Here is a 427,964-nt window from a genome sequence, read left to right as displayed (position 1 = left end):
ATGGCTAAGAGCAAGTTTGAACGTAACAAGCCGCACGTCAACATTGGCACGATTGGTCACGTTGACCATGGCAAGACGTCGTTGACGGCAGCGATTACGAAGTATTTTGGTGAGTACAAGGCGTACGACCAGATCGACGCAGCGCCGGAAGAAAAGGCGCGCGGCATCACGATCTCGACGGCGCACGTCGAGTACGAGACGGCCAACCGTCACTATGCCCACGTCGACTGCCCCGGCCACGCGGACTATGTGAAGAACATGATCACCGGCGCTGCGCAGATGGACGGCGCGATCCTCGTCGTTTCGGCTGCCGACGGCCCGATGCCGCAGACCCGCGAGCACATCCTCTTGGCCCGCCAGGTTGGCGTTCCGGCCATCGTCGTGTTCCTGAACAAGGTCGACCAGGTCGATGACGCCGAGCTGCTCGAGCTCGTCGAACTCGAAGTGCGCGAGCTTCTGTCGAAGTACGACTTCCCGGGCGACGACATTCCGATCGTCAAGGGTTCGGCGCTTGCCGCGCTTGAAGACAGCAACAAGGAAATCGGCGAAGACGCGGTTCGCGCGCTGATGGCGGAAGTCGACAAGTACATTCCGACGCCGGAGCGTCCGATCGACCAGCCGTTCCTGATGCCGATCGAAGACGTGTTCTCGATCTCGGGCCGCGGCACGGTTGTGACGGGTCGCGTCGAGCGCGGTATCGTCAAGGTTGGCGAGGAAGTCGAGATCATCGGCATCCGTCCGACCTCGAAGACGACGGTGACGGGCGTTGAAATGTTCCGCAAGCTGCTCGACCAGGGCCAGGCCGGCGACAACATCGGTGCACTGATCCGCGGCGTTGGCCGTGAGGACGTCGAGCGCGGCCAGATTCTGGCCAAGCCCGGCTCCGTGAAGCCGCACACCAAGTTCAAGGCGGAAGCCTATATCCTGACCAAGGACGAAGGTGGCCGTCATACGCCGTTCTTCTCCAACTACCGTCCGCAGTTCTACTTCCGCACGACCGACGTGACGGGTGTTGTGACGCTACCGGAAGGCACGGAAATGGTCATGCCCGGCGACAACATCGCAGTCGATGTGACGCTGATCGTGCCGATCGCCATGGAAGAGAAGCTCCGCTTCGCTATCCGTGAAGGCGGCCGCACCGTTGGTGCCGGGATTGTTTCTTCGATTATCGAGTAAAATTAAGGTTTTATGCAGAGGCGCCTGTTACATGGCGTCTCCGCTAAACAAGGAAAAGATGAAATGAACGGTCAAAACATCCGCATTCGCCTCAAGGCGTTTGATCATCGGATCCTTGACGATTCGACGCGGGAAATCGTGTCGACTGCCAAGCGTACCGGTGCCAACGTGCGCGGACCGATCCCGCTTCCTACACGGATCGAGAAGTTCACTGTTAACCGGTCGCCGCACATCGACAAGAAGAGCCGCGAACAGTTCGAGATGCGCACTCATAAGCGTCTTCTCGATATCGTAGACCCAACGCCACAGACCGTAGACGCGCTGATGAAGCTCGATCTCTCCGCTGGTGTTGATGTCGAGATCAAGCTGTAAGGCTTGAGGACGGAAGGACGAACCGATGCGTTCAGGTGTAATTGCACAGAAGCTGGGCATGACTCGCGTCTATAACGACGCAGGTGAGCATGTGCCGGTGACAGTACTCCGGATGGAGAATTGTCAGGTTGTGGCTCAGCGTACAGTCGAGAAGAATGGCTACACGGCCGTTCAGCTCGGTGTTGGTCTGGCCAAGGTTAAGAATACGACGAAGGGCCTGCGCGGCCATTTCGCGACTGCCTCGGTCGAGCCGAAGGCCAAGGTCGCGGAGTTCCGCGTCTCTGCCGATAATCTTCTTGATGTCGGCGTCGAGATCACTGCGGAGCATTACGTCGCCGGCCAGAAGGTCGACGTGACCGGTACTTCGATCGGCAAGGGTTTTGCCGGTTCGATGAAGCGGCACAACTTCGGCGGTCACCGCGCTTCGCATGGTAACTCCGTTACCCACCGCGCACACGGTTCAACTGGTCAGCGCCAGGATCCGGGCAAGGTGTTCAAGGGCAAGAAGATGGCCGGTCACATGGGTCAGACCCGCGTGACGACGCAGAATATCGAAGTCGTTTCGACCGATCTCGATCGCGGGCTCATTCTGGTTCGTGGTGCGGTTCCGGGTTCGAAGGGTGCTTGGATCCTGGTACGCGATGCCGTCAAGGTAGCGCTGCCGGACAACGCTCCGAAGCCGGCTGGTCTCCGCCAGGCAGCAAACGCGACAGCCGCTGTGTCTGATGCAGAAGTGGCGCAGACAACTGAGGGAGCCGAATAATGGACCTTTCGATTACAACACTTGAAGGCAAGGAAGCCGGCAAGGTGGAACTCTCCGAGGAGATTTTCGGCCTTGAACCGCGCGACGACATCCTTCAGCGCATGGTCCGTTACCAGCTCGCCAAGAAGCAGCAGGGAACGCACAAGGCAAAGGGCCGTTCGGAAATCGCACGGACCGGCGCCAAGATGTACAAGCAGAAGGGTACGGGCCGCGCCCGTCACCATTCGGCACGTGCACCGCAGTTCCGCGGCGGCGGCAAGGCTCATGGTCCGGTTGTTCACAGCCACGAACATGCGCTGCCGAAGAAGGTCCGCGCCCTTGCGCTTCGTCATGCCCTGTCTGCCAAGGTCAAGGCTTCCGACCTGATCATCGTCGATGACCTGGCCGCAGCCGAAGGCAAGACCAAGGTTCTTGTTTCGCAGTTCGCCAAGCTTGGCCTCGAAAATGCGCTTCTCATCGGCGGTGCCGAGATCGATGCGAATTTCCGTCGCGCTGCTTCGAACATTCCGAACATCGACGTCCTGCCGATCCAGGGCATCAATGTTTACGACATCCTGCGCCGCGGCAAGCTCGTGCTTTCCAAGGCAGCGGTTGAAGCTCTCGAGGAGCGTTTCAAATGACTGATCTTCGCCATTACGACGTGATCGTCAGCCCGGTCATCACAGAGAAGTCGACCCTGGTTTCTGAAAACAACCAGGTCGTCTTCAACGTAGCCCGCAAGGCAACGAAGCCGGAAATCAAGGCCGCAGTCGAAGCGCTGTTCCGCGTGAAGGTCACTGCAGTCAATACAGCTGTGCGCAAAGGCAAGGTGAAGCGGTTCCGCGGCATCGTCGGGCGCCAGAGTGATGTCAAGAAAGCAGTCGTGACGCTCGCCGAAGGGCAGTCGATCGATGTTTCGACTGGTCTCTGAGGGGCCGTGGAGTAAAGACAATGGCACTCAAGAATTATAATCCAACCACACCAAGCCAGCGTCAGCTGGTGATCGTGGACCGTTCGGAGCTCTACAAGGGCAAGCCTGTGAAGGCTCTGACCGAAGGTCTCGTATCGAAGGGTGGTCGCAACAACACGGGTCGCGTCACTGCACGCTACCAGGGTGGCGGGCACAAGCGCACCTATCGCTTCGTCGACTTCAAGCGTCGCAAGCATGACGTCGCTGCCAAGGTTGAACGGCTTGAATACGATCCGAACCGGACCGCATTCATCGCGCTCATCCGCTACGAAGATGGCGAGCTGAGCTACATCCTGGCGCCGCAGCGCCTAACCGTTGGCGACAGCGTCATCGCCGGTGCACAGACCGACGTCAAGCCGGGCAATGCAATGCCCCTGTCGGCAATCCCGGTCGGCACCATCATCCACAATGTGGAGATGAAGCCGGGCAAGGGTGGCCAGATCGCCCGTTCGGCTGGCACCTATGCACAGCTCGTCGGCCGCGACCAGGGCATGGCGATCCTTCGCCTGAACTCGGGTGAACAGCGCCTCGTTCACGGCTCGTGCTTTGCAACGGTCGGTGCGGTTTCGAACCCGGACCATGGCAATATCAGCCTCGGCAAGGCAGGTCGCAGCCGCTGGCTGGGCAAGCGCCCGCACGTTCGCGGCGTCGCCATGAACCCTGTCGATCACCCGCACGGTGGTGGTGAAGGTCGTACGTCCGGTGGTCGTCATCCGGTTTCTCCGTGGGGCAAGCCCACGAAGGGCAAGAAGACGCGCTCCAACAAGTCGACGGACAAGTTCATCGCTCGTTCGCGTCATCAGCGCAAGAAGTAAGAGAGGTAGTCTGAAATGGCTCGTTCAGTTTGGAAAGGCCCGTTCATCGATGGCTATCTTCTCAAGAAGGCTGAGAAGGTACGTGAGGGCGGTCGCAGCGAAGTTATCAAGATCTGGAGCCGTCGCTCCACGATCCTGCCGCAGTTCGTCGGTCTGACGTTCGGCGTCTACAACGGTAACAAGCATGTTCCCGTTTCGGTCAACGAAGAGATGATCGGACACAAGTTTGGTGAATTCGCTCCGACGCGGACCTATTACGGTCACGGCGCGGACAAGAAGGCGAAGAGGAAATAACGATGGGCAAGGCTAAGGCTCCGCGCCAGCTTAAGGACAACGAGGCGAAAGCCGTTGCCCGCACGCTCCGCATCAGCCCTCAGAAGCTTAATCTGGTGGCTGCAATGATCCGCGGCAAGAAGGTCAACGCCGCTCTTGCCGATCTGGAATTTTCGCGCAAGCGGATTGCAGGCACGGTGAAAAAGACTCTCGAATCGGCTATCGCCAACGCGGAAAACAACCATGACCTGGATGTTGATGCTCTGGTTGTTGCCGAAGCCTATGTAGGCAAGTCAATCGTGATGAAGCGCTTCCATGTTCGTGGTCGCGGTCGTGCAAGCCGGATCGAGAAGCCGTTCTCGCATCTGACGATCGTCGTTCGCGAAGCACAGGAAAAAGGGGAGGCCGCATAATGGGCCAGAAGATTAATCCGGTTGGCTTCCGCCTCGGTATCAATCGGACCTGGGATTCGCGTTGGTATGCGAATACGGGTGAATACGGCAAGCTGCTGCATGAAGACCTGAAGATCCGCAAGTATCTGATGGACGAACTGAAGCAGGCTGCGATCTCCAAGGTTGTGATCGAGCGTCCGCACAAGAAGTGCCGCGTAACGATCCATGCCGCCCGTCCGGGCCTGATCATCGGCAAGAAGGGCGCCGATATCGAGAAGCTGCGTCGCAAGCTGTCAGAAATGACCAATGCCGATGCCGCGCTCAATATCGTCGAAGTCCGCAAGCCGGAGACTGACGCAACGCTCGTTGCCCAGTCGATCGCTCAGCAGCTCGAGCGCCGCGTTGCATTCCGCCGTGCCATGAAGCGCGCCGTTCAGTCGGCCATGCGTCTTGGTGCTGAAGGCATTCGTATCAATTGCTCGGGTCGCCTCGGCGGCGCGGAAATTGCGCGTATGGAATGGTATCGTGAAGGCCGCGTGCCTTTGCACACCCTTCGTGCCGATATCGATTACGGAACTGCTGAAGCTCACACTGCTTATGGCATTTGCGGCGTCAAGGTCTGGGTCTTCAAGGGCGAAATCCTTGAGCACGATCCCATGGCTTCCGAGCGCCGTGCTGTCGAGGGTGATAGCCATCAGGGTTCGAACCGTCGCCGCGAAAACGCTTAATTAGCGTCTTTCCGGATCGTGAATTTTGGAGTAGAGAACAATGCTGCAGCCTAAGCGCACAAAGTTCCGCAAGCAGTTCAAGGGCCGTATCCACGGCGCGTCGAAGGGCGGTACGGATCTTAATTTTGGTGCTTTCGGCCTGAAGGCCCTCGAGCCGAACCGCGTTACGGCGCGTGAGATCGAAGCCGCTCGCCGTGCAATTACCCGTCACATGAAGCGTGCCGGTCGTGTTTGGATCCGGGTATTCCCGGATGTTCCGGTCACATCGAAGCCTACCGAAGTCCGTATGGGTAAGGGCAAGGGTTCGGTCGATTATTGGGCAGCCCGCGTCGCACCAGGCCGCGTCATGTTCGAGCTCGACGGCGTTTCGGAAGAGCTTGCCCGTGAGGCACTGCGTCTCGGCGCGGCCAAGCTTTCGGTCAAGACGCGCTTTATTCAGCGCATCGCAGAATAAGGGGTGGATGTTATGAAATCCGCAGAAGTCCGGGCGATGAGCCTCGATCAGTTGAATGAAGAATTGGGTTCCCTGAAGAAAGAGCAGTTCAACCTGCGCTTCCAGAAGGCAACCGGCCAGTTGGAAAAAACCGCTCGCGTCCGGCAGATCCGCCGTGATATTGCGCGCATCAAGACTGTCGCCCGCCAGAAAGCGGTCGAGAGCAAGGCTTAAGGAAGAAAACCATGCCTAAACGCATTCTGCAGGGCGTTGTCGTGAGCGACAAAAACGACAAGACCGTTGTGGTCAAGGTCGAGCGGCGCTATTCGCACCCGCTCCTCCAGAAGACTGTGCGCCAGTCGAAGAAGTACAAGGCGCATGACGAGAATAACCAGTTCAAGGTCGGCGACGCGGTTTCCATCGAGGAATCCAAGCCGATTTCGAAAGACAAGCGTTGGGTTGTCGTAACGGACGCCCCGGCGAGCTAATTATCTGTATGTAAGTACGCAACAATCGCGAGGGGCAAGGAAAGCCCAGTCCGGTTGAACAAGAAGAAGGCGGCTAGTCATGATTCAGATGCAAACAAACCTCGACGTGGCGGATAATTCCGGCGCACGTCGTGTCATGTGCATCAAGGTGCTGGGCGGTTCGAAGCGGAAATATGCTTCGGTCGGCGACATCATTGTCGTATCGATCAAGGAAGCAATTCCGCGCGGCCGCGTTAAAAAAGGTGACGTGATGAAGGCAGTGGTTGTTCGCACTGCCAAGGACATCCGCCGCCCGGACGGTAGCGTTATTCGTTTCGACAAGAACGCAGCCGTTTTGATCGACAACAAGAAAGAGCCTATCGGCACACGTATCTTCGGACCGGTTCCGCGCGAACTTCGCGCAAAAAGCCACATGAAGATCATCTCGCTGGCTCCAGAAGTTTTGTAAGGAGCAGACGATGCAGAAGATCCGTAAAGGCGACCGCGTTGTCGTTCTGGCTGGTAAGGACAAGGGCCGTACCGGCGAAGTAATCAAAGTTTTGCCGAAGGATGAGCAGGCGCTCGTTCGCGGCGTCAATGTTGTCAAGCGTCACCAGAAGCAGACACAGAACCAGGAAGCCGGCATCATTTCGAAAGAAGCGCCGCTCCATCTGTCGAACCTCGCGATCGCCGACCCCAAGGATGGAAAGCCGACCCGTGTTGGCTTCAAGGTCCTCGAAGACGGCAAGAAGGTACGTGTAGCAAAGCGTTCAGGAGATCTGATCGATGGCTGATGCAAAAATCGAACCCCGCTTGAAGAAGCAGTACCAGGATGTGGTACGCAAGGCTCTTCTCGAGCAGTTCAAATATGACAACGAGATGCAGATCCCGCGCATCACCAAGGTTGTTCTCAACATGGGCGTTGGTGAAGCTACTGCTGACTCCAAGAAGCCAACTGTCGCAGCTGAAGATCTGGCATTGATTGCCGGTCAGAAGCCGGTTATTACGCGTGCGCGCAATTCGATCGCTACCTTCAAGGTTCGTGAGAATATGCCGATCGGAACGAAGGTCACTCTTCGTAAAGAGCGCATGTATGAATTCCTGGATCGCCTGATCACGATCGCGCTGCCGCGCGTTCGAGATTTCCGCGGTCTGAATCCAAAGAGCTTTGACGGTCGTGGCAATTTCGCCATGGGCATCAAGGAGCACATTGTGTTCCCGGAAATCAACTACGACAAGGTTGATCAGATCTGGGGCATGGACATCATCGTTTGTACGACTGCAAAGACGGATGATGAAGCACGCGCATTGCTGCGCGCCTTCAACTTCCCCTTCCGGCAGTAACGGCAAGCGTAGCGAGGTATTAGAAATGGCTAAGACGAGCGCAGTCGAAAAGAACAAGCGCCGTGGTCTTCTGGTGAAGCGTTTCGCTGCAAAGCGCGCGCGCCTGAAGGCTATCGTGATGAACCAGTCGCTGCCGCTGGATGAGCGCTTCCGCGCCACCATTCAGCTGGCAGAACTGCCACGCAATTCCACCAAGGTCCGCATCCGCAATCGTTGCGAAGTTTCGGGCCGTCCGCGCGGTTACTACCGCAAGCTTAAAATGTCGCGTATCGCATTGCGCCAGCTGGGTTCGTCCGGCCAGGTGCCCGGCGTCGTGAAGTCGAGCTGGTAAGGGAGCAAACAGATGTCTGTAAATGATCCTCTCGGCGATATGCTGACGCGCATCCGTAACGCGACGATGCGCAAGAAGGGCAAGGTTTCGACCCCTGCCTCCAAGCTTCGCGCCCGCGTTCTGGATGTTCTTCAGTCCGAAGGCTATATCCGCGGATACAGCCAGGTTGATTTCGAAAACGGCAAGTCCGAGATCGAAATCGAGCTGAAGTATTTTGAGAACGTACCGGTAATTCGCGAGATTACCCGTATTTCGAAGCCCGGCCGTCGCGTTTACGTTTCGGTCAAGTCGATCCCGCAGGTTGCAAACGGCCTTGGTATTTCGATCCTGTCGACGCCGAAGGGCGTGATGGCGGATCACGAGGCACGTGAACAGAATGTTGGTGGCGAGTTGCTCTGCCGCATATTCTAATGCGTGGGCTGTAAACAGGAAGAAACGGACAGGTTGAAAAATGTCTCGTATCGGTAAAAAACCCGTGGCAGTCCCGCAGGGCGTAACAGCCAGCGTAGACGGCCAGACCATCAAGGCCAAGGGCCCGAAGGGGGAACTCTCCTTCGTCGCCAATGACGACATTGTGGTCAAGTTTGAGGATGGCGCGGTAAGCGTCAATCCTCGTGACAATACGAAGCTCGCACGCTCGAAGTGGGGCATGAGCCGCACGATGGTCGTCAACATCTTCACGGGTGTTAAGGACGGCTTCGAAAAGCGTCTCGAGATCAGCGGCGTCGGCTATCGTGCGGCAATGCAGGGCAAGAACCTGCAGCTGTCGCTCGGCTTCAGTCATGAAGTGGTCTACGAAGTGCCAGCCGGCATCACTGTTGCCGTACCGAAGCCGACGGAAATCGTCGTGACCGGTATCGACAAGCAGCAGGTCGGCCAGGTCGCTGCCGAGATCCGCGAATATCGTGGTCCGGAACCCTACAAGGGCAAGGGCGTCAAGTACGCGGGCGAGAAGATCGTTCGCAAAGAAGGCAAGAAGAAGTAAGGAATTCGTGTCATGGCATCGCCGAAAGAAATCATTCAGCGTCGCGCTGCGCGTGTTCGCCGCCAGCTCAAGGCGGTTGCCGGTGACCGTCCGCGGCTCAGCGTCCACCGTTCTTCAAAGAATATCTATGCGCAGGTCATCGACGACGCGCGTGGACATACGATTGCATCCGCATCTACCCTCGAAGCTGACCTCAAGGGCAAGCTGAAGACCGGTGCAGATTCGGATGCAGCAGCCCTCATCGGCAAGCTCGTCGCCGAGCGCGCTGTCAAGGCTGGCATCAAGGAAGTTGTCTTCGACCGTGGCGCCTATATTTACCACGGCCGCGTGAAGGCGCTTGCCGAAGCTGCTCGCGAAGCTGGCCTTAGCTTCTAAGGTCAGACTTTAAAAAACCATTCGTGCTACCGGAAAAGAAAAAGGAATTAGGAGCATGGCACAGGAAAAGAGAAGCCGCGAAGATCGCGGCCGCAACGAAGAGCGCGATAGCGAATTCGTTGACAAGCTGGTCCATATCAACCGTGTTGCCAAGGTCGTCAAGGGCGGCCGGCGTTTCGGTTTTGCTGCTCTCGTCGTCGTTGGCGACCAGAAGGGCCGCGTAGGCTTCGGTCATGGCAAGGCACGCGAAGTGCCGGAAGCCATCCGCAAGGCAACCGAGTCCGCCAAGCGTGAGATGATCTTCGTACCGCTTCGTTCGGGCCGTACGCTGCATCACGACGTCGAAGGCCGTCATGGCGCCGGCAAGGTTCTGCTGCGTGCAGCAACGGCAGGTACCGGCATCATCGCCGGTGGTCCGATGCGCGCCGTCTTCGAAACGCTCGGCGTTCAGGACGTTGTCGCCAAGTCTCTCGGTTCGTCGAACCCCTACAACATGGTTCGCGCGACGTTTGATGCCCTCAAGCATCAGATGCATCCGAAGGACATCGCTGCACAGCGCGGTATCAAGTATTCGACACTGCAGGCTCGCCGCCGCGACGTGGTCGGTTCGGAAGAATAGGCCAGGAACTGGCGCAGCGGGGCAGGGGCCGTTGGCTCCGCCCACTGTAGACAAAGGACAAAGTCATGGTTGAGAAAAAGAAGGGTAAGACGGTTACGGTCGAACAGATCGGTAGCCCTATCCGCCGTCCGGTTGAACAGCGCGCAACGCTCGTCGGCCTGGGCCTCAATAAGATGCATCGCCGCAGCACGCTTGAAGATACGCCTTCGGTGCGTGGCATGATTGCCAAGGTTCAACATCTCGTCCGCGTCGTGGACGAGGCTTGATACCGGAGATATTCAGATGAAACTCAATGAACTGAGTGAAAACACAGGCGCCACCAAGGCTCGCAAGCGCGTTGGCCGCGGTATCGGCTCCGGTTCCGGCAAGACTGCCGGTCGCGGTGTGAAGGGTCAGAAGTCGCGTTCGGGCGTTGCCATCAACGGTTTCGAAGGCGGCCAGATGCCAATCTATCGCCGCTTGCCGAAGCGCGGTTTCACCAACATCTTCGCCAAGAGCTTCAACGTCGTTTCGGTCGGTCGTATCCAGGCTGCCATCGATGCCAAGAAGCTCGATGCGAAGGCGTCGATCACCCTCGAAGCCCTCAAGGCTGCCGGTGTCATCCGCCGCGCCAAGGATGGCGTTCGCCTTCTGGCCGATGGTGACATCAAGACGGCGGTCACGCTCGAAGTGGCCGGCGCCTCCAAGGCTGCGATCGAAAAGATCGAAAAGGCCGGCGGTACCGTCAAGCTTCCGGCAGCCCCTGCTGTTGCAGAATAAAATCTGACTATTCGAGCGGCGATCTCCCTGATCGCCGCTTGTACCTTTTATCAAGGGCACATATCTGGGTAGAGCCGCCGATTCCCGTTCGGGTGGCGAGGCCCCGTCGGGCACAGACCGGAGACTATAATGGCTTCAGCCGCAGAACAGCTCGCGTCAAATCTTAATTTCTCTGCTTTCTCGAAGGCTGAAGAGCTCAAGAAGCGCATTTGGTTTACTCTTGGCGCATTGCTGGTCTACCGTCTCGGTACCTACATTCCGCTGCCGGGCATCAATCTTGCCGCTTACGCACAGGCATTCAATCACCAGGCACAGGGCATCCTCGGGATGTTCAACATGTTCGCCGGTGGTGCCGTCGCCCGTATGGCGATCTTTGCGCTCGGCATCATGCCTTATATTTCCGCCTCGATCATCGTGCAGCTGATGACGTCGGTCGTACCGGCGCTGGAGCAGCTGAAGAAGGATGGCGAGCAGGGCCGCAAGGTCATCAACCAGTATACCCGCTACGGCACGGTGCTGCTCGCAACGGTCCAGGCCTATGCGATCGCAGTCGGCCTGCAGGGCAGCCAGGGAATTGTGACCAATCCGGGTCCGTTCTTCCTGTTCTCGACCGTCATCACGCTCGTCGGCGGCACCATGTTCCTGATGTGGCTGGGCGAACAGATCACTGCCCGCGGCATCGGTAACGGCATTTCGCTGATCATTTTCTCGGGCATCGTCGCCAACCTGCCGCAGGCAATCTCCGGAACGCTGGAACTCGGCCGTACCGGCGCTCTGTCGACCACGGTTATCCTTGCGATCATCGTCCTGACGATTGCCGTCATCGGCATCATCGTCTTCGTCGAGCGCGCACAGCGCCGCCTGCTGATCCAGTATCCGAAGCGCCAGGTCGGCAACCGCATGTTCCAGGGCGACACGTCGCATCTGCCGCTGAAGCTGAATACGGCCGGCGTCATTCCGCCGATCTTTGCCTCGTCGCTGCTGCTTCTGCCTGCAACGATCGCCGGCTTCGCGCAGAGCCACAATCTGCCGGCATGGGCAACGACGGTGCTGTCGTCGCTCGGCCATGGCCAGCCGATGTACATGGCGCTCTATGCAGCGATGATCGTGTTCTTTGCCTTCTTCTATACGGCGCTCGTCTTCAATCCGAAGGACACCGCCGACCAGTTGAAGAAGCATTCCGGTTTCATTCCCGGCATTCGCCCCGGCGAGCGTACGGCTGAATACATCGATTACGTCCTGACGCGTATTACAGTTCTTGGCGCTATCTATCTTGTCATCATCTGCATGCTGCCAGAATTCCTGATTTCGTGGGCGGGTGTTCCTTTCTATCTCGGCGGTACGTCGCTGTTGATTGTCGTGAGCGTGACGCTCGATACGGTTGCACAGATCCAGGGTCACCTGATTGCGCATCAGTATGAAGGGCTGATCAAGAAGTCGAAGCTCCGTGGGGGGAAACGCAACAGATGAGATTAATACTTCTCGGACCACCGGGGGCAGGTAAGGGAACTCAGTCTCAGCGCTTGGTAGAAAAACTAGGGATTCCACAGCTCTCGACGGGCGACATGCTGCGCGAGGCGGTGAAAGCCGGAACGGAAGTTGGCCTGAAGGCCAAAGCGGTGATGGATGCCGGGAACCTCGTTTCCGACGAGATCGTCAATGCGATCGTCTCCGAACGCATCGACCAGCCGGATGCGGTCAAGGGGTTCATCCTCGACGGCTATCCGCGCACGCTGGTACAGGCGGATGCGGTTGAGGACATGCTTGCGGCCAAGGGGCTCGAGCTGGACTGCGTGATCGAGCTTGAAGTGGACGACAATGTTCTCGTCGAGCGTATTTCCGGAAGATACTCCTGCGCCAAGTGCGGGACCGGATATCACGACACCAACAAGAAGCCGCATGTTGCCGGCGTCTGCGACAAGTGCGGATCGACCGAGTTCAAGCGCCGGCCGGACGACAATGCCGAGACGGTGCGCACGCGCCTCGAAGCATACTACAAGCAGACCTCGCCATTGATTGGCTACTACTATGCTAAGGGCAAGTTGAAGAAGGTCGATGGCATGGCCGACATGGAAGATGTCACCGCGTCTATCGAAAAAATTCTGTCGGATTTATAGATCTGACATAATTTCATCGAAGGAGTTGACTTTTTGCGGCGATTCCTTCAAGTACGGCGCAAATTCGCTTGGATATGAAGCGGTCGGCGCCGATCCGGTAAAGCAGGTTCGGGGCTGATCGTTTATGTTTGTCCCGGATATAAGTTTTCATCCCGCCATCTGGCTGCCGTGTTGGCACTCCAGCTCTGCCGGTCAACAAGGAGAATAGACGTGGCACGTATCGCTGGCGTCAACATCCCGACGAACAAGCGCGTTGTAATTGCGCTTCAGTACATTCACGGGATTGGTCAAAAGTTTGCGCAGGAAATCGTCGAGAAGGTCGGCATTCCTGCAGAGCGTCGCGTCAACCAGTTGACCGATGCGGAAGTTTTGCAGATTCGCGAAACGATCGACCGCGATTACCAGGTTGAAGGTGATCTGCGTCGTGAAGTTTCGATGAACATCAAGCGTCTGATGGATTTGGGCTGCTACCGCGGTCTGCGTCATCGCCGCTCGCTGCCGGTTCGTGGCCAGCGCACGCATACCAATGCGCGTACCCGCAAGGGTCCTGCCAAGGCAATCGCCGGCAAGAAGAAGTAAGTTCATGCCGGCGCGATCGCTCGCGCCGGCTCTGCCATTGGCAGATGCAGTGCTGGTTTCGCACTTTAACTGAAACCACGGTGGAGCCTCTGGAAATACGGAGGCGTCGAGATCAACTGAAAGGACTACCATGGCCAAGGAAGCCACGCGCGTTCGCCGTCGCGAGCGCAAGAATATTTCGTCGGGCGTTGCCCACGTCAATTCGACATTCAACAATACGATGATCACCATCACGGACGCACAGGGCAATGCGATTGCCTGGTCTTCCGCAGGTGCGCAGGGTTTCAAGGGTTCGCGCAAGTCGACCCCCTTCGCTGCACAGATGGCCGCTGAAGATTGTGCCAAGAAGGCACAGGAACATGGCATGCGTTCGCTCGAAGTCGAGGTCTGCGGACCTGGTTCCGGCCGTGAATCGGCTCTGCGCGCGCTCCAGGCTGCTGGTTTCACGATTACGTCGATCCGCGACGTAACGCCGATCCCGCACAATGGCTGCCGTCCGCGCAAGCGTCGCCGCGTCTAATCTTCGCGACAGGATTTTGACCGCATGAGCTGGGTTTCCAGCTCCTCTGCGGTTTCCACGCCTCAATGCCACGATTGGATGGTGGTAAAGGCAAGGATAGGGAAAAGCTAAATGATCCAGAAGAACTGGCAAGAACTTATCAAGCCGAACAAGGTCGAGTTTCAGACCTCCGGCTCGAAGACCAAGGCAACGGTCGTCGCCGAACCGCTCGAGCGCGGTTATGGCCTGACGCTCGGCAATGCCCTGCGCCGCGTGCTTTTGTCCTCGCTGCGCGGCGCTGCCGTGACGGCGGTACAGATCGACGGCGTTCTGCATGAATTCTCGTCGATTCCCGGCGTTCGCGAGGATGTCACGGATATCGTCCTCAACATCAAGGAAATCGCAATCCACATGGAGAGCGATGGTCCGAAGCGCATGGTCGTGCGCAAGGAAGGTCCGGGCGTCGTTACGGCTGGTGACATCCAGACCGTTGGCGACATCGAGATCCTCAACCCGGAACACGTCATCTGCACGCTCGACGAGGGCGCTGAAATCCGCATGGAATTCACCGTCAACACCGGCAAGGGTTACGTGCCTGCCGACCGTAACCGCGCTGAAGACGCGCCGATCGGGCTCATCCCAGTCGACAGCCTCTATTCGCCGGTACGCAAGGTTTCGTACAAGATCGAGAACACCCGTGAAGGTCAGGTTCTCGACTATGACAAGCTGATCCTTTCGATCGAAACCGATGGCTCGATCTCCGGTGAAGATGCGGTTGCCTATGCAGCGCGCATCCTGCAGGACCAGCTTGCGATCTTCGTCAACTTCGACGAGCCGCAGAAGGAAGTTCAGCAGGAACAGGTCACTGAACTTGCGTTCAATCCGGCCCTTCTCAAGAAGGTCGATGAACTCGAGCTTTCGGTCCGTTCGGCAAACTGCCTCAAGAATGATAACATCGTCTACATTGGCGATCTCATTCAGAAGACAGAAGCAGAAATGCTGCGCACCCCGAACTTCGGCCGCAAGTCGCTGAACGAAATCAAGGAAGTTCTGGCTTCCATGGGTCTCCATCTTGGCATGGAAGTACCGTCGTGGCCGCCGGAAAACATCGAAGATCTCGCGAAGCGCTACGAAGACCAGTATTAAGAACCCGGGCAGATCGCCCGACAGTCTAAAGCCCGGGCAGTGAGCCCGAACAAAGAAACTAAGGAGAAGGCTCATGCGCCACGGTAATTCAGGCCGCAAGCTTAACCGGACTGCCAGCCACCGCAAGGCGATGTTTGCCAATATGGCCGCATCGTTGATCGAGCATGAGCAGATCGTGACAACGCTGCCCAAGGCCAAGGAAATTCGTCCCATCGTTGAAAAGCTTGTCACGCTCGGCAAGCGCGGTGACCTGCACGCTCGTCGTCAGGCCATCTCGGCTATCCGCGATGCCAAGCTCGTTGCCAAGCTGTTCGATACGCTTGCACCGCGCTATGGCCAGCGCAACGGTGGTTACATCCGCATCATGAAGGCAGGCTTCCGCACCGGTGATAATGCACCGCTCGCAGTTGTCGAATTCGTCGATCGCGACACCAGCGCCAAGGGCTCCAAGGACCTGGCTCGCGTTGCTGCCGAGCAGGCCAACGAAGCCGAAGCGGCGTAAGCACACTGCTTGCTACCTAGCAGTTGATTTGGGGGCCTCGTGCCCCCTTTTCGCATTAAAGGTGCTGCCGAGCTAGGGCACCACGACCCGCTCCAAGACGGGCGTTGGAGTACAAAGGCTGGCGACGCTGGCGCTTGTCGGAAAGCCCTTTACAAGGTCCGGCTCGTCGTCAAACCTGCATCGTCGGAAAAAACACCACCCGTTGCAGAAGTCGGGCGCGATATGATCCCGATCAAGGGAGTTCCTTGGTTATGGCACGCTTTGTAATTGGCCCTGACGTTGCCTTGCATCTTGCGGAGATCGGCGCGGCAGTCCCTGCGAAACATAAGCTGCTCGCGCCAACGCTTTTAAGGTCGCAAGTTCTGGCGCTGCTCTATAAGGCCGTTCGACGTGGGGATATCGATCGCAACGCCGCCAACGCAAAACTTGACTATCTTCGGGCGCTGAAGCTCCGTTTGCTCGGTGATCGGGTCCTTCAGCGCGTTGCTTGGGACATTGCCCAGCAACTGGATTGGCCTGACACTTATCAGGCAGAATATCTCGCCTTGACCAGGCTTCAGGCCGATGCCTTCATCACGCTCGACCGTGATCTTGCGCAAACAGCACAGGCCATCATACCGGTGGCGTCAATAGAGGACCTCCTCAACGCACCCGACTGATCATTGTAGGAACGACCGCAGCCCACCGTCGTGCAAGGCTCTTTCGTGATCGTGTGCCCGGCTCGGGTAACCCTTTTACGTACTTGTGTTGAGGGACCCCGACCGGCAATCTGCCCTCGGTCTATTCCGAGGGAGGGTTCGATGAACGACGACCGGGAAGCAGCATTTCAAATAACAATCGGGCATTTGCAACGCAGCGCGGCTGCATTGGGTGCGTTCGTGGCGGCTGGTATGCTGTTGCTGACGCTTCTTGTCGGAACCGCATATGCGCAGCAGCCGACAGCGGCCCAGCAAAATGCCATCAAGTCCAACTGCCGCAACGATTTCATGGCGCAATGTTCGGGCGTGCAGCCTGGAGGGCAGGCCGCCCTCTCATGTCTGCAACAGCATAGTTCATCACTTTCATCTGCCTGCAAGAGTGCGGTTGCGGCGATCGGCGGATCAAGTGCTCCCGCGGCAGGAGCGACGACACCCGCGCCCGCTGCGACCGCGCCTGCTGCGGCAGCGCCCGCTGCCAAGGCCTTTACGCCGCGCGAGGAAATGGCGATCGCCCGGCAGGAATGCGGACCCGACTTTCGTGCATTCTGTCGATCGGTGGCGCTCGGTGGTGGTCGGGGAATTGCCTGTCTGCGCGAGAACATGGCGCGGCTTTCGCCCGGATGCCAGAAGGTGCTGAGCGCCCGCTAGCGGTCGGCCAGCGCAAGCTTCATCCCCAGCACGACGAATGCGCCGGCAAAACTCCGGCGCAGCCAGGTCAATATGCGTGGCCTGGCGATGACCTGATTGCGTACCGATGCCGCGAATAGTCCATAGAGCACGAAGACGACGAACGTCATCAGCATGAACACGCTGCTCAGCCAAAGCATGCGCAGCAGCGGATGCGGCTCGTTCGCGCTGACGAATTGCGGCAGGAAGGCGAGGAAGAAGATCGACAGTTTCGGGTTGAGGATGTTGATCAGGATCGCCTTCAGCGTAATTCCCGCCATCGAACTCTGACCGCCATCGGCATCGATCTTGAGCGAGCCGTTCTCGCGCAACGCGTTCCACGCCATATAGAGAAGATAGGCGACACCCAGATACTTGAACGTGTGAAACGCCAGAGCGCTGGTGTGCAGGATTGCCGCCAATCCGCCGATTGCGGCCGCCATATGCGGTACAATGCCGATCGTGCAGCCGAATGCCGCAGCGACACTCGCCCAGGCGCCGCGGGAAAGGCCGGTTGCCAGAGTATAGACCACGCCTGTTCCCGGCGAAACGACGATGATGAATGATGTAATGAGGAATTCGAGACCCACTTGTGTGCTCCTTTTGTGTCTCGGCCGAAACTGGAGCAAGCCGAACCTGGCGTCTTGAATGAGATTGCAAGGTCAGGCGTATGACGCCGCGTAGGCACCCGGAGAGATCCCGAATTTGCGAATAAAGAGCCGGGTCATGTGGCTCTGGTCAGCGAAGCCGCTGGCCGCTGCGGCTTCCGCAAGGCCGATGCGCTGAGCGATAAGGTGCCGCGCGAGGTCGAGCCGGCGTTGCATCAAATAGGCATGCGGTGAAAGACCCGTGGCCTTGACGAACCCGCGAAGCACCTGAAAGCGGCTGATACCACAGATGTCGGCGAGATCGGCAAGGCTGATATTTCTCGCAGGATCGTCATCGATCTTCGCCATGGCGCGCAGGACCGGGGCAGGGAACCTGTCCTGGCCCTTTCTTCGTTCGTGATTCATGCTCTTAAGAATGTGCAAGAGCAGTTCGTCGGATAGCAGCTTGCTGGTCCCGTGGCCGGTCGCAGTAAGCGCTTTGAACAGGCTGACGAACGGCACAGCAAATCGCGCATCATCGATCACCGGAAGCGTGAACTCGAAATCGCCATCCACACCCTCATCGAGTTCGCTTGTGGCTTCGGCAATGACGGCCGGATCAAAATAGAGCATGCGCCAGCTGCGCCCGGCATCGCCGATCGGCATCCCGTCATGGATCTCACCGGGATTGACCGTGATCATGTTGCCGGCCCCAGCTTCCACCATGCCGCGGCCGCTCGCGGATTTCTGTGCGCCTTGCTCGATGAGACCAAAACCGTATTGCTCGTGAAAGTGACGCGGAAAGGCATGGGCCGTGGAAGCAGCTACAGCTTCAACCCCGGCAATATGACTGGGGTAGATATGGAACTCGGCCTTTGCCATGCTTGTCTCGCTTTAAGCGTCCGCATTTGTTCTACGCCAAATCGCCGATCTGCAGAAGCGGCAATTTGCGCGGGGCAAGCGCACGCTTGCGTCTCAAATTTGCTTTGTTTCTTCGCTGGTATTCGGCTCTAAAAGCGCCACATTGGTCGAGAGTTTGACTGATTCATCACTTCAGGAGATCGCCATGAGTTCCAAGGTTGCCGCCTCGGCGCGGACCCTCATTCTCTGCACAGCACTGCTTTCCGGTACTGTAGCGCCCATTTTCGCGCAGACGGCGGCAGACACGACCAGGCAGCTGCCAGCGACGCGAAGTGACATGCAGCTTTCCTTCGCGCCTTTGGTCAAGCAGACGGCGGGCGCTGTGGTGAATGTTTATGCCGCCCACGCCGTTCAAAGCCGCTCGCCTTTCGCAGGCGATCCATTTTTCGAGCAGTTTTTCGGCGGTCAGTTCAATGGGCCGCCGCGCGTCCAGTCCGCGCTCGGTTCTGGCGTCATTGCCGATGCTTCCGGCATCATCGTGACCAACAACCACGTGATCCGCGATGCCGATACAGTGAAGGTTGCGCTGTCGGACGGCCGCGAATTCGACTCCAAGGTGCTGCTGAAGGATGAATCAACAGATCTTGCCATCCTCAAGATTGAAGCGGGCGAAGCACTGCCATCGCTTCAGCTTGCCGATTCCGACAAGGTGGAGGTCGGTGACCTCGTTCTTGCGATCGGCAATCCGTTCGGCGTCGGCCAGACGGTAACCAGCGGCATCGTCTCGGCGCAGGCTCGGACGCGCGTCGGCATTTCCGATTTCGACTTCTTTATCCAGACCGACGCCGCGATCAATCCGGGTAATTCCGGCGGCGCCCTCATCGACATGAGCGGCAAGCTTATCGGCATCAACACCGCGATCTTCTCACGTTCAGGTGGTTCGATCGGTATCGGATTTGCTATTCCTTCCAATATGGTACGTGCTGTTGTTGAGACGGCCAAGGGCGGCGCGGATACGTTCGAGCGGCCCTATATCGGCGCTGCCTTCCAGAACGTGACGCCGGATGTCGCCGAGAGCCTTGGCATGAAGCAGCCCTATGGCGCGCTTGTAACTGCGGTGACCAAGGATAGCCCGGCCGAAAAGGGCGGACTGCTGGTCGGTGATGTCGTGCTCTCCGTCGATGGCGTGCGCATCGAAAATCCGGACGGTCTCGGTTATCGCCTGACAACGGCGGGTATCGGCAAGAGTGTGAAGTTTGACGTGCTCAGCCGCGCCAAGGAAAAGACCGTCACCGTCGCGCTTGAAAAGCCGCGGCCGGATTCTGCCGACAACCAGATGCTTATCCAGGGGCGCAATCCCCTATCCGGCGCGCATGTGATCAAACTCTCGCCGAGCAGCGCGTCGCGCCTCGACCTTCCATCGGATACGGAGGGTGTGGCAATCGACAAGGTGTTTCCAAACACGCCGGCCGCGCGCATCGGGCTGCAACCCGGCGATATTGTTCGCGGTGTCAACGGCGCGGAGATTGCGAGCGTCTCCGACCTCAGCAAGGCGATGTCAGCGAAGCCGACGCTTTGGCGCTTCGATTTCGAGCGCGGCGGTGCCATAATCCGCCAGGTCATTCGCTGATACGGAAAAAGGAAACATGGCGGATCTCTTTTCAGTCGGCGAGGATCCGGCATTGGACAAAAGCCGGCCGCTTGCGGATCGCTTGCGGCCGAAAACATTGCAGGAAGTAACCGGCCAGGAACATCTTACCGGGCCGGAGGGCGCGTTGACGCGCATGATCGAATCCGGTTCGCTTGGCTCGATGATCTTCTGGGGGCCGCCGGGTACGGGCAAGACGACGGTGGCGCGGCTCCTCGCCAATGAAACCGATCTGGCGTTCGAGCAGATTTCGGCGATATTCTCGGGCGTCGCCGACCTGAAGAAAGTCTTCGACGCGGCACGTGCGCGCAAAATGTCCGGGCGGCGCACGCTGCTCTTCGTCGACGAAATTCATCGTTTCAACCGCGCACAACAGGATTCCTTTCTGCCTGTCATGGAGGATGGGACCATCGTGCTTGTCGGCGCGACCACCGAGAATCCGTCGTTCGAGCTTAACGCCGCTCTCCTGTCGCGTGCCCGCGTACTGGTATTTCACCCGCATGATGAGGCAAGCCTTAGCGCCCTGATGGAACGGGCGGAGATTCATGAGGGCCGCGAGCTTCCGCTGACCGAGGAAGCGCGCGCCAGCCTGGTGCGTATGGCCGATGGCGATGGCCGAGCAATTCTCACGCTTGCCGAGGAAGTGTGGCGGGCGGCACGCGACGGCGAAACCTTCGATGCGGAACGGGTCCAGCAGATCGTGCAGCGGCGTGCGCCCGTCTATGACAAGGGGCAGGACGGCCACTACAATCTGATCTCCGCGCTGCACAAATCGGTGCGGGGCTCCGATCCGGATGCCGCTCTCTATTATCTCTGCCGTATGTTCGATGCCGGGGAAGATCCGCTCTATATCGGCCGCCGGCTGGTGCGGATGGCGAGCGAGGATATCGGGCTTGCGGACCCGCAGGCTCTGGCGATCTGCAATGCAGCCAAGGACGCTTATGACTATCTCGGCTCACCCGAGGGCGAACTGGCACTGGCCGAGGCCTGTGTCTATCTGGCGACCGCGCCGAAATCCAACGCCGTGTACACCGCCTACAAGGCGGCGATGCAGGCGGCAAAGCAACATGGCTCCCTCGTGCCGCCCAAGCATATCCTCAACGCGCCGACGAAACTGATGAAGGGCGAGGGCTACGGCAAAGGCTATGCCTATGACCACGATCAGCCCGACGCCTTTTCAGGCCAGAACTATTTCCCCGAAGTCCTTGGCCGCCAGACCTTTTACGACCCGCCGGAGCGCGGGTTCGAACGGGAGTTGCGCAAGCGCATCGATTATTGGAACAAGCTGCGCAAGGAACGCGGCGAGGAGTGAATACAAAAAGGGCCGCTGAAGAGCGGCCCTTGATCGTTTCATGTCAATCTTTTCAAGCGGCTTCCGGCTTGCGCGGGAAGGGCGTGACATTTGCGATATCGTCGTCGAGCTTCAGGCCACCGGCCTTGAGTAGCGAGGTAAAGCGGCCGTTCTGGCGTGCAAGCTCGTCGAAGCTGCCCTTCTCGACGACTTCACCCTGATCCATGAAGAGCACCAAGTCGGCATCACGGACCGTCGAAAGACGGTGAGCGATGATGAAGGTGGTGCGGTTCTGGCAGAGCTTGTCGACTGCAACCTTGACGCGGGCCTCGGTCTCGACGTCGAGCGCACTTGTCGCCTCGTCAAGGACAAGTATCGGCGCATCCTTGAGGATGGCGCGGGCGATAGCGACACGCTGGCGCTCACCACCGGAAAGCTGTGAACCGCGTTCGCCGACGACGGTGCCGTAACCCGCCGACTTGGAGAGGATGAAATCGCTAGCATCGGCTGCTTCCGCTGCGGCCAGAACGTCTTCGTCGCTCGCCTTCGGCCGGCCGACGCGGATATTGTCCTCGATCGAGCGATTGAACATGCCGGCATCCTGGAACACCGTCGCGATGGCATTGCGCAGCGAGCGACGGCTGATCGTCCTCGTATCGATATTGTCGACAAGAATGCGGCCTTCCTTCGGATCGTAGACTCGCTGCAGGAGGTTGATCAGGGTCGTCTTGCCGGCCCCGGTCGGGCCGACGATGGCAACTGTCTGGCCAGCCTTGGCCTTGAACGAGACGTGCTTCAGGCCCTGTGTCGAATTGGCGAAGGCGAAGGAAACGTCCTCGAACTCCACATCGCCCTTAACATTGTCGATGTCGTGCGCCGACTTGGACTCGACTTCATAAGCTGCCGAAGCTTCCATCTCGAAGAAGTCTTCGAGCTTGGCGCGTGCCGCAAAGATCTGGTTGACGAAGGCGCTCAATTGGTCGAGGCGGCCGATGAGGAGGGCGGCGAAGCCGGTAAAGGCGACGACCTGGCCGACATTCATCTCGCCATGGGCGACGAAGTAGGAGCCGAGAAACAAGACGACGATCATCGAAATGGTAGCGGCCATGCGGTTGATGCCGCTGGCAAGGGCCCACCAGTTGAGGACCGGATACTGCGAATCGAGGAGCTGCTTCGCATAGGTCTGGAGCGCACGGGTCTCCTCGTCTATGCGGTTATAGCTCTGCAACACGGAAATGTTGCCCATCGAGTCGGTCACGTGGCTGAACGCCTTGATATGATGACGCTCGACCTGCGCCTGACCATCCTTGGTCTTGGCGGTGACAACGCGGCTGACGATGACATAGACAACGCCGAGCACGGCGAGAACCGAAGCAAGACGCCAATCCTGGGCCAATGCCAGCGGTATGAGGCCAACCAGGGCGACCATCGTAGCAAGGTGCGTGCGCATGAATTCGAGCCACAGACCAAACAGCGTCTCGATGGCGCGCAACAGCGTGTGCATGGAATTGGACGTACCGCGCTGATGATGCCAGGACAGCGGCATGCTGATGACGCGGTTATAGGATTCGGTCAACACAGCAAGCTTGCGCCGATGCGCCAGGCGATCTGCCTCGCGGGACACCAGTACGTTTGCGCCGATATGGAACAGGCCGACGGCGGCTAGCTGCGTCAGCGGAAACAAAACGTCCGCTTTCATAGAGATTGCATAGATGACGCGGCCTACAAGAACAGGCTCGATCAGCATGGTTAAGGCCAAGGCGATATTGACGACACAGATGAATACTGTCGCGCCTTTCTCTTCGCCAAGATATTGGAGCGATTTCCAATAGATACCTAACAATGACACTTTGCCACTCCGCTTGCTTGGGGACGCTACTCGCGCGCAGATTTGACTCTGCATCAGTCTCTTGTGCACCGCAATATTCAACACCCGAAAGTCTTCGTAGTTTCAAGCTCCAGGCAGGAACAATTTTCTACGTCGCGTAACGTCCCGTGAAGATTCAACCATTTGAGTTTGCAAAATAAAGAAGTGCGCCTGAATGTAATATGAACGAAATTATACTTGTGGTTTAGGAAGCGTGTGGCCCGCTGTTCGGCGGGTAATCGCACGAGCCTAGCATTATGGCTCGCAAGAGTTGCCGCATAGTGTTATGCGCATGCCTGAAAGGTCAGGTTTATGGCAGTTGTAGAACAAAAAACAGTCGATACAGGTGAGGCGGAGATGCGCCTCGACCGATGGTTCAAGGTGCATTATCCGGGGCTCGGCTTCGGCCATTTGCAGAAATTGCTACGGTCGGGGCAGATCAGGGTTGACGGGTCGCGGGCAAAGTCGGACACCCGCCTGCTGGCGGGTCAGAGCGTGCGAATTCCGCCGCTGCCAGTCGATTCAAAGGCCGAGGGCAACCTTACCGGCAAAAGCATACGCGGCCGTGAGGATGGCGACGTCCTGTCGCAAATGTTGCTATACGAAGACCCCAAGGTATTCGTGTTCAACAAGCCGGCGGGGCTCGCGGTCCAGGGTGGCTCCGGCGTCAATCGCCATGTGGACGACATGCTCGAAGCCTGGCGCAACAAGAAGGGCGAAAAGCCGCGTCTCGTCCATCGCCTCGACCGGGATACCTCCGGCGTTCTCGTCGTTGCAAGGACCCGCGGCGCCGCGCAGGCACTCACCGCGGCGTTCCGCGAGCGCGACACGAAGAAGACCTATTGGGCATTGGTGAAGGGCGTGCCGCGCAAGCGCGAGGACAAGATCACCACCTGGCTGGTGAAGGAGGCGACAGCCGATGGCGACCGAATGCGTATCGCCAAGCATGGCGAGCCGGATTCCGACCATGCCGTTTCCTACTACCGCGTCATTGAATCGGCGGGACAGGTGCTGACCTGGCTCGAGATGGAGCCATATACGGGACGAACGCACCAGTTGCGCGTTCACGCCGCCCATATCGGCTGCCCTATCATCGGGGATCCGAAGTATTTCGAAGCGGATACCAACTGGTCGTTCCCGGGCGGGATTCAAAATCGCCTGCATCTTCATGCGCGGCGCATCCGCGTTCCCAATCCATCGGGTGGGATAATCGATGTCACAGCGCCCTTGCCGCCGCACATGGTGCAATCCTGGAACCTGCTCGGCTTTGACGAGGCCGATGCGGACGAAGAGATGTAAGCGGCTTGCCCGCGCATTCTCTCGCGCCTATATCCGCCGCAACGAATTGAACATCAATGGGTAACGACATGCGCAACGATCTCTTCAACCTCGATGCGAGAGAGGGACTCTCCGACCCCGATCCGGTTCGGCGCGCCCAGATACAGTCGAAACTGCCGTTGCCGAAGCGGTTCTATAAGGAAGCGCAGGTCGCTGAACGCGACGGCAGGTTCGTCATCGAACTCGACGGCCGCAGGGTCAAGACGCCGGCGCGCCAAGACCTGGCACTGCCGACGCAGGCCGCTGCGCAATTGGTAGCAGACGAGTTTGCGGCGCAGGAAAAGGAAATCGATCCAGCGCGGATGCCGGCAACGCGCATCGCCAACACGGCGATCGATGGTATCGTGCACGATCCGCAGGCGGTGCTCGAGGATGTGCTGCGCTTTGCTGCGTCGGATATGCTGTGCTATCGCGCCGGTTCGCCCGAGCGGCTGGTGGCGCGTCAGACCGAACTTTGGGATCCGCTGGTGGATTGGGCCGGGGCCAGCCTCGGCGCGCGCTTTATGCTCGCGGAAGGTGTCATGCATATCGAACAGCCGCGCGAGGCACTCGCCGCTTTCAGCGTGCATCTCGGGCAGTTCAGCGATCCCTTTGCTATCGCCGCGCTCCATACGATCACGACGCTGACGGGATCTGCCATTCTCGCGCTGGCCGTCGCCAAGGGTGAAATCTCCGGCGCCGAAGCCTGGAAGCTTGCTCATGTGGACGAGGACTGGACGATCGAGCACTGGGGCGAAGATGCGGAAGCGAGCGAGCGCCGGGCGATCCGCGAGCGGGAAATGATGGCGGCCGTCCAAATGCTGGAAGCTGTCGCAAGCTGATTGGTCCAAGACAGGGCCAATAAAAAACCCCGGCCCAAGCCGGGGTTTTTCGTTTTTATATGAGGTGCTTACACCGAGTAATACATGTCATACTCGACCGGATGCGGGGTCATTTCAAAGCGCATAACCTCGGCCATCTTCAGTTCAATGAACGAATCGATCTGATCGTCGTCGAAGACGCCGCCGGCCTTGAGGAAGCCGCGATCCTTGTCGAGGCTCTGCAGGGCCTCGCGCAGGCTGCCGCAAACAGTCGGGATCTTCTTCAGTTCCTTGGCCGGCAAGTCATAGAGATCCTTGTCCATCGGCTGGCCGGGATGGATCTTGTTCTTGATGCCGTCGAGACCAGCCATCAGCATCGCGCTAAAAGCGAGGTAAGGATTGGCCGAAGGATCGGGGAAACGGATTTCCACGCGCTTCGACTTCGGCGATGAGCCGAAGGGGATGCGGCAGGAAGCCGAACGGTTGCGGGCGGAGTAGGCCAGCAGAACCGGCGCTTCGTAGCCCGGTACCAGGCGCTTGTACGAGTTGGTCGACGGGTTGGTGAAAGCGTTGATTGCCTTGGCATGCTTGATGATGCCGCCGATGAAGAACAGGCAGTTCTCGGAAAGACCGGCATATTCATTGCCGGCGAATGTCGGCTTGCCGTCCCTCCAGATCGACATGTGGACGTGCATGCCCGAGCCGTTGTCGCCGAAAACCGGCTTCGGCATGAAGGTCGCGGTCTTGCCGTAGGCATTGGCCACCTGATGCACGACGTACTTATAGATTAGCATCTTGTCGGCGTTGCGGGTGAGCGCATCGAACTTGACGCCGAGCTCGTGCTGGGCAGCCGCCACTTCGTGGTGGTGCTTTTCAACGCGCACGCCCATTTCGGTGAGGACAGTCAGCATTTCCGAGCGCATGTCCTGGCAGGAATCGATCGGCGGGACCGGGAAATAGCCACCCTTGATACGCGGGCGGTGGCCGAGATTGCCGGTCTCGTAGTCGGTGTCGTCGTTGGACGGCAGTTCGGTCGAGTCGAGCTTGAACCCTGTGTTGTAGGGATCGGCCTTGTACTTGACGTCGTCAAAGACGAAGAATTCGGCTTCCGGGCCGACGAAAATCGTATCGCCGACGCCCTGTGCCTTCATGTAGGCTTCGGCCTTCTTGGCGGTGCCGCGCGGGTCGCGATTATAGGCTTCGCCGGAAATCGGGTCGAGGATGTCGCACAGGATGACCATTGTCGACTGGGCGAAGAACGGATCCATGTGAACCGTGTCAGTGTCGGGCATCAGCACCATGTCGGACTCGTTGATGGCCTTCCAGCCGGCAATCGAGGAACCGTCGAACATGACGCCATCGGCGAACATGTCTTCATCGACTTCTGCAATATCCATCGTCACGTGCTGCAGCTTGCCCTTGGGGTCGGTGAAACGAAGGTCAAGGAACTTCACATCGTTGTCCTTGATCTGTTTCAGGATGTCTTTGGCGGTGGTCATGTTTTTTCCTCACTCGGTGACGATGATTGGATTTGCCGGCCCGAACGTGCCAGCAGATGGGAGAGTTAGCTTTAGATTGCGTCGATGCCGGACTCGCCTGTCCGGATACGCACGACTTCCTCGATGTTGGAGACGAATATCTTGCCATCGCCGATGCGGCCGGTTTGCGCGGCCTTACGGATCGCCTCGATGGCGGCCTCGACGGAATCGTCGCCAAGTACGATCTCGACCTTCACTTTCGGCAGGAAATCGACGACGTACTCGGCGCCTCGATAGAGTTCCGTATGGCCCTTCTGGCGGCCGAAGCCCTTTGCTTCGGTAACGGTAATGCCTTGAAGCCCCACTTCCTGCAGTGCCTCTTTCACCTCATCCAGCTTGAATGGTTTGATGATGGCTTCGATTTTCTTCATCAGAGAATAATCTCCCTATGTACACAAAACGAGCCTCTTGCCCGCTTGCCTCAACAAAAGCAGGAACTATGCCAATTCGGCGGCGTAGTCACAAATATCGACGTTACGGCGTAGCGGGCGGCGCATTTGTCCCCGCCGCATTATTCGAAGGTATCACTGCCTCGAAAACCGGCTGAGGAGGCAGATTAAAAAATAAGCACACTGCATAAAAATTATGCGGTAATCCGAGGGCAAGTGTCGGCTTACTGCTTGATTCGCTGTGCGAGTGCCTGAGCTGCCTGCGGAGCGCGCACTTTGCCTTCATGGATGAAATAAACAAACACGTCGCGTTGGCGCTTCTGTGCCTTCTCGTCGGGAGCGGCAAGCGGCAGATCCTCGGGTACGTTGCCGTTTGCCCAGTCCTTGGCGCGGTCGGCCCATTTGTCTAGCGCTTCCGTCGGATAGGCGGTTTCGACCGCATCGTCACCTTTCTGCAAACGCGCATAGACGAAATCCGCGGTCACGTCGGCGATTTCGGGATATTCGAAGTGCTCGGCATAAACCACCGCAACGTTCTTCTTGCGGGCAAGCGCAATGAACTCCGGATCGACGAAGGAGGGGTTGCGGACTTCCACGGCATGACGCAGGGCGCGACCCGCCTCCTTCTCCGGCAGAAGATCGAGGAACGCGCCGAAATCCTCGGCGTTGAATTTTTTCGTCGGCGCGAATTGCCAGACGAGCGGGCCGAGCCTGTCACCAAGTTCGACCACTCCGGACTTGCAGAAAAATTCGATGGATTCACCGGCTTCCGCCAGCACCCGCCGATTGGTGACGAAGCGATGGCCCTTGACCGAGAAGATAAAACCATCCGGCACCTGCGAGGCCCATTTGGCGAAAGTCGCCGGCTTTTGCGTGCTGTAGTAGGTGCTGTTGATCTCGATGGTCTGGAGGTGCTGGCCGGCATATTCCAGTTCCTTGGTCTTTGACAGGCCCTTCGGATAGAAGGTGCCGCGCCAGGGTTCAAATATCCATCCGCCGATGCCGGTGCGCACGGTGCCGCTGTCGGTCATTTATTCTCCTCCCGCTATGCCAATACGAAAAACCCGCCACGGCCGTGGCGGGTTCTTGATCACTCGGCGGCCGCCTGGGCCTTGTGGCCGGGCCGCCGGTTCAGAAGTTCCTTGAGGAAATGACCGGTATAGGAGCGGTCGACCTCGATAATGTCCTCTGGACGTCCGACCGCTACGATCTCGCCGCCGCCGTCGCCGCCATGCGGCCCGAGATCGATCACCCAGTCCGCAGTCTTGATTACTTCAAGGTTGTGCTCGATGACCACCACCGTGTTGCCCTGGTAAACCAGTTCGTGCAGCACTTCAAGGAGCTTCGCCACGTCGTGGAAGTGCAGTCCCGTCGTCGGTTCGTCAAGGATGTAGAGCGTGCGGCCGGTAGCCTTGCGCGACAGTTCCTTGGCGAGCTTGATGCGTTGCGCCTCGCCGCCGGAAAGCGTGTTGGCTTGCTGTCCGACGTGAATATAGCCGAGGCCGACCTTGGCCAGGGTTTGCAACTTGTCGCGAACGGCCGGAACGGCGGCGAAGAACTCCGCGCCTTCCTCGACCGTCATATCGAGCACGTCGGCGATCGACTTGCCCTTGAACAATACTTCGAGCGTTTCGCGATTGTAGCGCTTGCCGTGACAGACGTCGCAGGTGACATAGACGTCGGGCAGGAAGTGCATTTCGATCTTGATGACGCCATCGCCCTGGCAGGCTTCGCAGCGTCCGCCCTTGACGTTGAAGGAAAAGCGGCCGGGCTGGTAGCCGCGGGCTTTCGCCTCGGGAAGCCCGGCAAACCAGTCGCGTATCGGCGTGAACGCACCGGTATAGGTCGCCGGATTGGAGCGCGGCGTGCGACCGATGGGAGACTGGTCGATATCGATCACCTTGTCGAGATATTCGAGCCCGTCGATGCGATCGTGCTCCGCCGGGTGCTCCCGCGAACCCATGATGCGCCGCGACGCAGCCTTGAAAAGTGTTTCGATGAGGAAGGTCGACTTGCCGCCGCCCGACACGCCCGTCACCGCTGTAAAGGTGCCGAGCGGGATTTCCGCCGAAACATTCTTGAGATTGTTGCCGCGTGCGCCAACGACCTTGATGCGCTTCTTGTTCAGCTTGCGCCGCTCTGATGGCACGGCTACTTCGATCGCGCCGGAAAGGTATTTGCCGGTCAGCGATTTTGGGCTCGCCATGATGTCGGCGGGCGTTCCCTGGGCGATGATTTCGCCGCCATGGATGCCAGCCGCCGGTCCAATGTCGACGACATAATCAGCCGTCAGGATCGCGTCTTCATCATGTTCGACGACGATCACCGTGTTGCCGAGATCCCGCAGGTGACGCAGCGTCTTCAACAATTGCTCGTTGTCGCGCTGGTGCAGGCCAATGGACGGCTCATCGAGGACGTAAAGAACGCCCGTCAGGCCGGAGCCGATTTGCGAGGCGAGCCGGATACGCTGGCTCTCGCCGCCCGACAAGGTGCCGGAATTGCGTGACAGCGCGAGATAATCGAGGCCGACATCGTTCAGAAAGCGCAGGCGTTCGCGGATCTCCTTGAGAATGCGCGCGGCAATCTCAGTCTGCTTGTCATTGAACGTCTTGTCGATGTCGCGGAACCAGGCGTCGGCATGGCGGATGGACTTCTCAGTGACCTCGCCGATGTGCAATCCGCCGATCTTGACGGCCAGCGCCTCGGGCTTCAGCCGGTAGCCGTTGCAGGCCGGGCAGGGGGTGCCGGACATGAAGCGTTCGATTTCCTCACGCGACCAGGCGGAATCCGTTTCCTTCCAGCGACGCTCGAGGTTCGGAATGACACCCTCGAAAGGCTTGGTCGTGCGGTACGACCGCAGACCGTCATCATAGGCGAACTGGACTTCGCGGTTCCCGGTGCCATAGAGGATGGCTTTTTGGGCCTCTTCGCTCAAATCGCTCCAACGGTCGCCAAGCTTGAAGCCATAGGCTGCGCCGAGCGCGTCCAGCGTCTGGTTGTAGTAGGGCGAACTCGACTTCGACCACGGTGCGATGGCTCCGTTCTTGAGGGTCACATTCTCATCAGGCACGATCATGGTCGGATCGATGGCCTTTTGCGTGCCAAGTCCATCGCAGGTCGGGCAGGCGCCGAATGGATTGTTGAACGAGAACAGCCGCGGCTCAATCTCGGGAATGGTAAATCCCGAAACCGGGCAGGCAAATTTTTCCGAGAACATGAGCCGTTCATGGGTCTCGTTCTTCGACTTGTTGGCGGATTCACTCGCCGTCTCGTCAGCCGGCAACGGCTTGTCGGCAAATTCCGCAATCGCGATACCGTCGGCGAGTTTCAGGCAGGTCTCGAGACTGTCGGCAAGGCGCGCCGACATGTCCGGGCGCACGACGATACGATCGACCACAACGTCGATATCGTGCTTGTACTTCTTGTCGAGGGCGGGGACATCGGCGATTTCATAAAAGATGCCGTCCACCTTGACGCGCTGGAAGCCGCGTTTCTGCAGATCCGCCAGTTCCTTGCGGTACTCACCCTTACGGCCGCGGACAATCGGCGCGAGAATGAAAAGGCGCGCGCCTTCCTCAAGCTCCAGGACGCGATCGACCATCTGGCTGACCGTCTGGCTTTCAATCGGCAGCCCCGTTGCCGGCGAATAGGGAATACCGACGCGCGCAAACAGCAGGCGCAGATAATCATAGATTTCCGTAACCGTGCCGACCGTGGAACGCGGATTGCGACTGGTTGTCTTCTGCTCGATCGAGATTGCCGGCGATAGGCCATCGATCTGGTCGACGTCCGGCTTCTGCATCATTTCAAGGAATTGCCGCGCATAGGCCGAAAGGCTCTCGACATAGCGACGCTGTCCCTCAGCATAGATCGTGTCGAAGGCCAGCGACGACTTCCCCGATCCGGACAGCCCCGTCATGACAATCAGCTTGTCGCGCGGCAGATCGAGGTCAATATTCTTCAAGTTGTGTTCGCGAGCACCGCGAATGGAAATATACTTCTGATCGCTCATGAGTCTTGCCTTTGAGGCACGCCGTTTGGAAGGAGGGATTGCTCTCAGGCGAGAGACTTTCCCTTATTTAGAAAGTCTTTGGCGATTTACGAGATCAAACCCGGTCGGAATCACCATAGCCATGTTGACATTGCTTGGGCAAGTGATAGAACAAAAATAGAACAAAGGGCAAGGGACTTGCCGATCGGCGCAAAGCGCTTCGCGATGAAAGTGCATTGTGCGGCATCCTGGCGACAGGTTGCACAACAATCATATGCCAAACCTCCTGACAGATTTGGCAGGAGCCTGTCAGCTGGACGGCGAAGCGGGAAATGCGCGGGCTGTATATTGTGGATAGCGGTAATGAATTGCCCGCCGTCCATGCGCGTTCTGTATGATGGCCGAAATTTTTAGAACAGGGTTGATGGAGTTCATATCATGGCAGGCAGTGTCAACAAGGTCATTCTGGTAGGCAATCTTGGCGCTGACCCGGAAGTGCGGCGGCTCGGTTCTGGCGATCCTGTCGTCAATCTGCGCATCGCCACCTCGGAAAGCTGGCGCGACAAGAACAGCGGCGAGCGCAAGGAGAAGACCGAATGGCACAGCGTCGTCATCTTCAACGACAATCTCGCCAAGGTCGCCGAGCAATATTTGAAGAAGGGCATGAAGGTCTATCTCGAAGGCGCCCTGCAGACACGCAAATGGCAGGACCAGACCGGTAATGACCGCTACTCGACCGAGGTCGTGCTACAGAAGTTCCGCGGCGAACTCCAGATGCTGGATTCGCGCGGCGAGGGCGGTGGCCGGTCCTTCGACAACAATTCGGCGCGCGGGCAGGTTTCCGATAATGACTATGGCTCCGACTTCGGCCGTTCCAACGCATCGTCTTCGAGCAGTTCCTCCAGTTCTGGCGGGAATTTCTCCCGCGATCTCGACGACGAAATCCCGTTCTAGGCCGGAATAGTCGAGTATTTGTAAAGCAATCGCACCTACGAGCGGAAGGTACTCCTAATGCCGACGGCTATCGGCTGCGTAGCAGTTTCGGTTGCCAGATGCTCAGCGACGGGCAATCTTCGAACGCAGAGGGCTCAGATTGCCGACTCGCCTTGGCGAATTCTGAGTGCGGCCGCACGCCGATGGCCCTCCATGCCCTCCGTCCGGCTTTGCCGTACTGCCGGCGGGGCCACCGCAGCGACACCTCGCTTGTCGAGCCACTGGTGCGTGCAAACCTTGACATAGGATCCCACCCAAAGGCCGCCAGTGTAGCGTCCTGCGGCCATTGTTGGGAGGGTATGGTTTGTACCGCAGCACTTGTCGGAATACACTACACTTGCAAGCTTCCCGATGAAGAGAGAGCCGTAATTTCGTAGCTTTGCCGCAGTCGAATGGGGATCGCGGGTGTGAACCTCGAGATGCTCAGCCGCGATATGGTCGGAATATGCTATCATCGTGTCTTCATCGGCACAGACCGCGATCTGGCCGTAATCGCGCCAGGCGACGCCCGCAACGTCGGCCGTGGGCAGCGTTTCAAGCTGACGCTCGACCTCCTTCAAGGTTGCCTCGGCCAGCCCTCGATCAGTCGTGATCAGTCCCACACGGGTCCTGACATCATGTTCCGCCTGCGCCAGAAGATCGGTGGCTATCATCTCAGCGTCCCCGGTTTCGTCAGCAACCACGAATATTTCGCTCGGTCCGGCCAATTGATCGATTCCCACTTGCCCGAACACCTGCCGCTTGGCCTCATTGACATAGGCGTTGCCTGGTCCGACGATCTTGTCCACCGCGGGGATGGTTTCGGTGCCGAACGCCATGGCAGCAACAGCTTGCGCGCCGCCCACCTTGAAAATCCTGTCGACACCAGACAGGTGGCAGCCGGCAATCATGGCCGGATGGGCATTGGGCGGTAGGCAAGCGATGATTTGGTCGCAGCCCGCGACCTTTGCTGGGACGATTGTCATGACTGGCGCAGAGAGGATCGGATACCGTCCGCCAGGCACATAGGCGCCCACAACCTGCACCGGAATGATCCGATGTCCGAGATGCAGTCCCGGAAGCGCGTCGAATTCCAGGGGGAGGATGGTGCGCAATTGCGCCTCGGCAAACGCCTTCACCCGTTCGATGGCAAAGTCTGTGTCTTTTCTGGTCTGAGGGTCGAGGTTGGCAATGGCTTCCAGCCGCTCCTCCATGCTCACTTCGAACGTGGCAAGATCTGACCCGTCAAATGTCCGTGCATACTGTCTTACGGCCTCATCTCCCCGCGCCCTCACGTTCGAAATGATATCCTTCACCGTCGTCTCGATTAGGTCGGTGTCCGATGCCAAGGGCGGCTTGGGTGACTTGAGATGTATGATATTTTCGTCCATTTTTAATCTCTTGTTGGTTTGCGCCGTAGGATATTGTCACAATCCTGCACCCGCCGGTCGACTGCAATTGCCCCCAGAGTATTGTTCAGTATACTCACCAGAAGATGGAGGCGTCAGGTAGTCCCCCAAAAGTCCCTAGGCCTTTGCGTAAGGAGGATGTCATGCCAAAGATTGGCATTAAGCTGAGGGAAATGCGGCGCAGGCGCGATTTGGGCGTGCGTGAACTCGCCGCAAGATCCGGCATATCACACTCCACTATTTCCTTGATCGAAAGGGACAAGATGAGCCCGTCGGTCGACACCCTGAGTGCCGTCCTGGACGCGCTTGGAACAACTTTGCCCGGGTTTTTCAGCGATCTCCAATCGAGCCTTCCCTATACCCCCTTTTATAGAGCCGAGGAATTGGTGGAGATAGGCAAAGTCGAGACAATTTCGTACCGGGTCATCGGCCTCAATCATCCCAACAGGCAACTCTTGATGCTGCATGAGACCTACGCGATAGGAGCTGATACCGGGGAGGCTTTTGCGCATGCGGCGCAGGAGTCAGGTATGGTGATCAGCGGATCGGTCGAAGTGACTGTCGGCAGCCAGAAAAAGGTTCTGAATAAGGGTGATGGCTACTATTTCGATAGCCGACTTTTGCATCGGTTCCGCAATGTCAGTGAGGAGAAAAGCGAGATCTTGAGCGCAATAACGCCGCCGACATATTGATGGCATGACAGCTCAATTCGGTGAATTTAATCACCAACAAATTTAATCGGGCTTTCAATCAAATCAAACTGTGATTTGTTAGCTTGTCATACAAAAACAAGGGGAATGACAATGAAAATCCTGAACGCAGCATTGATTGCATGCGCGCTGACTTCAGTTGGAATTGCAGCAGCGGAAGCGCGTGACCTGACGGTGGTGTCCTGGGGCGGCAACTATCAGGACGCTCAGCGCAAGATCTACTTCGAACCCTTCGCGAAGCAGCTAGGCAAGCCGGTGCTGGATGAAAGTTGGGACGGTGGATACGGCGTGCTCCAGGCCAAGGTGAAAGCGGGTGTTCCGAACTGGGATGCGGTACAGGTAGAGGCTGAGGAATTGGCGCTCGGCTGCGCGGATGGCATTTACGAAAAGATCGATTGGGAAAAGCTCGGCGGCAAATCCAAGTTTTTGCCCGCTGCTGTCAGCGACTGCGGAGTTGGTGCGATCGTCTGGTCTACGGGTATCTCCTATGATGGTGACAAGCTGAAAGAGGCTCCCACTTCATGGGCAGATTTCTGGGATACGAAGAAATTTCCGGGTAAACGTGGCCTGCGCAAGGGCGCCAAATATGCGCTCGAATTCGCCTTGATGGCGGATGGGGTCGCTGCCGATCAAGTCTACACCGTTCTCGCTACCCCGGAAGGTGTCGACAGGGCTTTCAAGAAACTCGATGAACTCAAGCCGAATATCGTCTGGTGGGAAGCCGGAGCACAGCCGCTTCAACTCCTTTCTTCCGGCGAGGTGGTAATGACGAGCGCCTATAACGGGCGCATAACTGGACTGAATAGGACCGAGGGCAAGCATTTCGGTTTCGTGTTTCCCGGCAGCATATATGCAATCGATAGTTGGGTGGTCCTGAAGGATAGTCCCAACAAGGATGCGGCTTTGGACTTCATAGCTTATGCAAGCAAGCCGGATAACCAATCCCAGTTGCCCCAGTATATTGCCTATGGACTGCCTAACATCGAGGCCGGCAAGCTCGTGCCGGAAAAATATCAAGCTGAGCTTCCTACTTCGCCGGATAATCTGAAAGGCGCGATTACGCTGGATGTCGACTTCTGGACAGACAATTCCGAAGCCCTGACGCAACGTTTCAATGCCTGGCTAGCACAGTAATGTGGACTACAAAGGCGCAGGTTCGTCAGCGCCTTTGTATACACCGTCGTGACGGACAGGTGGGTCGTTTACAACGCCGTACCCGTCGCGCACTGTTTCGCGAGAGCCGAGGTGACCACGATGAGCAATCCTTTCATCCGGTTGGAGGAAGTCAGCAAATCCTTCGGCGCTTTGACCGTTGTCGAGGGCCTGAATCTGGAGATCGGCAAGGGGGAGTTCATCAGCCTGCTTGGACCGTCCGGTTCTGGAAAAACGACCATACTCATGATGCTCGCGGGTTTCGAGAATCCCTCACACGGTACGATCTGGGCTGGCGGTCGGCGGATCGATTGTTTGCCACCACACAAGCGGAACATGGGCGTCGTCTTTCAGAATTATGCGCTTTTTCCGCATATGTCCGTCTCTGAGAATGTGGCTTTTCCGCTAAAAATGCGCGGCTTCTCCCGCACAGAAATGAATGGGCGCGTCGGAAAAGCGCTTGATATGGTGCAATTGGGCGCGCTCGCAGACCGGCGTCCCTCCCAGCTCTCCGGCGGCCAGCAGCAGCGTGTCGCCTTGGCGCGGGCCCTCATCTTCGAGCCAGAGGTGGTTCTGATGGATGAGCCCCTTGGCGCATTGGACAAGCAATTGCGAGAGCAAATGCAACTGGACATTCGGGAACTGCACAGGCGACTCGAACTGACGATCGTGTTTGTCACCCATGATCAGTCCGAGGCACTGACGATGTCGGACCGAATAGCAATCTTCAATGGTGGGAAGATCGAACAAATTGGCACTCCTACGAACATCTACGACCATCCGAATACGCAATTCGTAGCCGAGTTCATCGGCGAGACGAATCTCGTCCGCGGGTCAGTTCAAGGCACCGAGGGTCTCACCACCCGCGTCCGATTGCAAAGCGGACGGGAGGTTGTCGTGGAGCTTGGTTCGAACCGTCTTCTGAAGGGTAACGTGTGCCTATCAATAAGGCCGGAACGGATAAAGGTGGGACGGGAGAAGATTTCCGGGAACATCATCACCGCGGTAATCTCGGATGTGGTCTATCACGGGGACCACCTACGGTTGATTGCGAAAACCGACGGTCAGTCGATTGTCGTCAAGACGGATCGCAGCCAGCCGGCACTCTCGATTGGCGAAGAAGTGCAACTCTTCTTTCTGCCTACCGATTGCTGGGTGGTCGGGCCATGAATCGATCAGGGCTTAACAAGCGACTTGTTTCGCTAATGCTTGTCGGGCCCCTCTTCCTCTTTCTTGTTTTGTTCTTCGCGGTTCCGCTCGTCTCGATGATGAAATCTGCAGTGTCAGACCCCGTGGCGGCGGAGGTGCTGCCCGCCACCGCCCGTGCGGTTTCGGGCTGGGACCGCACAAGTCCTCCATCTGATGAAATGAAGGCTGCTTTGGTTGCAGACCTACGCCAGATCGGGGAGGACCAGTTGTTCGGAGATCTCGTCCGACGCCTCAACAGCGCGAAATCCGGGTTCAGAACCCTGATGCCAAAGACACGCGCTGCGGCTTTGGAAGCGGGCGGCAATATCGACCTCGTCGCTTTGGACAGGCGATGGGCCGATCCTTCCTACTGGCAAGCCGTCACGGTAGCCACATCATCAACGATTACAGACCGCAATCTTTTGGCGGCAGTTGATCTGCAACGGGATGCATCCAACACAATCGTAGCGCTGCCACCCGATGCGTCTGCGAACAAGGCTATTATGATCAGGACGTTCGTGATGTCACTGACGGTGACGTTGGCTTGCGTTTTGATCGGACTGCCGTTCGCGATGATCACCGCGTCCGTCGACGGCTGGAAGCGACAATTGTTGCTGGGTGCAGTCCTGTTGCCGCTTTGGACGTCCCTCCTGGTGCGAACGGCCGCTTGGTTCATCCTGTTGCAGGACAGAGGCCCGATCAATTCCATGTTGACGTATCTTGGGATAATTTCCGCCCCGCTGCCGCTGATTTTCAACCGTACCGGCGTCATCATCGCCATGACCCATGTTCTACTACCCTTTATGGTGCTTCCCATCTTCAGCGTGCTTATCGGTATTCCCAAGAATCTTATGCCCGCCGCCGCGTCATTGGGCGCTCATCCCGTCAGGGCATTCTTGAGTGTCTTGTTGCCGCTCTCATTGCGCGGCGTTGTTTCCGGTGCATTGCTGGTGTTCATGAGTGCGCTCGGCTACTACATCACCCCCGCACTGATCGGCGGAGCCAAGGATCAGATGATCAGTTCGGTCATCGCATACTACGCTACGGGCGCGGCAAATTGGGGAATGGCAGGGGCGCTCGGACTGGTGCTGCTGGCCGCGACGATGATCCTCTATGCGATATACCTCAGACTCTCGTCAGACCGGGAGGCGCGTCCATGAACGTGTTGCGTGTTGCTAAGATCGTTTTCGGAGGCGCAACGATCTTCTTTCTGGTCGCACCGCTGATCGCCATCCTTCCGCTTGCCTTCACCGACAGCGTCTTCCTCAACTATCCGATTCCTAGATACTCGACACGATGGTTTGTGGAGTTGTTCACCGCTGGTGTCTGGCAACGTTCGATCGTGAACAGCCTGGTCATTGGGAGTGGCACAACGGTGCTGGCGACCGTTCTTGGCACCGTCGGTGCGCTTGGACTGCGCGACCGGCAGCTTTCGCCCGTCCTTGCGATCATCAAGACGATCTTTCTCTTGCCGATGGTGGTGCCCGCGGTAGTGCTGGGTGTCGGCATGCAATTGATGTTTGCCCGGTATGGCCTGACGAATACCTACCTCGGAGTGATTATCGCTCACACCGTAGTGGCAGTGCCTTTTGTCGTCGTCAACGTCCTTGCGGTTATCCAAGGAATAGACCGACGATTGGAGCAGGCTGCGGCCAGTCTCGGCGCGGCACCCATTACCGTGCTGAGACAAGTCACCCTGCCGCTGGCACTCCCGGGGATCATATCTGGCGCCGTTTTCGCCTTCGCAACGTCGCTGGATGAAGTCGTATTGACTTTGTTTGTGGCGGGTCCCAACCAGCGGACGCTCGCACGGCAGATGTTTTCAACGATCCGGGAAAACATCAGTCCCGCGATCGCCGCCGCCGCCTTCGTTTTTATTGTGGGCACGATTCTGATAGCGATAGTTCTAAATCTTTCTCGAAGAACCAAGGCCACTGCGGTATAAGCTCGGCTCGCCTCTGCGCACAGCCTATTTCTGACCACCAACTCAAATCCCGGGTCCGTTCAATTTGCCGCAAAGCAGTAGAACAGGTCGTCGCCCCCAGTGCATTTGAAAGCCTCCACCGTCCAGCGGCACGCGGGTCGGGTGTGAGGAATTCCAGGATTTCGACTCGGGCGGCCCTGAATCCTCGATGCTCTCGATCCACCTGTTCCAGTTCCGCGGCTACGACCTCGTCGCTGCAGTCGGGTTCGGCGCGCTGAAGGCGACGATGATGTGCTTTAGGCTGTCGAGTATCTGATTGAAGACAAAGAATATCGGATTTCTGAGGAAGTTGAGCAAGCTTTAAGAACCGGCGCATTGTCTAAGAGCGTGGGCTAACTGCGTGTTTGTCATCTTCTCCAAACTGTGACTTTTAAACAGCCGGGATTTCAAACCCGATCGCAGTTGTTACCTCAGAATGTGATCAGGGCGCGAAGACAATGATCGCGCATTCTGTTCGGCGATAGACATTCGGAAAAGTCACGCCCTCGTTGGCCTTTGGTCCAACTACCGTTGCAAGCGAATTTGATAGAGAATCGTTGAGCAATGCGCTTGGCTTTCACTCACGGAATACACGCATGAGGCGAAAAGGACACAACCTCACGTGTTTCTTGGAGGTGGCTTAGAAGCGGCTGGCTAATGTAGTTCTGGTTGATTACCTTGGAATACGCATAAAGAATCAGTTGCAACTCACTACACTGATTTTCTTTGACAGGGGATTTGGCGCCTTTATGGCGCACCGGTGCTCAGAAGGGGTTCGAACGTATCAGAGTATATGTTCTCAACTGTGCAGGTTTGGAATGGCCTTAAAGTCCTTACTTTTGCTTTCTACGGCTTTAATCATCGCCGGGTGCACAGTTGTTCCAAAGCCGCTCGATGAACTTGCTCTGAGCAAGATCGCCAATAGCAATTTGTCCCGTGTCGTGGCGGCACAGGAGCCGGTTAGCGGTTCCATCGACGTGTATGAAGCTACTGCCCGCGCATTGAAGTACAATCTCGATCAAAGGGTCGAGTTGATGCAGGAGGCAGTTAATCTTCAGGAACTGAACCTTGCCACTTACCAGGGGCTGCCAAACCTGGTTGTCAATTCCGGGTATACTGGCCGAGACAATGTGTTGGCGAGTTCGAGCACCTCGGTTCTGACCAATCAACAGTCTCTTGAACCATCGACCAGTACCGACAAGAACATGCTCGATTCAGACATCACACTGAGCTGGAATGTTCTTGATTTCGGCCTTTCCTATGTTCGCGCCCAACAGGCCGCGGACAAGGTGATGATGCAGCGCGAAGCGCGCCGAAAGGCACTTAACCGGATCGTCGAGGATGTGCGCACCGCCTACTGGCGCGCGATTGCCAGCGAGAAGTTGCTTTCCCGCCTCAACTCCCTCGAAGGTAAGACCCGCCGGGCGATAGCCGACTCGCGCGCGCTCGCAGCCGAGCGGCAGACCTCGCCGATCGTTGCACTAACACATGAACGCGAGTTGCTTGAAATCCGCCGTGACGCACAGCAAATCGAAGGCGAACTTCGCATTGCGCGCAGCCAGCTTGCAGCCTTGATGAATGTGCCGCCGAACTCGCATTTCCGGCTTTCCAGTGAGAGAACCCGCATGGGCAAGCCGCCCGTCGACGTGGATCCAAGCAGGCTCATTCGTGTTGCCATCATGAACCGTCCGGAAGTGCGCGACGTAGCCTATCGCCTGCGAAGCAACGAGAAGGAGCTTGATGCTGCGCTGCTCGAGATGCTGCCTGGTCTAGATGTGTTTGTCGGGCCAAGTGTCAGCACCAACTCGTTCCTTTATAACGACAATTGGGTTGGGTGGGGTGCGCAGGCGAGCTGGAACCTGTTGAAGGTTTTCCAGTATCCGCAAAAGAAGAAGCTGGTCGCATCGCAGGCAGAGTTACTGGATCAGCGCTCGCTGGCTCTGACCATGGCTATCATGACGCAGGTCTATGTAAGCCGCGCACGCTATGTGCATGCACAAAAAGAACTGTCGACTGCCGGCGAGTTGAAGAGCGTTCAGCACAGGTTGCTTGACCAGATTGCTGCGTCCACCACGACCGAACAGACCAGTGAACAGACGCTTATCCGTGAGGAGATGAACACCGTCGTCTCGGACGTCCGCTATGATCTTGCCTATGCCAATCTTCAGAACGCCTATGGCAACATCTACGCGTCGATTGGCCTTGACGCTTATCCGCCCGTCGATATTGAAAGGGCCAGCGTTTCGGAGATCAAGGATGCGTTGCGCAGAACATGGGTGGGCCGCGGCGATCTGACCACGGTGCTGGCCCAGGCGGACGCTGCCGCAACCCAATCTGCCCTTCAGTCGCCACCCGATGCCACGTCTAAACTCACGACCGGATCAGTCTCGACGGTGAAACCTTATGCAGCCGTTATGACGGCTCCCGAAACTTCCGTGGTCCAAGAGGTCGCGACGCCCGGACGAGCGATCAAGGTATCCACGACCTCACTACGGGATTGAGGCGGTGTTCCGCGCGCTATTCATCACTGGATGGATAGGCGTGGCGCTCCTTTCAAACGTAGGAACCGTATCTGCACAGGATGTGCAGCAGCCCGTGCGCGGTCTGGTCCGCGCAATCGACGACGCGCTCATTTCCACGGAGCTCAATGCCCGAATTGTGGAAATTACACGACGGGAGGGCGAAGGGTTCAAGAAGGGCGAAGTGTTGATCACGTTCGACTGTGGCAAATACCAAACCGAACTCAACGCGGCCCGCGCCGAAGTGGAGTTCAACAAGATTGCCCTCAATAACAGTATCGAGCTCGATAAGCGCAAGGCTATTGGCCGATTTGATGTTCAACAGAACCGCGCCAAATATGAGAAGGCGCAAGCTCAAGCGGGAACCCTCGCAGTTCAGGTCGCGGAGTGTACGATTTCAGCGCCATTCGATGGAAGAATCGCCGAAATGCGGGCCAAGGCATATGAGATGTCCAAGCCAAATGAGCCGCTTATGCGGCTTGTCAACACGGACCGTCTGGAAATCGAGCTGATCGTAACGTCATTGTGGCTCCAATGGATAAAGCCCGGTTTGAAATTTCGTGTTACTGTCGATGAAACGGATACCGTGCATGATGCGACCGTGCAGCGTATTGCGGCCACCGTGGACTCCGTAAGCCAGACGGTGAAAATAATGGCTGTTTTTGCTGAGAGCTCCCCGAACATATTGCCCGGCATGAGCCTCAGCGCGGAATTGAAACAACCCGGAACCCAGAGGTAGTGCCTTGACTATCCAAGCCGCGCCTAAAACGGTTGTTCGAATAGGTGGCGGTGCCGGTGCACCGACAGCCGCACCCATCGTGAGCAATAACCCCAACACGCCTGTAGCCCAAGTGCCGCAAGACGATGCCGTTGCGGCACTGCGTCATTTGTTACGCGTCGAAGGAGAGATTCGGGCTTGCCGAAGCGTCGACGAGCTCAGCGTTCTGCTCGTTAACGAGATCCGCAAGATGACGGAGGCCCGCATAGCGTATTTCCTTGATATTCGTTCGGGAGATCCCCGCATAATCAAGGTGTCGGGCGCCAGCGAGATCGATCGTAACGCGCCCGCTATTCGCTGGCTTCAGAAGGAACTCAAAACGCATCCACCTCCGCTCGGGTGGGAAAAAATGTCCCCCCTGACGTTAAGGAGCGGCTCCGCTGCTGAAGAACACGAGGCACGTACATTCCCGTTTGCGCAAGCATATTGGCTGCCGCTGAGCTACCCGAATGTGAAACCGGCCAGTGGCGTACTTGTCGTTGGGGAGCAGCCGTTCCAGGAGGGACAAATCGCCATCGGCGACCGGATTGCAGGAACGGCAGCGCACGCTGCGACTGTTCTTGTACACAAGGTGCCACGCCACAAGATGCGGCCCCATTTGCGTGGCCTTTTTTACCTTCTTTCAATCGCCGCTATTGCCACCATGTTCTATCCGGTGCCGATGACTGCGCTGGCGCCCATGGAAGTGGTTCCGCAAGATCCGTTCGTCGTCGCCGCGCCGATTGACGGTGTGATCGATAATATTGTTGCGGCTCCCAACTCCATGGTCAAAACCGGGGACGTGGTCGTTCAGTATGTGGACACCGTTCCACGCAACCAGTTGCGGATTGCTGAAGAGGAAGTCAGCGTTGCGGTCGCGAAGTTGCGGCAACTACAGCAAAGCTCATTTGTCGATGAGAGCGCAAAGCGCGAACTTGCACAGTCGCGTGCCGAACTGAAGCTCAAGATCGCCGAGCGCGACTTTGCGCAAGACACATTTGAAAAGTCGCAAATTCGTGCGGCGCGAGATGGCATCGTGGTCTACGCGGACCGCAAGGAATGGGTTGGCAAGCCCGTGGTTACCGGGCAACGCATTCTGGAAATCGCCGACGTGAACAAGGTCGAATTACGAGCCAACCTCCCGGTTGCCGAGGTGCTGAATCTTAAGCCAGGTGCCCCCGTCCGCGCGTTTCTTGATGGCGATCCGCTCAATCCTCTTGAGGCCACGGTCAGCTCCACCAGCCAACAAGCCCGAATGGTAGAAGGGCAGGGACTTGTCTATCGCATCGACGGGCAGTTTGACTCCGGTCGTCCGCTGCCCCGGCCGGGCGTACGGGGTACGGCCCAGCTATTCAGTGATAAAGCCCCGCTTGGCTACTATCTTTTCCGGCGGCCTCTGACGTGGCTCCGGCAGAAGGTCGGTTTGTGATGACGAATCCTCCCCAAGGCCAAGGGTCGGTTGTTGCTCCGGCATTGCGGCAGGACCTGCGTCTGCACTCGGGCTCGAGGGATAGCGGCGAGGGGCATTGGCTGGTCTACGATCCGATCGCACACCGCTATCACGAGGTCGATGAACGAGCGTACCAGATATTGCAGCACTGGCGCGGCAACGTGCAACTCGATGCGCTGGCTGTCCATTTGACCGCACAACTGGGTGATGAGGTCTCGCTTGAGGATCTCTATCAGTTGACAATGATGCTCGATCAGGCCGGCTTGTTTGCCGAACCCATTGCAGGCTGGAAGTCTGTCTATAAGAAGCAGCAGGACAGGCGGCGCGGGCCTCTCTCCTGGCTTTTGCACAATTACCTCTTTATCCGCGTGCCTTTGCTGAAGCCCGACCGGTTCTTGCAGACGACGCTGCCCGTTGCCCGGCTGTTCGCATCTCGCGTGGCCCTATCGACCATCGCCCTGCTCGGGCTTGCTGGCTTGTTCATGGCATCACGCCAATTGGACACGTTCTCTCACACGTTCCTGTTCTTCTTTTCGCTGGAAGGCGCGCTCGGCTATGCGGTGGCGTTGTTCTTCGTGAAGATTTTTCACGAATTGGGCCATGCCTACACTGCGAAGCATTTCGGCTGCCGGGTACCAACCATGGGTATCGCATTTCTCGTACTTGCTCCGGTTCTTTATACCGACGTAACCGACACGTGGCGTTTGCAATCCCGTCGGCAGCGCCTGTTGGTGAGCGGTGCCGGCATGATGGTTGAACTCGCCATAGCGGCGATTGCAACATTCCTTTGGGCATTGTTGCCCGACGGGATCCTGAAGAGTGCCTGCTTCTTCATTGCGACCGCGAGTTGGGTGCTGAGCCTTGCGATCAATCTCAGCCCATTGATGCGCTTCGACGGCTACTATCTGCTTAGCGATTATTGGCGGATATCTAATCTGCAACCGCGCGCTTTCGCTCTATTTCGCTGGGCAATACGGGAATTTTTGTTCAACCTTGAGGCTCCGTGTCCGGAGGACTGGTCATGGCGCCGCCGAGCAATGATTGTCTTCTACGCTCTCGCCGTTTGCATATACCGCCTTGGGTTGTTCATTGGTATTGCACTCATCGTCTACCACATGACGCAGGTCAAGATGCTTGGCATCCTCCTGTTTACCGTCGAAATCTTGTGGTTCGTCGCACGACCCGTCGCCAATGAAATCAAGGTCTGGTGGGCTCTACGGGATCGGATCGCCGAGCATCGCCGGTATCGGCTTTCTGGTGCCGTCGCAGTGCTCGTCGTGTTGTCGATCATGATCCCATGGCCGCATCGCGTCGAAATGCCAGCTGTGATGGAGCCGGTTTCGGTCCAACGCATCGCCGCCCCCGTCGCAGCGCAGTTGAAGCAGATCATGGTCAAGGCGGGGGTTCACGTCAAACCGGGCGACATCCTCTACAGGCTGGAATCGCCCAAGCTGACACTCGACCTCGTAAAGACACAGACCAACCTCGATTTGGCGTTGTTGCGCCGGGCGCGCCGGGTCGCTGACCAGCTTGACCGCAACGCCACGATCGTGATCGATCAGGAAATAGCCAGTCTTGACGAGCAGATGGCTGGCCACCGGCGTCTTGAGAACGACCTGACGATGAGGGCAACTGTTGCCGGTGTGATAGAGGACGTCACGCCTGATTTGCACGTGGATCGTTGGGTCGGCAAAGGTGAGGAACTGGCGCTAGTGGTTGCCGACGGCGGCCACCAGGTACGCGGCTACGTACCCGAGGATCTCGTCTTCGCAGTTCAAACCGGTGCGCGAGGCCAGTTTATACCGGACGAACCTTTGACGGCCAAATCCGGCGTTCGTCTGGCCTCAATCAGTGCCGGAGGCGTGTCGGCGCTCGATCTGCCTTATCTGTCTTCCACCAACGGTGGCGCGATTGCTGTAAACGAAGACAAGGAGAAAGGCGCGGTCCCGGTGGAAGCCCAATATCAGTTCATAATGACAACCGATGCCGCCCAGCCGGTCACTTTGCCGGTCCTGCGCGGTGTCGTGAGGATCGACGCCAATCCTGAAAGTGTATTCAGCAGGACGGCAAGGCGCGCCCTTGCCGTGCTCATTCGAGAGTCCGGTTTCTGAAGCATACCAGCATGACGTAGTTTGTGTTAAACCAGCGGGTCAAAGCAGGTTTTGGGGAACATGGCATTTGTGCTCCCAATGAGGTCTGCAACCCTTCGTGATCGATACGAGGTGTGTGATTATGTTCCGTGAGCGCGGTGTCAATACGTTCCCCGGTAATGGTGATCTTGGCGGCGAGAATGCCGACAGGCCGCGCAAAGCGACGAAAACGCCAATGCTGCGCACGCTCGAACCCCGCATGGTCTTCGACGCGGCGGCCGACGTTGCCACCCAGCACGCTTTGGCACCCGCACACCCCGAACCTGCCGTCGATGCAGGGCACCCTTCGATTGTCGAGCCGGCCTGGAACCATCTGGCGGAGGCACTGAAGGCCGCTCCGGTCACGCCGGTAGACAAGTCGGCGGATGCAAACGGTCCGGCGCCAATTACGCCTGTTGCAGCCCACCCAGCGGTAGCCAATAAGGCCATCGACACCGTCGCCAAATTGCCGCCGCTGAACACGATCATCGACGATGCAATCAAGCAAGCTTCTACGGCAGCCGGCGACAAGATCGCCGAGCAGGGGGAGTTAGCCAAGACGGCAGAGCTCCATGAAGAAGAAATCCACGGTGCGATTGAGGCCGCTGTGCAGAAAGCGCTGGCGGTTGCCAACGGGGAGGTCGTCCGCGCAACCGAGCGCCTTGCAAGCGTGCCTCCCACGTCAAATCATGGGCTGGAGTCGCTGAGTTCAAACCCGATTGCTCCAGCTGAAAGGGCGATCGATAACCTTGCCGCAATAGACCCTAAAGGCGCGCCATCGCAATGGGACGATGCCGGATTTGCTGTGTTGGGGGCTTCAGCAGACAGGCAGGAGGTCAGCCCCGCTCACGCCTTGACGGAACATTTAGCGAAGGTCGAACCGGCGCCTGATCACGCCGCGACTTCCGGGAAAGTACAGCCCACTGCGACGGTTGAGGCGACAACCGATCGACCGTCGGAGACGGCGAAACCAGATACGCACGCAGAGCCGACGACCGAAAACCATCTGCCGGTTGCGGCCGATCGGGTCGTCACTGATCCCCGTGCCAGCGACACAAAAAGTGCCGATGTCACCGTCGCGGCCGGAGCGACTGAAACGGCGTCGCAGGAGGTGTACTTCGTTTGGGACAATGTGAAGGACTGGCAACAGATCGTCGCGAGCCTCGGCAGCAGCGCGCGCGTTTACGTGCTCGATTCGACCAAGGATGGCGTGGAGCAGATCGCCGCCATTTTGAAAGGCGAGCGCAATATCTCTGCGATCCATCTTATATCGCACGGTTCGGAGGGTAGCCTGAGCCTCGGAACAGCGGTTCTGGATGCAGCCAGCATGCAGGGGCAATACCGCGACGAATTGACGACGATCGGCCAGGCGCTGTCGCAAGATGGCGATATCCTCATCTATGGCTGTGATTTCGCCGCAGGTGATGATGGTCTTCAGGCTGCGGTCATTCTTGGTGGTATCACACATGCAGATATTGCAGCCTCGACGGATGCTACCGGGGCTGCGGCACTCGGCGGCGACTGGGATCTCGAGCGGCAGACCGGAACGATCGAGACGGCGGTCTTGACCGACTACGCCTACCAGTCCTTGCTGGCGGCGCCTGCGATTGATCTCGATGGAGCCGCCGGGTCGACTGGCAGTTTCACAGCGGGCTACACTGAAAATTCCGCTCCCGTTCCCATTGTCGCCGATGGCGCCCTTGGCGCAACCGTTACCGACAGCGACAATGACATTCAAAGTATCGCCATTACCGCCGATGCCGCTCCAAACGGAAATGCTGAGCACCTTACGATCGGCGGCCAGATAGTGGGTCTGGGTAGTGACTTTACAGGTACGGTTGTGGTTGGGGCGACCACCTTTAACGTCGTCTACACGGCTGCGACGCGGACCTTTACCATCACCAACGCTTCCGGCGGAGCGATCCCGAGCGGCGGTGATACCAACACGCTGATACGTTCGATCACATACGATAACACTTCGGATGATCCGACCAACGGCGGGGCAAGCACCAGCCGGGTGTTTACCTTCACCGCGACGGATGCAACGGCCGTCACGTCGGCCGCAAGCACCGCGACCGTTGCAATCACTGCCGTCAATGATGCACCGGTGGCCGCCAACGACACCAACACAATTGCCGAAGATACGGTCGCGACCGGGAACGTGCTGGCCAACGATACGGATGTTGACGGTGCTCTTACGGTGACGCAGTTCGTGGCAGGCGGGACAACCCATCCGGCTGGCGAGACCGCAACGCTCGCGGGCGTTGGCACCCTCGTCATCAATGCCGACGGCTCGTATACGTTCACGCCAGAGGCCAACTATAACGGACCAGTTCCGGTCGCGACTTATACAGTATCGGACGGCAGTTTGACGGCGACGGCCACACTGACGCTGGACGTCACACCGGTCAACGATGCTCCCGTGGATGGCGATGAAACCAATACTGTCTCCGAAGACACGACCCTGACGGTGGCAGACGGTGCTGCGGGCGATCTTCTCAACAACGCCACGGATATTGACGGCGGCCCGCTGACGATCAGCGGCTTTGCGGTCGCGGGCCAGGCAGGCCCCTTTGTCGTCGGCACCGGCTATCTGATCGCTGGCGTGGGCACGATCACGATCAATGCCAACGGGTCATACTCATTTGCGCCGGCTGCCAATTTCGTCGGCACTATTCCGCTGATCACCTACACAGTGTCGGACGGTGCAGGTGGCACCGATACATCGACGTTGGCGCTGACCATGGTCGGGGCCAACGACGCACCCGCAGGCACCAATAATACTTTGACCATAAGCGAGGATACGTCTTACACCTTCACAGCGGCGTCGTTCGGCTTCACCGATCCCAATGACACACCGGCCAACGCATTCCAGGCCGTGATCATCACGACGCTACCATCGCCAAGTGAAGGCACGCTTCTCCTTAATGGCAATGCCGTGACGGTGGGTCAGACGATAGCCGTCGCCGATATCCCGAACTTGACGTTCCAACCTGCCGCCGACGTCAATGGCACCGGTGTTGGCGCGTTTACCTTCCAGGTCGTCGACAACGGTGGCACGGCGAATGGCGGGCAGGATACCGATCAGAGCCCGAACACCTTTGCCTTCAACATTACTGCGGTCAACGATCTGCCTGTTGCCACCGACGATACGGTGACCACGCCTGAGGATACGACGCTTACGGGCAATGTGCTCGCCAACGACACCGACGTGGATGGCGACACCCTGACGATTACAAGTTTTTCTGCACTCAATGTTACGGCAATACCCGGACAGACAGGGACGATACCGGGCGTTGGCCAGATCACCATGAACGCCGACGGCAGTTACACGTTCGTACCGGTTGCCAACTTCACCGGACCTGTACCGGTGATCACCTACACAATTTCTGACGGCCACGGCGGCACGGACACTGCAACGTTGAATATCACAGTCATATCGGTGAACGACCCGCCAGTTGACGGCAATGAGACCAACACCGTCATCGAGGACACGACGCTGACGGTTGCCGATGGCGGTTCGGGGGATCTCCTCAACAATTCCAGTGATCTCGACGGAGACCCGCTGACGATCACCGATTATACTATACCAGGCGTCAATGGCGGCAACCCGATCGCTGCGGGTACAGCGACCCTCATCCCGAACGTCGGCACGATCACAATCAACGCCAACGGCAGCTACTCCTTCGTACCGGTTGCAAATTATGATGGGCCCATTCCGGTCATCAGCTACACCGTCTCCGACGGTACGGACACTGACACGTCAACACTGACCTTGACCATGACGCCGGTCAACGATGCCCCAATTGCAGTGGATGACGCGGCAACGACACCGGAAAACACCGCTGTTTCGGGCAATGTGTTGGGCAACGACACCGATGTCGATGACCCGACGCTCACGGTGACGTTCTTCACGATCAACGGCACGACCTACGGCGCCGGCACGGCAGCGCCGATTCCGGGGGTCGGCACAATGCAGATCAACACCGACGGATCGTACACCTTTACCCCGGCCCCGAACTATGACGGTCCGGTTCCGCCTGTAACCTATACCGTTTCGGACGGCGAGTTGACCGACACGGCCATCCTGACGATTACCATCACCCCCGAGAACCAGCCGCCGGTTGCCGGCGACGATACCGGCACCACGCTCGAAGATACGACACTGAGCGTGCCGGCCTCGTCCGGCCTGTTGACCAATGACACCGATGTCGATGGTGATCCATTGACGATTACGGAGTTTACCGTCGCGGGCGATCCAACGGTCTATTCGGCCGGCGATACGGCGACGATCGCGGGGGTCGGCAATCTCACCATCAATGCCGATGGCAGCTACACATTCGTGCCGGCGCCAAACTACAACGGTCCGGTTCCTGTTGCCACCTATACGGTCTCGGACGACAGTGGCGCGACCGACCAGGCTACGCTTACGCTTGACGTTACGCCCGTCAATGATCCGCCCGTCACCATCGACGATACGGGTACGACACCCGAGGACACCCCCCTCAGCGGTAGTGTTCTGACGAACGACAGCGACCCGGATGCCGGTGATACGCTGACCGTCGTCGGCTTTTCCGTAAATGGCAATACGTTCTTTGCTGGTTCGACGGCGACGCTTCCCCAAGGCACGATCACGATCAACGCCGATGGTACCTACACACTGGTTCCGGCCGCCAACTATACCGGCCCGGTGCCAGTGATTACCTATGTAGTGGTCGATGAAAATGGGGCGACATCCACCGCGACACTGACACTCAATGTGACCCCGGTGAATGATCCGCCCGTCGCCAACGACGACAATGCCACAACGCAACAAGATACACCCGTTAACGGCAACGTGCTCGCCAATGACACCGATGTTGACGGCGATGCTCTGACAGTTACCGGATTCGTGGTTGACGGCACCACATATGGTCCTGGCGAAACGGCAAATATCCCTGGCGTCGGCAATCTGACGCTAAACGCGAACGGCAGCTACACCTTCGTGCCTGAGCCCGGCTACACCGGGCCGGTTCCTGATGTGACCTACACCGTTTCAGACGGCACTACATCAGATGATGGCACGCTGACCATAGACGTTATTCCGCCGAATGAGGTGGGTGCAAACAACGACGTCGCCACGACGCCGGAAGACATAACGCTTAACGGCAATGTGCTGGCGAACGACGTCGGTCCCGATAGTGCTCCGATCTCGGTTGTCGATTTCCAGGTTGCGGGCGATCCGACCGTATACACACCCGGCTCGACCGCAACCGTTGCAGGCGTTGGCGCACTGACAATCAACCTGGACGGCAGCTACACCTTCGTTCCGGCACCCAACTATTTTGGTCCAGTTCCGGTGGTAACTTATACGGCTACGAATGGTACGGTAAGCGACACGGCGACTCTGATCATTACGGTGACGCCGGTGAACGACCCGCCGGTGGCGGTGGATGACACAGGTGTCACGCCGGAAGATACGCCACTTAGCGGCAATGTGCTGAGCAACGACACCGACATCGACAGTGCGTTGACCGTTACGGGATTTTCCATCGGTAATATCAACTTCAACGCGGGACAGACCGCGCCGATTCCAAACGTCGGTCAACTGACGATCAACGCGAGCGGCAGCTACACCTTTGTGCCCGCAGCGAATTACAACGGTCCGGTGCCGGTGGCAACCTACACGGTCTCCGACGGCAACGGCGGCACAGATACCGGCACGCTGACAATTACCGTCACGCCGGTAAACGACGCACCAGCGGCCGTCAACGATACCGGCACAACGCAGGAAGACACGACACTCAACGGCAATGTGCTGACGAATGACACTGATGTCGAAGGCGCTACGCTGACAGTAAGCGGGTTCGAAGTCGCTGGCACCACCTACACGGCCGGCCAGACAGCGACGATAACCGGCGTTGGCCAGCTGACAATCAACGCAAACGGCGGCTATACCTTTGTGCCTGCATTGAATTACAACGGCCCTGTCCCTGTGGCTACTTATACAGTGTCCGATGGCACGTCGACCGCTACGGCGACGCTGACCATTAACGTCACACCCGTCAACGATGCGCCAATTGCTAACGACGACACTGCGACCTTGGCCGAGGACACGACGCTGACGGTTCCCGCGGCCTCCGGATTGCTGGCAAACGACACCGATGTGGAGAATGCGTCACTCACGGTGGAAGGGTTCGAGGTTGATGGTGTCCTCTTCGGCGCGGGCACGACCGCGACGATTCCCGGCGTCGGCCAACTGACGATCAATGCGAACGGAAGCTATACCTTCACGCCCGTCGCCAACTTCAACGGAACGGTTCCACCGGTGACCTACAGGATCTCGGACGGCAGTGACGGAACGGACACCGCCGTGCTGACGATCACGGTGACGCCGGTCAACGACGCCCCAATCGACGGCAACGAGACCAACACTGTCGTCGAGGACACGACGCTCACGGTTACCGACGGAGCCGCGGGCGACCTGCTCAACAATGCGACGGACATAGACGGCATCGATACGCTGACGATCACCGACTACTCGATTCCAGGTGTGAATGGCGGTAATTCAATCGCAGCGGGAACGGCAACCCTTATCCCGGGCGTTGGTACGGTCACCATCAACTCGAATGGCAGCTACACGTTCACGCCTGTCGCGGATTACACTGGACCTATACCGGTCATTACCTACACCGTCTCGGACAACGCCGGCGGCACCGATACCTCGACACTGACCTTGTCGATTACACCGGTCAACGATCCGCCGATTGCCGTGAACGATATCGTATCGACACCGGAAGATACGACGCTCACGGGCAATGTACTTGGAAACGATGTGGACGTGGATGGCGATACGCTGAGGGTCACTTTGTACTCGGTGAACGGCCTTGGTGGCTTCCTTCCCGGTGCGCCGGCGGTGATCCCCAACGTCGGTACCCTTACCATCAATGCCGACGGCAGCTACACCTTCGTACCCGTGGCGAACTACAACGGCCCGGTACCGTTCGCAACCTACACAATCGCCGACGCAAGCGGGATCCAGGATACCGCCGACCTCATCATTGTCGTAACGCCGGTGAATGATCCGCCGGTTGACGGCGACGAAACCAACACCGTTACCGAGGACACGACGCTGACGGTGCCAGCGGCGGGTGGCCTGCTTGCCAATGCGACGGACATCGACGGCGGCCCGCTTTCGATCACGGGATATACGGTTGCCGGCATTAACGGTACGGTGGGCAGTGCGGTGGCAATCGCCGGGGTTGGCGCGATCACTATCAACGCCGATGGCTCCTATACATTCGTGCCTGAGCCGAACTACACCGGCCCGATCCCGCTCATTACCTACACCGTCTCGGACGGCGCCGGCGGTAGCGATACCTCGACGCTGACCTTGACAATGGTTCCAGTGAACGATCCGCCGGTTGATGGCGACGAGACCAACACGGTCATCGAGGACACGACACTGACGGTTCCGGCCGGCGGCGGCCTGCTTGTCAACGCCAGTGACATTGACGGCGGCGCGTTGACGATATCGGGGTTTACCATTGCCGGCGTTACTGGCACGCAGCAGATCGGCAGTCCGGTGCCGATAACGGGCGTCGGAACGATCACCATAAACGCCGACGGCTCCTATTCCTTCGCCCCCGCCGCGAACTACACAGGACCGATCCCGGTCATCACCTATACCGTCTCCGATGGCGCCGGCGGCACCGACACTTCGACGCTGACGCTGACGATCACACCGGTGAACGATGCGCCGGTTGATGGCGACGAGGCCAACTCGGTCACCGAAGACACGACGCTGACGGTGGCCGATGGCGCGACAGGCGATCTGCTCAACAACGCCGTCGATGTCGAAGGCAACCCACTGACAATAACAGGCTATACGATTGCTGGCGTGATAGGCCCGCGGCCGGTGGGTACCCCGGTTGCGATAACGGGTGTCGGCACGATCACCATTAACGCCAACGGCTCCTACAGCTTTATCCCGGTTGCGAACTACGCCGGTGCAATCCCCGTGATTACCTACACCGTCTCTGACGGCAATGGCGGCACCGATACCTCGACACTGACCCTCACGATCACCCCGGTCAATGACGCACCCGCGGGAACCGACCATAGGGCAACGATCAGCGAAGATACGGCCTATACTTTTGCCGCTGCGGATTTCGGCTTTACTGATTCGAACGATAGCCCGGCGAATGCGTTGCAGGCGGTGATCATCACGACGCTCCCACCCGCGGCCGAGGGCACGCTGCTTCTGTCTGGCGTGCCGGTGACGACGGGCCAGGTCATTACACTGGCGCAGATCCCCGATCTCACCTTCCAGCCGGCGGCCAATGTAGCCGGCCTTGGCATCGGTGCGTTCACCTTCCAAGTCGTGGATAATGGCGGCACGGCGAATGGTGGCCAGGACACCGATCAGAGTCCGAATACCTTTGCCTTTAACATAGCACCGGTGAATGATCCGCCGGTTGATGGCAACGAGACCAACGCGGTCATCGAGGACACGACATTGACGGTTCCGGCCGGCGGAGGCTTGCTTGTCAACGCCAGTGATATCGACGGCGACCCGCTGACGATCACCGGCTATACGATCGCCGGCATCACCGGCACGCAGCCGGTCGGCAGTCCGGTCATAATCGCCGGCGTTGGCACGATGACCATCAATGCAGACGGTTCCTATTCCTTCGCACCTGCGGCGAACTATACCGGTCCAATCCCTGTGATTACCTACACGGTATCGGACGGCAGAGGAGGTAGCGATACGTCGACGCTGACGCTGACGATGACGCCGGTGAACGATCCGCCGGTTGACGGCGACGAGACCAACTCTGTCACCGAGGATACGACGCTGACGGTGACCGACGGTTCGACGGGGGATCTGCTCAACAACGCCAGCGATGTCGAAGGCGACCCGCTGTCTATCACCGGCTATACGATTGCCGGTATCGCCGGCAATCAGTCGCTGGGCACCCCGGTGCTAATTGACGGCGTCGGAACAATCACCATCAATGCAGATGGCTCCTACAGCTTCGTGCCGGTTGCGAACTATGCCGGCCCGATCCCTGTCATTACCTATACCGTCTCGGACGGTAATGGCGGTACAGACACCTCGACGTTGACGTTGACCATGATACCGGTGAACGATCCGCCGGTCGCATCCGACGATACCGGCACGACGCCGGAAGACACGACGCTGACCGGCAATGTGTTGACCAACGATACGGATATCGACGGAGGGCCACTGAGGGTGACGCAGTTCGTCGTTGGCGGCACCACGTACACAGCGGGACAGACGGCCTCTATAGCCAACGTCGGCTTGCTCACGATAAATGCACTCGGGACCTACAGTTTCGTGCCTGCACTCAACTACAACGGTCCGGTTCCGACGGCCTCCTACACAATCTCAGACGGCAACGGCGGCACCGACACGGCAACCCTGTCAATTACCATCACGCCGGTCAACGATCCTCCCGGCCCCGATCCAGACCGGGGTGCCCTTCCGCCACAGAGCAGTGTTGACGGTAGGGTCGTGGTTCCCGTCCTTGTAGCGGAACATTTCGCTGACGTGGACGGCGATGTGCTTACCTATTCCGCGCGCGGCTTGCCCCCGGGGCTCTCGATCAACCCGGTCACCGGCATTATCAGCGGCAGGCTCCCGAACGACGCCAGCCAGGCAAGTCCGTACATTGTCGTGGTAACTGCCACCGATCCCTCGGGGCTATCAGCGCGAGAAATTTTCGTCTGGACGGTTATTAATCCCGTTCCAGTTGCCAATGATGACGTCGGAACAACTGCAGAAGACACCGTCCTGACCGGTACGGTGATCACAAACGACAGTGACCCTGACGGCGATGCCATCAGCGTGGCGCAGTTCACGATTGGCGGCACAACCTATGCTGCCGGACAGACAGCGAACCTTGCCGGCGTCGGCTCACTGGTCATCAATGCCGACGGCAGCTATACGTTTACGCCAGCGCTTAACTTCAACGGCGTCGTCCCGATTGCAACCTACACGTTGCGGGACAATGACGGGGGCACAGATACTGCCACCTTGGCGCTTGTTGTTACCCCGGTCGATGACGTTCCGATCCTCGTCGATGACCACGCGAGCGGCAATGAAGACACGACAATAACCGGTAACGTTCTGACGAACGACAGCGATCCGGACGGTGACACGCTATTTGTAACGGGCTTCACGGTTAACGGAGATCCGACAAGCTACCTCCCCGGCGAGACAGTGACAATTCCAGGCGTAGGTACAATTTCCCTGCAATCGAATGGCGATTTTACCTTCATACCCGCGCCTAATTTCGATGGTCCGGTTCCCGACATCCTCTACAACGCTTCGGATGGCAATGGCGGCACTGGCCAGGCAAAGCTTGTGATCACCATCACGCCGGTTGACGACTTTGTACCCGTGCCCGACCAGAACGAGCCGAACTTGCCTGTCGGCCTCGATTATGGATTCGAACCGATCACGGCGGACGGCGCTGTGCTCGATGCGGTTGATGAACTGGGCAGCCTGAACGGCATAGACCACTTTGCCGATCGCCCGATTGATGCGCCGGTTAGGTATGCGCTTGAGCCTTTTCTCGGCGGTTCTTCAACCATTATCGTTGACCTGCCTCGGGGAGGGGAGGAGAAGATCCACGTCGAAGCGATCAAGCACTCCGGTGTCCTTTATTTGCAGATCATCGACGAGAAGGCAGATGGTGGCGAAACGTCCGTCCTGAACTACAGATTGCGAGCGCAGGATGGCTCGCCGGTCCCGGTTTGGCTCAGGCAGGTCGGGCCGATGACCTTTGCTGGCTACCCTGACGCCAATACCGGCACGCTCGATCTCATTTTGTCGGTTGTACGACGTGACGGGCAGGTGTCAGACTATCGATTGCAACTGGATACCGTCAGTGGGCATCTATCCAGACCGCCGGCCCCGGAAAATCACGGCTTTGAAGGCAGATTGGCACCCACGTTCGCTCAACAGATGAATGAAAGGCCACTCAACCAGAATATAGAGCTTCTGGAGCGGGCTTTGGGCTTTCTGTGATTGCAACTCAACGCCTTCGGCCGCAAAGCGATAAGGCCTATTTAGCCCTTATTGAGCGGCTGCCAGTGAGTTGATGGCCGTTGCGACTGCACTTCGGTCGATCGGCTTCAACAGATACCCTGCGGCGCCGGCCTTGATGCACTTCTCCCGCATCTTGGGGGCGTCGGCTCCCGTTATGATGAACGCCGGTATAGCGCTTCCTTCGGCACGCATTCGCGCCAACAGATCGATGCCATTCAGTTCAGGCATATGCAGATCGACCAGAGCGCAATAGATGGGCTCCTCATGAAGGCCCGTCAGAAACGCTTCGCCGGAAGAGAATTCAATGGGTCGAAAGGAGAGCGATGATATCAGCCGGCGCAAGGCTCGGCGTACCGAGGCGTCATCATCCACAATTGCCACGCGCAGGCCCACCGTCTCCATACCTGTTTATTACAGCATACTGGCGGCGTGGCGTAGTTGGACTTGGGGCCAATGCCTGTCGTCAGATTTTCGCCTGCGTCACCAGACGCACCAGTTCTGCGATGGTCTTGACGTCCATTTTGACCATCATGCGGCTGCGGTGAACCTTGATCGTCTTCTCGACCGTACCGAGGTCGCCCGCGATCTGTTTGTTGAGCTGGCCCGTCACGACATGATCAAGAACTTCGCGCTCGCGCGGAGTGAGGGTCGCCAGGCGCTGTTCGAACGATTTTCGCTGCTGACCATCGTGGCGGGAGCGCTCATCCTGAGCGAGTGCGGTATCCACCGCCGCAAGAAGCGCCGGCGCGTCCACTGGCTTGGTCAGAAAATCAATCGCGCCCGCCTTCATTGCCCTGACAGTCGTCGGAATGTCTCCGTGACCGGTGAGAAATATGACAGGACGCTCAAGATACCGAACCCATTCACACCAGGCAGGTTCAAATCGACAACTGCGCATCCTGGTCGTTCCGGACAATGTTGGTCCAGGAAATCTTCGGCATTGGCATAGGTTGCAACTTCGTAGCCTGCGGAGGCTAAAAGTCTGTGTAACGCGCGAAGCACACGCTCATCGTCATCGACCAGATAGATCAGGGGCGTCAAATCCATCATGTTTCGCCTCTATGCCGGTGGCAGCACCAATATAACACGTGCGCCCGGACTGTAACCTTCATCAAATTTCAGCGTACCGCCGTGGGCCTGAGCGATGGTGTTGCAGATCGCCAAACCCAATCCCAGGCTCTTTTTCTTGGTGCTGACGAATGGCTTGAACACTTGAGAACGAAGCTCCGGAGATACGCCGCGCCCCTTGTCGGAGACAGTGAGCTCGCGCGTGCCGTTCTCACGCGTCCGGGTTTCAATTTCTATCTGCCGCTCTGATGCCGGAAGGTGCGACATCGCATCTGCAGCGTTCAGCACGAGATTAAGAATAACCTGCTGCAGCTGCGGGAAATTCGCACGCACGCGGACTTCAGGCATCTCCTGCTGCAGCTCCACACCGGTTTGGCGTGCCATCAACTCGCTGCGGGCAAGAGCAAGTGTCGTTGAGACCACTTCATTGAGGTCTATGCTGTCGAGATGCGTTTCGCCTTTCAGCATCAATCGCCGCAACTGTACGATTACGGTTGCCGCTCTTTTGTCGTCTTCAATGATGTCGCCCAGAATGTCGCGGATTTCAGCGACATCGACCGGATTATTTTCAAGCAGAAGCGCTCCCGCTTGAGCGTTTGCCAGTATGGAGGTCAAGGGTTGATTGAGTTCGTGCGCCAGAGCGCCGGAAAGCTCACCTAGTTGGGTTGTTCTGGAAAGGTGGGCCAGTTCAAGCCGTTCGAGGACCAGTTCCGCCTGAAGGCGGCGCTTGCGGCGGTCTTGAATAATCAGCGCGGCGATAGTTGCACTCTGCAATACGATCACGGTCAGTGCCGCGATGATCTCGAGGTGATATTTTTCCCAGATCGATGGAGAATAATTGAGTATCTGTGAGCCTTTAGGGATGAGAGTGTGATCAATCCCCAATCTTTTGATCACATTCCAGTCGACGATTGGACCGTCCGGAACAAGCGTGGTTTGTGGCCCAGAGGTGTCTCCGTCGATAATCCGGGTTGCGATGGCCCCCATTTCTTCGCCGATGGCCTTGAACGTTCCGACGTATCCCCCGACCATGCCCGCTCCCATATACGAGCTATACACCGTGTAGACGGGGGCATTGGAGGCGGCGGCGATTTCGGCAGCTGCATCGCGCGGAACGAACTTTCGTCCATCGGCATCTTGAAACACCGTCAACACCAGGAGCAATGTCTGTCGGGGAAGATCGTGGGCCGCCTTTTTGAAACCATTGAGTGAGAGGCCGGAAAGGTAATTGACTTCCAGCCCACCATACCGATCACCCAGGGCTTGCCGGGCTGACTCCTCCCAGCTGCGGTCGAAGGCGGATGATCCAGTGATCACGACGACCTTTTTGGCATCGGGCTGTAGTTGGGTTGCAAGGTCCACTGTCTTGCGCACGTCGAAGTGGCTGATAACCCCCTTTGCGTCAGGGGGCACTTTCCGATCCCTCATGGAATCTTCGGTTACGGCGCCGAAGACCATTGGGACGTTCGCACCGATCTGCGCGCGATGATCCAGGAGAAACTGTACCGCCCCAGGTCCGATGGCCATCACGACGTCGAAGGATACCCCTTTGTATTTTGCAGCAATTGCATCTGCCAGCCGGTTGACGCGATCCACACCCGGAAAGCGCACCGTATCGAGGTATTCGCTGTAGGATTCAAGGTTGGCGGGCATCCGCTTGTGCAAGCTGTCGGACAGTCCTTGCGCGACTTCAATGGCGGCAAACAGGGTGCTCTCGTTCTCGTATATCGCAAGCACGCGTCGAACCGGTTCAGCATGCGAATGAGAGAAGGACAATATCAATACGGCGCAACAAAACACCAGCGCTCTTGTGGCGTCTCGAATTTTCTCAATCGCGGTTGCAGGCAAATCGAGAAAAAAACCATCCGGACGTGAGCGTAGCCAAGGGCTGACCCGGCGTGCTTTCAGTCCTCCGGAAGGTATTCCTCTCGCAATCTGAAGCAAACAACCGTTCTCCTTAGCGCGCAACGTCTGGATTCGTTCGTTGTTCCTCTAGGTAAAGGCCGTGCAACCCTAAGCTGCAAGTTACGATACAGTAACAAACCCACGTGGGTTTCTCCGAAACCGATGGCGACGTGTGTGTGCGCAAACAGATACGGCGCAGTGAATGCATTTTCGGTCGACCGAATGGCTCCTGTAGGCCCAAGGTCCAACTATCGCTGGATCAGATTCCGATAAAAAATATCCGGGTAGCGATCGAACCTGCGAGTGAACAATTCCCGTTTTCAATCGGGTCCGCGCACCAGAGACCTTCGGGGCCTTCGAGATTAGAGTCGCATCAAATATCCGAGACGATCTACCAGCCCATAATCCAGACTTTCTTGAATGACCCCAGGCGGTCTCAACATGAGGAGAAAACGATGGATACCAAAGGTGATATTCAAAAGAGCAACGCCGCCGGACAGAGCAATGAAGACAGCCAGGATCTCGCCTTGAGCCGCAGAAGCCTCCTGCTCGGAGGCACAGCACTCGCCGGAGCGGCATTGCTGGAGTCTGTCGCCACCAGGGAGGCCGTTGCGCAGACTCAAGCGCAACCTGCCGCATCAGGTCGGCCCCCCAACATACTCGTCATCTGGGGCGATGATATCGGCACCTGGAATATCAGTCACAACAGCCGCGGCATGATGGGATACATGACGCCCAACATCGACCGCATCGCTCAGGAAGGCGTGTCGTTCACCGACTATTACGGCCAGCAAAGCTGTACAGCAGGGCGCGCTGCATTCATCGGAGGCATTGTACCGGTGCGCGCCGGCATGACCAAGGTAGGCCTTCCGGGCGCAAAGGAAGGTTGGCAGAAGAGCGACCCAACAATCGCGGCCCTGTTGAAGGACAAGAATTACGCGACCGGTCAGTTTGGCAAGAACCACTTCGGTGACCGCGACGAACACCTGCCGACGATGCACGGTTTCGACGAGTACTTCGGCAGCCTCTATCACCTGAACGCTTCCGAAGAGCCGGAAAATCTCGACTATCCGAAGGATCCGGAGTTTCTGAAGAAGTTCGGCCCCCGCGGTGTCTTGCGCACGAAGGCGGATGGCAAAGGCGGCCAGACGATCGAAGACACAGGTCCGCTGACCAAGAAGCGAATGGAAACCATCGACGAGGAAACACTGGCTGCCGCGAAGGATTTCATTACGCGACAAAAGAATGCGGACAAGCCGTTCTTTTGCTGGTGGAATGCGACGCGCATGCATTTTCGTACTCACGTCAAGGCGGAACATCGCGGCATCTCCGGTCAGGACGAGTATTCCGATGGCATGGTCGAACACGACACCATGGTTGGTGACATGCTCAAACTGATCGACGATCTCGGCATCGCCGATGACACGATCGTCATGTACTCGACAGACAATGGCCCGCACTACAACGCCTGGCCGGACGCGGGCACCACGCCATTCCGAAGCGAAAAGAATTCCAACTGGGAAGGTGCTTATCGTGTTCCGGCATTCGTTCGCTGGCCGGGCCATTTCAAGGCCGGATCAACGCTCACCGGTCTTGTCGCACATGAGGACTGGATGGTCACGTTCCTGACCGCAGCCGGCATGCCGGATGTCAAGGAACGCCTGATGAAGGGCGATACATTCGCCGGGCGCCAATACCGCGCACATCCGGACGGCTACAACATGCTTGACTACTTGAGTGGAGACGCGAAGGAGTCGCCGCGCAATGAGTTCTGGTATGTCAGCGATGATGGTCAGGTCGTGGCTGCGAGGTGGCAGGACTGGAAGGTCGTCTTCCTGGAGAACCGCGGGGAAGCTTTCGGCGTGTGGCGGGAGCCATATGTCGAGTTGCGTGTTCCGCTGCTGTTCAACCTGCGTCGCGATCCTTTCGAGAAAGCACAGCACAACTCCAACACCTATAATGACTGGTTCCTCGACCGAGCATTCGTCCTCGTTCCGATACAAGGTCTTGCCGCGAAGTTCCTTTTAACGATGAAGGACTATCCGCCCAGCCAGACACCCGGTTCGTTCAATCTCAGTAAGATTGAGGAACAACTCAGAGGCGGCGGCGGCGATTAATCGCGTATTGCCAATAAAGTGGAGGGCCGGGTAACTGGCCCTTCTTTGCGCGCCACAACCGATCGGCATATCGCCTTGGATCGGTTCACATCAGGAGAGAACAGATGGGCGGGATATCAAGACGCTTTCTTTTGCAGACGACGCTCTTGGCTTCCACTTTAGCAATGCCTGTCACCGCTCTTGCACAGGGGGCAAAGGCGCCGCTTTCCTCCTGGTCCGACGGTGATGCCAAGGCAAGGATCATCGATTTCGTGAAGGCCGTTACCACCGAAGGGAATGCCGACTTCGTCGACCTCGACAACCGAATTGCCGTCTTTGACAATGACGGCACGCTCTGGGGCGAGCAGCCGATGTATGTCCAGCTCGCATTTGTCCTCGACCGCGTGAAAGCCCTCGCGCCCGAGCATCCGGAATGGCAGACCACCGAACCGTTCAAATCTGTCCTTTCAGGAGATTTGAACGGTGTCGCGGCGTCGGGCGAGCGCGGACTTGTCGAACTTGTGGCGGCAACCCACGCCGGCATGACGAGTGAGGAGTTCAGCAAGATTGTTGCTGACTGGATCGCGAAGGCACGTCATCCCAAACTCGACAAACCGTACACGTCGCTCATCTTCCAGCCTATGCTAGAGGTCATCGACTATCTCAAACAGAACGGCTTCAAGGTGTTCATCGTATCCGGTGGTGGCATTGAATTCATGCGTCCATGGACTGACAAAGTCTATGGGATACCAGCCGAGAATGTCATAGGATCGAGTATCAAGACCAAGTACGAAGTTCGTGACGGGAAGCCTGTAATCATTCGCCTGCCGGAGATCGATTTCATCGACGATAAGGCCGGCAAGCCGGTTGGCATCAACAGATTCATCGGGCGGCAGCCGATTGCAGCTTTCGGCAATTCCGACGGTGACTTCGAAATGCTGGAATGGACGACATCCGGTTCCGGCCGGCGACTGGGCCTTCTTGTTCACCACGATGACGGAGAGCGAGAATACGCCTATGATCGCAAGTCACACTTTGGCCGCCTCGACCGTGGTCTGGACGAGGGTCCAAAGCGGGGATGGACCATCGTCAGCATGAAGACCGATTGGAAAAGCATCTATCCCGAATAGGTTGGACTTGTGCCGATCAGGCCAACCAGAATGTGAGGAGAACCATGATGCCATTTCACAGGAATGCGATTGCTCTTATCGCAACGGCGGCCTTGATGCTGTCGGCGGCACCATGGTGCAGCGCCTTGGCTCAAACCCAACCTCCACCGGCAACGGCGACCGCCGCGATTGAAGAGCCATCCTTGCTGACGGAGGACGAACTGGAAACGCTTGTTGCGCGCATCGCCCTTTATCCCGATGATCTTGTCGCGCTGGTGCTCTCCGCAACAGTCAATCCATTGCAGATTGTGCAAGCCGCGCGATTCATGGACCAGGTCAAAAGCAAGCCCGAGCTCAAGCCCGATTCCAGTTGGGATGGCAGTATCGTTTCCCTGCTCAATTATCCGACCGTTCTGACCATGATGAACGACGATCTCGCGTGGACCGAGCAGCTTGGCGAAGCCGTCGCCAACCAGCAGAAGGATGTTCTCGTCGCAATCCAGCAGTTGCGTGACAAGGCGGTGGCCGACGGCACGATCAAATCGGACAGCAAGGTGATCGTCGAAACCAAGAATGACAATGTCATCATCCGGCCGGCGCAAAAGGAAGTAACCTACGTTCCGACCTACGATCCGATCATTTTGACCAACCCGACCTATGTCGCGACCGCGCCGATCGTCTACGGCGACCCGTATCCTTCCTATTATTATCCTTACGCTCCCTATTGGAGCGGCTTTGTCACCGGTGCGGTCTTTGGCGCAGCGGTGGACTGGGACAACTGGCATTCCTGGGGCGGCGATGACATCGATATCGACATCGACAACATCAACCGCAACGACTTCAACTTCGACAGGAACAACATCAACAACCTCAACTTCGACAGGAACAAGTTCAATTTCGATCGTGATTCCGTCGCCAATAACATTCGCGAGAACCGGGGCAACCGCCTCGATGTGAAGAACAATCTGCAGAACCGCGAACGGACGGGTAACCTGGCCGGTGCGAAATCCAAGATCCAGGCCAGCGATATCCGGCGCGATGTGCAACAAGGCCTTAAGCAGAAAGGCGGCGGCAACATCGCCAACAAGGTTCAGGGGCAGGTTGCAAACCGCGATATCGGGCAAAGAGCAGGAGCCAATCGCCCAAACAAGGGTCAGGTCGCCAATCGGGACCGACCCGGCAATGCGGGACAGCTCAAGAACGCCAACCGTCCGACCAACAGGGCGGCCGGGCGCATTGACAACCGTCCGAGGCAGCCAAGCGCGCTGGGCAACTACGGTGCCGGCCGCGACACCCGTATTGCGTCGCAGCGTGGCAATGTCAGCCGCAATGTCGGCGGCGGAGCGAGGGTCGGGCACGGTGGTGGTGGACCGCGCATTTCCCATGGTGGTGGAGGCCGACGGCAGGGCGGCGGCGGCCGAGGTGGCGGAGGTCGAGGCGGCGGGCGCCGTTAGCTCGAACGCTGCCAACCGAGTTTCGTTTTGAAGGGATTTCAAAATGTATCGCACAACTTTGAAGATGTTCGTCCTCGCCGCAGTGCTTGCAGCGCTGCCCGTGACCACGTCGTCCGCGGCAGAGCAGTCGCTCCAGCGCTTTGTCGGCCCGGAGGCTGAAACATTCAACGATCCGGGCGAGGCGCTCGATGCGCTGAAGAAGGGGCTGGAAGCCAAGGACGTTGATGCGCTGGCGAAGTTGCTCGGACTGAATGCCGAGCAGGCCAGGAAATCGGAAGATTTGGGCGATCGGCTCGCGGAACTGCAGCAGGCATCGAAAGAACGCACGGAGCTGAAAGATCGCGATGACGGCGCCAAGGAAGTTATTCTGGGCAGCCGTGTCTGGCCGTTTCCGTTTCCACTGGTCAAGCACGATGCGGGATGGCAGTTCGACACTGTTGCAGGTCTTGAGGAAATCCTCTCACGCCGGATAGGCGAGAACGAGTTGCAGGCGATCCAGACCGCTCGCGATGAAGTTCGCGCCCAGGATACCTACGCCGAGGAAGATCATGATGGGGACGGCGTTCTTGAATTTGCGCAAAAACTCATCAGCGAGCCCGGAAAACAGGACGGCCTCTATTGGAAATCTGATGGCGGCGAAGAAAGTCCGGCCGGCAGCTTTGCCGATCCGGCCAAGGTCGAGGGTGCAGCCGCATCGGACCATGGCTATTTCGGCTATCGCTATCGCATCCTTAAGTCCCAAGGCAGCAATATTGCCGGTGGCAAATACGATTTCGTCATCAACGGCAACATGATTGCCGGACATGCCTTGATCGCCTGGCCGGCAATCTATGGCGAGACCGGCGTGATGACCTTTGTCGTCAGTCATCACGGGACGGTCTATGAAAAGGACCTTGGGCCGCAAACCGCCAAGCTGGTCAAGCAAATCAACGTCTTCAATCCCGACAAGTCGTGGGAGGAAGTCGAAGAATGAGTGAAACCAGGGCGCGCATCGGCAAACAGGTTGCTCGCAGCGATCTCTTGCACGCTCAACCAAGCGCTGCCGCGGAACGGAACGACGCCATAAGCCGGGCAGGCATGGTTCGCATCGACGCAAAGACATTCCTGATGGGATCCAACGACCATTATCCGGAAGAGGCGCCAGCGCATCCCGTATACGTTGACGGATTCTGGATCGATATCATGCCGGTGACGAACAGGCAGTTCCTGGAGTTCGTCAACGCTACCGGGCATGTAACTGTCGCGGAGAAAAAACCGGTTGCTGCGGACTATCCCGGTGCGGCGCAGAAAAACCTCCGGGCGGGTTCCATGGTCTTCATCGCGCCGTCGCACATCGTCAGCAAGCCTGATATCTATCAATGGTGGAACTATCTGCTTGGCGCAAGCTGGCGCCATCCCTATGGCCGCAAAACCAGCATCGCTACCATCCTTGACCATCCCGTCGTCCACGTCGCCTATGATGATGCCAAAGCCTACGCGGCCTGGGCAGGCAAGGAACTTCCGACCGAAGCCGAATGGGAACTTGCCGCGCGGGGTGGACTGGAGGCTGCGGAGTATGCCTGGGGAAGCGAATTTATCCCCAATGGCCAACACATGGCGAACACGTGGCAGGGCCGTTTTCCCAACGAGAACCTCGAAGAGGACGGATTCTACCGAACCTCGCCGGTGGGGCATTTCCCGGCCAACTGCTATGGCATTCATGACATGATCGGGAATGTCTGGGAGTGGACAGTAGACTATTGGTCGGATGCCCATCCCGAGCCGGCCGCGAAGGCCTGTTGCATTCCGGAAAATCCACGGCGTGCCGAAGCGCAGGCGAGCTTTGATCCCAGTCAACCTGAAGTCAAGATTGCCCGCCGCGTTGTAAAAGGCGGTTCGCACCTTTGCGCGCCAAACTACTGCCGCCGCTATCGGCCGGCCGCGCGCCACGCGCAGCAGGAGGAATCGGCGACATCACATATCGGTTTCCGCTGCATCGTGAGGCAATAGCAATGGCGTACGCGACCTTGCGGCCGGCGCCTTACTATGCGGTTTAATCGATCATCAGTTTTTAATTAACGTTGGCGATCGTCGGCGGTCAGATTAGCGATAAGCCTTCAAGGGGCGGCCACCGATTCTTAATGGTCTTGATGACAGCACGGTTCAATTAGACCAAATCCAATATGTCGGGCGTAAGGTAACGCTCGAATTGCCAAGACCCGTACGAGTGGACGGTCGTCACTATGGGCGTGTCCGAATCGAGCAGGGGTTGGATTGCAGAGAATTCTAGAAAACACTCTGGGCGATATCGTGCTGACTGATACAGCGCCATGGCTAAGGGAGTCTGTTGATAGGACCCTGCTTACCGGCGACGGGACCGTGGCGAATCTTCGAATGGGCGAATTGTTCCGTGGTAGACTCACAGCGTCTTGTCAGTTGCGAAAGTTGTCCGGCAGTCGGGACTTGGGACAAGCTTTTTGTTCCTGGGTACCGCGCTTGCCTAGCATTCGCATCGCCTACGGCCATGGATTGTTGACTTTTTTGCTTGTAGCCAAGGTCTGAGTCGTTCAGTAAAGCAAAAAATTCGATACAAACATCATGTTTAGCAGTGTTTGGAGCGTGTCTTTACATTTAGCGTTCCACACAACCGTTCTGAGGAACACATCGGTCCGCAGCGGGGGAACACAGTTCAGAATGAAGTCTTAGGTCCTAAACGACAGTGCAGACTGCAATCGACTGAGCTTTTTCACTATCTTTGGCGCTTTGGCTTGTTCCCTTTGGCCCCGAAAGTGACATTCGCTCCTTCGTAGCCCGTTGCGCATAAAAAAAGAGGCTCGGTATTGATCCGAGCCTCGTGCCATTACGGGGAAATGTGCACGGGCAAATTCTGCAATGATTTCCGAAAGATAGAAATAGATCGAGCGCTCGGTAAATCGAACTACGACCAAGGGCCCGGGAGTGACCGACCTTAGTCCCAACCGATGCCGCCGGCCGTCGGCCCGTCGTATCCTGACAAGTTGCAATGCCTAGGTTGCCTGGAGCCTCCTGGAAAGCCCTGAGGTGTGGCGGCATGGCGACAGTATTGGCTTTCCATGCGTGGTATAGATTGTTCGATGTAGTTGGGATTAGCGCAACATTCGGGGGCGTCGCAGTTTTCCCGATTTTCGTTTGAATGTTGCCGGTACACCCTGGGGGACCTCATGGCTGTTCGAACGCTTCTTTTCTCTTCAGTCGCAGCGATTATAACGACATCGGCGGCATATGCAGCCGATGCGGTGGTCGTCGCTGAGCCTGAACCCGTCGAATATGTCCGCGTTTGCGATGCCTACGGCAAGGGTTTCTTCTATCTTCCAGGCACGGAGACCTGCCTGAAGGTGAACGGCTATCTGCGCGTTGATGTCGCCGGCGGCGATGATCCCTATACCGGCGGCCACATCGGGGGCGACGACGACACCTGGTATGCGCGCACGCGCGCCGAAATTCGCTTCGACGCCCGTTCCGAAACCGAGCTTGGCACCCTGCGTTCCTTTGCCGATACCCGCTTCCAATTTACCAACGGCAGTGACGGCGGCGCCTCGCTGCACCAGGGCTATATCGAGCTGGGCGGCTTCCAGATCGGCGTGAATGACGTCCTTTTCGGCTCCTGGCTGGGCTATGCGGGCGAGGCGATCATTCAGGATGACGTGATCCAATATGGCTCCGATAGCCTTTCCAGCAATCAGGTCAGCTATACGTTCAAGGGAGGCAATGGTTTCTCCGCGATTGTCGCCGCCGAGCAGGGCGAGGAGTTCAACGGCTACGATTACGTTATCGACGATTACATGCCGCATGTGCTCGCCGGCGTGAAGCTCCAGCAGGGCTGGGGCCAGATCGGCGCCGTCGTCGGCTATGATTCCGTGCAGGACGATGTCGGCGTAAAGGCTCGCCTCGACGTCAGTCTTACCGACTCCATATCGGCGTGGATTATGGCGGGATATCAATCCGACTACGATTCGGATTCCTTCAACACGAACCAGAACCGCAATTGGTACGGTCTGTGGGAGGGTAATTGGGCCGGGTGGGGCGGGTTCGCTGTAAAAGTTACCGAGAAGGCGACCATCAACGGCCAGGCGGCCTATGAAGAGCAGGGCACCTGGGCTCTTGCCCTCAACGTCAACTACGAACTTGTGCCCGGCTTTATCATCAGGCCTGAGATCGACTACACCAAGTTTGGCGGGGCCCGCAAGGAACAGGCGGAGAGCGAGTTCGGCGACGATGACGCGATCGGCGGTATTGTCCGCTTCCAGCGTAACTTCTAGATCCGCCTACGGAAAGTTACCGTAACGTACTTTTTTTAGCCGATCCAACGTGTAGGTTGTAGCTTGCGTGCGTGTGCTTGCACGCTTGGGGCCCGAACTTTCTGCATGTGGGAGGAGGCCGTCATGGCCGAAAAGATGAACCCCGCGGTGGTTGACCATCTGCCGTCGTTTATTCCTGTGCCTGGACACAGCGACTGGCTCTTCAACGCCGTCGTTGTCTTTCTGCTCATCGTGGTGCTGGTCGTCGGCAACCTTTATTTTCAGCTTCACGCAGTGCCGGAGCGCATGGCGCACCGCACGAGCAAGGTACAGATCGAGATTGTCGCGGTACTGGCGTTGATTTCGCTCTTTACCCACAATCACATCTACTGGATCATTGGCCTGCTGCTCGCGATGATCGAGTTTCCCGACTTTTCGACGCCGATAAGTTCAATCGCCCAATCGCTCGAGCGCATCTCGGGCCGTGAGAGTTCGGCGCTTACCGACGAAGATGCTGCTGCTACCGACGCCGAGAAAATCGCCGGCAAAGGCGAGGGGATCTGAGCCATGTTCGAGTTGCTGCTCTGCTCGATGCTCACTGTGTTTCCCGACTACCTTTTTCGCCGCTATGTCCAGGGCAAGCGCATCGGCCGCGAGATTACGCTCTACACGATGTGGTATGAACTGCGCTGGGGCATAACCGCCTGCCTGCTGCTGACGGTCCTCCTGATTACAACGATTTTCTACTTTCATCCGACAACGAACAACGTCACCGCCATTTTCCGCACCGTCACGATCCTGCCCGAGACCAGTGGGCGCGTCGCCGAAGTCTATGTGACCAACAATGAGACGGTCGCGGCCGGTGCGCCGCTGTTCAGGCTCGACAGCTCGGAGCAGGAAGCCGCCAAGGAAACAGCCCAACGAGGCATTGCCGAGGTTGACGCGGCCTCTGCGGTGGCCAAAACCGAACTTGCGGGCGCGGACGGTATGATCCAGCAAGCGCAAGGCGCGCTCCAGCAGGCCATTGATGAACTCAATACGAAGCAGGAGATCATGCGGCGCAACGCCAATGTGGTCGCCCCGCGAGAGATCGAGCGTCTGCAGGTCGTCGTGGATGGCCGCAAGGGCGCCGTCGATGCCGCTGTCGCCAACAAGGAGACGCTGCAGGCCCGCATCGCCGCGCTGCTGCCCGCGCAGAGATCGAGTGCCGAGGCTGCGTTGGCGCAGGCGCAGGTCGAGCTCGACAAGATGATCGTGCGCGCCGGCGTCGCGGGGACCGTCCACCAGTTCACGCTGCGGCCCGGAGATTTCGTCAATTCGCTCCTGCGTCCGGCCGGGATCCTCGTGCCAACCGAGGCCGGCCGCGTTGCTCTTATTGCCGGCTTCAACCAGATTGAAGCGCAGGTCATGAAGCCCGGGATGATCGCCGAGGCGACCTGTATCGGCAAGCCCTTCACCATCATTCCCATGGTGGTCACCCAGGTGCAGGACGTGATTGCCGCCGGCCAGTTGCGTCCGACCGATCAACTGATCGACGTTCAGCAGATCGCCCAGCCAGGAACTTTGACCGTCTTTCTCGAACCGATATTTGCGGGTGCCCTGGAAGGCATTCCTCCCGGAAGCAGTTGCATCGCCAATGCCTACACCAGCAATCACGCAGCTCTCGAATCAAAGGATCTCGGCACGCTGCATCGTTTTTTCCTGCATGGCGTCGATGCTGTCGGGCTTGTCCACGCAGCGATCCTGCGGATTCAGGCCATATTGCTGCCGGTTCAGGTATTGGTGTTCTCGGGACATTGACGCGGCCCATGACGTATGGAACGAGGTGCCACGCTTCTCGTGAAAACGGTCCCGATGTTTCGCATGCCTGAACAAAATACCCGGCTGTGGCTGGTCGAGCCGCGCGCATAGCGATGCCAGCAGATTTCGCGGTCTATGCCGGACTGTTCGCCATCGCCTTTGCGGCCGCAACAATCCTGCCAATGCAGTCGGAGGCGGCACTGGCCGGACTCCTGCTCAGCAATGCCTTTCCGTCCGCCGTTCTGATTGCGGTGGCGAGTGCCGGAAATATTTTGGGCTCGGTCGTCAACTGGGGTCTTGGACGCGGTATCGATCGCTTTCGCGACCGCAAGTGGTTTCCGGCGAACAGCGCGCAGCTCGACCGCGCCGCATCATGGTATCGACGCTTTGGGCGCTGGACGCTGCTTTTGAGCTGGATGCCGATCGTCGGCGACCCGCTGACGGTGGTTGCCGGTGTTCTGCGCGAACCCCTTGCCAGTTTCGTCATCCTGGTGGCGATTGCAAAGATCGGCCGCTACCTCGCCGTCCTTGGCCTGACGACCGGATTGTCATAGGCCGGCATTTGCCTTGCGGATCACGGGTGCATGCGCGCGCCCTTGGTGACCTTGTCGACCAGCTTCTTGTCGGCGCGCATGGCAATTCCCACGACCTTTGCGTCCGAAGGCGCGAATTTCGCAAAGATGGCGCGATTTGCTGCGTCATGACCGGTCGAGAACATTTCCTCGACATAGAGGCAGGTGCGGACATCGCGTTCGAGCGAGCGACGATGGATCGTGGAGATCGTTGCCTGGTCGGCCGCAAGGACGATGACGGGCTGAATGGATAAGGGACTGTAGATATTGCCGTCGCGGTCGCGATAGGGCTCGCCGATCACGTTTGGCGTCTCTGCAACGATGCCGCTCATCAGGAAAGCCGTGACATTCAGCGTCTGCCAAGGGGCAAGGTCATCGCGCAGAACAATTGCAATTTTCGTGTCGAACATAAATATACTAGCCTTTGCAGGTTCGGGTTGAGCGGATGAACAATGTTCTAGGGGAAGAGGCCGCAGAGCGTCTTGGACGTTTGTGCGGACCATCGCTGAAGGACGCGATCGTTGCGGCGCCTTCCAATCCGGGGCTCGAAAGGATCGAAGCGCGCTTTGCCGCCAATGCCTATGAACTGCATCGGCATGATACCTATGCGATCGGCCTGACGCTGCACGGCGTGCAATCCTTCTGGTATCGCGGTGAGCGCCGACGCAGCCTTCCCGGCAACGTCATCGTCCTGCATCCGGATGAGATGCATGATGGCGGGGCGGGCACCGAGGTCGGCCTGCGGTATCGTATGCTCTATCTGGAACCCTCATTGGCACTGGATTCGCTTGGTCCTGCCGGTTCGCTGCCATTCGTGCGCGATCCGGTGCTTAGCGATCCGATGATCGCGGCGGCTCTTTCGGCAGCGCTGGACAATCTCGATGAGGAATTGGACGAGCTTCTTGTCGATGATGTCATCTCGCGGTTGGCGCAGGGACTGTCGCGGGTCGCCCGCCAATCGCCCAAGCCGACCGACAAGCCCGCGCTAAGGCAGGTGGCACGCGTTCGCGATTATCTCGAGGCGCATGCCCTGCGTCTTGTGAAATCGGATGAACTGGAGGCAGTAAGTGGCCTTGATCGCTATGCTTTATCGAGGCAATTCAGGGCGGTGTACGCGACCAGCCCGCATCGGTTCCTGCTCATGCGTCGTCTGCAACGTGCCCGCGACATGATCCGGATGCGCGAGCCTCTTGCGGAGATCGCCGCCGATACTGGCTTCAGCGACCAGAGCCACTTCAACCGGCAGTTCAAGAAGGCGTTCGGAGTAACACCCGGCCGCTGGGCGGCGCTGGTTGGTTCGAACGCATAATTGTAGTTCGCCGGGCCCTCTGCTAGACAGGCATGCGGTTTGTCCAGCGGAGCCAACGATGACGGAAGTTCAGACTCCAGTGCAGCACCGTATCGTCGTTGTCGGCGGTGGTTTTGGCGGGCTCGAGACAGTCTACAATCTTCGCGGTGTCGATGTCGCGATCACTGTCGTAGATCAGCGCAACCACCATCTTTTCCAGCCCTTGCTCTATCAGGTGGCAACGTCGACTCTCGCAACATCCGAGATCGCCTGGCCGATCCGGCATCTGTTGCGGCGCTACAAGAATGTCTTGACGCTGCTTGGCACCGTGGAAGCCGTGGATACGGCCGCCAAGACGGTGATTACGGCGGACGGCGACGTTATTCCCTATGACACGCTCGTGCTCGCTACCGGTGCCCGCCATGCCTATTTCGGCCATGACGACTGGGAGCCATTCGCGCCCGGCCTGAAGACGCTGGAGGACGCCACCACGATCCGGCGGCGCATTCTTACGGCTTTCGAGATGGCCGAGCGCGAGCCTGATCCGCAAAAACGGGCACAATATCTGACGTTCGTCATCATCGGCGGCGGGCCGACCGGCGTCGAAATTGCTGGAACAATTGCTGACCTTGCCCGCGACACGCTGAAGGGCGATTTCAGGGAGATCGACCCAGCCAGCGCGCGAGTCGTGCTGATTGAAGGCGGGAGCCGCGTGCTTGGCGCCTTCAAGGAAGACATGTCCGCCTATGCCAAGATGGCGCTGGAAAAGCTCGGCGTGACCGTCCATCTCGGCAATCCGGTTACCGCGTGCCATGCAGACGGGGTCGAATTCGCCGGCCAGACGCTGCGTGCCCGCACGATTATCTGGGCGGCGGGCGTGCAGGCATCGCCCGCTGCCAAATGGCTGGGCGTTCCGGCCGATCGCGCCGGGCGGGTCGTCGTCAATCCAGATCTAACCGTGCCGGGCCACCCTGAGATTTTCGTGATCGGCGATACCGCAACGGTGGCGAATGGCGACAAGGGCACGGTGCCGGGCATCGCACCTGCCGCCAAGCAACAGGGCAAGCACATAGCAAAGACAATCAAGGCGAGGCTTGCGGGCGACAATGCGCCGAAGCCCTTCGTCTACCATCACGCCGGCGATCTCGCGACCATCGGCAAGCGCGCCGCGGTGACCGATTTCGGCTGGTTCAAGCTCAAGGGCTATCTCGCCTGGTGGCTATGGGGCCTCGCCCACATCTACTACCTGATCGGTGTGCGCAATCGCCTCGCCGTGGCGCTGAGCTGGCTGTGGATATCGGTGAGCGGCGTGCGCAGCGCCAGGCTGATCACGCAGCGCGACGCCGCGGAGGAAGACAAGTCAGCGTAGCTTGAGCCAAGGTCAGCCCTGGACGAGCGTCCGTATCCCATCGGCCACGAACTGGACCGCGAGGGCGGCCAGGATGACGCCGAGCAGGCGGGTCAGGATCGAGCGGCCGGTTTCTCCAAGGAAGCGGTCGACCCGCTCGGCGAGCAGAAAGACTACATAACAGGCGGCAATACAGACCAGAATAATGCCGATGAGGGCAACGCGCGACGTTGGTTCGGAAAGCGTGCCGGCAAGCAGGATGGTCGCCGAGATGGCGCCGGGACCGGCAATGAGCGGGATCGCCAGCGGGAAGGCGGCAACATTGCGGATGTGATCCTTGGTGATGGCAACCTCGGCGCTCTTTTCCTTGCGCTCGGTGCGCCGCTCGAAGATCATTTCGAAGGCGATCCAGAACAGCAGCAGACCACCGGCCACACGGAAGGCGCCAAGCGTGATGCCGAACAGCGCGAGTATCTGCGCGCCGGCGACGGCGAATATGGTGAGGATACCGAAGGCAATGATGCTTGCTCTTAATCCGACCTGGCTGCGCTCACTGCGGTTCATGCCGCGCGTCAGCGCCAGAAACAGCGGCGCCAGCCCCGGAGGATCGATGGTCACCATCAGGGTGACGAGGGCATTGAGAATGGTGTCGTAGAACGCCACGATTTTGCTTTTCTTCTCGGTTAAGAGCCCAGCCAACCTACCGGATTCGATATCCAACGTCGAGAAACATGCAATTTCACGCCCAACAATTTCACCGCATGAGAAAATCTCTTCTATCCATTTGATATCAAATGGTTTTCTGCTGTGAATTCTGACCCCGTTTGTTGGCTTTTCGCAATGAAAGCCGCTATAAGATCAAAGATTGATTCCATACGAAAGATGAGTGCCTCGTGTCTGACCTAACTCCACCATCCGGACCTGAAGACGATAAATCCGGGCCCAGTTCCGGTATCGAGCCGATTTCCATCATCGAGGAAATGCAGCGTTCCTATCTCGATTACGCCATGAGCGTGATCGTCAGCCGCGCCTTGCCCGATGTTCGCGATGGTCTGAAGCCGGTGCACAGGCGTATCCTCCACGCGATGAACGAGATGGGTCTGTCCTGGAACAGGTCGTACCGCAAGTCGGCCGGTGTCGTCGGTGAGGTGATGGGTAAGTTCCATCCGCACGGTGACGCCTCGATCTATGACGCGCTCGTCCGCATGGCGCAGGATTGGTCGCTGCGCGACCCGCTCGTCGATGGCCAGGGCAATTTTGGCTCGATCGACGGCGATTCACCGGCGGCGATGCGATACACCGAATGCCGCCTCGAAAAGGTCACGGAATCGCTACTCGAGGATATCGACAAGGAGACGGTCGATTTCCAGGACAATTATGACGGCCGCGAGCAGGAGCCGACGGTACTGCCGGCGCGCTTCCCCAATCTTCTGGTCAATGGTTCCGGCGGTATCGCCGTCGGCATGGCAACGAACGTGCCGCCGCACAACCTTTCCGAGGTAATCAACGGCTGTATCGCGCTTATCGACAATCCGGCGATCGAATTGCCGGAACTGATGGAAATCATTCCGGGTCCGGATTTCCCGACCGGCGGCCTTGTCCTTGGCCGTTCCGGCATCTATTCGGCTTACAGCACAGGCCGCGGCTCGATCCTGATGCGCGGCAGGGTTGCCATCGAAAGCATGCGCGGGGACCGGGAGGCGATCATCATCACCGAGGTTCCCTATCAGGTGAACAAGGCGGCGATGATCGAGAAAATGGCCGATCTGGTGCGCGAAAAGCGCATCGAGGGCATTTCAGACATTCGCGACGAATCCGACCGCGACGGCTACCGTGTCGTTGTTGAATTGAAGCGCGATGCGGTGGCGGATGTCATCCTAAACCAGCTTTATCGCTTCACGCCGCTGCAGACCTCGTTTGGCGCCAATATGGTGGCGCTCAATGGCGGCAAGCCCGGCCTGCTTAACCTGCTCGATATTCTGCGTGCGTTCGTCAGCTTCCGTGAGGAAGTCGTCAGCCGCCGTACCAAGTATCTGCTGCGCAAGGCGCGGGACCGGGCGCATGTTTTGGTGGGTCTTGCGATTGCCGTCGCGAATATAGACGAGATCATAGCGCTGATCCGCCGCGCTCCGGACCCGGCCACGGCCCGGGACCAGTTGATGGAGCGCCGCTGGCCTGCAAGCGAGGTCGCGCCGCTGATCCTGCTCATTGCCGATCCGCGCCACAAGCTTAATGACGACAACACCTACAACCTCTCTGAAGAGCAGGCGCGCGCCATTCTCGATCTGCGCCTGCAGCGCCTGACGGCGCTCGGCCGTGACGAAATCGCTGACGAACTCAACAAGATCGGCGTCGAAATCAAGGATTATCTGGAGATCCTCGCCTCGCGTCTGCGGATCATGAGCATTGTCAAGGACGAGCTCGCCGCGATCCGCGATGAATTCGGCACCCCCCGCCGCACCGAACTTACCGAAGGCGGCGCCGACATGGACGATGAGGATCTCATCGCCCGTGAAGACATGGTCGTCACCGTCAGCCATGCCGGCTATATCAAGCGTGTGCCGCTTGCGACCTATCGCGCGCAGCGCCGCGGCGGCAAGGGGCGCTCGGGCGTCACGATGAAGGATGAGGATTCGGTTACGCGCCTGTTCGTGGCCAACACGCATACGCCGGTCCTGTTCTTCTCGTCGCGCGGCATCGTCTACAAGGAAAAGGTCTGGCGCTTGCCGATCGGCACGCCGCAATCGCGCGGCAAGGCCCTGATCAACATGCTGCCGCTCGAACAGGGTGAGCGCATAACGACGATCATGCCGCTGCCGGAAGACGAATCGAGCTGGGCCAACCTCGATGTGATGTTCGCAACCACACGCGGCACGGTTCGCCGCAACAAGCTGTCGGATTTCATCCAGGTCAACCGCAACGGCAAGATCGCAATGAAGCTCGACGAAGAGGGTGATGAAATCCTCAGCGTCGATACATGCGACGAGTTCGACGACGTGCTGCTCACTGCCGCCGGCGGTCAGTGCATTCGCTTCCCGGTTACGGACGTGCGGGTTTTCGCCGGCCGCAACTCCATCGGCGTGCGCGGCATGAATCTGGCCAATGGCGACAAGATCATCTCGATGTCGATCCTCGGCCATGTCGATGCGAGCCCGGCAGAACGCTCGGCCTATCTCAAGCAAGCAGCGGCGGAACGCCGTGCGCAGGGCGCCGATGATGTCGAGGAGATCAATCTCGTCGGCGAAGAGGCGACAGACATTGCCGACCTCGCGCCCGAGCGCTACGCCGAACTGCGCGAACGCGAGCAAACCGTTCTCACCGTGAGTGAATTTGGCTACGGCAAACGATCGTCGTCCTATGAATTCCGTGTTTCGGGTCGCGGCGGCAAGGGCATCCGCGCCACCGACACGTCCAAGACTGACGAAATCGGCAAGCTGGTCTCGTTGTTCCCGGTGGAGTCTTCGGATCAGATCTTGCTCGTTTCCGATGGCGGCCAGCTCATCCGCGTACCTGTCAACGGTATTCGCATTGCCGGACGCTCGACAAAGGGCGTCACGATCTTCAATACGGCGGATGGTGAGAAGGTGGTGTCGGTCGAGCGGATTTCCGAGACGGAGACCGACGAAGTCGAGACTGAAGCGGCTGCGGAAGGCGATGTCTCAATACCGGAGGCCCCGGACGGCGCCGAGCCTAACTAAGGCTCAGGCAGGTCGAAACTTAAATGTCGCGGCGATGATGATAAACACCAAAGCGGGTGGTTCTGACAGGAGCTTCCCGCTTTTTGCTTTCTTCCACGATCATGACAATCGCCGAAACGACCATTGCAACCATCATGGCAATGCTGAGAAGAATAAACATCAATCTGTCCCTTTGCTCCTGGCCAACTTATGGATAGTAACGTGCTGACTTCGAAATGGTTTCATGCGAGCGTCTCACGCATAGTTGAACGCGGATGAATGCTTGCTGATTTATGTGTTCATCTATCGTTCATCTGGGTCGTGCGAGCCATTGAAAGCTCCAAGCAAAACCGATAGGAACCGGTCATGACAATCGCGATCTACGCCGGATCCTTCGATCCGATCACCAATGGCCACATGGATGTCCTGCAGGGCTCGCTGCGGCTTGCGGACAAGGTCTATGTCGCGATCGGTGTTCACCCGGGGAAGGCGCCTCTGTTTTCGTTCGACGAGCGGATGGACCTCGTCAAAAGTGTCTCGGCCGAGGTGTTCGGCAAGGACGGCGAGCGGATCGAAGTCATTTCGTTTGACGGTCTGGTGATCGACGCGGCACGCAAATTCGGCGCATCGCTGCTCGTTCGCGGATTGCGCGATGGCACCGACCTCGATTACGAAATGCAGATGGCGGGCATGAACGGCAAGATGGCGCCGGAATTGCAGACCGTGTTTCTTCCGGCGGACCCGGCGGTGCGCACCATTACCGCCACATTGGTTCGCCAGATTGCAGCCATGGGCGGCGACGTCCGGCACTTCGTTCCCGCGTTGGTCGCTGATGCGCTTGCGACCAAATTCAAACCCTGACCAAGTCACTGATCCCGGAGAGATTTTTCATGACCTTTACTCGTAGAGCCCTCATTGCGGCTGCAGTTTCATCGCTTATCTTTGCGACGCTGAACCCCGGCTTTGCCGATGACGCCAATACGATGACGATCAAGCTCAAGGATGGCGACGTCAAGGTCGAGCTATTGCCCAAGCTCGCACCGAAGCATGTCGAGCAGATCAAGGCGCTCGCCAAGGAAGGCGCCTATGACAATGTCGTATTCCACCGCGTCATTCCAGGATTCATGGCCCAGACCGGCGACGTTCAGTATGGCAATGCCGAAAAAGGCTTCAATGCGCAGGCCGCCGGCACCGGTGGCTCGACGCGGCCCGACCTTCCTGCAGAGTTCTCCAAGGAACCTTTCGTACGCGGCGTGGTCGGTATGGCGCGGTCGCAAAACCCCAACTCTGCAAATTCGCAGTTCTTCATCATGTTCACCGAATACCCATCGCTGAACGGGCAGTATACAGTCGTCGGCAAGGTCACGAGCGGCATGGAATATGTCGACAAGATCAAGAAGGGTTCGGAAGCAAACAATGGCGCCGTAGAGAATCCCGACAGGATGATCAAAGTTACCGTCGGCGCCGGCAAATAATTCATATCACAGGAGATTGGCGAAAATGGCTTATAAAGATCCCGAAAACACGATCCTGCTCGAAACGACCAAAGGCAATGTCGTCATCGAGCTTTACCCGGACCTCGCGCCGGAACACGTCAACCGCATCAAGGAACTTGCACGCGAAGGTGCTTATGACGGCGTCGTCTTCCACCGCGTGATCGACGGCTTCATGGCGCAGACCGGTGACGTCAAGTTCGGCAAGAAGGGTGGCGCTTCGTTCAATCCTTCGCGCGCCGGCATGGGCGGTTCGGACAAGCCGGATCTCAAGGCTGAATTTTCCAACGCCAACCACGGTCGCGGCGCATGCTCGATGGCGCGTGCGCAAAACCCGAATTCCGCCAACTCGCAGTTCTTTATCTGCTTTGACGATGCCGGCTTCCTGAACCGTCAGTACACGGTTTGGGGCCAGGTCATCGAAGGCATGGACAATGTCGACAAGATCAAGCGCGGCGAACCCGTGCAGGATCCGGATTCGATTGTTTCGATGCGCGTTGCTGCGGACGTTGAGTAAGATCGTTTCGTTGCATCATGCGTGTTGATCTTTTCGATTTCGATCTGCCGGAAGAGAACATCGCATTGAGACCAGCAGAGCCGCGCGATTCAGCGCGGCTTTTGCTTGTAAAGGCGGATGGCTCGGACCTAGGCGACGATACAGTACGCAATCTTGGCAATTATCTGCGTGAAGGCGACGCGCTCGTTTTCAATGATACCAAGGTGATACCGGCGCAACTTGAAGGCTTTCGCGAGCGTGAGGGGGTGCGCGCGCAGGTCGGCGCAACCTTGCATATGCGCACCGGCCCGGATCGTTGGAAGGCGTTTTTGCGTCCGGCAAAGCGTATCAAGGAAGGTGAGCGGATCGATTTCGGCCAGGGCAATAATGCGTGCCTGCTTGGCTCGCTGCAGGCAACGGTGGCCAAGAAGGGCGAGGCGGGCGAAGCCCTGCTCGTTTTCGATTTCAGCGGACCCGATTTGGACCAGGCCATCGCTGCGGTCGGGCATATCCCGCTGCCGCCCTATATCGCCTCGAAGCGGGCCGACGACAGCCGCGACCGCGACGACTACCAGACCGTCTATGCCCGCGAGGAAGGCGCTGTTGCCGCCCCGACGGCCGGTCTGCATTTTACGCCCGGTCTCCTTGACGATTTGAAGCAACGCGGCATCGAGGAACATTTCGTGACGCTGCATGTCGGGGCAGGGACGTTTCTTCCCGTAAAGGCCGACGATACCGCCGAACACAAGATGCATGCCGAAATCGGCCATGTCGACCAGGCCACTGCCGATGCGCTCAATGCGGTCAGGGCGCGCGGAGGGCGGATCGTCAGCGTCGGTACGACGTCGCTGCGGCTTCTCGAAAGCGCAACGGGCGAAGACGGGATTGTTCGCGCATGGTCAGGAGCGACCGACATATTCATTACGCCAGGCTACCGTTTCCGGGCCGTCGACATGCTGATGACCAATTTTCACCTGCCGCGCTCGACGCTGTTCATGCTCGTTTCGGCCTTCAGCGGCATGGATCGCATGCGGGACGCCTATGAATATGCCATCGAAAATCACTACCGCTTCTATTCCTATGGCGATGCAAGCCTGTTATGGCGATCAGAATGACCAGCACCAATTTTGAATTCAAACTGATTGCCAGCGATGGCAAGGCGCGACGCGGCGCGATCACCATGCCACGCGGCACGATCCGCACCCCCGCGTTCATGCCGGTGGGAACCGGCGGCACCGTCAAGGCGATGTATATGGACCAGGTGCGCGAGCTTGGCGCCGACATCATCCTTGGCAACACCTATCACCTGATGCTGCGCCCGACCGCTGAACGCGTTGCGCGGCTTGGCGGGCTGCACGAGTTCGCCAGATGGCCAGGACCGATCCTGACGGATTCCGGCGGGTTTCAGGTGATGTCGCTGGCGCAGTTGCGCAAGCTGACCGAAAACGGCGTCACCTTCCGCTCGCATATCGATGGCAGCGCCCACGAGATGAGCCCGGAGCGCTCGATCGAAATTCAGGGTCTGCTCGATTCCGATATCCAGATGCAACTCGATGAATGCGTTGCGCTGCCTTCGACGCCGAAGGACATCGAGCGGGCCATGGAACTGTCACTGCGCTGGGCCGAGCGATGCAAGACCGCATTCGGCAATCAGCCAGGAAAAGCCATGTTCGGGATCGTGCAGGGCGGTGATGTGGCGGATCTGCGTGTTCGTTCGGCGCAGGCCCTCAAGGCCATGGACCTCAAGGGCTATGCCGTGGGCGGTCTTGCCGTCGGCGAGCCGCAAGAGGTCATGCTCGACATGCTCGACATTACCTGCCCGGAACTGCCGGCGGAAAAGCCGCGCTATCTGATGGGCGTCGGCACGCCTGACGATATCCTGAAGTCGGTGGCGCGCGGCATTGATATGTTCGATTGCGTGATGCCGACGCGGGCAGGCCGGCACGGTCTCGCCTTTACCCGTCGCGGCAAGGTCAATCTGCGCAATGCCCGGCATGCGGACGATCCGCGGCCGCTCGACGAAGAATCATCCTGTCCTGCGGCACGTGACTACAGCCGAGCCTATCTTCATCACCTCGTCAAATCTGGTGAGGCGCTTGGCGGCATGCTGCTGACATGGAACAATCTCGCCTATTACCAGCAACTCATGCAAGGTATACGCGGCGCGATAGAGACTGGAACATATGTCCCGTTCTGTGAAGAGACGCAGGCCGAATGGGCGAAGGGGGATCTCCCCGCTTACCCATAGTCGAGATCAGGCGACGGCCGGCGTTTCCACCGGCGCGGGGTCGGCAGGTTCGAAGAGATTTTTCAGGCGGTCGATCGCGGCGATCTGTTCAGCCCGATCGAGAACGTTCATCTCGAACAGCTTGAGGCTGCGCAGACCCTCAATGGTCAGGAAAACCATCATCGCCAGCATTGGGTCGGCTGCGTTTTCACGCATGCGTTGCAGCAATTGCTTGTTGTAGCGGCGGATCGGCTCGAGAAACCCCGGATCGTTGGCGATAGCCGCAAGAATACCCGAAGGCTCGGGCTCGTTGCAGACGAATTCGGCACGGTAGACAGCGATGACGGCAAGGACGACGCTGTTCGGGCCGAAGTTGCGGGAAGCCTCTTCACGGCGAAGTGATTGGTCAAATTCCGAGACGTGCTGCTCTACCAGACCTTCGAGCAATTTGGCCTTGGTTGGAAATGTATAAAGCAGTCCACCCTTCGAAAGTCCCGCTCGTTTGGCCACAGCATCGAGTGAAAGATTCACCGGTCCCACCTCCTTGGTGATCTCCGCTGCCGCCTGCAGGATCTTGTCTCTTGTCGTTGGGATGTCCGCCACCATTCTGAAACTTTCGTCGTAGGGTTGTTGCCAAAACAATATTGACATTACCGTCCAGACGGTACAGTACTTCGCCCGCGGTAATCAAGTCCGCGTAAATCAATCCCCGTAAGAAAGGCTGGCAGACATATTTGCTGGCCATTGTTTTGTTTCGGAGCAGTCTCCTCATGTTCAAGCGGTTCCTACTTCCCGTTATCATCCTCGTCCTGGTCGTATTGCTGGGCGTCGGGCTGGTCGGATTCAATCTGTTCCGTGACAAGGCAATCAAGGATTTCTTTGCGACGATGCAGCAGCCGGCTGCGCCGGTTTCGACCTACACGGTCGAGCCGACATCGTGGACGCCGGAAATCGAGGCAATCGGCACGGTGAGCGCTATCCAGGGCGTCGAACTCTCCGTCGAGGTTGCCGGCATCGTCAAGGATATCCCGTTCACGGCGAATCAGGTCATCCAAAAGGGCGCCCCGCTGCTCCAGCTCGATGACGCGATCGAAAAGGCCGATATCGTTGCCGCACAGGCGCAGAATGTGCTTATGGACCAGACGCTCGAGCGCGCCCGGACGCTGAATACGCGTGGTGTTGGTGCCGTGTCCAACGTCGACGAGGCCCAGGCGGCATCGCTCGCGAAAAAGGCCGAGATTGCCAAGCTGCAGGCCGTCATGGACCAGAAGCTCATCAAGGCGCCGTTTACCGGCACCGTCGGTATTCCGCGCATCGAGCTTGGTCAATATCTCGCACCCGGCACTTTAGTCGTGAGCTTGCAGGACCTTTCGACAATGCGCGTCGATTTCACCGTTCCCGAGCAGACCTTGAGCCAGCTCAAAGTCGGCCAGCCAATCCGGCTCGGCCTGACCGATAGTGAAATCAACATCAAGGGTGAAATCACGGCCATTGAGCCGCGCATCGATCCCGCGACGCGTCTTGTTTCGGTTCGCGCCAAGGTCGACAATTCCGAAGGCAAGCTGCGCCCCGGCCAGTTCGCACAGGTCCGCGTCGGATTGCCGAAGGAAGACAATGTTCTGACCTTGCCGCAGACGGCGCTCGTTTCCAGTCTTTACGGCGACTACGTGTTCGTCGTCCGTCCGGCAGAACAGAAGCCCGAGGAAAAGAAGCCGACCGAACAGCAGCAGCCCGGCGCCGCATCTGCCGAGACGGCAAAGCCAGCCGACGAAAAGGCAAAGGAAGAGCCGAAGCTTGTTGTCGCTCAGGTATTCGTGACGCCCGGACGCCGATCCGGCCTGAATGTCGAGATCACCAAGGGTCTTAAGCCCGGCGACATCGTCGTCACCGCCGGCCAGAACCGCCTGAACCCCGGTGCTGCCGTCAAGATTGCCAACGATGTCAATCCCGCCAACACCAAAGACGCAGGGCTGCCCACAAAATGAACTTCTCAGAAATCTTCATTCGCCGTCCGGTCCTTTCGACGGTCGTTGCTCTGATGATCATTCTGCTCGGCGCGCAGGGGCTCGTGAACCTTTCGGTTCGCGAATATCCGAAGGTCGAGGAAACGGTTATCACGATCAAGACCGCCTATGCGGGTGCCAGTGCCGACCTTATGCAGGGCTTCATTTCGGCGCCGATCGCCAAGGCCGTGACCACGACGGAGAACATCGACTACGTAACGTCCTCGTCGGGTCCGTCATCGAGTACGGTTACCGTACAGATGAAACTCGGCGCCGATCCGGATGCTGCGCTTACCGAAGTTATCTCGAAGGTCAACCAGGTGCGGGGTGATTTGCCGGCCGAGGCTGACGACCCGGTCATCACCAAGGGCACGGGCCAGGACTTCGCGACGATGTACCTCGCGGTACAGAATCCGAACATGACCAGCGAGCAGATTACCGAATATCTGGAGCGCGTTATCCAGCCGCGCATGTCGACGATTCAGGGCGTGGCCGATGCGCAGATCCTCGGCGGCCAGGTGTTCTCTATGCGCGTCTGGATCGACCCGATCAAGCTCGCGGCTCGCAAGACGACGGCATCGGAAGTGCTGACGGCGATCAACCAGTCGAACTTCCTGTCGGCGCCGGGCAAGGTCGAAAACCTCTATACGGCCTCACCGATCACGTTGAAGACGACGTTGCAGACGCCGGAAGCCTTCGGCGCAATGCCGATCAAATCCGACGGCGACAATATTGTGCGCCTCAGGGATGTGGCGCGCATCGAGCTTGGTGCCGTCAACAAGGATACGATTGTGACCTTCAACGGGTCCAGCGGCACCTTCCTTGGCGTCTTCCCGACGCCCGCCGCAAATCCGATCGATATGACAGCAGCGGTCCGCGCCGAACTGCCATCGATCCAGGCAACCCTGCCTGATGGGATGTCGATCGTCCTGCTTTATGACGCGACGGAACAGATCAGTTCCTCCATCCACGAGGTGTTCAAGACCATCGGCGAGGCGGTTCTTATCGTCGTCCTGGTGATCCTTCTGTTCCTCGGCTCGTTTAGGTCGGTCATCATCCCGGTCGTCACCATTCCGATCTCGCTTGTCGGCGTGTGTTTCTTCCTGTTCATCCTAGGCTATTCGATCAACCTTCTTTCACTGCTCGCAATGGTTCTCGCGATCGGCCTCGTCGTCGACGACGCGATCGTGGTGCTGGAGAATATCCACCGCCACATCGAGGAGGGGCTGCGGCCGGTCGATGCCGCACTGAAGGGCATGAAGGAGATCACGGGTCCGATCGTGGCGATGACCATCACGCTCGCCGCGGTGTTTGCGCCGCTCGGCTTTACCGGCGGTTTGACGGGTGCGCTTTTCCGCGAGTTCGCTTTCACGCTCGCGGGTGCCGTTATCATCTCTGGCGTTGCGGCCTTGACCGTTTCGCCAATGATGTGCGCGCTTCTGTTGAAGCCTGGCAATCACAGCCGTTTCCAACGGATTGTCGACAACACTTTCGGTTGGCTGGAGCGCGCCTATGAACGCCGCGTCGCCGGGTCGCTGAATTTCCGTTTCCTGACGCTGTTCATCGTCATCGCACTGGTCTCGCTGACCGGCTTCCTCTTTACCAAGACCTCATCGGAGCTTGCTCCCGAAGAGGATTCGGGCGCCCTGTTTGCGATCGTCAACGCACCTCAATATGCGACTTCGGACTACACCAAGCTCTATGCCGATCAGATCGATGCGCTGACCAAGGACCTGCCGGAACTCAAGGCCCGGTTCAACATCCTCGGTCTCGGCACGACGAATTCGGCCTTCGCTATCTGGGTGTTCAAGGACTGGACCCAGCGCGAAAAGTCGCAAAAGCAGCTTCAGCAGGAACTGCAGGGGATGATCAGCCCAATTGCAGGTGCCGAAGCCTTCATCTTCGCGCCGCCGACATTGCCCGGTACGGGCGGTGGTCTGCCGATCTCGGTCGTCATTCAGTCTACCGGACCGGCCGACAAGGTCTACGAGGTGGCCGAGGAGATCAAGAAGCAGGCACAGGCATCGGGTCAGTTCATCATCGTCCAGAACTCGCTGTCGTTCAATGCGCCGCAGGTGACAGTCACGATCGATCGCGACCGTGCTTCGGCCCTTGGCGTACCCGTCAGCGATATTGGCCAGACGCTCGGCCTGCTCGTCGGTGGCGGCAAAATCTCGAAGTTTGACCGCGATTCCAACAGCTATGACATTATTCCTCAAGTGCCGCAGGATTACCGGGCCAATCCGGAAAGCCTCGGCCAGTACTTCGTCAAGAGCGCGTCGGGCGAAATGGTGCCGTTGTCTGCGGTGATCAAGATCACCGAGAATGCGTCACCGGCGGCGATCGAACAGTTCAACCAGCTGAATTCGGCGACGATTTCCGCGCTGCCAATGCCTGGCGTTACGACCGGTCAGGGATTGCAGACGATCATCGATACGGCTCGCCCATTGATGCCAGATGGGTTCTTCATGGACTATTCGGGTCAGTCGCGACTCGAGATCGAGCAGGGCAGCACGATCCTGATCGCGTTTGTTCTCGCCGTCGTGGTTATCTATCTCGTCCTTGCGGCGCAGTTCGAAAGCTTCCGTGACCCGTTCATCATCATGATGTCGGTGCCGTTGTCGATCTTCGGCGCGATCGTCCCGCTCAATCTCGGGCTCGGAACGCTCAATATCTATACGCAGGTCGGCCTGATCACGCTTGTCGGGCTCATAACCAAGCACGGCATTCTCATGGTCGAGTTCGCGAACCAGCAGCGCGAACTGCACGGCATATCGCGTCATGACGCCATCATCCTTGCGGCGAAGACACGACTTCGTCCCATTCTGATGACGACGGCGGCGATGGCGCTTGGTGTCATTCCGCTGATCACGGCAACCGGCGCTGGTGCCGCGGCGCGTTACTCGATCGGTCTCGTGATCTTCTCCGGCATCATCGTCGGAACGATCTTCACGCTCTTCGTCGTGCCGATGTTCTATACGTTCATCTCGCGCAAGGACGTGGCCGTCGAATCCGAGAAAACGCCGGACGCCCAGCCTGAATTCGGCCGGGCCTGATGGACTCATACTTAGAAATGGAAAGGCCCCCGAACGGCAGCGTTCGGGGGCCTTTTCTTTTGATCGCTTCGGTCAGGCGCGTTTGAAGGCGCGCAATATGACGAGAAGGATGATTGCGCCGATGGCGGCTGCGATGATGGCGCCGAGAATGCCGCCGCCAAGGGAAATGTTGAGCGCGGGAAACAGGTAGCCGGCGATAAAGGCGCCGATCACGCCGACGACAAGGTCGCCAACGAGGCCGAAGCCGCCGCCCCGGACAAGCTGGCTCGCGAGCCAGCCAGCAATCAAGCCCACCAGAAGAAAGATAAGAAGACCTTCTGCACCCATCTTGGAACCTCCATGAACCGGTTTCGTTGTGATGGTTCGCCAGCCCGTGGATGCTTCAGTCCATGCTTGGCAGGAGAATCACCTGCCCGATGCTACGACGGCAATCGATCTTTGCACAACGAATCTTGCCAACGTGGTAACTGGCACCAGCGGCACACAAAAATACCGGCCGCGGACTGCCACGGCCGGTATGTTATCAAATTTGCAAGCCTTCTTACTGAACGGTCGTTGCAGCCGGCTTGGCAGGTACCTTCTTCGTGGTGGTCTTGTGAACCTTCTTCACGTGATGCTTTGGCATGACCTTCTGCGTGGAGGTCGAGGCGGTTGTGCTGGCTGCGGCGGCTGCATAAGCGCCAGAGCTGAGGACGGGAGCCGAGACGGCGAGGGCGACAGCGAGACCGAGAGCAGTGTAGAGGGACTTTTTCATGGCATCAGTTTCCTTTTGAAGCGGGCTTCGTGGATGCGGTCAATCATCGACCGGCCGCACCCCAAGCAGCTTCAACGCCTGGGCGTAATCTCTAATTCCCTGCGCCTGCTTGTTGCTCGCGCAGAAATTAGCCGCCTGCTTTTGAAGTGCTTTCGCCTTGGCCGCCCGTTTGGCCTCGGCATGTTCGGTGAGTGCGTGTTGAGTCTGTAGCTGAAGTTTGCCGCACAACTCTGTGCGGGTAAGCGTCTCGTCGGCGTTCGACTGTCCGGCCGAGGCGGAGAGGACGATCCCCCCGGCGAGGATGGCGGTCGAAATGGCAGTGAAGGAGTTGAAGAAAGCCATTGCGGTGTACCAGCATCCATTCTGCAAACAGTTGAAACCGACGCACCCTTTATCGGGCAGCACTGTTGCCCCGTTTTTTCTCCTTCGTGGTGTTTTGTTTCTGGAATGTTTCTGAAGCCACAATCCCGAAAATTTGCGTGGCTTTTCGGCCGCAACCGCGCGTAAGAGTCGAAGTGCAATGTCAGGTGGGAAGGACTTTGGGAAAAGATATGAAATCCGAGCCGCACATACTGATTGTCGATGACGACGATGCGATCCGCGATCTCCTGCATGAGTTCCTCAAGAAGCGCGGCATGCAGGTCTCGGTCGCTCGTGACGGCGAGGAAATGCAGGCGGTCATGGCGCGCACTCCCATCGATATCCTTATCCTCGACGTGATGCTGCCCGGCAAAAGCGGTATGGAAATCTGCCGCGAGATCAGGATGCATTCGCGTGTGCCGATCATCATGCTGACGGCGATTGCCGAAACCACGGATCGCGTTGTCGGGCTGGAGATGGGTGCCGACGATTATGTCTCCAAGCCATTCGATCCACGGGAATTGCTGGCGCGGGTGCGGGCGGTGCTGCGCCGCCTCGAGACGCCCGGAGCAGACCGCCGCGCGGAACCCAAGATTTACAAGTTCGCTGGCTGGAGCATGGATTGTTCGCGCCGGCGCCTCGTTTCGCCAGTTGAGGTGAGGGTGGAACTTACGACAGGCGAGTTCAATCTGCTTGAGGCGCTGGTGAAGAGTTCGCAGCGCATGCTCAGCCGCGATCAGTTGCAAGAGCTGGCCGGAAGCAGCACCGCTTATGGCTATGATCGCAGCGTCGACATTCTCATCAGCCGGCTAAGGCGCAAGATGGAAGACGATTCGCGATCCCCAAAGCTGATCTTGACGATCCGGGGCGGCGGTTATCAATTCGTGCCGGAAGTCACTGCCGAATGAACCGCTATCTGCCCCAGTCACTGCCAAGCTGGATATTGCTTGTCCTGATCGCCGGGCTTTTGACGTCCCAAGTCGCAACCCTTTCTATCGTTGCGCGCGACCGGGCAGAAAATACCGAAATCCTTGAGTTTTTCCGGCTGAACGAACGGGCTCATACGCTGGCTAAAGTGTTTTCCGCAGTACCGGCGGCGCAGCGCAAGCAGCTTGTCACCGCCTTTTCGAATTCAGCCAATACGATGAGCCTGTCCGCCGAGCCGGTCGTTAAGTCGGCCATTGCCGCCGACGACAGCCTGGCGGAACTTGAAGACGTTCTTGTCGCGCAGCTCCAGGAATTCGGCGTGACCGATGCCCGCATCGGCCGTGTGCTCGCACAGGTTCCGACTGGACAACTTGCCAATACCAACGCGCCGGACGATCCCGACGCCGGCCTTATCGAGCGTCAACTCTCGGATATTGCCGAGGACTTGAGCCAGAGCGACGGCCTCGCCGCATCGATACGTTTCAACGATGGTCAATGGCTGAACTTCGTCACGCCCATTACGCCGCCCCATCCGATATTTTCGGGTCAGTCATTGCCGCTCTTCGGCGGCGTTGCCGCGGCGGTCATCGGCATGTCGATATGGGCGACGCGGCGGCTCACTGCACCCTACCGTGCCCTTGAGCGGGCCGTGAAGCGCATTGGAGAGGATGTGAAGGCGCCGCCGCTGCCAGTTATCGGCAGCAGCGAATACAAATCAGCGGCGAGGGCGGTCAACACCATGCAGGCCCAATTGCGCGCCTACGTGGCGGACCGCGAGCAGCTTGCGGCGGCGCTTGCCCATGATCTGCGTACGCCTTTGACCCGCATCCGGCTGCGGCTCGAACTGCTGCGTAACGCGCCGGTTCGCCAGCAGATTGCCCATGATCTCAATGATATCGAAGGGATAGCCCGGTCGGTCATCGACTTTGCAAGCTATGAGATCGTTGACGAGACGCCCGAAAAAATCGACTTTTGGTCCCTCGTTGATGCGATTGCCGACAATTATTCGCAAGTCTCGTTCGAAACGTCGGTCTCACGCGCCTTTGTCTGTTCGGGGCGTCCCATGGCGTTGCGCCGATGCGTGACCAATCTCATCGACAATGCGGTGACCTACGGCAGCAAGGCGCACCTTGATCTAGCGCAGCGGGATGGCGACATCGTCCTCACGATCCGGGATGAAGGCCCCGGTATCCCGGCGGAGAAACTCGACGAGGTGTTCCAGCCATTTCGCAGGGTCGAGACGTCCCGCAATCGCCAGACAGGCGGATTTGGTCTCGGGCTGACCATAGCGCGCAATATCGCGCGACGCAGCGGCGGTGACATTACGCTTGCAAATGATCCTGCCGGGGGTCTGCGCGCGGAGTTGCGTATTCCTCGCGCTGCCTGAAGCGAAGGGGCAAATCCGTCAATGCGATGTTATGAAGGCCTTGCGGATCTCGAACAGCGCCTTGGCGATGGCAATGTCGGCTTCCGAGCCTGCATTTTCCGCCGTCGTCTCGACGAGTTGTTCTCCAAGTTCGGAGAGCGCGAGGGCGACATCATACTGGTCCCAGCCGGCGCTTAGGGCCTGGCTTACAAGATCCTCAAATCCGGCACGGAGCGCTGCCTTGCATTCGGCAGCCTGGCTCAACGGATCGTCGGTTCTTTTGGGCGGCGAAATAGTCATGGCGCTGATAGTAAAGGCGAACCGGCGACAGGCAATCCGGCAGAAAGTGGTAGGTCCTGTTCGATTGGATTAAGTAGTGCCCGGCAACGCGTAGTCGCCGCAATAAATACACCGCGTAGGAAAACGGCCGGGGGAGGCGCGCGATTTAGATCGTCACTACTCCCCTTGCACCTTTTCGAGGCTTGATGAGTAGAATGCCCGCGCATCGGCGCTCAGCGCCTGCCTTGAACCGGTGCGCGTGTAGAACATGTGGCCGCCGCGGTAGAGCTTGAGCTCCACCCTTCCTGCGCTCAGCGTCGCCGGCAGGTGATCTATGACGTATTTGTTGATCCCGTAAGGCGTGAGCGCATCGCTGTAGCCGTGGGCCACGAGCAGGCGAAACGACGGGATGACCGACAGAAGTTCGCGTATGTCGCCTGCCGCGCTTGCCCGCGTGCGGCCGCCGCCGTTCTCGTTCTGGCTCCATTTCCACTTTTCGTTGACGTTGTTGGCAAGCAGATTGTAGGTGAGCTCAGTCTCGAAGCCGAGTTCGTTGCGGGCGTAGCTTGCGAAGGCTGCGCCATAGGCGCGGGTAAAACCATCGAGAACCGGGTCGCCCCCCTCTTCGGAGTCGGATTCAGGATAAGGGTCCGGCGCTGCGAGCGACGCATCATAGCGGCTGACGACTTCGGACGAGGCGCTTTTCGAGTTTTTGACATAGACGTCGGTGAGAAAGCCGCGGGCGCGCGTCACCAGCGCTTCGGGTATGCCGGTCATCTGCGCGATTCGGGCATAGAGGTTTTTTGCGGCATCGCCCGAGGGTTCCGGTCCGGAAAGGGCGACGAGATAGTCGGTCATTGCAAATTTTTCGGCCTCTGCAACAGCGGCCGGATCGAAGGCGTTCTTGCGCTCAAGCTCGCCGGCGGCAAGGGAGGGCAATTGCAGCGCCGCCCATAGCGGATAGCGCCGATCGCCGAAGAGGAGATTTCCCTCGATGAGCGGCGACAGCATTACGATGCCTGATACCAGTATGCCCTGACTGTCCTTTAGCCGCGTCGCGACCTTTGCGGCGCGAAAACCGCCATAGCTTTCGCCAAGTATGAATTTCGGCGCGGCCATGCGATCATTCTGCGCAACGTAAAGCGCGATCGCCTTGGCGATACTGTCGGCGTCTTCGCCGATCCCGTAGAAGTCCGCAGCGACTTTGTCGTTGCTGGCGCGGCTCCATCCTGTTCCCACCGGATCGATCAGGACGAGATCGGTGAAGGCGAGCCAACTGTCCGGATTGTCGGTAAGAACCGGATTGGTGCCGCCTTCGCCATGTGGCCCGAACTCCAGAATGCGCGGTCCGACCAATCCAAGGTGAAGGTATGCGGACGCGGCACCCGGTCCGCCATTGAAGGCAAAGGTGATTGGCCGGCCGGGCGTGCGGTCGCGCGCGGCATAGGCGGTGTAGAACATCTTCGCCATCGGCTTGCCATCCTGCCCATAAAGGACCAGCGTACCCGCGGTCGCCGTATAGGGCAGGTCGCCGGCAGCGGTCTTCAGCACGTGCTCGGTTACCGAATTTGCCGGAAGCAGGCCGAGGATGCCTAAACCGGCCGCGGCAGCGCCTGCCTCGGGGCCTGCATCGGCGGCGCTGGGATTATCGGTCTGGCTGCCATGGGGCGCATGGTCCTGCGGGGCAGCGGGCGTTGCCAGAAACATCGACGCAAGTGCTAGGCACAAAAGAAAACGTTGGAGATACAATGGCTTCGTCCTTTGAAAACAGAAATACAGGGCGAGTGTATTGCTGTTGATCGGCAGGAGGAAACTCAAACTAAATTGATCCCGGCCAGATGGCGCCAGTTCGCTATAGCAAACTTTCGCTGCCGAACTCGCGGCTATATTGCTCCTGGGTGATCTCCTGCACGGTGCAGGCCTTGTATTCCGGCGTATCGAGCCCGAAGCCCCGGGCGATGCATTTGCGCTCCACCGCGCCGGCAAGCTGCCCCAACTGCCCGTAGGACATTTGCTCCAGCGACGGCCGGCTCGCGCAACCCAATAAGGCAAAGGCACCGAGCAGCGCAAGCATGATCGCGTTGGCTTTCATGCGGCGAGGGTGGCGAAAAGGAGTAAATGAAGGGTTAAGGGAATTCGATGTTGGTGAGCGCGCAGGGATTCGAACCCTGAACCTACTGATTAAAAGTCAGCTCAGATACCCTTTCATACCCGTACAAATCAGTTCACCCGCCTCAAGCTAAGTGTCGAAAATTCTATGCCTTTCTCGGAATGTATGAGAATGTAATGCACATCAGGTAACAAGCCATATCACCCGCTTTTTGTTACCTGCGTGTTACCTCGTGGGGGATAGGCCATGGCAGAGAAGGCAAGGAAGATCACACAACCGGCTATTGATCGCGGCGACTACAAGCCCAAGCTGGGCGCAGATGGAAAACCCAAACTCACCTATTACCCCGATGCCGGAAAACCCGGTCTTGTCTTGGTAGTCCAGCCGTCCGGCAAAAAGTCGTGGGTCATCTTCTATCGGCGGCTCAGCGACCGCAAACAGCGCAAGTACACGCTTGAAGGCTTTCCGTCGCTGGGGGCGGCCCACAAGCTCGCACAGGACAAGCTGGACGATATTTCCAATGGGCTTGACCCAGCCGCCCAGAAGCAAGAGGCAAAGCGGGCAGCCAAAGAAGGCACCCCAGACCGCGATCTGTTCAAGACTGTCGTTGAACGCTACATGCGCGTTTATCGGCAAGGACGCGCCACGCAGCGAAAGAAGAAGAAAGACTACAAGCCCAAGGAGCGCACGGTGCTGGAGACTGCCCGCCTGCTCGGGCTCAAGCCCGATCCAGAGAACCCCAATGGTTGGGCCGTTATCGAAGGCGGTCTTGTAGAGAAGTGGGGTGATAGGCGCATACAGGATATTCGCAAGCGCGACGTGCGGGATCATCTGGACGGGTTGCTTGAAAAAAGCGAGCGCAAGGCTAACGGCGCGCCTTATGTAGCCAATCGCACCTACGCTGCACTCGCGCCCTTATTTGCGTGGGCGGCACAGCAGGACGATGACCTTATGATCGAAGCTGCACAACTCAAGTGGAACAAGGCCGCCGAACAGAAGCGCGAGCGTTTCCTGAACCAAGATGAAATTCGCTGGTTCTGGCAGGCTACGGGCGAAAAGCCTGACGGCATCGGCTGGCCGTTCGGTTCACTTTTTCGGCTTTTGCTTTTGACCGGCGCACGTAAAAGCCAAGTGGGTGAGGCGACAGATAGTGAGTTGGACCTCAGCAAGCGGCTCTGGACGATCCCAGACCGCGAGGGCGGGAAGGGCAAGGTCAATAAACTGCCGCTCACTGATGAGGTTTTGGCGATCCTGAAAGGCCTAAAGCGAGTTAAGGACACCAAGCTGCTGTTTACGATGCGCGGCGACAAACTCAATCCTACCAGCTATCGCAAAGCCTATCTCAGGTGCCGCGACTTAATGGAGCAACAGGCGCGCAAGGAAGCCGCAGAGCGTGGCGACGACCCGCAGGCGGTCAGCATCGAGCACTGGAGCGTTCACGCACTCAGGCACACGGTTGAGACGCATATGCGCGACGATGAGTTGCGTATTGGCAGAGAGCAGGTGAACGCAGTCCTGAACCACTCAGAGGGCGGAATGTCTGGCGTTTATAATCACGCCGAGGGCATAGAAATGAAGCGGGAGGCACTGGAGAAGTGGGAGCGTTATGTGCTCCGGCTTGTGAACGGCAATCCGCCCGCAGAGAATGTAGTGCCGCTCCCGCTGCGCGCGAGGGAGTGAAGACATGTGGGCATTGGTGTTTGCGCTGGGGCTCGTCTGGATTGTTACGCGCCTGCCGCTGCTTTTGCAGATTATTGTCGCGTTTGTGGCGGGGTGGGCTGCGCTGGGTCTTTGGCTCGGGCTTGTGTGATGAGACAGGCGTCAGAGCCGACCTGTGGGGGTGCTGCCTGCTAAGTGTTTGAGTTGCTTCGGGTGTTGGTTCCGACCAGAAGCGAGAGGAATTCGCTCATCGTGGCAGGTAAAATCCGCAAAAAGCCCGCAGAACGGCCCCTCAGTGGAACGTCCACAGCCCGATTGGCGCGCCATACTGACAACAGATCAGTTATGCGGGGGTGAAATACGCTAGTTAGATCAGATAGTTAGGTATGGAATTGTATGGGATTGTTAGGCCTAAGTAACAGACAGGTAACAGGCGGGGGGGGTATAAGCAAAGGCCAAGGCCCTAGGTGGGGGGACTTCCCCCTTCGATCTCGCGTGGAGTACCGGGACTTTGTGGGTCCCATGGCATTGATTTTGGCTGTGAAGATAAAAAACTAGCCAGAAACCCAACTCCCACCAAAAGGCAGCAAAATCAGCCGGTTGCAGGCGGGGCCCGCTCGGACGGGGACGGTTTCAGGCCCTCTGCAACTTTTATTTAGATGTCTTTTGGCTGCTCCCGCGCTTAAGGGCCGTTTCTATAAACTCCACGTCATGTTGCAGCTTTGCGATTTCGCGACGGTCGTTCTCTATCAGTTGTGTGTACATCGCAGTCGTGGTGGCGTCTTCTTCGGGTCGTTGCTCAGAAATTCTCATCTGCGAACTTGCGATTTGCTGAAGGAGAACATTGATCTTGTTTTTTAATGAGGCAAGGTGCTTTTGAACATCGTCCATATGGATTTTCTCCCTATTGCGACAGTATGGTGGCGTTACCCCTGTTTTAAGGATGGCAGATTTTCTAGGTCGTCGCACAGAACGAGCAAGTCATCAATTATGGACCTAAGGTCCTTAAGCAGGGCATTTCCTTGACCGAGAATATCTTCCGGCCTGAGTTTCGGGTGCAAGGGAGCACCGTGGCTAGGCGTAAATTCTTGGGAAGTGTGGTACATCGCCCAAGGGGTATGAACGAACCCATTGCGTTTACCGGAGGCCCTGCCCAGAGCATCAAACGTAGTTTTGATCCGGTTGAGTAATTCCAATTCTTCTGGACCTTTCAACCGGTCTGTTAAGACCGATAGCGTAATCTCTCGCTGCCCCTTGTCGGCACGTAAGGCGTAGTAAAGCGTAGCGGCCTGCTCGCGTTCCATCTTAAGGACAATACGGAAAATCTCGAAAACGAACCAATGGGCCGTGCTGCTTTCGGCGGCTATGAGCCCAATCAGGCTGTAGAGCTAACCCCATTTTTCAGGTGGCCCGCTAAAAGTGTAATGATCTGACATCGGCTTAACCTTGGTCCTTAGTCTGAAATCTGTTGCATGTAGTTCGTAAGCAACTGGTTGCATAGCAAATCTGCTAGCTCCACTGTGCGAACGAGGGCACTGGTCCCGGTACTCACCATTGACTGCATGATCGCAGACTTTGCAGCCTTAACCGCTGGGTCAGGCATTCGATATGCGGTTCCTATAACGTCTTTCTGAAATCCAATACCTTTGGTGTACAGGAGTTTCATGTTTATTGGAGCGTAGGAGAACCCCAAGTAAATTACTTGTTCCGCATTGAGCAGCAGATTGTTCATCTGACCGATTACCGGGTCCTGCTGGTTCCATTCGGTGAAAGTGCGAAGTTGTTGAGCAATGGGGAGGAGAATGTCCCACGTTGGTTCTTCGCCGTAGGCACACCCACTGCCATCGTCCACCTGCCAAGGGAGCTTGCCCACCTGACCGTAGGGGTGAATGACCACAAATTGTTTTGTAAGTTCTTGCGCATCTTGCAAGGTTATTCCGAAGTAGTTTGACAAAGAATGAGAGACGTAATGCTCGATGCATCTGTCATAATTAAAAGTTATAATTGCTACATTGTCAAATATAGTATCCAAATCTTCCTTCAGAACGTTAGCATGGGCCATCTTACAAAATGTATTATGCCAACTATCTCCAATCTCGCGAAAATTAAGCTTGTCGCCTTGCCCGTGTTCAAAATAGATACTACTTTCACGCTCTGCTTGCAAAATGCTGGCAGCGATCCCTATTTTTCCCATCAACACGATCTTCTCGTTTGTGGAGTGAGTGTGGAGAAAATTGTCGATTGACAGTGCCTGCGGCATTGCCGATGCGATATGCCGTCCGGCCGCCGCGTAGGGATTGATGTCAACCGGACTTCCACCGGACTGGAGCATATCCCGAAGAGCGAACACAATCTCTTCATCACCACGAGATAACTGACCACGGTCGAAAAAGATATCCACCTTGTCGGCGATAATGCTTTTCAGCTCCACCCCCACGGGCAGATTGACTTCTTTACTTGCGCCTGCACCTACTACAAATACGGTCTTCTTCTTAAACACCGAAAACTCCGCGCAATAGTTCGATGGACAAGGAGACCACGAGCACGGTGGGTCTTCAATGGGTAGTAGGCGCTCTACACAGAATACAGGCTTTGCCCTCTCGTGGCTTGTGCCCTAAGCGGCGGTCTCTGGCTCTCCCTCCGATCCCGCCGCTTGTGACACGTGTGACACGTGTGACACGTCCCTGACATACCACCCGTGACAGCCGGTTTTTACAGGTATATATAGAAAATATATAATAATATCAACAACTTAGCTTTCAGCGTCGTTCTTCCAGCTGTTCCCGCGTTAGTCCCAATACATCCGTCACATCCGTCACACGTGTCACACGAGGGCCTTTGGCGATCCCATAGCGCTGCCAATGCTCATCAAAATGCTTGATCAAATAGCCGCGCGCTTGGATGCGTTTGCCTGTGGCGTCCCTGCCAGTATCTCTCATCTCCGATTTGACTGAGAAGGGCGTGAGCAACCCACTCAGCCTGCGCGGGTCAAGGCCAGCGCCGTCGCGATAGCTGCCCCATGGCCAGTGTTCGGGCTCGTTGAGCAAGTCGCATAAGTCCTTGGAGCTGACGAACTCCTTCTCGCTGTCACCAACTGAGGAGTAAATGTCCGTAAGTAAAAGAAGTCCCGTATCCGTCTGGGGTTTCTGTTTTTCAAAGGGCACAGCAACGGCATCGAGACTAAGGTGCCATTTGCCACTCGGGTCAGCAATGTCGGTTACGGCGTAAAGCGGGTACCAGTTGTCTCCGGCGCGGTTCTTAAACCCAGCGGGAAGCTTGGGCTCGGCCAGGAGCAGCGCTTCGTGGTTTTGTTTGGCCCAAAGTGCTGCTTGCTCCCGCAAGGTGTCCAATTCAGGTTTGTGTATGAGTGTCTTGAGTTTTTCATAGCCGCCGTCGCCCATTTGCATCGTCACGGGGAGGCTTCGGTCAGCAAGGTCGTCAGGAAGCCGTTTTCCTTTGCTGGCTATGACTACAGGGCCGAACGGCTTGAACGCTTCCATCTCGTCCGTGTCTTTGTTGAAACGCGGCACGGTGGCGTCCCGGGTCCAACCCGCGTTGAGCGTCATGTGGATATCGCCCGGCAGCTTGCCGTTGCCCAGCATTTTGTCGAACTCGTCCATCAAGAGCGTGTGCTGCTTGTTGATAAGCCGAAAGATGCCAGCTTGGGTGATATTGGCCACAACACTGCCATTGGGCAAAAGATAGCTCATAACGCGGAGAAGTTCGGATTTCCCGCTGCCGGGCGTCGGCGACCAGATACTTAAACGCGGCGCATGGTCGAAGGCGTTATAGGCGTGTGAATAGAGGGCATAGACAGCGAGCAGCGGATAGTCTTGCTCGTGAGGTAGGCCGATAAATCGACGGAGTGTTTTCTCGATGTTATAGAGTAGTTTAGCGCCGTCTACTGGCGGCTGTTGCTCTTGAACCTGAGCAGAGGGTGTACTATATTTATCCACGTGGTTAGGGCTCTTAGTTGATCTGATTTGCCTTCCATAGTTTGCTCTCTTCCTTAAGGCCCGTTCGTAGCGGGCCTTTATCTTTTCCTACATATGGTGTGCCGGAGAGCGGCTTGCTAGGGCTTCCGGGGCCACGGCTCATGCGGAACGGGATCGCGCCCGTATCTGTAGCTCGTGTACCTTTTGTGGCGCTCCGCTTTCCAGAGGCCCACGTCCCACCCGGCGCGCGCGGCTTCCTCCTCCGAGACGGGCAGTCGGTCCTCGCCACGCCACCAACGCGCGGGATCGCGAAAATCCATCGACACGCCGTTGATACAGCCAATCTTGCTTTCTGGCTCTGTGCTCATGCTTTTACCTCCTTTGGATCAATAACCAGCATGTGCTGCTCGATCATCGAGCAATCGGCATCCCCTTTGGGCTGTGCGCGTTCGAGCCTCTGCAACTGCTCATCGATTGAGGCCTTAAACGCCTCAGCTTGCTGCGCTATACGTTCCAGTCCGGCCTGCTTCTCCGCCTCAGACCAGCGAGAAGTTGCGAAGGTGAAGACCTCGGGATAGTGCCGCATTACCGCCAGCTCGTTCCCGACGATGACCGTGTTTAGCTTTTCAATGTCCTCCTCGCTGAGGGAAGTCAGGGAAAGCCCTATAGTGGCTTCTACAGGGGTTTTCTGTGCTTCTGAGTGTGTCTGAGCCTCTAACGCAAGAAGCTCTTCCACGGGGTTTTGTGGGGCATTCTGAGTATAGTTTGTCATTTAGGCTGTTCCTTCTAGGCTGTGAGTTCGAGGCGGCCAAGCTGCACACGAGCGGCGTCACGGCCACGGCGTAGTGCGGCGGCACGGTCACGTTGCTGCTTGGCGACTGCGCGCATGGAGGGATGAATTCGAGACTGGCGATCCCGCTCCCATTCCAACCCTTCCGCTACGGGGATGAGAATTTGCTGGCGCGCGTAACCCGGGGGTTGAAGCACGACGCGGGGCGGTCCCGCTTGCCTGCGCCACAGTTTGTAGAGCCTCACCTCGGAAATGCCGATCCGGGTGCAAAAGCCCTTCACGGTTAAATATTCTGGATTTGTGTCTGGCATCGAGTTTGTCTCTGGAGTGTTTAGTTTGAAAACAATAGCGCCATGGCGCTCCGATTGTTATGTTATACTATCACGCGCAGCGATATGAGCAAGCAACTCGTGTCGTTGAATGCCACCACCGAGACCTAACGATGCCCAAGCTGCCCGATCTGCACCAATTGCCCAATAACCCGTGGGATGGACCCGTTGACCGCCCCGATCCCAAGGTGATCGAGGAGCGTCGGCAGGCGATGACAGACATTATTGACGCCTTGCCAGCGGGCAGCTTGAGCAGTGGGGTTGTTGCGTATGACCCGAGCGATCCCAGCACAATGTGGGCTTCCGACGATCCCAAGATGCGGCAGTTTCCCGTGATGGCACCAACTGGTTCGCGCTGAAAAATACCAACAACACCCCAGCTGCGATTAGCCTCGCAGCCGCTTCGAATGCCGCCGATACGATCCGCGAAAACCCGCCCTTTATCCGTGTTGTCGTTGCTGGCGGGACTGCGACAATTACGATCACGGCTACAAAATAGCCCCGCGCGTCACCACTTGTTTTCCGGCGCAATCACGCGCCCCGCTATGTGGAGGAAAAAATGCCCGTGAGTGAAACCGTCAGCGCAGATTTTAGGGGTCTGTTTGCTGCCAACTTCTTGAGCCGTGCTGTCGGGTCTTTGTTTAAACAGAGCACTAACTATGCCTGCCAGATGCCCAGCGCCGATCCCGCAGACGAGCGTTACTTGACTGCGAAGCAGGTGAGGGCGCGTTACGGGGACATAACCAGCGTCACTCTTTACCGGTGGAGCCACGACGAGCAGAAGGGCTTTCCCAAACCAGTGAAGCTGTCGGAACACAACTATTGGCGGCTGAGCGAGTTGCTTGCGTGGGAACACGCTAAGATCATCGGCTAGAGAGGTGCGACAAATTGGCAGCCGCGATTTGTTACCTCCAGCGTTACCTCAGAAGCGAATTTGAGTAACAGCCGGAAAGCTCTAGTTTCATAAAGTCTTGATTTTCTTCGGGTTTTTGGTGAGCGCGCAGGGATTCGAACCCTGGACCTACTGATTAAAAGTCAGTTGCTCTACCGGCTGAGCTACGCGCTCCCAAAACGAGGCGCGTTCAATCGCCTCGGGAAGTGCGGCGGAACATAGGGGCGGGACAGCCATCGGTCAACAACTAACATGCAGATAATTTGCGGAAAAAAGCCTTGATTTTGCGCGATTCGCTGCTTTTCCGGCGCGCTGTGGTCTTTGAACCCGCGAGCGAAACCGCGCCCGTTCGCCAATCATGGCGAAACTGGCGAAAAGGTGATTGGCCTTCGCAGGGGATTCGGCATAATCCGCGCCCAACGAAATGCCATTTTCAAGGAGCGCGCATGGCGCTTGATGTTTCCTACCTGACGGCCGTCGGCGCCGGCGCCCTGTCTTTCCTTTCGCCCTGCGTGCTGCCACTCGTCCCGCCCTATCTTTGCTACATGGCGGGCGTGACGGTGGAAGATTTCCGTTCCGATTCGCCGCAGGCGCGCATCTCGCCCGTGCGGCAGGCGCTGCTCATGTCTTCGCTGGCCTTCGTCCTTGGCTTTACCACTGTGTTCGTTCTGCTCGGCGCCGGCGCTTCGACGATCGGCGGCTTTTTGCGCATGTGGCAGCAGGAGATCGCCATCGCTGCCGGCATCATCATCATCCTGATGGGCCTGAATTTCCTCGGTGTCTTCAAGCTTGCTTTCCTTTCGCGCGAGGCACGATTCCAGACGCAGGGCAAGCCCGCCAATCCGCTTTCGGCCTATGTCATGGGCCTCGCTTTTGCCTTCGGCTGGACACCTTGCATCGGTCCGGTGCTGGGGCCGATCCTCGCCCTTGCCGGCGCGCGCGATACGGTCGCCGACGGCGCAATTCTGCTTGCCGTCTACTCGCTCGGCCTCGGCATTCCATTTATCGTCGCCGCGCTGTTTTCGGGCCTGTTCATGAAGTTTCTCGGCCGCTTTCGCATGCATCTCGGCAAGGTCGAAAAGGTGATGGGCGGGCTTCTCGTCGTCACGGGCATTCTGTTCCTAACCGGAGGACTGCAGACTTTCTCGTTCTGGCTGCTTGAAACATTTCCCATCCTCGGCCAACTCGGCTAAAGGTGCTTCAAATGTTCATTCAAATGGCGAAAGGGCCCGTGCCGGATCAGGCATGAGAATGCCCGGCCAAAACTGATCTGGAAGTCCGACATGACATCACGCTCCTGCCTCACCGTCATTCTCGCTGCCGGCGAGGGCACCCGCATGAAATCAGAGCTGCCGAAGGTCCTGCACATGATCGCGGGCCTGCCGATCGTGGCGCATGTGGCCAAGGCGGTCACGGGGGCTAGCGGCAGCGACATTGCGCTCGTCGTCGGCAAGGGCGCCGAAAAGGTGGAAGCTGCGGTGCGCGCGATAGCGCCGAATGTCACCGTGCACGAGCAGACCGAGCGGCTCGGCACAGCCCATGCAGTTCTGGCGGCGCGCGACGCGATTGCACGCGGCTACGATGATGTGCTGGTCGTCTTCGGCGACACGCCGCTCATCGAAACTGCGGCTTTGGCGCAGGCGCGGGCCAAGCTTGCTGACGGCGCCGATGTGGTCGTCATGGGCTTCCGTCCGGCTGTGCCGAACGGCTATGGCCGGCTCATCGAGAAGGACGGCCGTCTCGTGGCGATTCGCGAGGAGAAGGACGCGAGCGCCGAGGAAAAGCAGATCGGCCTGTGCAATGGCGGGCTGATGGCGCTGCGCGGCAAGAGTGCACTCAGCCTGCTTGACCGGATCACCAATAACAATGCCAATGGCGAATATTATTTGACCGATGTGGTCGAGATCGCCAATGCCGGCGGCCAGAGCGTCGTTGCCATCGAGATTTCTCCGGACAATGTCATCGGCATCAATACGCGTGCCGAACTCGCGGAGGCCGAAGCCATCTGGCAGAACCGCAAGCGCCGCGACATGATGATGGCCGGCGTGACGATGCATGCGCCGGAGACAGTGTTCTTCTCGCACGACACGCTGGTCGAGTCTGACGCCATCCTTGAACCCAACATCGTTTTCGGGCCCGGGGTTACGGTGGCGCGAGGCGCGGTTATCCATGCGTTCTGCTATTTCGAGGGCGCGAAAATCGGCGCGAATGCCAATGTCGGTCCATTCGCACGGCTGCGCCCCGGTGCCGATCTTGCGGAAAAATCCAAGGTCGGCAATTTCGTCGAGGTGAAGAATGCCATGGTCGGTATCGGCGCCAAGGTCAATCATCTGACTTACATCGGCGATGCGACGATCGGCGCAGCGGCCAATATCGGCGCGGGGGCGATTACCTGCAACTATGACGGCTACAATAAACATTTGACGGAGATCGGGGCCAACGTCTTCGTCGGGTCCAATACCTCATTGGTGGCACCGGTGAAGATCGGCGATAATGCTTATGTCGCATCGGGCAGCGTGATTACGGCAAATGTGCCCGCAGATGCCCTCGCTTTCGGGCGCGCGCGTCAGGAAATCAAGGAAGGACGCGCGATCGAACTGCGTGCCCGCTATGCCGCCGCGAAATTAGCCAAGAAGGCTGACTAGATCGCATTCCATTGTTCGTGCAAGATTGCGCAACGGAAATTGACTTCCGGCCAGGGCGATTCCGCCCTAAGGCAGGAACATAAAAAGCTTGGGGCATCGGAGTTTTGCATGTGCGGGATTGTTGGAATTATCGGCCGGGAGCAGGTCGCGCCGCTGCTCGTGGATGCGCTGAAGCGGCTTGAATATCGCGGATATGATTCTGCCGGTGTCGCGACCCTCAACAATGGTGTCCTCGACCGCCGCCGCGCCGAGGGCAAGCTCGCCAATCTCGACAAGCTCCTGAAGGAGCAACCTCTCAACGGCACGATCGGCCTCGGTCACACCCGCTGGGCGACCCATGGTGCGCCGACCGTTCGCAATGCCCACCCGCATACGACGCCGCGCCTCGCCGTCATTCACAACGGCATCATCGAGAACTTTGCCGAATTGCGGACCATGCTCGAATCCGACGGATATAAATTCGAGACCGAGACCGATACGGAAACCGTCGCACATCTGGTGACGCGCGCGCTCGACCGCGGGCTTTCGCCCATCGATGCAGTACGCCAGACCTTGCCGCAGCTGCGCGGCGCATTTGCCATCGCCATCATGTTCAAGGGCGAGGAGGACCTTCTGGTTGCCGCCCGCAATGGCCCGCCGCTTGCTGTGGGGTATGGCGACGGTGAAATGTACCTGGGCTCGGACGCGATTGCGCTTGCCCCGTTCACCGACAATCTCTCCTATCTCGAAGATGGCGATTGGGCCGTCCTGACGCGCGAAGGCGTCGTGATCTACGATGAGACGGGCATGGAGGTCGAACGCCCGGTTCAGAAGTCGGCGGGAACCGCCTTCCTGGTCAGCAAGGGCAATCACCGCCATTTCATGGAAAAGGAAATCCATGAACAGCCGGAGGTGATTTCGCATACCCTTGCCAATTATCTCGATTTCGCCAAGGGAACCGTTCGCACCGATGCAACGCCCCTCGATTTCAGCAAGGTGGACCGCATCGCGGCATCTGCCTGCGGTACCGCATTCTACGCCGGACTCATCGGCAAATACTGGTTCGAACGGATCGCGCGGCTCCCGGTCGACATCGATGTCGCTTCCGAGTTTCGCTATCGCGAGATGCCGCTGTCGAAGGACAGCCTTGCGCTCTTTGTCTCGCAATCGGGCGAGACCGCCGATACGCTTGCCTCGCTGCGCTACTGCAAGCAGCAGGGGCTGAAGATCGGCACGATCGTCAATGTCCGCGAATCGACGATGGCGCGCGAATCGAACACGGTGTTCCCGACGCTCGCCGGTCCTGAGGTCGGCGTCGCATCGACCAAGGCTTTCACCTGCCAATTGGCGGTTCTGGCATCACTCGCAGTCGCCGCCGCCAAGATGCGAGGCACGATCGACGAGCAGGAAGAACGCCAGCTCGTGCGCGAGCTTTCGGAGATTCCGCGCTTTGCCAATCACGCGCTGCGCCTCGAAGAACAGATGGAGACGATCAGCCGTGACCTCAGCCAGGTCAAGCACGTGCTTTACCTTGGCCGTGGCACCAGCTACCCGCTTGCGCTCGAAGGCGCGCTGAAGCTCAAGGAAATTTCCTACATCCATGCAGAAGGCTATGCGGCGGGTGAATTGAAGCACGGGCCTATCGCACTGATCGACGAATCGATGCCGGTCATCGTCATTGCGCCGTATGACCATTGGTTCGAGAAGACGGTTTCGAACATGCAGGAGGTCGCGGCGCGCGGCGGCAAGATTATCCTGATCACCGACGAGAAGGGAGCGGCGGCGAGCACATTGAATACGATGCACACGATCGTGCTGCCGGACATGCCGGAAATCATCGCCCCGATCATCTATGCATTGCCGATCCAGATGCTGGCATATCATACGGCGGTGTTCATGGGGACCGACGTCGACCAGCCCCGCAACCTTGCAAAATCCGTAACGGTCGAATAGTTAGCCGGCGCGCAAAAGCCTGACAGCCTCGTCGCGCTCGAAGAGATAAAGCAGTATGCGCAGCGCCTTGCCGCGCTCGCTTTGCAATTCGGGATCGCGCGCAAGAATATAGCGCGCATCCTTGCGGGCAATCTCCAGGAACTCCTGATGCGCCTCGATGCTGGCGAGGCGGAAGCCGGGCGTACCGGATTGGCGCGTGCCGAGAAGCTCGCCTTCACCACGCAGCTTCAGATCTTCCTCGGCAATGCGAAATCCGTCTTCCGTTTCGCGCATGATCTTGAGCCTTGCCTGCGCCACTTCGCCGAGCGGCCCCTTGTAAAGCAGAAGGCAGGTCGAAGGCTTGTCGCCACGGCCGACCCGGCCGCGCAACTGGTGCAGCTGGGCAAGGCCGAAGCGCTCGGCATGCTCGATGACAATGATGGTGGCGTCCGGCACGTCGACGCCAACCTCGACAACCGTTGTGGCGACAAGAAGCCGGGTATCGCCATTCTTGAACGCCAGCATGGCAGCGTCTTTTTCCGGACCGCTCATCCGGCCGTGCACCAGGCCGATGCTGCTGCCAAGCAGGGGCTTCAGCGATTCGAACCGCTCTTCGGCCGAGACAAGGTCGACGACCTCCGATTCTTCGACAAGCGGACAGATCCAGTAGATCTTCTGGCCGTCGGCAATGGCGATCCGCATGCGCTCGACAAGGTCGCTCAACCGGTCCATCGGCAGGATCGCAGTGGTGATCGGCCGCCGGCCCGCCGGCTTTTCCGTGAGTTTCGATACGTCCATATCGCCGAACGCGGTGAGGACGAGGGTGCGGGGTATGGGGGTTGCAGTCATCACCAGCATGTCCGGCGCGTCACCCTTGGAGGTGAGGAGCAGGCGTTGATGAACGCCAAACCGGTGCTGCTCGTCGACAATGACGAGGACAAGGTCGCGGTACGAGACTTTTTCCTGGAAGAGCGCATGCGTGCCGACAACGATATTGATCGCCCCGGAACGCAGTCCTTCGAGAACGTCCTCGCGCTCACGGCCCTTTTCGCGCCCAGTGAGAAGAGCAACGCGCAGCCCGGCCTTCTCGGCGAGGGGCGCTATCGTGGCGTAATGCTGGCGTGCCAGGACTTCGGTCGGCACCATTAGGGCCGACTGGCCTCCGGCTTCCGCGGCATGCGCCATTGCCAGCAGGCCTACGACCGTTTTGCCGGAGCCGACATCGCCTTGCAACAGGCGCAACATGCGATCGGGCTGGCGCAGGTCCGCGATGATTTCCTTGATAGCCTCAGATTGGCTATTGGTCAGCGAATAGGGCAATGCGGCAATGATCCGCGCCTTGGTCTCGCCGTTGCCCTCGAGCTTGCGGCCAGAAAGGCGCTTTGCCCTTAGCCGCACAAGCGCGAGCGCCAGCTGGCCAGCGAGAAACTCATCATAGGCAAGACGCTGGCGGGCAGGGCCGTCGAGCGCGATGTCTGCCGGATCGGCCGGCCCGTGCATGATCCGCAGCGCTTCGCGATGTAACGGAAGCCGGTGGGCGGCAAGAACCGGCGCGTCGATCCATTCCGGCAGCTCCGGCACTTTGGTCAAGGCATCCTCTACGCCGCGCGCCAGAACTTTGGGCGAGAGGCCGGCGGTCAAGGGATAGACAGGTTCAACGAGCGGCAGCGATGCGGCGTCGTCGAGGCGGGCGATATGGTCGGGATGGACCATGGTTGGCCGGCCGTTGAACCACTCCATCTTGCCCGACACGATCACCGTTTCCCCGACAGGCATCGCCTTTTCGAGCCAGGCCTGCTTGGCGTGAAAGAATGTCAGCCCGATCTCCCCCGTATCGTCATGCGCATAAACCCGGTAAGGCGCATTGCTGCGTCCGCCCGGGAGGTGGCGGTCAATACGCACCTCAAGAGTAACGATGGCCCCCTCGGGCGCATGGGCTATGCCGGGCCGGTGGCGCCGGTCGATGACGCTGTGCGGGGGAAGGTAGACAAGATTGGCGACGCGCGGGTCCTGACCCGGCGGCGTGCCGAGCAGGGTTGCGAGCAAGCCGGTTACCTTCGGGCCGATGCCGGAAAGTGTGCGAACCGAAGCAAAGAGGGGATCGAGCAGGGATGGGCGCATGGCAAAGGTCTAGAATGTTTCGGGTTTGGAGACCAGTCTCGTTGCTGCGTCTCCGTTGTCATGGGGCCTTATCCCGAGTATCCATTCGCGGAACTGGCGACCGTACCGGATTATTGGCAGCACATTGCATGAGCAAGGCTGACACGGCCGCCGGATGCGGCTATACCCTCGCCAAAATGCGCGCATTGGTCTGAACACGGAGCCGATTATGACAGGAAGCAGTCGCACCACCGCCGACCTGCCGCCGCGACAGCGCAAGCTGTTGTTCCGGTCGTGGCACAGGGGCATGCGCGAAATGGACCTGATCCTCGGGCAATTCGCCGACGTCCATATCGAGACCTTGTCAGAACGCGAACTTGACCAATATGAAGCACTCATGGAAGCTTTGGATCGCGATCTTCTAAAATGGGTCACGGGCGAAGCCGATGTTCCTGCCGAATTCGATACGCACATCTTCCACAAGATCGTCGCGTCCCGCAAAGAGATGAAATTCTGAAAATTCAATGACTGCGTTTTCCAAGCTTGGATTGAAGCCCGGTACAGCGGGCCATGTCGTTGTCGACGGTGTCGTCGATGGCTATGAGGCGTTTGCGCTGGCCAAGGTCGTTGCCGAGGCCGGGGCAGGCGGCCCCGTGCTTTTCATCGCCCGTGATGGCCAGCGCGTTGCCGATCTGGAACAGGTCCTGAGTTTTGTCGCGCCCGAGCTCCCTGTGCTGCAATTGCCGGCCTGGGACTGCTTGCCCTATGACCGCGTCTCTCCGGGCGCAGATACATCGGCACGCCGCCTTGCGGCGCTTGCGGGTCTTGCCGCATTGCGTGAACACAAGCATCCCGGTGTGATCCTCGCTACGGCCAATGCGATGCTGCAAAAGCTTCCGCCACGCGAGGTGTTGGCTCAGCAGCTTTTCATGGCCAGGCCCGGCAATAGAATCGACATGAACGCGCTCGTGCAGCGTCTTGAAAACAATGGGTTCGAGCGCGTACCAACGGTTCGCGACGTCGGCGAATACGCGGTACGGGGCGGCATTCTCGATCTCTTCGCGCCGGGCGCTGAAGCGCCGTTGAGGCTCGATTTCTTTGGCGATACACTGGAGACGATCCGTGCTTTCGATCCGGCAACGCAGCGGACGCTGAGCCAGAAGACCGAGTTCACCATGCAGCCGATGAGCGAAATCACGCTCTCGCCCGAGGTGATCAGCCATTTCCGCTCGCAATATGTGCAGACGTTCGGTGCGCCTTCGCGTGATGACGCACTCTACCAGTCCATATCCGAGGGTCGCCGTTTTGCCGGAATGGAACACTGGCTGCCCATGTTCTACGACAAGCTGGAAACCGTGTTCGACCACACCGGCGACATGCCGGTCGTCTTCGATCATCTTGCGCATGAATCAATGGCCGAGCGCCACAAGATGGTGCTGGACCATTTTGAAGCGCGCAGGCGTCAATCGGACGGCAAGGAGCCTGGCGATGCGGTGCCCTACAAGCCTGTCGCACCGGGCCTGCTCTATCTGACGCCGGAAGCGGTGGAGGTAGCGGCGCAGACGTCCGGCATGCGCATTGATTTCACGCCCTTCGATGCGCCGTTTGCCAGCGGCCGGTCCATCGTCCATGCCGGCGCCCATCGCGGGCGGACTTTCGTCGAGGAGCGGACTGCCAAGGATACCAATGTCTTCGACAGCGTGGTGAAACATATCGCGGACGAGCGCGCGGCGGGCAAGAAGGTGCTGCTTGCGGCCTGGAGCGAGGGCACGCGCGATCGCCTCATCCAGGTGCTTAACGAACATGGCCTCGAAAAGATCGAGCTTGTCGACGATCTGAGGACGGTCAAGGCTCTGTCGCGCGACAAGATCACCGCCGGCGTGCTTTCGCTGGAGACCGGTTTCGACGCCGGCGAACTCGTCGTGATCGCGGAACAGGACATACTCGGCGACCGGCTCATTCGACATTCGAAGCGGCGCAAGCGCGACCGCGACTTCATCAGCGAAGTATCCGCGCTCAATGCCGGCGATATCGTCGTGCACGTGGATCACGGCATCGGCCGGTTTATCGGCTTGCGCACCATCACTGCCGCCGGCGCCCCGCACGACTGCCTGGAATTGCACTATGCCGGGGATGACCGGCTGTTTCTTCCGGTCGAAAATATCGAGCTGTTGTCGAGGTTTGGCTCGGAATCCTCAACCGCCATCCTCGACAAGCTTGGCGGTGGTGCGTGGCAGGCGCGCAAGGCAAAACTCAAAAAGCGGTTGCTCGACATTGCCGGCCATCTCATCAAGATCGCCGCTGAACGGCAGATGCGGGGCGCACCTGTCCTCACGCCGCCGGATGGGCTCTACGGCGAATTTGCTGCCCGGTTCCCCTATGACGAGACTGAAGATCAGGACCGCGCCATCGATGCAGTTATCGATGATCTGGCCCTCGGCAAGCCGATGGATCGCCTCGTATGCGGTGATGTCGGCTTCGGCAAAACGGAAGTGGCGCTGCGCGCCGCCTTCGTAGCGGCGCTGAACGGCGTCCAAGTGGCTGTCGTTGTTCCGACGACTTTGCTTTCCCGCCAGCATTTCAAGACGTTTTCCAACCGGTTTCAGGGGCTCCCCGTCAATGTGGCGCAGGCATCGCGGCTGGTTGGCTCCAAGGAACTTGCGGAGAACAAGAAGGGCATCGCCGAGGGAAAGGTGGATATCGCGGTCGGTACCCACGCGCTGCTCGGACAAGGTATAACGTTCAAGAACCTTGGTTTGCTGATCATCGACGAGGAGCAGCATTTCGGCGTCAAGCACAAGGAACGGCTCAAGGAACTGAAGTCGGACGTGCATGTGCTGACCCTTTCGGCAACGCCCATCCCGCGCACGCTGCAGCTTGCGCTGACCGGCGTTCGCGAATTGTCGCTTATCACAACGCCGCCTGTCGACCGCATGGCCGTGCGCACCTTCGTTTCGCCCTTCGATCCGCTCGTCATCCGCGAAACGTTGCTGCGCGAGCGCTATCGTGGGGGCCAGAGCTTCTATGTATGTCCGCGCATATCGGATCTTGCCGAAATCAAGGAGTTCCTCGACGCGCAGGTGCCGGAACTGAAGGTCGCCGTCGCACACGGCCAGATGGCGCCGGGCGAACTCGACGACATCATGAACGCCTTCTACGACGGCCAATATGATGTGCTCCTGTCGACGACGATCGTCGAGTCCGGTCTCGATATCCCGACGGCCAATACGATGATCATCCACCGCGCCGACATGTTCGGCCTGTCGCAGCTCTATCAGCTGCGTGGCCGCGTCGGTCGCTCGAAGCAGCGGGCCTATGCACTGTTCACGCTGCCCGCGCACAAATTGCTGACGCAGACGGCCGAGCGCCGCCTGAAGGTGCTGCAGTCGCTCGATACGCTCGGCGCGGGCTTCCAGCTTGCCAGCCACGACATGGATATCCGCGGCGCCGGCAATCTTCTGGGCGAAGAACAATCGGGCCATATCCGTGAGGTCGGGTTCGAGCTTTACCAGCAGATGCTCGAAGAAGCGGTCGCCGAGATCAAGGGAACGGGCGAAATAGAAGACAGCCATTGGTCGCCGCAGATATCCGTTGGCACGGCGGTGATGATTCCCGAAGCCTATGTGCCGGATCTGCAGTTGCGCCTCGGCCTTTATCGCCGTCTCGCAGATCTCGAGGAACTGCAGGATATCGACGGGTTTGGCGCCGAACTGATCGACCGGTTCGGCCCATTGCCCGAGGAAGTGCAGCACCTCCTGAAGATCGTCTATATCAAGGCGCTCTGCCGCCGCGCCAATGTCGACAAGCTCGATGCCGGCCCGAAGGGCGTGGTGATCCAGTTCCGCAACAAGACGTTCAACAATCCCGCAGCGCTGGTCAAGATGATCGGCGAGCAGGGCTCCATGGCGAAGATCAGGCCGGATCAGAGCATCGTGCTCGTTCGCGACTGGCCGACGGCGGAAAAGCGCCTGAACGGCGCTGCGGTGGTCATGTCGCAACTTGCGAAACTGGCGGATGCCGCCTAGGCGGCTCCGCTTCCAGGCTCGAAACCGTCCGCCGTCTGGCGGATCGCGTCGGCCAACGTCTCGGCCGATTGCGCACCCATCACCGCGTATTTCTGGTCGAGGATGAAGCAGGGAACACCGCGCACGCCAATCTGGTTTGCCGTATCGATCTCCTGCCGCACACCAACTGCATCAGCATCCGTTGCCAGGAGGCTCGCGACGATGGCAACATCCATGCCAGCCTCTGCAGCGGCTTCAAGCAACACCTCGGCGTCGCCAATATCCTTGCCTTGCTCGAAATAGTAGGAAAACAGGATGCCGACGAGCGTGTCCTGGACATTCGGCTGAGCCTGCGATGCCCAGCGGATCAGGCGGTGCGCGTCGAGCGTATTGGGGCTAATCTCGATCGAATCGAAGTCGAACTCAATGCCGACCTCCTTGCCGAGTTCAGTAAGCTGTTGATGGATCTCGAAGATCCGGTCCGAGCTGCCGAACTTTTCCTGCATGTAACGCTTGCGGTCCTTGCCTTGCGGCGGGATCGTCGGATCAAGCTGGAACGGCCGCCAGTTCACCGATACATCGATGTCGGGGTTGAGCTCGAGCGCCTGTTCGAGCCGCTTTCGCCCGACGAAGCACCAGGGGCAAACGACATCCGACACCACGTCGATGGTGAATTTCTTTTCGGGCATAACTTCAACCTATCGTTTATCAGACCACCACGTGTTCAGCTGGTTTCCCACGAGGGAGGTCTTTTCGGGATGATGCAGGTGCGACCACCGCGCAACCCATTGCTCCGGCTGATAATAGATCGGAATCATATAATGGCCGGAGATCAAAAGCCTGTCGAGAGCACGGACCGTGCTGGTAAACTCTTCCTGTCCGCGCACCGCCAGCATCTTGTCGAGGAGGGCGTCGATGGCGGGATTGGCAACGCCGGCATAATTGAAACTGCCTTCGACATCCTTCGACTGGCTGCCCCAACGATAATATTGCTCATAGCCGGGTGACAGCGAACTCGCATAGGCACCGAGTATCATGTCATAATCGAAGGTCTGCAGCCGTTTCTGGTACTGGGCGTCATCGACGGTCCTGATGGTGACGCCGATACCGAGCCGCTCAAGGGTGCGCTTATAGGCAAGGCCCAAGCGTTCCTCGCCAACGGATCGCGTCATGATTTCGAAGGTGAGGGGAGTTCCGTGTGGATCGAGCATCCGTTCGTTCTCGATCCTGTAGCCCCGCTCGGTCAGGATATCGAAGGCACGCTTCATTTCCTTGCGGTCGCGCCCCGTGCCGTCTGTTTGCGGCGGCACGAACGAACCGTCCATCACGTCCGGCTGGAGAGAATCCGCAAAGGGCGCAAGCCACTCGCGCTCCATAGCATCGGCAGGACGTCCCAGCGCCGAAAGTTCCGATCCTTGCCAATAGCTGCCGAGCCGCCGGTAACGTCCGGCATAGAGATTGCGGTTCGCCCATTCGAAGTCGAACATCAGGGCCAGCGCCTGGCGAACCGCTCGATCCTGAAATTTTGGGCGGCGCGTATTGAACAGGAACCCGAACATGTTGGCAGGCGAGTGTTTTTCGAATGTATCCTTGATAACCCGGCCATCTCGTATGGCCGGGAAGTCATATGAAGTTGCCCATTTGTTGGGATCGCCCTCAAGGAAGACATCGAAAACACCTTTCTTGAAGGCTTCGAACTGCGCCTGGTCGTTGCGGAAATATTCAACGGTCACCCTGTCGAAATTATTGAAGCCGATGCGGCTCGGCACATCTTTCCCCCAATAATCCGGATTGCGCTTGTAGACGATGCGCTGACCCGGCTGCACCTGTGAGACCGTATAGGGTCCGCTGCCCACAGGTATCGAGAGAGGCGAACTGTCGAAGGTGTCGATGTTGATGGCATGTTTGGGAAGAACTGGCATTAATGAGAGGATCAGCGGAAATTCGCGGTTGGCCTGGTCGTTGAACGTAAAGCGAATGCCGCGCTCGCCAATCTTCTCGATCTTCGAAATGAGCTTCATCCGGCCGCTGAAGGGTGGGCGGCCCTTTTTTGTCAGGAGGTCGAAGGTGAATATCACGTCGTCGGGCGTAACCGGCTCGCCATCAGACCATTTTGCTTTGGGATTCAGCGTAAATTCGACCCAAGTCCGCTCATCGTCGGTTTCGACTTTTTCGGCCAGCAGGCCGTACATGGTGAACGGCTCATCGGCGTTGCGTTGCATCAGCGATTCATAGACGAGATCGCCGAACTCGCCGTCACTGAACAGGCCACGCGCATATGTCCGCATGCTCTTGACCAGAAACGGGTTGAGGCTGTCAAACGTGCCGACGACACCATAGGTGATCGAGCCTTCCTTGGGGGCATCCGGATTGACATACGGGAAATGCTTGTAGTCCGCGGGCAGGGCCGGTTCTCCGTGCATGGCGATTCCATGCCTCGGTTCGGCAAATGCGCCGCTTATTGTACAACAAATCGTGGCAAGTATAGTCAGCGCCTGGGTAGTTTTCTTCAACATCGTCTCGACCTAGCATTCCCGGAAGCCGGGAATTCATTCTGATTCGTGACAGAGACTACCACTTGACGACGATTCTGCGGCGTGCGCCGTAAATCCTCGAGGGGAATCCCCAACTAGTCCAAAAGGTGGCTGGATTTGAGAGAACATGCAGTGTAACACGGCCTTCGATATTCAAAGGGTCACTCTCTTGCCGCATTTGGCAACCAAAGCCAGACAAGCAAATAGAGATGATCGAGATACACTTAGGATAAGTGCGCTGAAAGGAACCAGTTGACCATGTCCAACCCGAAGTCCATCGCGGCAACCGCATCATTCGCTGGTGCCATCGCATTGCTCGCCGCCGCGGCAGTACCAGCAGCAGCCCAGCAGCAGAGAGCGCCGCAAGGTTGGTTCAAGGTCTGCTCCAAGCAGGAAGAAAACGATATCTGCAACACCCAGAACATCGTGACTGCCGATAGCGGCCAGCTCCTGACCGCGGTCAACCTCATCGAGATCAAGGGCAAGATCAACCGCAAGATCTTCCAGGTATCGGTTCCGACCGGACGTCTCATTCCTCCGGGCGTCGGCCTCCAGATCAATGGCGGCAAGACCCAGAAGATCGAGTACGCGATCTGCTTCCCGGATCGTTGCATTTCGGAAGTCGCCTTGTCGGACGATCTGCTCAACTCGTTCAAGAAGGGCAACCAGCTGACGCTGACTTCGGTCAACTTCCAGAACAAGCCTAATCCGATCAATGTCGCTCTGACCGGCTTCAGCCAGGCCTATGACGGCCCCGGCCTGCAGCAGAACGAACTCGAACAACGCCAGAAGACGCTGCAGAGCGAAGTTCAGAAGCGCCAGAAGGAATTTGAAGACAAGATGAAGGCCGAACAGGAAAAGGCGAAAGCCGGCAACTGATCAGTTAGCGCACACAAAAAGGGACGCGGTGACGCGTCCCTTTTTTATTGTTCGGCTTCGGTGCGGGGCGTTAGTTGAGATGCGGCCGCTTGACCCGATAGACGCCATCCTCGATCTTTTCGAACACGTTCTTGATCTGCGGGTGGCGCAAAGGTGTTCCGGTCGTATCGGCAACGAGGTTTTGTTCCGAAACATAGGCCACGTATTCTGTCTCGGAGTTCTCGGCAAAGAGATGGTAGAAGGGCTGGTCGCGATGCGGCCTGATCTCTTCGGGAATGGACTGATACCATTCTTCGGTGTTGCTGAACTCGGGATCAACGTCGAAAATCACGCCACGAAACGCAAAAATGCGGTGGCTGACGACCTGACCGATCTGAAATTTGGCATGCCGTATCTGTTTTATCATCGTCATTCAGGATAGATATCCGTTTCTGTCCAATCCCGCGAGCCTAAAGCGTCCTTGCTCTTGTTTCCGGCGCGGCAAACCTCAAAGCCTGCTTATGCTTGATGTATTCAACCTGGTCTTACCTTTCTTTGGGCTGATTTTTCTTGGCTTTTTCGTGGCCAAGGTAAAACATCAGCCGCTCGAGGCGCTCGGGTGGATGAATACGTTCATCGTCTATGTGGCGCTTCCGGCGCTGTTTTTCCAGATTTTGTCGAAGACGCCGGTGGCCGAATTGACGCAGTGGGGCTTTATCATTGGCTGCACCGCATCGACCTTCCTGATCTTCATGGCAATGTTTGTGGTCGCGTTCGTGCGCACACGCCGCATTGACGAGAGCACCATTCAGGGGCTAGCGGCGGCCTACGGCAATATTGGCTACATGGGCCCGGCGCTGGCGATCCTTGCTTTCGGCGCGCCGGCAGCCGTGCCGGTCGCACTCATCTTCTGCTTTGACAACACGCTGCATTTCGTGATGGCGCCGTTGATGATGGCGCTTTCCGGCAACGACAAGCGTTCGCCGCGCGATCTCGCCGCCGGGGTGCTCAAGAAGATATTTGGCCACCCTTTCATCATCGCCACCATTTTCGGGGTAGGAGCGGCCATCACCGGACTGGAGCCGCCTGTGGCGGTCGACCGGATGATCGATTTTCTTGCCCGCGCGGCGGCGCCTTGCGCGCTCTTTGCAATGGGCGCGACGCTGGCGCTGCGTCCCTTACGACGTGTGCCGAAGGAACTCTATTTGATTGTTCCGCTGAAGCTCGTCGTCCAGCCCGTATTGATTTACTGCGTCTTGCGCCTGGCCGGCGATTTCCCACCGGTATGGGTCTATACGGCAATGCTCATGGCGGCCTTGCCAACCGCGACGAATGTCTTCGTCATAGCCCAGCAATACGGGGTCTGGGTCGAGCGCGCGTCGAGTTCGGTGCTCGCGACCACCCTGTTTTCGATCGTGACATTGACGCTTTGGCTCTACGCCATGACACATGGGCTGGTTGGTTGAGCCTTCATAGCTCCGCACCTGTAGTCCCCTTCGCGCCCGGCTGCTCGCTATCGGCTAGCTAGTTTGTATCAATTCTAAAGTTTTGTGGGCCACCCCCCTTGCGGCTGTAGCGTCCATCTGTTTATATAGTTGCGAATGATTTGCAATTGCGTTTCGGAGAATTCATGGATCAGCTAGCGCAGCACACCCCGGCGGCCGATGGATGGCGGCATGCCCGGGGCGAGGCATCTTTGTCCGACGTTCATCGTTCGGTCGCTGTGCGCTCGACCGGACCGGGCTGGCGGCGTGCCGCGGCATTTGTCGGACCGGGCTATCTCGTGGCGGTCGGCTACATGGATCCCGGCAATTGGGCGACATCGCTCGCCGGTGGTTCGAAGTTTGGCTATTCGCTGCTTGTTGTCGCGCTGATCTCCAACATCATGGCGATCGTTCTGCAGGCTCTCTGCGCGCGTTTGGCGATCGGATCGGGCAGGGACCTTGCGCAGGCTTGCCGGGATGCTTTTCCAAAGCCCGTTGCCTATACGCTGTGGTTCCTTGCGGAGATCGCCATCATCGCAACCGATATTGCGGAAGTCATTGGCACAGCGATCGGCCTCAATCTTATTTTCGGCATTCCGCTCGAAATCGGCGTCCTCATCACTGCGCTCGATGTTTTCCTTATTCTGTACCTGCAGAAATTAGGCTTCCGCTGGGTGGAAGCGTTGATCATAACGCTGCTCGGCGTGATTGCTGTCTGCTTCGGCATCCAGATTTTTCTTGCCGATCCTGAATGGGGCGCGGTGATCAAGGGCTTTGCCCCGACGACTGAAATCGTGACCAATCCGGAAATGCTGTATCTGGCGCTGGGTATCCTCGGCGCCACGGTGATGCCGCACAATCTCTACTTGCATTCGGGTATCGTGCAGACGCGCGCCTACGGCGATACGCTGCCCGAGAAACGGCAGGCGCTCAAATACGCGACGATCGATTCGACCGCGGCGCTGATGTTTGCACTTCTTATCAACGCTTCGATCCTGATCCTCGCCGCAGCGACCTTCCATACGACCGGCCGCACGGAGGTTGCGGAACTTGGCGAAGCACATTCCCTGCTTGCGCCCTTGCTCGGTCTTGCGATTGCTCCCACCCTGTTCGGCATTGCGCTCTTGTGCTGCGGCATCAACTCGACGGTCACAGCCACGCTTGCAGGCCAGATCGTCATGGAGGGCTTTCTCCACATCAAGCTCGCACCATGGCTACGCAGGCTGATCACCCGCGCGATTGCGATTATCCCGGCTGCGATCGTGACGATCTGGTATGGCGAAAGCGGAACGGCGAAGCTGCTCGTACTGACTCAGGTGGTGCTCAGCCTGCAACTGTCATTTGCGGTGTTCCCGCTCGTCATGTTCACGGCAAGCAAGGCCAAGATGGGCGCTTTGGTCTCACCGCGCTGGCTGACCACGTTTGCCGTCATCATTGCGATCGTGATCGCCGTACTCAATGTGAAGCTGCTTTACGACTTCGTTCTTGCCTAAAGTTCCGGGCCAGTGTGCTTGCGCGTAAAGCGGAAGCCGCTGCCCGGACGAAGCCCTTCACGCATGACGAAGCCGCGCAGGGGCGAAAATACGCGCAACAATTCCAGGCCCCCACTGCGGACCATCTGCACCGGAAGGAAATCAGACAAGAGCGATCTGTTCAGTGCATCGACCGCACCCGTCCGCGCAAAGATGTCAGGGCTGCGCTTGCGGTTATAGGTCGAGATGACCCGTGATGAGCCGAGATCGGCCCCGTCCGTCGGGAAGGTCTCGAGCAGGGTCTCGACGTCCCTTACGCCGAGGTTGAGACCTTGCGCGCCTATGGGCGGGAAAACATGAGCGGACTCGCCGGCAAGAAACACGCGATTTCGAGCGAACGATGTCGGAACGAGGCCGGAGAGCGGCCAGCTTTGCGGATCGACCTCTACGGTCACTGCGCCGAGCATGGACTGCATGCGCTCTTCCACCCGCATTGCGAGCTGGTCGCGAGTGAGTTCAAGCAGTTCAACCGCGTGCGCCGGCGTCGTCACCCATACGAGGCTCGACCGCTTCCCCTGGAGCGGGACCTGTGTGAACGGTCCGTGCTCAGTGTGAAACTCCGTCGAAATGTCGTGGTGGTCGCGCGTGTGGCTGAAGCTCAGCACGATGGCCGTCTGGTTGTATGACCAGGTCCGGGCGGAAATGCCTGCCGCTTCGCGAGCAAGCGAGGACCGGCCATCCGCCGCAATCACAATGTTCGCAGTAATGCTCGAGCCATCATTGGCTTCCACCGTAATTGCGTCGTCGCTCGGGTGGTAGTGGCTGGCCGAGGCGGCAATGTGCCTCGCGCCTGAATGCTGGAGTGCGTCAGCAAGGACAGACGTCAGTGTCGTATTGGGAATATTGTAACCAAATGCCGGTTCATCAATCTCGCTGGCCTCGAACGTGACGGCAGGGCTGCGGATCAGACGCTGCGTGCCATCGAGGATGCGCATCGTGGTGATCGGGGCTGCGTGCGGTTCGATCGTTTCCCACAGGCCGATCTTTTCCAGGAACTTGATGGCTGGCATCATCAGCGCCGTGGTGCGCTTGTCGGAGGCTTCAGGCACGACGCCGAGGCTGACGACATTGTCGAACGAGCGGGCCGTGGCGATCGCAGCAATCAGCCCGACGTGCCCAGCTCCGGCAATGACGATCGGATCGGTTCTGGTGCTGGTCATATCTGTCTCCCATTTGCGGGCCCGTGCGGGGCTTTCAACAGTTTATATGAGTTTCATTGCTTGCGCTTTCAGCCAATTTCAAGAAAAGCTGATCGCAAATCGTTCGTCGTTGCCAAGATATAACGGCAGGCGTTTAATTGTGATGCAGCAGATTGGCGCGGACCCTTGAAAAAACCTACCATGCCCAAGGGCGTCAAGCCCAAGAAAGTGACGGCGCCGCAAGCAAAGGCTTTCTCGGTCCATCTGTTGACGGCGTCCGGTTCGTTTCTGGCGTTTCTTTCCGTCGTCGCCGCCAGCGAGGAAAGCTGGACGGCCATGTTCTGGTGGCTCGGACTTGCCTTGTTCGTTGACGGCATCGATGGTCCCATCGCCCGCAAGCTGGAAGTCAAGTACGTCCTGCCCAATTGGTCGGGAGAACTCCTCGACAATATTATCGACTACATGACCTATGTGCTCATCCCCGCCTTCGCGCTCTACCAGCGCGGCTTCATGGGCGAGGGCCTGTCGTTTCTCGCAGCGGCCATCATCGTCGTATCGAGCGCTATCTACTACGCTGACACAGGCATGAAGACGAAGGAGAACTTCTTCAAAGGGTTCCCGGTTGTCTGGAACATGATTGTTTTCACTTTGTTTATCGTGCGGCCCGGTGAATGGGTGGCTTTTGCAATCGTGCTCGTTGCCGCAATCGTTTCCTTCCTGCCGATCTATTTCCTGCATCCGGTGCGCGTGCAGCGTTTGCGCAACCTCAATCTGACGATATTTTTTCTCTGGTGCGGCTTTGGGGCGTTCTCGCTGTTTCAAGAACTTGATTCGCCGCTTTGGGTGCGCATTGGCATTTCCGTTACAGGGATCTATCTTTTCTTCATCGGCGCCGTAATGCAGTTGTTCCCCAATTTGGGGCGGACGGAGAAAGCGTGATGGTCAAGGCTGTTCGTATTCATCAAACCGGCGGGCCGGAAGCATTGACTTACGAAGATGTTTCGGTTGGGGCGCCAGGACCGGGCGAGGTGCGCATCCGAAATGAAGCGATCGGCCTCAACTTTCTCGATGTCTATTATCGAACGGGTCTCTACCCGTCGCCAACTCCGCTGCCGCTGATTCCAGGCCACGAGGGCGCTGGCGTTGTGCTTGCCGTCGGCGAGGGTGCCGGATTGCTGAAGCCCGGCGACCGCGTCGCCTACACCAGTCCGATCGGTGCTTATGCGCAAGAGCGGCTTATTCCGGCCGATCGCCTAGTCAAAGTCCCGGATGAAATTCCGCTGCAACAAGCGGCAGCGATGATGCTGAAAGGCCTTACGGCCCAGTATCTCTTGCGCCAGACTTTCCCGGTGAAGAAAGGTGACACGATCCTCTTTCACGCGGCTGCCGGCGGAGTCGGTCTCATCGCCGGACAATGGGCAAGACACCTTGGCGCGACGGTCATCGGCACCGCCGGTTCAGAAGAGAAGGTGAAGCTCGCCCTCGATCATGGCTACGACCATGTCATCAATTACCGCAGGGAAAATTTTGTCGAGCGGGTGAAAGAGCTTACGGGCGGCAAAGGCGTCGATGTCGTCTACGACTCCGTCGGCAAGGACACGTTCGACGGCTCGCTGGATTGCCTGCGTCCGCGCGGAATGATCGTGTGTTTTGGTCAGTCATCCGGACCGGTGCCGCCATTCGACCTGGGCATTCTCTCGCGCAAGGGATCGCTCTACCTTACGCGTCCGACGCTCTTCGTCTACGTCGCCGCGCGCGAGGCGCTCGAAAGCGGTGCCAACGAACTTTTCGACCTCGTTGCAAAGGGCGTCATCCGTATTGAAGTCGGCCAGACCTACCCGCTGAAGGATGTCGCCAATGCGCACCGCGACCTTGAAGCCCGTAGGACGACCGGCACGACCGTGCTCATTCCTTAAGCCTCTGATGTTCGTGCACGATTAATGTGCGCAAATGGCCGCAACCACTCGTTTTGCACTTTCCAAGTTTGGCCGGGGTAGCATAGGATCAGGAACGGTCTTGGCCGCGGGGAACGATGACACAAAAAAGAATAGACGGCTCTGAAACACCGCTACTGGAAGCTGACAAGCTCACCAAAATTTTCGGCACACTCAAAGCCTGCGACGAAATCGACCTGAGAATTAGCGCCGGCGAGATTCATTCGCTGCTCGGCGAGAACGGCGCTGGAAAATCGACGCTGGTGAAGATGCTCTTCGGCGCATTGCAGCCAAGTTCCGGCAGCATTTCCTGGAAGGGAAACGCTGTCACGGTGACCAATCCAGCCATGGGAAGATCGCTCGGTATCGGCATGGTTTTCCAGCACTTTTCGCTCTTTGATGCGCTGACTGCGGCAGAGAACATCGCCCTTTCGCTCGACGAAAAAACGCCGCTCGATACGATCGCCGCGCGTGCTCGCGAAATCGGCGATGCCTATGGGTTGCCGGTCGATCCCTATGCGCTTGTCGGCGACCTTTCCGTCGGTGAGCGGCAGCGAATCGAGATCATTCGCTGCCTGTTACAAAACCCTGACCTTATCATTCTGGACGAACCGACATCGGTGCTGACACCACAGGAAGCAGACCTACTTTTCGTGACACTGGAACGGCTTCGCTCTGAAGGAAAATCCATTCTCTATATCAGCCACCGGCTGGAGGAGGTCCGGCGCCTGTGCGATCGGGCAACCGTTCTTCGGCACGGCAAAGTTGTGGGCCAATGCGACCCCCGGGCCGAGACAGCCGCTTCCCTGGCGCGGATGATGGTAGGCAGCGACATCCACGTCATCGAGCGTAGTCCGGTGCAAAAATCTGCTGAACAGAGCCTGCCGCTTGTCGAGGTCAACGGATTGTCGCAGCGGCCGCGCGGCCCCTTTTCGGTTTCGCTGCACGATATCCGCCTTGCCGTCCAGGCTGGCGAAATCCTCGGCATCGCAGGTGTCGCCGGAAACGGGCAGGGCGAATTGTTCGAGGCAATTTCCGGGGAGGTTCTGCAGGGGCGGCCCGACGTAATCCGGCTTCGCGGCAAGGATGCTGGCAGGATCGGTATTTCGGCCCGGCGCAAGCTTGGTGCCGCTTTCGTGCCGGAAGAGCGCCTTGGCCATGGTGCTGTGCCAGATATGTCGCTGACCAACAATCTCCTTCTTTCGCGCCATGCGACGGATCGCAAGGTGTTTCTTGGCGGCGGCGCGCTCAAGCTCGTCGCAGAGTCCAGTCTTGCCTCGGCGGCTAAGCGCATCATAGGCCGCATGGACGTCCGCAAAAGCGCAGAAAACCCCGATGCATCAGCGCTTTCTGGCGGAAACCTGCAGAAGTTCCTGATCGGCCGCGAGCTTGATCGCAACCCTTCGGTGATGATCGTCAACCAGCCGACATGGGGCGTGGACGCTGGCGCGGCCGCGCATATCCGCCAGGCGCTCGTCGACCTTGCCAGGAGCGGTTCGGCCGTGATTGTGATCAGCCAGGACCTCGATGAGCTTTTCGAAATTTCCGACCGCATCGCCGCGATGGTGCATGGCCGGCTTTCTGAATCCGTGCCTATCGAAGCCATGAACCGCGAACGCGTAGGGTTAATGATGGGCGGTGCCGAGCACGCCGCACCCCTGGCGAGTGCAGGGGCAGCATGATGCGGATAGAAATCGTCAGACGCCCGCAACACTCGGCGCTTTTCAGTGCGCTGTCGCCCTTCATCGCCCTGTTTCTCACGGTCATTGCTGGAGCAATTCTTTTCTCGTTGCTCGGCAAGAATCCATTTGCGGCGCTCTATTCCTATTTCGTCGAGCCGCTCACCGAGGTCTGGTCGATCCACGAATTATTGGTGAAAGCCGCGCCGCTTATCCTGATTGCAGTCGGCTTGTCGGTCTGCTTCCTTTCGAACAACTGGAACATCGGCGCCGAAGGTCAGCTGATCGCAGGCGGGATAGCCGGATCGATCCTTCCGGTAATGTTTCCGGATTTTCAAGGCTGGTACGTTCTGCCGTTGATGCTGCTATTCAGCATGGCGGGTGGAATGGCATATGCGACGATCCCGGCCTATCTCAAGGTACGTTTCAATACCAACGAGATCCTGACGAGCCTCATGCTCGTCTATGTCGCGCAGCTTTTCCTCGATTGGCTGGTACGCGGTCCGTGGCGCAACCCGCAAGGCTACAACTTTCCCGAGACGGTGCAGTTCAACGACAGCGCTATCCTCCCGGCCATCTGGGCCGATTCGGGCCGAGCGCATTGGGGCTTCATTATTGCGCTGATCGCAGCTGTCGTCGTCTGGTTCATGCTGTCGCGCACGCTCAACGGCTTTGAGATCAAGGTGCTCGGCCGCAGTTCGCGGGCAGGGCGCTTTGCCGGTTTCAGCGCGGGCCGGCTTACCTTCTTTGCCTTCCTTGTATCCGGTGCGCTTGCCGGCCTCGCCGGCATTGCTGAAGTCTCCGGCGCCGTCGGCCAGTTGCGGACGACGATTACGCCCGGATATGGCTTCACCGCGATCATCGTCGCGTTCCTCGGACGGCTCAATCCGCTCGGCATCGTTGCCGCGGGACTGGTTCTGGCACTTTCCTATCTCGGGGGCGAGGCGGCGCAGATCTCGCTTGGTATATCGGAAAAGTCAGCCCGCATTTTCCAGGGCATCATCCTTTTCTTCGTGTTGGCCAGCGACACGCTGATCTACTACCGCATAAGGTTCGTAACGCGTCTCGGCGACGCCGTGGCAAAGGGCGCCTGAGATGTCCATGTTCGAAGCCATTCTTCTAACGGTTGCGACTGCGGCGACGCCGCTCCTCATTGCCGCCCTCGGCGAACTCGTCGTCGAGCGCTCCGGCGTACTTAACCTCGGCGTCGAAGGCATGATGATCATGGGCGCGGTCTGCGGCTTTGCGGTTGCCCAGACGACCGGATCCGCCTGGCTCGGCATGGGCGCGGCCATTTTGGCGGGCGCCGCCTTTTCGCTGCTCTTCGGGTTTCTTACGCTGACCCTTGTGACCAACCAGGTCGCGACCGGCCTCGCACTGACCCTGCTTGGCCTGGGCGCTTCGGCGATGATCGGCGAAAGCTTTGTCGGCCTGCCCGGGGTCAAGATGGAATCGCTCTATATTCCCGGGCTGACCGATATTCCCTATGTCGGCAAGTTCCTCTTCGGCCAGGATCCGATCTTCTATATCTCAATCCTTTTGACGATCGCCGTCGTCTGGTTCCTGTTCAGGACCCGCGCAGGCCTTACATTGCGTGCTGTCGGCGACAACCACACCTCCGCGCATGCGCTTGGTGTTCCCGTTGTGCGCATCCGTTACCTGGCGGTTCTCTTCGGCGGCGCCTGTGCGGGGCTCGCCGGCGGCCAGCTGTCGCTGGTTTATGTGCCGCAATGGGTGGAGAACATGACGGCGGGACGGGGCTGGATCGCCCTTGCGCTCGTTGTCTTTGCGTCGTGGCGGCCATGGCGGATTCTGGCGGGCGCCTATCTTTTTGGTGCGGTGAGCATCGGCCAGTTGCACGCGCAGGCGCTGGGTATCGGAATACCCTCCCAGTTCATGTCGTCGCTGCCTTACCTTGCGACAATCGTCGTGCTCGTGCTGATCTCCAGAAACAAGCGGCTGACGTTGATGAATACCCCGACTTCGCTCGGCAAACCCTTCGTACCGGACCGCTAGGGCGGCCTGAAACGAAACTCGATACGCATTAACAGAGAGGTGAACCTAAATGAAAAAATTGATGATGGCGCTGACTGTCGCCGCCAGCTTTGCATTGGCGGGTGCGGCGCACGCCGAGGATAAACTGAAAGTCGGTTTCATCTATATCGGACCCCCCGGTGATTTCGGATGGACCTACCAGCACGACCAGGGCCGCAAGCAGCTGGAAAAGGAACTCGGCGACAAGGTCGAGACGACCTTCCTCGAAAACGTACCCGAAGGTGCGGATGCCGAGCGTGCCATCGAGCGCCTCGCACGCGCCGGCAATCAACTGATCTTCACGACATCGTTCGGCTACATGGATGCGACGAACAAGGTCGCGCAGAAATTCCCCAAGGTGAAATTCGAGCACGCGACCGGCTACAAGACCGCCGAGAATGTCGCTGTTTACAATTCTCGCTTCTATGAGGGGCGATATGTGCAAGGCGTGATCGCCGCGAAGATGTCGAAGACGGGCGTTGCCGGCTATATCGGCTCGTTCCCAATTCCGGAAGTCGTGCAGGGCATCAATTCGTTCATGCTTGGCGCACAGTCGGTCAATCCGAACTTCAAGATCAAGGTGATCTGGGCCAATTCCTGGTTCGATCCGGCCAAGGAGGCTGATGCCGCCAAGGCGCTGGTCGATCAGGGTGTCGACATCATCACCCAGCACACGGATTCGACCGCGCCCATGCAGGTTGCGTCGGAGCGCAAGATCAAGGCGTTTGGCCAGGCATCGGACATGATAAAGTTCGGACCGGAAACACAGCTGACGTCGATCGTCGATAATTGGGGCCCATATTACATCGAGCGCGCCAAGGCAGTCCTCGACGGCACCTGGAAGTCGCACAACGTTTTCGAAGGCATGCATGAGGGCCTTGTCGTCATGGCGCCCTACACCAATATGCCTGACGACGTGAAGAAGCTGGCCGAGGAAACCCAGGCGAAGATCACATCCGGTGAACTGAAGCCGTTCACTGGCCCGATCAAGAAGCAGGACGGCAGCGAATGGCTGAAGGCAGGTGAAACCGCCGACGACAAGTCCATTCTCAGCATGAATTTCTACGTTGCCGGCGTGGATGACCAGCTTCCGAAATGAGCTCTTTATGAAAAAAGAAAAGGGCGCCGCTGGCGCCCTTTTTTGTGTCCGGCAAATTCTGGTTCAATCGACGTCGTTGGCCGAAGCAGCATTGAGCTGGCCGTAGCGCTCGACGCCGATTGCGTTCAACAGATCGATCTGCGTCTCGAGGAAGTCGACATGGCCTTCCTCATCCTTCAGGAGTTCGTCAAAAAGCTCCTTGGAGACATAGTCCCCGAGCTGATCGCAGATTTCGCGCGATTTCTTGTAGGATTTGACCGCATCATATTCGCCGGCAAGATCGGCTTCGAGCACTTCCTTGATGTTCTGGCCAATGCGCAGGGCGCCGATCGACTGCAGGTTGGGATGGCCTTCGAGGAAAATGATGCGCTGGATGATCTTGTCAGCGTGGTGCATTTCCTCGATGGATTCTTCACGCTCTTTCTTGGCCAGCTTGGTGTAACCCCAATCGTCAAGCAGGCGATAGTGAAGCCAATATTGATTCACGGCCCCCAGTTCGAGGAACAAAGCTTCGTTAAGCCGCTCGATGACCTTTATGTCGCCCTTCATGTCGTGAACTCCCGTATTGGTGACGCAATTCCCGAACACGGTCGATGAATGAAACTGCAACAGAATCATCCGAACCATGGCGGAGGTGATATTCTTCCGTCACCTTTATGATGGTTTCAACGACATTTGGGAAGCAGCCACAGCAGCGTCCCCGCTTCTTCATGGCATGGTAAACCTTTGCAGGAACAACGAGTTGCCACGGATCGGCGTCGAGAAGTTCAATGATAGTATTCTCGACTTCCTTCTGGGTAATGATATTGCAATGGCAAACTAGCATTTCGGGTCGACGCCGTATTCTTGAGAAGAAAGGGGCCCGGCCTTCGACACCAAATTGGCATCAAAGCTTAAATAAGCTATTGAAATAAAAGCGTTTTGTACGCAGAGACCTGAAAATACTGTCCCGAAAACGGGGGATACTATCGAACCAGACAATGGTTCCTCCAATCGCAAGGGTTCAAGGCCCAAACATCAAAGGTCATGCGTCACCGTAACGCTTGGTACATAAAACCGGCTATCGCGATAAGTGTCAAATCTATGTGGTGAGATTATGTCATGTTTTCAAGCAGTTAGAATAGTTCTAAACTAGACAAATAACCTAACCAATTCAATCAGGTTAAACCACCAGTGGTCATTTGCACCGCAAATTCCCCGCGAAATCCGGTTATGTGTCAAAACGTCTCATGCGCCTTAATGATAGGCTTCTTCTCTGTCGGAGGTCCGTCACAGCATGCCCCGCGAAACCAAAATCCGGGTCGGGCTCACGTAGAATTGGTCGATCAGGCGCACGACCGGTGCGCTCCCGCGTAAAGACGCAATGCTGGATGAAAAACCGTGCGGCTAGCTTGCCGCCGCCAGCCGCTTCTCGATGATGTCGATACCGAGGAGGGCGCGCACGTCGCGCTTGTCCACGATATCTTCGATCGTGTATTGAGCGAGGACTTCGAAGAACGCGTTGAGCGCCTTGCGCAGCGCGGAATTCAGGCCACAGCTGTCGATCAATGGGCAGTCGGCGCCATCATTGTCGAAGCATTCGGCCATAGAGAAATTCTCTTCGGTCACCCGAACCACGTCGAAGAGGGTGATGTCCTTCGCGGGTTTGCCGAGCTTCACGCCGCCATTGCGGCCGCGTACGGTCTCGATAAAACCATTCTCGACCAGCGGCTGGAGGATTTTGAAAAGAAAGAGTTCTGAGACTGTGTATGCTTGTGCGATCTCGCCGATCCGGCTCAGATTGCCCTCGTTGGCAGCACAATACATGAGAATGCGGATTGCGTAATTCGTCTGTCTTGTCAGGCGCATCGGATTACTTCTCTTTCAACCTGAGCCAGGGACCGGTGCTGAACTATCGCATAAAACCGACAGCTGGCAGCGCCACGGATTCAGGCATGCACTTTGAATCTGAGCCGCAGTTTAGAATTATTCTTGATAAAGTAAACGATAATATGAAGCCCGGTTTCATATTATGCGCGAACCGAGAATCGGGCGCGTTACCGTACGAGTACGACGACCGAGGCCGTGATCAGTGCCGTCGTGACGAGCAGCAACAATCCGTAAAGACGGGGCTTGTCGAACAGGACCGCAAAACCGGCGGACCATGCCACCACCGCGGCGCCCAAGGCATAAAGAAAACCTGCCTTGTGCGCCCAGGCAATATGAACAGCCATAAGGCCACCGATAATCAGGGCGCCAAACACAACCATGATGGCCAGAGCGTACTTCTCAAAATTGTCCATTCAAGGAACCCACTCTCAATACAAGCTCGAGACGGCCCGCTGGCGTCAAAACCGAACGGCCAGGCCGATAGCCAGACCTTCATAGACCGTTCGCACCCTCGAAGGCAATCGGATACGCTGACGGACGCGGAATGCAGCGAACATGTGTGCGATAGGCAACAAAAAAGGCCGGGAATTCCCGACCTTTCCGAATTCGCCTCGATACCAGTGCCAGTACATCCGTGGTCAAAAGCAGAAGCGAATTTCTGGAAGTTAGATAGGTAAGCGAATGCCAATATACAAGGGCAAGCCAGCCCGCTTATTTCCAGCAGCCATTGTTCTGGCCGTTGAGATTGTGAGAATCGATATCGATCCCGGCAGCAAAGTCGTTCTTGGCAAGATAGACCGCGGTTTCAGGCTTGAGGCGGATCTTGTTCCAGCCGGCGCAACTCGAATTGTGCGCGGGCGGCTGGCTCATCCAGCGCATGGCGCCGCAATTGGTTACCGCGAATGCGCAGGGCAAAAGGAGGGCCAGGCTCAGTTTCTTCATGTTTCGTACTTTCGACGCGATGTCAGAGCGCGTGCAATCGAGAATGTCCGCGCCCTCATCGCATAATTTGAACGCGGCTGAAATTGGACCTTCGGGTGATGAGCGCGCTTCAACTTAGTCATCATTGCTGGCGTTGAGTTCTTGCGGCCTCAACCCCTCGGCAGCCCGCGCGGTAAGCGATTGTGCCAGGATCAAACGGCGCGATTTGAGAAGCGGTGCGTTCATCGCCTGAAGCTTGGGCATGCGGGGATTGTTCTCGTGCGCCGTAACCGCCGCCTCGTTTGCGTAAAGTTCGTTGACGATCACCTTGTTCGGGATCGGCGTTCCGTCACGTTCGATCGGCTTGATCACTTCAAATCGCAAGCAACCCGTTTCCTCTTCGAGGGTCCTGCGGGCATGTTCACGAATAATCGCAGTAAATTCCTCTTCGCAGCCCTCATTGGTTTCGAATTCAACGATAATAGTAAGTGCAGTCATAAAATTGATCTCTCCCATGCATTTTGAGGCTAACAGCCGTTATTCAACAAATCCAGACGCAAGGCCAATGGAGCCGCATTAACCAACGGCTTTTCTGACGTCAGCGCCTTCTCGTGACGAAAAACAGGACGCCTCCGAAGATCATGGTCAACAGACCGATATAGAGCCAGCGCGTCTGCCCCACCATGAAGCTCCCGCCGAGGATGCTCAGTCCCTGCAGCGCCCAGATACCTCCCATGATCACAAGGAGAACCGAAACGATCGAAAGGGCGATCTTCATTGCGTTACATTCCTTTTCAAATGCTTAGGGGTGCCAAGTAGAACGACTTCGGAAAAAAAGCAGGAACTTTCCGCTGCCGCAACCCGTTGACCAACGTCCTCGCCGCACCACCACCAGGCATCAGCTAAAGAACTCGCTTGGTCATTGTGCACATTTCCAACCACACGAAACTCCAGTAAAAAGGAATTCCAGATGACAACATATCAGTCGGAGTCCGCGATGGTGAAGGTCATTTTGAACCGCCAGACCTGGGTTCTGGTTGCCGACGGAGAAAAGGCACTTTTTCTGCGCAACAAGAACGATATGAACAATGTTCAGCTTGGCATTATTCACCAGTTGAGCCAGGCCAATCCGGCTACACGCGAGCAGGGCACCGACAAGCCCGGGCGATTTTCCAGCGGACCCGGCCTTGGCCGTGCGGCGGTCGACGACACCGATTGGCATGAAATGGCGAAGAAACGCTTTGCCAAGGAAATCGCTGACACACTCTATGCCCACGCTCACAAGGGTGAGTTTGAGAAACTCGTCATCGTCGCGCCTCCGCTTATGCTCGGAGAGATGCGTCAGGAGTTCCACAAGGAAGTGTCGGACCGGGTGGTGGTCGAAATCCCCAAGACCCTGACGAACCATTCGACGACAGATATTCAGGCCATCGTAGAAGAGAATTAAGTATCTTGTCGTGGGGGGAGAGCGGCAGTGGAAGCAAGGTTTATACGCCTTCAATCCAGCTCTTCCTACACAAGCAAAACCCCTGCCTTGACGGTAGGGGTTTCGCGGGTTGAGGCTTGATTTGGCTCTAGCAAACTGGATTCTGGATAAAAATATCGCGCATCGTTTCAGTGCGGCTCAGGCTCAAGGCACCGCTACACTCAACTTGTGGAGATGCTACCACAAGTATCGCAAATTTCAAGAAATAGATGCCGATAACGTTATTTCGATGAACGTTTTAGACGCTCTACTTCTTCTTCCAGATGTTTAATTCGTTCTTCCAAGGCATTGATTGCCTTAAAGACAGCAACGCCCATGCCTTTGAAATCACCGCTATGGATCGCGGCTTCGATCGCATGTCTGGCATTTTCAATCGACATCTCTACCTCCACTTGTGCCGGGGACGGTACATGCAGAAAGCCCAATCCTCAAGGGGCATGAGGATTGGGCCATGTTGGCTTGTGGGTTAGCCAAGGGCTGGTTTGGGGGAACCAGTACATTTAAAACGCGAGATCGCGAACTTGGTTCCGGAATTTTCTAAAAAATCTTCTAATCGGTTGCTGCGCTCAAGGGCGGGTAGTCGGTGTAGCCTCGTTCACCGGACGTATAGAAGGTGGATTTGTCTGCTGCACTAAGACCCGCGCTCAGTCGCCACCGTTCCGGCAGATCGGGGTTGGCAATGAAGGCCTCGCCCACGGCAACGAGATCAGCAGCGCCCGACGCCAGCACGTTTTCTGCGTCAGCGCGCCCATAGCCACCGGCAACAATGAGCGTTCCGCCGAATGTATCGCGAATGCCTTTCAATGTCCGCGGCTGGCCAATCGACTGCACTATCGGCTCGACGATGTGAAGGTAGGCCAGTCCGAGCGGATCGAGCAACGCGGCAATCCCGGCGAAATTGCCCACAGGATCGCTGTCGCTCATCCCCTGATAGGTATTTGTCGGGGATAGACGGACGCCAACGCGGGCGGCCGGCCAATGCATCTGGGTTGCAGCGATGATCTCGATGAGGAGGCGAGTCCGGTTACTGACCGAGCCGCCATAACGATCGGTCCGGATATTGCTGCTGTCGCGCAAGAACTGATCGATCAGATAGCCATTGGCGCCATGGATCTCGATACCATCGAAACCCGCTGATCGCGCCCGTCTTGCGGCGGCCGCAAACTCGGCGACGATCGTGCCTATTTCCGGGATTTCGAGCGCGTGCGGTGTGGCGTAAGGCTCGGGACCTGTCGACGTGTAGATAGTCCCGGATGCGGCGAGTGCCGATGGTCCCACCGGTTGCCTGCCGTCAAGCAATTGCGAAGGATGGGCCGTGCGTCCCATATGCGACAATTGGGCGAAGATCTTTCCGCCGGCGCCGTGAACGGCATCAGTCACCAGGCGCCAGCCGGATTCCTGGTCTGAATTGGTGAGCCCCGGCCTCGTCGGAACATCGATTGTGCTGAACGGATCGACTTCGATCGATTCCGAAATGATCAGTCCGGCGCCGGCACGCTGGCGATAATAAAGGGCGTTGAGTTCGCTGGGGATCTTGCCGTGCAGCGCGCGGCGGCGCGTCATCGGAGCCATGACGATGCGGTTCGAGAGGGAAAGGTCGCCGAACGTCATCGGCGCAAACAGGCATGGAGCAGACATTGTCACATCAGGAATGAATTAAAGAGGCAAGGAAAATTCGAGCGGATGGTCAGGCCGGCAGCAGGTTGAACAGGATCGCCAGGTGGAAAGCGACTGCTGTTGCAAAAAGCAGGATACCGGGCGCTCGTTCCCGGACAAATCGGCGAGCGGGCCGGGCCAGGGTTGTGCGCTGGGCGAAGTCGATGGAGGCCATGAGGAACCGATTCTCCGTTTGGTCATGTGCCTATCTTGACGCATTGATTACACGATTAACACGATAGAGATTACGATTTGCGGCTGCCCTCCGGTAGGGTTTTGCGCCCCGGCTGTGTTCGGTAGGATTAAATTTCGTCTGAACCCTCCAAGTCAAAAGCGGATATCTCTACCAAGACAGTCGTCTAAAGCGTCTCACTAGATTGGATTTCTCCAAACTGTCGGGATAGGCAAAACAAAATCGCCAAATGGTTGTATCGGGCGCAAAGCAAAAGCTGGCTGCCCGGGTGCCTGGTGTGGTGCAATTGCGGCACGACCTTCATTCGCGATCCGCGACCAACCTATGATGAGGAAAGTATGTCCGTATTTTATTCGGGAGCGGGCGCGGCCCGCCGCGAGCTTTCCGTTGAACCAGACCTGTTCAAGGATTCCATGCGGCATCTCGCCGGTGCCGTGAGCGTCGTTACCGTCGGTCGCGGCGACGACCGAACCGGATTTACCGCAACATCGGTTTCATCGCTGGCGGTCGATCCCGCTTCGGTAATCGTTAGTCTCAATCGCGATTCGTCCTCCTGGCCGGTGCTGCAGCGCCACGGCACGTTTTGCGTGAACGTTCTCGCCCACGATCAACGCCACGTGGCCGAGAGTTTCTCCGGGCGCGGCGGGCGAAAGGGGATCGACCGCTACAAAGATGCCGAGTGGCTGGAACTTTCGACGGGCACCTTGGCGCTCGCTCATGCCCTGACGGTGCTCGATTGCGAACTCGATGACGCGATCGAACGGCATTCGCACGGCATTTTGATCGGCAGGGTAAGAGCAGTCACACTGCGCGCAAATGCCGAGCCGCTGCTCTACTGGCATGGAGCCTATCGTCAGATCGCGCCGCAGTCCGGGAAATGAGAGGCGTCAAGTAACGATTGCGGTTATCGAACAGCCGATGAGCGCGACCGAGACAAAAAGAATAAGCCCGTAAAGACGTGGCTGGTCGAAGATTACAGCAAAGCCAAGGAAGAAGGCGGAGCAGCCCGAAGCCAGTGCGAACAGGAAGGCCGGCTTATCGCCGGTCGCAATTGCGAACGCCATCAGGCCGGCTACGATCAACGCCCCGAAGACGATAAAGATCCAGGTTGCGAAGGTTTCGTAGCGGTCCATCTTCGGTACTCCAGCATTCAACGGCATTCTGATCATTCCAATTACAGCGAAACATGGTGTGTCAGTCAAATCAATCGATGGAGGCCAAAACGTGACCCAAAGGCTGTGGCATCGCACAATTGCGCCATATTTGTCACAGCGCAGCGCGAACTGAAACCTGCGGTTGTAGAGTGTGGCGGTGAAATATAGGTTGGGTCTGGAGCGTCTTCCAAAGAGCCAGCATAGCAATCGAGTTGTGCCAGCTACTGTGTCAGGTGAGGGGAAGCATGAAGTTTCATGGTGTACGCACACGACTTCTCTGGCCCTCCATCATTTCACTTCCCCCAATTCTATTAGCGGGCCAATCGGCACAAGCGGCGTGTGTCCTCGTCCCAAATCCCGGCAACAATACTTATACGTGCGACAGCGGTGTTGGCGGACCGCTGATCGATACAGGCGGCAACAACACCCTCATCATGCCGGCTCGCGGAACGGGGTTTATCAACGGTCCGGTCGTATTCGGCGCGGGCGCGGATTCGGTCTTCATCGAATCCGGCACCATACAGGGCAACCTCGACACCGGTGCAGGCAATGACACCGTCGAATTGAGGGGAGGCTTCGTCAACGGAACGATAACCCAGGGCGCCGGCGTCGACACGTTCAAAATGACCGGGGGCACAGTCCAGCGCGTCGAGCAAGGCAGCGATCTCGACACCGCTGTCGTCTCTGGCGGAAGAATCATCGGGCAGTTTTTTGCCGGTGACTTTTTTACGATGACCGGAGGTCAGATCGGGGAGGTCAATCTCGAACAGGCCAATAATGAAATGCGCATGTCGGGGGGCACGATCGACCGGTTTGTGATCGCCGCGCAAGGGCGCGACCTTTTGATATTGTCAGGCGGTTCGATTGGTACCTTCGTAGACCTCGGCATTGGTGATAATCGCGTCTTTGTCTCGGGTGGATCGATCGGCAGCACGTTGACGACCGGGACGGGAAACGACCAGTTCACCTGGACCACAGCAGGCACGATCGGCGGTGCCATAAGCCTCGGCGGCGGCAATGACACTGGAACCCTGCAAAACCTGACTGACGCTGTGCTTTCCTCAACGCCGTTGCTGAACGGCGGTGCTGGCACCGATACGCTGACATTCGCTAGCACGACCGCGACCACATCCGCTCGCTATGTGAACTGGGAAAACGTGGCTCTAACTGCGGGCTCGGTATTCACGCTCGACAGCACGTTCATTCTTGGCGATAGCGGCACGGGCACCGGCAGTTTCTCGATAGATGACAGCAGTACGCTCCTTGCCGGTAACGGCGTCAATGCAGCGATCGCGCCTTTCGATGGTGTCCGGCCAGTTTCGCTCACCAATGCCGGCGTCATCGATCTCACCAATGGCACCAGCGGAGCAACGGATACCTTCACTGTCATCGGCAATTATACCGGCAGCGGCGGCGCCATTCGGCTGCAGACGGTCCTCGGGGACGACGCTTCGCCCGCGGACAAACTTGTCATTTCGGGTGGCGCAGCAAGCGGGACGACAGGGCTCGCCGTCACCAACCTCGATGGTCCGGGGGCGGCAACCCGGCAGGATGGTATCCTCGTCGTGCAGGCGATCAACGGTGCGACCACGGCCGGCACGGCGTTCGGCCTAAGCAATGCGGTGGCAGCCGGCGCCTTTGAATATGCGCTCTTTAGAGGTGGCGTTTCGGCAGGTTCGGATGAAAACTGGTACCTGCGCTCGGCGCTCATTCCCGGATCGGAACCACCGGCGCCGCCCATCGATCCCGATCCCGCCGTCGAAGAACCGGGAGAGGAAATCATCCTGCCGCCGGCACCGGGAGTTGAACCGCCCACGCCTGGCGCAACGCCCATCGTTGCCGATGATCCAACCGAGGCCATCCCGCTCTATCGTATCGAGGTTCCGACCTATTCGGTCGTTCCGCCGGCAGTGCGGGAAACCGCGCTCGCCACGCTCGGAACTTTCCACGAACGCCGCGGCGAACAGAGTATCGCTACGTCGAATTCGAATTTTTCCGCAGGTTGGGGCAGGGCTTTTGGCCAATCGACCGATCAAAGCTGGAACGGTACTGTCAATCCCGCCGTCGACGGACATCTTTACGGTATTCAGGCCGGCCTCGATATCCTCGGCCATGAAAGCAATGGCGGACATTATGACATGGCCGGACTGTTCTTCGGCTATTCCAACTTCGACGCCGACGTAAAGGGCGAAGCCGTCGGCTGGAAAAATCTCCAGGTCGGTTCGATGAATGTCGATACCACCAGCTTTGGCGGCTATTGGACCCATATTGGCCCGTCCGGCTGGTATGTCGACGCCGTGCTGATGGGCTCGTGGTTCAACGGGGATTCTACGTCGTCGCGCGATATTGGCGTTGATATCGACGGAACGGGCATCACGGCCTCGCTTGAGGGCGGCTATCCATTCGCGCTCACGCAGAGCTGGAATATCGAGCCGGAAGCGCAACTGATCTGGCAGCATTTGTCGCTCGACGATCAGCCCGATGCCTTTTCCGATGTATCGTTCGAAACCGACGATGGGTATATCGGCCGCGTCGGGTTCCGCCTGCAGGGCAAATACGAGACGGCCTCCGGCCTGTTTCAGCCCTATTTGAAGGCCAATCTCTGGCACAACTTCAGCGGGACAGATTCTGTTCTGTTCGGCGCGGATGCGATCAACACCGAGCTCGAATCAACGTCGCTCGAACTTGGCGCTGGCGTAACCCACGATTTCACCAAGAATGTCAGCGCCTTCGCTGTGGCCGATTACACTTTCGACGTCGATGGCCCACATCAAGAGATTGTCGAAGGCAATATCGGCCTGCGGGTAAAGTGGTAACCATTTCCGGGTTGTCCCGAGGGCGCTGCTATTTTGTAAGGCCCTCTGAATAATAGCGCCGTTTCGCGTGTTCAAAGGCATGTGGGAGGAACGGCCGACCGTCGCAAGGCGTTATAGCAGGTGACCCATCCCGCGCGTCAACTGCCTCAATTCCGATCAGAATTTGGCGCATTGTTTGAACAGAGGCGAGCGGCTTGGTTCGCCAAGAAAACGGGCTCTGCCGACATTCTGCCGGCAACCCTGAAGAGGGAGTACATAAAATGCGGACTATACTCGTAGCAATGGGAATACTTGCAGCCACGAGCCTGTCTGTCTTCGCTGCAGAACCGGTGAAGATGATGGATACAAAGATGGGGAAGGTTATGACAACCCCCAAGGGCATGACGCTTTATACGTTCGACAAGGATGCAAAGGGCAAATCCAACTGTGATGCGAAATGCCTGAAGAACTGGCCGGCCTTCCACGCCGATACCGGTGCCAAGGCGGAAGGCGAGTGGTCGCTCGTCAAGGACGCCGACGGCAAGGAAATGTGGGCCTATGATGGCAAGCCGCTCTACATGTTTGCCAAGGACAAGAAAGCCGGCGATATGAGCGGCGAAGGCGTCGGTGGCGTTTGGCACGTCGCAAAGTAAGATCAAATTCTTTGCAAATGAGAAAGGCGGCTCTGACGGGCCGCCTTTTGCTTTTCACGCTGTGATTGCAAGTGCATGGTAAACATGCTGATCTTCAACCTGGAGTATTGTTACGACAATCAGGAGGACAATCATGCACTTCAAGTCGTTGATCTACTCTCTTGCAGTTCTTTTCGCTCTTACCACCAGTGTTTTCGCCGCGGAACGGTGGGAACAGCTTCCCGAGCCGCAACCGATGCCGAAGGCAGACAAGAGCGGCAAGGCCCCGGTAAACGGTATCGAGATGTATTATGCCGTTTACGGCAAGGGACCGCCGGTTCTGCTCATCCACGGCGGCCTCGGCTATGCCGATATCTGGGGTGCGCAAGTTGCCGATCTTTCCAAGGACCATATGGTCATCGTTGCTGAAAGCCGCGGGCACGGACGCTCGACGCGCACCGCCGATCCCTATAGTTACGACCTCATGGCTTCCGACTACGTCGCCCTTCTTGATTATCTCAAGGTCGACAAGGCGGCGATCGTCGGCTGGAGCGACGGCGGTATCATCGGTATCGATATCGCCATGAAGCATCCCGAGAAGCTGACGAAGGTCTTTGCCCAGGCGGCAAATACGAAGGTCGACGGTGTGAAACCGGACGTCATGCAGAACAAAACGTTTGCCGGCTACATAGATCACGCGGGGCAGGTCTATAAGAAGATTTCGCCGACGCCGGACCAGTACGACGCCTTTGTCGAGCAGATCAGCGGCATGTGGGCAAGCCAGCCAAACTGGACCGACGACGATCTGAAAAAGATCAAAACGCCTATTGCCATCGTGCTTGGCGATCACGACGAGGCGATCACCCGCGAGCATACCGATTACATGGCCAAGACCATACCCGGCGCGAAGCTGATCATTCTCGACAATGCCAGCCACTTCGCCATGGTCCAGGATCCGGAAGGGTACAACAAGGCCGCCCGCGATTTCATCGACAATTGATCAAGCGGTCTTCTGTTCTTCGACCCCGAGCTCATCCGCCATTTGTCGGCGGATGAGGAATTTCTGGATCTTGCCGGTCACCGTTAGCGGAAACGCTTCGACGAAACGGACATAGCGCGGCACCTTGTAGTGCGCGATCTGTCCTTGGCAGAACATGCGGATTTCCTCCTCGGTTCCTGTCTCGCCGGTTTTCAGGATAATCCAGGCGCATAGTTCCTCGCCGTATTTCAGGTCGGGAACACCGACGACGGTCACGTCCTTCACTTTTACGTGGCGGAAGAGGAATTCCTCGACCTCGCGCGGATAGATGTTCTCGCCGCCACGAACCACCATGTCCTTCTGGCGGCCGACTATGTTGCCGTAGCCTTCTTCATCGATGGTCGCGAGATCGCCGGTGTGCATCCAGCCATCCGCATCAATGGCTTCAGCGGTTTTCTCCGCATCGTCCCAATAACCGATCATCACCGAGTAGCCCCGGGTGCAAAGTTCGCCAGGGGTGCCGCGCGGCACGGTGTTGCCGTCCGTGTCGATTACCTTGCATTCGAGATGCGGCTGGACACGCCCGATGGTTGAAACGCGGCGCGACACCGGGTCTTCGGCCGAACTCTGAAAGCTGACCGGGCTCGTTTCGGTCATGCCGTAGGCGATCGTGACGTCGCGCATGTGCATGCGCTCGATTACCTGCTTCATGATCTCGATCGGGCAGGGCGAACCTGCCATGCAACCGGTGCGCAAGGAGGAGAGGTCGAATTTGTCGAATTCCGGGTGTCCGAGTTCGGCGATGAACATCGTCGGCACGCCGTAAAGCGCGGTGCAACGCTCTGTCTCGACCGCTTGCAGCACGGCGAGCGCATCGAACCCTTCGGAAGGGTAGACCATGGTTGCGCCATGAGCGACGCAGCCGAGATTGGCCATGACCATGCCGAAGCAGTGATAAAGCGGCACCGGTATGCAGAGGCGGTCACCGGGCTGGAGACCGACGCTGCGGCCGACAAAGAACCCGTTGTTGAGAATATTGCGGTGGGAAAGCGTTGCGCCCTTTGGCAGACCTGTGGTTCCGCTGGTGAACTGGATATTGACCGCGTCCTTCGGACTGATGACCCTGTGCCGACGTTCCAGTTCGACGTGGTGTTCTCTTTCTGCAAATGCGGGCACTGCGTCGAAGGCAAGCCAACCCGGACGCTTTCCTTCACCAATACTGATCACGTGCCGCAGATGCGGCAATTTCGTTGAAACGATCGCATGTCCCGCACGAATTTCAGGTGCAAGCGTTTCCACCATTTCCGCATATTCGCTGGACTTGAAACGCTCGGGGGCGACAAGCGCCTTGACGCCGACTTTGTTCAGCGTGAATTCGAGTTCCGACAGGCGGTAGGCGGGATTGATGTTGACGAGGATCAAGCCGGCTCGGGCGGCGGCAAACTGCGTCACGGTCCATTCGGCGCGGTTGGGAGACCAGATGCCAATTCGTTCGCCAGGCTCCATGCCAAGGGCGATCAGCCCAGCCGCAAATGCGTCCGCCCTTGCCTTGAGCTCACGATATGTCAGGCGAACGCCCTGATGTACGGCGACGAGAGCATCGACAACCCCCCAGCGCTCTGTAGCATCATCGAGCGCCTGCGATATGGTCTTGTCGAGAAGCGGCGGCTCGTTTGGGCCGCGCACGTGGCTTAAACGTGAATCGTCGCCCGTAAAGGCTGCAGCCGGGCTCATGACGTTTCCTCCCAGGGTCAACGGCACAGACCCGGTAGACTAGCCGAAAGCCGAGAAAATACCCACGCTGATTTTCGCTCAGGCGCTGATGGCGGTGCGTAGCTTTTCGGCAAGCCCGCTCAACTGATCGACAGGGTTCCGACCGACGAGCATGTAGCCATGGGCGGCATCGGCCCAGTAAACCACATTCATGCCGTAGCGCTTTTCGACCTGCGGCGCGAAGGCGCCGCGTGAAGACTTGACGATGCACAGTGCAAGCGGTCCATGCTCCGGATCGAGAAAAGCAAGCTGACCAAGCGGCCTGCCGTCATATTGCAGAAGCTGCGCGCGCTTGAGCGGTATATCGGGAAGCGTCAAAGCGGAGGCAGGCAATTGAAGGCCAAGCCTGTCGCTGATCAACTGCAATTGCGCTGTCTGTACTCCCGGATCGTTTGCCAGATCCGCCAGCGTATCGGCGGTATAGAGACTGAGGTATTCGGCGACGACCGAGCGCCATTCCGAACCGTCTGCTTCCTCGTGATCGTCCTTGATGCGCAGATAGGCGCGGTCGATCGCGACGCCGACAAAAACAGATGCAACTGCTGCAGCGAGGAAACCACGGCGTGTCCAGTTTTGGCCCCTTGGCTCGGCGGCGTTGGGTGAGGGAAGGCGCGCAAGTATCGCTTCCAAATCAGAAGCAGGTGCATTCTCCAACAGCGGAACGAACGCGTCGTAGAATGGCATCTCGCTGCGCGAAAGGAATTCATAGCGCGCAGCCACCTCAGGATCGCTCTCGACCAGGGCTCCGATACGCCGCCGTTCCTCGCCGCTGAGTTCGCCATCGAGGAAAGCAACCAATAGTTCGTCGGAGGGCATTTCAGGATGCTTGTGTTCGCTCATCAACTGCCCCCTTTCGTCCGTCTGGCAACCGCGTCCTCGTCCATGTTCTCGGCAAGTTTCGCGCGAGCCGCAGCAAGGCGGCTCATGACGGTGCCAATCGGAACATCCAGCACATCTGCGACTTCGCGGTAGGAGAGGCCCTCGACATAGGCAAGAAACACGGCCGTTCTTTGCGCTTCGGGCAGGGCGTTGACCTTGCGCAAAACCTGATTGGCCATAACATGGGTTTCGGTATCCTGTTCACCGTCGAATGTCAGCGTCAGGTCTGCATCAACGAAGCCGTTGCCCATACGAATGCGGCGCGAGCGCACTTCGTTCAGCCAGATTGAATGCAGGATAGAAAACAACCAGCGGTCGAGGCGCGTGCCGCTGGTAAACTGGTTCGCCCGCTCAAGGGCACGCACGCATGTTGCCTGGACGAGATCGTCGGCCACGTCGCGCTGACGTGACAGCACGATCCCATAGCGCCAGAGCCGAGCGAGGTGCTGGCTCAAACTCGCCCTGATTTCGTGTTCGCTCGCGATGATTGCCTCCGCGCCAACTCGTTCTTTGCGAACGTCGGGCAGCGATGATGCGCCCGTGTCCGGGCGACTATAAGCATAAAGTTGAAGATGAGCGACAGGCACTTTGTGCTCCTTTGGTGAACCCGGCATGCCGCTCATGCTGTTTTCCTAAAGCCGTGCGTGATCGGGATCAGATTTTAGAGGGCTTTTCGATTGCCTCGTGCAGGTCGCGATATTCTTCGCAACTTGTCCCGCAGATCGATTTGATCGTCGTCAACTGTTCCTTGGCGAGGTCGATCTGGCCCTTGATGACATAGGCTTCACCGAGATACTCGCGAACTTTCGCGTATTTCGGATCGAGCGCGACCGACTTTTTGTACCAGGAGATGCCCTCATCGGTGCGGCCGAGCTTGCGTGTCGCATAGCCTCGATAGTTAAGCGCCTCCTTGGTGTTCGGATCCTTCAATGTATCGAGCATGTCGAGCGCTTCCTGGTAGCGGCCGGCCTTGGCCAGCGTATAGGCATATTCGGTGCGGTCTTCGTCCGGAACATTGCTGGTGGTCTTATCGACGCATTTCTTCGACTTCTTTTCGTAAACCTTGCCCTTGGGGCAGGTCGGCGTCGTTGCTGCATCGTCGCTGCCTCCGCCTCCCGCGGCGAGGCTTGCGCCAGGAAGCATCGCGATCGCAAGTCCGGCACCAAGCAGGGCGGCAGGCGCCTGCCGGTAGAGTGTGTTGAAGATGTTGCTCATGAGATCAGTCTCCGCTGGAAGGGAACGTGCGACCTAAAGAACACTTGGAGAGGTGGTTTATTCGAAGCGCCCACGCAGTATTCGGCGAAACGCCGCTTTGCAATTCAATTTCAGAACCGCTCCGCTCGCGGGAATCGCTTGCTCCATTCGCGGCGAATTTTGATCGGATATACGTTCCGGGCGTTGTCGCGACCTTATAGATTAAGGAAAATCACAAGAAGCTCAACCTCACGAAAACACATGAACTGCAGAACGGCTGAACCCATGACCTCCGATATTGCCAGCGCCCCGCTCGTGCAATCATTGCTCGCAGGACTCGACATGCGTTCAAACAAAGCGCGTGAGCAAGAACGCGCACCGCGAAAAGTCGTATCTGCCGTCGAACGTGCGAGCAAACATGTCGAAGCGGCGAGACGCGCTGCCGACGCGAGCCTGGCGCGGGCCAAGGCGGCACCCCGACCGCACGAGATCACCAATCCCGTCTTTGTCGCCTTGTTCGACGCGCATCAGCAGGACAGGGAAGCGCTCTTTGCCGCCATGCGTGCGCTCGACGCGGCACGGACAGCAGAGTCCGCCGAGGATCTGGTTTGAGCGGCAGTGCTCTGCGCACGATTTTGTTACCGAAGCCTGGAGCGGATTTCAAAAAACCCTATGGCCTTTGCAGCCGCGCGCTAATATATCAATTCCGTTCCTGCGAGCCCCAGCGCGTCTTCCCAGCCGTTGAGCCGTCGCGGCGCAATCGGTCCCAATCGAAAGAGCTGTCTTAAAAATGTCGGATCAGACTTGTCATGTTGCTGCGACCTCTCAAGGCGCGCTTCAGAGACCGGCGCCGAACTTCCGTATCATTGCGATGATCATTGCCAGTGCCATGTTCATGGAGCAACTCGATGCTACGGTGCTTGCAACGGCGCTGCCGACAATGGCGCGTGATTTCGGCGTCAGCGCGCCGGCGATGAGCATCGCGCTCACATCTTATCTTTTGAGCCTTGCCATTTTCATACCGGCGAGTGGCCGGGTTGCCGACCGGTTCGGATCCCGCACCGTTTTCCGCACGGCCATCGGCGTATTCATCCTGGGTTCCGTGCTTTGCGCCTTCGCGCCGAACCTCACTTTCCTCGTCTTTGCGAGACTGGTGCAGGGCCTCGGCGGCGCCATGATGATGCCGGTGGGCCGTCTGGTGCTGATGCGCAGCGTCGAGCGCAAGAATCTCGTTTCGGCCATGTCGTGGTTGCTGGTACCGGCCCTGATCGGCCCGATCCTCGGTCCGCCTGTTGGCGGCCTGATCGTGACTTACCTCGACTGGCGCTGGATTTTCTACATCAATGTCCCGATTGGCATACTGGGCTTCATCCTCGTCAGCCTGTTCATAGAGGATTTCAAGGGCGAAGCGCGGGGACCCTTTGACTGGACCGGCCTGTTCCTTTCCGGCATATCGCTCGGCTCCCTGCTTTTCGGCTTCGAAATGGCAAGCCGCAGCGGCGAGGCCGGCCTTGCGGCTTCGCTGGTCGCAGTCGGCGCAATGGCCGGCATTGCTTATCTGCGTCATGCACGGCGGCACCCGTCGCCCATTCTCGATTTTTCGCTGATGCGCATTCCGAGCTTCAGCGCCTCGGTGGTCGCGGGATCGTTGACCCGTATTACGCAGGGCGCACAGCCGTTCCTGCTGCCGCTGATGTTGCAACTTGGCTTCAACCTCTCCGCCGCATCGGCCGGCGCGATCGTCATCGCGACGGCACTCGGGTCGATGACGATGAAGGCGGTTGCACCAAAGATCCTGAGGCAGTTCGGCTTCCGCAACAGCCTCATCGTCAACGGCATAATCTCGACATTCGGCTATGCGCTGTGCGCGGCGTTCCGGCCGGATTGGCCGCTGCCGCTGATCTTCGTCATTCTCTATTTCTGCGGCTTCTTCATGTCGTTTCAGTTCACGGCTTATAATACGGTCGCCTATGACGAGATCGGACGCGATCAGATGAGTTCGGCGACCAGTTTCTATACGACGTTCCAGCAGTTGATGCTGTCGCTGGGGATTTGTGTCGGCGCGCTTGCGCTGCACGGATCAATGCTTGCGCGCGACCACGATGTGCCGGAACTCGGCGACTTCTCGGTCGCTTTCATCATCGTCACGGCGATCTCCATCACCGCAACGGTCTGGAACATGCGGTTCTCAAATTCCGCGGGCGCCGATATCAGCGGGCATCAGGTAAACACATCGCCGCGAAAGGCGTGATCTTACGTCGTGATCATCCATCGATGGTGAGAGAAATGACGCTGTTGTGATGGGTCTTGCAGACGAAGGGCGTGTTGCCGTTGGCCTTGCCCTGGATCGTCATCCACATGCCCTTGCCGAAATTGGTGGTGACCGCGGAAGCAGCGGGCGGTGTGAGCCCCTTTTTCTGGAGCGCTGCGCTGCAGGCGGCGATAGATCGTGGCTTGTTGGCTGATTCCCCCGGCATCGGTGCGCTGACGATGAAGGCGCAAACCGGGACGATGAAGATGAGATAGCTTTTCACGATTCCCTCCCCAAAGAATGTGATCAGTAGGGGAGCTTACGCTTATTGCGGGTGGACAACCATCCAGCCAAAATCTCTAGCTCGAATGAATGGGTCTTCTGGACGGGAGTGCAGGTATCTCGGTCGCTCAGGCCGCTTCAGCCATCTGCACCAGACGGTAAAGCTCGCGCTCAAGCGTTGCAATATCGGCAGCGTGTTGCGTGCGCCCGCCATGGTGGAGCAGGAAGACCGCGCCGCTTTTCTCAATGCAGCAAAGACCGTCAGCATAGACATAGCCTTCACCGTCGCACAGGCCTACAGCGAAAAGATCGTCGCAATAGTCCCGCGATTCTACGAACTCTTCGAAGCTCAGTTTCATTCCGGTCATCCTTCAAGACGCCAATGTCAGTGATCGGATTTTGAGCCGATTCGCCTGAAATGCCTAGAAGGCGACGCGTTTGACCCCAATATTTGCGCTGCGAGGCCCGAAGTCCGCTAGATGTGGAGCAAGCCCAGCGTTACGCCAAGGCTGAGGCCGATCGTGAATACGGTGAAACAATTGAAAGCTGTCAGGCGCATGAGGTTTTTCCCCCGTCATTATTATTCGATCGCCAATCATCCAACAGATCGGCCATGCTGACAATCGCCCTAAAAGGATGAAGTGCCGCGCGATACACCGCGTCTGGCTTCACGCCCCGTCGGTTCGCCTGTAGTGGGCTGATTTGCAACCAAGACAGGGATGGGTATGGGGAAGCCCTGGCAACCCATCGAGATCATTGGGCCATTCTCTCAGGACGACAAGATCCGCGTGGGCTCGGGTACCGAAAGCTCCGCTATTTGTCCTTGCAGGATTTTTTCGACCTCGATTGCGATGCGCGCGGGATCGCTCAAGGTCACGGCCCGGAAGCGTCCGTTCTCGGCGTTGGCATCATCCGGCTGATCGATGGTCTCGACGATCGCGGAACCCAACCGCTCAGGATCGTGCTCGGCGATCAGGTACCCGTAGCGCCTGTCGGTAATCACTTCGCCGAGACCGCCGTGCATCACGGACGCTACCACCGGGATGCCGTAGGTCATCGCCTCGACCGGCGTATTGCCGAAGGCATCCCAATCGGAATTGAACAGCAGGACATCCAGGCTGAGATAGAAGTCGCGCATATCCGCAATCCAGCCGAGCCAATGGATACGGTCGGCGATACCGAGTTCCTGCGCCAGAGCCTGCAGCTTCTCATTTTCGGGACCAGAACCCGCGATGGCGAAACGCACGTCGGGCCGCTTTACGGCAACGACCGCGGCGGTTCGCAAGAACACGTCAAACCGCTTGCGATCGATAAGCCAGCCGGCATTGCCGACGATTTTGGCTTGTGGCGGCAACCCGTACCGTCGCCGTGCGGCCGCCTTATCCTCCGCAGAAGCCTTTTCCGGCACCGCCAGCGGATTGCGGATCGTGCGGGTTATGGATTTGACAGAAGGGACGATGGTTTCAGCCTCGAGCCGTACAAAATCCGACGGGTAACTGATTGCATCGAAGCGGCGCTTTGCCAAACCATAGAAAAGCTTCCACTGCCAATCGGGACGCACCGAATGGTGGAAATGCATGGCGAGCAGGCGGCGACCGCGCGCAATGCCGCCCAGCGTCAGCATTGCCAGGAGATTGCTCCCCGTCATCATCAGGGCATCTGCCCGCTCGCCCCGCAGGATCCGGTAAAGCGTGGGCAGGCTGCGCCAACCCAGGGCGCCCCGATACTCCATCCCGACCGCCTCGATGCCTGACTTGTCCAAATGCTCCTTGAGGGCACCGAGCGGATTGAGCGATATGACTTTAATCTCGTGGCCGCGATCCTGAAGGCATTGCATCAGCCGCAGCGAGGCCTGCTCCATGCCACCGAGTTCAGTGCACTGAATGATATTGAGAATGCGCATACCTTGCCCCGATCGGACAGCGCCCACATTGCGAGCACTATTTGTTAGAGGCGATGATCTTATTCCTCGGTAACAAATGAAAGTTATCCATCCGGATGAACTCCGCGAACCATTCACCGGTTGTATAAAAATAAGCAATCCGATGCGTAATCCTAATTGGGTACGGGACAGAATCGAAGAACAAGCGCCTAATATCGCCCAAAGCCGCAAAGGCAAAAGGGGGCGAAGTCACTATGGTGCCAATTTCTGTTGCGCTGGTCGATGACCATCCGCTCATGCTTGCAGGCGTCGTCAATCTCTTCGAAACCAACTCAGAATTTTCGGTTGTGGCCAAGGGCGCATCGGCCGATGACGCACTCCAGATCAGCCGGCAATTGCGTCCCGATGTCATGGTTCTCGACCTTTACATGCCGGGCAATGTCTTTGAAGTCATCAGCGAGATAGGCGCAAATCCGGGAGGCACCAAGGTTGTGGCGTTCACTGCGATGACTGGCAGCGACTATGCTGTGCGCGCGCTGCACGCCGGTGCAAAGGGCTACGTTCTCAAGGGCAGCAGCGCCGATGAGCTCATTGAGGGCGTGCGTGCCGCCCATTCGGGCGAAACCTACATTACGCCGGCTTTCGCAATCAAAGTCATCGAAGCACTGCGCATCGCCTCCCTGCGCAAGAGAGCTGCGGGACCGATCAAGCTCAGCATCCGTGAAGAACAGATCGTAAGCCTTCTACTCCGGGGCCGTACCAATCGTGAGATCGCGATCGGGCTCGGCATAGGCGAAAAGACGGTCAAAAACTATATGACGATCCTCATGCAGAAGCTGCATGCGCGAAACCGTCTTGAAGTGCTGATCGCCGCGCAGAAACTTGAAGTTGCCAGCCGCGACGAGCGCGAATCCGTTTCGCGTCATTAGTCGAAGCGATTCCAATGCCTAGGCGCTGTTGCTTTCGAGGGGAACGGCGACAATAAGGCTGGTGCCTGCACCCGGTTCATGCACGATCCGCACCGTGCCGCCAAATGCCTCCACCCGGTTGCGAATGCCCTGAAGTCCGAGTGGGTGCCGTCGCCCGGCCGAAGCAATTGGCTGGTCGGGGCTCGGGCCCTTGTCGCTGACAGTGACGGTGATGACGCTGCCATCGGCGCTCACTTCCACCCGCTGTCCGCGGGCTCCAGCATGGCGATAGGCGTTGTTGAGCCCCTCCTGCACGACCCGATAAAGACATATTTTCAGCGGATGCGCGACCTTTTCCGGCAGATTCTCGTAATGTGCCGCGACAATTGACCCTGTCGCGTATTCGTGGCGTTGCGCTGCGAGCTTGAGCGCTGCTTCGATGGACAGGTTTTCAAGTTCCGGCAGCACGAGACCCGTCGAGAGCTCGCGCAGTTCACTGAGTACCTGGCTCGCAAGCCGCGACGGGTCGAGCTCATCCCGCTGGTTGCCTGCGCCCGACGTTTGCCCGAGGCGCAGGATCAGCAGGCTTAAGACCTGGACGGGACCATCATGCAGATCCGAACCGATACGATTGAGCAATGTTTCGTTGGACTTTGACGCGTCCATGCGCGCCTTGTCGGCGGTTCTGCGCAGTGAACGGTTCTGATCGGCAAGCGCTTGCGCGTTCTCCAATTGCGATTTCAAGGTTTCACGCTGCGTATTGATAATGCCGCTGGCGCGCCGCACGATCAGGTAAAGCAGGGCCATGATCGTCAAGGTCGTCGCCCCGACCAGTGCCCATGTGCTTCGCTGGACGCGCGATCGCTGGGCAATGAAATCCTCCGCTTCCTCGTATAGCTCTCCAACCGCGATCACATCATGGTTGCCGGGTCGGTAGATAGGTGCGTAGATTTCGATCAGCGGACGCGCCGTTTGCTCGTTGGCGATACCCTGATCGTCATGGTGCTCTTCGAGTTGAGCGACGACGGTTCCGGCGAACGCCCGTTCAATGTCCTCGGATGGCAGCCGTTTTCCCATAAGTGACTTGTCTGTGGTGTAGACAACAGTTCCGTCCTTGTCCCAGATTCTGAAGCCTTCCACTCGCTTCGCAAGATCCGTGCCGATTAGAAGGTCATCGAGTTCCTTCTGCTTTTCCGGAACGACCAGCGGCCTGCCATTTTCCTCGTCGACATGGCGGGCAAGGAATCCTTCCATGTAAAGGGCCCCCGATTCTGCCCGGCTCCGCAACTGGTTGGCCGCAATCTGGGAACTCAGCCATTCTCCAAGGATCGCCATGGATCCCAAGAGGATGAGCGCGGCTACGACGAGGAATTGCGATTTTAGATCAAGGCGTTGCCAGTACCGTACGAGCTTGCCGATACCGAACCGCCCACCCTCGTGGTTGAGGTCATAGGTCATGTTGGCGATAAGGCCAAAAGTCCCGAAACTCTCTTGACCAAGGTTTTTGTAATTGACCGGACCTTCCGAACTACCAAGTTCGCTCCCCCCACCACATCATCCGACTATCGAAACTCGTGTCGACGTTTTTGGTGAGTTTGTCCCGGAGATCCGGGTCTGGTCAAGAAAAACACGTCGCGGGAGGGGGATGGCGCCTGCCTAAGTGCAGTCGCGGCAACAAAACACCGCGCATGAAAGCGGTCCAGGAGGGCAATTATGGTAACCTACATTCGTTCGGATCAGGTCTATTATCTTGCCGACGTCATCGCTCCGGCAGATGAACTGGAAAAGCTCGGTGACGGGAAGCTTCTGCACGGCATGCCGGTCGAGGTCTTCGTTTCGACAGAAGAGCGCACGGCGCTGTCATTTCTTGCCAAGCCGCTCGCCGATCAGTTCAGCCGCGCGTTCAAGGAACAGTGATGTTTCTTGTTTTCAAGCAAGGTGTTAACGGCGTGTATTGAGGTTTGAACTTCGCTTGGTAGCGATCAATTCTGTCCTGCCCATGACGCATGCCGGGGTATTCCGCCGCCGTCTTGTGGATTGCTCGTGACGCACCCGCTCAAGGCCAATGCGAGGAACGCAACAATATAAAGTCGCATCGCCGCCTCCTGAAGTTTTGGATGATACGAGAATAAGCTCAAAAATCAGGAATGGTATGTGATCGCCTTCACCTTTGCTTGAGCGGAGGGTGATTGAGATGCGACCGCTACCCTTGAAACTGGCGAGCGCCCCAATTCGACACTGAAACGTGTCTGCGATTGTGCCCCCACTTTTCTCAACGTACAGCAACCTAATTTGTGATTTTCAAAGTGGGCTGTTTGAATGGTAGAGATCACAATAACCACGCTAGAGCGCATCCTAGGACTATGCCAAGCAGGACCAGTGCGAGGTGCATATTGGTCCGGCGGGCCTGAACTGCCTCTTCTTTAGATACGACTCGAAGCGCCTCGGCGGTCGCATCCTTACCAAGGTTGTTCAACTCAAAGTGGCGTTTTGTCTCGTTTTGGTAGAACATCTTGGCACTACTCCGGCCCCCAACGGGGCGGATTTCTTCGCGAGATTGCGGGATTATGGCGCATGGATCAAGGCTGGATGGCCGCCCTACCGAATTGCAATTCATGGTCGAGGCCACCGAAGACGTTCGGGCCATCCGTGCCACGTTTAAGGAACAGGTAACCATTTATAATAAGCTGCGTGGCCCCGATGATGACCGCTGCAAAGATGGCATTGCCGACCGCCTTTACAGCGAAGTTGACGACATTTCCAAAAATCAAAAGCACAAAAAACCACCGGCCGCTATGGCCGAGATCGTGCAGGCGTCGAACGTAGAGTGACGTTATCGCGACAATCATACTGATGCTAATCAAGCAACCAGCTCCTAGTACTATGGCAATCACTAAGGGCGGTGTCCCTGAAATCTCCTACCCACCAAGCTCAAATCCAAGGGGGGTACAGACGATCAAAAACGCCAAGAACCAGACCAACTGTCGCCAGAAAAACGGCCAGCGCGAAATCCGTCCACTAAAACGAAACTGATCGACTAGAAATTCTTTCATTTCGGTAATTCCCCCAAAGTACCGTCCCCGTTACTTCGGGCAAAATGATTGCCTCAACGCAAAGTTGTCAACGCCGTGCGTGCGAACTTCACAAAGAATGTTTACGCCATTGTTCGCATGCGTTGTCTGCCTAGCATCCTGCTGCGAAATGTAGGTCCTTGGGGTGCACAACCGGCAGCGAAGGATTGAGAAGTTATCAGTGCCGACCCATTCGGCTATTGCGGGCCGCACAGCGCGATTTAAGGAAGGGAGATGTGAAAAGGCTACCGTGAACAAAAATCGAACATTGGGTAGCACGGTAGATTTGCAATAGAAGGATTTGATGGCGTTATTGAATTGGGCCATGAATTAAAGAATGAGATACATATCATATTTTTGATTTATTTTATGTAATAAAATCAGGTACTTACAGGAGTTATGGCGGAAGAGGTGAGATTCGAACTCACGGTACGGTTCCCCGCACGACGGTTTTCAAGTGCGTTTCCTGGACAATTGATCGCTTCACTTCACAATCGTTAGCGTGTCGAAAATTCAGCAAAAATATTTGCTTATGGGCATTTCCTCTAAATTACTGCCTATCACTCGGCGTTACTTTTTTGCACTTATGTTGCACTTTCTGTTGCACTTTTGATGACCGCTGCCATCGTTTCAGCGGCGGCGCGATCGCGCTCATCGAGCGCATGCGTATAGAGGTCAAGTGTTATGGCAACACTAGAATGCCCCAGACGCGAACTGACGGTCTTTATGTCGGTACTTCGCGCGATCAAATGAGTTGCCATTGTGTGCCGATGACCGTGCACCGGTTGTCCTTTGACCTTGGCTCTGCGCAGAACCTGACGCAGACGACGGGTCAATGCATCAGGTTTATATGGGCACCCGCCTGCATCGGGAAAAGCCAAAAGCGGCCCATCAAAGTAATCCCTTCCCCATAACAACTTTTGTTCTGAAAGCCACGCTCGTCGGCTTTCCAATCGCTCCATGACGGCAGCGGGTAGGCTGATAACACGGTGGCTTGCACCAGTCTTAACCACGTCCTCGCGAAGGATGGGTAGGCCTTCGTAGTCTTGTACCACTGATCGCCGGACAGTGATTGTACGCGCCTCGAAATTAATCGCATCATAAGCGAGTCCCAATAATTCGGACCGGCGGAGCCCCGTCATCAGAAGCATGATGACAACCAGGTCAAGTTCCGGGTACCCTTCCTTGTTGTCTGCCTTGGCTTTCCGGAGTGCTTCGAGAATTCGGGCTATTTCTGCTTCGGAAAATGCCTTAGCCTTAGAAGCCTGTGGGCTTGGGGGCTTGGCATCTCGCGCAACATTTTCAGGTACGAGGCGCCATTTTCGAGCCTGTTCAAGTGCCGTGTGAAGTACTCTGTGCGCATGGTGCACGGTTCTTGCGCTTAGGGGCGCAGGATCGCGGGCGCCGTCTGCCTTCTTCTTCTTGGATTTCCCGCCTGAAACCAGCATTGTTGTATATGCTTCGTCGAGGTCGCGCGTTGTCAATCTATCGAGTCTTATGTGGCCGATGTGCGGCACAAGAAGTTCCACCTTTTCAACGTAGCCTTTGATTGTTGTGATTTTGAGCTCGTTGCGCTGCTTCAAGCCTGCGAGCCAGCGTTTTAGGAAGAGTTTGACGGTGTGTCTGTCGGGGTCACCGACGCCCCGCCGCTCAACTTCAGTTTCCATACGACGCGCGAATGCTTTTGCCTCGCTCGCCTTGTCAAAAGCCTTTGTCTTTTGCCGGCGGGTACCGTTCACTTGTTCGAACCAAACAGCCCGCCAAGTTGGAGAGCCATTCTTGTGCGCTCTACCCGGACGTACGGTCGCCATTTAGATTTCTCCCTTTCGTCTTAATGATGCTTTGATGTTGCATGCGTTCGAACAGAAGCGGGCTCTGGCGTGGCTGGCATCGAACCAATGCCCACATTCCACACAGCGGCGCATGGGCGTTCGATCGCGCAATTGGCGATAAGCCGAAAACAGCATAAAGGCATCAAGGGACCGCGCACGATGGAACGTGTTGTATGTTTTTAGATCGATAACGGGATTGACGTCCCAGATAGTCAATTCGCCTTCCGCTCGGTGGCTAATTCCAAATGACTTAGAAAGTGTGATTCGTGTAGTGTCGACGGTTACGTGGGAAATCCCGCGATCATCGACCGGATCCCATGCCGTTGCCGGCACTTGCAGCAGTTCCTGTACTTTGCGCCAACTTGGAAGGTAGCTCTGACCCGGTAACGCACCGGTTGGATCACCGTACCGACCAGCAAACATCTCTACGTTAAATGAACTGCTTAGGTCCATTTCAGCGAAAACTCGCCAGAATGCGAGCGGCTTTTGGGTGCTCCACCTTCTTCCGGTGCCTCTTGCGGACACCAAGGTATCGACAACGGAGACACTGTTGAAAGCAGTCCCGTCAAAAACAAGTGGTTCGGCTTTCATTGATTGCCTTTTACTGATGTTAACTCACCAAACGTATCACGAAAGTCAAAATACCGCAATGTTAGCTGTTGACGATAGAATGTTAACGTATTTTACTTTTGACATGATCTGCATATGGAGTCCGAAGGTATGAAAACGCGAGTCAACCACGGGCTGCGTCCGTATCAAGCTGCTAGAGAACTTGGCGTGTCCTATCCAATGTTCAAGCAAGCAATGGACCAGAACCATGTTCGATATGTCGAGTTTGGCAACGCCAAGCTGATCACGCCAATGGAACTCGAACGTCTCAAACGGATGTTTCATGGTGAGCTCGGGGATGTCGGGAGATAGCTATCGCCCGCCGTGGTCAGTCGCGCCCCCAACGTAGGAGCACATAATGAACGACACGTTGCCCATCGATGACATCGAAATCGGTCCGCGGATTAGAAGTGACCTTGGCGATATCGATGGCCTCGCCGTGTCAATCGGTGCCATAGGACTACTTCATCCAATCGTCGTTACGCCGGACCATCGTCTCGTTACGGGCGAGCGTCGCTGGCGCGCCTGCAAGAAGTTGGAATGGACCGACATTCCGGTCCGCATCTTGGAGACATCCAATGACAGTTGATCCCAGCATACTGGCAATGTTGCCTCTAGAGCTCCAGGCTGAAATTGCCGAGAACTTGTTCCGCAAGAACTTGCTTCCGAGTGAAATGGACGAACTACATCGTCGCCTTGAGGCTGCGTTGGTCGATCGTCGAAATCTTCGTGATGGAAAATTTCACCGCGCCGTTTGCAGTCAGATTGGCGAGATATTGGGAATCTCCGGCCGTACGCTCGAGAAAATTAGGGCCATTCGTGAAGCTGCCCAGAACGAACCTGGAAGATTTGGATACCTTGTAGAGGAAATGGATCGCACTGGTCGCATTGACTTAGTATTCAAGCAGCTCGGAATTGCACGCGAGAGGGCAGTTTATGCCGCGCGAAAGGAACGTGGCGGCCGCATTGATGATCTCACCGCCCTCGCGGCAACGGGATACCGTGCCCGAGTCATTTACGCAGATCCGCCGTGGCCATTCAAAGTCTACTCCGGCCGCGGCAAACAGCGCTCCGCCGACCGTTATTATGACACACAGCCGTTGGCGAGCATCATGGCACTGGGGCCTGCCGTTGAGGCGTTGGCGGCAAAGGACTGCGCTCTGTTCCTATGGGCCGTATCGCCCGAGTTACGCGGCGCCCAAGAGGTCATCGAAGCCTGGGGGTTCAACTTCAAGACGGTCGGTTTTGTGTGGGTCAAGACAACGCAAGCCGGCGAGCCCGCTACCGGCATGGGTTACTGGACGCGATCCAATGTCGAGCAGTGTCTGTTAGCGACACGCGGATCCCCAAGCCGGATAGATATGGGCGTGTCTCAGGTCGTCATGGCACCCCGTGGTCAACATAGTGCGAAACCTGAGGAGGTGGCATCACGCATCGAGCAGCTGATGAACGGACCTTACCTCGAGCTTTTCGCACGTCACCCCCGACCTGGTTGGCACGTCTGGGGTGACGAAACGCCAATGTCCAAGTCAATTCTGTAGGAGGGGTCAGTGTGCGGGCTAGGTTCCTTCTCCGATTTGGGCAATAGGACTGTTACTGCCCTGCCTGGGGGAATGCAACGCGGCCTCTGGCACGATTTTGCCTCAGCAACGGTGGGCAACGTCCTGAACCTTGTCCCGGGGCTGCGGAAAGCTCGCGAGGCCGACTGAAATGGCCTCGCTCGAAAAGATTGTACTTTTGCTGGGCAGCGACCAGCCTTTCGAAGCTCTGGCCGCACGCGACGCGCTCATAAAATACCTCGCGCGTAAGGGGCTGGATTTGTATTGGTTCGCTCAGCAGGCAGATCGGTGCATAACTAGTCTTCACGGGAGTCACGAAGGTACTGCATATAACGTCGAAGCTGAAGAAATCGACCACCAAGCCGCGGCGCACTGGCTGCTAGATAATTTCATTTCTCTGCTGAGCACGAGGGAGCGAGGTTTCCTCGAAAATATGACCACTTGGGTCGGCGAACCCACAGAACCGCAGGCGAACTGGTTGGAAGCGCTGGTCCGTCGACATGGGTATCGGCCATGATCCCCCTCGATCTCGCACTTTCCTACGCGTCGCAGGGTTTTACGGTCTTACCCGTCAACCCAGTCAATAAACACGCACTGACAAAGAACTGGACCAACGCGACGGCAAATGGTGTCCCGGGGTCGTCGAAGGATCCGGATCAGGTACGCACTTGGTGGGAGCAATGGCCTAACGCCTGCATCGGTCTGCGCACCGGAAAGATCAACGGTTTCGTGGTCGTCGATATAGACAAGCACGGACTGTCCGACGGGTTCAAGACGATCAAGGCATTCGAAGACGTCGATCCGAACTCTACAGCTACCGTACTTACAGCCGGCGATGGGAATCATATCTACTACTCCTATGCGGGCGAACTGAAGTCAATGACGCTTGGTGAAGGCGTCGATTTCCTTGCCGAGGGGAGGATGGTGATCGCCCCCGGCTCAGTGCGTAGTGATGGCAGACATTATCAGTTCGTGAACGGTCGTGACCTCACCACCTTGGCACCGCTGCCCAATTCTGTCCTGGCGAGGTTGAAACGTTCAGCGGGACAGAAGCAACTGGATACATGGTCGGCGAAAATCGAAGCGACGCGAGAAGGTGATCGACACAATGTTGTGCGGGACGCGAGCTGGGCACTAGCCCACGAGGTTGTCAACGGGAGGCTAGATGAGGGCGAGTTCCGCCAACGCATCGTAGACATGGCTGGGACCTGTCTTCCCCCACTTGATGGGCTGGATACCAAAAACCTGATTGAAAGCGCGCTGCGGAAAGCCCGCGACCCCAAGGTAGACAGTCGTAAGGATGTCCGCTTCACACTACCCGATTTTGAACCGATCGAGGAACCCGTACAGGCGGCCGAATTGCTGGTTGGGATCGGCACAGCTTTGCAGACCTACGTGTCTATCTGCGGCGACCAAATCGTCGCTGCAGCATTGTGGATCGTCCATACGCATTGCATCGAGGCGACGGACTACACACCCAGGCTGCTCATCCGCTCGCCGACCAAAAGGTGCGGCAAATCCACACTCTTAAGGATTATCGGCAAGCTCGTGCGCCGCCCGCTCCCCCTGTCCGGCCTAACGGCGGCGATGTTGTTTCGCTCCATCGCCGCCTTCAGCCCGACCCTGCTGCTCGATGAGGCGGACAATGCCGGACTGACGCACAATGAGGAACTTCGCGCTGTCTTCAACGAAGGTGTGTACCGGGAGGCAGTGATAGGCCGCACGGTCGGCGATGACCACGAGCCAAAGCTTTTCCCTATCTTCGCCCCGGCGGTGCTGGCGGGGATCGGTAACTTGCCGGCTACCCTGATGGATAGATCGGTCATCATCGAAATGCGGCGCAAGCTGAAGTCGGAGAACAAGGAACGGTTTGACCGCCGCCGGATCGATCACCTGACAGCGCTCGGCAGAAAGGCAGCAAGATTCGCCGCCGACAACATGCCCGCATTGTCCGCTGCAGATCCGGAAGTCCCGGAAAGCCTGAACGATCGTGAGCTTGATGGTTGGCGGCCACTACTGGCAATCGCCGACTTGGCAGGTGCAGCGTGGGGCGAGAGGGCGAGGACAGCGGCAGTCAATCTATGTGGGTTGGCCGACGACAACGATGATGAAGAGCCGGCCCTGACGCTGTTGGCCGACTGCTTCAGAATTTTCGAAGACCTCAAAAGCAGAGGCAGGGCCGGCTATGAGCCCGACCTGACTAGTGGCGTTGAGGCCGAGATTCCAAGTGTGGAGCTGATGCAACAACTGCACATGCTTGAGGACCGACCGTGGAGTGAATGGGGGCGGATGCGTAAACCTATTACCCAGCACGCGATTGCGCGTCTGCTGAGACCATACGACATCAGGCCCGGCAATGTCGGTTCGAGGCAAAGCCGTGCCAAAGGATATCTCTGGGCAGCCTTCGATGATGCATGGAAGCGCTACGGAGGCCGACCATGAGCGTACTGCCCCTTCAATCCGTACAACCGTTCACGGCGTTGATTTCATTGTCGTTTTTGGCTTTCGCAACCGTTCACCGACAGTGTTTCGCGTACGCTTTGAATTGACGAAACTCCAATCAAATCAATGCTGTGAACGGTTGTACGGATTGAGAAGCAAAAAGGGCAAATAGGGGCGATAGCGGCACCTGCCAAAACTGGAACCGCGAACAAAAAGGATATGATGATGAAAGTCTCTCAAGACTATGCCAGCTCATTTATGTCGGCAACCTGGCTGGCCGCCTTTTTGAAGGAACACGGCCTCAAAGAACTCATCGTGACCATAAAAAGTGTGCGCCAGCACAAGTTCAACCCGGGTGAGAAGCCCAAGTACGTGCTTTCCCTGGTCGACAAGACAATGGAGGTGCCAGTTAACAATACCAATGCCCATGTCCTCGCCAACGACCTAGGCGACGACGCAGCCAACTGGCCCGGTAATAAGGTCGTGCTGACTACCAGTTTCGGCCAAACGCCAAATGGCCCGGGCCACATCATGAACATGCGCGGCATCCTGGCAGTCCAGCAGTCCACTGTACACGTTACGCCGACACTCCAACCCACACAGGGCAATGGCTACGCAGCGGCATCTCAACCCGCGGTTGACCAGCAACCGCAACCGAAGAGCAACGCATCCGCCGAGCTCAACGATGAAATCCCGTTCTAATGCGTTGTTTGGTGCGCGTGGTTGTTAACGCAGCCACGCGTACTGGCCGAGCAGGATACCATGTTTGCTCGCGGCCATGGAACAAAGCTCTCAACGAACGGCGTGCCCGTAGACACAAATTCACGATGAGGTATTATAATACCACAATGCTTACCGCCAGACAGGAATCTTTCTGCCGAGGTCTTACTGAGGGGCTCTCGCAATATGAAGCCTATCAGAAGGCGGGCTATCGATCGAAAGGGCGAAACGCCACCGATGCCCATGCCGCACGGCTGGTAAGAAATGGCAAGGTGAAAAATCGGCTGAATGAGTTGAAGTCGGAAGCGGCGAAACAGACCGTCGTCACCGCCCAGTCGATCGCCGCCGAGCTCGATATCGCATTCCGGTTGGCGCTTGACAACAGACAAGCCGCGGCCTGTGTTGCCGCTTCCATGGGCAAGGCCAAACTGTTCGGGCTCATCGTCGACCGGGCCGAGGTCGAACAGATCAAGCGCAAACCCGTCACCGATCCCGATGCGCCGACCGAGATGTCTCTCGAGGTTTGGCAGAGAAAGTACGGCAAAATCTCGGAGCACTGACCATGAACGAGGACGTCAAGGTCGAGATCGTCAAACCGCAGAAGGGCCCACAGACGGCGTTTGTCGAATGCACCAGCGTTGATATCGTTTGCTTTGGCGGTGCGAGAGGGGGCGGAAAGAGTTGGGCCATGGCACTCGATTTCTTCCTCCACGCCGAGCGATACGGCCCCGACGCGAAGGGCCTCATGTTGCGCAAGACCCGCGAGGACCTGAAGGACTTCATCGACCTTGCTTCGAGCATGTACGGGAATGCGGCCCGCTACATGGAGAAGGGAAACACGTTCCGCTTCGCCAACGGAGCGAAGCTCGTGTGTGCCTATCTGGAGAACGAAAGTGATGCCGCCAATTTTCAGGGATGGAGCCTGACACGCGTCTATTTCGATGAACTGACACAACTCAATTCGCTCGACCCGATCCTGGCCCTGTTAGCCACGCTGCGATCGGCAAAGGGCATCCACGGCCAGCTCAAAGTGAGTTGCAATCCGGGCGGTCCAAGCCATTTTGGCGTGAAGTCGATGTTCGTCGACAACGGTCCCTATAACGTCGTTTTGGATCCGGACACCGGACTTACACGGGTCTTCATACCCGCCAAGGTCAGCGACAATCCTGCCCTGCTCAACGCCGACCCGCGCTATGTCGATCGTCTGAAAAGCGTTGGCTCACCTGAGCGCGTACGAGCCTGGCTCGAGGGGGATTGGGATGTCATCGAAGGTAGCTACTTCCCGGAGTTCTCGATGGCTCGGCACGTCATCCCACCGTTTCCGATCCCCAGCGGCTGGATCAAGTTTCGTTCAATGGACTGGGGCTCAGCTCGGCCATTCTGTGTCCACTGGTGGGCCGTCTGTCAGGAAGATACCGAGCATGATGGACGATTGATCCCGCGCGGTGCGCTGATCTGTTACCGCGAATACTACGGCATGCAGCCGGGTAAACCGAATGTCGGACTGAAGCTCACGGCGGAAGAGGTCGCTCGCGCAATTGTCGAGCGCGAGACCGTCAACTGCCGGCGGGAGCACATTAGCTATGCCGTCCTTGATCCGGCCGCTTTCGCAGTGATTTCGGGGCCGTCGATTGCAGAAACCCTGTTACGCCATGGTGCTGCGTTCCGGCGGGCGGATAACCAGCGGGCCAATCACGATAAGCGCACGGGCGGCTGGACCGAGTTAAGGGCCCGGCTGAAAGGAAATGCCGATGGCGTTGCAATGGTCTTCTTCATGGATCAGTGCCGCAACGTCATCCGTACGCTGCCCATGTTGCAGCATGATCCCCACAACATCGAGGACCTGGATACGGAGTCTGAGGACCATGCTGCCGACTCTGCCCGATATGCTGCGATGAGCAGGCCCTATCTTGCGAGGCCTTCGGTCGATCCAAACTTCAGAAGCCCTTGGCTCGTCGCAAACGCGTTTCGACTTCATGAACTTGGTGATTGAGTCAGTTGCGCTAACCTGCGACCCAAAGATAAGTGGCGCGAATTAGGCAGTCAAAGCATCTTCAAACTTACGTTGCCCGTATCGCAGGAAGCTCTTCGACCCGCCAACGGCACTCATGTCAGCGATGATGCCTCTGCCTAAGCAAATGACCGCGATGCACGCTGACCGGAATTGCAAAAGATCGCTACCTGAGGCCGTTACAAGTTCGGAGAACAGAACGCGTCCATCAATGGCGGATGTAAGCTCCTGCTGTAGGGCAGATGTCTTTGCTTTTCCCTGGTAGGGATACCACACACCTTCTGCTTGACGGTAGTGGATGTCGTTTCTCATCTGAGATGGCCAAGAAACGTTGTTTCCATTTTTTGAAATGAGCGCCGCAAATGCTTTTATTTGCTTTTCGACGTTTTCCCTGTCGGCGGCAAGATAGGGTCCGTTCTTTACCTCCACTAGAAGCTCAGAGAGTGCACGATGAAATTCCCTCCACGCTGACTCATGTGACCCACTGCCACCGCTATCCACCGCGACGTTTACTGCAGATCCCCTCATGTCAGCAGATAGAAGATATTGACCTGTCTGGATTTTGAAAGGTGGAGCTATCCCGTAGGCGTCGAGCATGTTCCTCAAACGCATTAACTCCAGCGTGCGGAAATAACTTGGCGATCTGCCCCAGAGACGTAGCGTCGCGTGCGCGTAAAAGAGCGCGGCATAGTAAAGTTTGACATAGGGCCACGCTAAGGATTTGGTCAAACCGTCGATCTCAATGATATTTTTGATCGTTTCACTTGCTGCAGAAGCTGTTCGGTTAATATCGGCTCCCAGTGCTTCAAGAAAATCTTGGTTGTTGATGCCTGAAAGCATCAATTCCTTTTTGCTCGCAGAGGGCGCATAAGTTGCTGTCATGAGCCAACTATGGACAGTACCCTGTGGGTGCCCTGTTAGTTGAGCCAAGCCAGGGCACCACATCAACCTGCTGGATTCGACGACAGTCAGCGCCATTTAAAAGATAGATTTCGTCTTTAGCCCGTCCGTAAAGACCTTGGCATAAGCATTCACGCTGCCGCCAACGTTTTTCACTGAAGAGGGCTTCACATTACTCAGCATATTGGACAGGATCTCAGAAAAATCGTCCGCTGAGTACCGTGTCCCGAAACGATCCCGAACACGCTGTGCTATTTCGGGGAAAATCGATAAAATCGCACGAAATACAATGGGTAAAGTCGCATCGATATCGAGCTTTCTCTCGTTTGCATGACTCATAAAGGCCGTAAGGTAGGCCGCCATAACTCGGTAAATTTCGGAGGGCGACGCTTCTCCAAAAAGCCCCAGTATAGGTTTCATGGCCGCATTGAAAGTTACGCGAGAGATATGCGCCTTCTTACGCTTAGAGGGTGACATCGATCCAAGTAGTGGACTTGTTGGCTCTGTGGCAAAGAGGTCAAATATATCTCCTAGACGAGTTTCAACGTCGTTTCGGTATTCCGCGAGTTTGCGAATATCGAGAAGCAACTCGTTCGGCACGGGCTTTTGCTTAGTGTTGATGTCGATGAAAAGACGAGACTCATCGACCCGTGTAAGCTCGTTGTAAACTACCACCGGAACGCGAAGTTCAGATTTAGCCAAATGAAACCCGTAAATACGATGTTGCCCATCGAGAACTAAGAAAGACTTCGGACTATCTCGGAATCGTACGGTTCTCTTCCTGCTGTCGTAAGTAAATTCCGACACACTCTGTGCCGAAAGCACCACAGATGTTGGAATAGTACCAAATCCTGCATCTATGTAGTCAGCAATTTGCTGTGCGCGATCTCTGTCCAAAAGACGTTGGAACCCTGCGATAGGGTCTTCGTCCCTATCAACGACGAAGCAGGTTCGTGCAAGGACATCCGAGGGTATAGTCAGGCTGTAGAAACGGTGATTTCCTTGGGTGATTAGAGATGCAGTGTAACTAAGAAACTCTTCTACTTCAGTCGCGTCAGCCACCGATTTCCCCCAACTATCGCTACGATTCAGATATCCTTTTATTCGGATCCTTCATTGACGACAAGCGGGTGAAATTTAACAACGATCCGACACGCTGCTGTATGGGACATAGATTGGAAAAGTGTGCGCGGGAAAGAGCTCCGTACAGAAAAGTACACTTTTTAGCACATAGCCGCTTGCGCGTATTCTTTGCGTACACTAATACTATGTTTAGTGTTCTTTTAGAGGAAAGTGTACGGAAATGCAGATTATCGGCTATGCGCGCGTGTCCAGCGTCGGGCAGGATCACGCGGGACAGGTGGAACGGCTGAAAGCGGCCGGCGCGACTAAAATCTTTCAGGAAAAGCGCTCGGGCGTTGATCGCGAGCGCGAAGAGCTGAAAAAATGCCTGGACTATGTGCGGGAGGGTGACACGCTGCTGGTAACGAAGCTCGATCGCTTGGCACGCTCGGCCGTCGATCTGCTCAATATCGTTCAGGAAATGCAGGCCAAGGGTGTCGCCTTCAAGGCGCTTGACCAAAGCCTCGACATGACGACGCCGGCCGGCAAGCTCCAGCTCCAGGTTCTCGCGGCCGTTGCCGAGTTTGAAACCGCCATCCGGCGCGAGCGGCAAATGGAGGGCATCGCGCGGGCCAAAGCTGAGGGTCGGACCGGCGGGCGGCCGAGGGCGGTTACGAAAGCAATAGCCAAGGACATACAGGCCCGAAGGACCGCTGGCGAAAGTTTTCGCTCGATCGCCAAGAGCGTCGGATTTAGCGTGGCGACGGTGCAGAATGTTTTGAAAGACGCTCCAAGGGCCGACGAAAGAGCCGCGCCTTCTTAGCTCCGCTTCACTTCAGATTTGATGGGGATAGGGAGAAGGCCCCTGGCGCAAGTTGGGTGATCCACTCGAGGGCGCGGACTGAAGAGACTCTGTGGCCTCGTAGCGGTCGCGAAGCCCGCGCTTTTTAGCGTTCGAGAGGTACCGATTCGCTAGCCGATGCTGGCTTTTTATCCAGCACCGGAACACATTTGCTTGAGGTGCAGTCTCTCGCATGCTCGTTTGAACAACCCGAAAAAAACGGCGCCATAGCTTGACCTGCGGCCCAATCCTGTTGTGGCAGCCGCTGCCGTAACGATGCCGCCAAAGCATCGACATCGCGGGTCTCGCACTCCCAGATGACCAAAGGATACCAACCAGCAAAACCTAAATCTGCGATGTTTCGTCGATCACGTTGAACATTCTCGTCGAATTTCTTCTGCCAGAAGTCGACCCGCGTTTTCGGGGTTGTTGTTAACCGGCAACCGGGATGACGATGCCAAAAGCAGCCGTGAACGAAGATTGCAACTTTGTGTTTCGGTAGAACGATATCGGGTTGGCCAGGAAGATCACGTCGATGCAATCGGAAACGCCGTCCCATGCGATGGAGTATCTGCCGAACTCGAATCTCCGGCTTTGTATTCTTGCCCTTGACTTTGGCCATGAGGGAACTGCGTTCCTGACTGGGCGCCGCTTCTGGTCCAACAACAGCCAACTGGAAAATCCTCCTTTTGAAAGGACAGATAGATCAGAGATCTGTGGCCGGATATTGGCCGAGGTGAATCTTGATCGACTGCGCGATCGCCCTTCCAAGCAATACAGGCACGGCATTTCCAATCATGCGTCCAAGTCCCTTGAAGTTGACGACGTCCGTAGGGCGGACGAACTTGTACTCCCGCGGGAAGGATTGGAGAATAGCGCCCTCACGGAGTGAAAGCGCTCGATCTTGGGACGGATGCCCGAAGCGCCCGTTTCCAAACCCGAAGAACTGGGTCGTGATTGTCGGAGATGGCTCGTCGTGTTTCATGCGGCCATAGACGGAAACATAGCCGTCGCCGGTGGTGGCCTGATGACATTTTGCAATAAGGTTGTCGTCCCAATCGCGCCACGTTCCGCCGGGTTTCGACGCCCGAATTCGCTTCATGTTGATGTCTGATAGCCTGCTGGCCCGATGGAGGGGATCTTTCGCATCTATCATGCCTGCCGCGAGCTCTGGCAACGAACCGATCACATCTTGAACAGAAACGTAACTCTCCGGCGCGTGCGTAGGATTAATCAGCTGGATTGGTCCTAACCGCGATGCCAGCATGACGAGGCGCGATCGGCTTTGGGGAATACCAAAGTCGGGCGCATATACGATCTTATGGAAAACCTTGTAGCCAGCGTCCTCTAGCGTCTGAACAAAGTCCGCGAAAACGCCTCCTCCGCGAAAGTTCATTAAGCGCGGCACGTTCTCCATTGATATGACATGTGGCCGGAGCGACAGAATCAGGTCGGCAAACTTTTCAACCAGGCGCCACTTAGGATCGTCGTTCTTCTGATTGTAGCTAGAGAACGGCTGGCAAGGCGCGCACCCGACTAGAATTTTCGGCTGCCCCGCTTGAAAGAGACCATTGAGCTCCGCCGCGTCCACAGCACCGACATCGCGCTCAAGGAACCGCGCATCGTTATTCTCTTCATACGGGTATCGGCACGCAGGATCAATGTCGATGCCAGCAGCGACATCGAAGCCTTCAAGGCGAAATCCGTGCGTGAGGCCCCCCGCGCCACAGAAGAGATCTACGACAGAGCCACTGACTTCGGAACCGGTCAGCTGGGTTGAGGCGGGCATTGAAGGTTCGCTAGATAACATGTCTATCCCGATTGGCGAATCGGCCGAACCGACGACGCTGCTTTTTCCTATCAAATGTACCACTTTTTTCAATGAGCCAACGATTGTTCGCTAGTGGACACGACGCGATATCTGATCGTCTCTTGCATATTCACAGTTGCAAATCCGCAACTCGTTCCTAAACTGCGAATCGTGCATCAGCACGTTTTATGCAGCAGTCTGAGGAACGAAATAGTCACGCTATCCGGGAAAGAATGGAACCGTCGGCTAGCGAGCCACTACCTTTCGTCGGACGGCCCGTACGGAGGAACGCCGATGACGTTCCTCGACGCCACGTCTCCGGAGCTCGCTGCTGCATCCGGCCTCTCCGAGCTTGGGCCGGAAGAGGCCCTACGATCGTTCCTGAAACGTTTTGATCCCGCGCTCGTGACCTACTATTTAGATGGAGTGGACCAGCTCAATCTCGCTGAGGACGAACCGGCATTCTTCCGGTACCTAGTCCTGACATGCGCAATTGCCGTCAACGAAATGGCGGGCGTCGACGATACTCACAACTTCCGCATTCGGCTTGGGCAGGCGCTCGGCGTCGGCGAGCTGCACTCCGTTGGCGGCGTGAACAAACTATGGCGGTACCTGGCGGTCTGGAGCGAGAGGCAACGGGCAAAGGGGCGTCCGGTGCGGGAAGTGATCCTTCCCGATCCGGGGAGCATGACGCTGATTGGCTATGCTGTTCGAATGGCGTTTCCGGCTTGGCGCGACCGAGCGCAGTTTACTGCGGTGTTGAGATCGATATCCGAAACGATCCGGAGGTCGCCGAATCGGCTGGTGCGGGAATTGCTGCGATCACATCGCGATCTCGACATACCGGCGCCAATACGGGAGGCATTGAAGGATTTCTCTCTTCGTCTGGCACGCGGACAGACTATGCTTGCCGGTCACCGTTTCTGGTCGTTGGTGACGAGTATCGAGGAATCACTTACCGCTGAAACTGGGCCATCCCGTGGTGCGCCTCTTTCGATTGAGTTGCGATTCGGCGGCTTCGAGCAGGATATCCCAGAGTTCGATATCCTCACGGCTCCATTGGGGAGCAGGAATGTGCTTGTTGCGCCCGGTCTCGACGGGGGCTCATGGAATGGCGTAGTCTCGCTGTCCCGCCAATACCCCCAAAGTCCTGTTGCTCGCTCCATTGAGCGCGGATACGCGTTCTTCAGGCGGTCGGCGGGATGTTGGGTGTGCGACGCAGAGGGGCCTGCTCCAGATGATTTCTGTGTGATCGTGGCACGCCTTTTGTCGCCAGCGAAAAGCTGGAAGCTCAATACCACATGGCGCGAGATAGACCCTGAATGGTACATTTCGGGACGAATTGATGCCGCCAATTTGATGTCGCAGGTCGTGGCCGCTGGGTTTGTCCCTGCCGAACTAGATAGCCCGTCTCTGGCGGGAGGAGTGCGACTTAAACGCAACGTCTATCTTGGCCGTTCAGAGTTCCTCCCCGAGCTGACCCGACTCCCGCGAGGCGACCTTTCGCTTGCTCGACTTAGCGGAACGAGGGGAAAACTGGCCATAGACCAATCCGGCACTCTCAAGAGTGACACCGCCGTCGAAGGCATCTGGCGCATCGGTCTCATTGAGGGGAGCAACAGACTAGATATCTCGTTGGCATTGGAGCCTGACGCCCCTGAGCCTCCAGCGTATGCCGATTTTGGGGAAAAGCGGCAGTGGCAACTTGACCACGAAATGCTCGACGAGAGCCCAAGGGACTTCCCGGGCAAGTTGAACGAGCGTTTTGTGGCGGAAACGGCCGATCCAAATAGGATGGAAGGCCTTGGGGAGGCGATCTTCACGAAAGCCGGGACCGGCTGGCGGGATGGAGAGCTGATTGCGTTGATAAGCGGTGCCATACCCTCCCCCAAAATGGTCTGGGACGTACTTCGCACCTTTCAAGAAGCGGGCTGGTTGGACCTTCATGTCTCCAAGGTTTGGCGGAGTCGTGTTTGGTCGTGCCGCCCTCCAAGTTTACTGATCTTGTCGGAGAGCGAGGCGGTCGTCGACGGTGCAACACCAAACGTCATAAGAGCGAAGGTCTCGGAAGCCGTGGCCCGTATGGGCGGTAGGGTTCGATCGATTGCCGGAATGTCCGACTATGCGCCGAGTACCCTTTTTATTCACCAAGCCGAGGTTCGAAAGTTAGCCGACGCGCTTGAATGGCCATCAAGGCAGCTGCCGGGCTTGCCTGTCGCTGATTCCATGAGCCAATGGGTGGAGGATCCGAGGACGGCCGACGGCAGAAAACTCGCGAGCTCCTGGTCGTATAGACATGGTCTTTTCCTTGACCGGCCCGATGGCGGTGCATCCATTTCGTTGGAACGGTGGGTGCGGGAACGAGGCGACGAGGCCGATTTATACTTACTTAAGAGGGCAGGGGAAATCGTCAAGAAGACCGCATCGCGCGTCGCGGCGATACTTGAGGGACATAGGCTGAATGGGATTCCCCTCTTCGCCGCGAGCGGCGACGAAATTATGCGCTTAGGCAAATCAGGATATCTGCCCTGCGCTATTGCTCGACAGACGCGGTTCCGTTCTCTGCGGACACCCGGACCAGTTCTCGCTGCCGATGGGTCGTGGCGCTACGCCTACCAGTCAGACGCCGCTACACTGGTCTGGCTGCGACGGTACCTCGGAGAGGGCATTTCTGTCCCCGAGCGACAAACGCCGAAAACCCAATCGAATATGGTCGAGTGGCGCCACAGAAGCGGACGACGGCCGGGCTGGAACATTATGACATCTGGATCGAAGTGATGACGAACTGGTTCTTGGGTAAATGCATGTACGAGCCGCGCCCATTTACGCGCATTCTGCCGCTCGCTTTTGCTCGGGACGGTTCATGGCTTTCTTGGACGGCGTGGGAAGAGATCTTCCCGAACGATGGAAAGGTCTTTTCCCCGCGACATCCTGGCGTCACAGCGAATACTCTCTTCGCGTTTGATTCGGTTGAAGTGGCAGATGCGTTAAAGACCGATCAATTTCATCTCGGCGAGATACAGAAAATTGAGGAAGTGCTCGACTACACGGACTTCGATCCCGAGCAGGCCAGGCGAGAGCTAGTGGAGACGGGAATCTTTCGTAGTCCCGGCGGGAGGGAGAACGTGATCGTGGCGTTGGCCGGAGACCAGTGCGTTCGGATCACACTTATACCCCATAGTGCAGGAAAAAATAGCTTCGCCGATCTCTCTGGTCTCGACAGGCTCGTCACATTCGATTTCAATTCCTCACTCTTCGACGGGGTGAAGGTGGAGGGACGATGGTTCACGATCCCCGACGTCACCGTTGGACAGCAACGCGGTGTCGTGGATTGGTCGGTCGACAAGGATTTCCTCGACTCGCTTTTGAAGAAACTGAAACGTATCGCGACGCCGGAAGACGGTACCGTCCCCTTTCCCAGCACAAAGGCTCAAGTGCAGGCGATCTTGACGACGCTAGACCGCTTCGAGCTGTTTCCTTCGCAACAGACGGGATGGCAGGTTGCAAACGATCGCATCAAGCGGTTTTCCGCGGATCTGAGTTTGGGCGTCGAAAAGATCGATCAGATCGTCTCTGTTTTAAGTGCTCTGTCACCTATCGAAGAAAGACTTCGCGCCGAGATCAATGCCAGACGTGAGCGGATCACTATGGAGCTACGGAACCGAGTTGAGAACGAGGTCCGAAGGGAAATTGAGGAAAAGCACTCGTCTCTGGTTGTACGGAACCGTGCTCTTTCAGAGGAGAATGAGAAACTTGCCGAGGAAAGTGCACGACTTTCGGAAGAAATCAAAGAACGGTCTTCAAAACGAAGCGACGTCCTACGAGAGGTTGAGGCAACCATCGCGGATTTAGCACTAGTTCTCGGCGAGCCTGGCATCGCGATCAGCGAACCTGTACGAAGACTCGCGTCAAATCTAGACAACATTCTGGAAGACAAGGGCCATCTCATCGAAATGATTGACGAGATGCCTATGCCGTGGATTCAGCCGCGCCGTTTCGACAAGAGAGTTATGCCGACAGAATGGCGAGAGCTGGCCTCGACATTACGCGATGCGGCTTCGCTCCATGGCTTCGATGGGTCAGAACTGACCGGCATCGACATATTGGTTAGAGCCGGCGAGGCCATCCTCCTATCAAACGACATCGCGATAAGTCTAATACGATGCTATTCTTCGGTAGTGGCGCAAGGCCACTTCTCGGTCCAATCGCTTGACCCTTCGACCTTCGGGCACGACGATATCTGGCGAATGCCTTCCACCGGCGCGGCAACCGCATTTTCTCGGGCCTGGAAGAGTGCCGAGCAGGATCGGTCAGCGATGAGGATCGTGCTTCTAGAAGGAATCGATCGAACGCCGTTGAACTTGTGGATCCGATCGTTTGTGTCGGTGCTCACAAGTCCGGAGCGGCCCCCGAACCTACTGGTGTTTCTGAGTATGGGAGGTCGCGTCATTGACAGTGAACGGAACGTGGGAGGTCTCGGAGAGCTAGTGATTCCGATCAAGCCAACACATCAAGCAGGCCTGACGGGTGATCAGCTCCAGCGGATCTTCCGGGAACAGACCGCGAAAGGGTGGTTCGATCATCTTACACAGCCCCGCCCATCGAAGTCCGAGTTCCAGACGTTGCTACAACGATGTTTCGAGTGGAAGATCTCAGATGATGTTGGACTGCCATTGCGCGCGCAACTTGCAGCATGGCCGATGCAGTCTCCCGAGACCGATGTTTTGATCAGGACTATATGGGGTGACCTTCGTGGCAAGGAGCCCGTCGGCGAGGTTATGAAAATGATTTGTGCGGGCCGAGAGTGGCTGAAGTCGATTATAGATTGAGGAGAAAAAACCAATGCTTGACCCGCTTGGTGCCTTCGAGCGTATCCGGGAGTTGTACATATCGTATCTTGATACGGCCTTTCGTGTGCGGCGTCCCGACCTCGCAGCTACACGCCGCGAGTTGCTCAGACAGCCCGGAAGCTTGGCCACAATGCCATTTCTTGAGCCGGTGCCCCGCTATGAGTCAGCCGAGCAGGGCTTTGAGGACCTTGTAGACATGGTGTCCGACGAAAACCCGCTACGCGACTTGTCGCGAGCCGGCCGCATAGCCTTTGCCGAACTCGCTCTATCGGGCTTGTTCCCGGGGATCGCGAACGATGACGAAGTGCGCCGCAGAAGCATCTATAAGCCGTACACGCATCAAATGGATATGCTTAGGCGCGGCTCACGACCGGGGTCGCCGGGTATCGTCACGTCGGGAACAGGTTCTGGCAAGACCGAAGCCTTTATGCTGCCGATCCTGGCAGCGATCGCGCAGGAAGCCGTGCGTTGGCCCGCTCCGGGCCCCGGCTATCTTGCCGGCTCTTGGTGGCGCGACAGCCCGACGACATTCCGATACCACCGGGCAGGCGAACACGAGGGTCGACCGAAGGCGGTCAGAGCGTTAGTGCTTTATCCGATGAATGCCCTTGTCGAAGACCAGCTCAGCCGCCTTCGGAAGACCCTTACGTCTCCCGAGGCGATCGCGGTAATGGATGAACGTTTCGACGGCAACAGGATATTCTTCGGGCGCTATACGAGCGCTACGCCGGTCGCCGGCCATTTGTCCCATCCTCGACGAAACGAACGGGACAAGACTGAGCGGCGGATTAAGCGCGTTTCTGATGCTATGGCGCGCTATGAGGACGATCAATCGCTGGCGCGACTACACGATATCGCTCACCCGAAAGACGAGCCGACGCGCTACCTCTTCCCGTCAGTCGACGGGAACGAGCTCGTAGCTCGGTGGGATATGCACCGCACGCCGCCGGATGTTTTGGTCACAAACGTCTCAATGCTCGGCACCATGCTATCGCGAGAGATTGAGGCGCCGATCTTCCAAGAGACGCGGCGCTGGTTGGAGCGAGATGACGACGCCTATTTCTTCTTGGTTCTTGACGAGCTACACCTCGTAAGAGGTTCGGCCGGCACCGAGGTCTCAGGTCTTGTCCGTGCTCTCGTTGAGCGTCTTGGTCTCGACCGGCCGGAGCATCGGTATAAGCTGAGGATCCTCGCCTCCAGCGCGTCTCTACCGCTGGAGGGAGATGAGAAGGACAGAAGCCTCAAGTATTTGCACGACTTCTTTGGCCCATTCGGTACGAGTGCGGTAGCTGGCGATCCCGGCGCAAGCACTGCGGCCGAGTGGGAAGGGGCTATCGTGTCCGGTAAACAGCGGGATCCGCAAGTCGAAAGGTCATTCCCTCTGGACAGCCGACCGTTTAATGCACTCACCGAACTGCTATCGCCCGCCGGGCAGCTTGTCGGCAACATCGACGAATGGTCTCCGGAACTCGACGCAGCAGTCTTGGCTTGCGGCCGGGCCTTAGTCGCGGCGCCTTCCGAGGAGCCGAAGCTTGGGGTTAAACAAGCGATCGAGGCGGCGGCTGCGGTACTCATGCGCGCCTGTTGGTCGCCGCACGAACAGAGGCTACGAGCGACCGGCATTGATGCCATCGCCGAGCGGGTGTTTGGGGATCGTTCATCGGAGACGCATCGTGCGCTGCGCGGCCTCGCGATTCTTCGCGGATTGGGTGATCGGACCGAAGAGCTGCTCGACATCAAGATCGACGGTGGCACAAACAGCTTTCGCGAACACATCTTTCTTAGAAGTATTGAGGGATTATTCGCCACTCCGGTCGTGCGTGGCGAGACGGTCGACTTCGATGGCGTCACCATTGAGCGCGGTACAACCTACGGGTCCGTGGGGGAAATCAGCGAGCGCGTTTTCGAGCTAGTCTACTGCGAATCGTGTGGTGAGGAATACATCGGGGGCAGGCGAGGAGAGTCGGAAAGAAACAGTGGCATTCAAGTCGAACTGTTGCCTTCGTCGCCCGAGTTGGAGAGCCTTCCCGAGGTAGGTGCAAGCGGGAACTACGAAGATCTGAGCTATCATGACTTCGCGGTCTTCTGGCCGAGTCGGCGGCTCCCTCAGCAGGGCGACCAGCGAGAAGAGCGCTGGATGGAAGCTACCTTGGACACGCGAAACGGGGTTGTCCAAGGAGCCTGGAGTGACAGGCCGAATGCAGTACCCGGCCGGATCTTCTGCCTGCCCCCAACCGCCGGAAGCTCCTTGAGGGCGCCCGGATCCGCTGGGCCAAAATGCTGCCCCGCCTGCGGCATCGACTATAGCGGACGGAGCTCAAAATTTCGTCAATCGCCAGTCCGGAGTTTCCGCACTGGTTTTGCTAAGAGTTCCCAGCTGGTCGCCACGGAGCTTTTTTCGATCCTGCACGCAAGTGGCGACAGTCCGAAAACTGTCGTATTTTCTGATAGCCGACAGGACGCGTCACGCGCCGCGCTTGATATCGAGCGCCGCCATCATCAAGACAGTCGGCGTCAGCTACTCGTCGCAAGCTTGAAGGAGTTCGCCGAGAAAGATCCCGGCCTTTACGACGACCTTATGGCGCAAATTAACGAGGCCCTTCAAAAGGGAGACATGGCGACGGTGGCGGCTCTATCGGCGAGAGTCGCTGGCATGCGGCAGACTTCCAGCGAACCAGGTCGAGTTCCGTTGAGGTCGGTAGTCGAAACGACCTTTGTGCCGGGGCAACTGGTAACGAGCGCAACCGGGCCCCTCCTGTCGAAGATGGTTAGGATGGGAATGCATCCGATAGACGATATTGGAATCGCCAGAATCGGGGAGCAACAGGGCCGATCGGGGTTCGAATGGAACGAGCTTTTTACCGCTAAGGATGGAACGATCAATTGGCGCGAGCGCGGTGATCCGCTGGCGATCCAAGAGGCGCGCAATGAGGTCGTTGCGAATATGAAGCCCCTGATCGACGATGTGTTGTTCTCTAAGACATACTTCGCACTTGAGGAGACCGGATTGGGCTACCCGTCGCTCTTCCCAGCCACGGGGCCTGACCACGATCTAATGGATGCATACCTGCGGGTATTCGCGGATGCGTATCGTGTTCGTGGGAACAAGTGGGTTGAGATAAACGAACAGCGAAAGGAGTGGCCGAACGGGTATACCGTCCAGAACCGGCGCGTGCGGAAGTTCGCTGAAGCTGCGGACCAATGCGATCGGATAGAGGCGCTTGACCGTGTGTTAAGGCGCTTGGAAAGCCTTGGACATTCGAATGGTTTCATAGAGCCGGATCGGTTGTTCGTCCGCCTGGTTGATGAGGAACACGAATACTTCGCTTGCACGAACTGCACGCGCGTCCACCTTCATCGCGGGGCCGGCATTTGCACGCGTTGCACGGCCGCACTCCCTGTCGAACCGACTGGGCGAACCCGCGAGATCCGAGAACGGCACTTCTTGGCCCGTAGCATCGCCCATAGCGACGAAAAGGGCACCGGTGCGTTCCGGCTGCGTTGCGAGGAACTGACAGGACAGACCGGCTCGCCGGCGGACCGTCTTCGCCGCTTCAAGGGCATCTTTGTCGATGCCAACCCACAGCACGATAGTAACCTGATCCGGAAGGCAAAGGAGATCGACGTCCTATCCGTGACGACGACTATGGAGGTCGGAATCGATATCGGCGCCCTTCAAGCAGTATATCAAGCCAATATGCCCCCGCAGCGCTTCAACTACCAACAGCGCGTCGGCCGTGCCGGGCGCCGGGGACAGGCATTCTCCATGGTGGCGACCCTTTGCCGGAGTCGTAGCCATGATCTTCATTATTTCCAACATCCGGAATCAATCACGGGCGACCCTCCTCCGCCACCATTCCTGACGTCCGAGCATCTGGCTATACCGCTCCGCTTGCTGCGAAAGTTTTGGCTCATTGCGGCCTTTGATCTGCTTAGACGCGAGAGCGGACCGAACTACCCTGGTGACGACGCAGCTGCCGACGTTCACGGTGAGTTCGTGCCCTGCGTCGTATACTTCGCTGAAGGCTCTGAGTGGCCCGATCGCCTACGTGACGCTTTGGACCGGACCGTTGCGAAACGAGACGGTTTGGCGCGAGCACTCGGACTTGGTAAGGACCGCCGGGCCGAAAACCTGATCTCGACGCTGACAGGCGATGTGCTAATGGCTGAAATTGCTGCCTTGCGAGAGAGTGGTATGGCGACGGCCGGCAATTTGGCGGGATTTCTGGCCGAAAATGGACTGTTGCCCATGTATGGGATGCCCACCAGGGTTCGCGATTTGCTTCTGGGTGCGGCGGAGACCGATGTGGGATCCTTGGATTGGGACACGGTGGACCGCGATCTCGATATCGCGATCTACGAGTTCGCTCCTGGCCAAAGCCTCATCAGGGATAAGCGCAAGCATACGTCCATCGGGTTCACGGCTCCAATTGCGATGCGCGTCAATGAGCGAGACCAGACGGTGGTCTTCCAGAAGAACTCGCCAAGCCCGCAATGGTACACCGATCGGACGAGCATAGCGGTCTGCACGGCATGTGGTGCGACAAATACTAGGTCTCCCGACTCCTTGGAGGCGGGACGCTGTGCCGACTGCAGTACGGAGATACCGGGGACTGATTTCACGTTGTATCATATGCCGGCCGGCTTCCGCACATCTTTCCGGCCGTCTCCGCTGGACCAGGATGAGAAACTCTCGCGACCGACGCGCCGGGAGACCTCCTCGGAGGTTGAAGATCTCACGACATCCGCATGGGAGGGAACAAATCTAATCTTTGCGACGGGTGACCTTGCGTCGATTATCCGAAGAAACGATGGTCCCCTTGATGTCGACGGGGAGGCGCACGGCTTTGTCGTTCAGGAAGCGGTGCAGAAGAACGTCATGATGCGCCGCTCGCCGGCCCTATGGGCGAGGAACCTGAAGCACCAATTTGTCGTTTCCGACACATTTGCCGACGTTGCGAACTGGACTGCCGCGCGCGACCCATCGGGAATCACTTCCACTCCCGAGGCGGTGCGCCTAATGTCTCGAAAGCGAACGGATTCGTTCTATCTCGGAATGAAATCGGTACCGGCAGGATTGGCCTTCGACCGCCTCGGCGGGAGGAGCGTCCACAAGACAAGCATGCGCGCTGCGGCTGTGTCCGCTACTCAACTTCTCATGCAACGGGCTGCCCTTGAGATGGATATCGGCCCCGAGGAGTTCGAAACTCTTGAACCGCGTCTCCGAGATGGACTTCCATTGCTTCAAATCGCTGACAGCCTCGTCAATGGGGCAGGCTTTTCCCGACGATTGGCCGAGTCGGTCAGGGAGGCGCCCCTCGCTTATGATTTGATCCGGTCAATGGTGGAGAACCCCGCCGATAAACTGGTGTCCGCATACTTTGAAAACGATCATCCAGAGACTTGCACGCGATCTTGCTACCGTTGCATGCAGCGTTACAACAACAGAGGATATCATGGGTTGCTTGATTGGCGTCTCGGCGTCGGGTTCCTGCGCGCGTGCATCGAGGAGAGGTGGCTGGCTGGATTGGACAACGATTGGACCGCTCGCGAGATTGCGGACTGGCGAAAGATCGCGCAGCGGACGGCTGAGGAGTTACAACATCTCAATCCAGTCAGTCGGACACTCAATGCAATCGGTTCAATGGGGCTTCCGGTCGTGCAGGATCTGCGTGACGGTCGATCAACGGCTTATGTAATGGTTCATCCGTTCTGGAGACTTGATGAACAATCTATTGCCGCAGGTGAACTTGGGCGGGCTCTAAGGGAAGTCGACGGGATGGAAACCTACTTCATTGATACGTTCGATGCGGCACGCAGGCCAGTCAAAGCTATCGAGTTTGCGCGGTTACGACCGCCTGGCATGGCTTGAACGGTGAGCACGGCCCGGGATAAGACTGCCCGAAAAGCTGACGCAAGATGTTGGGTACATTTTTCACATATTCTGAAAATGTGCTTGACAGCGACAAAATGCTTGCAACATTCGTGAGTGGTACATGGGAGGCGCTTATGCGGGATAAACGGGGCAAGTTTGTCCAACTGGCTAACCAGCGTGTTACTAGTGCGCTGGAACAAATTCGTTTGATCGGAAATCTGTCCAACCGCGCAGCCTATGATTTTACAGAGGAGGATATTAAAAAATAATCAAGGCACTGCAGAGGGCGGTAAACACTAGCAAAACCCGCTTTTTGCAAAGCGGCGTCGCAGCCGAGCCAACTTTCTCTTTGGACTAAGCGCCTCAGTGGTTGATGAGATTTCTTCCGACCGTTGAAGTGCGCTGATGTCGCATACTAGGCAGCGCCATCCTGCGGTGGAGCTGGCAGTTCGTCATGACTGTTTGCGCGGATGGCGGTATCGATTGCATCGAACGGGCCACCACGTACCTCAGATATTGTGCTCCCAAAGTTGCGGGCGGTTAGGGTACTCTTGGCGCGGACATGATTGCCATCTCCGTCGCAGGCAGAAGTCCGTCCAGAGTATGGGGCCCAAGATTGAAGAAAACAGATCTCGCGATGGCGAGCTGCCAAGCCGGTTGGCGCGTCATGACGGTTTGGCAATGTAGCTTCCCGAATTATTCGGATGCGCTTGCTCAGATTGAGGATTCTTACAAGGGACTCGCGCTGTCACGGACACGCGTGCATCGAAGGTTCAAAGGGGGCTAGATGGCGAAGGTTGCGAAAGCCAAAGCGATGAAGGCATCGCTTGAATGGATATTTGAAAACAATCCTCCCATGGGAGGTGCGGCCGGTGAGGCTTTCACAAACACGCTTGCTTCCTCGGGAATGCCGCCTGAGGCAGTGCTCGCGCGTGAGGCGATCCAAAACAGTGTCGATGCACGAGCGTCAGGTGAACAGAAGGTAGCCGTAGATTTCATTATGAAGGCCCTCACTGGAGCCGAGAAGGCGCAGTTCGTTGAGACAGCCCGGCTTAAGTCAATCGACGACCGGGCAAGTGAACTCGATCTTAAGCAGCCCAATTGTCTCACTAGTTTAGATTTAGCAGGTGCACCGCTCAATCTACTTTTCGTGAACGACTACAACACGACTGGCCTTGCTGGAGATCCATCCAATGCGGACTCGAAGTTCTTTAGGTTTCTTCTGTCGCTCGGTGATGGCGGTAAGGAACACGACGAACACGGCACTGGAGGATCGTATGGTTTTGGCAAATCAGTCTATAGTTCGAATTCTGGGATTTTGACGATCTTCGCCTATAGCCGGACCCAGGATGAGAAGGGTCACCCATTATCATTGCTTTTTGGATGCGGTTACTACCGAAAACACAAGCACGAAGATGAGTATTTTACTGGGCGCGCGTGGTTCGGATACGATACGTCTCCTGGCTACGTACATGCACAGCAGATCGTCATTCCGTTACGCGGCGAGGCTGCAGACGAAACAGCAAGGAGACTTGGATTCGACGTCCGTACACCAGACCAAATTGGTACCTCGGTCCTGATCGTTGACGCAATGGTTGACCTGTCGGGTATTCTGCACGGCGTGGAAGACTGGTGGTGGCCGCGGCTGCTGGCCCATCAGCTCGATGTCCGCGTGGTCGACACGAGCGGTAAGGTGTCTCTACCGCGACCGCGGAAGCGGGCGGATCTACAACCCTTTCTCGACGCATACGAACTTGCGACAGGGAAATCGCCTCAGGACAGCAAAACCGGCTTCCGCCGGCCGTTCCTCAAACTTGACAACGTTGCAATAGGACAGGCGGGGTTCAAGGTTCTCGAAAAAAACGAGAACGATGAATTTGTTGTTGGGGAGGCGAGGATTGACTCCGTCGCGCTTATTCGGTCGCCCCTTATGGTCGTTGCCTATCACCGTGCCTGGAATGTGGCTGCCCCTGCGATGGCCGGCGCGTTTCTAGCTGACCCCGAGATCGACGATATATTGCGCGCCGCAGAACCGCCTGCTCACGATCGATGGGACGTTGATGCGCGGCGCCTACAGGATCAAACCGGATACAAACGAACCGTCGTCAAACGTATTCTCGATAACATTCGCCGCAACCTTAAGAGTTGCCAGGGAACAGCCTCACCACCGCCCCCTCCCAGACCGAAACGGTTAACAATGTTGGAGCGCACGCTTGCGAGTTTTCTTGCTCCGGCAAAAAAAGGAACAAAATCCCCTGAGCCGAGCGCGGCGCCGATTCATTTGACATACGACCAAGAACCGAAAGCGGAAGCGGTCGACGGTAAGCTGCGCTTGACGACAAGGTTCAGTGTTAGGCTGAAGGCGGACGAAGACGTACAAACGCTACGTGCGCGGGTACGTATTAGTTGTCCCGTCGTGGAAGATGGGCAGGCAGGCGATTCGATAGGACTCACCATGTCGAGCTCGATTGCGCTAACTGACGACAAGACCAGGGAAGGATGGAGAGCTTTTGAGCTGGGCGCCACCGCAGTGAAATTTGAATGTGTCAGCGAACCGTACGACCCACTTTGGACCGTTAGATTTGTGCCGGAAGTCGAAGCGGTCGAGGGGGTATGATGGCGCTCTCATCTTGGCATCGTGAAGAACCGCGCGAGGTGCGGCCGTTCTTCGAAACGCTCCAGGCTGAAGAAGCCCTAAATGGGTGCGGTATTCGTCTATTCGATGGCGCAGAGGTTTGGGAAGAAACGTCATTTGATCTGGATGAAATTGACTTCAAAAGGTTGGCTCCCGCGGTTCAGCTTGTGCTTGTACGGCCCGAGGCTTGGTTGCCAAGCGGACTAACTGTCGAAACCCTCGAACTTGTGTTGATTGCTAGGCATTCCTTTTTGAAGCGAGCGGCAGCCGTGCAGACCGCGACCTTAGACCAGGAGCTCCCTAAAGAATGGGTGATAGGTCCGGAAGTGCTTGAACACTTCGGTGGAGGCAGAAATCTTGAACTGACGATTGCACTGTGTCTCCGGACAGACCGACCACCGGCGCCGGGAACACCGTTCGTCGCAGGACACTGGATTGCGAAAAAGTCTTTTCATTTTCGGTCGCGGACAATGCCGACGCTGTTCGACCTTCGGACCCGGAAGGACGAGGAATGGGTCGCAAAGGGCTACCCACCGAAAACCTTCTATGCAGTTGAGTATATAGGCGGTATCGATTCAGAGCTGGACGAAGGCGCGTCGGTTGCAACTGTATGGATTCATATCGATGCCCATAATAAGTTGGTGTCGTCGTCCCTCGGCGAGAGCCTCCAACCGGTGCTTGCGACGGAGATTATCACCACTATCCTATTGGAAAGTTTCAGGGAATGGAAAGATTCCGACAGTATCGATTCGACGAGTCCCTTAACGACTTTGATGAAGCAGCTCGGAAAGGAAAAAACGATCACGCTCGCCGACCTGAAAACGTTGGTAGCGAATCCGCCATTGCTTAAGGCAACGCTGCAAGATCGCCTGTTTGTTGTCGGCACGCTTAAATAGGAGATTGTCATGCCCTATCCGATCCTTGGAAAGAAGGAAGCGCGCCTCTACTTGCAAGTATGTGAGGACGTGGCTGGCGAGGAAATGCCCGCTTTGCCGGATGTGCGGCAATCCGACGGCGGAGGAGAGGAGAACTGGGATGCGATCGCAGCTGAGATCGTGGCTACGCTCGATAAATTGATTGTTCAGTCCAGCGTCCAGGGCGAGGTCAAAGGTAGCGCCTTTGAGGCAGCGGCGGGTCCAATGATTCATACGCTTCTGCCGGAGCACCCCGCGTTAGCCGATCCGGAATTCTGGATCTGGCTGGCCCTAGTGCATTGCCTGTCGATTATTGATAGGCGCTATCCGGGCAAACGGAATCTGAAGAACTTCGGTATCGGAGGTGCGGGCGAAAATCTGCTTTACCGATTGTGGCTCAGGGCAGAAATCGCACATCAGCCGACTGCAAAGGATGCATATGAACTTGCACGCTTCGGAGACATTGATTTCTGGCGCAGCCATATATTCAGGCAGGGGTATGGCGAGGTTCGCCACTTTGCGCGGGCCTTGGTAGAATTCCAGTTTCCGTCTGACAGAGGCCGGAGATCGCGTCTCACGATCGAAGAAATTCGCTCTTTAGCAAAACAGCTCAAAAGAGCGCGAACCAATTTGATGTTTGAGGTAATGTCTGAGTCTCGGGCGGCTCACTTCATCGAAACCGAATGGGAGCGGCTCGCATTGGAAATTCGCTGAGTTTGATACATTGAAACAGACTTTTTCCCGCAAAAACAAAAAGATACATAGGATATTGAATGTTCGTGAGGCGACCCACGAGACGGTGATCAACGATATCGCCGATATGGATCTTGAGGCAGAGGCAGCTTGGTGGCAATCTCTGCTGCGCGGCGAACAGCCAAATTCGATCGATAATCCGTCACCAATTAGGATTGTCGATGCGTTTTGCGGGTCCGGGGGCTTGGCTTTGGGAATGCGCTCTGCCATCGAAGCGATCGGCGGAACTGCAGAATTTTCTGCCATCATTGACACCGATGCAGCGGCACTCGAAATCCATCGGCATAACCTGGGGGCTCAGCGCTATATCTCGGCGAGTGCTCCATCGCTCGTCGACTTCCATGTACTCGGCTTAGGTCAAGAGGCGACTTTTGGATATGAGCCGGAAATCGTGCACGAAAGCCTCGCTAAGGTCGGTGCGATCGACTTGTTTATAGCAGGCCCGCCCTGTCAGGGACATTCGAATCTCAACAACCACACCCGCCGCCAAGATCCTCGGAACGATCTGTACATAACTGCGGTCGCTCTCGGGGTCGCTCTGGGTGCCAAGATGATCGTCATCGAAAATGTTCCTACGGTCCAAAACTCACATTCTGCTGTTGTCGCCACGGCGGAAGGGTTGCTGAAATCAAGCGGATACGGCGTATCGATGGCTGTCTTGAAGGCCGATGACCTGGGAGCCGCACAACGTCGGACGCGGCATTTTTTGATCGGCGTCCTGGGCCGGTCGATTGAAGAGGATTACTTGTCGAAAGTCGCTATCAGTCTTGCTGCGCCTGCTATGCCGTTGTCGTGGGCGATCGGTGATTTGCTTGACAAGGACGGCCGCGACGTGATCGATACTGCCCCCACACCGACCGCCATCAATATTGCCCGGATCGACTACCTGTTTGATAACGATCTTTTTGATCTCCCTGACGACCAGCGTCCCGACTGCCATAAGAATGGAACGACCTACACCGCCGTCTATGGTCGAATGCATTGGAATCGACCAACTCAGACGATCACCACGGGCTTCGGCACTCCTGGGCAAGGAAGATACATACACCCGTTGAGGCGCCGTGTTATCACCCCGCATGAAGCTGCACGTATTCAAGGCTTTCCCGACTGGTTCGACTTCGCGCCCGACCAGATGTGCGTGAAGCGCAAAAATCTGGCTAAATGGATTGGTGACGCGGTTCACCCGATCTTGGGCTATGCCGTAGGCCTTTCCGTGCTTACTGCCCTTGAAGAGGCTGCGTACAGCAAATTTGAGGATGCCGCGTAGGGTGAGGCTCTGCTAGATTTCACTCTCAGCAGTGCCGCTTAAGTACTCGAACACGTGACCCCATCATTACGATGATGGAGCCTTCATTACAAAGATACTCCTGTTATGCGCTAATAGCGCTTTGTCTGTTGCTCTTAGATCCCAGCGGTTTCGTTCGCTTTTGCGCTCGTTAACGGCCAGAAACATAGCCTGTCCACAACGTAGCAGCGCAAGTGCATCACGCGCGAAGCTCGGTAAAACATAAAGCCAAGCAGTCCAGCGGGGCTCGCCACGAACTTTGTTGATGAGTCCCATTCCGTTTGGCGAAATGTAAATGCGTACTTGGCGACCGCGATATGCGCGATATTGGGCGAACCATGTTCGTCGCGCGCCTGCACATCTTTAAGGGTTGCGCGAATGGGGAATCGAACCCCTGTTTCCGCCGTGAAAGGGCGAAGCATAGCAGAAGACGATCACAAGAGGCATTGTCCGAGCGGTACTTCTAGTGGATTTCCTCGCGGGATCCCACGGCGCCCTTCTGCCGGTTTCAAAATTGGGGTCCATGAGATATCTAAAAAGCAGCGCAGAGACACCGTTCGCTATGGCTACTTAGCTAATTCCGGCGGATCGCGGCTCGGGTAAACTGGCTACACGCTCCGTTTCACTACGAAGTTAAATTTTGACAAGTATTCGCGAAAGCTAGTTTTACAGGTTTGTGGATGATATGAGCGTGACTAGTGCGCACCGACCTGATTGGCTCTTCGCGCGGGACTGCCCCCGAATTCGCTGCTAATGGAGCTAACCCAAAATGCCGGTAACAAGAGGTCACGGCAATCCGGATTGGACGCGTGATGAGACAATTCTCGCGCTCGATTTACTCTATCGCTTCGGCAAACCGCTGGATCGAAGACACGACGCTGTCGCCGAGCTATCTAATCTCCTGCGGCATTCCCAGTTGCACCCTCCTGAAAAGAGGACCGAGACCTTCCGTAATGCGGATGGGGTCGCTCTCAAGCTCCAAAACCTGTTCTCAGCGGTCGAGCCCGGCCGCGGACTTACCTATTCCAAAACTGACTTTGAGGTGGTTGCGGACTTTCCCAGGAGCGGGGCGGGCAAATTGGCTGAGATCGCGCGCACGTTGCGAACTTCGTTGGAAATGGTTGATCCGCGACTTCCTACCGTTGACCCGTCATCGGCGACGATGAGGTTTGTTGAAGGGCGTTGGCTGACAATCCGACATCGACAGCGTGATGCCCGTTTGCGACGACGGTTGCTCACTCGCGCGAAAGGGACTGCCCTTCGCTGTGAAATGTGCGACTTCACGCCTCCGGAATTTGACCTACCTGTCAGAGAGAGCTTCTTCGAAGCGCATCACAGAACACCGCTAGCAGAGGCAGAGCGAGAGCGCGAGACCAAGGTTTCCGACATGGCATTGCTGTGCGCCTGTTGCCACCGGCTGATCCACCGATTGATCGCGTGTCAGAAGCAATGGATCGGAGTTGAAGACGCGCGAAGCTATCTCAAGTCAGCCCTCTAGAAGCTAAAAAAGACGCGCAACAGCAACAGCCTTGGCGGAAGCACAAACAATCGGTCAGACCATTATCGCGATCTAGGCCGAAACACGGGCGGACCGTTGCGGCTAATTCTTGAGGGGACGGCGTTTTGATATAAGCCGGTTGATCCCGAACCAAACGCATGCCGCCACCGAAAGGCGGAAAAAAATTGGCGGAAGGGGTGGGATTCGAACCCACGGTACAGTTCCCTGCACGGCAGTTTTCAAGACTGCTGCCTTAAACCACTCGGCCACCCTTCCTATAAGCCCTCAGAGAATGTTGCACTTTTGTTGCGCTTTTCCAGAGGTCGCATTTCCAACTACATGTATTCCCGAGCGTTTGTGGCTTCCTGCACCCGGTTTTCAAGACCGTTGCCTTAAACCACTCGGCCACTCTTCCAGCCTCAGCACAGCGAGCGAAACTATATAAAATTCGCCTCGAAGCATCGACGCGGCTTTTATAGCTCTTCGCATTGCCGCGTCAACGGTTGCGCCGCATCTTTTGCCGTGGACTTGTCCTACAGCGTGCCTTCAAAGTAGAGGAAGCGCAACGGTAGCATAGTGGGAAGCCGCAGATGTCAGAACTCAAGATCCGCACCAGGGCCGTTGGAGCCACGGCAGTGCTCAAGGGCAAGGTACTGCCGGTTATAACGTCCGAGACAGGCGGCGAAATCAACATCGTCACCTCCGTCTCGCAGCCGGGGTTCAATCCCCTCGACCTTCTTTACGCGTCACTCTCGGCTTGCATCGCGCTCAGCGCGCGGATTGCGGCAAACAAGCTCGGTGTCTCGGAAAAGCTTGCGGGAGTGCGTGTCCATGTCACCGGCGAAAAGGCGCATGACGAGCCATCCCGCGTTGCGTCGTTTAACATCGACATAGAGATTGATGGCGATCTCGACCCCGGCACGCGGCGGCAGATCGTCGATAAAGCCGAGGAAATCTGCACTGTGTCCAATACGCTGCGTGGCGACGCGCAATTCGTAACGACCCTTCGCGACTGATCTTCAAGAGGCCGCGCTATCGCCGGCTGCGGCGTAGCGCGCAAGCTCGGGATCGAGATCCACATTGACAACATTGGTGAAAATGGTCGTCGCAATCATGATCCCCGCAAAGGCGACGAGGTTGACGAGCGTGGCTTCATCATAGCTGGCAGCGAGCTTGTTCCATAATTCGTCCGCTACGGCATTGGAGTTTACGACAATGGCCCTTCCGAAATCGATCAGCGCTGCTTCGCGGGCCGTCGGCACCACGGCTTCCGGCTCCAATCCGGACTCGATCAAGGCCCGGCGAAAAAAGGTGGCGGGAACGCGCGCCTGGCTCGCTTCGGAAATCGCCAGCGACAGGAGCCAGATTTCCCGGTCGCTCAAGGCCGGCCGCAGCAAATCGCGCAACGTGAACCACTCGGCGTAGATGCGGTGGGCGACCGGAGAATGCAGCATTATGCGCTTCATGTTGGTCATCCGCCCGCGTAATTGCAGCTCACGGTCGTGTTCGGCGCGTGTTTCGGGGGAAGCGGCGGCATAGTCGATTGCAGATATGCGACTCATGGAAATATCCATATTTTTGATAGGCTTGCCGCACTATAGGGCCTGTTAAGGGCCTATCAACCTATCAGTGGCAATTTCATATTGGTGCATCCCGGATGGGCGTCGGGGTTTGCGTCAACGTTCTGATCTGCTATCGATACATCACCATTCCTGGGGACGGTCCGCGCGGCCGATGGTCAACATTGTCAAAAGCCAAAGCTTTTCAAGTTGTGGGGGTTGTTGCCGTGGGCGCTCTGATGACCGCCTGTGCTTCCCCTAAAGTGACAGTCGCACGCAAGCAGCACCCAAAGGAATATTTCGCCGAATCCGCCTATGGCGTGAAGGCGAGCCCGCGGGTCGTAACCGATCTGCGCCACATTCCGCGCGGTGGCGGCCGCAATCTTGTCGGCCAGCCCTACAAGGTTGCCGGCAAGTGGTACTATCCCAAGGAAGAGCCAGGCTATCGGCGCCAGGGCAAGGCATCCTGGTACGGCTCTGCGTTTCATGGCCGCCTGACCGCCAATGGCGAAATTTACGACACGACCCGGCTGACGGCGGCGCACCCGACAATGCCGCTGCCCAGCTATGCGCGCGTCACCAACCTTTCCAATGGCAGTTCTGTCATCGTCCGCGTCAATGATCGCGGACCCTATCATTCCGACCGCCTTATCGATCTTTCGCAGAAGGCCGCGATGGTGCTGGACTACCACGACACAGGCACCGCTAGCGTCAAGGTCGAGTATGTTGGCCGTGCACCGCTCGAAGGCAATGATGACAGCTTTCTCATGGCCTCATATCACGCGCCTGGTGTCGATCCTTACGGCCAGCCGGCATCCGGGGTGATGATTGCCATGAACGGCGGCACGCCGACGCGGCGCGCGCCGATGCCGATACCCGGCATGCAGCCGCAGCAGCCCGCCGGCATCCAGGTGGCGAGCCTTGGCAATCAGGCGTTTTCGCTTGAGCAACAGGCGGCGCGGATCGACGGGGGGCAGCCGCAGCCTGTGCCGATGGCGGCAGCCATGAACTTCAGTATCGATATCGACCCGGTCTTGCCCTTGGTTGGGCCCTATATCGACGACAAGCCGACGATCCTTATCGGCTCGCTGAAGGGCGGCAAGGCAGGATCGCCATTCGTCAGTTCCTATGCCAGTGAGCGTATTGAAACCGCCAATGCGCCGATCGAGGCGACTACAGGCATTCTCTCCTCGTCGGCGATTTCCTCTTCATGGAAGAGCATGAACGGGGCGGTCGTCAGCAGATCATCCGGCGAATATGTCGAGATCGGCCTGTTTGCCAGCAAGAGCGCGGCCGGACGGATGGTCGCGGCCGTTTGGGCGTTCGGCAAAGTCGAGATGACCGAAGTCGCCAGCCCTGAAGGGCGCAGGATAGAGCTCATTGCCCGTGCCGATTCCGGAAAGAATACCGACCGGTTGCTCAAGGCCGCCTGGGCGGCCGGGGCGGGCGATGCATTTGTCGTTCGCGATGACGGGAACTGATTGCCGACGCCTTGTCGTCGCGTTGAAAGCGCCCATCCGTTCTATTGTCCTTGGCATTGCAGTGGTAATGGTCGCAGGCTTCGCTGCCGATGCGCAGGAGCAGCTATTTGACACCAAGGCCAAGCAGGCGTTGATGGTCGAAGACCAGACCGGTACGGTGCTCTATTCCAAAATGCCGGAGACTCTCATCGAGCCTGCAGCGCTCGCCAAACTGATGACGATGGAAGTCGTATTCCATGAGTTGCAGGCCGGGAGGATCAACCTTTCGACGCAGTATACGGTCAGCGAACACGCCTGGCGCACAGGTGGTGCACCATCGGGTGGGTCAACCATGTTCGCCAAGCTCAAATCGGCGGTCAGCGTCGGCGATCTCATACAGGGCGTTATCGTTCAGTCGGCCAATGATGGCTGCATTATCCTTGCCGAAGGCATTGCCGGCTCGGAGGAAAAATTCGCCGAAATGATGAATGCGCGGGCGAAGGAACTGGGGCTCAACAGCTCCACCTTCGTCAACTCCACGGGATTGCCGGATCCGAAGCAGCGCGTTTCGCTGACTGACCTCGTCGCGCTTGCCCGCCATATAAAGCGCAGCTATCCCGAATTCTATCACACCTATGCGCAGGACAATTTTACCTGGAACAATATCTTCCAGCGCAATCGCAACCCGCTGCTCCGCCTTGATATTGGTGCGGACGGCATGGGCACCGGCTACACCGAACAGTCGGGATACGGCATTGTCGGCGCCACGGAGCACGGCGGCCGGCGTTATGTCGTTGCCTTGAGCGGGCTTGCCAGCGACAAGGAGCGGGCCGAAGAGGCAAAGCGCATCTTCGAGTGGGTCTATCAGGCGTTCGAGGAAATCGATATCTTTGCTGCGGGCGAAACGATCGGGGAAGCGAGTGTCTTTGGCGGCACGAAGTCCAGCGTACCGCTGAAAGCAACCGAAAAAATCAGCCTGCTGGTTCCTGTTGCCAATCGCGACCGGCTGAAAGCGCATGTTGTCTACAAGGGACCACTCGTCGCGCCCATAAAGGCGGGGGAAGAGGCGGGCGTGTTGCGGATCTGGATTGGCGACGAGCTTGTCCAGGAAACGCCCGTGTTCACGGCCGAGGCCGTGGAGACCGGCGATCTGAAGAAGCGCAGCATTGATGCGATGCTGGAGCTGACCACGGGCTGGACGAGGCAACTCAAGTTCTGAACACGCCTCGACCTTTTAATTTGCGGGCGCTAGAACCATCTTTAAAATGACTCTGCATCGAAAGACGGCGGCGGCGTGCAAGGACTATTCATTACATTCGAAGGCGGCGAGGGCGCTGGCAAATCAACGCAGATTGCGCGGCTGGCCGAACATCTGCGCGCAGGCGGCGATGACGTGCTGGCGACGCGCGAGCCCGGCGGCTCACCCGGCGCCGAGGCACTGCGTCACGTCATCTTGAGCGGTGCGGCGGAGCCATTCGGGCCCGCGATGGAAGCGCTGCTTTTCGCTGCGGCCCGCAATGATCATGTGGAGCAGGTCATGCGTCCGGCGCTCCGGTCGGGCCGGATGGTGCTCTGCGACCGCTATATCGATTCGAGCCGGGTTTATCAGGGAGTGACCGGCGACCTCGACCCTGATCTCATGCGCGCCATCGAGAAGGTGGCAATCAACGGGCTGGTGCCAGATCTTACGATCGTTCTCGACCTGCCGGCGGAGATCGGTCTCCAGCGCGCCAACGCGCGACGCGGCGAGGGCACCGCCGACCGCTTCGAGAAGGAAACGGTCGAAATGCATGCCAAGCGGCGCGATGCCTATCTCGCAATTGCCGATGCCGAACCCGAGCGCTGCAAGGTGATCGCCGGCGACCGGCCGGCAGGCGAGGTTGCCCGCCAGATCGCCGAGCTTGTCGACGACCTCAAGGCAAGCCGGGGCATGAAAGCTGTCCGGACTGCCGAGGTGGCACGATGACCGACGCGATCCTCGACGTTCCGGCTACCCATGACACAATAGACGGTGTCCCGTCACCCTCTGCCAATTCTGCCCTGTTCGGACACGAGGTGATTAGATCGTTTCTGGCGCAGGCCTATCAATCCGGCCACATGCACCACGCTCTTCTCCTGGAGGGGCCGCAGGGCGTCGGCAAAGCGACTGTTGCATTCCATCTTGCCGGGCACATGCTCAGCAATCCGCAAGCTCACGCTGCGCCGCCGGCACTTGCCGAGCCGGATTTCACGGTTGCGCCTTACCGGCAGATTGCGAGCGGCACGCACCTTGCGCTCTTGCACATCACGCGGCCGGTCGATGCCAAGACGGGCAAGTTCAAGACCGGCATCACCATCGACGAGATCAGAAGGGTCACGCATTTCCTCAACCGGACATCGCATGACGGTTCCTGGCGCATTGTCATCGTCGATCCCGCAGATGACATGAACCGCAATGCCGCCAATGCCTTGTTGAAGACGCTTGAAGAGCCGCCGCAGCGAACACTCTTCGTTCTGATATCGCATTCATCCGGCCGTCTCCTGCCGACGATCCGATCGCGCTGCCAGTCGCTGCGGTTTGAGCCGCTGGAGCGGAACGATCTGATATCGGCGCTAAGCGCAATCAAGCTCGATTCCGCGCAAGCCGGCGATGTCGAGGCGCTCATCGCGCAAGCCGATGGCAGCGTGCGCAAGGCGGCGTTGCTTCTGGCGTTCGGCGGCCTTGAAATTGCCGAGGCCGTGGAAGGCGTTCTCGCCAAGGCAGTATTCGATGTGCCAAAGGCGCATGCGCTGGCCTCGGCGCTATCGGCCCGCGAAGCTGAAATCCAATACGATCTCTTTCTGGAAGGTCTCTTCGACCGGATCGCGCTCAAGGCACGTCTGGCGGCAGAGCAGGGCGAGACCTCAAGGGCAAGCAGGTGGTCCAACCTCTGGAACGAGATGCAGAACGAGGCGAGGGATGCCGCCGCCTACAATCTCGACCGCAAGCAGACTGTACTGATCTTCCTCGAGCGAATGCATCGCGCTCTTGCAGACGCCAGATAGGGCTTTGGTGGTCTGGCAATCGCGCCGGACATGAGTTATGTCAAAGCCTCCCAAGCTTGCGATACAAAGACGAAATCAGGTCAGCATGAGCCGCGAAAAATTCTATATAACCACTGCCATTTCCTACCCGAACGGGAGCCCGCATATCGGCCATGCCTATGAGCTGATTGCGACGGACGCGATTGCCCGTTTCAATCGCCACGATGGCAAGGATGTTCTGTTCCTCAGCGGCACCGACGAACATGGCATCAAGATGCTGCAGACGGCACGCAAGGCGGGGATTTCCCCGCGTGAATTGGCCGATAGAAATGCAAAGCTTTTCCGTGACATGGGTACGCTCCTTAATGCTTCCTATGATGATTTTATTCGCACCACCGAGGAGCGGCATTACGCTTCATCGCAGGCGATCTGGAAGAAGATGGTTGAGGCGGGGGACATCTACAAGGATTCCTATGCCGGCTGGTATTCCGTGCGCGACGAAGCCTATTATCAGGAAGAAGAGACGGAAGTGCGTGCGGACGATGTGCGCTACGGCCCGCAGGGAACGCCTGTCGAGTGGCTGGAGGAAGAGAGTTATTTCTTCCGCCTGTCCGCCTATCAGGATCGCCTGCTTCAGCTTTATGCCGACAATCCTGGTTTTATCGGACCGGAGGAACGCCGCAACGAGGTGATTTCCTTCGTCAAGTCGGGATTGAAGGACCTGTCGGTCTCGCGCACCACCTTCGATTGGGGAATCCCGGTACCCGGCGATGAAAAGCACGTCATGTATGTGTGGGTCGATGCACTCACCAACTACATTACGGCAGCCGGCTACCCGGACACGAATGCCGAGCGCTGGCGCTATTGGCCGGCAGACGTTCACGTCATCGGCAAGGACATCATTCGTTTCCACGCCGTCTACTGGCCGGCGTTTCTGCTTTCTGCTGGAATCGAGCTGCCGAAACGGGTCTATGGACACGGCTTCGTCTTCAACCGCGGCGAGAAGATGTCGAAATCGGTCGGCAATGTCATCGATCCGATCTCGCTCGTCGAACATTATGGGCTCGACCCGCTGCGCTATTTCCTCCTGCGCGAAATCCCGTTCGGACAGGACGGCAATTACAGCCATGAGGCCATCGTCAACCGGACCAATGCCGACCTTGCCAACGATCTCGGCAATCTCGCGCAGCGTTCGCTGTCGATGATCGCGAAGAATTGCGGCACCAAGGTGCCGCAACCCGGGGCGTTCAACGATGCGGATCAGGCGATCCTCAACCAGGCGTTGACAGCCCTCGACACGGCGCGAAAGGCGGTGTCTACGCAGGCGCTGCATCTCGCGCTTGGCGCAATCTTCGCTGTCGTGGCTGAGGCAAACCGCTACTTCGCCGGGCAGGAGCCATGGGCGCTCAAGAAGACCGATCCGGCGCGCATGGAAACAGTCCTCTATGTGACAGCCGAAGTCATCCGCCGCGTAGGCATTCTCTGTCTGCCGTTCATTCCAGGGTCCGCAGCCAAGTTGCTCGACATCCTGGCGATCCCGACCGACAAGCGCAACTTCGCCGATCTGACTGGCGGCGAGCTCGTTCCGGGGGCTGACTTGCCGGCACCGCAGCCGATCTTTCCGCGCTACGTAGAAGCCGACAAAGAAGCCTGAGCGGACAGCGAATGACGATGCTTGTCGACAGTCACTGCCATCTCGACTTTGCCGATTTCGAGGAAGAACGGGATGCCATCGTCCAGCGGGCGCTTGATCACGGTATCAAGCGTCTGGTGACGATCGGAACGCGTGTCCGGCGCTTCGACACGATCCTTGCCATCGCCGAACGCTATGACAGTGTCTATGCTTCGGTTGGCACGCATCCGAACAACGCGCATGAGGAACTCGACGTAACAGCCGACGAGCTGATCCGTCTGGCAGAGCATCCGAAGGTGGTGGCGATCGGCGAAGCGGGGCTCGACTACCATTATGACTACGCGCCACCGCAAGCGCAGGCGCAGGGACTGCGCACGCACATTCAAGCGGCGCGCGTCACACAGCTTCCACTGGTCATCCACGCGCGCAACGCCGATGACGATATGATTTCGATCCTCAAGGAAGAATCGGGGAAGGGGGCCTTCCCTTTCATCCTGCACTGCTTTTCCTCTGGCGGAGAACTCGCCAGGGTTGGTGTGGATCTTGGCGGTTACGTTTCCTTCTCAGGCATACTTACCTTCAAGAATTCGCCCGAGATACGTGACATAGCCCGTAATGTCCCGCGTGATCGCCTGCTGGTTGAGACCGACGCGCCCTATCTTGCGCCAGTGCCGCATCGCGGCAAGCGCAACGAGCCGAGTTTCGTGCGCCATACGGCAGCCGTCCTTGCCGAGACAATCGGCGTCAGCGAGGAAGAGGTCGCCCACCTGACGACTGAAAACGTGTTCCGGCTTTTCACCAAGATGCCAAGGCCCGCCGATGCCTGACCGCTTGCGCTTCACGATTCTCGGCTGCGGCTCTTCGCCGGGCGTGCCGCGCATCAATGGCGACTGGGGCAAATGCGATCCGGTCAATCCGAAGAACCGTCGCCGCCGCGCCTCGATGCTGGTCGAGCGCATTTCCGAAAATGGCGGTGTTACCACCGTTATCATCGACACCGGCCCGGATTTCCGCTCGCAGATGATCGATTTCGGTTCGGGCAAGCTCGACGCTGTCGTCTATACACATCCTCACGCCGACCATATTCACGGGCTTGACGACCTGCGCACTTTTGTCATCGATCGCCGCGATCTGTTCGATATCTATGCGGATGCGCAAACCCTGACGAGGCTCTATGACGCCTTCGGATATTGCTTCAAGACACCCGAAGGATCGAGTTATCCGCCGATATTGCGGCCGCACGAGATTATCCATGACGAGAGTTTCGCGATCGAAGGTGCGGGCGGAGCGATACGCTTCCTGCCATTGCCGCAGATCCATGGAGACATTGTTTCGCTCGGCTTTCGCATTGCCGATATTGCCTATTGCTCCGACGTGAGCGCCTTTCCTGCGGCGACGGCCTCTGCCTTGGCTGGCCTCGATACGCTGGTGATCGACGCTCTGCAGTATCGGACGCATCCAAGCCATTTTTCTTTAGAAGAATCAATTGAATGGATCGATAAGCTCAAGCCGCGTCGAGCAATCCTGACCCACATGCATGTGCCGCTCGACTACGAGACGGTCATGCGCGAAACGCCCGATCATGTCGAACCCGCGTTCGATGGACTGACATTCGAGGTCAACCTATGAGCAAGAGCGTCGAACGTGTTCGCCAGGCAGCCCATGCCGCCGGCTTCGAGATCGAGATTCGCGAGATGCCGGATTCGACCCATACGGCCGAAGACGCGGCTGTGCAATGCGGCGTGACCGTCGGTCAGATCGTCAAGTCGCTGATCTTTCAAGGCGCTGAGACCGCGAAGCTGTATTTGTTTCTGGTGTCCGGTCCGCGGCAACTCGATCTCGGCAAGGCCGCGCGTTTGACGGGCGAAGCATTGCACCGTGCCGATCCGAAGCACGTGCGCAAGGAAACCGGCTTTGCTATTGGTGGCGTTGCACCCATAGGCCATCTCATCGACATAGCGGCTTATGCCGACGAGCATTTGATGCAGTACGATGTTGTCTGGGCGGCGGCAGGCGGCACCAATTTTGTGTTTCCCAGCGATCCCAAAGCCTTGGTAAGGGCTGCAAAGGCCCAAATTACGGATATTGCCGGCTGATTGTATCTATATGTTAGTTCCATAATCTATCTTATGTGACTTTTTTATTTAGGATGGTGGGTTCAAGTTTGAAGTGCGACACGTACAAAACCCTCCTCGTTTTCACGAGGATGCAATGCCCCGCAATTCAAGGCATATGAAGTCCGGAGAAAAGTACTGAAGATGAAAAGCGACGATCGTGAACTCCAATCTGCCAAAAAGTTCGATAGCTCGCGAGCGGATGAATACGAAACGCAGAGCCGGATAGCGCTGGCTGGTTATGAGGCATGCCATGAGCTTGCCGCCTGCATGTTGGCTGCCACGCTCGGACCTGGAGGCAACCGTCGCATTCTCATCGTTGGTGTGGGTGGCACTGCTCAGGAAATAACCGCAGTTTCCAGAATCGAACCCACTTGGCGCTTCGTTGGCATTGACCCTTCGGAACCGATGCTTGCGCGCGCTGCGCAGCGCCTTGAGGAGCAAGGCCTAAGCGACAGAACCGAACTGCATCTGGGCACATTGGACGGGCTCTCGACAGATGCAACGTTTGATGCCGCCATGATGCTAGGGGTGCTGCATCACCTGCCCGGTGATGATGCAAAGAACGCCATACTGAACGATATCGCAAATCGGATCGCGCCGGGTGCGCCTCTCATCCTTGCGTGCAACCGTTATGTTTATGCCAAGAAGCCGCACTTGCTTGCCGCATGGGGAGAACGCTGGCGGATGCATGGTGCAACCAGCGAGGACGTCAAGGTAAAGCTTGGCAAAATCCTGCAGGGTGCCGACCCACCTGCATCTGAAGATGAGGTGTTCAGCCTGCTTGCTAATGCGGGTTTTGAACGACCGGAAGGATTCTTTTCAAGCTTGTTTTGGGGTGCGTGGATCGCCTGGCGTACAGCGCTTTAGAGTGGTCGTCACCTACGAAATCACCTGTTGCGGCCCCGCTCCCATTACGACGGGGCCCCCTAAGGCGTCCTTATCCAGATGTTGTGGACAAATTTCGCTTGCGATCCAATCCGTCATGTTCGGCAGCACTGGCGTGGCCTATGCTCTATCCATGAAACCATCACGCGATATCTCCCGTCTCCTCGATATCATGCAGGCCCTGCGCACGCCTGTCACCGGCTGCCCATGGGATCTTGAACAGGATTTCAAATCCATCGCGCCTTATACACTCGAAGAAGCCTTCGAGGTGATCGATGCCATCGAACGCGACGATATCGACGATCTGCGCGAAGAACTCGGCGATCTCCTGCTTCAGGTTGTCTTTCATGCCCGCATGGCCGAGGAAATGCAGGCATTCGATTTCGGCGACGTGGTTCAGGCGATCACGCACAAGATGATCCGGCGGCATCCGCATGTGTTCGGCGAGGAAGCGGCGCGTGGCGCCGGCATGGCCAAGGGCATGTGGGACAAGATAAAGGCCGAGGAAAAGGCGGAGCGGCGCGAGCGGCGCGCGGCGCTCAATCTCAGTCTTGCCGAAAAAGAGGGCTTTCTCGACGATATTCCGCACGGCTTCCCGGCGCTGATGCGTGCGCTGAAGCTGCAGCAGCGCGCCGCCAAGGTCGGTTTTGACTGGTCGGAGGCTGCGCCCATCCTTGACAAGATCGAAGAGGAAATCGGCGAGTTGAAGCAAGCGATCGCCAGCGGCGAGCATAAGGATACCGAGGAGGAATATGGCGATCTTCTCTTTGCCATCGTCAATCTCGGCCGCCATCTCAAACTCGAGCCGGAGAGCGCGTTGCGCGGGACGAACGAGAAGTTTCGCAAGCGCTTTCACTACATTGAGCGCAAGCTCGCCGAACAGGATCAATCGCTTGGCGCGGCTACGCTCGAAGAGATGGAAGCGCTATGGCAGCAGGCGAAGAGCGAAAAGTAAGCGCCCTACCGCGCATTGAGGCCAAGCTTTTCCTCGAGCATCTGGTTTGAGGCTACCGTCATGTCCATGGTCAGCGCGATCGATCCGTCGTCGAGGTCCTTGCGCTTTACATTGCTGGAATGCTGGTAAATCCAGTCCATCAAGCGCATCTGGTCATGCTTGAGCGTGACTTTGACCCGGGAAAGTGTCCCGGAGATGCGGCCCTCGATCTCATGTAGCAGGGCGTCCACGCCCTCGCCTGTGATCGCCGAAATCGGGATCGGATGCTCGATTCCGGAAACCGCGGCGCTCTGGCGCAATGCTGTCTCGCGGCCAGCCTCATCAAGGAGATCGATCTTGTTCCAAACCTCGATGATGCGCTTGGAGTCGCCGCGTTCAATGCCAAGACTTTCCATGATCGCATGAACGTCTTCAGCCTGAGCGGCCGTGTCGGGGTCGGAGATATCGCGCACATGCAGGATAAGGTCCGCCTCCACCACCTCTTCGAGCGTGGCACGGAAGGCCGCTACCAGATGTGTCGGCAGGTTCGAGATGAAACCTACCGTATCGGAAAGGATGATCGTCTCGCCATGTTCGAGGCGGATGCGGCGCAGCGTCGGGTCGAGAGTGGCGAACAGCATGTCCTCAGCTACCACGCCTGCTCCCGTGAGCCGGTTGAACAAGGTCGATTTGCCGGCATTGGTATAGCCGACGAGCGCCACGACCGGATGCGGCACCTTCTTGCGTTTGGCACGGTGCAACGTGCGCGTGCGGACAACCGTTTCGAGTTCACGCTTGATGCGCAGGATCTTTTCCTGCAAGGCACGCCTGTCGGCCTCGATCTGGGTTTCACCGGGACCGCCGAGAAAGCCGCCGCCACCGCGCTGGCGTTCAAGGTGGGTCCAGCTGCGCACGAGCCGGCCCTTCTGGTAGGTCAGATGCGCAAGTTCAACCTGCAGCGCGCCTTCCTTCGTCTGCGCCCGGCGCCCGAAGATTTCGAGGATGAGCCCGGTCCGGTCGAGGACCTTGGCATTCCATGCCTTTTCGAGATTGCGCTGCTGTACGGGCGTCAAAGGATGATCGACGATGACGAGCTCCGCATGCGACGCTTCCACGAGTTCGCCGATCGATTCCACCCTGCCCGTTCCAAGCAAGGTCGCCGGTCGCGGGTTGGGAACCTGGACGATATCGGAATGGACGATGTCGAGATCGATGGCGCGCGCCAGGCCCTCAGCCTCTTCGAGACGGGCTTCGTCGCTGCGCTGGAATTCATGCTGGAAACTGCTGTGATTGCCCGCATCCCTGCCGCCATCGGCAAAGCGTTGCGGAAGGATCGGCACAATCACGATAGCGCGCGTCAGTTCCCTGGCCGTTTCACCGTTGTCGGTAATCGGGCTGGACTTCTTTGCGTTACGCCGGGTTTCTTTGGTCAAATTGGTTTCAGTCGCTCTCTTCAACTTCGAACATTTGCACGGGCTGGCTCGGCATTATGGTCGAGATCGCATGTTTGTAGACGAGCTGCGAATGGCCGTCACGGCGTAAAAGCACGCAAAAGTTGTCAAAAGAAGTGACAATGCCGGTCAGTTTCACACCATTGATGAGGAAAATTGTCAGAGAAATCTTTTGTTTTCTGACTGAATTCAGAAAAAGATCCTGAAGATTCTGCGATCGTTCAGCCATTGTTCTTGTCCTTTTATGCGATCAGCAAAGCGTCTCATACAACATTCGGCAGCAGGAGTGGAAATGAATCGACTCCTACGGGAGGTGAAAAAGTGCGTCTGTTAGTCCCCTCACTCTCCGGTTAACAGGCTGGCGTTCTTTCCGCAACGTCAAAAAACGCTTCCCGTAAGGAAAGTGTAGTCTCTCCAGGATGGCCATTTGCCACCGATTCGCCGTCAATCGCAACGATTGGCATGATAACAGTGGTCGCAGCCGTCATGAAAACCTCCTTGGCTTTCTTGGCTTCGTCCACTGAAAACCCCCGCTCCTCGATCTTCAGCCCCAGCTTTTTCGCCACATCAAAGATGGTTGTGCGGGTAATGCCGCGCAAGATGCCATTTTCGGCCGGCCGGGTCACAAGCGTACCGTCCTTGGTCACAATCCAGGCATTGGTCGCCGCGCCCTCCTTAACGGTACCGTCGGGATCGATGAACCAGGCTTCCTGTGCACCCTCCTCCTTCGCCTGTTGGCGCGCAAGCACGTTGGGCAATAGACCGATCGACTTGATGTCCACGCGCTCCCAGCGATTTTCGGGCACGGTTATCACCTTGATTCCCTTGGCCGCTCGCGCCGCCGAGGCTTTCGGATCGGTGCGCTTCGCGGTGACGACGATGGATGAAGGCGTGCCGGCAGCGGGAAACACATGATCGCGCCTGGCGACGCCGCGCGTGACCTGGACGTAGACGAGCCCGTTATAAACGCGGTTGCGCCTTACCACCTCCTTGATCACGACGATGAGCGCCTTGCGGTCCATCGGCCAGGCGATGCGCAGTTCCGAGAGCGAACGATTGAGGCGATCGAGATGGCGGGTCATGTCCATGATATTGCCGCGCGCAATCTCGCACACTTCATAGACGCCGTCAGCGAACTGATAACCGCGGTCCTCGATATGAATTCCCGCTTCCGAATGCTGGACATACTGGCCATTGACATAGGCAATGCGTGACATCTGCTTGCAACCTCAACCGAACGTGCCGAAGACGATGCGCATCGGGTTGGGCAGGTCGACCCGCTTGCCGGTATCGGAAAGCGCACCCGTCGCAACATCGCGCTTGAAGATGGCAATGCCGCCGCCCTTCTGGTTGGCGACAAGCATAAACGCACCGCTCGGATCGATCGTAAAGTTGCGCGGGCCGATACCCTGCGACGGCGTCCAGCCGATCAGCGACAACTCGCCGGAAGGTGCAACGGCATAACTGACGATGCTGTTGTGGCCGCGATTGGATCCGTACAGGAACTTGCCATCGCTGCTGATCGCAATTTCCGCACAGGTGTTCGTATCGGTAAAATCGTCCGGGAGGCTGGGCAGCGTCTGAAGGATCGAAAGCTCGCCATCGGTTGGATCGTAGTCCAGTGCGCTGACGGTGCAGTTCAATTCGTTGATCACGTATGCGACCTTGCCGTTTGGATGAAACGTCAGATGGCGCGGGCCCGCACCGTCCGGAAACTGAACGAACGGCGCTGACGCGAGTGTCATCGCCTCACCTTGCTTCGGCAGATTATAAGCGACAATCCGATCGAGGCCGAGATCGCAGACGAAGAGGTAGCGGTTGTCAGGGCTTGCCACGGCACAATGGCCATGCTGGCGCTTGTCGGTGGCAATGATGGCGTGCTTGCCCTCGTGTGCCGCGGCGGCAAAGGCCGGCTCCAGCCCACCGTCTTCCCGCAGGGCGAAGGCCGCCACCGCATTGCCGGGTTGCTCGCCAAGATCGGCCACGGTGTAGTTGGAGGCAAAGATGGTCTCCCCCCGCTGATCGAAGCCGAGATGGCACGTCGTGTTGCCGAGCGTCGGCTGCATGTTGATGTAGGAGAGTGCACCCGTCTCAGGGTCGATATCGAAGGCGACGGCCATGTTCTCATTCCAGGCGGGGATCTCGACGGCGGCGTAGAGACGCTTGCGCGTCTCGTCGATAGCCAGATAGCCCGGATTGTCGATGGCGAGATATTCGCTGGCGAGGGTCAGTTCTCCAGTCGCGCTGTCAAAGCGATAGACGCTGATCCCTGTGCCCTGGCCGTTGCGATTTTGCGTTCCGACGAATGCGAATGTGTTTGGCATGGATGGTCTCACGAAGTGGGGGCTGTCAGATGGAGGATTTCTCCATCGTCGGGGATGATGAGTCTATGCTTATCAACCGACCGGCTGTTCGCATAGGCCCGAAGCTCTTCCCGCGATGTCGTCGCGTGGTCGAGCGCTTCCATGTGAACGGCAATGACCCTGGTATGGGGAGCCGCGATTTCGCACACGTCGCTGGTTTGCTCAGCATCCATGACGATGAATACGTCGTCCCATTTGGCGCCGCAGGAATGGGTGATGATGATATCTGGCTCAGCCGTCTCGATGGTCTCGCGCACCGGGGGATAGAGAATCGTATCGCCCGCCCAATAGATTGACGGCTCGCCCTCGCCCTCGATGGTAAAGCCCATCACTTTTCCCATCTTTTCGAGAACCGGACCCGATCCGTGGTTCCCCTCGCGGCGCTTCACGTAAATGCCGTCGATGGTCAGGTCATCATAGAGCGGTGTGACGTCGAGAAACCCGAACGACCTGATCGTGTCCTCGTCACCCGGCTGGCAAATAAGCGGCAGGTGCTTCGGTACGCGGTCCTGTGCGACCTTGTCGAAATGGTCGGCATGAAGATGCGACACGAGGACAAAATCGACACCTTCCAAAATCTCGTCCGTCGATGCCGGCAGTTCGACCATCGGATTTGGAGAGCGCCCGGTGAATGACGGCCTGCTGTGTTTTGGTCCAAAATCCGGATCGATCAATATGACCGAGCCGGCATAGTCGAGCTTGAGCGTGGCGTTGCGAAAGAGCTGAAGTTTCATGATATCTGCCTTTCTGGGGGTCAGAAGAATTCGAGGCTGACGCGGAACATCTGTTCGACCTGTTTGACCGTCTCGGCCGTGGCAAATAGAACGACGCGGTCACGCGGCTTGATCCGGGTACTGCTCTGCGGCTTAATAAGTTCGCCGTTACGATAGATCGCGCCGATGCGCAGTCCGTCAGGCAGATCGAGTTCGCCAAGCGTCGCGCCAACCAGCGGCGACGTTTCAAGCGCTTCGGCTTCGATAATCTCGGCTTTGCCATTTTCGATGCTGTGCACTGCACGAATGCGGCCGCGCCGCACATGCTGGAGCACGCGCGAGATGGTGACGCTGCGCGGGCTGATTTGCGCGTCGATGCCAAGCGATTTCGCAATATCGAGATAGTCGGGATTGTTGATGAGCACGAGGTTGGATTTGCACCCGAGACGCTTGGCCATGACACTGGCCAGCATGTTGACCTGGTCGTCATTCGTCAGCGCAACGATCAGATCCGCATCCTCGATTTCGGCCTCGCGCAATAGCTTCTGATCAAGGGCACTGCCGTGGAGGACGAGTGAGCGATGCAGATCATCTGCGATCGAATTGGCCCGGCGGAGGCTTGATTCGATAACCTTGACCTTCGTCCGTGGCTGGCGTTCCTCAATGGTCTGGGCCACGTAAAGGCCGATATTGCCGCCGCCCGCGATGACAATCCGCGTCGCTTCAGGCTCCTCATGGCCGAACAGGGCCAGCGTGCGCGTAATCTGCGCTGAAGGTGTCGCGACATAGGCGACATCACCGGGCATCAATTGGTCGCTTGAATGCGCTACCGCCAGCTTGCCATCGTGGACCACTGCCATCACCGTGGCATTGAGATCGGGAAACATGCTGGTCAACTGCGCTAGCTGGGTATGGACGACCGGGCAATCCTCCAGGCATTCGATGGCCAGCACCGCGACCTTGTCATCGCAGAGGCGGACGACGTCGGTGACGCCCGGCAGCGCGATACGGCGCAAGACCATTTCCCCGACTTCGAGTTCAGGCGAAATGATGACGTCGATCGGCATGTGTTCGCGTGAGAAAAGGTCCTGGTAGTGCGACTGCAGATAGGATTGAGCGCGGATACGCGCGATCTTTGTGGGGACGTTGAAGAGCGCGTGGGCGACTTCGCAGGCGACGATGTTGACTTCATCAAACAGCGTTACCGCGATGATCATGTCGGCCTGATCCGCCCCGGCCTTTTCAAGCATGTCGGGATGTGCACCATGGCCAACGAACCCGCGAACGTCGAGTGTGTCACCGACAATCTCGATGAGATCGGATGACATATCAATGACAGATACGTCATTGCCCTCGGCCGCTAGCCTCTCGGCAATGCCGTAGCCTACCTGTCCAGCGCCGCAGATGATGACGCGCATTTTGCGATTAGACCCCGAGGGATTTCAGCTTCCGGTGCAGTGCTGAGCGTTCCATACCAACGAACTCGGCGGTGCGCGAGATGTTTCCGCCGAAACGGTTGATCTGGGCGACGAGGTATTCCTTCTCGAACCGTTCCCGCGCTTCGCGCAGCGGCAACGCCATGATGTGCTGATCGGACTCGGTCGGCGCTTTGGGCAAGGTATCGCCAATCTCCGCCGGCAAGAGATCCGCAGTGATCACCGCTTCCGGATCGTCGCCCCGGGCAAGGATGATCAGGCGCTCGATGTTATTGCGCAACTGGCGAATATTGCCGGGCCAGGAGTGCGACTGCAGCACGGCCATGGCGTCGGGGCCGATCTTGCGGGGCTTGATGCCGGCCTGGTCGGCGATCTGGGTCATGAAGAACTCGACGAGAGCCGGGATGTCGTCGCGCCTGTCTGCGAGCGGCGGCACGATGACGGGAACAACGGCGAGACGATGGAACAAATCTTCGCGGAAACGCCCCTCGGCAATCATCGCCTCGAGGTTTTGGGCGGTGGATGAGATGATGCGGACATCGACCTTTATCCGCTTCGTACCCCCTACCCGTTCGAACTGCTGATCGACAAGGACGCGCAGGATTTTATTCTGCGTTTCGCGCGGCATGTCGGCGATTTCGTTGAGGTAGAGGATGCCGCCGTGGGCCTCTTCCAACGCGCCGACCTTGCGCTCGCCGCCATCGGATTCCGTCCCGAACAGCTCGATTTCCATTCGCTCCGGGGTGATCGTCGCAGCATTGAGATTGACGAATGGTCCCTTGGACCGGATGGACAGCGCGTGTATCGCGCGTGCCGTCAATTCCTTGCCCGCGCCCGATGGACCCGTGATCATGATGCGACTGTTTGTCGGTGCGACACGCTCGATGGTCTGGCGCAAATGATTCATCGGCAGCGACGAGCCGAGCAGTTCGAAGCTCTCACTGGACCGCTTGCGCAGATCCGAAACTTCGCGCCGCAGCTTTGAGGTTTCGAGCGCCCGCTCGGCGACGAGGATCAGCCGGTCCGCCTTGAAAGGTTTCTCGATGAAGTCATAGGCGCCGCGACGGATCGCAGATACGGCGGTTTCGATATTGCCGTGCCCTGAAATCATCACCACCGGGATCTCTGGGTGGCGCTGCTTGATCTCGTCGAGCAGTGCGAGGCCGTCGAGACGGCTTCCCTGCATCCAGATATCCAGGAAGATCAGACGCGGAATTCGGTCGTCGATGGCAGTCAAGGCACTATCGGCGTCGGAGGCTACACGGGTTTCGTAGCCCTCGTCGCCAAGTATCCCTGCAACTAGTTCGCGGATGTCGATCTCATCATCGACGACAAGGATGTCAGATGCCATCTCAATTCACCTGCTTATTATTTGCGGCCTCGGTCGAAGCCTTTGCGGTAGGAAAAATCATTCGGATCATGGCGCCTCGCCCGGCGTAGAAATCGTCCGGCGCGTCATGCAGTTCGATCTGGCCACCGTGGTCCTCGACAATCTTCTTGACTATAGCAAGACCAAGCCCGGTCCCCTTTTGCCGGGTGGTCATATAGGGCTCAAGCAGGCGCTGGCGATGCTCGCGCGGGAGGCCTTTGCCATTGTCGAGGATCTCGACGATGAGTTGCTGGTCCTGATGTTTGGCACGGATCAGAATATGACCATCAGTTATGCCATCTTTTATTGCAGAATCAATGGATTCTGCAGCGTTCTTGATAACATTTCCGAAGGCTTGCCCAAGCAGCCTCCCGTCGAACTCACCAGAAAGCGGCTCATCGCCGAAATGACGTTCGAAGCGAACATCACTGCGGCTGACCTCAACGAGAAAGGAGGCTTCACGCAAGGCTTCGCGCAGGTCCATCGTCTTGATTTCCGGCTTCGGCATGCGGGCGAATGACGAGAACTCATCGACCATTCGGCCGATATCGCCAACCTGGCGGATGATCGTTTCCGTGCACTGATCGAAGACTTCGCGGTCCTCTGTGATGACCTTGCCAAACCGGCGGCGCAGGCGTTCAGCCGATAGCTGAATGGGCGTCAGCGGGTTCTTGATTTCATGGGCGATGCGCCGGGCGACATCAGCCCAGGCCGAAGAACGCTGTGCCTCGACGAGATCGGTGATGTCATCGACGGTGACGACATAGGAGTGCTCGAGCGCTTCCGCGTCTTCCAGGGTAATCTGCACGTTGAACGTGCGGGCACTGCCGCGCCGCGACATGCTGACCTGTTCCCTGTAAACCGAGCGTCCGGTGGCATGCGCAACCTCGAAGACAAGGCCGATTTCGGGGACGAGCGCGGTAAGGTTCTTCCCAACCGTATCGACGGCGTCGAGTTCGAACATCGCCTCGGCGGATCTGTTGACAATGCCGATGACGCCATCGCCGTTGACGCTGATCACGCCCGCCGTCACGCCTGACAGCACAGCCTCGGAAAAGCGCCGGCGCTCGTCGATCTGATCCTTGGCGGTGACGAGTTCGCTGCGCTGAGTATTCAACTGCTCGACCATTGTATTGAAGGTTTGCGACAAGGAACCCACGTCGCCATCGGAGCGGCGTACCGGCACCGAAACATCGAGATTGCCTGTCGCGACATTATCCGCCGCGCCAATCAGCAAACGGATCGGCCGTACCAGGCGATCGGCGACTGCAATACCCGTCCAGATCGCGGACAGGAGCAGCGTCAGCGTCAGGCCGAAATAGAGAAGCGCAAACAGAATCTGCGTTGTGATGCCCTTGCCGTCGTTCTTCTGTGCATCCTCGGCCCGCTGCTCCATGAGGCGGCTGGAACTCAAAATATCGGCATCGACAGGCCTGACGGCATAAAGGAATAGGCCCGGTATTTCCCTCAGCTTGATGACAGCGCTCAGGAGATTGGTCTGTTCCGGCGGAATGAGAACGGGTTTGCCGTCGGCAGCGGTGTCGAGCACCGATCTGGCCACCGCAGGAATAGTCACCTCGGTCTTGATATCGGCACGGACCGCGATATCACCATTCGGCCGAATGAGCGCAGCGCCGATCAAGCCGCGTCCGAGCGCCTGCTGCGTCATCAGCCGGGTAAATCCGGTGCGGTCGAGGTTATAGAGCGTACGCATCCCGTCGAGGTCGTTCACCATTTCCAGTGTCGTACCCTGCAGATTGCGAGCACTTTCCTGGATATACGAGTTGGCGAGGCTTATGGATGAATTGACAATCGTCGTGGTTCGCATTTCAAACCAGCGGTCGAGGCCAAGATCGAGTGTGACAGACGCAACGATGGCAACGATCATTGCCGGCACGGCCGCCACCAGCGAAAAGAGCACGACCAGCCGCACATGCAGTCGGGAAGCCGCCTTTCCGCGGCTGCGCGCCTGGGCAATGCGGTAGATTTCACGGCCGATCAGGATCATCAATGCCAGAATCAAAACGGCATTGATGCTGGTGAGAAGTAGCGTGACCTCGCTGTTCGGATGAATCGGCGTCATATCGGTCAGGATCAGGAAGGTAACGCCGGTGGTCAGCAGGGCCAGGATGACGGTTGCAATACCTGCACGCGAATAAAACCGCTGGTTGCTGCCACTACGTGCAACTCCAGTCCCCGACGTCTGAAACAGATTGACCGAATTCGATAAGAGCATTGTTATGTGATTCCAACCACGTGGCAGTGATGCAACACATTGTGGCGGAAATGCAACGCTCTCCCGCGACATCGTGCAAAGTTCGGATTGAAATCAGGTTTCCACAGGCTCAAATATGTTGTCGTCAGACACCAAAGTCAGAATTGGAAACTCGCGAAATCCCTCGGCCAAGGAGTAGTTGGCGCTAAGTTTGGTCTGATTCCCGGTCATCAAGTGCCGGAGGGTCACGCCACGTAATTGCGCTGGAAGCGCCAGCGACGTCTGCTCCCAGTCCGATAGCGGTAGGAATGGACTGCTGAACTGTTTCAGCATGGCAAAACACAGTCGCGGAACCGCAACGATTAGATATTGCCCTTCAAATTCCCGATAGAACGCGACGACGTGGTCCGCCAGATCGCCGTTTACATGCAGTGGGATATACTGGCCACGCAAGAACAGGTCGGCTCGTTGCTGGCGCAGCTGCAAATAGGTCTGCACCAAACGCAGCTTCACCGCGCCCGAATGCCAGTCTTCGAGCAGGACATTCAGTTGCGTCTGGCTGGCGTTGGCCAATCCGTTTCTCAGTTCACCGAAGTCGACAGGGTGCGAGCCGAATTGACCGGTGGGCGAAATGTCCCAGGTTTCGGAGCCAGCGCGTATGACCGGAACACCCGGTACGGTAAGTTTCAAGACGGTTTGCGAAAGGCCGTTCAGCGCACCGGCAAGCCAGAACGGCCTTGCCGTTTCGACAAAACCTCCCAGGAATTCCTCGTCGGCGAAAAGACGGTCGATATAGTGTGTTACAGCCTTGCCGTAGGGCTTGTCAGTGCCCGTCCAGAGGGACAACCAATCGGATTCGCGAATAGCGCTCGACATGAACTCCACGAGCTCATCGCGAACCAAGGCGAGACCAGCCTTGTCGTGCACGAGCAAGGAGGCAGGCCAGATGGCGGCAAGCGTTTGATAAAGCAGCCACTCAGCCTTGGCGTCCGGGACAACGGCATTCTCAATCGTGACGAGGTTGCCGGCCTGGTTCTGTCGCCAGCGCTCGACGGCGGACGCCCACCGTTCAGGTGCTTCGGAGAGCGCGAGAAGCCTCATTCGTGCATCCTCACCGAACTTGGTGGCATAGCTGTAAGAGGTCGCCAGCATGCCAGAAGGCTCGGTCCTCGCCTTTTCATGCATGGAGTGATGAAAGGACCCGACGGGATCGGGTTTGACGTTTGATTTCAGGATAAGCTCATCAAGGGCGATGGGCCCCCGCGTATATTGGTAGGACTTCTCCAATGAACTCGCCGTCACCGCTGCCGCCAACTGCTGAAAGCGTCCGGAAAATGTCTCGGCGATCGCGGCGTTCACGGTTTTTTCCGGCGATTGCATGACCCCCAGGACAAAGCTCAAAACGTCGTTCTCTTCAGGGGTCTGGCCCTCTCTTTTCGAGACCTGGGCAGCAGTGGAACGCAGCGTCCGCGCATAGAACGGTGATATACTTCCATTCTTGGAATATGCGCGAAAGACCGGGAGCGCCGTTGCAAGGTCGACAACGGCCCGGCTAAGCATCGTCGGCTCGCTTGGCGGCTGCAATTCCGTCAAAAGTTGCACCAGCTGGGCGAGATCATCGGCAAAGGCCGCGTGCAGAATGTTTGCTTTGACGTGGTTATGGTCGCCAGCAAATTCAGTTGTTGGATCAAGGTCCGACCAATGGCGTTGCAAAATCGACAGGCCTTGCGGGTCGATCAACAGATCTGTCACCGTCCCGATAAATTCATAGCCTGCCGTACCATTTACCTGCCATTCCGAGATGGCGCTTTCGCCCTTGAGAACTATCTTGTCGGCAATAAGGAACGCATCTTCACCAGCCCGTTGACGCAAAAGCCTCGTATAGAACTCCGGGTCAGCCAACATATCGATGTCGTTCACCCTGAAACCCCTCACCTGAGTCCTTTGCAGCAATGAAAGCGGTTCACGGTGAAAATCTTCGAACACATCAGGTTGCTCGTGGCGCAATCCAACCGTCAGGCTCGAATTGCCTGCGTTGCGCGCAGCTGGTGCTTCGTTTTCCACCAACCGCCAATTTTGCAAATCCAAGATCGCATCGCGCCACCCCGCGTCACCGGCAACATTGTTAAGATGCGCAGCCAGCTCGATAAGCGCGGCTGTGTCAGCCTCCTTGAGAATACGGGCGATTTCTCTGTGAAACTTAGTGGCTGCTTCGGGGGTGGCTTTGTCCGCCACCCCCATCAGCTCGGCCGCCAGTGCGGTTTCATTGCGATCGAGCACGGCGGCGTAAGAAGACGGTTCGAAGGGGTAAAAGACGCCTCCATAGCCAATGCCGATACTTGCAAGGCGCCGATTGAAGCAAATTGTGAGAAGGCGGGCCTCAATCTCCTCACCCATCGGCCGTTCAAGGACTGGCAACAGGACCGGTCCAGCCCAGTCTATGTCAAAATAGCCGGCATAGGTCGCCCCGCTTCCCCATTCGAGGACATCGAACCACCATGAGTTTTCGGACGACGCCGGCATCCGGCTGGGGTTGAGATCGATGATCAGAGCCAAGCCGGCTCCGGCGAGGCGGGAATTCAGTTCGGCAAACCCACTCTCTGCACCCAATTCCACATCCAGAACCGCAGGGCTGACGGTCGCCAGACCATGCTCACCGACCTGCACGCTTTGGAATGGCGAGGACATGCTGAGGGCATCCACTCCCAGGTCGCTCATATAGCCGGCCGCATCCGCAGCGTGCCTGAAGGTCGTCCCGTGGCGAAGTTGGATACGATATGCTGATTTGGGTGTGTACATGCTTTCGCTCGACAGCTCTCGCAGTTCAATGCCGGCTGTTGCTCATGGTCCCCATGCCGGGCTCTTTGCGCCACTTCGCGTGTGACGAGAGTTGCGCGCGTTGAACATTGGGCTCGACCGACCGCAGCGCCGCAACGTAGCGGCGCTGCCAAAGATCGGCATTGTTGGTCGAGATCTGACTGAAGAGGTTTCGGTGACGGGCCTTGCGTTCATCCATAGGCATCGTCGCCGCCTTCTTGATGGCTTGCGCAACCTCGTTAACGTCATAGGGGTTGACGATGAGCGCATCGCCAAGCTCTTCGGCGGCGCCCGCAAACCGCGACAGAATGAGGATACCGGGATCCTCATTGTCCTGGGCGGCGATGTATTCCTTGGCGACGAGGTTCATGCCGTCGCGAAGCGGCGTGATAAGCCCGATCAGGCTACAGCGGAACAGGAGCGCCAGCCGCTCCCGTGATATGCTCTGATTGATATATTGGATGGGAGCCCAATTAATATCGGCGTGCTTGCCGTTCACCGCCCCGGAAAGCTGTTCGAGTTCCCCGCGGATGTCGGAATAAGCAGTGACGTCCTCGCGAGAGGGTGAGGCCACCTGCAAATATTCGGCATGTCCGCGATATTCCGGGGATGTATCGAGAAACTTTCGAAACGCCTTCATGCGCTGCGGCAGTCCTTTGGAATAATCGAGGCGATCGGCCGAAATGACCTGGAAGCGCTTGAGCAGACTACGCCGCTTCCGCTCGAGCTGGATCTCCTCGTCGGTCTCCTGCGCCATGGCAGCAAACTGATCGACGTCTATGCCGATCGGAAAGTGACCGATCTTGATTGTCCGGTCGTGCCACCTGATCCTGTCGGGGCTAAGGAACTTGACGTCCGAATTGCCTTTCAGATAGCGGCAGAAATTGTCTGCATCGTTCTGTGTCTGAAACCCGATCAAGTCGAACTGCAGCAGGCATTCACGCAGCCATTGGTGCCGTGGGATTGCTGAAAAAATATCCGAGGGTGGAAAGGGTATGTGCAAGAAGAAGCCAATCTTGTGATTGCAACCCTTGGCGCGAAGTTCGGAAGCCAGGGGAATAAGATGGTAGTCATGCACCCAGACCAGATCGTCGTCGCGCAGATGGGGATGGAGAATGTCGGCAAACTTGCCGTTCACCCGGGCATAGGAGCGCGCAAACTCGGTTCGGTAATCCATAAGGTCGAGCCGATAGTGGAATGTTGGCCACAGGACCTTGTTGGCAAAGCCGAGATAGTAGTTGTTATGCTCCTCTTTCGTCAGAGGCATGGTTAGGGACGCAACATTATCGTAGGTCTCGACCCGCGCATCCATTGAACGGGACTTGTCGACGATGTCACCGTTCCAGCCCATCCACATCCCGCCGCTGCTTTTCAGCGCATCGACAATTCCGACTGCAAGCCCCCCGCTCAGTGTTTTGCCTCCCAGATCGGCTGTCCGATTTGAGACAACAACAAGGCGTTCCATATCAATACCCCAGTTTCATGAGAGTAGGGCTAACTTCTCGACCCACGATTGGTTCCCGAAATATTTCGCAATGGAACGATCCGGGAACTAATCGGTTTGGTGAGAACAGCCAAAAATTCGAATGAAATGCTTCAGCGAAGGAACGGGTAATGTACGATGTCAGCGAGGTGCTCCCGGCAAAAATCGGCTCGTGGGCACTCTTCCTTGATGTCGATGGAACGTTGATCGACATTGCTGCGACGCCCGATAGTGTCGAGGTACCTCCTTCTCTTCCGCATGAAATCAGCCAGTTGGCGGCCCGGCTAGGCGGAGCATTGGCACTGGTCAGCGGCCGCTCAATCGCATCAATCGACGCGCTGTTTAAACCTTGCAGGTTTGCAGCAGCAGGATTGCACGGCGCAGAACTCAGAAGCACGCTCGATGGGTCCGTAAAGCGCATTCCCGTCAATGATACCGATCTGGACGATGCGCGCCGCGAACTCGACGACCTCGTGCGGACGTGGCCAGGTATCATTATCGAAGATAAGGGGATCAGCCTCGCTGTCCATTACAGGCAGGCGGAAGCGGCGCATGGTGAAGTGGACCAGCGGGTTTCCGATCTTCTGAGCGAGCTTGGCCCGAACTGGGTCCGGCAGGACGGAAAGATGGTTGTCGAAATTCGGCCGAGCGGCACGAGCAAGGGCGAAGCCCTCATACGGCTGATGGCCCACCCACCGTTTCAGGGTCGACTGCCCATTGCGATTGGCGATGACATCACCGATGAAGCGATGTTTGGCTATGTCAATGAGGTCGGCGGACGTTCGGTCAAGGTGGGAACGGGGGATAGCAAGGCCCAGTTCACCGTCGGTACACCCGACAACGTACGCAAATGGATCGCCAAAATTTCAGCTACAGTTTGAGCGCTTGATTTGAAATTCCCGGCGGATCGATGTGCGCCGGGAATTGGATGTCGCAGGCCTATTGCGGCGGTTGCTTTTAGAGGCGCAGTTGGTTGCCAGCCACTCAGTCGTAAAAAGCCTCAACAATCTTCCTTTTGCCGAGCAGGAAGGCGTCGGCCACGTGCCGCAGCGGCGATAGATCGACATCCGATTGCCCAGCCTTGATGATTTCGGCAAAGCGGCGGTAGAGCTGCGCATATTCCTGTTCAGGCTCGGCGAACTTGAGTTCGCCATTGACGGAAAGCTTCGCGCCTCCTTCCGAGAGCACCATTGTGCCAGCCTCGGTCTCGGCGACGATGTCCCACGTCTGTTTTCCAGTCTGCCGCCAATCGAAAACCGCATGAACCGGCAGATTGTCGGCGTCCTTGAACTGCAGGTCGGCAGCGATGGGTGCGTCGCAATTCTCAGGAAATTCAAGCGTGGCGCTGGTCAGAAATGCCGCGCGTGGGAGAATATGGGTCACGATCGACAGCGCATTGATTCCGGGGTCGAAAACGCCAAGTCCGCCCGCCTGCCAGATCCATGCCTGGTTGGGGTGCCAATGGCGCACGTCCTCTTTCCAGTTCACTTGAACGCTCGTGATCCTCGTTGCAGCAAGAAATGCCTTGGCCGCTTCTACGGCCGGAGCATAGCGCGAATGCCAGCTTGCAAATAAAGACAGGCGCTTCGCCGCAGCCGTGGCTTCAAGGTCGGCAACTTCCGAGAGAGTGGCGCCAGGCGGCTTTTCAAGGAACACATGCTTTCCTGCCGCGAGTGCCTTGTGCGCAGCCTCGTAGCGAAATTGCGGTGGCATGCACAGCGATACGGCGTCGATCGTCGGCACCGCGTCGAGCATGGCGTCGATCGTCTTATAGGCGTCGATACCCTCAACGGTGCCGTTGCGGCTTGCCGTGGCAACGAGCTTGAAATCGGGATTTCTGGCGATTGATGGAAGATGTTGGTCGTTGACGATCTTGCCAACGCCTACGATGGCGAGATTGATGGCGGACATGGTTTTCACTCGCGTTGGGGCATTCTGTTCTTCTCGGAAATCGAAGCTTCTCACTGCTTCGGTTTCCACCGTCATGGACCTTTTTTCATATAGGCTTGTCAATCCAAAACACGAATTGCGCAGGCAGGCCTCGGCGTGTCCGATTTGAAAAATTTCCATGCGTGTTTCGCAAACGCCAACTCAACGTGTAGTCTTGTATCGCTAGCAATGTTCAAACTCACCGGAGGAAGACATGCCTTATGTTGACGGTTTCCTGGTCGCAGTGCCTAAGGACAGAATCGAAGAATACAAGGAACTGGCCCGTAAAGCGGGCGATGTCTGGATGGAATATGGCGCGCTTTCCTATGTTGAATGCCTGGCCGACGATGCCCCTTACGGGGAACTTACCTCCTTCCCGCGTGCCGTTCAGGCCAAAGATGATGAAACGGTCGTATTTTCTTGGATTACCTATGAATCCCGCGAAAAGCGGGATGAGATCAATGCCAAGGTCATGGCGGACCCGCGCCTCAAGGGCGACATGGACAACATGCCTTTCGACGGCAAGCGCATGATCTACGGTGGCTTCAAATCCTTCATGGAGCTTTGATCTTCGCCTTGAACGAGATGTGGCGCGTGGGGCCCTCGCCCCACGTTTCGAGGAAATGCCAGGGCACTTAAAATTTGCAGCATTAGCAAAGAATATTTTTCATAGCTTTGCGCTGTACTGTCCTTTGGTCCTAAGCGTGCGGCGAATTGCTATGACTACCTACGATCTCTGGATGACCAAATTTGGCGACTATTCTCCGATCAAGCAGATCGCGATTATGGTTGGTATGGCCGTTATATCGGCGGATATTCTTGCCGCAGTCTTTTTCCTCGCGATCGGGCTCGACCGCCTTTCGACGGTGCTTCTCGTCACCACGTTCATTGTCGTGATTGTCAGCGTTCCGCTTGGAGCGTTTCTCATCGGCCTGAATTTTCGGTTGAAGCAGATAGCGATCGAACGCGATCTTGCTGCCCGCATGGATGACCTTACCGGTCTTGCGAACCGCAACGAATTTTACCTGCAAGTCGAGCGTTTGATCGAGGGTTCCGCCCAGAACCTGAGTGCAGGCGCTCTGCTCTACATCGATGCCGACTACTTCAAAACCATCAACGATCGCCACGGACACGCGGTCGGCGACCGGGTCCTGCGCGAAATCGGGCATTTGATGCAGACAGTCATCAGCAAGGGTGATTTTGCAGCCCGCTTCGGCGGCGAGGAGTTCGCGGTATTCCTGAAGGATGCGGATTTTGGTCGCGCAGACTGGTTGTCACAGAAAATACTGACCGGCGTCCGTAACATATCTCATCTACTGCAGATCAAGGATCTGGAGGTAACGGTCAGTGTTGGCATCGCCATCCACGAGCCCGGTCAATCGTTGGAGACGGCCCTCCTCGCGGCCGATACATGCCTTTATGCAGCCAAGAACCAGGGCCGGAACCGTATCGTCCACGCGACCAGCGACACCAAGGTTCGCCACGATAACTATATGCGGACGTTTTAGAGCATTGCAGCAGAGTGCTCTTGAAATCGTATCCCATCGGCGTATTTGCGTTTGGCAGCAAGCAATGTCGCCACTGCCTCAAGGAGCGCCCCATGGCACTTAATATGTACACGATCTCGGTCCCGGCCTATCTGCGCGGTTTCGCCGTTCTCGCCAGTCTGATCGAAAAAGCCGAAGCATACGCCGAGGAGAAGAAGATCAACCCCACTGTGCTCGTCAACGCGCGTCTCGCCCCGGACATGCTCTCGCTTGCCGGACAGATCCAGCGGGCAAGCGACACGGCCAAGGCGACGATCGGCCGGTTGACGACACTTGAAATTCCGAAATTCGCCGATGAAGAGGCGAGCCTTGCAGACTTGCGCGAGCGTATTGCCAAGACCGTGGCTTTTCTTGAAAGCGTGGATGCCGGTGCGCTCGATGGCGCGGAGACCAAGGACGTCGTTCTCAGCGCCGGCCAGCTCAAGGTGACCTTGAGCGGCGAGGAGTATGTGCAGAAGTTCGCGCTGCCGAACTTCTATTTTCACGTGACGACCGCCTATGACATCCTGCGCCACAACGGTCTTCAGGTCGGTAAGCTCAACTATATCGGCGCGTTGAGCTGAATCTGAACATCAGGCGACGAGATGCTCGATCTGGTCGGCGGTTAGCTCGCGCTTTCTGCCGATTTCGTCCCAGCGCCTTAGCATCTTCCGGTACTGGTCGAGTTGCGCCTCAGGCTGATTGTCGGCGCTTCGCGATATTTCCTGCGGGAAATTGAGAATCTTGGCAAGGAAGTCCGCATAGGCAAACTGTTCATGCGGCTGAGCGGCTCCAAATCCGACAAACTTGCTCTTGTCAGGATTGGTGTTGCCGGCCGCGACGCTCGACCCGCGGATCGCCCGGAAAAGCCCGAGTATGTCGTTCATCTCCTGCGCCGCTGCGGCGCTGACGGTTTCCTCGGTTATGCCGAGTTCCTGATAAAGATCCTCGAAACCGCGTTCGACCACTTCCTGGTGCCGGCCATAAAGGCTCGACTTGTCAGGGTCGAGTTTCTTCAGGATCTCGTACTGATTGAACAGAATCAAACGTTCCGCAAAGCTGAACACGATAGACCTCCATACTCCGCCCGCTGCCTTCTTGCGGCAGCAATGATTACGGGATTTTCGATGGTCACTATGCGCCTAGTCCTGTTAAGAACGGTCTATTCCACTCTCTACAATTTTAGCTTTCCGGGTTTTTCTGTTCTCAGCGGTCGCTCTTGCTGCTCTTGTAGATATTGACGCCGAGTTCGCGAATTTTCTTGCGCAGCGTGTTGCGATTGAGACCCAGCAGTTCCGCCGCCTTTATCTGGTTGCCATGCGTCGCCGTCAGGCAGGAAAGGATCAGCGGATATTCCATTTCCTCCAGCACGCGCTGGTAGAGGCCGGCAGGCGGAAGCTTGTCGCCGTAGGACATGAAATAGCGCTGCATGTTCAGTTCGACCGCCTGGCTGATGGTCAGTTCTTCATTCGCAATCGCTGTTGGAGCCGATTCTGCCGGCCGAAGGTCGGCCTTCAGCTCGGATTCGATCACATCCGCATTGATTTCGTCCTGCGGATAGAGAGCGGCGAGACGGCGCACGAGGTTTTCGAGTTCGCGTACGTTTCCGGCCCAGGGATAGCGACGCATCAGGTCGAGACCGTCGGCGGTGATCCGCTTTTCGGGCAGACCGTCCTTCGCCGCCAGCTTGAAGAAGTGGCGGACGAGATCGGGAATGTCCTCCCCACGCTCGCGCAGTGGCGGCAGGCGCAGCGGCACGACGTTGAGCCGATAGTAGAGATCTTCCCGGAATAGTCCCTGATTGATCAGGGTCCTGAGATCCTTGTTGGTTGCGGCAACGATGCGCACATCGGTCTTGATCGGCGTGCGACCGCCCACCGTCATGTATTCACCCTGTTGCAGAACACGCAAAAGCCGGGTCTGCGCCTCCATCGGCATGTCGCCGATCTCATCGAGGAAAAGCGTGCCGCCATCGGCCTGCTCGAAGCGACCGCTTGACCGGTTCTGTGCGCCGGTAAAGGCGCCGCGCTCATGACCGAACAGTTCGGATTCAATCAGGTCGCGCGGAATAGCTGCCATGTTGATCGCAACGAAGGGCCCCTTGCGGCGCCGGCCATACTCATGCAAAGCGCGCGCGACGAGTTCCTTGCCCGTTCCGGACTCGCCCGAGATCATGACCGTCAGGTCGGTCTGCATCATGCGGGCAAGGACGCGGTAAATATCCTGCATTGCGGGCGAGCGACCGACGAGCGGCATCGTATCGGGCTGCTCTTCGCCATGCCATTTTTCGGGCTTCTTTTTCGGTTCAGCCAGCGCGCGGCCGACAATGCTGACGAGTTCGGTGAGATCGAACGGCTTCGGCAGATATTCGTAAGCGCCCGCCTCCGAGGCCCGGATGGCTGTCATGAACGTGTTTTGTGCGCTCATGACAATGACGGGAAGATCCGGGCGCGATTTCTTGATGCGCGGCAGGAGATCGAAGGCGTTTTCATCCGGCATCACCACATCGGTGATGACCAGGTCGCCATCGCCAGCCGATATCCAGCGCCACAGCGTCGCCGCGTTGGAGGTGATGCGAACATCGTAACCCGCCCGCGAAAGCGCCTGATTGAGGACCGTCCTGATCGCCGCGTCGTCATCTGCAACGAGAATGCTGCCCAAACTCATGATCAGGATCCTGCTTTATTGGAATAAGGATTTTCGTCTGCATGCGTTCCGTCGGCTGAGCCGCTGTCCCATGCAGGCATAAGAATGCGAAACGTCGTCTTGCGCGGCACCGAATCGCATTCGATAACGCCGCCATGGTCGCCGACGATCTTGGCCACAAGCGCCAGGCCAAGGCCGGAGCCGTTGGGCTTGGTCGTCACGAACGGGTCAAAGAGATGCGGCATGATATCGGGCGAAACGCCAGGCCCAGTATCCTGCACCGTGAATTCGAGCGGAAGGGAGACTCGGTTGCGCATACCCGGGACCGAAAGACGAATACCGGGGCGGAACGCGGTCGAGAGGGTGATCTCGCCCGGCTCGTTGGGGCCGATCGACTCCGCGGCATTCTTGACGAGGTTGAGGAAAATCTGAACGAGCTGGTCCCGATTGGCGAAGACATAAGGCAGCGAGGGATCATAGTCCTCGTGGAACTTGATGTGGCTGGCGAACCCGTTTTTGGCAATCGCCTTCACGTGATCGAGGACAACGTGAATATTGACAGCCTCGCGCTCGATGGGTCGCTCGTCGGAGAACACTTCCATCCGGTCGACAAGGGAGACGATCCGGTCGGTTTCATCGGTAATGAGGCGCGTCAGCGCGCGGTCATCATCGTTCAGCCCCGTTTCCAGCAACTGAGCCGCACCGCGAATACCGGACAACGGGTTCTTGATTTCATGCGCCAGCATCGATGCGAGCCCGGTGACGGATCGCGCGGCGCCGCGATGGGTCATCTGCCGGTCGAGCTTCTCGGCCATGGAGCGTTCCTTGAACAGGATCACGATCGATCCAGGAGCTTCACTGACCGGAGTCACGTAGAGATCGACAATGCGATCCTGTCCGAGGCGCGGCGATGAAACGTCGACGCGGTATTCATTGACCGGCGACGGGTTCTCGCGGACCTGCTTGACCAGCGCGAGAAGCGGGCTGCCGAAGGGCAACAGCATGTCCAGCGTATTGCGGCTGAGAATGCTTGCGCTGGAGCGAAAGAAAGCCTCGGCGTCGGCATTGGCATAGGATATATACCCGGCTTCATTGAGCATGATCACCGGATGGCGGATCGAATTGAGCACGATGCCGGCCAGCTTGTCTTCGAGCACCGACTTGTCTGCTGAGGTCATCAGGCAACTTTCTTCATATCTGTAGAGCAACCGCGCGAGAGCGCAGCATATAAAAGGCGCGATACGTGACCGGGATTGGTTTCCGTCATGATCGCACCGCGTTCACTCGCGGTGACGTCAAGGCCGTGGCGGTCGAGATACCAGCCAAGATGCTTGCGCGCATGCCGGCTGCCCGTGGTCTCGCCGTAGTGGGCGAGCATCGCCTCATAATGCGCAACCGCATAGTCGGCGATGATATCGCTCTCCGCACCCTTTCCATTGACGATACTGCCGGGGAGCCATGGTTGACCGTAGGATCCGCGCCCTACCATGACGGCATCCGCTCCGGATGCTGCGAGAATCGCCTCCGCATCGTCACGATTCAGGACATCGCCATTGGCCACCAGCGGTATCGATATAGCTTCCTTGACCGCGCGAATGGCATGCCAATCCGCCCTGCCCTCATAAAATTGGCAGCGCGTCCGTCCATGGACGATCACCATCTTGACGCCGGCCTGCTCCGCCCTTGCCGCGAGTTCCGGCGCGTTGATTGTTGCATCGTCCCAGCCAAGGCGCATTTTCAGCGTCACGGGAACGTCGACGGCGCCGATCGTCGCCTCGATCAATGTCATGGCGTGGTCGAGATCGCGCATCAGCGCGGATCCTGAAAGACCGCCTGTCACCTTCCTTGCCGGACAGCCCATGTTGATGTCGACGATATGCGCACCCTCGCCTTCAGCGATCCGCGCGGCCTCGGCCATCCACCTTGGCTCGCGTCCGGCGATCTGCACGACATGAGTCCCGAGCCCGTCGCCCTTTAGACGCAGCAAATTGCCGCGCTCGCGGGTGCAGAGCTCGGCGCTCGCGACCATCTCGGAAACAACCATGCCGGCCCCCGCCTGCCAGGCGAGTTGGCGAAAAGGCAGATCCGACACACCGGACATCGGCGCAAGGAACACGCGATTGCGCAGAACGACCCCGCCAACGTGCAGTGCGTCCGCCAATTCAACCCGCGATTTTGCCTGTTTCGTATGCAGTTTCATAATAGCCTATGCTTTAGACAGGATCGTGCCTCTTCGCAAGGCAAAGTGCGGCGTTTGTTGCTCCTATTTTGACATTGTGGCGATTCAATTCTCTGGCCTTTCGCCGTTGCAAAGGGTAACGGAGTTGCCATTACGGAGAGACATGTGGCGGGAAAGACTGAAAACAAGCAGGCGCGGGTCGCAGCCGTCATCGTCGCGGCCGGGCGCGGAGAACGTGCCGGCCAAAGCGTTGAAGGACCGAAGCAGTATCGCAAGATCGGCGGCGAGGCCGTTCTTGCGCATACATTGCGTGCGTTTCTCGAATGCCCGCTGATCGATGACGTCATTGTCGTCATCCACAAGGAAGACGACACGCTGTTCACGCAGGCGCTCGGCGATCGGGCCGGCCATGTCGTTGCCGTCACCGGCGGCCCGACGCGCCAGGAGTCGACACGCCTTGGACTTTTGGCTCTCAAGGACATTTCCCCGGATCATGTCCTTATTCACGACGGCGTTCGTCCGTTCATTTCGGCTGATCTGCTGGAACGGGTTGTCTTCAATCTGACACCGCATATCGGCGTTCTGCCGGTGCTTGCCGTTTCGGACACACTCAAGGCTGCGGGCAATGATGCGATGGTCAGTGCCACCGTGCCGCGCGCCGGTCTTTACGCCGCGCAGACCCCGCAGGCCTTCCCGTTTCTTCCGATCCTTGCCGCCCACGACGCCGCCTTTGCCGTCGGACGGTCGGATTTTACTGATGATTCCGCAATTGCCGAATGGCATGGCCTGCCCGTCCGGATCGTGGAAGGATCTGCCGACAACACAAAGTTGACCTGGGCGAAGGATATCGAAATGGCAGACGAACGCTTGACCAAGCAGCATTCCGCCTTTCCGGATGTACGCACCGGCAACGGTTACGACGTGCACGCATTCGAGCCGGGAAACGGCGTCACGCTCGCAGGCGTATTTATCGCCCATGACCGCAAGCTTTCGGGTCATTCGGATGCCGACGTCGCCCTGCACGCGCTGACCGACGCTCTGCTGGCCACACGTGGTGCCGGCGACATTGGAACGCACTTTCCGCCGTCGGATCCACAATGGAAGGGCGCGGCCTCGCATATCTTCGTCGAGCATGCCGTCAAGATCGTCAGGGAAGCAGGCGGCAGGATCGCCAATGCCGATATCACCCTCATCTGCGAGGCACCGAAAGTGGGCCCTCATCGCGAGGCGATGACGGCGGCACTCTCGACTATGCTCGGCATTTCGCCGGATCGCATTTCGATCAAGGCGACGACCAATGAAAAACTTGGCTTCATCGGTAGGCAGGAGGGTATCGCCGCCATAGCGACGGCTTCAGTCGTCTATCCGGGAGGTTTGCCGGAATGAGCGGACTGATTGCCGAGGCAAAGGCAATTGCAGTGCTCGAAGCCTGCCGCCGCAAGGGCATTCTGCTAGCCACGGCAGAATCCTGCACGGGCGGCATGATCGCGGCCGCGCTGACCGACATTGCCGGCTCTTCGGACGTTGTCGACCGCGGTTTCGTGACTTATTCGAACGAGGCCAAGCAGGACATGGTCGGCGTGCCTGCAGGTGTAATCGCGGCGCACGGCGCAGTGTCGCAAGAAGTGGCGCTCGCCATGGCGGAAGGCGCGCTCGCCCATTCCAGCGCCGGCATCGCGGTTGCCGTAACGGGAGTCGCGGGTCCGGGTGGAGGATCAGCGGAAAAGCCGGTCGGGCTGGTCTGGTTCGGCCTTGCACTCAAGGGAAAGCCGCCAATAGCGGAGCGGCACGTTTTTGCCGATGGCGGGCGCGCTTCGATCCGGCTCGCAGCCGTGAACACCGCGCTGGACATGGTCATTAAGGCTCTATGCGACTGAGCGTTTTTTGCCTGGCAAGAGACGCACTACATTTCGTATTCGGACGGGCGCCTGATCTCGATGGCCATGCCGATCGACTCGGGCATTACCGGCCTGAACCCGAACTTCGCGTAAAGATATTTTGCGGGACCATCAGCGATAAGGCTGACATAGGCACCGTCCGGGGCTTCCGCCTGCAGGTAATCAACAAGCCGCGAAACAATGATCTTGCCAAGGCCCTTGCCCTGATGCGCGGGATCGACGGCAATGTCCACGACCTGAAAGAAACATCCGCCATCGCCGATAATTCGACCCATGGCGACCGCGTTCGACTGATATTGAACGGTTGCCGCATAAACGGTGTTCGGAAGGCCGCGCTCCGCCGCCTCCTGGCTCTTTGAGCTCAGGCCGGCAATGTCGCGCAGCCTGCGATAGTCCTCTACCGAGGGTGTGCCGATTTGAACTTGATATTCCGGATCTTCGTGCTGCATAGCAGATTACCTTCATGCACTCAGGCGACTATACGTTCCTGCCATAGATCGCATCGGCACGCTTTTCAAATGCTTCCGTGAATTTTCGGAAGGCGATGTCGAACATGGATCCCATGACGAAACCGAGCGTGCGGCTCTTGAATTCGTAGTCGATGTAGAATTTGACGACGGAATGTTCGGGGTTTTCCGCCGGAATGAACTGCCAGCGGTTGTCGAGGTAGCGGAACGGTCCGTCAATATATTTGGTGAGGATCACCTTTTCCTGCGGTTTGAGCAGAACCTGGCTGGTGAAGGTCTCACGGATGAGCTTGTAGCCCACGGTCATGTCGGCAATGAGCAGGGTCTTGCCGTGGCTTTCCTTGCGTGAGCGCACCTTGAGGCTCTCGCACATGGGCAGAAACTGCGGATAGGTTTCGACGTCCGCGACGAGATCGAACATCTCCTCGGCGCGGTGGACGACAGGACGGCTCGTCTCGAATTTCGGCATCAGCTACGATTTGCGTGCATCGCCTCGCGTGCAGCCCTCAATCGTGCAAAATCTTCGCCGGCGTGGTGCGACGAGCGGGTCAAGGGGCTCGATGCAACAACGAGAAAACCCTTGGTCTTGGCGATCGTCGCATAGGACTTGAATTCGTCCGGCGTCACATAATTCAGCACCGGATGGTGCTTGCGCGTCGGCTGGAGATACTGGCCGATCGTCATGAAATCGACGTCGGCGCTGCGCAGATCGTCCATAAGCTGCAGGACCTCGTTACGCTCTTCGCCAAGCCCGACCATGATGCCCGACTTTGTGAAGATGGTCGGGTCAAGTTCCTTGACCCGCTGCAACAGCCGGATGGAATGGAAATAGCGCGCACCCGGCCGAACCTTCAGATAGTTGGACGGCACGGTTTCGAGGTTGTGGTTGAAGACATCGGGACGGGCAGCGACAACGATCTCGAGCGCTCCCTCCTTGCGCAGGAAATCGGGCGTGAGGATTTCGATTGTCGTTCCGGGCGAAATGCGGCGAATCGCATGGATCACGTCGGCAAAATGCTGGGCGCCGCCGTCCGGCAGATCGTCACGATCCACCGACGTGATGACGACGTGAGAAAGGCCCATCTTCTTGACTGCCTTGCCCACATTCTCCGGTTCGTGCACATCGAGAGCGGTCGGCAGGCCCGTGGCGACATTGCAGAACGCGCAGGCGCGGGTGCAGATTTCGCCCATGATCATGAACGTCGCGTGTTTCTTGTCCCAGCATTCGCCGATGTTCGGGCAGCCGGCTTCTTCGCAAACCGTAACCAGGTTGTGCGAGCGAACAATATCGCGCGTCTCCGAATATCCCTTCGACACGGGCGCCTTGACCCTGATCCAGTCGGGCTTTTTCAAAACCTCCGAATCCGGGCGATGCGCTTTCTCCGGGTGGCGAAGGCGCCGCTTCTGGTCGATCGTGTCGAGTACCGTTACCATTATGTCTTCCTAGTTCGCGGTCCTGGCCTTGCCAAAAATCCACAGAATGAGAATTGCCCCGACGGTGGCGACGATCAGATTTCCCAGAAATCCATAGAACTGGAATTTCAGAAGGCTGGCCAACGTGCCGCCGACGAAAGAACCGGCAATACCGACGAGAATGTTGGTGAGCAATCCGTGATCGCGGTTCATCGCCTTTTCGGCGATATAACCGGCAATGAAGCCGATGACCAGCATTCCAAAGAAACCTACACCGGGCATGCCCATGATACCGACTGGCTGATCCATATTCTTCTCCCGCTAGCGCCCGGATGCGATGGCAACGGCGCGCAGCACCAGAGCCCATATAGCACCGAAAAGAAACCCGCCCAAGCCGCACGCAAGCGTGACAACCCAGACCCCAGTCCACCCGCCGATTGCCGTTCCACTCACCGATATGGTGTTACCCGACAAAAGACTCAAGGCAGACGACAAGAAGCCGACCAGCAGGCCGACAATGGTCGACCATTTGAGGACCGCCCATGCAAGACTGGTCCAGGACCTGCTGTCGCTGATGTTCAATCGCTCATCGTTCCTTTAGGCGTTCAGCACACGACCATAGGCGTCGAGTACACTTTCCTTCATCATCTCGGACAGAGTCGGATGCGGGAATATGGTGTGCATCAGCTCTTCTTCCGTGGTCTCTAGGTTCATGGCGATGACGAAGCCCTGAATGAGTTCCGTCACCTCCGCGCCGACCATGTGGGCGCCGATCAGCTGGCCGGTCTTCTTGTCGAAGATCGTCTTCACCAACCCCTGGTCTTCGCCGAGCGCGATTGCCTTGCCGTTCGCGGCGAACTGGAACCGCCCAACGCGGATTTCGCGTCCGCCTTCCTTGGCTTTCGCTTCCGTTAGCCCCACCGAAGCCACCTGCGGCTGGCAGTAAGTGCAGCCCGGGACCTTGTCCTTCTCGAGCGCATGGACGCCCGGAACATTGGCGATCTTCTCGACGCAGATAACGCCCTCGTGCTCGGCCTTGTGCGCGAGCATGGGCGGGCCGGCGACGTCGCCGATCGCATAAACGCCGGGCACATTGGTCTTGCCGTAGCCGTCGGTTACGATGCAGCCGCGATCCGTCTTGATGCCAAGCGCCTCCAGGCCGAGATTCTCGATGTTACCCTGGACACCAACGGCGGAAATCAGCCGTTCTGCCGTGATCTTCTCGACCTTGCCGTCCTTGGTTTCGACATGGGCGGTGATGGAATTGGCTGCCTTTTCGACCTTGGTCACCTTGGCATCGGTGATGATCTTCATGCCCTGCTTTTCGAACTGCTTGCGGGCGAAGGCGGAGATTTCGGCATCCTCGACAGGCATGACTGTCGGCAGAAGCTCGACCACAGTCACATCCGCTCCCATGGTCCGGTAGAACGAGGCGAACTCGATGCCGATGGCTCCAGATCCCATAACGACCAGGGATTTCGGCATTTCCGGCGGGACCATAGCTTCAAAATAGGTCCAGATCAGCTTGCCGTCCGGCTCGATGCCCGGCAAGGCGCGCGGGCGTGCGCCGGTGGCAATGATGATGTGCTTAGCCGAATAAGTACCTTCGCCAAGCGTGTTCTTGGGCACCGGATTCTGCGGCTCCATAGGCTTCTTCGAAGACTTTGAGACCACGATTTCGCCGGGCTTTGAGAGTTTCGCTTCGCCCCAGATCACGTCGACCTTGTTCTTCTTCATCAGGAAGCCGACGCCGCCGTTAAGACGCGCAGAGACGCCGCGCGAACGCTGAACGACGGCCTTGATGTCGGCCGAGATCTTGCCTTCGATCGTCAGGCCGTAATCCTTGGGATGTTGGCCGTAATGGAAGATCTCCGCCGAGCGCAGCAGAGCCTTCGTCGGTATGCATCCCCAATTGAGGCAGATGCCGCCAAGATGCTCGCGCTCGACGATGGCGGTTTTGAATCCGAGCTGCGCGGAGCGGATCGCGGTGACATAGCCGCCGGGGCCAGAACCAATGATGATCACGTCGTAATTATTGGCCAAGACCTTGGTCCTCCTGGATTAGAGATCGAGTATGTCTCGAACGATGGGAGCGACGGCTTTTCCGATCGCCCTAGTGTTTTCGGCATCAAGATGAATGCCATCAATGCTTGACGTTGCGGCGACCGAGCCGGCATCGAAGAACGCGCAACGGGCAAGCTCCGCCGCGTCGCGGTAAAATTCCGCAAGCAGGTGCGATTGTTCAGCACCGCCCTCGAAGATCAGCCTGAATTCGCTCCATTCGTTGGCGCCGAATGGTGGCGGCGACATGATCAGAACAGCCGGCGCCTTGGTGTCGAACTGATAGGGCGCCGTGCGAACGATCTCGATCAGCCGCTGCATCCCCCGCTTGGCGCCGTAGGCGTTGCCGCAGAGTATATGCTTCATGTCGTTGGTGCCGAGCATGATGATGACCAGATCGAGCGGAAAATGCGTGCCAAGCGCCGTCGTCAGCGTCTTGGCAGCGTTGCGCTCAAAGCCCGAAAGGTGATCGTCGAACGCCGTCGTTCGCCCGTTCAGGCCATCGCTGATCACGTGCACGGCTTCACCAAGTTCAGCCTGCAAGACTTCCGGCCACCGGTCCTTGCGTGCATGGCGCCCCGAGCCGTCGGGGCGATAGCCCCAGGTCAACGAATCGCCATAGCAGAGGACGGTTTTCATCGCGTTGCTCAGACCAGCATGCCCATCGGATTTTCGATGTGCCGCTTGAAGGCTTGTGCGAGTTCGGCTCCAAGCGCACCGTCAACCGCGCGATGGTCGGTAGACAAGGTCACCGACATGATTGTCGCGATCTTGATCTCGCCCTTGCGGACGACCGCCCGCTCCTCGCCCGCTCCAACTGCAAGAATGGTTGCGTGCGGCGGGTTGATGATCGCGGCGAAATCCTTGACGCCGAACATGCCGAGATTGGACACGGCCGTGGTGCCGCCCTGATATTCTTCGGGCTTCAGCTTGCGGTCGCGGGCGCGCTTGGCGAGATCCTTCATTTCGTTGGAAATCGTCGAGAGCGTCTTCTGCTCGGCCTTGCGAATGATCGGGGTGATCAGGCCGCCTGGTATGGAAACGGCAACGCCAACGTCGGAATGCTTGTGCTTGACCATATTCGCGTCTGTCCAAGAAACATTCGCTTCGGGAACGTCGCGCAACGCCAACGCCATGGCCTTGATGATCATGTCATTGACCGAAAGCTTGTAGGCGGGAACGTCGCCCTTTTCGGTCTTGATCATCGGCGAGGCCGTGTTGATCTGCGCACGAAGCGCAAGCAGCGCGTCGAGTTCGCAGTCGATGGTCAGGTAGAAATGCGGGACCGTCGTCTTTGCCTCGAGCAGGCGTTTGGCAATGGTCTTGCGCATGCCGTCATGCGGCACGAGTTCGTAAGAGCCTTGCTCGAAGAGCTTGAGCACGGCATCGTCGGACATTGGCTTGGCCGCTGCCGGCGCCGGGGCTGCAGCGGAAGCTGGAGCCGCCGCCGCGGGCTTTGCGCCGCCGCCCGAGATGGCAGCTTCAACGTCCTTTTTGACCACGCGCCCATGCGGACCGGAGCCGGTGACGCCGGACAGATCGATGCCTGCTTCCTTGGCGATGCGTCGTGCAAGCGGCGACGAGAAGGGCCGGTCACCCGACTTGGCAGGTGCACCAGATGCAGCAGGTGCGACAGGCGCTGCGGCCGGTGGAGGGGCAGCGTCCACCTTTGGCGCAGGCGCGGCCTCCGTCTTCTTCTCTTCCTTTGGCGCTTCCGCCTTGGGCGCTGCACCATCGGCCTTTGCGGCTGCGGCGGCGTCCTCGCCCTCACCCGCAAGTATGGCGATGAGCGCGTTGACCTTTACGCCTTCGGTACCGGCGGGAACGACGATCTTAGCGACTGTGCCCTCGTCGACCGCCTCGACTTCCATCGTCGCCTTGTCGGTCTCAATCTCGGCGATGACATCGCCGGGACCAACCTTGTCGCCTTCCTTGACGAGCCATTTGGCGAGGTTGCCCTCTTCCATCGTAGGAGAGAGCGCCGGCATGGTGATATTGATCGGCATATCGGTTTCCTCCCCTTAAGCCGTGTAGGTCACAGCTTTGACGGCATCGATGATTTCCTTGACGCTTGGCAGCGCCAGCTTTTCAAGGTTTGCCGCATAGGGCATGGGCACGTCCTTGCCGGCGACGGTGAGAACCGGCGCATCGAGATAGTCGAAGGCCTGCTGCATGACGCGTGTGGCAATTTCCGTGCCGACGGAGGATTGTGGATAGCCTTCCTCGATCGTGACGCAACGCCCGGTCTTCTTCACCGATTCGATCACCGTCGGCATATCCATCGGGCGGATCGTGCGCAGATCGATGATCTCGGCGTCGATGCCGAGCTTGGCAAGCTCCTCGGCGGCCTTGACGGTGTAGTTCATGCCGATGCCGAACGAGACGAGCGTAACGTCATTGCCCTTCTTGTGAATGCGGGCCTTGCCGATCGGCAGGACGAAATCGTCAAGCTTGGGCACGTCGAACGAATGGCCGTAGAGAATCTCGTTTTCCAGGAAAATCACCGGATTGGGATCGCGGATCGCCGCCTTGAGCAGGCCCTTGGCGTCGGCGGCCGTATACGGCATCACGACCTTGAGGCCCGGAATGTGGCTGTACCACGCGGCGTAGCACTGCGAGTGCTGGGCGGCGACACGGGCGGCGGCGCCGCTCGGTCCGCGGAAGACCATCGGCGCACCCATCTGGCCGCCCGACATATAGAGCGTCTTTGCCGCCGAATTGATAATCTGGTCGATCGCCTGCATGGCGAAGTTGAAGGTCATGAATTCGACGATCGGACGCAGCCCGGTCATTGCAGCACCGACGCCGACGCCTGCAAAGCCGTGTTCGGTGATCGGCGTGTCAACAACCCGGCGCGGACCGAACTCGTCGAGCAGGCCCTGGGTGATCTTGTAGGCGCCCTGGTATTCGGCAACTTCCTCACCCATGATGAAGACATTCGGGTCGCGGCGCATTTCTTCAGCCATCGCGTCGCGCAATGCTTCGCGCACCGTGGTCGAAACCATTTCGGTGCCGGCCGGAATGTCGGGGTCGGCCGCAACTTCGGACTTGGGAGCAGCAGGAACCGAGGCGGGAGCCTGTTCGGCCGCTGGCTCTGCCTTTGGAGCTTCGGCTGCTTGCGGCGCCTCGGGCGCGGCCTTCGGCGCATTGGCGGCATCGGTGCTCTCGCCATCGCCCAGCAACACGGCGATGACAGAGTTGACCTTTACGTTGTCGGTGCCTTCCGGAACGACGATCTTGCCGATCGTGCCTTCATCGACGGCCTCGACTTCCATCGTCGCCTTGTCGGTCTCGATCTCGGCAAGCACATCACCGGAAGTGACCTTGTCGCCTTCCTTTTTCAACCACTTGGATAGTTTGCCCTCTTCCATTGTCGGCGAGAGCGCGGGCATAAGAATATCTACAGGCATTGGTCGCGCCTCCCCTTAGAGCAGAATATCGGTGTAAAGCTCGGACGGATCCGGCTCTGGATCGGACTGTGCGAAATCGGCGGCGTCGGCCACGATGTCGCGAACGTCCTTGTCGATCTTCTTCAGATCGTCCTCGCTGGACCAGTTATTGCCGATCAACCGGTTCTTCACCTGCTCGATTGGATCGTGCTCGGAGCGCATCTTCTGCACTTCGTCTTTCGACCGGTATTTCGCCGGATCCGACATGGAGTGGCCGCGATACCGGTAGGTCTGCATCTCGAGAATGATCGGGCCCTTACCCGAACGCGCGAAGGCGGCTGCTTCCTCGGCTGCCGCGTTGACAGCGCGCACATCCATGCCGTCGACCTGGATGCCTGGAATATTGAAAGAAACACCACGCTTGGAGAAATCGGTCTCAGCCGAGGCGCGCGATACGGCGGTGCCCATGGCGTAGCGATTGTTCTCGATGATATAGATCACAGGCAGCTTCCACAGCGAGGCCATGTTGAAGCTTTCGTAGACCTGGCCCTGGTTGGCCGCACCGTCGCCGAAATAGGAGAGTGAGACATTGCCATTGTCGCGATAGCGATTGGCGAAGGCGAGACCCGTACCCAGCGAAACCTGGGCGCCGACGATGCCGTGGCCGCCGTAGAAATGTTTCTCCTTGGAGAACATATGCATCGAGCCGCCCTTGCCCTTGGAAAGGCCGCCGCGCCGTCCGGTCAATTCAGCCATGACACCGCGGGCACTCATGCCGCAAGCAAGCATATGGCCGTGATCGCGGTAACCGGTGATGACCTGGTCACCTTCCTTCAGGGCCATCTGCATGCCCGTGACAACGGCTTCCTGGCCGATGTACAGATGACAGAAACCGCCGATGAAACCCATGCCATAAAGCTGACCGGCCTTTTCCTCGAAACGACGGATCAGCAGCATCTGGCGATAGGCTTCGAGTTCTTGCTCCTTGGTGAACTGGATGGGTTTTGGTGCTTTAACAGCAGAGGTCTGCGCAGAACGCGCAGGGCTTTTTTTCGCCCTCGTAGCCATATCTCACTCCCTGTGACTTGGTCGCAAGAGAATAGCAGCAGGGGCAGAAGTTACAATATGCAGAATTGAATAAGTGCTATGCAAATAAGCTGTTAAAAATACAGCATAAAACGGCTATTAACTAGAAATCAGTTAATAGCCAAATCGCCGGAGCCACGCATTATGGTGACTTCGTCCGGGCGGGACATGTTCAATGCCTTGCGAGCCTGTTCGTCCAACATATCCTTCTCAATCGTGCCATCATGCATAAGTTGGACCTGTCGTTCAAGCTCCGTGCGCGAAGCGGTCACGGCCTCGAGTTGAGCTTGCAGGAGCTTGGTCTGCTCCTGCAGCTTGATGGTCGAATAGAGACCGTATTCACCGTGGTAGGCGTGAAATCCGAAATAGCTGAAGAATAGCGCTGACAGGAACGGAACGATCAACCGTCCCCGTCGCGTTTTTCGTCTTTGTTTTGTCCACATGGAAGCCGGTCCGAATGCTGCGGAATCAGGCGACAATGCCCGATCTCTGGCAATCAATAAGACGATGTTTTGCTTAACAGGGTCTTACCGCCAGCCTTGAAAAGCAAAATGGCGGACACCAGGCCCGCCATTTTCTGTTGTCTTGCCAGTTTGCTGTCAGGCGTTGCGGAAGATGCCGCGGCCGGCATAGCGCGCCTGCGGTCCGAGTTCTTCCTCGATGCGGATGAGCTGGTTGTATTTCGCGACCCGGTCGGAGCGTGCCAGCGAACCGGTCTTGATCTGTCCGCAGTTGGTGGCGACAGCAAGATCGGCAATTGTCGAGTCTTCGGTTTCGCCGGAACGGTGCGACATGACGGAGGTGTAGCCCGCGCGGTGCGCCGTATCGACCGCATCGAATGTCTCGGACAGAGTGCCGATCTGGTTGACCTTGACGAGGATCGAGTTGGCGACACCCATCTTGATGCCATCGCGCAGACGTGCCGAGTTGGTCACGAACAGGTCGTCGCCGACGAGCTGGCACTTGTTGCCGACGAGGTCGGTCAGATATTTCCAGCCCTCCCAGTCATCCTCGGCCATGCCATCTTCGATCGTGATGATCGGATAGTCGCCGACGAGCTTGGCGAGATACTTCGCCTGTGTTTTCGGATCGCGCGACTTTTTCTCGCCTTCGTAAACGTAGTTGCCGTCCTTGAAGAATTCGGTCGAAGCGCAATCCAGACCAATGGCGATTTCCTCGCCCGGCTTGTAGCCGGCCTTCTCGATCGATTCGACGATGAAGTCGAGCGCAGCCTGGGCCGTCTTGAGATTGGGCGCAAAGCCGCCTTCATCACCGACATTGGTGTTGTGGCCGGCATCCTTCAGGCGCTTCTTCAGGGTGTGGAACACTTCCGAACCGTAGCGCACGGCTTCGGCGAGCGACGATGCGCCGACGGGGAGGATCATGAACTCCTGGAAGTCGATCGGATTGTCGGCATGAGCACCGCCGTTGATGATGTTCATCATCGGCACGGGAAGCACATGAGCCGACGGGCCGCCAAGATAACGGTAGAGCGGCAGGCCGGATGCTTCCGCAGCAGCCTTGGCGACGGCAAGCGAGACGCCGAGGATGGCATTGGCGCCAAGACGGCTCTTGTTCGGCGTGCCGTCCAGATCGATCATGGTCTGGTCGATGTGGATCTGGTTCTCTGCCTCAAGACCGCCGATAGCGTCGAAGAGTTCGCCATTGACCGCATCCACGGCCTTCTGAACGCCCTTGCCGAGATATCGACTGCCACCATCGCGCAGTTCGACTGCTTCGTGCGCACCGGTGGAAGCGCCGGAGGGAACGGCTGCACGACCCTTGGACCCGTCTTCGAGAATGACATCGACTTCAACAGTCGGATTCCCGCGACTATCCAGAATTTCGCGGCCAATGATATCTACAATTGCAGTCATGGAATTCCCTTTCAATGAGCTCAGTGCAGCGTTGGGCTGGCCACTGATAGCGAATGAAGATGACAAGGAAAATCCCCAGCGGGACGAAATGTCGCCTAAAAAGACAAAAGGGCCGCCGGTGGCGACCCTTTTGCGCTGGCCTCAGGGCGAATTACGCCGCCCTGTCGACCTTGTAATAAGAAAATGCGTTGTCGCGAACGCGGCGACCGTCATTCTCGGAGAGTTCCGAAATGGTGTGCGCCGGAGCCTGCGTCAACTGTTCCTTGGTGAACGGGACGACATAGCCGCCGGTGCTTTCGTCGTAGTTCAGGAGTTTCCACGGAACGGCATGGTATTTTTCACCCATTCCCAAGAACCCTCCAAAGCCGATAACCGCAAACATGATGCTATCGGAGGTCTTGTCCAGCATCACATCTTCGATCTCGCCGATCTTATCGTTGGCTTCGTTATAGACGTTCGTGCCAATCACACGGGTGGCGCGAATTGCTGTAGTATGTCCGGATTTGGTCGGCATATTTCTTCCTCCTTGTTTGAAGCTGCCATGGAGGAGTAATGAGCAACCCCGCGTGAGGGTTGCATAAAAAGTTAATTTCTCGGGACGGAACTTCCGCCGCTATCTATGCCCTTTTGGCAATCCGATCGAATTCCAGCAGTGTTTCGAGAAGTCTAGGCATCTGGTCGATCGGCACCATATTGGGACCGTCCGAGGGCGCATTATCCGGATCCTGATGGGTCTCGATGAAGACACCGGCGACGCCGACTGCCACTGCAGCGCGCGCCAGCGTCTCCACAAATTCGCGCTGGCCACCCGTGGATCCGCCTTGCCCGCCCGGCTGCTGCACCGAGTGCGTGGCATCGAATATGACGGGAGAGCCGAGACCGGCCATGATTGGCAACGAGCGCATATCGGAGACAAGCGTGTTATAGCCAAAGGAAACCCCACGTTCGGTCAGCATGACGTTGGGATTGCCGCTCTCGGTGACCTTTGCCGCGACATTCTTCATGTCCCATGGCGCCAGAAACTGGCCCTTCTTGATGTTGACGACCTTGCCGGTCTTTGCGGCCGCGATCAGAAGATCGGTCTGGCGGCAAAGAAAGGCCGGTATCTGCAGAACGTCCACCACTTCACCGAGAATCGCGCATTGCTCTTCGGTGTGCACGTCGGTCAAGGTCGGTAGGCCGAATTCCTTCCGGATGTCGGCAAAGACCGGCAAGGAGTTCTCGAGCCCAAAACCACGCTTGCCGGTGAGCGACGTGCGGTTGGCCTTGTCGAAGCTCGACTTGTAAACAAGACCGATACCGAGCTTGCCTGTGATCTCCTTGAGGGTGCCCGCCATGTCGAAAGCATGCTGGCGGCTCTCCATCTGGCACGGACCGGCAATGAGTGAAAACTGCGACGCGTTCGAAAACGCCACATTGCCAGCTTTAACGGTCGAGTTCGGGGTCATCAGACTGCCTCAAATGCGATGGCGGCGCCCTGCCCTGGTGCCTTGTGCACGATCAGGCGGGAGCCGCGCGGTTCGAAGGGTATATCGTTGCTGCGAAGGAGCGATTCAACGGCGACGAGATCGCGAACGCCAACGACGAAGGCCCGAAGGCGCAAGCCCCGTTCGACGCCCGGTGCTTCAAGGCCGAAGAACGAATGCAATCCTTGCGGCGAAAGCACGCTGACGTTGGCATTTGCTGCGCGCAAATCCATGCCGAACGAGTGTGCATTGACGTCGCGCTGGTTGACGACTTCCTGCAGGAGATACTGGAAATCGGTCGGATTTACCTCAGAAAGGACTACTTCGCGCAAGCTGACGGCGCCATTCGCATGGGCCTGCAACTGGCTGCGATCGGCATTTGGCGCATGTACGCGCTCGCAGGTGAAGAAAAACGCATCCGGCGCTCGCAGGTCGGCGGCAAATGCCAGCCTGAAGCTTGCCCTGTCCTCCTTGCCGTCCGGGGTAACGAACGGGCGCGAGAAGTTCAGAATTGCGCCTGCGGATATGCCAGCCTCCACGAAGGCCAAGTGATCACGCTCTGCGTTCCTCGTTCCCATGACGAGGGCCGAAAAGCCTTCATTGCCACACCGGAACCGATAGGCCTGATCGCGCGCAACAAAGACATTGCCTGCCCTGGCCTCGGCCTCGCAGACTTCGCGCTGACCGATGGCAAGGAATTCGAGAAACGCATCGTCGCCCAGGAAAACGCAGACATTCTCGGTCCCGAACGGGTGCTTGCCGACCGGAGCCACGGTAAAGCCGAGCTTGCCCAGGCGGTCGCGCGCCACATCGAGATCCGCAGTCGGCAGCACGAGGTGGTCGACCGGGTGGGGCGTGCGCGGCGACTGCGTTGTCATGGTGATGGGTATGCCTCAAAACAATGCAACGTCATACCCCTCCAGCGGTCAAACGAGCCGGCTTTGAGCCATGGCAGCGTTGATGAACGACGCAAACAGCGGGTGCGGCTCGAACGGGCGCGACTTCAATTCCGGATGGTACTGGACGCCGATGAACCAGGGATGATCGGCATATTCGATCGTCTCCGGCAGGACACCATCCGGCGACATGCCGGAGAACACCAGACCGCAATCCTCAAGCTTCTGCTTGTAGTCGATATTGACCTCGTAGCGATGGCGATGGCGCTCGGAAATATCGGTCGAACCGTAAATGTCGGCGATGCGCGTGCCGGATTTCAACAGCGCTTCATAGGCGCCAAGCCGCATCGTACCGCCGAGGTCGCCGGCCTTCGTGCGTTTCTCAAGCATATTGCCCTTCAGCCACTCGGTCATCAGACCGACAACCGGCTCCTTTGTCGGGCCGAACTCGGTAGACGATGCATGTTCGACGCCGGCCAATGACCGTGCAGCTTCCAGCACAGCCATCTGCATGCCGAAACAGATGCCGAAATAAGGCACCTTCCGTTCGCGTGCGAATTTCGCCGCGAGGATCTTGCCTTCCGAACCGCGCTCGCCGAAACCGCCGGGAACGAGAATCCCGTGCACCTTCTGTAGATAGGGCGCCGGATCTTCCTGTTCGAAAATCTCGGATTCGATCCAGTCGAGATTCACCTTCACCTTGTTGGCCATGCCACCATGGTGCAGTGCCTCGATAAGCGATTTGTAAGCGTCCTTGAGGCCCGTATACTTGCCGACGATGGCAATGGTGACTTCGCCTTCCGGATTATGGATGCGCTGGCTGACTTCGTCCCAGCGCTCCATCCGCGGTTTCGGGGCAGGATCGATGCCAAAGGCCGCGAGCACCTCGGAATCGAGGCCTTCCTTGTGATAGGCCATCGGCACGTCATAAATCGTCTCGACATCGAGCGCCTGAATAACCGCCGAAGCGCGGACATTACAGAACAACGACAGCTTGCGACGCTCGGATTCGGGAATTTCCCGATCAGCGCGGATAAGCAGGATGTCAGGCGCAATGCCGATCGAGCGCAACTCCTTGACCGAATGCTGCGTTGGCTTGGTCTTGAGTTCACCGGCAGCCGGAATATAGGGCATCAGCGTCAAGTGGATATAGACGGCCGAACCGCGCGGCAAATCGTTGCCAAGCTGGCGTATCGCTTCGAGGAACGGCATGGCTTCAATGTCGCCTACCGTGCCGCCGATCTCGCACAGCACGAAATCATAGTCTTCATTGCCTTCGACAACGAAGTTCTTGATCTCGTCGGTGACATGCGGAATGACCTGAACTGTCGCGCCGAGATAATCGCCGCGGCGTTCCTTTTCGATGATGTTGCGATAGATCCGTCCGGTGGTGATGTTGTCCTGCTTGTTGGCAGGACGCCCCGTGAAACGCTCATAGTGACCAAGATCAAGGTCGGTTTCCGCACCATCGTCGGTTACGAACACTTCGCCGTGCTGATAGGGCGACATCGTACCGGGGTCGACGTTGAGATAAGGGTCGAGCTTGCGGATCCGCACACGGTATCCACGAGCCTGCAGAAGCGCCGCCAAAGCGGCAGCAGCGATGCCTTTTCCGAGGGAAGAAACCACGCCGCCAGTGATGAAAACATATCGGGCCATGGGCTTATCTCGTTAGTCCTTTGCGAGTGATTTGGCCACAAAAAAATTGGCGGGCCTGCCAATTTTCCCATTCCAAAGATTGTTTATTCCAAACAAAACGGCCAGACGCGAGGTCTGGCCGTTCCAGTGAATTAGACAATAGTCTTTACAGCACGATAACTTGAGTGCCGACGCTAACGCGGTTGTAGAGGTCGATGACATGGTCGTTGACCATGCGGAAACAGCCGTTCGAAGCGGAACTTCCGATGGTCCAGGGCTGGATCGTGCCATGGATTCGCACATGCGTATCGCGGCCGCCCTGCGACAGGTAGAGGGCGCGTGCGCCAAGCGGATTGCCGGGGCCGCCATCCATGCCATTCTCATACTTGGCATAGTGTGCCGGCTCGCGTTCGATCATTTCCTTGGTTGGAATCCAGCGCGGCCACTCGCGCTTGGTCTGGATCTGGGCGGTGCCCTTGAACTCCAGACCTTCCTTGCCGACAGCGATGCCATAGCGGCGCGCCGTAAACGGCGATTCGATCAGGTAGAGGAACTTGTCCTTTGGATCGATGACGATCGTGCCGGTCTTGTAGCCGGTAAAGGGCACATCCTGCGGCATGTACTTGGGATCGATGCCGTATTTGTTCTTGGCCTTGCCCGTGGCGGGCTTGCGCACTTCAGCGACTTCAATCGGCGTTGCAGCAGCAGCGGCATCCGGATTTACGACAGCTTCCGGCGCGACCGGTTGCGGCGCATCGCCGGTAAACGGATTGAGGATCCGCTTCAGAAATGGTTCGGCTGATGCCGGGCCGGTCAAGGCCAGGACTGACATGCCAATGAGTAAGGAGCGACGTGAAAGCATATTTGAAATCCCGCGTAGATTGCACAACGCCATCACGGCGTTTGCGAGGCCCCCGAGGCCAACTTTTATGGCGATAACCGAAGACCGGTTTCTTCTCAATGCAAATCGCTGTGAAGAACAACGTCCGACGATTCTTCACACACAACGGTTGCGGAAGCGCAACACTTTATTGCGCTTACCGCGAAAGACGTTCAAACGGTGCCCGATTACTGCGAATTCGGGACCGGGTTTGCCGGCTGTGCCGGAGCAGGTGCAGCCGGGGCTGTATTGGCCGGGGCTGGCGATTCGGGCGTTACCGGCGCGGTCGCTCCGGGAGCGGCGGGCGCATCCGTCGGCGCGGTTGCCGGCTTCGACGAAGGACCGCCAAGCTGGTTGAGTATACCACCGCTCGTCGGCGGCTGCTGGCCCTGCTGGCCGGCCGGCTGCGTGCCCGTCGTCTGCGGGATACGGTTCAGAATGTCCGTCGGGTTTTCGCCGTAGCGCGCCATGATGCCGAGCGCCAGCGAAGTGATGAAGAACCCCGCCGCCAGAATTGCCGTCGCACGGGTCAGGGCATTGGCAGCGCCGCGCGCTGTCATGAAACCCGAGCCGCCACCGATCCCGAGACCGCCGCCTTCCGAGCGTTGCATAAGCACGACACCGACAAGGGCAAGTACAATCAGAAGATGAATGACGATAACGACGGTTTGCATGGGGTATTTTCTGCTTTCTAGAAATCGGACGCGGCTCTTTACACCGTATCCTTCAATAAACCAAGCCCGTCCGCAGACAGATTTCCTGGTTCAATAGCATGTCTAAGCCGATCAGAGGGCGTGATACGCCTCACAGATGGCGAGGAAGTCCACCGCTTTCAAGCTTGCGCCGCCGACCAAAGCGCCGTCGACATTGTCGATGCCCAGCAATTCGACTGCGTTTGAGGGCTTGACCGAGCCGCCATAAAGGATCCGCATCTTCGTTCCGTCCTCGCCAAAGCGCTTGGCAAGAGCCGCGCGGATCGAGCCATGGACGTCTTTGACGTCGTCCGGCGTGGGTGTCAGTCCGGTACCGATGGCCCATACGGGTTCATAGGCAATAATCGTATTGCCGGACCGCGCGTCCGCCGGAATCGACCCTGCGAGCTGCGTCGCTATGATTTCGAGCGTCGAACCCGCGCGGCGCTGCGCTTCGGTTTCACCGATACAGATGATGGTCGTCAGTCCGGCTTCCCAGCCCGCCTTTGCCTTGGCATTGACGATCTCATCTGTCTCCGCGTGATCTGTGCGCCGTTCAGAATGTCCGACAATGACATGGGACGCGCCGGCATCGAGCAACATATTCGCTGCGATATCGCCGGTATGGGCGCCGGATTTCTTGAAATGACAGTCCTGGCCGCCAATCGCCAGCGCCTCGCCTTCTACAAGCTGGGCTGCGCGGAAGACGAGCGTAGCCGGCACACAGATCAGTCCGTCGATCTTCTCGCCTATGGCGGAATTCGGCCGGTTGACGATCGTACGCAGTTCGTCGAGCGACTCTGCCGTACCGTTCATTTTCCAGTTTCCAGCAACGAGCGGACGCACATCAGGGGTCATTGGGTGTTCCTTGGACGTTTGTTTGGTCGATTTTCTCAGTGATTTGATTGCCTGACTAGCAAATTCAATTGATAAAGCAATCGACACATGCCCTGCATCACGCTATTCCCGCGTGGATTAAATTATGCTTCTTGACTGACACGGTGATTTTTCATGCTCGACTCTCTCCGCAATGTTGCACAGACCTGGGTGGTCAAGGTGCTCATGGGCCTTCTCGTCATCAGCTTTGCCGGATGGGGTGTATCCAATACGATCCTTGGTGCAATCGGCGGCGGCGCGGCAATCCGCGCAGGCCATTCCGAGGTTTCTCCGGTAGACTACCGCCTCGCCTATGACCGCCAGCTTGCTGCGCTCTCGCAGCAGTTCGGCCAGAGGCTGACGCGCGAACAGGCTGACGCCATCGGCATCGGGCACCAGGTCCAGGGACAGCTCGTTGCAGGCGTCGTTCTCGACGAACAGGCACGCACCATGTCCCTCGGCCTCTCCAAGGACCGCCTCGCCCAGCTTGCGGCAGAAGATCCAGCCTTCCATGGCCCGGATGGTCGGTTCAACCAGGCGCAGTTCAATGCCGTGTTGCGCAATGCCGGCATGAACCCGCAGAGCTACCTCGACAATCGCGCGCAGGTCGCGCGCCGCCAACAGATCGTCGAGGCGGTCGCCGACGGCATCAAGGCCCCCGATGCGCTGCTGAAGGCCCTCGCCATGTACAAAGGCGAATCGCGCACCATCGACTATGTCGCCATGCCGGCCGACTTCATCAAGGACGTCGCCGATCCGAGCGATGACGCGCTGAAGGCCTATTTCGAAGCGAACAAGGAGGCCTACGGCGCGCCGCAGTATCGCAAGATCACCTATGTAAAGCTCGAGCCGAAGGACATCGCCAACGCGGCAACCGTCGCGCCGGAAGAAATCAAGGCGGAATACGACAAGAACATTGCCCGCTACACCACCCCGGAAACCCGGACGATCGAGCAGCTTACCTTCGCCAATGAGGAAGCGGCAAAGGCGGCGCACGACAAGATCGCAGCCGGAACGAGCTTCGAGGACGTTGTAAAAGCGGAAGGCAAGACGATGGATGACGTCCGGCTCGGGACATTCCCGAAGCCAGCCCTCCCCGATCGCTCGATCGCGGATGCCATCTTTGCGCTGCAGCCAAATGGCATCAGCGACGTGCTCAAGGGTACTTTCGGACCGGTGATCGTTCGCGTTACCGCGTCGACGCCGGAGGTCATCAAGCCGCTTTCGGAAGTCGAAAACGACATTCGTGAGAACCTCGCTCTCGCCCAGGCGGCATTGACCATCGGCGACGTGCACGACGCCTACGAGAATGCGCGCGCTGACGGGCAAAGCATGGCGGAGGCCGCAGCCAAGCAAAATCTCAAGGTTGTAACCATCGACGCGGTCGACCAGGCTGGTCGGGGCATGGACGAAAAGCAGCTCGCCGATCTTCCTTTTGACGAGAACCAGCTTGCCGCTGTCTTCCAGGCCGATGTCGGCTTTGACAACGAACCGTTCAATCTCGGCACCAATGGCTATCTCTGGTACGACGTGACCAGCGTAACGCCCGCGCGCGAGCGCCCGCTCGACGAGGTGAAGGCCCGCGTCGTCGCCAACTGGAAGAAGGCGGAGATCGAAAAGCAGCTCAATGCCAAGGCGGAAGAGGTACGCAAGCGCGTGGCCGATGGCACTTCGCTGGATGTGATTGCGTCCGAGTTCAAATTCACCAGGGATACGAAGCGTGGCGTCACGCGCGAAAGCAAGGATGCGGATCTCGGTCAAGGTGGTGTTGCCTCGGTGTTCGACGGCCCGGAAGGCGTGGTCGGCGTCACGGAATCGGCGACCGATGGCTCGAAGCTGATCTTCAAGGTGACGGAATCGATCGAGCCAGCAAATGTCGGACCAGATGCGATTACCACGGTCGAGAAGAATGCCATCGGCAATCGTCTTGCCGATGATCTGCTCGACCAACTGGTTTCGCAGTTGCAGACTGTCTATCCTGTTTCCGTCAACCAGTCCGTCATCGACAGGGCCCTGGCCCGCTAAGCCGCGAGAAAGAGAATGGCTGAACTAAAGCGCTTCATCGGCATTGCGGCAGCAGGCAGGGCTCTTACCCGCGAGGAAGCGGTCGAGGCCTTCGATATCATGATGTCCGGACAGGCAACGCCGGCGCAGATTGGTGGCCTGTTGATGGCGCTGCGTGTGCGCGGCGAAAACATCGACGAGATCACCGGCGCCGTTTCTGCCATGCGCTCAAAAATGCTGACGGTGACTGCACCGGCAAACGCCATCGATATCGTCGGAACGGGCGGCGATCAGTCCGGCTCCTATAATGTGTCGACTTGCGCTGCCTTCGTTACCGCCGGTGCCGGCGTTCCTGTTGCCAAGCATGGCAATCGGGCGCTGTCCTCGCGTTCCGGCGCGGCCGACACGCTCGCGGCGCTAGGCATCAATATCGAGATCGGGCCGGAACTGATCAGCGATTGTATTGAGCAGGCAGGCATCGGCTTCATGTTTGCGCCGATGCATCACCCGGCCATGAAACATGTCGGGCCGGCGCGCGTCGAACTTGGCACACGGACGGTTTTCAACCTGCTTGGGCCATTGACGAATCCCGCCGGTGTCAAGCGCCAGCTCGTCGGCGTGTTTTCCCCGGAATGGGTCGAGCCGGTCGCGCACGTGCTCAAGGCGCTCGGATCTGAAGCTGTCTGGGTCGTTCACGGGGATGGCCTTGACGAAATTACCACTGCGGGCGTCACGAAAGTCGCCGCGCTGGAAAACGGCGTCATTCGCCAATTCGAGATTGACCCGGAGTCCTTTGGCCTGCGTCTCGTCGATCCCCAGGACCTGAAGGGCGGCTCGGCGGATGAGAATGCCGTGTCCCTGCTCTCCGTCCTCGATGGCGCCCATGGCGCGTACCGCGATATTACGCTGTTCAATGCCGGCGCGGCGCTGGTGATTGCCGGCGCGGTCCCAGATCTGAAAGCCGGCATTGCCATGGCTGCCCAATCGATCGACAGCGGCGCGGCGCGAAATGTGCTAAAGAAGCTGGTTCACGTATCCAATAGCGGGGCGATCTGACCATGGCTGATATTCTTCGCAAGATCGAGGCCTATAAGCGCGAAGAGATCGCGGCCGCCAAGGCGCGGACACCGCTCGATGAACTGCAGGCGCGGGCGCGCGACGAGGATGCGCCGCGTGGCTTCCTTGCTGCTCTGCGCAAAAAGCGCGATGCGGGCCAATTCGGCCTCATTGCCGAAATCAAGAAGGCGAGCCCTTCCAAGGGGCTGATCCGGCCGGACTTCGATCCACCCGGGCTCGCCAAGGCCTACGAAGAAGGCGGCGCCGCCAGTCTCTCCGTTCTCACGGACCAGCCATCGTTTCAAGGCGCACCGGAGTATCTGGTCGCTGCGCGCGCCGCTACCAGTCTGCCTGCACTGCGCAAGGATTTCCTGTTCGACACTTATCAGGTGTATGAGGCGCGCAGCTGGGGGGCGGATTGCATCCTCATCATCATGGCCAGTGTTTCCGACGATCTCGCCAAGGCGCTTGAGGAAACGGCGCTGGCGCTCGGCATGGACGTGCTGGTTGAGGTTCACGACGAGGCCGAGATGGAGCGGGCGCTGAAACTCACCTCCCCGCTCCTTGGCATCAATAACCGCGACCTGCGTACGTTCGACGTCGACATTGCCACTTCCGAGCGGCTGGCTGGCATGGTTCCAGCGGACAAGCTGCTTGTCAGCGAGAGCGGGATCTTCACGCACGCGGATTGCGAGCGGCTTTCCCGCTCTAACATCGGAACTTTCCTTGTCGGTGAAAGCCTGATGCGAAAGGACGATGTCGCGGCGGCGACACGGCTCCTCCTGAACGGCGCGGCTTCACAACAGAACGACGCGGCATGACAAGGCTTAGCCATCTCGACGAAACGGGCGCGGCCCATATGGTCGATGTGGGCGGCAAAGGCGAAACCGAACGCGTGGCGATCGCCGAAGGTTGCGTCAAAATGCGGCCCGAGACATTGGCGCTCATCCGCGCTGGCAATGCCGCCAAAGGCGACGTGATCGGTACAGCCCGCATCGCCGGTATCATGGCAGCGAAGAAGACGCATGACCTCATTCCGCTCTGTCATCCGCTGCTTCTGAGCAAGATTGCAGTCGATATAGAGGCGGATGAAGCATTGCCCGGCCTGAGAGTGTCTGCAACGGTAAAGCTGATGGGCAAGACCGGCGTTGAAATGGAGGCGCTGACCGCGGTCTCTGTTGCCTGCCTCACTATATACGACATGGCGAAAGCCGCTGACAAAGCCATGATTATTCAGGATATTCGGCTGTTGCGGAAGACCGGCGGCAAATCCGGCGACTGGTCGGCCGATCCAATCAACGGGAACTGATATGGCAGCCCTCCTCCCCGTCAACGAAGCGCTGGCGCGGATTCTGGCCGGTGTCGAAACGCTCGATTTCGAGATCGTTCCCCTTGCGGACGCAGGCGGCCGCGTCCTCGCCGAAGATCTTCACGCCAAGCGCCAGCAGCCGCCCTTTGCCGCCTCGGCGATGGACGGTTACGCCGTACGCGCCGCGGATGCCGCGGCCGTGCCTGCGACCTTGCAATTGATCGGTCAATCCGCCGCCGGGCATGCATTTGCCGGTGCCGTCGGCCCAGGTGAGACAGTGCGGATCTTCACGGGAGCCCCGCTTCCCGACGGCGCTGACAGCGTCGTCATCCAGGAAAACACTGTTGCGCATGGCGATCGCATCGAGATCGCTGAGCCTGTCGAGCAGGGCAAGAATATCCGAAAGGCCGGGTTGGACTTCAATGAAGATGACGTGCTGCTTGAGGCAGGACGCGTGCTCGATGCGGGCGCGCTGGCTCTTGCCGCATCGGGCAATCATCCGGCGGTCCCGGTCGTGCGCCGGCCACGCATCGCAATCCTTGCGACTGGCGACGAACTGGTTGCTCCCGGTGAAGATATGCGACCTGACCAGATCGTCGCATCGAACAGTTTCGGCCTTGCCGAAATCATCCGCCAGGCGGGCGGCTTCGCCATCGATCTTGGTATTGCCGAAGACCGCGCCGAAGCCCTGAGCGCAGCTTTCGACCGCGCCACGGCCGCCGACGCCGATGTCGTCGTGACCCTCGGCGGCGCATCCGTCGGCGATCATGATCTCGTCCAGCCCGCGCTCGCTGCGCGCGGCATGGTTCTCGATTTCTGGAAGATCGCGCTGCGGCCCGGCAAGCCGTTGATGTTCGGCCGTCTTGACGGCACCCGGATTCTCGGGCTTCCCGGCAATCCCGTATCCAGTCTCATCTGCGCGCATATCTTCCTCGTGCCGCTTATCCGCGCGTTCAGCGGTCTTGCACACGAGCCGAATATGCGCAGCGCCGAACTCGGAACCGACATGGCGATGAACGACCAGCGACAGGACTATGTGCGGGCTCGCGTCCTACGGCAGCCGGACGGCACGCTCGTCGCCACGCCATTCGCGCTGCAGGATTCCTCGATGCTGAAGTTTTTCGTCGAAGCGAACGGCCTGATCGTGCGCAAGCCGTTTGCGCCGGCGGCACCTGCGGGGTCACCCTGCGAAGTCTTGATGTTGCGCTAGGGCAACATCAATGGTTGTTGCAAGGGTGCACGCATTGCCGTCTATGGACCCGGCAAACTAATTTTGTTACAACTTCATAAGTTGATTCGATGTTTTTTTAAGTAGTACAACCATCGGTTGTAGGCATACAGCGATACTAATAAAGTAATACGCCGCATCCGGGGCATTTTGAATAATTATTGGAAGGGTTTTTAGCGCTTTGTTGTAGCGCTTATCAGAAATTGTTCTTCTTTACGCGAGATTATTTTGCGCGGTATATGATTTATTGCCCGAAGGTTATTTACATTGATTTTATTTATGAGAGTTGCCCGTTTTTGGGCCAATTTATCTAAGTATTTTCTGGCAATTACCTTTGCAGGGCTCCTGACATGGGTGTTCCCGGGCGTCGCCCAGGCCCAGGTGCAGCGAAGCATGATCAATCAAAGCTTCGAAGACCCGGTGATTGGGCTCTTGCCCTGTTATGCGACTTTTCGCGAAGATCTCGTTCCCGGCTGGAACACATCCCACACTAAAAGCGGTAATCCTTCGGGGACTTGCTTGTCGGTCTTGCCCGGCGGAAGTCTTACAGGGGGAACCGGTGGATTCATGGAGTTCTGGCGATCAGGTGAAGGTGGCGTATTTGCGTCGGACGGTCTTCAGTTCGTCGAATTAAACGCTAATGAGTCTTCGCGACTCTTCCAGACCGTTTGTCTCGTTACCGGAGAAACTTTCAACTGGCGATTCAGTCACCGCGCCCGCGGAAACGGCAATGAAACACTGTTTTTCAACATATCGCCGACCTCAAAGCCTGCCGGGTTGCCGGCTGACAGCTCGACAACGGAAATTGTCTCTGACGTTGTAAGAAAGGCGGATGGTTGGAAAAAACGCAGCGGCTCTTTCAAATATACGGGTGACTCCGGCTTGCAAACTCTGGGGTTCAGATCGAGCGACCCCGGCAGTAGCGGAAACTTTCTTGACGACGTTCAAATAGAGCTGGGGCCATATATCGAGTTCCAACCCGCCGAAGGCAGCGGCGCGGAAAGCATCGAATCAGCAAATCTGCCGACGCTACGTCTCGCCGGAACCCTTACCAAACCGTTGGCCGTGACGGTCATCGTCAGCGGTACGGCGACGCTCGGAAAAGACTTTACGACGCCCAACGGGACAAACACATTCACCATCAATATCCCAGCCGGGGACTATGACGGCACCAACGGCGTCCCAACCGGCATCAAGGTCGCGAACGACAAGGATCTTGAGCCCAACGAAACGATTCTCCTCACCATCAAGCCGAATAGCGCCGCGTACACGCTCGCAAGTACGACGTCGTGCGGTGGCAAATCGACGACCACCACGACGTACACAATACTGGATGACGACGCACGGCTAACCCTCAAGAAGGAACTGACCGCGAATCGTGGCAATCCAGCCGATCAGTTTGTTTTAATGATCGCAGACGCCAGCAAAGTCGTGCAAGTGACCACCACTACGACGGGCGCGGGTTCTGCCGCTGAGGGTATCGCACAACTAACCAACGTTGCAGTGGGTTCGAAGTATACCTTTTCTGAATCCGCGCCAAACAAATCGTCTGCGGAGTATCTTCCAGAATACTCTTGCACAAACGCAACTGGCGGCTCCACCGAAGGTCTTCCTTCTGGGAAAAGAACTAGTTTCGATCTCACTCCTGTAGCGGGCGACGACATTACCTGCATCTTCAAGAATACGCCGTATCGTTACGCCATGACGGTGGCGAAGACCATCACAAGTGGCGATCTCTACTCGAATGTTGGAGATAAGATTAACTACAGTTACACGATTACCAATTCCGGCAACGTTGCGATTACAGATACGATAAATATTAATGACGACAAAATCAGTAGCGTCACCTGTCCTTCCCTTCCGGTCGGCGGACTTTTACCAAACGCGTCGATCGCATGCTCGGCGTCCTACACGGTCGTTCAGGCCGATCTCGACGCCAACAAGGTAACCAATACCGCAGCCGCCGCTACCAGCAAGTTCTCATCTCCAAAAGTGTCGGCCACGGCTTATCGTCTTCCTGTCATGGGCTTGGACATAAAGATCACACCCAATCCCTATTCGGCCGTCGGCGAGAAGATCGTCTATAAATACACCGTCACCAATACCGGCAATGGGACGATCACCAAACCCATTGTGGTCACGGACGACAGATATACGGTAAAATGCGATCCGCTGCCGCCCGGCGGGTTGCCGGCAAAGGCCACGCTGACCTGTACCGCCGAATATACGATCAAACAGGACGACCTCGACACCGGCAAGATCGTCAATACGGCGACGGCCAGCAGCGAAGGCGTTCCTCCCTCTATTCCGGTATGCTTACCGTCCGATCACAAATGACCGGCTGAACGCCCTCTTCAAATATACGTGGCTTTATGATCTTCCGGGCGAGGATCAGGTCAGCGCGGTGACCGGCGACGAATACGGGCCAGCACAGCGCAGCAACATTCTTTCCGCCGATTTCACCTACGATCTCGTTCCCTGGCTGTCCGTCGGCGCGAAATACGGCTTCCGCTACGGTCAAGTGCGCGAGCGGCTTCAGGACGATCTCGACGCATTCTCCGATTGGCAGACTTCCTCAGCGCATCTCGGCATTGTTCGAACCGATTTTCACATCGTCAAGAAATGGGACGCCTTGCTGGAAGGGCGGGTTATGCACATGGCCGAGGCGGATACGACAGATCTTGGCGTGCTCACCGCCGTTTATCGCCACGTCGGTGACAACTTCAAGGTCGGCGTCGGCTATAATTTCGGGAATTTCTCCGACGATCTGCGCGACCTGACGCTCAACGACCGCGGTGTGTTCTTCAACGTCGTCGGCAAGTACTGACGCATCGGCGTTGTTCATCGCGCATGTGCCGGCAACGGGCCAGATGCGCTATTTGGATATCGGCGCACTCCTTCTACACGACATATTAATACTTGTGGAACACAACTGGAACAGATAGTGTTTGTTCTGGTTTTGTTTTTCCGATTCCGTTTCGAAGGATCGCCGATGCTCACGCGTAAACAACACGAACTTCTGCTCTTTATCCATGAGCGTCTTAAGGAAACCGGCATCCCTCCATCCTTCGACGAGATGAAGGATGCATTGGACCTTGCGTCCAAATCAGGGATACATCGGCTGATAACAGCGCTCGAGGAACGAGGTTTCATTCGACGGCTTGCTAACCGTGCGCGGGCGCTGGAAGTCCTGCGCCTGCCGGATTCAATTGCGCCTGGTCTCAATGCGCAAAAGAAATTTTCGCCAAGCGTGATCGAGGGCAGCCTCGGCCGCAATGTCGCCCCCCCCCGCCCGCAGCCACGCGCTTCGGATGACGACGGTGCGCCGACGATCGTCAACATACCCGTCATGGGCCGGATCGCGGCCGGTGTACCAATCTCCGCCATCCAGAATCAGACGCATATGATTGGCCTGCCGCCGGACATGATCGGCAGCGGGGAGCATTATGCGCTGGAGGTCAAGGGCGATTCCATGATCGAGGCGGGCATCTTCGACGGCGACACGGTCGTCATTCGGCGCGGCGACACCGCCAATCCCGGTGAAATCGTGGTTGCGCTTGTCGATGACGAAGAGGCAACCTTGAAGCGCTTTCGGCGCAAAGGGGCATCGATTGCTCTCGAGGCCGCCAATCCGGCCTATGAGACGCGCATATTCGGGCCGGATCGGGTGCGCGTGCAGGGCAAGCTGGTCGGTTTGATCCGCCGTTACTGACGTATCGGGTTTTCCTGATCGTCTGCCGGTGGCTTGGTCTTTGCGGCACGCCGCTGCGGTTTTTGCTCCGCAAGATTACGGGCGGTGCGGGAGAAGACCCGATAGGCGTTCCAGGGGCGCTGCGGGGAGCCTACTGCGTAGATAATGTTTGCAGACTGGAGGCGTGCCTGCAGTTGTTCTACAGCAAATGCAGCCGCATCAAGGCCGGACGGTGGATCGACCTTGTTGTCGCCGAACTTGATTTCTGCGGAACCGCGTAGCGCCAGGTCCTGCGCCGTAATTACAAGAACGTCCCCCGGCTCGCAGGTTGCTGTGGGACCGGTAAAGGCAAGGACGACGATATCGCCCTCGGCACAAGCCGTTGATTTTTTGGTCGGATCGTCCGTATAGGCGACGATCAGGCCGCCGGCTTCCCTCGCCAGGCACACGCCGTCGGCGCACTCAAATTGTCCATCGGCCGGCGATGCGCCATTCTTTGCCGGCGTGAGCACTCGAATTGCGCCGTACCCCTGCTGCCAGTTATCGAGGGTGAACCGGCTTGCCGTGGCACGGTTCACCGTCAGCGTGTCATCGGGGGCGCTCAAGGCGACGAGCCTGCCCTCTTCAGCAATCACTATATCCGGCGGACGTGCAGAGCGGAGCGGCACTATGGCCAATGCCATTACTGCAAATCCAACGAGCCGCAGCCGCGTTGTCAGCAACATGAGCAGGACCAGTCCCGCGGTCATCAAAAGCAGGCTCGTTTGCGGCATTGATCCGAAATTGCCGCTTGGCGAATGCGCGCTGACCATCTTCGCGATCGCAATGACCCATTCGATGCCGCGTTCCATGACAGCAAACGGCAGCCAATCGAGATCAAATGGCATCGCAAGAACAGCAAGCACCGCAAACGGCATCACAAAGATCGAGACAACGGGCAGCGCCAGCGCGTTGCCCACAAGCCCAAGCGGCGCTGTGTTGTTGAAATGGTAGGCGGCGAAGATCGAGCTCGCCGTCCCGGCAACCAACGAAGTCATGGCGATAGCGCCGACATGGCTTGCCGCCATCATCGGCAAACGCAGAAGCAATCCCTCGCCTTTCGTTCGGTTTGACCTGTTCTTTCGGCGCGATCTCCAGCCGTAATATGCAATGAGCGCGCCTGTCGCCGAATATGACATCTGGAAACTCGGTCCGAGAATTTCATGCGGAAGCAGCGCTATCGCGATCAAAGCGCCGATGGCGAGATTGCGCATGGAGATTGCCGCGCGATCGGCCATCATGGCAATGAGCATCACCGCCAGCATCACGAAACTGCGCTGTGCCGCTACGTCGGCGCCGGAGAGCAGGAGATAGAAACCGGAACCGGCAAGGGCGACGAATGCCGCCAGTTTTTTCATTGGATAGCGGGCTGCAAAGCCGGGAAAGAGGGCCATGCTGGCGCGAAGCGAGCCGACGATGATGCCGGCCACCAGCGCCATGTGAAATCCGGAAATCGAAAGAATATGCGAAAGCCCGCTCAGTCGCATTGCGTCATTCGTCGCCTCACTGATGCCGTCGCGCTGGCCGGTAATCAGCGAAGCCGCAATATCGCCGGGTTCCCCCTTGATGCGGGAAAGCACACGCTGCGTAAGTTGCTGGCGGATATTGGCGACCGTCTGCCAGGCTTGAGACGCAATCGCCTCATCGACCGGCGTTGCGGCCAGTTGAGGTTTGCCAAGGAAAAACCCATTTGCGCCTACGCCCTTATAGTAATTATTGAACGCAAAATCGTAATTGCCGGGCCGTACCGGACCTCGCTGCGGACGCAGGTGGACGAGGCCCTGCAGTCCCGCGCCAATTTTCATTCCTGCCGGCACGGATCGCGCCGACACGACAACCCGTTGCGGCGAATAGCGGAGTGTCGGCCGCTCGGTTGCGATAATGTCGAGGGTGACGCGCCAGCCGCCTCTTGCGTCTCTAGCCATGGCCACGACGCGTCCGGTCAAACGGGTGGTAATGTCCGACCCAAGCATTTTCGTATCTGCGCGCATGGTTTCGAGCTTGCCGGCGACCATTCCCGCGACAACGGCAACTGCAAAGTCGAGCGCCAGTCTGGTCCTCGGACGGGAATGGGCGAGCTGCATCAGCCCGACAAGCAGGGTCAGCCCAAACAAAATGGCGCTCAGTCTTGGCTCGGCCGACGCGCTGAAATAGATGATGGCGCCGATGCCGCAACACACCGGGAGAAACAGAAACAGCGTGCCGCGCTCGATCTCCTGGCTAAAAAACGTCGGCGTTGCGACGAAGGCGCGCCTTATCGCCGCCATGGCGATCGCCATGGGTCGCCTACCCGCAGAGAGTTCAGTCCCTCGCGTTAGAACGCCTGTTTCTGTGCCTGGATAGGTCGCAACGGCGTTGCCAGTGTCCTGAACACTGAAAAAGAATAGCCGCTCATCGATTTTTGATCTGGTCTGCGGCTCCTCCATTTGCCCCCAAGCACCAATACCCTTGCACCTCAGCGGTGCTATGCTACATGAACGCCAGATCAATTCGATTGGACGTTCGGCTAATAGCGCGACGCGTCCCTGGAGCTCCCATGTCGTCCCCTGTCGTTACACGTTTTGCCCCATCCCCTACCGGCTACCTCCACATTGGCGGTGCCCGCACGGCACTGTTCAACTGGCTCTATGCAAAGCATACGGGCGGCAAGATGCTGCTGCGGATCGAGGATACGGATCGCGAACGTTCGTCGGCGGCGGCGGTAACCGCCATCCTCGACGGCTTGACCTGGCTCGGCCTCGATTGGGATGGCGAGGCTGTATCCCAATACGCCCGCGCCGGTCGCCACCGCGAGGTCGCCGAGGAACTTGTTGCCAAGGGCAAAGCCTATTATTGCTACGCATCGCCGGCCGAGCTTGAAGAAATGCGCGAGAAAGCCCGCGCCGAAGGCCGGCCGCCGCGTTATGACGGACGCTGGCGCGACCGCGATCCCAAGGAAGCACCTGAGGGCATCAAGCCGGTCATTCGGGTCAAGGCGCCGCAGGAAGGCGAGACTGTCGTGCACGATCAAGTTCAGGGCGACGTGCGTTTTCCCAACAAGGATCTCGACGATTTCATCATCTTGCGCTCCGATGGCACGCCTACCTATATGCATGCTGTGGTCGTTGACGACCACGACATGGGCGTTACGCATATCATTCGCGGTGACGACCACCTGACCAACGCAGCGCGTCAGACCGTTATTTATAATGCCATGGGTTGGGATGTACCGGTTATGGGCCATATTCCACTCATTCACGGCGCGGATGGCGCCAAGCTTTCGAAGCGCCACGGTGCGCTCGGGGTTGAGGCGTATCGCGCAATGGGCTACCTGCCCGCCGCACTGCGCAATTATCTCGTCCGCCTGGGCTGGAGCCACGGCGACGACGAGATCATGTCGGACGCACAGATGATCGAGTGGTTCGAGATATCGGACATTAATCGGGGCGCCTCCCGCTTCGATTTCCAGAAGCTCGAGGCAATTAACGGCCATTATATGCGCATCACGGACGATGCCGCGTTGGTCGAGGCCATGATCGCCATCCTGCCCGAGATGGAGGGCGGCGAAGCAATTCTCGCCCGGCTCAACGATACGACCAGGCAACAGCTCGTGGCGGCCATGCCAGGCCTCAAGGAGCGTGCAAAGACGCTTGTCGAACTCGCTGACAGCGCGAAATACCTTTTCGTTGAACGTCCGCTGACGCTCGACGACAAGGCAGCGGCACTGCTGAATGACGAAGGTTTGGGCGTGCTGGCCGGCGTGTTGCCCGAGCTTGCTGCGGTCGATGACTGGACGGCGCCCGCGCTCGATACCGCAGTGCGGGTCTATGCCGAAAAAACCGGGCTCAAACTCGGCAAAGTGGCACAGCCGCTGCGTGCCGCATTGACAGGAAGAGCAACGTCTCCGGGTGTTTTTGACGTGCTTGAGGTGCTCGGAAGGGACGAATCCCTCGGCCGGATCAAGGACCAGGTAAAAGGATGAGAAGTGCGTCCTTCAGGCGCATTTTTGCATTGCAACATCGCGCCGTTTGAGTACGGTGTCGTGCCTGAGGAATTCACGATCTACGGCCTCGCTTGAGGCAAGTGCTTTTGCGCTGGATCAGCGCAAGCTGAAGCAAGAAAGGAACGGCAATGTCTGAAAACAACGTCAACATCGATCTAAATGGTCACCAGTTCTCAATGCCCGTGCGCAAGGGGACCATTGGACCGGATGTCGTGGACATTGGGACACTCTACAAGAACACGGGCGCCTTTACCTATGATCCCGGTTTCACGTCCACGGCGTCCTGCGAGTCGCAGATAACCTATATCGACGGCGATGAAGGCATCCTGCTGCACCGCGGCTATCCTATCGAGCAACTGGCCGAGCATGGCGATTTTCTAGAAGCCTGCTATCTGCTGCTTTACGGCGAACTGCCGACGAAGAGCCAGAAGGCCGATTTCGACTATCGCGTAACCCATCACACGATGGTGCACGAGCAGATGTCGCGTTTCTTCAGTGGTTTTCGCCGCGACGCGCATCCCATGGCCGTCATGGTCGGCTGCGTCGGCGCGCTGTCCGCGTTCTACCACGACTCGACCGATATTTCTGATCCGCATCAGCGCATGGTCGCCTCGATCCGCATGATCGCCAAGATCCCGACCCTCGCTGCCATGGCCTATAAGTACCACATCGGCCAGCCATTCGTTTATCCGCGCAACAACCTCGATTTCGCGACGAACTTCCTGCACATGTGCTTTGCCGTGCCCTGTGAAGACTATGTGCCAAATCCAGTGCTTGCACGCGCGATGGACCGGATCTTCATTCTTCATGCGGATCATGAGCAAAACGCGTCGACGTCGACCGTGCGTCTCGCGGGCTCTTCCGGCGCAAACCCGTTTGCGTGTATCGCAGCAGGCATCGCCTGCCTGTGGGGTCCTGCCCATGGCGGCGCCAACGAAGCCGCACTCAACATGCTCGGCGAAATCGGCTCGGTCGACCGCATTCCGGAGTTTATCGCCCGCGCCAAGGACAAGAACGATCCGTTCCGCCTGATGGGATTTGGCCACCGGGTCTACAAGAACTATGATCCGCGCGCGAAGATCATGCAGCAGACCACCAAGGAAGTCCTTGGCGAACTCGGCATCAAGGACGATCCTCTGCTCGACGTTGCCATGGAGCTCGAGAAAATCGCGCTAACGGATGAATATTTCATCGAAAAGAAGCTTTATCCGAATGTCGACTTCTATTCGGGTATCACATTGAAGGCACTCGGGTTCCCCACCACCATGTTCACCGTGCTCTTCGCTGTGGCACGTACGGTTGGCTGGATCGCCCAGTGGAAGGAAATGATCGAGGACCCGCACCAGAAGATCGGTCGTCCGCGCCAGCTCTACACCGGTGCAACACAGCGTGACTATGTAAGCGTCGAGAATCGCAAGTAATCTGCCTGCACACGTAATGAAACAAGGGGCGCCGTTTGGCGCCCTTTTTTGCTGGCCGGATTTCTAATTGCGCTTTGCCAGCTCGAGCACTTTCTGCGCTGCGATTTCACCCGACGGGCGCTCAGTCTGCATCAGGCTGGCAATCTTGTCGAAACTTTCGAGCTGGGCGCTGCGGCGATGGCCGGGAACCAGCAATTGTTCGAGCTGGCGGGCCAGAGATCCGGCCCGAACAAACACGTTGAAATATTCCGGCACGACCGGTGCATCTGCGATGATGTTCGGCAGGGCTGCGCTCCAGATGGTGATGCGCGGTGCCAGAAAGGTGCGTGCGAGCCAGTCCGGCCGGTAAGAGAGAACGGTCGGGATGCGGGCGAGCGCAAGCTCAAGCGACACGGTGCCGGACGCCGCAAGCGCGGCATCGGCGGCCGCAAAAGCATGTAGACGCTGCGCCTCGCCGACGACTATGTCCGGCTGGATTTTCCAGCCCGCTGTAAGCTCCCTGACCAGTGGCTCGATCTTCGGCAAAGTGGGCAGCGTCACCTTGATCCGATTGCCACGTTTGGCGAGAAGTTCGATGGCTTCTCCAAACGGCTCTGCGAGGCTCGTTACCTCGGACCGGCGCGATCCTGGCAAGACAACGAGATTCTTTTCGGTGCGTTCGCCAAGCTGCGCTTCGCGCGAGCGGTTCTGCCGCGCAGCTTCAAGAAGCGGCGCGTGCGAAACGAGCCGATGGCCGACATAGGTCGCAGGCGGACCGTCAAGATCCTTCAAGGCCTCCACTTCGAAAGGCAGGATTGCAAGCACATGGTCGATATAGGATCGCATCGCCTTGGCCCGTTCCGGCCGCCAGGCCCAGACCGAGGGGCTTATGTAGTTGACGATAGGGATCGAAGGGTCGGCGGCCCTCACCTTGCGCGCCACACGATGGGTGAAGTCGGGGCTGTCGATGATCACCAGGCAATCGGGTTTGGCGGCGACAATCGCATTGGCAAGTTGAGATATGCGCCGGATGAGTTGCGGCAGCTTCTTGACGATGGCACTCAAGCCTACAAGGGCGATTTCATGCTGGTCGAACAGGCTGTCGAGACCGAGCGCCGCAAGATGCTCGCCGCCAACGCCTGTCAGCGGCACGTCGCCGGGGAAGCTGCGACGCAGCGCCTCGACGAGATCGGCACCGAGCAGATCACCGGATTCTTCGCCTGTGACGATCGCGAGGCGCAGCGGTTTTTCAGCTGGCATCGGTGCGCGTCTCCTGGACAAAGGTCTCGACAAACAGGCCGGCCTCATTGGCGGCCTTTATCGTTTCCTCGTAGCCGAGGATCAACGTACGCCCGCTCTCGATGGCGATGCCCTTGAGGCCGGCCTTTGCAGCATTCTCAATGGTGCTGATGCCGATCGCCGGAAGATCCGCCCGCACCTCCTGCTGCGGCTTGGCGCATTTGACCAGCACGCCTCCCGTGCTGTGTATGCGTTTCGCCAGACGCAGCTCGGCGACGCGCTGCAGCATCGCGTCGGTGCCTTCGACCCCCTCGAGCGCAACCACGCGGCCACCCACCGCAACGGCCCCCTGGCCGATATCGAGCGCGCCGATGGCGGCAGCAGCTCGCCGAGCGGCCTGCATATTGGCGATGCTGTCCTGATCCGGCTGTTTGCGCGTAAGCGTCGATGGCTCAGGCGTTACAATATCAGGGACGATCTCATGGGCGCCCACAACCCGAAATCCATAGGATTCGATGGTTGCGATAACGGCGCGCAGCAGCCCATCGTCGCCAAGCCGGAACGCGCGCAGGAAGCGGTAGAGGGCCACAAGGTTGCCGTTGCCCGGGCGCAGAGCGTGGCGAAACTCCGGGCGGTGCCGAACGCCGCCCGCCAGTACCACGTTCGCGATGCCTTCGGCCTTCAGGATTTTGACGAGGCCGCCGAGTTCGACGATGGAAATCTCGGCGTGTTTTCCCTGATAGATCGAAGGCTCCGCCTCGCCCTTGATGGCGATCATCAACGGATCGGCGCCTTGTTTTCGTAGGCTCTCCGCCACGGCCAGAGGCAGTTGGCCATTGCCAGCGACGATGGCTGTCCTGCCTGAAATCGCGGGCGGAACTTTAGCTGTTGTCGTCACTGTCACTGATCTCGATAGCGGAATCGAGCGGCGGCGTGCAGTAAGCGCGCTTGGTATCAGTGGTGATGAAGTCGATCAGGTCCGCGACAGCCGGCGAATCCGGATAGGCAGCGCGAACGTCGTCTGCCCTCGCCCTGATAGACTTCGTGCGATCGAATAGCATGCGCACAGCGTGACGGAGCTTGTGAATCTCCGGACGGGCCATGCCAGACCGCTTCATGCCAATAATATTCAGTCCGCCAAGATAGGCATGGTTGCCGATTGCCATTCCATAGGGCACGAGATCGCTCGCCAGCGCCGCAAGCCCGCCAATGAAGGCATGGTGGCCAACGCGCACAAACTGATGAATGCCGGCGCCGCCGCCGATAATCACATTATTGCCGATGGTGACATGGCCGCCGATCATGACATTGTTGGAAAAAGTCACGTCGTCGCCGATGATGCAATCATGCGCCACATGCGCATAGGCCAGGAACATGCAGTTATCGCCGACCGTGGTTATGCCGCGGCTCCCGTCCGTGCCGCGGTGCATGGTGACGCCTTCGCGGATGACGCAGTTCTTGCCGATGACGAGGGTCGTGCGACCACCCTTATGCTTGGTGTTCTGCGGCTCGCCGCCGAGTACGGCGTTCGGATAGACCTTCGCGCCATTCCCCAGCGTCGTCGGGCCCATGATGACCACATGGCTCAGGAGTTCGACATCATCGCCGATAACGGCATCGGGACTCACATGGCAGAACGGGCCGATCGAAACCCTCTCACCAATGACTGCGCCCGGCTCGATGATCGAGGTCGGGTGAATAATGGACAAGGACATCAGGCGCCGGTCTCATCTTCATCAGGGAAACTGACCATGGCGGCGACTTCGGCTTCCGCCACCTTGAAACCGTCAACCTCGGCGATGCATCCATATTTATGGATGTTGCCCCGCTGCTTGAGCTTGGTGACGCGCAGTTTCAACTGGTCGCCCGGAACGACCGGCTTTCTGAACTTGGCATTGTCGATGGTCATGAAGAAGACCTTGCCCGGCTTGCCGCTGCCATTATGGAATAGCACGATTGCGCCGGCTGTCTGTGCCATGGCTTCGATGATCAAAACACCAGGCATGATCGGCAGTTCAGGAAAGTGTCCGGCAAAATGTGGTTCGTTGATCGACACATTCTTGATACCCGTGGCCGAAACGTCGCGATCGATATCGACGATGCGATCGATCAGCAGAAATGGATAACGATGCGGCAGGTTCGCAAGAACCTTCTGGATGTCGGCAACGCCGAGACTGTCCACCTTCACATTGTCACTCATCTGAACCGCTCTCCTTCTTGGTCCTCGTCATCGCACGAACGCTGGCGATTTCACGAAACCACTGCTTGAATGGCTGGGCGGGCGCGCCGGCCCATCTCTCGCCATCCGGAATATCATTCATCACGCCGCTCGCCGCCGCAATCTCGACGCGCGATCCAATGTTGACGTGATCAGCAATGCCGACGCTTCCTCCAAGCCTCGTCATATCGCCGAGTTCAACGCTGCCGGAAATGCCACATTGTGCGGCTATAACACAATGACGGCCGATGCGTACATTGTGGGCAATCTGCACCAGATTGTCGATTTTAGTGCCTTCGCCGATGACCGTATCCGCTAGTGCCCCCCGGTCTACCGTGGTATTCGCGCCAATCTCTACATTGTCCTGGATAATGACGCGGCCAAGCTGCGGCATCTTTTCAAGTCCTGCCCTGCCGGCGACATAACCGAAGCCATCCTGTCCGATACGCACGCCAGGATGCAGCAGCACGCGATTGCCAAGAAACGCATACTGGATGGACGAATTTGGTGCCACGTAGCAATCGCGGCCGATCTTGCAGCCATTGCCGATAACCACGTTTGCCGCAATCACCGTGCCCGACCCGATCGATACATTACTGCCGATAATCGCGCCGGGCTCGATCGTTACATTGTCTTCGATTTCAGCGGAAGGATCGACGATTGCATGCTCGGAGATACCTGTCTGGCCACTCCACAAATGCGCTGTGACGGCATTCGGGTAGAGCGCACGGCCAATCGCAGCAAAATCCTGTTGGGGATGCCGCGTCACAATGACAGCGACGTTCTTCGGGACACTGCCCTTGATCTCATCGGTGCACAGGATGCCCGCAGCCTTCAATCCCGCGAGATTGTGCGCATGTTTCTTGCTTTCGACGAAAACAAGCGCATCAGGCCCCGATTCTGTGATGGAAGCCAAACGCTTCACAAGGCGATTGGCTAATGAGCCATCCACAAGTACGCCATTGGTCAGACCAGCGATCTGACCAATAGTCACATTCTTGAGTGGCTCATAAAAGATCGGATCGGCCATCGACTAACTTTCTCCCCCGGGGAAGTTTGTCCCCCGGGAGGTCAGCAATCTATCAGAATTTGCTCGACATGCCGAAGTTGAAGTTCTGCTCCTGATCGCCGTCAACCTTCTTGACCGGGACCGCATAGTCGAAGCGCAGCGGGCCGAAGGGCGAGGCCCACATGATGCTGGCGCCAAGCGATGCGCGCCATTCGGAACCAGTGGTACCCTGCGCTTCCGGAAGGTCGTTACCATAGAGCGTTGCCGCATCCGCGAAGACCGCGCCACGGATGCCGAGGCTTTCCGGTATCACGGGCATCGGGAACTGCGCTTCCGCCGAAGCATTGAAGTAAGTCGTGCCGCCGAGGAAGCTGCCCTTCGAATCGGTAACGGTGGTATCGCGAGGACCGATACCGGCATATTTGAAGCCGCGGATCATTTCCGAATTGTTCTTGAACAAGTCGAACACGCGCAGATCTTCGTCGCCGAAGCCGGCAATATAGCCAGCACCGACACCGAGGAGGCCGACAATGTCCATTTCATCCGACAAGGTCTTGTAGTACTGGCCCTTGAAGGTCGACTTCAGGAAGTTCGCGTCGCCGCCGAGACCTGCATATTCCTGATTGAACTTCGCATAGATACCGTCATGCGGGTTCTTGGTGTCGTCAATGGTGTTGTAGGTCAGAGACCAGCTTACGGACGACTTGATCCACGGGCTCTCTTCAGCCGCATCGATGAACGCCTGCGAGATTTCGGTCGGATCCGGGATGTTCGTACCCGGGATCATCGCTTCGTCGTCGATCGTGTATTCTTCGCGCGACAGGTTATAGGCAACGCCTGCAACCAGTGCCTCCGAGATCGGCAGTCCAAAACGGATCGTGCCACCGGTGACATCGGTTTCATACTTGTCGCTGACGCCGGACTGACGCTTGTAGATATCGAAACCCGCTGCAATGCGCTGACCGAGGAAGTAGGGTTCGGTGAATGACAGCGAGTAGGAACGGTTGTTGTCGAGACCGGCACCGGCTGCAATGCGGATATACTGGCCGCGGCCAAGGAAGTTGCGCTCGGTGATCGAGCCTTCCACCGTCGGGCCAGGATTTTCGCCACCGGTCGTATAACCACCACCGATCGAGAATTCACCGGTCGATTTCTCAACGACGTCCACAACAAGTATGACCTGATCCGGCTGCGAACCGGGAGCGGTCGAAATGTTGACGGTGGTGAAGAAATCAAGGGCTTCGAGCCGGCGCTTGGCGCGCTGGATGAGAACCTGATTGAAGGCATCGCCTTCACTGACATCGAATTCGCGGCGAATGACGAAGTCACGCGTCTTTTCGTTGCCGCGGATTTCGATGCGCTCGACATAGGCGCGCGGGCCCTGATCGATGGCGTAGGTAACCGAAATCGTATGATTCTCGAAGTTGCGGTCGCCGCGCGGCTCAACCTTGGCGAAGGCATAGCCCTGACCGGCAACGCGCTCCGAAACCTTGATGATCGAATCTTCGACGTCCTTGGCGCTATAGGTATCGCCTTCGCGCGTCTTTACGAGACCATTGAGCTGCGAGGTATCGACACCTTCAACCGAGCTTTCGATCTGGATCGGGCCGAACGTGTACTTCTCACCCTCTTCAACCGTGATGGTGATAGTATAATCGTTCGTCGCCGGATCAAGATCGGCAGTCGAGGACACGACGCGGAAATCCGCATAGCCGCGGTTGTAGTAGAACCGGCGCAGCGCTTCTTCGTCAGCGCGCAGGCGGTCTTCACTATAGACGTCGTTGCGGGTCAGCCAGGACAGCGGATTGGAACGCTTGGTCGAGATCACGTCGCTGAGGCGACGGTCGCCGAATGCCTGGTTGCCGACAAAATTGATTGCAGTGATCTTGGTGCGATCGCCTTCGTTGATCTCGAAAACGACGTTAACGCGGCCTTCGCCGAGATCCATCGTGCGGGCATTGACGGTCGCGTCGCTGCGGCCGACATTGCGATAGGCAGCGCGGACGGCTTCCACATCAGCATCAAGCGTTGCCTGATCGAACGAAGCGCGCGGCTTCAACTGAACGGCATTCTGCAGCTGCGGGTCTTTGATCTTCTTGTTGCCCTGGAAAATCACCTGGTTGACAACCTGATGCTCGGACACTTGCACGATAAGCGCGCCGCCTGCCTGGCTGATGCGCACATCGCTGAACAGGCCGGTCGCAAACAGACGCTTGGTGGCCTCATCGATATCAGCGTTGGTGAAAGGCTTGCCTGGGGTAATGCCGAGATTGTCGCGCACCGTCTGGGCGTCGACACGAGCATTACCACGCACTTCAATGCGGCTAACTGTTGCTGCCTGCGCGACTGTTACGCCTGCAACCGTGGTCACGATTGCACCAGAACTTACCAGCGCCGCTGATATGGCGAGCGCCGACGCTGCACCAACAAATCTTGAACTTGCCGCCATAGGCCTTATGAACCTTCGTTTTCTCGTTGTCCCCGGGCGAGATCCCGGACTAAGCACTTACTCGCACACCGTCATAACCGGTTTTTACATACACGCAAGGCTTACGGTTAAAATCTGTTTACTTCACGCGAAAGCGTGGCATCCCTGCCACGCCAATAAGGGCTTATAGTAAACAGATCATGTCCATTTGCCAGCCCAAGCCTCTAATTTTCATCAATGTTTAATCTTTGTCACCGGCAGGCGAAGAGATCGTTGAAGATGACGAATCCCATGAAACCAAGCACAAGAAAGAAGCCAAAGCGGAAGAACAGCTCCTGAACTGCCGGTTTCACGGGCCTGCCGATGACTGCCTCGGCGGCGTAGAAGACAAGATGCCCGCCATCGAGCGGCGGCAACGGGAAAAGATTGAGGAGGCCAATTCCGATCGACAGCATCGCTGTCAGCTGTATAAGCCAGTCCACTCCCTGGCTTGCCGCCTGCCCCGCCATTGTTGCGATCTTCACAGGGCCACCGAGCTGGCATTTATCCTCGCGTCCGGCGAAGAATCGGCCGAAGAACTGCCCGGTGCGGGCCATGATGAAGCCGCTTTCCCGCACGGCCTGCACGACTGATTCGACCGGGCCGTACTCAATGCGCCGGAAGTTGCCGAGTTCCTGGTTGTTGACGACGCCGATCACTGCGATTTTGACAGTGTTCCCAAGCGGGTCCTTTTGTTCAGTCAATTCGGGCGTCGCCGTCAGCTTTACATCCTGTCCGTTGCGTTCGACGACGAAATCAAGCGAATCGCCGCCGCGCGAGGAAACGATGCGCTGAACATCGGCAAAGGTTTCAACCTTGTCGCCATCGACGCTGACAAACCGGTCGCCAGGCTGAAATCCTGCAATGGCTGCCGGACCTCCCGGTCGCACTTCCGCAACCATCGGATCGGCTACCATCTTGCCGTAGAGGGCAAAAAAGACGGAGAAAATCGCAATGGTGAGCAGGATATTGAACGCGGGTCCGGCAAAGACGGTCGCAGCACGCTTCCATACGGGCTGCGTATGGAAGGAAACGGCGCGCTCCTCGGCGCTCATCGCAGCGGCAGGCGCCGCGAGCGAACTCGTTACCCCTTCGTCGCCGGCGAATTTGACATAACCGCCAAGGGGAATGGCGCAGAGTTTCCAGCGCGTTCCCTTGCGGTCGTTGAATCCGATGAGCTCCGGTCCGAAGCCGACAGAGAAAGCCTTGACGCCGATTCCGCACCAACGACCGACCAGATAGTGCCCCATTTCATGGACGAAGACGACGACCGTCAAAACTATCAGGAATGGCAGGATGGTGCCGATCAGTACGCTTTGTGTGCCAAAAAGGGTGTGCAGCATGTCCGTCTATGTATCCTCCGGGCTGCAACACATTGGCACGGCCCGTATCGGGCCTCAAAGCTCAGCCGTCTAGAAAAGTATGTCGTATGGCGTTTCCGGCGACACCAGAACTGCCCCGATGACGTATAGTAATGCTGCCGCAGCGACAAGCCCGTCGACCCGGTCCATCACGCCACCGTGACCAGGTATGAGGCGGCTCGAATCCTTGACGCCGAACTTTCGCTTCATCCACGATTCCCCAAGATCGCCTATCTGGGCGACCACGGACAGGAGCAGTGCGATGAGCGGAATTGGCACGCCGCCGGCAGGACCGATGAATGCCGCGCAGGCAACGCCGGCGGCGACACCGGCAGCCGCACCACCAATGGCACCCGCCCAAGTCTTGTTCGGTGAAAACCGCGGGGCAAGTTTGGGGCCGCCGAGCGCCTTCCCGTTGAAATAGGCAAATATGTCGGTCGCCCAGACCACCGCGAACAGGAAAAGAATGGCGGCAAAGCCATCGCCCGTATCGCCGCGCAGCAAGGTAAGCGCGATGCAAGGCAGCCCCGCATAGAGGAGACCCGCCGCCGGCCAGTAGCCGGTCTCCCGTCGACCGACAGCGGCGATGATGAAGGCACCGCCGAACAGGATGACCATCATCACGAACGTATCCCGTGCAAAAAGCAGCACGACCACGAGCAGCAGGAGGCCACCCCATGCCAGCCCCCGCGTCAAAGGAGTCGATCGGTTCGCAATGATGAGCTGCCATTCATAGAAGACGCTGATGCCGATTGCCGAGGCCAGGAGACCGAAGGCGAATCCGCCCATCCAGGTCATCGCCACGGCGATGATAATCAGGACAATCGCGCTAATGATGCGTTTTTGCAGGTTGGAAAGGCCGCTTCCGAAGAAGGTCACAGAGCGATGTCCTGGGCTGTCACGCCGCCAAAGCGCCGTTCGCGCATCTGGAATGTCTCAATCGCCTCGGCGAGATTCGACGGGCGGAAATCCGGCCAATAGCAGGGAAGGAAGACGAACTCGGAATAGGCGGCCTGCCAGAGCAGAAAATTCGAAAGGCGCATTTCGCCGCTCGTGCGGATAATCACGTCGGGATCCGGGATGCCGGCCGTATCCAGGCGCGCTGTGATCGCCTCCGGCGTTACCGCATCCGCGGCAAGAACCCCGGCAGAGACGTCGGCTACCAACCGTTGAACCGCACGGGCAATCTCGTTGCGCGAGCCATAATTGAAGGCGATGACGAGCGTGAGACCGGTATTTGCGTCCGTCAGCGTCTCGGCTTCGGTCAGGAGCGCGCGAATGTCTTTCCCCAGCCCTTCGCGTTCACCAATGATACGCACCCGGACGTTCTCACGGTGCAGATCGGCCAGATCGCGCCTAATGAAGAGCTTGAGCAAGCCCATCAGGTCGGAAACCTCGGAACGCGGCCGCGACCAGTTTTCCGACGAGAAGGCAAACAGCGTCATGAACGGGATGCCCATCTTGCCGGCAGCCCGGATGGTTTCACGCAGCGTCTCGACGCCAGCCTTGTGGCCTGCCGTACGGGGCAGACCCCTCGCCTTTGCCCAACGGCCATTTCCATCCATGATGATGGCAATGTGGCGTGGGATGGACATAGGCATTGACCTCCAGTTAGCGGATCGAGCACATCTCTTGCGAGATATTAGACCTGCATGATTTCCGCTTCTTTGGCTGCAACGACCTTATCCATTTCGGCAATGGTCTCATCGGTCAGCTTCTGGACTTTTTCGGACAGGACGCGATTGTCGTCCTGGCTGATCGCGCCATCCTTTTCGAGCTTCTTCAACTCGTCCATGCCGTCGCGGCGGACGTGGCGCGCCGCAACCTTGGAATGCTCGACATACTGATGGGCGATCTTGACCAGTTCCTTGCGGCGCTGCTCGTTGAGCTCCGGCAGTGGAATACGAAGATTGTTGCCGTCGGTAATCGGATTGAGGCCGAGCCCTGCATCGCGAATTGCGCGCTCCACCTTGCCGACCATGGATTTGTCCCACACCGACACCGACAACATGCGCGATTCCGGCACCGTAATGTTGGCAACCTGATTCAGCGGCATCATCGAGCCATAGGCATCGACGGTGATCGGTTCGAGAAGACTTGCGGAGGCACGACCGGTGCGCAGACCGTTAAGATCATGCCTCAATGCCTGGATGGCTCCGTCCATGCGACGTTTCAGGTCATTTAGATCGAGTGCGTCACTCATAGTCACTGCTCCTTATTCTCGGCGAAAGGCCCGGCAGATACGATCAACTAGTCCGATACGACGGTTGCGCGTCCTTTACCCTGCAGGATTTCCGCAAATCCACCCTTCTCGTGGATTGAATAGACGATTATTGGGATATTGTTCTCGCGTGCAAGAGCAACAGCAGTGGTATCCATCACTGCAAGGCCGCGATCAAGCACATCTTTGTGGGTAAGGTGGTCAAACCGAACCGCGTGCGGATCCTTCTTGGGATCGGCGGAGTAAATTCCATCGACCTGGGTGCCCTTGAACAAGGCGTCGGCACCGATTTCCGCTGCACGGAGCGCCGCGGCCGAATCCGTGGTGAAAAAGGGATTGCCCGTGCCGCCGGCAAAAATCACGACTTTCCCCATGTCCATATAGGCCGTGGCCTGACGTTGGGAAAAGGTCTCGCAGAGTTCTGGCATTGCTACAGCCGATAGAACGACGGTATCGATCCCAAGCTTCGCCAGGGACGTGCGCAATGCGAGCGAGTTGATGACGGTTGCCAGCATGCCCATGTGGTCGCCAGTAACGCGGTCGCCTCCCTTTGAGGCAACAGCCACGCCGCGGAAGATATTGCCGCCGCCGATGACGACGCCGACCTGCACGCCGAGTGCGCGCGCTTCGGCAATGTCGCTGGCAATGCGATCGGCCACTGCCACATCAATTCCAAACCCCTGGTCGCCCATCAGAGCTTCCCCGGAGGCCTTCAGCAGAACGCGTTTGTAGACAGCCGTGCCAGCCATGGGACCTCCTTGGAGTTGTTGCAAGTTTTTAGCAGAGTTCGGATACACGAAGGGCATCGCGTTGTCACGCGATGCCCTTTGAATTCAGTTGCGTAAGATTACTTCTTCACAGCTGCGGCGACTTCTGCTGCGAAGTCGCTTTCTTCCTTCTCAATGCCTTCGCCAAGAGCGAAACGGACAAAGGCCGTGATCTTGGCCGGAGCGCCGATCGACTTCTCGGCTTCCTTGAGCGCCGCCTCGACCGTCAGGTCGGGATTGATGACGAAAGCCTGCGAGAGAAGCACGACTTCCTCGTAGAACTTGCGCATACGGCCGTCGACCATCTTCTCGACGATGTTTTCCGGCTTGCCCGACTGGCGGGCCTGATCGGCGAAGATCGCCTTTTCGCGTTCGACGGCGACCGGGTCGACTTCCGATGCGGTCAGGGCGAGCGGGTTGGTGGCGGCAACATGCATGGCGACCTGGCGGCCGAATGCCTGTGCTGCTTCCGCATTGCCGGCCGTCTCGATGGCAACGAGAACGCCGAGCTTACCGAGGCCGTCGGAGACGGCGTTGTGAATATACGTCGCGACGACGCCCTGGCTGACGCTCAGAGCAGCGGAACGGCGGAACGAAAGGTTTTCACCGATCGTGCCGACGGCGTCCTTGATCGAGTCGACGACCGACTTGCCGGTCGAGGGATAGGTCGCGGCGCCAACTGCGGCGGTCGTACCGTCGGTCGTCAGCGCTACGTTTGCGACGTTGCGGACGATATCCTGGAAAGCGTCGTTGCGGGCAACGAAATCGGTCTCCGAGTTGACTTCGACGACAACCGACTTGGCGCCGTTGGAAGCCACGCCAACGAGGCCTTCGGCGGCCGTGCGGCCGGCCTTCTTGTCGGCCTTGGAGATGCCCTTCTTGCGCAGCCAGTCAACGGCAGCTTCCATGTCGCCATTGGTTTCGGCAAGGGCTGCCTTGCAGTCCATCATGCCGGCGCCGGTGAGTTCGCGAAGTTCTTTTACCTGTGATGCAGAAATGCTCATTAGATCGCCTCTTCTCAAAGCGAAGGCACACTGGTGAAACCAGCATGCCAACTTTGCGGCGCGTCATGCGCCAATCGAATCATTTTTAATCACCCGATAAGACGGGTGTATGAAGCCTCAAGCGGAGGCTTCACCTTCCTGTACAGGAGCGGCCTCAAGAGCCGGTTCGGCCGGAGCCTCTTCCTGGGCGCCAAGATCGACACCGAGGGAACCCTGCTGACGGGCGATACCGTCGAGCGCTGCCTTGGCGATCAGGTCGCAGTAAAGCGAGATCGCGCGGGATGCGTCGTCATTGCCCGGGATCGGGAAGTCGATCTGGTCCGGATCGCAATTGGAATCGATCACGGCAACGACCGGAATACCAAGACGCTTGGCTTCCTGGATCGCGATGGCTTCCTTGTTGGTATCGATGATGAAGATGAGGTCCGGGGTCGAACCCATGTTCTTGATACCGCCGAGGGCGCGGTTGAGCTTCTCGCGCTCGCGATCGAGGTTCAGGCGCTCCTTCTTGGTGAAGCCCTGGGCGTCGCCGGCGAGAAGTTCGTCGAGCTTGCGCAGACGCTGGATCGAGTTCGAGATCGTCTTCCAGTTGGTCATCATGCCGCCGAGCCAGCGTGCGTTGACGTAATACTGGGCCGAGCGGGTCGCGGCATCGGCAATGATGTCCGAAGCCTGACGCTTGGTGCCGACGAAGAGAACGCGGCCGCCACGGGCTACCGTGTCGGAAACCTTCTTCAGGGCCGTATGCAGCAGCGGAACGGTCTGGGCGAGATCGAGAATGTGAATATTATTGCGGTCACCATAAATGTATGGTGCCATTTTCGGGTTCCAGCGATGTGTCTGGTGGCCGAAGTGAACGCCAGCTTCAAGGAGCTGACGCATGCTGAAATCAGGCAATGCCATCTTTATTTTCCTTTTCCGGTTTAACCTCCACAGGAAAGAGGCGGGAGACCCGCCACCGGAGGCCATATCGGATTTCTCCCGATATCAACCCAAATCCCGTGTGTGGAATGCTGCGGCTGTTAGTCGATAATTGCGGCAAGCGCAAGTGTGTCGGCGATAAAAGCCGCCGCATCAGACGATCTTATGCGGCAAGCAGGACTATTTCTTGCACTTTGGCGTGTCGAAAAGCTGCAGATTGACAAGCTTTCCGGTCATGGAGAAATCGCCGTAATCCATTTTCAGATCACGGGTTACGCCGTTCCGGTACATCTTGAAGTTGATACGGTAGCTCGGCAGGCCTTCAGCCTTTTCACTTTCGTCGAAATAGGCGATCGAGACCGGCCAGGTGTTTTCCTTGGCAAGGGGGCCCATGTGCTTGGTCTCGTCCTCGCCATCGGAGAGCGAGGATTTGCCGATCACGACCGTCGTTGCCATGACCTTGTTGGCATCCTCGGAACCGTCGAAGAGCTTCGTCTGGTAGAACACTTCACCGGCAAGCGCCTTTTCGATCAGTTCCTGCATGTGCCGGGTCGGGAACTGCGATAATTCCAGATCCTGCTTGAGCGCCTCGGGTTTGGTCAGCGAAATTTCCGTCTTGTCCTTCAGGAGGGCAGCGTTGCCGCGCACCTCCTTGGTGAGGCTCTGATCGACGAATGTCTTGTTGACGAAGCGAAACTTGCCGCCGTCGCCGGATTCATAGGTGGTAGTCTGCTGGTCGGTGACGCGTTGCGGCTGCTCTTCCATGTCGACGCGGGTCACAAAACGAAAGTTCGTGGTATAGCCCTCGCAATCCGAACCGTTGAACTCATAGACCATACGGCCAGTCAGTCCGGTAATGCCGCTGCTATCCTGGGCACTGTCGAGTTTCAGGTCATAGATGGCGCGATGCGGAACAAGGGTCGCCGTTCCGGCAGCCATAGCCATGGTTGAGGGGGTCAGACCAAGGGCACCGAGGCTGAAAACGAGAGCGGACAAGACGCGCATAGACAAGATTCTCCATATTAGAACGCGCATATTAAAAAAACTCTTGGCGGAAGCGAGGCAAAAATCGCACCTTGCGTCACATTCATTACGATTCCGCTTGATAAGGATGAAGATATCATGACCAGCACCATCGAATCCCGCCTGAAGGAACTCGGCATAGAATTGCCGGTCGCCGCGGCGCCCGCTGCAAACTACGTGCCCTTCGCACAGACAGGAAAACTGCTGCTGACCTCCGGACAATTGCCGCTCTCGGGTGGCAAACTCATCCACACCGGCCTTCTTGGCGCGCAGCTCGCCGTCGCCGACGGCCAGGAAGCCGCAAGGGCTTGCGCCATCAATATTCTCGCGCAGGCCAAAGCCGCGCTGGGTGATCTCGATAAGATCGCGCGCATCGTGAAAATCACCGTGTTCGTGGCTTCGACGCCGAATTTCACCGAACAGCACCTTGTCGCCAACGGCGCCTCGGATCTGCTGGTTGCCGTCCTTGGCGATGCAGGCCGCCATGCCCGCTCGGCGGTGGGGACAGCAGCCCTGCCCCTGAACGCGCCCGTCGAAGTCGAAGCCATCATCGAGGTCCGCTGATCATGACATCGGCTGACTGGCTCAAGGATGTGCCGATCGCCCATCGCGGTTTGCATGATCTCAACAAAACCCGCTGGGAGAATACGCTCTCCGCATTCGAAGCGGCCGCGAGCGCGAGGTACGCCATCGAATGCGACGTGCATCTTTCCGCCGACGGCAAGGCCATCGTCTTTCACGACGGAACGCTGGATCGGCTTATCGGCCGACAAGGCAATATCGACGAAGTGACTGTCGAGGCGGCGAGGGCCATGCGCGTCGGCGGCACGGACGATCATGTTCCGACGCTCGTCGAAGCGCTGGAGCTGATCGACGGGCGGGTTCCGATCGTCATCGAACTCAAGGGCATTCCTGGCCGAGACGACGGCCTCGTCAAGGCGGTTGCCTCTGACCTTGCCGGCTATGCGGGAAAAGCGGCGATCATGTCGTTCGACCATCATCTGATCCGGCTTTTCGGCACGGATGCGCCCGGCATACCGGCCGGCCTGACTGCTGAAGGATTGCGCGACGCCGATCTTGAAGCACATTTTTCCATGCTCGCTCACGAGATCGATTTCGTGTCCTACAACGTCCACCATCTCGACAATCGCTTCGTCAAGTTCGTTCGCGGCAAGCTCGGACTGCCGGTGATTTCCTGGACGGCAAGGAGCCTCGCCGACAAGGCGACGAGCTATGCCTATGTCGATCAGATCACCTTCGAGGGTTTCGACCCGCACGCCGCATAGGATGCGCCCTGCCCCTTGCATCGCAGGATGAAATGCCTAGCTTTAGCTTAAGCGGTTGCACGGGTCGGCGCGTCGCCGGCTCGTAAGCTTAGGCTAAGCCAGGAACCAACCCAACGATGCATGATACTCATCGAGGCGATTTTACCTTGCGCGCTTGCGAGGGCGTTGGCGCATTTACGCGCGACGAATGGGCAAAGCTGAGCGGCGCCGATCGCGCCATGCCCGACTACAACCCGTTTCTCTCGCACGGCTTCCTGTCGTCGCTCGAAGATTCGGGGTGCGTCGCGCGCCGGGCTGGGTGGCTGCCCCAATTCCTGCGCCTCGATGACGACAGCGGCAATCTGATCGGCGCGATCCCGTGCTATCTGAAGGGCCACAGTCAGGGTGAATATGTATTCGATCACGGCTGGGCCGATGCTTTTGAACGCGCCGGCGGTCGTTACTATCCCAAGCTGCAGGCGAGCGTCCCCTTCACGCCGGTGACCGGTCCTCGGCTACTGGTAAATCGGGACTGGGACCACGCGGCCGTGCGAACCGCTCTCGCCAATGGCCTGCGCCAATTGGCCAACCAGATGGGTGTTTCGTCGGCTCACTCGACCTTCGTCAACGATGACGATCTCGGCGCCTTCACAGAAGCCGGTTTCCTGCATCGCACCGATCAACAATTCCATTTTTTCAACGAGGGTTATGAAAGCTACGACGCTTTTCTTGAAACCCTCGCCTCTCGCAAACGCAAGGCGTTGAAACGGGAGCGCCGCGAGGCCGTTGCCGACGATATCACCATCGAGCGTTTGACGGGCGACGATATCACCGATGAGGTTTGGGACGATTTCTTTGCGTTCTATATGGATACTGGCAGCCGCAAATGGGGTCGCCCCTATCTCAACCGCGAATTCTACGCCTTGATCGGCGAGCGCATGCCGCAAGACATCATGCTGGTGATGGCAAAACGGGCGGGCAGATATATTGCCGGCGCTATCAACTTCATCGGGTCCGACCGGCTCTTCGGCAGGCATTGGGGCTGCATCGAGGATCATCGCTTCCTGCATTTCGAAGTCTGCTACCATCAGGCCATCGACTTCGCCATCGAACGTAAGCTCAGTGTCGTCGAGGCAGGCGCACAGGGCGAGCACAAGCTTGCCCGTGGCTATCTGCCGGTTACCACCCACTCTGTCCATTACCTTGCCAATGAAGGGCTGCGGCGCGCGGTGAGCGATTTCCTTCGCCATGAGCGCAGTGAAGTCGCGCTCCTCAACGAGGCGCTGAGCGAGCACGCACCGTTCAAGAACTCCGATCGCTGACCGGCGTTGCTCGAACCGCTTGACTAGCGCGCCCGCCTTGGCAAACATCGCAGCCGGTTTTCCAAAGGTACAGGTGCGGGATGACAGAGCCCTACGACGACAACAACGTGTTCGCCAAAATCCTGCGGGGTGAAATTCCATCGCATAAATTGTACGAGGATGGGGACACCTACGCATTCATGGATGTCATGCCGCAGGGCAAAGGCCATTGCCTGGCTATCACCAAGGCTCCATGCCGCAACTTGCTCGACGTTGAAGCCGAACCGTTGGCTGCGGTGGTCACGACCACCCAGAAACTTGTTCGGGCGGTGAAAAAGGCCTTCGACGCGGATGGTGTCACGGTTATGCAATTCAATGAGCCGGCCTCCGGCCAGACGGTCTTCCACTTGCACTTCCACGTCATTCCCCGCTTTGAAGGCATTCCCCTGAAACCCCATACGGGGCCGATGGAAGATCAGGGCGTTCTAGCGGCAAACGCAGAGAAGATTCGGCAGGCGCTCGCGCAAGGCAGTTGACGCACCGGAACATGGAGCCGGTGCAATTCTAATGAGACTCCGCGGCGAGTTGTGCCTTCACTTCGGACCGACCAAGGCCAAGAACTGTGCGCGCCGCAAGGAGCGCAAGGGTGAACGCCGCGACGCCGCCAAACAGATCGACGATGTTGTGTCCGCCATGAACGATGATGGCAGGGACCATCAAAATATTGATGACCGCGATGACTGGAAATATTTTGCGAAAGTCCATCGTGAAGTAAACGGAAAGACAGGCCATCACAGTATGGAACGATGGAAATGCGATAAGGCCGAGCGTGTCCTTCGGCGAGATATAGGCTGCGCCTTCCCGATATAGCCGCAGAAGTTCGAGACCATACGCGTGGTCGGCAATCGCCCCCAAACGGTTAGCGACCTCCGACGGCAACGGATAATATGCGGCGGGTCCCGCACTTGGAATGATGCGCCACACCAGAATCGTCAAAAGTGCCGACAAGGTGCCGGTAAGCAGGAAGAGGTGCAGCGACCGTTTGGATCCAAAAAAGCCGACAAGGAGAATGACGCACGTGATCTGGATGAGCGAACTGCCGTATATCACGCGCAATATAGTCGGAAGGTAGGGAACCTCCACGACGGCCTGGACGAAATCCGGCCAGTAAAACCCAAGAGCGCGATCCCACTCGATCAGCATCCGGTCGTAACTCTCGCCTACCGGCAGCAGCAGATAATTGAACACCGACCCGACGAGCGAGAAGAGCAGGTAGAAACCCGTTGCCGTGGTCGGAACAGCGATTTTCTCGTCGTGACGGTAGAGCCGATAAAATTGTCCGATCGCGATGGCGGCGAGCCCCATGCTGCCGCCAACGGCATAGCCAAGCCAATCGACGGTGACGCCCTTCGCGCTGGCAAGTGCAATGTTGATCATAAGCAGCACAGCAATAATGCCACCGACGATTTTTTCGGCCGGATAGAGAACCATCGCTCACCCTTGTCTCTTTTAGGGATTTTAACCCGGTCCAATTAAGGATCGCTGAATCAACGCCGCGCTTACGCGAGGACAAGTCCGGCAATCAGGATAATCTCGGCAACAATAACGCCGACGATCACACGCCGGCCAAGGCTGAGATAGGCAAAGAAACCTGCTGCCGCCGCGCCGATCCGCAAAAACACCGACGATTCGGCAAGCGAACCGCTCGGATAGAGGATCAGTTGAGCGATAACGCCTGCGACAAGGGCGGTTGCCACTGCCCGCACGAGGACGAGGGCTTCGGAGTCCTCGCGAACCCTTCCGCCAATAAGTACGCCGATCCACCGCCATACGTCGGTCGGAAGCCAGCCGGCGAGCAGTATGAAGAGGTAGGGCCACCACCAGGCGGAGATGCTGTCCCAGGTCATGGCGCCCTGCCCCGTGCTTTTGTCCAGTGGAGGTAGGCCATCGTGGCCGCACCGCCGGCAAGACCTGTGAGAAGCAGGTCATAGGCCGGCGCGATATGGTGGATCAGCGGAAACAGCAGCAGACCTGATACCATGGCGACGTGCACCGTACGGTCACGCGCCGAACCCCAGAGCGAGGCCAGAAAATACATTGGCGTGAGGAAAAATAGCGCGGCGAATACGAGCGGAGGAAAATCGGTCGAAAGATAGTAAACAAGGCCGACAACAAGCGTATTGGCTGTGGTCAGCGTCATGCCAAGGCCGGCGAAATAGGCCGTACGCATTTTGACGGGTACGTTGCGCAGATGCTCCATTCCCAGCACCCAGGCGGTTACCGCGATGAAGTGGGAGAGAAAAAGAAGCACGATCTTGCGTGTTTTCGCCCCGCGCATTTCGGGAACGAAGGCGGCGACCATCGGAACAAATCTGATCGAGGAGAGCGCGACCGCGACTGCGGCGCCGAGGATCGAGTAGCCCGCGCCGATTGCGCCGATGAGCACGATATTGGCGGGCAGTGCCCAGATCGCCGCAACCATGAACATGGCTTCCCCAACCTTCACTCCGCTCTGGCTGGCAAGGCCAGCAAATCCAACATGCGCGGTCATCAGGATCAGTGCAGGGATGGTGCGTATCATGGCCGCGCCGGAGAGAAACCACTTGAGGTGGCTCCTCGGATCTTCTTCTCGTTCCGGCAGATGGGAGGGCAATGCGGAATCAGCCATGGGTCCAGCGATAAAGGCAAGCAGCACAGCGGGCAAGAAAAAGGCCGCCCGAAGGCGGCCTTTTCATCATTTCTTGCGTGGCACTTTTGGCACCGACGCCTTGCGCAGCACGTGCGGCTCGCTCGTTGCGAGACCGGCACCGGCCTTTTCGAGCGCTGGCTTCTTCGGCGCCGGCTTGCGCTTTGCAACCGCCTTCTTCTCGACCGGAATTTCCTTCTTTGGCTTCACGACGACTTCGTCGGCGACATAGTCGAGGACGAGGCCACGCGAACCATCGGGCTTCTCGGCAACCGAGACGCGAACCGTGCCACCCTTCTTCAGCTTGCCGAACAGTACCTCGTCAGCGAGCGGCTTCTTGATGTGCTCCTGGATGACGCGCGCCAGCGGCCGCGCACCCATACGGTCATCGTAGCCCTTCTCGGCAAGCCAGGCGATTGCGTCCTGCTGCAGATCGAAGGTTACACCGCGATCGGCAAGTTGCGCCTCAAGCTGAATGACGAACTTCTGTACGACCTGATGGATGACCGGAACCGGCAGCGGTCCAAACGGAATGATCGCATCGAGACGGTTGCGGAACTCCGGCGTAAACAGCCGATTGATCGCTTCCATGTCGTCGCCTTCGCGCCGCGAAGACCCGAAACCGATCGCAGCCCGCGCCATATCCGAGGCACCGGCATTGGTGGTCATGATCAAAATCACGTTGCGGAAGTCGATCTGCTTGCCGTTGTGGTCGGTCAGCTTGCCGTGATCCATGACCTGCAACAGGATGTTGAACAGATCCGGATGCGCCTTCTCGATTTCATCGAGCAGCAGCACGCAATGCGGATGCTGATCGACGCCATCGGTCAAAAGGCCGCCCTGGTCGAAGCCGACATAGCCGGGAGGTGCGCCGAGCAGCCGGGAAACGGTGTGGCGTTCCATATATTCCGACATGTCGAACCGCAGGAGCTCGACGCCGAGCGAATGCGCCAACTGCTTGGCAACCTCGGTCTTGCCGACGCCGGTCGGTCCCGAGAACAGGTAGGAGCCAATCGGCTTTTCCGGTTCGCGCAGGCCTGCCCTTGCAAGCTTGATCGACGATGACAGCGCTTCGATGGCCAGATCCTGGCCGTAGACGACACGCTTCAATTCAGCCTCGAGATTGGAGAGGACCGCTTCATCGTCCTTCGATACGGACTTCGGCGGAATGCGGGCCATCGTCGCGATAGTCGCTTCGATCTCCTTCACGCCGATTGACTTCTTGCGCTTCGATTCGGGCAGCAGCATCTGGCTGGCGCCTGTCTCATCGATCACGTCGATCGCCTTGTCCGGCAATTTACGGTCGTTTATATAGCGGGCAGAAAGTTCGACGGCGGACTTGATCGCCTCCACGGTATACTTGACCTTGTGGAAATCCTCGAAATACGGCCGCAGCCCTTTCATGATCTCGATTGCATCGGGGATCGAAGGTTCGTTGACGTCGATCTTCTGGAAACGGCGAACGAGCGCCCTATCCTTTTCGAAGAACTGACGGAACTCCTTGTAAGTGGTTGATCCTATGCAGCGAATCGCCCCTGATGAAAGCGCAGGCTTCAACAGGTTGGATGCATCCATTGCACCGCCAGACGTAGCGCCGGCGCCGATGATCGTGTGGATTTCGTCGATAAAGAGGATGGCACCCGGATACTCTTCGAGTTCCTTGATGACCTGCTTAAGGCGTTCCTCGAAATCACCGCGATACCGCGTTCCGGCAAGCAAGGTGCCCATGTCGAGCGAAAAGACCGTCGCATCCTTGAGGACGGTCGGGACCTTACCTTCGACGATGCGCTTCGCAAGACCCTCGGCAATAGCCGTCTTGCCCACGCCGGGATCACCCACATAGAGCGGGTTGTTCTTCGAGCGGCGGCACAAAATCTGGATCGTGCGGCTGATTTCCTGGTCGCGGCCGATCAGCGGATCGATCTTTCCAGCTTTTGCCCGTTCGTTGAGATTGTTGCAGTAGGCCGTCAGGGCGTCCTGCTTCTTCTTGGTGCCCTCATCGGATTCCGAAGCGTGATGTTCTTCGTTGTTGCTTTCGGTCCCAAGGGGCGTGCGCGGCTCGGATGCGCCGGGGCGCTTCGAGATCCCGTGCGAAATATAGTTGACCGCGTCGTAGCGGGTCATCTGCTGTTCCTGCAGGAAAAACGCCGCATGGCTTTCGCGTTCGGCAAAGATCGCAACCAGGACGTTTGCTCCGGTCACTTCCTCGCGGTTCGAAGACTGAACATGGATGACAGCACGCTGAATGACGCGTTGAAAAGCAGCGGTTGGCTTGGAGTCCTCGTCATAACCCGTCACGAGGTTGTCGAGCTCATGATCGACATAATCGGTCACCGTACGCGTCAGTTGAGCGAGGTCGACATTGCAGGCGCGCATGACACTACTCGCGTCCTGATCATCGATGAGCGCAAGGAGCAGATGCTCCAGCGTTGCATATTCATGATGATGCTCGTTCGCGATTGTCAGCGCCTGATGGAGGGCCCGCTCGAGACTAGGTGAGAAAGATGGCATGAAACCTCACTTTTTCTCCATCACGCATTGCAGCGGATGTTGGTTTTGCCGCGCATAGTCCATGACTTGGGTCATCTTGGACTCCGCGACCTCATAGGTAAAGACACCACATTCTCCGACTCCATGATTATGCACATGGAGCATAATGCGTGTGGCATCCTCTCTGTTCTTCTGGAAAAAACGCTCCAGAACATGAATGACGAACTCCATTGGAGTGTAATCGTCATTGAGAAGCAACACGCGATAAAGGCTGGGTTTTTTCAGCTTTGGTTTAGTCCGGGTAATGACAGCCGTGCCACGTCCGGGACCATTGCCGCCACCCTTTTCTTCATCTTGCATAATGGGTGATAACCGCATCATCTCTTCAGACACCCGCATTCCTGATAGCTATTTGTCGCTTCATGCATTCTATGTAGGTCGCACCAAGCAGATTTTAAGCCCTCTCCTGAAGCTTGCAATATCAAGTTGCCGTTGCAAAGGGCCATTTGGCCCAGCGGAACAAAAAAAGTCCGGTTGCGTGGGCAACCGGACTTTTAAACCGTGTCAGCAGCAAGTTCAGGTTTATTTGCCGACCTTGGCGACAGCCAACTCGAAGGGGCGGTAAGCCTCTTTCGCGAGATCGGCATAAAGTTCACCGAACTTCGCAGCCTGCGAGACGAAGCCCTCATAGGCCTTCTTCGAAAACAGGCTCTGCGCAGCGAACGCCTGCTCTGCCGATTTCGTCGAGGCAAGCTTTTCGAGGAGGATCGAGCCGTCATTGAACGAACGCTTCGAATAGTCCGCAGCTTCGGTTGCAATTGCCTGCAGACCCTGGCTGAGCGCGTTTACGCTCTTCATCGTGCTGTTGATGAATTCCTTGCTGGATTCATTCAGTGCTTCAAACGGGGTGGCCATGATGCATCCTTCACATATATTGTTGTTGGGCTTCATTTAGTGTGCAATGCACAAAAAGTCAATTTTTTGCTGCACTGCAGCATTCCGGTAAATTTTTCGATAAAGGCGGAGGAAATCGTCAACACGGCGGTTACCATAAACATTTTGGTAACGCTGATGCGGATAAAGTTCACGAAATCAATCTGATGCGTCAGATCAAAGAGAACCCACCCGCATATCGAACAGGTGTTGATTGTGCTCCATCCGGCCCGCCAAACAAATAAAATAATCAAAAAAGTGGCTCATGCATTCCTGGCTCTCTCGATGATCTCCGGCATCAGCGCTGCCGGCACTTCGGCAGCGTCGGCTGAAACCAAGGCGGCAGCCATCGTTGTCGATGCTAACACCGGCAAGACGCTTTATTCGTCCAACCCTGACGCCCAGCGCTTTCCGGCCTCGCTAACGAAGATGATGACGCTCTACATGCTGTTCGATGCAATGGCGGCAGGCAAGGTCTCCAAATCGACACCCATCCCGGTTTCCGCTTACGCCGCCGGCCAGCCGCCGACGAAAGTCGGCTTTCGCCCCGGCCAGACGATCAGCGCCGAAGCCGCCATCCTGTCGCTGATCACCAAGTCTGCCAACGACTCGGCAACCGCCATCGGCGAGTATCTCGGCGGATCCGAGCAGCGGTTCGCCGTGATGATGACCAACAAGGCGCGCCAGCTAGGCATGCGCAACACGCAGTTCCGCAATGCGAACGGCCTGCCTGATCCACAGCAGCGCTCTTCCGCCCGCGACCTCGCCCTCCTCGGCATCGCGCTGCGTGAGCATTTCCCCCAATACTACGATTATTTCTCCACACGCAGCTTCACCTACAACGGGCGACGCATTGTTGGGCACAACCGCTTGCTCGGAAAAGTACGTGGTGTCGATGGAATCAAGACCGGTTACACGCGCGCGTCCGGTTTCAACCTCGTCAGTTCCGTCAATGTCGACGGCAAGAAGCTTGTCGCGGTCGTCATGGGCGGCACGAGCGGCGGCGCCCGCGACGCGCAGATGGCGCAGCTCATCGACAAGTATCTTCCCAGCGCTTCGCGCCGAGACGGCGGCAACCTGATCGCCTCGCGTCGCAACAGCAAGGTCGAAGTCGCTGCTGTCGATCTGCCCGATACCGCGCCCGTCCCCGTGCCGGCCCGGCGCGAGGAGGTGGCGACCACCCAAGCCGCCGAAGTCGTCACGGCCTATGCCGATCCGAAGCCGGTTCCATCGGTGGCAGCGCGCGTTCTCCAGGTTCCGGCGCCCCAGCCAAAGGCCGAGATCGGCGAAGGCGATGTTTCCGAAGTCGATCCAGTGACAACCGCTTCCGCGCCGTCGGCGGGCGGATGGATGGTGCAGATTGCTTCGGTCGGCAGCTCCGAAGAAGCCAAGGCGATGCTTGCCAAGGCGGCGGCCCAGGTTGGCGGTCCGATCGCCTCGCTCTCGCCCTATACGGAAAAATTCCAGAAGGGTGCGCAGACTTATCATCGTGCCCGCTTTGCCGGCATTACCAACGCCAAGGCGGCCAACAATGCCTGTGCCGCACTGAAACGTCAGAATTTCAACTGCTTTGCAATTGCACCACAATCGTAAGGCATCAACCCGACAGACCCAAATTGTACAGTGTAGAGGGTTTTGCGAATGTCCAGCACCACGGAAATACATGACCCGGCGGGCCTGACTGCCAAGGAATCGAAATCATCACTGTTCGGCATGCACGCCTTGCAGCAGGCCGCTTTGCGGATCGCCGATCTTCGCCACGGCAATGCGGCATTCAAGACGATGGACCTCGTCAATGTGCTGCTTTGTCAGGCTGCCCGCACCCGCCGCGCGGCGATGCCGCCGGTGCGCCTGCGCATTCACTCGGACGGTCGTAACGGCGTCAGTCCGGTTCGGCTGCGCCTCTTCTGATCGAGAACAGATTTAGAGTAGGCCCAGCGAGGCGAGTTCGTTGCGCAGTTCCGGCGGGAGTTTCGCACGGCCGGATTTGCCCTGTCCTTCATCCATGGGGACATCTTCGCTGGAAAGATACCGCCATCCCTGAAACGCACGGCGCGGCTGCCATTCAGTTGGGACGATGCGCGGCTCGAGGACCAGATGACAACGCGAAATGCCTTGATCGTCCGTAAACGTGCGGATGTCGGTTAGTCGCTGGCGGCACTGGATATTGCCCTTGATCACCCAATAGAGCGAGCCGCCGTCGAGAAGTTCGTCGATGCGCTTGGGCACCATCCGGGTTGTATGAAACTGCTCGATGGAGAGTCCCGCCTGCCGGCGTTCGTCAAGGCGGAAGTCGATCCAGGCCGCGAGTTCTTCAATTGCACTGCAGCCGACGCAAAGTTTGACGAGATTGAGAGCCATGTGAGAAGCATTTACGCTTTCATCAGCCAAGGTCAACCATTGCCTAGGCTTCTCCACAGGGCCACGGTTCACGAGGCGGTGGCCGGGCTTTGCGCCCGGCCCTTTGCGATCAGTGACTACTTCCGGCAACGGCCGCAGGTGCCGGATCGAACTGCCGCTTCGACGGCGCTGAGTGATTATCTGGAGCCACGACCGGCACTTCCACGCCGTTAGCATCGTAAAGCTTGCCGTTGAGGAAGTAATCGCCGTCATGCAAATGCGCGATGTCCTGGTAGCGCAAGGTCCGCTCGGTTCCGGCGACGAATACGGACTGCTGGTCGGAATTGCCCGCCGTGAGATGATTGAAGACCAGGTTCAACACGATCGCCATTAGGGCTGCGGAACTGATCCCCGAGTGGAAGATGGTCGCGAACCAGGCCGGAAAGTGATCGTAGAAGTTCGGTGCGGCAATCGGGATCATGCCGAAGCCAATCGAGGTCGCTACGATGATGAGGTTCATATTGTTGGTGTAGTTGACCTTGGAAAGGGTACGGATGCCGCTTGCGGCAACAGTACCGAAGAGCACGATCCCTGCCCCGCCGAGAACCGCGCTCGGCACGGCGGCCACGACCCGGCCCATGATCGGCAGGAGACCGAGGGTTACGAGCACCAGACCGCCCGTCGCCACGACATAGCGGCTCTTGACGCCCGTGACTGCCACAAGCCCGACGTTCTGGGCAAAGGCGCTCTGCGTGAACGAGCCGAAGATCGGCGCGATCAGGCTCGAGAGCATGTCCGCCCGCAGGCCATCACCGAGGCGCTTCGAGTCGACCTTGGTTTCGATGATCTCACCGACCGCCAGAATATCGGCCGAGGTTTCGACCAGCGTCACCATGATGACAATGAACATCGAGATGATCGCCGCCAGATGAAAGGTCGGAAAGCCGAAATGGAAGGGGGTCGGTATCGCGACGATCGGCCCTTCGGCGACTTTGGAGAAGTCGGTCATGCCCAGCGCGAGCGCTATGGCGGTGCCGATGATGATGGCAAGCAGGATCGAGAGGCGCGAGATCGTGGCGCTGCCGAGCTTGCTGAGCAGCAGGACAACGACGAGCGTTACCGCAGCAAGCTGAATATTGCCGACGCTGCCGAACTCGGGGGAATTGCTATTGCCGCCCATGGCCCAGCGCACGGCAACCGGCATCAGTGTGAGGCCGATCGTCGTGATGACGATACCCGTGACGAGCGGCGGAAAGAAGCGCGTGATGCGCGAGAATATGGGTGTGATCAGCAGGCCGACCAGCGATGCCGCCATGACGGCGCCGAGCACCGCGTCCATGCCGCCACCGCCGCTGACGATGGCGACCATGGTGGCAACGCCCGAAAAGGAGACGCCTTGTACGAGCGGCAGCTGGCATCCGAAGAAGGGGATTCCCATCGTTTGCAGTATGGTTGCAAGGCCGCCGGCAAAGAGCGAGGCGGCAATCAGGAGACCGATCTGATCAGGCGCAAGGCCTGCGGCCTGACCGACGATCAGCGGCACGGCAATAATGCCGCCATACATCGTTAGAACATGTTGCAGGCCATAGGCGAGATTGGCGCCGAGTCCAAGATTTCGATCCTCTGGCCGCTGATCCAGCGGCCGTCCGATTGTGTTTGCTTCCAAGGTAAAGTCCTCCCAATACCTTTGATGCCCGGCTTTTCCTCCTCGCCGGGCGGGACGAAGACTATGACAACCTTTTCAAGACCTGACTTTAGCCGATTTGATGAAACTGTTTTCAAGAAATCCGCGCCTATTGCAGAGGGCTGACCATATCAGCCGCGCTGCCAAGGCGCTGCGGACATAATATAGATATTCTGAAACTGGAGAGGCGTCAGCACTCGACGACGTTGACGGCAAGCCCGCCGAGGCTGGTTTCCTTGTAGCGCTCGTTCATGTCCATGCCCGTCTGGCGCATCGTCTCGATGCACGCGTCGAGCGGCACGAAATGCGTACCGTCGCCCTTGACGGCCAATGAAGCGGCGGTAACGGCCTTGACCGCGCCAAGCGCATTGCGCTCGATACAGGGCACCTGCACAAGCCCGGCCACGGGATCGCAGGTCATGCCAAGGTGATGCTCCAGCGCAATCTCCGCGGCGTTCTCGATCTGCTCCGGCGAACCGCCGAGCACGGCGGCAAGGCCTGCGGCGGCCATGGCGGATGCCGAACCCACTTCGCCCTGACAGCCGACTTCGGCGCCCGAGATCGAGGCGTTGTGCTTGATCACCCCGCCGATGGCGGCAGACGTCAAAAGGAAGTCACGAATGCCATCGGCATCCGCATCCTCGTGGAAATGCAGATAATAGCGCAGCACGGCGGGAACCACCCCGGCGGCACCATTGGTCGGCGCGGTCACGACACGACCGCCAGCCGCATTTTCCTCATTTACCGCCATGGCGTAGACCGAGAGCCAGTCATTGGCGAGGAGCGGATTGATCCGGTTCTGCCGCCATTCCTCCTGCAATCGGTCATGCAGATAGCGGGCGCGGCGCTTGACCTTGAGGCCGCCGGGCATGATGCCCTCCTGAGCGAGTCCGCGATCGATGCATGAGCGCATGGCCGACCAGACGCGGTCGAGACCTGCATCGAGTTCCTCGCGGCTCATGAAGGTTTCTTCGTTTTGCCGCTTCATTTCAGCGATCGAAAGTCCGCTCGCCTTGGCCATGCTCAGCATCTGCGCGGCATTGATAAACGGAAACGGGACGGCAGCTTCAGCCTTTGGCGCGGAGCGGGTCTTCGCGGCTTCCAGTTCTTCCTCGGTGACGACGAAACCGCCACCGATCGAATAGAATATGCGGCGCAAAAGCAGCCGCTCGTCGGCGTCATAGGCCTCGAAGGCCATGCCGTTCGCATGTCCGGGAAGCGGGGTGCGCCGGTCCATGATCAGGTCGGTCGCGGGGTCGAAGCGGTAGGAAGGATGCCCCTCGGGCGAGATGCGCTTCGTGCGGCTCACCGTCTCAAGCATCGTATCCATTGCGTCCGGATCGACAGTGGCCGGAAGGTAGCCGCAGAGGCCGAGGATGACGGCGCGGTCGGTCGCGTGGCCGACGCCGGTAAACGCCAGCGAGCCATGCAGGTGAACGCGCAAATGATCGACCTTGACGCCGCTCGGCCGTGGCCACTGGCCGCTCTTTAGTTCTTCAAGAAACAGCCCGCCTGCTGTCATCGGACCCATCGTGTGGGAGCTCGAAGGACCAATGCCGATTTTATAAAGATCGAAAACCGACAGGAACATGCGGTTACTTACCCCGAGCTGGATCGCTTCCGTTGATAATGGCCGGTTGCCGGCAAACGTCAAAGCCAGCTTCCGACCTTGCGTTGTGTTTCTACGACATAGGCGCGCTGTTGCAAAAGTCAAAGAAAAACGCCGTATCGCCTGGTTTGCGGCAGTTCCAAAAATACCCTCCGGCCGGTTTGCCAAGCGCCGGAATTTCCGTACATTCGCGGTTGCCGCCGCGCGTCACAGAGGACCGAAATGGAACCTGCCCAAAACACATCCTATTGGCTCGACGCCGTGGCGGTCGTCTATTTCTTCGTTGTCTGGATGGTCTATTCCTATACGACCGCGAAGGGCTTTGGCGGCAGGAAATCCCTCACCTACGAGATGAACGAAGCGCGACGCCAGTGGATGGCGACAATGGCGACGCGCGAGTTGCGCATGATCGACACCAGCATCATGATCGGCCTGCAGCAAGGCACCGGTTTTTTCGCCTCCACATCCATCCTTGCGATCGGCGGCTGCTTCGGGCTTTTGAATTCCTCAGGCCGCGTATTGACGCTGTTCCACGAGATTCCTTTTCTCAACGAGACGACCCAGCAATTGTTCGAGACCAAGATACTCGGGCTTCTCGTCCTTTTCGCCTACGCCTTCTTCAAGTTCGCCTGGTCGTATCGCCTGTTCAACTACTGCTCGATACTCATCGGCGGCGTGCCCATGGCACGTGACAAAGGTCCCGATGATCCGCTCGTCCTTGCCAGCATCAACCGCGCGGCGGGCATCAATATTCAGGCGGGCCAGCACTTCAACAGCGGCCTGCGCGGCATCTTCTTTTCGATCGGCTATCTCGGATGGTTCCTGCATCCGCTCTTGTTCATGGCGACCACGACATTCGTCGCCATCGTCCTGCTGCGGCGGCAATTCTTCTCGACGGCACGCGACGTTTTGATGCGCAACAGCGTAAGCGAGCTATAGGCTTCGCGGCAGATAGCGCCAAACGAAGAAGGATGTGAATACCATGAGCCCGGCGAGCGCGATGAAGATCGCGCCGAGGTGGAAGAACGTCAGGATGATCGAATAGGTGAAGGCCGGTAATATCTCGGAAAAATCGAGATAGGTCCGGTAGACCGCGGTCATCTGCGCGCGCTCATGCGGATGGACGGCGCGGATGAAGGTTGCTGAGCCGAGCGTATCGATCGCAACGCAGAAAAACGCGCCGACAAGCAGCATGATTGCGGCAATCATCGGGAATTTCTCACCAGCGAGGCCTGCCCCGATCAGGGAGACCGCGAGGAGCATGAAGACCGCGGAAATCGTCCGCATGAGGCCCTTGGACATGCCGACCTTGCCCCAGAGGATCGAGCCGAACAGGAAGAGGTTGCCGAGCGAGACGAGAAGACCGCCGGCCAGCGTTCCCTGCCCCGTCGCCACCATGAGGATCGGGCCGTAAACGAAGAACGTGCTCCAATAGCAGGAGCGGGAGAACGCGATAAGCCAAGCCAGACGCAGGCGCGGCTGCACGACGAAGCGGCGCACATTGGCAATGGGGTTTGCAGGACGGCTCGGCCCTCTTTGCAGCGCCGGGTTGTCGCTGAGCCGGAAGTACCAGAACAAGGCCAGCAGCACGAGTGAGAAGCCGATCGACAGCACGAACGGCGCAACCATGCCCACGTGCGTATAAAGGAACACACCGAGAAACGGTCCGCCGGTCCAGGCGATCGTCGCCGTTGCCATGCGCACCGACTCGGCGCGGACGAGTTCGCCCTTCTTGATGTGGTCCATGATGTAGAGGCTGAGCGTGATCGACAGGGTTCCCGCCCCGAAGGTGCGCAGGAACAGCCCGGCCGCCTGCCCCGGCAACGTATCGAGGGCAAAGGCCATGCAACCGATGATCAGTGATGTCACGCCGGCAGTATAGACCCAGCGGCGCGGGATACGGACGATCAGCAACGGGATCGACAGGGTCGAGATCAATCCGAACAGCGACATGCAGGTGTAAAGGATACTGACGCCGCGCTCGCTCTGCATCAGGTCATAGGTCTGGATCGGCACGACGCTGGTGATGATGGCACGCGCCATCGATTCAACGCCGAACAGGATCGCAAAGACCCGCGCCGCCGGACGCTTGGCCGTTGTAATCCAGATAGGGTAGCGGACTTGGCTGATCACCGGAGGGACTTCGGAGGGATTGATTCGATCGTTGCAGCGAGTTTCAATCGTTGCGCCGTCATTGGCCGTCGATGGAGCGACATATTATGTCCGTTTCATGGAAACCGTTGAAACAAGTAATAAAAAGCCCTGATTGATCAATGTGAAATGCAATGGATTTTGCCGGCCATGTCGCATAGCGTGCGCGGGATAGCACACCACATACGAGCATTCTCCGCATGACCGACAACCTCAGTTCGATTTCGCCCGCGAAGCCGCGTCTTGGCAGGCTCGACGTGCTGCGCGGCATCGCGCTTATCGCCATGGCGACTTACCACACGGGCTGGGATTTCGAATTCTTCGGTTATCTCGAACCGGCTACGACCGGCCAGGGAGCCTGGAAGCTCTACGCGCGTATTATTGCCTCGACTTTCCTGATGCTCGTCGGCTTCAGCCTCGTTCTTGCCCATGGGCGCGGTATAAGATGGCGGTCGTTCCTCATGCGGTTAGCGCAGGTCGTGCTGGCGGCAGCGGCGATCACCCTCGTCACCTGGTACATGACGCCCGAAAGCTTCGTATTCTTCGGGATCCTGCATGAAATAGCTGCAGCGAGCCTACTTGGACTGCTTTTCCTGAGCCTTCCAGCGATCATCGTCGCGCTTGCGGCGGTGGCAGTCGTGGCCCTGCCATTTTACTTCGTTTCGCCGGCATTCGATCCGCCCGTGTTTTGGCCGCTCGGGCTTTCGGAGGTATTGATTCGTTCCAATGACTATGTGCCGATCTTCCCCTGGTTCGGCGCGGTGCTCTTCGGGATGGCGCTTGCCAAGGTGATGCAGCAGACGGGTGCTATGAAACTGCTTGCCGGTGATATCGCGCCGGCCTGGTTGAACCGGGCGCTGCAATTCATTGGCCGTCACAGCCTTGCATTCTATCTGATCCATCAACCCGTGCTGATCAGCTGCGTATTCCTGATCTCGCATGTCTTACCGCCGGCGGTGGCAACGCCCGAGGAAATCTTCGGCAATGCCTGCGTGCAGAGTTGCTCGATCGACAACGACGCGGCGTTTTGCGAAAAGTTCTGCTCCTGCGTCATCAATGAGAGCAAAGCGCGCAATATTTTCGACGACGCGTTCACCGGAAGGCGGGATCAGAACGATCCGGAGATGCAGGATATTGCCGGGCTGTGCACCCAGCTCAACATGCCGCAATGAGGTGGCTAAGTGTTGACACCGAGTTCAGCGAGACGCTCGATGCAGGCTTCCTCAACCTGGTCGAGCTCAGTCAGCGTCTCCTCGATATCGCGGCGCTTCTGGCGAAGATCCCCACGCTTTTCCTCGACCCGCTTCATCAGCAGATGCAATTGCCCCATCTCCCCCGGGGGCTCACGGTACATCTGGACGATTTCATGAATTTCCGCGATCGAGAAGCCGAGCCGTTTGCCGCGCAGGATCTGCTTAAGGAGATGCCGGTCCGATGGACGAAAGAGCCGCGTGCGGCCGCGCCTGATCGGATGAATCAGTCCCTCGTCCTCGTAGAAGCGCAGGGTCCGTGTCGATACGCCGAACTCGCGTGTCAATTCGGTGATGGAATAATATTCGCGCATACCCGACACTATTGCTAGTTCCCCCACTATATCGATTGAATGTTTTGCCCACGCAATTACGTAAAAGTCAATTGGACGATTGTATAGGGTTGTGAACTTAAGTGCAAAATCAGGTAAGTTGCTGTTACTTAAAGCCAAACCACCAGGTGGCGAGGCCAAGGAATGATGAAAACCCGACAACGTCGGTCACGGTCGTAACAAACACGGCAGAGGCAATGGCGGGGTCCGCGCCGAAACGGTGCAGGAGCAGCGGAATCAGTATTCCGCCAAGTGCGGCGGCGAGCATATTGATGATCATGGCAGCCGCAATGATGCCGCCGAGATTGGCGTGGCCGAACCAGAGCCCCGCGACAAGTCCGATCAAAATGGCGAAGACCACGCCGTTGATGAGCCCGACCGACGCCTCGCGTCGGATGATACGCCCGGCATTATAGATATCCATATCGCGCGTCGCGAGAGCGCGCACGGTCACGGTCATCGTCTGCGTGCCGGCATTGCCGCCCATCGACGCGACGATCGGCATGAGCACGGCGAGCGCGACCATCTGCTGGATCGTGGCATCGAAGAGCCCGATGACGGAAGCCGACAGGATTGCTGTAAAAAGATTGACGACAAGCCAGGGCACGCGCGAACGCGATGTCGATACGACGGAATCCGAAAGCTCTTCATCGCCGACGCCGCCGAGGCGGAGGATATCCTCCTCTGCTTCCTCCTGGATAACGTCGACAATGTTCTCGATGGTGAGAACACCGACAAGGCGCTCGTTCTCATCCACGACGGCCGCAGAAAGCAGGTCATATTGTTCGAAGATCTGCGCAGCCTCTTCCTGGTCCATCGTGGCCGGAATGGCATGGCGCGTCTCGTGCATGATCTCTTCGACCTTGACGTCGCGCCTTGTGCGCAGGATGCGGTCAAGATCGATGGCGCCGAGCAGCCGGAACATCGGATCTATGACGAAGACCTGCGAAAAGGATTCCGGCAAATCGTCATTGTCGCGCATGTAGTCGATCGTCTGCCCAACGGTCCAGAACGGCGGAACGGCGACGAACTCGGTCTGCATGCGGCGACCGGCCGTTTCCTCGGGATAGCCCAGCGAACGGCGCAGCCTGACGCGTTCAGTGAACGGAAGCTGCGCCAGAATCTCGTCGCGATCTTCCTGGTCGAGATCTTCGAGAATGTAGACGGCATCGTCGGAGTCGAGTTCCTGGACAGCCTCGGCGATCTGCTCGTTGGGCAGGGCATCGACGATCTCCATGCGGACTGCTTCGTCGACCTCGGTCAACGAGGCGAAGTCGAATTCGTCACCGAGTAGTTCGACGAGTGCGGCGCGCTGCTCCGAATGCAGCGCTTCGAGAACATGGCCGAGTTCGGATTGATGCAGCTTGCCGACATGCGAGCGCAGGAACAGGACGTCGCGATCGGCGATCGCAGCGCCGACACGGGCGAGATAGGATGTTTTTACCGCACCGTCATCGCCGTAGATGTCGGATTCATCATTGTCGGACGCGGCCTCCGGTAGGGTCTCTAGATCATCCATTCTGTCCGCACCCGTTTTCTGACAAGTCAAACGCGACGGGCGACCAACGCCGTCTATTGTCAGTTAGAGCAAAGCATGCCCAAAGGAAACTAGCGGGCATGCTTTGCGCTTATTTTCAGGCGGCGGTGTCTTCCCAGCCACTAATGGCCTTCACTTCGAGGAAGTCTTCAAGGCCCCAATGGCCGCCCTCGCGGCCAATTCCCGACTGTTTGTAGCCGCCGAACGGTGCATCGGCCGCATGGGAAGCGCCATTGATGCGGACCATGCCTGCCCGCAGCCGCTTCGACACGCGTTTGATTCGTTCCGGATCACCCGACTGGATATAAGCAGCCAGGCCATACGGCGTATCGTTGGCGATCTCGACGGCCTCCTCTTCCGTGTCGAAAGGAATCATGGCGAGTACGGGTCCGAAGATCTCCTCGCGCGCGATTGTCATGTCGTTGTTGACGTCGGCAAAGACGGTCGGGCGCACGTAGTAGCCACGGTTGAAGCCCTCGGGACGCCCCGTACCGCCTGCAATCAGTCGCGCGCCTTCCTTGATGCCCTGTTCGATCAGGCCCTGCACCTTGTTGAACTGCATTTCGGAAACGAGCGGGCCCATGTGGTCGCCATTCTCTGACGGATCGCCAACCTTGGTGGCCTTGGCCGTCTCGGCGGCAACCTGTGTCGCCGTGTCGTAGACCGAACGCTCGACGAGCATGCGCGTCGGGGCATTGCAAGACTGCCCGGTATTGTTGAACACGTGTGCCACGCCACGCTTCACGGCCGCCTCGACGTCCGAATCGGCAAAGACGATGTTCGGAGATTTGCCGCCAAGTTCGAGCGAAACGCGCTTGACCGTATCAGCGGCCGCCTTGGTGACGGCGACACCAGCGCGCGTCGATCCGGTGAACGACATCATGTCGATGCCGGGATGGCGCGACATGGCCTCGCCGACGGTCGGTCCGTCGCCGTTGACGAGGTTAAATACACCGGCCGGAAGATCCGAAGCATCGATGATTTCCGCGAAGATGACCGAGGAAATCGGCGCGAGTTCGGACGGCTTGAGAATGACCGTGCAGCCGGCAGCAAGCGCCGGAACAACCTTGAGCACAACCTGGTTCATCGGCCAGTTCCACGGCGTGATGAGGCCGCACACGCCGATCGGCTCGTAAACGATGCGCGACGACGTGTTGTGGGCGTCGAGTGGACGCTCGAATTCAAAGTTCTTCAAGGCGCGGATGAAGGCCTTGATGTGCGCGGTGCCGGAAGCTGCCTGCTCGTCGAGCGCCATCTTGATCGGCGCGCCCATTTCGGCGGAAATGGCCTTCGCCATGTCATCGATGCGTTCCTGATAGGCGGCAAGCAGGCGCTGCAGCCATTCAAGGCGCTCGTCGCGGCTGGTCACGCTCCACGTGTCGAATCCCTTGCGCGCAGCGGTGACGGCCTTGTCGACATCGGCGGCCGAGCCGAGCGAAATCACGGCGAAAGCCTGTTCATCGGCCGGGTTGATAACCTCCAGCTCTTTGGCGACCGTCGGAGCTATCCATTTGCCATCTATATAGAAATCAGTCTTGCGAAGCATGGTCTGTCTCCTGCCTGTAAATGCGGATTGTCCGTTGATTTGCGGTCGGCGATCGCCAACGCATGATGATTGCAGTTGTAAAGGACGATTGCCGGTACGGCCAACAGGAATATCCAACAAAGAGGCGAAAATAGCGTCGCCCTCCCTGGCCTATGTCGTCCTGTCGCCGCCATTGAATGCGCGCGCCAGCCGCAGGAAGTTTCCGAGCATGGCATGGCCATATTCCGTAAGGACCGACTCCGGATGAAACTGAACGCCGTATGTCGGGTGAGTGGCATGGGCAAGGCCCATGATTTCATCCGCCTCGGAGCGCGCCGTAATGCGAAGGTCGCCATCCCCCGGAAGGTCCTGAACGATCAGCGAATGATACCGCCCGGCGCGGAAGGGGCTTGGCAGTCCCTTGAACACACCTCGTCCGTCATGTTTTATCGCCGACGCGCGGCCGTGCATGGGATCGCGCGCCCGCACCACATGGCCACCAAAGACTTCGCCCATGCACTGGTGGCCAAGGCAAATGCCAAGCATCGGAGTGGCGCCGCTCAGAGCCTCGATGATCGCCATGGACTGCCCCGCCTCGCGTGGACCACACGGTCCGGGCGACAGGACGATTGCCTCCGGGTCCATGCGCTTGACGTCGGCAACCGAAATCGCATCGTTGCGGACCACCTGCGTTTCGACGCCAAGCTCGGTGAAGTAGCGCGCGACGGTAAAGACGAAGGAATCGTAATTGTCGATGATGAGGATCATTCCGGCCCGCCCTCATCGAACACGGTGAAGATGCGCGCTGCCTTGTCCAGCGTCTCCTGGTACTCGGATGCGGGATCTGACAGGGCGGTGATCCCGCCGCCCGCCTGGAATATCGCCATGCCGTTTTGAAACAAGACCGTACGGATGCCGATATTGGTGTCGAAGTTGCCGTTGAAACCGATGAAACCGATTGAGCCGCAATAGACACCGCGCGCCTCACCTTCGATCTCGGTGATAATCTCCATTGCCCTGAGCTTGGGAGCGCCGGTGATCGACCCACCGGGAAAGGCGGCGCGAACAAGGTCCATAAGGCCCTTGTCCTCCTGCAACCGGCCGGTCACGACCGAGACGAGATGATGCACGCTGGCATAGGTTTCGAGGCCGCATAACACAGGCGTCAACACCGAATGCGGCCGGCACACGCGGGAGAGGTCGTTGCGCATCAAGTCGACAATCATCAAATTCTCGGCGCGGTCCTTCTCCGACTTCAGAAGAGTCTCCGCCAGTGCCTTGTCTTCATTCGGATCAGACGAACGCGGGATTGTCCCTTTGATCGGCCTCGTCTCGACCTGGTCGCCGCGGGCGACGAGGAAGCGCTCCGGCGAACTCGAGGCAACGACAATCTCGCCATGATCGAGATAGGCGGCGAAGGTCGCGGCATTGCGCTTGCGCAGCGCCTTGTAGAAACGCCACCGATCGAAACCCTGCGGCAGTTCGGCGGTGAAGCGCTGGGCGATGTTGGCCTGGAAAATATCCCCGTCGAGTATGTACTCAACGACTCGGGTGACTGCCTGCATATAGGCGGCGCGGTCGAGATTGGACCGCCATGAGGATCTTGCTATGCGCTGCGCCGTCATCTCAACGGATGGCTGAGCAGCGGAACGACTGATCGCCTCTATAAAATGGTCCGAGCGCTCCTGGCTTCGCCGTTCCCGGGCCGGCCCAGCCATTTCGGGAAAACCCGAGGAAACAAGCCAGACCCGCTGTTCCGCATGATCGAAGGCAAGCACGACATCGTAAAAGAGCCAGGCGGCGTCCGGCATCGCGCCTTGTGGTGGTGTTCCGGGCTGAGGCAAGCGTTCGAGCAGCCGGCCGAACTCGTAGGAGAAATAGCCGATTGCACCGCCTTGAAACGGCGGCAGCCCAGCCTGGACCTCCATCCGGTATCGCCCGATATAGTCCGCAATCGCCGTGAGCGGCTCGCCCTCGACCCTTTCGCCGTTCCAGCTGACCTCGCCACCGGCAACGATCAATCTCGCGAACGGATCGGCAGCCACGTAGGAATAGCGGCCCAACTGGTCATGGCGCATGGCGCTGTCTAGAAAGCTCATGCCCCCCAACGGCCGCAGCCGCCCGGCAGCTTCGACAGGTTCGAGCCATGGAATCTCACGAACGTGCAAGCGCCGATCTCCCTTCAACCTTTGAGATTATCCGCTCTTGCGGGTCGATAAAAGAATACTTGTCTCCGTCGACGTGATTCCGTCAATATGACGGATGTCGCGAAGCGTGCGGTCGAATGCCTCCAGCGTCTCCACCTCGATTTCAGCGACGATATCCCACCGGCCGTTCGTTGTGTGCAAAGCGCGAATCTCCGGAAAGCCCTGCAGGCGGCGGATCACCTTCTCGGCGCCCTGTCCCGCTACCTCGATCATAGCCACGGCGCGCACGCCATAAATCCCGGCGCCGGCCTTGAGCGTGACCGTGAAGCCCTGAATCGTTCCATCGGTGGTCAGCTTGTCGATGCGCGTGCGGACAGTAGCGCGCGATATGCCGAGCACGGTCGCCATCGATGAGACCGGCAAGCGGCAATCATCGCGCAGCAGCGACAGCAATTTGCGGTCCACGTCGTCCATTTGGCTCTCACTGTGCATAAAGTGCTTGAGCAAAATGCTCAATTCCTTGCGCATTTCTATCAAGATGCCGTCTATTTGTCACCGCGCCGAAATGCCAAAATCATTGCGGGACATAATATTCTCTTTCAATTTCGGAACGAGACCATCCAAACGCGAAAGTGGCGGTTGTTTATGAACATGCACAGCAATTTTGAGGACACGCACAAGCAGAAGCTGACGATCATCGGTGCGCCAATCGAGGAAGGCGCGGGTCGCCTTGGCGCGCTCATGGGACCGGCAGCCTTGCGCACTGCCGGACTCGTCCGCACGCTTGAGGAATTTGGTCATCCCGTTGAGGACCGCGGCGATCTGCAACTGCCTCCGGTCTTGCCTGTGGTTCCAGCCGTTGATGGCCTCGCCCACCATATCGAGCGCATTGCCGCCTGGTCGCGTATGCTCAGCAGCGAAACCTATGACGCAATGACCAGGGGTACATTCCCGATCACTCTCGGCGGCGATCACAGCCTTTCCATGGGCTCGGTGAGCGGCGTTGCCCGCTACTGCGAGGAACATGGCCGCGAACTCTTCGTGCTGTGGCTGGACGCCCATTCCGATTTCAATACGCCCGCCACCTCGCCTTCCGGCAATATGCATGGCATGTCGGCGGCACTTCTTTGCGGCGAACCTGGCCTCGAAGGCGTTTTCGGCGAAGAGCCACGCGGTTTCGTCAAGCCAGAGAATTTGCACCTCTTCGGCATACGCTCGATTGATGCAACGGAGCGTGTCCTGCTGCGCGAACGCGGAATCGATGTCGTCGACATGCGCCGTATCGATGAATTCGGGGTCGCCAAGCTGATGCGCCGCATCATCGAGCGTGTGCAGAAGGCCAATGGCATCCTGCATGTCAGCTTCGACGTCGACTTCATCGACCCGTCCCTTGCTCCCGGCGTCGGCACCACAGTGCCGGGTGGCGCCACGTTCCGCGAAGCGCACCTGGTCATGGAACTTCTGCACGATTCCGGCGTCGTCGGCTCACTCGACGTGGTCGAACTCAACCCATTCCTCGACGAGCGCGGCCGAAGCGCGCTGCTGCTCGTCGATCTCGTTGCCAGCCTGTTCGGCCGGCAGATCTTTGACAAGCCAAACCTTGCTGACCAGAGCGCCGGCGCGCTCAGCATTTGATTTTGGCATTAGGAGGATATTTTGCTGCACACAGCCGCTGATCTGATTTCAACAGAATCCCGTCTCGGGGCCCATAACTACAAGCCCCTCGACGTGGTGCTGGAACGCGGTGAAGGCGTTCACGTCTGGGACATCGAAGGCAATCGCTATCTCGATTGCCTCTCCGCCTATTCCGCCGTCAACCAGGGCCATTGCCATCCGAAGATCCTCAAGGCGATGACCGAGCAGGCGTCGAAACTGACGCTGACGTCCCGCGCCTTCCGCAACGATCAGTTGGCATTGTTCTATGAAGAACTTGCTGCCCTTACCGGCTCGCACAAGATTCTGCCGATGAACAGTGGCGCGGAAGCTGTCGAGACCGCGATCAAGGCCGTGCGCAAATGGGGCTACGAGGTCAAGGGTGTGCCGGAGAATGCCGCCGAGATCATCGTCTGCTCCGACAATTTCCACGGCCGCACCATGGGGATCGTCGGCTTCAGCACCGATCCTTCCGCCCGCGACAATTTCGGTCCGTTCGCCCCGGGCTTCAAGGTCGTACCCTTCGGCGATATCGACGCTTTCACTGCAGCGCTGAGCCCCAATACCGTCGGCTTCCTTGTCGAGCCGATCCAGGGCGAAGCCGGCGTCCTCATTCCGCCAAAAGGCTATTTCACCAAGGTGCGGGAACTGTGCACTGACAATAATGTCACGCTCATCCTCGACGAAATTCAGACGGGCCTCGGGCGCACCGGCGCGCTGCTCGCCGAGGAGCACGAGGGCATAGAGGCGGATGTGACGCTGATCGGCAAGGCGCTTTCCGGCGGCTTCTATCCAGTCTCGGCTGTTTTGTCGAACAGCGATGTACTCGGCGTCCTCAAGCCGGGACAACATGGCAGCACGTTCGGCGGCAATCCGCTCGCCTGCGCCATTGCCCGCGCGGCGCTACGCGTTCTCACGGAAGAGAACATGATCGAAAACTCCCGCAAGGAGGGAGAATACTTCCTCGAACAGCTCAAGGGCATTCGCAGCAATATCGTGCGGGAAGTGCGCGGTCGTGGCCTGATGCTTGCGATCGAGCTCAATCCGGAAGCAGGCGGCGCCAATCGTTTTTGCTACGAACTCAAGGAACGCGGCATCCTCGCCAAGGATACGCACGGCCACACAATCCGTATCGCGCCGCCGCTCGTCATCAAGCGCGACCAGGTCGACTGGGCGCTCGAACAGTTCGAAACCGTTCTCACCAGCATGAATTGATGGCTGCGAGGCGCGTGGTTGGTGCAACCACGCGCCTCTCTTCTCAGTCTACATGCGGACGCGCTCAGCCTTCGGATCGTACATCGGCCTCAGGGAAGCCTCCGCCTTCACGCGCTCGCCGGCAATCTCGATCTCATATGCGGAAGCCAGGACCTCGTCCGGGCTCTCGCCTTCACTCGGAACGTAGCCAAGCCCGATCGCACCGCCGAGATGGTGGCCGTAATTGCCGGACGTTATGGTTCCGACAATGTTGCCGTCGCGAACAATGGCTTCGTTGTGGAACAGCAACGGTTCAGGATCGCTCAGCTTGAACTGCACCAAGCGGCGATTGAGGCCCTTGTCCTTCTTGCGAAGCACCGCTTCCCGGCCAATGAACTCACCCTTGTCAGCCTTGACGGCAAAGCCCAGACCAGCCTCGAGGACATGATCCTCGTCGGTGATGTCATGGCCGAAATGCCGGAACGCTTTCTCGATGCGGCAGGAATCGAGCGTGTGCAGGCCGCAGAGCTTCAGACCGAGATCTTGGCCGGCCTCTTCGATGGCTTCGAAGACATGCGCCGTCTGATCCGTCGAAACATAAAGTTCCCAACCGAGTTCACCGACGTAAGTCACGCGGTGCGCCCGCGCCAACCCCATGCCGATCTCGATCTCGCGCGCTGTACCGAAAGGATTGGCCTCGTTGGAAAAGTCATTCGGGCTGATTCTCGTGATCAGTTCGCGCGCCATTGGCCCCATGAGGCAAAGCACCGATTCCGCTGCCGTCACATCGGTTATGACGACGAACTCATCGCCAAGATGCTTGCGCATCCATGCGAGATCGCGCTGCAGGGTTGCGCCCGGCACAACAGCGAAGAACGCGGTTTCCGAAAGCCGCGTAATGGTAAGATCGCTCTCGATGCCGCCGTGATTGTTCAGCATCTGGGTATAGACGATACGGCCCGGCTCTACATCAAGCTGGTTGGCACAGAGCCTTTGCAGGAACGACAGGGCATCGCGCCCCTCGATCCTGATCTTGCCGAACGACGTCATATCGAAGAGGCCGACGCCATTGCGCACGGCGAGATGCTCGTCACGCTGGTTGTCGAACCAGTTCTGCCGCTTCCAGGAATAGCGATATTCCGTTTCCTGGCCTTCGCGGGCAAACCAGTTGGCACGTTCCCAGCCGGCGACCTCGCCAAAGACCGCACCGCGCTGCTTCAAATGCTCATGGATCGGCGAGCGCCTAACATTGCGCGACGTTGCCATCTGCCGGTACGGAAAATGGTCGGCGTAGAGCAGCCCAAGCGTTTCGGAGACACGCTCCTTCAGGTATCGCCGGTTCTTCTGGAACGGCTGCGCCCGGCGGATATCGACCTCCCAAAGGTCGAAGGGCGCCTCGCCGTCGTGGATCCACTGCGCCAGCGCCATGCCAGCCCCGCCCGATGACACGATGCCGATGGAATTATAGCCCGCGGCAACCCAATAGCCGCCAAGTTCCGGTGCTTCGCCGAGATAGTAACGATCGTCGGGAGTGAAACTTTCCGGACCATTGAAGAACGTATGAATGCCTGCCGTCCCGAGCATGGGCATGCGGTTGACGCCCATTTCGAGGATGGGTTCGAAGTGTTCGAAATCCTCCGGCAATTGATCGAAGCAGAAATCTTCGGAGATGCCGTTCATGCCCCACGGCTTGGCAACCGGCTCGAACGCGCCAAGCATCATCTTGCCGGCGTCTTCCTTGTAATAGGCGCATTCATCGGGGACACGCAGCACAGGCAGCCGACCAAGTCCTTCAATCGCTTCCGTGACCAGGTAAAAGTGCTCGCAAGCGTGCAGCGGTACAGTCACACCTGACGTGGCAGCAAGATCGCGTGCCCACATGCCGGCGCAGTTGATGACGACATCGGTTTCAATCGTGCCCTGCTCATCGCCCTTCGACCAGGAAACACCAGCGACACGGCCGTTCTTCTTCAGAACGTTAGTCACCTTCACGTTTTCTACGATCCTTGCGCCGCGCTGGCGTGCGCCCTTGGCAAGCGCCATGGCGATATTGGCCGGATCGCACTGGCCGTCGAGCGGCAGGTGCACTGCTCCGACGACATCCTCGACATTAAGATGCGGATACATCTCCTTGACTTCTCTAGGAGAAATCTCCCGCACATCTACATCGAAGGCGCGGGCCAGCGATGCTTGCCGGTAAATTTCGTGCTTGCGCTCCTCGGTGAGCGCGACCGTAATCGAGCCGACCTGGCGCATGCCGGTCGCGACCTCAGTTTCGGCTTCCAGCTTAACATAGAGGTCGGCCGAGTACTTTGCGAGGCGTGTCATATTCTGCGATGCACGCAACTGACCGATCAGACCGGCGGCGTGCCATGTCGTGCCGGAGGTCAGCTGCTTGCGTTCGAGGAGGACGATGTCGGTCCAGCCGAGCTTCGCCAGATGATAGGCAACGGAGCAGCCCGATACGCCGCCGCCGATGATGACGGCCCGTGCCTTGGTGGGAAGCGAACTCATGCGCGGATTCTTTCGTTCTTGGGATCCCAGAGGGGCTGGTCAGGATGCACAACAGCCTTGCGGCGCTCGCCGAAGATTTCGACTTCGATCTCGGTGCCGGGCTCGGTCAGTTCGGTCTTGAGCATGCCGAGCGCGATCGACTTGTCGATGCGGTGGCCCCAACCCCCGGACGTCGTCTCGCCGACAATATTGCCGTTGTGCCAGAGGGTCGACATATAGGGCGCGTCGCAATCACCGGCATCGACGGTCAACGTGACAAAGCGTTTGTCCACGCCGCGCTGCTTTTCGCTCTCAAGCGCAGCCTTGCCGAGGAAGTTGGGCTTTTCCCATTTGACAAATCGTTCGAGCCCGCTTTGCAACGGCGTATAGTCGGTCGAAAGATCGCCTTTCCAGGCGCGATAACCCTTCTCGAGCCGCAACGAGTCGAGCGCGAACATGCCGAACGGCTTGATCCCGTATTTCTGCCCAGCCTCCCAGATCGCGTCGAAGATCGCCGCGGTGTCCGCAACTTTTGTATGAACTTCCCAGCCGAGTTCCCCCGCGAATGAGACGCGCACCAGCTGGCAGTAGCGTCCGGCGATCTGCGCCGACTGGTGCGTCAGCCAGGGCCGGTCGAGTTCGGCATCGCACACATCCTTGAAGAGGTCCCGTGCCTTCGGACCGGTGACGATCTGGCAGGAGAACTGCTCGGTCACATTGTCGATGCTGATCGCGCTTCCCGCGGGCAGGTGTTTGACCAGCCAGTCGCGATCATGCCACTCCGCAACGGCCGCCGTGATAAGGAAGAAGATATTTTCGTCGATTGCCATGATCGACATTTCCGTGACGACGCGGCCCTTGTCGTCGGCGAAATAGGCAAGGCCGATCCGGCCGGGCTTGGGAACGATACCGGTTATGAGCGTCGCGAGCCATTCACGCGCGCCCTCGCCGCTCACGCGAAAACGCGTGAAACCCGGCAGATCGAGGATTCCGACTGCGTCGCGCACCGCGTGGCACTCCTCGCGAATACGCTCGTGCCAAGGTCCATTGCGCGAGAAGGTCTGGGTCGCTTCCTCGGATGTGTCGTCACCGGGCCTCGCATACCAGTTCGCGCGTTCCCAGCCGTTGTAAGGCCCGAATTGACCGCCGAGCTTGGCGACACGGTCATGGAGTGGCGAGAGCTTCTTGTTGCGGCCCGCCGGCCAGGTGTGGCGCGGAAAATGGATCGCATATTCGTGGCCATAGACTTCGAGCCCCTTGGCAACGCAATAATCGGGATCGGTGAAGCCGGTGAAGCGGCGCGGATCGCAGGACCACATGTCCCACTCGGTGGCGCCTTCCGTCACCCATTCGGCAAGCACCTTGCCGGCGCCGCCTGCCTGGGCGATGCCGAAGGTGAAGACGCAGGCCTCGAAGGCATTGGGAACGCCCGGCATCGGCCCGATCAGCGGATTGCCATCCGGCGCATAGGGGATGGGGCCGTTGATGATCTTGGAAAGGCCGGCAGTGCCGAGGATCGGCACGCGGGCAATGGCATCGTTCAAATACCAGTCGAGACGTTCAAGATCGTCCGGAAAGAGCTGGAACGAGAAATCGTCAGGCATCGGATCATCCGGCGTCGCCCAATGTGCGCGGCAGTTTCGCTCATAGGGCCCGAGATTCATGCCGTTCTTTTCCTGGCGCAGATAATAGGACGAATCGACGTCGCGCAGCAGCGGCAACTTGTGGCCATTCTCGCGCGTCCAGGCGGCTATCTCGGGAATTTCGTCGAATAGCAGATATTGATGGCTCATGACCATCATCGGCACGTCACGGCCAAACAGCTTGCCGATTTCCTGCGCGCGGTAGCCGGCGGCGTTGACGACATATTCGCAGCGGATCTCACCCTCCGGTGTCGCGATCACCCACTCGTCCTTGTCGCGGCGCGCACCCGTCACGGGGCAGAAGCGGATGATCTTCGCGCCCATGTCACGCGCGCCCTTTGCAAGCGCTTGCGTCAGCTGCGCCGGATCGATGTCACCGTCGTTCGGATCGTAGAGTGCGCCGGCAAGTTCGTGCGTCGCGATGAACGGATAGCGCCCGTTGATTTCATCGACGCCGAGCACGTCGATATCCATGCCCTGATAGCGGCCCATGCTCTTGACGCGTTCGAACTCGCGCATGCGCTCCTTGCTATGGGCAAGGCGCAGCGAGCCGGTCACATGATAGTTCATGGGATAATCGACTTCGGCGGCAAGATTGCGATAAAGCTGCGCCGAATAGCGCTGCATGTTCATGACCGACCACGAAGCCGAGAAAGTTGGAACGTTGCCGGCGGCATGCCATGTCGAACCCGAGGTCAATTCATTCTTTTCGAGCAGGACGCAATCGGTCCAGCCGGCCTTGGCGAGGTGATAAAGCGCGGAAACGCCGACCGCTCCGCCACCGATGATGACGACGCGCGCCGACGTTGGAAACTCAGACATGTAAATTCTCCCGTGGTCTCATGCCATTTTCGGGGCCGGGTTCAAGCCCGACCGATTTCATCGAGGTACCACTGGATGTACCGCAACTCGTTATATTCCATTGGCGCAATCGGGCCCGGCACAAAATAGTTCGACCGCACGCCCCGCGCCGTATGTTCGATGATCGTCTTGTCCTCTGCCGTCGTCACTTTCCACAGCCAGGTCAGCTTTTCGAGATCGTAGTCCTTGCCTTCCTCGGCATCGCCGCGCACCAGCCAGATCAGTTCCATCTCGCAGGTATCGACCGTCTTCGGGATGAAGCGGTAAATCATGCCGTGATCGGGATAGCAGACGAGGAAGCTGGTGCCGCCGAGGTGAATGGAGGTCACGCCGCCATCGAACTCGGTGAAACGGCCCATGAGCGGCGCAACGGGTGATCCGTCTTCGCTACCGCTCTTGACGCCGTCGTAGAGCGCATAGCGGAACGTGTGGATCGCTTCCTTGCCCTGCGCGGAATTCTGCCAGTTGTCGCCGGTCGCAATGTCTATGCCGAGCGCGCAGGTGCGCTGCTCCATCTTGGCATTGAGTTCGACGATCTTCTCCGCCGGCTGTTCCAGCGCATGGGTCTGCGAGTATTCCGGATGCGCTGGACCGCAGTGGTAGCATTCCACATAGTTCTCGACTGCAAGCTTCCAGTTGGCATCGACGGCATAGGTTTCGCGATACGCCACCTTGGCGTCGCCCCAGCCATATTGACCGCAGGTGGTGCGCAGCGACTGCTCGATAATCGAGAAGTCCAGAGGTTCGTCGGCAAAGCAGATGAAAATCAGGCCATCCGCAACGCGGACATGCAGCTTCTTGAGGCCGTGCGCCGTACGGTCGAAGTCGCGCGGCATCAGGCGCGCGGCGCGAAGGCTGCCGTCATTGGCATAGGTCCAGGCATGATAGGGGCAGACGAAGAATCGGGCGTTGCCCTTCTGCTTGGTGCAGACCTCCGCGCCGCGATGGCGGCAGACATTCAGGAACGCATGGATCGAACCATCTTCGGTGCGCGAAACGATGATCGCTTCGGCGTCGATCTTGAACAATTCGAAATCACCCGCGTTCGGGATGATGCTGGCATGGCCGATGCAATGCCAATGACGCCGAAAGACCCTCTCCATATCAAGGGCATAGACGTCCGGATCCATGTAGAAGGCGCGCACGAGGCCATGCCCTGGCCGATGATCGGCCACCAGACGATCAATCTTGTCCAGAGCCGGTGCAAGTTCTGCAAAAGCCTGTTCCGCCGCCATTTCATTCTCCGAAAAAGATTGTTTCTGGACGCTTATTGTTTCTCAGGTGCGTCGCAGTTTAGAATGATTCCGCATTGAGCGGCATTCAAGCGATGGTTGCTCATAAAGACATGAATTATTCTCACGCATCTGATTTCGACAAGGTTTCTCCGCCATGATGTCCAAACCCCGGATACCCCCGCTCGGCTCCTTGCGGGCATTCGAGGCATCGGCGCGGCTGCTGAGCTTCCGTCTGGCAGGCGATGAACTTGGGGTCACGCAGTCGGCGATAAGTCACCGCATCTCGGAACTCGAGACGATCCTCGGGGTCAAGCTTTTCGAGCGGCTGCCGCGGGGCGTTTCGCTTACCGACGCCGGCACGCTCTACTACCCCTACATGCGCGATGCCTTCGAGAAGATCGCGCGTGGCAGCGCGCTGATCAATCGGCTCGGCACGACGGACGATCTTGCGATCGAAACCTACTCGACCTTCGCAATACGCTGGCTCATCCCGCGCCTTTCCGATTTCCGCAAGGTCAATTCCAATCTGGCCATCCGCATCGGCACCAGCCAACTCGATTGGGAGCTCAATATCGACAGTTCCGATATCGGCATCATCCATACGACGCGGCCGGAGCGGCTCAATCTGCACTACCGGTTGCTGGCCAAGGCGGAGATGTTTCCGGTCTGCAATCCGCAGGTGGCGGCACGCATGGGTGGAGGCGACGCCAAGGCATTGAGCAATGTGCCGCGCCTCGCACTCTATACCTCGCCGGAAGATTGGGGGACGTGGCTCGAGGCCGCGAACATCGCCGATACGGGCCGCGCTGTCACATTGAAATTCGACACCTACCTCGCCGCCTTGCAATCGGCCCTCGACGGCCAAGGCGTGTGCGTTGCACCGGATTTCCTGGTCGCCGACGACCTCAGGGCCGGACGCCTCGTCGCGCCATTCGCGCTGAGGGTGCCGCAGCCCGGCGCATGGTACATGATCTGCCGCAAGGAGCGGGTCGGCGAGGCCAGAATCCGGCAATTCGAACGCTGGCTCGTCGAACAATTCGGCGGTGAACCTATTTCTTCTTGATGCCGATCGCCCGGCCGACGCGATCCGGCGCCGGCAGTTGGGCGTGTTCCTTCATATAAAACTCAAGCTTGGGCAGCACGTCTTCCGGAAACGGCGTCACTTTCGGCCCGCTCATGTCGACATGCAGCGAGAGCACCTCGCACGTTGCCGCAACCCAGCCATCCTTATGGATGATTTCGAGATAAGTGTGCAGTCGCTTGCTGTCATAATCGATGAGCTGGTTGGTGACGGTCACGACATCATCAAGGTGGAGTTCCTGCACGTAGCAGATGTGCACCTCGGCCGTGTAGATCGTCAGCTTCCGCTCGGCCGCGTATGTTGGGCCAAAACCGAGCTCCGAAAGGAATTCGTCGCCGCCCCTGTCAAAGACGACATTGTAATAAGCCATGTTGAGATGGCCGTTATAGTCGATCCATTCCTTCTCGATCGGGATGGGCGCCGAATGATAGAGTTCAGCGTCTCGATTGGTTGCTAGCATGTTATGGTCCTCGTTCTTGGCGAGCCGACGCCTGTCGATCGCTGGATTTGAAACATGGGTGCCTCGCCTTCCGCTGTGCCAAAAGCGACGAGCCATGGCGGTTCCCACATCAATGGTTCGGCCGGAAAGCGCTTGGCGGCTTACCCTCGAAACTCCTGAATGTCCGTGTGAATGCAGCAGCCGAGGAAAATCCCGTCCGCGCAGCGATATCCGCCAGCGGCGATTTCGTGTCGGTAATGAGCCGCCGCGCCACCTTGAGCCGCAAGCGCAGATAGTATCGTCCGGGCCCCTCGCCGACCGCTTTTGCGAAGATCTTCTCAAGGCTGCGCGCGCTGAGCCCGCAACGCCGGGCGATGGCGCCGACTGTCAGGGGCGCATCGATATGAGCTTCCATGAGGCGGATCGCGCCCGCAAGCTTGGGATGCACATCGTCGAGCCGGCCCAACGAAACCAGCGGCTGCGCGTCGCTCGACGTATGCGCCTCGTCATAGATGAAGACGCTGGCGACATCGAGGGCGACCGACATGCCATAGCGCGAGCGAATCAAATGCAGCATCAGGTCGAAGGTCGGCGAGGCGCCGCCACTCGTGAAGACAGGACCGTCGATGACATAGCGGTCGGGCCTGATATCGGATTCCGGGAACTCCGCCGTAAACTCCTCCATGTCCTCCCAGTGGGTGGTCGCCTTGCGCCCGGCGAGAAGACCAGCACGGCCAAGCAGCCAGGACCCTGCCTCGATCCCGCCGATCATCTGATAGTGATGGACGGCGCGCCGCAGGTTGGCGGTAAAGGTCGTGCGCGCGATGTCTGAAGTGCCAAAACCACCGATAACCAATAACATATCGCCTTTTACGGAAGCATCGAATGAACCAGAAACCGCAATCGGCAAGCCGCACGTCATCATGGCCGGCTCGCCGTCCAGCGAGACGATTCGCCATTTGAAGAGTATGCTCCCGGAGACGCGGTTGGCCGCGCGCATCGGATCGATTGTCGATGCAACACACATAAGCGAAGCGCCGCTGAAAACGAGGACGGTCACATCCAGCGGTTTGGTGTCGGGCAAAAAGACTGGCGAAGTTTCGCTTTTCATCAATTTCAATTCGTATATCGCAAAGCATCGTTTGGCAATCGGGGCATGATCACGGCAACGAAAAATATGGGAGCAGAACTATGGGACTTACCCCCAATCGCGAAGTATTCATCACCTGTGCCGTGACCGGCGCGGGTGATACGACAGGTCGTTCCGACAAGGTGCCGGTCACGCCGCGCCAGATCGCCGACGAGTGCATTGCCGCGGCCAATGCCGGCGCTGCAATCGCGCATATTCATGTCCGCGATCCGAAGACCGGCAAGGGTTCTCGCGATGTCGCGCTTTATACCGAGGTCGTCGAGCACATCAAGGCGTCGGGCGTCGACATGGTCTTGAACCTGACCGCCGGGATGGGGGGCGATCTGACACTCGGCAGTGTCGAGCAGCCAATGCCGCCCTCCGCGATCGGCACCGACATGGCGGGCGCGACCGAGCGCCTCGAACACGTCGCCAAGCTTCGTCCGGAAATCTGCACGCTCGACTGCGGCACGATGAACTTCGGCGAAGGCGACTACGTCATGACCAATACGCCGGCGATGCTGAAGGCAATGGCGGCGCAGATAACGGCACTCGGCGTTCGCCCCGAGGTTGAAATCTTCGATACCGGCCACCTGCTTCTCGCCAAGTGGCTCTATGACCAGAAGCTGCTTGAAGATCCGGTCATGGTCCAGCTCTGCATGGGCATTCCCTGGGGCGCCCCCGACGATATCAATACGCTTTTGGCGCTCACCAACAATCTGCCCAAAAACTGGACGTTCTCCGCTTTCTCGATCGGCCGCAACCAGATGCCCTATGCGGCGATGGCCATGCTTGCCGGCGGCAATATCCGTGTCGGTGTCGAAGACAATATCTGGCTCGACAAGGGCGTGCTTGCCACCAACGGCCCACTGGTCGAGCGGGCAGTAAAGGTTGCCGAAGGCATCGGCGCAAAGATCCTCGGGCCGAACGACGTCCGCGAGCGCATGAAACTCACGAAGGGCTGGTGATAGAATGGCTGGAATTCGCAAGGCTGCGGCGGTTGGCGGCGGCGTAATTGGTGCGGGCTGGGTGGCGCGCCTTCTTCTCAACGGCATCGACGTTTCGATCTACGATCCGGATCCCGAGGCTGAGCGCAAAGTCAGCGAGGTGATGAAGAATTCTCGCCGCGCCTATAAGACCATGGTGCCGGACGGCTTGCCGAAAGAAGGAAAGCTGACATTCGCCAAGTCCATAAAGGAAGCCGTCGACGGCGCTGACTTCATTCAGGAAAGCGTTCCCGAACGGCTCGAACTGAAGCACAAGGTACTTGCCGAGATCGACAAGCATGCCGCGACGGATGCCATCGTCGGTTCATCCACCTCGGGCATTCTCCCGTCCGACATGCAGACCGCGATGAAGCACCCCGAGCGTCTTGTCGTCGGGCATCCCTATAACCCGGTCTATCTTCTGCCGCTCGTCGAAATCGTCGGCGGCAAGCAGACCTCGCCAGACGCTGTCGAAAAAGCGCGCGAACTCTATGCCTCCATCGGCATGAAGCCGGTGGTCATCCGCAAGGAGATCGAGGCTTTCGTCGGCGATCGCCTGCTCGAGGCGGTCTGGCGCGAGTCGCTTTGGCTGATCAAGGACGACATTACCACCGTCGAGGAACTCGACGATATCATGCGCTATTCATTCGGCATTCGCTGGGCGCAGATGGGCATGTTCCAGGTCTATCGCGTCGCCGGTGGCGAAGCGGGCATGCGCCACTTCATCGCCCAGTTCGGTCCCTGCCTGTCCTGGCCGTGGACCAAGCTCATGGACGTGCCCGAACTTACCGAGGAACTGGTGGACAAGATCGCCAACCAGTCGGATGAGCAGGCGCACGGCCTTTCGATCCGCGAACTCGAACGCATCCGCGACGACAATCTCGTGGCGATCATGGAAGCGCTGTCGCGCCAGAACAAGGGCAAGGGCTGGGGCGCGGGCGCCCTCTACAAGGATTATACGAAGCGCCTCTCGAAGCTCGCCCAGAAGCCGGCGACCTCCAAGGCCGCCGAGAAGGCCAAAGCCAACAAGCCCAAGAAAAAGAAGGACTAACGCACATGGATTTCGGTCTTTCGGAGGAGCAAAGGCTGATCGTCGAAACGACGCGCGCCTTTGTCGAGAACGAACTCTACCCGCACGAAGCGGAGGTGGAACGCACCGGCGTGTTGCGCAAGGAACTCGCTGAGGAGCTCAAGCAGAAGGCGATGGAAGCCGGACTCTATGCAGCCAACATGCCAGCCGAAGTCGGCGGCGCGGGGCTCGATACCGTCACCTGGCTGCTCTACGAAAAGGAACTCGGCCGCGCCAATTATGCGTTGCACTGGACCTGCGTCGGGCGCCCGTCGAATATCCTGCTTGCAGGTACCGATGCGCAGAAAGAGAAATACCTCTACCCCTGCATTCGCGGCGAAAAGTCCGACTGCCTGGCCATGACCGAACCCGGCGCGGGCTCGGACTTGCGCGGCATGAAGGCGACCGCTGTCGAAAAAGGCGGCGACTGGGTCGTCAACGGCACCAAACATTTCATCAGCCACGCGCTCGAAGCCGATTTCGTCATACTCTTTGTTGCATCGGGCGAAGAAGAGACGCCGCGCGGCAAAAAGAAGAAAATCACCGCCTTCTTCGTCGACAAGGGCCACCCCGGCATGACGATCCGCGAAGGCTACCGCAATGTCTCGCATCGCGGTTATACCAATGCCATCGTTGAATTCGACGATTGCCGCCTGCCGCAGGAAGCGATCCTCGGCGAAGTCCACAAAGGCTTCGAGGTCGCCAACACCTGGCTTGGAGCAACCCGCTTGCAGGTTGCGGCGACGTGCCTTGGCCGCGCGGAACGTGCGCTCGGCCACGCCATTGAATATGCTGCCCAGCGCCAACAGTTCGGCCAGCAGATCGGCAAGTTCCAGGGCGTTTCGTTCAAGCTCGCTGATATGGCAACCGAGCTCAAGGCGGCGGATCTTCTGACCTTCGAGGCCGGGTGGAAGTTCGACCAGGGCACGGTGACTGACCAGGACATGGCCATGGCCAAGCTGAAGGCGACCGAGACGCTGGCCTTCGTCGCCGACGAGGCGATCCAGATTCACGGCGGCATGGGCCTTATGGATGACCTGCCGCTCGAACGCATCTGGCGCGATGCCCGTGTTGAGCGCATCTGGGAAGGCACGTCCGAGATCCAGCGGCACATCATCTCGCGTGCCCTGCTCCGCCCGCATGGCGCATAACGGAGCATTTCATGGCACCGCATAAGCTCGACCGGCTGCTTCGGCCAAAATCCATTGCTGTCTTCGGTGGCCTCCAGGCCATCGAAGTCATCAAGCAATCACAGAAAATGGGCTTTACCGGCGAGATTTGGCCGGTCCATCCCAAGCATGACGAGATCCTCGGCCTCAAGGTCTATCGCTCTGTGGCCGATCTCCCCGGAAGTCCCGATGCCGCCTTTGTCGGCGTCAACCGTTTTGTCACGCTCGATATCGTGCGGCAGTTGCGCGATGCCGGCGCCGGCGTCGCGGTCTGCTATGCCTCGGGCTTCCTTGAAGCCGGCGCGGACGATGCCGATGGCGCACGCTTGCAAGAGGAGCTCGTCGAAGCGGCAGGCGACATGCCGATCATCGGGCCGAACTGCTACGGCCTCATCAATTATTGCGACGGCGCACTGCTCTGGCCTGACCAGCACGGCGGACGCCGGCTTGCTGCCGACGAGCGCGGCGTTGCGATCATCACGCAATCTTCCAACATCGCCATCAACATGACGATGCAGAACCGCGGATTGCCGATCGCCCACGTCATGACCGCGGGCAACCAGGCGCAGACCGGCCTTCCCGACATGGCGATCGCACTTCTCGAAGACGACCGCGTGACTGCGCTGGGTCTGCATATCGAAGCATTCCAGTCGGCGCCGAAATTTGAGGCTCTGGCAAAACGGTCGCGCGAACTCGGCAAGCCGATCGTCGCCATGAAGGTCGGCCGGTCGGCGCAGGCACGCGCGGCGACGGTCTCGCACACCGCATCGCTAGCAGGGTCGGACGCTGCATCCGACGCGTTCCTGAAGCGGCTCGGCATCGCCCGCGTCAACTCAATTGCCTCGTTCCTCGAAACGTTGAAGTTCCTCCACGTCCATGGCCCTCTCGATGGCAACACACTGTGCTCGATGAGCTGTTCAGGCGGCGAGGCATCGGTGATGGCAGACAGCGCCGAGGGCCGCTCGGTGGAATTTCCGGCGCTAACACCGGAACACAGGGCGCGCGTCAAGGCAACGCTCGGGCCACTCGTCGCCGTGGCGAACCCGCTCGACTATCATACGTTCATCTGGAACAACGAACCGGCCCTGACAGAGACCTTCACCGCCATGGTTTCCGGCGGCTTCGCCTTAAGCTGCCTCGTTCTTGATTTTCCCCGCAAGGATCGCTGCTCCGACGTGGATTGGTGGTCGACGGTGCGCGGTTTCGAAAGTGCGCTCAAGACCAATCGCGCCAAGGGAGCGATTGTAGCGTCCTTGCCCGAAAACATTCCCGAAGAGTACATGGCCGGGCTGATGGAAAGCGGGATCGCGCCTCTTTGCGGCATCACCGAAGCGTTCGACGCCGCCGAGGCTGCCGCGTTCATCGGCCGTGCCTGGAAGCTTGCCGCTTCCGCACCCGTCGCAGCACCGGGCGGTTCAAACGCTTATGAACCCGCCTCTCCCGATGAGGCGGACGCCAAGGCGCTGTTGCGCAGGCTGGAACTCCCCGTACCGGAAGGTCGCCGCTGCCAGACAGCCGATGAGGCAGTCCTTATCGCGAACGGTCTCGGCTATCCGGTTGCCTTGAAGGCGCTCGGCATCGCCCACAAATCCGAGCATAATGCGGTGCGCCTGAACCTAAAAAGCAGCGACGAAGTTCGAAGCGCGGCGAATGACCTTGCCGGCCTTGGAACAGGACTTTACGTGGAGCGCATGGTAACGGGTGCTGTCGCCGAACTCATTGTCGGCATAGTCGATGATCCGCAGTTCGGCCCGGTCATGACGCTTGGAACCGGCGGCGTTCTCGTCGAACTGCTGCAGGATACGGCGACGTTGCTGCTCCCATCGAGCCGTGAAGATATCGAGGCGGCACTGCGTTCGCTCCGCATGTTCCCGCTACTCGACGGCTATCGCGGCAGGAAGCCGGCCGATCTTGATGCCGCGATTGATGCCATTGCGGCAATCGCCACGTTTGCCTTGAAGAATGCAGGCCGCATATCCGAGCTGGATATCAATCCGCTGCTCGTCTGCGGCAAGGGAGACGGCGCGTGGATTGCCGATGCGCTGCTGGTCACAAAGGGAGAGCTGAATTGAACGACGTTATAAGGACAAGGCGCGAGGGCGGCATTCTCGAGGTCACGCTCGACCGCCCGAAGGCGAATGCGATCGATCTGATCACGAGCCGCCTCATGGGCCAAACGTTCAGAGAATTCCGCGACGATCCCGAATTGCGCGTCGCCATCGTCCAGACCGCCGGAGACAAGTTTTTCTGCGCCGGCTGGGACCTGAAGGCAGCTGCAGGCGGTGACGCCGTCGACGGCGACTATGGTGTCGGCGGTTTCGGCGGTCTGCAGGAGTTGCGCGATCTGAACAAGCCAGTCATCGCTGCGGTCAACGGCATGGCCGTCGGCGGCGGCTTTGAGCTCGCGCTTTCCTGCGACATGATCCTCGCATCCGATCATTCGAGCTTCGCCCTACCCGAAATTCGCGCCGGCACTCTTGCCGACGCCGCGACCGTCAAATTGCCCAAGCGCATTCCCTATCACGTCGCGATGGACCTGCTTCTGTCCGGTCGCTGGATGGATGTCGCCGAGGCGCATCGCTGGGGTCTCGTCAATGAGGTTCTGCCCAAGGACAAGCTGATGGAGCGTGTTTGGGAGATCGCCCGCCTCCTCGAAAGCGGTCCGCCGCTCGTTTTCGCCGCGATCAAGGAAGTCGCCCGCGAGGCAGAGAACATGACATTCCAGCAGGCAATGAATATGATCACCAAGCGGAAGTTCCGCACGGTCGATATCCTCTATGCCTCGGAAGACGGACAGGAAGGATTCAAGGCCTTTGCCGAGAAGCGTGAACCTGTCTGGAAGGGTAGATGAGCACAGACTATTCCGTCCTGATCGATAAAGAGACCTGGGCGTTCATCGACAGGACCAACAGTTTCTATCCCCCGGACGCAATAGACCTGACTATCGAAGAGCAGCGCGGCGTCTATAACACGATGTGCCGCGCATTCTTTGCCGGCTATCCAGAGGCAGTGTCATCGATGGATGCGTTCATCGATGCGCGCGACCACCGGATACCGGTCCGTGTCTATGACAAAAGCGGCTCCAAGCCCGAAGCTGTCTGCCTCTATTTCCACGGTGGCGGCTTCGTCGTCGGTGGGCTCGACAGCCATGATGACGTTTGCGCCGAGATTTGTGATGCCACGGGCTTTCGCATCGTCTCCGTCGATTATCGCCTTGCGCCCGAGCACCTGCACCCCACGGCCTTCCGCGACTGCCTCGCAGCCTTCGAGCACGTGGCCGACACCTCGGATCTTCCAATCATTATTTGCGGAGATAGCGCCGGCGGCAATCTGGCAGCGGCAGTCACCCATCACGTCCGCCGCCAACGCGCACCGATCGGCCAGGTTCTCATCTATCCGGGGCTCGGCGGCGCGACCGATCAGGGCTCCTATCTCACTCACGCCGAAGCGCCGATGCTGTCGACGCGTGACACCGTCTACTACGCCAATATTCGTGGCGGCGGCTTCAACTGGTCCACTGATCCGCGTTTCGCGCCCCTCAACGATCCCGATTTTGGCGGGCTGCCGCCGACAGTTGTCATTTCGGCTGAATGCGATCCGCTCTCGGACGATGGCCGGCACTACCGCGACAAGATTCTCGCAGCAGGCGGCAAGGCGATCTGGAACAATGAGCCGGGCCTGATCCACGCTTATCTGCGCGCCCGCCACAGTGTCGAGCGGGCGCGGTCAAGCTTCCGGCGGATCGTTACCGCCGTGCATCTGCTCGGGCAAGGCCGCTGGCCCGGTCAACTTTGATTCATCTAATTCCCGGCGCTCGCCATGCGCCGGTTCTTCATCGCGCCTTCGAGCCAGCCAAGCTCCATTTCCGGAACCGACGACAGCAGCAGATCCGTGTAGGCGTCGAAAGGCGGCTTCAGCACCTCGGTCTTCGGACCGTAGCGCACCACTTCGCCGCGATACATGACTGCGATCGCATCAGCGATGGATTTGACCACGGCAAGATCGTGGGTGATGAAGATATAGGCGACGTTCTCGTCCTTCTGCAGATCAAGCAGAAGCTTGAGGATGCCGTCCGCCACCAGCGGATCGAGCGCGCTCGTCACCTCGTCGCAGATGATAAGCTTGGGCTTGGCGGCAAGCGCGCGCGCAATGCAGACACGCTGCTTCTGTCCGCCTGACAGCTCGGCCGGGTAGCGATCGGCAAAGCCCGTCCCCATCTCGATCTTGTCGAGCAGTTCGCGAACACGAGCGTCGCGCTCCTTGCCTCTCATGCCGAAATAGAATTCAAGCGGACGGCCGATAATCGTGCCGATGGTCTGGCGCGGGTTCATCGCGACATCCGCCATCTGGTAGATCATCTGCAACTCGCGCAGATCGTTGCGCGTCCGGTTGGCGAGGCGCGGCGACAGCGTACGCCCGTTGAACGTGATGCTCCCTTCCATCGGCGGCAACAGCCCGGTGATGGCGCGCGCCAGCGTCGACTTGCCGGAACCGGACTCGCCGACGACGGCCAGCGTCTGGCCAAGATGGACGTCGACGGTAACGTTCTTGAGCACCTTGACCAGTCCGCCCCCATAGGCCGCGGTAATGTTGTTGACCGCCAGCACAGGCGCATCGTTCGGGTTCTTCTGCTCGTGCGGAATGTGATGCACGGAAACAAGCTGGTTGGTGTATTGCTGGCGCGGCTCCTTGATGATCTGGCGTGTATCGCCATATTCGACGAGCTTGCCATGGCGCAGCACCATGATGTCGTCGGCCACCTGCGCCACGACTGCAAGATCATGGGTGATATAGAGCGCAGCGACGTTGGTGTCGTGGATGGCCTCCTTGATCGATGCCAGCACGTCGATCTGGGTGGTCACGTCCAGCGCCGTCGTCGGTTCATCGAAGACGATGAGGTCGGGCTCCGAGCACAATGCCATGGCAGTCATGGCGCGTTGCAGCTGGCCGCCGGATACCTGATGGGGAAAGCGCTGACCGAAGGTCTCGGGATTCGGCAGTCCAAGCTTCTTGAACAAGCCAATCGCACGCTTCTCGGCTTCTGCCCTCGAACATATACGGTGCAGAAGCGCTGCTTCTATGACCTGGTCCATAAGCTTGCGGGCGGGATTGAACGAGGCGGCAGCCGACTGTGCGACGTAACAGACCTCCTTGCCCCGGACCTGGCGCAACAGGCGCGGGCCACCTTTGACAAGATCGCGGCCGTTGAGGATCACTTGCCCGCCAGTAATGCGCACGCCTCCCCGGCCATAGCACATGCTTGACAGGCCAATCGTGGATTTGCCGGCGCCCGACTCGCCGATAAGGCCGAGCACCTTGCCGCGCTCGAGCTTGACCGACACGTCGTCAACGATGACGACGTTGCGCGGCGGCTCACCGGGTGGGTAGCTGGTGGCCTCGATGCGCAGGTTCTGGATATCGAGCAGGAGACCGGTCTTGTCCTTCCTTGGTGCCTTAGCCATTGCGACCTCCCTTCAGACTTGTCGTCCGGTTCAATATCCAATCGGCAACGAGGTTGACCGAGATCGCGAGAACGGCAATCGCCGCTGCGGGAATAAGCGCCGCCGGCACGCCGAAGACGATGCCTTCCTTGTTTTCCTTGACCATGCCGCCCCAGTCGGCATCCGGCGGTTGCACGCCGAGCCCGAGGAAGGAAAGCGCCGACAGGAAAAGCACCGCAAAGATAAAGCGCAGCCCGAGTTCAGCGATAAGCGGAGTGAGCGCATTGGGCAGGATTTCGCGAAATATGATCCATACCCGCCCCTCGCCGCGCAGCTTTGCAGCCTCGACAAAGTCCATGACGTTGATATCCACCGCGACGGCCCGCGCCAGTCGATAGACGCGGGTGGCGTCGAGCAGGCCCATAACGAAAATGAGCGTGACCACATTGGCAGGCAAGACCGAAAGCACGACGAGCGCAAAGATCAGCGTCGGGATTGCCATGATCAGATCGACAAAGCGTGACATGAGCTGGTCGAACCATCCGCCGACGACGGCGGCGGCGAACCCCAGCACCGATCCGAGAATAAAGGAAAGGGCCGTCGCCATGGCGGCGATGAAGATCGTGATGCGTGCACCGTAGATCATACGCGACAGGAGATCACGGCCGAGATTATCGGTACCGAGCAGATACTTGGCCGACGAGGGCTCCCATACGTCACCTACCGTCTCGCCGACGGGATATGGCGCGACCCATGGAGCGAATACAGCCGCAAACAGGAACACGGCGGTAATGATGAGGCCGATCCATGCACTGATGGGAATAGCTTTGACGTTCAGCATGGCGCGCCCCTACTTCGGATGCCGGAGGCGGGGATTGGAAACAATCGCCACGATGTCAGCAATGATGTTCAAACTTATGTAGACGGCCGCGAAAACCAGCCCGCATGCCTGCACGACCGGAACGTCGCGCTTGGCCACGTGGTCGACGAGATACTGGCCCATGCCCGGATAAACAAAGATCACCTCGACCACGACGACGCCGACCACAAGAAATGCGAGGTTTAGCATCACGACGTTGACGATCGGCGCAATCGCATTGGGAAACGCATGCCGGGTAATGATCTGAAGCGGCGAAAGCCCCTTCAGTTCGGCCGTTTCTATATAGGCAGACTGCATGACGTTGAGGATTGCCGCACGCGTCATGCGCATCATATGCGCGAGAACGACGAGCGTTAGCACTGTCACCGGCAATGCAATCGCGCTCAGCCGCTCGCCGAGCGGCATGCCTTCATAGACAGTCGATACGCTCGGGAACCACTGCAGCCGCACCGCCACGAAATATATGAGCAGGTAGCCGGTGAAGAACTCCGGCAGCGAGGTCGAAGCGAGACCGAGGCCGGAGATCAACTTATCGACGAAGCCGTTGCGGTAACGCACCGCCAAGAGCCCGAGCATGATGGCAAGCGGAATGGAGACCACGGCCGCCCAGAATGCCAGAAACAGCGTATTCCATAGCCGCTCCTTCAGCGACGTCGCGATATCCTGTCCGCTGGAAAGTGCCGTCCCGAGATCGCCGGTCAGGATCCCGCCGAGCCAGCGCAAATAGCGGATATAGGCAGGGTCGTTCAGACCCATGTCACGCCGCAGGTTTTCAAGCGCCTGCGGCGTGGCCGATTGGCCGAGGATGGATTGGGCCACGTCGCCCGGCAGGATTTGCGTGCCGGCAAAGATGAGCACCGAGACCGCAAGCAGGAGCAGAAGGCCCATCGCAATGCGCTGGGCCACCAGTTTCAGGACAGGTGCACTCATCCGCCCGGCGCCGATCAGGCGTTCAGCCAGCAGCGCGACAGAGCATAGCCGCCGCTCATCTCCTGATTGCCGTCCGGCACCCAGCCGCCGACCTTGGCGCTGGTCGCGTCGATGAAGTCGTTGAACATCGGCACGATGACACCGCCTTCATCGCGAACGATGATGGCCATGTCGCGGTACATCTGCTTGCGCTTGCCCTCATCGAGTTCGCCGCGCGCGGTGATCAGCATCTGGTCGAACTTGGGATTGAAGAAGCGCGTGTCGTTCCAGTCGGCCTTCGAATAGTAGGCCGTGGAATACATCTGGTCCTGTGTCGGACGTCCGCCCCAATAGGATTCCGAGAAGGGCTGCTTGTTCCAGACTTCCGACCAGTAGCCGTCGCCAGGCTCGCGCTTGACTTCGATCTTGATGCCGGCCTTGGCAGCGCTCTGCTGATAGAGCTGTGCCGCATCGACAGCGCCCGGGAAGGCGACATCGGATGTGCGCAGGAGAACGGTGCCGTCATGGCCTGACTTCTTGAAGTGGAACGCAGCCTTGTCCGGATCGTAGGTGCGCTGCTCGATATCGTCGGAGAACAGCGGATAGGCCTTGTTGATCGGGAAGTCATTGCCTACGGAACCGTAGCCGCGCAGAATCTTCTGCACCATCTCTTCGCGGTTCATGGCGTATTTCAGCGCAAGACGCAGATCCACATTATCGAAGGGCGCCGTGTTGCAATGTGCAATGAACACGTAATGTCCCTTGCCGGCCACGTTCTGGATGGTCACGCCGGGGACGCGCTTGACGAGGTCGACAATCTTCGGCTCGACGCGGTTGATCATGTGAACCTGTCCGGACTGAAGAGCCGCGGTACGGGCGGTCGCATCGTTGATGACGATGATTTCGATCTGGTCGGCATGGCCGCGCTTGTCGCCGTTCCAGTAGTTGGCGAACTTTTCGCCAATGTGACGTACGCCCGGCTGATCGGTGACGACCTTGTATGGTCCCGTCCCGATACCTGCGGTGGGCTTGTCCTTGCCACCGTTCGGCTGGATCATCAGGTGATAGTCGTCCATCAGGAACGGCAGGTCGGCGTTGGCTTCTTTCAGAGTGAAAACAACGGTATCGCCGTCCTTCTTCACGTTCTCGATGCCGCCCATGATACCAAGGGCGCCCGACTTGGAATTCGCGTCCGAGTGGCGTTCCATGGTGGCGACAACGTCGTCCGGCGTCATTTCCTTGCCGTCGTGGAATTGGACACCCTTGCGGATCTTGAAGGTCCATACCTTCGCGTCGTCCGATGAGCCCCACTCTTCGGCGAGTTTCGGCTCAAGCTTGCCATCGGGCTGGATCTCGACAAGCTGCTCGCCCCACTGGCGGCCGAATTTGTAGGGCACCTGGCTTTGCCAGGTCGCAGGGTCAAGACTGTCCGTGGATGCACCGCCCTGCATGCCCGCCTTGAGCGTGCCGCCCTTTACAGGCCCTTCGGCAAGTGCAGCACTGGACAAGAGGGAGTTGGCAAATACGGTCGTAACACCAAGTGCTGCGGCCCTGCCGAGAAAGTCGCGGCGGGAGATGTGACCGCGTGCGACCTTGCGGCTGAGATATTCGAGTTCTTTAGACATACCAGTTCCCCTTCTTGCTCCGGCGCAACGCGCCCGGATTGGTTTTTGTGATAATGTGACTTGATACCCGTGGATTACAACTGTTGATTGCTAAATAGTCCTCCCCGGCTCATCTGAATCTCAAATGAAGCTTCGTTTGATCGTTTCTGCGAAGTCGTGCTCGAAGACGACATTGTCGTTTTCGTAGGCCTCGATACGCCCCGTCAGGTAGAAATTGTGCTGGTCCGATCGCATCGTCGTGTAGGTCTCGGTGCGCGTACGCCAATTGTCGCGTCCGGAAATCTCGGTCCAATGCGTCTCGCCGCAGGCCGACAGCGGATCGTCAGGATGGATCTCCCAACGCTCGCGCGCTACTCCGCCATGGATCAGCCCATGATCCTTGTCGCGCGCCTCGCCAAAATCATCCTCGATCAGCAAGGTGATCTTGCCGCTTACCTGATCGTGTTCGATCGTCCGGCTATTGCCACCTTCGCGCAATGCTTCAATTTGCCATGGCGATGCGCCTTCCGGCTCGGGGAAAGTCCACTCGTCGCCGAGCGCAAGCGGGCGCGAGGGAATTGCCACGCTGCCGGCGTTGATGCTGAGGCTGACATGGGATGGCGACGGCCAGACAAGCGGCCAATAAGACGTTGAAACAGCCACGCGCAAGGTGTGCCCGGCCGGGACCCTATAGGCAATATCGTCGAGCTTGAAGGTAATTGTCACTTGCTCGCCCGGCACCAGTGGCTCGGCATTGTCATGGCCATGGCGGTGACAGAGATTGAAGACGCCATAGGTGATACGGGTCGAGGCGCCATCCGCATGCACGTCACACAGGCGCACCGCGACCATGGCCACCGGCTTGTTGCTCGATAGGGTAAGTGTAATCTCTGGCGCTCCGACAATGTCGATTGCCTCGTCGAGGGACGTGTCATAGCAAAGCGAAAGCGCGTCGTCGCGGCGCTGGTCGCCGGGCATTTCCGGTCCGAGCCAGATCGCACAATATTCGCCGCTCATCATGCCGCAATCCTGCGGCGACGCGACCAGATGCGAAAAGCTTTCGCTTGCTTCCGGCGCCAGTGACCGATCGCCTGCAAGGTGAAGTACCTTGCTGCCGATACGTTGCGATGGCCACTCATTTTCGGCAATCCAATAGCCGCTGCGTTCCGTGTACCAGCTTTTCGGACGGACCGAATCCATCAGGTAGCCACGGTACGTAGGATCGTTCTCGACGCCGGTGTCGATATCCTTGAGCCAGCGATCCCACCAGCGCAACGCCTCCTGCAGGAAGCCGATGCGCGGTTCCGGCACGGCAAAGTGCGGGTATTTGTGTACCCATGGACCGATGATGCCTTTGACCGGCGCGGTTATACCTTCCATCAAGCGCGGCACGGCGTTCTTATAGGCATCGCCCCAGCCGCCGATCGCCAAGGTCGCGGCCTTGATCGCCGAAAACTCCTCGCAGACGGAGCCACGCCGCCAATAGTCGTCGCGCGTCTGATGCTTGAGCCATACAGCTGGCAGGAACGGCTCGTTGTGGAGACGCTCCAGCCACATCTCCCGCCATTTTGCACCGGCATGCGCCGGGTCTGGCGGACGCGAGGAATAGGCAAGCATTGTTGCGCCCCAGCCGAGATTCTCATTGAGCAGCAGGCCGCCCTTGTAATGGATATCATCGGCGAAGCGATCGTCGGTCGAGCACAACGTGATAATGGCCTTGAGCGGCTCGGGCTGGAGCGCTGCTACCTGCAACGAATTGAAGCCGCCCCAGGATATGCCCATCATGCCAACCTTGCCGGTGGACCATGGCTGCGCGGCGATCCAGTCGATCACCTCGCACGCGTCGGCAAGTTCCTGTTCGGAATACTCATCCTCCATGAGCCCTTCGGAATCGCCATTGCCGCGCATGTCGACACGCAGGCAAGCATAGCCGTGGCCGGCAAAATACGGATGGGTGAGATTGTCGCGCGCCGTCGTTCCGTCCCGCTTGCGATAGGGCAGGAATTCGAGAATGGCGGGAACCGGACTATCGTTGGCATTTTCCGGCATCCACACCCGCGCCGAAAGCCGGCAACCATCAGCCAGGACGATGCCCATATCGGCATGCTCGATGACATTCTGAGGAAACGTTTCGACTGTCCGCATTATCGCCTTTCATCTCGCGCAGAGTTGAAAACAGACAATGCCCGCCGAAGGCGTGACGCCCGGCGAAAGCCAGAATCCCATTTTCTCGTCTTTGCGAGGTGTTCCTTTGCCCACACTATGCGCATCTGCTCGCCAGCAGGCATAAAACAGCTGCGACATAACTCACACAATTTGCGCCACACCCGAGTTTTTCATCCGAGCTTCGAGGGGATCATTCTTTCAACGCGCCTGAAGAGCATCACGATAATGCCGGTGATCACGAGATATCCCGCGGCAAGGAGGAGCAACGGCTCGTAGGTCAGGAACGTATCCTGCCTGACACGCGAAGCGACCGCGTAAAGATCGACGACGGTAATGGTCGCTACGAGCGGCGTCGACTTCAGCTGCAGGACAGCCTCGCCGGCAAGCGTCGGCAGCGCCCTATGGATCGCCTGCGGTAGCCATATCCGCCTGAAGATCGTAAAGCGCGGCATGCCGAAGGCGCGTGCGGCTTCCAATTGCCCCTTGGGAACGCTGGCGAATGCGCCCCGCATTACCTCGCCCTCATAGCCCGCGTAGGACAAGGTCAGCGCCAGCACCGCATAGGGCCATGCCTGCCGCAAATAAGGCCAGAGTTCCGATCCGCGTATCCACGGATATTGCGGGAAGAGCGAACCAAGGCCGTAATAGAGCAGCCAGAGTTGCAGCAGCAGCGGCGTGCCGCGGATGACGGTGCAAAACATCTTGGCCGGAACAGCGAGAATCGCCGGCCCGGACGCCTGGGCGAGTCCAAGCGGCACCGCCAGCAGGAAGCCCAGGATAACCGTCACGATCAGGATCCAGATCGTCCGCCACAGGCCCTGAGCGATAAGGTCGCCGTAGTTTTGCAGCCAGTCCCAGCGCATGAAGAAAACGGCGGACGCAATCAACGCTAGACCGATCAGCATCATGACGATGCGATGCGGCTGCAGCAGGCTTGCGATGCGGATGCCGTCTGTTTCCTTGTGGATCGGAAAAGTCTCGATCGGGATTTCAATAGGCGTTTCGGACATCAATGCGCCTCCTTGACGGAGGGCATGCCGCGTCGGGCCCAGATTTCAACCCGGCCAATAATGGCGTTTGAAAACAGCGTGATGAACAGATAAAGCGCGCCTGCTGCCATATAGAAGAGGAAATAGGCCTTGGTCGCACCCGCCGCCTGGCGCGTCTCGAGCGTAAGCTCGGCGAAACCGACGACAGCCAGAAGCGATGTGTCCTTGGTGGCGATCAGCCAAAGATTGGCTAGTCCCGGGAGCGCATGCGGCAGCATCGCGGGCAGCGTAATGCGCCGCATCATCAGGCTCGGCGACATGCCATAGGCCCTCGCCGCTTCGATCTCGCCCTGCGGAATGGATTTGATTGCGCCGCGCAAGACCTCCGTTGCATAGGCGCCCTGGACAAAACCGAGGACGACGATACCGGCGACAAGGCCGCTAATATCGACCCGGCTATAACCGAGGGCCTCGAATAGGCGATTGATGAGGTCCGTGCCGGCATAATAGAGCAGCAGGATTAACACCAGTTCGGGAATTGCTCGCACCATTGTGGTGTAGATAGCGGCAATGTCGCGGACAATCGGGCCGCCATAGAGCTTGCCGTAGGCGCCGAGCGTTCCGATGATAAGCCCAATGCCGAAGGAACCAAGTGCGATCTGCAGGGAGTGAAAGAGCCCGCGAAGCAGATTGCCGCCCCACCCAGGTGGATTTGGCGACAGGAGCCCGAACATGCCGGATATGGCGGCGGGAAGGATCGATGCGTCGGCCAAGCCGTCCTCGATTCAGTATCGGATAGAGTTTTGAACAAGTTGGCCGGAACGGGCTGTCCCGCTCCGGCCGGACAGCTTAGCCGCCATAAATATCGAAGTTGAAATACTTCTTTGAGATCTCGTCATACTTACCATCTGAGCGGATCGCCTTGATGGCAGCGTTGATCTTGTCCTTCAGCTCGGTATCGCCCTTGCGCATGCCGACGCCGACACCGGGGCCGAGTATCTCCAGATCATCGGCTACCTTGCCCTTGATCTCGCAGCACGCCTTGCCGGCATCGGTCGCAACGAAGGTTTCGAGCGCGAGCGAGTCGGCCTGCGTCGCATCGATGCGGCCTGCGGCGAGATCCTGGTTCGCTTCATCCTGCGTCTGGTATTCCTTGATTTCGGCTGCGGTCGAAGCGAAGTACTTCTTGGCGTAGGCCTGGTGCACCGTCGAAACCTGAACGCCGATGATCTTGCCCTTCAGGCCTTCCGGCGTCGGCTGCATCTCCACGCCCTTGGCGCCCATGATCACAGTCGGAGTGTTGTAGTACTTGTCGGAAAAATCGATCGTCTTCAACCGCTCGTCGGTGATCGACATGGAGCTGGCGATCATGTCGATTTTCTTCGTGGTCAAGGCAGGAATGATGCCGTCCCAAGCTACAGGCGTAATGACGCAATCAAGCTTGGCCTGCTCGCACAGCGCGTTGATGATATCGACTTCCCAGCCGTTCCACTTGCCAGATGCGTCGGGCGACGTGAATGGCGGATACGGCTCGGCAGCGATACCGACTTTCACCTGCTCGGCGCTTGCAGCGCCCATGCCGGCGACGACCAGGACAACGGCGGCTACCGTTGTTTTCAAAAACGACTTCATTCTCATCTCCATTCTTTCAATGTTCCCCAGGATTGTTTCCTGTTGCTTGCTTATTTTATGAAACAGTCCGGATAAACTGTTTCAGACGTTCAGATTTTGGCGATCCGAACAATGCTTCCGGCGGACCCTCTTCCTCGATGATGCCGTTGTGCAGATAGATGACGTGGCTCGCGACCTCGCGTGCGAATTTCATCTCGTGCGTAACGAGAAGCATGGTCCGGCCTTCCTCGGCGAGATCGCCGATCACCCGCAGCACCTCGCCGACAAGTTCCGGATCAAGCGCGGAGGTGGGCTCGTCGAACAGCATGACGCGCGGCTGGATTGCAAGCGCCCGCGCAATTGCGCCGCGCTGTTGCTGGCCACCGGAGAGATAGGCAGGATAAACGTCGCGCTTGGCCGACAGGCCGACGCGCTCGAGCAGTTGCTCGCCGATGACCATGGCCTCGTCGCGCTTCATGCCCAGCACATGGACCGGAACTTCGATGACATTCTGGATGAGCGTCATGTGCTGCCAGAGGTTGAAATTCTGGAACACCATGCCGAGACGGCTGCGGATGCGCTCGATCTGGCGCCGGTTGGCGGGATGCAGGCCGCCATGGCCGTCGCTCACCATTTTTACGTCTTCGCCATTGATGCGAATAATGCCGCTGGTGGGATTTTCGAGAAAGTTGATGCAACGCAGAAACGTGGATTTACCGGAGCCACTGCCGCCGATCATGGCGACCACATCGCCATCCCGCGCCGTCAGGGACACGCCCTTCAGAACTTCGAGCGCTCCGAAGCGCTTGTGAAGCTTCTCGATATGAATGGCTTCAGCTTGCTCGCCTGTCGCCCGTTGAAGTGGATCCGTCGAAACGGTTGCCGCTTCCATCGCCGTCATTCCGGGATACCTGCTCGTATTGGGCTTGCACGTCTTATCATGACAGCCTTTGATCCGCCTCATTATCTGACAGGGTCTAAATTGCCCTCTTTGGCTGCATCACACCACTTGCGCTCTATTTATGCAAGCGTATAAATACTCCCAGAAACAATTTTTTGAGAGCAGCGCAGATGCAAGCATTCGGTTCCCAGTCCATGGCCCTCCCCTTGAAGCGCGTCATCATGCGCAAGCCGGACCACGTCATGGCAGGGGCCGAACGCGACGTCTGGCACTATGGGCCGCAATTCGATCCACGCAAGGCTTCCGAGCAGCATCGCGTGTTTGCCGATCTCGTTGCCCGTTCGGGCGCGGAGATCACGTGGATACGCGACGGCAATGACGGGCTGTCCGATTCCATCTTCACCCATGATCCATCGTTGGTGACTGACAAGGGCGCCGTTATCCTGCGCATGGGAAAGCCCCTGCGCCTTGAGGAAACGGACTTGCACCGGGAGACCTATCGGCAGATGGATGTGCCGGTCCTCGGCCGCATCGAGGCGCCCGGTACCGTCGAGGGCGGCGATTGCGTCTGGGTCGACGAAAAGACCCTGGCGGTTGGACGCGGGGTCCGTACCAATCAGGCGGGGATCGAGCAGCTCGCCGATATTCTCAAGCCGCTTGGCGTCACGGTTCTCGGCTTCGACCTGCCGCTCTGGCACGGAGAAGAAGCCTGCCTGCACCTTATGTCGATCATATCCCCGCTCGCCGAAGACCTTGCGCTTGTACACATGCCGCTGTTGCCGGCAGCGTTCTACCAACTGTTGAAAGAGCGCGGCATTCGCCTGGTTGCCGCTCCTGAAGCAGAATTTGCGGCCAGCAATGGTCTCAACCTCAACGTCCTGCCGACAGCACCCTATGAGGTCATTGCCGTCGCGGGCTTCGAGGGCACGAAGGCCGCCATGGAAGCAGCAGGCTGCACTGTCACAACCTTCGAGGCCGATGCGCTCTGCATCGCCTGCGAAGGCGGCCCGACCTGTCTCACCCGCCCTGTCTGGCGCCAATGAACGCTGAAACCGCCACCCGCAAGAGCTTTCGCCGCGAGGGCGAGGACAAGCGCCGCGAGGATCTTATCGCGGCAACGCTAGAATGCGTGGCCGAGCGCGGCCTTGCTGGTGCGACGGTACGGGAGATTGCGCAACGTGCGGGCGTCACCGCCGGGCTTATCCGCTATTATTTTCCGACCAAGGATGAGCTGATAGGCGCGGCCTACCGTGCCGTCATGCAACGCATGACCGTGCAGGCGAGCGACGCTCTCAGAAGCGCGAATGACGATCCCCGCGCCCGCCTTTACGCCTTCGTGACGGCCAATCTCGGCCAGCCGATCATGGATCCGCACAATCTTTCGCTCTGGGCGGGTTTCATTGCGCTCGTCCACGCGGATCCGGCCATGGCAGCGGCACATCGCGACGGCTATCTCGGCTTCCGCGACGAACTCGAAATCCTGATCCGCGACGCACTACTGTCGGCACGCGCACCGGCCGAGTCGCGCCACACCCGCAGCCACGCCATTGCCATCAATGCGATCATCGACGGGCTGTGGCTCGAAGGCTGCCTGGCCGGCGATATTTTCTCCGATGGCGAGTTGGCCGAAACCGGCATAAGCGCTATCGAAGCCGTACTTGGAATTTCTCTCAAAGCTGAAGGAGGCGCGCCATGATGCGCTATGCGTCTGTTACGAATCGTCTCGCGGGGCTTGGCTCTGATAAGTGGGCGGTGCACATGCGCGCCCGCGAAATGAAGCATGCCGGCGAAGACGTCATCGAACTCACGATCGGCGAGCCGGACATCCCGACGCCGAACGATATGATCGACGTGGCAGAACGCTCGATGCGCGCCGGACGCACCGGTTATTCCAATGGCCGCGGTGAACCTGCAGTTCTGGCCGCGCTTTCGGCCAAATATACTGCCCGCACCGGTCGCCCGATCGATGCCGAGCACATCATGTGCTTTCCCGGCACCCAGACCGCCCTCTCCCTCGTCATGCTTGGCATCGCCGAGGAAGGCGACGAAATCATAACGGGCGATCCGCTCTATGCGACCTATGACGGCGTCGTACGTGCAACCGGCGCAATGCGCGTCTCAGTACCGCTGCGTCCGGAAAAGGGTTTTCGCATGCAGGCGGCCGACCTTGAAAAGGTCATTACGCCGCGCACCAAGGTGTTGCTGTTGAATACGCCGCACAACCCGACGGGCGCGGTACTCAGCGCCAGGGAAATCGCTGAAATCGGCGAAGTCTGCCGGAAACACAATCTCTGGATTGTCTCCGACGAGGTCTACGAGCAGCTCATATTCGACGGTACCTTTGCTTCGCCGCTCGATCAGCCGGAACTTGCGGACCGCACTGTCGCGGTCTCCTCCATTTCCAAGTCGCATGCGGCGCCGGGCTTCCGCAGCGGCTGGTGCGTCGGGCCGAAGGACTTTACCCGCCGCCTGCTGCCGCTTTCCGAATCGATGCTCTTTGGCGGCCAGCCCTTCATCGCGGATATGACCGCTTATGCGCTCGGCCAGCCTTCGGCCGCCGCATCGACGATGCGTGAAAGCTATCTTCGCCGGGCGCGTTCGATCGCCAACCGCCTCGATGGCGTTGCCGGCATCGACTGCAAGATCCCACAGGCCGGAATGTTCATTCTCGCCGACATCCGCGCCACTGGTCTCAGTGGTGATGAATTTGCGATGCGGCTCCTCGAAGAAGAACTCGTCGCGGTCATGCCGGGCGAATCGTTCGGCGAAAACCTCGCCGGTTATCTTCGCCTCAGCCTCAGTGTCGCCGACGACAAGATCGACGCAGCCTGTGCCGGCATCGTCCGGCTCGCATCACGCCTTCAGAAACGGAAATCCGCATGACCACGGTTGGTGAAGCTCTCGTTCATTTGCTCGAATCCTACGACGTCGATACCGTCTTTGGTATCCCGGGCGTCCACACGATCGAGCTTTATCGCGGCCTTGCCGGCTCGAAGATACGCCACATTACCCCGCGCCATGAACAAGGTGCCGGATTCATGGCGGATGGCTACGCACGCGCGACGGGCAAGCCGGGCGTCGCATTCGTCATCACCGGACCGGGCATTACCAATACGATCACTGCCATGGGACAGGCGCGCGCCGATTCCATTCCGATGCTGGTCATATCCGGCGTGAACCAACGCGACTCGCTTGGCAAGGGCATGGGTTACCTGCACGAACTTCCGAACCAGCGCGCCATGCTGCAGACGGTTGCAATGTTCTCGCACCGGATCGAAAAGCCCGATGAACTGCCCATCGTGCTTGCCCGGGCCTTTGCTCTTTTTGCGTCTCGCCGTCCAGGCCCCATTCACATTGAAATTCCGCTCGACGTCATGGCGCTACCGCTTGAAGGCGCGCAGCGCGAGCCTTCCGATGCGCCGGTGCCGCACGCATCAACCGAAACCATAGCCGAGTTGGTTCGCCACTGCCTGTCAGCGGAACGGCCCGTCATTCTCGTTGGCGGCGGCGCAAAGTCTGCGGCGGACGGCCTTAAGGTTCTCGCCGAGAAGCTCGATGCGCCGGTAGTCGCCACCACGAACGGGCGCGGCATCATGCACAAGCATCCGCTGCTCATCCCGGCGAGCCCGAGCCTCAAGGCGGTGCGCGAGCTCCTAGCCGACAGCGATCTCGTCATCGCCATTGGCACGGAAATGGGACCGACCGACTATGACATGTATGCCGATGGCGGTTTCCCGGAATTGAAGCGCTTCGTGCGAATCGACATCGATGCCGGACAGCTCGATCGCTGGCCCGCATTCATGCCGATCGAAGCGGACGCGAAGGAAACCGTCGGGTCACTATCTGCAGCCCTGCCGGACCGCAGAAACGGCCGAGGCGGCGAAGAACGGGCAAAGCGCGTGCGCGACGCGTCCTGGGCCGATGTCGGCGCGCGCATCCAGGGTCAGGTGCGTTTCCTCAATACGTTGCGCGATACGCTGCCCAATTCGCTTATCGTCGGCGATTCGACGCAGACGATTTACTCCGGCAACCTCTATTACGATCACGACCGCGTCGGCGGGTGGTTCAACGCTGCCACAGGTTTCGGCGCGCTCGGCTTCGGGCCGCCTGCAGCCATTGGCGCAGCCCTTGGCAAGCCCGAGACCTCGACGGTCTGCATTGTCGGCGATGGCGGCTTTCAGTTCGTGCTCGGTGAAATCGGCGCAGCCGTCGATGAAAACGTGCCGATGATCTTCATCGTCTGGAACAATCAGGGCTATCAGGAGATCGAGCGCGCAATGGTCGATGTGAATATCGACCCCGTTGGCGTTCGCCCCTCCGCTCCGGACTACATCAAGATTGCCGAAGCCTATGGGGTACCGGCCGAGCGTCTCAGCGATATCGGAGAGCTCCCGGCATCGCTGCTGCGAGGCAAGGCGAGCAACAGCCCGTACCTAATTGAAATCGATGAAAAACTGGTTGGCTGACGGCTTGCAGCCGTCAGCGCCTCTTCCGTCTTATGGGCGGTGGATCGTTTTCACTTCAAGGAAGTCCTCGAGGCCGAACCTGCCGCCCTCGCGGCCATTGCCGGACTGCTTGTAGCCTCCGAACGGACTGCCGTAGCGATGCGGCCCGCCGTTGATATGTACCATGCCGGCCTTAAGCCTTGCAGCGACACGCTCGGCACGCTTGGCGTCGCCGGTCTGCACGTAGGCCGCGAGACCGTAGGGCGTATCATTGGCAATGGCGATCGCTTCTTCCTCCGTGTCGAAGGGTATCAGCGCCAGCACGGGGCCGAACACCTCTTCGCGCGCAATACGCATGGTATTGCTGACATCGGCAAAGATGGTCGGACGCACGAAATAGCCGGTCTCGTAGCCTTCAGGCTTGCCTGCGCCACCGACGACGACGCGCGCGCCCTCTGCAATTCCCGCCTCGATGAGGTCCTGCACCCTTCCATACTGGACATGGCTGACGAGCGGGCCGATATGTTCACCCTCCTCCTCCGGATTGCCGACGCGCGCCTGCTTTCCGGTTTCTTCGGCAATCTTCACGGCCCGGTCATAGACGGAGCGTTGGACGAGCATGCGCGTCGGAGCATCGCAGGACTGACCGCTATTGTTGAAGCATTCAAGCACGCTTCCGGCGACGCGATCTTCGAGATCCGCGTCCTCGAAAACAATGTTCGGCGATTTGCCGCCAAGTTCGAGGGTCACGCGCTTCACCGTTTCCGCCGCATCCTTGCTGACGGCGATGCCGGCGCGGGTCGATCCCGTAAAGGACATCATGTCGACATCCCTGTGCCTGGAGAGCGCCGCTCCCACAGTCGCGCCATCGCCATTGACGAGATTGAATGTGCCAGCCGGGAAGCCCGCCTCGTCGATCATTTCGGCGTAGAGCATGGCGTTGAGCGGCGTAAATTCGCTCGGCTTCAGCACGCAAGTGCTGCCCGTTGCGAGCGCCGGAATGACCTTGAGCGCAATCTGGTTGATCGGCCAGTTCCACGGCGTGATCAAGCCGCAGACGCCGATGGGCTCGCGCACCAACAGGTCGCCATTCGGCAGTTCCTCGCGCATATGGAGGTTCTTCAGGGCATCAATGAAGCCCTGAAGATGGCCGACGCCGACGTCTGCCTGCTGCTGCGTGCTCATCGTGATAGGAGCGCCGAGTTCGAGGGTGATCGTTGTGGCCACCTCGTCATAGCGCCGCTTGTAAATGGCGAGCAGCTTTTCGAGCAGCGCAAGGCGCTCGTCCACCGACGTCTGGCTAAAAGTTTGGAAAGCCTTCTTGGCCGCACCCACCGCGCGATCGATATCGGCGGCCGTGCCCATGGAAATAACCGCAATCGGCTGTTCAGTCGCCGGATTGACCACTTCCAGATCGTTTGGCTCAAGCGGCTTCACCCATTCGCCATCGATATAGAAGTTGCGTTTGTCGAGCATGAAACTTTCCTCCGAGAACTTAGCCGTAGACCCATTCTGACCAACAATCGGACGAAGGCAAGAACTTTATACGGTTGTATAATTAGGTGGCGCGGAGAGCGACATCACGTCAAGGCGACCGAGTGTGAGCGCTACGTCTAGTCCGCGAAAAATTCCGTCGCATAATTCATGATGGTTGTTCTCGATCCACAAATTGGCTAGAGGAGTAAGGCATACTTTTTATATTTTGAATTACGGCAAAAAATATGATTTCCCAGTCCACGTTGGGCCTCCGCCCAGGGCTTTTCCTTGTCGCTGAACGCTTCATGCCGTCGCTAGTTTGGAGGACGGCATGACCGACGGCGACACTTTTGATCAGGAATTTGTCGATTTAATTGTCAGATTCGGAAACGTGCGGTTCGCGCATCGGGATACATGATCGTTAGTTGGTTGCTTCTGCATTATAATCAGTTGGGCTTGCAGAGCAGTTGGGGCTTGCCTATAGCCTTTGGAATTCTGGGCTTCGCGTCGTCAAGCGCCCGGTTGGCTCAATTGGGGCTAGCTGCTTTACTCTGTATGGCTCTGTTGCCGATGAGTGAAATCAAGTCGATCATCAGCACGTTCATGTGACCAAGATCCGATCATTCGCCAAACTCATCCTCACGGGTGGCATCTATAAGCAATATGGCGGCCGAAGCCGCCATATTTTGCTTAAGATTCAATTATTTGAGAGAAAATGGTGCGGTCGAGAAGACTCGAACTTCCACGTCTTGCGACACAGCGACCTCAACGCTGCGCGTCTACCAATTCCGCCACGACCGCACTCTGTGGTAGAAGCCGAACCAGTCGGCTCGCGGCATGTAGCAAATAGGTTTCGGTGAAACAAGCCCTATCTACCGATAATCCGATTGTTTTTTAGAAAGCCGGCATAAACCTTTACGCAGCCGCGCAAGACTGGAAATTCCGTCCGAAAAGGTCCATATGCGGCACACCCAACGCAATCGTGGAAACGAAGCCACACCGGCTAAGCCATCTACGATTCTGGCGCAGGCAGATACAACCGGACCGACATCCATACCATGAGAACCATTCGCGACGACCTCGTCCCCGATTTCCTGCCCGAGGGCGAATCGTCACCCGTCGAATGGCTCGTTACCGATGGACTGACAGACTATGACACCGCCCTCGGCTTCATGGACGAGCGCGTGGCAGCCATTCGCGACGGCAGGGCGCGTGAGCTTGTCTGGCTCGTCGAACATCCGCCGCTCTATACAGCCGGCACCAGTGCCAAGGCGGCCGATCTACTCGTCGCCGATCGCTTTCCGGTCCATGCAACCGGACGGGGCGGCGAATATACCTATCACGGCCCCGGCCAGCGCGTTGTTTATGTCATGCTCGATCTGAAGCGACGCCGCGAAGACATACGCGCCTTCGTGACCGCTCTCGAACAGTGGATCATTACCACGCTTGCCTCATTCAATGTTCGCGGCGAGCGCCGCGAGGATCGGGTCGGCGTCTGGGTCACCCGGCTTGAGCGCCCGCCCCTGCCCGATGGTTCGCCCGCTGAAGACAAGATCGCCGCCATTGGCATTCGCCTGCGCAAATGGGTAAGTTTTCACGGCATTTCCATCAATGTCGAACCGGATCTCGCACATTTCGACGGGATAGTTCCTTGCGGCGTGCGCGGTCACGGCGTTACCAGCCTCGTCGATCTTGGCCTGCCGGTCGACATGCACGATGTCGATCGCGCCTTGCTGGAGGCCTTCGAAGATGTGTTTGGACCAGTTGTGAAGGTCGCGGCGGCCTAGCTGGACCTCACGCGAATTCCATGATGACTGCATCGACGGCGAGACTGTCGCCGATCCTGGCATTGATCGCCGAAACAATGTGGTCGCGATCGGCGCGCAAAACGTTCTCCATCTTCATCGCCTCGACGATCGCAAGCGTTTCGCCGGCCTTCACTTCCTGCCCCACGGTCACATTGATCGACACGATCAGGCCGGGCATCGGGCAAAGCAGCAGCTTCGAGGTGTCAGGCGGCACCTTCACCGGCATCAGCTTCTCAAGTGCGGCGACGTGATTTTGCATGGCGTGGGCGGTAACCGACATGCCCTTCCAGTCGATACGCATGCCATTCAGCACCGGGCGAAGCTGCGCCTTGACGGAACGCTCGCCGATATAGCCGTCCCAGACCGCATCGCCGGGCTGCCAGTTGGCGCGAACCGTAACCACTTTCTCGCCATGCAGCCTGAATTCCATTTTTGATGGCGGATGGGCCGTGCAGGCGTCGATATGGACAGGGACGTAGTCGTCGCCGATGCGGACTTCCCAATCCGCCCGAATTTTGCCTGTGTGCGGCCGCAGGCGATCGTTGAGGCGGTCGAGACGCTCCTTGCGCACGAGTTCAACGGCAAGCGCAACGCAGGCAAGGATATCACGATCCTCGTCCGCCGGGACCACGGGCTTGAAGCCATCGGGGAATTCTTCAGCTATGAACCCGGTGGAAAGTCGGCCCTCGCGCCAGCGGGGATGCTGCATCAGCGCGGCAAGGAAGGGAATATTATGCTCGATGCCGTCGACGACGAACGCATCAAGAGCATCGGCCATTGCGTCGATGGCCTCAAGTCGGGTCGGCGCCCATGTGCAAAGCTTGGCGACCATCGGATCGTAGAACATGGAGATTTCCGACCCTTCGGTGACGCCCGTATCGTTGCGGATGATGGCTTTGCCCACTGGGCCTTCGCTGGGGGGCCGGTAGCGCGTGAGCCGGCCGATCGACGGCAGGAAGTTGCGATAGGGGTCTTCGGCGTAAAGACGGCTCTCCACCGCCCAGCCGTTGAGTTTGACATCAGCTTGTTCAAGGCCAAGCCTTTCGCCGGCGGCAATGCGGATCATCTGCTCGACCAGGTCGATGCCGGTGATGAGCTCGGTGACGGGATGCTCCACCTGCAGGCGCGTGTTCATTTCGAGGAAATAGAAGTTGCGGTCCTTGTCGACGATGAATTCGACGGTCCCGGCGCTCTGGTAGTCGACCGCCTTTGCCAACGCTACCGCCTGTTCGCCCATGGCCTTGCGGGTCGCCTCGTCAAGGAAGGGCGACGGCGCCTCCTCCACGACCTTCTGGTTGCGCCGCTGCACGGAGCATTCGCGCTCGCCGAGATAGATGCAGTTGCCGTGCGCATCGGCCAGCACCTGGATCTCGATATGGCGCGGATCGACGACGAATTTCTCGATAAAGACGCGATCGTCGCCAAAGGAATTACGCGCCTCGGAGGTTGCCCGCTCAAAACCATCGCGCACCTCGGACTTGTCCCAGGCGATGCGCATGCCCTTGCCGCCGCCGCCTGCCGAAGCCTTGATCATCACCGGATAGCCGATCTCGCCGGCGATCTTCTCCGCATGCGAGGCATCCTTGATGATATCGAGGAAGCCCGGGACAGTGCTGACCTTCGCCTCGTTGGCGAATTTCTTCGACTCGATCTTGTCGCCCATGGCGATGATCGCCCTGGGCTTCGGCCCGATGAAAATAATGCCCTGCTTTTCCAGCGCTTCGCAGAAGGAAGCGCGCTCGGAAAGGAACCCATAGCCCGGATGTACGGCTTCGGCCCCGGTGGCCTTGCAAGCCGCAATGATCTTGTCGGCGACAAGATAGCTTTCGGACGCGGCGGAAGGGCCGATATGCACAGCCTCGTCGGCCATCTCCACATGCACCGCATCGCGATCGGCGTCCGAATAGACAGCTACAGTGGCAATACCCATCTTGCGTGCGGTCTTGATGACGCGGCAGGCGATCTCGCCACGATTGGCGATCAGGATTTTCTTGAACACGTAAGTCCTCCCCGGAGCATGTTCCTGTTTCTATTGCCAATCGCGCACTTGCTCAACAGGTTCTTCGGCAATCGCTCCGGTTGCGTTGCGCTTCTTGCCCTCGCGCCAGACCACATAGGCCCCAGAACCGATAATGATCGCAATGCCCAGCCACTTCGAGGCGGACGGAAATTCGTTGAAGACGACAAGCCCGATGATTACGGCCATGACGATTTCTAGATATTGAAATGGGGCGAGCAGCGACGCCGGCGCAAGACGCGATGCATGCACGACGAGCAGGTGCCCGCCGGTTGCAATCGCGCCGATCGCGAAAAGAAGCAGCCATGAGAGCCCGGCCGTCGGTCTGCCAAGCGTCATGTCGCTCACGCCGAAGATTTGGCCGAGCACCAGGGCAATGATAACGGTGATCGTGCCGCCGATGCCGGCATAGAGCTGCATGACGAGCGGCGTGTCCGCATCGCCATAGCGGCGGTTCAATATCAGGTAGAAGGCAAAAAGCGTCGCGGTGGCGAGCGGCAGCAGCGACACCCATCCAAAGAGTTCCCAGCTCGGCTGGATGACGATCAGGGTGCCGACAAACCCAATCGCGACAGCGATGCGCCGGCGCCAGCCGACCTCTTCCTTGAGGATCAGGGCTGAAAGCAGGGTCAGCATCAGCGGTTCGACGAAAAAGACGGCCATTGCATCGGCAAGGGGCATGTATTTCACGGCTGCAAAGAAGCAGAGGCTGCCAATGCCCATCAAAAGGCCACGAAACATATTGCCCCAGAGCTTTACCGGTTTCAGCGAACGGGCGCCGCTGAGCGCGACGATAATCAACAGGGTCAACAGGGTTTGGACGACGAAGCGCGACAGGGTTACAGTCGCGGGGGGCATGCTGTCGACGGTCGAAAGCCATTTGGCGATCGCATCCATCATCGGCAGGAAAAACATGGCCGCGGCCATTGCTGAAACGCCCCTCAACTGTTGCGAGGTCGTGTTTTCCATGGCTTTGACCTTTCCGGATGAAGCAGGCGGGCGAGATGACTGCTGGCATATCGGCTCCGCAGAAAAAATCAATTGCTGGAGTGCGCCGGACATGTTCGTTCGTGGACCTCCTGACGCAGGCTGGATCCGAAAAGGTGAGTTGGAGGTAGAAAGTTGCTTGATACGCCCACGCGCATGGCATAGTCCTGTGGGTGAACACCAGAACAGACAGCGAACTCCCATCGCCTTTCCCCTCGGGGCATGCAAGGATTGCAGGTGATTCGAATTGAGATAGAATTGGCCGATCAAGACCATGGATGACAGCAACGATCTATTTTCTGCAGTCGTAAAGACAGCCCGCGAACGCCAGGCGGCGGTACAGTCGCGTCCGGAAACGAGCGTCCCTGCGTCATCCGAGCGATCAGTGCCGAGCGCGAGACTGCCGCAGAAGCAGGCCGCAGAAAATAGTTACAGCGCTGCCGACATTGAGGTTCTGGAAGGGCTGGAACCGGTACGTCGGCGTCCCGGCATGTATATTGGCGGCACGGACGAGCGGGCGCTGCATCATCTCTTTGCCGAGGTCATAGACAATGCCATGGACGAGGCGGTGGCGGGCCACGCCAATTTCATCGATATCGAGCTCGACGAACACGGATATCTGTCGGTAACGGACAACGGCCGCGGCATCCCTGTCGACCCGCATCCCAAGTTCAAGGACAAGTCGGCCCTCGAAGTGATCATGACGACGCTACACTCGGGCGGAAAGTTCGACTCCAAGGTCTACGAGACCTCGGGCGGCTTGCATGGGGTCGGCGTCTCGGTCGTCAACGCGCTCTCCGATCATCTCGAAGTCGAAGTAGCACGCAATCGCAAGCTCTATCGCCAGCGATTTTCGCGCGGCAAACCGCTCGGCCGGATCGAAGAAGTTGGCGACGTTCAGAATCGCCGTGGCACCAAGGTGACGTTTCACCCCGACGCGGAAATTTTTGGACAAGGCGCAAAATTCGATCCGGCGCGCATCTACAAAATGGCGCGCTCAAAGGCCTATCTTTTCGGCGGTGTGGAAATTCGCTGGAATTGCGCGCCTTCATTGCTGGATCCGAAGGACCCGACGCCGGATAGGGCGGTTTTTCATTTTCCCGGTGGGCTCAAGGATTACCTCAGCAACTCGCTTGGCAAGGAATTTCAGGTCACCCGTGAAATGTTTGCGGGAAAGACGGAAAAGTCCGGAGGACACGGCGCGCTCGAATGGGCTGTGACCTGGCACGGCGGCGACGGCTTCGTCCACTCATATTGCAACACCATTCCGACCGGCGAAGGCGGCACCCATGAGGCGGGCTTGCGCATCGCCCTCACCCGCGGCCTGAAGGCCTATGCGGAGCTTGCCGGCAACAAGCGCGCCTCGATCATAACCACCGACGATGTGATGATCTCCTCTGCCGCAATGCTCTCCGTATTCATCCGGGAGCCGGAATTTGTCGGTCAGACCAAGGACAAGCTCGCGACGGTCGAAGCGCAGCGGATCGTCGAGAATGCCATTCGCGACCCGTTCGACCATTGGCTTGCCGCCTCGCCGCAAGAGGCGTCCAAGCTTCTCGACTGGGTGATCGACCGCGCGGACGAGCGGGTCAAGCGCCGGCAGGAAAAAGAGGTCAATCGCAAGTCCGCGGTCAAGAAGCTCCGGCTTCCCGGCAAGCTGGCCGATTGCAGCCAGACAGGAGCGATCGGCGCTGAACTTTTCATCGTCGAAGGTGATTCCGCTGGCGGATCCGCGAAGCAGGCGCGTGATCGCGCGACGCAGGCTGTGCTGCCCCTGCGTGGCAAGATCCTCAATGTCGTCAGCGCCGGCCGCGAGAGGATGACCGCCAACCAGCAGATCAGCGATCTTATCCTGGCGCTGGGCTGTGGCACGCGATCGAAATATCGCGATGAGGACCTGCGCTATGACCGCGTCATCATCATGACCGACGCCGATGTCGACGGCGCGCATATCGCATCGCTGCTCATCACCTTCTTCTATCAAGAAATGCCGGATCTCATCCGCAACGGCCACCTGTTCCTCGGCGTGCCGCCGCTCTATCGCATCGCGCAGGGCGGCAAGGTCGCCTATGCCCGCAATGATGCGCACAAGGACGAACTCCTGAAGACCGAGTTTACCGGCAAGGGCAAGGTCGAGATTGGCCGGTTCAAGGGCCTCGGCGAAATGCGCGCCGACCAGCTCAAGGAAACGACGATGGACCGGCGCAAGCGTACGCTGCTTCGAGTCCAGATCGACGAGGAATGGATCAACGAGACCAAGCTTGCCGTGGACGATCTCATGGGCACCCGCCCCGACGCCCGTTTCCGCTTCATTCAGGATCGCGCGGCATTCGTCGAAGAACTCGATATTTGAGCTGAACTGAACTGATTCTGCTCTTTTTTGGCCTGCGTCGCGGGCCCTCATGTGCTGCGACGCATCTCCGATGCTTGTCACATATCTATTTTATAACAATGCAATATTCAGCGTCTCGGAGCTCATATTCGCCGAGCAACAACTTAATCGATCACAATTTTATTTAAGGAATTGCCATGGGCCAGAAGATTGATCAATTCACCGAAAGCCTCCGTCTCAAGCTGACCGCTGCCAGCGAAAATCTGGATAGTCTCAAAGCCAAAATTGACGGCAAAGTAGATGATGCCGAGCAGGATGTGCGGACCCGTCTCGATGATGTGAAAAGCCGTATAGACGAGGGCAAGGCCTCGGTTGCAGCGGCAAACTCCCGGATCAAGAACTGGGTCGATGCCAAGAAGGCGGCAACGGACGAGCAGATTTCCGCGTGGAAGACGCAGCTCGAAATCGACCGCCTCGAGGATCGCGCCGTACTGGCCGAAGAATATGCGCTCGCTGCGCGCGAAGTTGCAGCCGCTGCTATCGACGATGCGGAAGAAGCGTCACTCGAGGCATGGCTTGCCCGCAAGGACGCCGACACTGCAGCCAGCAAGTAACGCTCGTCGGTTAAGCCTGAAGAGTTTCATCCGGCGCTGATGCGCCGGATGGGCCTATCCTGTGTTTGTACGTTAAGAACCTGCGATCCTTCGAGCAGGCGGGGCTCCTGTTTAGATATGCAATGCGTGCCCGAGCGCCTTCAGGCAGGCTTCGTGGAAGCCCTCGCTCTGCGTCGGGTGCGCATGGATCGTACCAGTGATGTCTTCGAGGCGAGCGCCCATTTCGAGCGCCAGCGCAAATGCTGCCGAAAGCTCCGACACGCCCTTGCCAACCGCCTGGATGCCAAGGATCAGGTGATTGCCTGCGGCTGCCACCACGCGCACGAAGCCTTCCTCGCCTTCCTGCGTCATGGCGCGGCCATTGGCAACGAAGGGAAACAGTCCCACCTTGACCTCGTGACCGGCGGCCTTTGCCTCGTCCGGCGAAAGGCCGACCGATACGATCTCCGGATCGGTGAAGCAGACTGCGGCGATGGCCCGCTTGTCCCAGCTGCGATTTTCGCCGGCCACGATCTCAGCCACCATTTCGCCCTGCGCCATGGCGCGATGTGCGAGCATCGGCTCGCCGGTCACGTCGCCGATCGCATAGATGCCACGCATCGACGTGCGGCATTTGTCGTCGATGCGGACAAAGCGTCCATCCATGTCGATGTCGATCTCCTCAAGCCCCCAACCCGAGGTCACCGGCTTGCGGCCGACAGTCACCAGAACCTTGTCGGCCGGGATCTTGTCGTCATTGCCATCGGCGGTTTCGATCAGGAGCGCATCGCCCTTGGCGCTCATGCCCTTGGCCTTGGCGCCGGTCAGCACCATCACGCCAAGTTCCGAAAGGCTGCGCGATACCGGCCGTGTCAGCTCCGCATCATATTGCGGCAGGATTTTTGGCAATGCCTCAACGACAGTGACCTTCGAGCCAAGTTTTGCATAGGCCGTGCCGAGCTCAAGCCCGATGTAACCGCCGCCGACCACGACAAGCTTCTCGGGCACATCGCGCAGGGCGAGGGCCTCGGCCGAGGAAATGATGTTTTCGCCAAACGGCAATGACGGAATCTCCACGGGCGCCGACCCGGTGGCGATCACGATATTTTCAGCGCGAATGATCTGCTGCCCGGTCAAGGTCTCGACTTCGACCGTCTTGCCGTCGCGGAATTTTGCCTTGCCGGTAACAATCTTGACGTTGGCCTTCTTCAAAAGCCCAGCGACGCCATTGTTGAGGCGGCTGACGATGCCGTCCTTCCAGGCAATGGTCTTCGAGAAATCGATGGATGGTTCTTTCAGTGAAATGCCGAGCGGGGTTTGCCCGGCGGCAAAATGCGCGACCTTGGCAAACTCGTCGGCTGCGTGGATCAAGGCTTTCGATGGTATGCAGCCGACGAGCAGGCACGTTCCGCCCACCTTGACCGCTTCTACGATCACGGTATCGACGTTAAGCTGGCCGGCGCGAATGGCGCAGACATAACCGCCCGGCCCTGCCCCGATCACCAGCAATTTGCAGGAAATGTCCTTCATAGGTCAGCCCTCCACGAAGATCAGCGCAGGCGTTTCGAGCAGCGTCTTGATCCGCTGGATAAAAACTGCGGCGTCCCAGCCGTCGATGACGCGATGGTCGAAACTGGATGACAGGTTCATCATCTTGCGCGGAACGAAATTCGTCCCGTCCCAGACCGGACGCACCATGATTTTGTTGACGCCGATGATCGCGACCTCCGGATAGTTGATAACCGGGGTCGTCACCACGCCGCCCATGCTGCCAAGGGATGTTATGGTAATCGTCGAGCCGGTCAGTTGTTCGCGCGTGGCAGAACCCGTCTTTGCGGCATCCGCAAGCAGATTGACCTCAGCCGCGCAGTCCCAGAGCGTGCGCGCCTCAGCATGCTTCACCACCGGCACCACCAGCCCGTTCGGGGTCTGCGCCGCAATGCCAATGTGAACGCCGCCATACTGGTTGATGATGTTGGCCTCGTCGTCATATAGCGCATTGAGGTTTGGTTGGTCGGCGATGGCCTTGACCATTGCCCGCATCAGGAACGGAAGAATCGTGAGCTTCGATTGCTCGGCGCGCTTCTTGGCGTTGAGCGTCGCGCGTAGTTCCTCGAGCGCGGTGACGTCGATCTCCTCGACATAGGTAATGTGCGGGATGTGAGACTTGGCGATCGCCATTTTCTCGGCAATCTTGCGCCGAAGACCGACAACCTTGATCTCCTTGATCGAATTGTCCGGAGCAAGCGCCGCAACGCCGGGGCGCTGCGAGCCGCGGGCGAAAAAAGCCTCCAAATCCTCATGGGTGATGCGTCCGGCGGGCCCAGTACCGCTTACCTGCCGCAGATCGACACCGGCTTCCCTGGCGCGCAGCCGGATTGCAGGCGAAGCGAGCGGCTTTTCGCCCTCGCCGCGCGGCGCAATTCCGCTGACGGGCGGCGCTGTCACGCGGGGCGGCTCGGCGACTGCTGCCGGCTTGGCCTTGGGCTTTTCTATCTCTGCCTTCGCCGGTTCGGACTTCTTTTCCGGCTGCGGGCCTGCAGCCTCGCTTTTGGCGGGCTTGGCCGGTTCAGGTGCATGACCCTCACCTTCAATCTTAAGGCGCACCAGCGGCGAACCGATGGCTATCACCTCGCCGATTTCACCGCCGAGCCAGAGGATTTCGCCATCCACGGGCGAAGGAATTTCGACGGTTGCCTTGTCGGTCATGACGGCGGCAAGCACCGTATCCTCGCGCACGAGGTCGCCGATCTTTACGTTCCATTCGACGAGTTCGGCCTCCGCAACGCCTTCACCGACATCCGGCAGCTTGATGACATATTCTCCCATCTTCTGCTCCTATCCTTCCAGCGTTTCGACAAGGGCGCGACCGACACGCGCTGGACCCGGGAAATAGTCCCATTCCTGCGCATGCGGATAGGGCGTATCCCAGCCGGCGACCCGAGCAACCGGCGCTTCCAGCTTGTAGAAGCAGTGTTCCTGAACCAGAGCTGCTAGTTCCGCCCCAAAGCCGGACGTCAGGGTCGCTTCGTGAATTATGACACAGCGCCCCGTCTTGCTGACCGATTCGACGATCGTTTCGAGGTCGAGCGGCAGCAGCGTCCTAAGATCGATGATTTCGGCGTCGATGCCGTGCTCCTCGGCAGCAGCTTCTGCGACATAGACCATTGTACCGTAGGCAAGGATCGTCATCTGTTTGCCCTCGCGCCGCTTGATAGCCTTGCCAAGCGGCACAGTATAATGACCGTCCGGCACGTCGCCGAGATCATGCTTGGACCACGGCGTGACGGGACGATCATGGTGGCCGTCAAACGGTCCGTTATAGAGGCGTTTCGGCTCGAGGAAGATCACCGGATCCGGATCCTCGATCGCGGATATGAGAAGTCCCTTCGCATCGTGCGGGTTGGACGGGACCACCACCTTCAGGCCCGATACATGCGTGAAAAGAGCTTCCGGACTTTGGCTATGCGTCTGCCCTCCAAAGATGCCGCCGCCTGTCGGCATGCGGATAACGATGGGGCAGGTAAAGCCGCCATTGGACCGGTAGCGCAAGCGTGCTGCTTCGGAGACGATCTGGTCATATGCCGGATAAACGTAATCGGCGAACTGGATCTCGACGCAGGGCTTCAAGCCATAGGCGGCCATGCCGATCGCAGCGCCAACGATACCGGCCTCGCTGATCGGCGCATCGAAGCAGCGTGTCTTGCCGTACTTCGCCTGCAGCCCTTGCGTACAGCGGAAGACACCGCCGAAGAAGCCGACATCCTCGCCGAAGACGACGACGTCATCGTCGCGCTCCATGGTGATATCCATCGCGTCGCGGATGGCTTCGATCATCGTTTTGCGGGCCATGGATCAGACTCCTGCCTGCTGGCGCTGACGACGCAGATGCGGCGGCATGGTTTCGTATACGCCCTCGAACATATCGCGCGCCGAAGGCTTGCCGCCTGCATGCAACGTACCGTGGCCTTCAGCCTCCTTCTGCGCGGCAATAACCGTGTCGAGGATTTCGGCTTCCGTCTGCTTGTGACGCTCTTCAGTCCACGCGCCGCGCAAAATCAGGTGATTCTTCAACCGCATGACCGGATCGCCGAGAGGCCAGGCATCGGATTCCGTTTTGGGTCGATAGGCGGAAGGATCATCCGAGGTCGAGTGCGCGCCGACGCGATAGGTAACGTATTCGACAAGCGTCGGACCGAGATTGCGCCGCGCCCGTTCGATCGCCCATTTCGCCACCGCATAGACCGCGAGATAGTCATTGCCGTCAACGCGCAGGGCCGGGATGCCGAAGCCAAGGCCACGCGCGGCAAATGTACCCGATCCGCCGCGCGCAATACCCTGGAAGGTCGAAATTGCCCACTGATTGTTGACGATGTTGAGGACGACTGGCGCCTTGTAGGTCGATGCGAAAACCAGCGAGGCATGGAAATCCGACTCGGCGGTCGAGCCGTCGCCGATCCAGGCTGCCGCAATCTTGCTGTCGTTCTTGATGGCAGACGCCATGGCCCAGCCGACCGCCTGGATATATTGCGTCGCAAGGTTGCCCGAGATCGAGAAGAACCCATGCTCTTTCGACGAATACATGATCGGCAGCTGGCGCCCCTTCAGCGGATCACGCTCGTTCGAGTAGATCTGGCACATCATCTCGACCATGGGATAGTCGTCCGCGATGAGCAGGCCTGCCTGGCGATAGGTCGGGAAATTCATGTCGCCAGGCGCAAGCGCCTTGCGAAAGGCACAGCTTACCGCTTCTTCACCAAGATGCTGCATGTAGAAGGACGTCTTGCCCTGCCGCTGCGCTATCTGCATGCGGGCATCGAAGGTGCGCAGCGTCATCATGTGGCGCAAGCCCTCGACGAGTTGCTCGTCGGTCAGCATGCCGGCCCACGGACCGACCGCCTCGCCATCGCGGGTCAAAACCCGGATGATCGAAAAGGCGAGATCGCGGAAATCCTCGGGATTGGCGTCCACCTCGGGCCGCCTGACCGATCCAGCCTCCGGAATATTCACATTCGAAAAGTCCGGCTCGCCGCCGTGCCGCACGGCCGGCTCCGGCACATGCAGGCTTAAAGGACCAAATTCTCCAAGGGGACCGTCATTCGACATGCCATCGCCTCCCAACCACTGACATTTTCCACGCAGTCTACCATGAATTATTAGGTCAGTAATACTGTCTTAAAACAGCAGGCTCCAGATACGGCATCGTGCTTTGCTTCAACGTGCGATCACATCATATTGAAAAGGTTGGGCATCCATGCATCAGATGCGGCCCAAAGGCCCGTCACGTCCGAGCAAAAAAGCAACAATGCTTCAATTCGGGTTACGACCGCCGGCCTATTCGTTCGCAAGCGGCCGCGATTTTGCAATCAAATGCAGATGATGCTCCATTCACGTCCTACGCGGCAGTGATGGCGAGAACCTGTTCGCGCGCATTTTCCCGGATGGCATCGAGGTGGATGCGTTTGAGCAGAGACAGCATATCATCATTTGCGGCGGCGGGAATCGTGCCCGCATCTCGACCGATTGGCTCCAGATGCTCGATCATGCGACGGATGATTTCGGGCGAACCAACGTCCTGTCTGCCGTTGGCAACGTTACGCCAGCCCTCGAGCGCCACCTTTAGCGGAAGATGCGTGCTGACCGGCAAACCCGCTGCGCTGAGCAAGGCGCCGAGCGCGGCCGGCCGTCCGTCGATGATGAGGCTGCGCACGCGCCCGAGACTGTAACCCGAGAGCGCAACCAGAACGGCGGCAAAGAAATCGATCTTTCCAGCAGCGACGATCCGAATGACGAAGGCGGTGGTCAGGTCGCCGCGCAATTGCAGATGCTCGATAAGCGCCGGATATTCATCGATGCGCGTTGCCGCGACGAGACTGACGGATGCCCGCACGCAGGCGTCCCGGGTGATGCGCTTTGCGCGGCGCTCCCCCATAAGAGCCATGACCATATCCATCTGACACAGGGCTTCGGCGATACGAACTGCGAGTGCATGCCGGCAATCGGCCGGAAGGCGGTTGTCATCAATCAGCAGCGTCCTGATTTCCGCGACATGGCCGAGGCGCTCGACAAGCCTGCGAAAACTTATGTCGGCGATCTGCGCCTGGCTATTGGCGAGCAATGCTGCGACCGCCTCGACCTCGCCGATCTCGATAATGGCAGCGCTCACCGGATAGGACACCTTTGCGCGCGCCGCCACCAGGCGCTGCGCTTCGCCGCTGCCGCCGGCGACGCAATCGATAAGGTCGGCGTCACTCAACAATACGGAACGGCCGAGAATATAGGTTGCGACCTCGATTTGGTCACGCGCGAGGCTGGCAACGATGTGAGCCGGCGCATGGGCGCTCGTCGAAAAAGCTTCAGCAAGAGCAAGCCGCACTTTGGGCGAAGGATCATCGAGCAAGAGTGTCAACACCGCTTCGGTGGGGCGCCGCTCGTCGAATTCGAGGTCGGGCTGCAAGTAGATATGCGCCAAGGCAGCCGCCGCATGGCAGCGCTGCGCCACCGAGGCATTGTCAATCATCTTCACATAATGCTGAACGGACATTCTGTCTTCGCCCCCGAGTCCCTTGATTGGACACAACTCTAAAGGGAAAAAGTTTACGATCCGTTCACCATGCGCGTTAACCATGCATGTCCACGCGACATGTTGCGAACTCAACCAAGCAGCCCTAATCTCTCGCAAAAATATAGAGGAGACGCGAGGCGCATGGCCGGGCTTTATCTGGAAGAATTTGAGATCGGGCATGTGTTCCAGCATGCGCTGCGCAAGACAGTCACCGAGAGCGACAACATGCTGTTCTCGGTCATGACGCTCAACCCGCAGCCCCTCCATATCGATTTCGATTACGCTTCGAAGACCGAGTGGGGAAAGCCGCTGGTGAATTCGCTGTTCACACTGGGGCTGATGATCGGCATATCGGTAAATGATACGACGGTCGGCACGACCATTGCCAATCTTGGCATGACCGACGTGACATTCCCCTCTCCGCTCTTTCATGGCGATACCGTGCGTGTCGAAACGCAGGTCATCTCGGTCCGCCGGTCGAAGTCCAAGCCCGACCGCGGCATCGTCGAATTCGAACACAGGGCCTTCAACCAGCACGGTATTCTCGTCGCCAAATGTACGCGGCAGGCCATGATGAAATCGAAAGATGCAGCCTGATGCGTTCACTTCTGTTCGTACCCGGCGACTCGGAAAAGAAGCTGGAAAAGGGTCTGGGAAGCGGCGCCGACGTCCTGCTCGTCGATCTTGAGGATTCGGTCGGCGCGGCCCGCAAGGAAGCGGCACGCGACATCGCGTCGGCATTCCTGCGGGCGCATCGGACCGAAAACGCGCCCCGGCTTTTCGTGCGGATCAACGACCTTGCAAGCGGGCTTGCCGATGATGATCTCGCGGCGGTGATGCCCGCCATGCCTGAAGGCATCCTTCTGCCGAAATCCAATAGTGGCAAGGACGTAACGCGGCTTTCCGCCAAGCTCAATGTGCATGAAGCCAACAGCGGCGCAGAAGAAGGGGCTACGAAGATCCTTGCGCTCATCACCGAAACTGCCATCGGGACGCTTTCTGCCGCCAGTTATCCGGGCTGTTCCGGCCGTCTGGCGGGCCTCAGCTGGGGCGCTGAAGACCTATCGGCGGCAATCGGCGCGCGCTCGCCGCGCAACGAGACCGGAGCCTATACGGACGTGTTTCGCCTCGCCCGCGCCGTGACCATCCTCGGCGCGTCGGCCGCAGACGTCGCCGCCATCGATACGGTTTATATCAATTACCGCGACGATGCCGGCCTTGAACGCGAATGCACCGAGGCGGAGCGCGACGGCTTTATCGCAAAGCTCGCGATCCACCCGGCGCAGGTGCCTATCATCAACACGGTCTTTACGCCATCGGCCGACGCTGTCGCCCAGGCGCGGAAGATCGTCGATGCGTTCGCGGCCGAACCGTCGGCAGGCGTTATCGGCATTGACGGGTTGATGTTCGACCGGCCGCATCTCAAACGCGCCGAGCGCCTCTTGGCCCGTGCCAGGTCAACATCCTGATTCTTTCCGTCTCAACCCTCCCAGGGACCGGAATATTCGGAAAGAATATCCTTTATCTCCGGCCGCGGACGCTCCGGGACTTTCTGGGCGCAGGTCCCGATATGAACGAAGCCAGCGACACGCTCATGAGGCGCCAGCCCCAGCAAGGTCCGGCCCTTCTCGTCCGAAGCATACCAGTTGCTGATCCAGTTCGTTGCGTAGCCGAGCGCATTGGCCGCCAGCGAAAGGTTCATGGCGGCGGCGCCGGAGGAAAGAAACTGTTCCCACTCAGGAATGTGGTGGTCGACCGGAGAAAAGATCACGCCGATGACCAGCGGCGCCCGAGCAAAGCGTTTCAATTCCTGCTCGCGCCGCTGTTCGGTGAGCGGCCCCTCCCGCTCCTCGGCCAGGGCCGCAAGATAGGTGCCAATCCGCTCGCGCGCTTCGCCGCGATAGACGATGAAGCGCCAGGGTGTCAGGCGCCCATGGTCAGGTACCCGCGAAGCTATGCGGATCATCGTTTCGATCTCGCCGTCGGAAGGAGCCGGAAGCCCGATCGCTGAAATAGGCGTCGAGCTGCGTGTCGACAAGAATTCGATGACGGAGTGGGGCACAGATGTATCCATAATGATCCTGCTTTTGCGATGCGCCGACAATGTGGTGGTTTCTCGGGCCAAGTAAAGGTGCGGCATAGCGAAAAAGCCTTGAAATTGCCATCGGCTTCGGATCAAACCATCACATGGGTGCAGCCAATAATTCCCCGGTGGGGCGGAAAGCTTTCAAATGCGGACATGTCCGCATCGCGATCCTGTTTGCCGGCCTGGCGATCTATGTTCCAGGCGCAACGGCCCAGGCATTGGCGCCGGATCTGCCGCAGACGCCGACGGTTGAACTTCCAACGATTCCCAATCTGCGCGAATATGCCAATCCCAAGGCTCCCGCCAACAACCCGCTGGCAAACGAACCCGAACTCATGCTTTCGGCCAAGCTTTCCGACGATGGCGGCGCCATCAGCCGCGGATTGGTTTGGCGCGTCTTCGCTCCCGAGCCCGGTGCTGACGGCAAGCTCGCCTTGCTTGCAACAGCCAAGGGTGGCACGACCTCTTTCAACCTCGCACCCGGCAGCTATCTCGTGCATGTTGCGTTTGGGCGCGCTGGCGCAACCAAGCGCATCACCATGACGCGCGCCAAACGCTCGGAGACGATGATCCTTGACGCCGGCGGCGTCAAACTCAATGCCGTCCTTTCTGGTGGCGGTCGCATTCCGCCGGATCAGTTGCGTTTCTCCATCTATGAAGACCATGAAGATTCAAACGGCGAGCGCGCGCTCATCATTCCCGATGTGAAGCCGGACTCGGTCGTGCGTCTCAACACGGGCACCTACCAGATCGTTTCCAATTATGGAACGGCCAATGCCGTGATCCGCGCCGATATCCGTGTCGAGGCCGGCAAGATCACCGAGGCAAATGTCGAGCACAGGGCGGCGCAGCTGACGTTGAAGCTGGTACGCGAGCAAGGCGGCGAGGCGTTGGCCGATACGGCCTGGTCCGTGCTTACCACGTCTGGCGATATCGTTAGGGAAAGCGTCGGCGCGTTTGCGTCAATCGTTCTGGCCGAGGGCGACTATGTCATCATCGCCAAGAATAAGGACAAGATCTATCAGCGCGACTTCAAGGTCGTCGCCGGCCGCAACCAGGATGTTGAAGTCGTCGCGTCGGAAGGCGCAGCTACCGCCACCAGCGCCAGCCAACCCGCAGATGGCGAAGAGCCCTTGGATTAGAGCGCGCTTGTTGCCGGGCGGAACTTGGGATCAAGTGAGAAAACGGCGTTGTAGAGGTATTCGAGCATCTGCTTGCGGTCCTCGAGACCCTTCAATTCGTCCCAGCCGATAATCCTGCCGACGTGCGCTTCGATGGATTTTCCCGATAGGCGCCGGAATTCACGAATGAGCAGCGAAATGCGCAGCGTCATCGACACCTTGCTGGCAAGGTGGAAGACACGGCCGTTCTGACCGCCGAAATAGACAGGTATCACCGACGCCTTGGCCTGCTGCACGAGCTTGGCGGGAAATATCTTCCACGGCAGGTCTTCGGCTCGCCCGAAACCCTTGGGCGCAGTTGCAACGCCGCCCGCCGGAAAGACGACGATCGTCACGCCCTCCTTTAAAAGCCGCACGGCCTCATGGCGTGTCGCCATGTTCATTGCCATGGCTTCCTTGGTTTCATTGAAACAGACCGGCAAGGCGTAAGGGCGAATTTCCGGCACCTTCAAGAGATCGTTGTTGATGAGCACCCGAAACGGCCGGCCAAGCTGCTCGGCGAGTGCAAGAGCCGCGATACCATCGCCAATGCCATGGGGGTGATTGGCAATCATGACGAGCGGCGTATCCGGCAGATCGCGCGGCGGCCACTGGTCCTGAACGTCCAGCCGGACATTGATCAGATCCATCATGCGGCAGAAGACATCGATGCCGGCAGGCACGATGTCCCGGCGCCAGATATCATAGAGGCCCGCATAATAGTTGCGGCCCGATATACCCTCGATGGCCCGGATCAGCCACTGGGTCAGGCGCGACTGGGTGTCATTGGCATAGGAGAGTTCGGGAAAGTGCACGTTAGACCTTTGGCTGAAACAAATTTGAACAATTTTCTCGTAATCATGTGACAGCGCGATGAACGTCACCGCGCCGTCATATTTCGACTTTTAGCCTATTGCGCGGCAAGTCGCGCCAAGTCAGGCGGTGTTGCTTCGGCGGTCAGTTGCGCAATAGCTTCATCCAGCGTCAGCGACACCTGGTTCTGCGAGCCAAGGCGACGCATATTGACCGAACGCTCTTCCGCTTCCCGCATACCGCAGACGAGAATGACCGGCACTTTCTGCAAGGAATGCTCGCGCACCTTGTAGTTGATCTTCTCGTTGCGGAAGTCGGTGATGACCTGCAGGCCGGCGGCCTTCAGCTCCTTGGCGACCTGCGCACCGTAGTCGTCAGCTTCGGAGGTGATCGTCGCTACCACGACCTGTACCGGCGCAAACCACAGCGGCATGTGTCCGGAATAGTTCTCGATCAGGATGCCGAGGAACCGCTCCATGGAACCGCAGATGGCGCGGTGGATCATTACCGGCTGCTTCTTCTCCGAAGTCGAGTCGATATAAAAAGCGCCGAAGCGCTCCGGCAGGTTGAAATCGACCTGCGTCGTTCCGCATTGCCAGTCGCGGCCGATGGCATCGCGCAACACGTATTCGAACTTGGGGCCGTAGAAAGCGCCCTCACCCGGATTGATCGCCGTCTTGATCTTGCCGCCCGACTGCGCCTCGATCGTGTTGAGCACCTTGCTCATCACTGCTTCGGCGCGGTCCCAAAGCTCATCCGACCCAACGCGCTTGTCGGGACGCGTCGACAGCTTCACCGTAATGCCCTCGAAGCCGAAATCGGCATAGGTCGTCAGGATAAGGTCGTTGATGCGCAGGCACTCGGTCTCCATCTGCTCGTCGGTGCAGAAAATGTGGGCATCATCCTGGGTAAAGCCGCGAACGCGCATCAAGCCATGCAACGCTCCGGAAGGTTCGTAGCGATGGACATTGCCGAATTCCGCAAGTTTTACCGGCAGATCGCGGTAAGATTTCAAGCCATGCTTGAAAATCTGCACGTGCCCCGGGCAGTTCATCGGCTTCAGCGCGAAAACGCGCTCATCATCCGTTTCATCGCCGGCAACCGTGACCTTGAACATGTTGTCGCGGTACCAACCCCAGTGACCTGACGTCTCCCACAGCGACTTGTCGAGCACCTGCGGAGCGTTGACTTCGCTGTAGCCATGGCTGTCGAGACGGCGGCGCATATAGCTGACGAGGTTCTGGAACATGCGCCATCCCTTCGGATGCCAGAATACAACCCCCGGCCCCTCTTCCTGGAAATGGAAGAGGTCCATTTCCCGGCCAAGACGGCGGTGGTCGCGTTTTTCGGCCTCCTCCAGCATGTGGAGATAGGCGTTGAGATCGGTGTCGTTGGCAAAGGCCGTTCCGTAGATGCGGCTCAGCATTGGATTATTGCTGTCGCCGCGCCAGTAGGCGCCCGCCACCTTCATCAGCTTGAACGAATTTCCGATCTGGCCTGTCGAAGCCATGTGCGGGCCGCGGCAGAGATCGTACCAATCGCCTTGCGCATAGATCTTCAGATCCTGGCCCTCGGGAATGGCATCGACGAGCTCGACCTTGTAGGCCTCGCCCTTCTCGGCAAAAACCTTGCGGGCCTTCTCGCGTGACCAGACTTCCTTGGTGAACGGCTTGTTGCGGGCAATGATCTCCCGCATCTTCTTCTCGATCACCGGCAGGTCGTCGGGCGTGAACGGCTCGTTCTTGGCGAAGTCGTAGTAGAATCCGTTTTCGATGACGGGGCCGATGGTGACCTGAGTCCCGGGAAACAATTCCTGGACAGCTTCGGCAAGGACGTGGGCACAATCATGCCGGATAAGTTCGAGCGAGCGGGGATCGTCACGCGTCAGGATCTCGACCGCACCGCCCTTTTGCAGCGGATCGGAAAGATCGCGCACGACGCCATCGACCGCATAAGCGACCGCCTTCTTCGCCAGTGATTTGGAAATCGATTCTGCAAGTTCCGTCCCCGTCAGATGAGCGTCGTAGTCGCGCTGGGAGCCATCGGGGAAACGCAGGGACACAGTCTTGGCAACTGCCTCGGACATATAACCACTCCTATCCAGTCCCGCCAACGATTGCGGGTGGTGTTGAACAACCGGACTTCCTGCCGGCGAGCGGACTTCTAAAGCCTGTTTCGGCTGGCGTAAAGTACCCCTCAGCTTTTGCGTGAGGCGATCGCCCAGTAGCGCCAGGGCATGTACCAGACATAGCGGCTTTCGAGCGTCGTCGGTACGGGATCGAGGCCCTGGGTTCCGCCTGGTCCGCAGCGCATGAGCCGGAAGAGCCCCATCCACCCACCCGACCACAGTCCATGGCGCGCAATCGACTCGTAGGCGTATTCCGAACAGGTCGGCAGGTGGCGGCAGGAATTCCCGATAAAGCCGGACAGTGTGAGCTGGTAAAGCCGCACCAAGCCGGTACCGAATAGCCGGCCAGGCGTTTTTCGCCAGGGTCCGTTCCAGTTCCTGCTATAGCGGGATGAAGGTCGCGTTTGATCGCGCAGCTTTTGGTCGCACATGGCGCTTGTCAGGCCGCAGCCTCTGCGGTCTTCTTTTCGATCTGGTTGATGCAATCGACGACCGCGTCGAACGTCAGCATTGTGGAGTTGTGGCGCGCCTTGTAGTCGCGCACGGGTTCGAGAAACTTCAGGTCCTCGAAGCGACCCTCGGGCGGTAACCCGTTCTCCTTGAGCATCCTGAACATCGTATCGCGGACCTCGCGCAATTCCTGCGCCGTCGCGCCGATGACATGTCGCGCCATGATCGAAGACGAGGCCTGGCCCAGGGCGCAGGCACGAACGTCATGGGCAAAATCGGAGACAACGCCATCCTTCATCTTCAAATCAACGATAACCGTCGAGCCACACAGTTTCGAATGTGCCGTCGCGGTGGCATCGGGATCTGAAAGGCGGCCAACCCGTTGAATATTCCCGGCAAACTCGAGAATGCGCCCGTTATAAACGTCATTGATCATGATGGATGCCTGTTCTCGACACAGTGTTCATCGCAATTGCGTCAATCCGTATCGTTTTACCCTATGAATTCCATGCTCGATCTCTATATAGTATGTGAGTAGGCCAGCACAAAGTCGAATAGATTAAATTCTCTCTTTCGATAACATGCTGGTGGCGTTGGCAGATCCGTCAATGCTAGCTTCAATACACCGTCCGTTCGCCAGAACGACTATCGTGTATTGCCGTTTAACTCGTCGCTCCTTTGAGGGCGGCTACGGGAGATCGCGATGGATGCGGTAATTAAGAACTTGCAGTCGGCAACGGCCAAGCAGGACAATTCGAAACGCCCCAGTCAACAGGAAGCTGAAGACGCAGTGCGTACGCTGCTGCTGTGGGCAGGCGACAATCCCGACCGCGAAGGATTGCTCGACACGCCGGAACGCGTTGCCAAATCCTACAAGGAACTGTTTTCAGGTTATGGACAGGATCCGGCTGAGGTGCTCGGCCGCACGTTCGAAGAAATCGCCGGCTACGAGGATATTGTTCTCATTCAGGACATCCCGTTCTTCTCGCATTGCGAGCACCATATGGTACCGATCGTCGGCAAAGCCCACGTTGCCTACCTGCCTGATGGCGAGAAGGTCGTTGGCCTTTCCAAGATCGCCCGCGTCGTTGATATTTATGCACACCGCCTACAGACGCAGGAGAGCATGACCGCGCAGATTGCCAATGCCATTCAGAATTCGCTGCAGCCGCGTGGCGTTGCCGTGATGATCGAAGCTGAACACATGTGCATGTCGATGCGCGGAATCCGCAAGTCCGGTTCGACGACGACCACGACCACCTTCACCGGCACCTACAAGTCCGATGTCAACGAACAAGTCCGGTTCATGACACTCGTCAAAGGCCGATAGTCCGGTCACGTTTATGACTGACTTCTCGGAACCGCTCGCTGACAAACATCAGAACGAAGAGGGCGCGGTGTTCGCACCGCGCTTCGACGCGTCCGGGCTGATCACCGCCATCGTTACCGATATAGGCGATGGCCAGCTGTTGATGGTTGCGCATATGAATGCTGAGGCGTTGCGCCTTACCCTTGAGACAGGCATTGCCCATTATTGGTCGCGTTCACGCGGCACGCTGTGGAAAAAGGGCGAAACGTCGGGAAATCTGCAGACTGTCATCGAGATGCACACTGACTGCGACCAGGACGCGCTTTGGCTCAAGGTCCGGGTCGCCGGCGATGGCCCGACATGTCATACGGGTCGCCGTTCCTGCTTCTATCGTCAGGTGGTGACCGCAAATGGAACATCCGCATTGGTAATGCAGTTAGAGACAAAGTAGAGCCTACTTAGCCATAGGGCCAATATGGCCGCGATACCCTCTATGCCTCGTAACCGCCATTATCGACCTTTGTAATCCTATTTCCTTGGTTGGCTAAGGGGTCACAATTCCGCAATATTTATCCTTTGGATACCAATGCAGAGGGATAATGAGCCAGTACGACGTCAGGAGTGTGTGCCATGCTCGAATGGGCATCGCGCCGGTTGCGCGCAGCAGAATCAATCGGCATCAGTGATAGCCCGGGCGTGCAGTTGATCGCACCAGAGCAGCCGCGAGAGCGGAAGACACCCATTGCCCTGGCGCTGGGCGGCGGCGCGGCGCGCGGCTGGGCGCATATCGGTGTACTTCGTGCGCTCGACGAGGCCGGCATCGAGATTTCCATGATCGCCGGAACCTCGATCGGCGCTCTCGTCGGTGGCTGCTATCTCGCCGGCAAGCTCGACCAGCTCGAGGATTTTGCCCGCAGCTTGACCAAGCGCGGCATTTTCAGCCTGCTCGACCTGCGGTTCCGAGGCAATGGCCTGTTCGGCGGCATGAAACTCGACAGGCGGTTACGCGACCACCTCGAAGAGCTTTCGATCGAAGAACTCAGCAAGCCCTTCATCGCCGTCTGTACCGAAATCAACACAGGCCACGAAATCTGGCTTACACGCGGAAGCCTGATTACGGCGATGCGCGCCTCCTATGCCCTCCCCGGCGTGTTCGAGCCGGTGGATTGCAATGGCCGCACCCTGGTTGATGGCGCATTGGTCAATCCGGTGCCGGTATCGGTGTGCCGCGCACATGAGCAACCGCTCGTCGTGGCGGTCAACCTGCACTACGATCAGTTCGGACGCGCTGCGGTCATCAAGCACGCGGCAGAGGGTCCTATCTCGGCGAGGGGCGACGGCGAAATTGCAGCAAGCCGTCCAGCTTCCAAGCGGCTCGGAATTACCGGCGTGATGATGGAGGCATTCAACATCATCCAGGACCGCATCTCGCGGGCGCGTATGGCGGGCGATCCACCTGATATCGCGCTCCTGCCGAAAATCGGCCATGTCGGTCTTGCCGAGTTTCATCGCGCAGACGAAGCGATCAAACTCGGCTATGAAGAGACCATGGCGCGCCTCGGTGAACTCGAGCGCATGCAGAAGCTGGTTTTCTGAGCCTAATCAAGCCGTTGCGATGTAGCTGCGAATCTCTTCGGATTCCCGCTCGACCTCTTCGATACGAAGCTTCACGACGTCACCAATCGACACAAGGCCGTGCAACTGCCCGTCTTTCTCGACCGGAAGGTGGCGGAAGCGTCCGCGCGTCATCATCTCCATGACCTGATTGACCGTGTGGCGTTCGCTGCACACGCTGACCTTGACGGTCATGATTTCCGAAATGGGCTTCGCCAGTGCGTCGGCGCCTTCCGCGGCAATCGCCCGCACCACGTCGCGCTCGGAAAGAATGCCCTTTATCGCTCTCTTGTCATTGCAGACGACAATCGCACCAATCTTGTGTTGGGCAAGCATGGCGACCGCTTGGCCGAGGGTGGTCTCCGGATTCGTATTGAAGACGTCGTAACCCTTGCGTTCGAGTATCATTTTGACTGTCATGTACATCCTCCTTGCACAATCGACATTCGACCGCCGAAATCCCCCAATTACATCCGATGGTCTAGGTTCATCGTGCGCGTAAGTCGCGCTTATTGCAACTACTGAGCAATTATACCAACAGATCTACGTCCGTACGACCACGATCAGGCCTGTCAAACAGGGATATGCCGAAAAAACCCACCAGAAAGCCGCCAATATGAGCTTCCCATGCGATTGTCGCAGAATTGTCCACCCCGACGGAAAGCAGGCCGGTGACTATGTTCGTAACGAACCAGACGCCCAGGAACACAATGACCGAGCGCATGCGCAGGGCAACGCTGATGGGCAGGATATCGCCGACGAATGCTGCGGAATTGCGTGAGTCCGACCTGCGGAAACCGAAGCGGGCGGCCGCGCCCATCATTCCCGAAACAGCACCTGAGGCACCGACGAGCGGCGTCATGCTGTCGGGATAGACGGCAAAATGGGTCAGGACGGCCGCAACGGCCGTAGCAATCCAGAACAATGTTGTGCGCAAGGGCCCTATGCGGGCCGCCAACGGCGAGCCGAATGCGGCAAGCCAGATCATGTTGAGCGCAATATGGGCGAAGCTGCCATGCATGAACGAATAGGTAACCATCGTCAGCCAGGCCGAGGGGGAATAGAACCCGCCATATTGCGAGAAGCGTGCGGGAATGAAGGCAAAATTCAACAGGAGAGTGTCGGCCTGCTGCTCATCAAGGACATATGCCTCGGCGATATAGACGAGCGCGCACAAGCCCATGATGGCGAGAATGATGCCAGGAATATTGAAAACGGGCTCGCGGCCGGTGGTGTTTTTTCGGATGTCCCCTCGCTCGCTCATGCACCGCCTCGTTATTGTTTCCGGGGCAAGCTATCCGGTTCGGGGCGCATCGCCAAGGCAAGCACCAAAAGAAAAGGCCGCTCAGCTGGAAGCGAGCGGCCGTAAGTTTCATGAGCATTCGTATCTGCAATCTCCAATGGGGTCTTTGTCTCACAGACGGAGCCAGCGCTCAATCGAAACCAATTGTTAACGTTAATTGCCAGCCGCGGTGGACCTTGCCACTTCCCAGGTAGCACCTTTCAAGGGCGCCTGTCAGAGTCAGGCGGACAGAAGCAGAATCGCTTCGGCGTCCGGAAAATCGATCTCATGCGGCACGATGATATTGGCAGGCTTTTCGCCTATTGGGACAGGCTGCGCGGACCGCGCGCGGCTCCTGAGCGACGGGAAATTGTACCGGCTGCCCTCGGCGCACGGCTTCCAGACACTTTCATCCTGCAGTCGAGTGGGTCGGGCGAACCCCGTTTCCGGCTGGCCGGCACCCGCATTTGCGCGATTTACGGCAAGGAACTCGGCCGCCAGCCCTTTGCGTCACTATGGCAGCCCAAAGATCGCAACAGCATCCTGCGCCTCGTCAAGAATTGCATGACAAGCAAGACGGCGGTTCAGATCGACTGTGAGGGCCGCAGCGCACGCGGCCGCAAGACCTTGTTCAAGTTCGTCCTTCTGCCGCTCGCCAGCGAGGCAAACGAACGTCATCTCATGGGAATAATTACGGTTGTCGGCCGGCCATTCTGGCTTGAATCCGATGCAATAGTTGAAAATCACATCCAAACGGTCTCTCTTGTGGACCCGCGCCAAACCCGGCACGAGACTGATTTGGTTGTAGCGCCGGAGGCAGTTCTCCCGCCTTCCGCATCGCGCACACTGGTTAGTCGAAAGGTCGGGCATCTACGCGTCATCGAAGGCGGCAGGATCAAGTCGTAGCAATTTCTGCTTCGCGGTTCGCTCCGTTAATGGGCGAGGTTAGCAATTTATGAGCAACCACCAGTTGTTGTTACCTTGGCATTAAGACTTGTGTCTTAGTCTATGAGCACCACCCACCTCCTAGATTCCGCCATCTGGACACCTTTATGCAACTCCACCGTGACGTTCCGAGCCATAGCCCTGCCGCCACGGGCAAATTCTTCAGTGTGAAGGTGCAGCTTTATGGCCGCTTCATGCTCGAAGACCGGACCGAGCACGCCTGCCAGATCGAGGAAATGTCACCCGGCAATGCCATCCTAACCACGGATGTCATGGCGCATAATGGCGAGCGCGTCATCGCCTACATCGATCACATCGGTCGGATTGAAGGTACGGTCGAGCGCGCGGTGCGTGGCGGCTTTCTGATCTCCCTTGTGGCGTCCGACCGCAAGAAGAACAAAATCGCGGCGCAGTTGACCTGGCTTACCAACAAGCATGAACTCGACATGCCGGAAGACCGCCGCCACCAGCGTGTTGCGCCGCGCAATCCGATCAGCACGCTTTCCATGGCCGACGGGCGCCAGTACCCCTGCCGCATCATCGACCTGTCGATCTCCGGCGCTGCCGTGGAAATTCGCATACGCCCTGCCCTCAACAGCGAGGTCGTGCTCGGGACGATGCGTGGCCGGGTCGTCCGGCATTTCGAAGAAGGCATCGCCATCGAATTTGCCACGGTCCAGAGCCGTGACACCATTGGCTTGGCGCTCGAGCACTGAGTTCATTTAATCCGGCTGTCATAATGAATTCACGAATATCGCTGATGACGTGGCGATAATCATCTTAATACTTTTGCGGATTTTTCATGATGCCCCTTTATCCGGAAACAGAAGCGCTTGACAGAGGCATGCTTGCCGTTGGTGACGGCAATGAAATTTACTACGCGAGTTACGGAAATCCGAACGGCACTCCCGCGCTAATCCTCCACGGCGGCCCGGGCTCTGGCCACTCGGCTCGTTCGATCCGCCTGTTCGACCCCGCCAAGTATCGTGTTTTCGTCTTTGATCAGCGCGGCTGCGGGCTAAGTAGGCCGCATGCGAGTGAAAGTACAACTGATCTGAGCGCCAACACGACCGCCCATCTTATTCGAGACATAGAGGTGCTTCGTGAGCACCTCGGCATCGAAGCATGGCTGGTTTTCGGAATGTCCTGGGGTTCGACATTGGGACTTGCCTACGCCCTTCGGCACATCCATCGCGTAACTTCCCTCGTCTTGGCAGGTGTAACGACAACGCGTCGATCGCAGATCGATTGGCTTTACCGGGACATCGCTCCGCTTTTCCCAGAAGAATGGGCGCGGTTCACGGAAGGGGCACGCGCCCTTGATCATGATCGCGATCTCGTCGCAGCCTACTATCGTCTCCTTCAGGGCGACGATAAAGAAACCTGCGAGCGTGCGGCCCAGAGTTGGCACGATTGGGAAGCAGCCTCCATCGGTGCTATCGGTGTGTCGAAGCTTTCGGTAAAATGGTCCGATCCCGCCTTTTGCGTGGCCCGCGCGAAGATCATAACCCACTATTTCCATCACAATGCCTGGCTCGAGGACGGCTACATCCTGAAGAATGCCGAACGCCTCAACGGAAAACCTGGAGTAATGATACAAGGCCGATGTGACCTCGAGGCGCCTTTAGTCACCGCTTGGGAACTCTCGCAAGTCTGGAGAGATGGCGATTTGGTCATCGTTGAAAATGCCGGTCACTCACCCTTCGAGGCCGAGATGTGCAATGCCATTATCGCGGCAACCGAGCGCATGGCAACGCTGCTGTATAAAACAACGGCTGCAAACAATTCTACCGATATGGTTCATCATCGGTGAACATCATTGGCAAGATTGCGGCCTGTTCACGACGCCGGCCTGAGCCCTTTTCCCGAACATATTAATCGATTTTCAATCACGCTTTTCTCACAGTAACCGATGTTTAATTTTATTATACTTTCGAAATTTCATTTATAATCTACTTTAAATAAAACAATAATAAAACTTAATACATGGTTATAGTCAAATTCGTTTATTTTTTGCTACCGATTTGATTCATATTTACTCACATGCATTTCCGGTCGATCAAACTCTCTCTGTCATTGTCGTCTCAACCGGGGAGACGACGGTATGATAAAAAAGACAATCTTGGTTGGAGTGGCGCTGTTGGCTTCCTGCCTGGCGGCTAGCGCAGATCCAGTCAGTTCCAATGCGCCGTTCATGAAGACCGGCTCACGCACATCGCAGCCGATCGGGCATTACGAATTTTGCCAAACCTACAAGAATGAATGCAACATCAAGAGCAGCAATCAGCAGCCCGTTGCGCTGACGTCGAAGACATGGGCCCTGCTCGTGCAGGTCAACAGCAGCGTCAACGCCAAGATCGAGCCTGCAACGGACATGGATATGTGGGGAAAGGCCGAGGTCTGGTCCTATCCGACAACCAAGGGCGATTGCGAGGACTACGTTCTTTTGAAACGCAAACTCATCAATGAAGCTGGCGTCCCGCTGAGCGATCTCCTCATCACCGTCGTGCGGCAGATGAATGGCGAAGGCCATGCGGTGCTGACGGTCCGCACCGACCGCGGCGACTATGTACTCGACAATTTGGAGCCGCGCATCAAGGCCTGGAGTGAAACGAGCTATGACTACCTGAAGCGCCAGGCGACGAACAATACCGGCGCATGGGTTTCGATCAACGACGACCGACAGGTACTCGTCGGCAGCATCGAGCAATAACCGACACCTCGACGCAGAACGCCGACTCCTTCAGCGGAGCCGGTCTTCTTGTGTCAGGCGATCTCCATGCCGCGCATGAAGCGCTTGCCGTTTTCCACATAGTGAAGGGCCGACAGCCTCAAACTTTCAATCGCGGCATCGTCCAGAGTGCGGATCACTTTGGCGGGCGAACCAACAATCAGCGAATTATCGGGAAATTCCTTGCGTTCGGTGACAAGCGCGCCAGCGCCGACGAGTGAATTCTTGCCAATCTTCGCACCATTCAGGATGATCGCTCCGATGCCTATCAGCGAATTGTCGCCAATGGTGCAGCCATGGAGCATGGCGCGGTGCCCGATCGTGCAGCCCTCGCCGATCGTCAGGGGAAAGCCCATGTCGGTGTGCATGACGACATGTTCCTGAACATTGGAACCGCGCCCGACGTGGATGAGTTCGTTGTCGCCGCGCAAAACCACGCCGAACCAGATGCTAGCGTCCTCGCCGAGAAACACCTTGCCGATGATCGTGGCGTCCGGCGCGATCCAGTTCGAACTGCGGCGCTCGAACTGAGGTTCGTGTCCATCCAGGTTGAATATCGGCATGGATGCTCCTTACCGAACGTTGGATGGATCAGAGATCCATCTCCAGGATTGCCATGGAGAAATTGTAGGAGAGCTCGCCTTCGTCCTCATCCTTGTAAATGAGGCCGAGAAATTCTTCACCGATGTAAAGCTCGGCGGAATCGTCCTTGCGCGGGCGTGCCTTGACAGTGAGGTCCATGTTCCGGAACGTGCGCTTGAAATAGCTGTCGAGTTTTTTCAGTTCTTCGGGTTTCACTGGGGTCTCCTGTCGTATTTGCTTGAGCGCTTTTGGCACGCAGAAGTCAGCCGTGTAAAGGGCTGATTGCTGCCACGTGCCGCGTGGAGACCTGTGTTTCCGCTTAGTCGAAGTTTGTTATGAGCTGGTCCATGGCGCGTGAAGGCTCGGCGCAACCGGTCTCGCCGACAACGCGTGCGGGCACGCCTGCGACGGTGACATTATGCGGAACCGGCTTCAGAACCACGGAACCCGCGGCAACCTTTGAGCAGTGACCAATCTCGATATTGCCGAGAATCTTGGCGCCGGCGCCGATCAGCACGCCGTTGCGGATCTTCGGATGGCGGTCGCCCGACTCCTTGCCCGTACCGCCTAGCGTCACGTTTTGCAGGATGGAGACATTATCCTCGATCACAGCCGTCATGCCGACGACAATGCCGGTTGCATGATCGAAGAACACGCCCTGGCCCATCGGCACCATCGGATGAATATCGGTCTGGAACACCGATGACGAGCGGCTTTGCAGATAAAGGGCAAAATCGATGCGCCCTTCCTTCCACAGCCAATGGGCGAGGCGATGCGTCTGAATGGCCTGGAAGCCCTTGAAATATAGCACAGGCTCGATGAAGCGCGTGCAAGCAGGGTCACGGTCATAGACGGCCTGGATATCGACGCGCAGCACTTGCGACCACGCCGGATTGGCCTCCAGCATGGTGTTGAAGGTCTGGCGCAACAGCTCCGATTCCATATCGGGATGGTCGAGGCGCTGCGATATACGGTGGATAACCGCTTCTTCGAGCGACTGGTGATTCAAGATCGTCGAATAGAGGAACGTGGAAAGCAGCGGCTCGTTACGGACGGTCTCTTCCGCTTCCGCCCGGATTGCATGCCAGATCGGGTCCATCTGCTGTACTGAACCGGTCATCTTTATCGGACTGCTTGATGGCATTTCCTAACTCCAGCATTCGGCCAATTTTTATGCTCGTTGGTGAAGCATAAGGCAAAAGTGTTTTCTTGACACGCCAATTTCCAGACCCGGCGGCCAAGAAAAATTGAAGCCTTGATCGATTTGACTGAACCGACAATCCTCAAAATGATGGCGTTCCCATACTCCATACGGGGCGCTCTCGCAAGAAACGATCAGTGATCCTGAGGGTTCCGGATTGCAAGCCTAGAGATTACAGCGGATTCCGTTTGAGAAATTCGATGACCGCCTGCTTGAAGACCTTGTCGCCGACAGCGAGCATATGGTCGCGGTTCGGTATATCGATGGCTTCGCCCCGGGGCATGAGCGCCGCAAGGCGATGCGGGTCCCCGCCGATATCATCCTTGGTCCCGACACCCACAAGCGTCGGCTGCGTTATCCGCGCCATGTTTGCTTCGCTGATTTCCTCCTTGGAGGTGATCACGCAGGCAGCCAGCGCGACCTTGTCGCTCTGGGTCTTGTCGGCGAACATGCGGAACATTTTGCCGCGCGGATGGCTGACGGAATCTGGATCGTCAGCCAGCAGGGCTTCCGCAATGGGCGACCAGTCGCCCGCACCCTCGACCATGCCAATGCCAAGTCCCCCGAAGATCAGGTCATGGACGCGTTCCGGATGATTGAGCGCCAGAAAGGCGCTGATGCGCGCGCCCATCGAATAGCCCATGACATGGGCTTGCGGAATATCGAGATGGTCGAGCAGCGCTGCGGCGTCGCCTGCCATCAAGGTGGGGGTATAAAGCGACCGGTCGTGCGGCTTGTCGGAATTGCCGTGGCCGCGATTATCGATGGCAATCGCCCGGTAGCCCGCTGCAGTGAGGGTCTGGATCCAGCCGGGCTGCACCCAATTGTAGAAGGAGGATGAAGCAAAGCCATGAATAAGCAGGATCGGTTCACCCTCGCCCTCGTCCAGAAAAGCGAGCTTCAGTCCGTCATTTTCGAAGAATTGCATCGGCTGGGTCCGTCAATGACCTATGGCATTTATAGCGGGATGCCGCACCTTATCCCCAATTGTCAAGCCGAGGCGCTTTACGGAACCGGCTTTCACCTCAACGACAAAGCGAACCGGGCCGCCCGAAGATATGATGTCACGCGAAAAAGGCACCGCATGTTCGCGGATTGCAGAGATACGACCATTGTCGTCGAGAAACAGCATGTCGAGCGCAGACGGCGTGTTTTCCATCCACATTGTAACGAGCTGGGATTCGTCGAAGACGAAGAGCATGGCGCTGTCGTCCTTAAGATCCGTGCGGAACATCAGGCCGCGCTCGCGCTCCTCGTCCGTATCGGCAACTTCGACACGAAACGGCACGTCACCGCGCGCCGTATTGATCGTCAGCGGCTTGGCGTCGATTGGAAGGTGCATCGGCCCCTGATCGAGGGCAAGGGCCGGAAAGACTGCAAATACGAGAAAGAGCAGGCTGACGAGAAACGATGCCGGGCGCGACATGGGTGGCGTCAGTGGGAAGCAGGCAACTGCGTGCCGATATCCGGGTGAATCTCGGAAGCCATCAGGCCCTTCTCGCCATGGCCGAAGCGGATCAGAACCACCTGCCCCGGCCGCAGTTCGGTCAGGCCGAAGTGGCGCAGCGTTTCCATGTGAATGAAGATGTCTTCGGTTCCTTCGCCGCGGGTCAGGAATCCGAAGCCCTTGGTGCGGTTGAACCACTTGACGAGAACGCGCTCGAGCCCGCTCGATGGCGTCACCGTCACATGCGTGCGGACCGGCGGCAATTCCGTCGGGTGGACCGCGGTTGAGTTATCCATGGATTTGACGTGAAAGCACTGCATGCCGCGCTCGCCCTGCTTGACTTCGCAAACGACGCGGGCGCCTTCGAGCGCGGTCTGGAAACCGTCGCGACGCAGGCAGGTCACATGGAGGAGTATGTCTGGAAGCTCGCTATTATCGGGAACAATGAAGCCGTAGCCCTTGGCAACATCAAACCACTTTATCGCGCCCGAAACCTCGATAAGGTCCAATCCGTCACTCAAACTTTCACTATCTTGGGATTGCCGGGCTGATACTGGTCTGTCAGACATGAAGCGAGCCCCTCCTCTCCTGCAAGAAACCACTGATTCTCTTCTTCAAGAATAGCACCTGACCGCGGCCAGAGAGCAAGTATGATCTGCCTGTTTTTACTGAAAACCACAGGCAAAACTGTTGAGCATTATCTACAACCCTTGCTCGAACCGCCACAAATTTGTCGAGCTAAATAGTAAGTGTTACGAAACATCCCCGGCCCTCAACCAAAGTTACGAGTATGGTTGCAGCCCCCATCCGATCCACCTGAAAGAAAGTCCGAGGCTAAAGATGCGTTATCTTCACACCATGGTCCGTGTCCGCGATATCGATGAATCGCTTGATTTCTACTGCAACAAGTTCGGACTTGAGGAAGTTCGCCGCATGGAAAACGAGAAGGGACGCTATACCTTGATCTTTCTCGCCGCACCGGAAGACAAGGGACGATCGGCCGCCGAACGCGCGCCTGAACTCGAACTCACCTATAATTGGGACCCTGAGGAATACGCCGGCGGGCGCAATTTCGGCCACCTTGCCTACGTCGTCGACAATATCTACGAGACCTGCCAGAAGCTCGCCGACGAGGGTGTCGTGATCAACCGGCCGCCGCGCGACGGGCATATGGCATTCGTGCGCTCGCCCGACGGCATCTCGATCGAAATCATTCAGAAGGGCCCCGACCTTCCCAAGCAGGAGCCCTGGGCCTCTATGCCGAATACCGGCGTCTGGTAAGCCGGGACTTTCAAAGTCCTGAGCAGTCAATGCGTCAGGCCAATGGAGCGCACGATGTTCCGGGCGTTCCGCGGCGCGACGGTGCCGCAAATACAAACAGCTTCCAAGCACCCTCCTCACCTGATATCAGATCGAAGAAAGTGAGGAGGATGCCATGAAGGACGTGCTGATCGAGCTTGAACGCCGCAGGAAAATTGCCCGGGAGGGTGGCGGTGCGGCACGGATCGAAGCGCAGCACAAACGTGGCAAGCTGACGGCGCGCGAGCGCATCGACATCTTTCTCGACGAAGGGTCGTTCGAAGAATTCGACATGTTCGTCGAGCATCGCTCGACCGATTTCGGCATGGAAGAAACCAAATTTGCGGGTGATGGCGTCGTCACCGGTTGGGGAACCATCAACGGCCGGACGGTCTTCGTCTTTGCCAAGGACTTCACTGTATTCGGCGGTTCGCTTTCCGAGGCTCACGCGGAGAAAGTGCAGAAAATCCAGGATATGGCGCTGCGCACCCGCGCCCCTGTGGTCGGCCTTTATGATGCGGGCGGCGCGCGTATTCAGGAGGGCGTCGCGGCGCTCGGCGGCTATGCCGAGATTTTCCAGCGCAATGTGCTCGCGTCCGGCGTCATTCCCCAGATCTCGGTGATCATGGGCCCCTGCGCGGGCGGCGATGTCTATTCGCCGGCGATGACCGATTTCATCTTCATGGTGCGCGATACTTCTTACATGTTCGTGACCGGGCCTGATGTGGTGAAGACCGTTACCAACGAGACCGTTACCGCCGAACAGCTCGGCGGCGCCTCGATCCATACGACGAAATCCTCGATCGCCGACGGCGCATACGACAACGATGTGGTAGCGCTGTTGCAAATGCGCCGGCTGATCGACTTCCTGCCTGCCTCGAACACGGCCACGCTTCCCGAGATCGAATGTTTCCAGTCAACCGACGAGCCGGACCACTCGCTCGACCGGCTGGTCCCGGATAATGCCAACAAGCCCTATGATATTAAGGAGCTGATCCGAAAGACTGTCGACGAAGCCGATTTCTTCGAGATCCAGGAAAGCTTCGCCAAGAATATCGTCATCGGCTTTGGCCGCGTCGAGGGCCGAACTGTCGGAATTGTCGGCAATCAGCCCATGGTGCTTGCTGGCGTCCTCGACAGCGATGCCTCCCGTAAGGCGGCCCGGTTCGTGCGCTTTTGCGACTGCTTCAATATCCCGATCGTCACATTCGTCGATGTGCCGGGGTTCCTGCCCGGCACCGCGCAGGAATATGGCGGGTTGATCAAGCACGGGGCGAAGCTGCTCTTCGCTTATGCCGAGGCGACTGTCCCGAAGATCACCATCATTACGCGCAAGGCCTATGGCGGCGCCTATGACGTGATGGCGTCGAAGCACCTGCGCGGCGACATCAACTACGCCTGGCCCTCAGCCCAGATCGCCGTCATGGGTGCCAAGGGCGCCGTCGAGATCATCTATCGCAAGGATATCGGCGACGCCGAGAAGATCGCCGCACATACGAAGCGTTATGAAGACAGATTCCTGTCACCATTCGTTGCCGCGGAACGCGGTTATGTCGATGAAGTGATCATGCCCCATTCCACGCGAAAGCGGGTCGCAAGGGCGCTACGCATGCTGCGCAACAAGAATTTGGAAAATCCATGGAAGAAGCACGATAATATTCCGCTGTAATCGTGCTTCTTCCAAATATGCAAGCGCAGGAAACTTAACGGCGGAAACTAAAGCCGCCGCTGGACTCGCGCAATATCTGCGAAATCGTCCGGCTTTCGCCAGGCTGGCTCAACTTCTTGGTCGCCTTGATCAAGGTCGGCTTGGCTTTTGTAATGTTTGCAATCTTCAGTACATTTGTATCTGGCAATGATGATGTGTCTTTAGTTATTGTTATCATTCCGCAACATCTCCACTTCGAACTACTCCGTCAAACAGAGTACTCTTCCCTCAGCAGACGCATTTGTCCGCTGCATGCTACATAAATAGGAGATCTAAACCGATTTAACAAATCACTCTTTGTATCGAATTTTGACCTATATTTGAATAAAACCAGTAGATTGCGAATAGTTTCCCCGCCGATGAATAAGCATCCTGTTCATTGCGTAAAAGCGGCCCCACGCGTAATAAAATTGCGCTCACGGGATCGTAGGGGCCTGGAAACGCCGGGATAAGGCGGTCAGGATAAGATGCTGGCCGTTACAGACAAAGTCGTTCAGGAACCGTTCAGCTTGCGGTAATTCCGACCTTCTTCTGAATTTCGTCAGTAGTTTCCTTGACGAAGAAGGTCAACCCGGCCGTGATCGTTACAATATGCGTTCCGGTACCATAGGGATTGAATGAAACAACGTGATTGAAATTTACGGTAACGTGGTCGCCATTAACGTCAGTCAGATTGATCCACATGGCCTGCCTCCCAGTTTGACTGAAACATCGCCCCGGGGTCAGGGAAGCAGGATTCTCGACCGGAGGCAACGACTTACCAGAGATTTCTCCCGTCAACCGTTTTGACCGGCAGCGAGGCGATATCGAAATCGTCGAACAGCCGAACATTGACGCTGGTGCGCGGATGTTCGAAATCCGGCTTTAAGTCGACCCAGGTCGGCAGTACCGAGAACGTGCCGCAACCGCATACGAGGCAATGATGGTGTTTGCTGAAGCCTCTGCGCGAGTAAACGGCATCCGCTTCGGGCGTTATCGAGAGCTTGACCTGATCCGGCGTGTAATAGGCCCACAGCGCCCCGCGCTTGGTACAGAAGGTACACGTGCAGGCGGTTACGGATGCCGGCTTTTCACTGACCTCGAATTTGATGGCGCCGCAATGGCAGCTTGCATGAATGGTCATGATTGCCTCCCTCAGGCGAAATAGTCATCATCAGAATTTCAGCTTATGCAGGTTTATGCAACCTGACCCGCCGCCCAGCCTGACGACCAGGCCCACTGGAAATTATAGCCGCCGAGCCAACCGGTTACATCGACAACCTCACCGATGAAATAAAGTCCCCTGTGCGACTTTGCCTCCATCGTTTTCTGGTCGAGATGGTCTGTGTCGACGCCCCCGAGCGTGACCTCCGCCGTGCGATAGCCTTCCGAGCCGGCCGGCTTGACCTGCCAATCGTTCACGGCCTTTTCGACGGCCAGGAGTTGCTTGTCCGAAAGGTCGGCAAGGTGCGTATCGATCTTGCTGTTTTCCGCAATAAGCTGCGCAAGTCGCTTCGGCAGAAGCTCCGCCAGCGCAGTCTGCAGGGCTTGTTTGCCATTGCGCGAGCGCGCGCCGCGCAAGGCCTCGAAGACCTTGGTGCCAGGCAGCATCGCCACAGAGATCGTATCGCCTTCCCGCCAAAAAGACGAAATCTGCAGGATCGCCGGGCCGCTGAGGCCGCGATGCGTAAAGAGCATCGCCTCGGCAAAACTGGTGCGTCCATGCGTAACCACCGCATCAACCGAGACGCCAGAGAGGGGCTTGATCGGTGCAAGCGTCTTCTCGTCGAAGGTCAGCGGCACCAGCGCCGGCCGGGTCTCCGTGACAGGGATACCGAACTGGCGGGCGATATCGTAGCCAAATCCAGTCGCACCCATTTTCGGAATGGATTTTCCGCCGCAAGCGACAACAAGCGATGCACACCTGACCTTCTGCCCATCGAGGTCGATACTGTAGCCCTCGGAGATCGGTTCGATTGAACTTGCCGTTGTGCGTAGACGCATTTTCACGCCCGCACGCTTCATTTCCGTGACGAGCAAGTCGATGATCTGCCTGGACGAGCCATCACAGAACAGCTGTCCCAGCGTCTTTTCATGCCAGGCAATGGCGTGACGATCGACGAGGGCTATAAAATCCCGCTGCGTGTACCGGCGCAGGGCCGATATGCAGAAGTGGCGGTTCTTGCTGATGTAATTCTGCGGCGCGGCATTGAGATTGGTGAAGTTGCAGCGCCCACCCCCCGATATCCGGATTTTCTCGCCGGGCGCAGCGGCGTGATCGATGATCAGCACTGAACGTCCGCGTTTTCCCGCTTCAATGGCGCACATCATGCCGGCAGCCCCGGCGCCGATGATAAGGACGTCCACCTTCATGGCGAGGGAACCAGTTGGTCGATACGTCCGGTCAGCCGATAGACAGCAAGACCAATCCATTCGCGCAGCGCCATAGAGAGGTTCTGCAGCGAATCCTGGGCATTGTCCTGGGCGATGCCGAGGTGCTCCTTGCCCGAAGTCCGGTAATCGGACGGCCACGGCAGGACATTGAAGCCAGCTTTGCGAAAGAGGCCCATCGAACGGGGCATATGAAACGCCGATGTAACCAGTAGCCAGGTTTGGTCGGGCTTCGCGTCAACCATGGCTTTGGTGAACATTGCATTCTCGTAGGTGTTGCGCGACTTGGATTCGAGCAGAAGGCGCTCGGGCGCGACGCCAAGAGCAGTCAGCAAGCGCGGCGCGGTCACGCCGTCCGCTTCTCCGTCGAGGATCAGGTCACCCGCACCACCGGTGACGACCACCTTTGCCTCTGGAAAACGCCGCGCGAGAATGGCCGCCTCGATGAAGCGATCGCCGCTGCCGTTGAGCTCATAGCCGCCACGGACGAGATTAATTCCGGCCTCGAAGCCGCCGCCGAGGACGATGATGCCGTCGATCCTGTCCGGCATGGTCACAGGGCGCTGGAAGCGGTCTTCAAGCGGATGCATCATCAGTGCGCCGACCGATGTCAAGGCGCCGACGCCGAGAATAAGAAACGACAGGCCAGCCGTTGCCAGTGCGAGGCGCCTGCGAGACAGGAGAATTGCCAGAAACGCCAGTCCCGCCAGCAAGATCGAGAAGTTGAGCGGCTGCGCAAAGAACCAGAAGATTTTCGAGGCGGCAAAGAACATCAGCCAAGCTCCGCCAGCATGTGCACCTTCTCGATTTCGCGCTCAAGGCTGGTCGACCATTCAAGGCCCTGTTCGATGATCGCGAAACCCTCGCGCCGGTAAAGCCGAATGGCGCCGGAATTGCGGGCATGCGTGCTGATGCGGGCTTTCGCATATCCAGCATCTGCTATCGCTATCTTGAGAACCCGCAGGAGTTGCGAACCAATGCCCTGCCCCTGAACGGCAGGTTCGACCCAAAGGTCGGAAATATAGTCATTATCCTTTTCGCGAGCACCCCATCCGACGATGGTTGTATCGACTTCGGCAACCGTCACGTGCTGATAGGAACTTTCGGCAAAAGACTGAAACGCCCGTTCGACATGCGAACGCATGCCCGGCAATTCAGGCTCGAACGAGAAGATATTGGATGCCCAGGCGCGGGAGCCGACTGCGGCAATTGCCGCGATGTCGGCTTCTGTTGCGCGCCTGATTACCACCATTTCGGAGCGGTGAATTTTCCGGCTGCCTGCTCGATGACGTAGCCCGCCTGAAACAGCGTTTCCTCATCGAACGGCCGCCCAATGAGCTGCAATCCAAGCGGCAGACCCTTGGCGTCGAGACCCGCGGGTATGGCGATGCCGGGCAGGCCGGCCATGTTCACCGTGACGGTGAAGATGTCGTTGAGGTACATTTTCACCGGATCGGCCGCCATGTCCTGATCGGCGATGCCAAATGCCGCCGATGGCGTAGCCGGCGTCAGGATCGCATGGACGCCCGCATGGAAGGCATCCTCGAAATCCTTCTTGATCAGCGTGCGCACCTTCTGCGCCTTCAGGTAATAGGCGTCGTAATAGCCGGCGGACAGCACGTAGGTGCCAATCATTACGCGGCGCTTCACCTCTTCACCGAAGCCGGTGGCGCGCGTCTTCTCATACATATCGACGATGTCCTTGCCCGGCACGCGCAGGCCGTAGCGTACGCCGTCATAACGGGCAAGGTTCGACGATGCCTCCGCCGGCGCAACGATGTAGTACGCCGGGAGCGCATATTTCGTGTGCGGCAAGGATATGTCGACGATCGAAGCGCCTGCATCCTTCAGCCAGGCAATGCCCTGTTGCCAGAGCTTTTCGATCTCCTCCGGCATGCCCTCGACGCGGTATTCCTTCGGAATGCCGATCTTGATGCCGGCGAGCGGCTTGCCGATGGCGGCTTCGTAGTCCGGAACCGCGATATCGACCGAAGTCGTGTCCTTCGGATCGACCGAAGCCATGGACTTCAGCAGAATCGCAGCGTCGCGCACGTCCCGTGCGATCGGCCCGGCCTGGTCCAGCGACGAGGCGAAGGCAACGATGCCCCAGCGCGAGCAGCGGCCATAGGTCGGCTTGATGCCGACGGTGCCGGTAAAGGCCGCGGGCTGGCGGATGGAACCGCCGGTATCGGTCGCCGTCGCGCCGGCGCAGAGGTGAGCCGCAACGGCAGCAGCCGAACCGCCGGACGATCCACCCGGTACGAGGTCCAGATTCGAGCCATTGGCACGCCACGGGTTCTTTACGGGGCCGTAAAAGGAGGTCTCGTTCGACGAGCCCATGGCGAACTCGTCCATGTTAAGCTTGCCGAGCATGACGGCGCCGTCAGCCCAGAGATTCGCCGTGACGGTCGATTCATAGTGCGGCTTGAAGCCGTCGAGAATGTGCGAACCTGCCTGGGTGTGCACGCCTTCGGTGCCAAACAGGTCCTTGATACCGAGCGGAATGCCTTCAAGCGCCCCCGCCTGCCCGGTTGCGAGCCGCGCGTCCGATGTCTTGGCCATTTCCAGCGCCTTTTCCGGCGTCTGAGCGACATAGATGTTCAGGGCATCGTTCGCGTTCTCGATCGCCTGAATATAGGCGCCAGTGAGTTCCGTGGCGGTGATCGCCTTCGCCTTCAACTGGTCGCGCGCCTCGGCAATGGTGAGAGCGGTCAAATCGGTCATATCAGAGACTGGTCCTGTCTATTGGGCCGGCGTCAGCGCCAGCCGCTTCTCGTAAAATGCACTGTGTTCGGAATCCGGATAGTCGAGCACGACGCCGCAACGGGTGAACCCCGCGCGCTGGTAGAGCCGCCACGCCGCGTCGAAGCCCGGCCCGACGCCGGTCTCAAGCACGAGGTGCGTGACGCCCCTTTCCACCGCAACGGCCGTAATCGCCTCGAGCAAAGCCGATCCCACGCGCTGGCCGCGAACGGTTGGCCGCGTAAACATGCGCTTGATCTCGCCAAGCCCGTCTGCATGCTCTTTAAGCGCGCCGCACCCGATGGCAAAGCCCGATTCATCGCGCGCGACGAAAACGGTCGTATCGGCGCCCGCCATTTCCTCGACGGTCATCTTGAACTGGAACTCGACCGGAGAAAGCGGCAACAAATGCGCATTAAGATCGGCAACAAGCGACCTTACATCATCCTGCAATGGAGTTTCGATGGCTATGGAGATGGCCATTGGTCTTACTCCACGACCTTCGGAACGACGAAGAAATTTTCCTCGTGGATCGGCGCGTTGGCGACGATATCGGCAGCCTTGCCACCGTCATCGACCTCGTCACGACGCTTCTTCATCGCGATGGGCGTTACCGACGTCATCGGCTCGACACCTTCGACGTTAACCTCGTCAAGTTGTTCCACAAAGCCGAGAATGGCGTTCAGCTGACCGGTCATGCGCTCAACATCGGCTTCGCTCACGGCAATCCGGGCGAGATGCGCGACGCGCTTGACGGTGGATACGTCGACAGACATGGGACTTCCTAAAGTTCGGGTTTTTCTTCCAGAGCTATAGTGTCCGTCGCGCCCGAGCGCAACGGACAAGACGCAGTGAGACGGGCCTATTGCTTCGGAGCATCCGCGTCATCGCTATCGCTCCCGGCATCCGGATCGATAATATTGTCGTCGAGCGTCGTTCCATCCAGCGCGTCATCATCGTCGGGTGTTGCGACCGGATCGGGTCCCTTGACAGGATTGCCATTGACGCTGACCGACCCATCCGCCTGTTGATCGACGATCCACTGCATATGTCCGTTCGGCAGCTTCGTGCCGAAATCCTTCGCAAGCTTGGCAAAAACGACGTAATTCTTGACCTCGGGCTCATGCTCGGCGGCTTTGTTCAGCCGATCGAGCGCGGCATCGAATCCGGCCATTTCCCAGGTGGTGCGGCTTGTCGGCTTCATGCCGGCAAAGGATACTTCGCCCTCCACGGTGATTTCACTTTCGGCGGTCCGAACCATGCTCTTGTCGATAACCACCTTGGGCGGATTGGTCACAAAGGCCGCAGCGGCATTTGACTCAAATGCATCCGAAAACGGCTCGTCGCGACGCAGGTCCATGTCCGCCACGGCGGCCTTCACCAGGGTTTCCAGATCAACGCTTTCCGCGCCAAAGGCAAGTTCGACATCGGTAGGCAGGAACGGCAGGCCCCAATCCGGTATAGGCAAGGCCGGATAGGTGAGGCCGTTGGTGCGAAGCGCAACGTGATAGCCACCGTCCTTGCCGACACCGTCGAAATCCATCTCCTGCACGATGTTCTTGGCTGTGAATTTGCCGAGCGGCGTATCGATATCGAGCCCAGCGAACCGATATGTCCCCGTCAATTTCTCCCAGATCGGCAATACCGCAAGGAGCTTGCCCTTCAGTTCCGCCTGCTGCGGGTCGGTCAGCGTCTTCGTGTCGGAATGGGCGACAAAATAAGCCCATAGGTCCAGAATTTCGAGATTGCGTGCGCCCTTGGCATCCGCCGAGTACGTCACTTCCCCGCTGCTGAAAACCACCTTCGACGGCGGTGCGGGAAGGGTCGGCGCCGGCGTAACAGCGCCATCATCCGGTGCCGCTGGAAGCGGGGATTTCAGCGAGATCGTTTCGACGAAGTTACCTGTGGTTTGAGTATAACCCATATCGACGCCGCCGGCAGGATTTGCCATCCCGTTCAATTGGCCTTTCACCGGGCCGGCAGTCACGTCGGCGGCTTGGGTACCGGCCGCCACCCTCATCTTCATGCCATCGTAGGAAAAATCGGACTTGCTGAATGTACCGAGTTTCGGGTCAAAAACACCGTTCATTTGGGCATTCTTGACCGACCAATACGTCGACCCCGTAAATGTTGACGTATCGATCCAATCAGGAGGGGTTGCAGTCGATATGTTCCACGTTCCGTCGGCCAGCGGCCGGGCGAGCAGGTCAGAGCTAATAAAATCGCCATTAATGCCGCGACTGGGCATTCCTTTGAAAAGCTCCGCCAGGCTCAAGGTGATACGGTAGTTATCCCCGGCGGGCGCAACGTTCACGATCTTGCCCTCGATCGCGGACCGGCCGAAATATTTCGCTAGCGTATCGGCGAGCGCCTTCGCGCCATCCGCATCGACGGTTTGAGCGAATGCCGGCCAGGCCGATGTCATCAAGAGGGAAGCAAAAAGCAGTCTGCGCACGTCATTTCTCCAGGCGTCGATACGAGCCAGCGTTGATCTAGCAACTTCAATTCAAATGGTAAATTGCTGATTCGTTGTCGGAACTACGACTTTAGTTTCACCACCTTCCATTCCGGCCACGAATTTCTCCGGGGTCTGGTCGATTATGGGAAATGAGCCGTAATGACAGGGAATGGCGTGTTCGAACTTGAAATATCGCCGCGCCGCAAGGGCCGCCACCGCACCACCCATGGTGAAACGGTCGCCAACCGGCAGAATGCCGATCTGCGGATTGTGCAGTTCGTTGATCAGCGCCATGTCCGAGAAGATATCGGTATCGCCCATGTGATAAAGCGTCGGATCGGCATCGAAATGCAGCACCACGCCGTTCGCGCTGCCGAGGGAATGCGACACGCCGTCTTCGGTCAACTGCGCCGATGAATGCAATGCGTTGACATAAGTGACCGTAAAGCCGTCATAGGAAACCGTACCGCCCGTATTGGTGGGATCGACCCGGGCGACCCCTTTTGAAGCGAGCCAGGATACGAGGTCGGCGTTGGCAGTGACGAGTGCACCGGTTTCCTTGGCCAAGGCGATCGTGTCGCCCACGTGATCGCCATGGCCATGCGTCAGGATGATGTGGTCGACGCCCTTGGTCGCTTCCTTGATGTCCACGCCCTTGGCGCCGGGGTTCCCGTTCAGGAACGGATCGATCAGAATCGTGTTCTTTGCGGTTTCGAGCCGGAAAGCCGAATGGCCAAGCCAGGTAATTTTCATGTCTTTATCCCTTCATTCACTGGATGCTCGCCACGCTGCCGTAGAAGCGGTATGTGTCAGGTGTGCCGGATTAAAGCGATCGATCGATCCGCATTGCAAGTGCAGGAAGCAATCAAATTGACGGTATTGGCAATTGAAGAACTTGAGACGCGCGTGGCGGAGGGCAAGACGCTCGCCGGTCTTGACCTTGGGACCAAGACGATCGGCATCGCTATATCAGATCGCGGCTTCTCGTTTGCCAATCCGCGCCCTGTACTGAGACGCAGCAAGTTCACGCACGATGCTCAGGATCTGTTGAAAGCCCTCAATGCCGACAATGTCGGCGCTATTATCATCGGGCTGCCGGTAAATATGGATGGCAGCGAGGGACCGCGGGCTCAGGCGACCCGCGCCTTCGTGCGCAATATGGAAAAGCTGACGGAACTTCCATTTGTCTATTGGGACGAGCGTCTGTCGACGGTTGCGGCCGAGCGCGTTCTGATCGGAATGGATGTATCGCGCCAGAAGCGGGCCGACCGAATCGATTCAGCCGCTGCATCCTTTATCTTGCAGGGCGCGTTGGACCGCCTGCGGGCGCTGCGTCAGGAAACCGATATTGACGGAAGTTCCTTCCCGTAGCCAGCCCGCGCTGCGCGCCATTCCTTTACCCAAGCAATGATCTTGCGGCGACGGCGGAAAGCGATGAGGCCAAGGACCAGGCCGGTGTCGATGATACAAGCACGCGCAACCAGAGGTGGAATGCTTTCCGGCGCTATGCCGAGCGCCTGCCCGTAAATCTGAAACACCAGGTCATGCATCTCACGGCTGAAAAAATACATGCCCATGCTGAGATTGTAATATGACAGGAAATACCATCCCCAAAGGAAAGTCAGCGGTCCCGCCCAGAAAATCAGGAAGCTGCGCATTCAGTAACTCCTCCAAGGGAAGCTCATAATCACTTTATCTTAACCCTACGAATTTGCAGTGCAATTTCGAACGACAGTGTTATCGTTTAAGAAGTGAACCGCAATGTAAACCGTTTGTTAAGGTTAATTTACAAAAATTTAATTCAAATTGAAGCTATTAGCGAGCCCCCGTGCGCGCTCGGGATGCATTTTGTGCGTCACTATCCAATTTTTCTGACAATGAAGATGCTGCACGCGGTGCGTGCACTGCGCGGTCAAAGGTTCTGCGGCTTCCCCTGAGAATCAGGAAGCGCCCGGATAAAGCGAATTCACGATGTTCTTGGCGTTGTGGCGCGCGTCGAGCATGCCGTAGGTCGTGCGCCACTGGCCGCCGAGCCGCGTTTCGATAAAGGCGTCAGCTATATCTTCCGAATGGAGATAGCGCAGTTCCGCACCGGCCGCCGCCAGTGCAAGCTGCTCGGTCAGAATACGGGCAGCACCTTCATCGTTCTCGGTGACGCGCATGGCTGCGCGCAGCACTTCGACTGTGCCCTGGCCGCCCCGTCCGAGTTGAGCCCCGATCCAGTTCAGCACTTCATCGAAAAGCTGCGGACCACGTTTGAGAACGCGAACAACATCCAGTGCCATGACATTGCCCGAGCCCTCCCAGATCGCATTGACCGGGGCCTCGCGATAGTAGCGTGCGAGATTGCCTTCCTCGATGTAACCATTGCCGCCGAGGCACTCCATCGTCTCATAGAGCATCGCAGGTGCGATCTTTGCCACCCAGTATTTGACCACAGGGGTCATGACGCGGGCAAAGGCGGCTTCGCTGCGATCCTTGGCAGCATTATCGAATGCCCGCGCCAGGCGCATTGCAAGCGCCGTGGCAGCCGCAACATCGAGGGCCATATCGGCGAGCACGCGCAGCATGAGCGGCTTCTCGATGAGCGTCGTCTCGAACGCAACGCGGTGGCGCGCATGGTGCGCCGCTTCCGCAAGTCCGGCACGCATCAGGCCTGCTGAAGCGATGGCGCAATCAAGCCGGGTGAGCGTCACCATGTCGATAATCGTTTTGACGCCCTCTCCTGGATTGCCGATCATCTGCCCAAGGGCACTCTCGAATTCGACTTCCGACGACGCATTCGAGCGATTGCCGAGCTTGTCCTTCAGCCGTTGAAAGCGGAACCCGTTCGAACTTCCGTCCGGAAGGATGCGCGGCACGAGAAAGCATGAAAGTCCCTCGCGGACCTGCGCGAGAACGAGGAAGGCATCGGACATCGGCGCTGACATGAACCATTTATGGCCGGTGATCCGATAAAAGCCGCTCCCATCCGGCTCGGCGCGCGTTGTGTTGGCCTGAACGTCGGTGCCGCCCTGCTTCTCGGTCATCCCCATACCGAGGGTGAGACCGGCCTTCTTTGCCGGCGACTTGTTGCTGGAATCATATTTGCGAGGCAGGATCAGCGGCGACCACTCGCGATAGAGCGTGGGCGATGCCATCAGGGCCGCGAGCGAAGCGCTCGTCATTGTCAGCGGACATAGATGGCCACACTCGAGTTGGGCCGTAAGGTAGAAGCGCGAGGCGCGCGCTTGATGGCGTACGCCTGATTCCGTCTTTCCGTCTTCCCATATCGAGGAATGCAGGCCCTGCGACACCGACCGGCGCATCAAGGCATGATAGGCAGGATGGTAATCGACGACGTCGATGCGCCGGCCCTGTCGGTCATGGGTGCGCAGCTTCGGCGTTTCCGCATTCGCCAGCCTCGCCAAATCCTGTGCATCGCTTGAAAGTACGAAGCGCCCGTTCTGTTCCAGTTCCTTGCGCACCTCCTGCGGGAAACGCTTGGTGATCTGCATCAGCAAGGGATCGCCGAGGTAGGCGTTAAGGCCGCTCATCGGCGGTGTCTGGTTGAGGACATCATGGGTTTTCAAGTAGCGGGTCCTGACTTGCTGTGGTAGTCGCACGCTCGTGTTTCAATCGGCATGCGGGTGCGCGCAGACTCTTTATCGTGCCAAGAATCTGACAAGCGGTTAACTCCCTCAATATATGATGTGTCCAGCGTTAGTCGATATCGGCCGCAAGCGAGAAAACCGTCGTCTCAACCGACCTTGTGCAAAAGCACTACGGCGACAAAGTGCTCATGCCGCCGCGGGTTCGACGCGAGGCTTGCTTCCATTCTGCCGTAAAGCTCATCGACCAGAGCTGCCCGGTTCGGTTTGGCGCTGAGTGAGGACGCCACGGTTGGCCCCGAAAAAGCCCGCATCATACCGGTCCAGCCGCGCGCAAGCGGTAGTGGATCGCCGGTGCGCTCGAACGCATCCCAATGCAAGTCCGGCCCAGGCAGTATTTCCGAGCGCTCGATCCGCAGGCCGGCAAACGCGCCATCTCCTGTTGCAAAGGGCGCCCTGATATCGGCAAGTTTGCGCGGGGCCGTCGGAATATTGATATGCAGAAGATCGTTTTCCGAAAGAAGTCCATCGTGCTTCATGGAGAGCAAGGCGTGCCACAACTCGCTGGTCAGCCACTCCCAGCCAACCCTGTCTTCCGGCCGTCCCGGGAAAAGGCATAGTAGCCTGCCATCATGGCGCAATTCGCTCGCCCGCCGTTGCAGGAACAGCCGCCAGTCGCGCGCTTGTTGGAGGAGTAGTGCCTTGTGGACGTCCTCAAATTTGCTGTGAAGGGCAAAAATGTGGTCGGGAATGTCGATGGGGTGCTGGCTCATCCACTGCATGGTCCAGGAATTCCACCCAAGGTGCACCCGCCCCGGGGGAAAGAGGGGTTCATAGTAGCTGCGCCCGATCGCGGAGGGGAATATTCCCGTCGATCCCGTCATGTAGCTCTGCGGATCGCTTTCGAGGGCATTGAACAGCGATGTGAAGTCATTCGAGGGCAAATCCGTGTGGATCACCTCGATGGAACGCTCCTCACCGGCGCGTGCCCGCAGCGCCTGGATCGCGATCGCTACAGGATCCATCGAGTTCTTGCCCTGAGAAGAGCCGTAATCGACGATGACGAGCGGTTCGTCGCCGAAGGCAACCGAATTCGCCGCCAATTGCCACAGTGCCAGGGCCGCCGCGTTGCCAGCAGCCTGCATCGCCGAATGGCGATTATAGTATCCGCCGCCTTCCATGGCGGCGCGTGTCGGGATAATGCCATCTGACATGCTGCCCCCTCATTGTATCCGCGTCGTCACTGGCAGAGGTGATTGTACGCCTCTTCGACAACAGCAGCAATTGACGCCCGTTGCCGACCCCGCCACCTTATGCTCCATTGTTCACAGCCATGTTGACGATCACAAAGGATATGCGCGGTCCGATGCTTGCAGCAGCGGGGCATCGGGCCTATAGGGGGGACTTGCTATGACATTGGAAACGCTCCCACCTCCTTTCGCCCATCGCCATTTGCTTGGCATCAAGGGTCTTTCACCCCAGGACATAACCCAGCTTCTCGATCTCGCTGAAAGTGAGATTGCCGTTTCACGGCAGTCCGAGAAAAAGAAGAGCGTTCTGCGCGGCCGGACCCAGATCAACCTCTTCTTCGAAGCCTCGACACGAACGCAATCGTCGTTCGAGCTTGCGGGCAAGCGTCTCGGCGCCGACGTCATGAACATGTCGGTCGGCAACTCATCGCTCAAAAAGGGCGAGACGCTGATCGACACGGCGATGACGCTCAATGCGATGCGGCCCGATATCCTGATCATCCGCCACTCTTCTGCAGGCGCCGCAGCCCTTCTGGCGCAGAAGGTCGGGTGCTCGGTGGTCAATGCCGGCGATGGGGCGCATGAACATCCGACCCAAGCGCTCCTCGATGCGCTGACTATCCGCCGTGCCAAGGGGAAAGTCGAGCGGCTGACAGTCGCGATCTGCGGCGATGTCCTGCATTCGCGCGTCGCCCGCTCGAATATCATCCTTCTCAATGCCTTGGGCGCCCGCGTTCGCGTGGTTGCACCGTCCACCTTGCTTCCTTCCGGCATTGCCCACATGGGCGCGGAGGTGTTTCACAACATGCAAGACGGCCTGAAAGACGCCGACGTGGTCATGATGCTGCGGCTCCAGCGCGAGCGCATGGCCGGATCATTCGTTCCGTCGGTGCGCGAATATTTCCGCTATCACGGGCTTGACCGCGAGAAACTCAAATACGCCAAGCCCGATGCGCTGGTCATGCATCCCGGCCCGATGAATCGCGGTGTCGAGATTGCTTCGGACGTTGCCGACGGCTCACAGAGTGTCATTCAGGAACAGGTGGAAATGGGCGTCGCCGTGCGCATGGCCGTGATGGAAGCGCTCCTCGACCCCCGCCGCAATGCGGAGGGAGTTGCAGGATGAGCACGACAGTTCTTCAGAACGCCCGTATTGTCGACCCGTCGCGCGGCCTCGACGAAATCGGGACCCTTATCATCGACGGCGACAGGATTGTCGCAAGCGGTGCGGATGCTCGTAACCAGGGCACAGCCGAAGGCGCAACGATAATCGACTGCAAGGGCAAATCTGTCCTCCCCGGCCTTGTCGATGCCCGCGTATTCATTGGGGAACCGGGGGCGGAACATCGCGAAACGATCGCGTCCGCCAGTCATGCGGCCGCGGCTGGCGGCGTCACCTCCATGATCATGATGCCCGATACCGACCCGGTCATCGACAATGTCGCCCTCGTCGAATTCGTGCTGCGTACCGCGCGCGACACAGCGGTTGTCAACGTCTATCCGGCCGCGGCAGTCACCAAGGGTCTCAACGGCGAGGAGATGACCGAGATCGGATTGCTGCGCGAAGCCGGAGCGGTCGCGATAAGCGAGGGCCGACACTCCATCGCCAACACGCAGTTGATGCGACGGGCACTGACCTATGCGCGCGATTTTGGTGTCGTGCTCGCACACGAAGCCCAGGATCCCTACCTCGGCGTCAACGGGGTGATGAACGAGGGGCTGTTCGCCAGCTGGCTCGGCCTTTCCGGAACGCCCCGCGAAGCGGAGGTTATCCCGATCGAACGTGACATGCGGCTCGCCGCCCTTACCCAAGGCGCTTATCATGCGGCGCAGATCTCGACCGCCATGTCGGCGGAGGTCATCGCCAAAGCCAAGCAGGACGGTCTCAACGTGACCTCAGGTGTTTCGATCAACCACCTGTCGCTGAACGAGAACGATGTCGGCGAATTCCGCACCTTCTTCCGCCTGCAACCGCCGCTGCGGCTCGAGGAGGATCGGCTTGCCATGGTGGAGGCGCTGCGCGAAGGCGTGATCGACATTATCGTGTCGGCCCACGATCCGCAGGATGTCGATACCAAGCGCCTGCCCTTTGCCGATGCCGCCGCCGGTGCGATCGGACTTGAAACGCTGCTCGGTGCGGCGCTGCGGCTGCACCACAACGGCGATGTACCGCTTCTGCGCATCGTCGAAGCGCTGTCGAGCGCGCCAGCCCGGATATTCGGCATCGAGGCCGGGTCGTTGCGGCCCGGCGCCAAAGCAGATGTGACCATAGTCGATCTTGACGAGCCGTGGGTTGTGAAGGAAGAAGATCTGCGGTCGCGCTCCAAGAACAGTTGCTTCGAAGGAGCACGGTTCCAGGGGCGCGTCATTCAGACATTCGTTGCAGGCAAATCAGTCTTCACTATCTAGAAGCCGCCAGGGGGGCGTTGCATGTCGGATTTTTCAGGCGGACCAGCAGGCGTTCCGCTTCTTCTCTTTGCACTGGCCTTCGGCTATCTGCTGGGTTCCATCCCGTTTGGCCTGATTTTGACGCGCATGGCAGGGCTCGGAGATGTCCGCAGCATTGGTTCGGGCAATATTGGCGCCACGAATGTGCTGCGCACGGGCAACAAGAAGCTGGCAGCGGCCACCCTGCTCCTTGACATGTTGAAGGGAACGGCCGCCGTGCTGATCGCCGGGATCGCCAGTCCGGAAGCGGCAATCGCAGCGGGCCTCGGTGCGTTCCTCGGCCATATTTTTCCAGTCTGGCTGAAGTTCAAGGGCGGCAAGGGCGTCGCCACATATCTGGGCGTTCTGCTCGGATTGTTCTGGCAGGGTGCATTGATCTTTGCCGCAGTCTGGCTTGGCGTGGCCTATGCCACGCGCTACTCGTCACTCGCCGCTCTTGTCGCGGCCGCGATTGTCCCGATCGCACTTTATATTATAGGCTTGCACCAGATAGCCGTGCTGTTCCTGATCCTTACCGTCAGCGTCTTCATCAAGCACCGCGCCAATATCCAGCGTCTCGTCGCCGGCAATGAGGGCAAGATCGGATCTAAAGGGTGAACGACGCCGCGAAAGGCATCCGCCTTTCTGACAGCCAGCGGCTGGCCTGGCTCCGTTTGCTCCGAAGCGACAATGTCGGCCCCGCGACCTTTCGCGATCTCATAGCCCATTGCGGATCAGCCGCTGCCGCATTGGAAATGCTTCCCGAACTCGTTCGGCGCGGTGGCGGGCACCGCCCGATTCGGATCGCTCCGGTCGAGGATGCCATGCGCGAAATGGAAGCCGCAGCTAAAACCGGTGCGCGCTTCGTCGGGATCGGCGAACCCGACTATCCGCGCTACTTGCGGAAATGCGATAATCCGCCTCCCCTCGTGGCAATCAAGGGCAATCCTGACGTTTTCCGGCTTCCGCCGGTTGCTATCGTCGGCGCCCGCAACGCCTCGCTGGTGGGTCTCAAATTTGCCCGCATGCTTGCGCGAGACCTCGGACAAGCGGGTTTCGCCGTGATCTCCGGCCTGGCGCGCGGCATCGATACCGCCGCCCATGAGGCAAGCCTCGACCATGGAACCGTCGCGGTCATGGCAGGCGGACTGGACATGCCCTACCCGCCGGAAAATCTTGACCTTTACGCAGCCATATCCGGTCGACACGGCGCTGCCATCAGCGAAATGCCCTTCGGCTGGGAGCCGCGTGCGCGGGATTTTCCACGGCGCAACAGAATCATCGCCGCACTGTCCCTGGGGCTCGTCGTGGTGGAAGCTGCAGAACGATCCGGTTCGCTCATCAGCGCCCGGCTTGCCGGCGAACTGGGACGGCACGTTTTCGCCGTTCCGGGCTCACCTTTCGATCCGAGGGCCAAGGGCACCAACGATCTTCTGAAGAATGGCGCGACGGTGACAACCTGCACGCAGGATGTGATCGACGGCCTCACACCGCTTGTCGATCGACCGATCGCCGACCCGCCCGCCTTCCTCGCGCCGGAAATCGATTTCCCTTCGCTCAACCCACCTGATGAAAGCGACCGCGACCGCGTGGTCAACCTCCTTGGGCCTGTTCCGACCGAAATCGATGAGCTGATCCGTGCGAGTGGACTGCATCCTTCCCTGATCATGCTGATTCTGCTTGAGCTCGATCTTGCCGGACGTTTGCAACGCCACTCAGGCGGATATGTTTCGCTGGTTTATTCCTGAGTCCGACCCCGTGTGGCGGCGCAGCTGGTCGCTGCCCTCGATGTAGGCGATCTCGATGAGGTAGGCCAACATGTCCAACCGGGTGTTTTGGGCCATCGTGCGGAGCTCACCGAGCATCTGCTGAATAAATCTGACGTTCTCGACTGGATTGATTTTGCTTTCGCTCATAATTACATCCTTGAAAAAGCCCATGCTGAAATGGCGCTATATTTGACCAGAAATCGCTTAATGTATAGCTACTTAAGTCCTTGTTTTTTATACTTTGCACACGTACACATCAAATAACCGGCCAAAAATCTCCGGGGCTCTTGCACCGCAAACGACAATACCATTAATTGTATTAGCTCGTTGAGCAACCCGTGGTTGCAATTGTCGATTTTTGAAGCCCAGACCTTGACGTTGCGCAGAAGCCTGTTCATTTCACAGACTTCTGTACCGGTGCGAAACCGGCACTTCTTTAATCAGACAAGGGCAGAAAGCTCGAATCCGTAATGAATCTCGTCGTCGTCGAATCGCCTACCAAGGCCAAATCAATCACCAAATATCTTGGCCCGGGCTACAAGGTCCTGGCCTCGTTCGGCCACGTGCGCGATCTGCCTGCCAAGGACGGCTCGGTCCTCCCCGACAATGATTTCTCGATGTCCTGGGAAGTAAGCTCCGAATCGTCAAAGCGGCTGAGCGATATCATCAAGGCATTGAAGGAGAGCGACACGCTCTTTCTTGCGACCGACCCTGATCGCGAGGGTGAGGCGATCTCCTGGCATGTGCTCGAGGTGCTGCAGCAAAAGAAGGCAATTGGTACAAAGGCGGTAAAACGTATTGCATTCAACGCGGTTACCAAGGATTCGGTGCTCGAGGCCATTGCGAACCCCCGCGATATCGATATGCCGCTGGTCGATGCCTATCTCGCCCGCCGTGCGCTCGACTATCTGTTTGGCTTTACCCTCTCGCCCGTGCTTTGGCGCAAGCTGCCCGGCGCCCGTTCGGCTGGACGTGTCCAGTCCGTCACCCTGCGGCTCGTCGCGGATCGCGAAGCCGAGATCGAACGGTTTGTTCGCGAAGAATACTGGACGATCGCAGCGCACTTGAAGACGCCGCGCAACGACCTCTTTGAAGCGCGCCTCGTAGCAATCGACGACAAGAAGCTCGGCAAGCTCGACATCAAGAATGGCGAACAGGCCGGCGAGATTCGCGCCATGCTCGAAGGCGCTTCGTTTAAGGCGACCGCCGTTGAAGCAAAGCCGATAAAGCGCAGTCCCGGACCGCCCTTCACCACCTCCACTTTGCAGCAGGCAGCATCCGGACAATTGGGCTTTTCCTCCTCACGCACGATGCAGATCGCCCAGCGTCTTTACGAAGGCATGGACCTTGGCGGGGAAACTGCCGGTCTCATTACTTATATGCGTACTGACGGCGTTCAGATGGATCCGGAAGCGGTGCAGGCAGCACGCAAGACCATCGGGCGCGTCTTCGGCGACAAATATGTGCCGGAGAAGCCGCGTTACTATTCGACCAAGGCGAAGAATGCGCAGGAGGCTCATGAAGCCATCCGCCCGACGGACTTCAATCGTCATCCCAAGGACATGCGCAAGTTCCTCGATGATGATCAGGCGCGGCTTTATGAATTGATCTGGAAGCGCGCTATCGCGAGCCAGATGCAATCGGCCGACATCGAGCGTACGACCGTCGACATCGAGGCGCGGAACGGTTCCCGCCTGGCGCAATTGCGTGCGACAGGTTCGGTCGTCCGTTTTGACGGTTTCCTCGGAGCCTATGTCGATCACCGCGAGGAAGAGGATGTCGACGAAGACAGCGCCCGCCTGCCCGAGATCAGGGCTGGCGAGGCCCTCGCCCGCGAGAAGATCGAAGCCAGCCAACACTCGACCGAACCACCGCCGCGCTATTCGGAAGCAACGCTCATCAAGAAGATGACCGAGCTCGGCATAGGCCGCCCGTCCACTTATGCGGCAACGATAACGACACTGCGCGACCGCGAATATATTGCGGTCGAGAAGCGCAAACTTATCCCCGAGGCCAAGGGCCGGCTTGTGATCGCCTTCCTGGAAAGCTTCTTCAAGCGCTATGTCGAATATGATTTCACGGCGGACCTTGAGGAAAAGCTCGATGAAATCTCCGACGGCAAGCTCAAGTGGAAGGATGTCCTGCGCGATTTCTGGACCGATTTTTTCGGGTCCGTCGATGGTATCAAGGAACTGCGGGTCACCAACGTTCTCGACGCGCTCAATGAGGAACTCGGTCCGCTCGTCTTCCCGCCGCGTGAAGACGGCAGCGATCCGCGCATCTGCCAGGTGTGCGGAACGGGCAATCTTTCGCTGAAGCTTGGCAAGTACGGAGCCTTCGTCGGTTGCTCGAACTATCCCGAGTGCAAGTTCACGCGCCAGCTCGGCGGCAGTGAGGCGGCAAACGAGAACGGCAATAGCGGCGACGAGCCAAAGCTTCTCGGCAAGGATCCCTATACCGGCGAGGACATCACAGCACGCAGCGGCCGCTTCGGACCCTACATTCAGCGCGGCGACGGCAAGGAAGCCAAGCGCGCCAGCCTGCCCAAGGGCTGGACGCTCGAAACGATCGACCACGAGAAAGCGCTGGCTCTGTTGTCGCTGCCGCGTGATGTCGGGCAGCACCCCGAAACCGCCAAGATGATTTCGGCAGGCATCGGGCGGTACGGCCCGTATATCGCCCATGACGGCACCTATGCCAATCTCGAAAGCGCCGAGGACGTATTCTCTATCGGGCTCAACCGCGCCGTGACTGTTCTTGCTGAAAAGCAGGCGAAGGGTCCGGGTCGCGGCAGGGGAACACCCGCAGCGCTCAAGCAGCTAGGTGATCATCCTGATGGCGGTCCGATCACTGTGCGCGACGGGAAATATGGCCCTTACGTCAATTGGGGCAAGGTCAATGCGACATTGCCCAAGGGCAAGGATCCGGCTGTCGTTACGGTCGAAGAAGCGCTTGCCATGATTGCGGAAAAAGCGGGCTCCAAGGGCGGCAAGAAGGCGCCGGTGCGCAAGGCTGCCGCCAAGAAGGAACCCACCGCCAAAAAGACTGCCAAGAAGCCGGCGGCCAAAAAGGTTGCGGCGAAAAAGGCAAGTTAGGAAGCTGAATTGGCACGCCGTATCTCTCCACCCAGCGGAAAAAAGCGGCCTGCCAGTTCCGCAGAAGCCAAGCGCGAATCCTTCTTGCCGAGCCGGGATGAGATTCTTGCATTTATCAAGGAAAATCCGGACCTTGCCGGCAAGCGCGATATTGCCAAGGCATTCAATCTCAAGGGCGAGGCGCGGATTGTCCTGAAGGACATTCTCCGTGATCTTGCCGACGACGGCCTCGTCGAAAAGCGTGCCAAGCGTCTCGCTCTCCCCGGCAGCCTTCCCAATGTGGCCGTTCTTGATATCACCGGGCGGGAAAGCGACGGCGGACTCATTGCCAGGCCCGCGGAATGGGACCCCAATCATAATGATCGCCCGCCGGTTGTCTTCATTCGCGCCTCGCGGAACCAGAAAGGTCCTGTCCCTGGCGTCGGTGATCGGGTCCTTGCGCGCATCTTTCATGGCGCCGATGCATCGGGCCATGCCTATACGGCGCGCGTCATCAAGCGGATCGAACATCGCAAGGATGCAGTGCTCGGCGTCCTGCGCAAGCTCGACAATGGCGAATGGCGGCTCGAGCCCGTCGAGCGTCGCCAGGTAGAGCTCTCCATCGATCCGGCGCAGCTCAACAATGCCAAGCCGAACGACCTTGTTGAAGTCGAGGTCCTGAAGGTCAGTCGGTATGGGCTCGCATTGGGCCGGATCACGCAAGTCATCGGGTCAGTGGCCAGTGAAAAAGCCCTGTCGATGATAGCGATCCACGAGCACGAGATACCGCACGTATTTCCAGACAGCGTCATCGCCGAAGCAGAGAAGGCAAAACCTGCGACAATGCAGCATCGCGAGGACTGGCGCGCGGTTCCACTGGTGACGATCGACCCGGCCGACGCCAAGGACCACGACGATGCGGTCTATGCCGAGCCCGACACCGACGAGAAGAACCCCGGTGGCTATATCGTCACCGTCGCGATAGCCGACGTCGCCGCCTATGTGACGCCGGGCTCCGCGCTCGACCGTGAAGCGCTGAAGCGCGGCAACTCGGTCTATTTCCCCGACCGGGTGGTGCCCATGCTGCCCGAGCGCATCTCAAATGATCTTTGCTCGCTCAAGGAACTGGTCGATCGCCCTGCCCTCGCTGTCCGGATGATTTTCAGCGCGCAAGGCAAGAAGGTATCGCACAGTTTCCACCGCATCATGATGCGCTCGCACGCGCGGCTAGCCTATCCGCAGGCCCAGGCCGCGATAGACGGTTCCCCGGATGAGAAGACGCAGCCGATCCTCCACACCATCCTGCGACCACTATGGGACGCTTACAGCGTCCTGAAGCGCGGCCGGGATGCGCGCGAGCCGCTCGAACTCGACCTTCCGGAAAAGAAGATTCTGCTGACGCCGGAGGGTAAGGTCGACAAGGTCGTCGTGCCGCCGCGACTCGACGCACACAAGCTCATCGAAGAATTCATGATCCAGGCCAACGTGGCCGCCGCAGAAACACTCGAGCGCAAGAAGCAGCCGCTGATTTTCCGCATCCATGATGCGCCGTCGCTGGCAAAGCAGGAGACGCTGCGGGAATTTCTGCGCACGCTCGATATCTCGCTGGCGCGCGGTGCGGAGCTGCGCCCGAACCAGTTCAACAACATATTGAAAAGGGTGGAAGGCAGCGAAAGCCAGGAACTGGTCAATCAGGTAGTGCTCAGATCCCAGTCGCAAGCCGAATACAATCCTGAGAACATTGGGCATTTCGGTCTCAATCTGCATCGTTATGCCCACTTCACGTCCCCGATCCGCCGCTATGCCGATTTGATCGTCCACCGGGCGCTGATCGCGGCGCTCGGTCTTGGTTCGGACGGCATCACGCCGAAGGAAGAAGCCGATCTTGCGGAAATTGCCGCGCTTATATCGACGGCGGAGCGGCGCGCCATGGCCGCCGAGCGCGACACGGTGGATCGCCTCATCGCGCACTATCTTGCCGACAAGGTCGGCGCGAGTTTCGAGGGCCGCGTGCAGGGCGTAACCAAGTCGGGGCTTTTCGTTTCGCTTGCGACATATGGTGCCGACGGCTTTATTCCCATTTCAACTTTGGGTGATGATTACTATCTTTACGACGAAACCAACCATGCCCTCTCTGGCGAACGAAGTGGAAAAGGCTTCAGACTTGGCGATGTCGTCGAAGTCCGGCTGGTAGAAGCATTGCCCGTAGCGGGCGCATTGCGGTTCGAAATGCTCTCCGAGCCTCACCCCGTACCAAGCGGGGTACGCTCGCATCACAAGGCAAAGCGCTTCGTGCGCGGAAACCAGAAGCGCCCATCCACCGTCTCGCGCGGAGGGCGAAGAGGCAGAGGATGACGACGATACAGACGTTTGGCGCAGGCACTGGCGAGACGCGGCCCGTTCGTCCCGTGGGACAGGCAATGTGGCGGGGCTTTCGCTGCCGCTGCCCCAATTGCGGCGAAGGCAAGCTCTTCCGTGCATTCGTCAAGTCCGTCGACAATTGCTCGGTGTGCGGCGAAGACTTTACCCACCAGCGCGCCGACGACTTTCCCGCCTACATCACCATCACGATTGTCGGACACGCCGTCCTCGGCGGGTTCCTCGCAGTCGAAACCCTCTTTATCCTGTCCAACTGGGTGCACCTCGCGATCTGGGTGCCCTTGACCATCATCATGTCGATTGCCCTGCTTCAGCCGATCAAGGGTGCGATCATCGGCCTGCAGTGGGCAAATTACATGCATGGCTTCGGCGGCGAGACCGACGATCTGGAACCATCGGACCAGTGACCTCATGGCGGTGAACAGCCAGAACCACGAAGCCTCGGCCGCTGACAAGCGGCGCGCGGCCCGCATAAGGCCCCGCGATGCTGCCTCGCTTTTGCTCGTCGACCGCTCGGGTCCAGAGTTGCGGATCCTCATGGGCAAGCGCCACATGCGGCACGTCTTCATGCCCGGAAAATTCGTGTTTCCCGGCGGCCGCACCGAAGTGTTCGATGGGCGGGTATCTGCGTTTTCGGAACTTGCGGAGGCCGATCAGGCGAAGCTTCTCGGTGGCATGGGCAGCAGGCCCAGCCTTCAGCGCTGCCGGGCTCTCGCCCTTGCGGCGATCCGCGAAACCTATGAAGAGGCCGGTCTTCTCCTCGGGCGCCGGCATGACGATCCGTCTTTGATCAAGCATCCGGACTGGGCGGCATTCTCGGAGCGCCGGATCATCCCGGACCTGTCCCTCCTTCGATATTTTGCGAGGGCGACCACGCCCCCCGGCGGCTCGCGCCGGTTCGATACGCGATTCTTCCTTGCTTTTCGCGACGCCGTCGCCGATACGCTCCCCGAGCCGACCGGTCCGTCTCAGGAACTCGAGGAGCTTTGCTGGCTTCCCTTCGCGCAGGCAAGGCAACTCGACATTCCCGAAATTACCCGGTTGATCATCAAGGAGGCGGAGAATCTCCTCGGCGAGAATCCGTCGCTGACGCCCGGCAATGCCCTTATTCAATACCGCATGAAATATGGACGATTCGTCCGAGAGGTCTTTTGATTCATGGATTCAATGCAGACGGCTGAACAGGTGAAGGTTCAGACCCACTGGCGCGCACTCGTCGCCGCCATTGCTACCATCAGCGCCGTTGGCGTTGCCATTGGTCTTGGTATTCCGCTCCTCAGCGTCATTCTGGAAAGTCGAGGTCATTCGGCAACCATGATCGGCCTGAATGCGGCGGTCGCCGGCATTGCGTCCATCGTCGCCGCGCCTTTCGCAGCTCCGATCGCAGCCCGATTCGGTGTCGTACCAACCCTGATCGGAATGCTTCTTATCGGCGCCTTCTCCTTTGTCGGATTTCATTTCTTCACCGACTTCTGGATGTGGATGGTGCTGCGTGTCTTCCTGCACTTCGCCTTGACGATGCTGTTCATCCTGTCCGAATACTGGATCAATGCGGCAGCCCCGCCCGAGAAGCGCGGTCTGGTACTCGGCATCTATGCCACCGTACTTTCGATGGGATTTGCGCTTGGCCCCTGGCTGTTTTCGCGCATCGGCAGCACGGGAATCATGCCTTTCGCGGTCGGCTTCGGCATCATTCTGTTCGCGATACTGCCCGTGCTTCTCGCATGGAACGACAGCCCCGACTTCAAGGAAGAAGAACATGTGCCGTTTGCGCCATTCATCTGGGCAGTCCCGACTGCCACGGCAGCGGTCTTCGTGTTCGGCGCGGTCGAAACGGGAGGCTTCGCCCTATTCCCGGTATTTGGCTCGCGCATAGGCTATAGCGAAGCCAATGCTGCCCTGCTGCTCACGACGATCGGGCTCGGCAACGTTCTTTTGCAGATTCCCATCGGTCTTCTCAGCGATCACGTCAACGATCGCCGCAAGATCCTGCTTGGCTGCGCCCTGATCGGGCTTGCCGGCATGTGCATTCTGCCGTTCATTTCGAGCAACTGGTACATCGTCGCCGCCCTGCTTTTCGTCTGGGGCGGCGTGGTTGCCGGCCTCTACACGGTCGGGCTCGCGCATCTCGGATCGCAACTGACCGGCCGTGAACTCGCCTCCGCCAATGCTGCGTTCGTTTTCTGCTACGCGGTCGGCATGCTGGTCGGACCGCAGGCGGTTGGCGCCGGCATGGATGTCCTTGGGCCCAAAGGCTTTTCGATCACCCTCGCCGTCTTCTTTGCCTTCTACGCGCTTCTCGTCGGATCGAGGCTTCTGGCTCGCCGGGACTGAATCCCGGAGACCAGTTTTGTATCTACCGCTTCATTCCTGGTTGCGGAACGCCGCCTCGCCGGCATCTGAGACTTCGACCCATTTCTTGTCAGGCGCGGCGTCCGGCACATAGGCGTCGTGCCAGTTCCACCATTTGTAGGTGGGCGTCTGCGGATAGCCCTGGGGCGAATCCTCCCAGACTTCCTGCCGGCCAAGCGGCGTGATGTCGAGGTAGTTCCAGGTACCCCCCATCTGCTCGTCGCCGCGATTGTTGATGAAATATGTTCGGAAGATGCGATCGCCGTCACAGTAGAAGACGTTCGTTCCGTGCCATTCGTCGACGCCAAAATCCGCATCGAACGCGTCGGTGACCGTGACCCAGGGTATCATCTCCCAGCCCATTCGCTCCTTCAGGCGTGCGATATCTGCCTGGGGCGCGCGCGAGACGAATACAAGCGTCGTGTCGCGAGCATTGAGGTGGGCAACGTGCGCGACCTGATCGGCCACCATCGAGCAGCCCCTGCAGGCATGTTCCGGCCAGCCAAAGACGCCGGGTTCGAAAAAGGCGCGATAGACGATCAGCTGCCGGCGCCCATCGAACAGGTCGCGCAGGCTGACCTTGCCCTCAGGTCCTTCGAAAGCATATTCCTTGTCGACTGACATCCATGGCATGCGCCGGCGCTCGGCAGCAAGGGCGTCGCGTGCCCTTGTGTGATCCTTCTCCTTGACGAGCAGCTTTTCGCGCGCCGTTTCCCACTCCTGGGGCGATACGACTGACGGCGTATGCATTCCGGTCGTGCCGCTGGCGCTGCCGCCTTTGATAGATGAAGCCATGATGTTAATTCCTCCTGATCCTGGCAATGCCGCGCCTATTTCGCGCGGCAATCGATGCGGTCATGAGCCAGTCTGGCACCGGAGACTGGTAGTGCGCGAGTAACAAAGGTGACGGCATTGCGTTTCAGCCACGCTCAACCCGCCCCTAACCCCGTCAGTTTGCCGCCGGCACCGGACAATCCAGATCGCCATCCGTACATTTGAGATAGCCCTTCAGGTTCTCGATGCGCATTTGTGTCATGCCGTCTAGGCACGAGCTGGAGACAAACGGATATACGGTACCGGCAGATACGCGTGAACTCGAGAAATTGCATTCGGCATCGCGGAAGGCCACCCATGCCTTTTGCGCTGAAACAAGAAGCTTTGTCGTGTCCGTGTCGTCTTTGAGCCGCGCCTCGATCTCCTTGTAGAGCTTGTTCAATTCGGCGTCGGATTTTGCATAAGCTTTCCCGGCGCACACGTTCATTTCCGTCTGATTGGTCAGATCGCCGCAATTGCTCTGGGCCGAGCCGAGACCGGGTATTGCAAAAATCATGGCGACAGTCAGAAGTGAAACTTTCATTGGTAAAATTCTCCGCTAAACAATGATCCCGATGGGAGGGCTCAAACCGCGAATCGCGCCCCGGGCCAGTTGCAATTGCCAGTTTCAACTTAAGCGTGTGTCAAGCAGGTACCTTTAATGGAATTTCGCCATTTCGTCATTTGAAAAGCTGCCACCCGGCACGCATATGCGTCCGAGCATGCACTCGAACAGCGGGCACTTACCGATGATGACGACAACCGCGCGCGTTGGGTCGATTTGCAGGAAGTGTGCCGTGAGCCAATCGAGTGGGCTTGACTTTCGGCGCCATTCGGTTAAGTGTCCGGCCGAATTTCCGCTTATAGCCACGCTGCTGGATTTGAATAGCGGTCCTCAACAATCAGAACAGGTAAACTGAAATGGCTAAGGCTGCGAATATCAAGATCAAGCTTCTGTCGACCGCTGACACCGGTTTCTTCTACGTCACGAGCAAGAACAGCCGTACGAAGACGGAGAAGATGTCCTTCCGCAAGTACGACCCGGTTGCGCGCAAGCACGTTGAATTCAAGGAAACCAAGATCAAGTAATCTTGGGTCATCCAGATCATCAAAATGCCGCCCCAGGGCGGCATTTTTGTTTGCAACTGGGTGTTCTTGTTCGGATAGAGGCGTACTAGGCGGCGGCTGAGACAACACGGTTGCGGCCGGCGGCCTTGGCATCGTAAAGCGCGTCGTCGGCGCGCTTGAGGAGCGCTGACACGCTGTCACCGGTCGGCAGCACGCTGGCAATGCCGACACTGATCGTCACGGGCACGCTGATCGCATTCTTGTTGACTGGAAACGGTGTGGAGGCGACTTCGCGCCGGATACGCTCGGCGACGACGGCAGCAATTGACGTATCCGTGTCCGGCATGACGATAAAGAACTCCTCGCCGCCGTAACGGCTGGCAAGATCGCTGCCGCGAACATTGCGGCGCAGGCGCTTGGCAAACTCGCGCAACACCTCATCGCCGCCATCATGGCCGTGCGTGTCGTTGATCAGCTTGAAGCGGTCGATATCGGTCATGAGCACCGACAGCGGCCGACGCCGCTCCACCGCGCGCTTGAACAGCGTTGCCAGATGCGTTTCAAGATAAAGCCTGTTGTGCAAGCCAGTCAGGCTATCGGTCACCGCCATTTCGTAGGTCTTGACGACGCTCGCGCGAAGACCGTCATGATAGGCCTTGCGTCGCAACTGCGTCCGCAGCCGCGCCAAAAGTTCGTTGGGATGCAGCGGACGCATTACATAGTCATTGACGCCAAGCTCCAGGGCGCGGCGGATCAAGGTCTCCTCCCCCGGTCTGGCGATAAGGATAATCGGCAGCGAGCGCGTATTGTCGAGCGAACGCAGCTGGGCACAAATGCGCAGCGGATCGAAATCGGACAGATTGGACGATATGACCAAGCAATCATAGTTGCCCTGTATCGCATCGAAGAAGCCGGTCTGCGGGTCAATCTGGACATCAACGACCGCAGTTACCCCAAGGATCGACTGGATGCGCTCGGCGCTTTCCAGCCGCTCGTCGATGAGCAGTACGCGCGCTTTCTTGTTGCCACCGTCCTTGCCCGGGAAGCGCAGAATCGTTTCGAGCCCGACATCGCGCGTCGTCGCCACCCGAAGCCGCAGTTCGTCAGTCAGGTTCTTCAGCCTTACCAGGCTTTTCACCCGCGCGAGGAGTTGCAGGTCGTTCACCGGTTTCGTCAGAAAATCATCCGCGCCGAGGTCGAGGCCGGTGATACGATCCTTCTCGCCGTCGAGCGCGGTGACCAGCACGATCGGAATGTGGGCAGTCGCTGGACTCGATTTCAGCCTGCGGCAAACTTCGAAGCCGTCCATGCCGGGCATCATGATATCGAGCAGGATGACGTCGACGTTGCTGGTCTCGCAAATATCGATCGCCGCATAGCCGTCGGTAGCGGTCACGACTTCGTAGTATTCCGCCGTCAACCGCGCTTCCAGCAGCTTCACATTTGCGGGTACATCGTCAACAACAAGAATGCGGGCCGTCATATTTCACTACTCCGAACTGACGGTTACGCGTCGCCAAGATAAGATTTTATGGTTTCGATGAACTTCGGCACCGAGATCGGTTTTGAGATATATGCTTCGCAACCGCCCTGCCGGATGCGCTCTTCATCCCCCTTCATGGCGAAGGCGGTGACAGCGATAATTGGGATGACGTGGAGATCGTCGTCGGCCTTGAGCCATTTGGTGACTTCTAACCCGGAAACTTCCGGCAGCTGTATGTCCATGAGGATGAGATCGGGCCGATGCTCACGCGCAAGATCGAGCGCTTCCAGACCGTTGCGCGTACGGATGGTTTCATAGCCGCTGGCTTCGATGAGATCGCGAAAGAGCTTCATGTTCAGCTCATTATCCTCGACGATCATGACTTTCTTGACCATTGGCAAATTCCTGTTGACCATGCTCGAAGGCGCATGCCACCTGCCGAATTCCATGAGACAAAGATCAGCAGCAACTCCGCTCCAAGGATACATTTGATATCGGCGGATGATTGATGAAAAGGTAACTCCGCACACCAATCCAGATATGCTGTCGATCATGTTTAACCAAGGATTTATTCAACAACTTCTTTTGCTCATATTCAACCGCATGTGGTTGCGGGTGCAGCAGAAAGATCCACCGCAATGTGCGGCATTGAGGAACGTACCCAGATGAAAAATCAGCTCTCTCTTGACGACGCGCAACAATTCGCGATCGACGCCCTGGTGTTTCTGGCGCAAGACAGCGAGCTGCTTTCCCGCTTCCTCGCGCTGACCGGGATCAACGCCGACCAAATCCGCGCCGCGGCAGGCGAGCCAGGCTTCCTCGCCGGCGTTTTGCAATTCTATCTTGGTCACGAGCCCACCCTGATGAAATTCTGCGAGACGAACGGAACCGACCCCGCCACCTTTCAGGCTGCGCTACGTCTGCTTCCCGGTGGACGCACCCAGGAGATGTAACCGGTTCATAATCGCCAGCGCGATATTGCGCGCACTCAGCCGCTTCGGTAAGCTGGCGATGTTCCTTTTATGTTCCGAGCATCATGGCCTCCCTCAACGATCCGCGATATGGCTTTTGCCGTGACTGTATGGCCGCCCAACGCGCAGAAGGCCGCCGCTGCCACGTTTGCGGCAGCCCGCGCCTGCTGCGTCATCCAGAGCTGTACAGGCTGAGCATCGCCCATGTTGACTGCGATGCTTTTTATGCCGCGGTGGAAAAGCGCGACAATCCCGAGCTTCGCGACAAACCCGTTATTATCGGCGGAGGCAAACGTGGCGTTGTTTCAACGGCTTGCTATGTTGCGCGCATCCATGGCGTGAAGTCGGCAATGCCTATGTTCAAGGCACTGGAGGCCTGCCCTAACGCGGTTGTTATTCCACCCGATATGGAGAAATACGTCCGCGTCGGCCGAGAGATACGCCAGATGATGCGCGATCTGACACCGATGGTGGAGCCGCTGTCGATCGACGAAGCGTTTCTCGATCTGGCGGGCACAGAACGGCTGCATCACGATCCGCCGGCGCGGGTGATGGCGAAGTTTTCAAACCGCGTGGAGCGGGAAATCGGGCTCTCTGTCTCCGTCGGCCTCTCCTACTGCAAGTTCCTCGCAAAGATCGCTTCCGACTTCGACAAGCCGCGCGGGTTCTCGATTATCGGCGAGGCCGAAGCGAAGGACTTTCTTGCCGACAAGCCCGTGACGATGATCTGGGGCGTCGGCAAGGCTTTCGCCGCGACGCTGGAGAAGGATGGCATCCGCATGATCGGCCAGTTGCAGACCATGGAGCTCGGCCCGCTCATGGCGGCATACGGCACGATGGGCCAACGGCTCTACCGGCTCTCGCGCGGCCTCGACACGCGGCGCGTCGAGCCGAATGGTGAGAGCAAAAGCGTGTCGGCGGAAACGACCTTCAACGAAGACATCGGGTCCAGGGACGAACTTGTGGCGATCCTGCGCTCGCTATCCGAAAAGGTCTCGCGCCGTTTGAAAGCGGCTGACATTGCGGGTCGCACGGTCGTGCTCAAGCTCAAGACACGCGACTTCAAGTTGCGCACCCGCAATCGCCAGCTCGCTGATCCGACGCAGCTTGCCGATCGCATCTTTCGCACCGGCTGCTCGCTCCTTGAAAAAGAAATCGATGGTACGAGATTTCGCCTAATCGGCATAGGCGTGAGCGATCTCAGCGATGACGGACGAGCCGACCCGAAGGATCTGGTCGACGTGCAAGCTACGAAGCGCGCCGTGGCCGAGGGCGCCATCGACAAACTACGGGGCAAGTTCGGCAACAATGCCGTCGAAACCGGCTATACGTTCGGCAAGATCAGGACACCGCCCAAGGCTTCGCCCGAGGAACTGGAGTGAGCGACCCTACCCCATCTCGACTTCGACGATGCCCGGAATGGCCTTCATGGCGCTCGCAACCTGCGGTCCGACCCGGTAGCGATTGGGAAGCTCGATCTCGACTTCAGTCGCGCCGTTTTCCTTGATCAGTACGAGACTGACGACCTGGCCGTCATTCTGCGGCGCAAGATAAGGCGCAATCGAGGTCAGCGGCGCGCTGGAGCGCATGTAAAGCCGCAACGCCTTCCGCATGCGCGTTGCCTCATCTTCCAGCGACTGCGCGGTCTGGATGCGCAGGCTGATCCCTTCCGGACGGTCCTCCGCACCGACAGTCACCACGACCGACTTGCCGGGCTCGAGCAAATCTCGATATTGCGACAGCGCTTCGGAAAAGAGTACGGCTTCAAACTGGCCGGAGGAATCCGAGAACTGGATGATTCCCATCTTGTTGCCGGTCTTCGTCTTGCGCTCCTGCTTGGCAGTGATCGTGCCCGCCAGCCGCCCCGCATTGGCGCCGCGCTTGACCGCCGCCTGAAACTCGAGCCAGGTCTGCACGCGCAGCTTTTCGAGGATAGGCCTGTATTCGTCGAGGGGGTGGGCAGAAAGGTAGAACCCTGCCGCCTCGTATTCGCGCCGCAGTTTTTCCGCCGAAAGCCAGGGCGCTGCCGCAGGCAGTTGCAGCGTTTGCGCGCCCGAGGCCATGCCGCCGAAAATATCCGCCTGTCCGCTCAGGCTGTCTTCCTGGGTGCGCTGCGCATGGCCGATGATGCGGTCGAGCCCGGCGATCATGGCGGGGCGCTCGCGACCAAAACAATCGAAGGCGCCGGCATTGATGAGGCTTTCGAAAACGCGCCGGTTGACGACGCGCGGGTCGATGCGCTCGCAGAAATCCTCGAGGCTGGCATAGGGCGTCGCGCCACGTTTTTCGACGATATGGTCGACGGCCGCCTCGCCAACACCCTTGATGGCCGCGAGCGAATAATAGATCCGGTTCTCGCCGACTTCGAACAGACGATAGGATGTGTTGACCGAGGGCGTCACCACTTCGATACTCAGCCGAACAGCTTCTCGCCGGAAGTCGTTGAGCTTGTCGGTATTCGACATATCGTAGGTCATCGACGCGGCGAGGAATTCGACCGGATAATGCGCCTTCATATAGGCGGTCTGGAACGACACGATTGCATAGGCCGCCGCATGCGACTTGTTGAAGCCGTAATCGGCAAATTTCGCAAGAAGATCGAAGATGAAATTGGCCTGCGGCTTGGTCACGCCGCGCTCGACCGCGCCATCGACGAAGCGCACGCGCTGCATATCCATTTCAGCGCGAATCTTCTTGCCCATGGCGCGGCGCAAAAGATCGGCTTCGCCCAGCGTATAGCCGGACATTTCCTGCGCGATCTGCATCACCTGTTCCTGATAAATGATGACGCCTTGCGTTTCCTTGACGAGATGGTCGATCTTCGGATGGATCGACGCCATCTCTTCGTCGCCGTTCTTGCGGGCGTTATAGGTCGGAATGTTCTCCATCGGACCCGGGCGATAGAGCGCGACAAGCGCGATGATATCTTCGATCCGGTCCGGCCGCATACCGATCAGCGCCTTGCGCATGCCGGTACTTTCCACCTGGAACACGCCGACCGTCTCGCCGCGCGAGAGCATCTCGTAGGTCAGTTTGTCTTCAAGCGGCAGATTGGAAAGGTCGACCGCGATTCCGCGCCGCTTGACGAGGTTGACTGCGGTTTGCAGCACGGTCAGCGTCTTAAGGCCGAGGAAGTCGAACTTTACGAGCCCCGCTTCTTCCACCATCTTCATGTTGAACTGGGTGACCGGCATGTCCGAACGCGGATCGCGGTACATCGGCACGAGTTCCGACAGCGGCCGGTCGCCGATGACGATACCGGCTGCGTGAGTAGAGGCGTGGCGATAAAGTCCTTCGAGCTTTAGCGAAATATCGAGCAGACGCTCGACCACCGGCTCCTTGTCGCGCTCCTCGCGAAGACGCGGCTCATCCTCGATGGCTTTCGACAGCGTAACCGGGTTGGCGGGGTTGGCCGGAACCATCTTGGTCAGGCGGTCGACCTGGCCATAGGGCATTTCGAGAACGCGCCCGACATCGCGCAGCACGGCGCGGGCCTGCAGTGTTCCGAACGTGATGATCTGCGCCACCTGATCGCGGCCATACTTGCCCTGGACATAGCGGATGACTTCATCGCGCCTCTCCTGGCAGAAATCGATGTCAAAGTCCGGCATCGACACGCGATCGGGATTGAGAAAGCGCTCGAACAGAAGCGAAAAGCGCAACGGATCGACGTCGGTGATCGTCAGCGCATAGGCGACGAGCGAACCCGCACCCGAGCCGCGACCCGGCCCGACCGGAATGTCATGGGCTTTTGCCCATTTGATGAAGTCAGAAACGATGAGAAAGTAGCCCGGATATTTCATCCGGGTGATGATCGAGATCTCGTACTCGAGCCGTTCTGCATATTGCTCGGGCGTATGGCCCTCAGCCAGGCCCTGTTGTTGGATACGCTGGGCAAGCCCTTCCCGCGCCTGCCGGGCGAGCTCATCGGCCTCCGCCTGGAGGGCCGCATCGGGATCATCGCTTTCGCCGGTAAAGCGCGGCAGGATAGGAGCGCGATTCTTGGGATAATAGGAACAACGCAGCGCTATCTCGACACTGTTTTCGATTGCCTCCGGCAGATCGGCGAAGAGCGCCACCATCTCCGCTTCGCTTTTCAGATAGTGGTCCGACGTGAGGCGCCGCCGGTCGTCGATGGAGAGGAGCGAACCCGAGGCAATGGCAAGCAGCGCATCGTGCGCCTCGTAATCTTCGCTCTTTGAAAAGAAGACATCGTTCGTCGCTACAAGCGGCAACTCCAGCTCATAGGCCAGTTCGACCTGCGCTGCCTCCAGAGCACGATCGTACCCCGCATGTCGCTGTAATTCGACATATAGCCTGTCCCCGAACTGCGACCGCAACAGGCTCAGGCGCTGGCGGGCCCGGTCACTGCGGTCGTCCTTGATCGCTTTGGCGATCGGCCCCTCCGGTCCGCCCGTCAAGGCAATGATGCCGTCGGTTCTGCCGGGAAGCCAGTCCGCCGCGATGTGAATTGGATCGCCAGCAGGTGATTCAAGGTAGGCACGGCTGACGAGGCGAACGAGATTGGCATAGCCAGCCTCGGTGGCGGCTATCAATACGAGCGGGGCAAGGCCAAGCGCTTCACGCCGATTGGCGCTGCGGCTTTCTTCGGCCTGGTCGTGGAAAGCAATGTCGAGCTGGCAACCGATGATAGGCTGCAATCCTGCTTTCGAACCCTTCTGCGCAAACTCGAGTGCGCCGAAGAGGTTGTTCGTATCGGTGATTGCCAGCGCCGGAAACTTGCTGGCAACCGCAAGGTCGATGACCTTGGGAACCTGCAATGCGCCTTCGAGCAGCGAATAGGCGGAGTGAACCCTGAGGTGGACGAATCGCAGCGCCTGCGCGTTTGCCTTGCCACCATTGCCCTGCCCGTCTGCCAATTGTCGTCTCCGGATATTGAACGGAGAACTGATTCACCGCTGAGGCATAGTCGAACAAGCGCCACACGGTGTCCACCCGTATTGGGGTTCTTGCCCGACCGCAACAGTGGATAGAGCAAGATCGCGCGGGCTGACGCTCTGCCGCGCGATCTCAGATTTTCAGATAACGCTGACCCACATGGCGAAAGTAGCAATGAACAGGCTGACAGTAACGAATGACATGACGTCCTGGAAAAGTTCGCTCATCGGTAAAACCCTTCTTCGTTGTCTCTATGTATATGTTTTGTTCTATTTTTGTTCCAAAGTCAAGCAAACCAAAGCGCGGTTTGGCGCTATGGTTTGCAAAATCTTAAGAGAAGGTGAACGATGTCCGCAGCGAAGCGTATTTGAACAGAATTATCTGACCGCACGCTTCATTTCGGACGTGACGGTCAGGCTCCAAAATCCCCGGGGGATCAAAGATCGGTGATCTTGCCGTCCTTCAGGGTCACGCGCCGGTCCATGCGGCGGGCGAGATCGAAATTGTGTGTCGCGATCATCGCCGAAAGCCCGGATTGGCGAACGAGCGCCTCCAGAGCTTCAAACACATAGGACGAGGTAACAGGATCGAGATTGCCGGTAGGCTCGTCAGCCAGGAGCACCAGCGGCGCGTTAGCGACCGCACGTGCGATCGCCACACGCTGCTGCTCGCCGCCCGAAAGTTCGCTCGGCCGGTGCGAAGCCCTCGCCCCGACCTTCATGTAATCGAGGAGCTGCTGCGCCCGCTCAGCCGCTATCCCTGGCTTCATACCGCGAATCATCTGCGGCATCATCACGTTTTCAAGTGCGGAAAACTCCGGCAGGAGATGATGAAACTGGTAGACGAAGCCAATGTCGTTGCGGCGGATTGCGGTACGTTCTTCATCAGAAAGCGTGCCGCACGACCTTCCGGAAAGAATCACATCGCCGCTGTCGGGCCGCTCCAGAAGTCCGGCCGTATGAAGCAGGGTCGACTTGCCGGCGCCCGACGGTGCGACAAGGGCCACCATCTCGCCCTTGCCCAGCGCGAAATTTGCGTCGTTGAGGATCACCAATTCGCGGTCGATCTCATTGTACCGACGGCCGACGCCCGTCAGTTGAAGAATGGGACCGGCTGCCATCTATTCGTACCTCAGGGCTTCAACTGGATCGAGCTTGGCTGCGCGCCAGGCGGGAAAAAGGGTTGCAAGGAATGATAGAACCAGCGCCATGAGGATGACAGAAAACGTCTCGTTGAAGTCCATCTTGGCCGGAAGCGTGCTGAGAAAATAGAGTTCCGGATTAAACAGGGTGGTTCCGGACAGCCAGGAAAAGAATTCCCTAATTCGCTCGACGTTCAGGCAAACGACTACGCCAAGCACGACGCCTGCGAGCGTGCCGGTCACACCGATGGCCGCGCCGGTCATCAGGAAGATACGCAGGATCGAATTGCGCGTCGCTCCCATCGTTCTGAGAATGGCGATATCGTGTCCCTTGTCCTTCACCAGCATGATCAAGCCGGAGATGATATTGAGTGCCGCAACGAGCACGATCAGCGTCAGGATCATGAACATTACGTTGCGCTCGACTTGAAGCGCGGAGAAGAAGGTCTGGTTGCGTTGACGCCAGTCGGTGAGCATCAGCGCCCGCTGCGCAGCATCCTCGACCGGCTTCTTCAGCGCATCGATATTGTCGGGATTGTCAGCGAAGATTTCGAGCGACTGAACCTTGCCTTCCTGGTTGAAATAGAGCTGCGCTTCCTCGAGCGGCATGATGACGATCGAAGCATCATATTCCGACATGCCGATCTCGAAGATGGCGGTGACCGGATAGGATTTGACGCGCGGCGCCATGCCGAGCGGGGTCACGTCGCCATCGGGAGAAATCAATGTCAGGCGGTCACCAAGGCCGAGGCCGAGATTTTCGGCCATGCGTGTGCCAATGGCGACCCCGCCTGCCGTATTGAACCCCTCGAAGGTCCCCTGCCGCACATTCGTCGCAACGAGCTTGAGCTTGGCGATGTCCTCCTCGCGCAAGCCGCGCACCAGAGCGCCCGTGCCTGCGCCGACAGTGCCCTTGGCAAGCACCTGGCCCTCAACAACGGGTATGGCGAAGGATACGCCGGAGACGCCGTCAACACGCTTTATCACCGCATCGTAATCATCGAGCGGCCGGTCGATCGGCTGCATGATCAGATGGCCGTTGATACCGAGGATTCGGGTCAGCAGTTCGCTGCGAAAACCGTTCATCACGGCCATGACAATGATGAGCGTCGCAACGCCCAGCATTATCCCCGTGAATGAAAACCCGGCAATCACCGAAATGAAGGTTTCCTTGCGCCGCGCCCGAAGATAACGCCAGGCGATCATCCGCTCATAGGCGGAGAACGGCTTGGAACCGGTCATCGCAGTCTGTTCAGTCATGGGGTCCTGCAAGCTTGTTGATCGCCGATTCGACGCTGAGCGTCTCGCGGGCGCCCGTTGCGCGATCCTTGATTTCGACTTCGCCAGCAGCGACGCCGCGCGGGCCGACGATAATCTGCGTCGGCAGACCGATCAGATCCATGGTCGCAAATTTGGCGCCCGGACGGTCGTCCGTATCGTCAAGCAGCGGATCGAGCCCGGCATTCGTTAGAGCTTCGTAAATCTTGGCAGAAACCGCATCGCAAGCCGGGTCGCCCGGCTTCATGTTGACGATGCCGGCGCCAAACGGCGCTACGGATTTCGGCCAGATGATGCCGTTCTCGTCGTGCGACGCTTCAATGATGGCAGCGACGACGCGCGAAGGGCCAATCCCATAGGAACCCATCGATACGAGATGATCCTTTCCATCGGGGCCGCTGACCTTGGCGCCCATTGGTTCGGAGTATTTCGTGCCGAAGTGGAAGATGTGACCGACCTCGATGCCGCGAGCGGCCAGCTGATCGGAGGTCCCGACCTTGGCCCAGGCGGCCTCATCATGCATTTCATCGGTCGCCGCATAGGGCGTCGTCCAGCGCTTTACGATATCGGCGATTTCGTCGTCATTGTCGAAATTCGTATCGGGACCCGGTACAGGCAGGTCGAGATAAGCCCGATCGCAGAAGACCTGGCTTTCACCGGTATCGGCAAGGATTATGAATTCGTGGCTGAGTTCACCGCCGATGGGGCCCGTATCGGCACGCATGGGTATGACCTGGATACCGAGGCGAGAGAACGTGCGCAAATAGGCGACGAACATGCGGTTATACGCTGCCTTCGCTCCCTCGAAATTAAGATCGAACGAATAGGCGTCCTTCATCAGAAACTCGCGCGAGCGCATGACGCCGAAACGCGGACGGCGCTCGTCGCGGAATTTCCACTGGATGTGATAAAGATTGAGCGGCAAGTCCTTGTAAGACTTCACATAGGCGCGGAAGATCTCTGTGATCATTTCCTCATTTGTCGGCCCGTACAGCATATCGCGTTCGCCGCGGTCCTTGATCCGCAGCATCTCGTCGCCATAGGCGTCATAGCGACCGCTTTCACGCCACAGATCCGCCGATTGAAGGGTCGGCATCAGGAGCTCGATAGCTCCGGACCTGTTCTGCTCCTCGCGGATGATATTGCTCACCTTGTTGAGAATTCTCAAACCCGCCGGCAGCCATGCGTAGATACCGGCCGACTCCTGTCGAATCAGCCCGGCGCGCAACATGAGCCGGTGGGAGACGATTTCCGCCTCCTTGGGGTTTTCTTTGAGGATGGGCAAAAAGTACCGGGAAAGCCGCATTGAAGATCACCAAATTGAATACAGCCTGAGTGCTTTAAGAATCAGGCAAAACCAAGTGCAAGGTAGCGCATAACACCATAAATCGTGTTCGATTTTTGGGAGGGAATCATGCACCCGTCAAAATCACGCTGCGTTTCTCGTAGTTCGAAAGAAGACAAGCGAGCAGCAAAGTTTACTTAACTGCTTCGCATCTGATTGGAAACCCGTAAGCAGGAGCGAAGAAGCTACTGATTTATCGAAGATTCATGATCCTGCTGGAAATGTAAGCAAAATGTGATGGCAACGAATATTTTTCGTGACATTTCGCAGGCAGTCCGCTATTTTTTTCGGCATAAGGAGAAAGTAAGAAAAATTCTGCTTTCCTACGCGGTCAAAGTCTTGGGAGGATGTGACCTGTGGCGCGATAACACGCAGCCGCCACGCAAGTGGATCAGGTCGGACGCGATCTTAAAATGCAAGGTGAAAGCCTTGCATTTTTTTTGTCCTTAAACGCAGATTCAAATACTTGCTTGCTATTCTGAAATCGAATTCTAAGCAGTCGCTTTTTGTTGCTGCATTTTCGGCTCTGTTAACCTACCTCTTCGGCCGATTCAATTTCGAGCCGCCGCTGATTGCCATGTCGCTCAACACCCAATCAAAGTTCTTAGCCAGTTTACGTTTATCGAACGTCCCCGGAGATCGGTACGAGGCAGGATTTTCAGACGCCGTTTCAGGCGACAGGGCCGGCGAATCAAGATTCTTTTCCGCCGGAACAATTCTGAAGAAGCGCAAAAGGCGTTCTAATCGCGGAACTTTTCGCCGCCGCGCTGGTTGATAGGGCAAACTGGAGACCGTTATGAACTTGCAGACCCTGTTCATTGCAGCGCTTCTGACATTACTCATTCTTGCCGGCCTGCTGGCAGTCTTTCCCCTAAAAGGAAGCAACGAACCCGGAACACCCGCGCCGCACGCGCTGGATCAGACCAACGGCTAATATTCAAAGCCCTCTAAATTCTCTAGTTAGTCTCTCCATCACAACCAAAAGGAAATGATCTTGAATAATCGCAATGGCCTTTACCTGATCGTCGGAGCACTTCTCGTTGCCGTCATCGGATTAGGAATCTACATTTATCGCGAAGAGACCAAGCCTGCCGTCGAGCTCAAAATTGGCGAAAGTGGCGTTTCTATCGAGCAAAACTGAAGTTGATGACCTGAATTTCTATTTTGCCTGCGGGAACCAGACCGGGAAACTATCGACGCCAAAGCCGTATTCCTGGTTCACGACGTAGAAGGTTGCGAAGAGCACCGCCGAAATGATCGTCGTCAGAAGAAAGACCCTGCCCATGCGATGCTTGTGCGGGGCGCTGGCTGGCGTACCCAGCGTCACGTCATCCTCGTCGCCTTGCGTGCGCAGGCCGATCGGCAGCATGGTGAACAATGTCAGCCACCACAAGATGAAATAGACTGCCATGGCCGTCGCGATAGGCATTATTCTTGCTCCAGTTCGATCAGTGTCCCGTTGAAATCCTTCGGGTGGAGGAAGAGAACAGGTTTGCCATGCGCGCCGATCTTCGGCTCTCCATCGCCAAGTATACGGGCGCCCTCACTTTTTAAATGATCGCGGGCGGCAATGATATCGGCCACTTCGTAGCAGACATGATGCATGCCTCCGGACGGATTTTTGGCGAGGAAGGCAGCAATCGGTGAATCAGCCCCGAGCGGCTCCAAAAGTTCAATCTTCGTGTTGCCGACATCGATGAAGACCACCGTCACGCCGTGTTCCGGGAGCACCTGCGGCTCGGTTGGCCTGGCTCCCAGCGTGTTGCGATAGGTCGCCGACGCTGCTGCCAGATCAGGCACCGCAATGGCGATATGGTTGAGACGGCCCAGCATAAGGATTGTCCTATAGGCGGGTCACGAAGACGGTAACCACCGGCTTCTTGCCCCAGACCTCGCTTGTTGCCGCCCGTACAGCGCGGCGCACTGCTTCGCGCACCATCGCCAGATCCCTGCGCTTTTCACGGGGAATGCTTTGCACGGCGCTTACTGCCGCATCGTAGAGCAAGTCCTCGAGCAGTTCGCCCTCGTCGTCGCTTTCCGGCAGGCCCACCGGCACGATCTCCGGATCTTCAATGATGTTGTAGTTGTCGTCGAGCAGCATCGAAACCGCAACGTGCCCGACATAGGCGAGCTTGCGTCGTTCGACGATACCCACCTCTTCCTCGTCGCCAATGAGCTTGCCGTCTTTGACCAGCCGGCCGAACGGCGCCTTGTCGATGATCTCGGCCCTACCCGGTGCGAGCCTCAAGATGTCGCCATTGCGGACCTGCGGCACTTCCGGGATGCCGGCCATGGCAGCGAGTGAACCTTGGGCGACGAGATGCGCCGCCTCGCCATGCACCGGCACGAGGATGCGCGGACGCACCCACTCATACATCCGCCGCAACTCGTTGCGACGGGGATGCCCGGAAACATGCACGAGCTGGTCGTCATCCGAAATGATCTGGATGCCCTGCTCTATCAAAAGGTTCTTGGTCTCGATGATGGGCTTTTCATTGCCGGGGATCGTGCGGGACGAATAGATCACCAGATCGCCGGCAGAAAGCGCGACGCTGCGCATTTCATCACGGGCGAGCTTGGCCAGCGCGGCGCGCGGTTCGCCCTGGCTGCCGGTAAGGATAATCACCATGTTCTCGCGCGGAATGAAGCCGTAATCGTCTTCCGACAGGAATTCAGGGACATCGTCGAGGTATCCGAGCTCACTGGCGACATCGATCATGCGCTTCATCGAACGGCCGAGCACCAATACCTGCCTTCCCGCATCGCGTGCGGCCAAGGCGATCGAGCGGATACGGCCGACATTCGACGAAAAGGTGGTGATGGCGACGCGGCCGCGCGCGTTCTCGATAATGTTGCGCAGGCTCTCACCCACCTCGCGCTCGGAAGGCGATTCGCCTTCGCGCAGCGCATTCGTCGAATCGCACATCATGGCGAGGACGCCTTCATCGCCGATGGCGCGGAAGCGCGCTTCATTGATCAGCGGCCCCATTGATGGCTCCGGATCCATCTTCCAGTCGCCAGTGTGGATGATCGTGCCGAGCGGTGTCCTGATCGCGAGCGATACCGGCTCGGGGATCGAATGGGTGACCGCCAGCGCCTCGAACTCGAATGGGCCGACAGTGAATGTCTCGCCGGCGCGATAGATCGTTACCGGAATGTCCGGCGCGCCGGGCTCCGCATGACGCTTGGCCTCGAGCAGTCCGGCAGTGAAGGGGGTGCCGTAAACCGGAACGTTCAGGAGCGGCCACAGATCGAGCAGCGCCCCGTAGTGGTCTTCATGGGCGTGGGTGATGACGATGCCCTTGAGGTTCTGGCGTTCGGCCTGCAGGAACCGGATGTCTGGCAGAATAAGATCGGCGCCGGGAAGTTCGGGGCCGGCAAAGCTGACGCCCATATCCACCACCACCCATTCGCGCTTATGCGCCGGACCGTAGCCGTACATGGCCAAGTTCATTCCGATCTCACCGACACCGCCGAGTGGAAGGAAAACAAGCTCAGCTTGATCGGAATTCGCCATCTATACTCCTAATAGCCGAATTCTATTCAGCCCTTGCGGACGCCACCGCACCAAAATGCACATCACCAGCGGCGATCTTTATACGCTCGCCCTCGCTGTCGCGAATGACGAAACGGCAATCTTCGTCAATTGTTTCGAATATACCACGCAGGACCGCTCCGTCGACTCGCACAGCGACCTCGCTGCCGAGGCCGGCCGCGCGTGCCAGCCAGCGCTTGCGAACTTCGGCAAGTCCCCGTCCCTCGTTCCAAACCCAGCTATTTTCCTGCCAGGCGTCGGACAGCGCCAGAAACAGTGTTTCGGCATTGCTATCAGCCCCAAGACGGGCAAGCGACGTTGCCGGATAAGGCACGTCTTCCGGATATGCCACGACGTTGACACCGATACCGATGACAATCGCGAAACGATTGGCCGCAAGCTGGGTGGACTCGAGCAGGATACCGGCGAGTTTAGCCCCGCCTGCAAGCAGATCGTTCGGCCATTTCAACTCGACACGCGGCGGCGTGCTGGTCGAACCGCGATTGCCGGCACCGTCGAGGCCAACCGAGAAGGCAGTCGATGAACAGACCGCGTCGAGTGCGTCGGCCAGTGCAAGGCCCGCGACAAAGCCGAGCGTCGCCGCAGCCTTCAGGTCGAATGCACCGGTGAGCAGCAGCGAGGCCGCGAGGTTGCCGTGCGATGTCGCCCAGGCGCGCCCGCGCCGTCCGCGCCCGCTTTCCTGCTGCTTGGAAACAATCCAGAGCTTTCCCGGGTCACCCGCAAGTGCCCGCTCCAACGCCACGGCATTGGTTGAACCTATCGTCTCGAAGGCTTCAAGGCGATAGAAGTTCTGCTGGGCCAGGGGCGATAGGGAAAAGCCCATAGTCGTCAGAAGAATGTTTTCGCTGCGGCTTCCGCATAGGTGCTGACCGGTCCGCCGACAAAAACATAGAACAGAACCAACAGGCCGGAAACGCCGAGAACAAGCCGCAACTCGCCGGCCATGGGCACAAAAGCACCTGCCGGTTCATCGAACCACATGATCTTGATGATGCGCAGATAATAGAATGCACCCACGACCGAGGCGACAATGCCGATGATCGCCAGCGCATAGAGGTTTGCCTGCATCGCGGCAAGGAAGGTGTACCACTTGCCCCAGAAGCCGGCGAGCGGCGGAATGCCTGCGAGCGAGAACATGAGGATCGTCAGGATCGTCGCCATGATCGGATTGGTGCGCGAGAGCCCGGACAAATCGCTGATCTGCTCGACATTGCCGTCCTTGCGTCGCATTGCGAGGATGAAGGCGAAGGTACCAAGCGTGGTGACGAGATAAATGAGCATGTAGATCGCGACGCCGCGCACGCCGACAACCGTTCCGGCGGCGAGACCAACGAGCGCGTAACCCATGTGACTGATCGACGAATAGGCCATTAGCCGCTTGATGTTACGTTGGCCGATGGCCGCAAACGCACCAAGCACCATGGAGGCGATGGCAATGAAAACGACGACCTGTTGCCAATCGTGGGTGATCGGCTGGAACGTTTCGCTGACGACGCGGGTCAGAAGTGCCATCGCCGCCATCTTCGGGGCCGAGGCGAAGAAAGCTGTCACCGGTGTCGGTGCGCCTTCGTAAACGTCAGGGGTCCACATATGGAAGGGGACGGCCGAGATCTTGAACGCAAGGCCGGTCAAGATGAAAACGAGGCCAAAGACGACGCCGAGCTGGCGTTCGCCGCCGCTGAGTGCCTGCGCGATCGCTTCAAAGCCGGTATGTCCGGTAAAGCCATAGACCAGGGAAATGCCGTAGAGAAGCATGCCGGACGACAAAGCGCCGAGCACGAAATATTTGAGACCAGCTTCGGTCGAACGGACGTTGTCGCGATTGATGGCGGCGACGACGTAGAGCGCGAGGGACTGGAGTTCGAGGCCAAGATAGAGCGAGAGCGTATCATTGGCCGAAATCATCAGCAGCATGCCGAGCGTCGCCAAAAGGACGAGGATCGGGAACTCGAACTTGTCGAACTTCTGCTCCTTGGCAAAGCCCGCCGACATCACCAGCGTCACAACTGAACCGACAAGCGTCAACACCTTCATGAAGCGAGAGAAAGGATCGCTGACAAAGGCGCGGCCGAATACATGGCCGTCCTGCGGGAATATGACGACAAGCGCGAGTGCGGCGAGAAGCAGTGCAACGGCAAGGCCGCCAACAAGCCCGTTTGCCCGCTCGCCGGAAAACGCGCCGATCATCAACAGCACGAGCGCGCCGCCCGCGATGAGCAGTTCAGGAGCCATAAGCGTCAAGTTGGCAATCATGTCGGTTAGGCCTCTTCCTGCTATTTCAGCGCCAGTGTGGCGGCCGAGGACAGCGCATTATTGTATTGATTGATGAGGGCGTGCACGGAGCTTGCCGTCGCATCGAAGATCGGCATGGGGTAGACGCCATAGAAGATCGTCAGAATAACCAGCGGATAGACCACGGCTTTCTCACGAGTCGTCATGTCGAGCAGCGATTTCAGGCTGTCCTTGTCGAGCACGCCGAAGATGACGCGGCGATAAAGCCAGAGCGCGTAGGCCGCAGAGAAAATAACACCGCTTGCCGCGAACATCGCCACCCACGTGTTGACGCGGAAGACACCGAGAAGCGTCAGAAACTCTCCAACGAACCCGGACGTACCCGGCAGGCCGACATTCGCCATGGTGAAGATCATGAAGACGACGGCATATTTCGGCATGTTGTTGACGAGTCCGCCATAGGCCGCAATCTCGCGGGTATGCGTGCGGTCATAGATGATGCCGACGCAAAGGAACAGCGCGCTCGACACGAGGCCGTGCGATAGCATTTGGAACAATGCACCCTGGATGCCCTGCTCGTTGGCCGCGAAGATGCCCATGGTCACATAGCCCATATGCGCGACCGATGAATAGGCAATGAGCTTCTTCACGTCTTCCTGCATCAGGGCAACGAGCGACGTGTAGATAATGGCGACAACCGAGAGCGTATAGATCAGCGGCGCGAAATCGGCGGAGGCGAGCGGGAACATCGGCAGCGAGAAGCGGATGAAACCGTAGCCGCCGAGCTTCAACAGAATCCCGGCAAGGATCGCCGAAGCCGCGGTCGGCGCTTCGACGTGCGCATCGGGAAGCCAGGTATGGACCGGCCACATCGGCATCTTGACGGCGAAGGAGGCAAAGAATGCCAGCCACAGCCAAGTCTGCATGGATGCCGGGAACTTGTAGGCGAGCAGCGTCGGAATATCCGTGGTGCCGGCCTGCCAGTACATCGCCATGATGGCAAGCAACATCAGCACCGAGCCGAGCAGCGTATAAAGGAAGAACTTGAAGCTTGCATAAACGCGCCGCTTGCCCCCCCAAACGCCGATGATGATGAACATTGGCACGAGAACGGCTTCGAAGAACACGTAGAAAAGCACGATATCAAGCGCACAGAAGACGCCGATCATCAGCGTTTCCAGCACGAGGAATGCGATCATGTATTCCTTGACGCGGTTCTGGATGGCGTCCCAGCTTGCAAGGATGCATAGCGGCATCAGGAACGTCGTCAGGATGACGAACAGCATGGAAATGCCGTCGACGCCCATATGGTACGAGATACCCGAGTCGAGCCACGCCGCCTTTTCGACGAACTGGAAACCCGACTGGCTATTGTCGAAATAGTACCAGATTGGCAGCGACAGCAGGAACGTGATGATCGTCGTCCACAGCGTCACATTGCGGATGTTCGTCCGCGCTGAGTCGCTGTCATCACGGATGAACAGGATGAGCAGAACACCGACCAACGGCAGAAAGGTAACGGTCGACAGAATTGGCCAGTCGGTCATTAGAAGTTGCTCCCGAGCATCATCCAGGTGACGAGTGCGGCGACCCCAATGAGCATCGCGAACGCATAGTGATAAAGGTAACCCGTCTGCAGCCGCACGACGCGATTGGTCACGTCAACGACGCGCGCCGAAATTCCATCGGGTCCATGGCCGTCGATCAGCCAGCCGTCGCCCTGCTTCCAAAGGAACCGGCCGAGGGCTTTCGCCGGGCGCACGAAGAGGAAGTCGTAGAGCTCGTCGAAATACCACTTGTTGAGCAGGAACTGATAAAGGCCAGGATGCTGGGCAGCGAGGCGCTTGGGTGTTTCCGGCGAGCGGATATAGAACTGCCACGAGATCAGGAACCCAACGACCATCGCGATGAATGGCGACAGCTGCACGATGAACGGCACGTGGTGGTGTTCCTCGAGAATCTCGTTGCCCGGAGCCGTGTACAGCGCGCCTTTCCAGAACTCGGCATATTCGTGGCCGAAGAAGTGCTCGTGGAACATCACGCCGGCAAAGAGTGCGCCTGCCGCGAGAATGAAGAGCGGCACCAGCATCACATAGGGCGATTCATGCACGTGATGCATGACATCGTGGCTGGCGCGCGGCTTGCCATGGAACGTCATGAAAATCAGGCGCCAGGAATAGAAGCTGGTGAAGACAGCGGCGATGACTAGAAGAATGTAAGCGTAGTTCGCCACCGGATTGTGCGAGGCGAAGGCCGACTCGATGATCATGTCCTTCGAGAAGAAGCCGGCGGTGCCGATCAGCGTGCCCGGAATGCCGAGCCCGGTCAGGGCAACAGTGCCGATGATCATCATCCAGTAGGTTGTCGGGATGAGCTTGCGGAGTCCGCCCATGTGGCGCATGTCCTGCTCGTTCGAAACGGCATGGATGACCGAGCCCGCGCCGAGGAACAGCAGCGCCTTGAAGAAGGCGTGCGTGAAGAGGTGGAATATGCCTGCGCCATAGGCGCCGACGCCGAGCGCCACGAACATGTAGCCGAGCTGCGAACAGGTCGAATAGGCAATCACACGCTTGATGTCGTTCTGAACGAGGCCAACTGTGGCCGCAAAGAAGGCGGTCGTTGCGCCAATGAAAGTGACGAACATCAGCGCCGTGTGCGAAAGTTCAAAGATTGGCGACAGGCGCGCGACCATAAAAACGCCGGCGGTGACCATCGTTGCGGCATGGATGAGCGCTGAAACCGGGGTCGGGCCTTCCATGGCGTCCGGCAACCAGGTGTGCAACAGGAACTGCGCCGACTTGCCCATTGCACCCATGAAGAGCAGGAGCGCGGCAATCGTGATTGCGCCTTGCTTATCAAGCGTATAGCCGAGGAAGTTGAGAACGATCTGGCTACCGTCAGTTGCGGCGCCTTCTGCCGGCAGATATTGCGCGGCAGATGCGAACAGCGTGTCGAACTGGACGGTATCGAACAGAACGAACAACGAGAAGATACCGAGAAGGAAACCGAAGTCGCCTACGCGGTTGACGATGAAGGCCTTCATGGCCGCAGCGTTGGCGGATGGCTTCTTATACCAGAACCCGATCAGCAGGTACGAGGCAAGACCGACGCCTTCCCAACCGAAGAACATCTGAACGAGATTGTCGCCTGTCACCAACATCAGCATGGCAAAGGTGAAGAGCGAGAGATAGGCGAAGAAGCGCGGGCGATCGGGGTCATGATGCATGTAGCCGATCGAATAGGTATGAACCAGCGCCGAGACCGTATTGACGACGACGAGCATGACCGCCGTCAGCGTGTCGATGCGCAGCGACCAGTCGAAGCTCAGCGAGCCGGACTCGACCCAATGCGCCACAGGAATCTTGAACGCCTCGGTATGCCCAAGGGCGACCGAGCCGAATGCGATCCACGAAAGGATGGCGCAGACGATCAGAAAGCCGGTCGTGACATACTCACTCGCCTTCGCGCCGATAGCGGAGCCGAAAAGCCCGGCGATCAGGAAGCCGAGCAGCGGAAGGAAGACAATCGCCAGATACAGCATGCCCCCGTCAACCTTTCATCATGTTGACGTCTTCTACGTCAATCGATCCACGATTGCGGTAGAACACGACGAGAATAGCAAGACCGATGGCTGCCTCGGCGGCGGCGACGGTCAGGACAAACAGCGCAAAGACCTGGCCGACCAGATCGTGCAGAGCGGCGGAAAACGCCACGAAATTCAGATTGACCGCAAGCAGGATCAATTCGACCGACATCAGGATGACGATGATGTTCTTCTTGTTGAGGAAGATGCCGAAGATCCCGAGCGTAAACAGCAGGGCAGAGACAGTCAGATAATGTGCGATACCAATTTCCATCATGACGCTCCTGTCAGATACCCTTGCCGGTTTCGACCTGCTTGACCTCGATGGCCGTTGCAGGCGTGCGAGCCACCTGCTGCGCGATGTTCTGGCGCTTGATGTTCGGCTTGTGCCGCAGCGTCAGAACAATGGCGCCGATCATCGCAACCAGAAGCACCAGCCCGGCGATCTGGAAGAAATAGATGTAGTCCGTATAAAGAATGTCGCCGAGCGCTGCAGTGTTGGTGCGGGTCGCAAGATCGGGCGTCGGCTGGACCGGCGATGCGGTCAGGGTCGGCGCGAAAATCGAACCGCCAAGAACGATGATCAGCTCAGCGGCCAGGATGAGCCCGACCAGTGCGCCGATCGGCGCATATTGCAGCGCTCCGCTCTTCAGTTCGGCAAAGTCCACATCCAGCATCATGACGACGAAAAGGAACAGCACCGCCACAGCGCCGACATAAACGACGAGAAGGATCATCGCCAGGAATTCGGCGCCGGTCAGCAGGAAGAGACCGGCCGCGTTGAAGAAGGCGAGGATCAGGAACAGCACGGAATGCACGGGATTGCGCGCCGCAATAACCATGAAACCACTGGCTACAGTGATGAAGGCGAAGAGATAGAAAAACGCCGCCGCGATACCTGTCAGCATGGGTTCCCCCGATTTCCATTCCGGCAGGTCGTCCTGCCATTAAACCCGGCAGATAAAACTGCCAATTCAAACGGATCGTTTGCCGTTGCGGCCAAATGATCTTTCAATTTTTCAAGCCTCTTAGCGCATGTTCCCCGCCGGTTGAAGATCAACGGCCAAGACACATGAGCGCAGTTCATATTCAGCGATAGGGCGCATCCATCGCGATGTTGCGCGCCAGTTCCCGCTCCCAACGATCGCCGTTGGCAAGCAGACGTTCCTTGTCGTAGTAGAGTTCTTCGCGTGTTTCCGTGGCGAACTCGAAATTCGGCCCCTCGACGATCGCGTCGACAGGGCATGCTTCCTGGCAGAAGCCGCAATAGATGCACTTCACCATGTCGATATCATAACGAACCGTGCGACGCGTGCCGTCGTTGCGGCGCGGACCAGCCTCGATCGTGATTGCCTGTGCCGGGCAGATCGCCTCGCACAGCTTGCAGGCAATGCAGCGTTCTTCGCCGTTAGGATAACGGCGCAGCGCATGTTCACCACGAAAGCGCGGGCTAACCGGTCCCTTTTCGTACGGATAGTTTAGCGTCGCCTTGGGCGCAAAAAACTGCCGCATCGACAGGAAGAATGCCCCGACGAATTCCAGAAGCAGGAGCGATTTAGCAGCTTGTGCCAGTTGTGCCATGCTCGTTCTCCTTAAGGCGTCAGGCCGGTAATTTTGAGGAAGGCCGCGGTGGCGACGACCATGAAGATCGAGATCGGCAGGAATACCTTCCAGCCAAGGCGCATCAACTGGTCATAGCGGTAGCGCGGAACGAAAGCCTTCACCATGGCGAACATGAAAAAGCAAAGGAACAGCTTGAGCAGGAACCAGATGACCCCGGGCACCCAGTTCAGGAACCACACATCGACGGGTGGCAGCCAGCCGCCAAGGAAGAGGATCGTCGTCAGCGCGCACATCAGGGTGATGGCGACATATTCACCGAGGAAGAACAGCAGGAACGCCGTGGACGAATATTCGATCATGTGGCCGGCGACGAGTTCCGATTCAGCTTCGACCAGATCGAATGGCGGACGGTTGGTCTCCGCCAGTGCCGAAATGAAGAAGATGATGAACATCGGGAACAGGCCGAGCCAATGCCAGTCGAGGAACGTATTCGGCAGACCGATCATCGTACCGAGGCCGGTCGTCTGCGACATGACAATGTCGGTCAGGTTGAGCGAACCCACGCAAAGGAGGACGGTGACGATCACAAAGCCGATCGACACTTCGTAGGAGACCATCTGCGCGGCCGAGCGCAGCGCGCCGAGAAACGGATATTTCGAATTGGACGCCCAGCCCGCCATGATGACGCCGTAGACTTCGAGCGACGAAATGGCGAGGACGTAAAGGATGCCGACATTGACGTTGGCGACCGCCCAGCCCTCATTGACCGGAATGACAGCCCAGGCCGCCATGGCAAGGACGGACGATACGAGCGGCGCCAGCAGGAAAATGCCCTTGTTGGCGCCGGAGGGGATGATCGGTTCCTTGACGACGAACTTCAAAAGGTCGGCGAAGGACTGCAGCAAACCAAACGGTCCGACGACGTTGGGGCCGCGCCGCAACTGCACGGCCGCCCAGACCTTGCGATCCGCCAGAAGCAGATAGGCGATGATCAGCAGCATCACCACCAGCAACAGCAGTGATTTGCCGAGGATGATCAGCAGCGGCAGGATGTAGGTTGCGAAAATCTCTTCCATATCAGTCTCTTTCCCGCCTACTCGGCCGCCTGCTTGAAGCCGCCCTTGGCGAGCGCCGAGCACTCGGCCATGACGGCAGAGGCGCGTGCGATCGGGTTGGTCAAGTAGAAATCCTTGACCGGCGAGATGAAGGCCGTCTTCTCGACTGCGCCGATTGCACTCGCCAGCTTCTCGACATCGGCAGGATTGCCGGCTTCGATCGAGTCGACCGAAGCGAGATGCGGATACTCCGCATAGAGGCAGGAGCGCAAGGCCGCGAGCGAGTCGAACTGCAATTTCTTGCCGAGTGTGTCGGATAGAGCGCGCAGGATTGCCCAGTCTTCCTTGGCATTGCCAGGCGCAAAGCCGGCGCGGTTCGTCATTTGCACGCGGCCTTCGGTGTTCACATAGGTGCCCGACTTTTCCGTATAGGTCGCGCCGGGCAGAATCACGTCGGCATTGTGCGCGCCCTGATCACCATGCGTGCCGATGTACACCGTGAATGCATTGTCCTTGCCGGACCAGTCGAGTTCGTCGGCGCCGAGCAGGAACAGAACATCCATGGTGCCCTGCATCTCGGCTACCGTCTTGCCGCCCTCACCCGGCACGAAGCCGATGTCGAGCGCGCCGACACGGCTCGCAGCGGTATGCACCACGCCAAATCCGTTCCAGTCGTCCCGTAGGGCGCCAGCTTCCGCGGCGATCTTTGCCGCAAGTCCCAATACCGACTGGCCGTCCGCGCGCGACAGAGCACCCTGCCCGACGATGATCATCGGGTTCTTGGCTGTCTTCAGAACCGACAGGAAATTCATCGATCCAGCCGCAAGATCGGCAAGCGTCTCGGCGCCGGCGCCAAGGTATTCGTACTTATAGCGCAGGTCGGCCTGTTCACCGATCAGGCCGATCGGCGTTCCAGCGGCACGCCAACGCTTGCGGATACGAGCGTTGAGCAGCGATGCCTCGAAACGCGGATTTGATCCGATGATGAGGATCGCATCAGCCTGCTCGATCCCGTCGATCGTCGGATTGAAAATGTATGAAGCGCGGCCGCCCGCCGTAGCAAGCGCCGAGCCGTCCTGACGTGCGTCGAAATTGGCCGAGCCAAGCGACGCCATCAGCGCCTTAAGTGCATACATCTCCTCGACACTGGCGAGATCGCCGGCAATGGCGCCGATCTTGCTACCGTCAGTTTTGGCAACGGCGGCCCTGATCGCGTCGAAGGCCTCCGGCCAGGTGGCGGCAACGAGACGCCCGTCCTTGCGGATATAGGGACGGTCGAGGCGCTGCGTGCGCAGGCCGTCCCAGATGAAGCGCGTCTTGTCGGAAATCCATTCCTCGTTCACCTGCTCGTTGACGCGCGGCAGGATGCGCATCACCTCGCGGCCACGGGTATCGACGCGGATCGCCGAGCCGACTGCATCCATCACATCGATGGATTCCGTTTTGTTCAACTCCCAGGGACGAGCCTGGAAGGCATAGGGCTTCGAGGTCAGCGCACCGACCGGGCAAAGATCGATGACGTTGCCCTGGAGTTCGGAGGTCATCGCCCGTTCGAGATAGGTGGTGATCTCGGCATCTTCACCGCGGCCGATCAGGCCGAGTTCGGAAATGCCTGCAACTTCCGTCGTAAAGCGGACGCAGCGGGTGCAATGGATGCAGCGCGTCATGATCGTCTTGACGAGAGGACCGATATATTTGTCCTCGACGGCGCGCTTGTTCTCGCGATAACGCGAGGAATCAACGCCAAAGGCCATAGCCTGGTCCTGCAGATCGCATTCGCCACCCTGATCGCAGATCGGGCAATCGAGCGGATGATTGATGAGCAGGAATTCCATCACGCCTTCGCGGGCCTTCTTGACCATCGGGGTATTGGTGAAGATTTCCGGGGTCTCGCCATTCGGACCGGGGCGCAGATCGCGCACGCCCATGGCGCAGGAGGCTGCCGGCTTCGGCGGTCCGCCCTTCACTTCGATCAGGCACATGCGGCAATTGCCGGCAATCGACAAACGCTCGTGGAAGCAGAAGCGCGGAACCTCGGCACCCGCCGTTTCCGCAGCCTGCAGAAGCGTATAGTGATCCGGTACCTCTATTTCCTTACCGTCGACTTTGATCTTTGCCATCGTCCGTCCAACCTCGCGGAACATACCGCATTCCAGTCCGGCATTTCCGCAGTTGCCGAAATGCCCTTAATTCTCAACGTGCCGGGTAACAACCGGCGCGCACCTTGTTCAGGGTTTCCCCATCAATCGATTTGCCTGGCCAACCCAATCGTCGCGCACAATGCGCCCCCCGAACTTGAGTTCGTCATCGACCTTCGCGATCTCGTCCGCCGTCCATCCGGCGATCTGCGCATAGGTGCTTATTCCCATGCCGTTCAAGACCTGCTCAAGCTTCGGCCCTATGCCCGCGATCCGCTTCAGATCGTCGGCCTCAGTCGTCACGGCCGGAGCCAATGTTACGGCAATTGCCGTTTCAACTGGAACAACCTGCGGCTCTACGGGTGCCTGAAGCCGCTTCGCGGGTGCCGTGGCAGTCTTGCCGCGAATGATCATCTTGAGATCATCGACGTCCGCTGCAACGCGCGGAGCACCGGCTTCCGCCGTCTTCGAGTTCAGATCAAACGCCCCGGCAAAAGCACCGGCCCAGAAACCCCACATCTGGCTGGCAATGCCAAGACCGATTGCGGATGCGGCGGCGGCCGCGCCCAGCGACGGCGTCAACAGGTTAACTGCCGCAACCGTGTGGTTCGGCATCAAGGCTGTCCATGTGTCGATGCGATGTTTTGCGTTGTCTGCCATCGGCTTTTCCACCTATTCCGCCGCTTCGAGCACAGGGCTCGGCGAGGCATTGCGGGAAAACTCGTCGATGCGGCGCTCAATTTCAGGGCGGAAACTGCGGATGAGGCCCTGAACCGGCCATGCCGCGGCATCGCCAAGCGCACAGATCGTATGACCCTCGATCTGCTTGGTGACGTCGAGCAGCATCTCGATCTCGCGCTTCTGCGCGTTGCCGGTAACCATGCGCTCCATCACCCGCCACATCCAGCCTGTGCCTTCGCGGCAAGGCGTGCACTGGCCGCAGCTTTCGTGCTTGAAGAAGTAGGAAATACGGGCGATGGCGCGAACAATGTCGGTGGACCTGTCCATGACGATCGCGGCTGCGGTGCCGAACGACGACTTGACTGCACGCAGCCCGTCGAAGTCCATCGGGCAATCGATAATGTCCGCTGCCGGAACCACCGGGCAGGAAGCACCGCCGGGAATGACCGCCAGAAGATTGTCCCAGCCGCCACGGATACCACCGCCATGCTTGTCGACGAGCTCGCGGAAGGTAATGCCCATGGCTTCTTCGACGGTGCATGGCTTGTTCACGTGACCGGAAAGCATGAAGAGCTTGGTGCCGACATTGTTCGGCCGGCCGATACCGGAGAACCACGCCGCGCCGCGACGCAGGATCGTCGGCGCAACAGCGATCGATTCGACATTGTTGACGGTGGTCGGGCAGCCATAAAGGCCCATATTCGCCGGGAATGGCGGTTTCAGCCGCGGCTGGCCCTTCTTGCCTTCGAGGCTCTCGAGAAGCGCTGTTTCCTCGCCGCAAATATAGGCGCCAGCGCCATGATGGACGAAGATATCGTAGTCCCAGCCATTCTTGTTGTTCTTGCCAAGAAGACCGGCGTCGTAGCATTCATCGATTGCCGCCTGCAGCGCCTCGCGCTCGCGGATATATTCGCCGCGCACATAGATGTAGCAGGTGTTGGCACCCATGGCGAAACCGGCAATCAGGCAGCCTTCGATCAGCGTATGCGGATCGTGCCGCATGATATCGCGGTCCTTGCAGGTACCGGGCTCGGACTCGTCGGCATTAACGACGAGGTAATGCGGACGTCCGTCGCTTTCCTTGGGCATGAACGACCATTTCAACCCTGTCGGAAAGCCCGCGCCACCACGACCACGAAGGCCGGATGCCTTCATTTCGTTGATGATCCAGTCGCGACCCTTTTCGAGGATCTGCTTGGTGCCGTCCCAATTGCCACGGCTCATCGCGCCCTTCAAGGACTTGTCCTTGTGGCCGTAAATATTGGTGAAGATGCGGTCTTTGTCAGCGAGCATTTCGCACCTGTCCTACTCTCTTCGTCCATTCCAGGCGGGCGCTCAAGGCAGCCGCCAAATTGATCATCTCGGCTTCTTGCCGAAAACCTTGATGTATTCCGCTTCGCCGCCCTTGGCCAAAGCCTTGGCTTGCTTGACCCATTCGTCGCGCTCGATGCGGCCATTGAAATTCAGGTAGTTGTCGACCCACTCCCGCTCGGCCTTCTTCCAGGCAGCAACCTGGGCGAAGGTGAAAATGCCAAGCTCATGCAAGATATCTTCAATCTTCGGTCCAACGCCTGCAATCAGCTTCAGATCGTCAATGACGGCCGGTCTTTCGATTGCAGCCGGCCGGCTCTTGTCTTCCAGCGAAACAGGCTTTGCGGCGATATCTACGCCCTGGACGTCAGGCTTCTCACCGAGCGAACCTTCCGCGATCGGAGGATTCTTGATGGTGCGTGCAGCAACAGGCTTTGCTGCCGGCTTCGACGTCGCATCCTCGGCCGCTTTCGTCGCCTTCACCCTTGATGGCGACTTGATCGCGGCATTGGTCGTTTCGTCGTGCGTAACGGGCTTTGCCGCGTTCGAAGGCGGGATGGATGCGCTATCCGGCGCAGCCTGTGGTGCGCTCTTCGGCGTGGCGGCACCATTTCCATCGGTCAGCGATGTGAGGCCGCCCTCCGGTGCCGAGAAGATGCGGTCAATCTGCGGTCCTACAGGGACCGAGGCGCCGTTTCCAGCCTCGAAGGCATCGATGATTTCCTCGAGGCGTTCCGGGGTCAGATCCTCATAGGTGTCCTTGAACACCATGACCATCGGAGCATTGACGCACGCGCCAAGGCACTCGACCTCTTCCCACGACAGCGTGCCGGCTTCGTTGGTGTGGAACTGTTCGTGGTGAATCTTGTGCTGGCAGACGCGTTTAAGCTCGTCCGCTCCCCGCAACATGCACGGCGTCGTGCCGCATACCTGAATGTGCGCCCGCGTTCCGACCGGCTTCAACTGGAACTGCGTATAGAAGGTGGCGACTTCGAGCACACGGATCAGCGGCATGTCGAGCATGCCGGCGACATGTTCGATCGCTGCCTTCGTGACCCAGCCATCCTGCTCCTGCGCGCGCATCAGCAAGGGGATAACAGCCGACTGCTCACGCCCCTTCGGATATTTGGCAATCGCTTTCTCGGCCCAGGCACTGTTTTCGCGATTGAACGCGAATGCCGCTGGCTGGATATTATCTTCTGCAAGACGACGGACGGACATTAACGATCAACCTCACCAAATACGATATCGAGCGAGCCGAGCACCGCCGATACGTCGGCGAGCATGTGGCCACGACACATGAAGTCCATGGCCTGGAGATGGGCAAAGCCTGGTGCGCGCAATTTCACGCGGTACGGCTTGTTGGACCCGTCCGAGACGAGGAAAACGCCGAACTCGCCCTTGGGCGCTTCCACGGCTGCATAAACCTCCCCGGCGGGGACGTGATAGCCTTCCGTGTAAAGCTTGAAGTGATGGATCAGCGCTTCCATCGAACGCTTCATCTCGCCGCGCTTCGGCGGTACGATCTTAGCCGAGGTGTTCGATACCGGACCAACACGCTCCTTGCCAAGCAAAAGGTCGACGCACTGGCGCATGATCCGCACAGACTGGCGCATCTCCTCCATGCGGATTAGATAACGATCATAGCAATCGCCATTCTTGCCGATGGGAATATCGAACTCCATCTCGGCGTAACATTCATAGGGCTGCGACTTGCGCAGATCCCAGGCGGCGCCCGAACCGCGGACCATGACACCGGAGAAACCCCATGCCCACGCATCCTCAAGCGTAACGACGCCGATATCGACATTGCGCTGCTTGAAAATGCGGTTTGGCGTGATCAGATCGTCGAGGTTCTTTACTGTCTGAAGGAACGGATCGCACCATTTGCCGATGTCTTCGACGAGTTTATCCGGGATGTCCTGATGAACACCACCTGGCCGGAAATAGGCGGCGTGCATGCGCGCGCCGCACGCCCGCTCGTAGAACACCATCAGCTTTTCGCGCTCTTCAAAACCCCAGAGCGGCGGCGTCAGCGCGCCAACGTCCATGGCCTGCGTCGTCACGTTCAAAAGGTGGGATAGAATGCGCCCTATCTCGGAAAAAAGCACACGGATAAGCTGACCGCGCCTCGGCACCTCGATCTCAAGCAGGCGCTCGACGGCAAGCGCATAGGCATGCTCCTGATTCATCGGAGCCACGTAGTCGAGCCGATCGAGATAGGGCACGGCCTGCAGGTAAGTCTTGGCTTCCATTAACTTTTCGGTGCCGCGATGCAGGAGACCGATGTGCGGATCGACGCGCTCGACCACCTCACCGTCAAGCTCGAGCACGAGGCGCAAAACGCCATGCGCCGCAGGATGTTGCGGGCCGAAGTTGATGTTAAAGTTACGGACGCTATGTTCAGTCATGGCTTGCTCCGCGAGATGGGAGACACAGTCTCATCAACACGCTCAATTTGTCTTCGCCTTCTCATCGCCCGGCAGCACGTAATCCGTGCCTTCCCATGGCGACTGGAAGTCGAAATTGCGAAATTCCTGGCGAAGTTCGACAGGCTCGTAAACGACCCGCTTGATCTCATCGTCGTAGCGAACTTCGACAAATCCCGTCAGCGGGAAATCCTTGCGCAGCGGATGCCCCTCGAAGCCGTAGTCGGTGAGGATGCGGCGCAGATCCGGATGACCCGAAAAGAGCACGCCGTAAAGATCGTAGGTTTCGCGCTCGTACCAATCGGCACCGGGATAGACCGCTGTCGCTGAGGGAACCGGGGTATCCTCGTCGGTTGCGACCTTGACGCGGATGCGCAGATTCTGTCGCGGGGACAAGAGGTGATAGACGACGTCAAAGCGGTGCTCGCGTGACGGATAATCCACACCGCTGATGTCGATCAGCGAAATGAACTGGCATTGTACGTCGTCACGCAGGAACGTCAGTGTATCGATCAGCTTGTCGCCGCCAACCTCGATCGTCAGCTCGCCATAGACGAGTTCGGCGGACTTTATTCCCAGTGACGGCTGTTCGCCGAGATGGCGGGAGAGTTCACCCAAGGCTTCTTCGAACATCGCCCTCTCCTATCGCTCGATCGTGCCGGTGCGGCGGATCTTCTTTTGCAGGAGCAAAACGCCGTAAAGAAGCGCTTCCGCGGTGGGCGGACAGCCGGGCACATAGATATCGACAGGAACGACACGGTCGCAGCCGCGCACCACGGAATAAGAGTAGTGATAATAGCCGCCGCCATTGGCGCAGGAGCCCATCGAGATGACATAGCGCGGCTCAGGCATCTGGTCGTAGACCTTGCGCAGCGCCGGCGCCATCTTGTTGGTAAGCGTGCCCGCAACGATCATGACATCCGACTGGCGCGGGGAAGCACGCGGCGCAAAGCCGAAACGCTCGCCGTCGTACCGCGGCATCGACGTGTGCATCATCTCGACGGCGCAGCACGCCAGGCCGAACGTCATCCACATCAACGATCCGGTGCGCGCCCAGGTTACCAGCGCGTCAGCCGAAGTGACGAGGAAGCCCTTGTCGGCAAGTTCATTGTTGATTTCGCCGAAGAATGCATCATCCGAACCTATCGGCTTGCCGGTGTTGGGATCGAGGATGCCCTTGGGTTTTGGTGCAACGAGGGTGGTGGTGCCGTCGGTCAATCCCATTCCAGCGCTCCCTTCTTCCACTCATAGATAAAGCCGATCGTCAGAACGGCGAGAAACACCATCATGGACCAGAAGCCGAACCAGCCAATCTTGCCGAAGGATATCGCCCACGGGAACAGGAAGGCCACTTCCAGATCGAAGATGATGAACAGGATCGAAACGAGATAGAACCGCACATCGAACTTCATGCGGGCGTCGTCGAACGCGTTGAAACCGCACTCGTAGGCCGACAGTTTTTCCGGATCCGGCGCACTGTATGCGACCAGAAAAGGCGCAACCAACAGTGCCAGACCGATTACCAGCGCTACCCCGATAAAGATAACGATGGGCAGGTAGGAACTTAATAGCTCGTTCATGATCCGTCTTTTTCCGCCTTGTGAACTCAGGCTGACAAGAATGCCATGTTATGCACATGACTGCCACTTATACGCGACAGATCACACTATCCCGGAAGATGGTGCGATGCGGCGAGGGTTAGCGCGTTAGCGCCATGCGCGCAAGTGCGACGATGGCCGCAAATCTGTTCGCAAGTTCCAGCTTCCGCGGTGTCCTCTTGCTCCAAAATCGTCAATTTCTGCATGTTTTGCCTTGTTTTCGCGCCAAATAGGCCGTGAATGCCTCTTTAGAATGATATTAATGTGGACCGCGCTTTCGGGCCTGCGGGACGAGAGATATCTGACTGCGACATTCGGTCCTATAAACGATTTAACCCCTTAAACGCCGCGATCCCTGAAGCGCACGCCAACAAGGCGCAAGCGCCCGTGCCTCAGCACCGAACAGGCTACAGCAGCGTTGGTTCAAACACCTGCCAAAGGCTCGAGACCGAGGCCCTGCCGTTCTTCGCTGGGGGCCTTTTCGCGGTACTGCTTCCTGTCGAGCAGCATCGACCAGGTTGCCACCGCAAGTCCGGTCGCGGCCAATAGCGAAGCCACATAAGGCAAATTCTGATAGGAGACCCCGAATGTCAGCGCGACGCCGCCAATCCACGCTCCCGCCGCATTGCCTACATTGAACGCGCTCTGGTTGAGCGTCGCCGCAAGATTAGGCGCGTCCCCAGCCGTTTCCACCACGCGCATCTGCAGGGGCGGAATGGCGATGAAAAAGATCAGGCCCCAGAGGAAGACGCCGGCGATCGCGGCAAACTGGTATGTGCTGATCCCGGCAAAGACAATATAGACAAAGACAAGTGCAAGCAGGGAGCCAATCACCGTCGGCATCAGCTTCCAGTCGGCGAGCCTGCCGCCCAGGATATTGCCGAGCGTAATTCCCGCACCGAAGAGCAGCAGCACCCAGGTGACCGACGAGGCCGGAAGGCCAGAGACGTCGGTCAGAATTGGCTTGATATAGGTGAAGACCGCAAACAGGCTGCCCGAGGCAAGCGCCGATATCAGCATGGCAAGCCATACCTGCAACTTGCCGAGCACCCTGATTTCGCTGAGGATGCCCGTGCCCTTGTCCGTATCCTTCGCTGCGGGAACGAGGAAGGCGATGGCAATGACGGCGGCGATGCCGATCGCGACAACTGCAAAGAAGGTGGAACGCCAGCCATAGGCTTCGCCAAGTGCAGTCCCCAACGGTACACCGAGAATGTTGGCAAGCGTCAGGCCGGCAAAGAGCAGCGCAATCGCGCTCGCGCGCTTGTGCCGGGGAACGAGATTTGCCGCAACGACCGAACCGATACCAAAAAATGCGCCATGACCGAAGGCGGTAAAGACGCGCGCGACCATCAGCATCCAGTAGTTCGGTGCGATGGCACAAAGGAAATTGCCAATGACGAACAGCATGGCAAGTCCGACGAGTACGGGCTTGCGCGGCAGCGAAGCCGTGGCGATGGCAATGATGGGTGCACCGACGACGACGCCGAGAGCATAGCCTGTCACCAGCAGGCCTGCATGCGGAATGGAAACGCCGAGATCAGCAGCAACCTCAGGCAACAGGCCCATGATCACGAATTCGGTCGTTCCAATACAGAACGAGGCGATAGCTAAGGCGAGAATCGGCAAAGGCATGGGAAGGACCGCGAGTCTTGAGAAAGTACCGATCCTGCATAGCGTAGCACGTTAAACAAATGACGATTGTGCAATGCAGCGATGCATTTCCGCTGGAACTGCGAGTTAAGCGTGCGAAAGCCGGCGAAGAGGGTGTCCGCCTCGCCGTCCGGTTGAATCAATCACCTTGCCCGATCGTGATGGTCAGGCTGGGCCGCCTCGTCCTCAACCGAAAAGGCTGCGGCGTTCACCTTGTCGTTGGCTGGACGGTGGGCGGCTGACGCTTCGGTCTTTTCCTCGACGAACGCATCGACTTCCTTGGCTGCTTCAACGAATGCGAAACGAGCCGCTCTGGCGGTTGCTTCACCATCCAAAGCCTTGGCACATACGGCTTTTGCTTCTTCGTAGAGAGGGCCGCATTGTTTCGTCCAGCAATGCTTCAACAGGTCCGCAGCCTGCTTAACCGAAGACACGTTCATAATCGTGCCGGAGCGCGGTGATTTGATCATTACATGTTCAAAGGATTGATCACGCATAACACAAGAATGCGGGGCAATAGGAATGGTTCCGGAGGCTCCCCGGGACCATTTAAGATCTACTTACAGTAGAATTCGGTTCGTATTGAACCAAAGTAGTTGAAATGCGTTTGATTAGTGGATTGCATGGCATGACAATTTTGTGAGTCGGAAAGACCGCGTTCACAAAGGGGTTGGCTCCAGGAACGTTTGCTGATATTCGGCCGGCTCCATTGAAGAAGGACTTATGCAGCAATGAACAGTCACTTTGCTCTCATCCTGGCGATGCTTACGGCAGTAGCCTGGACCGGAACACTGGTTTATCTGGTCAAGCGGTGGAGCCACGGTCACGGTCGGAAGTGACAATTTCCGGTGATTTGTACCGGAATGTGATTTGACAGCCTAAATCGAAAGTATCAGGGTGGGTGTAAGCCCTCCCCCGGCCCATGGAGGCTCGACGATTGCCATCGACGTGAGTGGCGCATCGTCGAGCCTCATTTTTCTCAAAATAGCTCTAAGTGCGCAACCAATGTCTGGTTTCCGCGTTATTGTAGTGTCGGGAGCGTTATTTGAACCCGTTTCAGATATCCCGATCGAGGCCCAGTATCGTCCATGGCACCAAACGCTGTGTGGCAATCTGGGCCTCACTCATGAGCACACATCCCCATCTAGTCCTTTGGATGTAGTTGCGCATCACCCATCCGATTAGGTTGTTCGGCTTTTACCCCTAGGTTAGCGTTTTGTGAAAACGCGTGACTCGGGGGACTTGCGCATGCTGATAACGATACTGCTGGGCTTGGCCCTCACTGCTGGAAAGGTAGACAAGGGTGATGCCGTCATGCAGGCCCAGTTCGACCTGCTCAGATTGTCCTATGCATGTGGCGATCCGCTGTACAGATCGAAGCGCGACTCGACCCGGCGCTGGATCGAACGGCTGGAATCAAACACAACCTACAGTATGCAGGACGTTGCAGATCTCGATAGCGGTCTGAAGAACGGCACCATCAAACCCGCGACCCGGGTAGAGCGCGGTGACTGCATCAAGCTTCTCGCCGATGGGGAGGCGAAGGTCGAAAGCCTCGTCGAGGAATACAACCGCTAGTAATATTATTTCATTGACTATTTCCGGTCGATCTCGCCGCGTCCGTAACCGAGCAACATGACAAGAATGACGACGCCGTAGATGATCTGGCGCCCTGCCTCCGGCATTTGCATCACAGCCAGGATCGATTGCAGCAGCGTTATCAGGATAACGCCGGCGATCGTGCCGAGATAATTGCCCTTGCCGCCAAGGATATTTGTTCCGCCAAGCACAACGGCCGCAATGGCCGGCAGAAGATAGGGGTCTCCCATCGCCTGGTAGGCCTTGGTCGAATAGCCGGCCAATAAAACACCTGCAAAAGCCGCCGCGGCACCGGAGAGCACGAAACACCAGATGATGACGCCATTGGTGTTCACGCCTGAAAGATATGCCGCCGATTCGCGATTGCCGACCGCATAGACCCGACGCCCGAAGGCGGTTCGGGTTAAAAGATAGGTGGTGAACCCGCCGACGATGATCCAGATGAAAAGCGCGTTGGGAAAGCCGAAGAACAAGCGCCCGACTGCCATGAAGTGCATCGCGTCGGTTGCATGATCCTGCGGTGCGAAGCCGCCGGTGTGCAGCACCATGAGACCTTGGACGACCGCATTCATGCCCAACGTGAAGATCATCGACGGCAATCGCAAATAGGCGACGCCGAGTCCGTTGAGCAGGCCGACAAGCGCGCCGCAAAGCACGCCGACCGGAATCGCGACGACATTGCCGATGTCGCCGAACCAGCCGGCGACAGCCGTCGCCATCATGGCTCCTAGCGTGACGGTCCAGGGTATCGACAAATCGATGTGACCGATGAGAATAACCATCATTGCGCCCGAGGCGATAATGCCAAGAAACGCGCTGATCTGCAGTTGCTGCAGGAGATACTCCGGAGAAAGAAACTCGCGCGAATAGAGTGCGCCGCCAAGCAGCATCAAGACGATGCAGCCGAACGCAATGATGACGGAGCGGTCGAGTGTAAACCGGAGGATCGGAACAGTGCCGGCCTGAAGCTTCTGATCGTTCATGCGAAAAGCTCCAGCCGGTTGCGAATGCGCAGCACGCGGATGGCGCCGAGGCTGACGGCAGCAAGAAGCACGACGCCCTGAAACAATGGCTGCCAGAGCGGATCGAGATTGAAGACGAAAAGCAGGTCCTCGATTGTGCGCAGCACGAATGCCCCGAAAATGGAGCCGATGGCGGATCCCCATCCGCCAAAGAGCGACGTTCCGCCGATCACAACAGAAGCGATCGAGTTCAGCGTATAGGAGCCGGCTATCGGCGCGGATGCCTCTCCCGAATAGGTGTTGAAGGTCAGCATCAGGCCGCCAAGTGCGGCGAGAAAACCCGCGAGCGTATAGGCGAGCAGTTTGGCGCGTTGGACCGGCACGCCCGACATATACGCCGCTTGCTCATTTGAACCTACGGCATAGGCCGCGCGGCCGAGAACCGAGCTGCGATAGGGCAACCAGACCAGCACGACAACGGCCAGGAGAATAACCAATGCGGTCGGAATCACTCCGAAAAGCTGGCCGGTCGCAAAATCCGCGAGGTCGGACTGCACATCTCCGCCGGGGCCCGGCCTGATGTAAAGCGCGATGCCGTAGAAAATCGCCCCCGTGGCGAGTGTGGTGATGATAGGCTGAAGCCTGCCCCAGACGACGATGGCACCATTGAGGAAGCCAGCCGCGGCCCCGACGGCAAGGACGGCCACAGCACCGAGCAGCCCCTCGCCCAATGTGCCGACCACGATCGCCGAGGCGAGGCAATTGGCAAGGATGAATATCATCCCGACAGAAAGATCGAGCCCGCGCGTCAACACTGGCAGGGTCTGGGCCATGGCAACAAGTGCGAGTAGCACCGCCTTGTTCGCCGCCGTTGCGGCAACAGCGGCGTTCAGACCCACCGGATGGTTCGAGGTGTATATGGTGAACATCAAAATGAAGAGTGCAATCGCGCCCAGGAGACCGGCATTGTGCGAGATATGATGGCGAAGATTGCTCATGCGGCCTGCTCCTTGCCATTCACGTTCAGCGCTGTCTCGATGATATTTCGCTCGTTGAGATCGCGACCGAAAAGTTCGCGCGCTATCCTGCCGCCATACATCACCAGCACCCGGTCGCAGCAGCCGATAAGCTCGGCATAATCTGTGGAGTAGTAGAGGATTGCGACGCCGCTATCGGCAAGATCGCGCAGCAGCTTGTAGATTTCCTGCTTCGTGCCAACGTCAATGCCACGGGTCGGATCGTTCAAGAGAATGATCCCCGGCCCGGTCATGAGCCATTTCGCCAGCACGACCTTTTGCTGGTTGCCGCCGGAAAGCGTGCTGACGGCGGCCGCAAGATCGCTGACCTTGATCTTCAGGCTTCTGATCATCTGCTCGACCGCCGCATGTTCTGCGCTGCGGTCAAAGCGAAGCCCTTTTTGGAACCGCGACAGCGAAGCAAGGCTGATGTTGTCGCGAATGTTCATCGGCAGCATCAGCCCTTCTGTTTTCCTGTCTTCAGGGATAAGGGCGAGCGGCAGCCCTGCCCGCAGGGCCGCGCGCGGGCCGGACAGCCGTTGCTGCTTGCCCAGAACCTCAACTGTTCCGGATACGCCCTTCAAAACGCCAAACAATGCAAAAAGCAGCGAGCGCTGGCCCTGGCCATCCAATCCGCCCAGCCCGACGATTTCGCCCTTGCGAACGTCGAGAGAGATGTCCTTCAATTGCTCCGCCCAGGAAAGGTTACGAACCGACAGAGCCACGGGCGCCGAAAGATCGGCGGCGGGCTTTTCGGGATAGTGGTGGGTGAGTTCACGGCCGATCATCATCTGGACGATGGCGTCCATCGAGCGCTCGCCGATGCCAAACGTCTCGATCTTGCGTCCATTACGGAAAACCGTCGCGCAATCGGCAAGCGCAGTAATTTCATGCATCCGGTGCGACACGTAGAGTATGCCAACACCTTCGGAACGCAGTTTACGGATGATCGCATAGACACGTTCCACGTCGGCGGCGGTAAGCGCCGAGGTCGCTTCGTCAAGGATCAAAAGCTTTGGCCGTTTTGCCAAAGCCTTGGCAATCTCGACCATCTGGCGGCGCGACAAGGGAAGGTTGCGCACGAGTTCGAGCGGATGGATATCGTCGCAGCCGATCATCGCCAAAAGTTCACGCGCCCGTTCGCGCTGTGCGCGCGCATCGATCAAACCCGCCCGCATCGGCGGTGAAACGATTGAAAGATTGTCGGCGACAGTCATATCGGGAAGCAGCGACAATTCCTGAAAGACGCAAACCACGCCCGCCGCCATTGCCTCGGTCGGGTTGCGGAAATCGACTCGCTTTCCTTCTACATAGAGTTCGCCTTCACTCGGGTCTGTCACCCCGGCGGCAATCTTTATCAGCGTCGATTTCCCTGCGCCGTTCTCACCGAGAATGGCGTGAATCTCGCCGGGATAGGCAACGAAATCCACCTCGCTCAAGGCCGCTATGCCACCATAGCTTTTCGAGACATGCTTCATTTCCAGAATGGGCGCGGGTTGCGACACGTCATCCTCCTCCAAGACGCGAGTTTACCGGGGCGCGAATGCGCCCCGGTTGGTGCCGCTTACTGGTCAGCCTTCGTCTGGCCCATGATTTCCTGCGCCGAGAAGTTGATCCCACAGGTCGGGAAGGAATTGCCGACGAAGAAGTTGTCGCTCTCCTTCGCATAGTAGCTGTCGCCGTCCTTGAAGTTCGGGTCCTCGACAATCGACAGTGGCAGCGAGATCGACTGCGGCACGACCTCGCCCTCAAGCGCGGCTATCGCCGTCTTGATGGCAACCGCGACCTGGGCCGGCCCGGTCCCGGCGGAGGTGCATTTCAGCCCATCCTTCGAATGTTCGGCGCATAGTTTGCGGAAACCATTCTCGGTTTCGCCGCCGACCGGCACGAATGGATGCTTCGCGTCAATCATAGCGCGGACCGTACCTGTCGAGCCGCCCTGTACCGACACACCGTCGAAATGCTTGTGGACGGCGATGGCATCGGCAACGACCTTCTGGGCGGTGCCGTCATCCCAGCGGCCGACCACCTCCACCGTTTCCCATTGACCGCCGGACTTCTTCAGGACTTCCTGAATGCCCTCATGGCGATCACGGTCGACCGATGTACCGGTGACCCCGCGCACTTCAAGGAGCTTGCCCTTGTTGCCTGGCACGTTCTTGACCAGCCAATTGCCCCACAGTTCACCGAGGCCCTTCTGATCGACATTCACGTTGACGGCTTCATCCGTATCGAGCGTGTTGTCGAATGCGACGAGCACGACGCCGGCGGCATTTGCGCGCTTGATTACCGGTTTGAAGGCGGTTGGATTCTGCGCGTTGACAACAATCGCATCGTAGCCGGAATTGATGAAATTATCGACGGCAGCAATCTGTGCGGCGACATCATCCCCGGTCGATACGACCTTGAATTCCTTCAACTTGGCTTTGACTTCGGGCAAGGCGGCATAGGCTTTGGCGGTCTGGATCATCTGGATGCGCCAGGTATTGCCGATAAATCCATTGGCAAGGGCTATGCGATAGGGACCTTCTTTCTTGGGCCACTGGAAAAACTTGGTCTCGGACGTTTGCGGCTTGAAGCATTCGGCATCCTTGCTTGGGCCTTTTACGACCTCGGGGCCTGCAGCATAGGCGGATACACTCATCATCAGACTGACCGCTGTCGAAATCATCATGCTCTTTAGAATCATGCTCATTTCTGCTCCTCCTCCGTTGATTTATTGTCGTTGCCTGCCGATTACGGTGCCTGTACTCCCTGTCTCCTGGTCTCCACCGCGTAGACCGAACTTGTCGCCGTTATAAAAAGGCGTGATTTGGACGGTCCGCCAAACGTCAGGTTGGCGACAACCTCCGGGACCAGAACGCGGCCGAGCCTTTCGCCCGCCGGCGTATAGCAATGGACGCCGTCCGCGGCGGATATCCACAGAAGGCCCTCCGTATCGACACGCAATCCGTCCGGCACTATGTCGATAACCGCGACAACCCGGCTTTTTCCAAGCTTGCACCCGTCGACGACATCCAATGCGCGCACATGATGTGGGCGCGTATCATCGAAGCCGAAACCAAATCCGCCGGCCCGGCCTGAATCCGCGATGTAAAGGACGCTCTCGTCGGGCGAAAAGGCAAGTCCGTTGGGCCTGTCGAAATCATCGGCCACCAATTCCACGGCGCGGGTATCAGGATCGATGCGATAGACATTGTTGCCATCGATCTCGCGGTCGGCCCGTATGCCCTCGTAATCCGAAATGATCCCATAGGGCGGGTCGGTGAACCATATCGAGCCGTCGGACTTGACCACAACGTCGTTCGGCGAATTCAGTCGCTTGCCCTGCCAGTGAGTTGCAAGAACCTCATACGCGCCATCCTTGCCGGTTCGGCTGACACAACGCCCGCCGTGCTCGCAGGATACCATTGCGCCGTCGCGGTCGAGCGTGTGGCCATTGGCACGTTGCGAAGGCTGCCTGAAAACCCGCACGCCCTTTGTTTCTGACCATGTCATCATCCGGTTGTTGGGAATATCGGAGAAACGCAGTTCCTGGATATCATTCAGCCACACCGGCCCCTCGGCCCAGACAAGACCGGTTGCGATCTGCTCGAGCTTGGCATGCTCGGGAAAGAATCCCGCAAAGCCGCGTTCATCTTCCGATAGAAAATGTTGTTCAACTCCCATACGCCGGCCCTCCCGTGCCGGTTAGTCTCGCTGGACGCGAGACGCCTTAACCTTTCCCTCTCATGCCGCCATGAGGCATCTCACGACATGGCGCTCGCCCGCGTGTCGCCCGGACAGCGAAATTCCGTCGCGCGCAACACGATCGCAGTTGCAAGCGGTAACGGGTCCTATCAGCATTGTTTTCGGGTAACGGCCGGCGACACGTCCCACCCCTGAATAGAGATTTTATATCTAAGATAACATATGCGTCATCGAGAGCCCAAGACTTTGTTAGCCGGAACGCCTGTCTTTACGATTATAAGTTGCATAGGCTGTATGCAGCGCGTTACCACGTTCCGTGCCACCCGAGACAAGCTCATTCCAAGGGCAAGGAGAAATGTATGACAGTCGCAAGAGCCATCGCCGCACTCATTACAGCTTGCCTGCTTATGGGCTGCAGCAGTGCCAAAGGCGACTGGCGCGCGCGTTATAACGCGATGTGGCGGACGGAACGCTCATGCGCTTCGGGCTATTACGATTGCGGCCTGCGAACCAGCAATCAGGCGAGCCTTCACGGCGCGCGCAATAACAGAAACTGGCACTGACGCAACAACCGGGAAAGCGCCCCGCACCATTGGATATCAGCCAAAGGATATAGCCCTATGGAGGCATACCTATGTCCAGATTGGAGTTAATCCCCTTTTTATCATGACATGACGCACGAACGGGAATAATATGTGTTGCAAATGGATTGCAAAAAATCCAAGGGGGGCTGCACGTGTCCATTAACTCTGACACAAAACGCCGTAAGGCGCGTAATGCGCCGACTGTAATCGTCATAGAGCAACATACACTGGCAAGGACGACAATAGTCAGACTTCTCGAACACGAGCTCGCTGGCTGGGACTTTATCGATATGGTCTCAATAGAGACTCTCGATAGTGCTCTTGGAATGGACGTGCGGCTTATCGCACTCGACCTTGCCGGCCGGACACTGGACAGTACCAGCCTCAACGACGATCTCGACGCAATCAGGGAACGTTTCCCTGAAGCCTCGATCGCACTTCTATCAAATACTGACGATACGTTCGTGGCTTCGCAGGCGCTCGAAATGGGCATACGTGGCTATTTCACGACATCCATTCCGCTCGATGTTGCGCTCGCGGGCATGCGCCTTGTATTGGCGGGCGGTGTGTTTTACCCGCATCCGCTGGTCGCCTCACCTTCGCGCAGTCGCGCAATCATTGCGCCCAGCGGGCCTGCAGACGAGCCGCGCAAGGTGATCAGCGTCAATACCGATTATTTGACGATAGCCGATTTCACGCCGCGCGAGGCGGACGTGCTCGCAGAATTGCAGTGTGGACACCCCAACAAGGTGATCGCTGGCAAACTCAACCTGTCGGGCCACACGGTGAAAATGCATCTGCAGCACATCATGCGCAAGTTGCAGGTCCAGAACCGTACGGAAGTCGTTGCCCGCCTTGGCCAAAGGGCGATGGCAGACCAGGACGTCAGGGCCAACTGAGGCTTTGTGTAGAATCGCTTCTAGGCATTTCCGCGTGAGGTCTTCTCAAGCATTTCACTCAGCGTCGCCGCGGCCAGCATGGTCTCGGCGAGCAGTTTTTTGAGCTTCTGGTTTTCTTCTTCCAATGCTTTCAGTCTTCTGGCGTCGAACCCGACATTCTTGAACTGCAATGACTGCCAGCGATAGAATGTCGGCTCGCTGATACCGTGCCGGTGGCAAACTTCGGCCACCGTCGTTCCGGCCTGGTGTTCTTTCAGAATGCCTGTGATTTGATCGTCGTCGAACTTTCTCTTACCCATCGATACGATCCTTCGATGGCCGCTGCCGGCGAAGCGGATGCGGCGGAACAACCCGGCATGGTGTTCCGCCCGAATTGATCCGTCCCACGCCCATATCAGTCTTCGCGGAACGCGCGGTGGAAGCTGTCGATGAGGGGACGCAGCGCATAGAATGCAACGCTGTTTTCGCCGGTCTCGATCAGAGCCTGGGCAGGCATGCCCGGAACGAGCTCCACATCGCGCATCTTAGCCAGCCGTTCGTCGGTCACGCGGATGGTCGCGGCGTAATAGGGTTGGCTCGTCTGCTTGTCGACAAGACGGTCGGCCGAAACGTATTCGACGATACCCTTGAGCAGCGGGACGCGGCGTTGATTGTAGGGGAGCAGGTGAACCTGTGCCTGCAAGCCCGGATGGACGACATTGATGTCTTCCGGCCGCACCCGCGCCGAGACGACAAGCTTGTCTTCACGCGGCACGAGATCGACAAGGGGTTGCCCCTCACCGATGACGCCGCCCGTCGTATGGACACGCAAATCCATTATCGTGCCGTCTTCTGGCGCGCGGATCGAGGTCCGCGTCAATTGATCGTCGATGGCGCGCAGGCGTTCGCTCAGCTGCAGAATCTGCGTTTCGGTGTCGCGCATGCCTTGCGAAACCTCGTTGAGGCGATCACTCTCGAGCTTGACAAGATATGCCTGGCTTTCGCTGATGACCTGATAGGCGCGGGAAATCTGCGCGGTGACCTCACCGAACTGACCATCGAGATCGGCTTTTTCCCGGCCAAGAACGAGTAGCCGGCTCTTGCGCTCGAGACCCTTTATCGCGAGCGGAGTGACCGTCTCTAGTTCCTGTCGGGCGATCTCGACCCGTTCCGTTAGCGCGGCCTTTTGCGCCGTAAGCCCTGTGATTTCCTCCTGCACCTGCTCCATCTTCTTTTGCGTGATCGCAATTTCGGATTGGAGGACCTGTTTGCGCGTCTCGAAGATCCGCTGTTGACCGCTGAGGATGCCGTCAACCGATGGGTTGTTGTGGCGAACTTCTTCAAGATCGATGGGGTACACGACACGGTCGAGGTTCTTTTGCTCCGCGAGTAGGCGAGCGTGACTCGCCTTGGCATCCCAGAGCTGGCCCTGGAGGCTGTCGCGCTCTGAACGTGATTTCGTGTCGTCAAGCTGGAAGAGTACCTGCCCCGCCTTTACTGCATCGCCGTTCTTGACAAGGATCTGGCGTACGATGCCGCCCTCCAGATGTTGGATGGTCTTGCGGCTCGACTCCGGCTCGACCAGCCCAGATGCGATCGCTGCGCTTTTGAGCGGTGCGAAAATCGACCATGTGCCGAAGCCGATGATGAAGACCCCGATCAGGAGGTTGCCGACCAGGGCGACCCTGCGGAGCCGTGACATGGGTGACGGCGCTGCCAACAGGGTGTTGACCTGCGTGCCTTGCGGCGAATAGCTGAGCAGCCTTTTGAGACTCGTGCCGGCTAGAGCGGTCCGGCGCATCACGCTCAGTGCTCCGGTCATACGTGACGGAATCTCGGATTGAACGAGGGCCATGGCTCTATCCTTGTGTCCCTGCCGGTGACGGCGGCTGGAGATAGGTGTCGTAGATGTGATCGCTGTCGCCGAAGGCGTCGACCGTACCGTTACGCATGATCGCAATCTTGTTGGTCACGGGCAGCAGCCCCATGCGGTGGGTGATGATGACGACAGTCATCCGGCGCGCCTTCATCCGCTCGATGGCGTTGAACAATACGCGCTCACCGTCAAAATCGAGGCTAGAGTTCGGATCGTCGAGCACGACCAATGAGGGATTGCCATAGGCAGCGCGCGCCAATCCAAGTTGCTGGCGCTGCGCGCGCAAAAGCAAGGCACCGCCGTCGCCGATGTCGGTATCGTAGCCCTGCGGCAGCCGCATGATGGTGTCATGCAACCCGACAAGTTTTGCCGCTTCGATGGCCTTGCTGGCGTCGCCACCGTCAAGGCGCCCGATCACGTCTCTGATGGCACCGCCAAAGAGTTCGATATCCTGCGGAAGATAGCCGATATGCCCGGCGCCACCGCAAAGCCGCAGCGCCGATATATCGACGCCTCCGAGAAGCGCGCAACCGTTTGTCGGCTGCAGGACGCCTGCCATGATACGGCCAAGGGTGGATTTGCCGGAACCCGACGCACCGATCAAGGCGACACAATCGCCAGGCGCTAGTCGAAGATTCACGCCCTCCAGCAGATTTTTTTCCTTGAACGGCAGCTTGTAGCCAACATTGTCGAGTACGAGACCGCTCGATTCCGGTACCGGCACGATGCGGGCATCGGTGCCAGACTGGACGGCGATGAGCATTCTGTTCAACCGGTTGAAGGCATTGCGGGCAAAGGCAAATGACCGCCATGCGCCGATTGCCCCCTCCACCGGCGCGAGCCCGCGGCCAAGCAGAAGGCTTGCGACAAAGATGATACCGGGGCTGCTGTTGGCTTCAAGAACAAGCCACGTAGCAGCACCCATGACCAGGATCTGCGTCAGCGTGCGGATCGATTTCGAAAATGCCAGGATGATTTCGGTCCGGTGCATGGCGCTGTCCTGCGCCTTGCGGGCAAGTTCGGCGTCGCGATAGACGATTTGCGCTGCGCCGTCTTGCATGCCCATCGAGCGGATGACCTGTATGTATTTGAGGGCGGTTGCGAATTTGGAATAGCTGCGTGCCAGCGCGAAATTCGCATGCGCCAGAGGTTCGCGTGTCGCAAATTCCGTCAGCAGCGCAAGCAGCAGCAGCGATACGGCGCTGACGAGGCCGATAGCGCCAAGCAAAGGGTGCACCATGAAGAGCAGAAGCAGGAAGACCGGCGCCCAGGGCACATCGAAGAGCAGAGCGCTTGCGGGGGAATCGAGAAACTGGCGCAGCGAGGCAAGATCGCGATAGCAATCTGTGGCTGTTCCGGTATCGGCGCGCGCGGCGTATTCGAATGACGCGGTCAGTACCATCGGACGAAGCCGATGATCGAGCCAGCTGCCGATCCGCGACAGCGCGGCGCGGCGCACAATATCGAGCGCCGAACCCACGACCACGGCCGCCGCAATGATCAACGTCAGCATCACCAGCGTGTCGGCACTACGGCTCGACAGCACGCGATCGTAAATTTGCAGGAGGTAGACCGAGGGGGCCAGCAGGAAAAGGTTGTAGCCGCAACTATAGACGAAGACGAGCCCGAAGGCTCCGGCGCAGGCGCGGAGCGCGAGGACCAGATGCGTCGGTTGGCGCTGGGATTGTGTGAGGTTCGTTGTCATTATCGGGGTCTCAATACGCAGGGTACTGACAAGGCAGACGCGTGGTCACACCATTCGGAGAGGCAGGATCGCCGGATATACCGGCGATCCTCCTGGGGTCTGCTTATGATCCCAGATCGTGCAGGTCGATCGAGCCGAGCACGTTGACGAAATGATCAAGCGCATTGTTGACCGTCGTCGTTGTGGTTTCAGGATCCGTGTGAACAACGGCTGCGGAAATATCGCCGCCGAGTGCATTGTTGCCGTTACCGCCATTGCCGCCGACGCCAGCAAGGATCGTGGCGTGCTGATCAGCAGCAAGCTCGTTCAGCTGGTTGCCGGTCGTAGCAGCAGAAACCGCTGCAACGTCGCCGCCGCTATTGTTGGACTGGCTGCCGTTCGATGTTGCGTCGCCGCCTGCACCGCCAGCACCGAGATTGGTGATCGCTGCCAGGAAGCCATCATGGGCCGAAGCGTTACCGCCCTGCCCGCCGCCACCAGCTTCCCAATCCGCCTTCTGCCAGACATCATCGCCGTTGTACAATTTGGTATGTGCGCCTTCGACAGTCTGTGAGGCTTCAAAATAGGCTGTAGGGCTGAAGTTGATCGTGCCCTCATTGTATCCATCGCCGCCATTGCCGGCATTGGCGTCGCCTGCATCGGAATGATTGAGCTGGATGGTGTCAGACAATTGTGGAATAGGCATAATTTTACTCCTCTACTTTAGTTTTTGTCCGTGTTTCTCCCACGGCCCGGTACCCAGCAGTCTCCGCCAGGCAAGATAACCGCCCCATTAGAGTGCTCGCGTTCGGGCCGGCGAACTAGCTAGATATTCGGGGATGTTCCTTTGGGCGGGGTGGCTTCGAAGAGTGGTATGTAGTCCGGGAACGGACAAATGGATGTATCCTGCCGTTCAGCCAAACGACCTGCAGACGGCGGGCGCAATGGCCGCCGTCTGCAGAAAAAACCCTGTTTGCTTTGTGGGCTAGCGCACTTTAAGCGTGCATGAACGACATGATGTCGTCCACGAGTGAGGCGTGATCAACCGTCAGGTTACCCTCGCCGCCATGCCCGCCGATGCCAGCCATCTGCAGCGCATGCTGGTCATAGAGCACGTGGTCGATCTGTTGGGCGTCCGCGGTGCCGCCCGCCGGAACGGCAATA

Annotated in this window: 404 protein-coding genes, 4 tRNA genes and 3 pseudogenes (1 of these 411 running past the window's edge); 194 read left to right on the top strand and 217 right to left on the bottom strand. The window is 58.3% G+C overall.

Annotated elements, in window-relative coordinates:
- From tuf to BM074_RS14845, 30 genes are all read left to right on the top strand, one after another.
- On the top strand, positions 1–1,176 hold a 1,176-nt coding region (gene tuf, locus BM074_RS14990), incomplete at its 5' end, for an elongation factor Tu (protein WP_027231390.1).
- Positions 1,177–1,239: 63 nt separating this feature from the next.
- Entirely contained in the window at positions 1,240–1,548 is a 309-nt protein-coding gene (rpsJ, locus tag BM074_RS14985; RefSeq protein WP_008124902.1) for a 30S ribosomal protein S10, read from the top strand.
- 25 nt (positions 1,549–1,573) lie between these two features.
- Positions 1,574–2,311 (top strand): 50S ribosomal protein L3, encoded by a 738-nt coding sequence (rplC, locus tag BM074_RS14980; protein WP_027233161.1) that lies wholly within the window; start codon positions 1,574–1,576, stop codon positions 2,309–2,311.
- A complete protein-coding gene (gene rplD / locus BM074_RS14975; protein WP_091922988.1) occupies positions 2,311–2,931 on the top strand; it encodes a 50S ribosomal protein L4 in 621 nt (206 codons plus the stop codon). The genes rplC and rplD overlap by 1 nt, the downstream gene beginning before the upstream one ends.
- On the top strand, positions 2,928–3,221 hold the full coding sequence (locus tag BM074_RS14970) for a 50S ribosomal protein L23 (RefSeq protein WP_027233163.1): 294 nt from the start codon (positions 2,928–2,930) through the stop codon (positions 3,219–3,221). The genes rplD and BM074_RS14970 overlap by 4 nt, the downstream gene beginning before the upstream one ends.
- A 20-nt stretch (positions 3,222–3,241) precedes the next feature.
- Positions 3,242–4,075: a 50S ribosomal protein L2 gene (rplB, locus tag BM074_RS14965; protein WP_091922986.1), complete on the top strand. Its 834-nt coding sequence runs from the start codon at positions 3,242–3,244 to the stop codon at positions 4,073–4,075.
- A gap of 15 nt (positions 4,076–4,090) precedes the next feature.
- Positions 4,091–4,369 carry a 30S ribosomal protein S19 gene (rpsS, locus tag BM074_RS14960; protein WP_008124912.1) on the top strand — a complete coding sequence of 93 codons (279 nt, stop codon included), beginning with the start codon at positions 4,091–4,093 and terminating at the stop codon, positions 4,367–4,369.
- 2 nt (positions 4,370–4,371) lie between these two features.
- Entirely contained in the window at positions 4,372–4,761 is a 390-nt protein-coding gene (rplV, locus tag BM074_RS14955) for a 50S ribosomal protein L22 (RefSeq protein WP_027233165.1), read from the top strand.
- Positions 4,761–5,468, top strand: a complete 708-nt coding sequence (rpsC, locus tag BM074_RS14950; RefSeq protein WP_027233166.1) for a 30S ribosomal protein S3 — start codon at positions 4,761–4,763, stop codon at positions 5,466–5,468. The genes rplV and rpsC overlap by 1 nt, the downstream gene beginning before the upstream one ends.
- A 40-nt stretch (positions 5,469–5,508) precedes the next feature.
- Positions 5,509–5,922, top strand: a complete 414-nt coding sequence (rplP, locus tag BM074_RS14945) for a 50S ribosomal protein L16 (RefSeq protein ID WP_027233167.1) — start codon at positions 5,509–5,511, stop codon at positions 5,920–5,922.
- A gap of 12 nt (positions 5,923–5,934) precedes the next feature.
- On the top strand, positions 5,935–6,135 hold the full coding sequence (rpmC, locus tag BM074_RS14940; protein ID WP_027233168.1) for a 50S ribosomal protein L29: 201 nt from the start codon (positions 5,935–5,937) through the stop codon (positions 6,133–6,135).
- Positions 6,136–6,146: 11 nt separating this feature from the next.
- Entirely contained in the window at positions 6,147–6,389 is a 243-nt protein-coding gene (gene rpsQ / locus BM074_RS14935; protein ID WP_027233169.1) for a 30S ribosomal protein S17, read from the top strand.
- Between the two features lie 79 nt (positions 6,390–6,468).
- Positions 6,469–6,837 (top strand): 50S ribosomal protein L14, encoded by a 369-nt coding sequence (gene rplN, locus BM074_RS14930; protein WP_027233170.1) that lies wholly within the window; start codon positions 6,469–6,471, stop codon positions 6,835–6,837.
- 10 nt (positions 6,838–6,847) lie between these two features.
- On the top strand, positions 6,848–7,162 hold the full coding sequence (gene rplX / locus BM074_RS14925; RefSeq protein WP_027233171.1) for a 50S ribosomal protein L24: 315 nt from the start codon (positions 6,848–6,850) through the stop codon (positions 7,160–7,162).
- Positions 7,155–7,712: a 50S ribosomal protein L5 gene (gene rplE / locus BM074_RS14920; protein ID WP_027233172.1), complete on the top strand. Its 558-nt coding sequence runs from the start codon at positions 7,155–7,157 to the stop codon at positions 7,710–7,712. The genes rplX and rplE overlap by 8 nt, the downstream gene beginning before the upstream one ends.
- A gap of 25 nt (positions 7,713–7,737) precedes the next feature.
- The gene (rpsN, locus tag BM074_RS14915; protein ID WP_027233173.1) at positions 7,738–8,043 is read left to right on the top strand and encodes a 30S ribosomal protein S14; all 306 of its coding nucleotides are present in this window, start codon (positions 7,738–7,740) and stop codon (positions 8,041–8,043) included.
- Positions 8,044–8,055: 12 nt separating this feature from the next.
- The gene (gene rpsH / locus BM074_RS14910) at positions 8,056–8,454 is read left to right on the top strand and encodes a 30S ribosomal protein S8 (RefSeq protein WP_027233174.1); all 399 of its coding nucleotides are present in this window, start codon (positions 8,056–8,058) and stop codon (positions 8,452–8,454) included.
- 40 nt (positions 8,455–8,494) lie between these two features.
- Positions 8,495–9,028 (top strand): 50S ribosomal protein L6, encoded by a 534-nt coding sequence (gene rplF, locus BM074_RS14905; RefSeq protein WP_027233175.1) that lies wholly within the window; start codon positions 8,495–8,497, stop codon positions 9,026–9,028.
- A 12-nt stretch (positions 9,029–9,040) separates the two neighbouring features.
- On the top strand, positions 9,041–9,403 hold the full coding sequence (gene rplR, locus BM074_RS14900) for a 50S ribosomal protein L18 (RefSeq protein ID WP_027233176.1): 363 nt from the start codon (positions 9,041–9,043) through the stop codon (positions 9,401–9,403).
- A 55-nt stretch (positions 9,404–9,458) separates the two neighbouring features.
- Positions 9,459–10,022, top strand: coding sequence for a 30S ribosomal protein S5 (rpsE, locus tag BM074_RS14895; protein WP_091922984.1), 564 nt, complete (start codon positions 9,459–9,461; stop codon positions 10,020–10,022).
- A 65-nt stretch (positions 10,023–10,087) separates the two neighbouring features.
- Positions 10,088–10,288 (top strand): 50S ribosomal protein L30, encoded by a 201-nt coding sequence (gene rpmD, locus BM074_RS14890; protein WP_027233178.1) that lies wholly within the window; start codon positions 10,088–10,090, stop codon positions 10,286–10,288.
- A gap of 16 nt (positions 10,289–10,304) precedes the next feature.
- A complete protein-coding gene (rplO, locus tag BM074_RS14885; RefSeq protein ID WP_091922982.1) occupies positions 10,305–10,781 on the top strand; it encodes a 50S ribosomal protein L15 in 477 nt (158 codons plus the stop codon).
- Between the two features lie 129 nt (positions 10,782–10,910).
- Positions 10,911–12,251 (top strand): preprotein translocase subunit SecY, encoded by a 1,341-nt coding sequence (gene secY, locus BM074_RS14880; protein WP_027233180.1) that lies wholly within the window; start codon positions 10,911–10,913, stop codon positions 12,249–12,251.
- Positions 12,248–12,898, top strand: a complete 651-nt coding sequence (locus BM074_RS14875; RefSeq protein ID WP_091922980.1) for an adenylate kinase — start codon at positions 12,248–12,250, stop codon at positions 12,896–12,898. The genes secY and BM074_RS14875 overlap by 4 nt, the downstream gene beginning before the upstream one ends.
- 210 nt (positions 12,899–13,108) lie before the next feature.
- Positions 13,109–13,477 (top strand): 30S ribosomal protein S13, encoded by a 369-nt coding sequence (gene rpsM / locus BM074_RS14870; RefSeq protein WP_027233182.1) that lies wholly within the window; start codon positions 13,109–13,111, stop codon positions 13,475–13,477.
- Between the two features lie 130 nt (positions 13,478–13,607).
- On the top strand, positions 13,608–13,997 hold the full coding sequence (rpsK, locus tag BM074_RS14865; RefSeq protein ID WP_008124952.1) for a 30S ribosomal protein S11: 390 nt from the start codon (positions 13,608–13,610) through the stop codon (positions 13,995–13,997).
- A 111-nt stretch (positions 13,998–14,108) separates the two neighbouring features.
- The gene (locus BM074_RS14860) at positions 14,109–15,122 is read left to right on the top strand and encodes a DNA-directed RNA polymerase subunit alpha (protein WP_027233183.1); all 1,014 of its coding nucleotides are present in this window, start codon (positions 14,109–14,111) and stop codon (positions 15,120–15,122) included.
- 73 nt (positions 15,123–15,195) lie between these two features.
- A complete protein-coding gene (rplQ, locus tag BM074_RS14855; RefSeq protein WP_027233184.1) occupies positions 15,196–15,624 on the top strand; it encodes a 50S ribosomal protein L17 in 429 nt (142 codons plus the stop codon).
- A gap of 251 nt (positions 15,625–15,875) precedes the next feature.
- Positions 15,876–16,283: a type II toxin-antitoxin system VapC family toxin gene (locus BM074_RS23315; RefSeq protein WP_091922978.1), complete on the top strand. Its 408-nt coding sequence runs from the start codon at positions 15,876–15,878 to the stop codon at positions 16,281–16,283.
- Positions 16,284–16,424: 141 nt separating this feature from the next.
- The gene (locus BM074_RS14845) at positions 16,425–16,970 is read left to right on the top strand and encodes a hypothetical protein (RefSeq protein WP_175499029.1); all 546 of its coding nucleotides are present in this window, start codon (positions 16,425–16,427) and stop codon (positions 16,968–16,970) included.
- On the opposite strand, the gene BM074_RS14840 is transcribed toward BM074_RS14845, so the two are convergent.
- Together BM074_RS14840 and BM074_RS14835 are read right to left on the bottom strand one after the other, a co-directional pair.
- A complete protein-coding gene (locus BM074_RS14840) occupies positions 16,967–17,578 on the bottom strand; it encodes a LysE family translocator (RefSeq protein ID WP_091922976.1) in 612 nt (203 codons plus the stop codon). The two genes, BM074_RS14845 and BM074_RS14840, sit on opposite strands and share 4 nt — an antisense overlap.
- Before the next feature lie 72 nt (positions 17,579–17,650).
- Complete coding sequence (locus BM074_RS14835; RefSeq protein WP_091922974.1) at positions 17,651–18,457, bottom strand: AraC family transcriptional regulator; 807 nt, start codon at positions 18,455–18,457, stop codon at positions 17,651–17,653.
- Between the two features lie 184 nt (positions 18,458–18,641).
- Here BM074_RS14835 and BM074_RS14830 point away from each other — a divergent pair, with 184 nt between their 5' ends.
- The gene (locus BM074_RS14830; protein ID WP_091922972.1) at positions 18,642–20,066 is read left to right on the top strand and encodes a DegQ family serine endoprotease; all 1,425 of its coding nucleotides are present in this window, start codon (positions 18,642–18,644) and stop codon (positions 20,064–20,066) included.
- A 16-nt stretch (positions 20,067–20,082) separates the two neighbouring features.
- Entirely contained in the window at positions 20,083–21,396 is a 1,314-nt protein-coding gene (locus BM074_RS14825) for a replication-associated recombination protein A (RefSeq protein WP_091922970.1), read from the top strand.
- A gap of 52 nt (positions 21,397–21,448) precedes the next feature.
- Here the strand turns inward: BM074_RS14825 and BM074_RS14820 are convergent, their stop codons facing one another.
- Positions 21,449–23,224, bottom strand: a complete 1,776-nt coding sequence (locus tag BM074_RS14820) for a glucan ABC transporter ATP-binding protein/ permease (RefSeq protein ID WP_091922968.1) — start codon at positions 23,222–23,224, stop codon at positions 21,449–21,451.
- A 330-nt stretch (positions 23,225–23,554) separates the two neighbouring features.
- Between BM074_RS14820 and BM074_RS14815 the strand changes: the two genes are divergently transcribed.
- Together BM074_RS14815 and BM074_RS14810 are read left to right on the top strand one after the other, a co-directional pair.
- A complete protein-coding gene (locus BM074_RS14815) occupies positions 23,555–24,541 on the top strand; it encodes an RluA family pseudouridine synthase (RefSeq protein WP_091922966.1) in 987 nt (328 codons plus the stop codon).
- Between the two features lie 68 nt (positions 24,542–24,609).
- Positions 24,610–25,401: an ATP12 family chaperone protein gene (locus BM074_RS14810; RefSeq protein ID WP_091923043.1), complete on the top strand. Its 792-nt coding sequence runs from the start codon at positions 24,610–24,612 to the stop codon at positions 25,399–25,401.
- A gap of 68 nt (positions 25,402–25,469) precedes the next feature.
- Here the strand turns inward: BM074_RS14810 and glnA are convergent, their stop codons facing one another.
- The 4 genes from glnA to uvrA form a co-directional block, all read right to left on the bottom strand.
- Positions 25,470–26,879: a type I glutamate--ammonia ligase gene (gene glnA / locus BM074_RS14805; RefSeq protein WP_027233193.1), complete on the bottom strand. Its 1,410-nt coding sequence runs from the start codon at positions 26,877–26,879 to the stop codon at positions 25,470–25,472.
- A 71-nt stretch (positions 26,880–26,950) separates the two neighbouring features.
- Entirely contained in the window at positions 26,951–27,289 is a 339-nt protein-coding gene (locus BM074_RS14800) for a P-II family nitrogen regulator (protein ID WP_027233194.1), read from the bottom strand.
- A 242-nt stretch (positions 27,290–27,531) separates the two neighbouring features.
- Positions 27,532–28,338: a DUF72 domain-containing protein gene (locus tag BM074_RS14795; protein ID WP_091922965.1), complete on the bottom strand. Its 807-nt coding sequence runs from the start codon at positions 28,336–28,338 to the stop codon at positions 27,532–27,534.
- A gap of 59 nt (positions 28,339–28,397) precedes the next feature.
- Positions 28,398–31,319: an excinuclease ABC subunit UvrA gene (uvrA, locus tag BM074_RS14790; RefSeq protein WP_091922964.1), complete on the bottom strand. Its 2,922-nt coding sequence runs from the start codon at positions 31,317–31,319 to the stop codon at positions 28,398–28,400.
- A gap of 417 nt (positions 31,320–31,736) precedes the next feature.
- On the opposite strand from uvrA, the gene BM074_RS14785 reads away from it, so the two are divergent.
- Positions 31,737–32,252 (top strand): single-stranded DNA-binding protein, encoded by a 516-nt coding sequence (locus tag BM074_RS14785; RefSeq protein WP_091922962.1) that lies wholly within the window; start codon positions 31,737–31,739, stop codon positions 32,250–32,252.
- Positions 32,253–32,386: 134 nt separating this feature from the next.
- Here BM074_RS14785 and hisD read toward each other — a convergent pair whose 3' ends face one another.
- Positions 32,387–33,661: a histidinol dehydrogenase gene (gene hisD / locus BM074_RS14780; RefSeq protein ID WP_091922960.1), complete on the bottom strand. Its 1,275-nt coding sequence runs from the start codon at positions 33,659–33,661 to the stop codon at positions 32,387–32,389.
- Between the two features lie 161 nt (positions 33,662–33,822).
- Here hisD and BM074_RS14775 point away from each other — a divergent pair, with 161 nt between their 5' ends.
- The 10 genes from BM074_RS14775 (at position 33,823) to BM074_RS14730 (ending at position 56,582) form a co-directional block, all read left to right on the top strand.
- Positions 33,823–34,371, top strand: coding sequence for a cupin domain-containing protein (locus BM074_RS14775; RefSeq protein WP_027233199.1), 549 nt, complete (start codon positions 33,823–33,825; stop codon positions 34,369–34,371).
- Positions 34,372–34,482: 111 nt separating this feature from the next.
- Entirely contained in the window at positions 34,483–35,523 is a 1,041-nt protein-coding gene (locus BM074_RS14770) for an ABC transporter substrate-binding protein (protein ID WP_091922958.1), read from the top strand.
- 120 nt (positions 35,524–35,643) lie between these two features.
- Positions 35,644–36,711, top strand: a complete 1,068-nt coding sequence (locus tag BM074_RS14765; RefSeq protein ID WP_091922955.1) for an ABC transporter ATP-binding protein — start codon at positions 35,644–35,646, stop codon at positions 36,709–36,711.
- 35 nt (positions 36,712–36,746) lie between these two features.
- Positions 36,747–37,889, top strand: coding sequence for an ABC transporter permease (locus tag BM074_RS14760; RefSeq protein ID WP_244532869.1), 1,143 nt, complete (start codon positions 36,747–36,749; stop codon positions 37,887–37,889).
- The gene (locus tag BM074_RS14755; protein WP_091922953.1) at positions 37,886–38,674 is read left to right on the top strand and encodes an ABC transporter permease; all 789 of its coding nucleotides are present in this window, start codon (positions 37,886–37,888) and stop codon (positions 38,672–38,674) included. The genes BM074_RS14760 and BM074_RS14755 overlap by 4 nt, the downstream gene beginning before the upstream one ends.
- A gap of 719 nt (positions 38,675–39,393) precedes the next feature.
- Positions 39,394–41,193: a TolC family protein gene (locus tag BM074_RS14750; RefSeq protein ID WP_244532868.1), complete on the top strand. Its 1,800-nt coding sequence runs from the start codon at positions 39,394–39,396 to the stop codon at positions 41,191–41,193.
- A 4-nt stretch (positions 41,194–41,197) separates the two neighbouring features.
- Positions 41,198–41,950, top strand: coding sequence for an efflux RND transporter periplasmic adaptor subunit (locus BM074_RS14745; RefSeq protein WP_175499027.1), 753 nt, complete (start codon positions 41,198–41,200; stop codon positions 41,948–41,950).
- 4 nt (positions 41,951–41,954) lie between these two features.
- The gene (locus BM074_RS14740) at positions 41,955–43,397 is read left to right on the top strand and encodes an efflux RND transporter periplasmic adaptor subunit (RefSeq protein ID WP_139217679.1); all 1,443 of its coding nucleotides are present in this window, start codon (positions 41,955–41,957) and stop codon (positions 43,395–43,397) included.
- Complete coding sequence (locus BM074_RS14735) at positions 43,397–45,529, top strand: site-2 protease family protein (RefSeq protein ID WP_091922944.1); 2,133 nt, start codon at positions 43,397–43,399, stop codon at positions 45,527–45,529. Before BM074_RS14740 ends, BM074_RS14735 begins: the two co-directional genes overlap by 1 nt.
- A 121-nt stretch (positions 45,530–45,650) precedes the next feature.
- On the top strand, positions 45,651–56,582 hold the full coding sequence (locus BM074_RS14730; protein ID WP_091922943.1) for an Ig-like domain-containing protein: 10,932 nt from the start codon (positions 45,651–45,653) through the stop codon (positions 56,580–56,582).
- A gap of 48 nt (positions 56,583–56,630) precedes the next feature.
- Here the strand turns inward: BM074_RS14730 and BM074_RS14725 are convergent, their stop codons facing one another.
- The 4 genes and pseudogenes from BM074_RS14725 to BM074_RS14715 all read right to left on the bottom strand — a co-directional run bounded on the left by BM074_RS14725 (position 56,631) and on the right by BM074_RS14715 (position 59,615).
- Positions 56,631–56,984 carry a response regulator transcription factor gene (locus BM074_RS14725; protein WP_244532867.1) on the bottom strand — a complete coding sequence of 118 codons (354 nt, stop codon included), beginning with the start codon at positions 56,982–56,984 and terminating at the stop codon, positions 56,631–56,633.
- 82 nt (positions 56,985–57,066) lie between these two features.
- Positions 57,067–57,393 (bottom strand): response regulator transcription factor, encoded by a 327-nt coding sequence (locus BM074_RS22765; protein ID WP_244532874.1) that lies wholly within the window; start codon positions 57,391–57,393, stop codon positions 57,067–57,069.
- Positions 57,388–57,650, bottom strand: a pseudogene (locus BM074_RS22760) (response regulator); the annotation flags it as partial. The pseudogene BM074_RS22760 and the gene BM074_RS22765, both read right to left, overlap by 6 nt.
- Before the next feature lie 12 nt (positions 57,651–57,662).
- Entirely contained in the window at positions 57,663–59,615 is a 1,953-nt protein-coding gene (locus BM074_RS14715; RefSeq protein ID WP_244532866.1) for a sensor histidine kinase, read from the bottom strand.
- Positions 59,616–60,031: 416 nt separating this feature from the next.
- Here BM074_RS14715 and BM074_RS14710 point away from each other — a divergent pair, with 416 nt between their 5' ends.
- The 9 genes from BM074_RS14710 to BM074_RS14670 all read left to right on the top strand — a co-directional run bounded on the left by BM074_RS14710 (position 60,032) and on the right by BM074_RS14670 (position 70,845).
- Positions 60,032–61,693 carry an arylsulfatase gene (locus BM074_RS14710; RefSeq protein ID WP_027233213.1) on the top strand — a complete coding sequence of 554 codons (1,662 nt, stop codon included), beginning with the start codon at positions 60,032–60,034 and terminating at the stop codon, positions 61,691–61,693.
- Positions 61,694–61,797: 104 nt separating this feature from the next.
- A complete protein-coding gene (locus tag BM074_RS14705) occupies positions 61,798–62,802 on the top strand; it encodes an HAD family hydrolase (protein ID WP_091922937.1) in 1,005 nt (334 codons plus the stop codon).
- A 47-nt stretch (positions 62,803–62,849) separates the two neighbouring features.
- Complete coding sequence (locus BM074_RS14700; RefSeq protein WP_244532865.1) at positions 62,850–64,235, top strand: DUF3300 domain-containing protein; 1,386 nt, start codon at positions 62,850–62,852, stop codon at positions 64,233–64,235.
- A gap of 43 nt (positions 64,236–64,278) precedes the next feature.
- Positions 64,279–65,208, top strand: coding sequence for a DUF2950 domain-containing protein (locus tag BM074_RS14695; protein ID WP_091922933.1), 930 nt, complete (start codon positions 64,279–64,281; stop codon positions 65,206–65,208).
- A gap of 104 nt (positions 65,209–65,312) precedes the next feature.
- A complete protein-coding gene (locus BM074_RS14690) occupies positions 65,313–66,224 on the top strand; it encodes a formylglycine-generating enzyme family protein (protein ID WP_091923039.1) in 912 nt (303 codons plus the stop codon).
- Positions 66,225–67,414: 1,190 nt separating this feature from the next.
- Entirely contained in the window at positions 67,415–68,512 is a 1,098-nt protein-coding gene (locus BM074_RS14685) for a porin (RefSeq protein WP_091922931.1), read from the top strand.
- Between the two features lie 123 nt (positions 68,513–68,635).
- Positions 68,636–69,055, top strand: coding sequence for a hypothetical protein (locus BM074_RS14680; protein ID WP_091922929.1), 420 nt, complete (start codon positions 68,636–68,638; stop codon positions 69,053–69,055).
- Positions 69,056–69,058: 3 nt separating this feature from the next.
- The gene (locus tag BM074_RS14675) at positions 69,059–70,291 is read left to right on the top strand and encodes an HlyD family secretion protein (protein WP_091922927.1); all 1,233 of its coding nucleotides are present in this window, start codon (positions 69,059–69,061) and stop codon (positions 70,289–70,291) included.
- A gap of 113 nt (positions 70,292–70,404) precedes the next feature.
- Positions 70,405–70,845 carry a YqaA family protein gene (locus BM074_RS14670; RefSeq protein ID WP_091922925.1) on the top strand — a complete coding sequence of 147 codons (441 nt, stop codon included), beginning with the start codon at positions 70,405–70,407 and terminating at the stop codon, positions 70,843–70,845.
- 20 nt (positions 70,846–70,865) lie between these two features.
- On the opposite strand, the gene BM074_RS14665 is transcribed toward BM074_RS14670, so the two are convergent.
- On the bottom strand, positions 70,866–71,273 hold the full coding sequence (locus tag BM074_RS14665; protein WP_091922923.1) for a DUF2000 family protein: 408 nt from the start codon (positions 71,271–71,273) through the stop codon (positions 70,866–70,868).
- Positions 71,274–71,308: 35 nt separating this feature from the next.
- Here BM074_RS14665 and BM074_RS14660 point away from each other — a divergent pair, with 35 nt between their 5' ends.
- Both BM074_RS14660 and BM074_RS14655 read left to right on the top strand, forming a co-directional pair.
- Positions 71,309–72,172 carry an AraC family transcriptional regulator gene (locus tag BM074_RS14660; RefSeq protein ID WP_091922921.1) on the top strand — a complete coding sequence of 288 codons (864 nt, stop codon included), beginning with the start codon at positions 71,309–71,311 and terminating at the stop codon, positions 72,170–72,172.
- 58 nt (positions 72,173–72,230) lie between these two features.
- Positions 72,231–73,520 carry an NAD(P)/FAD-dependent oxidoreductase gene (locus BM074_RS14655; RefSeq protein WP_091922919.1) on the top strand — a complete coding sequence of 430 codons (1,290 nt, stop codon included), beginning with the start codon at positions 72,231–72,233 and terminating at the stop codon, positions 73,518–73,520.
- A 12-nt stretch (positions 73,521–73,532) separates the two neighbouring features.
- Here the strand turns inward: BM074_RS14655 and BM074_RS14650 are convergent, their stop codons facing one another.
- Complete coding sequence (locus tag BM074_RS14650) at positions 73,533–74,162, bottom strand: MarC family protein (RefSeq protein WP_027233224.1); 630 nt, start codon at positions 74,160–74,162, stop codon at positions 73,533–73,535.
- Between the two features lie 230 nt (positions 74,163–74,392).
- Between BM074_RS14650 and gyrA the strand changes: the two genes are divergently transcribed.
- Positions 74,393–77,197 carry a DNA gyrase subunit A gene (gyrA, locus tag BM074_RS14645; protein WP_091922917.1) on the top strand — a complete coding sequence of 935 codons (2,805 nt, stop codon included), beginning with the start codon at positions 74,393–74,395 and terminating at the stop codon, positions 77,195–77,197.
- 19 nt (positions 77,198–77,216) lie between these two features.
- Here gyrA and BM074_RS23055 read toward each other — a convergent pair whose 3' ends face one another.
- Positions 77,217–77,357: a hypothetical protein gene (locus tag BM074_RS23055; RefSeq protein WP_153667373.1), complete on the bottom strand. Its 141-nt coding sequence runs from the start codon at positions 77,355–77,357 to the stop codon at positions 77,217–77,219.
- A 185-nt stretch (positions 77,358–77,542) separates the two neighbouring features.
- Here BM074_RS23055 and coaD point away from each other — a divergent pair, with 185 nt between their 5' ends.
- The 5 genes from coaD to tgt are packed head-to-tail and all read left to right on the top strand — an operon-like array spanning position 77,543 to position 81,413.
- Entirely contained in the window at positions 77,543–78,037 is a 495-nt protein-coding gene (gene coaD / locus BM074_RS14640) for a pantetheine-phosphate adenylyltransferase (RefSeq protein WP_091922915.1), read from the top strand.
- A 29-nt stretch (positions 78,038–78,066) separates the two neighbouring features.
- Positions 78,067–78,651, top strand: coding sequence for a peptidylprolyl isomerase (locus BM074_RS14635; RefSeq protein WP_091922913.1), 585 nt, complete (start codon positions 78,067–78,069; stop codon positions 78,649–78,651).
- Positions 78,652–78,676: 25 nt separating this feature from the next.
- A complete protein-coding gene (locus BM074_RS14630; protein ID WP_091922911.1) occupies positions 78,677–79,186 on the top strand; it encodes a peptidylprolyl isomerase in 510 nt (169 codons plus the stop codon).
- 17 nt (positions 79,187–79,203) lie between these two features.
- The gene (gene queA, locus BM074_RS14625) at positions 79,204–80,280 is read left to right on the top strand and encodes a tRNA preQ1(34) S-adenosylmethionine ribosyltransferase-isomerase QueA (protein WP_027233228.1); all 1,077 of its coding nucleotides are present in this window, start codon (positions 79,204–79,206) and stop codon (positions 80,278–80,280) included.
- A complete protein-coding gene (tgt, locus tag BM074_RS14620; protein WP_027233229.1) occupies positions 80,277–81,413 on the top strand; it encodes a tRNA guanosine(34) transglycosylase Tgt in 1,137 nt (378 codons plus the stop codon). Before queA ends, tgt begins: the two co-directional genes overlap by 4 nt.
- 6 nt (positions 81,414–81,419) lie before the next feature.
- Here the strand turns inward: tgt and BM074_RS14615 are convergent, their stop codons facing one another.
- The gene (locus BM074_RS14615; protein ID WP_027233230.1) at positions 81,420–81,998 is read right to left on the bottom strand and encodes a TetR/AcrR family transcriptional regulator; all 579 of its coding nucleotides are present in this window, start codon (positions 81,996–81,998) and stop codon (positions 81,420–81,422) included.
- 164 nt (positions 81,999–82,162) lie between these two features.
- On the opposite strand from BM074_RS14615, the gene BM074_RS14610 reads away from it, so the two are divergent.
- Positions 82,163–83,377, top strand: a complete 1,215-nt coding sequence (locus tag BM074_RS14610) for an efflux RND transporter periplasmic adaptor subunit (RefSeq protein ID WP_091922909.1) — start codon at positions 82,163–82,165, stop codon at positions 83,375–83,377.
- Positions 83,374–86,451, top strand: coding sequence for an efflux RND transporter permease subunit (locus BM074_RS14605; RefSeq protein ID WP_027233232.1), 3,078 nt, complete (start codon positions 83,374–83,376; stop codon positions 86,449–86,451). The genes BM074_RS14610 and BM074_RS14605 overlap by 4 nt, the downstream gene beginning before the upstream one ends.
- A gap of 72 nt (positions 86,452–86,523) precedes the next feature.
- On the opposite strand, the gene BM074_RS14600 is transcribed toward BM074_RS14605, so the two are convergent.
- The 3 genes from BM074_RS14600 to BM074_RS14590 form a co-directional block, all read right to left on the bottom strand.
- Positions 86,524–86,778, bottom strand: coding sequence for a GlsB/YeaQ/YmgE family stress response membrane protein (locus BM074_RS14600; RefSeq protein ID WP_027233233.1), 255 nt, complete (start codon positions 86,776–86,778; stop codon positions 86,524–86,526).
- A gap of 214 nt (positions 86,779–86,992) precedes the next feature.
- A complete protein-coding gene (locus tag BM074_RS14595) occupies positions 86,993–87,205 on the bottom strand; it encodes a hypothetical protein (protein WP_027233234.1) in 213 nt (70 codons plus the stop codon).
- A 39-nt stretch (positions 87,206–87,244) separates the two neighbouring features.
- The gene (locus BM074_RS14590) at positions 87,245–87,610 is read right to left on the bottom strand and encodes a hypothetical protein (RefSeq protein WP_244532864.1); all 366 of its coding nucleotides are present in this window, start codon (positions 87,608–87,610) and stop codon (positions 87,245–87,247) included.
- Positions 87,611–87,756: 146 nt separating this feature from the next.
- Here BM074_RS14590 and BM074_RS14585 point away from each other — a divergent pair, with 146 nt between their 5' ends.
- Positions 87,757–88,473 (top strand): response regulator, encoded by a 717-nt coding sequence (locus tag BM074_RS14585; protein ID WP_091922906.1) that lies wholly within the window; start codon positions 87,757–87,759, stop codon positions 88,471–88,473.
- A complete protein-coding gene (locus BM074_RS14580; protein WP_091922904.1) occupies positions 88,470–89,879 on the top strand; it encodes a sensor histidine kinase in 1,410 nt (469 codons plus the stop codon). The genes BM074_RS14585 and BM074_RS14580 overlap by 4 nt, the downstream gene beginning before the upstream one ends.
- Positions 89,880–89,897: 18 nt before the next feature.
- On the opposite strand, the gene BM074_RS14575 is transcribed toward BM074_RS14580, so the two are convergent.
- The 4 genes from BM074_RS14575 to BM074_RS14560 all read right to left on the bottom strand — a co-directional run bounded on the left by BM074_RS14575 (position 89,898) and on the right by BM074_RS14560 (position 92,350).
- A complete protein-coding gene (locus BM074_RS14575) occupies positions 89,898–90,158 on the bottom strand; it encodes a hypothetical protein (RefSeq protein WP_091922902.1) in 261 nt (86 codons plus the stop codon).
- A gap of 156 nt (positions 90,159–90,314) precedes the next feature.
- On the bottom strand, positions 90,315–91,844 hold the full coding sequence (locus BM074_RS14570; protein WP_091922900.1) for a S10 family peptidase: 1,530 nt from the start codon (positions 91,842–91,844) through the stop codon (positions 90,315–90,317).
- Between the two features lie 145 nt (positions 91,845–91,989).
- A complete protein-coding gene (locus BM074_RS14565; protein WP_091922898.1) occupies positions 91,990–92,211 on the bottom strand; it encodes a hypothetical protein in 222 nt (73 codons plus the stop codon).
- A gap of 69 nt (positions 92,212–92,280) precedes the next feature.
- A tRNA-Lys gene (locus BM074_RS14560) sits at positions 92,281–92,350 on the bottom strand.
- A 143-nt stretch (positions 92,351–92,493) separates the two neighbouring features.
- Here BM074_RS14560 and BM074_RS14555 point away from each other — a divergent pair.
- Both BM074_RS14555 and BM074_RS23440 read left to right on the top strand, forming a co-directional pair.
- Entirely contained in the window at positions 92,494–93,927 is a 1,434-nt protein-coding gene (locus BM074_RS14555) for a tyrosine-type recombinase/integrase (protein WP_091922896.1), read from the top strand.
- A 4-nt stretch (positions 93,928–93,931) separates the two neighbouring features.
- The gene (locus BM074_RS23440; RefSeq protein ID WP_280139090.1) at positions 93,932–94,057 is read left to right on the top strand and encodes a hypothetical protein; all 126 of its coding nucleotides are present in this window, start codon (positions 93,932–93,934) and stop codon (positions 94,055–94,057) included.
- Positions 94,058–94,557: 500 nt separating this feature from the next.
- Here BM074_RS23440 and BM074_RS14550 read toward each other — a convergent pair whose 3' ends face one another.
- The 6 genes from BM074_RS14550 to BM074_RS22755 form a co-directional block, all read right to left on the bottom strand.
- Positions 94,558–94,797 carry a hypothetical protein gene (locus tag BM074_RS14550; protein ID WP_091922894.1) on the bottom strand — a complete coding sequence of 80 codons (240 nt, stop codon included), beginning with the start codon at positions 94,795–94,797 and terminating at the stop codon, positions 94,558–94,560.
- A 562-nt stretch (positions 94,798–95,359) separates the two neighbouring features.
- Entirely contained in the window at positions 95,360–96,406 is a 1,047-nt protein-coding gene (locus BM074_RS14540) for a hypothetical protein (protein ID WP_091922891.1), read from the bottom strand.
- 259 nt (positions 96,407–96,665) lie between these two features.
- Complete coding sequence (locus BM074_RS14535) at positions 96,666–97,862, bottom strand: DUF3631 domain-containing protein (protein ID WP_091922889.1); 1,197 nt, start codon at positions 97,860–97,862, stop codon at positions 96,666–96,668.
- 116 nt (positions 97,863–97,978) lie between these two features.
- Positions 97,979–98,209 (bottom strand): hypothetical protein, encoded by a 231-nt coding sequence (locus BM074_RS14530; RefSeq protein ID WP_091922887.1) that lies wholly within the window; start codon positions 98,207–98,209, stop codon positions 97,979–97,981.
- Complete coding sequence (locus BM074_RS14525; RefSeq protein WP_091922885.1) at positions 98,206–98,613, bottom strand: hypothetical protein; 408 nt, start codon at positions 98,611–98,613, stop codon at positions 98,206–98,208. The genes BM074_RS14530 and BM074_RS14525 overlap by 4 nt, the downstream gene beginning before the upstream one ends.
- Positions 98,614–98,627: 14 nt before the next feature.
- A complete protein-coding gene (locus BM074_RS22755) occupies positions 98,628–98,912 on the bottom strand; it encodes a hypothetical protein (RefSeq protein ID WP_139217676.1) in 285 nt (94 codons plus the stop codon).
- 161 nt (positions 98,913–99,073) lie between these two features.
- Here BM074_RS22755 and BM074_RS14520 point away from each other — a divergent pair, with 161 nt between their 5' ends.
- Together BM074_RS14520 and BM074_RS14515 are read left to right on the top strand one after the other, a co-directional pair.
- Positions 99,074–99,319: a hypothetical protein gene (locus tag BM074_RS14520; protein WP_139217675.1), complete on the top strand. Its 246-nt coding sequence runs from the start codon at positions 99,074–99,076 to the stop codon at positions 99,317–99,319.
- Between the two features lie 206 nt (positions 99,320–99,525).
- On the top strand, positions 99,526–99,834 hold the full coding sequence (locus BM074_RS14515) for a helix-turn-helix transcriptional regulator (RefSeq protein ID WP_139217674.1): 309 nt from the start codon (positions 99,526–99,528) through the stop codon (positions 99,832–99,834).
- Positions 99,835–99,950: 116 nt separating this feature from the next.
- Here BM074_RS14515 and BM074_RS14510 read toward each other — a convergent pair.
- Positions 99,951–100,026, bottom strand: a tRNA-Lys gene (locus BM074_RS14510).
- Positions 100,027–100,298: 272 nt separating this feature from the next.
- On the opposite strand from BM074_RS14510, the gene BM074_RS14505 reads away from it, so the two are divergent.
- The 3 genes from BM074_RS14505 (at position 100,299) to glmS (ending at position 104,429) form a co-directional block, all read left to right on the top strand.
- On the top strand, positions 100,299–101,045 hold the full coding sequence (locus tag BM074_RS14505) for a cytochrome c biogenesis CcdA family protein (protein ID WP_091923037.1): 747 nt from the start codon (positions 100,299–100,301) through the stop codon (positions 101,043–101,045).
- A gap of 90 nt (positions 101,046–101,135) precedes the next feature.
- Positions 101,136–102,497, top strand: coding sequence for a bifunctional UDP-N-acetylglucosamine diphosphorylase/glucosamine-1-phosphate N-acetyltransferase GlmU (glmU, locus tag BM074_RS14500; protein WP_091922880.1), 1,362 nt, complete (start codon positions 101,136–101,138; stop codon positions 102,495–102,497).
- A 108-nt stretch (positions 102,498–102,605) separates the two neighbouring features.
- The gene (glmS, locus tag BM074_RS14495; RefSeq protein ID WP_091922879.1) at positions 102,606–104,429 is read left to right on the top strand and encodes a glutamine--fructose-6-phosphate transaminase (isomerizing); all 1,824 of its coding nucleotides are present in this window, start codon (positions 102,606–102,608) and stop codon (positions 104,427–104,429) included.
- On the opposite strand, the gene recG is transcribed toward glmS, so the two are convergent.
- Positions 104,430–106,529 (bottom strand): ATP-dependent DNA helicase RecG, encoded by a 2,100-nt coding sequence (gene recG, locus BM074_RS14490; protein WP_091922877.1) that lies wholly within the window; start codon positions 106,527–106,529, stop codon positions 104,430–104,432.
- 208 nt (positions 106,530–106,737) lie between these two features.
- Here recG and BM074_RS14485 point away from each other — a divergent pair, with 208 nt between their 5' ends.
- Together BM074_RS14485 and mfd are read left to right on the top strand one after the other, a co-directional pair.
- Positions 106,738–107,025: an FAD assembly factor SdhE gene (locus tag BM074_RS14485; protein ID WP_027233243.1), complete on the top strand. Its 288-nt coding sequence runs from the start codon at positions 106,738–106,740 to the stop codon at positions 107,023–107,025.
- A gap of 7 nt (positions 107,026–107,032) precedes the next feature.
- Entirely contained in the window at positions 107,033–110,533 is a 3,501-nt protein-coding gene (mfd, locus tag BM074_RS14480; protein WP_091922875.1) for a transcription-repair coupling factor, read from the top strand.
- Here mfd and BM074_RS14475 read toward each other — a convergent pair.
- Together BM074_RS14475 and BM074_RS14470 are read right to left on the bottom strand one after the other, a co-directional pair.
- Complete coding sequence (locus tag BM074_RS14475) at positions 110,530–111,201, bottom strand: DsbA family oxidoreductase (protein ID WP_091922874.1); 672 nt, start codon at positions 111,199–111,201, stop codon at positions 110,530–110,532. The genes mfd and BM074_RS14475 overlap by 4 nt on opposite strands.
- 9 nt (positions 111,202–111,210) lie before the next feature.
- Entirely contained in the window at positions 111,211–112,935 is a 1,725-nt protein-coding gene (locus tag BM074_RS14470) for an extracellular solute-binding protein (protein WP_244532863.1), read from the bottom strand.
- A 369-nt stretch (positions 112,936–113,304) separates the two neighbouring features.
- Here BM074_RS14470 and BM074_RS14465 point away from each other — a divergent pair, with 369 nt between their 5' ends.
- A complete protein-coding gene (locus BM074_RS14465) occupies positions 113,305–113,925 on the top strand; it encodes an invasion associated locus B family protein (protein WP_027233247.1) in 621 nt (206 codons plus the stop codon).
- 70 nt (positions 113,926–113,995) lie between these two features.
- Here BM074_RS14465 and hspQ read toward each other — a convergent pair whose 3' ends face one another.
- Positions 113,996–114,331, bottom strand: coding sequence for a heat shock protein HspQ (gene hspQ, locus BM074_RS14460; RefSeq protein ID WP_027233248.1), 336 nt, complete (start codon positions 114,329–114,331; stop codon positions 113,996–113,998).
- 94 nt (positions 114,332–114,425) lie between these two features.
- On the opposite strand from hspQ, the gene BM074_RS14455 reads away from it, so the two are divergent.
- Together BM074_RS14455 and BM074_RS14450 are read left to right on the top strand one after the other, a co-directional pair.
- Entirely contained in the window at positions 114,426–115,370 is a 945-nt protein-coding gene (locus BM074_RS14455; RefSeq protein ID WP_091922871.1) for an AEC family transporter, read from the top strand.
- 164 nt (positions 115,371–115,534) lie between these two features.
- A complete protein-coding gene (locus tag BM074_RS14450; RefSeq protein WP_091922869.1) occupies positions 115,535–116,881 on the top strand; it encodes an Nramp family divalent metal transporter in 1,347 nt (448 codons plus the stop codon).
- Here the strand turns inward: BM074_RS14450 and BM074_RS14445 are convergent.
- Complete coding sequence (locus tag BM074_RS14445; RefSeq protein ID WP_091922867.1) at positions 116,878–118,080, bottom strand: UbiH/UbiF family hydroxylase; 1,203 nt, start codon at positions 118,078–118,080, stop codon at positions 116,878–116,880. The two genes, BM074_RS14450 and BM074_RS14445, sit on opposite strands and share 4 nt — an antisense overlap.
- Before the next feature lie 180 nt (positions 118,081–118,260).
- Here BM074_RS14445 and pcsA point away from each other — a divergent pair, with 180 nt between their 5' ends.
- The 6 genes from pcsA to BM074_RS14415 all read left to right on the top strand — a co-directional run bounded on the left by pcsA (position 118,261) and on the right by BM074_RS14415 (position 124,805).
- Positions 118,261–118,998 carry a phosphatidylcholine synthase gene (gene pcsA, locus BM074_RS14440; protein WP_036815269.1) on the top strand — a complete coding sequence of 246 codons (738 nt, stop codon included), beginning with the start codon at positions 118,261–118,263 and terminating at the stop codon, positions 118,996–118,998.
- Positions 118,998–119,975, top strand: a complete 978-nt coding sequence (locus tag BM074_RS14435; protein WP_027233253.1) for a quinone oxidoreductase family protein — start codon at positions 118,998–119,000, stop codon at positions 119,973–119,975. Before pcsA ends, BM074_RS14435 begins: the two co-directional genes overlap by 1 nt.
- Positions 119,976–120,091: 116 nt before the next feature.
- On the top strand, positions 120,092–121,675 hold the full coding sequence (locus tag BM074_RS14430) for an ABC transporter ATP-binding protein (protein WP_091922865.1): 1,584 nt from the start codon (positions 120,092–120,094) through the stop codon (positions 121,673–121,675).
- On the top strand, positions 121,675–122,766 hold the full coding sequence (locus BM074_RS14425; RefSeq protein WP_036815303.1) for an ABC transporter permease: 1,092 nt from the start codon (positions 121,675–121,677) through the stop codon (positions 122,764–122,766). Before BM074_RS14430 ends, BM074_RS14425 begins: the two co-directional genes overlap by 1 nt.
- A 1-nt stretch (position 122,767) precedes the next feature.
- Positions 122,768–123,688: an ABC transporter permease gene (locus BM074_RS14420; protein WP_175499025.1), complete on the top strand. Its 921-nt coding sequence runs from the start codon at positions 122,768–122,770 to the stop codon at positions 123,686–123,688.
- 49 nt (positions 123,689–123,737) lie between these two features.
- Positions 123,738–124,805 (top strand): BMP family ABC transporter substrate-binding protein, encoded by a 1,068-nt coding sequence (locus BM074_RS14415; protein ID WP_027233256.1) that lies wholly within the window; start codon positions 123,738–123,740, stop codon positions 124,803–124,805.
- A gap of 63 nt (positions 124,806–124,868) precedes the next feature.
- Here the strand turns inward: BM074_RS14415 and bfr are convergent, their stop codons facing one another.
- From bfr to BM074_RS14380, 7 genes are all read right to left on the bottom strand, one after another.
- Entirely contained in the window at positions 124,869–125,354 is a 486-nt protein-coding gene (bfr, locus tag BM074_RS14410; protein WP_027233257.1) for a bacterioferritin, read from the bottom strand.
- The gene (locus tag BM074_RS14405) at positions 125,320–125,631 is read right to left on the bottom strand and encodes a (2Fe-2S)-binding protein (protein WP_081815984.1); all 312 of its coding nucleotides are present in this window, start codon (positions 125,629–125,631) and stop codon (positions 125,320–125,322) included. The genes bfr and BM074_RS14405 overlap by 35 nt, the downstream gene beginning before the upstream one ends.
- A gap of 560 nt (positions 125,632–126,191) precedes the next feature.
- Positions 126,192–126,653: an iron-responsive transcriptional regulator RirA gene (rirA, locus tag BM074_RS14400; protein WP_027233259.1), complete on the bottom strand. Its 462-nt coding sequence runs from the start codon at positions 126,651–126,653 to the stop codon at positions 126,192–126,194.
- A gap of 188 nt (positions 126,654–126,841) precedes the next feature.
- A complete protein-coding gene (locus tag BM074_RS14395) occupies positions 126,842–127,087 on the bottom strand; it encodes a hypothetical protein (RefSeq protein ID WP_027233260.1) in 246 nt (81 codons plus the stop codon).
- Positions 127,088–127,385: 298 nt separating this feature from the next.
- Positions 127,386–127,616, bottom strand: coding sequence for a hypothetical protein (locus tag BM074_RS14390; RefSeq protein WP_036815271.1), 231 nt, complete (start codon positions 127,614–127,616; stop codon positions 127,386–127,388).
- A gap of 114 nt (positions 127,617–127,730) precedes the next feature.
- A complete protein-coding gene (locus tag BM074_RS14385; RefSeq protein WP_091923033.1) occupies positions 127,731–128,093 on the bottom strand; it encodes a putative quinol monooxygenase in 363 nt (120 codons plus the stop codon).
- Between the two features lie 100 nt (positions 128,094–128,193).
- Positions 128,194–128,373 (bottom strand): hypothetical protein, encoded by a 180-nt coding sequence (locus BM074_RS14380; RefSeq protein WP_091922863.1) that lies wholly within the window; start codon positions 128,371–128,373, stop codon positions 128,194–128,196.
- 192 nt (positions 128,374–128,565) lie between these two features.
- On the opposite strand from BM074_RS14380, the gene BM074_RS14375 reads away from it, so the two are divergent.
- Positions 128,566–129,042, top strand: a complete 477-nt coding sequence (locus BM074_RS14375; protein WP_228018319.1) for a host attachment family protein — start codon at positions 128,566–128,568, stop codon at positions 129,040–129,042.
- 260 nt (positions 129,043–129,302) lie between these two features.
- Here the strand turns inward: BM074_RS14375 and BM074_RS23050 are convergent, their stop codons facing one another.
- The 3 genes from BM074_RS23050 to BM074_RS23045 form a co-directional block, all read right to left on the bottom strand.
- Positions 129,303–129,461 (bottom strand): hypothetical protein, encoded by a 159-nt coding sequence (locus BM074_RS23050; RefSeq protein ID WP_153667455.1) that lies wholly within the window; start codon positions 129,459–129,461, stop codon positions 129,303–129,305.
- A gap of 169 nt (positions 129,462–129,630) precedes the next feature.
- Entirely contained in the window at positions 129,631–130,719 is a 1,089-nt protein-coding gene (locus BM074_RS14370) for an alkene reductase (protein ID WP_091922861.1), read from the bottom strand.
- Positions 130,720–130,768: 49 nt separating this feature from the next.
- The gene (locus BM074_RS23045) at positions 130,769–130,912 is read right to left on the bottom strand and encodes a hypothetical protein (protein ID WP_155810951.1); all 144 of its coding nucleotides are present in this window, start codon (positions 130,910–130,912) and stop codon (positions 130,769–130,771) included.
- Between the two features lie 431 nt (positions 130,913–131,343).
- Here BM074_RS23045 and BM074_RS14365 point away from each other — a divergent pair, with 431 nt between their 5' ends.
- Positions 131,344–131,811, top strand: a complete 468-nt coding sequence (locus BM074_RS14365) for a flavin reductase family protein (RefSeq protein ID WP_228019445.1) — start codon at positions 131,344–131,346, stop codon at positions 131,809–131,811.
- A gap of 6 nt (positions 131,812–131,817) precedes the next feature.
- Here BM074_RS14365 and BM074_RS14360 read toward each other — a convergent pair whose 3' ends face one another.
- Positions 131,818–132,063, bottom strand: a complete 246-nt coding sequence (locus BM074_RS14360) for a hypothetical protein (protein WP_027233266.1) — start codon at positions 132,061–132,063, stop codon at positions 131,818–131,820.
- Positions 132,064–132,329: 266 nt separating this feature from the next.
- Here BM074_RS14360 and BM074_RS14355 point away from each other — a divergent pair, with 266 nt between their 5' ends.
- From BM074_RS14355 to BM074_RS14345, 3 genes are all read left to right on the top strand, one after another.
- Complete coding sequence (locus tag BM074_RS14355; protein WP_091922858.1) at positions 132,330–134,900, top strand: autotransporter family protein; 2,571 nt, start codon at positions 132,330–132,332, stop codon at positions 134,898–134,900.
- A gap of 260 nt (positions 134,901–135,160) precedes the next feature.
- Positions 135,161–135,532 (top strand): COG4315 family predicted lipoprotein, encoded by a 372-nt coding sequence (locus tag BM074_RS14350; protein WP_091922856.1) that lies wholly within the window; start codon positions 135,161–135,163, stop codon positions 135,530–135,532.
- A 133-nt stretch (positions 135,533–135,665) separates the two neighbouring features.
- Complete coding sequence (locus BM074_RS14345; protein ID WP_091922854.1) at positions 135,666–136,511, top strand: alpha/beta fold hydrolase; 846 nt, start codon at positions 135,666–135,668, stop codon at positions 136,509–136,511.
- On the opposite strand, the gene BM074_RS14340 is transcribed toward BM074_RS14345, so the two are convergent.
- The 4 genes from BM074_RS14340 to BM074_RS14325 form a co-directional block, all read right to left on the bottom strand.
- A complete protein-coding gene (locus BM074_RS14340) occupies positions 136,512–138,224 on the bottom strand; it encodes an AMP-binding protein (protein ID WP_091922852.1) in 1,713 nt (570 codons plus the stop codon).
- A gap of 78 nt (positions 138,225–138,302) precedes the next feature.
- Positions 138,303–139,103, bottom strand: a complete 801-nt coding sequence (locus BM074_RS14335) for an anti-sigma factor family protein (RefSeq protein ID WP_244532862.1) — start codon at positions 139,101–139,103, stop codon at positions 138,303–138,305.
- Complete coding sequence (locus tag BM074_RS14330; RefSeq protein WP_051615397.1) at positions 139,103–139,756, bottom strand: RNA polymerase sigma factor; 654 nt, start codon at positions 139,754–139,756, stop codon at positions 139,103–139,105. Before BM074_RS14330 ends, BM074_RS14335 begins: the two co-directional genes overlap by 1 nt.
- Positions 139,757–139,796: 40 nt before the next feature.
- Positions 139,797–140,285, bottom strand: a complete 489-nt coding sequence (locus BM074_RS14325; protein WP_139217680.1) for a tetratricopeptide repeat protein — start codon at positions 140,283–140,285, stop codon at positions 139,797–139,799.
- 393 nt (positions 140,286–140,678) lie between these two features.
- On the opposite strand from BM074_RS14325, the gene BM074_RS14320 reads away from it, so the two are divergent.
- Positions 140,679–140,948 carry a hypothetical protein gene (locus BM074_RS14320; RefSeq protein ID WP_139217673.1) on the top strand — a complete coding sequence of 90 codons (270 nt, stop codon included), beginning with the start codon at positions 140,679–140,681 and terminating at the stop codon, positions 140,946–140,948.
- A gap of 178 nt (positions 140,949–141,126) precedes the next feature.
- Positions 141,127–142,587 (top strand): DHA2 family efflux MFS transporter permease subunit, encoded by a 1,461-nt coding sequence (locus tag BM074_RS14315; protein WP_091922846.1) that lies wholly within the window; start codon positions 141,127–141,129, stop codon positions 142,585–142,587.
- A 13-nt stretch (positions 142,588–142,600) separates the two neighbouring features.
- Here BM074_RS14315 and BM074_RS14310 read toward each other — a convergent pair whose 3' ends face one another.
- The 3 genes from BM074_RS14310 to BM074_RS14300 all read right to left on the bottom strand — a co-directional run bounded on the left by BM074_RS14310 (position 142,601) and on the right by BM074_RS14300 (position 144,772).
- A complete protein-coding gene (locus BM074_RS14310; protein WP_091922844.1) occupies positions 142,601–142,870 on the bottom strand; it encodes a hypothetical protein in 270 nt (89 codons plus the stop codon).
- Positions 142,871–142,997: 127 nt separating this feature from the next.
- Positions 142,998–143,228: a hypothetical protein gene (locus tag BM074_RS14305; protein WP_091922842.1), complete on the bottom strand. Its 231-nt coding sequence runs from the start codon at positions 143,226–143,228 to the stop codon at positions 142,998–143,000.
- A gap of 410 nt (positions 143,229–143,638) precedes the next feature.
- Complete coding sequence (locus BM074_RS14300) at positions 143,639–144,772, bottom strand: glycosyltransferase (protein ID WP_091922840.1); 1,134 nt, start codon at positions 144,770–144,772, stop codon at positions 143,639–143,641.
- Between the two features lie 233 nt (positions 144,773–145,005).
- Between BM074_RS14300 and BM074_RS14295 the strand changes: the two genes are divergently transcribed.
- Positions 145,006–145,680, top strand: a complete 675-nt coding sequence (locus tag BM074_RS14295; protein WP_027233277.1) for a response regulator — start codon at positions 145,006–145,008, stop codon at positions 145,678–145,680.
- Positions 145,681–145,698: 18 nt separating this feature from the next.
- Here the strand turns inward: BM074_RS14295 and BM074_RS14290 are convergent, their stop codons facing one another.
- Positions 145,699–147,117: a sensor histidine kinase gene (locus BM074_RS14290; protein WP_091922838.1), complete on the bottom strand. Its 1,419-nt coding sequence runs from the start codon at positions 147,115–147,117 to the stop codon at positions 145,699–145,701.
- Positions 147,118–147,372: 255 nt separating this feature from the next.
- On the opposite strand from BM074_RS14290, the gene BM074_RS14285 reads away from it, so the two are divergent.
- Together BM074_RS14285 and BM074_RS23310 are read left to right on the top strand one after the other, a co-directional pair.
- Positions 147,373–147,576: a hypothetical protein gene (locus BM074_RS14285; RefSeq protein WP_091922836.1), complete on the top strand. Its 204-nt coding sequence runs from the start codon at positions 147,373–147,375 to the stop codon at positions 147,574–147,576.
- Between the two features lie 698 nt (positions 147,577–148,274).
- Entirely contained in the window at positions 148,275–148,490 is a 216-nt protein-coding gene (locus BM074_RS23310) for a hypothetical protein (protein WP_244532861.1), read from the top strand.
- Between the two features lie 824 nt (positions 148,491–149,314).
- Here BM074_RS23310 and BM074_RS14270 read toward each other — a convergent pair.
- Positions 149,315–150,541: a tyrosine-type recombinase/integrase gene (locus tag BM074_RS14270; RefSeq protein WP_091922831.1), complete on the bottom strand. Its 1,227-nt coding sequence runs from the start codon at positions 150,539–150,541 to the stop codon at positions 149,315–149,317.
- Positions 150,542–151,153 carry a hypothetical protein gene (locus tag BM074_RS22750; protein WP_139217671.1) on the bottom strand — a complete coding sequence of 204 codons (612 nt, stop codon included), beginning with the start codon at positions 151,151–151,153 and terminating at the stop codon, positions 150,542–150,544.
- A gap of 129 nt (positions 151,154–151,282) precedes the next feature.
- Here BM074_RS22750 and BM074_RS14265 point away from each other — a divergent pair, with 129 nt between their 5' ends.
- The 8 genes from BM074_RS14265 (at position 151,283) to BM074_RS14230 (ending at position 157,885) form a co-directional block, all read left to right on the top strand.
- Entirely contained in the window at positions 151,283–151,483 is a 201-nt protein-coding gene (locus BM074_RS14265; RefSeq protein WP_091922829.1) for a hypothetical protein, read from the top strand.
- A gap of 46 nt (positions 151,484–151,529) precedes the next feature.
- Positions 151,530–151,760 (top strand): ParB N-terminal domain-containing protein, encoded by a 231-nt coding sequence (locus tag BM074_RS14260; protein WP_091922827.1) that lies wholly within the window; start codon positions 151,530–151,532, stop codon positions 151,758–151,760.
- 376 nt (positions 151,761–152,136) lie between these two features.
- Entirely contained in the window at positions 152,137–152,712 is a 576-nt protein-coding gene (locus BM074_RS23495; RefSeq protein WP_348271664.1) for an MT-A70 family methyltransferase, read from the top strand.
- 169 nt (positions 152,713–152,881) lie between these two features.
- The gene (locus BM074_RS14250) at positions 152,882–153,247 is read left to right on the top strand and encodes a hypothetical protein (protein ID WP_091922825.1); all 366 of its coding nucleotides are present in this window, start codon (positions 152,882–152,884) and stop codon (positions 153,245–153,247) included.
- A complete protein-coding gene (locus BM074_RS14245) occupies positions 153,244–155,172 on the top strand; it encodes a DUF3631 domain-containing protein (RefSeq protein WP_091922824.1) in 1,929 nt (642 codons plus the stop codon). The genes BM074_RS14250 and BM074_RS14245 overlap by 4 nt, the downstream gene beginning before the upstream one ends.
- Before the next feature lie 225 nt (positions 155,173–155,397).
- Positions 155,398–155,874, top strand: coding sequence for a hypothetical protein (locus BM074_RS14240; protein WP_175499024.1), 477 nt, complete (start codon positions 155,398–155,400; stop codon positions 155,872–155,874).
- A gap of 146 nt (positions 155,875–156,020) precedes the next feature.
- Complete coding sequence (locus BM074_RS14235) at positions 156,021–156,452, top strand: terminase small subunit (RefSeq protein WP_175499022.1); 432 nt, start codon at positions 156,021–156,023, stop codon at positions 156,450–156,452.
- A 2-nt stretch (positions 156,453–156,454) separates the two neighbouring features.
- Entirely contained in the window at positions 156,455–157,885 is a 1,431-nt protein-coding gene (locus BM074_RS14230; protein WP_091922818.1) for a terminase large subunit domain-containing protein, read from the top strand.
- A 42-nt stretch (positions 157,886–157,927) separates the two neighbouring features.
- Here the strand turns inward: BM074_RS14230 and BM074_RS14225 are convergent, their stop codons facing one another.
- Both BM074_RS14225 and BM074_RS14220 read right to left on the bottom strand, forming a co-directional pair.
- Positions 157,928–158,785 (bottom strand): hypothetical protein, encoded by an 858-nt coding sequence (locus BM074_RS14225; RefSeq protein ID WP_139217670.1) that lies wholly within the window; start codon positions 158,783–158,785, stop codon positions 157,928–157,930.
- A 96-nt stretch (positions 158,786–158,881) separates the two neighbouring features.
- Positions 158,882–159,865, bottom strand: a complete 984-nt coding sequence (locus BM074_RS14220; protein ID WP_091922814.1) for a DGQHR domain-containing protein — start codon at positions 159,863–159,865, stop codon at positions 158,882–158,884.
- A 241-nt stretch (positions 159,866–160,106) separates the two neighbouring features.
- Between BM074_RS14220 and BM074_RS14215 the strand changes: the two genes are divergently transcribed.
- Entirely contained in the window at positions 160,107–160,688 is a 582-nt protein-coding gene (locus tag BM074_RS14215) for a recombinase family protein (protein WP_091922813.1), read from the top strand.
- Between the two features lie 124 nt (positions 160,689–160,812).
- Here the strand turns inward: BM074_RS14215 and BM074_RS14210 are convergent, their stop codons facing one another.
- Positions 160,813–161,379, bottom strand: coding sequence for a very short patch repair endonuclease (locus tag BM074_RS14210; protein ID WP_348271663.1), 567 nt, complete (start codon positions 161,377–161,379; stop codon positions 160,813–160,815).
- A 33-nt stretch (positions 161,380–161,412) separates the two neighbouring features.
- Positions 161,413–162,495 carry a DNA cytosine methyltransferase gene (locus tag BM074_RS14205; protein WP_244532859.1) on the bottom strand — a complete coding sequence of 361 codons (1,083 nt, stop codon included), beginning with the start codon at positions 162,493–162,495 and terminating at the stop codon, positions 161,413–161,415.
- A 315-nt stretch (positions 162,496–162,810) separates the two neighbouring features.
- Here BM074_RS14205 and BM074_RS14200 point away from each other — a divergent pair, with 315 nt between their 5' ends.
- The 9 genes from BM074_RS14200 to BM074_RS14155 all read left to right on the top strand — a co-directional run bounded on the left by BM074_RS14200 (position 162,811) and on the right by BM074_RS14155 (position 180,326).
- Positions 162,811–165,294 (top strand): hypothetical protein, encoded by a 2,484-nt coding sequence (locus BM074_RS14200; RefSeq protein ID WP_091922809.1) that lies wholly within the window; start codon positions 162,811–162,813, stop codon positions 165,292–165,294.
- Complete coding sequence (locus BM074_RS14195; protein ID WP_091922807.1) at positions 165,294–167,345, top strand: hypothetical protein; 2,052 nt, start codon at positions 165,294–165,296, stop codon at positions 167,343–167,345. The genes BM074_RS14200 and BM074_RS14195 overlap by 1 nt, the downstream gene beginning before the upstream one ends.
- Positions 167,346–167,358: 13 nt before the next feature.
- Positions 167,359–173,238: a DEAD/DEAH box helicase gene (locus BM074_RS14190; RefSeq protein ID WP_091922806.1), complete on the top strand. Its 5,880-nt coding sequence runs from the start codon at positions 167,359–167,361 to the stop codon at positions 173,236–173,238.
- 47 nt (positions 173,239–173,285) lie between these two features.
- Entirely contained in the window at positions 173,286–173,510 is a 225-nt protein-coding gene (locus BM074_RS23305) for a hypothetical protein (RefSeq protein WP_244532858.1), read from the top strand.
- A gap of 518 nt (positions 173,511–174,028) precedes the next feature.
- Positions 174,029–175,858, top strand: coding sequence for a hypothetical protein (locus tag BM074_RS14180; protein ID WP_091922804.1), 1,830 nt, complete (start codon positions 174,029–174,031; stop codon positions 175,856–175,858).
- Positions 175,858–176,772 (top strand): hypothetical protein, encoded by a 915-nt coding sequence (locus BM074_RS14175; protein WP_139217668.1) that lies wholly within the window; start codon positions 175,858–175,860, stop codon positions 176,770–176,772. The genes BM074_RS14180 and BM074_RS14175 overlap by 1 nt, the downstream gene beginning before the upstream one ends.
- A gap of 9 nt (positions 176,773–176,781) precedes the next feature.
- Positions 176,782–177,504, top strand: a complete 723-nt coding sequence (locus BM074_RS14170) for a DUF6339 family protein (RefSeq protein WP_091922800.1) — start codon at positions 176,782–176,784, stop codon at positions 177,502–177,504.
- A 10-nt stretch (positions 177,505–177,514) separates the two neighbouring features.
- A complete protein-coding gene (locus BM074_RS14165) occupies positions 177,515–178,810 on the top strand; it encodes a DNA cytosine methyltransferase (protein WP_091922798.1) in 1,296 nt (431 codons plus the stop codon).
- Positions 178,811–179,597: 787 nt separating this feature from the next.
- A complete protein-coding gene (locus BM074_RS14155; RefSeq protein WP_091922794.1) occupies positions 179,598–180,326 on the top strand; it encodes an HNH endonuclease in 729 nt (242 codons plus the stop codon).
- A 186-nt stretch (positions 180,327–180,512) separates the two neighbouring features.
- Here the strand turns inward: BM074_RS14155 and BM074_RS14150 are convergent.
- Positions 180,513–180,602, bottom strand: a tRNA-Ser gene (locus BM074_RS14150).
- A gap of 314 nt (positions 180,603–180,916) precedes the next feature.
- On the opposite strand from BM074_RS14150, the gene BM074_RS14145 reads away from it, so the two are divergent.
- Positions 180,917–181,342, top strand: a complete 426-nt coding sequence (locus tag BM074_RS14145; protein WP_091922792.1) for an OsmC family protein — start codon at positions 180,917–180,919, stop codon at positions 181,340–181,342.
- A 3-nt stretch (positions 181,343–181,345) separates the two neighbouring features.
- On the opposite strand, the gene BM074_RS14140 is transcribed toward BM074_RS14145, so the two are convergent.
- A complete protein-coding gene (locus BM074_RS14140) occupies positions 181,346–181,888 on the bottom strand; it encodes a carboxymuconolactone decarboxylase family protein (protein ID WP_091923026.1) in 543 nt (180 codons plus the stop codon).
- A 236-nt stretch (positions 181,889–182,124) separates the two neighbouring features.
- On the opposite strand from BM074_RS14140, the gene BM074_RS23435 reads away from it, so the two are divergent.
- The 10 genes from BM074_RS23435 to mazG all read left to right on the top strand — a co-directional run bounded on the left by BM074_RS23435 (position 182,125) and on the right by mazG (position 191,938).
- Positions 182,125–183,366: a septal ring lytic transglycosylase RlpA family protein gene (locus tag BM074_RS23435; RefSeq protein WP_091923024.1), complete on the top strand. Its 1,242-nt coding sequence runs from the start codon at positions 182,125–182,127 to the stop codon at positions 183,364–183,366.
- Positions 183,335–184,564, top strand: coding sequence for a D-alanyl-D-alanine carboxypeptidase family protein (locus tag BM074_RS14130; protein WP_244532857.1), 1,230 nt, complete (start codon positions 183,335–183,337; stop codon positions 184,562–184,564). Before BM074_RS23435 ends, BM074_RS14130 begins: the two co-directional genes overlap by 32 nt.
- A 75-nt stretch (positions 184,565–184,639) precedes the next feature.
- Positions 184,640–185,311 (top strand): dTMP kinase, encoded by a 672-nt coding sequence (gene tmk, locus BM074_RS14125; RefSeq protein ID WP_091922788.1) that lies wholly within the window; start codon positions 184,640–184,642, stop codon positions 185,309–185,311.
- Entirely contained in the window at positions 185,308–186,369 is a 1,062-nt protein-coding gene (locus BM074_RS14120; protein ID WP_091922786.1) for a DNA polymerase III subunit delta', read from the top strand. The genes tmk and BM074_RS14120 overlap by 4 nt, the downstream gene beginning before the upstream one ends.
- 85 nt (positions 186,370–186,454) lie before the next feature.
- Positions 186,455–188,002, top strand: coding sequence for a methionine--tRNA ligase (gene metG / locus BM074_RS14115; RefSeq protein WP_091922784.1), 1,548 nt, complete (start codon positions 186,455–186,457; stop codon positions 188,000–188,002).
- A 17-nt stretch (positions 188,003–188,019) separates the two neighbouring features.
- Positions 188,020–188,808, top strand: coding sequence for a TatD family hydrolase (locus BM074_RS14110; protein ID WP_091923022.1), 789 nt, complete (start codon positions 188,020–188,022; stop codon positions 188,806–188,808).
- Positions 188,801–189,610 (top strand): MBL fold metallo-hydrolase, encoded by an 810-nt coding sequence (locus tag BM074_RS14105; RefSeq protein ID WP_091922773.1) that lies wholly within the window; start codon positions 188,801–188,803, stop codon positions 189,608–189,610. The genes BM074_RS14110 and BM074_RS14105 overlap by 8 nt, the downstream gene beginning before the upstream one ends.
- Entirely contained in the window at positions 189,607–190,077 is a 471-nt protein-coding gene (locus BM074_RS14100; RefSeq protein WP_091922771.1) for a YbaK/EbsC family protein, read from the top strand. The genes BM074_RS14105 and BM074_RS14100 overlap by 4 nt, the downstream gene beginning before the upstream one ends.
- 162 nt (positions 190,078–190,239) lie before the next feature.
- Entirely contained in the window at positions 190,240–190,965 is a 726-nt protein-coding gene (locus BM074_RS14095) for a class I SAM-dependent methyltransferase (protein WP_091922769.1), read from the top strand.
- A gap of 151 nt (positions 190,966–191,116) precedes the next feature.
- Positions 191,117–191,938 carry a nucleoside triphosphate pyrophosphohydrolase gene (gene mazG, locus BM074_RS14090; protein ID WP_027233291.1) on the top strand — a complete coding sequence of 274 codons (822 nt, stop codon included), beginning with the start codon at positions 191,117–191,119 and terminating at the stop codon, positions 191,936–191,938.
- 5 nt (positions 191,939–191,943) lie between these two features.
- Here the strand turns inward: mazG and hflX are convergent, their stop codons facing one another.
- The 10 genes from hflX to BM074_RS14040 form a co-directional block, all read right to left on the bottom strand.
- Positions 191,944–193,308 carry a GTPase HflX gene (gene hflX / locus BM074_RS14085; protein ID WP_244532872.1) on the bottom strand — a complete coding sequence of 455 codons (1,365 nt, stop codon included), beginning with the start codon at positions 193,306–193,308 and terminating at the stop codon, positions 191,944–191,946.
- A 49-nt stretch (positions 193,309–193,357) separates the two neighbouring features.
- Positions 193,358–193,597, bottom strand: coding sequence for an RNA chaperone Hfq (hfq, locus tag BM074_RS14080; protein ID WP_008129219.1), 240 nt, complete (start codon positions 193,595–193,597; stop codon positions 193,358–193,360).
- 121 nt (positions 193,598–193,718) lie between these two features.
- Positions 193,719–194,585 (bottom strand): D-amino-acid transaminase, encoded by an 867-nt coding sequence (locus tag BM074_RS14075; protein WP_091922766.1) that lies wholly within the window; start codon positions 194,583–194,585, stop codon positions 193,719–193,721.
- A 12-nt stretch (positions 194,586–194,597) separates the two neighbouring features.
- Positions 194,598–195,692, bottom strand: a complete 1,095-nt coding sequence (locus BM074_RS14070; RefSeq protein WP_091922764.1) for a lactonase family protein — start codon at positions 195,690–195,692, stop codon at positions 194,598–194,600.
- Positions 195,693–195,700: 8 nt separating this feature from the next.
- Complete coding sequence (locus BM074_RS14065; RefSeq protein WP_091922762.1) at positions 195,701–196,465, bottom strand: MBL fold metallo-hydrolase; 765 nt, start codon at positions 196,463–196,465, stop codon at positions 195,701–195,703.
- A 20-nt stretch (positions 196,466–196,485) separates the two neighbouring features.
- Positions 196,486–197,862 (bottom strand): Trk system potassium transporter TrkA, encoded by a 1,377-nt coding sequence (gene trkA, locus BM074_RS14060; protein WP_091922760.1) that lies wholly within the window; start codon positions 197,860–197,862, stop codon positions 196,486–196,488.
- Positions 197,863–197,869: 7 nt separating this feature from the next.
- On the bottom strand, positions 197,870–199,231 hold the full coding sequence (locus tag BM074_RS14055; protein ID WP_027233296.1) for a nitrogen assimilation response regulator NtrX: 1,362 nt from the start codon (positions 199,229–199,231) through the stop codon (positions 197,870–197,872).
- A gap of 1 nt (position 199,232) precedes the next feature.
- Positions 199,233–201,485: a sensor histidine kinase NtrY-like gene (locus BM074_RS14050; protein WP_091922758.1), complete on the bottom strand. Its 2,253-nt coding sequence runs from the start codon at positions 201,483–201,485 to the stop codon at positions 199,233–199,235.
- A gap of 93 nt (positions 201,486–201,578) precedes the next feature.
- Positions 201,579–204,263 (bottom strand): malto-oligosyltrehalose synthase, encoded by a 2,685-nt coding sequence (treY, locus tag BM074_RS14045; protein WP_091922756.1) that lies wholly within the window; start codon positions 204,261–204,263, stop codon positions 201,579–201,581.
- A 25-nt stretch (positions 204,264–204,288) separates the two neighbouring features.
- Positions 204,289–205,746, bottom strand: a complete 1,458-nt coding sequence (locus BM074_RS14040; RefSeq protein WP_091922754.1) for an alpha,alpha-trehalose-phosphate synthase (UDP-forming) — start codon at positions 205,744–205,746, stop codon at positions 204,289–204,291.
- A 149-nt stretch (positions 205,747–205,895) separates the two neighbouring features.
- Between BM074_RS14040 and otsB the strand changes: the two genes are divergently transcribed.
- Positions 205,896–206,645, top strand: a complete 750-nt coding sequence (gene otsB / locus BM074_RS14035; protein WP_091922752.1) for a trehalose-phosphatase — start codon at positions 205,896–205,898, stop codon at positions 206,643–206,645.
- Positions 206,646–206,748: 103 nt separating this feature from the next.
- Here otsB and BM074_RS14030 read toward each other — a convergent pair whose 3' ends face one another.
- On the bottom strand, positions 206,749–207,675 hold the full coding sequence (locus BM074_RS14030; RefSeq protein ID WP_091923019.1) for a Gfo/Idh/MocA family protein: 927 nt from the start codon (positions 207,673–207,675) through the stop codon (positions 206,749–206,751).
- A gap of 232 nt (positions 207,676–207,907) precedes the next feature.
- On the opposite strand from BM074_RS14030, the gene BM074_RS14025 reads away from it, so the two are divergent.
- The 3 genes from BM074_RS14025 to BM074_RS14015 all read left to right on the top strand — a co-directional run bounded on the left by BM074_RS14025 (position 207,908) and on the right by BM074_RS14015 (position 209,803).
- The gene (locus BM074_RS14025) at positions 207,908–208,261 is read left to right on the top strand and encodes a DUF1428 domain-containing protein (RefSeq protein WP_091922750.1); all 354 of its coding nucleotides are present in this window, start codon (positions 207,908–207,910) and stop codon (positions 208,259–208,261) included.
- Positions 208,262–208,412: 151 nt separating this feature from the next.
- A complete protein-coding gene (locus BM074_RS14020; RefSeq protein ID WP_091922749.1) occupies positions 208,413–209,201 on the top strand; it encodes a GGDEF domain-containing protein in 789 nt (262 codons plus the stop codon).
- 92 nt (positions 209,202–209,293) lie between these two features.
- Positions 209,294–209,803, top strand: a complete 510-nt coding sequence (locus tag BM074_RS14015; RefSeq protein ID WP_091922747.1) for a DUF1993 domain-containing protein — start codon at positions 209,294–209,296, stop codon at positions 209,801–209,803.
- Positions 209,804–209,812: 9 nt separating this feature from the next.
- Here BM074_RS14015 and BM074_RS14010 read toward each other — a convergent pair whose 3' ends face one another.
- From BM074_RS14010 to dusB, 4 genes are all read right to left on the bottom strand, one after another.
- Positions 209,813–210,286 (bottom strand): YfbU family protein, encoded by a 474-nt coding sequence (locus tag BM074_RS14010; RefSeq protein WP_027233302.1) that lies wholly within the window; start codon positions 210,284–210,286, stop codon positions 209,813–209,815.
- 139 nt (positions 210,287–210,425) lie between these two features.
- Positions 210,426–211,886, bottom strand: coding sequence for a nitrogen regulation protein NR(I) (gene ntrC, locus BM074_RS14005; RefSeq protein WP_027233303.1), 1,461 nt, complete (start codon positions 211,884–211,886; stop codon positions 210,426–210,428).
- 2 nt (positions 211,887–211,888) lie between these two features.
- Positions 211,889–213,043, bottom strand: coding sequence for a two-component system sensor histidine kinase NtrB (locus tag BM074_RS14000; RefSeq protein ID WP_091922744.1), 1,155 nt, complete (start codon positions 213,041–213,043; stop codon positions 211,889–211,891).
- Positions 213,043–214,065 (bottom strand): tRNA dihydrouridine synthase DusB, encoded by a 1,023-nt coding sequence (gene dusB, locus BM074_RS13995; protein WP_091922743.1) that lies wholly within the window; start codon positions 214,063–214,065, stop codon positions 213,043–213,045. Before dusB ends, BM074_RS14000 begins: the two co-directional genes overlap by 1 nt.
- Positions 214,066–214,209: 144 nt before the next feature.
- Here dusB and BM074_RS13990 point away from each other — a divergent pair, with 144 nt between their 5' ends.
- Both BM074_RS13990 and BM074_RS13985 read left to right on the top strand, forming a co-directional pair.
- Positions 214,210–215,430, top strand: coding sequence for a bifunctional 2-C-methyl-D-erythritol 4-phosphate cytidylyltransferase/2-C-methyl-D-erythritol 2,4-cyclodiphosphate synthase (locus tag BM074_RS13990; RefSeq protein ID WP_091922741.1), 1,221 nt, complete (start codon positions 214,210–214,212; stop codon positions 215,428–215,430).
- Positions 215,427–215,921, top strand: a complete 495-nt coding sequence (locus tag BM074_RS13985) for a CinA family protein (RefSeq protein ID WP_027233307.1) — start codon at positions 215,427–215,429, stop codon at positions 215,919–215,921. Before BM074_RS13990 ends, BM074_RS13985 begins: the two co-directional genes overlap by 4 nt.
- Positions 215,922–215,947: 26 nt before the next feature.
- Here BM074_RS13985 and BM074_RS13980 read toward each other — a convergent pair whose 3' ends face one another.
- The 19 genes from BM074_RS13980 to tpiA all read right to left on the bottom strand — a co-directional run bounded on the left by BM074_RS13980 (position 215,948) and on the right by tpiA (position 232,665).
- The gene (locus BM074_RS13980; protein ID WP_027233308.1) at positions 215,948–216,391 is read right to left on the bottom strand and encodes a GNAT family N-acetyltransferase; all 444 of its coding nucleotides are present in this window, start codon (positions 216,389–216,391) and stop codon (positions 215,948–215,950) included.
- Positions 216,392–216,419: 28 nt separating this feature from the next.
- The gene (locus tag BM074_RS13975; RefSeq protein WP_027233309.1) at positions 216,420–216,878 is read right to left on the bottom strand and encodes a type II toxin-antitoxin system RatA family toxin; all 459 of its coding nucleotides are present in this window, start codon (positions 216,876–216,878) and stop codon (positions 216,420–216,422) included.
- The gene (gene lipA / locus BM074_RS13970) at positions 216,878–217,843 is read right to left on the bottom strand and encodes a lipoyl synthase (RefSeq protein ID WP_027233310.1); all 966 of its coding nucleotides are present in this window, start codon (positions 217,841–217,843) and stop codon (positions 216,878–216,880) included. The genes BM074_RS13975 and lipA overlap by 1 nt, the downstream gene beginning before the upstream one ends.
- A 9-nt stretch (positions 217,844–217,852) precedes the next feature.
- Positions 217,853–218,131, bottom strand: a complete 279-nt coding sequence (locus BM074_RS13965) for a GlsB/YeaQ/YmgE family stress response membrane protein (protein ID WP_091922740.1) — start codon at positions 218,129–218,131, stop codon at positions 217,853–217,855.
- 12 nt (positions 218,132–218,143) lie between these two features.
- The gene (locus tag BM074_RS13960) at positions 218,144–218,341 is read right to left on the bottom strand and encodes a hypothetical protein (RefSeq protein ID WP_091923017.1); all 198 of its coding nucleotides are present in this window, start codon (positions 218,339–218,341) and stop codon (positions 218,144–218,146) included.
- 78 nt (positions 218,342–218,419) lie between these two features.
- Positions 218,420–219,865, bottom strand: a complete 1,446-nt coding sequence (lpdA, locus tag BM074_RS13955) for a dihydrolipoyl dehydrogenase (protein ID WP_091922738.1) — start codon at positions 219,863–219,865, stop codon at positions 218,420–218,422.
- Between the two features lie 18 nt (positions 219,866–219,883).
- Entirely contained in the window at positions 219,884–220,522 is a 639-nt protein-coding gene (locus BM074_RS13950) for an SGNH/GDSL hydrolase family protein (RefSeq protein WP_091922737.1), read from the bottom strand.
- Between the two features lie 8 nt (positions 220,523–220,530).
- Positions 220,531–221,889, bottom strand: coding sequence for a pyruvate dehydrogenase complex dihydrolipoamide acetyltransferase (locus tag BM074_RS13945; protein WP_091922735.1), 1,359 nt, complete (start codon positions 221,887–221,889; stop codon positions 220,531–220,533).
- A gap of 15 nt (positions 221,890–221,904) precedes the next feature.
- Positions 221,905–223,293: a pyruvate dehydrogenase complex E1 component subunit beta gene (locus BM074_RS13940; protein WP_091922734.1), complete on the bottom strand. Its 1,389-nt coding sequence runs from the start codon at positions 223,291–223,293 to the stop codon at positions 221,905–221,907.
- A 15-nt stretch (positions 223,294–223,308) separates the two neighbouring features.
- Positions 223,309–224,340 (bottom strand): pyruvate dehydrogenase (acetyl-transferring) E1 component subunit alpha, encoded by a 1,032-nt coding sequence (pdhA, locus tag BM074_RS13935; RefSeq protein ID WP_091922732.1) that lies wholly within the window; start codon positions 224,338–224,340, stop codon positions 223,309–223,311.
- A gap of 128 nt (positions 224,341–224,468) precedes the next feature.
- Positions 224,469–224,801 (bottom strand): FtsB family cell division protein, encoded by a 333-nt coding sequence (locus BM074_RS13930; RefSeq protein WP_027233318.1) that lies wholly within the window; start codon positions 224,799–224,801, stop codon positions 224,469–224,471.
- 156 nt (positions 224,802–224,957) lie between these two features.
- The gene (gene eno, locus BM074_RS13925; RefSeq protein WP_027233319.1) at positions 224,958–226,235 is read right to left on the bottom strand and encodes a phosphopyruvate hydratase; all 1,278 of its coding nucleotides are present in this window, start codon (positions 226,233–226,235) and stop codon (positions 224,958–224,960) included.
- A gap of 151 nt (positions 226,236–226,386) precedes the next feature.
- Positions 226,387–226,749 carry a PRC-barrel domain-containing protein gene (locus BM074_RS13920; RefSeq protein ID WP_027233320.1) on the bottom strand — a complete coding sequence of 121 codons (363 nt, stop codon included), beginning with the start codon at positions 226,747–226,749 and terminating at the stop codon, positions 226,387–226,389.
- A gap of 103 nt (positions 226,750–226,852) precedes the next feature.
- Positions 226,853–227,686 carry a 3-deoxy-8-phosphooctulonate synthase gene (kdsA, locus tag BM074_RS13915; protein WP_091922731.1) on the bottom strand — a complete coding sequence of 278 codons (834 nt, stop codon included), beginning with the start codon at positions 227,684–227,686 and terminating at the stop codon, positions 226,853–226,855.
- Positions 227,683–228,579, bottom strand: a complete 897-nt coding sequence (locus BM074_RS13910) for a VOC family protein (RefSeq protein ID WP_091922730.1) — start codon at positions 228,577–228,579, stop codon at positions 227,683–227,685. Before BM074_RS13910 ends, kdsA begins: the two co-directional genes overlap by 4 nt.
- 48 nt (positions 228,580–228,627) lie before the next feature.
- Entirely contained in the window at positions 228,628–230,256 is a 1,629-nt protein-coding gene (locus BM074_RS13905; protein WP_027233323.1) for a CTP synthase, read from the bottom strand.
- A 145-nt stretch (positions 230,257–230,401) separates the two neighbouring features.
- The gene (locus tag BM074_RS13900) at positions 230,402–231,097 is read right to left on the bottom strand and encodes a L,D-transpeptidase (RefSeq protein WP_091922729.1); all 696 of its coding nucleotides are present in this window, start codon (positions 231,095–231,097) and stop codon (positions 230,402–230,404) included.
- Positions 231,098–231,303: 206 nt separating this feature from the next.
- The gene (gene secG / locus BM074_RS13895; protein ID WP_027233325.1) at positions 231,304–231,789 is read right to left on the bottom strand and encodes a preprotein translocase subunit SecG; all 486 of its coding nucleotides are present in this window, start codon (positions 231,787–231,789) and stop codon (positions 231,304–231,306) included.
- A 111-nt stretch (positions 231,790–231,900) separates the two neighbouring features.
- A complete protein-coding gene (gene tpiA / locus BM074_RS13890) occupies positions 231,901–232,665 on the bottom strand; it encodes a triose-phosphate isomerase (protein ID WP_091922727.1) in 765 nt (254 codons plus the stop codon).
- A gap of 153 nt (positions 232,666–232,818) precedes the next feature.
- On the opposite strand from tpiA, the gene BM074_RS13885 reads away from it, so the two are divergent.
- The 8 genes from BM074_RS13885 (at position 232,819) to lexA (ending at position 241,992) form a co-directional block, all read left to right on the top strand.
- The gene (locus BM074_RS13885) at positions 232,819–234,708 is read left to right on the top strand and encodes a SurA N-terminal domain-containing protein (protein ID WP_091922726.1); all 1,890 of its coding nucleotides are present in this window, start codon (positions 232,819–232,821) and stop codon (positions 234,706–234,708) included.
- Positions 234,709–234,723: 15 nt separating this feature from the next.
- Complete coding sequence (trpD, locus tag BM074_RS13880; protein WP_091922724.1) at positions 234,724–235,743, top strand: anthranilate phosphoribosyltransferase; 1,020 nt, start codon at positions 234,724–234,726, stop codon at positions 235,741–235,743.
- Positions 235,744–235,745: 2 nt separating this feature from the next.
- Positions 235,746–236,564, top strand: coding sequence for an indole-3-glycerol phosphate synthase TrpC (trpC, locus tag BM074_RS13875; RefSeq protein WP_091922723.1), 819 nt, complete (start codon positions 235,746–235,748; stop codon positions 236,562–236,564).
- Positions 236,561–237,052, top strand: coding sequence for a cyclic pyranopterin monophosphate synthase MoaC (moaC, locus tag BM074_RS13870; protein ID WP_027233330.1), 492 nt, complete (start codon positions 236,561–236,563; stop codon positions 237,050–237,052). Before trpC ends, moaC begins: the two co-directional genes overlap by 4 nt.
- A 1-nt stretch (position 237,053) precedes the next feature.
- Complete coding sequence (gene glp / locus BM074_RS13865) at positions 237,054–238,262, top strand: molybdopterin molybdotransferase MoeA (RefSeq protein WP_091922721.1); 1,209 nt, start codon at positions 237,054–237,056, stop codon at positions 238,260–238,262.
- Between the two features lie 285 nt (positions 238,263–238,547).
- On the top strand, positions 238,548–240,617 hold the full coding sequence (locus BM074_RS13860; protein ID WP_139217667.1) for a DUF7507 domain-containing protein: 2,070 nt from the start codon (positions 238,548–238,550) through the stop codon (positions 240,615–240,617).
- Between the two features lie 67 nt (positions 240,618–240,684).
- Positions 240,685–241,107 carry a hypothetical protein gene (locus BM074_RS13855; protein ID WP_348271662.1) on the top strand — a complete coding sequence of 141 codons (423 nt, stop codon included), beginning with the start codon at positions 240,685–240,687 and terminating at the stop codon, positions 241,105–241,107.
- Positions 241,108–241,272: 165 nt separating this feature from the next.
- The gene (gene lexA, locus BM074_RS13850) at positions 241,273–241,992 is read left to right on the top strand and encodes a transcriptional repressor LexA (RefSeq protein WP_091923015.1); all 720 of its coding nucleotides are present in this window, start codon (positions 241,273–241,275) and stop codon (positions 241,990–241,992) included.
- Here the strand turns inward: lexA and BM074_RS13845 are convergent.
- A complete protein-coding gene (locus tag BM074_RS13845) occupies positions 241,986–244,289 on the bottom strand; it encodes a ComEC/Rec2 family competence protein (RefSeq protein ID WP_175499018.1) in 2,304 nt (767 codons plus the stop codon). The genes lexA and BM074_RS13845 overlap by 7 nt on opposite strands.
- Before the next feature lie 257 nt (positions 244,290–244,546).
- Between BM074_RS13845 and gltX the strand changes: the two genes are divergently transcribed.
- Together gltX and gltA are read left to right on the top strand one after the other, a co-directional pair.
- Complete coding sequence (gene gltX, locus BM074_RS13840; RefSeq protein WP_091922715.1) at positions 244,547–245,971, top strand: glutamate--tRNA ligase; 1,425 nt, start codon at positions 244,547–244,549, stop codon at positions 245,969–245,971.
- 149 nt (positions 245,972–246,120) lie between these two features.
- Positions 246,121–247,413, top strand: a complete 1,293-nt coding sequence (gene gltA / locus BM074_RS13835; RefSeq protein WP_027232616.1) for a citrate synthase — start codon at positions 246,121–246,123, stop codon at positions 247,411–247,413.
- 63 nt (positions 247,414–247,476) lie between these two features.
- Here the strand turns inward: gltA and lpxB are convergent, their stop codons facing one another.
- The 14 genes from lpxB to BM074_RS13765 all read right to left on the bottom strand — a co-directional run bounded on the left by lpxB (position 247,477) and on the right by BM074_RS13765 (position 261,544).
- Entirely contained in the window at positions 247,477–248,652 is a 1,176-nt protein-coding gene (gene lpxB, locus BM074_RS13830; RefSeq protein ID WP_091922713.1) for a lipid-A-disaccharide synthase, read from the bottom strand.
- Complete coding sequence (gene lpxI / locus BM074_RS13825) at positions 248,642–249,529, bottom strand: LpxI family protein (RefSeq protein WP_244532856.1); 888 nt, start codon at positions 249,527–249,529, stop codon at positions 248,642–248,644. The genes lpxB and lpxI overlap by 11 nt, the downstream gene beginning before the upstream one ends.
- Positions 249,513–250,346 carry an acyl-ACP--UDP-N-acetylglucosamine O-acyltransferase gene (gene lpxA, locus BM074_RS13820; RefSeq protein ID WP_091922710.1) on the bottom strand — a complete coding sequence of 278 codons (834 nt, stop codon included), beginning with the start codon at positions 250,344–250,346 and terminating at the stop codon, positions 249,513–249,515. Before lpxA ends, lpxI begins: the two co-directional genes overlap by 17 nt.
- The gene (gene fabZ, locus BM074_RS13815; protein ID WP_027232612.1) at positions 250,346–250,831 is read right to left on the bottom strand and encodes a 3-hydroxyacyl-ACP dehydratase FabZ; all 486 of its coding nucleotides are present in this window, start codon (positions 250,829–250,831) and stop codon (positions 250,346–250,348) included. Before fabZ ends, lpxA begins: the two co-directional genes overlap by 1 nt.
- Entirely contained in the window at positions 250,824–251,879 is a 1,056-nt protein-coding gene (gene lpxD, locus BM074_RS13810) for a UDP-3-O-(3-hydroxymyristoyl)glucosamine N-acyltransferase (protein ID WP_027232611.1), read from the bottom strand. The genes fabZ and lpxD overlap by 8 nt, the downstream gene beginning before the upstream one ends.
- A gap of 52 nt (positions 251,880–251,931) precedes the next feature.
- On the bottom strand, positions 251,932–254,307 hold the full coding sequence (gene bamA / locus BM074_RS13805; RefSeq protein ID WP_027232610.1) for an outer membrane protein assembly factor BamA: 2,376 nt from the start codon (positions 254,305–254,307) through the stop codon (positions 251,932–251,934).
- A 230-nt stretch (positions 254,308–254,537) separates the two neighbouring features.
- Complete coding sequence (rseP, locus tag BM074_RS13800) at positions 254,538–255,668, bottom strand: RIP metalloprotease RseP (protein WP_091922708.1); 1,131 nt, start codon at positions 255,666–255,668, stop codon at positions 254,538–254,540.
- 69 nt (positions 255,669–255,737) lie between these two features.
- Positions 255,738–256,565, bottom strand: a complete 828-nt coding sequence (locus BM074_RS13795; protein ID WP_027232608.1) for a phosphatidate cytidylyltransferase — start codon at positions 256,563–256,565, stop codon at positions 255,738–255,740.
- Positions 256,562–257,287, bottom strand: a complete 726-nt coding sequence (locus tag BM074_RS13790) for an isoprenyl transferase (protein ID WP_081815939.1) — start codon at positions 257,285–257,287, stop codon at positions 256,562–256,564. The genes BM074_RS13795 and BM074_RS13790 overlap by 4 nt, the downstream gene beginning before the upstream one ends.
- Before the next feature lie 41 nt (positions 257,288–257,328).
- Positions 257,329–257,889 carry a ribosome recycling factor gene (gene frr / locus BM074_RS13785; RefSeq protein WP_027232606.1) on the bottom strand — a complete coding sequence of 187 codons (561 nt, stop codon included), beginning with the start codon at positions 257,887–257,889 and terminating at the stop codon, positions 257,329–257,331.
- 47 nt (positions 257,890–257,936) lie between these two features.
- Positions 257,937–258,656 carry a UMP kinase gene (pyrH, locus tag BM074_RS13780; protein ID WP_091922706.1) on the bottom strand — a complete coding sequence of 240 codons (720 nt, stop codon included), beginning with the start codon at positions 258,654–258,656 and terminating at the stop codon, positions 257,937–257,939.
- Positions 258,657–258,754: 98 nt separating this feature from the next.
- Positions 258,755–259,678, bottom strand: a complete 924-nt coding sequence (gene tsf / locus BM074_RS13775; protein ID WP_091922704.1) for a translation elongation factor Ts — start codon at positions 259,676–259,678, stop codon at positions 258,755–258,757.
- Between the two features lie 117 nt (positions 259,679–259,795).
- Positions 259,796–260,581 (bottom strand): 30S ribosomal protein S2, encoded by a 786-nt coding sequence (gene rpsB, locus BM074_RS13770; protein WP_027232603.1) that lies wholly within the window; start codon positions 260,579–260,581, stop codon positions 259,796–259,798.
- A 198-nt stretch (positions 260,582–260,779) separates the two neighbouring features.
- On the bottom strand, positions 260,780–261,544 hold the full coding sequence (locus BM074_RS13765) for a cell envelope integrity EipB family protein (RefSeq protein ID WP_228019469.1): 765 nt from the start codon (positions 261,542–261,544) through the stop codon (positions 260,780–260,782).
- Positions 261,545–261,721: 177 nt separating this feature from the next.
- Here BM074_RS13765 and BM074_RS13760 point away from each other — a divergent pair, with 177 nt between their 5' ends.
- The 4 genes from BM074_RS13760 to BM074_RS13745 all read left to right on the top strand — a co-directional run bounded on the left by BM074_RS13760 (position 261,722) and on the right by BM074_RS13745 (position 264,724).
- Complete coding sequence (locus BM074_RS13760) at positions 261,722–262,186, top strand: RidA family protein (RefSeq protein ID WP_027232601.1); 465 nt, start codon at positions 261,722–261,724, stop codon at positions 262,184–262,186.
- Between the two features lie 2 nt (positions 262,187–262,188).
- Entirely contained in the window at positions 262,189–262,908 is a 720-nt protein-coding gene (locus tag BM074_RS13755) for a glycerophosphodiester phosphodiesterase (protein ID WP_091922700.1), read from the top strand.
- Positions 262,909–263,024: 116 nt separating this feature from the next.
- Positions 263,025–264,209 (top strand): GNAT family N-acetyltransferase, encoded by a 1,185-nt coding sequence (locus BM074_RS13750; RefSeq protein ID WP_091922698.1) that lies wholly within the window; start codon positions 263,025–263,027, stop codon positions 264,207–264,209.
- Positions 264,210–264,289: 80 nt separating this feature from the next.
- Positions 264,290–264,724, top strand: coding sequence for an HIT family protein (locus tag BM074_RS13745; protein ID WP_091922696.1), 435 nt, complete (start codon positions 264,290–264,292; stop codon positions 264,722–264,724).
- Positions 264,725–264,752: 28 nt separating this feature from the next.
- On the opposite strand, the gene BM074_RS13740 is transcribed toward BM074_RS13745, so the two are convergent.
- From BM074_RS13740 to BM074_RS13715, 6 genes are all read right to left on the bottom strand, one after another.
- A complete protein-coding gene (locus BM074_RS13740) occupies positions 264,753–265,679 on the bottom strand; it encodes a phosphatase PAP2 family protein (protein ID WP_091922694.1) in 927 nt (308 codons plus the stop codon).
- A 68-nt stretch (positions 265,680–265,747) separates the two neighbouring features.
- Positions 265,748–266,095, bottom strand: a complete 348-nt coding sequence (locus BM074_RS13735) for an AzlD domain-containing protein (RefSeq protein ID WP_091922693.1) — start codon at positions 266,093–266,095, stop codon at positions 265,748–265,750.
- Positions 266,092–266,856, bottom strand: coding sequence for an AzlC family ABC transporter permease (locus tag BM074_RS13730; RefSeq protein WP_091923013.1), 765 nt, complete (start codon positions 266,854–266,856; stop codon positions 266,092–266,094). Before BM074_RS13730 ends, BM074_RS13735 begins: the two co-directional genes overlap by 4 nt.
- Positions 266,857–266,922: 66 nt before the next feature.
- Positions 266,923–269,385, bottom strand: a complete 2,463-nt coding sequence (clpA, locus tag BM074_RS13725) for an ATP-dependent Clp protease ATP-binding subunit ClpA (RefSeq protein ID WP_091922691.1) — start codon at positions 269,383–269,385, stop codon at positions 266,923–266,925.
- A 6-nt stretch (positions 269,386–269,391) separates the two neighbouring features.
- Positions 269,392–269,724, bottom strand: coding sequence for an ATP-dependent Clp protease adapter ClpS (gene clpS / locus BM074_RS13720; protein ID WP_162737255.1), 333 nt, complete (start codon positions 269,722–269,724; stop codon positions 269,392–269,394).
- A 222-nt stretch (positions 269,725–269,946) separates the two neighbouring features.
- Positions 269,947–270,279 carry a phasin family protein gene (locus BM074_RS13715; protein WP_091923011.1) on the bottom strand — a complete coding sequence of 111 codons (333 nt, stop codon included), beginning with the start codon at positions 270,277–270,279 and terminating at the stop codon, positions 269,947–269,949.
- 303 nt (positions 270,280–270,582) lie between these two features.
- Here BM074_RS13715 and BM074_RS13705 point away from each other — a divergent pair, with 303 nt between their 5' ends.
- Positions 270,583–271,890: a D-alanyl-D-alanine carboxypeptidase family protein gene (locus BM074_RS13705; protein ID WP_091922687.1), complete on the top strand. Its 1,308-nt coding sequence runs from the start codon at positions 270,583–270,585 to the stop codon at positions 271,888–271,890.
- A gap of 48 nt (positions 271,891–271,938) precedes the next feature.
- On the top strand, positions 271,939–272,208 hold the full coding sequence (locus tag BM074_RS13700; RefSeq protein WP_091922685.1) for a hypothetical protein: 270 nt from the start codon (positions 271,939–271,941) through the stop codon (positions 272,206–272,208).
- A 12-nt stretch (positions 272,209–272,220) separates the two neighbouring features.
- Here BM074_RS13700 and BM074_RS13695 read toward each other — a convergent pair whose 3' ends face one another.
- From BM074_RS13695 to BM074_RS13685, 3 genes and pseudogenes are all read right to left on the bottom strand, one after another.
- Positions 272,221–272,658 (bottom strand): DUF1489 family protein, encoded by a 438-nt coding sequence (locus BM074_RS13695; RefSeq protein WP_027232590.1) that lies wholly within the window; start codon positions 272,656–272,658, stop codon positions 272,221–272,223.
- A gap of 172 nt (positions 272,659–272,830) precedes the next feature.
- A pseudogene (locus BM074_RS13690) lies at positions 272,831–274,303 on the bottom strand (nucleobase:cation symporter-2 family protein); the annotation flags it as partial.
- Between the two features lie 208 nt (positions 274,304–274,511).
- Positions 274,512–275,912: an L-serine ammonia-lyase gene (locus tag BM074_RS13685; RefSeq protein WP_091922684.1), complete on the bottom strand. Its 1,401-nt coding sequence runs from the start codon at positions 275,910–275,912 to the stop codon at positions 274,512–274,514.
- Positions 275,913–276,152: 240 nt separating this feature from the next.
- Here BM074_RS13685 and BM074_RS13680 point away from each other — a divergent pair, with 240 nt between their 5' ends.
- Complete coding sequence (locus BM074_RS13680; RefSeq protein WP_091922682.1) at positions 276,153–276,869, top strand: DUF599 domain-containing protein; 717 nt, start codon at positions 276,153–276,155, stop codon at positions 276,867–276,869.
- Here BM074_RS13680 and BM074_RS13675 read toward each other — a convergent pair.
- A complete protein-coding gene (locus tag BM074_RS13675) occupies positions 276,864–278,063 on the bottom strand; it encodes an MFS transporter (protein WP_091922680.1) in 1,200 nt (399 codons plus the stop codon). The two genes, BM074_RS13680 and BM074_RS13675, sit on opposite strands and share 6 nt — an antisense overlap.
- Positions 278,064–278,281: 218 nt before the next feature.
- Here BM074_RS13675 and BM074_RS13670 point away from each other — a divergent pair, with 218 nt between their 5' ends.
- Positions 278,282–279,253, top strand: a complete 972-nt coding sequence (locus BM074_RS13670; RefSeq protein ID WP_091922679.1) for a heparan-alpha-glucosaminide N-acetyltransferase — start codon at positions 278,282–278,284, stop codon at positions 279,251–279,253.
- A gap of 5 nt (positions 279,254–279,258) precedes the next feature.
- On the opposite strand, the gene BM074_RS13665 is transcribed toward BM074_RS13670, so the two are convergent.
- The 6 genes from BM074_RS13665 to BM074_RS13640 all read right to left on the bottom strand — a co-directional run bounded on the left by BM074_RS13665 (position 279,259) and on the right by BM074_RS13640 (position 285,346).
- Positions 279,259–279,645, bottom strand: coding sequence for a MerR family transcriptional regulator (locus tag BM074_RS13665; RefSeq protein WP_027232585.1), 387 nt, complete (start codon positions 279,643–279,645; stop codon positions 279,259–279,261).
- 124 nt (positions 279,646–279,769) lie between these two features.
- Positions 279,770–281,182, bottom strand: a complete 1,413-nt coding sequence (gene mgtE / locus BM074_RS13660; protein WP_027232584.1) for a magnesium transporter — start codon at positions 281,180–281,182, stop codon at positions 279,770–279,772.
- A 115-nt stretch (positions 281,183–281,297) separates the two neighbouring features.
- Positions 281,298–282,746 carry an aldehyde dehydrogenase family protein gene (locus BM074_RS13655; protein WP_091922677.1) on the bottom strand — a complete coding sequence of 483 codons (1,449 nt, stop codon included), beginning with the start codon at positions 282,744–282,746 and terminating at the stop codon, positions 281,298–281,300.
- Between the two features lie 150 nt (positions 282,747–282,896).
- Positions 282,897–283,493: an anthranilate synthase component II gene (locus BM074_RS13650; RefSeq protein WP_091922675.1), complete on the bottom strand. Its 597-nt coding sequence runs from the start codon at positions 283,491–283,493 to the stop codon at positions 282,897–282,899.
- Positions 283,490–284,893: an aminodeoxychorismate synthase component I gene (gene pabB / locus BM074_RS13645; RefSeq protein ID WP_091922673.1), complete on the bottom strand. Its 1,404-nt coding sequence runs from the start codon at positions 284,891–284,893 to the stop codon at positions 283,490–283,492. The genes BM074_RS13650 and pabB overlap by 4 nt, the downstream gene beginning before the upstream one ends.
- Positions 284,894–284,920: 27 nt before the next feature.
- Complete coding sequence (locus tag BM074_RS13640) at positions 284,921–285,346, bottom strand: Lrp/AsnC family transcriptional regulator (RefSeq protein WP_027232580.1); 426 nt, start codon at positions 285,344–285,346, stop codon at positions 284,921–284,923.
- Between the two features lie 171 nt (positions 285,347–285,517).
- On the opposite strand from BM074_RS13640, the gene rocF reads away from it, so the two are divergent.
- Positions 285,518–286,507, top strand: a complete 990-nt coding sequence (gene rocF, locus BM074_RS13635) for an arginase (RefSeq protein WP_091923008.1) — start codon at positions 285,518–285,520, stop codon at positions 286,505–286,507.
- Between the two features lie 24 nt (positions 286,508–286,531).
- Positions 286,532–287,740 carry an ornithine--oxo-acid transaminase gene (rocD, locus tag BM074_RS13630; protein WP_027232578.1) on the top strand — a complete coding sequence of 403 codons (1,209 nt, stop codon included), beginning with the start codon at positions 286,532–286,534 and terminating at the stop codon, positions 287,738–287,740.
- Between the two features lie 48 nt (positions 287,741–287,788).
- On the opposite strand, the gene BM074_RS13625 is transcribed toward rocD, so the two are convergent.
- The 3 genes from BM074_RS13625 to BM074_RS13615 are packed head-to-tail and all read right to left on the bottom strand — an operon-like array spanning position 287,789 to position 293,951.
- Positions 287,789–290,233 (bottom strand): GcvT family protein, encoded by a 2,445-nt coding sequence (locus tag BM074_RS13625; RefSeq protein ID WP_091922672.1) that lies wholly within the window; start codon positions 290,231–290,233, stop codon positions 287,789–287,791.
- A complete protein-coding gene (locus BM074_RS13620) occupies positions 290,230–292,677 on the bottom strand; it encodes a GcvT family protein (protein ID WP_091922670.1) in 2,448 nt (815 codons plus the stop codon). Before BM074_RS13620 ends, BM074_RS13625 begins: the two co-directional genes overlap by 4 nt.
- Before the next feature lie 41 nt (positions 292,678–292,718).
- Positions 292,719–293,951 (bottom strand): aromatic ring-hydroxylating oxygenase subunit alpha, encoded by a 1,233-nt coding sequence (locus BM074_RS13615; protein ID WP_027232575.1) that lies wholly within the window; start codon positions 293,949–293,951, stop codon positions 292,719–292,721.
- 154 nt (positions 293,952–294,105) lie between these two features.
- On the opposite strand from BM074_RS13615, the gene BM074_RS13610 reads away from it, so the two are divergent.
- Positions 294,106–295,014, top strand: coding sequence for a LysR substrate-binding domain-containing protein (locus BM074_RS13610; RefSeq protein WP_091922669.1), 909 nt, complete (start codon positions 294,106–294,108; stop codon positions 295,012–295,014).
- Here the strand turns inward: BM074_RS13610 and BM074_RS13605 are convergent.
- Positions 295,001–295,492, bottom strand: a complete 492-nt coding sequence (locus BM074_RS13605; protein ID WP_036814816.1) for a thioesterase family protein — start codon at positions 295,490–295,492, stop codon at positions 295,001–295,003. The genes BM074_RS13610 and BM074_RS13605 overlap by 14 nt on opposite strands.
- Positions 295,493–295,601: 109 nt before the next feature.
- Positions 295,602–296,582, bottom strand: coding sequence for a GlxA family transcriptional regulator (locus tag BM074_RS13600; protein ID WP_091922667.1), 981 nt, complete (start codon positions 296,580–296,582; stop codon positions 295,602–295,604).
- 80 nt (positions 296,583–296,662) lie between these two features.
- Here BM074_RS13600 and BM074_RS13595 point away from each other — a divergent pair, with 80 nt between their 5' ends.
- Genes BM074_RS13595 through BM074_RS13570 form a run of 6 tightly spaced genes read left to right on the top strand, consistent with a single transcriptional unit; the run spans position 296,663 to position 303,619 of the window.
- On the top strand, positions 296,663–297,568 hold the full coding sequence (locus BM074_RS13595; RefSeq protein WP_091922665.1) for a beta-keto acid cleavage family enzyme: 906 nt from the start codon (positions 296,663–296,665) through the stop codon (positions 297,566–297,568).
- A 4-nt stretch (positions 297,569–297,572) separates the two neighbouring features.
- Positions 297,573–298,637 (top strand): carnitine 3-dehydrogenase, encoded by a 1,065-nt coding sequence (locus BM074_RS13590; RefSeq protein WP_091922663.1) that lies wholly within the window; start codon positions 297,573–297,575, stop codon positions 298,635–298,637.
- Between the two features lie 5 nt (positions 298,638–298,642).
- Entirely contained in the window at positions 298,643–299,806 is a 1,164-nt protein-coding gene (locus BM074_RS13585; protein ID WP_027232570.1) for an acyl-CoA dehydrogenase family protein, read from the top strand.
- Positions 299,807–299,817: 11 nt separating this feature from the next.
- Positions 299,818–301,896 carry an acetate--CoA ligase family protein gene (locus tag BM074_RS13580; RefSeq protein WP_091922661.1) on the top strand — a complete coding sequence of 693 codons (2,079 nt, stop codon included), beginning with the start codon at positions 299,818–299,820 and terminating at the stop codon, positions 301,894–301,896.
- Positions 301,893–302,675: a carnitinyl-CoA dehydratase gene (locus tag BM074_RS13575; protein WP_091922659.1), complete on the top strand. Its 783-nt coding sequence runs from the start codon at positions 301,893–301,895 to the stop codon at positions 302,673–302,675. Before BM074_RS13580 ends, BM074_RS13575 begins: the two co-directional genes overlap by 4 nt.
- Positions 302,672–303,619 carry an alpha/beta hydrolase gene (locus tag BM074_RS13570; RefSeq protein ID WP_091922657.1) on the top strand — a complete coding sequence of 316 codons (948 nt, stop codon included), beginning with the start codon at positions 302,672–302,674 and terminating at the stop codon, positions 303,617–303,619. The genes BM074_RS13575 and BM074_RS13570 overlap by 4 nt, the downstream gene beginning before the upstream one ends.
- 5 nt (positions 303,620–303,624) lie before the next feature.
- Here BM074_RS13570 and BM074_RS13565 read toward each other — a convergent pair whose 3' ends face one another.
- The 9 genes from BM074_RS13565 to BM074_RS13525 all read right to left on the bottom strand — a co-directional run bounded on the left by BM074_RS13565 (position 303,625) and on the right by BM074_RS13525 (position 314,325).
- Complete coding sequence (locus tag BM074_RS13565; RefSeq protein ID WP_091922655.1) at positions 303,625–305,286, bottom strand: ABC transporter ATP-binding protein; 1,662 nt, start codon at positions 305,284–305,286, stop codon at positions 303,625–303,627.
- The gene (locus BM074_RS13560; protein ID WP_091922653.1) at positions 305,279–306,106 is read right to left on the bottom strand and encodes an ABC transporter permease; all 828 of its coding nucleotides are present in this window, start codon (positions 306,104–306,106) and stop codon (positions 305,279–305,281) included. The genes BM074_RS13565 and BM074_RS13560 overlap by 8 nt, the downstream gene beginning before the upstream one ends.
- Positions 306,107–306,115: 9 nt before the next feature.
- On the bottom strand, positions 306,116–307,075 hold the full coding sequence (locus BM074_RS13555; RefSeq protein ID WP_027232564.1) for an ABC transporter permease: 960 nt from the start codon (positions 307,073–307,075) through the stop codon (positions 306,116–306,118).
- A gap of 14 nt (positions 307,076–307,089) precedes the next feature.
- The gene (locus BM074_RS13550) at positions 307,090–308,679 is read right to left on the bottom strand and encodes an ABC transporter substrate-binding protein (RefSeq protein WP_027232563.1); all 1,590 of its coding nucleotides are present in this window, start codon (positions 308,677–308,679) and stop codon (positions 307,090–307,092) included.
- A 120-nt stretch (positions 308,680–308,799) separates the two neighbouring features.
- Positions 308,800–310,803 carry a CocE/NonD family hydrolase gene (locus tag BM074_RS13545; RefSeq protein WP_091922651.1) on the bottom strand — a complete coding sequence of 668 codons (2,004 nt, stop codon included), beginning with the start codon at positions 310,801–310,803 and terminating at the stop codon, positions 308,800–308,802.
- A gap of 191 nt (positions 310,804–310,994) precedes the next feature.
- Positions 310,995–311,732: an ABC transporter permease gene (locus BM074_RS13540; RefSeq protein ID WP_051615173.1), complete on the bottom strand. Its 738-nt coding sequence runs from the start codon at positions 311,730–311,732 to the stop codon at positions 310,995–310,997.
- Between the two features lie 101 nt (positions 311,733–311,833).
- Entirely contained in the window at positions 311,834–312,547 is a 714-nt protein-coding gene (locus BM074_RS13535) for an ABC transporter permease (RefSeq protein WP_091923007.1), read from the bottom strand.
- 115 nt (positions 312,548–312,662) lie between these two features.
- Positions 312,663–313,445: a transporter substrate-binding domain-containing protein gene (locus BM074_RS13530; RefSeq protein ID WP_091922647.1), complete on the bottom strand. Its 783-nt coding sequence runs from the start codon at positions 313,443–313,445 to the stop codon at positions 312,663–312,665.
- 55 nt (positions 313,446–313,500) lie between these two features.
- A complete protein-coding gene (locus BM074_RS13525) occupies positions 313,501–314,325 on the bottom strand; it encodes an ABC transporter ATP-binding protein (RefSeq protein ID WP_027232558.1) in 825 nt (274 codons plus the stop codon).
- Between the two features lie 170 nt (positions 314,326–314,495).
- Between BM074_RS13525 and BM074_RS13520 the strand changes: the two genes are divergently transcribed.
- Genes BM074_RS13520 through BM074_RS13505 form a run of 4 tightly spaced genes read left to right on the top strand, consistent with a single transcriptional unit; the run spans position 314,496 to position 318,791 of the window.
- Entirely contained in the window at positions 314,496–315,368 is an 873-nt protein-coding gene (locus BM074_RS13520; protein ID WP_027232557.1) for a dimethylarginine dimethylaminohydrolase family protein, read from the top strand.
- On the top strand, positions 315,365–316,021 hold the full coding sequence (locus BM074_RS13515) for a TetR family transcriptional regulator C-terminal domain-containing protein (protein ID WP_091922645.1): 657 nt from the start codon (positions 315,365–315,367) through the stop codon (positions 316,019–316,021). Before BM074_RS13520 ends, BM074_RS13515 begins: the two co-directional genes overlap by 4 nt.
- Positions 316,021–317,208 (top strand): pyridoxal phosphate-dependent aminotransferase, encoded by a 1,188-nt coding sequence (locus BM074_RS13510; protein ID WP_091923005.1) that lies wholly within the window; start codon positions 316,021–316,023, stop codon positions 317,206–317,208. Before BM074_RS13515 ends, BM074_RS13510 begins: the two co-directional genes overlap by 1 nt.
- Positions 317,205–318,791 carry a 5-guanidino-2-oxopentanoate decarboxylase gene (locus BM074_RS13505; RefSeq protein ID WP_091922643.1) on the top strand — a complete coding sequence of 529 codons (1,587 nt, stop codon included), beginning with the start codon at positions 317,205–317,207 and terminating at the stop codon, positions 318,789–318,791. The genes BM074_RS13510 and BM074_RS13505 overlap by 4 nt, the downstream gene beginning before the upstream one ends.
- Positions 318,792–318,821: 30 nt before the next feature.
- Here the strand turns inward: BM074_RS13505 and BM074_RS13500 are convergent, their stop codons facing one another.
- Positions 318,822–320,246 carry an aldehyde dehydrogenase family protein gene (locus BM074_RS13500; RefSeq protein WP_091922641.1) on the bottom strand — a complete coding sequence of 475 codons (1,425 nt, stop codon included), beginning with the start codon at positions 320,244–320,246 and terminating at the stop codon, positions 318,822–318,824.
- A 716-nt stretch (positions 320,247–320,962) separates the two neighbouring features.
- A tRNA-Leu gene (locus tag BM074_RS13490) sits at positions 320,963–321,047 on the bottom strand.
- A 257-nt stretch (positions 321,048–321,304) separates the two neighbouring features.
- On the opposite strand from BM074_RS13490, the gene lipB reads away from it, so the two are divergent.
- Entirely contained in the window at positions 321,305–322,033 is a 729-nt protein-coding gene (gene lipB, locus BM074_RS13485) for a lipoyl(octanoyl) transferase LipB (protein ID WP_091922637.1), read from the top strand.
- Positions 322,034–322,040: 7 nt separating this feature from the next.
- Here the strand turns inward: lipB and BM074_RS13480 are convergent, their stop codons facing one another.
- Positions 322,041–324,053 carry an acetyl-CoA carboxylase biotin carboxylase subunit gene (locus BM074_RS13480; RefSeq protein ID WP_091922635.1) on the bottom strand — a complete coding sequence of 671 codons (2,013 nt, stop codon included), beginning with the start codon at positions 324,051–324,053 and terminating at the stop codon, positions 322,041–322,043.
- Between the two features lie 30 nt (positions 324,054–324,083).
- Positions 324,084–325,040 carry a DMT family transporter gene (locus BM074_RS13475; RefSeq protein WP_091922634.1) on the bottom strand — a complete coding sequence of 319 codons (957 nt, stop codon included), beginning with the start codon at positions 325,038–325,040 and terminating at the stop codon, positions 324,084–324,086.
- Between the two features lie 292 nt (positions 325,041–325,332).
- Here BM074_RS13475 and parE point away from each other — a divergent pair, with 292 nt between their 5' ends.
- Positions 325,333–327,411 (top strand): DNA topoisomerase IV subunit B, encoded by a 2,079-nt coding sequence (gene parE / locus BM074_RS13470; protein ID WP_091922632.1) that lies wholly within the window; start codon positions 325,333–325,335, stop codon positions 327,409–327,411.
- A 176-nt stretch (positions 327,412–327,587) separates the two neighbouring features.
- The gene (locus BM074_RS13465) at positions 327,588–328,004 is read left to right on the top strand and encodes a hypothetical protein (RefSeq protein ID WP_091922631.1); all 417 of its coding nucleotides are present in this window, start codon (positions 327,588–327,590) and stop codon (positions 328,002–328,004) included.
- 111 nt (positions 328,005–328,115) lie between these two features.
- Here the strand turns inward: BM074_RS13465 and lpdA (BM074_RS13460) are convergent, their stop codons facing one another.
- From lpdA (BM074_RS13460) to BM074_RS13440, 5 genes are all read right to left on the bottom strand, one after another.
- Positions 328,116–329,513, bottom strand: coding sequence for a dihydrolipoyl dehydrogenase (gene lpdA / locus BM074_RS13460; protein ID WP_091922629.1), 1,398 nt, complete (start codon positions 329,511–329,513; stop codon positions 328,116–328,118).
- 3 nt (positions 329,514–329,516) lie between these two features.
- Positions 329,517–330,812 carry a dihydrolipoamide acetyltransferase family protein gene (locus BM074_RS13455; protein ID WP_091922628.1) on the bottom strand — a complete coding sequence of 432 codons (1,296 nt, stop codon included), beginning with the start codon at positions 330,810–330,812 and terminating at the stop codon, positions 329,517–329,519.
- Positions 330,813–330,821: 9 nt separating this feature from the next.
- Positions 330,822–331,835, bottom strand: coding sequence for an alpha-ketoacid dehydrogenase subunit beta (locus tag BM074_RS13450; protein WP_027232545.1), 1,014 nt, complete (start codon positions 331,833–331,835; stop codon positions 330,822–330,824).
- A 3-nt stretch (positions 331,836–331,838) separates the two neighbouring features.
- On the bottom strand, positions 331,839–333,089 hold the full coding sequence (locus tag BM074_RS13445; RefSeq protein WP_027232544.1) for a 3-methyl-2-oxobutanoate dehydrogenase (2-methylpropanoyl-transferring) subunit alpha: 1,251 nt from the start codon (positions 333,087–333,089) through the stop codon (positions 331,839–331,841).
- Between the two features lie 289 nt (positions 333,090–333,378).
- Positions 333,379–334,527: a DUF2336 domain-containing protein gene (locus BM074_RS13440; protein WP_091922626.1), complete on the bottom strand. Its 1,149-nt coding sequence runs from the start codon at positions 334,525–334,527 to the stop codon at positions 333,379–333,381.
- Between the two features lie 162 nt (positions 334,528–334,689).
- Between BM074_RS13440 and BM074_RS13435 the strand changes: the two genes are divergently transcribed.
- Positions 334,690–335,145 carry a MaoC family dehydratase gene (locus BM074_RS13435; protein ID WP_091922624.1) on the top strand — a complete coding sequence of 152 codons (456 nt, stop codon included), beginning with the start codon at positions 334,690–334,692 and terminating at the stop codon, positions 335,143–335,145.
- Positions 335,145–336,017, top strand: coding sequence for an HpcH/HpaI aldolase/citrate lyase family protein (locus BM074_RS13430; RefSeq protein WP_091922622.1), 873 nt, complete (start codon positions 335,145–335,147; stop codon positions 336,015–336,017). Before BM074_RS13435 ends, BM074_RS13430 begins: the two co-directional genes overlap by 1 nt.
- An 11-nt stretch (positions 336,018–336,028) precedes the next feature.
- Here the strand turns inward: BM074_RS13430 and BM074_RS13425 are convergent, their stop codons facing one another.
- The gene (locus BM074_RS13425; protein ID WP_091923003.1) at positions 336,029–336,610 is read right to left on the bottom strand and encodes a nitroreductase family protein; all 582 of its coding nucleotides are present in this window, start codon (positions 336,608–336,610) and stop codon (positions 336,029–336,031) included.
- 125 nt (positions 336,611–336,735) lie between these two features.
- On the opposite strand from BM074_RS13425, the gene BM074_RS13420 reads away from it, so the two are divergent.
- Complete coding sequence (locus tag BM074_RS13420; RefSeq protein ID WP_091922620.1) at positions 336,736–337,776, top strand: hypothetical protein; 1,041 nt, start codon at positions 336,736–336,738, stop codon at positions 337,774–337,776.
- Here the strand turns inward: BM074_RS13420 and BM074_RS13415 are convergent.
- The 4 genes from BM074_RS13415 to BM074_RS13400 form a co-directional block, all read right to left on the bottom strand.
- A complete protein-coding gene (locus BM074_RS13415) occupies positions 337,773–338,609 on the bottom strand; it encodes a lysophospholipid acyltransferase family protein (RefSeq protein ID WP_027232539.1) in 837 nt (278 codons plus the stop codon). The genes BM074_RS13420 and BM074_RS13415 overlap by 4 nt on opposite strands.
- A gap of 95 nt (positions 338,610–338,704) precedes the next feature.
- A complete protein-coding gene (gene thrS, locus BM074_RS13410) occupies positions 338,705–340,693 on the bottom strand; it encodes a threonine--tRNA ligase (protein ID WP_091922618.1) in 1,989 nt (662 codons plus the stop codon).
- A 110-nt stretch (positions 340,694–340,803) separates the two neighbouring features.
- Positions 340,804–341,166, bottom strand: a complete 363-nt coding sequence (yidD, locus tag BM074_RS13405) for a membrane protein insertion efficiency factor YidD (protein ID WP_091922616.1) — start codon at positions 341,164–341,166, stop codon at positions 340,804–340,806.
- Between the two features lie 8 nt (positions 341,167–341,174).
- Positions 341,175–341,621, bottom strand: a complete 447-nt coding sequence (locus BM074_RS13400; protein ID WP_091922614.1) for an iron-sulfur cluster assembly scaffold protein — start codon at positions 341,619–341,621, stop codon at positions 341,175–341,177.
- Positions 341,622–341,888: 267 nt separating this feature from the next.
- Between BM074_RS13400 and folE the strand changes: the two genes are divergently transcribed.
- The 3 genes from folE to BM074_RS13385 all read left to right on the top strand — a co-directional run bounded on the left by folE (position 341,889) and on the right by BM074_RS13385 (position 344,090).
- Complete coding sequence (folE, locus tag BM074_RS13395; protein ID WP_091922612.1) at positions 341,889–342,515, top strand: GTP cyclohydrolase I FolE; 627 nt, start codon at positions 341,889–341,891, stop codon at positions 342,513–342,515.
- A 13-nt stretch (positions 342,516–342,528) separates the two neighbouring features.
- Positions 342,529–342,945: a phosphoribosyl-AMP cyclohydrolase gene (gene hisI / locus BM074_RS13390; protein WP_027232534.1), complete on the top strand. Its 417-nt coding sequence runs from the start codon at positions 342,529–342,531 to the stop codon at positions 342,943–342,945.
- 179 nt (positions 342,946–343,124) lie between these two features.
- Positions 343,125–344,090 carry a patatin family protein gene (locus BM074_RS13385; protein ID WP_027232533.1) on the top strand — a complete coding sequence of 322 codons (966 nt, stop codon included), beginning with the start codon at positions 343,125–343,127 and terminating at the stop codon, positions 344,088–344,090.
- A gap of 6 nt (positions 344,091–344,096) precedes the next feature.
- Here BM074_RS13385 and BM074_RS13380 read toward each other — a convergent pair whose 3' ends face one another.
- Positions 344,097–344,528 (bottom strand): CBS domain-containing protein, encoded by a 432-nt coding sequence (locus BM074_RS13380; protein ID WP_027232532.1) that lies wholly within the window; start codon positions 344,526–344,528, stop codon positions 344,097–344,099.
- 109 nt (positions 344,529–344,637) lie between these two features.
- On the bottom strand, positions 344,638–345,372 hold the full coding sequence (locus tag BM074_RS13375; RefSeq protein ID WP_036814811.1) for a rhomboid family intramembrane serine protease: 735 nt from the start codon (positions 345,370–345,372) through the stop codon (positions 344,638–344,640).
- A 306-nt stretch (positions 345,373–345,678) separates the two neighbouring features.
- On the opposite strand from BM074_RS13375, the gene BM074_RS13370 reads away from it, so the two are divergent.
- The 4 genes from BM074_RS13370 (at position 345,679) to BM074_RS13355 (ending at position 349,048) form a co-directional block, all read left to right on the top strand.
- A complete protein-coding gene (locus tag BM074_RS13370; RefSeq protein WP_091922611.1) occupies positions 345,679–346,296 on the top strand; it encodes a PAS domain-containing protein in 618 nt (205 codons plus the stop codon).
- 146 nt (positions 346,297–346,442) lie between these two features.
- Entirely contained in the window at positions 346,443–347,051 is a 609-nt protein-coding gene (locus BM074_RS13365) for a PilZ domain-containing protein (protein ID WP_027232530.1), read from the top strand.
- An 86-nt stretch (positions 347,052–347,137) separates the two neighbouring features.
- The gene (pip, locus tag BM074_RS13360) at positions 347,138–348,148 is read left to right on the top strand and encodes a prolyl aminopeptidase (protein WP_091922610.1); all 1,011 of its coding nucleotides are present in this window, start codon (positions 347,138–347,140) and stop codon (positions 348,146–348,148) included.
- 291 nt (positions 348,149–348,439) lie between these two features.
- On the top strand, positions 348,440–349,048 hold the full coding sequence (locus BM074_RS13355) for a transglutaminase-like cysteine peptidase (RefSeq protein ID WP_027232528.1): 609 nt from the start codon (positions 348,440–348,442) through the stop codon (positions 349,046–349,048).
- Between the two features lie 53 nt (positions 349,049–349,101).
- Here BM074_RS13355 and BM074_RS13350 read toward each other — a convergent pair whose 3' ends face one another.
- From BM074_RS13350 to BM074_RS13325, 6 genes are all read right to left on the bottom strand, one after another.
- Positions 349,102–349,629 (bottom strand): gamma carbonic anhydrase family protein, encoded by a 528-nt coding sequence (locus BM074_RS13350; RefSeq protein WP_091922608.1) that lies wholly within the window; start codon positions 349,627–349,629, stop codon positions 349,102–349,104.
- Positions 349,630–349,657: 28 nt separating this feature from the next.
- Positions 349,658–349,864, bottom strand: coding sequence for a DUF3126 family protein (locus BM074_RS13345; RefSeq protein WP_027232526.1), 207 nt, complete (start codon positions 349,862–349,864; stop codon positions 349,658–349,660).
- Positions 349,865–349,967: 103 nt separating this feature from the next.
- A complete protein-coding gene (cysE, locus tag BM074_RS13340; RefSeq protein ID WP_091922606.1) occupies positions 349,968–350,792 on the bottom strand; it encodes a serine O-acetyltransferase in 825 nt (274 codons plus the stop codon).
- Between the two features lie 229 nt (positions 350,793–351,021).
- Positions 351,022–351,777, bottom strand: coding sequence for an alpha/beta fold hydrolase (locus BM074_RS13335; RefSeq protein WP_027232524.1), 756 nt, complete (start codon positions 351,775–351,777; stop codon positions 351,022–351,024).
- 12 nt (positions 351,778–351,789) lie between these two features.
- Positions 351,790–352,275, bottom strand: a complete 486-nt coding sequence (locus BM074_RS13330; RefSeq protein ID WP_091922604.1) for a DUF192 domain-containing protein — start codon at positions 352,273–352,275, stop codon at positions 351,790–351,792.
- Positions 352,276–352,283: 8 nt separating this feature from the next.
- Entirely contained in the window at positions 352,284–352,865 is a 582-nt protein-coding gene (locus BM074_RS13325) for a cold-shock protein (protein WP_027232523.1), read from the bottom strand.
- Between the two features lie 271 nt (positions 352,866–353,136).
- Here BM074_RS13325 and BM074_RS13320 point away from each other — a divergent pair, with 271 nt between their 5' ends.
- Positions 353,137–353,577 carry a VOC family protein gene (locus BM074_RS13320; protein WP_027232522.1) on the top strand — a complete coding sequence of 147 codons (441 nt, stop codon included), beginning with the start codon at positions 353,137–353,139 and terminating at the stop codon, positions 353,575–353,577.
- A gap of 154 nt (positions 353,578–353,731) precedes the next feature.
- Positions 353,732–355,264, top strand: a complete 1,533-nt coding sequence (locus BM074_RS13315; RefSeq protein ID WP_027232521.1) for an acyl-CoA carboxylase subunit beta — start codon at positions 353,732–353,734, stop codon at positions 355,262–355,264.
- A 34-nt stretch (positions 355,265–355,298) separates the two neighbouring features.
- Here the strand turns inward: BM074_RS13315 and BM074_RS22745 are convergent, their stop codons facing one another.
- The 11 genes from BM074_RS22745 to BM074_RS13265 all read right to left on the bottom strand — a co-directional run bounded on the left by BM074_RS22745 (position 355,299) and on the right by BM074_RS13265 (position 363,626).
- The gene (locus tag BM074_RS22745) at positions 355,299–355,481 is read right to left on the bottom strand and encodes a hypothetical protein (protein WP_139217666.1); all 183 of its coding nucleotides are present in this window, start codon (positions 355,479–355,481) and stop codon (positions 355,299–355,301) included.
- 326 nt (positions 355,482–355,807) lie between these two features.
- On the bottom strand, positions 355,808–355,987 hold the full coding sequence (locus BM074_RS13310) for a hypothetical protein (protein ID WP_091922603.1): 180 nt from the start codon (positions 355,985–355,987) through the stop codon (positions 355,808–355,810).
- A 73-nt stretch (positions 355,988–356,060) separates the two neighbouring features.
- On the bottom strand, positions 356,061–356,426 hold the full coding sequence (locus BM074_RS13305) for a GFA family protein (protein ID WP_027232519.1): 366 nt from the start codon (positions 356,424–356,426) through the stop codon (positions 356,061–356,063).
- Between the two features lie 53 nt (positions 356,427–356,479).
- On the bottom strand, positions 356,480–357,655 hold the full coding sequence (locus BM074_RS13300) for a BaiN/RdsA family NAD(P)/FAD-dependent oxidoreductase (protein ID WP_091922601.1): 1,176 nt from the start codon (positions 357,653–357,655) through the stop codon (positions 356,480–356,482).
- Positions 357,652–358,446, bottom strand: coding sequence for a YdcF family protein (locus tag BM074_RS13295; RefSeq protein WP_091922600.1), 795 nt, complete (start codon positions 358,444–358,446; stop codon positions 357,652–357,654). The genes BM074_RS13300 and BM074_RS13295 overlap by 4 nt, the downstream gene beginning before the upstream one ends.
- Positions 358,446–358,925, bottom strand: coding sequence for a GNAT family N-acetyltransferase (locus BM074_RS13290; RefSeq protein WP_091922598.1), 480 nt, complete (start codon positions 358,923–358,925; stop codon positions 358,446–358,448). The genes BM074_RS13295 and BM074_RS13290 overlap by 1 nt, the downstream gene beginning before the upstream one ends.
- Positions 358,916–360,397 (bottom strand): Asp-tRNA(Asn)/Glu-tRNA(Gln) amidotransferase subunit GatA, encoded by a 1,482-nt coding sequence (gene gatA, locus BM074_RS13285; RefSeq protein WP_091922589.1) that lies wholly within the window; start codon positions 360,395–360,397, stop codon positions 358,916–358,918. The genes BM074_RS13290 and gatA overlap by 10 nt, the downstream gene beginning before the upstream one ends.
- Positions 360,398–360,415: 18 nt before the next feature.
- Complete coding sequence (locus BM074_RS13280; protein ID WP_027232514.1) at positions 360,416–360,898, bottom strand: GNAT family N-acetyltransferase; 483 nt, start codon at positions 360,896–360,898, stop codon at positions 360,416–360,418.
- A 5-nt stretch (positions 360,899–360,903) separates the two neighbouring features.
- Entirely contained in the window at positions 360,904–361,191 is a 288-nt protein-coding gene (gene gatC / locus BM074_RS13275; RefSeq protein WP_027232513.1) for an Asp-tRNA(Asn)/Glu-tRNA(Gln) amidotransferase subunit GatC, read from the bottom strand.
- An 86-nt stretch (positions 361,192–361,277) separates the two neighbouring features.
- Positions 361,278–362,870: a hypothetical protein gene (locus BM074_RS13270; protein WP_091922587.1), complete on the bottom strand. Its 1,593-nt coding sequence runs from the start codon at positions 362,868–362,870 to the stop codon at positions 361,278–361,280.
- 51 nt (positions 362,871–362,921) lie between these two features.
- The gene (locus BM074_RS13265; protein WP_091922585.1) at positions 362,922–363,626 is read right to left on the bottom strand and encodes a metal-dependent hydrolase; all 705 of its coding nucleotides are present in this window, start codon (positions 363,624–363,626) and stop codon (positions 362,922–362,924) included.
- A gap of 117 nt (positions 363,627–363,743) precedes the next feature.
- Between BM074_RS13265 and ruvX the strand changes: the two genes are divergently transcribed.
- Positions 363,744–364,244: a Holliday junction resolvase RuvX gene (gene ruvX, locus BM074_RS13260; protein ID WP_091923002.1), complete on the top strand. Its 501-nt coding sequence runs from the start codon at positions 363,744–363,746 to the stop codon at positions 364,242–364,244.
- On the opposite strand, the gene BM074_RS13255 is transcribed toward ruvX, so the two are convergent.
- From BM074_RS13255 to BM074_RS13245, 3 genes are all read right to left on the bottom strand, one after another.
- On the bottom strand, positions 364,208–364,531 hold the full coding sequence (locus BM074_RS13255) for a DUF6105 family protein (RefSeq protein ID WP_091922584.1): 324 nt from the start codon (positions 364,529–364,531) through the stop codon (positions 364,208–364,210). The genes ruvX and BM074_RS13255 overlap by 37 nt on opposite strands.
- A gap of 282 nt (positions 364,532–364,813) precedes the next feature.
- Positions 364,814–366,445, bottom strand: coding sequence for an acyl-CoA dehydrogenase family protein (locus BM074_RS13250; protein WP_091922582.1), 1,632 nt, complete (start codon positions 366,443–366,445; stop codon positions 364,814–364,816).
- A 167-nt stretch (positions 366,446–366,612) separates the two neighbouring features.
- Entirely contained in the window at positions 366,613–367,677 is a 1,065-nt protein-coding gene (locus BM074_RS13245; protein ID WP_091922581.1) for a class I SAM-dependent methyltransferase, read from the bottom strand.
- A 196-nt stretch (positions 367,678–367,873) separates the two neighbouring features.
- On the opposite strand from BM074_RS13245, the gene BM074_RS13240 reads away from it, so the two are divergent.
- Genes BM074_RS13240 through dprA form a run of 4 tightly spaced genes read left to right on the top strand, consistent with a single transcriptional unit; the run spans position 367,874 to position 371,888 of the window.
- Positions 367,874–368,839, top strand: coding sequence for an aspartate carbamoyltransferase catalytic subunit (locus BM074_RS13240; RefSeq protein WP_091922579.1), 966 nt, complete (start codon positions 367,874–367,876; stop codon positions 368,837–368,839).
- Positions 368,836–370,122 carry a dihydroorotase gene (locus tag BM074_RS13235; RefSeq protein WP_027232505.1) on the top strand — a complete coding sequence of 429 codons (1,287 nt, stop codon included), beginning with the start codon at positions 368,836–368,838 and terminating at the stop codon, positions 370,120–370,122. Before BM074_RS13240 ends, BM074_RS13235 begins: the two co-directional genes overlap by 4 nt.
- Positions 370,123–370,143: 21 nt before the next feature.
- Complete coding sequence (plsY, locus tag BM074_RS13230) at positions 370,144–370,758, top strand: glycerol-3-phosphate 1-O-acyltransferase PlsY (RefSeq protein ID WP_091922578.1); 615 nt, start codon at positions 370,144–370,146, stop codon at positions 370,756–370,758.
- On the top strand, positions 370,755–371,888 hold the full coding sequence (dprA, locus tag BM074_RS13225; RefSeq protein WP_091922576.1) for a DNA-processing protein DprA: 1,134 nt from the start codon (positions 370,755–370,757) through the stop codon (positions 371,886–371,888). Before plsY ends, dprA begins: the two co-directional genes overlap by 4 nt.
- On the opposite strand, the gene BM074_RS13220 is transcribed toward dprA, so the two are convergent.
- Entirely contained in the window at positions 371,856–372,056 is a 201-nt protein-coding gene (locus tag BM074_RS13220; protein ID WP_081815942.1) for a hypothetical protein, read from the bottom strand. The two genes, dprA and BM074_RS13220, sit on opposite strands and share 33 nt — an antisense overlap.
- 323 nt (positions 372,057–372,379) lie before the next feature.
- Between BM074_RS13220 and topA the strand changes: the two genes are divergently transcribed.
- Genes topA through BM074_RS13195 form a run of 5 tightly spaced genes read left to right on the top strand, consistent with a single transcriptional unit; the run spans position 372,380 to position 379,696 of the window.
- Complete coding sequence (gene topA, locus BM074_RS13215; protein WP_091922575.1) at positions 372,380–375,004, top strand: type I DNA topoisomerase; 2,625 nt, start codon at positions 372,380–372,382, stop codon at positions 375,002–375,004.
- Between the two features lie 9 nt (positions 375,005–375,013).
- Complete coding sequence (gene rnr, locus BM074_RS13210) at positions 375,014–377,338, top strand: ribonuclease R (RefSeq protein WP_091922573.1); 2,325 nt, start codon at positions 375,014–375,016, stop codon at positions 377,336–377,338.
- A complete protein-coding gene (locus tag BM074_RS13205; RefSeq protein WP_091922571.1) occupies positions 377,335–377,769 on the top strand; it encodes a DUF983 domain-containing protein in 435 nt (144 codons plus the stop codon). Before rnr ends, BM074_RS13205 begins: the two co-directional genes overlap by 4 nt.
- Positions 377,770–377,773: 4 nt before the next feature.
- Positions 377,774–378,517 carry an NUDIX hydrolase gene (locus tag BM074_RS13200; protein WP_091922569.1) on the top strand — a complete coding sequence of 248 codons (744 nt, stop codon included), beginning with the start codon at positions 377,774–377,776 and terminating at the stop codon, positions 378,515–378,517.
- Positions 378,518–378,520: 3 nt separating this feature from the next.
- Positions 378,521–379,696, top strand: a complete 1,176-nt coding sequence (locus BM074_RS13195) for an MFS transporter (protein ID WP_091922567.1) — start codon at positions 378,521–378,523, stop codon at positions 379,694–379,696.
- Between the two features lie 30 nt (positions 379,697–379,726).
- Here the strand turns inward: BM074_RS13195 and BM074_RS13190 are convergent, their stop codons facing one another.
- Together BM074_RS13190 and BM074_RS13185 are read right to left on the bottom strand one after the other, a co-directional pair.
- Positions 379,727–380,509 (bottom strand): DUF899 domain-containing protein, encoded by a 783-nt coding sequence (locus tag BM074_RS13190; protein WP_091922565.1) that lies wholly within the window; start codon positions 380,507–380,509, stop codon positions 379,727–379,729.
- A 154-nt stretch (positions 380,510–380,663) separates the two neighbouring features.
- Entirely contained in the window at positions 380,664–381,071 is a 408-nt protein-coding gene (locus BM074_RS13185; RefSeq protein ID WP_091922564.1) for a lysozyme inhibitor LprI family protein, read from the bottom strand.
- 377 nt (positions 381,072–381,448) lie between these two features.
- Between BM074_RS13185 and rpmG the strand changes: the two genes are divergently transcribed.
- Positions 381,449–381,616, top strand: coding sequence for a 50S ribosomal protein L33 (gene rpmG, locus BM074_RS13180; protein WP_008122896.1), 168 nt, complete (start codon positions 381,449–381,451; stop codon positions 381,614–381,616).
- 85 nt (positions 381,617–381,701) lie between these two features.
- Here rpmG and BM074_RS13175 read toward each other — a convergent pair whose 3' ends face one another.
- Positions 381,702–383,078 carry a PleD family two-component system response regulator gene (locus tag BM074_RS13175; protein WP_091922562.1) on the bottom strand — a complete coding sequence of 459 codons (1,377 nt, stop codon included), beginning with the start codon at positions 383,076–383,078 and terminating at the stop codon, positions 381,702–381,704.
- Positions 383,079–383,101: 23 nt separating this feature from the next.
- Positions 383,102–383,473: a response regulator gene (locus BM074_RS13170; RefSeq protein ID WP_008122893.1), complete on the bottom strand. Its 372-nt coding sequence runs from the start codon at positions 383,471–383,473 to the stop codon at positions 383,102–383,104.
- A 270-nt stretch (positions 383,474–383,743) separates the two neighbouring features.
- On the opposite strand from BM074_RS13170, the gene BM074_RS13165 reads away from it, so the two are divergent.
- Together BM074_RS13165 and BM074_RS13160 are read left to right on the top strand one after the other, a co-directional pair.
- A complete protein-coding gene (locus BM074_RS13165; RefSeq protein ID WP_027232493.1) occupies positions 383,744–384,031 on the top strand; it encodes a DUF3572 domain-containing protein in 288 nt (95 codons plus the stop codon).
- A gap of 83 nt (positions 384,032–384,114) precedes the next feature.
- Positions 384,115–385,431: a DNA polymerase IV gene (locus tag BM074_RS13160; RefSeq protein ID WP_091922561.1), complete on the top strand. Its 1,317-nt coding sequence runs from the start codon at positions 384,115–384,117 to the stop codon at positions 385,429–385,431.
- 6 nt (positions 385,432–385,437) lie between these two features.
- Here the strand turns inward: BM074_RS13160 and dnaE are convergent, their stop codons facing one another.
- The 4 genes from dnaE to proS form a co-directional block, all read right to left on the bottom strand.
- Positions 385,438–388,929, bottom strand: coding sequence for a DNA polymerase III subunit alpha (dnaE, locus tag BM074_RS13155; RefSeq protein ID WP_091922559.1), 3,492 nt, complete (start codon positions 388,927–388,929; stop codon positions 385,438–385,440).
- Between the two features lie 455 nt (positions 388,930–389,384).
- Positions 389,385–390,068: an ABC transporter ATP-binding protein gene (locus BM074_RS13150; RefSeq protein ID WP_027232490.1), complete on the bottom strand. Its 684-nt coding sequence runs from the start codon at positions 390,066–390,068 to the stop codon at positions 389,385–389,387.
- Positions 390,069–391,349, bottom strand: a complete 1,281-nt coding sequence (locus BM074_RS13145; protein WP_091922558.1) for a lipoprotein-releasing ABC transporter permease subunit — start codon at positions 391,347–391,349, stop codon at positions 390,069–390,071.
- Positions 391,342–392,673: a proline--tRNA ligase gene (proS, locus tag BM074_RS13140; RefSeq protein WP_091922556.1), complete on the bottom strand. Its 1,332-nt coding sequence runs from the start codon at positions 392,671–392,673 to the stop codon at positions 391,342–391,344. Before proS ends, BM074_RS13145 begins: the two co-directional genes overlap by 8 nt.
- Positions 392,674–393,178: 505 nt before the next feature.
- Between proS and BM074_RS22740 the strand changes: the two genes are divergently transcribed.
- From BM074_RS22740 to BM074_RS23035, 3 genes are read left to right on the top strand one after another with little or no spacing between them, the layout of a single operon-like run.
- Positions 393,179–393,487 carry a hypothetical protein gene (locus BM074_RS22740; RefSeq protein WP_139217665.1) on the top strand — a complete coding sequence of 103 codons (309 nt, stop codon included), beginning with the start codon at positions 393,179–393,181 and terminating at the stop codon, positions 393,485–393,487.
- A gap of 21 nt (positions 393,488–393,508) precedes the next feature.
- Positions 393,509–393,646 (top strand): hypothetical protein, encoded by a 138-nt coding sequence (locus tag BM074_RS23040; RefSeq protein WP_175499012.1) that lies wholly within the window; start codon positions 393,509–393,511, stop codon positions 393,644–393,646.
- Between the two features lie 60 nt (positions 393,647–393,706).
- Complete coding sequence (locus BM074_RS23035) at positions 393,707–393,853, top strand: hypothetical protein (RefSeq protein ID WP_091923000.1); 147 nt, start codon at positions 393,707–393,709, stop codon at positions 393,851–393,853.
- Between the two features lie 18 nt (positions 393,854–393,871).
- On the opposite strand, the gene BM074_RS13125 is transcribed toward BM074_RS23035, so the two are convergent.
- The 21 genes from BM074_RS13125 to BM074_RS13025 all read right to left on the bottom strand — a co-directional run bounded on the left by BM074_RS13125 (position 393,872) and on the right by BM074_RS13025 (position 414,981).
- Positions 393,872–394,141, bottom strand: coding sequence for a DUF1467 family protein (locus BM074_RS13125; protein ID WP_091922555.1), 270 nt, complete (start codon positions 394,139–394,141; stop codon positions 393,872–393,874).
- Positions 394,141–394,545 (bottom strand): methylmalonyl-CoA epimerase, encoded by a 405-nt coding sequence (mce, locus tag BM074_RS13120; RefSeq protein ID WP_091922553.1) that lies wholly within the window; start codon positions 394,543–394,545, stop codon positions 394,141–394,143. Before mce ends, BM074_RS13125 begins: the two co-directional genes overlap by 1 nt.
- Positions 394,546–394,555: 10 nt before the next feature.
- A complete protein-coding gene (locus tag BM074_RS13115) occupies positions 394,556–396,229 on the bottom strand; it encodes a ribonuclease J (protein WP_091922551.1) in 1,674 nt (557 codons plus the stop codon).
- A 22-nt stretch (positions 396,230–396,251) separates the two neighbouring features.
- The gene (locus tag BM074_RS13110) at positions 396,252–397,091 is read right to left on the bottom strand and encodes a biotin--[acetyl-CoA-carboxylase] ligase (RefSeq protein ID WP_091922549.1); all 840 of its coding nucleotides are present in this window, start codon (positions 397,089–397,091) and stop codon (positions 396,252–396,254) included.
- A 5-nt stretch (positions 397,092–397,096) separates the two neighbouring features.
- Complete coding sequence (gene nuoN, locus BM074_RS13105) at positions 397,097–398,521, bottom strand: NADH-quinone oxidoreductase subunit NuoN (protein ID WP_091922547.1); 1,425 nt, start codon at positions 398,519–398,521, stop codon at positions 397,097–397,099.
- A 20-nt stretch (positions 398,522–398,541) separates the two neighbouring features.
- Positions 398,542–400,047, bottom strand: a complete 1,506-nt coding sequence (locus tag BM074_RS13100) for an NADH-quinone oxidoreductase subunit M (RefSeq protein ID WP_091922545.1) — start codon at positions 400,045–400,047, stop codon at positions 398,542–398,544.
- Positions 400,047–402,041 carry an NADH-quinone oxidoreductase subunit L gene (nuoL, locus tag BM074_RS13095; protein ID WP_174207585.1) on the bottom strand — a complete coding sequence of 665 codons (1,995 nt, stop codon included), beginning with the start codon at positions 402,039–402,041 and terminating at the stop codon, positions 400,047–400,049. Before nuoL ends, BM074_RS13100 begins: the two co-directional genes overlap by 1 nt.
- Positions 402,042–402,048: 7 nt before the next feature.
- A complete protein-coding gene (gene nuoK, locus BM074_RS13090) occupies positions 402,049–402,357 on the bottom strand; it encodes an NADH-quinone oxidoreductase subunit NuoK (protein ID WP_027232478.1) in 309 nt (102 codons plus the stop codon).
- 13 nt (positions 402,358–402,370) lie between these two features.
- Entirely contained in the window at positions 402,371–402,991 is a 621-nt protein-coding gene (locus tag BM074_RS13085) for an NADH-quinone oxidoreductase subunit J (protein WP_027232477.1), read from the bottom strand.
- 181 nt (positions 402,992–403,172) lie between these two features.
- Positions 403,173–403,664 (bottom strand): NADH-quinone oxidoreductase subunit NuoI, encoded by a 492-nt coding sequence (gene nuoI, locus BM074_RS13080; RefSeq protein ID WP_027232476.1) that lies wholly within the window; start codon positions 403,662–403,664, stop codon positions 403,173–403,175.
- An 11-nt stretch (positions 403,665–403,675) separates the two neighbouring features.
- Positions 403,676–404,722 carry an NADH-quinone oxidoreductase subunit NuoH gene (nuoH, locus tag BM074_RS13075; protein WP_027232475.1) on the bottom strand — a complete coding sequence of 349 codons (1,047 nt, stop codon included), beginning with the start codon at positions 404,720–404,722 and terminating at the stop codon, positions 403,676–403,678.
- Positions 404,723–404,739: 17 nt separating this feature from the next.
- A complete protein-coding gene (gene nuoG / locus BM074_RS13070) occupies positions 404,740–406,821 on the bottom strand; it encodes an NADH-quinone oxidoreductase subunit NuoG (RefSeq protein ID WP_091922996.1) in 2,082 nt (693 codons plus the stop codon).
- Between the two features lie 108 nt (positions 406,822–406,929).
- Complete coding sequence (locus BM074_RS13065; RefSeq protein ID WP_091922544.1) at positions 406,930–407,499, bottom strand: hypothetical protein; 570 nt, start codon at positions 407,497–407,499, stop codon at positions 406,930–406,932.
- Positions 407,500–407,511: 12 nt separating this feature from the next.
- Positions 407,512–408,813, bottom strand: coding sequence for an NADH-quinone oxidoreductase subunit NuoF (nuoF, locus tag BM074_RS13060; protein WP_091922542.1), 1,302 nt, complete (start codon positions 408,811–408,813; stop codon positions 407,512–407,514).
- A 63-nt stretch (positions 408,814–408,876) separates the two neighbouring features.
- Positions 408,877–410,052: an NADH-quinone oxidoreductase subunit NuoE gene (gene nuoE, locus BM074_RS13055; protein WP_091922541.1), complete on the bottom strand. Its 1,176-nt coding sequence runs from the start codon at positions 410,050–410,052 to the stop codon at positions 408,877–408,879.
- Positions 410,052–411,242, bottom strand: a complete 1,191-nt coding sequence (locus BM074_RS13050; RefSeq protein WP_027232471.1) for an NADH-quinone oxidoreductase subunit D — start codon at positions 411,240–411,242, stop codon at positions 410,052–410,054. The genes nuoE and BM074_RS13050 overlap by 1 nt, the downstream gene beginning before the upstream one ends.
- 42 nt (positions 411,243–411,284) lie before the next feature.
- Positions 411,285–411,893, bottom strand: a complete 609-nt coding sequence (locus BM074_RS13045; RefSeq protein WP_091922539.1) for an NADH-quinone oxidoreductase subunit C — start codon at positions 411,891–411,893, stop codon at positions 411,285–411,287.
- A 9-nt stretch (positions 411,894–411,902) separates the two neighbouring features.
- Complete coding sequence (locus BM074_RS13040) at positions 411,903–412,484, bottom strand: NuoB/complex I 20 kDa subunit family protein (RefSeq protein WP_027232469.1); 582 nt, start codon at positions 412,482–412,484, stop codon at positions 411,903–411,905.
- Entirely contained in the window at positions 412,475–412,840 is a 366-nt protein-coding gene (locus BM074_RS13035; RefSeq protein ID WP_091922538.1) for an NADH-quinone oxidoreductase subunit A, read from the bottom strand. The genes BM074_RS13040 and BM074_RS13035 overlap by 10 nt, the downstream gene beginning before the upstream one ends.
- A 441-nt stretch (positions 412,841–413,281) precedes the next feature.
- On the bottom strand, positions 413,282–414,493 hold the full coding sequence (locus BM074_RS13030) for an MFS transporter (protein WP_091922536.1): 1,212 nt from the start codon (positions 414,491–414,493) through the stop codon (positions 413,282–413,284).
- Between the two features lie 161 nt (positions 414,494–414,654).
- On the bottom strand, positions 414,655–414,981 hold the full coding sequence (locus tag BM074_RS13025; protein WP_175499010.1) for a DUF982 domain-containing protein: 327 nt from the start codon (positions 414,979–414,981) through the stop codon (positions 414,655–414,657).
- Between the two features lie 778 nt (positions 414,982–415,759).
- Between BM074_RS13025 and BM074_RS13020 the strand changes: the two genes are divergently transcribed.
- On the top strand, positions 415,760–416,089 hold the full coding sequence (locus BM074_RS13020) for a hypothetical protein (protein WP_027232466.1): 330 nt from the start codon (positions 415,760–415,762) through the stop codon (positions 416,087–416,089).
- Between the two features lie 17 nt (positions 416,090–416,106).
- On the opposite strand, the gene BM074_RS13015 is transcribed toward BM074_RS13020, so the two are convergent.
- From BM074_RS13015 to BM074_RS12995, 5 genes are read right to left on the bottom strand one after another with little or no spacing between them, the layout of a single operon-like run.
- Positions 416,107–417,093 carry an ABC transporter permease gene (locus BM074_RS13015; RefSeq protein WP_091922532.1) on the bottom strand — a complete coding sequence of 329 codons (987 nt, stop codon included), beginning with the start codon at positions 417,091–417,093 and terminating at the stop codon, positions 416,107–416,109.
- Positions 417,090–418,070, bottom strand: a complete 981-nt coding sequence (locus tag BM074_RS13010) for an ABC transporter permease (RefSeq protein ID WP_027232464.1) — start codon at positions 418,068–418,070, stop codon at positions 417,090–417,092. The genes BM074_RS13015 and BM074_RS13010 overlap by 4 nt, the downstream gene beginning before the upstream one ends.
- Positions 418,067–419,593, bottom strand: a complete 1,527-nt coding sequence (locus BM074_RS13005; protein WP_197030367.1) for a sugar ABC transporter ATP-binding protein — start codon at positions 419,591–419,593, stop codon at positions 418,067–418,069. The genes BM074_RS13010 and BM074_RS13005 overlap by 4 nt, the downstream gene beginning before the upstream one ends.
- Positions 419,594–419,652: 59 nt before the next feature.
- Positions 419,653–420,783, bottom strand: a complete 1,131-nt coding sequence (locus BM074_RS13000; protein WP_091922531.1) for a sugar ABC transporter substrate-binding protein — start codon at positions 420,781–420,783, stop codon at positions 419,653–419,655.
- 41 nt (positions 420,784–420,824) lie between these two features.
- Positions 420,825–421,757 (bottom strand): SMP-30/gluconolactonase/LRE family protein, encoded by a 933-nt coding sequence (locus BM074_RS12995; RefSeq protein ID WP_091922529.1) that lies wholly within the window; start codon positions 421,755–421,757, stop codon positions 420,825–420,827.
- Between the two features lie 380 nt (positions 421,758–422,137).
- On the opposite strand from BM074_RS12995, the gene BM074_RS12990 reads away from it, so the two are divergent.
- Both BM074_RS12990 and BM074_RS12985 read left to right on the top strand, forming a co-directional pair.
- Positions 422,138–422,341, top strand: a complete 204-nt coding sequence (locus BM074_RS12990; protein WP_091922528.1) for a hypothetical protein — start codon at positions 422,138–422,140, stop codon at positions 422,339–422,341.
- Between the two features lie 173 nt (positions 422,342–422,514).
- Complete coding sequence (locus BM074_RS12985) at positions 422,515–423,261, top strand: LuxR C-terminal-related transcriptional regulator (protein ID WP_091922526.1); 747 nt, start codon at positions 422,515–422,517, stop codon at positions 423,259–423,261.
- Positions 423,262–423,302: 41 nt separating this feature from the next.
- Here the strand turns inward: BM074_RS12985 and BM074_RS12980 are convergent.
- The 5 genes and pseudogenes from BM074_RS12980 to BM074_RS12960 all read right to left on the bottom strand — a co-directional run.
- Positions 423,303–423,560, bottom strand: a pseudogene (locus tag BM074_RS12980) (transposase); the annotation flags it as partial.
- Between the two features lie 95 nt (positions 423,561–423,655).
- The gene (locus BM074_RS12975) at positions 423,656–425,095 is read right to left on the bottom strand and encodes an HlyD family type I secretion periplasmic adaptor subunit (protein WP_027232458.1); all 1,440 of its coding nucleotides are present in this window, start codon (positions 425,093–425,095) and stop codon (positions 423,656–423,658) included.
- Between the two features lie 4 nt (positions 425,096–425,099).
- Positions 425,100–426,821, bottom strand: a complete 1,722-nt coding sequence (locus BM074_RS12970) for a type I secretion system permease/ATPase (RefSeq protein WP_091922524.1) — start codon at positions 426,819–426,821, stop codon at positions 425,100–425,102.
- A gap of 103 nt (positions 426,822–426,924) precedes the next feature.
- Entirely contained in the window at positions 426,925–427,506 is a 582-nt protein-coding gene (locus BM074_RS12965) for a PE-PGRS family protein (RefSeq protein ID WP_091922523.1), read from the bottom strand.
- A 289-nt stretch (positions 427,507–427,795) separates the two neighbouring features.
- Positions 427,796–427,964 carry the 3' portion of a hypothetical protein gene (locus BM074_RS12960; RefSeq protein ID WP_244532871.1) on the bottom strand. Its footprint extends 866 nt past the window's final position, so 169 of the gene's 1,035 nt are visible here — the last part of the coding sequence; the start codon falls outside the window, past its right edge; its stop codon occupies positions 427,796–427,798.

The sequence above is a fragment of the Phyllobacterium sp. CL33Tsu genome (assembly GCF_900113985.1).
Lineage (GTDB): Bacteria > Pseudomonadota > Alphaproteobacteria > Rhizobiales > Rhizobiaceae > Phyllobacterium > Phyllobacterium pellucidum.
The sequence above is the reverse complement of the archived record's forward strand: the minus strand, read 5'-3'. Positions and strand labels throughout refer to the sequence as shown.

Bases quoted from the DNA above. Each gene is read 5' to 3' on its own strand.
- rpsJ (WP_008124902.1), top strand. From the start codon at position 1,240: ATGAACGGTCAAAACATCCGCATTCGCCTCAAGGCGTTTGATCATCGG.
- rplC (WP_027233161.1), top strand. From the start codon at position 1,574: ATGCGTTCAGGTGTAATTGCACAGAAGCTGGGCATGACTCGCGTCTAT.
- rplD (WP_091922988.1), top strand. From the start codon at position 2,311: ATGGACCTTTCGATTACAACACTTGAAGGCAAGGAAGCCGGCAAGGTG.
- BM074_RS14970 (WP_027233163.1), top strand. From the start codon at position 2,928: ATGACTGATCTTCGCCATTACGACGTGATCGTCAGCCCGGTCATCACA.
- rplB (WP_091922986.1), top strand. From the start codon at position 3,242: ATGGCACTCAAGAATTATAATCCAACCACACCAAGCCAGCGTCAGCTG.
- rpsS (WP_008124912.1), top strand. From the start codon at position 4,091: ATGGCTCGTTCAGTTTGGAAAGGCCCGTTCATCGATGGCTATCTTCTC.
- rplV (WP_027233165.1), top strand. From the start codon at position 4,372: ATGGGCAAGGCTAAGGCTCCGCGCCAGCTTAAGGACAACGAGGCGAAA.
- rpsC (WP_027233166.1), top strand. From the start codon at position 4,761: ATGGGCCAGAAGATTAATCCGGTTGGCTTCCGCCTCGGTATCAATCGG.
- rplP (WP_027233167.1), top strand. From the start codon at position 5,509: ATGCTGCAGCCTAAGCGCACAAAGTTCCGCAAGCAGTTCAAGGGCCGT.
- rpmC (WP_027233168.1), top strand. From the start codon at position 5,935: ATGAAATCCGCAGAAGTCCGGGCGATGAGCCTCGATCAGTTGAATGAA.
- rpsQ (WP_027233169.1), top strand. From the start codon at position 6,147: ATGCCTAAACGCATTCTGCAGGGCGTTGTCGTGAGCGACAAAAACGAC.
- rplN (WP_027233170.1), top strand. From the start codon at position 6,469: ATGATTCAGATGCAAACAAACCTCGACGTGGCGGATAATTCCGGCGCA.
- rplX (WP_027233171.1), top strand. From the start codon at position 6,848: ATGCAGAAGATCCGTAAAGGCGACCGCGTTGTCGTTCTGGCTGGTAAG.
- rplE (WP_027233172.1), top strand. From the start codon at position 7,155: ATGGCTGATGCAAAAATCGAACCCCGCTTGAAGAAGCAGTACCAGGAT.
- rpsN (WP_027233173.1), top strand. From the start codon at position 7,738: ATGGCTAAGACGAGCGCAGTCGAAAAGAACAAGCGCCGTGGTCTTCTG.
- rpsH (WP_027233174.1), top strand. From the start codon at position 8,056: ATGTCTGTAAATGATCCTCTCGGCGATATGCTGACGCGCATCCGTAAC.
- rplF (WP_027233175.1), top strand. From the start codon at position 8,495: ATGTCTCGTATCGGTAAAAAACCCGTGGCAGTCCCGCAGGGCGTAACA.
- rplR (WP_027233176.1), top strand. From the start codon at position 9,041: ATGGCATCGCCGAAAGAAATCATTCAGCGTCGCGCTGCGCGTGTTCGC.
- rpsE (WP_091922984.1), top strand. From the start codon at position 9,459: ATGGCACAGGAAAAGAGAAGCCGCGAAGATCGCGGCCGCAACGAAGAG.
- rpmD (WP_027233178.1), top strand. From the start codon at position 10,088: ATGGTTGAGAAAAAGAAGGGTAAGACGGTTACGGTCGAACAGATCGGT.
- rplO (WP_091922982.1), top strand. From the start codon at position 10,305: ATGAAACTCAATGAACTGAGTGAAAACACAGGCGCCACCAAGGCTCGC.
- secY (WP_027233180.1), top strand. From the start codon at position 10,911: ATGGCTTCAGCCGCAGAACAGCTCGCGTCAAATCTTAATTTCTCTGCT.
- BM074_RS14875 (WP_091922980.1), top strand. From the start codon at position 12,248: ATGAGATTAATACTTCTCGGACCACCGGGGGCAGGTAAGGGAACTCAG.
- rpsK (WP_008124952.1), top strand. From the start codon at position 13,608: ATGGCCAAGGAAGCCACGCGCGTTCGCCGTCGCGAGCGCAAGAATATT.
- BM074_RS14860 (WP_027233183.1), top strand. From the start codon at position 14,109: ATGATCCAGAAGAACTGGCAAGAACTTATCAAGCCGAACAAGGTCGAG.
- rplQ (WP_027233184.1), top strand. From the start codon at position 15,196: ATGCGCCACGGTAATTCAGGCCGCAAGCTTAACCGGACTGCCAGCCAC.
- BM074_RS23315 (WP_091922978.1), top strand. From the start codon at position 15,876: ATGGCACGCTTTGTAATTGGCCCTGACGTTGCCTTGCATCTTGCGGAG.
- BM074_RS14845 (WP_175499029.1), top strand. From the start codon at position 16,425: ATGAACGACGACCGGGAAGCAGCATTTCAAATAACAATCGGGCATTTG.
- BM074_RS14835 (WP_091922974.1), bottom strand. From the start codon at position 18,457: ATGGCAAAGGCCGAGTTCCATATCTACCCCAGTCATATTGCCGGGGTT.
- BM074_RS14830 (WP_091922972.1), top strand. From the start codon at position 18,642: ATGAGTTCCAAGGTTGCCGCCTCGGCGCGGACCCTCATTCTCTGCACA.
- BM074_RS14825 (WP_091922970.1), top strand. From the start codon at position 20,083: ATGGCGGATCTCTTTTCAGTCGGCGAGGATCCGGCATTGGACAAAAGC.
- BM074_RS14815 (WP_091922966.1), top strand. From the start codon at position 23,555: ATGGCAGTTGTAGAACAAAAAACAGTCGATACAGGTGAGGCGGAGATG.
- BM074_RS14810 (WP_091923043.1), top strand. From the start codon at position 24,610: ATGCGCAACGATCTCTTCAACCTCGATGCGAGAGAGGGACTCTCCGAC.
- glnA (WP_027233193.1), bottom strand. From the start codon at position 26,879: ATGACCACCGCCAAAGACATCCTGAAACAGATCAAGGACAACGATGTG.
- BM074_RS14800 (WP_027233194.1), bottom strand. From the start codon at position 27,289: ATGAAGAAAATCGAAGCCATCATCAAACCATTCAAGCTGGATGAGGTG.
- BM074_RS14795 (WP_091922965.1), bottom strand. From the start codon at position 28,338: ATGACCGACAGCGGCACCGTGCGCACCGGCATCGGCGGATGGATATTT.
- uvrA (WP_091922964.1), bottom strand. From the start codon at position 31,319: ATGAGCGATCAGAAGTATATTTCCATTCGCGGTGCTCGCGAACACAAC.
- BM074_RS14785 (WP_091922962.1), top strand. From the start codon at position 31,737: ATGGCAGGCAGTGTCAACAAGGTCATTCTGGTAGGCAATCTTGGCGCT.
- hisD (WP_091922960.1), bottom strand. From the start codon at position 33,661: ATGGACGAAAATATCATACATCTCAAGTCACCCAAGCCGCCCTTGGCA.
- BM074_RS14775 (WP_027233199.1), top strand. From the start codon at position 33,823: ATGCCAAAGATTGGCATTAAGCTGAGGGAAATGCGGCGCAGGCGCGAT.
- BM074_RS14770 (WP_091922958.1), top strand. From the start codon at position 34,483: ATGAAAATCCTGAACGCAGCATTGATTGCATGCGCGCTGACTTCAGTT.
- BM074_RS14765 (WP_091922955.1), top strand. From the start codon at position 35,644: ATGAGCAATCCTTTCATCCGGTTGGAGGAAGTCAGCAAATCCTTCGGC.
- BM074_RS14760 (WP_244532869.1), top strand. From the start codon at position 36,747: ATGCTTGTCGGGCCCCTCTTCCTCTTTCTTGTTTTGTTCTTCGCGGTT.
- BM074_RS14755 (WP_091922953.1), top strand. From the start codon at position 37,886: ATGAACGTGTTGCGTGTTGCTAAGATCGTTTTCGGAGGCGCAACGATC.
- BM074_RS14735 (WP_091922944.1), top strand. From the start codon at position 43,397: ATGACGAATCCTCCCCAAGGCCAAGGGTCGGTTGTTGCTCCGGCATTG.
- BM074_RS14730 (WP_091922943.1), top strand. From the start codon at position 45,651: ATGTTCCGTGAGCGCGGTGTCAATACGTTCCCCGGTAATGGTGATCTT.
- BM074_RS22765 (WP_244532874.1), bottom strand. From the start codon at position 57,393: ATGAAGGCGGGCGCGATTGATTTTCTGACCAAGCCAGTGGACGCGCCG.
- BM074_RS14710 (WP_027233213.1), top strand. From the start codon at position 60,032: ATGGATACCAAAGGTGATATTCAAAAGAGCAACGCCGCCGGACAGAGC.
- BM074_RS14705 (WP_091922937.1), top strand. From the start codon at position 61,798: ATGGGCGGGATATCAAGACGCTTTCTTTTGCAGACGACGCTCTTGGCT.
- BM074_RS14700 (WP_244532865.1), top strand. From the start codon at position 62,850: ATGCCATTTCACAGGAATGCGATTGCTCTTATCGCAACGGCGGCCTTG.
- BM074_RS14695 (WP_091922933.1), top strand. From the start codon at position 64,279: ATGTATCGCACAACTTTGAAGATGTTCGTCCTCGCCGCAGTGCTTGCA.
- BM074_RS14690 (WP_091923039.1), top strand. From the start codon at position 65,313: ATGGTTCGCATCGACGCAAAGACATTCCTGATGGGATCCAACGACCAT.
- BM074_RS14685 (WP_091922931.1), top strand. From the start codon at position 67,415: ATGGCTGTTCGAACGCTTCTTTTCTCTTCAGTCGCAGCGATTATAACG.
- BM074_RS14680 (WP_091922929.1), top strand. From the start codon at position 68,636: ATGGCCGAAAAGATGAACCCCGCGGTGGTTGACCATCTGCCGTCGTTT.
- BM074_RS14675 (WP_091922927.1), top strand. From the start codon at position 69,059: ATGTTCGAGTTGCTGCTCTGCTCGATGCTCACTGTGTTTCCCGACTAC.
- BM074_RS14670 (WP_091922925.1), top strand. From the start codon at position 70,405: ATGCCAGCAGATTTCGCGGTCTATGCCGGACTGTTCGCCATCGCCTTT.
- BM074_RS14665 (WP_091922923.1), bottom strand. From the start codon at position 71,273: ATGTTCGACACGAAAATTGCAATTGTTCTGCGCGATGACCTTGCCCCT.
- BM074_RS14660 (WP_091922921.1), top strand. From the start codon at position 71,309: ATGAACAATGTTCTAGGGGAAGAGGCCGCAGAGCGTCTTGGACGTTTG.
- BM074_RS14655 (WP_091922919.1), top strand. From the start codon at position 72,231: ATGACGGAAGTTCAGACTCCAGTGCAGCACCGTATCGTCGTTGTCGGC.
- BM074_RS23055 (WP_153667373.1), bottom strand. From the start codon at position 77,357: ATGTTTATTCTTCTCAGCATTGCCATGATGGTTGCAATGGTCGTTTCG.
- coaD (WP_091922915.1), top strand. From the start codon at position 77,543: ATGACAATCGCGATCTACGCCGGATCCTTCGATCCGATCACCAATGGC.
- BM074_RS14635 (WP_091922913.1), top strand. From the start codon at position 78,067: ATGACCTTTACTCGTAGAGCCCTCATTGCGGCTGCAGTTTCATCGCTT.
- BM074_RS14630 (WP_091922911.1), top strand. From the start codon at position 78,677: ATGGCTTATAAAGATCCCGAAAACACGATCCTGCTCGAAACGACCAAA.
- queA (WP_027233228.1), top strand. From the start codon at position 79,204: ATGCGTGTTGATCTTTTCGATTTCGATCTGCCGGAAGAGAACATCGCA.
- tgt (WP_027233229.1), top strand. From the start codon at position 80,277: ATGACCAGCACCAATTTTGAATTCAAACTGATTGCCAGCGATGGCAAG.
- BM074_RS14615 (WP_027233230.1), bottom strand. From the start codon at position 81,998: ATGGTGGCGGACATCCCAACGACAAGAGACAAGATCCTGCAGGCGGCA.
- BM074_RS14610 (WP_091922909.1), top strand. From the start codon at position 82,163: ATGTTCAAGCGGTTCCTACTTCCCGTTATCATCCTCGTCCTGGTCGTA.
- BM074_RS14605 (WP_027233232.1), top strand. From the start codon at position 83,374: ATGAACTTCTCAGAAATCTTCATTCGCCGTCCGGTCCTTTCGACGGTC.
- BM074_RS14600 (WP_027233233.1), bottom strand. From the start codon at position 86,778: ATGGGTGCAGAAGGTCTTCTTATCTTTCTTCTGGTGGGCTTGATTGCT.
- BM074_RS14595 (WP_027233234.1), bottom strand. From the start codon at position 87,205: ATGAAAAAGTCCCTCTACACTGCTCTCGGTCTCGCTGTCGCCCTCGCC.
- BM074_RS14585 (WP_091922906.1), top strand. From the start codon at position 87,757: ATGAAATCCGAGCCGCACATACTGATTGTCGATGACGACGATGCGATC.
- BM074_RS14580 (WP_091922904.1), top strand. From the start codon at position 88,470: ATGAACCGCTATCTGCCCCAGTCACTGCCAAGCTGGATATTGCTTGTC.
- BM074_RS14575 (WP_091922902.1), bottom strand. From the start codon at position 90,158: ATGACTATTTCGCCGCCCAAAAGAACCGACGATCCGTTGAGCCAGGCT.
- BM074_RS14570 (WP_091922900.1), bottom strand. From the start codon at position 91,844: ATGTTTCTGGCAACGCCCGCTGCCCCGCAGGACCATGCGCCCCATGGC.
- BM074_RS14565 (WP_091922898.1), bottom strand. From the start codon at position 92,211: ATGCTTGCGCTGCTCGGTGCCTTTGCCTTATTGGGTTGCGCGAGCCGG.
- BM074_RS14555 (WP_091922896.1), top strand. From the start codon at position 92,494: ATGGCAGAGAAGGCAAGGAAGATCACACAACCGGCTATTGATCGCGGC.
- BM074_RS23440 (WP_280139090.1), top strand. From the start codon at position 93,932: ATGTGGGCATTGGTGTTTGCGCTGGGGCTCGTCTGGATTGTTACGCGC.
- BM074_RS14550 (WP_091922894.1), bottom strand. From the start codon at position 94,797: ATGGACGATGTTCAAAAGCACCTTGCCTCATTAAAAAACAAGATCAAT.
- BM074_RS14530 (WP_091922887.1), bottom strand. From the start codon at position 98,209: ATGAGCACAGAGCCAGAAAGCAAGATTGGCTGTATCAACGGCGTGTCG.
- BM074_RS14525 (WP_091922885.1), bottom strand. From the start codon at position 98,613: ATGACAAACTATACTCAGAATGCCCCACAAAACCCCGTGGAAGAGCTT.
- BM074_RS14520 (WP_139217675.1), top strand. From the start codon at position 99,074: ATGCCCAAGCTGCCCGATCTGCACCAATTGCCCAATAACCCGTGGGAT.
- BM074_RS14505 (WP_091923037.1), top strand. From the start codon at position 100,299: ATGGCGCTTGATGTTTCCTACCTGACGGCCGTCGGCGCCGGCGCCCTG.
- glmU (WP_091922880.1), top strand. From the start codon at position 101,136: ATGACATCACGCTCCTGCCTCACCGTCATTCTCGCTGCCGGCGAGGGC.
- glmS (WP_091922879.1), top strand. From the start codon at position 102,606: ATGTGCGGGATTGTTGGAATTATCGGCCGGGAGCAGGTCGCGCCGCTG.
- recG (WP_091922877.1), bottom strand. From the start codon at position 106,529: ATGCGCCCATCCCTGCTCGATCCCCTCTTTGCTTCGGTTCGCACACTT.
- BM074_RS14485 (WP_027233243.1), top strand. From the start codon at position 106,738: ATGACAGGAAGCAGTCGCACCACCGCCGACCTGCCGCCGCGACAGCGC.
- mfd (WP_091922875.1), top strand. From the start codon at position 107,033: ATGACTGCGTTTTCCAAGCTTGGATTGAAGCCCGGTACAGCGGGCCAT.
- BM074_RS14475 (WP_091922874.1), bottom strand. From the start codon at position 111,201: ATGCCCGAAAAGAAATTCACCATCGACGTGGTGTCGGATGTCGTTTGC.
- BM074_RS14470 (WP_244532863.1), bottom strand. From the start codon at position 112,935: ATGCACGGAGAACCGGCCCTGCCCGCGGACTACAAGCATTTCCCGTAT.
- BM074_RS14465 (WP_027233247.1), top strand. From the start codon at position 113,305: ATGTCCAACCCGAAGTCCATCGCGGCAACCGCATCATTCGCTGGTGCC.
- hspQ (WP_027233248.1), bottom strand. From the start codon at position 114,331: ATGATAAAACAGATACGGCATGCCAAATTTCAGATCGGTCAGGTCGTC.
- BM074_RS14455 (WP_091922871.1), top strand. From the start codon at position 114,426: ATGCTTGATGTATTCAACCTGGTCTTACCTTTCTTTGGGCTGATTTTT.
- BM074_RS14450 (WP_091922869.1), top strand. From the start codon at position 115,535: ATGGATCAGCTAGCGCAGCACACCCCGGCGGCCGATGGATGGCGGCAT.
- BM074_RS14445 (WP_091922867.1), bottom strand. From the start codon at position 118,080: ATGACCAGCACCAGAACCGATCCGATCGTCATTGCCGGAGCTGGGCAC.
- pcsA (WP_036815269.1), top strand. From the start codon at position 118,261: ATGCCCAAGGGCGTCAAGCCCAAGAAAGTGACGGCGCCGCAAGCAAAG.
- BM074_RS14435 (WP_027233253.1), top strand. From the start codon at position 118,998: ATGGTCAAGGCTGTTCGTATTCATCAAACCGGCGGGCCGGAAGCATTG.
- BM074_RS14430 (WP_091922865.1), top strand. From the start codon at position 120,092: ATGACACAAAAAAGAATAGACGGCTCTGAAACACCGCTACTGGAAGCT.
- BM074_RS14425 (WP_036815303.1), top strand. From the start codon at position 121,675: ATGCGGATAGAAATCGTCAGACGCCCGCAACACTCGGCGCTTTTCAGT.
- BM074_RS14420 (WP_175499025.1), top strand. From the start codon at position 122,768: ATGTCCATGTTCGAAGCCATTCTTCTAACGGTTGCGACTGCGGCGACG.
- BM074_RS14415 (WP_027233256.1), top strand. From the start codon at position 123,738: ATGAAAAAATTGATGATGGCGCTGACTGTCGCCGCCAGCTTTGCATTG.
- bfr (WP_027233257.1), bottom strand. From the start codon at position 125,354: ATGAAGGGCGACATAAAGGTCATCGAGCGGCTTAACGAAGCTTTGTTC.
- BM074_RS14405 (WP_081815984.1), bottom strand. From the start codon at position 125,631: ATGCTAGTTTGCCATTGCAATATCATTACCCAGAAGGAAGTCGAGAAT.
- rirA (WP_027233259.1), bottom strand. From the start codon at position 126,653: ATGCGCCTGACAAGACAGACGAATTACGCAATCCGCATTCTCATGTAT.
- BM074_RS14395 (WP_027233260.1), bottom strand. From the start codon at position 127,087: ATGGACAATTTTGAGAAGTACGCTCTGGCCATCATGGTTGTGTTTGGC.
- BM074_RS14390 (WP_036815271.1), bottom strand. From the start codon at position 127,616: ATGAAGAAACTGAGCCTGGCCCTCCTTTTGCCCTGCGCATTCGCGGTA.
- BM074_RS14385 (WP_091923033.1), bottom strand. From the start codon at position 128,093: ATGACTGCACTTACTATTATCGTTGAATTCGAAACCAATGAGGGCTGC.
- BM074_RS14380 (WP_091922863.1), bottom strand. From the start codon at position 128,373: ATGAAGATCGCCCTTTCGATCGTTTCGGTTCTCCTTGTGATCATGGGA.
- BM074_RS14375 (WP_228018319.1), top strand. From the start codon at position 128,566: ATGACAACATATCAGTCGGAGTCCGCGATGGTGAAGGTCATTTTGAAC.
- BM074_RS23050 (WP_153667455.1), bottom strand. From the start codon at position 129,461: ATGTCGATTGAAAATGCCAGACATGCGATCGAAGCCGCGATCCATAGC.
- BM074_RS14370 (WP_091922861.1), bottom strand. From the start codon at position 130,719: ATGTCTGCTCCATGCCTGTTTGCGCCGATGACGTTCGGCGACCTTTCC.
- BM074_RS23045 (WP_155810951.1), bottom strand. From the start codon at position 130,912: ATGGCCTCCATCGACTTCGCCCAGCGCACAACCCTGGCCCGGCCCGCT.
- BM074_RS14365 (WP_228019445.1), top strand. From the start codon at position 131,344: ATGCGGCATCTCGCCGGTGCCGTGAGCGTCGTTACCGTCGGTCGCGGC.
- BM074_RS14360 (WP_027233266.1), bottom strand. From the start codon at position 132,063: ATGGACCGCTACGAAACCTTCGCAACCTGGATCTTTATCGTCTTCGGG.
- BM074_RS14355 (WP_091922858.1), top strand. From the start codon at position 132,330: ATGAAGTTTCATGGTGTACGCACACGACTTCTCTGGCCCTCCATCATT.
- BM074_RS14350 (WP_091922856.1), top strand. From the start codon at position 135,161: ATGCGGACTATACTCGTAGCAATGGGAATACTTGCAGCCACGAGCCTG.
- BM074_RS14345 (WP_091922854.1), top strand. From the start codon at position 135,666: ATGCACTTCAAGTCGTTGATCTACTCTCTTGCAGTTCTTTTCGCTCTT.
- BM074_RS14340 (WP_091922852.1), bottom strand. From the start codon at position 138,224: ATGAGCCCGGCTGCAGCCTTTACGGGCGACGATTCACGTTTAAGCCAC.
- BM074_RS14335 (WP_244532862.1), bottom strand. From the start codon at position 139,103: ATGAGCGAACACAAGCATCCTGAAATGCCCTCCGACGAACTATTGGTT.
- BM074_RS14330 (WP_051615397.1), bottom strand. From the start codon at position 139,756: ATGCCGGGTTCACCAAAGGAGCACAAAGTGCCTGTCGCTCATCTTCAA.
- BM074_RS14325 (WP_139217680.1), bottom strand. From the start codon at position 140,285: ATGCTTCCTGGCGCAAGCCTCGCCGCGGGAGGCGGAGGCAGCGACGAT.
- BM074_RS14320 (WP_139217673.1), top strand. From the start codon at position 140,679: ATGCGTTCAAACAAAGCGCGTGAGCAAGAACGCGCACCGCGAAAAGTC.
- BM074_RS14315 (WP_091922846.1), top strand. From the start codon at position 141,127: ATGTCGGATCAGACTTGTCATGTTGCTGCGACCTCTCAAGGCGCGCTT.
- BM074_RS14305 (WP_091922842.1), bottom strand. From the start codon at position 143,228: ATGAAACTGAGCTTCGAAGAGTTCGTAGAATCGCGGGACTATTGCGAC.
- BM074_RS14300 (WP_091922840.1), bottom strand. From the start codon at position 144,772: ATGCGCATTCTCAATATCATTCAGTGCACTGAACTCGGTGGCATGGAG.
- BM074_RS14295 (WP_027233277.1), top strand. From the start codon at position 145,006: ATGGTGCCAATTTCTGTTGCGCTGGTCGATGACCATCCGCTCATGCTT.
- BM074_RS14290 (WP_091922838.1), bottom strand. From the start codon at position 147,117: ATGACCTATGACCTCAACCACGAGGGTGGGCGGTTCGGTATCGGCAAG.
- BM074_RS14285 (WP_091922836.1), top strand. From the start codon at position 147,373: ATGGTAACCTACATTCGTTCGGATCAGGTCTATTATCTTGCCGACGTC.
- BM074_RS23310 (WP_244532861.1), top strand. From the start codon at position 148,275: ATGGTCGAGGCCACCGAAGACGTTCGGGCCATCCGTGCCACGTTTAAG.
- BM074_RS14270 (WP_091922831.1), bottom strand. From the start codon at position 150,541: ATGGCGACCGTACGTCCGGGTAGAGCGCACAAGAATGGCTCTCCAACT.
- BM074_RS22750 (WP_139217671.1), bottom strand. From the start codon at position 151,153: ATGAAAGCCGAACCACTTGTTTTTGACGGGACTGCTTTCAACAGTGTC.
- BM074_RS14265 (WP_091922829.1), top strand. From the start codon at position 151,283: ATGAAAACGCGAGTCAACCACGGGCTGCGTCCGTATCAAGCTGCTAGA.
- BM074_RS14260 (WP_091922827.1), top strand. From the start codon at position 151,530: ATGAACGACACGTTGCCCATCGATGACATCGAAATCGGTCCGCGGATT.
- BM074_RS14250 (WP_091922825.1), top strand. From the start codon at position 152,882: ATGGCCTCGCTCGAAAAGATTGTACTTTTGCTGGGCAGCGACCAGCCT.
- BM074_RS14245 (WP_091922824.1), top strand. From the start codon at position 153,244: ATGATCCCCCTCGATCTCGCACTTTCCTACGCGTCGCAGGGTTTTACG.
- BM074_RS14240 (WP_175499024.1), top strand. From the start codon at position 155,398: ATGAAAGTCTCTCAAGACTATGCCAGCTCATTTATGTCGGCAACCTGG.
- BM074_RS14235 (WP_175499022.1), top strand. From the start codon at position 156,021: ATGCTTACCGCCAGACAGGAATCTTTCTGCCGAGGTCTTACTGAGGGG.
- BM074_RS14230 (WP_091922818.1), top strand. From the start codon at position 156,455: ATGAACGAGGACGTCAAGGTCGAGATCGTCAAACCGCAGAAGGGCCCA.
- BM074_RS14225 (WP_139217670.1), bottom strand. From the start codon at position 158,785: ATGACAGCAACTTATGCGCCCTCTGCGAGCAAAAAGGAATTGATGCTT.
- BM074_RS14215 (WP_091922813.1), top strand. From the start codon at position 160,107: ATGCAGATTATCGGCTATGCGCGCGTGTCCAGCGTCGGGCAGGATCAC.
- BM074_RS14205 (WP_244532859.1), bottom strand. From the start codon at position 162,495: ATGCCCGCCTCAACCCAGCTGACCGGTTCCGAAGTCAGTGGCTCTGTC.
- BM074_RS14200 (WP_091922809.1), top strand. From the start codon at position 162,811: ATGACGTTCCTCGACGCCACGTCTCCGGAGCTCGCTGCTGCATCCGGC.
- BM074_RS14195 (WP_091922807.1), top strand. From the start codon at position 165,294: ATGACGAACTGGTTCTTGGGTAAATGCATGTACGAGCCGCGCCCATTT.
- BM074_RS14190 (WP_091922806.1), top strand. From the start codon at position 167,359: ATGCTTGACCCGCTTGGTGCCTTCGAGCGTATCCGGGAGTTGTACATA.
- BM074_RS23305 (WP_244532858.1), top strand. From the start codon at position 173,286: ATGTTGGGTACATTTTTCACATATTCTGAAAATGTGCTTGACAGCGAC.
- BM074_RS14180 (WP_091922804.1), top strand. From the start codon at position 174,029: ATGGCGAAGGTTGCGAAAGCCAAAGCGATGAAGGCATCGCTTGAATGG.
- BM074_RS14175 (WP_139217668.1), top strand. From the start codon at position 175,858: ATGGCGCTCTCATCTTGGCATCGTGAAGAACCGCGCGAGGTGCGGCCG.
- BM074_RS14170 (WP_091922800.1), top strand. From the start codon at position 176,782: ATGCCCTATCCGATCCTTGGAAAGAAGGAAGCGCGCCTCTACTTGCAA.
- BM074_RS14155 (WP_091922794.1), top strand. From the start codon at position 179,598: ATGCCGGTAACAAGAGGTCACGGCAATCCGGATTGGACGCGTGATGAG.
- BM074_RS14145 (WP_091922792.1), top strand. From the start codon at position 180,917: ATGTCAGAACTCAAGATCCGCACCAGGGCCGTTGGAGCCACGGCAGTG.
- BM074_RS14140 (WP_091923026.1), bottom strand. From the start codon at position 181,888: ATGAGTCGCATATCTGCAATCGACTATGCCGCCGCTTCCCCCGAAACA.
- BM074_RS23435 (WP_091923024.1), top strand. From the start codon at position 182,125: ATGACCGCCTGTGCTTCCCCTAAAGTGACAGTCGCACGCAAGCAGCAC.
- BM074_RS14130 (WP_244532857.1), top strand. From the start codon at position 183,335: ATGCATTTGTCGTTCGCGATGACGGGAACTGATTGCCGACGCCTTGTC.
- BM074_RS14120 (WP_091922786.1), top strand. From the start codon at position 185,308: ATGACCGACGCGATCCTCGACGTTCCGGCTACCCATGACACAATAGAC.
- metG (WP_091922784.1), top strand. From the start codon at position 186,455: ATGAGCCGCGAAAAATTCTATATAACCACTGCCATTTCCTACCCGAAC.
- BM074_RS14110 (WP_091923022.1), top strand. From the start codon at position 188,020: ATGCTTGTCGACAGTCACTGCCATCTCGACTTTGCCGATTTCGAGGAA.
- BM074_RS14105 (WP_091922773.1), top strand. From the start codon at position 188,801: ATGCCTGACCGCTTGCGCTTCACGATTCTCGGCTGCGGCTCTTCGCCG.
- BM074_RS14100 (WP_091922771.1), top strand. From the start codon at position 189,607: ATGAGCAAGAGCGTCGAACGTGTTCGCCAGGCAGCCCATGCCGCCGGC.
- BM074_RS14095 (WP_091922769.1), top strand. From the start codon at position 190,240: ATGAAAAGCGACGATCGTGAACTCCAATCTGCCAAAAAGTTCGATAGC.
- mazG (WP_027233291.1), top strand. From the start codon at position 191,117: ATGAAACCATCACGCGATATCTCCCGTCTCCTCGATATCATGCAGGCC.
- hfq (WP_008129219.1), bottom strand. From the start codon at position 193,597: ATGGCTGAACGATCGCAGAATCTTCAGGATCTTTTTCTGAATTCAGTC.
- BM074_RS14075 (WP_091922766.1), bottom strand. From the start codon at position 194,585: ATGTCACGCATTGCCTATGTCAATGGCCAGTATGTCCAGCATTCGGAA.
- BM074_RS14070 (WP_091922764.1), bottom strand. From the start codon at position 195,692: ATGCCAAACACATTCGCATTCGTCGGAACGCAAAATCGCAACGGCCAG.
- BM074_RS14065 (WP_091922762.1), bottom strand. From the start codon at position 196,465: ATGAAACTTCAGCTCTTTCGCAACGCCACGCTCAAGCTCGACTATGCC.
- trkA (WP_091922760.1), bottom strand. From the start codon at position 197,862: ATGCGCGTCATCATCTGCGGCGCTGGACAGGTAGGCTACGGCATTGCC.
- BM074_RS14055 (WP_027233296.1), bottom strand. From the start codon at position 199,231: ATGGCATCTGACATCCTTGTCGTCGATGATGAGATCGACATCCGCGAA.
- BM074_RS14050 (WP_091922758.1), bottom strand. From the start codon at position 201,485: ATGCTCTTATCGAATTCGGTCAATCTGTTTCAGACGTCGGGGACTGGA.
- treY (WP_091922756.1), bottom strand. From the start codon at position 204,263: ATGTACACACCCAAATCAGCATATCGTATCCAACTTCGCCACGGGACG.
- BM074_RS14040 (WP_091922754.1), bottom strand. From the start codon at position 205,746: ATGGAACGCCTTGTTGTTGTCTCAAATCGGACAGCCGATCTGGGAGGC.
- otsB (WP_091922752.1), top strand. From the start codon at position 205,896: ATGTACGATGTCAGCGAGGTGCTCCCGGCAAAAATCGGCTCGTGGGCA.
- BM074_RS14030 (WP_091923019.1), bottom strand. From the start codon at position 207,675: ATGTCCGCCATCAATCTCGCCATCGTAGGCGTTGGCAAGATCGTCAAC.
- BM074_RS14025 (WP_091922750.1), top strand. From the start codon at position 207,908: ATGCCTTATGTTGACGGTTTCCTGGTCGCAGTGCCTAAGGACAGAATC.
- BM074_RS14020 (WP_091922749.1), top strand. From the start codon at position 208,413: ATGACTACCTACGATCTCTGGATGACCAAATTTGGCGACTATTCTCCG.
- BM074_RS14015 (WP_091922747.1), top strand. From the start codon at position 209,294: ATGGCACTTAATATGTACACGATCTCGGTCCCGGCCTATCTGCGCGGT.
- ntrC (WP_027233303.1), bottom strand. From the start codon at position 211,886: ATGAGTTTGGGCAGCATTCTCGTTGCAGATGACGACGCGGCGATCAGG.
- BM074_RS14000 (WP_091922744.1), bottom strand. From the start codon at position 213,043: ATGACCTCAGCAGACAAGTCGGTGCTCGAAGACAAGCTGGCCGGCATC.
- dusB (WP_091922743.1), bottom strand. From the start codon at position 214,065: ATGAAACTGCATACGAAACAGGCAAAATCGCGGGTTGAATTGGCGGAC.
- BM074_RS13985 (WP_027233307.1), top strand. From the start codon at position 215,427: ATGAGCGGACTGATTGCCGAGGCAAAGGCAATTGCAGTGCTCGAAGCC.
- BM074_RS13980 (WP_027233308.1), bottom strand. From the start codon at position 216,391: ATGCAGCACGAAGATCCGGAATATCAAGTTCAAATCGGCACACCCTCG.
- BM074_RS13975 (WP_027233309.1), bottom strand. From the start codon at position 216,878: ATGCCGAAATTCGAGACGAGCCGTCCTGTCGTCCACCGCGCCGAGGAG.
- lipA (WP_027233310.1), bottom strand. From the start codon at position 217,843: ATGGTAACGGTACTCGACACGATCGACCAGAAGCGGCGCCTTCGCCAC.
- BM074_RS13965 (WP_091922740.1), bottom strand. From the start codon at position 218,131: ATGGATCAGCCAGTCGGTATCATGGGCATGCCCGGTGTAGGTTTCTTT.
- BM074_RS13950 (WP_091922737.1), bottom strand. From the start codon at position 220,522: ATGAAAACCGTCCTCTGCTATGGCGATTCGTTGACCTGGGGCTATCGC.
- BM074_RS13945 (WP_091922735.1), bottom strand. From the start codon at position 221,889: ATGCCGATCAATATCACCATGCCGGCGCTCTCTCCTACGATGGAAGAG.
- BM074_RS13940 (WP_091922734.1), bottom strand. From the start codon at position 223,293: ATGCCTGTAGATATTCTTATGCCCGCGCTCTCGCCGACAATGGAAGAG.
- pdhA (WP_091922732.1), bottom strand. From the start codon at position 224,340: ATGGCTACGAGGGCGAAAAAAAGCCCTGCGCGTTCTGCGCAGACCTCT.
- BM074_RS13930 (WP_027233318.1), bottom strand. From the start codon at position 224,801: ATGTGGACAAAACAAAGACGAAAAACGCGACGGGGACGGTTGATCGTT.
- eno (WP_027233319.1), bottom strand. From the start codon at position 226,235: ATGACTGCAATTGTAGATATCATTGGCCGCGAAATTCTGGATAGTCGC.
- BM074_RS13920 (WP_027233320.1), bottom strand. From the start codon at position 226,749: ATGCCGACCAAATCCGGACATACTACAGCAATTCGCGCCACCCGTGTG.
- BM074_RS13910 (WP_091922730.1), bottom strand. From the start codon at position 228,579: ATGACAACGCAGTCGCCGCGCACGCCCCACCCGGTCGACCACCTCGTG.
- BM074_RS13905 (WP_027233323.1), bottom strand. From the start codon at position 230,256: ATGGCCCGATATGTTTTCATCACTGGCGGCGTGGTTTCTTCCCTCGGA.
- BM074_RS13900 (WP_091922729.1), bottom strand. From the start codon at position 231,097: ATGCTTTCACGTCGCTCCTTACTCATTGGCATGTCAGTCCTGGCCTTG.
- secG (WP_027233325.1), bottom strand. From the start codon at position 231,789: ATGCAAACCGTCGTTATCGTCATTCATCTTCTGATTGTACTTGCCCTT.
- tpiA (WP_091922727.1), bottom strand. From the start codon at position 232,665: ATGACCCCTGATGTGCGTCCGCTCGTTGCTGGAAACTGGAAAATGAAC.
- BM074_RS13885 (WP_091922726.1), top strand. From the start codon at position 232,819: ATGCTCGACTCTCTCCGCAATGTTGCACAGACCTGGGTGGTCAAGGTG.
- trpD (WP_091922724.1), top strand. From the start codon at position 234,724: ATGGCTGAACTAAAGCGCTTCATCGGCATTGCGGCAGCAGGCAGGGCT.
- trpC (WP_091922723.1), top strand. From the start codon at position 235,746: ATGGCTGATATTCTTCGCAAGATCGAGGCCTATAAGCGCGAAGAGATC.
- moaC (WP_027233330.1), top strand. From the start codon at position 236,561: ATGACAAGGCTTAGCCATCTCGACGAAACGGGCGCGGCCCATATGGTC.
- glp (WP_091922721.1), top strand. From the start codon at position 237,054: ATGGCAGCCCTCCTCCCCGTCAACGAAGCGCTGGCGCGGATTCTGGCC.
- lexA (WP_091923015.1), top strand. From the start codon at position 241,273: ATGCTCACGCGTAAACAACACGAACTTCTGCTCTTTATCCATGAGCGT.
- BM074_RS13845 (WP_175499018.1), bottom strand. From the start codon at position 244,289: ATGGCGATCGCCATGGCGGCGATAAGGCGCGCCTTCGTCGCAACGCCG.
- gltX (WP_091922715.1), top strand. From the start codon at position 244,547: ATGTCGTCCCCTGTCGTTACACGTTTTGCCCCATCCCCTACCGGCTAC.
- gltA (WP_027232616.1), top strand. From the start codon at position 246,121: ATGTCTGAAAACAACGTCAACATCGATCTAAATGGTCACCAGTTCTCA.
- lpxB (WP_091922713.1), bottom strand. From the start codon at position 248,652: ATGCCAGCTGAAAAACCGCTGCGCCTCGCGATCGTCACAGGCGAAGAA.
- lpxA (WP_091922710.1), bottom strand. From the start codon at position 250,346: ATGTCCTTGTCCATTATTCACCCGACCTCGATCATCGAGCCGGGCGCA.
- fabZ (WP_027232612.1), bottom strand. From the start codon at position 250,831: ATGAGTGACAATGTGAAGGTGGACAGTCTCGGCGTTGCCGACATCCAG.
- lpxD (WP_027232611.1), bottom strand. From the start codon at position 251,879: ATGGCCGATCCGATCTTTTATGAGCCACTCAAGAATGTGACTATTGGT.
- bamA (WP_027232610.1), bottom strand. From the start codon at position 254,307: ATGGCGGCAAGTTCAAGATTTGTTGGTGCAGCGTCGGCGCTCGCCATA.
- rseP (WP_091922708.1), bottom strand. From the start codon at position 255,668: ATGCTGCACACCCTTTTTGGCACACAAAGCGTACTGATCGGCACCATC.
- BM074_RS13790 (WP_081815939.1), bottom strand. From the start codon at position 257,287: ATGCCTATGTCCATCCCACGCCACATTGCCATCATCATGGATGGAAAT.
- frr (WP_027232606.1), bottom strand. From the start codon at position 257,889: ATGAGTGACGCACTCGATCTAAATGACCTGAAACGTCGCATGGACGGA.
- pyrH (WP_091922706.1), bottom strand. From the start codon at position 258,656: ATGGCTGGCACGGCTGTCTACAAACGCGTTCTGCTGAAGGCCTCCGGG.
- tsf (WP_091922704.1), bottom strand. From the start codon at position 259,678: ATGAGCATTTCTGCATCACAGGTAAAAGAACTTCGCGAACTCACCGGC.
- rpsB (WP_027232603.1), bottom strand. From the start codon at position 260,581: ATGGCATTGCCTGATTTCAGCATGCGTCAGCTCCTTGAAGCTGGCGTT.
- BM074_RS13765 (WP_228019469.1), bottom strand. From the start codon at position 261,544: ATGGCTATGGCTGCCGGAACGGCGACCCTTGTTCCGCATCGCGCCATC.
- BM074_RS13760 (WP_027232601.1), top strand. From the start codon at position 261,722: ATGACCAGCACCATCGAATCCCGCCTGAAGGAACTCGGCATAGAATTG.
- BM074_RS13755 (WP_091922700.1), top strand. From the start codon at position 262,189: ATGACATCGGCTGACTGGCTCAAGGATGTGCCGATCGCCCATCGCGGT.
- BM074_RS13750 (WP_091922698.1), top strand. From the start codon at position 263,025: ATGCATGATACTCATCGAGGCGATTTTACCTTGCGCGCTTGCGAGGGC.
- BM074_RS13745 (WP_091922696.1), top strand. From the start codon at position 264,290: ATGACAGAGCCCTACGACGACAACAACGTGTTCGCCAAAATCCTGCGG.
- BM074_RS13740 (WP_091922694.1), bottom strand. From the start codon at position 265,679: ATGGTTCTCTATCCGGCCGAAAAAATCGTCGGTGGCATTATTGCTGTG.
- BM074_RS13735 (WP_091922693.1), bottom strand. From the start codon at position 266,095: ATGACCTGGGACAGCATCTCCGCCTGGTGGTGGCCCTACCTCTTCATA.
- BM074_RS13730 (WP_091923013.1), bottom strand. From the start codon at position 266,856: ATGGCTGATTCCGCATTGCCCTCCCATCTGCCGGAACGAGAAGAAGAT.
- clpA (WP_091922691.1), bottom strand. From the start codon at position 269,385: ATGCCATCTTTCTCACCTAGTCTCGAGCGGGCCCTCCATCAGGCGCTG.
- clpS (WP_162737255.1), bottom strand. From the start codon at position 269,724: ATGCAAGATGAAGAAAAGGGTGGCGGCAATGGTCCCGGACGTGGCACG.
- BM074_RS13715 (WP_091923011.1), bottom strand. From the start codon at position 270,279: ATGGCCACCCCGTTTGAAGCACTGAATGAATCCAGCAAGGAATTCATC.
- BM074_RS13705 (WP_091922687.1), top strand. From the start codon at position 270,583: ATGATCTCCGGCATCAGCGCTGCCGGCACTTCGGCAGCGTCGGCTGAA.
- BM074_RS13700 (WP_091922685.1), top strand. From the start codon at position 271,939: ATGTCCAGCACCACGGAAATACATGACCCGGCGGGCCTGACTGCCAAG.
- BM074_RS13695 (WP_027232590.1), bottom strand. From the start codon at position 272,658: ATGGCTCTCAATCTCGTCAAACTTTGCGTCGGCTGCAGTGCAATTGAA.
- BM074_RS13685 (WP_091922684.1), bottom strand. From the start codon at position 275,912: ATGTTCCTGTCGGTTTTCGATCTTTATAAAATCGGCATTGGTCCTTCG.
- BM074_RS13680 (WP_091922682.1), top strand. From the start codon at position 276,153: ATGGAACCTGCCCAAAACACATCCTATTGGCTCGACGCCGTGGCGGTC.
- BM074_RS13670 (WP_091922679.1), top strand. From the start codon at position 278,282: ATGACCGACAACCTCAGTTCGATTTCGCCCGCGAAGCCGCGTCTTGGC.
- BM074_RS13665 (WP_027232585.1), bottom strand. From the start codon at position 279,645: ATGCGCGAATATTATTCCATCACCGAATTGACACGCGAGTTCGGCGTA.
- mgtE (WP_027232584.1), bottom strand. From the start codon at position 281,182: ATGGATGATCTAGAGACCCTACCGGAGGCCGCGTCCGACAATGATGAA.
- BM074_RS13655 (WP_091922677.1), bottom strand. From the start codon at position 282,746: ATGCTTCGCAAGACTGATTTCTATATAGATGGCAAATGGATAGCTCCG.
- BM074_RS13650 (WP_091922675.1), bottom strand. From the start codon at position 283,493: ATGATCCTCATCATCGACAATTACGATTCCTTCGTCTTTACCGTCGCG.
- BM074_RS13640 (WP_027232580.1), bottom strand. From the start codon at position 285,346: ATGGACGACGTGGACCGCAAATTGCTGTCGCTGCTGCGCGATGATTGC.
- rocF (WP_091923008.1), top strand. From the start codon at position 285,518: ATGAACATGCACAGCAATTTTGAGGACACGCACAAGCAGAAGCTGACG.
- BM074_RS13625 (WP_091922672.1), bottom strand. From the start codon at position 290,233: ATGAGTTCGCTTCCCACCAAGGCACGGGCCGTCATCATCGGCGGCGGC.
- BM074_RS13620 (WP_091922670.1), bottom strand. From the start codon at position 292,677: ATGTCTGAGTTTCCAACGTCGGCGCGCGTCGTCATCATCGGTGGCGGA.
- BM074_RS13615 (WP_027232575.1), bottom strand. From the start codon at position 293,951: ATGGCGGCGGAACAGGCTTTTGCAGAACTTGCACCGGCTCTGGACAAG.
- BM074_RS13610 (WP_091922669.1), top strand. From the start codon at position 294,106: ATGATGTCCAAACCCCGGATACCCCCGCTCGGCTCCTTGCGGGCATTC.
- BM074_RS13605 (WP_036814816.1), bottom strand. From the start codon at position 295,492: ATGCTAGCAACCAATCGAGACGCTGAACTCTATCATTCGGCGCCCATC.
- BM074_RS13600 (WP_091922667.1), bottom strand. From the start codon at position 296,582: ATGAAAAGCGAAACTTCGCCAGTCTTTTTGCCCGACACCAAACCGCTG.
- BM074_RS13595 (WP_091922665.1), top strand. From the start codon at position 296,663: ATGGGACTTACCCCCAATCGCGAAGTATTCATCACCTGTGCCGTGACC.
- BM074_RS13590 (WP_091922663.1), top strand. From the start codon at position 297,573: ATGGCTGGAATTCGCAAGGCTGCGGCGGTTGGCGGCGGCGTAATTGGT.
- BM074_RS13585 (WP_027232570.1), top strand. From the start codon at position 298,643: ATGGATTTCGGTCTTTCGGAGGAGCAAAGGCTGATCGTCGAAACGACG.
- BM074_RS13580 (WP_091922661.1), top strand. From the start codon at position 299,818: ATGGCACCGCATAAGCTCGACCGGCTGCTTCGGCCAAAATCCATTGCT.
- BM074_RS13570 (WP_091922657.1), top strand. From the start codon at position 302,672: ATGAGCACAGACTATTCCGTCCTGATCGATAAAGAGACCTGGGCGTTC.
- BM074_RS13565 (WP_091922655.1), bottom strand. From the start codon at position 305,286: ATGGCTAAGGCACCAAGGAAGGACAAGACCGGTCTCCTGCTCGATATC.
- BM074_RS13560 (WP_091922653.1), bottom strand. From the start codon at position 306,106: ATGCTGAACGTCAAAGCTATTCCCATCAGTGCATGGATCGGCCTCATC.
- BM074_RS13555 (WP_027232564.1), bottom strand. From the start codon at position 307,075: ATGAGTGCACCTGTCCTGAAACTGGTGGCCCAGCGCATTGCGATGGGC.
- BM074_RS13550 (WP_027232563.1), bottom strand. From the start codon at position 308,679: ATGTCTAAAGAACTCGAATATCTCAGCCGCAAGGTCGCACGCGGTCAC.
- BM074_RS13545 (WP_091922651.1), bottom strand. From the start codon at position 310,803: ATGCGGACAGTCGAAACGTTTCCTCAGAATGTCATCGAGCATGCCGAT.
- BM074_RS13540 (WP_051615173.1), bottom strand. From the start codon at position 311,732: ATGATGCTGATCGGTCTAGCGTTGATTGCGTCCGCCGTTTTCTTCATG.
- BM074_RS13535 (WP_091923007.1), bottom strand. From the start codon at position 312,547: ATGTTCGGGCTCCTGTCGCCAAATCCACCTGGGTGGGGCGGCAATCTG.
- BM074_RS13530 (WP_091922647.1), bottom strand. From the start codon at position 313,445: ATGAAGTCGTTTTTGAAAACAACGGTAGCCGCCGTTGTCCTGGTCGTC.
- BM074_RS13525 (WP_027232558.1), bottom strand. From the start codon at position 314,325: ATGACGGCGATGGAAGCGGCAACCGTTTCGACGGATCCACTTCAACGG.
- BM074_RS13520 (WP_027232557.1), top strand. From the start codon at position 314,496: ATGCAAGCATTCGGTTCCCAGTCCATGGCCCTCCCCTTGAAGCGCGTC.
- BM074_RS13515 (WP_091922645.1), top strand. From the start codon at position 315,365: ATGAACGCTGAAACCGCCACCCGCAAGAGCTTTCGCCGCGAGGGCGAG.
- BM074_RS13510 (WP_091923005.1), top strand. From the start codon at position 316,021: ATGCGCTATGCGTCTGTTACGAATCGTCTCGCGGGGCTTGGCTCTGAT.
- BM074_RS13505 (WP_091922643.1), top strand. From the start codon at position 317,205: ATGACCACGGTTGGTGAAGCTCTCGTTCATTTGCTCGAATCCTACGAC.
- BM074_RS13500 (WP_091922641.1), bottom strand. From the start codon at position 320,246: ATGCTCGACAAACGCAACTTCTATATCGATGGCGAATGGGTGAAGCCG.
- lipB (WP_091922637.1), top strand. From the start codon at position 321,305: ATGAGAACCATTCGCGACGACCTCGTCCCCGATTTCCTGCCCGAGGGC.
- BM074_RS13475 (WP_091922634.1), bottom strand. From the start codon at position 325,040: ATGGAAAACACGACCTCGCAACAGTTGAGGGGCGTTTCAGCAATGGCC.
- parE (WP_091922632.1), top strand. From the start codon at position 325,333: ATGGATGACAGCAACGATCTATTTTCTGCAGTCGTAAAGACAGCCCGC.
- BM074_RS13465 (WP_091922631.1), top strand. From the start codon at position 327,588: ATGGGCCAGAAGATTGATCAATTCACCGAAAGCCTCCGTCTCAAGCTG.
- lpdA (WP_091922629.1), bottom strand. From the start codon at position 329,513: ATGAAGGACATTTCCTGCAAATTGCTGGTGATCGGGGCAGGGCCGGGC.
- BM074_RS13455 (WP_091922628.1), bottom strand. From the start codon at position 330,812: ATGGGAGAATATGTCATCAAGCTGCCGGATGTCGGTGAAGGCGTTGCG.
- BM074_RS13450 (WP_027232545.1), bottom strand. From the start codon at position 331,835: ATGGCCCGCAAAACGATGATCGAAGCCATCCGCGACGCGATGGATATC.
- BM074_RS13445 (WP_027232544.1), bottom strand. From the start codon at position 333,089: ATGTCGAATGACGGTCCCCTTGGAGAATTTGGTCCTTTAAGCCTGCAT.
- BM074_RS13440 (WP_091922626.1), bottom strand. From the start codon at position 334,527: ATGTCCGTTCAGCATTATGTGAAGATGATTGACAATGCCTCGGTGGCG.
- BM074_RS13435 (WP_091922624.1), top strand. From the start codon at position 334,690: ATGGCCGGGCTTTATCTGGAAGAATTTGAGATCGGGCATGTGTTCCAG.
- BM074_RS13430 (WP_091922622.1), top strand. From the start codon at position 335,145: ATGCGTTCACTTCTGTTCGTACCCGGCGACTCGGAAAAGAAGCTGGAA.
- BM074_RS13420 (WP_091922620.1), top strand. From the start codon at position 336,736: ATGGGTGCAGCCAATAATTCCCCGGTGGGGCGGAAAGCTTTCAAATGC.
- thrS (WP_091922618.1), bottom strand. From the start codon at position 340,693: ATGTCCGAGGCAGTTGCCAAGACTGTGTCCCTGCGTTTCCCCGATGGC.
- yidD (WP_091922616.1), bottom strand. From the start codon at position 341,166: ATGTGCGACCAAAAGCTGCGCGATCAAACGCGACCTTCATCCCGCTAT.
- BM074_RS13400 (WP_091922614.1), bottom strand. From the start codon at position 341,621: ATGATCAATGACGTTTATAACGGGCGCATTCTCGAGTTTGCCGGGAAT.
- folE (WP_091922612.1), top strand. From the start codon at position 341,889: ATGGATGCGGTAATTAAGAACTTGCAGTCGGCAACGGCCAAGCAGGAC.
- hisI (WP_027232534.1), top strand. From the start codon at position 342,529: ATGACTGACTTCTCGGAACCGCTCGCTGACAAACATCAGAACGAAGAG.
- BM074_RS13385 (WP_027232533.1), top strand. From the start codon at position 343,125: ATGCTCGAATGGGCATCGCGCCGGTTGCGCGCAGCAGAATCAATCGGC.
- BM074_RS13380 (WP_027232532.1), bottom strand. From the start codon at position 344,528: ATGACAGTCAAAATGATACTCGAACGCAAGGGTTACGACGTCTTCAAT.
- BM074_RS13375 (WP_036814811.1), bottom strand. From the start codon at position 345,372: ATGAGCGAGCGAGGGGACATCCGAAAAAACACCACCGGCCGCGAGCCC.
- BM074_RS13370 (WP_091922611.1), top strand. From the start codon at position 345,679: ATGCGGCACGATGATATTGGCAGGCTTTTCGCCTATTGGGACAGGCTG.
- BM074_RS13365 (WP_027232530.1), top strand. From the start codon at position 346,443: ATGCAACTCCACCGTGACGTTCCGAGCCATAGCCCTGCCGCCACGGGC.
- pip (WP_091922610.1), top strand. From the start codon at position 347,138: ATGATGCCCCTTTATCCGGAAACAGAAGCGCTTGACAGAGGCATGCTT.
- BM074_RS13355 (WP_027232528.1), top strand. From the start codon at position 348,440: ATGATAAAAAAGACAATCTTGGTTGGAGTGGCGCTGTTGGCTTCCTGC.
- BM074_RS13350 (WP_091922608.1), bottom strand. From the start codon at position 349,629: ATGCCGATATTCAACCTGGATGGACACGAACCTCAGTTCGAGCGCCGC.
- cysE (WP_091922606.1), bottom strand. From the start codon at position 350,792: ATGCCATCAAGCAGTCCGATAAAGATGACCGGTTCAGTACAGCAGATG.
- BM074_RS13335 (WP_027232524.1), bottom strand. From the start codon at position 351,777: ATGCAATTCTTCGAAAATGACGGACTGAAGCTCGCTTTTCTGGACGAG.
- BM074_RS13330 (WP_091922604.1), bottom strand. From the start codon at position 352,275: ATGTCGCGCCCGGCATCGTTTCTCGTCAGCCTGCTCTTTCTCGTATTT.
- BM074_RS13325 (WP_027232523.1), bottom strand. From the start codon at position 352,865: ATGTCTGACAGACCAGTATCAGCCCGGCAATCCCAAGATAGTGAAAGT.
- BM074_RS13320 (WP_027232522.1), top strand. From the start codon at position 353,137: ATGCGTTATCTTCACACCATGGTCCGTGTCCGCGATATCGATGAATCG.
- BM074_RS13315 (WP_027232521.1), top strand. From the start codon at position 353,732: ATGAAGGACGTGCTGATCGAGCTTGAACGCCGCAGGAAAATTGCCCGG.
- BM074_RS22745 (WP_139217666.1), bottom strand. From the start codon at position 355,481: ATGATAACAATAACTAAAGACACATCATCATTGCCAGATACAAATGTA.
- BM074_RS13310 (WP_091922603.1), bottom strand. From the start codon at position 355,987: ATGTGGATCAATCTGACTGACGTTAATGGCGACCACGTTACCGTAAAT.
- BM074_RS13305 (WP_027232519.1), bottom strand. From the start codon at position 356,426: ATGACCATTCATGCAAGCTGCCATTGCGGCGCCATCAAATTCGAGGTC.
- BM074_RS13300 (WP_091922601.1), bottom strand. From the start codon at position 357,655: ATGAAGGTGGACGTCCTTATCATCGGCGCCGGGGCTGCCGGCATGATG.
- BM074_RS13295 (WP_091922600.1), bottom strand. From the start codon at position 358,446: ATGTTCTTTGCCGCCTCGAAAATCTTCTGGTTCTTTGCGCAGCCGCTC.
- BM074_RS13290 (WP_091922598.1), bottom strand. From the start codon at position 358,925: ATGGTGGTAATCAGGCGCGCAACAGAAGCCGACATCGCGGCAATTGCC.
- gatA (WP_091922589.1), bottom strand. From the start codon at position 360,397: ATGACCGATTTGACCGCTCTCACCATTGCCGAGGCGCGCGACCAGTTG.
- BM074_RS13280 (WP_027232514.1), bottom strand. From the start codon at position 360,898: ATGGCCATCTCCATAGCCATCGAAACTCCATTGCAGGATGATGTAAGG.
- gatC (WP_027232513.1), bottom strand. From the start codon at position 361,191: ATGTCTGTCGACGTATCCACCGTCAAGCGCGTCGCGCATCTCGCCCGG.
- BM074_RS13265 (WP_091922585.1), bottom strand. From the start codon at position 363,626: ATGAAAATTACCTGGCTTGGCCATTCGGCTTTCCGGCTCGAAACCGCA.
- BM074_RS13255 (WP_091922584.1), bottom strand. From the start codon at position 364,531: ATGCGCAGCTTCCTGATTTTCTGGGCGGGACCGCTGACTTTCCTTTGG.
- BM074_RS13245 (WP_091922581.1), bottom strand. From the start codon at position 367,677: ATGTCAGATGGCATTATCCCGACACGCGCCGCCATGGAAGGCGGCGGA.
- BM074_RS13240 (WP_091922579.1), top strand. From the start codon at position 367,874: ATGACATTGGAAACGCTCCCACCTCCTTTCGCCCATCGCCATTTGCTT.
- BM074_RS13235 (WP_027232505.1), top strand. From the start codon at position 368,836: ATGAGCACGACAGTTCTTCAGAACGCCCGTATTGTCGACCCGTCGCGC.
- plsY (WP_091922578.1), top strand. From the start codon at position 370,144: ATGTCGGATTTTTCAGGCGGACCAGCAGGCGTTCCGCTTCTTCTCTTT.
- BM074_RS13220 (WP_081815942.1), bottom strand. From the start codon at position 372,056: ATGAGCGAAAGCAAAATCAATCCAGTCGAGAACGTCAGATTTATTCAG.
- topA (WP_091922575.1), top strand. From the start codon at position 372,380: ATGAATCTCGTCGTCGTCGAATCGCCTACCAAGGCCAAATCAATCACC.
- BM074_RS13205 (WP_091922571.1), top strand. From the start codon at position 377,335: ATGACGACGATACAGACGTTTGGCGCAGGCACTGGCGAGACGCGGCCC.
- BM074_RS13200 (WP_091922569.1), top strand. From the start codon at position 377,774: ATGGCGGTGAACAGCCAGAACCACGAAGCCTCGGCCGCTGACAAGCGG.
- BM074_RS13195 (WP_091922567.1), top strand. From the start codon at position 378,521: ATGGATTCAATGCAGACGGCTGAACAGGTGAAGGTTCAGACCCACTGG.
- BM074_RS13190 (WP_091922565.1), bottom strand. From the start codon at position 380,509: ATGGCTTCATCTATCAAAGGCGGCAGCGCCAGCGGCACGACCGGAATG.
- BM074_RS13185 (WP_091922564.1), bottom strand. From the start codon at position 381,071: ATGAAAGTTTCACTTCTGACTGTCGCCATGATTTTTGCAATACCCGGT.
- rpmG (WP_008122896.1), top strand. From the start codon at position 381,449: ATGGCTAAGGCTGCGAATATCAAGATCAAGCTTCTGTCGACCGCTGAC.
- BM074_RS13175 (WP_091922562.1), bottom strand. From the start codon at position 383,078: ATGACGGCCCGCATTCTTGTTGTTGACGATGTACCCGCAAATGTGAAG.
- BM074_RS13170 (WP_008122893.1), bottom strand. From the start codon at position 383,473: ATGGTCAAGAAAGTCATGATCGTCGAGGATAATGAGCTGAACATGAAG.
- BM074_RS13165 (WP_027232493.1), top strand. From the start codon at position 383,744: ATGAAAAATCAGCTCTCTCTTGACGACGCGCAACAATTCGCGATCGAC.
- BM074_RS13160 (WP_091922561.1), top strand. From the start codon at position 384,115: ATGGCCTCCCTCAACGATCCGCGATATGGCTTTTGCCGTGACTGTATG.
- BM074_RS13150 (WP_027232490.1), bottom strand. From the start codon at position 390,068: ATGGCAGCCGGTCCCATTCTTCAACTGACGGGCGTCGGCCGTCGGTAC.
- BM074_RS13145 (WP_091922558.1), bottom strand. From the start codon at position 391,349: ATGACTGAACAGACTGCGATGACCGGTTCCAAGCCGTTCTCCGCCTAT.
- proS (WP_091922556.1), bottom strand. From the start codon at position 392,673: ATGCGGCTTTCCCGGTACTTTTTGCCCATCCTCAAAGAAAACCCCAAG.
- BM074_RS23040 (WP_175499012.1), top strand. From the start codon at position 393,509: ATGAACTTGCAGACCCTGTTCATTGCAGCGCTTCTGACATTACTCATT.
- BM074_RS13125 (WP_091922555.1), bottom strand. From the start codon at position 394,141: ATGCCTATCGCGACGGCCATGGCAGTCTATTTCATCTTGTGGTGGCTG.
- mce (WP_091922553.1), bottom strand. From the start codon at position 394,545: ATGCTGGGCCGTCTCAACCATATCGCCATTGCGGTGCCTGATCTGGCA.
- BM074_RS13115 (WP_091922551.1), bottom strand. From the start codon at position 396,229: ATGGCGAATTCCGATCAAGCTGAGCTTGTTTTCCTTCCACTCGGCGGT.
- BM074_RS13110 (WP_091922549.1), bottom strand. From the start codon at position 397,091: ATGGGCTTTTCCCTATCGCCCCTGGCCCAGCAGAACTTCTATCGCCTT.
- nuoN (WP_091922547.1), bottom strand. From the start codon at position 398,521: ATGATTGCCAACTTGACGCTTATGGCTCCTGAACTGCTCATCGCGGGC.
- BM074_RS13100 (WP_091922545.1), bottom strand. From the start codon at position 400,047: ATGACCGACTGGCCAATTCTGTCGACCGTTACCTTTCTGCCGTTGGTC.
- nuoL (WP_174207585.1), bottom strand. From the start codon at position 402,041: ATGCTGTATCTGGCGATTGTCTTCCTTCCGCTGCTCGGCTTCCTGATC.
- nuoK (WP_027232478.1), bottom strand. From the start codon at position 402,357: ATGGAAATTGGTATCGCACATTATCTGACTGTCTCTGCCCTGCTGTTT.
- BM074_RS13085 (WP_027232477.1), bottom strand. From the start codon at position 402,991: ATGCTGACAGGTATCGCGGCGGCGTTTTTCTATCTCTTCGCCTTCATC.
- nuoI (WP_027232476.1), bottom strand. From the start codon at position 403,664: ATGGCACAACTGGCACAAGCTGCTAAATCGCTCCTGCTTCTGGAATTC.
- nuoH (WP_027232475.1), bottom strand. From the start codon at position 404,722: ATGGAAGAGATTTTCGCAACCTACATCCTGCCGCTGCTGATCATCCTC.
- nuoG (WP_091922996.1), bottom strand. From the start codon at position 406,821: ATGGCAAAGATCAAAGTCGACGGTAAGGAAATAGAGGTACCGGATCAC.
- BM074_RS13065 (WP_091922544.1), bottom strand. From the start codon at position 407,499: ATGGCAGACAACGCAAAACATCGCATCGACACATGGACAGCCTTGATG.
- nuoF (WP_091922542.1), bottom strand. From the start codon at position 408,813: ATGCTCGCTGACAAAGACCGCATCTTCACCAATATTTACGGCCACAAG.
- nuoE (WP_091922541.1), bottom strand. From the start codon at position 410,052: ATGTCCGTCCGTCGTCTTGCAGAAGATAATATCCAGCCAGCGGCATTC.
- BM074_RS13050 (WP_027232471.1), bottom strand. From the start codon at position 411,242: ATGACTGAACATAGCGTCCGTAACTTTAACATCAACTTCGGCCCGCAA.
- BM074_RS13045 (WP_091922539.1), bottom strand. From the start codon at position 411,893: ATGTTCGAAGAAGCCTTGGGTGAACTCTCCCGCCATCTCGGCGAACAG.
- BM074_RS13040 (WP_027232469.1), bottom strand. From the start codon at position 412,484: ATGGGATTGACCGACGGCACCACCACCCTCGTTGCACCAAAACCCAAG.
- BM074_RS13035 (WP_091922538.1), bottom strand. From the start codon at position 412,840: ATGAACGAGCTATTAAGTTCCTACCTGCCCATCGTTATCTTTATCGGG.
- BM074_RS13030 (WP_091922536.1), bottom strand. From the start codon at position 414,493: ATGCCTTTGCCGATTCTCGCCTTAGCTATCGCCTCGTTCTGTATTGGA.
- BM074_RS13025 (WP_175499010.1), bottom strand. From the start codon at position 414,981: ATGATCAAATCACCGCGCTCCGGCACGATTATGAACGTGTCTTCGGTT.
- BM074_RS13020 (WP_027232466.1), top strand. From the start codon at position 415,760: ATGCTGATAACGATACTGCTGGGCTTGGCCCTCACTGCTGGAAAGGTA.
- BM074_RS13015 (WP_091922532.1), bottom strand. From the start codon at position 417,093: ATGAACGATCAGAAGCTTCAGGCCGGCACTGTTCCGATCCTCCGGTTT.
- BM074_RS13010 (WP_027232464.1), bottom strand. From the start codon at position 418,070: ATGAGCAATCTTCGCCATCATATCTCGCACAATGCCGGTCTCCTGGGC.
- BM074_RS13000 (WP_091922531.1), bottom strand. From the start codon at position 420,783: ATGAGCATGATTCTAAAGAGCATGATGATTTCGACAGCGGTCAGTCTG.
- BM074_RS12995 (WP_091922529.1), bottom strand. From the start codon at position 421,757: ATGGGAGTTGAACAACATTTTCTATCGGAAGATGAACGCGGCTTTGCG.
- BM074_RS12990 (WP_091922528.1), top strand. From the start codon at position 422,138: ATGACAGTCGCAAGAGCCATCGCCGCACTCATTACAGCTTGCCTGCTT.
- BM074_RS12975 (WP_027232458.1), bottom strand. From the start codon at position 425,095: ATGGCCCTCGTTCAATCCGAGATTCCGTCACGTATGACCGGAGCACTG.
- BM074_RS12970 (WP_091922524.1), bottom strand. From the start codon at position 426,821: ATGACAACGAACCTCACACAATCCCAGCGCCAACCGACGCATCTGGTC.
- BM074_RS12965 (WP_091922523.1), bottom strand. From the start codon at position 427,506: ATGCCTATTCCACAATTGTCTGACACCATCCAGCTCAATCATTCCGAT.